Origin of the sequence: Qipengyuania profundimaris (genome assembly GCF_030717945.1) — a bacterium.
Lineage (GTDB): Bacteria > Pseudomonadota > Alphaproteobacteria > Sphingomonadales > Sphingomonadaceae > Qipengyuania > Qipengyuania profundimaris.
Genome location: NZ_JAVAIM010000001.1, coordinates 616,521 through 1,074,976, shown reverse-complemented (window position 1 = coordinate 1,074,976; position 458,456 = coordinate 616,521). Strand labels below are relative to the sequence as shown.

At 63.4% G+C, this 458,456-nt stretch carries 412 protein-coding genes, 8 tRNA genes, 1 other RNA gene, 4 pseudogenes and 1 riboswitch (1 of these 426 only partly in view); of the genes and pseudogenes, 221 read left to right on the top strand and 204 right to left on the bottom strand.

Translation table 11 applies throughout. From position 1 onward, the window contains the following. The 8 genes from Q9K02_RS05260 to Q9K02_RS05225 all read left to right on the top strand — a co-directional run. Window positions 1–314, top strand: the end of a protein-coding gene (locus Q9K02_RS05260; protein ID WP_305931942.1) for a leucyl aminopeptidase family protein. Its footprint begins 1,075 nt before the window's first position; the window shows 314 of its 1,389 coding nt (coding positions 1,076–1,389); the start codon falls outside the window, past its left edge; its stop codon occupies window positions 312–314. 74 nt (window positions 315–388) lie between these two features. Then, window positions 389–736 (top strand): hypothetical protein, encoded by a 348-nt coding sequence (locus Q9K02_RS05255; RefSeq protein ID WP_305931941.1) that lies wholly within the window; start codon window positions 389–391, stop codon window positions 734–736. Beyond that, entirely contained in the window at window positions 733–1,740 is a 1,008-nt protein-coding gene (argC, locus tag Q9K02_RS05250; protein ID WP_305931940.1) for an N-acetyl-gamma-glutamyl-phosphate reductase, read from the top strand. The genes Q9K02_RS05255 and argC overlap by 4 nt, the downstream gene beginning before the upstream one ends. A gap of 232 nt (window positions 1,741–1,972) precedes the next feature. Next, entirely contained in the window at window positions 1,973–2,311 is a 339-nt protein-coding gene (locus Q9K02_RS05245; protein WP_305933453.1) for a P-II family nitrogen regulator, read from the top strand. Between the two features lie 68 nt (window positions 2,312–2,379). Next, entirely contained in the window at window positions 2,380–3,789 is a 1,410-nt protein-coding gene (gene glnA / locus Q9K02_RS05240; RefSeq protein WP_278327415.1) for a type I glutamate--ammonia ligase, read from the top strand. 215 nt (window positions 3,790–4,004) lie between these two features. After that, window positions 4,005–4,616 carry a lysozyme gene (locus tag Q9K02_RS05235; RefSeq protein WP_305931939.1) on the top strand — a complete coding sequence of 204 codons (612 nt, stop codon included), beginning with the start codon at window positions 4,005–4,007 and terminating at the stop codon, window positions 4,614–4,616. 64 nt (window positions 4,617–4,680) lie between these two features. Further along, window positions 4,681–5,715, top strand: a complete 1,035-nt coding sequence (locus Q9K02_RS05230; protein ID WP_305931938.1) for a hypothetical protein — start codon at window positions 4,681–4,683, stop codon at window positions 5,713–5,715. 10 nt (window positions 5,716–5,725) lie between these two features. After that, complete coding sequence (locus Q9K02_RS05225; RefSeq protein ID WP_305931937.1) at window positions 5,726–6,301, top strand: fasciclin domain-containing protein; 576 nt, start codon at window positions 5,726–5,728, stop codon at window positions 6,299–6,301. A 10-nt stretch (window positions 6,302–6,311) separates the two neighbouring features. On the opposite strand, the gene Q9K02_RS05220 is transcribed toward Q9K02_RS05225, so the two are convergent. The 4 genes from Q9K02_RS05220 to Q9K02_RS05205 form a co-directional block, all read right to left on the bottom strand. Beyond that, window positions 6,312–10,526 carry a translocation/assembly module TamB domain-containing protein gene (locus Q9K02_RS05220; protein ID WP_305931936.1) on the bottom strand — a complete coding sequence of 1,405 codons (4,215 nt, stop codon included), beginning with the start codon at window positions 10,524–10,526 and terminating at the stop codon, window positions 6,312–6,314. Then, window positions 10,526–12,664, bottom strand: a complete 2,139-nt coding sequence (locus tag Q9K02_RS05215) for an autotransporter assembly complex protein TamA (RefSeq protein WP_305931935.1) — start codon at window positions 12,662–12,664, stop codon at window positions 10,526–10,528. The genes Q9K02_RS05220 and Q9K02_RS05215 overlap by 1 nt, the downstream gene beginning before the upstream one ends. 1 nt (window position 12,665) lies before the next feature. Then, window positions 12,666–13,508 (bottom strand): arginyltransferase, encoded by an 843-nt coding sequence (locus tag Q9K02_RS05210; RefSeq protein ID WP_278327421.1) that lies wholly within the window; start codon window positions 13,506–13,508, stop codon window positions 12,666–12,668. Between the two features lie 179 nt (window positions 13,509–13,687). Next, complete coding sequence (locus tag Q9K02_RS05205) at window positions 13,688–14,941, bottom strand: threonine ammonia-lyase (protein ID WP_305931934.1); 1,254 nt, start codon at window positions 14,939–14,941, stop codon at window positions 13,688–13,690. An 85-nt stretch (window positions 14,942–15,026) separates the two neighbouring features. Between Q9K02_RS05205 and Q9K02_RS05200 the strand changes: the two genes are divergently transcribed. Further along, a complete protein-coding gene (locus Q9K02_RS05200; protein ID WP_422785410.1) occupies window positions 15,027–16,697 on the top strand; it encodes an amidohydrolase in 1,671 nt (556 codons plus the stop codon). Here the strand turns inward: Q9K02_RS05200 and tatC are convergent. The 9 genes from tatC to Q9K02_RS05155 form a co-directional block, all read right to left on the bottom strand. Then, complete coding sequence (tatC, locus tag Q9K02_RS05195; protein ID WP_422785444.1) at window positions 16,682–17,467, bottom strand: twin-arginine translocase subunit TatC; 786 nt, start codon at window positions 17,465–17,467, stop codon at window positions 16,682–16,684. The two genes, Q9K02_RS05200 and tatC, sit on opposite strands and share 16 nt — an antisense overlap. Before the next feature lie 10 nt (window positions 17,468–17,477). Continuing rightward, on the bottom strand, window positions 17,478–17,927 hold the full coding sequence (tatB, locus tag Q9K02_RS05190; RefSeq protein ID WP_305931932.1) for a Sec-independent protein translocase protein TatB: 450 nt from the start codon (window positions 17,925–17,927) through the stop codon (window positions 17,478–17,480). Between the two features lie 25 nt (window positions 17,928–17,952). Continuing rightward, window positions 17,953–18,183 carry a twin-arginine translocase TatA/TatE family subunit gene (tatA, locus tag Q9K02_RS05185; protein WP_305931931.1) on the bottom strand — a complete coding sequence of 77 codons (231 nt, stop codon included), beginning with the start codon at window positions 18,181–18,183 and terminating at the stop codon, window positions 17,953–17,955. Between the two features lie 50 nt (window positions 18,184–18,233). Continuing rightward, window positions 18,234–18,842: an SMC-Scp complex subunit ScpB gene (gene scpB, locus Q9K02_RS05180; protein WP_305931930.1), complete on the bottom strand. Its 609-nt coding sequence runs from the start codon at window positions 18,840–18,842 to the stop codon at window positions 18,234–18,236. Continuing rightward, on the bottom strand, window positions 18,835–19,644 hold the full coding sequence (locus tag Q9K02_RS05175) for a segregation and condensation protein A (protein ID WP_305931929.1): 810 nt from the start codon (window positions 19,642–19,644) through the stop codon (window positions 18,835–18,837). Before Q9K02_RS05175 ends, scpB begins: the two co-directional genes overlap by 8 nt. Continuing rightward, window positions 19,641–20,663: a beta-N-acetylhexosaminidase gene (gene nagZ / locus Q9K02_RS05170; protein ID WP_305931928.1), complete on the bottom strand. Its 1,023-nt coding sequence runs from the start codon at window positions 20,661–20,663 to the stop codon at window positions 19,641–19,643. The genes Q9K02_RS05175 and nagZ overlap by 4 nt, the downstream gene beginning before the upstream one ends. 99 nt (window positions 20,664–20,762) lie before the next feature. Next, window positions 20,763–21,497 carry an SPOR domain-containing protein gene (locus tag Q9K02_RS05165; RefSeq protein WP_305931927.1) on the bottom strand — a complete coding sequence of 245 codons (735 nt, stop codon included), beginning with the start codon at window positions 21,495–21,497 and terminating at the stop codon, window positions 20,763–20,765. Between the two features lie 2 nt (window positions 21,498–21,499). Next, window positions 21,500–23,239, bottom strand: coding sequence for an arginine--tRNA ligase (gene argS, locus Q9K02_RS05160; protein WP_305931926.1), 1,740 nt, complete (start codon window positions 23,237–23,239; stop codon window positions 21,500–21,502). A gap of 45 nt (window positions 23,240–23,284) precedes the next feature. Next, window positions 23,285–23,935 (bottom strand): hypothetical protein, encoded by a 651-nt coding sequence (locus tag Q9K02_RS05155; RefSeq protein WP_305931925.1) that lies wholly within the window; start codon window positions 23,933–23,935, stop codon window positions 23,285–23,287. Between the two features lie 96 nt (window positions 23,936–24,031). On the opposite strand from Q9K02_RS05155, the gene ispH reads away from it, so the two are divergent. Genes ispH through rnhA form a run of 3 tightly spaced genes read left to right on the top strand, consistent with a single transcriptional unit; the run spans window position 24,032 to window position 26,433 of the window. Next, a complete protein-coding gene (gene ispH / locus Q9K02_RS05150; RefSeq protein WP_305931924.1) occupies window positions 24,032–25,015 on the top strand; it encodes a 4-hydroxy-3-methylbut-2-enyl diphosphate reductase in 984 nt (327 codons plus the stop codon). Continuing rightward, window positions 25,016–25,990: a homoserine kinase gene (locus tag Q9K02_RS05145; RefSeq protein WP_305931923.1), complete on the top strand. Its 975-nt coding sequence runs from the start codon at window positions 25,016–25,018 to the stop codon at window positions 25,988–25,990. Next, window positions 25,987–26,433: a ribonuclease HI gene (gene rnhA, locus Q9K02_RS05140; protein ID WP_305931922.1), complete on the top strand. Its 447-nt coding sequence runs from the start codon at window positions 25,987–25,989 to the stop codon at window positions 26,431–26,433. Before Q9K02_RS05145 ends, rnhA begins: the two co-directional genes overlap by 4 nt. A gap of 6 nt (window positions 26,434–26,439) precedes the next feature. Here the strand turns inward: rnhA and Q9K02_RS05135 are convergent, their stop codons facing one another. From Q9K02_RS05135 to Q9K02_RS05125, 3 genes are all read right to left on the bottom strand, one after another. Next, window positions 26,440–26,616 (bottom strand): YegP family protein, encoded by a 177-nt coding sequence (locus tag Q9K02_RS05135; RefSeq protein ID WP_305931921.1) that lies wholly within the window; start codon window positions 26,614–26,616, stop codon window positions 26,440–26,442. Window positions 26,617–26,682: 66 nt separating this feature from the next. Continuing rightward, window positions 26,683–27,780, bottom strand: a complete 1,098-nt coding sequence (locus Q9K02_RS05130; RefSeq protein ID WP_305931920.1) for an NAD(P)/FAD-dependent oxidoreductase — start codon at window positions 27,778–27,780, stop codon at window positions 26,683–26,685. Continuing rightward, entirely contained in the window at window positions 27,777–28,727 is a 951-nt protein-coding gene (locus Q9K02_RS05125) for an alpha/beta fold hydrolase (protein ID WP_305931919.1), read from the bottom strand. Before Q9K02_RS05125 ends, Q9K02_RS05130 begins: the two co-directional genes overlap by 4 nt. A 93-nt stretch (window positions 28,728–28,820) precedes the next feature. Between Q9K02_RS05125 and Q9K02_RS05120 the strand changes: the two genes are divergently transcribed. From Q9K02_RS05120 to Q9K02_RS05090, 7 genes are all read left to right on the top strand, one after another. Next, window positions 28,821–29,312 (top strand): A24 family peptidase, encoded by a 492-nt coding sequence (locus tag Q9K02_RS05120; protein WP_305933451.1) that lies wholly within the window; start codon window positions 28,821–28,823, stop codon window positions 29,310–29,312. 92 nt (window positions 29,313–29,404) lie between these two features. Continuing rightward, window positions 29,405–30,553, top strand: coding sequence for a Flp pilus assembly protein CpaB (gene cpaB / locus Q9K02_RS05115; protein WP_305931918.1), 1,149 nt, complete (start codon window positions 29,405–29,407; stop codon window positions 30,551–30,553). A 44-nt stretch (window positions 30,554–30,597) separates the two neighbouring features. Then, window positions 30,598–32,211 (top strand): type II and III secretion system protein family protein, encoded by a 1,614-nt coding sequence (locus Q9K02_RS05110; RefSeq protein ID WP_305931917.1) that lies wholly within the window; start codon window positions 30,598–30,600, stop codon window positions 32,209–32,211. Between the two features lie 14 nt (window positions 32,212–32,225). Further along, entirely contained in the window at window positions 32,226–32,873 is a 648-nt protein-coding gene (locus tag Q9K02_RS05105) for a CpaD family pilus assembly protein (protein WP_305931916.1), read from the top strand. 3 nt (window positions 32,874–32,876) lie between these two features. Next, on the top strand, window positions 32,877–34,169 hold the full coding sequence (locus Q9K02_RS05100; protein WP_305931915.1) for a pilus assembly protein CpaE: 1,293 nt from the start codon (window positions 32,877–32,879) through the stop codon (window positions 34,167–34,169). Between the two features lie 68 nt (window positions 34,170–34,237). Further along, window positions 34,238–35,209, top strand: coding sequence for a type II secretion system F family protein (locus Q9K02_RS05095; RefSeq protein ID WP_305931914.1), 972 nt, complete (start codon window positions 34,238–34,240; stop codon window positions 35,207–35,209). Between the two features lie 20 nt (window positions 35,210–35,229). Beyond that, on the top strand, window positions 35,230–36,231 hold the full coding sequence (locus Q9K02_RS05090; protein ID WP_305931913.1) for a type II secretion system F family protein: 1,002 nt from the start codon (window positions 35,230–35,232) through the stop codon (window positions 36,229–36,231). 43 nt (window positions 36,232–36,274) lie between these two features. Here Q9K02_RS05090 and Q9K02_RS05085 read toward each other — a convergent pair whose 3' ends face one another. The 4 genes from Q9K02_RS05085 to Q9K02_RS05070 form a co-directional block, all read right to left on the bottom strand. After that, the gene (locus Q9K02_RS05085; protein WP_278327447.1) at window positions 36,275–36,745 is read right to left on the bottom strand and encodes a MarR family winged helix-turn-helix transcriptional regulator; all 471 of its coding nucleotides are present in this window, start codon (window positions 36,743–36,745) and stop codon (window positions 36,275–36,277) included. A 67-nt stretch (window positions 36,746–36,812) separates the two neighbouring features. After that, window positions 36,813–37,682, bottom strand: a complete 870-nt coding sequence (locus Q9K02_RS05080; protein ID WP_305931912.1) for a crotonase/enoyl-CoA hydratase family protein — start codon at window positions 37,680–37,682, stop codon at window positions 36,813–36,815. A gap of 196 nt (window positions 37,683–37,878) precedes the next feature. After that, window positions 37,879–38,439: a DUF305 domain-containing protein gene (locus Q9K02_RS05075; RefSeq protein WP_305931911.1), complete on the bottom strand. Its 561-nt coding sequence runs from the start codon at window positions 38,437–38,439 to the stop codon at window positions 37,879–37,881. 24 nt (window positions 38,440–38,463) lie between these two features. Then, window positions 38,464–38,733, bottom strand: coding sequence for a metal-sensitive transcriptional regulator (locus tag Q9K02_RS05070; RefSeq protein ID WP_305931910.1), 270 nt, complete (start codon window positions 38,731–38,733; stop codon window positions 38,464–38,466). A 66-nt stretch (window positions 38,734–38,799) separates the two neighbouring features. Here Q9K02_RS05070 and Q9K02_RS05065 point away from each other — a divergent pair, with 66 nt between their 5' ends. The 3 genes from Q9K02_RS05065 to Q9K02_RS05055 all read left to right on the top strand — a co-directional run bounded on the left by Q9K02_RS05065 (window position 38,800) and on the right by Q9K02_RS05055 (window position 42,251). Further along, entirely contained in the window at window positions 38,800–40,593 is a 1,794-nt protein-coding gene (locus Q9K02_RS05065; RefSeq protein WP_422785409.1) for a copper resistance system multicopper oxidase, read from the top strand. Then, on the top strand, window positions 40,590–41,582 hold the full coding sequence (locus tag Q9K02_RS05060; protein ID WP_305931909.1) for a copper resistance protein B: 993 nt from the start codon (window positions 40,590–40,592) through the stop codon (window positions 41,580–41,582). Before Q9K02_RS05065 ends, Q9K02_RS05060 begins: the two co-directional genes overlap by 4 nt. Before the next feature lie 69 nt (window positions 41,583–41,651). Then, on the top strand, window positions 41,652–42,251 hold the full coding sequence (locus Q9K02_RS05055; RefSeq protein WP_305931908.1) for an SDR family oxidoreductase: 600 nt from the start codon (window positions 41,652–41,654) through the stop codon (window positions 42,249–42,251). A gap of 66 nt (window positions 42,252–42,317) precedes the next feature. Here Q9K02_RS05055 and Q9K02_RS05050 read toward each other — a convergent pair whose 3' ends face one another. Together Q9K02_RS05050 and Q9K02_RS05045 are read right to left on the bottom strand one after the other, a co-directional pair. Next, the gene (locus Q9K02_RS05050; protein ID WP_305931907.1) at window positions 42,318–43,103 is read right to left on the bottom strand and encodes an SDR family NAD(P)-dependent oxidoreductase; all 786 of its coding nucleotides are present in this window, start codon (window positions 43,101–43,103) and stop codon (window positions 42,318–42,320) included. A 61-nt stretch (window positions 43,104–43,164) separates the two neighbouring features. Then, window positions 43,165–44,337, bottom strand: coding sequence for an acetyl-CoA C-acetyltransferase (locus tag Q9K02_RS05045; RefSeq protein ID WP_305931906.1), 1,173 nt, complete (start codon window positions 44,335–44,337; stop codon window positions 43,165–43,167). A gap of 345 nt (window positions 44,338–44,682) precedes the next feature. On the opposite strand from Q9K02_RS05045, the gene Q9K02_RS05040 reads away from it, so the two are divergent. The 3 genes from Q9K02_RS05040 to Q9K02_RS05030 all read left to right on the top strand — a co-directional run bounded on the left by Q9K02_RS05040 (window position 44,683) and on the right by Q9K02_RS05030 (window position 51,493). Continuing rightward, window positions 44,683–47,592: a TonB-dependent receptor domain-containing protein gene (locus Q9K02_RS05040; RefSeq protein ID WP_340309972.1), complete on the top strand. Its 2,910-nt coding sequence runs from the start codon at window positions 44,683–44,685 to the stop codon at window positions 47,590–47,592. 125 nt (window positions 47,593–47,717) lie between these two features. Next, window positions 47,718–48,029, top strand: coding sequence for a hypothetical protein (locus Q9K02_RS05035; protein ID WP_305931905.1), 312 nt, complete (start codon window positions 47,718–47,720; stop codon window positions 48,027–48,029). Window positions 48,030–48,313: 284 nt separating this feature from the next. Continuing rightward, window positions 48,314–51,493 carry a TonB-dependent receptor domain-containing protein gene (locus tag Q9K02_RS05030; protein ID WP_305931904.1) on the top strand — a complete coding sequence of 1,060 codons (3,180 nt, stop codon included), beginning with the start codon at window positions 48,314–48,316 and terminating at the stop codon, window positions 51,491–51,493. 111 nt (window positions 51,494–51,604) lie between these two features. On the opposite strand, the gene clpB is transcribed toward Q9K02_RS05030, so the two are convergent. Continuing rightward, complete coding sequence (gene clpB / locus Q9K02_RS05025) at window positions 51,605–54,181, bottom strand: ATP-dependent chaperone ClpB (RefSeq protein ID WP_305931903.1); 2,577 nt, start codon at window positions 54,179–54,181, stop codon at window positions 51,605–51,607. A 185-nt stretch (window positions 54,182–54,366) separates the two neighbouring features. Here clpB and Q9K02_RS05020 point away from each other — a divergent pair, with 185 nt between their 5' ends. After that, complete coding sequence (locus Q9K02_RS05020; RefSeq protein ID WP_305931902.1) at window positions 54,367–55,542, top strand: acyl-CoA dehydrogenase family protein; 1,176 nt, start codon at window positions 54,367–54,369, stop codon at window positions 55,540–55,542. Here Q9K02_RS05020 and Q9K02_RS05015 read toward each other — a convergent pair. After that, complete coding sequence (locus Q9K02_RS05015) at window positions 55,522–56,973, bottom strand: ATP-binding protein (protein WP_305931901.1); 1,452 nt, start codon at window positions 56,971–56,973, stop codon at window positions 55,522–55,524. The genes Q9K02_RS05020 and Q9K02_RS05015 overlap by 21 nt on opposite strands. A 125-nt stretch (window positions 56,974–57,098) precedes the next feature. Between Q9K02_RS05015 and Q9K02_RS05010 the strand changes: the two genes are divergently transcribed. The 5 genes from Q9K02_RS05010 to Q9K02_RS04990 all read left to right on the top strand — a co-directional run bounded on the left by Q9K02_RS05010 (window position 57,099) and on the right by Q9K02_RS04990 (window position 64,260). Then, window positions 57,099–59,333, top strand: a complete 2,235-nt coding sequence (locus Q9K02_RS05010; protein ID WP_305931900.1) for an acylase — start codon at window positions 57,099–57,101, stop codon at window positions 59,331–59,333. Window positions 59,334–59,346: 13 nt separating this feature from the next. Further along, window positions 59,347–62,220, top strand: a complete 2,874-nt coding sequence (locus tag Q9K02_RS05005) for a M16 family metallopeptidase (RefSeq protein WP_305931899.1) — start codon at window positions 59,347–59,349, stop codon at window positions 62,218–62,220. A 42-nt stretch (window positions 62,221–62,262) separates the two neighbouring features. Continuing rightward, window positions 62,263–62,568, top strand: a complete 306-nt coding sequence (locus tag Q9K02_RS05000; protein ID WP_278327462.1) for a hypothetical protein — start codon at window positions 62,263–62,265, stop codon at window positions 62,566–62,568. A 199-nt stretch (window positions 62,569–62,767) separates the two neighbouring features. Continuing rightward, on the top strand, window positions 62,768–63,553 hold the full coding sequence (locus tag Q9K02_RS04995; RefSeq protein ID WP_305931898.1) for a hypothetical protein: 786 nt from the start codon (window positions 62,768–62,770) through the stop codon (window positions 63,551–63,553). A gap of 32 nt (window positions 63,554–63,585) precedes the next feature. Beyond that, entirely contained in the window at window positions 63,586–64,260 is a 675-nt protein-coding gene (locus Q9K02_RS04990; protein ID WP_305931897.1) for a hypothetical protein, read from the top strand. Window positions 64,261–64,263: 3 nt separating this feature from the next. On the opposite strand, the gene Q9K02_RS04985 is transcribed toward Q9K02_RS04990, so the two are convergent. The 8 genes from Q9K02_RS04985 to rpsU form a co-directional block, all read right to left on the bottom strand. Further along, on the bottom strand, window positions 64,264–64,500 hold the full coding sequence (locus Q9K02_RS04985) for a hypothetical protein (protein WP_305931896.1): 237 nt from the start codon (window positions 64,498–64,500) through the stop codon (window positions 64,264–64,266). Between the two features lie 35 nt (window positions 64,501–64,535). Next, window positions 64,536–64,994, bottom strand: a complete 459-nt coding sequence (locus tag Q9K02_RS04980; protein ID WP_305931895.1) for a tRNA (cytidine(34)-2'-O)-methyltransferase — start codon at window positions 64,992–64,994, stop codon at window positions 64,536–64,538. Beyond that, window positions 64,991–65,335 (bottom strand): hypothetical protein, encoded by a 345-nt coding sequence (locus Q9K02_RS04975; protein WP_305931894.1) that lies wholly within the window; start codon window positions 65,333–65,335, stop codon window positions 64,991–64,993. The genes Q9K02_RS04980 and Q9K02_RS04975 overlap by 4 nt, the downstream gene beginning before the upstream one ends. An 86-nt stretch (window positions 65,336–65,421) precedes the next feature. Further along, window positions 65,422–66,918, bottom strand: a complete 1,497-nt coding sequence (gatB, locus tag Q9K02_RS04970) for an Asp-tRNA(Asn)/Glu-tRNA(Gln) amidotransferase subunit GatB (protein WP_305931893.1) — start codon at window positions 66,916–66,918, stop codon at window positions 65,422–65,424. Next, window positions 66,915–68,396 carry an Asp-tRNA(Asn)/Glu-tRNA(Gln) amidotransferase subunit GatA gene (gatA, locus tag Q9K02_RS04965; protein WP_305931892.1) on the bottom strand — a complete coding sequence of 494 codons (1,482 nt, stop codon included), beginning with the start codon at window positions 68,394–68,396 and terminating at the stop codon, window positions 66,915–66,917. The genes gatB and gatA overlap by 4 nt, the downstream gene beginning before the upstream one ends. Beyond that, entirely contained in the window at window positions 68,396–68,698 is a 303-nt protein-coding gene (gene gatC, locus Q9K02_RS04960; protein WP_305931891.1) for an Asp-tRNA(Asn)/Glu-tRNA(Gln) amidotransferase subunit GatC, read from the bottom strand. Before gatC ends, gatA begins: the two co-directional genes overlap by 1 nt. Before the next feature lie 91 nt (window positions 68,699–68,789). Beyond that, window positions 68,790–69,353 carry an FKBP-type peptidyl-prolyl cis-trans isomerase gene (locus Q9K02_RS04955; protein WP_305931890.1) on the bottom strand — a complete coding sequence of 188 codons (564 nt, stop codon included), beginning with the start codon at window positions 69,351–69,353 and terminating at the stop codon, window positions 68,790–68,792. An 81-nt stretch (window positions 69,354–69,434) separates the two neighbouring features. Further along, a complete protein-coding gene (gene rpsU / locus Q9K02_RS04950; RefSeq protein WP_007011585.1) occupies window positions 69,435–69,641 on the bottom strand; it encodes a 30S ribosomal protein S21 in 207 nt (68 codons plus the stop codon). A gap of 209 nt (window positions 69,642–69,850) precedes the next feature. On the opposite strand from rpsU, the gene crcB reads away from it, so the two are divergent. Genes crcB through Q9K02_RS04920 form a run of 6 tightly spaced genes read left to right on the top strand, consistent with a single transcriptional unit; the run spans window position 69,851 to window position 73,531 of the window. Next, window positions 69,851–70,261 (top strand): fluoride efflux transporter CrcB, encoded by a 411-nt coding sequence (crcB, locus tag Q9K02_RS04945; protein ID WP_305931889.1) that lies wholly within the window; start codon window positions 69,851–69,853, stop codon window positions 70,259–70,261. Continuing rightward, window positions 70,258–71,382 (top strand): RluA family pseudouridine synthase, encoded by a 1,125-nt coding sequence (locus Q9K02_RS04940; protein ID WP_305931888.1) that lies wholly within the window; start codon window positions 70,258–70,260, stop codon window positions 71,380–71,382. The genes crcB and Q9K02_RS04940 overlap by 4 nt, the downstream gene beginning before the upstream one ends. Beyond that, entirely contained in the window at window positions 71,382–71,981 is a 600-nt protein-coding gene (locus Q9K02_RS04935) for an FMN-binding negative transcriptional regulator (RefSeq protein ID WP_305931887.1), read from the top strand. The genes Q9K02_RS04940 and Q9K02_RS04935 overlap by 1 nt, the downstream gene beginning before the upstream one ends. Next, window positions 71,978–72,631, top strand: a complete 654-nt coding sequence (locus tag Q9K02_RS04930) for an HAD-IA family hydrolase (RefSeq protein WP_305931886.1) — start codon at window positions 71,978–71,980, stop codon at window positions 72,629–72,631. Before Q9K02_RS04935 ends, Q9K02_RS04930 begins: the two co-directional genes overlap by 4 nt. Continuing rightward, window positions 72,624–72,836, top strand: coding sequence for a hypothetical protein (locus Q9K02_RS04925; protein ID WP_305931885.1), 213 nt, complete (start codon window positions 72,624–72,626; stop codon window positions 72,834–72,836). Before Q9K02_RS04930 ends, Q9K02_RS04925 begins: the two co-directional genes overlap by 8 nt. Next, a complete protein-coding gene (locus tag Q9K02_RS04920) occupies window positions 72,833–73,531 on the top strand; it encodes an ATP12 family chaperone protein (RefSeq protein WP_305931884.1) in 699 nt (232 codons plus the stop codon). Before Q9K02_RS04925 ends, Q9K02_RS04920 begins: the two co-directional genes overlap by 4 nt. Window positions 73,532–73,535: 4 nt before the next feature. Here the strand turns inward: Q9K02_RS04920 and Q9K02_RS04915 are convergent, their stop codons facing one another. Genes Q9K02_RS04915 through Q9K02_RS04900 form a run of 4 tightly spaced genes read right to left on the bottom strand, consistent with a single transcriptional unit; the run spans window position 73,536 to window position 77,107 of the window. After that, complete coding sequence (locus Q9K02_RS04915) at window positions 73,536–74,126, bottom strand: ABC-type transport auxiliary lipoprotein family protein (protein ID WP_340309963.1); 591 nt, start codon at window positions 74,124–74,126, stop codon at window positions 73,536–73,538. A gap of 5 nt (window positions 74,127–74,131) precedes the next feature. Beyond that, window positions 74,132–75,082 carry an MlaD family protein gene (locus tag Q9K02_RS04910; RefSeq protein ID WP_278327477.1) on the bottom strand — a complete coding sequence of 317 codons (951 nt, stop codon included), beginning with the start codon at window positions 75,080–75,082 and terminating at the stop codon, window positions 74,132–74,134. A gap of 10 nt (window positions 75,083–75,092) precedes the next feature. Further along, entirely contained in the window at window positions 75,093–75,995 is a 903-nt protein-coding gene (locus tag Q9K02_RS04905; RefSeq protein ID WP_305931883.1) for an ABC transporter ATP-binding protein, read from the bottom strand. Then, window positions 75,995–77,107 (bottom strand): MlaE family ABC transporter permease, encoded by a 1,113-nt coding sequence (locus Q9K02_RS04900; protein WP_305931882.1) that lies wholly within the window; start codon window positions 77,105–77,107, stop codon window positions 75,995–75,997. Before Q9K02_RS04900 ends, Q9K02_RS04905 begins: the two co-directional genes overlap by 1 nt. A gap of 127 nt (window positions 77,108–77,234) precedes the next feature. Here Q9K02_RS04900 and Q9K02_RS04895 point away from each other — a divergent pair, with 127 nt between their 5' ends. The 3 genes from Q9K02_RS04895 to Q9K02_RS04885 all read left to right on the top strand — a co-directional run bounded on the left by Q9K02_RS04895 (window position 77,235) and on the right by Q9K02_RS04885 (window position 81,643). Beyond that, on the top strand, window positions 77,235–79,955 hold the full coding sequence (locus tag Q9K02_RS04895; RefSeq protein WP_305931881.1) for a valine--tRNA ligase: 2,721 nt from the start codon (window positions 77,235–77,237) through the stop codon (window positions 79,953–79,955). A gap of 43 nt (window positions 79,956–79,998) precedes the next feature. Continuing rightward, the gene (locus Q9K02_RS04890) at window positions 79,999–80,814 is read left to right on the top strand and encodes a M90 family metallopeptidase (protein WP_305931880.1); all 816 of its coding nucleotides are present in this window, start codon (window positions 79,999–80,001) and stop codon (window positions 80,812–80,814) included. A 94-nt stretch (window positions 80,815–80,908) separates the two neighbouring features. Then, window positions 80,909–81,643, top strand: a complete 735-nt coding sequence (locus Q9K02_RS04885; RefSeq protein WP_305931879.1) for a 7-carboxy-7-deazaguanine synthase QueE — start codon at window positions 80,909–80,911, stop codon at window positions 81,641–81,643. 108 nt (window positions 81,644–81,751) lie between these two features. Here the strand turns inward: Q9K02_RS04885 and Q9K02_RS04880 are convergent, their stop codons facing one another. From Q9K02_RS04880 to Q9K02_RS04860, 5 genes are all read right to left on the bottom strand, one after another. Continuing rightward, the gene (locus Q9K02_RS04880) at window positions 81,752–83,743 is read right to left on the bottom strand and encodes an ATP-binding protein (RefSeq protein WP_305931878.1); all 1,992 of its coding nucleotides are present in this window, start codon (window positions 83,741–83,743) and stop codon (window positions 81,752–81,754) included. Between the two features lie 112 nt (window positions 83,744–83,855). Beyond that, the gene (locus Q9K02_RS04875; RefSeq protein WP_305933447.1) at window positions 83,856–84,569 is read right to left on the bottom strand and encodes a TIGR02186 family protein; all 714 of its coding nucleotides are present in this window, start codon (window positions 84,567–84,569) and stop codon (window positions 83,856–83,858) included. Between the two features lie 35 nt (window positions 84,570–84,604). Further along, a complete protein-coding gene (locus Q9K02_RS04870) occupies window positions 84,605–85,516 on the bottom strand; it encodes a sulfite exporter TauE/SafE family protein (protein WP_305931877.1) in 912 nt (303 codons plus the stop codon). Between the two features lie 46 nt (window positions 85,517–85,562). Further along, complete coding sequence (locus Q9K02_RS04865; protein ID WP_305931876.1) at window positions 85,563–86,669, bottom strand: hypothetical protein; 1,107 nt, start codon at window positions 86,667–86,669, stop codon at window positions 85,563–85,565. Continuing rightward, a complete protein-coding gene (locus Q9K02_RS04860) occupies window positions 86,666–88,054 on the bottom strand; it encodes a glycosyl transferase family protein (RefSeq protein ID WP_305931875.1) in 1,389 nt (462 codons plus the stop codon). Before Q9K02_RS04860 ends, Q9K02_RS04865 begins: the two co-directional genes overlap by 4 nt. Window positions 88,055–88,138: 84 nt before the next feature. Between Q9K02_RS04860 and nhaA the strand changes: the two genes are divergently transcribed. After that, a complete protein-coding gene (gene nhaA / locus Q9K02_RS04855; RefSeq protein WP_305931874.1) occupies window positions 88,139–89,359 on the top strand; it encodes a Na+/H+ antiporter NhaA in 1,221 nt (406 codons plus the stop codon). On the opposite strand, the gene Q9K02_RS04850 is transcribed toward nhaA, so the two are convergent. Both Q9K02_RS04850 and Q9K02_RS04845 read right to left on the bottom strand, forming a co-directional pair. After that, the gene (locus tag Q9K02_RS04850) at window positions 89,360–89,797 is read right to left on the bottom strand and encodes a VOC family protein (protein ID WP_305931873.1); all 438 of its coding nucleotides are present in this window, start codon (window positions 89,795–89,797) and stop codon (window positions 89,360–89,362) included. A 124-nt stretch (window positions 89,798–89,921) separates the two neighbouring features. Next, on the bottom strand, window positions 89,922–90,698 hold the full coding sequence (locus Q9K02_RS04845) for a TorF family putative porin (protein ID WP_305931872.1): 777 nt from the start codon (window positions 90,696–90,698) through the stop codon (window positions 89,922–89,924). A 271-nt stretch (window positions 90,699–90,969) separates the two neighbouring features. Between Q9K02_RS04845 and Q9K02_RS04840 the strand changes: the two genes are divergently transcribed. After that, window positions 90,970–91,773, top strand: coding sequence for a metallophosphoesterase family protein (locus Q9K02_RS04840; protein ID WP_305931871.1), 804 nt, complete (start codon window positions 90,970–90,972; stop codon window positions 91,771–91,773). Window positions 91,774–91,819: 46 nt separating this feature from the next. Here the strand turns inward: Q9K02_RS04840 and Q9K02_RS04835 are convergent, their stop codons facing one another. The 3 genes from Q9K02_RS04835 to rnpB form a co-directional block, all read right to left on the bottom strand. Beyond that, window positions 91,820–93,862, bottom strand: a complete 2,043-nt coding sequence (locus Q9K02_RS04835) for a S46 family peptidase (protein WP_305931870.1) — start codon at window positions 93,860–93,862, stop codon at window positions 91,820–91,822. Between the two features lie 71 nt (window positions 93,863–93,933). After that, complete coding sequence (locus Q9K02_RS04830) at window positions 93,934–94,722, bottom strand: hypothetical protein (RefSeq protein ID WP_305931869.1); 789 nt, start codon at window positions 94,720–94,722, stop codon at window positions 93,934–93,936. Between the two features lie 50 nt (window positions 94,723–94,772). Further along, window positions 94,773–95,177: RNase P RNA component class A (gene rnpB / locus Q9K02_RS04825), an RNA gene on the bottom strand. 151 nt (window positions 95,178–95,328) lie between these two features. Between rnpB and Q9K02_RS04820 the strand changes: the two genes are divergently transcribed. Genes Q9K02_RS04820 through Q9K02_RS04810 form a run of 3 tightly spaced genes read left to right on the top strand, consistent with a single transcriptional unit; the run spans window position 95,329 to window position 98,812 of the window. Further along, a complete protein-coding gene (locus tag Q9K02_RS04820; protein ID WP_305931868.1) occupies window positions 95,329–96,486 on the top strand; it encodes a PepSY-associated TM helix domain-containing protein in 1,158 nt (385 codons plus the stop codon). Then, window positions 96,483–96,722 (top strand): hypothetical protein, encoded by a 240-nt coding sequence (locus Q9K02_RS04815; RefSeq protein ID WP_305931867.1) that lies wholly within the window; start codon window positions 96,483–96,485, stop codon window positions 96,720–96,722. The genes Q9K02_RS04820 and Q9K02_RS04815 overlap by 4 nt, the downstream gene beginning before the upstream one ends. After that, on the top strand, window positions 96,719–98,812 hold the full coding sequence (locus tag Q9K02_RS04810; protein ID WP_305931866.1) for a TonB-dependent receptor: 2,094 nt from the start codon (window positions 96,719–96,721) through the stop codon (window positions 98,810–98,812). The genes Q9K02_RS04815 and Q9K02_RS04810 overlap by 4 nt, the downstream gene beginning before the upstream one ends. Before the next feature lie 5 nt (window positions 98,813–98,817). On the opposite strand, the gene Q9K02_RS04805 is transcribed toward Q9K02_RS04810, so the two are convergent. The 3 genes from Q9K02_RS04805 to Q9K02_RS04795 all read right to left on the bottom strand — a co-directional run bounded on the left by Q9K02_RS04805 (window position 98,818) and on the right by Q9K02_RS04795 (window position 100,653). Then, on the bottom strand, window positions 98,818–99,456 hold the full coding sequence (locus Q9K02_RS04805) for an N-acetylmuramoyl-L-alanine amidase (RefSeq protein ID WP_305933446.1): 639 nt from the start codon (window positions 99,454–99,456) through the stop codon (window positions 98,818–98,820). A gap of 107 nt (window positions 99,457–99,563) precedes the next feature. Next, complete coding sequence (locus Q9K02_RS04800) at window positions 99,564–100,223, bottom strand: histidine phosphotransferase family protein (protein ID WP_305931865.1); 660 nt, start codon at window positions 100,221–100,223, stop codon at window positions 99,564–99,566. Between the two features lie 34 nt (window positions 100,224–100,257). Next, window positions 100,258–100,653, bottom strand: coding sequence for a M67 family metallopeptidase (locus Q9K02_RS04795; protein ID WP_305931864.1), 396 nt, complete (start codon window positions 100,651–100,653; stop codon window positions 100,258–100,260). 16 nt (window positions 100,654–100,669) lie between these two features. On the opposite strand from Q9K02_RS04795, the gene Q9K02_RS04790 reads away from it, so the two are divergent. Both Q9K02_RS04790 and rpoH read left to right on the top strand, forming a co-directional pair. Then, window positions 100,670–101,614, top strand: a complete 945-nt coding sequence (locus Q9K02_RS04790) for an RluA family pseudouridine synthase (protein WP_305931863.1) — start codon at window positions 100,670–100,672, stop codon at window positions 101,612–101,614. Between the two features lie 122 nt (window positions 101,615–101,736). Continuing rightward, complete coding sequence (gene rpoH / locus Q9K02_RS04785; RefSeq protein ID WP_278327500.1) at window positions 101,737–102,642, top strand: RNA polymerase sigma factor RpoH; 906 nt, start codon at window positions 101,737–101,739, stop codon at window positions 102,640–102,642. A 10-nt stretch (window positions 102,643–102,652) separates the two neighbouring features. On the opposite strand, the gene Q9K02_RS04780 is transcribed toward rpoH, so the two are convergent. Both Q9K02_RS04780 and Q9K02_RS04775 read right to left on the bottom strand, forming a co-directional pair. Then, window positions 102,653–103,348 (bottom strand): hypothetical protein, encoded by a 696-nt coding sequence (locus Q9K02_RS04780; RefSeq protein WP_305931862.1) that lies wholly within the window; start codon window positions 103,346–103,348, stop codon window positions 102,653–102,655. After that, window positions 103,348–104,667 (bottom strand): amidohydrolase, encoded by a 1,320-nt coding sequence (locus Q9K02_RS04775; RefSeq protein ID WP_305931861.1) that lies wholly within the window; start codon window positions 104,665–104,667, stop codon window positions 103,348–103,350. The genes Q9K02_RS04780 and Q9K02_RS04775 overlap by 1 nt, the downstream gene beginning before the upstream one ends. A 105-nt stretch (window positions 104,668–104,772) precedes the next feature. Here Q9K02_RS04775 and mtgA point away from each other — a divergent pair, with 105 nt between their 5' ends. From mtgA to Q9K02_RS04750, 5 genes are all read left to right on the top strand, one after another. Further along, the gene (gene mtgA / locus Q9K02_RS04770; RefSeq protein ID WP_305931860.1) at window positions 104,773–105,441 is read left to right on the top strand and encodes a monofunctional biosynthetic peptidoglycan transglycosylase; all 669 of its coding nucleotides are present in this window, start codon (window positions 104,773–104,775) and stop codon (window positions 105,439–105,441) included. A 5-nt stretch (window positions 105,442–105,446) separates the two neighbouring features. Then, window positions 105,447–106,358, top strand: coding sequence for a cation diffusion facilitator family transporter (locus tag Q9K02_RS04765; protein ID WP_305931859.1), 912 nt, complete (start codon window positions 105,447–105,449; stop codon window positions 106,356–106,358). Then, window positions 106,358–106,927 (top strand): sigma-70 family RNA polymerase sigma factor, encoded by a 570-nt coding sequence (locus Q9K02_RS04760; protein WP_305931858.1) that lies wholly within the window; start codon window positions 106,358–106,360, stop codon window positions 106,925–106,927. The genes Q9K02_RS04765 and Q9K02_RS04760 overlap by 1 nt, the downstream gene beginning before the upstream one ends. Next, window positions 106,924–107,655 carry an anti-sigma factor gene (locus Q9K02_RS04755; protein WP_305931857.1) on the top strand — a complete coding sequence of 244 codons (732 nt, stop codon included), beginning with the start codon at window positions 106,924–106,926 and terminating at the stop codon, window positions 107,653–107,655. The genes Q9K02_RS04760 and Q9K02_RS04755 overlap by 4 nt, the downstream gene beginning before the upstream one ends. Window positions 107,656–107,744: 89 nt before the next feature. Next, entirely contained in the window at window positions 107,745–108,314 is a 570-nt protein-coding gene (locus tag Q9K02_RS04750) for a fasciclin domain-containing protein (RefSeq protein ID WP_305931856.1), read from the top strand. Between the two features lie 129 nt (window positions 108,315–108,443). On the opposite strand, the gene clpX is transcribed toward Q9K02_RS04750, so the two are convergent. Together clpX and Q9K02_RS04740 are read right to left on the bottom strand one after the other, a co-directional pair. Then, window positions 108,444–109,709, bottom strand: a complete 1,266-nt coding sequence (gene clpX / locus Q9K02_RS04745) for an ATP-dependent Clp protease ATP-binding subunit ClpX (RefSeq protein ID WP_305931855.1) — start codon at window positions 109,707–109,709, stop codon at window positions 108,444–108,446. Window positions 109,710–109,898: 189 nt separating this feature from the next. Next, window positions 109,899–110,594 carry an ATP-dependent Clp protease proteolytic subunit gene (locus tag Q9K02_RS04740; RefSeq protein WP_278327506.1) on the bottom strand — a complete coding sequence of 232 codons (696 nt, stop codon included), beginning with the start codon at window positions 110,592–110,594 and terminating at the stop codon, window positions 109,899–109,901. Between the two features lie 286 nt (window positions 110,595–110,880). Between Q9K02_RS04740 and Q9K02_RS04735 the strand changes: the two genes are divergently transcribed. The 3 genes from Q9K02_RS04735 to Q9K02_RS04725 are packed head-to-tail and all read left to right on the top strand — an operon-like array spanning window position 110,881 to window position 115,957. After that, window positions 110,881–112,977 carry a TonB-dependent receptor plug domain-containing protein gene (locus tag Q9K02_RS04735; RefSeq protein ID WP_305931854.1) on the top strand — a complete coding sequence of 699 codons (2,097 nt, stop codon included), beginning with the start codon at window positions 110,881–110,883 and terminating at the stop codon, window positions 112,975–112,977. Window positions 112,978–113,017: 40 nt separating this feature from the next. Further along, entirely contained in the window at window positions 113,018–114,583 is a 1,566-nt protein-coding gene (locus tag Q9K02_RS04730; RefSeq protein WP_305931853.1) for an amidase, read from the top strand. Between the two features lie 6 nt (window positions 114,584–114,589). Beyond that, window positions 114,590–115,957 carry a cation:proton antiporter gene (locus Q9K02_RS04725; protein ID WP_305931852.1) on the top strand — a complete coding sequence of 456 codons (1,368 nt, stop codon included), beginning with the start codon at window positions 114,590–114,592 and terminating at the stop codon, window positions 115,955–115,957. A gap of 71 nt (window positions 115,958–116,028) precedes the next feature. Here the strand turns inward: Q9K02_RS04725 and tig are convergent, their stop codons facing one another. Together tig and Q9K02_RS04715 are read right to left on the bottom strand one after the other, a co-directional pair. After that, on the bottom strand, window positions 116,029–117,624 hold the full coding sequence (gene tig, locus Q9K02_RS04720; RefSeq protein WP_305931851.1) for a trigger factor: 1,596 nt from the start codon (window positions 117,622–117,624) through the stop codon (window positions 116,029–116,031). 63 nt (window positions 117,625–117,687) lie between these two features. Further along, window positions 117,688–117,772 (bottom strand) — tRNA-Leu (locus Q9K02_RS04715). A 149-nt stretch (window positions 117,773–117,921) separates the two neighbouring features. On the opposite strand from Q9K02_RS04715, the gene Q9K02_RS04710 reads away from it, so the two are divergent. Genes Q9K02_RS04710 through Q9K02_RS04700 form a run of 3 tightly spaced genes read left to right on the top strand, consistent with a single transcriptional unit; the run spans window position 117,922 to window position 118,695 of the window. Then, window positions 117,922–118,179, top strand: coding sequence for a hypothetical protein (locus tag Q9K02_RS04710; protein WP_305931850.1), 258 nt, complete (start codon window positions 117,922–117,924; stop codon window positions 118,177–118,179). 12 nt (window positions 118,180–118,191) lie between these two features. Beyond that, window positions 118,192–118,371, top strand: a complete 180-nt coding sequence (locus tag Q9K02_RS04705) for a hypothetical protein (RefSeq protein WP_305931849.1) — start codon at window positions 118,192–118,194, stop codon at window positions 118,369–118,371. A 39-nt stretch (window positions 118,372–118,410) separates the two neighbouring features. Next, window positions 118,411–118,695: a DUF3297 family protein gene (locus Q9K02_RS04700; RefSeq protein ID WP_305931848.1), complete on the top strand. Its 285-nt coding sequence runs from the start codon at window positions 118,411–118,413 to the stop codon at window positions 118,693–118,695. Here Q9K02_RS04700 and Q9K02_RS04695 read toward each other — a convergent pair whose 3' ends face one another. Beyond that, on the bottom strand, window positions 118,696–119,295 hold the full coding sequence (locus Q9K02_RS04695) for a CHAP domain-containing protein (RefSeq protein ID WP_340309952.1): 600 nt from the start codon (window positions 119,293–119,295) through the stop codon (window positions 118,696–118,698). Window positions 119,296–119,416: 121 nt separating this feature from the next. On the opposite strand from Q9K02_RS04695, the gene der reads away from it, so the two are divergent. The 3 genes from der to Q9K02_RS04680 all read left to right on the top strand — a co-directional run bounded on the left by der (window position 119,417) and on the right by Q9K02_RS04680 (window position 121,671). Next, the gene (der, locus tag Q9K02_RS04690) at window positions 119,417–120,850 is read left to right on the top strand and encodes a ribosome biogenesis GTPase Der (protein WP_305931847.1); all 1,434 of its coding nucleotides are present in this window, start codon (window positions 119,417–119,419) and stop codon (window positions 120,848–120,850) included. After that, the gene (locus tag Q9K02_RS04685; protein ID WP_305931846.1) at window positions 120,850–121,341 is read left to right on the top strand and encodes a DUF2721 domain-containing protein; all 492 of its coding nucleotides are present in this window, start codon (window positions 120,850–120,852) and stop codon (window positions 121,339–121,341) included. Before der ends, Q9K02_RS04685 begins: the two co-directional genes overlap by 1 nt. Before the next feature lie 117 nt (window positions 121,342–121,458). Then, on the top strand, window positions 121,459–121,671 hold the full coding sequence (locus Q9K02_RS04680) for a hypothetical protein (RefSeq protein ID WP_305931845.1): 213 nt from the start codon (window positions 121,459–121,461) through the stop codon (window positions 121,669–121,671). Between the two features lie 7 nt (window positions 121,672–121,678). Here the strand turns inward: Q9K02_RS04680 and bfr are convergent, their stop codons facing one another. After that, window positions 121,679–122,170, bottom strand: coding sequence for a bacterioferritin (bfr, locus tag Q9K02_RS04675; RefSeq protein WP_305931844.1), 492 nt, complete (start codon window positions 122,168–122,170; stop codon window positions 121,679–121,681). A 123-nt stretch (window positions 122,171–122,293) separates the two neighbouring features. Then, complete coding sequence (locus Q9K02_RS04670) at window positions 122,294–122,482, bottom strand: (2Fe-2S)-binding protein (RefSeq protein WP_305931843.1); 189 nt, start codon at window positions 122,480–122,482, stop codon at window positions 122,294–122,296. 259 nt (window positions 122,483–122,741) lie between these two features. Here Q9K02_RS04670 and Q9K02_RS04665 point away from each other — a divergent pair, with 259 nt between their 5' ends. After that, window positions 122,742–123,422, top strand: coding sequence for a hypothetical protein (locus Q9K02_RS04665; RefSeq protein WP_305931842.1), 681 nt, complete (start codon window positions 122,742–122,744; stop codon window positions 123,420–123,422). Here the strand turns inward: Q9K02_RS04665 and Q9K02_RS04660 are convergent. Both Q9K02_RS04660 and Q9K02_RS04655 read right to left on the bottom strand, forming a co-directional pair. Beyond that, window positions 123,402–124,664 (bottom strand): DUF418 domain-containing protein, encoded by a 1,263-nt coding sequence (locus tag Q9K02_RS04660; RefSeq protein WP_305931841.1) that lies wholly within the window; start codon window positions 124,662–124,664, stop codon window positions 123,402–123,404. The two genes, Q9K02_RS04665 and Q9K02_RS04660, sit on opposite strands and share 21 nt — an antisense overlap. A gap of 76 nt (window positions 124,665–124,740) precedes the next feature. Further along, the gene (locus Q9K02_RS04655) at window positions 124,741–125,775 is read right to left on the bottom strand and encodes an SPOR domain-containing protein (protein WP_305931840.1); all 1,035 of its coding nucleotides are present in this window, start codon (window positions 125,773–125,775) and stop codon (window positions 124,741–124,743) included. 225 nt (window positions 125,776–126,000) lie between these two features. On the opposite strand from Q9K02_RS04655, the gene Q9K02_RS04650 reads away from it, so the two are divergent. Genes Q9K02_RS04650 through Q9K02_RS04640 form a run of 3 tightly spaced genes read left to right on the top strand, consistent with a single transcriptional unit; the run spans window position 126,001 to window position 128,672 of the window. Beyond that, on the top strand, window positions 126,001–126,717 hold the full coding sequence (locus Q9K02_RS04650) for a ParA family protein (protein ID WP_219955639.1): 717 nt from the start codon (window positions 126,001–126,003) through the stop codon (window positions 126,715–126,717). Window positions 126,718–126,741: 24 nt separating this feature from the next. After that, window positions 126,742–127,281, top strand: a complete 540-nt coding sequence (locus tag Q9K02_RS04645; RefSeq protein WP_278327522.1) for a hypothetical protein — start codon at window positions 126,742–126,744, stop codon at window positions 127,279–127,281. Between the two features lie 38 nt (window positions 127,282–127,319). Beyond that, window positions 127,320–128,672, top strand: a complete 1,353-nt coding sequence (locus Q9K02_RS04640) for an SPOR domain-containing protein (RefSeq protein ID WP_305931839.1) — start codon at window positions 127,320–127,322, stop codon at window positions 128,670–128,672. A 67-nt stretch (window positions 128,673–128,739) separates the two neighbouring features. On the opposite strand, the gene Q9K02_RS04635 is transcribed toward Q9K02_RS04640, so the two are convergent. Together Q9K02_RS04635 and Q9K02_RS04630 are read right to left on the bottom strand one after the other, a co-directional pair. Further along, window positions 128,740–129,972, bottom strand: a complete 1,233-nt coding sequence (locus Q9K02_RS04635) for a dihydroorotase (protein ID WP_305931838.1) — start codon at window positions 129,970–129,972, stop codon at window positions 128,740–128,742. Next, window positions 129,969–130,994, bottom strand: coding sequence for an aspartate carbamoyltransferase catalytic subunit (locus tag Q9K02_RS04630; RefSeq protein ID WP_305931837.1), 1,026 nt, complete (start codon window positions 130,992–130,994; stop codon window positions 129,969–129,971). Before Q9K02_RS04630 ends, Q9K02_RS04635 begins: the two co-directional genes overlap by 4 nt. Window positions 130,995–131,097: 103 nt before the next feature. Between Q9K02_RS04630 and sppA the strand changes: the two genes are divergently transcribed. Continuing rightward, on the top strand, window positions 131,098–132,975 hold the full coding sequence (gene sppA, locus Q9K02_RS04625) for a signal peptide peptidase SppA (RefSeq protein WP_305931836.1): 1,878 nt from the start codon (window positions 131,098–131,100) through the stop codon (window positions 132,973–132,975). Window positions 132,976–133,047: 72 nt separating this feature from the next. Then, a tRNA-Val gene (locus tag Q9K02_RS04620) sits at window positions 133,048–133,122 on the top strand. Between the two features lie 182 nt (window positions 133,123–133,304). Here the strand turns inward: Q9K02_RS04620 and Q9K02_RS04615 are convergent. The 5 genes from Q9K02_RS04615 to Q9K02_RS04595 form a co-directional block, all read right to left on the bottom strand. Then, the gene (locus tag Q9K02_RS04615; RefSeq protein WP_305931835.1) at window positions 133,305–133,865 is read right to left on the bottom strand and encodes a hypothetical protein; all 561 of its coding nucleotides are present in this window, start codon (window positions 133,863–133,865) and stop codon (window positions 133,305–133,307) included. Between the two features lie 91 nt (window positions 133,866–133,956). After that, window positions 133,957–134,460: a hypothetical protein gene (locus Q9K02_RS04610; protein ID WP_305931834.1), complete on the bottom strand. Its 504-nt coding sequence runs from the start codon at window positions 134,458–134,460 to the stop codon at window positions 133,957–133,959. Then, window positions 134,457–135,083, bottom strand: a complete 627-nt coding sequence (locus Q9K02_RS04605; protein WP_305931833.1) for a hypothetical protein — start codon at window positions 135,081–135,083, stop codon at window positions 134,457–134,459. Before Q9K02_RS04605 ends, Q9K02_RS04610 begins: the two co-directional genes overlap by 4 nt. A 2-nt stretch (window positions 135,084–135,085) precedes the next feature. Continuing rightward, window positions 135,086–135,616: a hypothetical protein gene (locus Q9K02_RS04600; RefSeq protein WP_305931832.1), complete on the bottom strand. Its 531-nt coding sequence runs from the start codon at window positions 135,614–135,616 to the stop codon at window positions 135,086–135,088. A 105-nt stretch (window positions 135,617–135,721) separates the two neighbouring features. After that, window positions 135,722–136,318: a hypothetical protein gene (locus Q9K02_RS04595; RefSeq protein ID WP_305931831.1), complete on the bottom strand. Its 597-nt coding sequence runs from the start codon at window positions 136,316–136,318 to the stop codon at window positions 135,722–135,724. A 544-nt stretch (window positions 136,319–136,862) separates the two neighbouring features. Between Q9K02_RS04595 and Q9K02_RS04590 the strand changes: the two genes are divergently transcribed. From Q9K02_RS04590 to Q9K02_RS04575, 4 genes are all read left to right on the top strand, one after another. Then, entirely contained in the window at window positions 136,863–137,528 is a 666-nt protein-coding gene (locus tag Q9K02_RS04590; RefSeq protein ID WP_305931830.1) for a DUF4331 family protein, read from the top strand. Then, window positions 137,528–138,232 (top strand): DUF4331 family protein, encoded by a 705-nt coding sequence (locus Q9K02_RS04585; RefSeq protein ID WP_305931829.1) that lies wholly within the window; start codon window positions 137,528–137,530, stop codon window positions 138,230–138,232. Before Q9K02_RS04590 ends, Q9K02_RS04585 begins: the two co-directional genes overlap by 1 nt. 69 nt (window positions 138,233–138,301) lie before the next feature. Then, a complete protein-coding gene (locus tag Q9K02_RS04580) occupies window positions 138,302–139,642 on the top strand; it encodes a tetratricopeptide repeat protein (RefSeq protein WP_305931828.1) in 1,341 nt (446 codons plus the stop codon). Beyond that, complete coding sequence (locus Q9K02_RS04575; protein ID WP_305931827.1) at window positions 139,639–140,766, top strand: HupE/UreJ family protein; 1,128 nt, start codon at window positions 139,639–139,641, stop codon at window positions 140,764–140,766. The genes Q9K02_RS04580 and Q9K02_RS04575 overlap by 4 nt, the downstream gene beginning before the upstream one ends. Here the strand turns inward: Q9K02_RS04575 and Q9K02_RS04570 are convergent. Together Q9K02_RS04570 and Q9K02_RS04565 are read right to left on the bottom strand one after the other, a co-directional pair. Continuing rightward, the gene (locus Q9K02_RS04570) at window positions 140,727–141,137 is read right to left on the bottom strand and encodes a winged helix-turn-helix domain-containing protein (protein ID WP_305931826.1); all 411 of its coding nucleotides are present in this window, start codon (window positions 141,135–141,137) and stop codon (window positions 140,727–140,729) included. The genes Q9K02_RS04575 and Q9K02_RS04570 overlap by 40 nt on opposite strands. A gap of 982 nt (window positions 141,138–142,119) precedes the next feature. Beyond that, a complete protein-coding gene (locus Q9K02_RS04565) occupies window positions 142,120–142,305 on the bottom strand; it encodes a hypothetical protein (RefSeq protein WP_305931825.1) in 186 nt (61 codons plus the stop codon). A 97-nt stretch (window positions 142,306–142,402) separates the two neighbouring features. Between Q9K02_RS04565 and Q9K02_RS04560 the strand changes: the two genes are divergently transcribed. Beyond that, the gene (locus Q9K02_RS04560; RefSeq protein ID WP_305931824.1) at window positions 142,403–143,908 is read left to right on the top strand and encodes a plasmid recombination protein; all 1,506 of its coding nucleotides are present in this window, start codon (window positions 142,403–142,405) and stop codon (window positions 143,906–143,908) included. Between the two features lie 208 nt (window positions 143,909–144,116). Next, on the top strand, window positions 144,117–144,863 hold the full coding sequence (locus Q9K02_RS04555) for a Stf0 family sulfotransferase (protein ID WP_305931823.1): 747 nt from the start codon (window positions 144,117–144,119) through the stop codon (window positions 144,861–144,863). Here the strand turns inward: Q9K02_RS04555 and Q9K02_RS04550 are convergent. Then, window positions 144,860–145,729, bottom strand: coding sequence for an ROK family protein (locus Q9K02_RS04550; protein WP_305931822.1), 870 nt, complete (start codon window positions 145,727–145,729; stop codon window positions 144,860–144,862). The genes Q9K02_RS04555 and Q9K02_RS04550 overlap by 4 nt on opposite strands. A gap of 110 nt (window positions 145,730–145,839) precedes the next feature. On the opposite strand from Q9K02_RS04550, the gene Q9K02_RS04545 reads away from it, so the two are divergent. Next, complete coding sequence (locus tag Q9K02_RS04545; protein ID WP_305931821.1) at window positions 145,840–147,030, top strand: Gfo/Idh/MocA family protein; 1,191 nt, start codon at window positions 145,840–145,842, stop codon at window positions 147,028–147,030. A 190-nt stretch (window positions 147,031–147,220) separates the two neighbouring features. Here the strand turns inward: Q9K02_RS04545 and Q9K02_RS04540 are convergent, their stop codons facing one another. From Q9K02_RS04540 to Q9K02_RS04530, 3 genes are read right to left on the bottom strand one after another with little or no spacing between them, the layout of a single operon-like run. Beyond that, window positions 147,221–148,183, bottom strand: a complete 963-nt coding sequence (locus Q9K02_RS04540; RefSeq protein WP_305931820.1) for a family 43 glycosylhydrolase — start codon at window positions 148,181–148,183, stop codon at window positions 147,221–147,223. Window positions 148,184–148,217: 34 nt separating this feature from the next. After that, window positions 148,218–151,025: a glycoside hydrolase family 31 protein gene (locus tag Q9K02_RS04535; protein WP_305931819.1), complete on the bottom strand. Its 2,808-nt coding sequence runs from the start codon at window positions 151,023–151,025 to the stop codon at window positions 148,218–148,220. 2 nt (window positions 151,026–151,027) lie between these two features. Next, window positions 151,028–153,307, bottom strand: a complete 2,280-nt coding sequence (locus Q9K02_RS04530) for a glycoside hydrolase family 3 N-terminal domain-containing protein (protein WP_305931818.1) — start codon at window positions 153,305–153,307, stop codon at window positions 151,028–151,030. A 363-nt stretch (window positions 153,308–153,670) separates the two neighbouring features. Between Q9K02_RS04530 and Q9K02_RS04525 the strand changes: the two genes are divergently transcribed. The 3 genes from Q9K02_RS04525 to Q9K02_RS04515 are packed head-to-tail and all read left to right on the top strand — an operon-like array spanning window position 153,671 to window position 158,166. Next, a complete protein-coding gene (locus Q9K02_RS04525; protein WP_305931817.1) occupies window positions 153,671–156,073 on the top strand; it encodes a glycoside hydrolase family 3 protein in 2,403 nt (800 codons plus the stop codon). Then, the gene (locus Q9K02_RS04520) at window positions 156,070–157,089 is read left to right on the top strand and encodes a cupin-like domain-containing protein (protein WP_305931816.1); all 1,020 of its coding nucleotides are present in this window, start codon (window positions 156,070–156,072) and stop codon (window positions 157,087–157,089) included. The genes Q9K02_RS04525 and Q9K02_RS04520 overlap by 4 nt, the downstream gene beginning before the upstream one ends. Window positions 157,090–157,116: 27 nt before the next feature. Next, complete coding sequence (locus tag Q9K02_RS04515; RefSeq protein WP_305931815.1) at window positions 157,117–158,166, top strand: glycoside hydrolase family 5 protein; 1,050 nt, start codon at window positions 157,117–157,119, stop codon at window positions 158,164–158,166. Window positions 158,167–158,178: 12 nt separating this feature from the next. On the opposite strand, the gene Q9K02_RS04510 is transcribed toward Q9K02_RS04515, so the two are convergent. Beyond that, on the bottom strand, window positions 158,179–159,825 hold the full coding sequence (locus Q9K02_RS04510) for a glycoside hydrolase family 43 protein (RefSeq protein WP_305931814.1): 1,647 nt from the start codon (window positions 159,823–159,825) through the stop codon (window positions 158,179–158,181). An 89-nt stretch (window positions 159,826–159,914) separates the two neighbouring features. On the opposite strand from Q9K02_RS04510, the gene Q9K02_RS04505 reads away from it, so the two are divergent. From Q9K02_RS04505 to Q9K02_RS04485, 5 genes are read left to right on the top strand one after another with little or no spacing between them, the layout of a single operon-like run. After that, a complete protein-coding gene (locus Q9K02_RS04505) occupies window positions 159,915–161,039 on the top strand; it encodes a fumarylacetoacetate hydrolase family protein (protein ID WP_305931813.1) in 1,125 nt (374 codons plus the stop codon). 60 nt (window positions 161,040–161,099) lie between these two features. After that, a complete protein-coding gene (gene xylB, locus Q9K02_RS04500; protein ID WP_305931812.1) occupies window positions 161,100–161,879 on the top strand; it encodes a D-xylose 1-dehydrogenase in 780 nt (259 codons plus the stop codon). Beyond that, a complete protein-coding gene (locus tag Q9K02_RS04495) occupies window positions 161,879–162,754 on the top strand; it encodes an SMP-30/gluconolactonase/LRE family protein (protein ID WP_305931811.1) in 876 nt (291 codons plus the stop codon). The genes xylB and Q9K02_RS04495 overlap by 1 nt, the downstream gene beginning before the upstream one ends. Beyond that, window positions 162,751–164,658, top strand: a complete 1,908-nt coding sequence (locus Q9K02_RS04490; protein WP_305931810.1) for a sialate O-acetylesterase — start codon at window positions 162,751–162,753, stop codon at window positions 164,656–164,658. Before Q9K02_RS04495 ends, Q9K02_RS04490 begins: the two co-directional genes overlap by 4 nt. Next, window positions 164,658–166,004, top strand: a complete 1,347-nt coding sequence (locus Q9K02_RS04485; protein ID WP_305931809.1) for a glycoside hydrolase 5 family protein — start codon at window positions 164,658–164,660, stop codon at window positions 166,002–166,004. The genes Q9K02_RS04490 and Q9K02_RS04485 overlap by 1 nt, the downstream gene beginning before the upstream one ends. A gap of 11 nt (window positions 166,005–166,015) precedes the next feature. On the opposite strand, the gene Q9K02_RS04480 is transcribed toward Q9K02_RS04485, so the two are convergent. The 3 genes from Q9K02_RS04480 to Q9K02_RS04470 are packed head-to-tail and all read right to left on the bottom strand — an operon-like array spanning window position 166,016 to window position 171,067. Further along, the gene (locus Q9K02_RS04480; protein WP_422785408.1) at window positions 166,016–167,800 is read right to left on the bottom strand and encodes an IlvD/Edd family dehydratase; all 1,785 of its coding nucleotides are present in this window, start codon (window positions 167,798–167,800) and stop codon (window positions 166,016–166,018) included. Beyond that, window positions 167,797–168,912, bottom strand: coding sequence for a LacI family DNA-binding transcriptional regulator (locus Q9K02_RS04475; RefSeq protein ID WP_305931808.1), 1,116 nt, complete (start codon window positions 168,910–168,912; stop codon window positions 167,797–167,799). Before Q9K02_RS04475 ends, Q9K02_RS04480 begins: the two co-directional genes overlap by 4 nt. A gap of 43 nt (window positions 168,913–168,955) precedes the next feature. Continuing rightward, the gene (locus tag Q9K02_RS04470) at window positions 168,956–171,067 is read right to left on the bottom strand and encodes an alpha-glucuronidase (RefSeq protein WP_305931807.1); all 2,112 of its coding nucleotides are present in this window, start codon (window positions 171,065–171,067) and stop codon (window positions 168,956–168,958) included. Between the two features lie 59 nt (window positions 171,068–171,126). Here Q9K02_RS04470 and Q9K02_RS04465 point away from each other — a divergent pair, with 59 nt between their 5' ends. Genes Q9K02_RS04465 through Q9K02_RS04455 form a run of 3 tightly spaced genes read left to right on the top strand, consistent with a single transcriptional unit; the run spans window position 171,127 to window position 177,129 of the window. Further along, window positions 171,127–173,532 (top strand): glycoside hydrolase family 3 N-terminal domain-containing protein, encoded by a 2,406-nt coding sequence (locus Q9K02_RS04465; protein WP_422785407.1) that lies wholly within the window; start codon window positions 171,127–171,129, stop codon window positions 173,530–173,532. Further along, window positions 173,529–175,916, top strand: a complete 2,388-nt coding sequence (locus tag Q9K02_RS04460; protein WP_305931806.1) for a glycoside hydrolase family 3 N-terminal domain-containing protein — start codon at window positions 173,529–173,531, stop codon at window positions 175,914–175,916. Before Q9K02_RS04465 ends, Q9K02_RS04460 begins: the two co-directional genes overlap by 4 nt. A 13-nt stretch (window positions 175,917–175,929) precedes the next feature. Next, a complete protein-coding gene (locus Q9K02_RS04455; RefSeq protein ID WP_305931805.1) occupies window positions 175,930–177,129 on the top strand; it encodes an endo-1,4-beta-xylanase in 1,200 nt (399 codons plus the stop codon). 196 nt (window positions 177,130–177,325) lie between these two features. On the opposite strand, the gene Q9K02_RS04450 is transcribed toward Q9K02_RS04455, so the two are convergent. Continuing rightward, complete coding sequence (locus Q9K02_RS04450) at window positions 177,326–180,613, bottom strand: TonB-dependent receptor (RefSeq protein WP_305931804.1); 3,288 nt, start codon at window positions 180,611–180,613, stop codon at window positions 177,326–177,328. Between the two features lie 263 nt (window positions 180,614–180,876). Between Q9K02_RS04450 and Q9K02_RS04445 the strand changes: the two genes are divergently transcribed. The 3 genes and pseudogenes from Q9K02_RS04445 (at window position 180,877) to Q9K02_RS04430 (ending at window position 184,997) form a co-directional block, all read left to right on the top strand. Then, window positions 180,877–182,448 (top strand): tryptophan halogenase family protein, encoded by a 1,572-nt coding sequence (locus Q9K02_RS04445; protein ID WP_305931803.1) that lies wholly within the window; start codon window positions 180,877–180,879, stop codon window positions 182,446–182,448. 53 nt (window positions 182,449–182,501) lie between these two features. Beyond that, window positions 182,502–183,975 (top strand): annotated as a pseudogene (locus Q9K02_RS14550) (tryptophan halogenase family protein). Continuing rightward, window positions 183,972–184,997: a cupin-like domain-containing protein gene (locus tag Q9K02_RS04430; protein ID WP_305931801.1), complete on the top strand. Its 1,026-nt coding sequence runs from the start codon at window positions 183,972–183,974 to the stop codon at window positions 184,995–184,997. The pseudogene Q9K02_RS14550 and the gene Q9K02_RS04430 overlap by 4 nt, the downstream one beginning before the upstream one ends. Here Q9K02_RS04430 and Q9K02_RS04425 read toward each other — a convergent pair. Genes Q9K02_RS04425 through Q9K02_RS04415 form a run of 3 tightly spaced genes read right to left on the bottom strand, consistent with a single transcriptional unit; the run spans window position 184,966 to window position 189,388 of the window. Further along, the gene (locus Q9K02_RS04425) at window positions 184,966–186,441 is read right to left on the bottom strand and encodes an FAD-dependent oxidoreductase (RefSeq protein WP_305931800.1); all 1,476 of its coding nucleotides are present in this window, start codon (window positions 186,439–186,441) and stop codon (window positions 184,966–184,968) included. The two genes, Q9K02_RS04430 and Q9K02_RS04425, sit on opposite strands and share 32 nt — an antisense overlap. Next, complete coding sequence (locus tag Q9K02_RS04420; RefSeq protein WP_305931799.1) at window positions 186,438–187,970, bottom strand: tryptophan halogenase family protein; 1,533 nt, start codon at window positions 187,968–187,970, stop codon at window positions 186,438–186,440. Before Q9K02_RS04420 ends, Q9K02_RS04425 begins: the two co-directional genes overlap by 4 nt. Window positions 187,971–187,981: 11 nt before the next feature. Further along, window positions 187,982–189,388: a sugar porter family MFS transporter gene (locus tag Q9K02_RS04415; RefSeq protein WP_422785443.1), complete on the bottom strand. Its 1,407-nt coding sequence runs from the start codon at window positions 189,386–189,388 to the stop codon at window positions 187,982–187,984. A gap of 125 nt (window positions 189,389–189,513) precedes the next feature. Here Q9K02_RS04415 and Q9K02_RS04410 point away from each other — a divergent pair, with 125 nt between their 5' ends. Beyond that, window positions 189,514–191,088 (top strand): aldehyde dehydrogenase (NADP(+)), encoded by a 1,575-nt coding sequence (locus Q9K02_RS04410; RefSeq protein ID WP_305931797.1) that lies wholly within the window; start codon window positions 189,514–189,516, stop codon window positions 191,086–191,088. A 315-nt stretch (window positions 191,089–191,403) separates the two neighbouring features. Beyond that, complete coding sequence (locus Q9K02_RS04405; RefSeq protein ID WP_305931796.1) at window positions 191,404–192,312, top strand: threonine/serine exporter family protein; 909 nt, start codon at window positions 191,404–191,406, stop codon at window positions 192,310–192,312. Between the two features lie 266 nt (window positions 192,313–192,578). On the opposite strand, the gene Q9K02_RS14545 is transcribed toward Q9K02_RS04405, so the two are convergent. The 4 genes from Q9K02_RS14545 to Q9K02_RS04390 all read right to left on the bottom strand — a co-directional run bounded on the left by Q9K02_RS14545 (window position 192,579) and on the right by Q9K02_RS04390 (window position 195,272). Further along, window positions 192,579–192,803 (bottom strand): helix-turn-helix domain-containing protein, encoded by a 225-nt coding sequence (locus Q9K02_RS14545; RefSeq protein WP_422785406.1) that lies wholly within the window; start codon window positions 192,801–192,803, stop codon window positions 192,579–192,581. A 100-nt stretch (window positions 192,804–192,903) separates the two neighbouring features. Beyond that, complete coding sequence (locus Q9K02_RS04400) at window positions 192,904–194,091, bottom strand: tyrosine-type recombinase/integrase (RefSeq protein ID WP_305931795.1); 1,188 nt, start codon at window positions 194,089–194,091, stop codon at window positions 192,904–192,906. Between the two features lie 244 nt (window positions 194,092–194,335). Next, on the bottom strand, window positions 194,336–194,596 hold the full coding sequence (locus tag Q9K02_RS04395; protein WP_305931794.1) for a hypothetical protein: 261 nt from the start codon (window positions 194,594–194,596) through the stop codon (window positions 194,336–194,338). Between the two features lie 52 nt (window positions 194,597–194,648). Next, complete coding sequence (locus Q9K02_RS04390; protein WP_305931793.1) at window positions 194,649–195,272, bottom strand: TetR/AcrR family transcriptional regulator; 624 nt, start codon at window positions 195,270–195,272, stop codon at window positions 194,649–194,651. Window positions 195,273–195,395: 123 nt separating this feature from the next. Here Q9K02_RS04390 and Q9K02_RS04385 point away from each other — a divergent pair, with 123 nt between their 5' ends. Beyond that, on the top strand, window positions 195,396–197,717 hold the full coding sequence (locus tag Q9K02_RS04385; RefSeq protein ID WP_305931792.1) for a TonB-dependent receptor: 2,322 nt from the start codon (window positions 195,396–195,398) through the stop codon (window positions 197,715–197,717). Between the two features lie 48 nt (window positions 197,718–197,765). Here the strand turns inward: Q9K02_RS04385 and Q9K02_RS04380 are convergent, their stop codons facing one another. Beyond that, window positions 197,766–199,067: a sulfotransferase family protein gene (locus tag Q9K02_RS04380; RefSeq protein ID WP_305931791.1), complete on the bottom strand. Its 1,302-nt coding sequence runs from the start codon at window positions 199,065–199,067 to the stop codon at window positions 197,766–197,768. A 137-nt stretch (window positions 199,068–199,204) separates the two neighbouring features. On the opposite strand from Q9K02_RS04380, the gene serS reads away from it, so the two are divergent. The 4 genes from serS to Q9K02_RS04360 are packed head-to-tail and all read left to right on the top strand — an operon-like array spanning window position 199,205 to window position 203,290. Next, on the top strand, window positions 199,205–200,614 hold the full coding sequence (gene serS / locus Q9K02_RS04375; RefSeq protein ID WP_305931790.1) for a serine--tRNA ligase: 1,410 nt from the start codon (window positions 199,205–199,207) through the stop codon (window positions 200,612–200,614). Next, the gene (gene surE / locus Q9K02_RS04370) at window positions 200,614–201,378 is read left to right on the top strand and encodes a 5'/3'-nucleotidase SurE (RefSeq protein WP_278327542.1); all 765 of its coding nucleotides are present in this window, start codon (window positions 200,614–200,616) and stop codon (window positions 201,376–201,378) included. The genes serS and surE overlap by 1 nt, the downstream gene beginning before the upstream one ends. Beyond that, window positions 201,375–202,154 (top strand): M23 family metallopeptidase, encoded by a 780-nt coding sequence (locus Q9K02_RS04365; protein ID WP_305931789.1) that lies wholly within the window; start codon window positions 201,375–201,377, stop codon window positions 202,152–202,154. The genes surE and Q9K02_RS04365 overlap by 4 nt, the downstream gene beginning before the upstream one ends. Then, window positions 202,151–203,290 (top strand): potassium channel family protein, encoded by a 1,140-nt coding sequence (locus Q9K02_RS04360; RefSeq protein ID WP_305931788.1) that lies wholly within the window; start codon window positions 202,151–202,153, stop codon window positions 203,288–203,290. The genes Q9K02_RS04365 and Q9K02_RS04360 overlap by 4 nt, the downstream gene beginning before the upstream one ends. Here the strand turns inward: Q9K02_RS04360 and Q9K02_RS04355 are convergent. Beyond that, window positions 203,282–203,647 (bottom strand): DUF1761 domain-containing protein, encoded by a 366-nt coding sequence (locus Q9K02_RS04355; protein ID WP_305931787.1) that lies wholly within the window; start codon window positions 203,645–203,647, stop codon window positions 203,282–203,284. The genes Q9K02_RS04360 and Q9K02_RS04355 overlap by 9 nt on opposite strands. A 65-nt stretch (window positions 203,648–203,712) precedes the next feature. On the opposite strand from Q9K02_RS04355, the gene rimO reads away from it, so the two are divergent. From rimO to Q9K02_RS04315, 8 genes are all read left to right on the top strand, one after another. Then, window positions 203,713–205,086, top strand: a complete 1,374-nt coding sequence (rimO, locus tag Q9K02_RS04350) for a 30S ribosomal protein S12 methylthiotransferase RimO (protein ID WP_305931786.1) — start codon at window positions 203,713–203,715, stop codon at window positions 205,084–205,086. A gap of 250 nt (window positions 205,087–205,336) precedes the next feature. Continuing rightward, window positions 205,337–207,700 carry an EAL domain-containing protein gene (locus Q9K02_RS04345; RefSeq protein WP_340309937.1) on the top strand — a complete coding sequence of 788 codons (2,364 nt, stop codon included), beginning with the start codon at window positions 205,337–205,339 and terminating at the stop codon, window positions 207,698–207,700. Between the two features lie 220 nt (window positions 207,701–207,920). After that, window positions 207,921–208,718, top strand: a complete 798-nt coding sequence (locus Q9K02_RS04340; RefSeq protein WP_305931785.1) for a transglutaminase-like domain-containing protein — start codon at window positions 207,921–207,923, stop codon at window positions 208,716–208,718. A 97-nt stretch (window positions 208,719–208,815) separates the two neighbouring features. Beyond that, the gene (zwf, locus tag Q9K02_RS04335; protein WP_305931784.1) at window positions 208,816–210,255 is read left to right on the top strand and encodes a glucose-6-phosphate dehydrogenase; all 1,440 of its coding nucleotides are present in this window, start codon (window positions 208,816–208,818) and stop codon (window positions 210,253–210,255) included. Continuing rightward, on the top strand, window positions 210,248–212,059 hold the full coding sequence (edd, locus tag Q9K02_RS04330; RefSeq protein ID WP_305931783.1) for a phosphogluconate dehydratase: 1,812 nt from the start codon (window positions 210,248–210,250) through the stop codon (window positions 212,057–212,059). Before zwf ends, edd begins: the two co-directional genes overlap by 8 nt. A 1-nt stretch (window position 212,060) precedes the next feature. Then, window positions 212,061–213,032, top strand: coding sequence for a glucokinase (glk, locus tag Q9K02_RS04325; RefSeq protein ID WP_305931782.1), 972 nt, complete (start codon window positions 212,061–212,063; stop codon window positions 213,030–213,032). Further along, on the top strand, window positions 213,029–213,643 hold the full coding sequence (gene eda / locus Q9K02_RS04320; protein WP_305931781.1) for a bifunctional 4-hydroxy-2-oxoglutarate aldolase/2-dehydro-3-deoxy-phosphogluconate aldolase: 615 nt from the start codon (window positions 213,029–213,031) through the stop codon (window positions 213,641–213,643). Before glk ends, eda begins: the two co-directional genes overlap by 4 nt. A 76-nt stretch (window positions 213,644–213,719) precedes the next feature. Then, window positions 213,720–214,373, top strand: a complete 654-nt coding sequence (locus Q9K02_RS04315; RefSeq protein ID WP_305931780.1) for a L,D-transpeptidase family protein — start codon at window positions 213,720–213,722, stop codon at window positions 214,371–214,373. A gap of 20 nt (window positions 214,374–214,393) precedes the next feature. On the opposite strand, the gene tilS is transcribed toward Q9K02_RS04315, so the two are convergent. From tilS to Q9K02_RS04290, 5 genes are all read right to left on the bottom strand, one after another. Further along, window positions 214,394–215,287 (bottom strand): tRNA lysidine(34) synthetase TilS, encoded by an 894-nt coding sequence (gene tilS / locus Q9K02_RS04310; protein ID WP_305933441.1) that lies wholly within the window; start codon window positions 215,285–215,287, stop codon window positions 214,394–214,396. Window positions 215,288–215,363: 76 nt separating this feature from the next. Next, window positions 215,364–216,356 (bottom strand): tetratricopeptide repeat protein, encoded by a 993-nt coding sequence (locus Q9K02_RS04305; RefSeq protein WP_305931779.1) that lies wholly within the window; start codon window positions 216,354–216,356, stop codon window positions 215,364–215,366. Window positions 216,357–216,428: 72 nt separating this feature from the next. Beyond that, the gene (locus Q9K02_RS04300; protein ID WP_305931778.1) at window positions 216,429–217,265 is read right to left on the bottom strand and encodes a helix-turn-helix domain-containing protein; all 837 of its coding nucleotides are present in this window, start codon (window positions 217,263–217,265) and stop codon (window positions 216,429–216,431) included. Between the two features lie 159 nt (window positions 217,266–217,424). Then, window positions 217,425–219,695, bottom strand: coding sequence for a phosphoenolpyruvate--protein phosphotransferase (gene ptsP, locus Q9K02_RS04295; protein ID WP_305931777.1), 2,271 nt, complete (start codon window positions 219,693–219,695; stop codon window positions 217,425–217,427). A gap of 70 nt (window positions 219,696–219,765) precedes the next feature. Continuing rightward, the gene (locus Q9K02_RS04290) at window positions 219,766–219,921 is read right to left on the bottom strand and encodes a DUF465 domain-containing protein (protein ID WP_278327557.1); all 156 of its coding nucleotides are present in this window, start codon (window positions 219,919–219,921) and stop codon (window positions 219,766–219,768) included. A 152-nt stretch (window positions 219,922–220,073) separates the two neighbouring features. Here Q9K02_RS04290 and Q9K02_RS04285 point away from each other — a divergent pair, with 152 nt between their 5' ends. Next, window positions 220,074–220,283 (top strand): YdcH family protein, encoded by a 210-nt coding sequence (locus Q9K02_RS04285; RefSeq protein ID WP_305931776.1) that lies wholly within the window; start codon window positions 220,074–220,076, stop codon window positions 220,281–220,283. A gap of 90 nt (window positions 220,284–220,373) precedes the next feature. Beyond that, window positions 220,374–220,835 (top strand): DUF1465 family protein, encoded by a 462-nt coding sequence (locus Q9K02_RS04280; RefSeq protein ID WP_305931775.1) that lies wholly within the window; start codon window positions 220,374–220,376, stop codon window positions 220,833–220,835. Here the strand turns inward: Q9K02_RS04280 and Q9K02_RS04275 are convergent, their stop codons facing one another. Further along, a complete protein-coding gene (locus Q9K02_RS04275) occupies window positions 220,836–222,299 on the bottom strand; it encodes a glycerol kinase (RefSeq protein WP_305931774.1) in 1,464 nt (487 codons plus the stop codon). Between the two features lie 62 nt (window positions 222,300–222,361). On the opposite strand from Q9K02_RS04275, the gene Q9K02_RS04270 reads away from it, so the two are divergent. The 6 genes from Q9K02_RS04270 to Q9K02_RS04245 all read left to right on the top strand — a co-directional run bounded on the left by Q9K02_RS04270 (window position 222,362) and on the right by Q9K02_RS04245 (window position 228,251). After that, the gene (locus Q9K02_RS04270; RefSeq protein ID WP_278327561.1) at window positions 222,362–223,234 is read left to right on the top strand and encodes an MBL fold metallo-hydrolase; all 873 of its coding nucleotides are present in this window, start codon (window positions 222,362–222,364) and stop codon (window positions 223,232–223,234) included. Further along, window positions 223,219–223,917 (top strand): DUF4230 domain-containing protein, encoded by a 699-nt coding sequence (locus Q9K02_RS04265; RefSeq protein WP_305931773.1) that lies wholly within the window; start codon window positions 223,219–223,221, stop codon window positions 223,915–223,917. Before Q9K02_RS04270 ends, Q9K02_RS04265 begins: the two co-directional genes overlap by 16 nt. Window positions 223,918–223,999: 82 nt before the next feature. Beyond that, window positions 224,000–224,776, top strand: coding sequence for a hypothetical protein (locus Q9K02_RS04260; protein ID WP_305931772.1), 777 nt, complete (start codon window positions 224,000–224,002; stop codon window positions 224,774–224,776). A gap of 66 nt (window positions 224,777–224,842) precedes the next feature. Then, window positions 224,843–225,829 (top strand): quinolinate synthase NadA, encoded by a 987-nt coding sequence (nadA, locus tag Q9K02_RS04255; protein ID WP_305931771.1) that lies wholly within the window; start codon window positions 224,843–224,845, stop codon window positions 225,827–225,829. Continuing rightward, window positions 225,829–226,119 (top strand): hypothetical protein, encoded by a 291-nt coding sequence (locus tag Q9K02_RS04250; protein WP_305931770.1) that lies wholly within the window; start codon window positions 225,829–225,831, stop codon window positions 226,117–226,119. Before nadA ends, Q9K02_RS04250 begins: the two co-directional genes overlap by 1 nt. A 14-nt stretch (window positions 226,120–226,133) precedes the next feature. Then, complete coding sequence (locus tag Q9K02_RS04245; protein WP_305931769.1) at window positions 226,134–228,251, top strand: prolyl oligopeptidase family serine peptidase; 2,118 nt, start codon at window positions 226,134–226,136, stop codon at window positions 228,249–228,251. A gap of 1 nt (window position 228,252) precedes the next feature. Here the strand turns inward: Q9K02_RS04245 and Q9K02_RS04240 are convergent, their stop codons facing one another. Together Q9K02_RS04240 and Q9K02_RS04235 are read right to left on the bottom strand one after the other, a co-directional pair. Continuing rightward, window positions 228,253–229,077, bottom strand: coding sequence for a Brp/Blh family beta-carotene 15,15'-dioxygenase (locus Q9K02_RS04240; protein WP_305931768.1), 825 nt, complete (start codon window positions 229,075–229,077; stop codon window positions 228,253–228,255). Further along, entirely contained in the window at window positions 229,077–229,943 is an 867-nt protein-coding gene (locus tag Q9K02_RS04235; protein WP_305931767.1) for a bacteriorhodopsin, read from the bottom strand. The genes Q9K02_RS04240 and Q9K02_RS04235 overlap by 1 nt, the downstream gene beginning before the upstream one ends. A gap of 180 nt (window positions 229,944–230,123) precedes the next feature. Between Q9K02_RS04235 and Q9K02_RS04230 the strand changes: the two genes are divergently transcribed. Together Q9K02_RS04230 and Q9K02_RS04225 are read left to right on the top strand one after the other, a co-directional pair. Further along, a complete protein-coding gene (locus tag Q9K02_RS04230) occupies window positions 230,124–231,410 on the top strand; it encodes a DUF2254 family protein (RefSeq protein WP_305931766.1) in 1,287 nt (428 codons plus the stop codon). Beyond that, complete coding sequence (locus Q9K02_RS04225) at window positions 231,407–232,723, top strand: DUF2254 domain-containing protein (protein WP_305931765.1); 1,317 nt, start codon at window positions 231,407–231,409, stop codon at window positions 232,721–232,723. Before Q9K02_RS04230 ends, Q9K02_RS04225 begins: the two co-directional genes overlap by 4 nt. 4 nt (window positions 232,724–232,727) lie before the next feature. On the opposite strand, the gene Q9K02_RS04220 is transcribed toward Q9K02_RS04225, so the two are convergent. Then, the gene (locus tag Q9K02_RS04220; RefSeq protein WP_305931764.1) at window positions 232,728–233,636 is read right to left on the bottom strand and encodes a DMT family transporter; all 909 of its coding nucleotides are present in this window, start codon (window positions 233,634–233,636) and stop codon (window positions 232,728–232,730) included. A 53-nt stretch (window positions 233,637–233,689) separates the two neighbouring features. Between Q9K02_RS04220 and Q9K02_RS04215 the strand changes: the two genes are divergently transcribed. Next, window positions 233,690–234,796: an alkene reductase gene (locus tag Q9K02_RS04215; RefSeq protein WP_305931763.1), complete on the top strand. Its 1,107-nt coding sequence runs from the start codon at window positions 233,690–233,692 to the stop codon at window positions 234,794–234,796. Between the two features lie 3 nt (window positions 234,797–234,799). Here Q9K02_RS04215 and Q9K02_RS04210 read toward each other — a convergent pair whose 3' ends face one another. Both Q9K02_RS04210 and lipB read right to left on the bottom strand, forming a co-directional pair. After that, the gene (locus tag Q9K02_RS04210; protein WP_305931762.1) at window positions 234,800–235,120 is read right to left on the bottom strand and encodes a hypothetical protein; all 321 of its coding nucleotides are present in this window, start codon (window positions 235,118–235,120) and stop codon (window positions 234,800–234,802) included. Continuing rightward, window positions 235,117–235,788 carry a lipoyl(octanoyl) transferase LipB gene (gene lipB, locus Q9K02_RS04205; RefSeq protein ID WP_305931761.1) on the bottom strand — a complete coding sequence of 224 codons (672 nt, stop codon included), beginning with the start codon at window positions 235,786–235,788 and terminating at the stop codon, window positions 235,117–235,119. The genes Q9K02_RS04210 and lipB overlap by 4 nt, the downstream gene beginning before the upstream one ends. 42 nt (window positions 235,789–235,830) lie before the next feature. Here lipB and Q9K02_RS04200 point away from each other — a divergent pair, with 42 nt between their 5' ends. Continuing rightward, window positions 235,831–236,673: a glycerophosphoryl diester phosphodiesterase membrane domain-containing protein gene (locus Q9K02_RS04200; protein ID WP_305931760.1), complete on the top strand. Its 843-nt coding sequence runs from the start codon at window positions 235,831–235,833 to the stop codon at window positions 236,671–236,673. A gap of 7 nt (window positions 236,674–236,680) precedes the next feature. Here the strand turns inward: Q9K02_RS04200 and Q9K02_RS04195 are convergent, their stop codons facing one another. Next, a complete protein-coding gene (locus tag Q9K02_RS04195; protein WP_305931759.1) occupies window positions 236,681–237,316 on the bottom strand; it encodes a class I SAM-dependent methyltransferase in 636 nt (211 codons plus the stop codon). Between the two features lie 114 nt (window positions 237,317–237,430). Between Q9K02_RS04195 and Q9K02_RS04190 the strand changes: the two genes are divergently transcribed. Beyond that, complete coding sequence (locus Q9K02_RS04190; RefSeq protein WP_305931758.1) at window positions 237,431–238,795, top strand: MFS transporter; 1,365 nt, start codon at window positions 237,431–237,433, stop codon at window positions 238,793–238,795. On the opposite strand, the gene arsC is transcribed toward Q9K02_RS04190, so the two are convergent. Beyond that, window positions 238,792–239,136 (bottom strand): arsenate reductase (glutaredoxin), encoded by a 345-nt coding sequence (gene arsC / locus Q9K02_RS04185; protein ID WP_305931757.1) that lies wholly within the window; start codon window positions 239,134–239,136, stop codon window positions 238,792–238,794. The two genes, Q9K02_RS04190 and arsC, sit on opposite strands and share 4 nt — an antisense overlap. A 183-nt stretch (window positions 239,137–239,319) precedes the next feature. On the opposite strand from arsC, the gene Q9K02_RS04180 reads away from it, so the two are divergent. Next, window positions 239,320–241,416 (top strand): TonB-dependent receptor, encoded by a 2,097-nt coding sequence (locus Q9K02_RS04180; protein ID WP_305931756.1) that lies wholly within the window; start codon window positions 239,320–239,322, stop codon window positions 241,414–241,416. Window positions 241,417–241,634: 218 nt separating this feature from the next. Here Q9K02_RS04180 and Q9K02_RS04175 read toward each other — a convergent pair whose 3' ends face one another. After that, window positions 241,635–242,177: a (2Fe-2S)-binding protein gene (locus Q9K02_RS04175; RefSeq protein ID WP_305931755.1), complete on the bottom strand. Its 543-nt coding sequence runs from the start codon at window positions 242,175–242,177 to the stop codon at window positions 241,635–241,637. A gap of 127 nt (window positions 242,178–242,304) precedes the next feature. Here Q9K02_RS04175 and Q9K02_RS04170 point away from each other — a divergent pair, with 127 nt between their 5' ends. The 9 genes from Q9K02_RS04170 to Q9K02_RS04130 all read left to right on the top strand — a co-directional run bounded on the left by Q9K02_RS04170 (window position 242,305) and on the right by Q9K02_RS04130 (window position 253,885). Next, window positions 242,305–243,672: an MATE family efflux transporter gene (locus Q9K02_RS04170; RefSeq protein ID WP_305931754.1), complete on the top strand. Its 1,368-nt coding sequence runs from the start codon at window positions 242,305–242,307 to the stop codon at window positions 243,670–243,672. Between the two features lie 46 nt (window positions 243,673–243,718). Beyond that, the gene (locus Q9K02_RS04165; RefSeq protein WP_305931753.1) at window positions 243,719–246,136 is read left to right on the top strand and encodes a chemotaxis protein CheA; all 2,418 of its coding nucleotides are present in this window, start codon (window positions 243,719–243,721) and stop codon (window positions 246,134–246,136) included. Beyond that, window positions 246,133–246,567: a chemotaxis protein CheW gene (locus Q9K02_RS04160; protein WP_305931752.1), complete on the top strand. Its 435-nt coding sequence runs from the start codon at window positions 246,133–246,135 to the stop codon at window positions 246,565–246,567. Before Q9K02_RS04165 ends, Q9K02_RS04160 begins: the two co-directional genes overlap by 4 nt. Window positions 246,568–246,623: 56 nt before the next feature. Beyond that, entirely contained in the window at window positions 246,624–246,989 is a 366-nt protein-coding gene (locus Q9K02_RS04155; protein WP_278327583.1) for a response regulator, read from the top strand. A gap of 11 nt (window positions 246,990–247,000) precedes the next feature. Continuing rightward, entirely contained in the window at window positions 247,001–248,086 is a 1,086-nt protein-coding gene (gene cheB, locus Q9K02_RS04150) for a chemotaxis-specific protein-glutamate methyltransferase CheB (RefSeq protein WP_305931751.1), read from the top strand. Next, complete coding sequence (locus Q9K02_RS04145; RefSeq protein WP_305931750.1) at window positions 248,077–248,940, top strand: CheR family methyltransferase; 864 nt, start codon at window positions 248,077–248,079, stop codon at window positions 248,938–248,940. The genes cheB and Q9K02_RS04145 overlap by 10 nt, the downstream gene beginning before the upstream one ends. A 91-nt stretch (window positions 248,941–249,031) precedes the next feature. Further along, complete coding sequence (locus Q9K02_RS04140) at window positions 249,032–250,564, top strand: putative bifunctional diguanylate cyclase/phosphodiesterase (RefSeq protein ID WP_305931749.1); 1,533 nt, start codon at window positions 249,032–249,034, stop codon at window positions 250,562–250,564. Continuing rightward, entirely contained in the window at window positions 250,561–252,354 is a 1,794-nt protein-coding gene (locus Q9K02_RS04135) for a methyl-accepting chemotaxis protein (protein WP_305931748.1), read from the top strand. Before Q9K02_RS04140 ends, Q9K02_RS04135 begins: the two co-directional genes overlap by 4 nt. 187 nt (window positions 252,355–252,541) lie before the next feature. Further along, window positions 252,542–253,885, top strand: a complete 1,344-nt coding sequence (locus Q9K02_RS04130; RefSeq protein WP_305931747.1) for a methyl-accepting chemotaxis protein — start codon at window positions 252,542–252,544, stop codon at window positions 253,883–253,885. A gap of 55 nt (window positions 253,886–253,940) precedes the next feature. Here the strand turns inward: Q9K02_RS04130 and Q9K02_RS04125 are convergent, their stop codons facing one another. Then, a complete protein-coding gene (locus Q9K02_RS04125) occupies window positions 253,941–257,267 on the bottom strand; it encodes an amidohydrolase family protein (protein WP_305931746.1) in 3,327 nt (1,108 codons plus the stop codon). A 76-nt stretch (window positions 257,268–257,343) separates the two neighbouring features. Beyond that, window positions 257,344–258,384 carry a LacI family DNA-binding transcriptional regulator gene (locus tag Q9K02_RS04120; protein WP_305931745.1) on the bottom strand — a complete coding sequence of 347 codons (1,041 nt, stop codon included), beginning with the start codon at window positions 258,382–258,384 and terminating at the stop codon, window positions 257,344–257,346. A 117-nt stretch (window positions 258,385–258,501) separates the two neighbouring features. On the opposite strand from Q9K02_RS04120, the gene Q9K02_RS04115 reads away from it, so the two are divergent. The 4 genes from Q9K02_RS04115 (at window position 258,502) to Q9K02_RS04100 (ending at window position 264,203) form a co-directional block, all read left to right on the top strand. Beyond that, complete coding sequence (locus Q9K02_RS04115) at window positions 258,502–258,810, top strand: hypothetical protein (protein ID WP_305931744.1); 309 nt, start codon at window positions 258,502–258,504, stop codon at window positions 258,808–258,810. A gap of 115 nt (window positions 258,811–258,925) precedes the next feature. Next, window positions 258,926–260,428, top strand: coding sequence for a flavin-containing monooxygenase (locus tag Q9K02_RS04110; protein ID WP_305931743.1), 1,503 nt, complete (start codon window positions 258,926–258,928; stop codon window positions 260,426–260,428). Between the two features lie 33 nt (window positions 260,429–260,461). Further along, window positions 260,462–261,217, top strand: coding sequence for a competence/damage-inducible protein A (locus Q9K02_RS04105; RefSeq protein ID WP_305931742.1), 756 nt, complete (start codon window positions 260,462–260,464; stop codon window positions 261,215–261,217). A gap of 61 nt (window positions 261,218–261,278) precedes the next feature. Next, window positions 261,279–264,203 carry a DUF2339 domain-containing protein gene (locus Q9K02_RS04100; protein ID WP_305931741.1) on the top strand — a complete coding sequence of 975 codons (2,925 nt, stop codon included), beginning with the start codon at window positions 261,279–261,281 and terminating at the stop codon, window positions 264,201–264,203. Between the two features lie 58 nt (window positions 264,204–264,261). Here the strand turns inward: Q9K02_RS04100 and rplA are convergent, their stop codons facing one another. Both rplA and rplK read right to left on the bottom strand, forming a co-directional pair. Further along, entirely contained in the window at window positions 264,262–264,954 is a 693-nt protein-coding gene (gene rplA, locus Q9K02_RS04095) for a 50S ribosomal protein L1 (protein WP_278327597.1), read from the bottom strand. Window positions 264,955–264,958: 4 nt separating this feature from the next. Then, the gene (gene rplK / locus Q9K02_RS04090) at window positions 264,959–265,390 is read right to left on the bottom strand and encodes a 50S ribosomal protein L11 (RefSeq protein ID WP_278327598.1); all 432 of its coding nucleotides are present in this window, start codon (window positions 265,388–265,390) and stop codon (window positions 264,959–264,961) included. Window positions 265,391–265,936: 546 nt separating this feature from the next. Between rplK and Q9K02_RS04085 the strand changes: the two genes are divergently transcribed. Beyond that, window positions 265,937–266,884, top strand: a complete 948-nt coding sequence (locus tag Q9K02_RS04085) for a retroviral-like aspartic protease family protein (protein ID WP_305931740.1) — start codon at window positions 265,937–265,939, stop codon at window positions 266,882–266,884. 23 nt (window positions 266,885–266,907) lie between these two features. On the opposite strand, the gene nusG is transcribed toward Q9K02_RS04085, so the two are convergent. After that, on the bottom strand, window positions 266,908–267,444 hold the full coding sequence (gene nusG, locus Q9K02_RS04080; protein WP_278327600.1) for a transcription termination/antitermination protein NusG: 537 nt from the start codon (window positions 267,442–267,444) through the stop codon (window positions 266,908–266,910). 32 nt (window positions 267,445–267,476) lie between these two features. Next, window positions 267,477–267,680 carry a preprotein translocase subunit SecE gene (secE, locus tag Q9K02_RS04075; protein ID WP_278327601.1) on the bottom strand — a complete coding sequence of 68 codons (204 nt, stop codon included), beginning with the start codon at window positions 267,678–267,680 and terminating at the stop codon, window positions 267,477–267,479. Between the two features lie 251 nt (window positions 267,681–267,931). On the opposite strand from secE, the gene Q9K02_RS04070 reads away from it, so the two are divergent. Beyond that, window positions 267,932–269,455 carry an alanine/glycine:cation symporter family protein gene (locus tag Q9K02_RS04070; protein ID WP_305931739.1) on the top strand — a complete coding sequence of 508 codons (1,524 nt, stop codon included), beginning with the start codon at window positions 267,932–267,934 and terminating at the stop codon, window positions 269,453–269,455. Between the two features lie 80 nt (window positions 269,456–269,535). Here Q9K02_RS04070 and Q9K02_RS04065 read toward each other — a convergent pair whose 3' ends face one another. From Q9K02_RS04065 to Q9K02_RS04055, 3 genes are read right to left on the bottom strand one after another with little or no spacing between them, the layout of a single operon-like run. Continuing rightward, entirely contained in the window at window positions 269,536–269,691 is a 156-nt protein-coding gene (locus Q9K02_RS04065; RefSeq protein WP_278327603.1) for a hypothetical protein, read from the bottom strand. Between the two features lie 49 nt (window positions 269,692–269,740). Then, entirely contained in the window at window positions 269,741–270,913 is a 1,173-nt protein-coding gene (locus Q9K02_RS04060; RefSeq protein ID WP_305931738.1) for a glycosyltransferase family 87 protein, read from the bottom strand. A 52-nt stretch (window positions 270,914–270,965) separates the two neighbouring features. Continuing rightward, window positions 270,966–272,783, bottom strand: coding sequence for a DUF885 domain-containing protein (locus Q9K02_RS04055; RefSeq protein ID WP_305931737.1), 1,818 nt, complete (start codon window positions 272,781–272,783; stop codon window positions 270,966–270,968). A 181-nt stretch (window positions 272,784–272,964) separates the two neighbouring features. On the opposite strand from Q9K02_RS04055, the gene Q9K02_RS04050 reads away from it, so the two are divergent. Beyond that, complete coding sequence (locus Q9K02_RS04050; RefSeq protein ID WP_305931736.1) at window positions 272,965–275,007, top strand: S9 family peptidase; 2,043 nt, start codon at window positions 272,965–272,967, stop codon at window positions 275,005–275,007. A gap of 54 nt (window positions 275,008–275,061) precedes the next feature. Here the strand turns inward: Q9K02_RS04050 and Q9K02_RS04045 are convergent, their stop codons facing one another. Next, complete coding sequence (locus Q9K02_RS04045) at window positions 275,062–275,955, bottom strand: MipA/OmpV family protein (RefSeq protein ID WP_305931735.1); 894 nt, start codon at window positions 275,953–275,955, stop codon at window positions 275,062–275,064. Between the two features lie 127 nt (window positions 275,956–276,082). Between Q9K02_RS04045 and crtY the strand changes: the two genes are divergently transcribed. The 6 genes from crtY (at window position 276,083) to Q9K02_RS04015 (ending at window position 283,988) form a co-directional block, all read left to right on the top strand. Next, the gene (gene crtY / locus Q9K02_RS04040) at window positions 276,083–277,255 is read left to right on the top strand and encodes a lycopene beta-cyclase CrtY (protein ID WP_305931734.1); all 1,173 of its coding nucleotides are present in this window, start codon (window positions 276,083–276,085) and stop codon (window positions 277,253–277,255) included. Continuing rightward, window positions 277,255–278,805: a phytoene desaturase gene (locus tag Q9K02_RS04035; protein WP_305931733.1), complete on the top strand. Its 1,551-nt coding sequence runs from the start codon at window positions 277,255–277,257 to the stop codon at window positions 278,803–278,805. Before crtY ends, Q9K02_RS04035 begins: the two co-directional genes overlap by 1 nt. Next, the gene (locus Q9K02_RS04030) at window positions 278,802–279,383 is read left to right on the top strand and encodes an LOG family protein (protein WP_305931732.1); all 582 of its coding nucleotides are present in this window, start codon (window positions 278,802–278,804) and stop codon (window positions 279,381–279,383) included. The genes Q9K02_RS04035 and Q9K02_RS04030 overlap by 4 nt, the downstream gene beginning before the upstream one ends. After that, window positions 279,380–280,399: a phytoene/squalene synthase family protein gene (locus Q9K02_RS04025; RefSeq protein WP_422785442.1), complete on the top strand. Its 1,020-nt coding sequence runs from the start codon at window positions 279,380–279,382 to the stop codon at window positions 280,397–280,399. The genes Q9K02_RS04030 and Q9K02_RS04025 overlap by 4 nt, the downstream gene beginning before the upstream one ends. Before the next feature lie 36 nt (window positions 280,400–280,435). Then, window positions 280,436–282,325 (top strand): acetyl/propionyl/methylcrotonyl-CoA carboxylase subunit alpha, encoded by a 1,890-nt coding sequence (locus tag Q9K02_RS04020; protein ID WP_305931731.1) that lies wholly within the window; start codon window positions 280,436–280,438, stop codon window positions 282,323–282,325. A gap of 112 nt (window positions 282,326–282,437) precedes the next feature. Next, window positions 282,438–283,988, top strand: coding sequence for an acyl-CoA carboxylase subunit beta (locus Q9K02_RS04015; RefSeq protein WP_305931730.1), 1,551 nt, complete (start codon window positions 282,438–282,440; stop codon window positions 283,986–283,988). On the opposite strand, the gene Q9K02_RS04010 is transcribed toward Q9K02_RS04015, so the two are convergent. Next, on the bottom strand, window positions 283,985–285,250 hold the full coding sequence (locus Q9K02_RS04010; protein ID WP_305933439.1) for a multidrug effflux MFS transporter: 1,266 nt from the start codon (window positions 285,248–285,250) through the stop codon (window positions 283,985–283,987). The two genes, Q9K02_RS04015 and Q9K02_RS04010, sit on opposite strands and share 4 nt — an antisense overlap. A 65-nt stretch (window positions 285,251–285,315) precedes the next feature. On the opposite strand from Q9K02_RS04010, the gene dinB reads away from it, so the two are divergent. Further along, window positions 285,316–286,443, top strand: a complete 1,128-nt coding sequence (gene dinB, locus Q9K02_RS04005) for a DNA polymerase IV (RefSeq protein WP_305931729.1) — start codon at window positions 285,316–285,318, stop codon at window positions 286,441–286,443. Here the strand turns inward: dinB and Q9K02_RS04000 are convergent. From Q9K02_RS04000 to Q9K02_RS03985, 4 genes are all read right to left on the bottom strand, one after another. Further along, window positions 286,440–286,910: an NUDIX domain-containing protein gene (locus Q9K02_RS04000; RefSeq protein ID WP_305931728.1), complete on the bottom strand. Its 471-nt coding sequence runs from the start codon at window positions 286,908–286,910 to the stop codon at window positions 286,440–286,442. The two genes, dinB and Q9K02_RS04000, sit on opposite strands and share 4 nt — an antisense overlap. After that, entirely contained in the window at window positions 286,898–287,518 is a 621-nt protein-coding gene (locus Q9K02_RS03995) for a 6-phosphogluconolactonase (protein WP_305931727.1), read from the bottom strand. Before Q9K02_RS03995 ends, Q9K02_RS04000 begins: the two co-directional genes overlap by 13 nt. 74 nt (window positions 287,519–287,592) lie before the next feature. Continuing rightward, on the bottom strand, window positions 287,593–288,054 hold the full coding sequence (locus Q9K02_RS03990; RefSeq protein WP_278327616.1) for a Dps family protein: 462 nt from the start codon (window positions 288,052–288,054) through the stop codon (window positions 287,593–287,595). A gap of 89 nt (window positions 288,055–288,143) precedes the next feature. Continuing rightward, window positions 288,144–288,704 carry a TMEM165/GDT1 family protein gene (locus tag Q9K02_RS03985; protein WP_305931726.1) on the bottom strand — a complete coding sequence of 187 codons (561 nt, stop codon included), beginning with the start codon at window positions 288,702–288,704 and terminating at the stop codon, window positions 288,144–288,146. Between the two features lie 79 nt (window positions 288,705–288,783). Between Q9K02_RS03985 and Q9K02_RS03980 the strand changes: the two genes are divergently transcribed. After that, window positions 288,784–289,578: an SDR family oxidoreductase gene (locus Q9K02_RS03980; protein ID WP_305931725.1), complete on the top strand. Its 795-nt coding sequence runs from the start codon at window positions 288,784–288,786 to the stop codon at window positions 289,576–289,578. A gap of 32 nt (window positions 289,579–289,610) precedes the next feature. Continuing rightward, window positions 289,611–290,654, top strand: a complete 1,044-nt coding sequence (locus tag Q9K02_RS03975; RefSeq protein WP_305931724.1) for a PLP-dependent cysteine synthase family protein — start codon at window positions 289,611–289,613, stop codon at window positions 290,652–290,654. A gap of 1 nt (window position 290,655) precedes the next feature. Here the strand turns inward: Q9K02_RS03975 and Q9K02_RS03970 are convergent. Next, window positions 290,656–290,729: transfer RNA gene (locus tag Q9K02_RS03970), tRNA-Gly, on the bottom strand. 158 nt (window positions 290,730–290,887) lie between these two features. Here Q9K02_RS03970 and Q9K02_RS03965 point away from each other — a divergent pair. From Q9K02_RS03965 to mmsB, 11 genes are all read left to right on the top strand, one after another. Further along, entirely contained in the window at window positions 290,888–292,102 is a 1,215-nt protein-coding gene (locus Q9K02_RS03965; protein ID WP_305931723.1) for a DUF819 family protein, read from the top strand. A gap of 37 nt (window positions 292,103–292,139) precedes the next feature. Continuing rightward, the gene (locus tag Q9K02_RS03960) at window positions 292,140–292,421 is read left to right on the top strand and encodes a hypothetical protein (RefSeq protein WP_305931722.1); all 282 of its coding nucleotides are present in this window, start codon (window positions 292,140–292,142) and stop codon (window positions 292,419–292,421) included. Window positions 292,422–292,506: 85 nt separating this feature from the next. Then, complete coding sequence (locus Q9K02_RS03955) at window positions 292,507–294,000, top strand: CoA-acylating methylmalonate-semialdehyde dehydrogenase (RefSeq protein ID WP_305931721.1); 1,494 nt, start codon at window positions 292,507–292,509, stop codon at window positions 293,998–294,000. Between the two features lie 3 nt (window positions 294,001–294,003). Beyond that, window positions 294,004–294,471, top strand: coding sequence for a hypothetical protein (locus Q9K02_RS03950; protein ID WP_305931720.1), 468 nt, complete (start codon window positions 294,004–294,006; stop codon window positions 294,469–294,471). 10 nt (window positions 294,472–294,481) lie between these two features. Further along, a complete protein-coding gene (locus Q9K02_RS03945; protein WP_305931719.1) occupies window positions 294,482–294,784 on the top strand; it encodes an I78 family peptidase inhibitor in 303 nt (100 codons plus the stop codon). Then, complete coding sequence (locus Q9K02_RS03940) at window positions 294,781–295,170, top strand: RidA family protein (RefSeq protein WP_305931718.1); 390 nt, start codon at window positions 294,781–294,783, stop codon at window positions 295,168–295,170. The genes Q9K02_RS03945 and Q9K02_RS03940 overlap by 4 nt, the downstream gene beginning before the upstream one ends. 49 nt (window positions 295,171–295,219) lie before the next feature. After that, window positions 295,220–296,365 carry an acyl-CoA dehydrogenase family protein gene (locus Q9K02_RS03935; protein WP_305931717.1) on the top strand — a complete coding sequence of 382 codons (1,146 nt, stop codon included), beginning with the start codon at window positions 295,220–295,222 and terminating at the stop codon, window positions 296,363–296,365. A gap of 11 nt (window positions 296,366–296,376) precedes the next feature. After that, a complete protein-coding gene (locus Q9K02_RS03930; protein ID WP_305931716.1) occupies window positions 296,377–297,426 on the top strand; it encodes an enoyl-CoA hydratase/isomerase family protein in 1,050 nt (349 codons plus the stop codon). Window positions 297,427–297,562: 136 nt separating this feature from the next. Next, on the top strand, window positions 297,563–298,345 hold the full coding sequence (locus Q9K02_RS03925) for an enoyl-CoA hydratase-related protein (protein ID WP_305931715.1): 783 nt from the start codon (window positions 297,563–297,565) through the stop codon (window positions 298,343–298,345). A gap of 3 nt (window positions 298,346–298,348) precedes the next feature. Beyond that, on the top strand, window positions 298,349–298,603 hold the full coding sequence (locus Q9K02_RS03920; protein WP_305931714.1) for a hypothetical protein: 255 nt from the start codon (window positions 298,349–298,351) through the stop codon (window positions 298,601–298,603). A 10-nt stretch (window positions 298,604–298,613) separates the two neighbouring features. After that, on the top strand, window positions 298,614–299,480 hold the full coding sequence (mmsB, locus tag Q9K02_RS03915; protein WP_305931713.1) for a 3-hydroxyisobutyrate dehydrogenase: 867 nt from the start codon (window positions 298,614–298,616) through the stop codon (window positions 299,478–299,480). Here mmsB and Q9K02_RS03910 read toward each other — a convergent pair. Beyond that, on the bottom strand, window positions 299,467–300,189 hold the full coding sequence (locus Q9K02_RS03910; RefSeq protein WP_305931712.1) for an Nmad3 family putative nucleotide modification protein: 723 nt from the start codon (window positions 300,187–300,189) through the stop codon (window positions 299,467–299,469). The genes mmsB and Q9K02_RS03910 overlap by 14 nt on opposite strands. Before the next feature lie 65 nt (window positions 300,190–300,254). On the opposite strand from Q9K02_RS03910, the gene Q9K02_RS03905 reads away from it, so the two are divergent. Next, a complete protein-coding gene (locus tag Q9K02_RS03905) occupies window positions 300,255–301,067 on the top strand; it encodes an NTP transferase domain-containing protein (protein ID WP_305931711.1) in 813 nt (270 codons plus the stop codon). A gap of 18 nt (window positions 301,068–301,085) precedes the next feature. After that, window positions 301,086–302,351: a lipopolysaccharide biosynthesis protein gene (locus Q9K02_RS03900; protein ID WP_305931710.1), complete on the top strand. Its 1,266-nt coding sequence runs from the start codon at window positions 301,086–301,088 to the stop codon at window positions 302,349–302,351. On the opposite strand, the gene gcvPB is transcribed toward Q9K02_RS03900, so the two are convergent. The 10 genes from gcvPB to Q9K02_RS03850 all read right to left on the bottom strand — a co-directional run bounded on the left by gcvPB (window position 302,348) and on the right by Q9K02_RS03850 (window position 314,419). Beyond that, the gene (gene gcvPB / locus Q9K02_RS03895) at window positions 302,348–303,958 is read right to left on the bottom strand and encodes an aminomethyl-transferring glycine dehydrogenase subunit GcvPB (RefSeq protein WP_422785441.1); all 1,611 of its coding nucleotides are present in this window, start codon (window positions 303,956–303,958) and stop codon (window positions 302,348–302,350) included. The genes Q9K02_RS03900 and gcvPB overlap by 4 nt on opposite strands. A 68-nt stretch (window positions 303,959–304,026) precedes the next feature. Continuing rightward, window positions 304,027–305,394, bottom strand: a complete 1,368-nt coding sequence (gene gcvPA, locus Q9K02_RS03890; RefSeq protein WP_305931708.1) for an aminomethyl-transferring glycine dehydrogenase subunit GcvPA — start codon at window positions 305,392–305,394, stop codon at window positions 304,027–304,029. Window positions 305,395–305,433: 39 nt separating this feature from the next. Next, window positions 305,434–305,805: a glycine cleavage system protein GcvH gene (gene gcvH / locus Q9K02_RS03885; RefSeq protein WP_305931707.1), complete on the bottom strand. Its 372-nt coding sequence runs from the start codon at window positions 305,803–305,805 to the stop codon at window positions 305,434–305,436. A gap of 4 nt (window positions 305,806–305,809) precedes the next feature. Then, on the bottom strand, window positions 305,810–307,000 hold the full coding sequence (gcvT, locus tag Q9K02_RS03880; protein WP_305931706.1) for a glycine cleavage system aminomethyltransferase GcvT: 1,191 nt from the start codon (window positions 306,998–307,000) through the stop codon (window positions 305,810–305,812). A gap of 154 nt (window positions 307,001–307,154) precedes the next feature. Then, window positions 307,155–307,250: riboswitch (glycine riboswitch) on the bottom strand. A 148-nt stretch (window positions 307,251–307,398) separates the two neighbouring features. Then, on the bottom strand, window positions 307,399–308,355 hold the full coding sequence (locus tag Q9K02_RS03875) for a sulfite exporter TauE/SafE family protein (RefSeq protein WP_305931705.1): 957 nt from the start codon (window positions 308,353–308,355) through the stop codon (window positions 307,399–307,401). Then, complete coding sequence (gene metH / locus Q9K02_RS03870; RefSeq protein ID WP_305931704.1) at window positions 308,331–310,955, bottom strand: methionine synthase; 2,625 nt, start codon at window positions 310,953–310,955, stop codon at window positions 308,331–308,333. The genes Q9K02_RS03875 and metH overlap by 25 nt, the downstream gene beginning before the upstream one ends. Before the next feature lie 3 nt (window positions 310,956–310,958). Then, window positions 310,959–311,486 (bottom strand): GNAT family N-acetyltransferase, encoded by a 528-nt coding sequence (locus Q9K02_RS03865; RefSeq protein WP_305931703.1) that lies wholly within the window; start codon window positions 311,484–311,486, stop codon window positions 310,959–310,961. Then, entirely contained in the window at window positions 311,483–312,529 is a 1,047-nt protein-coding gene (locus Q9K02_RS03860) for a homocysteine S-methyltransferase family protein (protein ID WP_305931702.1), read from the bottom strand. The genes Q9K02_RS03865 and Q9K02_RS03860 overlap by 4 nt, the downstream gene beginning before the upstream one ends. Before the next feature lies 1 nt (window position 312,530). After that, window positions 312,531–313,430: a methylenetetrahydrofolate reductase gene (metF, locus tag Q9K02_RS03855; RefSeq protein WP_422785440.1), complete on the bottom strand. Its 900-nt coding sequence runs from the start codon at window positions 313,428–313,430 to the stop codon at window positions 312,531–312,533. A 17-nt stretch (window positions 313,431–313,447) separates the two neighbouring features. Next, on the bottom strand, window positions 313,448–314,419 hold the full coding sequence (locus Q9K02_RS03850) for an ArsR/SmtB family transcription factor (RefSeq protein ID WP_305931701.1): 972 nt from the start codon (window positions 314,417–314,419) through the stop codon (window positions 313,448–313,450). 133 nt (window positions 314,420–314,552) lie between these two features. On the opposite strand from Q9K02_RS03850, the gene Q9K02_RS03845 reads away from it, so the two are divergent. Then, window positions 314,553–316,586: a glycoside hydrolase family 3 C-terminal domain-containing protein gene (locus Q9K02_RS03845; RefSeq protein ID WP_305931700.1), complete on the top strand. Its 2,034-nt coding sequence runs from the start codon at window positions 314,553–314,555 to the stop codon at window positions 316,584–316,586. Here the strand turns inward: Q9K02_RS03845 and Q9K02_RS03840 are convergent. Beyond that, on the bottom strand, window positions 316,583–320,173 hold the full coding sequence (locus Q9K02_RS03840) for a hydantoinase B/oxoprolinase family protein (RefSeq protein ID WP_305931699.1): 3,591 nt from the start codon (window positions 320,171–320,173) through the stop codon (window positions 316,583–316,585). The two genes, Q9K02_RS03845 and Q9K02_RS03840, sit on opposite strands and share 4 nt — an antisense overlap. 122 nt (window positions 320,174–320,295) lie before the next feature. Here Q9K02_RS03840 and Q9K02_RS03835 point away from each other — a divergent pair, with 122 nt between their 5' ends. Then, on the top strand, window positions 320,296–322,386 hold the full coding sequence (locus tag Q9K02_RS03835) for a RelA/SpoT family protein (protein ID WP_305931698.1): 2,091 nt from the start codon (window positions 320,296–320,298) through the stop codon (window positions 322,384–322,386). Beyond that, window positions 322,383–322,748: a VOC family protein gene (locus tag Q9K02_RS03830; protein WP_305931697.1), complete on the top strand. Its 366-nt coding sequence runs from the start codon at window positions 322,383–322,385 to the stop codon at window positions 322,746–322,748. The genes Q9K02_RS03835 and Q9K02_RS03830 overlap by 4 nt, the downstream gene beginning before the upstream one ends. Here Q9K02_RS03830 and Q9K02_RS03825 read toward each other — a convergent pair. The 3 genes from Q9K02_RS03825 to Q9K02_RS03815 are packed head-to-tail and all read right to left on the bottom strand — an operon-like array spanning window position 322,745 to window position 324,542. Then, the gene (locus tag Q9K02_RS03825) at window positions 322,745–323,179 is read right to left on the bottom strand and encodes a hypothetical protein (protein ID WP_305931696.1); all 435 of its coding nucleotides are present in this window, start codon (window positions 323,177–323,179) and stop codon (window positions 322,745–322,747) included. The genes Q9K02_RS03830 and Q9K02_RS03825 overlap by 4 nt on opposite strands. Further along, entirely contained in the window at window positions 323,176–323,490 is a 315-nt protein-coding gene (locus Q9K02_RS03820; protein WP_278324458.1) for a DUF1905 domain-containing protein, read from the bottom strand. The genes Q9K02_RS03825 and Q9K02_RS03820 overlap by 4 nt, the downstream gene beginning before the upstream one ends. Continuing rightward, entirely contained in the window at window positions 323,487–324,542 is a 1,056-nt protein-coding gene (locus Q9K02_RS03815) for a peptidylprolyl isomerase (protein WP_305931695.1), read from the bottom strand. Before Q9K02_RS03815 ends, Q9K02_RS03820 begins: the two co-directional genes overlap by 4 nt. Before the next feature lie 299 nt (window positions 324,543–324,841). On the opposite strand from Q9K02_RS03815, the gene Q9K02_RS03810 reads away from it, so the two are divergent. Next, window positions 324,842–324,932: transfer RNA gene (locus Q9K02_RS03810), tRNA-Ser, on the top strand. Between the two features lie 104 nt (window positions 324,933–325,036). Here Q9K02_RS03810 and Q9K02_RS03805 read toward each other — a convergent pair. Then, window positions 325,037–326,458: an aldehyde dehydrogenase family protein gene (locus Q9K02_RS03805; RefSeq protein WP_305931694.1), complete on the bottom strand. Its 1,422-nt coding sequence runs from the start codon at window positions 326,456–326,458 to the stop codon at window positions 325,037–325,039. A 140-nt stretch (window positions 326,459–326,598) separates the two neighbouring features. On the opposite strand from Q9K02_RS03805, the gene Q9K02_RS03800 reads away from it, so the two are divergent. Together Q9K02_RS03800 and Q9K02_RS03795 are read left to right on the top strand one after the other, a co-directional pair. Then, a complete protein-coding gene (locus tag Q9K02_RS03800) occupies window positions 326,599–327,735 on the top strand; it encodes an acyl-CoA dehydrogenase family protein (protein WP_305931693.1) in 1,137 nt (378 codons plus the stop codon). Further along, entirely contained in the window at window positions 327,732–328,463 is a 732-nt protein-coding gene (locus Q9K02_RS03795; RefSeq protein WP_305931692.1) for an acyl-CoA dehydrogenase family protein, read from the top strand. Before Q9K02_RS03800 ends, Q9K02_RS03795 begins: the two co-directional genes overlap by 4 nt. On the opposite strand, the gene Q9K02_RS03790 is transcribed toward Q9K02_RS03795, so the two are convergent. Further along, the gene (locus Q9K02_RS03790) at window positions 328,460–329,470 is read right to left on the bottom strand and encodes a helix-turn-helix transcriptional regulator (protein WP_305931691.1); all 1,011 of its coding nucleotides are present in this window, start codon (window positions 329,468–329,470) and stop codon (window positions 328,460–328,462) included. The genes Q9K02_RS03795 and Q9K02_RS03790 overlap by 4 nt on opposite strands. A 41-nt stretch (window positions 329,471–329,511) precedes the next feature. Here Q9K02_RS03790 and cysD point away from each other — a divergent pair, with 41 nt between their 5' ends. Further along, complete coding sequence (gene cysD, locus Q9K02_RS03785; RefSeq protein WP_305931690.1) at window positions 329,512–330,471, top strand: sulfate adenylyltransferase subunit CysD; 960 nt, start codon at window positions 329,512–329,514, stop codon at window positions 330,469–330,471. Beyond that, a complete protein-coding gene (gene cysN, locus Q9K02_RS03780) occupies window positions 330,471–332,378 on the top strand; it encodes a sulfate adenylyltransferase subunit CysN (RefSeq protein WP_305931689.1) in 1,908 nt (635 codons plus the stop codon). Before cysD ends, cysN begins: the two co-directional genes overlap by 1 nt. 227 nt (window positions 332,379–332,605) lie before the next feature. Here cysN and Q9K02_RS03775 read toward each other — a convergent pair whose 3' ends face one another. Next, on the bottom strand, window positions 332,606–334,720 hold the full coding sequence (locus tag Q9K02_RS03775; protein WP_305931688.1) for a peptidase domain-containing ABC transporter: 2,115 nt from the start codon (window positions 334,718–334,720) through the stop codon (window positions 332,606–332,608). A gap of 1 nt (window position 334,721) precedes the next feature. Continuing rightward, window positions 334,722–335,954 carry a beta-barrel domain-containing protein gene (locus tag Q9K02_RS03770; protein WP_305931687.1) on the bottom strand — a complete coding sequence of 411 codons (1,233 nt, stop codon included), beginning with the start codon at window positions 335,952–335,954 and terminating at the stop codon, window positions 334,722–334,724. A 272-nt stretch (window positions 335,955–336,226) separates the two neighbouring features. Between Q9K02_RS03770 and Q9K02_RS03765 the strand changes: the two genes are divergently transcribed. Continuing rightward, on the top strand, window positions 336,227–336,835 hold the full coding sequence (locus Q9K02_RS03765; RefSeq protein ID WP_305931686.1) for a LuxR C-terminal-related transcriptional regulator: 609 nt from the start codon (window positions 336,227–336,229) through the stop codon (window positions 336,833–336,835). A gap of 116 nt (window positions 336,836–336,951) precedes the next feature. Here Q9K02_RS03765 and Q9K02_RS03760 read toward each other — a convergent pair whose 3' ends face one another. Then, window positions 336,952–337,101, bottom strand: coding sequence for a hypothetical protein (locus Q9K02_RS03760; protein ID WP_305931685.1), 150 nt, complete (start codon window positions 337,099–337,101; stop codon window positions 336,952–336,954). Between the two features lie 96 nt (window positions 337,102–337,197). Beyond that, window positions 337,198–339,396 (bottom strand): ATP-binding protein, encoded by a 2,199-nt coding sequence (locus Q9K02_RS03755; RefSeq protein ID WP_305931684.1) that lies wholly within the window; start codon window positions 339,394–339,396, stop codon window positions 337,198–337,200. Window positions 339,397–339,698: 302 nt separating this feature from the next. Between Q9K02_RS03755 and Q9K02_RS03750 the strand changes: the two genes are divergently transcribed. Genes Q9K02_RS03750 through Q9K02_RS03740 form a run of 3 tightly spaced genes read left to right on the top strand, consistent with a single transcriptional unit; the run spans window position 339,699 to window position 343,836 of the window. Continuing rightward, a complete protein-coding gene (locus Q9K02_RS03750) occupies window positions 339,699–341,762 on the top strand; it encodes an HAD-IIB family hydrolase (protein WP_305931683.1) in 2,064 nt (687 codons plus the stop codon). Further along, window positions 341,759–342,898 carry a hypothetical protein gene (locus Q9K02_RS03745; protein WP_305931682.1) on the top strand — a complete coding sequence of 380 codons (1,140 nt, stop codon included), beginning with the start codon at window positions 341,759–341,761 and terminating at the stop codon, window positions 342,896–342,898. The genes Q9K02_RS03750 and Q9K02_RS03745 overlap by 4 nt, the downstream gene beginning before the upstream one ends. Continuing rightward, window positions 342,895–343,836: a glycosyltransferase family 2 protein gene (locus Q9K02_RS03740; RefSeq protein WP_305931681.1), complete on the top strand. Its 942-nt coding sequence runs from the start codon at window positions 342,895–342,897 to the stop codon at window positions 343,834–343,836. Before Q9K02_RS03745 ends, Q9K02_RS03740 begins: the two co-directional genes overlap by 4 nt. Here Q9K02_RS03740 and Q9K02_RS03735 read toward each other — a convergent pair. Then, on the bottom strand, window positions 343,743–345,137 hold the full coding sequence (locus Q9K02_RS03735; protein WP_305931680.1) for a glycosyltransferase family 4 protein: 1,395 nt from the start codon (window positions 345,135–345,137) through the stop codon (window positions 343,743–343,745). The two genes, Q9K02_RS03740 and Q9K02_RS03735, sit on opposite strands and share 94 nt — an antisense overlap. 69 nt (window positions 345,138–345,206) lie before the next feature. Here Q9K02_RS03735 and Q9K02_RS03730 point away from each other — a divergent pair, with 69 nt between their 5' ends. The 3 genes from Q9K02_RS03730 (at window position 345,207) to Q9K02_RS03720 (ending at window position 347,407) form a co-directional block, all read left to right on the top strand. Then, window positions 345,207–345,758, top strand: coding sequence for a Crp/Fnr family transcriptional regulator (locus Q9K02_RS03730; protein ID WP_305931679.1), 552 nt, complete (start codon window positions 345,207–345,209; stop codon window positions 345,756–345,758). After that, window positions 345,755–346,570: a sulfotransferase family protein gene (locus Q9K02_RS03725; RefSeq protein ID WP_305931678.1), complete on the top strand. Its 816-nt coding sequence runs from the start codon at window positions 345,755–345,757 to the stop codon at window positions 346,568–346,570. The genes Q9K02_RS03730 and Q9K02_RS03725 overlap by 4 nt, the downstream gene beginning before the upstream one ends. A 63-nt stretch (window positions 346,571–346,633) precedes the next feature. Further along, the gene (locus tag Q9K02_RS03720; RefSeq protein ID WP_305931677.1) at window positions 346,634–347,407 is read left to right on the top strand and encodes a Crp/Fnr family transcriptional regulator; all 774 of its coding nucleotides are present in this window, start codon (window positions 346,634–346,636) and stop codon (window positions 347,405–347,407) included. Here Q9K02_RS03720 and Q9K02_RS03715 read toward each other — a convergent pair. The 9 genes from Q9K02_RS03715 to Q9K02_RS03675 form a co-directional block, all read right to left on the bottom strand. Continuing rightward, window positions 347,404–347,949, bottom strand: a complete 546-nt coding sequence (locus Q9K02_RS03715) for a DUF421 domain-containing protein (protein ID WP_305931676.1) — start codon at window positions 347,947–347,949, stop codon at window positions 347,404–347,406. The two genes, Q9K02_RS03720 and Q9K02_RS03715, sit on opposite strands and share 4 nt — an antisense overlap. Further along, the gene (locus Q9K02_RS03710; RefSeq protein WP_305931675.1) at window positions 347,942–348,529 is read right to left on the bottom strand and encodes an urea carboxylase-associated family protein; all 588 of its coding nucleotides are present in this window, start codon (window positions 348,527–348,529) and stop codon (window positions 347,942–347,944) included. The genes Q9K02_RS03715 and Q9K02_RS03710 overlap by 8 nt, the downstream gene beginning before the upstream one ends. Next, window positions 348,526–349,227 carry a guanitoxin biosynthesis heme-dependent pre-guanitoxin N-hydroxylase GntA gene (gene gntA, locus Q9K02_RS03705; RefSeq protein ID WP_305931674.1) on the bottom strand — a complete coding sequence of 234 codons (702 nt, stop codon included), beginning with the start codon at window positions 349,225–349,227 and terminating at the stop codon, window positions 348,526–348,528. Before gntA ends, Q9K02_RS03710 begins: the two co-directional genes overlap by 4 nt. Next, the gene (locus tag Q9K02_RS03700; protein ID WP_305931673.1) at window positions 349,224–349,457 is read right to left on the bottom strand and encodes a hypothetical protein; all 234 of its coding nucleotides are present in this window, start codon (window positions 349,455–349,457) and stop codon (window positions 349,224–349,226) included. The genes gntA and Q9K02_RS03700 overlap by 4 nt, the downstream gene beginning before the upstream one ends. A 270-nt stretch (window positions 349,458–349,727) precedes the next feature. Beyond that, complete coding sequence (locus Q9K02_RS03695; protein WP_305931672.1) at window positions 349,728–351,110, bottom strand: efflux transporter outer membrane subunit; 1,383 nt, start codon at window positions 351,108–351,110, stop codon at window positions 349,728–349,730. Then, window positions 351,107–354,208 carry an efflux RND transporter permease subunit gene (locus Q9K02_RS03690; protein WP_305931671.1) on the bottom strand — a complete coding sequence of 1,034 codons (3,102 nt, stop codon included), beginning with the start codon at window positions 354,206–354,208 and terminating at the stop codon, window positions 351,107–351,109. The genes Q9K02_RS03695 and Q9K02_RS03690 overlap by 4 nt, the downstream gene beginning before the upstream one ends. Further along, window positions 354,198–355,289: an efflux RND transporter periplasmic adaptor subunit gene (locus tag Q9K02_RS03685; RefSeq protein ID WP_305931670.1), complete on the bottom strand. Its 1,092-nt coding sequence runs from the start codon at window positions 355,287–355,289 to the stop codon at window positions 354,198–354,200. The genes Q9K02_RS03690 and Q9K02_RS03685 overlap by 11 nt, the downstream gene beginning before the upstream one ends. Window positions 355,290–355,525: 236 nt before the next feature. After that, window positions 355,526–355,601, bottom strand: a tRNA-Thr gene (locus Q9K02_RS03680). A 20-nt stretch (window positions 355,602–355,621) separates the two neighbouring features. Further along, window positions 355,622–355,695 (bottom strand) — tRNA-Cys (locus Q9K02_RS03675). Window positions 355,696–355,822: 127 nt separating this feature from the next. Here Q9K02_RS03675 and Q9K02_RS03670 point away from each other — a divergent pair. Further along, on the top strand, window positions 355,823–356,602 hold the full coding sequence (locus Q9K02_RS03670) for an acyl-CoA thioesterase (RefSeq protein WP_305931669.1): 780 nt from the start codon (window positions 355,823–355,825) through the stop codon (window positions 356,600–356,602). Window positions 356,603–356,731: 129 nt separating this feature from the next. On the opposite strand, the gene Q9K02_RS03665 is transcribed toward Q9K02_RS03670, so the two are convergent. Then, window positions 356,732–357,325 (bottom strand): hypothetical protein, encoded by a 594-nt coding sequence (locus tag Q9K02_RS03665; RefSeq protein ID WP_305931668.1) that lies wholly within the window; start codon window positions 357,323–357,325, stop codon window positions 356,732–356,734. 148 nt (window positions 357,326–357,473) lie between these two features. On the opposite strand from Q9K02_RS03665, the gene Q9K02_RS03660 reads away from it, so the two are divergent. After that, on the top strand, window positions 357,474–358,715 hold the full coding sequence (locus tag Q9K02_RS03660) for an APC family permease (protein WP_305931667.1): 1,242 nt from the start codon (window positions 357,474–357,476) through the stop codon (window positions 358,713–358,715). Between the two features lie 49 nt (window positions 358,716–358,764). On the opposite strand, the gene Q9K02_RS03655 is transcribed toward Q9K02_RS03660, so the two are convergent. Beyond that, window positions 358,765–359,559: a crotonase/enoyl-CoA hydratase family protein gene (locus Q9K02_RS03655; RefSeq protein ID WP_305931666.1), complete on the bottom strand. Its 795-nt coding sequence runs from the start codon at window positions 359,557–359,559 to the stop codon at window positions 358,765–358,767. Window positions 359,560–359,648: 89 nt separating this feature from the next. Beyond that, complete coding sequence (locus tag Q9K02_RS03650) at window positions 359,649–360,833, bottom strand: LL-diaminopimelate aminotransferase (protein ID WP_305931665.1); 1,185 nt, start codon at window positions 360,831–360,833, stop codon at window positions 359,649–359,651. Window positions 360,834–360,967: 134 nt separating this feature from the next. Between Q9K02_RS03650 and Q9K02_RS03645 the strand changes: the two genes are divergently transcribed. The 7 genes from Q9K02_RS03645 to Q9K02_RS03615 all read left to right on the top strand — a co-directional run bounded on the left by Q9K02_RS03645 (window position 360,968) and on the right by Q9K02_RS03615 (window position 367,826). Beyond that, window positions 360,968–362,845: a PHA/PHB synthase family protein gene (locus Q9K02_RS03645; RefSeq protein WP_305931664.1), complete on the top strand. Its 1,878-nt coding sequence runs from the start codon at window positions 360,968–360,970 to the stop codon at window positions 362,843–362,845. A gap of 107 nt (window positions 362,846–362,952) precedes the next feature. Then, window positions 362,953–363,798, top strand: a complete 846-nt coding sequence (locus tag Q9K02_RS03640) for a phasin family protein (RefSeq protein WP_305931663.1) — start codon at window positions 362,953–362,955, stop codon at window positions 363,796–363,798. A gap of 221 nt (window positions 363,799–364,019) precedes the next feature. Continuing rightward, window positions 364,020–364,385: an ATP-dependent Clp protease adapter ClpS gene (gene clpS / locus Q9K02_RS03635; protein WP_305931662.1), complete on the top strand. Its 366-nt coding sequence runs from the start codon at window positions 364,020–364,022 to the stop codon at window positions 364,383–364,385. 4 nt (window positions 364,386–364,389) lie between these two features. Then, window positions 364,390–364,896: a DUF427 domain-containing protein gene (locus Q9K02_RS03630; protein WP_305933438.1), complete on the top strand. Its 507-nt coding sequence runs from the start codon at window positions 364,390–364,392 to the stop codon at window positions 364,894–364,896. A gap of 84 nt (window positions 364,897–364,980) precedes the next feature. Then, a complete protein-coding gene (locus Q9K02_RS03625) occupies window positions 364,981–366,204 on the top strand; it encodes an LptF/LptG family permease (RefSeq protein WP_305933437.1) in 1,224 nt (407 codons plus the stop codon). A gap of 9 nt (window positions 366,205–366,213) precedes the next feature. Next, window positions 366,214–367,311, top strand: a complete 1,098-nt coding sequence (lptG, locus tag Q9K02_RS03620) for an LPS export ABC transporter permease LptG (protein ID WP_305931661.1) — start codon at window positions 366,214–366,216, stop codon at window positions 367,309–367,311. Continuing rightward, window positions 367,308–367,826, top strand: coding sequence for a GNAT family N-acetyltransferase (locus Q9K02_RS03615; RefSeq protein ID WP_305931660.1), 519 nt, complete (start codon window positions 367,308–367,310; stop codon window positions 367,824–367,826). The genes lptG and Q9K02_RS03615 overlap by 4 nt, the downstream gene beginning before the upstream one ends. Here the strand turns inward: Q9K02_RS03615 and Q9K02_RS03610 are convergent, their stop codons facing one another. Further along, a complete protein-coding gene (locus tag Q9K02_RS03610) occupies window positions 367,827–368,921 on the bottom strand; it encodes a fatty acid desaturase family protein (protein ID WP_422785405.1) in 1,095 nt (364 codons plus the stop codon). It lies immediately after the preceding gene. Between the two features lie 179 nt (window positions 368,922–369,100). On the opposite strand from Q9K02_RS03610, the gene Q9K02_RS03605 reads away from it, so the two are divergent. Together Q9K02_RS03605 and Q9K02_RS03600 are read left to right on the top strand one after the other, a co-directional pair. Then, entirely contained in the window at window positions 369,101–370,240 is a 1,140-nt protein-coding gene (locus Q9K02_RS03605; protein WP_305931659.1) for an N-acetyltransferase, read from the top strand. A 120-nt stretch (window positions 370,241–370,360) separates the two neighbouring features. Beyond that, a complete protein-coding gene (locus Q9K02_RS03600; RefSeq protein WP_305931658.1) occupies window positions 370,361–370,798 on the top strand; it encodes a response regulator in 438 nt (145 codons plus the stop codon). A gap of 269 nt (window positions 370,799–371,067) precedes the next feature. On the opposite strand, the gene Q9K02_RS03595 is transcribed toward Q9K02_RS03600, so the two are convergent. After that, entirely contained in the window at window positions 371,068–371,814 is a 747-nt protein-coding gene (locus tag Q9K02_RS03595; RefSeq protein WP_305931657.1) for a Crp/Fnr family transcriptional regulator, read from the bottom strand. A 143-nt stretch (window positions 371,815–371,957) separates the two neighbouring features. Between Q9K02_RS03595 and Q9K02_RS03590 the strand changes: the two genes are divergently transcribed. Further along, entirely contained in the window at window positions 371,958–372,749 is a 792-nt protein-coding gene (locus Q9K02_RS03590) for a response regulator (RefSeq protein ID WP_305931656.1), read from the top strand. Between the two features lie 90 nt (window positions 372,750–372,839). Here Q9K02_RS03590 and Q9K02_RS03585 read toward each other — a convergent pair whose 3' ends face one another. Next, complete coding sequence (locus tag Q9K02_RS03585; RefSeq protein ID WP_305931655.1) at window positions 372,840–374,462, bottom strand: CHASE domain-containing protein; 1,623 nt, start codon at window positions 374,460–374,462, stop codon at window positions 372,840–372,842. Between the two features lie 284 nt (window positions 374,463–374,746). Between Q9K02_RS03585 and Q9K02_RS03580 the strand changes: the two genes are divergently transcribed. The 3 genes from Q9K02_RS03580 to Q9K02_RS03570 all read left to right on the top strand — a co-directional run bounded on the left by Q9K02_RS03580 (window position 374,747) and on the right by Q9K02_RS03570 (window position 376,744). Continuing rightward, window positions 374,747–374,899 (top strand): NepR family anti-sigma factor, encoded by a 153-nt coding sequence (locus Q9K02_RS03580; protein WP_305931654.1) that lies wholly within the window; start codon window positions 374,747–374,749, stop codon window positions 374,897–374,899. Next, window positions 374,899–375,507: a sigma-70 family RNA polymerase sigma factor gene (locus Q9K02_RS03575; RefSeq protein WP_305931653.1), complete on the top strand. Its 609-nt coding sequence runs from the start codon at window positions 374,899–374,901 to the stop codon at window positions 375,505–375,507. Before Q9K02_RS03580 ends, Q9K02_RS03575 begins: the two co-directional genes overlap by 1 nt. Before the next feature lie 61 nt (window positions 375,508–375,568). After that, window positions 375,569–376,744 (top strand): AI-2E family transporter, encoded by a 1,176-nt coding sequence (locus Q9K02_RS03570; protein ID WP_305931652.1) that lies wholly within the window; start codon window positions 375,569–375,571, stop codon window positions 376,742–376,744. Window positions 376,745–376,811: 67 nt separating this feature from the next. On the opposite strand, the gene Q9K02_RS03565 is transcribed toward Q9K02_RS03570, so the two are convergent. Continuing rightward, entirely contained in the window at window positions 376,812–377,423 is a 612-nt protein-coding gene (locus Q9K02_RS03565; RefSeq protein ID WP_305931651.1) for a superoxide dismutase, read from the bottom strand. 172 nt (window positions 377,424–377,595) lie between these two features. On the opposite strand from Q9K02_RS03565, the gene glmM reads away from it, so the two are divergent. From glmM to thiD, 3 genes are read left to right on the top strand one after another with little or no spacing between them, the layout of a single operon-like run. Beyond that, complete coding sequence (gene glmM, locus Q9K02_RS03560; RefSeq protein ID WP_305931650.1) at window positions 377,596–378,933, top strand: phosphoglucosamine mutase; 1,338 nt, start codon at window positions 377,596–377,598, stop codon at window positions 378,931–378,933. Next, window positions 378,933–379,160: a DUF1272 domain-containing protein gene (locus Q9K02_RS03555; protein ID WP_305931649.1), complete on the top strand. Its 228-nt coding sequence runs from the start codon at window positions 378,933–378,935 to the stop codon at window positions 379,158–379,160. Before glmM ends, Q9K02_RS03555 begins: the two co-directional genes overlap by 1 nt. Then, on the top strand, window positions 379,157–379,960 hold the full coding sequence (gene thiD, locus Q9K02_RS03550) for a bifunctional hydroxymethylpyrimidine kinase/phosphomethylpyrimidine kinase (protein WP_305931648.1): 804 nt from the start codon (window positions 379,157–379,159) through the stop codon (window positions 379,958–379,960). Before Q9K02_RS03555 ends, thiD begins: the two co-directional genes overlap by 4 nt. A gap of 21 nt (window positions 379,961–379,981) precedes the next feature. On the opposite strand, the gene Q9K02_RS03545 is transcribed toward thiD, so the two are convergent. Both Q9K02_RS03545 and Q9K02_RS03540 read right to left on the bottom strand, forming a co-directional pair. Next, window positions 379,982–380,869, bottom strand: a complete 888-nt coding sequence (locus Q9K02_RS03545; protein ID WP_305931647.1) for an LOG family protein — start codon at window positions 380,867–380,869, stop codon at window positions 379,982–379,984. A gap of 51 nt (window positions 380,870–380,920) precedes the next feature. Beyond that, window positions 380,921–380,996, bottom strand: a tRNA-Trp gene (locus Q9K02_RS03540). A gap of 85 nt (window positions 380,997–381,081) precedes the next feature. Here Q9K02_RS03540 and aat point away from each other — a divergent pair. Further along, window positions 381,082–381,780, top strand: coding sequence for a leucyl/phenylalanyl-tRNA--protein transferase (gene aat / locus Q9K02_RS03535; protein ID WP_305933435.1), 699 nt, complete (start codon window positions 381,082–381,084; stop codon window positions 381,778–381,780). Here the strand turns inward: aat and Q9K02_RS03530 are convergent. From Q9K02_RS03530 to Q9K02_RS03515, 4 genes are read right to left on the bottom strand one after another with little or no spacing between them, the layout of a single operon-like run. Next, window positions 381,705–382,217, bottom strand: a complete 513-nt coding sequence (locus tag Q9K02_RS03530; protein ID WP_305931646.1) for a DUF2155 domain-containing protein — start codon at window positions 382,215–382,217, stop codon at window positions 381,705–381,707. The two genes, aat and Q9K02_RS03530, sit on opposite strands and share 76 nt — an antisense overlap. Window positions 382,218–382,219: 2 nt before the next feature. Further along, window positions 382,220–382,618, bottom strand: coding sequence for an NADH:ubiquinone oxidoreductase subunit NDUFA12 (locus Q9K02_RS03525; protein WP_278327769.1), 399 nt, complete (start codon window positions 382,616–382,618; stop codon window positions 382,220–382,222). Between the two features lie 60 nt (window positions 382,619–382,678). Next, window positions 382,679–383,164 (bottom strand): DUF192 domain-containing protein, encoded by a 486-nt coding sequence (locus Q9K02_RS03520; protein ID WP_305931645.1) that lies wholly within the window; start codon window positions 383,162–383,164, stop codon window positions 382,679–382,681. Beyond that, window positions 383,164–383,745, bottom strand: coding sequence for a regulatory protein RecX (locus Q9K02_RS03515; RefSeq protein ID WP_305931644.1), 582 nt, complete (start codon window positions 383,743–383,745; stop codon window positions 383,164–383,166). The genes Q9K02_RS03520 and Q9K02_RS03515 overlap by 1 nt, the downstream gene beginning before the upstream one ends. Window positions 383,746–383,878: 133 nt before the next feature. Here Q9K02_RS03515 and Q9K02_RS03510 point away from each other — a divergent pair, with 133 nt between their 5' ends. The 6 genes from Q9K02_RS03510 (at window position 383,879) to Q9K02_RS03485 (ending at window position 391,297) form a co-directional block, all read left to right on the top strand. Next, a complete protein-coding gene (locus Q9K02_RS03510; protein WP_305931643.1) occupies window positions 383,879–385,612 on the top strand; it encodes a fatty acyl-AMP ligase in 1,734 nt (577 codons plus the stop codon). A 150-nt stretch (window positions 385,613–385,762) separates the two neighbouring features. After that, complete coding sequence (locus Q9K02_RS03505) at window positions 385,763–386,977, top strand: toxic anion resistance protein (RefSeq protein WP_305931642.1); 1,215 nt, start codon at window positions 385,763–385,765, stop codon at window positions 386,975–386,977. Between the two features lie 10 nt (window positions 386,978–386,987). Continuing rightward, complete coding sequence (locus tag Q9K02_RS03500; RefSeq protein WP_305931641.1) at window positions 386,988–387,746, top strand: hypothetical protein; 759 nt, start codon at window positions 386,988–386,990, stop codon at window positions 387,744–387,746. Then, a complete protein-coding gene (locus Q9K02_RS03495) occupies window positions 387,746–388,057 on the top strand; it encodes a polyhydroxyalkanoic acid system family protein (protein ID WP_305931640.1) in 312 nt (103 codons plus the stop codon). Before Q9K02_RS03500 ends, Q9K02_RS03495 begins: the two co-directional genes overlap by 1 nt. Before the next feature lie 313 nt (window positions 388,058–388,370). Continuing rightward, window positions 388,371–388,745, top strand: coding sequence for a heme oxygenase-like domain-containing protein (locus Q9K02_RS03490; protein ID WP_305931639.1), 375 nt, complete (start codon window positions 388,371–388,373; stop codon window positions 388,743–388,745). Beyond that, the gene (locus tag Q9K02_RS03485) at window positions 388,742–391,297 is read left to right on the top strand and encodes an HWE histidine kinase domain-containing protein (RefSeq protein ID WP_305931638.1); all 2,556 of its coding nucleotides are present in this window, start codon (window positions 388,742–388,744) and stop codon (window positions 391,295–391,297) included. Before Q9K02_RS03490 ends, Q9K02_RS03485 begins: the two co-directional genes overlap by 4 nt. Before the next feature lie 27 nt (window positions 391,298–391,324). Here Q9K02_RS03485 and Q9K02_RS03480 read toward each other — a convergent pair whose 3' ends face one another. Next, complete coding sequence (locus tag Q9K02_RS03480; RefSeq protein ID WP_305931637.1) at window positions 391,325–391,957, bottom strand: TonB family protein; 633 nt, start codon at window positions 391,955–391,957, stop codon at window positions 391,325–391,327. 238 nt (window positions 391,958–392,195) lie between these two features. Here Q9K02_RS03480 and Q9K02_RS03475 point away from each other — a divergent pair, with 238 nt between their 5' ends. Beyond that, window positions 392,196–394,943 carry an ATP-binding protein gene (locus tag Q9K02_RS03475; protein WP_305931636.1) on the top strand — a complete coding sequence of 916 codons (2,748 nt, stop codon included), beginning with the start codon at window positions 392,196–392,198 and terminating at the stop codon, window positions 394,941–394,943. Between the two features lie 94 nt (window positions 394,944–395,037). Here Q9K02_RS03475 and Q9K02_RS03470 read toward each other — a convergent pair whose 3' ends face one another. The 3 genes from Q9K02_RS03470 to Q9K02_RS03460 form a co-directional block, all read right to left on the bottom strand. Beyond that, on the bottom strand, window positions 395,038–397,533 hold the full coding sequence (locus Q9K02_RS03470) for a TonB-dependent receptor (protein ID WP_305931635.1): 2,496 nt from the start codon (window positions 397,531–397,533) through the stop codon (window positions 395,038–395,040). 236 nt (window positions 397,534–397,769) lie between these two features. Then, the gene (locus Q9K02_RS03465) at window positions 397,770–398,711 is read right to left on the bottom strand and encodes an isopenicillin N synthase family dioxygenase (RefSeq protein WP_305931634.1); all 942 of its coding nucleotides are present in this window, start codon (window positions 398,709–398,711) and stop codon (window positions 397,770–397,772) included. Window positions 398,712–398,721: 10 nt separating this feature from the next. Then, window positions 398,722–400,050 carry a NupC/NupG family nucleoside CNT transporter gene (locus Q9K02_RS03460; RefSeq protein WP_278327782.1) on the bottom strand — a complete coding sequence of 443 codons (1,329 nt, stop codon included), beginning with the start codon at window positions 400,048–400,050 and terminating at the stop codon, window positions 398,722–398,724. Window positions 400,051–400,186: 136 nt separating this feature from the next. On the opposite strand from Q9K02_RS03460, the gene Q9K02_RS03455 reads away from it, so the two are divergent. Continuing rightward, on the top strand, window positions 400,187–400,876 hold the full coding sequence (locus Q9K02_RS03455; RefSeq protein ID WP_305931633.1) for a queuosine precursor transporter: 690 nt from the start codon (window positions 400,187–400,189) through the stop codon (window positions 400,874–400,876). Between the two features lie 4 nt (window positions 400,877–400,880). Here the strand turns inward: Q9K02_RS03455 and Q9K02_RS03450 are convergent, their stop codons facing one another. The 3 genes from Q9K02_RS03450 to Q9K02_RS03440 are packed head-to-tail and all read right to left on the bottom strand — an operon-like array spanning window position 400,881 to window position 403,850. Then, a complete protein-coding gene (locus Q9K02_RS03450; RefSeq protein WP_305931632.1) occupies window positions 400,881–401,396 on the bottom strand; it encodes a DUF421 domain-containing protein in 516 nt (171 codons plus the stop codon). 49 nt (window positions 401,397–401,445) lie between these two features. After that, window positions 401,446–402,432, bottom strand: a complete 987-nt coding sequence (locus tag Q9K02_RS03445; RefSeq protein WP_305931631.1) for a radical SAM protein — start codon at window positions 402,430–402,432, stop codon at window positions 401,446–401,448. Further along, window positions 402,432–403,850: a dihydrolipoyl dehydrogenase family protein gene (locus Q9K02_RS03440; protein ID WP_305931630.1), complete on the bottom strand. Its 1,419-nt coding sequence runs from the start codon at window positions 403,848–403,850 to the stop codon at window positions 402,432–402,434. The genes Q9K02_RS03445 and Q9K02_RS03440 overlap by 1 nt, the downstream gene beginning before the upstream one ends. Window positions 403,851–403,896: 46 nt before the next feature. On the opposite strand from Q9K02_RS03440, the gene Q9K02_RS03435 reads away from it, so the two are divergent. After that, window positions 403,897–404,958: an SDR family oxidoreductase gene (locus tag Q9K02_RS03435; protein WP_340310321.1), complete on the top strand. Its 1,062-nt coding sequence runs from the start codon at window positions 403,897–403,899 to the stop codon at window positions 404,956–404,958. On the opposite strand, the gene Q9K02_RS03430 is transcribed toward Q9K02_RS03435, so the two are convergent. From Q9K02_RS03430 to folK, 8 genes are all read right to left on the bottom strand, one after another. After that, window positions 404,955–405,677 carry a glycosyltransferase gene (locus tag Q9K02_RS03430; RefSeq protein WP_305931629.1) on the bottom strand — a complete coding sequence of 241 codons (723 nt, stop codon included), beginning with the start codon at window positions 405,675–405,677 and terminating at the stop codon, window positions 404,955–404,957. The two genes, Q9K02_RS03435 and Q9K02_RS03430, sit on opposite strands and share 4 nt — an antisense overlap. Continuing rightward, window positions 405,674–406,261: a TIGR04282 family arsenosugar biosynthesis glycosyltransferase gene (locus Q9K02_RS03425; protein ID WP_305931628.1), complete on the bottom strand. Its 588-nt coding sequence runs from the start codon at window positions 406,259–406,261 to the stop codon at window positions 405,674–405,676. Before Q9K02_RS03425 ends, Q9K02_RS03430 begins: the two co-directional genes overlap by 4 nt. Further along, complete coding sequence (locus tag Q9K02_RS03420; protein ID WP_305931627.1) at window positions 406,254–406,628, bottom strand: hypothetical protein; 375 nt, start codon at window positions 406,626–406,628, stop codon at window positions 406,254–406,256. Before Q9K02_RS03420 ends, Q9K02_RS03425 begins: the two co-directional genes overlap by 8 nt. Before the next feature lie 57 nt (window positions 406,629–406,685). Further along, window positions 406,686–408,065 (bottom strand): HlyD family type I secretion periplasmic adaptor subunit, encoded by a 1,380-nt coding sequence (locus Q9K02_RS03415; RefSeq protein WP_305931626.1) that lies wholly within the window; start codon window positions 408,063–408,065, stop codon window positions 406,686–406,688. Continuing rightward, a complete protein-coding gene (locus Q9K02_RS03410; RefSeq protein ID WP_305931625.1) occupies window positions 408,062–409,852 on the bottom strand; it encodes a type I secretion system permease/ATPase in 1,791 nt (596 codons plus the stop codon). Before Q9K02_RS03410 ends, Q9K02_RS03415 begins: the two co-directional genes overlap by 4 nt. Further along, complete coding sequence (locus Q9K02_RS03405; protein ID WP_305931624.1) at window positions 409,849–411,333, bottom strand: TolC family protein; 1,485 nt, start codon at window positions 411,331–411,333, stop codon at window positions 409,849–409,851. The genes Q9K02_RS03410 and Q9K02_RS03405 overlap by 4 nt, the downstream gene beginning before the upstream one ends. Window positions 411,334–411,443: 110 nt before the next feature. Further along, window positions 411,444–411,519, bottom strand: a tRNA-Lys gene (locus Q9K02_RS03400). Window positions 411,520–411,608: 89 nt separating this feature from the next. Continuing rightward, a complete protein-coding gene (gene folK / locus Q9K02_RS03395; protein ID WP_305931623.1) occupies window positions 411,609–412,094 on the bottom strand; it encodes a 2-amino-4-hydroxy-6-hydroxymethyldihydropteridine diphosphokinase in 486 nt (161 codons plus the stop codon). A gap of 61 nt (window positions 412,095–412,155) precedes the next feature. On the opposite strand from folK, the gene Q9K02_RS03390 reads away from it, so the two are divergent. Next, window positions 412,156–413,580, top strand: coding sequence for a M20/M25/M40 family metallo-hydrolase (locus Q9K02_RS03390; protein ID WP_305931622.1), 1,425 nt, complete (start codon window positions 412,156–412,158; stop codon window positions 413,578–413,580). Here the strand turns inward: Q9K02_RS03390 and Q9K02_RS03385 are convergent. The 4 genes from Q9K02_RS03385 to Q9K02_RS03370 all read right to left on the bottom strand — a co-directional run bounded on the left by Q9K02_RS03385 (window position 413,577) and on the right by Q9K02_RS03370 (window position 416,570). Then, the gene (locus Q9K02_RS03385) at window positions 413,577–413,996 is read right to left on the bottom strand and encodes a hypothetical protein (protein WP_305931621.1); all 420 of its coding nucleotides are present in this window, start codon (window positions 413,994–413,996) and stop codon (window positions 413,577–413,579) included. The two genes, Q9K02_RS03390 and Q9K02_RS03385, sit on opposite strands and share 4 nt — an antisense overlap. An 8-nt stretch (window positions 413,997–414,004) precedes the next feature. Beyond that, window positions 414,005–414,856, bottom strand: a complete 852-nt coding sequence (aguB, locus tag Q9K02_RS03380; RefSeq protein WP_305931620.1) for an N-carbamoylputrescine amidase — start codon at window positions 414,854–414,856, stop codon at window positions 414,005–414,007. A gap of 10 nt (window positions 414,857–414,866) precedes the next feature. Further along, on the bottom strand, window positions 414,867–415,634 hold the full coding sequence (locus Q9K02_RS03375; protein WP_305931619.1) for an SIMPL domain-containing protein: 768 nt from the start codon (window positions 415,632–415,634) through the stop codon (window positions 414,867–414,869). A gap of 84 nt (window positions 415,635–415,718) precedes the next feature. After that, window positions 415,719–416,570, bottom strand: coding sequence for a class I SAM-dependent methyltransferase (locus tag Q9K02_RS03370; protein ID WP_305931618.1), 852 nt, complete (start codon window positions 416,568–416,570; stop codon window positions 415,719–415,721). Between the two features lie 99 nt (window positions 416,571–416,669). Between Q9K02_RS03370 and msrA the strand changes: the two genes are divergently transcribed. Beyond that, window positions 416,670–417,212, top strand: coding sequence for a peptide-methionine (S)-S-oxide reductase MsrA (gene msrA, locus Q9K02_RS03365; RefSeq protein WP_305931617.1), 543 nt, complete (start codon window positions 416,670–416,672; stop codon window positions 417,210–417,212). 12 nt (window positions 417,213–417,224) lie between these two features. Beyond that, window positions 417,225–418,043: a hypothetical protein gene (locus Q9K02_RS03360; protein ID WP_305931616.1), complete on the top strand. Its 819-nt coding sequence runs from the start codon at window positions 417,225–417,227 to the stop codon at window positions 418,041–418,043. Here Q9K02_RS03360 and Q9K02_RS03355 read toward each other — a convergent pair. Then, a complete protein-coding gene (locus Q9K02_RS03355) occupies window positions 418,022–419,275 on the bottom strand; it encodes an RsmB/NOP family class I SAM-dependent RNA methyltransferase (protein WP_305931615.1) in 1,254 nt (417 codons plus the stop codon). The genes Q9K02_RS03360 and Q9K02_RS03355 overlap by 22 nt on opposite strands. A gap of 56 nt (window positions 419,276–419,331) precedes the next feature. Here Q9K02_RS03355 and Q9K02_RS03350 point away from each other — a divergent pair, with 56 nt between their 5' ends. Continuing rightward, complete coding sequence (locus Q9K02_RS03350) at window positions 419,332–419,493, top strand: DUF1674 domain-containing protein (protein WP_305931614.1); 162 nt, start codon at window positions 419,332–419,334, stop codon at window positions 419,491–419,493. Here Q9K02_RS03350 and Q9K02_RS03345 read toward each other — a convergent pair. The 4 genes from Q9K02_RS03345 to Q9K02_RS03330 all read right to left on the bottom strand — a co-directional run bounded on the left by Q9K02_RS03345 (window position 419,490) and on the right by Q9K02_RS03330 (window position 425,220). Then, window positions 419,490–420,884 carry a cytochrome P450 gene (locus Q9K02_RS03345; protein WP_305931613.1) on the bottom strand — a complete coding sequence of 465 codons (1,395 nt, stop codon included), beginning with the start codon at window positions 420,882–420,884 and terminating at the stop codon, window positions 419,490–419,492. The two genes, Q9K02_RS03350 and Q9K02_RS03345, sit on opposite strands and share 4 nt — an antisense overlap. Before the next feature lie 61 nt (window positions 420,885–420,945). After that, window positions 420,946–421,968: a ferrochelatase gene (hemH, locus tag Q9K02_RS03340; protein WP_305931612.1), complete on the bottom strand. Its 1,023-nt coding sequence runs from the start codon at window positions 421,966–421,968 to the stop codon at window positions 420,946–420,948. Window positions 421,969–421,978: 10 nt separating this feature from the next. Continuing rightward, the gene (locus Q9K02_RS03335; protein WP_305931611.1) at window positions 421,979–424,279 is read right to left on the bottom strand and encodes a xanthine dehydrogenase family protein molybdopterin-binding subunit; all 2,301 of its coding nucleotides are present in this window, start codon (window positions 424,277–424,279) and stop codon (window positions 421,979–421,981) included. Further along, window positions 424,258–425,220: an Mrp/NBP35 family ATP-binding protein gene (locus Q9K02_RS03330; protein ID WP_422785404.1), complete on the bottom strand. Its 963-nt coding sequence runs from the start codon at window positions 425,218–425,220 to the stop codon at window positions 424,258–424,260. Before Q9K02_RS03330 ends, Q9K02_RS03335 begins: the two co-directional genes overlap by 22 nt. Before the next feature lie 75 nt (window positions 425,221–425,295). On the opposite strand from Q9K02_RS03330, the gene hflK reads away from it, so the two are divergent. The 3 genes from hflK to Q9K02_RS03315 all read left to right on the top strand — a co-directional run bounded on the left by hflK (window position 425,296) and on the right by Q9K02_RS03315 (window position 429,015). After that, window positions 425,296–426,495 (top strand): protease modulator HflK, encoded by a 1,200-nt coding sequence (gene hflK / locus Q9K02_RS03325; protein WP_305931610.1) that lies wholly within the window; start codon window positions 425,296–425,298, stop codon window positions 426,493–426,495. Between the two features lies 1 nt (window position 426,496). Further along, window positions 426,497–427,330, top strand: a complete 834-nt coding sequence (hflC, locus tag Q9K02_RS03320; protein WP_305931609.1) for a protease modulator HflC — start codon at window positions 426,497–426,499, stop codon at window positions 427,328–427,330. Window positions 427,331–427,482: 152 nt separating this feature from the next. After that, window positions 427,483–429,015 (top strand): Do family serine endopeptidase, encoded by a 1,533-nt coding sequence (locus tag Q9K02_RS03315; RefSeq protein WP_305933432.1) that lies wholly within the window; start codon window positions 427,483–427,485, stop codon window positions 429,013–429,015. A gap of 74 nt (window positions 429,016–429,089) precedes the next feature. Here Q9K02_RS03315 and Q9K02_RS03310 read toward each other — a convergent pair whose 3' ends face one another. Beyond that, window positions 429,090–431,261 (bottom strand): transglycosylase domain-containing protein, encoded by a 2,172-nt coding sequence (locus Q9K02_RS03310; RefSeq protein WP_305931608.1) that lies wholly within the window; start codon window positions 431,259–431,261, stop codon window positions 429,090–429,092. Window positions 431,262–431,347: 86 nt separating this feature from the next. Then, window positions 431,348–431,779 carry a peptide-methionine (R)-S-oxide reductase MsrB gene (gene msrB / locus Q9K02_RS03305; protein ID WP_305931607.1) on the bottom strand — a complete coding sequence of 144 codons (432 nt, stop codon included), beginning with the start codon at window positions 431,777–431,779 and terminating at the stop codon, window positions 431,348–431,350. Between the two features lie 219 nt (window positions 431,780–431,998). Between msrB and rpsT the strand changes: the two genes are divergently transcribed. From rpsT to Q9K02_RS03285, 4 genes are all read left to right on the top strand, one after another. Further along, the gene (gene rpsT / locus Q9K02_RS03300) at window positions 431,999–432,259 is read left to right on the top strand and encodes a 30S ribosomal protein S20 (protein WP_278327844.1); all 261 of its coding nucleotides are present in this window, start codon (window positions 431,999–432,001) and stop codon (window positions 432,257–432,259) included. A gap of 508 nt (window positions 432,260–432,767) precedes the next feature. Further along, window positions 432,768–434,180, top strand: a complete 1,413-nt coding sequence (gene dnaA, locus Q9K02_RS03295; protein ID WP_305931606.1) for a chromosomal replication initiator protein DnaA — start codon at window positions 432,768–432,770, stop codon at window positions 434,178–434,180. Between the two features lie 96 nt (window positions 434,181–434,276). Then, window positions 434,277–434,699, top strand: a complete 423-nt coding sequence (locus Q9K02_RS03290) for a DUF983 domain-containing protein (protein ID WP_305931605.1) — start codon at window positions 434,277–434,279, stop codon at window positions 434,697–434,699. Beyond that, the gene (locus tag Q9K02_RS03285; protein ID WP_305931604.1) at window positions 434,696–435,460 is read left to right on the top strand and encodes a HesA/MoeB/ThiF family protein; all 765 of its coding nucleotides are present in this window, start codon (window positions 434,696–434,698) and stop codon (window positions 435,458–435,460) included. The genes Q9K02_RS03290 and Q9K02_RS03285 overlap by 4 nt, the downstream gene beginning before the upstream one ends. Window positions 435,461–435,519: 59 nt before the next feature. Here the strand turns inward: Q9K02_RS03285 and Q9K02_RS03280 are convergent, their stop codons facing one another. Both Q9K02_RS03280 and Q9K02_RS03275 read right to left on the bottom strand, forming a co-directional pair. Continuing rightward, the gene (locus tag Q9K02_RS03280) at window positions 435,520–436,050 is read right to left on the bottom strand and encodes a hypothetical protein (protein WP_305931603.1); all 531 of its coding nucleotides are present in this window, start codon (window positions 436,048–436,050) and stop codon (window positions 435,520–435,522) included. 41 nt (window positions 436,051–436,091) lie between these two features. Next, a complete protein-coding gene (locus Q9K02_RS03275) occupies window positions 436,092–436,793 on the bottom strand; it encodes an NAD-dependent deacylase (RefSeq protein WP_305931602.1) in 702 nt (233 codons plus the stop codon). A gap of 73 nt (window positions 436,794–436,866) precedes the next feature. On the opposite strand from Q9K02_RS03275, the gene dapB reads away from it, so the two are divergent. The 3 genes from dapB to nth are packed head-to-tail and all read left to right on the top strand — an operon-like array spanning window position 436,867 to window position 438,589. Continuing rightward, entirely contained in the window at window positions 436,867–437,595 is a 729-nt protein-coding gene (gene dapB / locus Q9K02_RS03270) for a 4-hydroxy-tetrahydrodipicolinate reductase (RefSeq protein WP_305931601.1), read from the top strand. Then, window positions 437,592–437,942, top strand: a complete 351-nt coding sequence (locus tag Q9K02_RS03265; RefSeq protein WP_305931600.1) for a hypothetical protein — start codon at window positions 437,592–437,594, stop codon at window positions 437,940–437,942. Before dapB ends, Q9K02_RS03265 begins: the two co-directional genes overlap by 4 nt. Beyond that, window positions 437,939–438,589, top strand: coding sequence for an endonuclease III (nth, locus tag Q9K02_RS03260; protein WP_305931599.1), 651 nt, complete (start codon window positions 437,939–437,941; stop codon window positions 438,587–438,589). The genes Q9K02_RS03265 and nth overlap by 4 nt, the downstream gene beginning before the upstream one ends. Here the strand turns inward: nth and Q9K02_RS03255 are convergent, their stop codons facing one another. From Q9K02_RS03255 to Q9K02_RS03235, 5 genes are read right to left on the bottom strand one after another with little or no spacing between them, the layout of a single operon-like run. After that, a complete protein-coding gene (locus Q9K02_RS03255; RefSeq protein ID WP_305931598.1) occupies window positions 438,590–439,111 on the bottom strand; it encodes a hypothetical protein in 522 nt (173 codons plus the stop codon). Beyond that, on the bottom strand, window positions 439,104–440,342 hold the full coding sequence (locus Q9K02_RS03250; protein ID WP_305931597.1) for a dicarboxylate/amino acid:cation symporter: 1,239 nt from the start codon (window positions 440,340–440,342) through the stop codon (window positions 439,104–439,106). Before Q9K02_RS03250 ends, Q9K02_RS03255 begins: the two co-directional genes overlap by 8 nt. Before the next feature lie 24 nt (window positions 440,343–440,366). Continuing rightward, a complete protein-coding gene (gene dapE, locus Q9K02_RS03245) occupies window positions 440,367–441,503 on the bottom strand; it encodes a succinyl-diaminopimelate desuccinylase (protein ID WP_305933431.1) in 1,137 nt (378 codons plus the stop codon). Beyond that, window positions 441,497–442,366, bottom strand: coding sequence for a S1/P1 nuclease (locus Q9K02_RS03240; RefSeq protein WP_305931596.1), 870 nt, complete (start codon window positions 442,364–442,366; stop codon window positions 441,497–441,499). Before Q9K02_RS03240 ends, dapE begins: the two co-directional genes overlap by 7 nt. Beyond that, entirely contained in the window at window positions 442,366–443,025 is a 660-nt protein-coding gene (locus tag Q9K02_RS03235; RefSeq protein ID WP_278327857.1) for a glutathione S-transferase family protein, read from the bottom strand. The genes Q9K02_RS03240 and Q9K02_RS03235 overlap by 1 nt, the downstream gene beginning before the upstream one ends. Window positions 443,026–443,131: 106 nt before the next feature. On the opposite strand from Q9K02_RS03235, the gene Q9K02_RS03230 reads away from it, so the two are divergent. After that, window positions 443,132–443,551, top strand: coding sequence for a VOC family protein (locus Q9K02_RS03230; protein WP_305931595.1), 420 nt, complete (start codon window positions 443,132–443,134; stop codon window positions 443,549–443,551). A 13-nt stretch (window positions 443,552–443,564) separates the two neighbouring features. On the opposite strand, the gene Q9K02_RS03225 is transcribed toward Q9K02_RS03230, so the two are convergent. From Q9K02_RS03225 to Q9K02_RS03215, 3 genes and pseudogenes are all read right to left on the bottom strand, one after another. Next, the gene (locus tag Q9K02_RS03225; RefSeq protein ID WP_305931594.1) at window positions 443,565–444,011 is read right to left on the bottom strand and encodes a hypothetical protein; all 447 of its coding nucleotides are present in this window, start codon (window positions 444,009–444,011) and stop codon (window positions 443,565–443,567) included. A 16-nt stretch (window positions 444,012–444,027) separates the two neighbouring features. Next, the gene (locus Q9K02_RS03220; protein ID WP_305931593.1) at window positions 444,028–445,479 is read right to left on the bottom strand and encodes a GMC oxidoreductase; all 1,452 of its coding nucleotides are present in this window, start codon (window positions 445,477–445,479) and stop codon (window positions 444,028–444,030) included. Between the two features lie 207 nt (window positions 445,480–445,686). After that, window positions 445,687–445,872, bottom strand: a pseudogene (locus tag Q9K02_RS03215) (ribosome biogenesis GTP-binding protein YihA/YsxC); the annotation flags it as partial. Here Q9K02_RS03215 and Q9K02_RS03210 point away from each other — a divergent pair. The 3 genes and pseudogenes from Q9K02_RS03210 to Q9K02_RS03200 form a co-directional block, all read left to right on the top strand. Further along, a pseudogene (locus Q9K02_RS03210) lies at window positions 445,867–446,081 on the top strand (VOC family protein); the annotation flags it as partial. The pseudogenes Q9K02_RS03215 and Q9K02_RS03210 overlap by 6 nt on opposite strands. 215 nt (window positions 446,082–446,296) lie before the next feature. After that, complete coding sequence (locus tag Q9K02_RS03205) at window positions 446,297–446,509, top strand: cold-shock protein (protein ID WP_173211919.1); 213 nt, start codon at window positions 446,297–446,299, stop codon at window positions 446,507–446,509. An 80-nt stretch (window positions 446,510–446,589) separates the two neighbouring features. Then, entirely contained in the window at window positions 446,590–446,808 is a 219-nt protein-coding gene (locus tag Q9K02_RS03200; RefSeq protein WP_305931592.1) for a hypothetical protein, read from the top strand. Here Q9K02_RS03200 and yihA read toward each other — a convergent pair. The 6 genes from yihA to Q9K02_RS03170 all read right to left on the bottom strand — a co-directional run bounded on the left by yihA (window position 446,805) and on the right by Q9K02_RS03170 (window position 451,167). After that, the gene (gene yihA / locus Q9K02_RS03195; RefSeq protein ID WP_305931591.1) at window positions 446,805–447,449 is read right to left on the bottom strand and encodes a ribosome biogenesis GTP-binding protein YihA/YsxC; all 645 of its coding nucleotides are present in this window, start codon (window positions 447,447–447,449) and stop codon (window positions 446,805–446,807) included. The genes Q9K02_RS03200 and yihA overlap by 4 nt on opposite strands. Further along, a complete protein-coding gene (gene yidC, locus Q9K02_RS03190; protein WP_305931590.1) occupies window positions 447,449–449,227 on the bottom strand; it encodes a membrane protein insertase YidC in 1,779 nt (592 codons plus the stop codon). The genes yihA and yidC overlap by 1 nt, the downstream gene beginning before the upstream one ends. 65 nt (window positions 449,228–449,292) lie before the next feature. After that, window positions 449,293–449,502 (bottom strand): membrane protein insertion efficiency factor YidD, encoded by a 210-nt coding sequence (gene yidD, locus Q9K02_RS03185; RefSeq protein WP_305931589.1) that lies wholly within the window; start codon window positions 449,500–449,502, stop codon window positions 449,293–449,295. Then, window positions 449,499–449,882, bottom strand: a complete 384-nt coding sequence (rnpA, locus tag Q9K02_RS03180; protein ID WP_305931588.1) for a ribonuclease P protein component — start codon at window positions 449,880–449,882, stop codon at window positions 449,499–449,501. The genes yidD and rnpA overlap by 4 nt, the downstream gene beginning before the upstream one ends. An 87-nt stretch (window positions 449,883–449,969) precedes the next feature. After that, window positions 449,970–450,104 carry a 50S ribosomal protein L34 gene (gene rpmH / locus Q9K02_RS03175; protein WP_278327865.1) on the bottom strand — a complete coding sequence of 45 codons (135 nt, stop codon included), beginning with the start codon at window positions 450,102–450,104 and terminating at the stop codon, window positions 449,970–449,972. A gap of 121 nt (window positions 450,105–450,225) precedes the next feature. Continuing rightward, the gene (locus Q9K02_RS03170; protein ID WP_305931587.1) at window positions 450,226–451,167 is read right to left on the bottom strand and encodes a hypothetical protein; all 942 of its coding nucleotides are present in this window, start codon (window positions 451,165–451,167) and stop codon (window positions 450,226–450,228) included. A 161-nt stretch (window positions 451,168–451,328) separates the two neighbouring features. Here Q9K02_RS03170 and Q9K02_RS03165 point away from each other — a divergent pair. Continuing rightward, window positions 451,329–451,559: pseudogene (locus Q9K02_RS03165) on the top strand (magnesium chelatase domain-containing protein); the annotation flags it as partial. Between the two features lie 137 nt (window positions 451,560–451,696). On the opposite strand, the gene Q9K02_RS03160 reads toward Q9K02_RS03165, so the two are convergent. Then, window positions 451,697–452,167, bottom strand: coding sequence for a hypothetical protein (locus Q9K02_RS03160; protein WP_305931586.1), 471 nt, complete (start codon window positions 452,165–452,167; stop codon window positions 451,697–451,699). Window positions 452,168–452,321: 154 nt separating this feature from the next. Here Q9K02_RS03160 and Q9K02_RS03155 point away from each other — a divergent pair, with 154 nt between their 5' ends. The 4 genes from Q9K02_RS03155 to Q9K02_RS03140 are packed head-to-tail and all read left to right on the top strand — an operon-like array spanning window position 452,322 to window position 458,407. Continuing rightward, a complete protein-coding gene (locus Q9K02_RS03155) occupies window positions 452,322–454,403 on the top strand; it encodes a hypothetical protein (RefSeq protein ID WP_305931585.1) in 2,082 nt (693 codons plus the stop codon). Window positions 454,404–454,411: 8 nt separating this feature from the next. Continuing rightward, window positions 454,412–456,682: a site-specific integrase gene (locus tag Q9K02_RS03150; protein ID WP_305931584.1), complete on the top strand. Its 2,271-nt coding sequence runs from the start codon at window positions 454,412–454,414 to the stop codon at window positions 456,680–456,682. Between the two features lie 8 nt (window positions 456,683–456,690). Then, window positions 456,691–457,182: a hypothetical protein gene (locus Q9K02_RS03145; protein ID WP_305931583.1), complete on the top strand. Its 492-nt coding sequence runs from the start codon at window positions 456,691–456,693 to the stop codon at window positions 457,180–457,182. Window positions 457,183–457,222: 40 nt separating this feature from the next. Next, entirely contained in the window at window positions 457,223–458,407 is a 1,185-nt protein-coding gene (locus Q9K02_RS03140) for a hypothetical protein (protein ID WP_305931582.1), read from the top strand. The last annotated feature ends 49 nt before the right edge of the window (window positions 458,408–458,456 follow it).

The following is a 458,456-nucleotide window of genomic DNA, read 5'->3' as shown; positions in this document are numbered from 1 at the left end:
ACACGGCGCAGGCGCTGATCGACGCAGGCCAATCCCATGACGACGAGCCGTGGCGCCTCCCTCTGCCCGATGTTTACCGCGAATGGTTGGCATCGGACATCGCCGACACGAACAATGCCCATGGCAACGCCTTTGCCGGGGCCAGCGTCGCAGGCCTGTTCCTCGACAAGTTCGTCGGCGAGGGGCTCGACTGGGCGCATTTCGACACCTTTGCATGGCGGCCGAGCGCCAAGCCCGGGCGTCCTAAAGGCGGCGACGCCTATGGCCTGCGCGCAGCCTTCCATATGCTCAAGGCGCGCTATGGGGGGACATGAGTCTCGCCAATCTTGCGGGATCGGCGCCGCGCAGCTAAGCGCCGCGAAACCTTGAAACGGATTTGCCCGAAAGCGTGACCTCGCCTGCAAGCTATACATTGCCAGACGGCATCGTCGGACTGAAAGGTCCGGTGGACCGCCCCGCGCCGGGCACGCTGCCCCTGCGCGGAGACCTGGCGCATATTGCGCTGGCAGGCCGGTATTTGGCCGCGCATTACGTGATACCCCAGATGCGCCGCGTCGGTAGCGAGACCGTGACGCTCAAGATCGCCATGCGCGACGATGCCGATGACGGCGCGACGATCGATGCAGGCACCGAGATCGAGCTGCTCGATTGCGCGGGCGACTGGGCCTGGATCGCCTGTGGCCCCGAGGGACCGAGCGGCTACGTCCGTCTCGGCGCGCTCGCCCCAGCCGCGTGACGCATCGCATATTCATCGACGGGGCTGCGGGCACGACCGGCCTCGAAATCGCCGACCGGCTGAAGGACCGCACCGAGTTCGAGCTGATCGCGCTCGACGACGCGCAGCGCAAGGACACCGCGGCCCGCCGCGAAGCGCTGAACGAGGCGGATGTCGCCATCCTCTGCTTGCCGGACGATGCCGCGCGCGAAGCTGTTGAACTGGTCGATCCCGCGAACGGCACACGCATCATCGACGCATCGAGCGCGCACCGGACCGCCGAAGGCTGGTGCTACGGCTTCCCCGAGCTCGTCGGCCGGGACCGCGTGGCCAATGCGAGGCGAGTCAGCAATCCGGGCTGCTATCCGACCGGCTTCCTCGCGCTAATGGCTCCACTGACAGCTCCGATCCAAGCAATCAAATCGCCTCGAACTCCTGAACCACTAGGCGATCCGACAACAATACTTCCTGTCGATTGGGCGTACTCCGTCAACGCGGTGAGCGGGTACTCGGGCGGAGGCCGAGCGCTGATCGACAGGTTCGAGACCGATGGATCGATCGCGTTTCGCTCGTACGGTTTGCAGCTAGGGCACAAACACCTCGACGAGATGAGAAAATATGCGAGGTTGAAGTGGTCGCCGGTCTTTTCTCCGAGCGTTGTTTCGGCATTCCGCGGTATGATTGTAGATATACCGATCTCCCTCGAAGCAATGGGTGCGCAGCATCCAATGGCCCTGCAATCCGAACTCGAAATGTGGTATGAAGATGATGATGAGATCGTCCGCGTTCATCCAATGCTTGAAACGCCAGTAGAGCTTGTCCTCGAGAAAGATTCGCAGCCTTGGGATGGAATTGACCTTTACGTATGTGCGGATGACGGAGTGACGCGGAACTCATCCAAGCAGGTCCGGCTCGTTGCGAAGCTCGACAATCTCGGCAAGGGTGCCAGCGGGGCTGCGGTGCAGAACCTCAACCTCATGTGCGGATTGCCTGCCACCGCTGGCCTGAGGCTTACCCCTGCCTAAATATTAGGCAGCCCTAGTTCGGTCCTTAAGCACAGCGGTTCAGCAATTCGGAAGCAATTGCGCTGCACCCGCCGAACCATTCCCGAAAATGGCGCAAATCCTTGCCGCCACTTGCTGAATCGATCCCGGCCAGCTTATCCCGCGCTTGGCACGATTCTTGGAACGCCGCGCGCAGGCGCGCATTCGGTTTACCAAGGGCGCAATCCATTCGGCAGGCGGGACATCAGCAAGCGTGAAAAAGATCGAAGCGATCATCAAACCCTTCAAGCTCGACGAGGTGAAGGAGGCGCTGCACGAAATCGGCGTATCCGGCATCACCGTGACCGAAGCGAAAGGCTTTGGCCGCCAGAAGGGCCACACCGAACTTTATCGCGGTGCCGAATATGTCGTCGACTTCCTGCCCAAGGTGAAGCTCGAAGTCGTCGTTTCCGACGACGTGGCCGAGCGCACCGTTGAAGCCATTGCCGCCGCCGCCCAGACCGGCCGCATCGGCGACGGCAAGATCTTCGTCTCGCCGATCGAGAGCGCGCTGCGCATCCGCACCGGCGAGAAGGATAACGACGCAATCTAAATCAACGTGGCGTGCCGCACCGGCGCGCCACTCACGAACCTATCCGTTCAAACGAAAGGCAAGACATCATGGCAAGTGCAAAGGACGTCCTCAAACAGATCAAGGACGACGGTATCGAGTGGGTCGACCTGCGCTTCACTGACCCCAAGGGCAAGTGGCAGCACCTGACCATGGTCGCCAAGATCCTCGGCGAAGACGAGCTCGAAGACGGCCTGATGTTCGACGGCTCCTCGATCGCCGGCTGGAAGGTGATCAACGAAAGCGACATGATCCTGAAGCCCGACCTCGAGCGGGTCTATGTCGACCCGTTCAGCGCCGAGCCGATGATGATCGTCTTCTGCGACATCGTCGAACCCTCGACCGGCGAATGGTACGCCCGCGACCCGCGCACCACCGCCAAGCGCGCCGAAGCCTTCCTCAAGTCGACCGGCATCGGCGACACGATCTTCGTCGGCCCCGAAGCAGAATTCTTCATGTTCGACGATGTCCGCTTCGAAGACGGTTATGCCGGCTCTGGTTACGCGATCGACGATATCGAACTGCCGACCAATAGCGGCAAGGAATACGAAGCCGGCAACATGGCGCACCGTCCGCGCGCCAAGGGCGGATATTTCCCCGTCGCCCCGGTCGACAGCGCCGTCGACATTCGCGGCGAGATGGTCGCGACCATGATCGAGATGGGCCTGCCCTGCGACAAGCACCACCACGAGGTGGCCGCCGCCCAGCACGAGCTCGGCCTTACTTTCGGCACGCTCGTCGAAACCGCCGACAACATGCAGATCTACAAGTATGTCGTGCACCAGGTCGCCCATGCTTATGGCAAGACCGCGACCTTCATGCCCAAGCCGATCAAGGACGATAACGGCAGCGGCATGCACACCCACATGTCGATCTGGGACGACGGCAAGCCGACTTTCGCGGGCAACCAGTATGGCGGCCTGAGCGAAAACTGCCTCTATTACATCGGCGGCGTCATCAAGCATGCCAAGGCACTTAACGCCTTCACCAACCCGACTACCAATAGCTACAAGCGCCTGGTTCCGGGCTTCGAAGCGCCGGTGCTGCTTGCGTATTCGGCGCGCAACCGTTCGGCCTCGTGCCGCATTCCCTACGGTGCGGGCGACAAGGCCAAGCGCGTGGAGTTCCGCTTCCCCGACGCGATGGCCAACCCCTACCTCGCCTATGCGGCGCTGCTGATGGCGGGCCTCGACGGGATCCAGAACAAGATCCACCCGGGCGAAGCGATGGACAAGAACCTCTACGACTTGCCCCCGGCAGAGCTCGCGGAGGTCCCGACCGTCTGCGGCAGCTTGCGCGAAGCGCTCGAAGCGCTGCAGGCCGACCACGAATTCCTGCTGCAGGGCGACGTCTTCACCAAGGACCAGATCGACGCTTATTGCGAACTGAAATGGGAAGAAGTCATGCGCGTCGAAACGACGCCGTGCCCGGCGGAATTCGACCTCTACTACAGTGCTTAACCTTAAGCGGTCATAGCAATCCCATCACCGAGGAGGGCGTCCGGAGCGATCCGGGCGCCCTTTTTCTTCGCGGACCGGACGAGCCTCGTAACGATTATCCCCGATATGTGACGAAAGGGACCGCCAGTTTTGGCGATTTGCACCCAAACCATTTTCCTACTGCGCCATTTCCTGCTTGATCGCTTCGCGTCCTGTTTGAGCAAGGAGCGCTTTCCATGAACCGCAAATCCGTTTTCGATGCCGTCCGCCGGCTGCTTGGTCGGGGGTTTCGCCAATCCGAAGTCGATGCGCTCGACCGCGCACTCGACGAGGCGACCGGCGTTGCTACCGAGAGCCGCGACGGCGTGCAGCACAAGGCAAGTCAGCGCGGGATCGATCTCATCAAGCGCTTCGAAGGATGCGCCCGCGTCAGGCGCGACGGGCTGGTCGAAGCCTATCCGGACCCCGGGACGGGCGGTGCGCCCTGGACCATCGGCTGGGGCGCGACGGGTGCGACCATCGGACCGGGCACCGTATGGACGCAAGCACACTGCGACGCGCGGCTCGAACGCGATATAGCCCGTCATGCGGAGGATGTTGCGCAAGCCCTCGGCAACGCCCCGACCACGCAAGCCCAATTCGATGCTTTGGTCAGCTTCCATTACAATACGGGTGCAATCGCAAGGGCCACGCTCACCAAGCGCCATCTCGCCAGAGATTACGAAGCTGCCACCGCAGAGTTCGCACGCTGGAACCGCGCCGGTGGCCAAATCATGCAAGGCCTCGTCCGCCGGCGCGAAGAAGAAGCACGGCTATATCGCTCCGGGTATCGGATGAACGCCGGCTAAACGCTCCGTTATGAAGGAACCGCGCACACACACGCGGCGTTGCTTTAGCCAAAGGAGACTTAACATGCGTTATATTCTGTGCGGTGCGGCAGCGGTTGCGCTTGCCGCGTCGGGAGCCATGGCGCAGCCGGGAAACGGCAAGGGCAATGGTAACGGCAACGGGGGCGGCGGTCAGTCTGCCGCCTCGATGAACAAAGGTAATGGGAATGCCAACCGCGGTAATCGCGGTAATGGCAATGCCGCCAAGCAGCGTGGGCCCGATCGTCAGGTGCAACGCGACCGTGGGCCGCAGCGCTCGGCCAATCGCGGCAATGGGAACGGAAACGGAAACGACAATGGCAATGCGATCCGTGCCGACCGGGGTAACGGGAACGGCAATGCCGCTCGCGTGAATCGCGGCAATGGTAATGGAAACGGCAATGAATTCATTCGCCGCGGCGATCGTGACGTTCGCTCGGTAACGCGTGTCGACTATCGCGATGGCCGCGACTTCCGTCGCATCGACCGATCGCGCAGCTACATCGAAGGCTGCCCTCCGGGTCTGGCGAAGAAGCGCAACGGTTGCATGCCTCCGGGCCAGGCGAAGAAGTATTACGATCGCGGCCTTTTCGGCCAGTCCTATCGCCCGAGCCTGTTCGGCCTGAACAATTATCGCGACGGTCGCTATGCCTATAACGACGGGTATTTGCTGCGGCTCGGCAGCGGCGGCGGGATCAGCGGTTATATCCCGCTGCTCGGCGGCGCGCTCGGTATCGGGAATCCGTGGCCGAGTTCCTACGATTATTACAACGTCCCCGACTACTACGTCGATTATTACGACCTCGGCCGCCAGGGGCAGTATCGTTATGCGGACAATGTGATCTATCGCTACGATGCGGAAGACGCTGCGATCATGTCGGTTGCAGCGCTGCTGACCGGTGACGAGTTCCAGGTCGGTCAGCCGATGCCGCGCGGGTACGACATCTACAACGTCCCCTATGCATATCGCGACAGGTATTACGACACGCCCGACAGCATGTACCGCTATTCCGACGGTTACGTCTATCGCATGGACCCCGAAACCCGACTGGTCGCCGCGGCGATCGAATTGCTTATCTGAGGAGGATAGCATGAAATCGATCGCTGCAAACGCGCTTACCGCGGTGGCGCTGGCTGCCTTGCCTCTTGTCGCAGCATGCTCAGAAGGGGCCGAGGCCGATGCGGAGACGCTTTCGCAGACCCGCGACGAAAGTACGCAGTCGCTCGGCGGCGCGCTCGGTGCCATGAACGACGTTTCGACCTTGCGAAATGCTCTCACCGAAACGGAACTGGCCGGTATTCTCGATGGTCCCGCAAGCTATACCGTGCTTGCCCCCAACGATGCGGCTTTCGAAAAGCTCGGCGAAGCGTCCGCCGACCTGTCGGAAGAAGAGCAGAAGCCAATTTTACTTGCCATTGTCCGCGATCACCTATTGCCGGGGCACCTCACGCCGGAAACCATCCGCAGCGCTATCGAAGCGCAAGGCGGTTCGGTGAGCATGACCACGCTCGGCGAAGGTGATGTGACTTTCGCGATGGAGGGCGACAACCTTACCGTTTCACTCGGCGATGGCGCCCAGGCGCGCATCATCGGCGAACCGGTGGCGTCCAACAACGGCGTCATCATTCCCCTCGATACCGTGCTGGTCCCGAGCGAAAACGGCTGAAGCAGCTCGCTCAATAGTCGCGGCTGATCTCGGCGAGCACGCTTTCGCGTCCGACCGTCGAGACAGCCGCGAGGAGCGACAGCCAACTCGTCACGCGGAACTCGACCTCGGTCGCGCTGTATCCGCGCCCGTCGGTGATGATCTCCGCATAGAATCTGCGCCCGAAATTCTTGCCCAGCGCAACGCCAGTTCCGCGACCCAAAGCGGGATCGGCGCTTACTATGCGCAGCCGGTCCAGCCCGATGGCGCTACGCAGCTGGTTGATCGGGTCCATCCCACCGCCACCACGCAGGCTGGCCAGCGCCGCGCCGAGCTGCAGCGCATCGGTTGCCGAGAGGCTCGTGACCGATCCGCCGAACAGCAGGCGAGCCAAGATTTCCTCTTCCGGCAGTGCGGGATTGGAGCTGAAGGCGATCTCCGGCTGGGTCGCGCTGCCGCGCACGTTGACTTCCACCGTCAAGCCATCGCTTTCGGTTTCCGCGCGAATGTCGAGGCGCGGGTCGATCGGCTGGTTCGCATCGAATTCGATCCGCCCACGGGTCAGCTCGAAGCGCGTTCCGGCGAAGGTGTAATCGCCGCGCACCACTTCGGCGCGTCCGCCGATGCGCGGATCGTCGGTCGTCCCCCGCAGAATGATGTCGGCGCCCCACTCGCTGTCGAGCCCCATGCCGTCGACGTCGATCCGGCTCGTGGCCGTCGCATCGATCAGATAGCGCCATGGCCGCGATGGTGCGACGGCCTGCTCGCGATTGGCCGGCGTGTTGATTTCGCGCGTCGCGATCTGCGGCAAGCGCAGATCGTCCGCCGCCGTTCCCAGACGCCAGCTGGCTCGATCGACGCGCACCCGGCCCGCAATCGTCCCGCCAAGGCCGTTCGACACGATACGCAATGGCCCGCTGATAGTGGCATTGAGTCCGTTCGCCTGCAGCAATTGCGCGTTCGATGCCGAGGCCCGCAGGTCGATGATCGGCCCACGCACCTCCAGCACCCGCCCCTCGACCGGCTCGCCGATGGTGCGCAGATCGACGATCCCGCTGCCGCTGACCGTGCCGCCGTTCGGCGTCTCGCCGCTGAAGCGCGTCAGTTGCAGCCGCGACCCGGAGAAACGCCCGCGCATCGCGACGCTGCGGATGTCGGTGCCTGATAGCGAACTCTGTACGCGCATAGCATCGCTCGAGACCGACCCTCGCACCGTCGGATCGGCCAGCGTGCCGGTAGCATCCGCAGCGACCGAAACCGGCCCGGTCAGGTCGAAGGCATCGATGGCGGCAAGGCGCCAGAGACTTTCGGCCGCACCATTGTAGCGCAGCTGGCCGAACAATCGCCCTGCCCGCAGGCGTTCGAGCAGATCGCCCGATTGCGGCAGGCCGGAAATGCGCGCCTGCAAGCGTCCGCGCCGGATGTCCTCGTTACGCATGAGCGCGCGGGTTTCGAGATCGCTTTCCGTAAGACGCGCCACCAGCGACAAATCCACCGGCCGAGACGTCAGCACCAGGCCGGAGCGCGTCAGCCCGTCGACTTTCACGCGCGCGAGCCCGACCGGCAGGCCACCCTGCCCGACGCGGTATTCGACCGTGCCCGAGATCGTCCCGCCGAGTCCGGTATCCGCGCTCGCCAGATCGACCAGCGACAGCGGCATACGCGCAAGCTTGAGATCGAGCTCGGTCCGCTCGCCGCCGAACAGCCCGGCGGCGATCATTCCGCCATCGCCGTAGATCACTTGCGCCGGCGCAAGGCGCCACCCGGCGTCGGTGCTGGTGAGCACCGCGCGGCGCGGCATCTCGATCGCCTTGCCCGCGAATGTCCCGTCCAGGGCCACAGCAATTTGCTCGGGCCGGAAGCGCGCATTCATGTCCATTTCGAAGCGCGCGTTGCGGCGGCCCGAAATCGAGGCATCGACGCTACCGATCCCGTTCTCGACCTCGCCCTGCGCGGCGAAACGACCGATGAAGAGCGAGCCGTAAGAGAGACCTGCTCCGCGCGCCGAGCCGGAGAAGCTGGTCAGCCCATCGCCCACCACACCCGTCGCATCGATCCGCGCGCGGGCGATACGGATGGGGGTGGTGCCGCCGAAGCTGGCGTTGCGTGCGGTAAGATCGACGTCGACACCCTGGCCACCACCGCGCGGTGCCAGCGCCACAGTCCCGTCGAGTCCCCCGCCCACGAACGCGAGATCGCCTTGTGCGCCGCCATCTACCAGCGTCAGCGCACCGGTGACGGTCGTATCGCTGACGGTAAGCGTCTCGACGTCTATGCGGGTGGGCCCGTTCGCCGGCGAAAATAGACCGAGCTGACCTGCGAACGGCCCGAGCGGCGAACCGCCTTCGGTCTCGATGGCGAACCCCTCGTCGGTCGGTGCGATCGCGACGCGCACGTCTGTGAACCCGCTGACGGGTTCTGCGAATACGAGTTCGGCCTCGGGACCGGAGTCCGTGAGCGCGGCGACGACGGTAAAATCGCCATAGTCCACATGCCGCCCGCTGCCCGCGATACTGGTGGTGCCGTCACGCACGCTGCCGTTCAGCCGCATCGCAAGCTTGCTCGCATCGAGCCTCACGTTGTCGAACACGAGCGGGCGATCCCCGCCGATGGCCAGCCCGCCGCGCACACGGATCGGCGTCCCGGCGAGATTGGCCAGCGTGTCGTTAGTGACGGGCGAGATCCGCGCATCGAGATCGGCGGACACGCGCCAGGGCGCGCCCGACGCAAGCGTCAGGTCGATGACGGCCGTGCCGCCTGCCGTACCCACATTGTCGAGCGCCAGCCGGTCGGCGCGCACCGGCCCGCGGATCTGGTAGCTGCCGCTGTCGAGGTTACCCCGCAGCGCAAGGTTCGCACCGAGACCGGGGAAGGCGATGCGCAGGTCGTCCGCCAGCAATTGCGAGCCGCTGAGCACGATCGTCCCTCCGCCGCGTCCGTTGACGAGGCGTGGATCGACCAGCGTATTGCCGCTGGTGATGCGGCCGACGGCCAAGTTCAGGGGTAGCGTCCAGCGCGTCCCATCGTAGGTCGCAGTGCCCTGCTGCCGGACATTCGCCAGGACGGTTCCGCTCGCATCGAGTTCATCGACCCTCAGATCGTGCACGATGGTCAGGTCGGAGAATTCCCCGTCGATCGTGGCGTTCACTTCGCCGCCGCGGATCGCGAGGTCGGGCCCGAAGAGATTGGGGTCGCGCAGGAAGCCCTGCACGACCAAGTCGTCGGCGCGGTTCTCGGCGAGATCGACTGCGCCCTCGGCATCGAGCCGAATGCCGCTTCCGAGCAGCTGCGTGCGCCCGTCGAAAATGCGGTTGTCGATAGTGGCGGAGGATCTGATCGCGACATCGCTGCCGAGCGCTGCCAATGGCAAGCCCTCGAGGAAGGCAGAGGGGTCCACCTTGCCGACCAGTCCGAAGCGTCCGCTGCGATTGGTGATCTTGAGCGCGGCGACGCGATCCATTTCGCTGCGCAGGAGGAGGCCGCCGTTCCAAGCGCTCCAGGTACCGGATCCGCGCACGCGCGCCTGATAGGCTTCGTCGAGGCCTGCCAGAGCCACCACCGGGCCGTCGGCTGCCGCGTCGAGATCGAGCGACAGGTCGAAATTGTCCCCATCCGGTTCGGCATCGAGCAGCAATGCGATGCGATCCTGCTGGCCCAGACGACCGTCCGCCTCGACCATCAACCTCCGGTCGGTGACCTGCACCTCGCCCGCGAGATCGACGCGCTGGGCGGTGTCGCCCGCGATGCCGGGGGCGAGCATGAGATTTTCGATCTCGAACGAGTCGATCGAGATGTCGAAACCGGGCAGGATCGGACCTTCTTCCTCGCTCGGGATAAATTCGGGAATGCGTTGCAGGGTGGCACGGCGCGCTGCGAAGCTATCGATTTCGAGCCGATTGTTCAGCCATGCGCCGGGGTTCCAGTCCACCTCGGCCCGCGGGATGGTCATGAAGACGCCCTGCGGGTCGGACAGGCGCACATCGTGCAGCACGGCAGCGCCGTAGAGGTTCCCCTCGATCCGCCCGATCTGGATGTTGAGCCCGTTCGGCAGCGTCCGCTCGCCGATCTGCTTGGCGAGGAAGCGCTCTCCCAGCGGCGTGTTCAGCACGACCACCGCGCCGACGATCAGCAGGACGATCGCCCCTATTATCCCAAGCAGCCATTTGCCGACGCGGCCCATGCGCGATTTGCGGCGCGGCGCGGGATCAGCGGCGGGTGCCGGTTCGACTTCGGTGGTCTCTGCCATCAGAAGGCCTGCCCCAGTCCGACATAGACCGCGACGGGAGAATCGTCAGGACCGGGATTGAGGGGCACGCCCACGTCGAGGCGGATCGGGCCGAAGCCCGTGGTGTAGCGCACGCCGATGCCCGCGCCGATTTTGATCTCGCCGAAGTCCGGCGTCGCCGAGGTCGAGACGCTGCCCGCATCGACGAAAGGCACGACCGACACGGCGCCGTCGAGGAAGCCGGTGCCGATCCGCGCCTCGAGCGAGAATTCGACGAGGCTGCGTCCGCCGATCGGTTCGTCGAATTCGTTCTTCGGCCCGATCGAGCGATAGGCATAACCGCGCACCGATCCGCCGCCGCCTGCATAGAGCCTGCGGGATGGAGCCACACCGACGAGGTCTGCGCCTTGGATAGTCGCGACGCGCGCCCTGGCCGCGACCACGTAACGGTCGCCGATCGACTGATAATACGAAGCGTCCGCTTGATTGCGCAGGTAATAGTATTGCTGGCCCTGCGTTCGCGAGGTTTCCGGGGCAAGGAATCCGGTCAGGCGATAGCCGCGGGTCGGGTCGAGCAGCGAATCGCTGGTGTCGATCGTGGCGCGACCGAAGATCGAGCCGACGAAATAGGTCTGGCGCGGTCGCGGCATGCCGTCGACGATGCGATTGCGCTCGTCGGTGGCGAGGATTTCCGCGCCGACGGCCCAGGACAGCGGCTTCTGGAACAGGAGCGTCGACAGCCGCTCATAGGTGCCGGTCAGCGCCACGGTGTTCGCGTCATAGGCCGCATTGTCGATCGTCGAGGCATAGGCGTCGAGCGTCAGCACCTTGTCGCGGCCGCCGAGATTGTTGCGGCGGAAGGTCACGCCGGCAAGCTGCTCTTGCGTGCCGACGATACCGCGCACGCGCAGCGATCCTTCGGGGGGGAAGAAGTTGCGATGCTCCCAGCTCGCCTGGACCCGGATGCCCTCTTCCGAGCCATAGCCGATCGCGCCCGCGATGGTGCGCACCTTGGCGCGTTCCAGTTCGACATCCATCGCCACCACGCCGGGTTCGTCGCCCTGCGGTGCCTGCACTTCGCGCGGCGTGACCGAGACTGTCGAGACGAGGCCGGTCGCCGTGACAGCGCGGCGCAGGTCGAGATCGAGGCTGCGCTGGTACACATCGCCCGGATCGAAGCGGGCGATCGAGGCCAGATGCCGCGAGGAAAGGAAGTCGGGATCATTACTGACGACTTCGCCGAACACGTACTTCCCGTTCGGGCGCACCGGCATGGTGAGGTCGCCTTCTTCGCGCTCGTGATCGATCAGCAGTTCCGGCTCGTCGATCTCCGCGAAGGGATAGCCGGTCTCGCCCAGCTTACGGTCGAGGTCGAAGCGTTCCTGCACGATGGTGTCGCTCTGCAGGAAATCGCCCGGCTGGATTTCGAATGCAGCGCGCAAAGTGTCCGCATCGGGCGCGGTAGGCAGCTGGCCAAGGTCGATGGCGCCGTAGCGATAGCGGTCGCCGGGAATGACATCGAAACGCACGCGTGGGCTGGTATCGGCATTGTCCTCACCCGGCTCCGGCGAAGCGAGCGTCCGGATGACCTGCCCGTCGTAATATCCATAGACCCGCAACAGGGTCTCGAGCAGTTCCTGATCGGCCTTGGCGCGGGCTGCAACCTGCGCTGGATTCTCCTCCCCGTCGTCCTCCAGTTCCTCGATTGTCGACAGCGCCTCGAAGCGCTCGACGAAGTCGGCGCTTTCGAGGAACGGGGGCTCTTTTTGAGGGAAGGCCAGGACCAGCGAGTCGGAAAGATCGAAGGTCTCGGCTTCGTCGAAGGCGAGGCGCGGGTTGTCGGGTAGCAGGTCGACGAATTCGATATCTTCGTTTGGTTCGAGATCCTGCAACGGCTCGAACTCCAGATCTTCGGGCCAGGCGAGGTCCATGCCGGGAATGTCGTCGATCGGCGTGTCCGCCTCGATCTCGGAGAACGCTTCTGGCTCTGCCGGCTGCGGACCGTCGGTGCCCTGCGCTGCCCAATCTTCGGGATTATCGAGCGCGCTGTCTGGGATCAGCTCCTCGAGTTCCTCTGCAGTCGAGCGATCTTGCGCCAGCGCGGGTTGGGTAACGAGCGCAGCCGAAGCTATGCCGAGCGCCAGGGCCCGGCGAGCCAAGTCAATCGGCGAGCTTGTACTCGGCCGGGTTGCCGTCCTTGGCGGGCAGCGCACCGTCGCGCTTGCGGCTTCGCGGTGCGGTGGCTGCAGCGATGAGCCGGCGCTGTTCGTCGTCGCCCATGCGCTCCCAGCCGGCGCGTCCGAGCTTTTCGAGCGGGCGATAGCGGACCTTGTACTGCATCCGCTCCGCACCTTCGACCCAATAACCGAGGTAGACGTAGGGCAGTCCGCGCTCTGCCGCGCGGCGGATGTGGTCAAGAATGATGTAATTCCCAAGCCCAGCCCGATCCTCATGCTCCGGGTCGTAGAAGCTGTAGATCATCGACAGCCCGTCACCCTGGAAATCCGTTAGACATGCTCCGACCAGGCGACCCGGCTCGGCGCCGATTCCCGGCTCCCTGTATTCAACGACATAGCTGGATACAGGCGTGTGTTCCACCATATCCGCAAAGTCGGTATCTTCCATCTGCGTCATTCCACCACCGGGGTGCCGCGATGCAAGATATTTCTGCAACAGCTGGAACTGCTCGTCGGTCGCCCATGGGCGGCACTCGACCGAAACCAGGTCGTCATTTGCCTTGAGCGCGCGGCGCTGGGTCTTGGATGGCTTGAACTCGTTGGCGACCACGCGCACCGAAACGCAGGCCTGGCAGTCGAGGCATGACGGACGATAGGCGACCGTCTGGCTGCGGCGAAAACCGATCCGCCCGAGCGCTTCGTTCAACTCGTCGGCATTGGCGCCGCGCAGTTCCGTGAACACCTTGCGCTCGCTCTTGCCCGGCAGATACGGACAGGGCGCAGGGCTCGTCACGAAAAAGCGGGGAAAGCGGATCGGTGCTGTCACGGCTGCGGGCATCCTTTCATCGCGAAATCGGCTTACGACAAAGCATCTTTCTGCCGCATTTACGATTTGTTGACTCTGTTATGCAGCTTCCGGTTCCGGGTTAAAAGGCCCTTAACCATGAAAAGCGGGCTTGCCTCGTCAAACGACTCGCGATTTGTGGAAAAGCGTGCAGCTGCCGATCAGGCCAGTTCGGCCAGTTCCACATCGTAGCCCTTGGCCCGCAGGCCTTGTACGAGGCCGTTGATCTGGGCCTCGTCGCGCGCCTCGCACTCGATTTCCGCCGTAAGTCCCTTGGCGGGCAGTAGGGTGAAGATGCGCTGGTGATAGATCTCGATGATATTCACATTGTGCGCATCGAATTCGCGCATCACCTTGAACAGGGCGCCCGGGCGATCCTGCAAAGTGATCTGGAGCCGGGCTAGCCGACCCGACCGCGCGAGATCGCGTAGCAGGACATTGGCAAGCAGCCGCGTATCGATATTCCCGCCGCACAGCACCAGCCCGACAGTCTTGCCGGCGAACTTCTCCGGATGCGACAGCACCGCCGCCAGACCCGCCGCGCCTGCGCCCTCGACCACGGTCTTCTCGATCTGGAGTAGCAACGAGACCGAGTGCTCCAGCTTCGGCTCTTCCACCAACAGCACTTCGTCAACCAGTTCGCGAATGATCTCGCGGGTGAATTCGCCGGGTGCCTTGACCGCGATGCCTTCGGCCAGCGTATCGCCGCCGCAGGGCCGCTCGTCGCCGGTGACTGCCGAGTACATGGAGGGATAGAGCGCGGCCTGCACGCCGATCATTTCGATCTCGGGGTTCAGCGCCTTGGCGACAGTGGCCATGCCGCTCATCAGCCCGCCGCCGCCGATGGGCACCACCAAACAGTCGAAATCGTCCTTCTGTTCGAGCATCTCCAGCGCGACCGTGCCTTGCCCCGCCGCGACATGCGGATGATCGAAGGGATGGACGAAAGTCAGCCCGCGCTCTTTTTCCAGCTTGCGTGCGTGGGCATAGGCCTCGTCGAAAGTCTCGCCGTGCAGTTCGACATTTCCGCCGACGCTTTCCGTCTGCATCACCTTCACGCTGGGCGTGGTCTGCGGCATCACGATGGTCACCGGCACGCCGAGCCGCCGCCCGTGATAGCTCAGCCCCTGCGAATGATTGCCCGCCGATGCCGCAATCACGCCGCGCGAGCGCTGCTCTTCGGGCAGTTGCAAAAGAGCGTTGAGCGCGCCGCGTTCCTTATAGGCCGCAGTAAACTGGTGGTTCTCGAACTTGAGCCAAATGTCGGCGCCGGAAATCTCCGACAGCGTCTGCGAGCGCAGCATCGGAGTCTTCACCACCGCGCCGTCGATACGCAAGGCCGCGGCCCGCACATCGTCGAGGGTCAGCAGATCGGTCGCCTTGGCTTGGGCGCGCGCGGTGGATGCAGTGCTCATGGCCCCGCCCCTACGGCGCGCATGGGGACGGCGCAATCTCGGAAAGGGTTTGCCTGCGCCAAGCTATGCCTTATCGCGCCCGAACATGATGACACGGGGCCGCTCGATGAAACTGAAATTCCTTACCGCACTGCTTGCCTGCACTATGGCGACGCCGGCCTTTGCCGATGTCCTGATAGACAATGTCGAGGGCCTGACCATCGACGAGGAGGGCGATGTCAAGCGCTTCACCGGCATCGTGATCGGGGACGATGGCAAGATCGTCCAGTTGCTGGAACGCGGCGACAAGAAACCGCAGACCGATTACCGCGAGGATGGCCAGGGACGGGTTATGATCCCCGGCCTGATCGATGCCCATGCCCACGTAATGGGCGTCGGCATCGGCGCGCTGACGCTGGACCTGTCCGACACGCGCTCGCTCGACGAGGCGCTCGCGAAGATCGCCGCTTTCGCTGCCGAGAACGAGGCGCGACCTTGGATCCTCGGGCGCGGCTGGAATCAGGAGCAATGGGGCCTAGGACGCTTTCCGACGGCCGCCGAGCTGGACCGCGCGGTGTCGGACCGGCCGGTCTATCTCCAGCGCGTCGATGGCCATGCCGGCTGGGCCAATACGCTCGCCCTGCAGGCTGCAGGCGTCACCGCTGAAACGAAGTCGCCCGAGGGTGGCCGGATAGAGCGGCTGGCCGGATCGCAGGAGCCCTCCGGCGTGTTCGTCGACGCTGCCGAAGAGCTGATGAACCGCGCCATCCCCGCGCCGCGCCCGGTCGAACGCGACCTCGCTTTTGCCGAAGCGCAGAAAGTGCTCCATCGGCAGGGCATCACAGCAGTGGCCGACATGGGCACGACGATCGAGGACTGGCAGGCCTTCCGCCGCGCCGGCGATCGCGGAACGCTCACGCTGCGGATCATGAGCTATGCCGCTGGACCAGACCAGATGGAGCTGATCGCCGGATCGCGCCCCTCGCCCTGGCTCTATGACGACAAGCTCCGGATGAACGGCGTAAAGCTCTATCTCGACGGTGCGCTGGGCAGCCGCGGGGCGTGGCTCAAACAGCCCTATGCCGACGATCCGGGCAACACCGGCCTGCCGCTGACCAGCCCGGCGAAGCTGCGCAACATCCTCGTGCGCGCGGCGCAGGGGGATTTCCAGCCTGCCATTCACGCCATCGGCACCGCCGCCAATGCCGAGGCGCTCAATGCGATCAGCGAGATAGCGGAAAGCTTCCCCGGTGATCGGCGCTGGCGGATCGAGCATGTGCAGATCGTCGATCCGGTCGACCTGCCGAAATTGGGGCAGAACGGCATCATCGCCAGCATGCAGCCGGTCCACCAGATCAGCGACCGCCTGATGGCCGAAGCGCGGCTGGGCCCTAACCGGCTGGACGGGGCCTATGCCTGGAACACGATCCTCGGCCTCGGCGGCAAGCTGGCCTTCGGTTCGGACGCGCCGGTCGAGAGCGCCGATCCCTTCGCCGGGATGGCCGCCGCGACGACGCGCATGGACGCCAATGGCGAGCCCTTCGGCGGCTGGCGCCCGCAGGACCGAGTAAATCGCGAGCAGGCTCTAGCAGGCTTTACCGCCTGGGCGGCCTATGCCGGATTTGCCGAAGGGCGGTTCGGACGTCTGCTGCCCGGCGAGCGGGCGGACTTCGTGCTGGTCGATACCGATCCGCTGATGGCGACACCGGCGCAGCTACGTGCGACGAAGGTGTTCGAGACCTGGGTCGGCGGCCGGAAAGTCTACGACGCGGACTGAGGCTCTTCCGGCTCGGCCTCGTCCTGGATCTTCTTGCGATCGGTAAAGCGCATGAGGATCAAGGAGCCTTCGAAGAGTAGCAGCAGCGGTATCGCCAAGAGCAATTGCGAGCCGGGATCGGGCGGCGTGATGATCGCCGCGAGCGCGACCACGAGCACGATGACATAGCGGCGCGCGCCGACCAGTTGCTCGCGCGTAACGATGCCTGCGCGGTGCAGCAGCAGAAGCAGCACCGGCAGCAGGAAGCTCATCCCGAAGGCGAGGATGAACTGCATCACCAGCCCGAGATATTCGTTCGCCGTCGGCAGCGCCTGGATTTCCAGCCCGCCAGCCGTGCCCTCGAAGCCGAGAAACCAGCGGAAAGCCGTCGGCATGACGACATAATAGGCAAGCGCCGCCCCGGCGCCGAACAGGATCGGCGTCGCGAGCAGGAAGGGCAGGAAGGCTCGCTTTTCCTTCGCGTAGAGACCGGGGGCGACAAACGCCCACAGCTGGTTGGCGATGATCGGGAAGCTGAGGCAGAAGCCCGCGAACAGCGCGACCTTCAACTCCACGAAGAACACTTCGTAGAGCTTCGTGAAGATCAGCTGCCCCTCACCGGCCGGAAAGGCAGCCTTGAGCGGCTGAATGAGGAAGCCGAGGATCGGATCGGCGAAGTAGAGGCACACGCCGAACGCCACCACCAGCGCGAGGATGCAGCGCACCAGCCGTGCGCGCAGCTCGATCAGGTGGTCGAGCAGCGGGGCCTGCGTTTCGTCGATGTCCTTGATTACCGCCACGTCACGCGTCCTTCGCGGGCGGCGGAGGTGGATCGAGGGGCAACGAAGGCTCGTCGGTCTCCGGCGGAGCGTGCTCGGGCGCTTTCACCGGCGCCGCGCGGCGAATGGCGGCTTCTGCAGCGGCGTCGGGATCGGGCACTTCGTCCGCCGCGGCCAGCGGCTCCATCTGCGGCGGGACGAGATTATCGGGCGCGCCGCCGGCGGGATCGTCTCCGGTCGGATATTCGGCCATGATCCGCTTGTTGCGATCGGCCCATTCCTTCTCCATGTCCTCGATCTCGGCCTGCCGGACCATCTCGTCCAGCCCGGCGCGGAAATGGCCCGAGACCTTGCGCAGCTTGCCGATCCAGCGACCCGCCGTGCGCATGGCCTTGGGCATGTCCTTGGGACCGATCACGATGATCGCCACTACGACGATCACCAGCAGTTCGGCAGCGCCGATATCGAACATGGACAGCCTACCGCGGTCTAGCCGGTCACTTGGTGTCGGTGGTCGATTTGACCTGGCTGTCTTTCAGGCCGTCGTCGGCGGGCTTCGCCTCGTGCTGGATCCGCGGGGCAGGCTTTTCGTCATCCTCGTTCATACCCTGCTTGAAGCTTTTGATGCCCTTACCGAAATCGCCCATCATTTCGGAAATGCGCCCGCGCCCGAACAGGACGAGGATGACGATGGCGATGATAATGAGCTGCCAGGGACCGAGCGACATGATGAAACCTTTTTCGTAGCTGTGCTGCCTATATAGGCGTGTGCGCCGCGCTATGCCAGTGAGCTATCGTCCGGCGCGTCTTCGGCCTCGCCGTCGGTCACGGCCTCGCCCATCAGGTCCTCGTAAGCATCGTCGACCGGATCGAGCAGGCCGGTGGCGCGCAATTCGGCGATCCCGGGCAAGTCACGGCGGCTGTTGAGCCCGAAATGCTCGAGAAATTCGGGCGTGGTGGCGTAGATCGTCGGGCGACCGGGCACTTCGCGCCGTCCCGCGATCTTCACCCAACCCGCCTCCATCAGCACGTCGAGCGTGCCCCCGCTGGTCTGCACTCCGCGGATCGATTCGATCTCGGCTCGGCTGACCGGCTCGTGATAGGCAATGATCGCGAGCACCTCGGTCGCCGCGCGGCTGAGGCGGCGTAGCTGCTCTTTCTCGCGCCGAAGCAGATGCGCAAGGTCCGGCGCGGTTTCGAAATGCCAGCGCTTCGCCCGCTCGACCAACCGGATGCCGCGCTCCTCGTAATGCTCAGCAAGTCCACGTAGCGCTTCCCGCACATCGCCGGAGGCAGCATCGCCAAGGAAGCCTGCAAGCGCCTCCGCGGTCATCGGCTCTTCGGCCGCGAAAAGCGCAGCCTCCAGCGCGCGGGAGAGGTCATCCATGTGCCGCAGCTCGCCTGAGGTGCAGCGGCCCGAAAGTCTCCTCCTGCTGCAGTTCCGCCTTGCCCAGGCGGGCTAGCTCCAGCGCCGCGACAAAGCTGGAAGCCAGCGCCGACTTGCGCAGCCGCGGTTCGGCATGCGGCGGCAGGAAGCTGCGCAATTCCATCCAGTCGAGCGATACGCCGAGCATATGCGACACGCGGTCGAGCGCGCTTTCGAGCGTCATCACCGGTCGCTCGCGCACCATGTGGATCGCCGGCGCGGTCCGCGCCTTGACCCGTCCGTATGCCTCGATCAGCGCGAACTGGTCGCTTTGCCACAGCGTCTTGCGCGCGATCTCCAGTCCCTCCGGCGCGCCGCGCAGGAAAACATCGCGCCCGATGCGGTTGCCGCCCATGAGCCGCGCCGCCGCATCGCGCATTGCGCCGAGCCGTTGCAGGCGCAGCTGGAGCTTCAGCGCAAGCTCTTCCGGGCTCGGATCCTCCTGCTCGTCCTTGGGCAGCAGCATCGTGGATTTGAGATAGGCGAGCCAGGCGGCCATCACGAGATAGTCCGCCGCCAGCTCCAGCTTCAGCGCACCGGCCTGCTCGATATAGTCGAGATACTGGTCGACCAGCGAAAGGATCGAGATGGAGCGCAAGTCGACCTTCTGCCGCCGCGCCAGGTCGAGCAGCAGATCGAGCGGCCCTTCCCAGCCGTCGAGCTCCAGATACAGCGCATTCTCGTCCACCTTCGCCTCGGAGGCGATGCCGTCCCAGTCGTCTTCGGCATCCGCTTCGGCGAAGAGGAGGCCGTCACTGGTCAAGCCGCAGCCCCTTCGGCAACCGCCAGCAAGGCATCGCGCTTGGCCAGCAATTCCGCCGTCTCGATAGCGTCCATTGGATCGCCCATGGCAGCGTGCACGCGATCCAGCCGCTCGTTCGCCTGGTTCGACATCTTGCCGCAGCGTTCGACAATGCCTTCCATATCGTCGCGCTTGGCCCAGCAATTGAGAACGATATCGCATCCCGCAGCCAGCGCTTGCTCGGAGCGTTCGGGGATTGTCCCGTCGAGCGCCTCCATGTCGATGTCGTCGGTCAGCAGCAGGCCGCCGAAGCCGATCTGCCGGCGGATGACGTCGTCGATCACCTTGCTCGACAGCGTCGCCGGGCGATCCGCATCCCACGCGGTAAAGACGATATGCGCGCTCATACCGAGCGGATGATCGGATAGCGTGCGGAAAGGCTCGATATCGGCCTCAAGCTCCGCTGCGCTCACTTCCACTGTCGGCAGTTCCTTGTGCGTATCGCAGGTCGCGCGGCCGTGGCCTGGCATGTGCTTGAGGCAGCCGACCACCCCCGCCCGCGCCATCCCGTCGAGCACGGCTCGGCCGAGCGCAGCGACCTGCATCGGCTCGCTGCCCAGCGCACGGTCCCCGATCACGTCATCGGTCTCCGGCCGCCGCACGTCCAAGGGGGCATGGTAATCGACGCTGATCCCCGCAAGCGCCAATTCCAGAGCCATGGCCTCGGCATTGCAGCGCATCGCCTCGATGGCAGACGCAGGGGCGATCTCGTAGAGTTTGGCGAACTCCTCGCCCGCCGGATAGCGCGGCCATTCGGGCGGCTTCATTCGCACGACGCGCCCACCTTCCTGATCAATCGAAACGATCAGCCGGTCGCGCCCGTGGATGCTACGCAGATTGTCCGTCAGCCGGCGAAGCTGCTCTCGATCAGCGCAGTTGCGACCGAACAGGATATAGCCTGCCGGATCGGCCTCCTTGAAAAAGGCGCGCTCGTCTTCCGTAAGCTCGAGACCGGCTATGCCGAAAATTGCTGGCGTCATTGGCCTAGAGTGCGGCTTTTACCCAAGAGCGGCAAGCTTTCGCTGCCCGCGAAGTGTGGAAATTGCGGCGACTTTTGCAGCGTGCGTTAGAAGCGGTGGCTATTTCACGAAACAGGCCAGTCCGTCCGCCTTTAGTGCATTGCACAGACGGTTGGCCGCAGCGCGATCGCCCGGCAGAGCCTGCAGGCGATAGACCCGCCCGATATCGACCTGAGCCTCCACCACGCGGTGGCGCACACCGTTCAGCGCTTCGGTCTGGCGCGTCAGATTGGTCCAGGCCGCTTCCGCATCCGCGCGGTTCGGGAAAGCGCCGACCTGCACGGCAGTGCCGCTGGCCGCCGGCACGGGAGCCGGGGCCGGACGCGTCGCGGGGCTTTCCGCCGCGCCGTCATCGTTGAGGGTCGAAGCGATCGAAGGACCGGCGACCCTTTCGCCCTCCCGCTCGGCCTGCGCCTGTTGCGGCGAATCGGCGAGGCGGCCCTCGCGGGTTTCGCCTTCACCAACAGCGAAACTGGAATCGCCGGTGCCGGGGAAGACCTTGCCACCCTCGATTTCCGGCTTCGTCTTGTACGGTTCTTCCGGTGCAGCGATCAGGCTGCCGTCGGCGGGCGGCTCGTCCGAGGTCGCGCGTCCGAAATACCAGATACCGCCCACGACCACCGCAAGCGCCAGCAGCGCCAGCACGCCGACCAGGACGATGCGTCCGGTGTCGAAACCGCCGCGCGGCTCATCGTCATCGGTTGCTTCGAGCCACGGCAGGCTCTCGTCCTCGGCCAGGTCCAGCTCTTCGCTGTCGTCCCAATTGTCGTCGCTGTCATAGGGCGTTGCCGCCATGCTCACATCTCCTCGACCGCTTCGACGCCGAGAATGGCGAGCCCGTTGCGGATGACCTGCCCGACGGCATCGGCGAGGAACAGACGCGCTGCGCTTAGCTCGGCATCCCCCTCCTGGATGATCCGCTTGGACGGATCGTCGTTACCCGCATTCCAGAAACTGTGGAAGGCGGCAGCGAGATCGCCGAGGAAAAAGGCGATCCGGTGCGGCTCGCGCGCCTTGGCGGCGGATTCGACGACGCGCGGGAACTGGGCGGCCTCGCGCACCAGCGCGAGTTCGTCCGCGCCGAGCCGGTCGAGATGCTTGCCGGACGGCTCGACACCGGCCTTGCGCATGGTCGAGCGGATGCGGGCATGGGCGTATTGCAGGTAGAAGACCGGATTGTCCTTCGACGCCTCGACCACCTTGGCGAAATCGAATTCCATCTGTGCTTCGGGCTTGCGGGTCAGCATGGTGAAGCGCACCACGTCCTTGCCCACTTCCTCGACCATGTCGGCGATGGTGACGAAATTGCCAGAGCGCTTCGACATCTTGATCGGCTCGCCGTTCCGCGTCAGCTGGACCATCTGGACCAGCTTCACGTCGAATGGGATGGCTTTGCCTTCCCCTTCCGACAGCGCGGCGACGGCGGCCTTAATGCGCTTGACCGTGCCGGCATGGTCCGCGCCCCAGATGTCGATCAGTTCGTCGGCCCCCTGCGCCTTCTGCAGGTGATAAGCGAGATCGGCACCGAAATAGGTCCACGCGCCGTTCGACTTCTTGATCGGGCGATCCTGATCGTCGCCGAACTGGGTGGAACGGAACAGCGGCAGTTCGACCGGCTCCCAATCCTCCGGCGGTGCCTTGCCCTTGGGGGCTTCGAGCACGCCGTCATAAACGAAGCCATGCTCGCGCAGCCACGCCTCGGCGGCTTCGGGCTTCTTCGCGGCCTGCAATTCGGCCTCGGAAGAGAACAGGTCATGATGGATGCCGAGCAGCGCCAGATCCTCGCGGATCATGTCCATCATCGCCGCCACCGCCTGCTCGCGGAAGATCGGCAGCCACTCGCTCTCCGGCGCGTCCTTGTACGCATCGCCGAATTGCTGCTGCAGTCTTTCGCCGACCGGCTTCAAATAGTCGCCCGGGTATAGCCCCTCGGGGATCTCGCCGATGTCCTCGCCCAGCGCTTCCTTGTAGCGTAGGTGAGCGGAGCGGGCGAGCACATCTACCTGCCCTCCCGCGTCGTTGACGTAATACTCGCGCACCACACGGTGGCCGGCGAATTCCAGCAGGCCCGCCAGCGCATCGCCCACCACCGCGCCGCGGCAATGGCCCATGTGCATCGGACCGGTCGGATTGGCGGAGACGTACTCGATGTTGACCGTGCGCCCGTCGCCCATCGTCGAGCTGCCGTAATCCGCGCCGAGCGCAGCGATCGCTTCAAGCTCGCGCCGCCATGCATCGTCGGAGAGGCGCATGTTGATGAAACCGGGGCCGGCAATCTCGGTCGAAGTTATGTCGGGATCGCGATCGAGATGCTCGACGATCTTTTCCGCCAGCGCGCGCGGATTGGTCTTCGCCTGCTTGGCCAGCACCATGGCCGCGTTCGTCGCAAGGTCTCCGTGCGAGGGATCCCGCGGCGGCTCCACCGTCACATTGCCGCGCGGCGTTTCGGACGGAAGCGTGCCTTCCATTTCCAGCGCGTTCAGGATTGCATCGATACGCGCCGCGAAAGCCGCGTGAAGGGTCTGCATGTCAGCCATGGCGCGCGCCTAGCCCATTGGGCCAGATTCGCAAGAGACCAGCGCTTAGCGCGTGGCGTTATAGCGCAGCTGCGGTTCGGACAGCTGGAAGCCGACCAGCAGTTCGAACGTCGCCCGCTGGACGGCTGCACGCACCGCCGGATCGGCCAGCGGGTCGAGCGCCGCATCGGGATCCCCCGCCTTCCGCCTGCGGGTGATCTGCTCACGAATATCGGCGGGCAGCGAAGCATCGGCGCGGTTAACATAGGCACCGGCCTGCCCACTGGCGGAGGCGCGCTCCTGACCGTCGGCGAATTGCAGCGTGACCTGCCCGATCCGCTTGGTCACCACCTGCGATCCCCCGCGCAGCACGGTCGAGAAATAGGGCAGCGTTACCGTGCGCGCACCGCGCGTATCGGCGCGGCGGGCAAGCACGTCGAAGGTCGCCTGCGTATAAACGCGCTCCGCACCTTCGTCGCAGGTCGAGCGCAGATTGGTAATCGCCGCCGTCACGTCGAGGTCGGCCAGCGTAGTAGATCCGGGAGCACGGAAGGTCGTGATGTCGCCGGTGTAATCGGGAATGCCGACAGCCGGGCAGGCAGTACGGACCGCCTGGATACCGACGCCTTCGTTGATTACCAGTTCGCCTTCGCGGCTGCATCCGGCGAGCGCCAGTCCGACTGCGAGCACGGAGAGGAGGCGATTGCGGCTGGTCATGCGGCTTGTATTCCCTTGTCGAATTCGAATTCGCCCGCCTTGCGGGACGCGAGGACGCCCTAGCTTGCGTGCGGCGAAAGCGCTAGAGGGCAGCACATGAACGCCCCCTTTCAATCCACCGATGCGGCAGCAAGCAGCGATCCGCGCCTGCCGCTCCAGCTCCTGATCGCCGCCCCGCGTGGTTTCTGCGCCGGAGTCGACCGCGCCATCGAGATCGTCGAGCGCGCGCTCGAGAAATACGGCGCACCGGTCTATGTCCGGCACGAGATCGTCCATAATCGCTACGTCGTCGAGAGCCTGAAGGCCAAGGGCGCGATCTTCGTCGAGGAACTGGACGAGGTGCCGACCGATGCTCCGTGCGTCTTCAGCGCACATGGCGTGCCGAAGTCCGTCCCGGCAGAGGCCGAACGGCGGAACATGATGTATGTCGATGCGACCTGTCCTTTGGTGAGCAAGGTCCACCGCCAAGCCGAGCGCCAGATCGAAAAGGGGCAGCACATCCTTTTCATCGGTCATGAAGGCCATCCGGAAGTCATCGGCACGATGGGCCAGGTGCCCGAGGGCCAGATCACGCTGGTCGAGACGGTCGAGGACGTCGCGACACTTCCCTTCACGCGCGACGACAAACTCTCTTTCCTGACGCAGACGACACTGTCAGTCGATGACACGCGCGAATTGGTGGAAGCCCTGCGGGAACGCTATCCACAGATCGTCGGACCCAAGGCTGAAGACATTTGCTACGCCACCAGCAACCGGCAGGCAGCGGTCAAGAAGATCGCCCCGGCCAGCGATCTCGTGTTGGTCATCGGAGCCCCGAATTCATCGAATTCCTTGCGGCTCGTTGAAGTGTCCGAACGACTCGGCACGGATGCGCGGTTGATCCAGCGGGCGGACGAGATCGATCCGAGCTGGCTGGAAGGCGTCGGCACACTCGGCCTGACAGCTGGAGCCTCGGCACCCGAAAAGCTGGTTCGCGAAGTCGTCGACCGGCTGTCCGAATGGCGCGCCGTGAGCGAAGAAACGATCATGGCCGCCGAGGAGAACATGATCTTCAAGCTGCCGCGCCAGCTGACCGACTAGGTGGCGGTCTACACCCACCTCGGCGCAGAGGATCTGGCGGCACTGATCGCGGCTTACGATGTCGGCGAGCTGGTCTCGGCCAAGGGAATCGCCGAGGGCGTGTCGAACTCGAACTGGCTGATCGAAACCACCGGTGCGGAGGGGATCGGCGCGCGCTTCATCCTGACGATGTACGAATACCGCATCGATACCGCGCAACTGCCCTTCTATCTCGGCCTGCTCGATCATCTTTCGGCCAGGGATTGCCCGGTCCCGCGCACCATCCACGACCGGACTGGCGCAGCCTGTCGGACGATCGGCGACAAGGCGGTGGCGCTGATCGAATTCCTGCCCGGCGTATCGGTTGACCGGCCGACACCGGCACAGGCCAAGGCGGTAGGAGCGGCCCTCGCACAGTTGCATGGTGCGGTAGGTGACTTCGACAAGTCGCTTGCGCAATCCATGGGCCTCGCCGAATGGCGGCGGTTGTTGGAGGACTGTGGCAAGGAGGGCCTGGCAGACATCGATCCTGCATTGCCCGACCTCGCCTTTTCCGAGCTGGGCTACCTCGATGCCCATTGGCCCGAGGGGCTGCCGCGAGACGTCGTCCACTGCGACCTTTTCCCCGACAACGTCCTGATGCTGGGCGACAAGGTCAGCGGTCTCATCGACTTCTATTTCGCAGCCGAGGATTTCTTCGCCTACGACCTCGCGGTGACGCATGCGGCCTGGTGCTTCGAAGATAGGGGCAAGCGTTTTCGCCCGGAAATCAGCGATGCCCTGCTCACAGGATACGCATCGGGTCGAAGCCTGTCGGATGCCGAAAGAGCGGCGCTGCCCATTTTGGCGCGGGGGGCGTGCATGCGCTTTATCTCGTCGCGGGCCTACGACTGGGTGAACACCCCCGCAGACGCGCTCGTGGTTCGCAAGGATCCGATGGATTTCGCCGCGCGACTGGATTTTTACCGCGAGCATGGCACAGCGCTCTTCGCATGAAGAAAGTCGAGATATTCACCGATGGCTCCTGCAAGGGCAATCCCGGCCCCGGCGGCTGGGGCGCGCTGCTGCGTATGGGTCGTCATGAGAAGGAACTGTCCGGTGGCGAGGCGGAGACGACCAACAATCGCATGGAATTGACCGCCGCGATCCGCGCGCTCTCCGCGCTGATCGAGCCCTGCGAGGTCGAGCTTTATACCGACAGCAAATACCTGATCGATGGCATCACCAAGTGGGTGCACGGCTGGAAGAAGCGCGGCTGGGTCAATGCCAGCAAGAAGCCGGTCCGCAATGCCGAGCTATGGCATGATCTGATCGAGCTTACCGCGCGTCACACCGTACATTGGCATTGGGTAAAGGGGCATAGCGGCCACCCGGAGAACGAGCGGGTGGACCAGCTCGCCAGCGACGCGGCCGATGCCATCGCCGCCGGCGGAGCCTGACACAGCTTAGCTGTTGTCCATCACCTCGGCACCCGGGCAGTTTTTCTTGATCGAGTCGATCGCGTTCTGCGCGCTGGCCTTGGAGCTGTAGCCCTCCGTCGAAAACATCGTCTCCGAATTGTATTTGAAGCGCACGCGGTACTCGCCCGCCTTGTCCTTATAGATTTCGAAATGATGGGCCATGGATCGCGTCTCCCGTGTTTGCGATTGGATTCGGCTGCGCGAACCTAACAAATGTTGTCCGCTTGGCTACCCGAAGCGTGACGCCAGATATGGCGACGGATCGACCCCTGCTGTCAGATCGTCGCCGGACGCCCCGGTGAACAATTGCGCTGCGAGGCGCGCAGCGGCCGGCGAGGTTTGGATTCCGAAGCCGCCCTGGCCCGCGAACCAGCCGAAGCCTTCGACATGGGGATCCCAACCGTAAACCGGTCTCCGGTCGGGCGCGAAGCTGCGCAGGCCGGCCCATTTGCGCTCTACCGCCTCGACCTGCCACTCCACGACGCTTTCGAAACGATCGATTGCCTGCGCCACGGCCAGTTCTTCAGGTGCCGCATCGCAAGGCTCGCTCGGTTCTTCGTCATGCGGGCTCAGCCAGACCCGGCCCGATTCGGGCTTGAAATAGAAGCCGCCGCCGATGTCGAGCACGAGCGGGAGATCGGGCGGGACCTGCGGCGCGACCCGTAGCTGGATGACCGTGCGCCGCAGCGGCTGGATCCCGACCGGGCGCGCGCCCGCAAGCTGCGCGAACTCGTCCGCCCAGGCGCCAGCTGCGTTAATGAGCGCGCCGGCAGTCCAGCTTTCGCCTGCTGCGCTCGTCAACGTCCACCGGCCATCCCGGCGGGACGCGTCGACGATCCTGGCGCGACAGACAAGGTCGACGCCACCGCGCTTGGCCATAGCGAGATAGTGCTGATGCAGCGCGCCGACATCGATGTCCGCACAGGCAGGTTCCCAGATCGCGCGCGTCCAGTCCGGGCAAAGGCCGGGCAACCGCTGTCCCAGCGCGTGCCGGTCGAGCTGCTCTATGGTCACACCAGTCCCGCCGAAACGCTGTTCGAAGCGGTCGATGGTATGCGTATCGATATCGCGCCCGATATAAAGCGCGCCGCGCTGCGTCAGAAAGCCGCCTTCGCGCAGGTAGCGCCCCGATGCGAGAGTGAGCGGAACGATGTCCGGCCCGCCATAGCATTCCTCCCAGAACGCAGCCGAGCGTCCGGTCGAATGGTATCCAGGTCGATCTTCCGCCTCCGGCACCAGCACGGACGCACCGGTCGCGGAGAGTTCGGCTGCTAGGCTGGCCCCGGCTATTCCGGCGCCGACGATGGCGAAATCGAAAGTGTTCACGATCTTTGCGGTGCGACCCTGTCCAGAAATTCCTCGATCGCATTCGTCGCGCGGTCCCGTACGTCATCGGTCTCGCGCAGGATCTCGTGATGCGCTTCCGGGCCGAATGCGACCAGTTCCCCCTTCGGCAGGCGCTCGCTCGCCCGAACGGCAGCGGGATGGCTGACCAGCTTGTCGTTGGAAGTCGACACGATCAGCACCGGAGCCTCCACGGCTTCCATCGCGCCTGTCCGTTCCAGCACCCGGCTCGAGGCATAGGCCCGCTCGACCCAGCCCCAGCTGCCCGGCCCCATCACCAGTTCGGGCCGCTGCTCACGCCACCACAGTTCGTCGGCATAGCGCTGGGCGTCGTGGCTTAACAGGTCGCGCCGCCGCGCAGGGATTTCTCCCGGCTTCTCGCTCCATTTCCATGCCGGGCGCGTGGGTTTGCCCAGCAGCGTCATCAATTTCGCGACCCCCTGTAGCATGGGTAGCGGAAGCGGCGGCCCCGCCATGCCGAGCATCGGCGCGCTCAGGACTACGGCTTCGGGGTCGACAGCCTGCTCGATCAGGGCACGCATCACGAGATGCCCACCCATCGAGTGGCCCGCGAGGACATGAGGTCCGGGCGTCTCGGCCTTCCACGCGGTCCAGAGAGCCGCCAGATCTGCAACCCAGTCGCCGAAATCGTCGATATGTCCGGTGACTTCGTCGTCGCCCAGCCGCCCCGACCCGGCCTGGCCGCGCCAATCCGCTGCAGTCACGCGCCAGCCGGCCCGGTGCCATTCCTCCAGCGTCTCGAGATACTTCTCGTAGAAATCGCCGCGGCCGGGAAGGAACAGGATCGAACCGCGCGCGGGTTTGGCCCCGGGCCAGTCGATCCGGCGCAGGGCATGTCCATCGGGTGCAGTCCAGCGGGTTTCGCTGGCATCTGCGGGGATGGAGCGACGGTCGATCGCCGGAGTCATGGCCGTATCCGAGATATGCGGGTCCTCGCTATGGTTACTGTTTGGTAAGTCATGATCTGTACCACCGGCACCGAACGGACTTTCGGGGACATCATGGCCGGTATCGAAATCACCTACGTATTGCTCGGCGGATTGGCAATCGCACTGCTTATTGCAGCCATTACCGATCTCAAGAGCCGCACGATTGGCAACAAGCTCAATGCCGTGATCGCACTCGGCGCGCCGCTGTGGTGGTGGGCGAGCGGGCTGACGCTGTGGCCGGGTGTCGCATGGCAGATCGGCTTTGCCGCACTCGTCTTTGCGATCTGCTGCGGCCTGTTCGCGATCCGCCAGATGGGCGGCGGTGATGTCAAGCTGCTCACCGCGCTTGCGCTTTGGATCCCGCCAATGCCGTTCCTCAAGCTCGTCGTCATCATGGCGATCGTCGGCGGGGCGCTGACCATCGTCTTCGGCGCGGCGCACATCATGCGGCGCCGCAAGGATCGCATCGCAATTCCTTACGGCCTGGCGATCGCCATCGCCGGCCTGTGGGTGCTCGGCACCGAGCAGTTGGGCCAGGTGCCTGCCGTTTCGGGAATGCTGTGAAAACCCGATCTTAACCAATTCGCCGCTAAGCGAAGAAACCATACCTGCCCGCACCACAATTCACGCGGGCCATACGAGGGGGCTAGATAGCCATGGACAGGAAGAAGCTGGTTCTGCTGGTAGGCGCACTGATCGTTGCGATCGGTACCGCACTGGTTGCTCGGAGCATGTTTGCAGGTGCCTCGGCACCGCAGGCAGAAGCCGCGCAGGTGGAAGCACAGGGACCCAAGGTACTCGTTGCGCAGCGTGCGCTGCCGGTGGGCACGATTATCACCGCAGATGCGATCAACTTCCAGCTGTGGCCGGAAGAGCTGGTGCAGAACGCCTACTTCCTCGACGGTGAAGCGGATATGTCCAAGCTGCTGGGAACGGTGGTCCGCCACCCGATCACGGCAGGCGAACCGGTGACCCAGGGTGCGCTTGTCGCACCGGGTGATCGCGGCTTCCTGGCTGCAGCCCTCGCCCCTGGCATGCGCGCTATCACCGTTCCGGTGTCGGCCCAGTCGGGCGTGGCAGGCTTCGTCTTCCCGGGCGACCGGGTGGACATGGTCCTGACACAGACGATCAAGGGCGACGAGGACACGGAAATGCGTGCCTCGGAAACCATCCTTCGTAACCTTCGTGTGCTCGCCACAGACCAGTCGACCGTGTCCGAAAAGGCCGAAGACGGGTCTACAATCGTCAAGCCCTTCCGCGCCGTTACGCTGGAAGTGACACCGGTGATCGCTGAGAAGATCGCCGTGGCGCAGACCATCGGGACGCTCAGCCTGTCGCTGCGTTCGCTCGCCGACAACCAGAGCGAACTCGAAATGGCGCTGGCCACGGGGGACGTCACCATCCCGGACGACGCTACCCCGGAAGAGGAAGAAAAGCTGCTGCGCGAAGCCATGGCGCGTCCCGACGATGCCAAGGGCACCTTCGTGACCGGCGGCGATGTCTCGCGCTTCCAGCGCCGCAGCGTCCGCCCGGTCGGATCATCCAACAAGGGCGGCGGCACTGCGGACTTCAACCCGGCCGACATCTTCGGCGGACGCGAAGTCAAGCACACCGGCCCGACCGTCAGCGTGACCCGCGGCAAAGCCACCGAAGTCGTGCCGATCGGCAAGAACGGTTCGGTCACGACGCCGACGATGCGCGAACCCTCCGTCTTCGAAAAGATGATGGAGACCGCCATCCAGGCACAAGCGGGCACCGTTGGCCAAGGCATGCCGGCGCCGACCACTTCGAAGCAAGTCCGATGATCCGCCGCGATAACAAGACAGGAAGCCATTCAGGGGGCAATTCCATGAAACGTCGTCTCACTACCAAAGTGCTGCTCGCCAGCCTGGCGCTCGCGCCCGTGGCCAGCATACCGGCCAACGTCGCCACCGCCCAGTCGGTCGCACGGCCCAGCTCGGAAATCGTACTGTCTATCGGTCGCGGCGAACTCGTCACCGTACCGGGGGCCATGGCCAACGTCTTCGTCGCCGACGACAGTGTCGCCGATGTGCAGGTCAAGTCGACCCGCCAGCTTTACGTATTCGGCAAGGCCGGCGGCGAGACCACGGTGTATGCTAGCAACTCGGCCGGCGACATCGTCTGGTCCGCCAACATCCGCGTCGGTTCGAACATCTCGAGCATCGACCAGATGCTGGCGCTGGCGATGCCGGGTGCCAAAGTGAATGTGGCAACTATCGGCACGAACACCGTGCTGCTGACCGGTACGGTCGGCGCGCCCGAAGACGCCGCCGAAGCACAGCGCCTGGTCGAAGCTTTCCTGGGCGAAGAGTCCAACGTGATCAGCCGCCTGCGTACGGCGACGCCGCTTCAGGTCAATCTGCAGGTAAAGTTCGCCGAAGTCAGCCGCTCGCTTGTCCGCGACATCAAGGGCAACCTCACCACGCGCGACCAATCCAACGGCTTTGTGTTCGGTGCACAGAGCAATGGCGCTGGCAATATCGTCGGCAATCAACCGACCGAAAACACCGTCCCGCTCGATCCCTGTGCGGTCTACCAGTTTGCCTGCCGCAGCGAATTGCGCCCCTACGATTATATCAACCAGCGCTTCGTCACGCCGCGCACGACCTACGAGGCGATCCGCGGCACTCAGCCCGGCCTGCTCTCGATGGGCGGTTCGTTGCTTGGCTTCGATCTGCTGGCAACGCTCAATCTGGGCGAGCAGATCGGCCTGGTCACTACGCTTTCGGAACCCAACTTGACTGCCCTTTCGGGTGAAACGGCAGAGTTCCTTGCCGGTGGCGAATTCCCGATCCCGCAGAGCCAAGGCCTTGGCACCGTGACCGTCGAGTACAAGAACTACGGTGTCAGTCTGACCTACACGCCGACCGTGCTGGCCAATGGCCGTATCTCGATGCGCGTGCGTCCGGAAGTATCGGAACTCTCCAGCCGCGGTGCAGTCACGCTGAACGGGTTCACCGTTCCGGCCCTCACCACGCGCCGCGCGGAAACGACCATCGAACTCGGCTCCGGTCAGAGCTTCATGATTGCGGGCCTGATGCAGAACAGCTCGCAGAACGCTTTGGAAAAGACGCCGGGCCTCGCCGAGTTGCCGATCCTCGGCAATCTGTTCCGCTCCAAGAGCTACCAGAAGGGCGAAACCGAGCTGGTTATCATCGTGACCCCTTATCTGGTCAGGCCGGTCAATGCGAGCGACATCGTGCTACCGACCGATGGCTTCCGCGCTCCGGACGAGGTCGAAAGCATCCTCGGCTATATGGAAAACAACGGCGAGAGCGGCGCCAAGCGTCCGATGCCGACCATGCAGGAAAGCACCGAGCCGGCCACGCCGGGTATCTCGCAGGCTCCGACGAACGGCGCAGCAACCGCCAGCGCCGCGCCGGTCCAGCCGCGCCGCGCCGAGGCCGATCCGGCCGCCAAGCCCGGCTTCAGCTTCGAGTGAGAAGGAACATAGCGATGCGTAACATCATGAACCGCAAGACGACCTCCGCAATGGCTCTCTCGCTCGCGCTCGGCCTTGGTGCCTGCGTCGGCGGGGTGCCGACCAACGATACGCTCTATTCGACCAAGCAAGCGGTCGTGGAGCGCACGCACTACACCTTCGACGTCCAGACCAATGGCGACAGCCTGCCGGTCAGCGAACAGCAGCGCCTGCTGGCTTGGTTCGACTCAATGGACCTGCGTTACGGCGACAAAATCGCGGTCGAAGACCCCGGTTATGGCGAAGGCGTGCGCGACAATGTGGCGCAGCTGGCCGGCCGCTATGGTCTGCTGCTGACGGATGGCGCGCCGCCGACCGAGGGCTACATCTCGCCGGGCCAGGCGCGCGTAGTCATTTCGCGGACGCTCGCCAGCGTACCGGGCTGCCCGGACTGGTCGGCCAAGAGCGACGCCAATTACAACAACGCTACCTACCCGAATTACGGCTGCGCCACCAACGCCAACATGGCAGCGATGGTCGCCAATCCGGAGGACCTCGTCAGCGGCCAGCAAGGCACGGGCGAAACCGTTATCCTGAGTTCCAACAAAGCCATCGCCAGCTATCGCGACCAGGAGCCCACCGGCGCCGGTGGTCTTACTGAAGTCGGCACCACGGAGGACTGATCCATGAGCGCTTCACTCAAATCTGCCATGCCCGGCAACCGCGATGCCTTTGCCGCATTTCTGTGCGACGAAGCGGCGCTCGACGTGTTGCGCCCCGTGGTCATCGAACTCGGCTGGCAGCCCGAAAAATGCAACAAGGGTGGCCTGCGCAATGCCATCCAGGCGCTGTCGGTCTCGGCTAGCCCGAACATCCTCATGGTCGACCTGTCGGAAAGCGGCGACCCGCTGAACGACATCAACGCACTGGCCGAAGTTTGCGAGCCCGGCACCGTGGTGATCGCCATCGGCCAGGTAAACGACGTACGCCTTTATCGCGACCTGCTAGCGAGCGGCATTCACGACTATCTTCTGAAACCGCTGAGCGCGAGCGTCCTGCGCGATTCGCTCAACCAGGCGCAGGCGGTTTTCGCGGCTCCGCGTATGAGCGACGAGGACAAGGCCAAGCGCCACATTTCGACCGCCGTGATCGGAACGCGCGGCGGCGTCGGGGCATCGACGCTCGCGACGTCGCTGGCCTGGAACTTTGCCGCCGAACGTAACCTCGCGACGGCCATGCTGGATCTCGACGTGCATTTCGGCACCGGCGCCTTGACGCTCGATCTGGAGCCCGGGCGCGGACTGACCGACGCGATCGACAACCCCAGCCGCATCGACGGGCTGTTTATCGAACGCGCCATGATCCGTGCGAACGAGAATCTCGCCATCCTGTCGGCCGAGGCGCCGATCAACCAGCCGTTGATGACCGACGGATCGGCCTTCATGCAGCTGCAGGACGAATTCAAGCACGCGTTCGAGATGACCGTGGTCGATATGCCCCGTAATATGATGATCAACTTCCCGCATCTCCTCAACGAGGTGAACGTGGTGGTTCTGGCGGCGGAAATGTCGCTTGCTTCCGCCCGGGATACGATCCGCATCCTTTCGTGGCTCAAGACCAATGCTCCCCATGCGTCGCCGCTGATCGTGGCGAACAAGGTTCAGCCGGGCGCTGCGGAAATTAGCAAGGCGGACTTCGAAGCCTCCATCGAACGCACGATCGACGTCGTCATTCCGTACGACCAGAAGGCTGCGGCAAATGCTGCGAAGCTGGGCAAGACCTTCCTAGAGGCCAATGGCGGTTCCAAGGCTGCGGCCGCAATCAAGCAGGTCAGCCAGCAGGTCATCCGCATCGGTCACGATGACGAGGGTGAGGAAGAAACCGAAAGCCGCAAGAAGTCGCTCCTTGGCGGCCTCGATCTCAAGGGTCTGCTGTCGAAGAAGAAAGAGCCTGCGGCGGCTGCCGAAGCAGTAGAATAAGGGTGGCGATCTCCGGTCCCTGGCGGACCGGGCCCCAACCTGAAGACGGATAGGTACGGAGTCAGCGAATGGATATCGTTCAAGTCGTTTTGCTAGCTGCCGGGGTGCTCGCCCTGCTGGCGATCGGCTATACGCTGGTCGCCGGACCGGATGCAGCCAAGGCCGGGCAGCGCCGCTTGCAGCAGGTGCGTTACCGCCATTCCGAAAGCACCGATGCCAAGGTCGAATCGCAGCTCAAAAAGGCGATCGCCTCGCGCAAACCCAAACGGCATAAGACGCCGGGATCCGGTTCGCGCGTCGATGCTCTCGCGATCCGGCTCGATCGTACAGGCAAGAACTGGTCCCTGAGCCAATATACCTATGTTTCGCTCGGTATCGGCCTCGCTATTGCGACACTTCTGTTCCTGCGCACCGGGTCGCTGCCGCTGTCCTTCGGGATCGGCGTGCTCGCCGGCGCCGGCCTTCCCCATTTCGTCGTCGGGCGGCAGATCAAGAAGCGCACCGCGCAGTTCAACGCCAAGTTCCCCGATGCCATTGAGTTGCTGGTTCGCGGCCTTCGCTCCGGCCTTCCGGTGACCGAAACGTTGGCTGTCGTCTCGCAGGAGGTCCCCGGCCCGGTCGGCCAGGAGTTCCGCGGGATCGTCGAGCGGATCAAGATCGGCAAGACGATGGAGGATTCGCTCCAGGACACTGCCGACCGCCTGGGCATCCCCGAGTTCAACTTTTTCTGCATCACGCTCGCGATCCAGCGCGAAACCGGTGGCAACCTAGCCGAGACGCTATCGAATCTCGCCGACGTCCTGCGAAAGCGGTCCCAGATGAAGCTGAAGATCAAGGCGATGAGTTCGGAATCGAAAGCATCTGCCTATATCGTCGGCTCGCTGCCCTTCATCGTCTTCATCCTCGTTTACTGGATGAACCCGAAGTATGTCGGTGGCTTTTTCACCGACGACCGCCTCATCGTGACCGGACTCGGCGGCCTCGTCTGGATGAGCATCGGCGGCTTCATCATGGCCAAAATGGTCAACTTCGAAATCTGAGCTAGGGAAGAGACAGACCCATGGATCCTGCCACCGGCCCCACCCTTCTCGGCTTCGACGTCCTGTTCGTCGGCTCGGTCCTAGCCGGGATCGCAGCCCTCGCCGTGCTGTTCGCCCTCTATACCGCCGTCACGATCAAGGATCCGATGGCCAAGCGCGTCAAGGCGCTGGAAGGGCGCCGCGAAGAGCTGAAGAGCGGCTTGGTCACCTCGAGCGCGAAGAAACGCCAGAGCCTCGTTCGCAAGACCGATACGACGGAGAAGATCAAGGACACGCTGGGCAGCATGAAGGTGCTGCAGCAAAGCCAGATCGAAGTGGTGCAGCAAAAGCTCGCGCATGCCGGCTTCCGCAACAAGGAAGTGGCGGTTTACATCATCGCGCTTCGCATGATCCTCCCCATCCTGCTGGGCGGGACCGCATTCGTCTGCATCTTCCTGCTCGACATGTTCCCCGACTGGGGCGCAGTGAAGCGCAATGGCGCTTTGGCATTCTCCGTCTTTGCAGGTTACAAGGGCCCGGAAATTTACCTCAGTAATATTGCGAAGAAGCGCTCCGACGCCATTCGCAAAGGTTTGCCCGACGCGCTCGACCTTCTGGTCATCTGCGCGGAAGCCGGCCTGACTGTCGATGCCGCCTTTAACCGCGTCGCCAAGGAACTGGGCCGCGCCTATCCGGAACTGGGCGACGAGTTCACCCTGACCGCGATCGAGCTGTCCTTCCTCAACGAACGGCGCAAGGCCTTCAACAACCTCGCGTATCGTGTGGACCTGGAGGCGGTGAAGGGCGTGGTCACGACCATGGTACAGACCGAGAAGTACGGTACGCCGCTCGCCTCCGCCCTGCGCGTCCTCTCGGCCGAATTCCGTAACGAGCGTATGATGCGCGCCGAGGAGAAGGCCGCGCGCCTTCCGGCGATCATGACAGTGCCTTTGATCCTGTTCATTTTGCCGGTCCTGTTCATCGTCATTCTCGGCCCGGCGGCATGTTCAATCTCCGACGCGTTCAGTGGCGGCATCGGCTAGCCGGGACCGCCGACTTCGACCGCAACGCGAAAGCCTGGCCGGCTCAGTCGGCCAGGCTTTCCGCGTCGAAGTCCCCCGCATTGTCGCGCACGCGGGCGAGCATGTCGCGCAGCGCCTCGCGCTCGTCGGGGCTCAGCACGTCGAACAACTCTTCCTCGATCTTGCGCGCCAGCGGCATGATCCCGGCGTGCACCGCCCTGCCCTCCGCCGTCAGTTCGAGCATGTGCGAGCGGCCGTCCTTCGCATTGGGCGAGCGCTGCACGAGACCGCGGTCCTCCAGCCTCTTGCAAGCCCGGTTGACCGGCACCTTGTCCATCAGCGTGAGCTGCGAGAGATCCCGCTGCGTCAGCGCGCCGCCATCGCCCAGCACCGCCATGATGCGCCACTCGGTCGTCTTGAGCGCGAACCGCTTGCGATACTGCTCCGCAATCCGGGTCGAGACCGCATTCGAGGCGATCGAGAGCTGGTAGGGCAGAAAGTCGGCGAGGCGCGGGGCGAGTTGATGCTTCGGCATCCCGCCATCCTTACCCCCCAGCGCAATCAAGGCAACCCGGTTGCGCGAGTGACTATCACGCCTGCAACTACTTGTATTCCGGTTCGTCCCACCACGGGTAGAAGTCCGGCATGTCGCTGCTCACCCGATCGGGATACTCAGGCGCGCGTTTCTCGAGGAAACTGGCGATGCCTTCCTTCGCATCGTTGCTGCGGCTGAGGCGATAGATCGCGCGGCTGTCCACCCGGTGCGCGTCCATCGGGTGACCACCCGCGCCATTGTGCCACAGCATCGCACGTGTCATCGCGACCGATACGGCAGAGGTGTTGTCCGCGATCTCCCGCGCGATGCCGACGGCTGCGTCCATCAGGTCGCCCTGCGGATGGACCGAGCGCACCAGCCCGCGCTCCAGCGCCTCGCCAGCGTCGATCAGGCGGCCGGTCATGCACCATTCCAGCGCGGTCTGCATGCCGACCAGCCGCGGCAGGAACCAGCTGCTGGCTGCTTCCGGCACGATCCCGCGCCGCGCGAAGACGAAGCCGAAGCGCGCGTTGTCGCTGCACAGGCGAATGTCGAACGGCAGCTGCATCGTCACGCCCACGCCCACCGCAACGCCGTTGCAGGCGCCGATCAGCGGTTTCTTCGACTGGAACAGCCGCAGCGTCAGCCGCCCACCCCCGTCGCGCACGCGCTCGTCGGAGAGGTCCTCCACCGGGTTCGGATCGGAGAACACGTGCCCCCCGCCCTCCGGCGTCAGGTCCGCGCCAGCGCAAAAGGCGCGATCGCCATGCCCCGTCACGATCACCGCCCGCACGCTGTCGTCTGCATCGGTCGTGTCGAGCGCATCGATGAACTCGTCCATCATCGTGCGGGTGAAGGCGTTCATCTTCTCCGGACGGTGGAGCGTGACGGTGGCGATGCCATCGGCGATATCGAGCTTGATCTGCGTGTAGGACATATGTTGGCTTTCTCTCCTCTCAGTACCCCGACATGGACCGCATGTTACACGGTCCATGCAAGAAAAACCTGCCGACGCCGCATGGATTGTCTCTCGCGACACAGATGCGAGCCAGAGGTCGAGCTGCTTCAGGCGTGGGACGGACGATCCTCATCACGGCCTGCATAATCGGCCCTTGCCGAGTAGGAAATCCCGCTCAGGGCGTGGCGCCGCCGTCGGGATTGAGGAAGCCTTCCATTTCCGGCATCGGCCGCGCGGCGGCTTCGGCATCGGTCGTCGCCGTGCCGTTGGCCGCGATATCATCGAGCAGCCACTTCATCTCCGCGATTTCCTTGCGCTGCGCCTTGATGATCGAATTGGCGAGTTCCTGCACCCGCTTGTCCTCGATATGCGCGCGTTCGCTGGTGAGGATGGCGATCGAGTGGTGCGGGATCATCGCCGACATATATTCGCTATCGTCGATCGTCTGCTGGCTGCGGACCAGCCACAACGCCACGGCGAAGGTGAGCACCGACACACCGATGATGATCCAGTTCTTCGCCCTGTTCCTGTACATGCCCCACATGAAAGCGAGCATGACCACGGCCATCACCGCGCCCATCACGAAGGTCATCCAGAACCGCGTCTCGCTCCACATGACTTGGTCGAGCTGGTAGGTGTTGAGATACATCAGGCCGAACATGATGGCGGTGGAGGTCCCCACCATCGCCATGAACCGCTTGTAATTGCCTTCGTGCTTCCCGTTTTCTTTTGCCATTCTCGGCTCCCCCTTAGGTCTGGTTCAGCGTTTGGTTCTTGCGAACAGATCGACCAGTTCGGAGAACTTCTGCCGCTGCTCGTCCTCATCGCCCGAGGCGATCGCTCCGGCGACGCAATGCGCCGCGTGATTGCGCAGGATCTCGTCCTCCGCCCGTGCCAAGGCCGATTTGATCGCTTGGATTTGATGCAGGATGTCGATGCAATAGCGGTCTTCAGCAACCATCTGCTGCACGCCGCGCACTTGCCCCTCGATCCGTTTCAGCCGGTTGCCGATCGCTTGTGTGTCACTCATGACCCTGTTCGCCCTTGAATACCCTAGGGGGGTATCTTAGACGGGGTTTCAGGAGATACAACCCGAGTGACCGAATTGCATACAAACCGCCGCAAATTCATGCTCGGCTCGACCGGCCTTCTGGCAAGCGGCCTTGCCGTGCCCGCATGGGCGAGAGGCGAGAGCCTGTCCCACGCGCGGCAGGGGTTCGGCGAGGTTTCGGGCGAGCGTATCGCGCTGTCGGTAGATCGTCACCATTTCGGCGTCGGCGGGCGCAAGGGCCATGCCATCGCGGTCAATGGGACCGTGCCCGGCCCGCTAGTCCGCCTGCGCGAAGGGCAGAATATCCGCATCGACGTGACCAACAACCTCGCCGAAGACACCTCGATCCACTGGCACGGGCTGCTGCTGCCGTTCCAGTTCGACGGGGTGCCGGGGGTGAGCTTCCCCGGCATCAAGCCCGGCGAGACCTTCACATACGAATTCCCCATCCGGCAGAGCGGCACCTATTGGTGGCACAGCCATTCGGGCCTGCAGGAACAGGAAGGCCACTACGGCCCCCTCGTGATCGAGAGCGCCGAGCCCGATCCGCGCTACGACCGCGATTATGTCGTGCTGCTGAGCGAGTTCAGCCCGCGCCACCCGCATGAGATCGCGCGCATGCTCAAGGTCGGCGAGCACTATTTCAACTACCAGATGCAGACCGCCAGCGAAGGCGACATGCCGCTGGACGAGCGGCTGATGTGGGGCGGGATGCGGATGAACCCGCGCGACATTTCGGACGTGACGGGCGCGACCTACACCTTCCTAGTCAACGGGCACGGGCCGATGGACGGGCTGGAGTATCTGTTCGCGCCGGGCGAGCGGGTGCGGCTGCGGATCATCAACGGCTCCGCCATGACCTTCTTCAACATTCGCATTCCCGGCGTGCCGATGACGGTGATCGCCGCCGACGGCATGGATGTGGCGCCGGTCGAGGTGGACGAATTCCAGATCGGCGTGGCGGAGACTTACGACGTGATCGTCACGCCACCTGCCGGCAGCCACGCGCTTGTCGCCGAAGCGATGGATCGCAGCGGCATGGGGCTGGCGTCGCTCACCTCGCACAAGGGCCACCGCGCCACGCCGCCGCCGCTGCGCGAGCCGGTCACGCTGACCATGGCCGACATGGGCATGGGTTCGACGGATGGCGCACACGGCGGTGCGTTGAACCACGATGCGCCCGGCGGTAGTCATGGCGGGATGGACCACTCGGGAATGGACCATGGCGGCGGCGACGCGAGCCCCGCGATGGATCACGGATCGATGGACCATTCGATGCGCGATACCTCCAATTTGCCGCCCGATGTCAAGGTCGGCCCCGGGAACGACATGGTTGCGCCGATGCCGATGGACCGGATGGACTTCCCCGGCCTCGGCCTCGACAAAGTCGATCACCGTGTGCTGCGCTACACCGATTTGAAGGCCGCGCGGCCGAACCCGCATCGCATGCCGACCCGCCAGCTGACCATCCACCTGACCGGCAATATGGAACGCTACATGTGGAGCTTCGACGGCGAGAAGTTCTCCGCCGTCACCGACGATCCGATCCGCTTCGCCTATGACGAGCGCGTACGTGTGAAGCTGGTCAACGACACGATGATGGCGCACCCGATCCACTTGCACGGCCATTTCTTCGAACTGGTCAATGGCGCGGGGATGATGGACCAGCCGCTGAAGCACACGGTGGTGGTCCAGCCGGGCAGCACCGCCACCTTCGACGTTACCGCGAACGAGCCGGGCGACTGGGCCTTCCACTGCCACCTGCTCTATCACATGCATGCCGGCATGATGCAGACCGTGACCGTGCGCCCCTTCCCTGCACCGGAGGACGAAGCATGAGAGGGCGTCTAGTCCTCGGCGCAGCGCTCATGCTGGCGGCTGCTCCGCTGGCCGCACAGGATCACTCCGGACATGCCATGCCGGATCATTCCGCGCACCAGCAGCAGCCGGAGGAGCAAGCGGCGGCGGAGGACCATTCGAAGCACCAGCAGGCACCCGCTCCCTTCGTTCTGCCCGACATGACCGGCGCGCCCAAAATGGACCATTCGACGATGGACCATTCCGCGCATCAGGTCGGCGATTTGCCCGAGGGACCGCCTCCGCCAGAAGCCTTCGAGGGTCCGCAGCACGCGGCGGATGCGATCTACGGCCCCGCCGTGATGGCCGAAGCCCGCGCGACCAATCACGCGACTCATGGCGATATGAAAACCGGGATGCTGATGGCCGAGCGGCTCGAAGCGCGCATCGGCGAGGGCGAGGACGGCTTTCTGTGGGATCTGCAGGGCTGGTACGGCGGCGACATCGACAAACTCGTGATCAAGTCCGAAGGCGAAGGCGAATTCGGCGGGGCAGTCGAGGATGCCGAACTGCAAGCTCTCTGGGGCCATGCCATCGGTCCGTTCTTCGACCTGCAGGCCGGTGTGCGGCTGGACATCGAACCCGAAACGCGCAGCCATCTCGTGCTCGGCGTCCAGGGCCTCGCGCCATACATGTGGCACGTCGATGCCGCGGCCTTCCTCTCCGACCGCGGCGACCTGACCGCGCGGATCGAGGGCGAATACGACCAGAAGCTCACGCAGCGCCTGATACTCCAGCCGCGCGCCGAACTGGAACTCGCCGCGCAGGACATTCCCGGGCGCGAGATCGGCGCGGGCCTGACCAAATTCGAGACCGGCCTGCGCCTGCGCTACGAAATCGCCCGCGAATTCGCGCCCTACGTCGGCGTGGGGTACGAAACCAAGCTCGGCGAGACGCGCTCAATAGCAAGGGCCGCCGGGGACGATCCCGACGGCCTCAAACTGTTGCTCGGTCTGCGCGCCTGGTTCTGACGCCGCGCGCCTTCTCCTCGGAACGGCCCTGCCTGCCGCCGGTTCGGACCACAACCAAGGAGAAAATCGATGAAAATTCTCGTTGCCGGTTCGACCGGCAATACCGGCACCCGTCTCGTCAAGGAACTGTGCGAACGCGGGCATGACGTCATCGCGCTCGTGCGTGCCTCGTCCGATACGGGCGCACTCCCCGATACCGTGACATTGCGGCAGGGCGATCTTACCGCTCTGGACGACGATGTCGCACAGGGCTGCGAAGTCGTGATCTTCGCCGCCGGTTCGGGCGGCGATACCAGCGCCGAGATGACCGACAAGGTCGACCGCGACGGTGCGATCCGGTTGATCGACATCGCACAAGCCAGCGATGTCCGCCGTTTCGTCATGCTGAGTTCGGTCGGCGCCGACGATCCGGACCCCGATAGCGAACTCGCCCATTACCTCGAGGCCAAGCACGCTGCCGACGAACACCTGAAGCAGAGCAGCCTCGAATACGCTATCCTTCGCCCCGTCTCGCTCACCGACGATGGCCCGACGGGTTCGGTCCGGCTGGGCGACGACGTCGATCCCGAGGGCAAGGCCGCGCGCGGCGACGTGGCGAATTTACTCGCAGACGCAGCCGAGCAGGACGAATGGGCAGGCTCGATCCAGCTGATGGAAACCGCATACTAAAACGAAAAACGCCGCCGGTTCGGGGGTGCGAACCGGCGGCGAATAACTTTACCTGCGAAACGACGCCTAGCGCGGTGCCATGCGGATCGCACCGTCGAGGCGCACGTCCTCGCCGTTGAAATAGCCGGTCTCGATCATGCACATGGCGAGATTGGCATATTCTTCCGCATTGCCGAGGCGCTTGGGGAACGGCACGCTGGCGGCCAGCGCTTCCTTCACCTGCGGCGGCGCGGCGTTCATCAGCGGGGTGTTGAAGATGCCCGGCAGGATGGTGTTTACGCGGATGCCTTCGCGCATCAGGTCGCGCGCGATGGGCAGCGTCATGCCGACCACGCCGCCCTTCGAAGCGGAATAGGCCGCCTGGCCCATCTGCCCGTCTTCGGCAGCGACCGAAGCGGTGTTGACGATCGCGCCGCGATCGCCCTCGTCGCTCAAGGGGTCGAGGCTCATCATGCCGGCTGCCGACTTGGCGATGCAGCGGAAGGTGCCGATGAGGTTCACCTGGATCACGAAGTCGAAAGCGCTGATCGGGAAGTGCTTGATCTCGCCCGACTGCTTGTCGCGGCTGGCGGTCTTGATCGCATTGCCGATGCCGGCGCAATTGACCAGGATCCGCTCCTGGCCGTGCGCCTCGCGGGCCTTGGCGAAACCGGCGTCGACATCCTCGTCGCTGGTGACGTTGACCTTGCAGAATACGCCGCCGATGTCCTTGGCGACTGCCTCGCCCTTCTCTTCGTTCATGTCGAAGATGGCGACCTTGGCGCCCTTGGCCGCAAGCGCGCGCGCCGTGGCCTCACCGAGGCCCGATGCACCGCCGGTGACGACGGCGGGGGTGTTGGCTGATACTTCCATGAAAAATGTCCTCTCGTGAGATTGAAACTGGGAGCGCCTCGACGCTCGAGCGCGGATGCGCTCAAAGCGCCTCGACGATGGTGACGTTGGCGACGCCGCCGCCTTCGCACATCGTCTGGAGGCCGTATTTCTTGCCGCGCGCCTTCAGCGCATGGACCAGGGTCGCCATGAGCTTGGTGCCCGATGCGCCGAGCGGGTGGCCGAGCGCGATCGCGCCGCCGTTGACGTTGAGCTTCTCGGGATCCGCCCCGGTATGCTTGAGCCAGGCGAGCGGCACGGGCGCGAAGGCTTCGTTCACCTCGTAAAGGTCGATATCGCCGATGCTCATGCCTGCACGCTCCAGCGCACGGTCGGTAGCGAAGAGCGGCTCTTCCAGCATGATCACTGGATCGCCCGCCGTCACGGTCAGATTGTGGATGCGCGCCATCGGCGTGAGGCCGTATTCCTTCAGCGCCTTCTCCGACACGACCAGCACCGCGCTCGACCCGTCGCAGATCTGGCTGCTGGTGGCGGCGGTGATCTTGCCTTCGGGGCTCAGCAGCTTGACGCCGGCGATCCCTTCGAGCGTGGCGTCGAAGCGGATGCCTTCGTCGACGGTGTGGCATTCCTCGCCCTCGGGCGTCTCGATCTCCACGCCGACGATCTCGCTTTCGAACGCGCCGGACTTCGTCGCCTCGATTGCCTTTTCATGGCTGTGCAGCGCAAACCGGTCGAGGTCGTCCTTGGAGAAGCCGTGCTTCTGCGCGATCATTTCCGCGCCCATGAACTGGCTCCACTGGATGCCGGGATATTTCTCTTCGAGGCCTGGCGACTTGTAGTTGCCGAGGCCCTCTTTCATGTGGAACATCGCGGTCGAGCCCATCGGCACGCGGCTCATGCTTTCCACGCCGCTGGCGATGACCACGTCCTGCGTGCCGCTCATGACAGCCTGCGCGGCGAACTGGATTGCCTGCTGGCTGGAGCCGCACTGGCGATCGATCGTGACGGCGGGGACGCCCTCGCCCAGGTGCTTCGCGGCAAGTACGGCGTTGCGCCCGACCTGCATCGCCTGTTCGCCGCCCTGGCTGACGCAGCCCATCACCACATCATCGACGGCTTTCGCTTCGAGCCCGCTCCGCTCCATGATCGCATCGAGCGAGGTCGCGGCGAGATCGACCGGGTGAACCCCGGCGAGCCGGCCCCCGCGGCGGCCACCGGCAGTGCGGACGGCTTCTACGATATAGGCTTCGGGCATGGGAGGCTCCTCGTTGACTTGATCGGTTTCGTTTCGCCACTTGCCTATGGGGGCCTTACGTTAAGGTCAAGCAACACCGGACAGCGCCTAAAAAATGTCGCGTGCATACGTAGGCAAATCGTATCGCTAGGCAGCATCCAGCATGTGTGGGATTCGCGCAACACACGTTCAGACATTACGGAAAACTGCCAGATTTGCTTTGCAATGTAACTATCCCGCGATGCAAACACCACATTCCGCCGATGGGCCTGTCGTTCGGAAAACCGGTGCAGGCAGTCCATCCATGGGGGTTCTTACACGCGCATCGACTGATCGATGCGAGTAACGGAAGAAGGACACAATCGAGTGAAACTCCAGACATATTTCAAAGCCAGCGCGGCTCCCGCCGCTCTCGGCCTTGCGCTTATCGCGCAGCCGGCGATGGCCCAGGTTTCGGAAGAAACGCCTGAAGCAGAGGCAGCAACGGCTCCGGCAGGACAGGCGATCGTCGTCACCGGCTCGCGCATTGCAGACCCCAACATCGAGAGCGCGAGCCCGGTTGCGGTCGTGACCGCCGAAGAACTGACGCTGCAGCAGGCCAACACGGTCGAAGAATCGCTGCGTCAGATCCCGGGTATCGTCCCTAGTGTCGGCTCCAACGTCAACAACGGCAACGGCGGCTCGACCTACATCAACCTTCGTGGCCTCGGCGCCAACCGCAACCTCGTGCTGTTGAACGGCACACGCGTCGTTCCGCAGGGCCTCAACGGTCTTACCAACATCGACGTGATCCCGGTTGCCCTGCTCGAGCGGATGGACGTGCTGACCGGTGGTGCCGGCGCAGCCTACGGTGCCGACGCCATCTCCGGCGTCGTCAACTTCATCACCAAGCAGGACTTCTCGGGCGCAGAGCTCGCCGCGACCAACGCGATCACCGAAGAAGGTGACGGTTACACGTTCCGTGCAGACCTCACGGTCGGCGGCAACTTCGCCGACGGCCGCGGCAACGCAGTGTTCTCGGTCGGCTATACCGATCGTGAAGCCGTCTTCCAGGGCGACCGCGAATACGGCCGCGAAAACATCTCGTCGTTCAGCGGGCTTCCCGGCGGTTCGTCGACCGCAGTCCCGTCGGTCATCACCGTTCCGGGCACCACCAGCGGAACGCTGCAGGTCGACGGCGATTCGCTGCGTCCGTTCTACGCACCGTTCAACTTCAACCCGTTCAACGTCTACCAGACGCCGCTGGAACAGTACCGCATGTTCGGTTCCGGCCGCTTCGAAATCACCGACGCGATCGAAGTCTTCGCCGAAGGTATGTTCGTCCAGAACACGACCTCGACGATCATCGCTCCGTCGGGTACCTTCCGCAACGTTCTCGAAACTCCCCTCTCCAACCCGTTCCTGACGGCCGGCATCCGCAACCAGATTTGCGGACTCGACACCGATGGGGACACGGATGGCGTGCAGGCCCTCTTCGGCCAGGCGGAATGTGATGCCGCTGCACTGGCGACCGATCCGAACGATCCCAACTATCGTACGGTCGGCATCGACTATGGTCGTCGCTTCGTGGAATTCGGGCCGCGTCTCAACGAATACCGGACCCGCCTTTTCCAGGTCAAGGCCGGTGCGCGTGGCGCCCTGACCGACAATCTGGACTGGGAAATCTTCGGTGCATACGGCGAGAGCGAAAACGTCTCGCGCCAGTCGGGCAACGGTACGTTCACCCGGCTCCAGCAGTCCGTGCTCTCGACGAACCCGGACACCTGCCTCGATACCTCGAACGACTGTGTGCCGATCGACCTTTTCGGCCCGCTCGGCAGTCTGACTCCTGAAGTTCAGGACTTCCTCGATGTCGGCAACTCCGGCACGGAAGGCGCCGAACTCAGCCAGATCCAGGCGTTCATCTCGGGCGATCTCGGCTTCGGTATCGCTGCTGATCCGATCAGCATCGCGGCCGGTGTCGAATATCGCGACTACTACGCCTTCAGCCGTTCGGACCTGCTTTCGCAGACCCCCGGCGAAGTGCTCGGTAACGGTGCTGCATCGCCCGACGCCGACGGTAGCTACGACGTGAAGGAAGCCTTCGGCGAACTCATCGTTCCGCTGGTGGTGGATTCTCCGATCGGCGAGGAACTGACGCTCGAACTGGCGGGCCGTGTGTCCGACTATTCGACGACCGGTACCGAATACACCTGGAAGATCGGCGGTACCTACACCCCGGTGTACGGTGTCCAGTATCGTGGTGGTTTCCAGAAGGTGACGCGCGCTCCGAACATCGCCGAACTGTTCGCAGTTCCGACGACGGGCCTCGACAACTTCAGCAACGATCCGTGCGCGGGCGCTGCCCCGACCAACAACGCGAACCTGCGTGCCGTCTGTATTGCACAGGGCGCCCCGGCCTCTTCGATCGGCAATATCATCGTCGATCCGGCCGGCCAGGTTAACGTTACTTCGGGCGGCAACCCCAACCTCGACGCCGAAAACGCGGAAACGTGGACTGTCGGTGCCGTGATCCAGCCGGGCTTCCTGCGTAACTTCACGCTGACGTTCGACTACTACAACATCACGCTTACCGACGCGATTACCACTCCGACGATCGATGACGTGTTCAGTGCCTGCTTCGATGGCACGCCTTCGGCCACCAATCCGGCATGTACCGCAATCCGTCGTAACCCGGCGACCGGTAACCTGTTCGGTAGCGTTGCGACCACTCCGGGTCTGCCGCTGGTCCTGACCAACCAGGGCCGCGTGTTCACGGACGGCATCGACCTGACCATGAACTTCAACACGGACCTGGGCTTCGGAGGACTCGACCTGAGCTTCTTCGGCAACTGGACCAACCGTTCGACGTTCAAGGCGAACCAGAACGATCCGGCCAGCCTCAATCGCGATTGCGTCGGCTTCTACAGCATCAACTGCCCTTCGATTCAGCCGGAGTTCTCCTTCACGCAGCGTACCACGCTGAGTGTCGGCGATGCAGACCTCTCGCTGCGGTGGCGCTTCATCGATGCCGTCGAAGTGGAGCCGGAATTCGCCGGTGACTTCCTCGAGGAATTCACCACGATCGGTGCCGAACACTACTTCGACCTGACCGCGAACTTCAACGTTACGGACAACTTCGGCTTCACCGCCGCAGTGATCAACCTGTTCGACAACGAACCGAAGGTCGTCGGCAGCAACATCGGTTCGACCGCGTACAACAGCGGTAACGTGTATCCTTCGACGTACGACCCGCTTGGCCGTCGTTACTCGGTGACTGCACGTATGACCTTCTGATCTTCCGAAGGTAATCGACTAGAGAAAGGGGCGGCTGTTGCCGCCCCTTTTTTTATAAGCTATCACTCCTACGGATTATTCATCCCGCACACAGCACTGCGATTTGATCGCTGAAGGATTTCATCATGAAAACAGCCACCGCCATCATCGCCCTGAGCCTGTGCGCTCTCACGACGCCCGTGCACAGCATGCAGTCGAATTCGAAACAGACTACATCCGCTGAAACTCGCACGACCGAGAGTGATAAGCCTGACGCAGGCGATGATGCGAAAATCTGCAAATCCTTCAAGGTAACCGGCTCGCGGGCGAAGAAGGAGCGGCTGTGCAAGACACGTGACGAATGGATCGCCTTTTACAGCGAGACTCGCGACGAGGCGGGACGGCTCGCCAATCGCGAAGGCGTTTGCAGCGACGCGAGCATCTGCGGCGGCAACTAATCCATCAGCCGGCCATCCAGCCAGATCGGCCTTCCTGCCTTCATGAAATCGAGCCAAACCTTCAATTCGAGGGGGTTCGACAGGGCGCGCCGGATGTCGGCCATGCGTTTCTGCTCCGCAAGGTCGGATGATCTTGCAAAACTGTTGCAAATTGGTGACCCTTCGGTCGTGAACTGCCCTCCCCCAAGGGTTTTCGCCTAGGCATTGCTTGCGTCCGCCCCAAACGCTTGCTTTTATCGCAGCATCAGCCGGACAACCCCGGCTTGAGTAGGGGACTGACAATCATGAAGAAGACCTTTTCCACCATGGGTGGACGGGCCGCGCTGTTTACCGGTGCCGGTCTCGCCGCCCTTGCGCTGGCCAATCCGGCCTATGCGCAGGACGTCGACACGTCCGAGCAGGACGCGTCCGACACGGCCGACGAAGGCCCGGATGCTGTCGTCGATCCGGCTCCGGCAAACGCCATCATCGTTTCGGGTTCGCGTATTGCGCGTCCGAACCTCGAATCGCCGGTTCCGGTCACCAGCGTTACCGCCGAAGACCTGACCAACCAGGGCGACATCTCGCTCGGCGACGCGCTGAACGATCTTCCGTCGCTGCGCACCACCTTCAGCCAGGGCAACTCCACCCGCTTCATCGGTACGGCCGGCCTCAACCTGCTCGACCTTCGTGGCCTCGGCACCAGTCGTACGCTGGTCCTCGTCAACGGCAAGCGCCACATCACGGCTCTGCCGGGCGACTTCATCGTCGACGTCAACACGATCCCGGTCGACCTGCTCGAGCGTGTCGATGTGGTGACCGGTGGTAACTCCGCCGTTTACGGTTCGGACGCTGTTGCCGGCGTGGTGAACTTCATCCTCAAGCGCGACTTCGAAGGTTTCGCCGTTCGCGGCCAGGCCGGCATCTCGGAAGAAGGCGACCGTGCGACCCGCTTTATCTCCGCAACCTACGGCAAGAACTTCGCCGACGGTCGCGGCAACATCGCGGTTTCCGGCGAATACGCCAAGTCGGACCCGCTGTACTTCCGTCAGCGCGACGATCTGACCGGCGCCTATAGCGGCCGTTGCCAATATAACGTCGTCAGCGACGACCAGAGTGACGAAGGTCCCTTCGGTAGCGACGGCATCACCGACCTCGAACCCATCTGCGGCGTTCGCAACGGTTCGATCTCCGACGGTGGTACGCTTGGCGGCCTCGGCGGCGGCGTGTTCCTGCGCTTCGCCCCCAATGGCAACCTGATCATCGACGAACCCGATGAAAACCTGCCCTTCTCGGGCAACGACATCGGCGGTGGCGGTTCCACGCTTCGCAACACCGGTCAGCTTGCTGCGGGTCTCGAGCGCTACACGGCGAACATTCTTGCCCGTTTCGACGTTACCGACGCTTTCCGTCCGTTCGTCGAAGCGAAGTATGTTCGTCTCGAAGCAATCCAGGAAGGCCAGCCGAGCTTCTTCGTCGGCGGCCCGACCTTCGTTGGCGGCAACCCGCTGTTCTGCGACAACGCCTTCCTGAACGATCAGGCGCTCGGCACGCTGCAGAGCTTCGGCCTCTGCTCGGCCGGACGGACCAACACGGAAACCGTTCCGCTCTCGCGCTTCAACATCGACTTCGGTGGACGCGGCGAACTGCAGACGCGCGAGACCTATCGCATCGTCGGCGGTATCGAAGGCACGTTCAACGATGACTGGAACTACGAGCTTTCGGCCAACTACGGTCGTCTCGAAACCGACCTTCGTTCGCTGAACAACCTCGTCCTGTTCGATCTCGACGGTAACCCGGCAGGCTTCAACCTGGCTGCCGATGCCGTCCTGAACGGTGCCGGTAACCCGGTCTGCCGCATCAATGCGGACTCCGATCCGAGCAACGACGACCCGAACTGTGTGCCGATCAACCTGTTCGGCTTCGGTGCTCCGAGCCAGGCAGCTCTGGACTATGTCAACACGACCGGTCGCCGCGAAGGCAATGCCGAACAGTTCGTGGTTCTGGCTTCGCTGGCTGGTGACCTGTCGGGTCTGTTCGAACTTCCGGGTGGCCCGATCGCTTTCGCAATCGGCGGTGAATACCGTGAAGAGCGTGCTTTCGAAGCGTTCGACGAACTGACCGCCAGCGGCGGCACGTTCCTGAACGCCATCCAGCCGTTCGATCCGCCGGCCCTGAAGGTCAAGGAAGCTTTCGGCGAACTTCGCGTTCCGCTGCTGGCCGACCTGCCCTTCGCCGAAGAGCTGACCCTCAACGGTGCAGCACGTGTTTCGGACTACAACACCGCAACCGGCACGACCTTCTCGTGGAACGTGAACGGCATCTACGCACCGATCCCGGACATCCGCTTCCGTGCAGGTTACGCCGTTTCGGTTCGTGCGCCGACGCTGAGCGATCTCTACTCGCCGCAGTCGCAGAACTTCGCCTTCCTGGCGGACCCCTGTGACCGCGATACGGGTGCGATCAACAACAACCCGAACCGTGCAGCAAACTGTGCCGCGGATGGTGTTCCGACTACGGTCAATGCTGCCATTGCAGCGGCCTGTGCCGGTAGCTCGTTCCCGGTTGCGGTCGGCGATCGGTTCACCAACTGCCTTGCGCGTACGGCGTCGACCGGCTTCACCTCCGGCGGTAACCCGAACCTGACCGAAGAAAAGGGCAAGTCCCTTACCCTCGGCGTGGTTCTCGAGCCGCGGTTCCTGCCCGGCTTCAGCGTAACGGTCGATTACTACAACATCGAGATTGAAGATCAGATCGCCGTCCTCGGCGCTCAGACGATCCTCAACAACTGTTACGATTCGCCAACCGGTATCGATAACCCCTTCTGTACGACGGTCAGCCGCGATGCGACCACCGGCCTCTTCATCGAGCCGGCCGTGCTTTCGGGTGGTATCAACTTCGCTTCGCGCGAAACCGAAGGCATCGACATCGACGTGCGGTACAACCGGACCTTCGACAATGGTAACCGTTTGAGCGTGCGCGCAATCGCAACGCACCTGCTCAAGCTGAACTTCTTCGAAGATCCGACCTCGCCGATCAATCCGAACCGTATCAAGAGCGAACTGGGCGATCCCGACTGGGCCGCCTCGCTCAATACGACTTACGATTTCGGCGATGTCGCCCTGACCTGGTCGGCGCGTTACATCGGTCCGATGTACAAGAGCGCTTACGAGAACCAGAACCCGTACCAGGGCCTGTGCCCGACGTCGGGTGTGGTCGGTTCTTCGGGTGGTACCTGTACCCCGGGCGAACTCGTCACCCTCGATCCGGCCAATGCGGACCAGTATGCAGATCCGACCTTCTCGGATAAGATCTACAACAACTTCCGCATCACCTGGGATGTGCAGGAAGAGTTCAGCTTCTACCTCGGCGTGGACAACGCGTTCGACGTGAAGCCGCCCTTCGGCCAGCTCGGCATCGCCGGCGGCGAACCGTACGACAACTTCGGTCGTTACTGGTACGCCGGTTTCAACATCGAACTGTAAGTTCGAACGAAGGGCGACCTTCGGACCAAAAGAAAGGGCCCCGGGAAACCGGGGCCCTTTTTCGTTTGGCGGCTGCTGCCAGGGAACGCCCCCGGCGAGCAGACGACTGCCTCAGCTCACCTGCATCTGCAGCGCGCCGTCGCCTTCTTCGACCGCCACGGTGGCACCGTCCGGCACCTCGCCTTGCAAGATCATCTCCGCCAGCGGATCCTGCAGGTAACGCTGCACAGCGCGCTTCAGCGGACGAGCGCCATAGACCGGATCGTAACCCACCCGACCGAGCCACTTCTTCGCGCCGTCGGTCAGGTCGATCGTGATCTTGCGATCCTTCAGGAGTTTTTGCACGCGCGCGACCTGGATCTCGACGATCGGAGCCATGTGCTCCTGCGCCAGGCGGTGGAACAGGATGATCTCGTCCAGCCGGTTGAGGAATTCGGGACGGAAATGCCCGCGCACCACGTCCATCACCTGCGGCTCGACATCCTCGACCTTCTGCTCGTCGGTCATCTGCGCGAGATACTGGCTGCCGAGGTTCGAGGTCAGGATGATCAGCGTGTTGGTGAAATCCACCACGCGGCCCTGCCCGTCGGTCAGGCGACCGTCGTCGAGCACCTGCAACAGCACGTTGAACACGTCGCTATGCGCCTTCTCGACCTCGTCGAACAGCACGACCTGATAGGGCCTGCGCCGCACGGCCTCGGTCAGCACGCCGCCTTCCTCGTAACCGACATAACCCGGAGGCGCGCCGATCAGGCGGGCGACCGCGTGCTTCTCCATGAACTCGCTCATGTCGATGCGGACCATCGCCTGGTCGTCGTCGAACAGGAAGCCGGCGAGCGCCTTGGTCAGCTCGGTCTTGCCCACGCCCGTGGGGCCGAGGAAAAGGAAGCTGCCGAGCGGCCGGTTCGGGTCTTGTAGGCCGGCGCGCGCACGGCGCACGGCCTTGGATACGGCATCGATCGCCTGGCTCTGCCCGATGACGCGCTTGGCAAGGATGTTCTCCATGTCGAGCAGCTTCTCGCGCTCGCCAGCCATCATCCGGTCGACCGGGATGCCGGTCCAGCGACTGACGACACCTGCGATGTCGTCTTCGGTGACCTCTTCCTTGAGCAGCGCGTTCTCGGTCTGGCCGCTGGCTTCCGCGAGCTGCTTCTCGAGCTGCGGGATCTTGCCGTATTGCAACTCGCCCGCCTTGGCGAGATCGCCGGTGCGCTGCGCCTGCTCCAGTTCGAGCCGCGCCTGGTCGAGCTCTTCCTTGACCCGCGCCTCGGCATGGATCTTGTCGCGCTCGTTCTGCCAGCGCGTTGTCAGCTCGGAGGACTGCTGCTCGAGTTCGGACAGCTCCTTGCGCAGAGCTTCGAGGCGATCCTTCGAGGCGGAATCGCTCTCCTTTTGCAGCGCCTGTTCTTCGATCCGCAGCTGGATGATGCGGCGGTCGAGCCCCTCGATCTCCTCGGGCTTGCTCTCCACCTCCATGCGGATGCGCGACGCTGCCTCGTCCATCAGGTCGATCGCCTTGTCGGGCAGGAAACGGTTCTGGATGTAGCGATTGCTGAGCTGCGCCGAGGCGACGATCGCCCCGTCGGTGATGCGTACGCCGTGGTGCAGCTCGTACTTGTCCTTGATGCCGCGCAGGATCGAAATCGTATCCTCGACGCTCGGCTCGTCGATATAGACGGGCTGGAAACGCCGCTGGAGCGCAGGGTCTTTCTCGACATACTTCTGGTATTCGTCGAGCGTCGTCGCGCCGATGCAGTGCAGTTCGCCGCGCGACAGGGCAGGTTTCAGCAAGTTACCCGCATCCATGCTGCCTTCGCTCGCGCCCGCGCCGATCAGCGTGTGCATCTCGTCGATGAATAGGATGATCTGGCCATCCGCACCCTTCACCTCGTCGAGCACGGCCTTCAGCCGCTCTTCGAACTCGCCGCGATATTTCGCACCTGCGATCAGCGCGCCCATGTCGAGCGCCATCAGCGTGCGGCCCTTGAGACTGTCGGGCACGTCGCCATTGGCGATGCGCAGCGCGAGCCCTTCTGCGATTGCGGTCTTGCCGGTGCCGGGTTCGCCGATCAGGGCCGGATTGTTCTTGGTTCGACGGGCGAGAATCTGAACCGTGCGACGGATTTCCTCGTCGCGCCCGATGACCGGGTCCAGCTTGCCATCCCGCGCCGCCTGCGTGAGGTCGCGGGCGTATTTTTTCATCGCGTCGTAGCTTTCCTCGGCGCTGGCGCTGTCGGCGCTGCGGCCGCCAGTTGCTTCCTGGATCGCCTCTTCGAGCGACTTAGCATCGACGCCGGCGGACTTGACCGCCTTGCCCGCGTCGTTGTCCGACAGGGCAAGCGCCTGCAGCAACCGCTGCACGGGGACGAAGCTGTCGCCCGCTTTCTCCGCCAGCTGTTCGGCCTGGTCGAGCGCGCGCACGGCATCGTTGTCGAGGCCCGGCGTCGACTGCGCCCCGCCCCCGGATACTGCCGGAATCTTGCCCAGCGCCGTGTCGACTTCGGTAATCGCCACGCCCGGGTTGCCGCCCGCGCGCTGGATCAGCTGCGCCGCCATGCCCTGGTTGTCTTCGAGCAGCGCCTTGAGGATATGCAGCGGCGTGATCCGCTGATGGTTCATGCGGATCGCGACGGTCTGCGCGCTCTGCAGGAAGCCTTTGGCGCGGTCGGTGAATTTTTCGAGATTCATCTGGAAACCCCTGTGTTTGAATATCCGCTCGAATATGGTGTTGCGATTATGCAACACAAGCCCTCACCAATAAAATCTGCGAGGTGTGTTAGTCGGATATAGGGGTGTGCCCGCGCTTGGCGAGAGGGCAGGCGGATTTTTCTTCGCGATTGACCGCAGCCTCGCTCCGCGCAAGTCTCGCGCCCATGACAGCATTCGACGACTGGCGCGCCCGTTCCCCCTTCTATGACGAAACCCACGAAGCGCTCGCGCAAAGCGTGCGGCGCTTCGTTACCCGCGAAATCGCGCCGCATATCGACAGGTGGGAAGCCGAGGGCGAATTGCCACGCGAATTGCACCGAAAAGCCGCCGAAGCGGGAATCCTAGGGCTACGTTATCCGGAGAAATATGGCGGGCACGAGGAAGGGTTCGACATCTTCCACGGCCTGGTCGTGACGGAAGAACTGGCAGCCGTGGGGGCCGGCGGGCTCGGCGCTTCGCTGATGACGCACGGCATCGGGCTCCCTCCCGTCCTCGCTCTCGGATCGGACGAACTGAAACAGCGCGTAGCTCCGCCGGTCCTCGCGGGGGAGAAGATCATCGCCCTCGGCATTACCGAAGCAGGCGGCGGATCGGACGTCGCCAGTCTTTCGACCACTGCCGTACGCGATGGCGACGATTACGTCGTGAACGGCGGCAAGATGTTCATCACCTCCGGCATGCGGGCCGACTGGCTGACCTGCGCGGCGCGCACCGGCGGGCCGGGCGGAGGGGGAATCTCGCTGCTGCTGATAGACATGGACAGCGAAGGGGTGGAGCGCACCCGGCTCGACAAGATGGGCTGGCGCTGTTCGGATACGGCCGCGATCCATTTCAGCGATGTGCGCGTACCGGCGGAAAACCTCATCGGTCCGGAGAACGGCGGCTTCATCGGCATCATGCGCAATTTCAACAGCGAGCGGCTCGGCATGGCGATGGGTTGCTGCGCCTTTGCCCGGGTCGCAATGGCCGAAGCAGCGGAGTGGGCGGAGAACCGCGAGACCTTCGGCAAGCCGCTGGTCGGCCACCAGTCGATCCGCATCAAGCTGGCCGATATGGAACGCCAGATCGAGGCGACGCAAGCCTGGGTGGACCTGTGCGCCTGGCAGGTGCGCGAGGGGCGCGACCGCCCGGCCGATTTCGCCATGCTGAAGGTGCAGGCGACGCGCATGCTCGAATCCGTCGCCCGCGAGGCGGCGCAGGTCCTTGGCGGGGCAAGTTACATCACCGGCAGCAAGGTGGAGCGGATTTACCGCGAGGTGCGCGTCAATGCGATCGGCGGGGGCAGCGAAGAGATCATGCTCGATCTCGCCGGACGCCAGCTATTCGGCGGCAGTCGCTAAGTCGCCTAGGCCGGGCACCATCACCGTGCGATCCCCCCCGAAGTCCTCGCGCACGACGACGAGGCCCTGCCGCTCGAGGTGGTCGAGCAGGCGGCGGATGCGTCCGGGCGAACTGGTGCCATAGGCACGGGCAAGCGCCTCCTCGTCGACCTGCGTTTCGCCCGCATGAGCGGCGCGAGCGATCACCAGGAAGGGTGCGAGCAAATCTTCCTCGACCGCCTCGGCCAGTTCCATGATGCGCGCGGCAGTACCTTCCGGCAGCTCGTCCAAACCGGCGCCCGCCATGGCGAAGCGGCGGCGGAAGGCGCGCATGTCGGGCATGGGGCCGATGATCCGCTCGCGTCGGCATCGGGTGAGGAAGGTCTGGTATTGCGCGCTGGCGGACTGGAAGGAGATGCCCTCCTCGATCGCCATCGCACGGATGATCGCCTCGATCTGCTCTGCCACGGCGGAGGTGGCGCGCGTTTCGGCGGGCGGCGCAACCTGACGCTCTTCCGCTCGCGCGATACTCTGCTCGACGTCCTCGACCCGCGGTGCGGACGGCGGCGGAGGCGGTGCAGCTTTTGCGACGTCTCCCGCAAGGTCGCGTGTCAGCAGCGCTTCCATGTCGGCAGGCGCGGTATCGGGTAGCGCCATCAACCCTTCGGCGCGCGCCTGATGGCCGGTCTTCACCGGGCCGATCTTGCACGCCAGCGGCAGCCGCGTGATCGCCGGACCGAGCGCGAGGAAATGCCCGCGCTCCAGCTCGCGAATACGCTCCGCCTGCCGCCGCTCCATGCCGAGCAGGTCGGCAGCGCGGACCATGTCGATGTCGAGAAAGGTGCGCCCCATGAGGAAGTTCGACGCCTCGGCGGCGACGTTCTTGGCGAGCTTCGCCAGTCGCTGCGTCGCGACGATGCCAGCGAGGCCGCGCTTACGCCCACGACACATGAGGTTGGTCATGGCCGACAGCGTCATGCGGCGCGTGTCCTCGGCCATCTCGCCCGCAGCGGAGGGGGCGAACATCTGCGCCTCGTCCACCACCACCAGCGCCGGGTACCAATGCTCGCGCGGAGCATCGAACAGCGCGGTCAGGAATTGCGCGGCGCAGCGGATCTGTTGTTCCACCTCCAGCCCGTCGAGATCGAGCACAACGCTGGCCCGGTGTTCGCGGATGCGACGGGCCAGCGCTTCGATCTCGCCCGGAGAATAGGCCGCGCCGTCGATGACCACATGGCCGAATTCCTCGGCCAGCGAAGGGAAATCGCCTTCGGGATCGATCACCACCTGCTGCACCATGCCGGCGCTTTCCTCCAGCAGGCGGCGCAGCAGGTGCGACTTGCCGCTGCCCGAATTGCCCTGCACCAGCAGGCGCGTGGCGAGCAGTTCCTCGACATCGAACTCGACCGGTTTGCCGGTGGCGTCATGGCCGATGGTGATCTGCGTGCTCACATGCTCTGGCTAGCGAGCCGAATCTCGTTAACGAAATAGCGCGCGGCGGGTTTTGCCCAGCCCAATGCGACTTTGCACTGCGCCTCTTTCTCGCTAGGCCACGGGCCAAGAGAGGAATTGTCTCAATGCGTAAATGGTTTGCGCGCGGCGGGTTCGCGCTGCTCGTTGTGTTGCTCGTCGCCTTCGTGGCGCTGGCGACGTGGGAGCCCTTCTGGGCCGAGCGGGACGATATCCGTCCCTCCAACGGCACTTACACCGCAGAGATCGTTCGTGACGAATTCGGCGTGCCGCATATTTATGGCGAGCGGGATGCCGACGTCGCTTATGGCGTGGCAGTCGCCCATTCGGAGGACGATTTTTCCACCCTGCAGGACGTGATCGCGATGAGCCGCGGGCGCTATGGCGCGATCGCCGGGCAGGACGGCGCGGCCTTCGACTACGCCTACCATTTGCTCGACGCACGCGGCACTGCCGAGCAGCGCTTTCCCGAATTGCCGCAAGACACGCGGGCTTTGTTCCAAGCCTATGCCGCGGGCCTCAACGACTATGCCGCCGCGCATCCGGGCGAGGTGAAGCTCGGCAACCTCTTCCCGGTCGATGGCGTGGACGTCGCCGCCGGTTTCGCGCTGCGCCAGCCGTTCTTCTTCGGCCTCGGCAATGTCATCGGCCCGTTGGTCGAGGGCGAGCCGCTGCGGCGGGAACAGGGACCGGCCATCCCGATGGACGATCCCGCAAGCGACGCGCCGCCGATCATGGACGGCACGCGCTCCGAACCTCTCGCCTACGCCCGCCCGCTCGCCCTGCCCTCGCGCGAGGAAGCGGCGATGAGCGGCTCCAACGCCTTTGCCGTCACGCCCGAGAAATCCGGCGGGCCGACGACCCTCATCTCCAATTCGCACCAGCCCTGGCGCGGCGGGGTGGCATGGTACGAGCTGGTCGTGGAAAGCGGCGAAGGCTGGCATTTCGCCGGGGCGAATTTCCCCGGCAGCCCCTACCCCTTCCTTGGCCACAATGCCGATCTCGGCTGGACCAACACGGTCAACACGCCCGACATGGTCGATATCTACCAGCTGGTGCTGGACGACAGCGGCACACGCTATCGTCTCGACGGCGCGTGGCGCGATCTCGAAAAGCGCACGGTGACGCTGCCGGTACGCGTCGGCCCGATCATCCTGCCGATCCGGCGCGACATCTGGCGCAGCGTGCACGGGCCGGTGGTGAAGAACGACAAAGGCGCCTTCGCTATCCGCTATGGCGGGATGGGCAATCTCGGCCAGCTCGACGCCTATTACCGGCTTAACAAGGCGAGCTCGCTCGATGAATGGGAGGGTATCCTTGCACGGATGGACATCCCCTCGACGAATTTCATCTATGCCGATAAGGCGGGGAACATCGCCAATATCTACAATGCCGCGATCCCGTCCCGGCCCGCGACCGTGGATGGCGAGCGGATCGACTGGCGCGGCATCCTGCCGGGCGATCGTAGCGACCTGATAACGCGCGGCCCGGTCAGCTATGAGCAATTGCCCCGCTACGTAAACCCGTCCAGCGGCTGGCTGGTCGAGGCGAACAACAACCCGTTTCTCGACGCAGGTCCCGGCAGCAATCTGTCGCCCGAGGACTTTCCGCCCGAACTCGGCATCGAGATCAAGAACACCAATCGCGGGACCCGCGGGGCGAAGCTGATGGCCGAAGCGGACGTGCTCGACCGTGCGGCGCTGGAGCGGATCAAATACGACACCGGCTACGAGAACACGGGCTATATCGCGCAAATGCTGCGCGACGTGGCGGCAATCCGCACCGATGACGAGCAACTGCTGGCGGCCCAGCGCCTGCTAGCCGGGTGGGATCTCCAAGCCGACAATATCGGTCGCGCCGACAGCCTAGCCCTGCTCATGATCCGCCCGTTCATGGGATCGAGCTACAACAACGAGAGCTGGCCCGATGCGGAGGAGGAGCTGCAACGCTCGGTCGATCACCTGCTGACGCATTTCGGCAGGCTCGATCCGCCCATGGGCGAGCTGCTGCGCCTGCGGCAGGGCACGGTCGACCTGCCGCTTGACGGGGGCTCCGACACGCTGCGCGCTTCAACGTTGTGGGACGTGGACGACGATGGCCGCCTCTCGGTGCGACACGGCGACAGCTTCATCCAGTGGGTCGAATGGATGCCGGGCGAGCGGGTCACCTCGCGCTCCATCCAGCCTTTCGGTTCTGCGACCACGCGGCCCAATTCCCCGCATTATGCCGATCAGGCTACGCTGTTCATCCAGCACCGCTTGAAGCCGGTGCATTTCTGGCGAGAGGATGTGCTTGCCAATGCCGTGCGCCGCTATACCGTTTCATCAGACCGAACTCGCTAACAGGGACTCGACCATGCGCCATATTCTGCTGACCGGAATTGCCACCTTCGCTCTTGCCGGATGCGCCAGCGTGCCCGGCGAGCCGATGGCAACCGCGGCCACTCCGCCCGCCACCGACGGCTCGCTCGCCAGCCTCGTCGACAAGGTCGATATTCCCTACGAGCAGTTCACGCTGAACAACGGCCTGACCGTCCTCGTCCATACCGATCGCAAGGCGCCGATCGTGGGCGTGACGACCTATTACCGCGTCGGATCGAAGCACGAACCGCGCGGCCGCACCGGCTTTGCCCACCTGTTCGAGCACCTGATGTTCGGCGGCAGCGAGAACGTCGAGAATTTCGACATTCCGCTGGAGGCCGCAGGCTCCACCAGCACCAATGGCTCGACCAATTTCGACCGCACGAATTACGTGGAAACCGTTCCCACCGGCGCGCTCGACCTTGCATTGATGATGGAAAGCGACCGCATGGGCTACCTCCTCGGCGCGATCAGCCAGGAGAAGCTCGATAAACAGCGCGGCGTGGTCCAGAACGAGAAGCGGCAGGGCGATAACCAGCCCTATGGCCTGACGTTCTATGCCATCCTCGAAGGGCTGTTTCCCGTCGGCCATCCCTATCGCCATTCGACCATTGGCTCGATGGCCGATCTCGACGCGGCGAGCCTCACCGATGTTCGCAACTGGTTCATCGACAATTACGCGCCGAACAACGTCGTCCTCTCGCTGACCGGCGATATCGATGCCGCAACGGCACGCCCGATGGTGGAGCGCTGGTTCGGCGAAATCGAGCGCGGGCCCGAAGTCACGCCGGTGCAGGCCGCCCCGGTCACACTGGCGGCGGAGAAAACCCGCGAGCTGGTCGACCAGGTCCCCCAAACGCGGGTCTACCGCGCCTGGACCGGCCCCGGTATCAACCACGCGGACGCCGTGCCGCTGTCGATCGGCATGAACATCCTCGGCGGGCTCGCCAGTTCGCGGCTCGACAATGTGCTGGTCCGCGACGAGCAGCTCGCCACCAGCGTCAGCGCCTTCAACTGGCAGTCCGAACAGGTCGGCATCCTGATGGCGCAGATGGACATCAAGCCGGGCGTCGACCGCGCACAGGCGGAAGCCCGGCTCGACGCAGTGATGGCCGAATATCTCGCGAGCGGGCCGACGCCAGCCGAAATGGACCGCGCGGCGACCAGCTGGGTCTCCAGCGAGATCGATGCGCTGGAACGCGTAGGCGGCTTCGGCGGGAAGGGTTCGACGCTGGCCGAAGGGCTGCTCTATTCCGACGACCCGGCCTATTACCGCACAGCGCTGGAGCGCGCCGCGTCGCTCGAAAGCGGCGAGGTGCGCGAGGCGCTTGGCCGCTGGCTCAATCGCCCGGCCTATAAGCTCGCCATCGTGCCCGGCGAACGCGTCGAGAGCGGTGCGGATATGGGCGGCTGGGGCGACGAGGCAACCACTCCCGCACCTGAGCCGGACGCCAAGGAGCCGATCGAGATCACCCGTACCGGCCCGCCGCGCGAAATGCCGACGCCGGAAGACGTCGGCCCGCTGACCTTCCCGACCGTCGAGCGTGCCGAGTTGTCGAACGGCATATCGGTCGCCCTGGCCCGCCGCACCGCCGTGCCCAAGGTCGTCATCTCGATGCAGTTCGATGCCGGATATTCCGCCGACGGTGCGGCCCGGGCGGGGACGCAGTCGTTGATGATGGACCTGCTGGAAGAAGGCACGACCAGTCGCAGCGCCGTCGAGATTGCCGAGGAGCAGGAGCGCCTCGGCGCGTCGATCGGCACCGGCAGTTCGCTCGACACCAGCTCGGTGACGATGAACGCGCTTGCGACCAACCTTGCGCCGTCGCTGGAGCTGATGGCCGACATCGTGCGCAATCCCGCTTTCGCCCAGACCGAAGTCGAGCGCGTGCGCGACCAGCGCCTGGCCGAGATCGCCCAGCAGCTGTCCTCCCCCGGAGGACTGGCAAGCCGCACGCTTCGCCCGCTGATCTTCGGCGAGAACCATCCCTATGGCACCGTCGGCAGCCTCGGCACCGTGCCGGTGGTCGAGGCCATCGGCCCGGCGACCCTGCGCGCCGAGCATGGCAAATGGATTAGGCCCGATAACGCCGAAATCTTCGTGGTCGGCGATATCACCATGCCCGAGCTTACCCGCCAGCTGGAAGGCGCCTTCGGAGACTGGCAGGCGAGCGGGGCCGCAGCGTCCGAAAAGGTGTTTACCGACTCCGCCCCCGTCGACGGTACCCGCCTCGTGGTCATCGACCGGCCCAATTCGCCGCAATCGGTGATCTATGCGGGCCGCGTCCTGTCGCTCGCCGGAGCAACGCCGGGGCTGGAATCGCTCGACCTTGCCAATGAAGTGCTCGGCAATGGCTTCCTCAGCCGCCTCAACATGATCATTCGCGAAGAAAAGGGCTGGAGCTACGGCGCACGGAGCGGCGTCGATGCGCCGGCTGGCCCGCGCACCTTCACCGTCAGCACCTCGGTCCAGTCCGACCGGACGGGCGATTCGGTCCAGCTCATCCTCGATACCGCGCGCGAATTCGCGGAAGGCACCCGCACGGTCGACGATACCGAATTCACCCGGGTCACCGACGGCAATATCCGCGGCCTGCCGAACCGCTTCGAGACCAATTACCAGGTGCTCGGCGCGATCGTGGAGAACGACCGGCTCGGCCGGCCGGACGATTACTACACCACCCTGCCCGCCACCTATCGGGCGATCGACAAGGCCGCGATCGATGCGGCCGCCCGGCAATATCTCGGCCCAGACGACCTCACCATCGTGGTGGTCGGCGACCGGAGCGAGATCGACGCGCAGCTCGACAAGCTCGGCCTGCCGACGACCTATCTCGATGTTGACACTGATGTCAGCAACGCGGATTAAGGCGTCACTTCAAACCCTCAAATTTTGCAGAGAGGAATTACCATGTCCGTAGCCGGTACGTATGACACCGTCGTCAAGAGCCCGATGGGCGACCAGAAAGGCACTTTCACCGTCGTCCCGGGCGACGATGGCAACACCTTCACCGGCTCGATGGCCGGCGGAATGGGTTCGATGGACGTCAAGGACGGCACCATCAACGGCAATGCGCTGAGCTGGAAGATGGACATGACCGTCCCCATGCCGATGACCCTGAACTGCAACGCCACCGTCGATGGCGACCAGCTGACCGGCACCGTCAACGCCGGCGCTTTCGGCGACATGCCGATTACTGGCGAACGCCAGGGCTAAGCTGTTCTTCAGCAAGAATTGGGAGGGCGTCGGGAGCGATTCCGGCGCCCTTTTTCGTTGCGCGCGACAAAGCCTGAAAGATTACCGACCTTTCCAATCCGGCGCGCGGTGGTAGTCTTCTACCGGGAGCCGAGTCGTTTCGGCCCGCGGAACGGCCTGGTTCGTGCAAGGTGTTCACGGATAAGGGGATTTGTTCGTCATGAATTCCACACTGCCAAAATCCGCACTTTTCTGCGCCGCTATCGCGATGGCCGCCACGCCGGTCCTCGCCGAGAAAGCCAGCCAGCTGGTCGATATCAACGGCACCATGGGCCGCGATGCGGAGTACCAACTGCAGCAGCGCGGCTTTGCTCACGTCTCTACCCACAAGAACGAGATGGGCTACGCCTACAGCTATTGGTGGGACGAGGCGGACGACGATTGCGTGCAGGTTGAAGTCTATAATGGCCGTGTCGAGACTATTCAGGATGCCAGCGACCAGGATTGCGGCCATCACAAGGGCAGCGCCGGAACAGCAGTTGCCGCTGTCGCAGGTGCCGCGATCCTCGGCGCCTTGCTGAGCCACAAATCGCACCACCACGATGACGGCAATCACCAATCCGACCGCGAGAGCGAGCTGCAGTATGAGCGCGGCTACACCGACGGTCTGCATAATGCCGCCTATCACAATTACGACCGCTCCGACGCCTATTCGAACGGCTATTCGGCCGGCGTGCAGCAGCGCAACGCCAATTTGTCGCATCATCATGGGCGCGGCGGCTACCGTCAGGCGGCACAGTTCAAGGACCTACGCGATGCCCGCGCAGCCGGCGGGATGAGCCAGCTGGAAGCACGCGGCTTCCGCCAGGTGGACAATTTCACCAGCGGCAACACGCGCTATTCGATCCAGTGGCGACCCCAGTCGCGCCAGTGCGTGCAGGTGACGATCGCAGACGGCCGGTTCTACGACCTGCGCGATATCGGCCAACATCCGAACTGTCGCTGAAGGGAGCGCCCATAACGATCGCAAGAACACTGGTGGCGCGGGCTTCGGCCCTCGCCCTCGTAGCCTGCAGCGAACCTGCCGACACCTCCGAAGCGGAGGCTTCGGCCGAGGATGTCGCCGTCATTCCCGAAACCCTCGCCCCGTTCGGCGACGGATTCCCGGCATCGGGCGATCCATGCAGGCGGCTGGGCGAAAGCGCGGCCACGTCCAACTATCTCGATGACAGCGCGATCCTCGTCGGCTGCCCGACCGAAGCATCTGCCGAAGCGCTGGGCGGAGAGATCGTCGACAATATCGACGGCGTGCGCTTGGTCAGCGTCGCAATGGGCAACGCCAATGTGGGGACGGGCGAAAACGGTCCCGCGACCAGCGAGAGCGAGGACGCTCTGGTGCCCGGAACCGAATACAACGCGACCGCCCCCATCCAATGCGGTTTCGACAATGCTGCGCCGACGCAAAGCTGCACTGCTGGTGTCAATCGGAACTGGAGCGAACGACCGAACGAGCATTTGGTCGAGGTGACCAAGCCCGACGGACGTAAGCGGGCGATCTTCTTCCGTGGGACAGAGCCGTACAGTGCGGACAGCGCGCAGTCAGACGGTTCTGCCGGTTGGGATTTTGAAACCAGCCGCGATGGCGACCGTGTCACGATCAGCTACGGTCCGGAAACCTATGTGATCGTCGATGCGCTGATCACCGGCGGCTGAGCCTCAGCGCTTCCATAGCCAGTAGAGGATCGCTGCATTGATCGCGGGCGCAAGGATGGCCAGCACCGGACCGGTCAGGCCAGCCTTGTCGCCGAGCCAGTTCCAAGGCAGGCCGAGCGGCAGCAGGAACACGCCCGATAACGGGTCCTGCTCCTGCCCGAACCAGCCGAAGATGCCGATTGCCAGCAGCAACAGCGCCAGTGCGTAAAGCAGGGTGAATATGATGAACGCCCACTTCATGCGTGCGAACCTATCACACGTAGTGGAGTTGGCAATCAGGCGAGGTGTGCGCGCACTGCCTGATAGGCCGCCGCCGCCACCGTATTTGCAAGGTTTAGCGAGCGCACCTTGTCCGAGCGCATGGGCAGGCCGACCAGTTGCGCTCGGTGGGCCTCGATGATTTCCGCCGGGATGCCCTTCGTTTCGCGCCCGAAGACGAGATAGGCATCTTCCGGGTAATCCGGCTCGTAGAAGCTGCGCTCCGCATATTCCTCGAACAGGTAGAGCTGGTCTACGCGCGGAGACCGCTCGGCCAGAAACGCCTCCCAGCTAGCAAACTCGACCAGCCGGATATGCGGCCAATAATCGAGGCCGGAGCGCTTCACCCGCTTGTCCGAGATCTCGAAACCGAGCGGGTGGATCAGCACCAGCTCCATATCGAGCGCCACGCAGGTCCGCCCAACCGCGCCGGTATTGCCGGGTATCTCGGGCTGGACAAGGACGATGGAGGTCATCGCGCCCGGAACAGGCCCCACAGGAAGAGCGCCCAGCCGACTGTCAGGAGACCGCTCGATCCCAGGACGACGAGCGTAACGACGCTTTCGGCCAGAGCCGAACCGTCATGTCCCTCGCCGGCAATCGGCAGCACCTCGCTGGCACCGCTCACTGCGGCAAGCGTTATGCCGACCCACAGGCCGACCATACCGATCACAAGGGTCCAGCGCGCAATCTGCTCAATCCGTTGACCAAGTTTGGCCGTGTTCCAGAGCACGCCTGCAATCATCACCGCCATTCCGCTTTGCACCGCATCGAGGTGCGCGGACAGGGCCATCCGTGGATTGGCGTGCAGGTCCACGACAGCGCCTTGCAGAATGCCCCCCATAAACAGCGCCGCCCCCGTGATAACCAGCGAACGGCCGGCCGGGGTTAGCGTCAGGTGCATCAGCCCAGCTTGTCTTTCAGGATCTGGTTCACCACCGCCGGGTTGGCCTTGCCCTGCATCGCCTTCATCGTCTGGCCGACGAAGAAGCCGAACAGCTTGTCCTTGCCACCGCGGTATTCAGCGACCTTGTCGGCGTTGTCGGCGACAATCTCGTCGATCGCGGCTTCGATCGCGCCGGTGTCGCTGACCTGCTTGAGGCCTTCGGTGTCGGCCACTTCCTCAGGATCGCGACCGGTCTTGAGGACGATCTCGTAGATCTCCTTCGCCTGCCCGCCCGAAATCTCGCCTTTGTCCTGCATCGCGAGAATGCTCGCCTGCGCTTCGGCGGTGGCATTCGACGGGTCGGCCTCGTCACTCAGCGACTTCATGACGCCGGGGGCGACCGAAAGCGCCCAGTTGGCGACTTGCGTCGCAACCTTGGCTTCCGGCTTGCCGATCTTCGCAGCAGTCGCGGCGAGCAGCGTCTCGAACCGGCCGAAGGTCTCGACCTCGGCAGTCAGCTCGCGCGCATTATAGGGCGTGAGGCCGAGTTCGCTCTCGTAGCGCTGGCGCTTGGCATCGGGCAGCTCGGGCAGCGAAGCGCGGCATTCCTCGAGAAACGCGTCCTCCAGCTCCAGCGGAAGCAAGTCGGGATCGGGGAAATAGCGATAATCATGCGCGTCTTCCTTGCTGCGCATGGTCCGCGTAGTGCCGGTATTCGGATCGAACAGGCGTGTTTCCTGATCGACGCTGCCGCCATTCTCGAGCACGTCGACCTGGCGGTTCGCCTCGTATTCGATGACCTGCATGACGAAGCGCACGGAGTTCACGTTCTTCGTTTCGGTCCGCGTGCCGAATTCCTCGCCCGGCTTGCGCACGCTGACGTTCACGTCCGCGCGCATCGAGCCTTCTTCCATGTTCCCGTCGCACGATCCGACATAGCGCAGAATCGAGCGTAGCTTGCGAACATAGGCCCCAGCCTCGGCAGGCGAGCGCATGTCGGGCTTGGAGACGATCTCCATCAACGCCACGCCGCTACGGTTGAGGTCGACATAGGACATGGTCGGATGCTGGTCGTGCATCAGCTTGCCCGCGTCCTGTTCGACATGGATACGCTCGATGCCGATCACCTTGTCCTCGGCGATGCCGGCCTTCTCGTCCGCCTCGATCAGCAACTGCCCCTCGCCTACGATCGGATGGTAGAGCTGGCTGATCTGGTAGCCCTGCGGCAAGTCGGCGTAGAAGTAGTTCTTGCGGTCGAAGCGGCTGTATTTGTTGATCTGGGCCTCGATCGCCATGCCGGTGCGCACTGCCTGGCGGATGCACTCCGCGTTCGGCACGGGCAGCATGCCGGGCATCGCCGCATCGACGAGGCTGACCTGCGTATTCGGCTCCGCTCCGAAGGCAGTCGAGGCGCCGCTGAACAGCTTGGCTTTGGAAGTGACCTGCGCATGGACCTCGAGGCCGATCACGACCTCCCACTCGCCCGTCGCGCCCTGGATGCGATACGTGCTCACCACCATTTCTCCGGCTGCGCGTTGAAGTTTGCACGGCTCTGGATCGCGAGGCCTGCGTTGAGCACGCCCTGCTCGTCGAAAGGCTTGCCGACGATCTGCAGGCCGAGCGGCAGGCCGTCCGAGTTCACCGTAGCGGGCACGCTCATCGCGGGCAGGCCGGCGAGCGATGCGGGGACGGCGAAGACGTCGTTGAGATACATCGTCAGCGGGTCGTCGTTGAGCGAACCCAGCGGGAAGCTCGCTGTCGGCGTGGTCGGCGCGAGGATCGCGTCGACTTGCGCGAAAGCCTCGGCGAAGTCGCGGCTCACCAGCGTACGCACCTTCTGCGCCTGGTTGTAATAGGCGTCGTAGAAGCCGGCCGAGAGCACGTAGGTGCCGATCAGGATGCGGCGCTTGACCTCGTCACCGAAGCCTTCGGCGCGGGTGGCGGCGTACATGTCCTGCAGGCCCGCCCCATCGGGCAGGTCGCGCAGGCCATAGCGCACGCCGTCATAGCGCGCGAGGTTGCTCGATGCTTCGGCCGGGGCGACGATGTAATAGGCGGGCAGCGCATACTTCGTGTGCGGCAGCGAGACGTCGACGATCTCCGCGCCTGCATCGCGCAGCCATTCCTTGCCCTGCTCCCACGACTTGAGAATTTCCTCATCGGTGCCGTCCATGCGGTATTCTTTCGGAATACCGATGCGCTTGCCCTTGAGGTCGGCGGAAAGACCCGCTTCCCATGCGGGCACGTCCATCTTCAGGCTGGTCGCGTCCTTCGGGTCGAACCCGGCCATCGCCTCCAGCATGATTGCGCAATCTTCGACCGTGCGCGCCATCGGGCCAGCCTGGTCGAGGCTGCTGGCGAAGGCGACGACGCCCCAGCGGCTGCAGCGGCCATAGGTCGGCTTGATGCCGCAAATGCCGGTGAAGGCGGCGGGCTGACGGATCGATCCGCCGGTGTCGGTGCCGGTGGCGGCAGGCGCGATGCGTGCTGCGACGGCTGAGGAAGAGCCGCCCGAGGAGCCGCCCGGGCTCATCGCGGCATTGCTGCCCGCCTTGCGCCACGGCGAATTGACGTTGCCGAAATAGCTGGTCTCGTTCGACGAACCCATCGCAAACTGGTCGAGATTGAGCTTTCCCAGCATGCCCGCGCCCGCATCCCACAGGTTCTGCGAGACGGTGCTTTCATATTGCGGGTCGAAGCCTTCGAGGATGTGGCTCGCGGCGGTGGTTTGCACGCCTTTGGTGGCGAACAGGTCCTTCATCCCGATCGGCACGCCGCCCATTTTACCAAGATCCTCGCCCTTGGCGCGCTTCGCGTCGACTGCGTCGGCAGCTGCGAGAGCATGGTCGGGCGTGGTGACGATGAAGGCGTTTAGGCCGGCGGCTTCCGCCACGGCGGCGTTGAACGCTTCGGCCACTTCGCGCGCGGTGAACTCGCCGGAAGCGACACCGTCGCGGATATCCTTGACGCCAAGGTTCGTAAGGTCGGTCATTATTCGATCACCTTGGGCACACCGAAGAAGCCGTGTTCGGCCGCCGGCGCATTGGCGAGCACATCTTCGCGGCGACCGCCGGCGGTCTTGGGGTCGGCATCGACCACGTCGTCGCGCAGGCGCAGTTTGTTTTCGATCACCGCGGTCATCGGCTCGACGCCGGACACATCGACCTCGCCCAGCTGTTCGACCCATTCGAGGATGTTGTTGAGCTCGGGCACCATCCGCTCGAGCTCTTCGTCACCCATCTTGATGCGCGCCAGCGAGGCGATCTTCGCCACGGTGGCCTTATCGACGGACATGGCTGCCGTCCTTTCCGTTCCTGGTGTTGACCGGTTGCAAAGCGCAGCTAGCAGCGGCGCTCCGCAGCTTCAAGAATTCGCGCGACCCGGCTTACTCGGCCGGGGGTGCTGCCCCGGGTGCGCCCTGCTGCTGCTGTTGCTGCATCATCTGCTGCATGGCGGCGGCACGCGCCTGGAAGTCTTCCTCGCTCATGAAGTCCACCACCTCGACTTCGAATACGAGATCGGCGTTGGCGGGGATCGGCGAGCCCGGCGGCGGTTCGGCGCCATAAGCCTGGTCCGCGGGAATGGTGAGGACGTACTCACCGCCCTTCTTCATCTGCGTCAGCCCTTCGATGAAGCCATCGATGATCGCGCCTTCCTGCAGCAGGAGGGGATTGCCGTCCGGGAACAGGCCCGGCGGAATCGGCAGCGGCTGCGAGCGGTCGAATTCGGTCCCGTCGGTAAGTTTGCCGACGTAATTCACGAACACCACGTCACCGACCTGAGGCGATTCGCCGGTGCCCTCGGCGACGGTCTCGACCGACACGCCCTTGGGTACGGCCGCCCAGGCAAGGCCCGCGCCGAGCAGCACGGCGATGATCACGCCGATCCACAGCTTGGTGAGCGAGCCCTTGGAAATGGGCTGGAGGGGAACGCGGGTAATCTCGGTCATGCAAATTCGCCTGTGATACGCAAAGGGCGCGGATTTCTCCGCGCCCTCATGGCTTAGCTTTTTTGGTGTCGCAAGCCGGGATTACTTGACCCCGTCGCGCTCCATCCGCTTGCGCTCGAGCTTGCGGGCGCGGCGAACGGCGGCGGCCTTTTCGCGGGCGCGCTTTTCGCTCGGCTTTTCGTAGTGGCGACGCAGCTTCATTTCGCGATAGACGCCTTCCCGCTGCAGCTTCTTCTTGAGCGCGCGGAGGGCCTGGTCGACATTGTTATCGCGAACCATGATCTGCATAAACTTCAATACCTCGACTTGCGGGCCAGAGCCCGCTGCTGGCGGGGTATGCCTCCTTGAATAGTGCTTCGTTGGATAAACGAAAAACGCGCCGAATCCGTTCCGGATCGGCTCGAACCGGGGCGCACATACGGATTCGAGGCGCAAAAGGCAAGCGCTGACTGCGCGCTTCCCGTTTCCCGCGCGAGGCGCTAGGGGCGCTTGCAGCAATGTCTACCTACTCCCCCGTCCTTGCAAGCCTCAACGTCGCTCTCGGCGGCGCGATCGGCGCAGTTCTGCGCTATCAGCTTGGGCGCGGCATGACGTGGTGGCTGGGGCCGCAGATGGTCACGCTGCTCCCTTGGGCGACGCTCGCCGCCAATGCTGTCGGCAGCCTCGCCATGGGGTTGCTGGCGGGCTGGCTGGCCTTCCGCAGCAGCGGCGATGGCGAACAGATGCGCTTGCTGCTCGGCGTCGGCCTGCTGGGCGGGTTTACGACATTCAGCGCCTTCAGCCTGGAGATGGTCCTGCTGATCGAGCGCGGGCAGTTCCTCTTCGCCGCACTCTACGCGATCCTCAGCTTTGCGCTCGGCATCAGCGCGCTGATGGTCGGCCTCACCGTGATGCGGAGCTTCGCATGAAAACCGCCGACGAAGTCCGCACTTTCACCGTCGAGCAGGACGATGACGGGGTCCGCCTCGACCGCTGGTTCAAACGGCACCTGCCGCAGGTCGGCTTCGGCACGGTCAGCAAATGGGCGCGCACCGGCCAGATCCGCGTCGACGGCAAGCGCGCCAAACCCGACGACCGGATCGCCGCGGGCCAGCAGATCCGCGTGCCGCCGGGCGGCGATGCGCCGCACAAGAAGCCCAAGGCCAAGCGCCCGCTGACCGAGGACGAGATTAGCGAAGCGCACGACATGGTCGTCAAGCAGACCAAGAGTGCGATCGTGCTGAACAAACCGCCGGGCCTCGCCACGCAAGGCGGCACCGGGACGACGCATCATGTCGACGGCCTGCTCGACGCTTTCGCGCCGGGCGAGGAGGACGTGCGCCCACGCCTCGTCCATCGGCTCGACAAGGATACATCGGGCGTGCTGCTGGTGGCGAAGACGCCGGGCAGCGCATCGTTCTTCTCCAAGCGCTTCTCGGGGCGCAGCGCGAAGAAGATCTACTGGGCGCTGGTCGTCGGCGTGCCCGAAATCCGCGAAGGCGTGATCGAGGCGCCGCTCGCCAAGCAGCCGGGCTCCGGCGGTGAGAAGATGCATGTCGATCACGAAGGCGGGCAATCGGCCAAGACCAAGTATCGCGTGGTCGACAGCGCTGGCAAGAAAGCCGCGTGGCTCGAACTCCAGCCGCTGACCGGGCGGACCCACCAGCTGCGCGTGCATTGCGCGGCGATGGGCAATCCGATCGTCGGCGACGGCAAATACGGCGGCAAGGATGCCTTCCTCACCGGCTCGATCAGCCGCAAGATGCACCTGCATGCGCGCCGCCTGATCATCGATAGCCCCGATGGCGGCAAGCTCGACACGACCGCCGACCTGCCCGAACATTTCGCAGCGAGCATGGAACAACTCGGCTTCGACCCCAACCAGAGCGATGCGACGCCCATGCGCGACGATCCGCCGCCCAAGAGCCGCGAGGAAAAGAAGCAGCAGGCCCGCCAGCACGCAAAGAACTACCGCAAGTCCCAGCGCGGTCCCCGGCGCGCGCGAGGAGGATCGGGTGGGAAGCCGTCGAAGCCGAAAGGCAAGCGCTGATGCACCCCAACCCGATGTTCAGGGCCGACGACGAAGCGCTGCTCGCGCGGCTTCTCGACGAGGTCGGCTTCGGAACGGTGTTTGCGCAGACCGCGGACGGCCCCCGGGTGGCTCATACGCCTCTCGCCATGGGCCCGGATGGCGGCATCCGCTTTCATCTTGCCAAGCGCAATTTACTCACTCCAGAGCTCGACGAGGCGCAGGCGCTGATCGTGATCGACGGCCCGCAAGGTTATGTGTCGCCGCGCTGGTATGCGAACCGCGACACGGTGCCGACGTGGAACTACGTTGCGCTAGAGCTCGAAGGCCGTGTGTCGGTGCTCGACGAAGCGGGGCTGGAAGAGATGTTGCACGGGATGATCGCAAGGCATGAAGGCAAGCTTGCCGGAGATGGCTGGAGCGCTGCCGAAACCAGCGAGCGCGTCTGGGCCGCGCAGCTCAAGGGCATCGTCGGTTTCGAAATGACGGTCACGGCCAGCCGCTCGACGGTAAAGCTTTCGCAGAAGAGCAGCACTGAAGAGCGTCAGTGGATCGCGGCCGGGCTGGTGTCAGCGGGAAATCCTGCGCTCGCCAGTTGGATGCGTGAAGCGGTGGCATGAACCGCCTCGCCATCTTCGATTGCGACGGCACGCTGGTCGATGGCCAGGCCGCCGTCTGCGAGACGATGGAGCGCGCCTTCGGCGCCATCGGCGCGCCGCCACCCGAGCGCAATGCGATCCGCCGGACCGTGGGCCTGAGCCTGCCCCTCGCCGTTCGCCAGTTGATGATGGACGGCCGCGAGGTGGACCGGCTGCAGGTGGTCGAGGCCTACAAGCGCATTTTCCGCGACATCCGCCTGTCGGGCAAATTGGACGAACCACTGTTCGACGGTATGCGTGAACTGCTTGAAAGGCTGTCGGCGGACGGCTGGCTGCTCGGCGTGGCGACGGGCAAGAGCGACCGTGGCCTGCACGCCTGCCTCGAAACGCATGGCATCAAGGATTTGTTCGTAACCCTGCACGGGGCGGACCGCTATCCTTCCAAACCCAACCCGGCGATGCTGGAGGCCGCGCTGGCCGAAGCGGGCGTCGAACCGCAGGCGGCGGTGATGATCGGCGATACCAGCTTCGACATGGAAATGGCCCGCGCAGCGGACATGCGCGCCATCGGGGTCGCCTGGGGCTATCACGAGCCGCGCGAACTGCTGCAGACCGGCGCCAGCGCGGTGGCAGAGACGATGGAGGAACTGGAGGACATGATCCGTGGCTGAGCCCGATCCCGCCGCGAGCCGTTTCTGGCTGTTGCAGCTCACGCGCCTGTCAGGAGCGGCGATGGTCGTCGTCGGCGCGCTGATCGTCGCCGAAGCGATCGCGCTGCCGTATGCGCTGGGCATCGCGCTGCTGGTGCTGGGTCTGGTGGAATTCTTCGTGATCCCCACCCAGCTCGCCAAGCGCTGGAGCACGCGCGACAAATGAAGCGCTTCTACGAGGATGTAAGCGTCGAGTCGACCAACGGCGGCTATCGCGTGCTGCTCGACGGTAGGCCGATCAAGACGCAGATGGGTCGGCCGCAAGTCGTGCCCAGCAAAACGCTTGCGCATGCTCTGGCCGCTGAATGGGCCGAACAGGGCGAGGAGATTGACCCTCGCAAGTTCCTGTTCCGCGACCACGCCGATTTCGCCATCGACATCGTCGGCGAGAACAGGGCCGAGACGATCGCCAAGCTGCTTGGCTTCGCGGAAACCGATACGCTGTGCTATCGTGCCGATCCCGACGAGCCGCTCTATCGCCGACAGCAGGAGGACTGGGAGCCACTGCTCTGCCGCCTCGAAGACGAGCACGGCGTTTCGTTCCAGCGGATCAGCGGCGTTATGCACAAACCCCAGCCGCCCGAAACGATCGCGACGCTGAAGGCCCATCTCGATCAGCTAGACGATTTCTCGCTGGCGGGAATGACCGCCCTCGCATCGCTTAGCGCTTCGCTCGCCATCGCCCTGCTGGCGGGCGACGAGGCCGTGAACGATCCGATGCTGCTGTGGCGCGACGCCAATCTCGAGGAAGAATGGCAGGCCGACCAATGGGGTCGCGAGGAAGAAGCCGAGGAGCGTCGCCGGAAAAAGGGCGAGGAGTTCTCCGCCGCTCACACCTTCATGCTGCTGGCAAAAAGCTGACGCCTCAGCCGACCCAGTCGGCGACCTGCACCGCGACGTCGTTCGCCGCGCGGTTGAGCGCCGGACCGACACTTTCACGGTCGGCAGCGATCCCCGGGATCCGCGCTTCGAAGCGGCGGGTTTCGATCGCACTGCCCTCACCCGGCTTCACCGCGTCGAACACCAGCACCACGCTGGACGACGGCACGTCGTAACCGAACTGGCGCAGCGTGCCGGTGAGGCGGTTCTCGGCCAGCACGCCGGGGTCGTCGCCGTCGATGACGACGCGGCCCGAGCGCGTGCGGATGGTTTCGGCGATCAGGCGGCGCAGCAGGCGCGCGGGCTTTTCGACCCAGGTTGCTTCCTGGAGATAAGCGAGCTTGGTCGGATCGATCTGGACCGGGACACGCGTCACATCGAGCGCGGCGGGCGCTTCGAATTCGGACAGGACCAGCGCGGTCCCGGCATTGGCGGAGCCGCCCGCGCCCACCGGGGCCGAAGCGGTCGGAGTCAGCGTCAGCAAATTATCCGGCGTCTCGCCACCAAAGCTGATGCAGCCCGCGAGCAAAGCGATCGGGGCCAGTGCGGCCGGTCGAAGAAAACGGGTCGTCATCATGCGCCTCACGGTTCGTAATCGGGCAGCGGTTGCGAGCTAAGCAGCGCACCTGCGCCCTTCTCGTCGATCTTCTCGGTCACGTCGCGCAGCGCCTTGCTGGTAGCGCGCAGGTCGCGCAACGTGGCTTCGGCAGCAGGCAGCGTGCTTTCGGTCAGCTGCTTGGTCGCCGGCCGCGCATCGGCGAGCGTCTGCTCGAGCGCCTTGGCCGCGCCGCTGGCGGAATTCAGCGTCCCGCGCAGCTGCTCGGCGAGCTGCGAGCCTTCCTGGTTGATCAGCCTGTCGGTCGATTGTGTAACCTTCTCGAACGCATCCAGCGCTTCGCTGGATTCGCGCAATGTCACCTGAAGTTCGGACAGCACGCGCTCTATTTGCGGCGTGGCAGCGGCAAGATCGCCGCTCATGCGCTCGGTATTGCGCAGAATGCCCTGCAGCGAATTCTGGTTCTCGTCCGACAGCAGCAGTGTCAGTCGCTCGGTCAGCGTGGCCAACCGCTCGAGCAGCAGCGGCGCGCTGGCGAGGACAGCACCGATCCCGCCCCCGGAGGTCGGCGGGATGATCGGCACGCCTTCGGTGCAGGCAGTGGTCTCGCAGGAGATCGGCGGAGCGCCGGTGCGCGCGCCGTCGAGCGTGATGGTCGAGACGCCGGTGAAGCTGCCCTGGATCGTCGCGGTGGTCCCGACCAGGATCGGGACTTCCTCACGCACCTTGATGCGGACGCGCACGAATTCGGGATCCTTGTCCCACAGCTCGATCTGGTTGACCTGGCCGACCGGCACGCCTGCGAAATCGACCGAGCTGCCATTGGCAAGGCCCGCGACCGACTGCTTGAAGAAGATGTCGTATTCGTTCTGGTCCCCGCCGCCGAGCCGCGCGAGCCAGACGATGAACAGCGCAAGGGCACCGAGGATCAGCAAGGTAACCGCCCCCACCCAGATATGATTTGCCCGCGTTTCCATCCGTCAGTCTCTATGCCTTGTCATCATGCTTATTGTCCAACGCTTTGACCGCGTGCGCAGCGATGGGATTGTCCATGTGCTGCCGCAATTCGTCGAGCGCCTGCGCCGTAAGCGCGGCCCGTCCGCGCGGGCCGTTGAAATATTCCTGGATCCATGGGTGATCGAGCTGCATCAGGTTCGGCACCGTATCGACGGCGATCACCTTTTTGTCCGCCAGCACCGCCACGCGGTCGCAGATTTCGTGCAGCGTATCGAGGTCGTGGGTGATCAGGAAGACAGTGAGGCCGAGCGTTTCCTTCAGCTCGCGCGTCAGGCGGTCGAAGGCCGCTGCGCCGATCGGGTCGAGGCCCGCAGTCGGTTCGTCGAGGAACAGGAGCTCGGGGTCGAGCGCGAGCGCACGGGCTAAGCCGGCACGTTTCTTCATCCCGCCCGACAGTTCGCTGGGGAACTTGCCCGCGGCCTCTTCGGGCAGGCCGGAAAGCACGGTCTTGAACCGCGCGATCTCGTCGAGCAGCTCGGGTGAGATGTCCGGGAAGAACTGCTTCAGCGGCACTTGCACATTTTCCCCGACCGTCAGCGTAGAAAACAGCGCCCCGCCCTGGAACAACACGCCCCAGCGGTTGCGCACGCCGATCTCAGCGTCGGGATCGCCTTCGGTCATCGATTTGCCGAACACCTTCACCTCGCCTTCGGTCGGGGGCTGCAGCCCGATGATGGAGCGCATCAGTACGCTCTTGCCGGTACCCGAACCGCCGACCACGCCGAGGATTTCGCCGCGCCGCACCTTGAGGTCGAGACCTTCGTGCACGGTCTGCGAGCCGAAGCGATTGACCAGCCCCTCCACCACGATTGGGTGCTCGCCGCGATAGCGTTCGTGCCGCCCGAGGGTCCTGCCGTCGTCGTCCTGCGCCATCAGCCCCACCCGATCTCGGTGAAGAATACCGCGAAGAAGGCGTCGATGACGATCACGGCGAAAATTGCGGAGACAACGGCCATCGTCGTGCGCCGTCCGACCTCTTCCGAATTGCCCTTGACCTGCATGCCGTGATAGCAGCCTGCGAGCGCTACGATCAGACCGAAAACCGGCGCCTTCACCAGCCCGACCCACAAGTCGTATATCGGCACCACGTCCTGTATGCGCGCGAGGAAGGTGTAGAAGGGTATGCCCAGCATGACATCGCCGATCACCGCACCGCCGACGATGGCGACCAGGGCGGCGTAGAAGCCGAGCAGCGGCATCATCAGGATGGCCGCCAGGATGCGCGGAATGACCAGCGCCTCCATCGGCGAGATGCCGATGGTGCGCATCGCGTCGATTTCCTCGGTCAGCTTCATCGTACCGAGCTGGGCGGCGAAGGCCGAACCGGAGCGACCGGCGACCATGATCGCGGTCATCAGCACGCCCAGTTCGCGCAAGGTGATGCGCCCGACGAGGTTGATGGTCAGCGTTTCGGCGCCAAATTGCGCCAGCTGTACTGCACCCTGCTGTGCGATGACGATGCCGATGAGGAAGCTCATCAACCCCACGATCGGCAGTGCGCTGACGCCGACGAGCTCAAGCTGTCGGACCAGCGCGAGCCAGCGGAAGCGGCGAGGGTGTCGGATGAGATTGCCGAAGGCGGCAATGAGTGCGCCGAGGAACCCTAGCACGCCGAACACGCCGTCGCGCGCATTGTACACCTTGTCGCCAATGGCATCGGGGACACGCGTCCATACCGGCAGGCGCGGCGCGGAGACTACTTCCTCACCGCGCGAGCCCTTGAGCGCTTCGATAAGCCGAGTGGCGCGATTGCTCGCTCCGCTGACTTCGGCCCCGTGGTCGCCCGCAACGGTGCTGGCGACCCAGGCACCCACCGTGTCGATTTCACTTATGTCGGAGAGATCGACCCTCGCAATCGGACCGTCCAGATGGCGCAGTTCCTCGTCGACCGAGCCGATGGTGGAAACCAGATAGGGGCCGGACAGGGCGAGCACCTGCTCCCCGTCGTCCCCCTCGACCAGCTCGTATTCGGCGAAACCACCCATTGCTGCGCCCTATGCGGGGAATTGCAGTCCGAAACAAGCGACTATGGCAAACGGATACCATCCGGCGTTGCATCGCAGCATGGGCGCTGGCAAGGCGATTGGGAGAAATACCGAGCGAACAGAGATAATGACCACCGAGCTACCCAAGACCTTCGACCCCGCTGATATCGAGGCGCGCTGGTACGCGCATTGGGAGAAAAACGGCCTTTTCCGGCCCGAGCGTCCCGATGCCGAAGCCTATACGATCGTCAATCCGCCGCCGAACGTCACGGGCAGCCTGCACATCGGCCACGCGCTCGACAATACGCTGCAGGACGTGATGATCCGTTACGAGCGGCTGCGCGGCAAGGATGCGCTGTGGGTGGTCGGCACGGACCATGCGGGCATCGCGACGCAAATGGTGGTGGAACGCCAGCTGGAGGCGCAACAGGACAAGCGCACGAACTACTCGCGCGAAGATTTCGTCGCGAAGGTGTGGGAGTGGAAGGAAGAGAGCGGCGGCACGATCACCCGCCAGCTGCGCCGCCTCGGCTGTTCGATGGACTGGAGCCGCGAGCAGTTCACCATGGACGAGCATTTCTCGAATGCCGTGCTCAAGGTTTTCGTCGATCTCTACAACAAGGATCTGATCTATCGCGACAAGCGGCTGGTGAACTGGGACCCCAAGCTCAAGACCGCGATCTCGGATCTCGAGGTCGAGACGACCGATGTGAAGGGCCACTTCTGGCATTTCAAATATCCGCTCGAAGATGGCGTCACGCTCGACGACGGGCGGGACTACATAGAGGTCGCGACCACCCGCCCCGAAACCATGCTCGCCGATATGGCCGTGGCGGTTCACCCCGATGACGAACGTTACCGGAGCGTCGTCGGCAAGCATGTTGTGCTGCCGATTACCGGTCGCCGCGTGCCGATCGTGGCAGACGAGCATGCCGATCCCGAACTCGGTTCGGGCGCGGTGAAGATCACGCCGGGTCACGACTTCAACGATTTCGACGTGGGCAAGCGCGCCGGGTTCCAGCCCGCCGAAATGCTCAACATGCTCGATGCGGAGGCCAATGTCTGCCAGACCGCCGACGGTCTGGTGCCGGAGGAATTTCTCGGCCTGCACCGCTTCCGCCGCGAGAAGATCGTCGGCGAAGGCGATGGCGCGCGCGAGCTGGTGGTCAAGCGCCTGAAGGAAAGCGGCCACCTCATCCCGCACTTCGCCAAGACCAAGGATGGCGAGGAGGTCGAACTCGATGCCGAACCGCGCACCATCGCAACCCCCTTCGGCGACCGCGGCGGCGTTGTCATCGAACCCTGGCTGACCGACCAGTGGTATGTCGACGCCGAAGCGTTGGCGAAGAAGCCGATCGAAGCGGTGAAAAACGGCGAGATCGAGATCGTCCCGAAGAGCTGGGAGAAGACATTCTTCAACTGGATGGAGAACATCCAGCCGTGGTGTGTCAGCCGCCAGCTATGGTGGGGACACCGGATCCCGGCGTGGTACGATGCGGACGGCAAGGCCTATGTCGCCATGACCGAGGCCGAAGCGCAGGCGCAAGCAGGCGACGGCGTCACGCTGACCCGCGACGAGGACGTGCTCGATACGTGGTTCTCTTCGGCGCTTTGGCCCTTCGCCACTCTTGGCTGGCCTGACAACACCGACCTCGTCGAAAAGCATTACCCCAACGACCTGCTGATCTCCGGCTTCGATATCCTTTTCTTCTGGGATGCGCGCATGATGATGGCGGGGTATTTTAACACCGGGAGGGCTCCGTGGCCCAAGCTCTATCTCCACGGCCTCGTGCGCGCGGCGGACGGGGCGAAGATGTCCAAGTCCAAGGGCAATGTCGTCGACCCGCTGGGCCTGATCGACCAATACGGGGCCGACGCGCTGCGCTTCTTCATGGCGGCGATGGAAAGCCAGGGCCGTGACATCAAGATGGATGAGAAGCGGGTCGAGGGCTATCGCAACTTCGCAACCAAGCTGTGGAACGCAACCCGCTTCTGCCAGTCGAACGGCATCGGCGCGAGCGCGTCGATCGAGGCTCCCGCGGCCAGCCACGCAGTCAACCGCTGGATCATCGGCGAAGTGGTGGAGACGAAGCAGGCGCTCGACGCCGCGCTTGCCGACCTGCGCTTCGATGCGGCGGCGAACACGATCTACCACTTCGTGTGGGATCGTTTCTGCGACTGGTATATCGAGCTGATCAAGGGGAACTTCGACGAGGAGACCAAGGCCGTCGCCGGCTGGGCGCTCGACCAGATCCTCGTCATGCTCCATCCCTTCATGCCCTTCATCACCGAAGAGCTGTGGTCGAAGCAGGGCGACCGGTCCGACTATCCGCTCATCACCGCGAAATGGCCCGATCCGAAGGCGACCGTCAATCCGCAAGCCAAGGCGGAGATCGACTGGCTGATCGCCCTCACCTCCGCAACCCGCACGGCGAAGAACGAACTCGGCATCGCACCGGGCGCGAAGCTCGAAGCATACTGTGCTGCGCCCAGCGCCCTCGCCCGCTCGGTCGTGGACGCCAATGCTGCCGCGATCGAGCGTCTCGCCCGCCTCACTCCCGTGCAGTTCGCCGAGGCACCCAGCGGTGCGGCGATGCAGATCGCGGCTGGCGACGATGCCTTCGTAATCCCGCTCGAAGGTGTGATCGACATCGAGGCGGAAAAAGCCCGCCTCACCAAGGCGATGGAGGCCAGCCAGAAGGAATTCGGCAGCCTCAACGGGCGGCTGTCCAATCCCAATTTCGTCGAGCGCGCCAAGCCCGAAGCGGTCGAAAAGGCCCGCGCCGACGCTGCCTTCCATGCCGCCGAAATCGACCGCCTGCGCGCCGCTCTCGCACGGCTGGGATAGGGGCGCTCTTACCAAGGCTCCGGATGCATCTTACCTGTGACGCATGACGTCATGGATCGTACCTGGGGCACTCCTGCTGATCGCAGGCCTGGCAGCGTTTCGTTGGGTTTGGCGGCGTCAGAAGCGTAAAACGCTTTTGGCAACACCGCTTGGTGCCGAACAGCGGGAAATCGTCGAGCGGCTCGTACCGCTGGTCAAGCGGTTGCCCGAGCCTTTGCGGGCATCGCTGGAAGGCAAGGTGAACCTGCTGCTAGACCAGGTGACCTTCAGGGGCATCAATGGCGTCGAGGTGACCGAGGAAATGCGGCTGTCCATCGCTGCCCAGGCCTGCCTCCTGATCGTCAACAGCCCCGTCTGGTACGATACTTTGCGAAATATACTCGTCTATCCCGCCGCATTCCTTACCGGGCGCGGCACGCCCGATGACGCAGTGGTGCACGAAACCCACCACGCGACGCTCGGGGAGAGCTGGGCACATGGGCCGGTGGTCCTGTCGTGGGACGATGCATTGTATGGCGGGCTCGATGCGAGCGACGGCCACAATGTCGTGATCCACGAATTCGCTCACCAGCTCGACGGGCTGAGCGGCCACGTCAACGGCATCCCCATCCTGCGCAAGGGGCAGCGCTACGCCAAGTGGGAGCAGGCGATGCTGGAGGCCTATGACGATCACGTCGAACGGCTTGAAAACAGTGAACGGACACTGATCGACCCCTATGGCGCGACAAACCACCAGGAGTTTTTCGCCGAAGCTATCGTGACCTTTTTCGAGCGGCCGAAGGCGCTGCGGAGCGAAGAGCCTGCACTCTATGCCCAGCTGAAGCAGCTGCTGGCGATCGACCCGGCGCTGTGGCACTGACCGACCCGCGGGGTCCGGCTCTCCGATTTCCCAAGGTCGGATTTCGTGTCATAGGGCCGCGCACCATGACAATCGGTAATAGAGACATTTCCCCTTGCCTTTAGTCCTCGCCACCGACGACACCGGCGGGCCCGAGATTTTCGCCTCCGTTCAGGGCGAAGGGCCGAGCGCGGGAATGCCGGTCGCGTTCATGCGGCTGTCACGCTGCAACCTCGCCTGCGTATGGTGCGATACGGCCTACACCTGGCACTTCACCGGTGATGATCGCCCGCATCGCGACGGGATCGAGTTCGACCGCAAGGCCAATCAGGTTAAACTGGACGAGGACGAAGTCGCCGCACGCATCACCGAGCTCGGCCAGAAACGCCTCGTCATCACCGGCGGCGAGCCGCTGTTGCAGGCCCCGGCGCTGGCCAAGCTGCTTCAACTGCTGCCGGACATCTCGGTCGAGATCGAGACCAACGGCACCACGAAGGCCCCGGCCCCGCTCGACATCCGCATCGACCAGTTCAACGTCAGCCCCAAGCTGGCGCATAGCGGCAACTCAGCGGAACTGGCGTTGGTCCCCGAACGGCTGGACGCCTACGCGACCGACCCGCGCGCGTGGTTCAAATTCGTGATTGCCGAGCCTGCGGATGTCGACGAGGTGCTGGCACTGCGCGATCGCTACCGCTTCAAGCCGGATCACGTCTTCCTGATGCCCGAAGGCATCGACAGCGAAACGCTGCGGACCCGCGAAAGGTGGCTCGCCCCACTATGCGTTGAACACGGCTTCCGGATGAGCGACCGGCTGCACATCCACCTGTTTGGCGATACGCGCGGGACGTAATTGAGTTTCGCAGCCACATCCGTGGTTGCGCCCTCGCTAGACGTGCAGCACGCTGCACACGCTACGGGCGGGCGGTCGCCCTTGCCTCGCCTACGGCTCGGTTTCTATTTAACCCTGCGAACGCCAGCGCTGGACCGTGCGTTCGACGATCTCTTCCTCGCCGCCGGTCTGGTTCCACAGTTCGACGAAGCTCGGGTCTTCGGACGCCGGACGCTTCGATTCTTCGAGATTGTCGAAGCTGACGCGGATCGGGATGGCGACGCCTTCACCGCAGATGATGCATTCGCGATTGCGGAGTGCGGGGATCGCATCAAGGAAGCCGCGCGCGCCTTCAGGCATGGCGGCACGGACGAAATCCTGGTCGCGATCGTTGTTGAGGCGCATCGAGATGATCGTGCCGCATTGCGACAGCACGCCTTCGGCAAGGTCGGACGGTCGCTGCGTGATGAGGCCCAGCGAGATGCCGTATTTACGGCCCTCCTTGGCGATGCGGCTAAGAATGGTGCCGACCGAATTGCCGTCCGAGTTCTTCTCGCTCGGCACGTAACGGTGCGCTTCTTCGCACACCAGCAGGATCGGCGAGGTGCGCTCCTCGCGCCCCCAGATGGCGAAGTCGAACACCAGCCGGCTCAGAACCGCGACCACAGTCGAGGTGATGTCCGAGGGAACGCCCGATACATCGATGATCGAGATCGGCTTGCCGTTGGAAGGCATGCGGAAGATCTTGCAAATGAACTCCGACATCGTGTCGCCGACCAGCATGCCGGAGAACATGAACTGATAGCGGGGATCGGATTTCAGCTCTTCAAGCTTGTTCTTGATCCGCATGTAGGGCGCTGACGTCGTAGCCTTGTCGAGCTTGCCCATCGCATCTTGGATTGCATTGGACAGGTCGGACAAAAGGTAGGGGATAGGCGAATCGACGGTGATCTTGCCCATGCTTTCGGCCAAGCGGCTCTTGCTGCGCGCTTTGAGCAGGCACTTGGCGAGAATGTCCTCGTCGACCTGCCGATCGTTGCCCTGCGAAGTCAGCAGCACTTCGCAATGCTCTTCGAAGTTCATGATCCAGTAGGGCATCTGGAGGTTGGAGACATCGAGGATCACGCCGGTGTTGCGGAAAGCTGCCGAATATTCGCCATGCGGATCGATCATGACGATATGACCTTCGGGCGCCGCTTCGCAGATGCGGTGGAGGATTAGCGCGGCGCTGGTCGATTTACCCGTACCGGTCGATCCGAGCAGGGCGAAATGCTTGCCCAGCATCGCGTCGATATAGATGCCGGCGCGAATGTCCTTGGTCGGGTAGACCTTACCGATGGTGACCGCGCTGCGACCGTCGCTGGCGTAGACCTGCTTGAGGTCGGCCGTGCTGGCGGGGTAAACCAGCGCGCCGGGTACCGGATAGCGGGTAACACCGCGGCGGAAGCCGTGCAGGCGACCGGTGAGCTTTTCTTCCACGCCTTCGCCGAGGAAGTCGATATTGGCGAGGATGCTGCCGGCCTTGCGGTCCTGCCGCTGGTTGCGGACGCTGGCAAGAAGCCAGCTGTTTCCGACCCGAATTTTGATCTGGCTGCCGACTTGCCCTGCCATGGCGATCGAGGGGTCGGCATCCTCCGCGCATTCGCTCAGGCGCTGCAAGTCGATAGCGATCATCGAGCCCGAACCGGCGATTTCGAGGACCACGCCGATCGGCTGCACCATGTTCTGCGCGCTTTGCTCGTCGGCATCGACCTCGGGCTCTTCTTCCGCTTCGGGTTCTGGTGCCTTGCGCGCTTCCGCCTCGGCGCGAAGCTGCGACGGCGGAGCGGGAATGGGCGGTGGCGGTGCGGGCTGCTCGTTTGCGACCGGCACCTCTTCGGGCATTGCCTGATGCTGATCCGGCGACATCATCTGGGAGCGCTCTTGCGCAACCTGCTTCTCTTCGACTGGCTGCGGATTGTGGATATAGCCCGAACGCGAGAGCGAAGAGGCTGCCCCGCTGTCCTGCTCGCTGCGACGAATCCGGTCGCGCAGGGACGAGCCGCGCGGCTGCGGCGGCTGGGCACCTTCTTCCTTGGCAGGATCGAAAATACGGTGGTTCGGATTGCCCATATCGGTCATCGGTCGGTTCGGCCCCAAATTTCGCGCCCGTCGCGCAGGTCTACAGCCTATGCCGGCGGACAGTTAAAATCGGGTCAACGTTAACAGGCCGATGGGACCTAGGGTCAGGACCCTAGATCATCGCAAAGAGACGACCGGCCAGCCACCCCATCCCGACGGACAGCATCACGGCGAGAAGGCCGTAGAGCAGCGACAAGTCCTGCGAATACTCCTCGACCCGCCGCTCGAAACCGACTTTCTGGACTTCCACTTCGGTCTGCGCCGAGGCGATTACCCGCCCGCGGCTCACCGCGAAAGTCTCGGCGGTGTAGGTCCCGGTGGTTACGTTGGACGGCAAGGCAATCCGTGCTTGGTACAGCACCTGTTCGCTGATCTGCACGCCTTCGAAATCCTGCTTGTAGAGCTGCTGGCGCGTTTTCAGATCGACGAGACCCGCGGAAAACCGCGCCTGCTCGTCCAGATCGATCACGCCGCTGGGGCTGAGCTGGATGTAGTCGGTCCCGAACTCGTAGATCGCAGCGGTTTTCTCATCCACGATCTCCTCGATCGGACGTGAGGACGCAACCGCAAAGAACGACGGGACCGAGCGGAAATCGGTGCTTTCCGCATTGACCCACACGCCGAGGAAACGCCCTTTCTCGCGCAGGCGGGCAGGTTCGGCCGGACCTTTGAGCACCACGACGATGTCGTATTGATTGCCCGCAGCGCGCCCGCCCGGATCGAGGACGGCACCGAACAACAGCAGTTCCGTACCCGTAAAGCCTTGGCGCACCTGCACCTCGTGCTGGCTGACCTCGGGCACTAGGATGGGATCGCGCTGGCCCATCAGCGCGAAGGCGCAAAGGAGGATCAGCAGGACCCTCACAACGGATACACCGTGTAGATCTCGTCCGGCTGGTAGAACAGGCCGAGGAACATGCGGAAGGCGATCACGAGAACGATTGCGGCCAAAATCAGCCGCAGCAATTCGGGCTTGGCCTTGACGGCAATCTGCGAGCCGATCTGCGCCCCGGTGACCGAGCCGATCAGCAGCAGGAAGACCAGCACGATGTCCACCGCCTTGGTCGTCAGCGAGTGCATCATGGTGGTCGCCATGGTCACGAACAGGATGTTGAACAGGCTGGTACCGACGACGACATTCGCGCTCATGCCGAGAATGTAAAGCATGGCGGGCACGAGGATGAAGCCGCCGCCCACCCCCATCAGCATAGTGAGAATTCCGACGACGACGCCGACCAGCAGCGGGGCGAGCGGCGAAATGTAGAGCCCGGAGCGGTAAAAGCGCCACTTCATCGGCAGGCTGGCCACCAGCGGATGGTGCCGGCGCTTGGGTGCCTGCTTGTTACCGGATTTGGCACCGCGCAACAGTTCGACCGATTCCTTCGCCATCAGGAGTCCGATCGAACCGAGCAGCACGACGTAAAGCGCATTGATGACGACATCGATCTGGCCGATCGAACGGAAGAAGCGAAACAGCAGCGCGCCGAAGCCCGATCCGACGACTCCACCTGCGACCATCACCGCACCCATGCGGTAATCGACGCCCTTTCGCCCGCTATGCGCGATGACGCCCGTTACGCTGGCCCCTGTAACCTGCGTCGAAGCCGAGGCGGCGGCCACCGTGGGCGGCACACCGTAAAAGATCAGCAGCGGCGTCGTCAGGAAGCCTCCGCCCACTCCGAACAGCCCCGAAAGCACGCCTGTGAGCCCGCCCAGCGCGACGATCCACAGCCCGTTTACGGACAGGTTCGCAATGGGCAGGTAGACATCCATGAAAGCGCCCTATCGCAGGCCCCGCCCGGATAAAAGCTGAACCGTGTCAGAAGCCCGCCGAAAGCGTTAGTGCAGCTCCCGAAGAGGGTTCGGCATTGCCGGCGACGCGGAACCTAATGTCAGCCGCGAGACGCGCCTGCCCATCGCCGAGGCCGAAGTCCAGCTTGAGCGTCGGACCAATGTCCACGCGTTTAGCACCCCGCTGGGCGCCACCCCACGCACCCGCACCGCCGCTCAATGACATGAAATCGTTGTCTTTGATGTCGCGGGTGAGGTCGACCCTGCCATCGGCGAATGCGGTAGCGAAATCGCCGGCGACATAACCTGCCTGGGCATAGCCGGAGGCTTCGAGCCCCAACGGCATCCGTTCGTCGTCGATACCTGCGGACACAAAGGCGGCAGGGCGCAGTTGCACTTGGCCGGCGAATTCGGTGGCTCGCAATTCTGCGTGCATCGTCACCGGCAGGCCGCCGACCGGCTTTGCACGCATCCCGAGCGCCGCTTCGGTCTCACCCTCCGTCACGAGCGCCTTGCTGGCACGCGAATAGATCGCGGGCTCGTGCCTGCTGGACTGCGCTAAACGGTAGGCAAACACGGCGCCTGTCTGGCTGGCTCCGTAGCTTGCCGGGCGCGCTCCGCCGGCGAGCGCAGGAGTTCCACCTCCGCGCAGCATCAACCAAGCATCGATCCGCCATGCTTTCAGCCAATCAGCATCACTCGGGGGTGCGGCAGCCAGCTTGCGGTCGATCGATTTTGCGGTGCTGCCCGGCAGGGGCAGTTCTGCCACCTCGGTCTGCCGCGATAAGCTTTCTCCCAGCATCCGCTCGCCAGTTCCGAGATCCGCTCGGTGATCGCGGCCCGTCAGCCTGACGAAAATCGGCATTTGTTTGCTGGAGAGCGCGGGGTTTGGAACCCGCCCTCCATCGGGTGGAACCGTTTGATCGTGTAAGGGCAGCGGCCTCGCTTTGGAAGCTGGCGCGGAGGTGCGTTCAGCTTCATACGAGAATGCGAGCGCCTTGGACTTTGTCGGCTGACTCATCACCGGCCAGGGAGTCTGCCACGAAATCGCACGGATCAGCAGCCAGCCGATTAGCAACATGCCAAGGAATAGAACCGGCTGCCCTCGACGCGCTTCCACTGCGCCATCGCTCATGCGTGCGCCTCGGCCCTTGCGGCCAATGCCGGGTGGTCCTGATGGTCCGTCTTATCCCAGATGACTGGGGCCCCGCGAAGCGTTCCCACATAAGCAGAAAGGGCACGGCGGGCGGCCATGATGGCGATGATGTTCGACACGATGAGCCGCGGCACGGAGAGCAGCCCCTGGCGCCACCCGTACTCACGCGCGGTGAAAAGAGCTCGCATCGCAAAGCGCCAGCCAAGCCCTACGAGATTGAGCAGTAATAGCCAGCGCAGCAGTCCGGAATATTCCGGTGCCGCAATCGCGCCGCTGCTCACCAGTAGATAGAGAAGCCCACTCAGTCCGATAAGCAGGTAAGCTACTGAGAGCAGGATAGCCGCCAGCGGCCCGCGCCGATCGCGCAACTGCATCCAGATGTCCGCAGCCGAACCCTGCCAGCCAAGCCTGTCCCAGCCCTGTAGCGCGATACCATGCATCCAGCGGGTCTTTTGCCGGACGGCCTGATCGAGGCGTATGGGGAAGAAGGCCCGCGTTGCGATCAGGCTGCCATCGGCGGTCCGGCACCGCAGGAAGCGCCCCCTCCCACCGGCCTCGGCGACGCGCAGGCCAAGCTCGTAATCCTCGGTCAGGGATTGCCGCGCGAATGGCTCGTCGCCGAAGCGGGCCAGCATATCGCGTGAAATCGCGAGACCGACGCCTGCACCCGGAATAGCTGCACCCAGAGCGTCGCGAACCAAAAGCCCCTTCGCATGAGATTCTGCGAACTCGTCGGCGTAGTGGCTGCCGATCAGGGCGGAGTCGCGCTGCGGAAGCGCCATAACGGGGAGTTGGGCGAAATCCGCCGCGTCCATCGCGTCGTCCAGCAGAGCGAGAGCTGCGGGGTCGACCATGTCCTCCGCATCATGGAGCACGATCATGCGGGCCGCTGTCCCACCGCGCGCCTCGTCTTCGCGCAAGGCAGCGTAAAGACGGTTGAGGCAGTCGGCCTTGCTCGTCGGGCCGTCTTCGCCATGCACCACGATCCGCACTCTCGGATCGCCCCGCGCAGCCGCCATCGCCGACGCCATCGTTGCCGGGTCGTTGTGGTAGCAGCCGACGTAAATCCGCAGATCGCGATAGGGCCAGACTTCGAGCATGTGGTAGATTGTCGGGCCGATCACCGCGGCTTCCTGCCATGCAGGGACGAGTACTGCTGCGCGGCCTGTTAACGGCCTTTCGGTCAGCTGCGATTCGTCGATTTTCGGGATTGCGATCCGGCCGCGCAGCCGCATCCAGATATAGGACAGGTCGACTGCGAACTCGTCCATCACCCCGATCGCGAAAAAGGCCGCGCAAAACAGCAGCAGCTCGCGATGGGCGAGCAAAAACCATTGCGCCACAGTGAATTCGCCGATGAACACGACCCGTTTCCCCCCGCCAAGGCGTCTAGCGGAACGATCACCCCCTTGCAACGCGGTGCGGTTTGTTCAAAGGACCCCCTCGACATGACCGAACGCCCATCAGCCTTCCGCCTCGTTTTCGCCCCCGTGCGAGCGCTGTTCGTCAGCGATGCCTCAGCCGGCATCCTGCTCATTTTCGTGGCTGTTGCGGCAATGCTGGCCGCGAATTCGCCCTTCGCCGCGGAATACCAGCAGCTGTTCTACGGCAAGCTGCCCTGGACCCCGATCCCCAAGCTGTACGACCTCCATCTGTGGATCAACGACGGCTTGATGGCGATCTTCTTCTTCGTCGTCGGGCTGGAGGTGAAGCGCGAGTGGATCGAAGGGCAATTGTCGACCGCGCAGCAAAGGCGCCTGCCGATCATGGCGGCGGCTGCCGGCATGGTCGTCCCGGCCCTGTTCTATGTCGGCGTCGTCGGCGGCGACAGCACCTTGCTGCGCGGCTGGGCGATCCCCGCCGCGACCGACATTGCCTTCGCGATGGGCGTGCTGGGCCTGCTCGGCAATCGGTGCCCGGCCTCGCTGCGTCTGTTCCTGCTGACCGTCGCCATCGTGGACGACATCGGGGCGGTGCTCGTGATCGCAGCCTTTTACACCGAGAACATCAAGATGGAATGGCTGGCCGCCTCCGCAGTCATCGTGGGTGCCATGCTGGCGATGAACAAGGTGCGCGTGTCCGCCTATTGGCCATTCATCCTGTTGGCGCTGGTGCTGTGGTTCTTCGTACTCAACTCCGGCATCCACGCGACGATCGCGGGCGTCGTGGGCGCGCTGTGCATCCCGATGCGCGGCAAGGACGACGAGACCATGGTCGAAACCATGGAGCACGCGCTGGCTCCGTGGAGCGCCTATCTGGTCGTACCCGTCTTCGGCTTCGCCAATGCCGGTGTGCCGTTGGCAGGGCTGGGCCTGGAGCAATTGCTTGCGCCTCTGCCGGTCGCGATCATCGCAGGGCTGTTCCTCGGCAAGCAGATCGGCATCTTCTCGGCCATCTGGCTGGCGGACCGGCTGGGCATCGCCCCCCGTCCCGACCAGGCGAGCTGGCAGGAGATCTGGGGCATCACCCTGTTGTGCGGGATCGGCTTCACCATGTCGCTGTTCATCAGCGGGCTGGCCTTTGCCGGGCAGGAACTGCTGATCAACGAGGCCAAGATTGGCATCCTGCTGGGGTCGTTGCTATCGGCAATCGTGGGCTACACGGTCATCCGACTGTCGGCCGCGCACCCAGACGATGCGAGTTCGCCTTATATCGAAAAGAAGGGCTGACTACCAGCTGCCGGTATTGGGCATGCTCGCCCACGGCTCCTTCGGGTCGAGATAGCCTTCCTGCAGTAGCTCGATCGAAATACCATCGGGTGTCCGCACGAAGGCCATGTGCCCGTCGCGCGGAGGGCGATTGATCGTGTGGCCCGCATCCATCAGTCGCTGGCAGGTCGTGTAGATATCGTCGACGCGATAGGCGAGGTGGCCGAAATTGCGTCCGCCGTCGTAGGTTTCCGGCGCGCTGCCATCCTCCGGCGGCCAGTTGTAGGTCAGTTCGACCTCCGCCGTGCCTTCCTGCCCCGGCGCGGCAAGGAACACCAGCGTGAAGCGTCCCTTGTCGTTGTCGAAGCGGCGTACTTCCTTCAACCCGATGAGATCGAAGAAGGCGACAGTCGCGTCGATGTCGGCGACGCGGATCATGGTATGGAGGAATTTGGTCATTACGCGCAGATGGCGTAAATCCTCCAAGATACAAACGAAAATGCGCCGCGGCGGGTGCGGCGCATTCGAATACTCTGGCGGGAGAGGGGACGAGCGCTGGCCCGCCCCCTGCCCGGCTGGTCATTCAGAAACTGGCGGAAATCGTGCCGACGATCGCGTCGTCGGTGAAGCCGTCGATCGACGGACCTTCGACGCCGACATAGGAAACGCCGACTTCGAACATACCGGCCGATGCGGTCGCGCCGATAGCCCAGTCCAGCCCGGTATCGTCTGCGGTACCGGCCAGCAGCGGCGGGGCCAGCGGTCCGTCGGTGTAGCCGAGGTGGCCGGTCAGGGTAATCGGCGTAGTGGGAACGCCTACACCGAGGTCGGTATAGACATAGAGATTGTCGTCATTGCCCAGCGAATCCTGGCTGGGTGCCCAGGCGACGCCGACCGTGGCTTCGGCCGGACCGAGATTGAAGCCGAGCGAGGCATAAGGCTCCCAATAGTCGGTATCGAGGCCGAGGTCTTCGGTCGGATAGAGATAGTACAGCACGCCGACATCGAAGCTGACGGCATCGCTGATCTGGCCGCTGTAACCGGCATAGATATCGACTTCGAGCTCGCCATAGGCGGGACCGCCGTCGATCGAGGATGCCCAGGTGCCGACATAAAAACCGCTGTCATGCGCGACATCGATGCCGCCCTGGATGGCCGGATCGCCGCCTGATAGCGAGACGCCGCGGAAGCGATAGTCCGTGGTCAGAGCTACATTGGCGGAGACGGTCACAGGGCCGGCATTGACGCCGTCCTCGACCTCTTCAGCCGGGTTGGAGACCTGCGCCATCACGGGCGCGGCGGAAATCAGGCTCACCGATGCGAGCGAAACGGCCATCAGGCCGCGAAAGGACGTCAGCATTACAAACTCCTACACGAGTGTCGCTTCGTCCCACCTGCGAATCCGTCGGGGCCGTTTGGTGGCTCCTCGTCCAGATACGGCAACTTTTGTGCACGCCGCGGCGTCTTTACGCAAGATATGGCCCGCAAAGTTTTTGCACATGCAGCAAAACCTGTGATGTTTTCGCAACTGCACAACGCGCCATTCAGCGAAGGTTGTCCCATGGCGGACTAGGGCCTATCTGGTCGCCCGGCGGGTTGGCCCGTATCCCTCTACCGAGAACTCAACACCAATGCTTCGATCCCTTCGCCAATTGTTCAAGGAACGTCCCACCGCGCGGCGCGTGGCGCGGGTTCCGGATGGCGAACGCTATTACGTGATCGGCGACATCCATGGTCGCCTGGACCTGTTCGAGGAACTGATCGAAGCGATTGAAGCCGACGATGCAGCCAAAGAAGCGGCAGACACGACGGTCATCCTGCTCGGCGATTTGATCGACCGCGGCCCCGACAGTTGCGGCGTCATCGAACGTGCGCGCGACTGGGGCAAGACGCGCAAGGTGCGCTATATCGCCGGCAATCACGAGGAAATGTTCCTCGAGAGCTTCGACGACAAGGAAATGCTGCGCCACTTCGTCAAGCATGGTGGGCGCGAGACCATCCTGAGCTACGGCATCAAGCGCAAGCGCTACAACGAGCTTACAATGAAGGATCTGCAGACCGAAATGGCCGGGCTGATTCCGCAGGACCATCGCGAGTTTCTCGCGTCATTCGAAGACCTGATCATCGCTGGCGACTATGTTTTCGTCCATGCCGGGCTCAATCCGAAACGTCCGATCGAAGAGCAAAAGCAAAGCGACTTGCGCTGGATCCGCGAGCGCTTTCTCAAGCATCCCGAGCCATTCAGCCATGTCGTCGTGCATGGCCACACGATCTTCGAGGATATTGAGCGAACCGATCATCGCATCGGCATCGATACAGGCGCATTTCGTACCGGCCGCCTGACCGCGCTCGTCCTCGAAGGCGATACCCGGCGTACCATCCAGGCTGCCGAGACCGACGGTTCGATCGCCATCAAGGCAGACATGCTCGACTGAAGCGTGGCAGGCCCCCGGTCGATCCGGAAGCCCGCCAGCGTATGCGTTATTCCCCGGCCAGTTCCTCGGCCAGCGCAGGCGCGGGGTAGATCGTCTCCAGCGCTTCCTGCACCGCGTCCGTAGAAACCGCCACGGTCCGGTTGAGCGTACCGTCGTAACCGTAATTGCCGCCCAGCGAGTGGATATTACCGTCGAAGGCCGCGCCGATCACTGTGCCCGCGCGGTCGATCACCGGCGAACCGGAATTGCCGCCGATGATGTCGTTGGTAGTCACAAAGTCGAAAGCGATATCGGGATCGATATCGGCCTGGTTCGCCGCAAAGGCTTCGGCCACGTCGAACGGCGGCGCGCCGGTCGCGCGCTCGAAAGTCCCGCCCATGGTAGTGAGGATCGGCACCTGCTGGCCGCGCTCCTCCCAGCCCTTCACCTGGCCATAGCTGATTCGCAGCGTGAAGGTGGCGTCGGGATAGAGGCTGTCGCCATAGGCCGCGAAGCGCGCGTCGGCGAGCTTGCCTCCGGCGATGGCAAGCGGGCCCGAATAGCTCTCGTTCACCGCATCGCGTAGCGCCCGCTGGCGATCGGCGAGGCGCAGGGCATACCGGATCATCGGATCGTCCGATGCCTCAATCGCGGCCAGCCCGCCGTCCCACAGCGCCTTGCGCACCGCCGGATCTGCCAGCTGCGTGCCTTCGACCAGCCGCTCGGCCAGCGCTTCGGGGCTTTCCTGCCCAAGCAGCAGGCGGCTGTCCGCATCGTCGACGCCGAGATACTCACGCGCCTTCGAGAGGCTCCAGCCCATCATCAGCTCGTCGAGCCAGGGGTAGACCGGGCGCTCGTCGAGCAGGCGCTTCTCGGTCAGCGGCAGCGCGCTGTCGGTATAGCCGGGCAGGCGCTCGCCATTAGGCTTTTCCCGTTCCTGCGCTGCATAGACCAGCGTCGAAGCATAGCCAAACAGGTCGCCCGACGGGCTGAGGAAGCGGTAGGGGAGGTAGAGCGCGCGATAAGCCGCGGTCGCCTCGTCGACCGCGCTCCACGGATCCCCGATTTCGGCATTGCCCGCGCTGCGCTGGCGTAGCTCAGCCTCGGCTTCGGCCAACTGCGCGGTGAAGTCCGGATCGTTCAGCGCCTTGGTGCGGCCGATGTAGACCTTGAGGCCGTTCTCGACGCCGTTGAGCGTATCGAGCCCCTGGCGCTCCTTCTCCGGGCTTTCGTCCATTGCGGTGATCAGGCGGCCGCGCAGTTCGGATAGCGTCGTAAGCGTAACGGGCAGGCGCACCTCACGCTCGAATGCCAGCTGGCTTTGCGTATAGAGGCGGCTGGTCGAGCCGGGATTGCCGACCACGAACGTCACTTCGCCCTCTTCCGGCGCGCGCGGGTTCCACTGCAAATGCTGCGGCGTGGCGACCGGCTGGCCATTCTCATAGGCGCGCAGGAAGCTCGCATCGAGCGAGTAGCGCGGGAAGTTGAAGTTGTCGGGATCGCCGCCGAAGGTCGAGGCGCGGTCTTCCGGAGCCCAGGCAAGCCGGATGTCGGAGTACTTGCGGTAGGTATAGAGCTTGTATTGCCCGCCGCCGAACAGCGTCACCACCTGGCAGCGCGTCGTGTCGGTGTCCGGGCATCCGGCCGACTCGAGTTCCGCAATCTTGGCGTCACGTGCCTTGGTGAGGGCTTCACCGTCGAGGCCTGCGAAGGAGGTCTTTACCTCTTCGGTCACATCCGCAATCGAGGTCACGACCTCGGCCTGCTGGCCGGGGCACTTGAGCTCCTCTTCACGGTTCTGCGCGACGAAACCCGCGTCGAGATAGTCCATCGTGTCCGACGAGTTGTCGAACAGGCAACTGGCGATGCAATGATGGTTGGTGAGGATCAGGCCCGAACCCGACACGAAGCTCGCCGAACACCCGCCTGTCAGGCGCACGGCGGCGGCCTGCACGCGGTCGAGCCACGCCTGGTCCGGCGCCCAGCCATAGGTCTCTTCCATCCGTTCGGTCGGGAAACCGTCGAAGGTCCACATGCCTTCGTCGGCCTGGGCCGCGGTGGAGGTGAAGGCGATGGCGGCGCTGGCCGCATAAAGCGCGAAACGTTTCATGGATTGACCCTCTTCAAGACTGTCGTTGCGCGCCGTTTTCGCGTTTCGGCGGCGATTGTCCAGCGCGAAGGTCAGCCAAGCCACCGCTTCCTGTTCGCCGGATGCCGCAAGCCGACAATTGCAGCGATGACGACGAGAAGCGCCGATACGCCGCAGGCGACCGCGACCGCGCCGCTTTCCTGGCCACCGCGGTTGTAGATGCCCCACAGCGCCCAGAGGAAGACAAGCGCGTACCATGGGTTGCCCGCGCTGCGCAGCACGGCCAGCGCAGCGATCACGCCGCCGACCGCGACGATGGCGGCGGCGAGCAACGGATAGGTGTCCCCCGCTCCGACGCCATGGAAGCGGAGTGCGGCGGTAGTGTTCACGATGTTAGCAGCGGTCAGCCACGCAGCAAGCGCGCTGAAGGTGACGCCGATCAGGAACCGCTCCCACCCTGTCATCGGGCGGTCGAGATGTGTCAGGACGCGCAGGATGGCTAGCAGGCTGACCAGCGAGGTCGCGATGATGACTACCGATATCCAGGTGAGGTCGGCAAACTGCGTGTAGAGCGCCCATACGCCTTGCGAGGCCAACGCGACCACTGCGTACCAGCCGATGCGGTCGATCAGAGCGTTGTCCCGCTGCGCCGGAAGCAGTTGCCAGAGCACGAAGCCGGTCGAGAGCAGGAACAGCGGCCCCCAGATGCCGAACGCCCAGCCGATCGGCGTCACCAGGGTGCGGACGCTGTCCGACTGCTTGCCGATGGGTTCGCCGAAGCCGAGCTGCGGGAGGAAGGTCGACCCGACCTGGATCACCACGGCAAGGACGAGCGCGACCCGTTGGGCGAGGCTGCGATGTTTAGTGCTGTGCTGCATCATGCCGCCTCAACCCGCCGGTCGGCGCGCCGTTCCGCGAGGGTAGAGGGTGAAATGCCAGGGGGCCTGTAAGCCGGGTTCTGTCTCCACAGACGGTATCCGACGAGCGGACCGTATCTGCGGCGGCAGCCATTCGTCTAGGCCATGGATCGCTCCATGACTCAAGCAGCCAACCCGGGCGGTCGATGCGAAACGCACCTGCCCTCTTGCGAGAGCGCGCCGCCCCTATTCGGCCTTGCTCCGGGTGGGGTTTGCCATGCGGACCGCGTTGCCGAAGCCCCGGTGCGCTCTTACCGCACCCTTTCACCCTTGCCTGATCTCCCGAAGGAGCCATCGGCGGTATGCTCTCTGTGGCACTTTCCCTCGACTTGCGCCGGGCGGGCGTTACCCGCCACCCTTGTTTCGTGGAGCCCGGACTTTCCTCGTGACCGAAGTCACGCGGCTGCCCGGCCCCCTGGCGAATGCGCAGATAGGATGTGGCTTTCGATTAGCCAAGTGAAACGGGCGACGATCGCGGGGCCACTCGCCACCAGGCCTGACTTCAACTTAAACTGCTATTGAGAATTATTCTCATTGACGCAGTTCGAACCGCTCGGTAGCCGCACCGCAATGAGTCGCGAGACGATCAAGTTCTGGTACCTGGTGCACAAGTGGAGCAGCCTTATTCCCATGGCTTTTCTGCTGATGCTTTGCGTCACCGGCCTGCCCCTTATTTTCCACGACGAGATCGATGCCGCGATGGCCGACGAGGCGGGCTCCGCGCTCGCCGAGACCCCCTCTGCCGAAGGCGGGCTTCCGCTCGATGCCATGCTCGAAACGGCGCTCGCGCAGCGGCCTGGTGAGGTCCCGCTGTTCATGGCCTTCAGTCAGGACGATTCCCTCCTGACCGTGACGACCGGCCCCTCGCCCGATGCGGACGGATCGCAGATGACGCTGCTGTTCCTCGACCGGGCGACTGGGGAGTCGCTGGGTCCGGCCCCCGTCAATCAGCTCATGGATTTCCTGCTGACGCTGCATACCGATATGTTCTTGGGCTTGCCCGGCATGTGGGCGCTCGGCGTCTGCGGCATCCTGTTTCTGGTCGCGCTGGTTTCCGGCATCGTTTTGTATGCCCCCTTCATGCGCCGTTTGCCCTTCGGTACCGTACGGACCGATCGCAAGCCCCGGACCCGCCGGCTCGATGAGCACAATCTACTGGGTGTCGTAGCGTTCGCATGGATGATCGTCGTAGGAGCGACCGGTGCGATCAACGCCTTTGCCGATCCGCTGACCGATAGTTGGCGCGAAAGCGAAGTGGCTGCGATGACCGCAGCCTACGGTGCGCAGCAGCCTCTTTCACCCGACGAATACGGGTCGCTGGATGCGGCGATGGCTGCAGCCCAGGAAGCCCTGCCCGGTCGCAGCCCGCAGTTCATCGGCTTCCCCGGCGGCGATTGGTCGTCCGGCCATCATTACGCGATCTTTTTCCAAGGCGATCGACCGGTCACGCAGAACCTGCTGACCCCCGCGCTGGTAGATGCGCGCTCCAGCCAGTTGACCGATGCGCGGACCATGCCCGCAATCAACCAGGCGCTGATGATGTCGAAGCCGCTGCATTTCGGCGACTATGGCGGTCTGCCGCTGAAGATCATCTGGGCCGTCATGACGCTCATCACGATCTGGGTGCTGTGGACGGGCGTTTTGCTGTGGCTTCGCCGCAGGTCCGGCAGGCTCGAACGGCGGATCGCGGAGATCCAGAGCGGCGGCACTTTGGGAAGCGCCGCATGAGACACAAACCGCGCAACACGCTTCTTCAGACCTTCGCCATCCCATTGACGCTGGCGATCGCCACCGTGGCAGGTCTCATCCTGGGGCTGACAGGGGATGGCTGGCGCGACCTGGCCAGCTGGCTGCTGCTGATAGTTTCCCTGCTCCCGATCCGCGCCGCCTTTGCGCGTCGCCGATCGAGCGCACATCGTAATGCTCGTTTGGGCCAATCCCGTTTGGAAAGAAAGACATCATGAATTCAATGCTTCGCGTTTCAATCTTCGCCCTCGGCGCTTCGATCGCTGCAACGGCGCAGGCGCAGGATACGTCGGACGACGTAATCATCGTCACCGCGCAGCGCGAGAATGCGACGCAGGTGGTCAATGCGGGAAGCGCGGGCGTGTTGGGCAACAAGAACGCGGAGGATCTGCCCTTTACCATCCGGTCTTATGACGAGAGCCTGATCCTCAACCAGCAGCCGCAGACCCTGGGCGATGTATTGGAAAACGATCCGACGATCCGAACGACCTACGGCTTCGGTAATGCGTCCGAGCAGTTCGTCATCCGCGGCTTCACCCTGTTCGGCGACGATGTGGGTGTGAACGGATTGTATGGCATCGCGCCTCGCCAGCTTGTGGCGCCGGAGCTATACGGCAGTGTCCAGGTGCTTAACGGATCAAGTGCTTTTCTCAATGGCGCCGCACCGGGCGGCACGGGTCTCGGCGGCAGTGTGAACCTGATGCTCAAGCGCGCCGGAGCGTCCGATCTCAATCGGGTTACGGTATCCGCCGAACAAAGCGCTCGCTTCGGCGGCGCGGTGGACGTCTCGCGCCGGTTCGGAAGCGGGGGCGAGTGGGGACTGCGCATCAACGGAGCCTATCGCGATGGCGAAACGTCTATCGACGAGGAATATCGCCGCACGGCCGTAATCGGCGGCGCGCTCGATTACGATAACGGACCGCTACGCGCCGCCATCGATCTGGCGTATCAGGAAATCCGTGTCGACAACCTGCGGCCGAAGGTAACGATCGCGACCTCCACCGTGCCGGTCGTCCCAGACGCCGACGCCAATTACGCGCAGGATTTCGCCTACAGCGATCTCTCCGATGTGTTCGGCACCTTCGGCCTCGAATACGATGTCGCCGACAACGCAACTCTTTATGCTCGCGGCGGTGCTCGGGACGGCACGGAAGCAGGACAGTATGCCAGCCTGACGCTGGTCGACGCCGACACCGGAGCCGCAAACGGCGGGTCGCTGTTCGTACCTGCGACAAGCAATAACGAAGCTATCGAAGCCGGCCTGCGCGTGCGCCTTGGCGAACGCGTCACGCAGGAGATCAATTTCGGCGGCAATATCAGCTGGCAGGTCTTCCGCACGGCCTTCGATTTCGGATCGGGATACGCCACAAATCTCTACGACACGCCGCAGGTCGCATTGCCGCCCGGTGGCTTCATCGGCGGCGATCTCGACGATCCGCAACCGATCACTAAGGCGCGGCTGGCCAGCGCTTTCGCTTCGGACACTATCGGCCTGTGGGGGGATCGCATCCTGCTGACCGGCGGCCTACGCCTGCAGGATATCCGGCAGGAAAATATCAATTACGACGGAACCCCGGGCGCGACCTACGACGAGAGTGCGATTACGCCGGTGGCCGGCCTGGTTGTCAAACCGGTCTCCGGCCTGTCGCTCTATGCCAACCGGATCGAAGCCCTGCAGCAAGGACCCGTGGCTCCGATCGACCCCGGCCTGGTGACCAACCCCGGCGAAGTCCTCGCCCCGCGCAAGTCGGTGCAATACGAAGTCGGCGGCAAGCTGGCGCTGGGCGGACTGTTCGTCGGCCTCGGAGCTTACCGGATCGAGCGCCCGGGCGAAGGCGTGCTGGACGATGGCAGCTTCGGCTATCTCGGCGATCAACGCCATCAGGGGCTGGAACTGACCGTCAATGGCGAAGTAGCACCCGGCTTACGGTTGATCGGCGGCGCTGCCTTGACCGATGCCGAACTGATCGGCGGCAATGAGGTGCCGGGCATACCGGAATTCACAGCCAACGCCGATGTCGAATGGGATCTCGGCTTTGCGCCCGGCCTCACATTGACAGGACGTGCCGTGCATACCGGCGAGCAGTGGGTTGATGCGGCGAACACGCTGACGCTGGATAGCTGGACGCGCTTCGATCTCGGTGCGCGTTACGTGTTCGTGGCCGGCGAAGCGCCGATCACTCTGCGCCTGTCGGTCGATAATGTCGCGAACGAGCGGTATTGGGCCAGCAGTTTCGATGCTTTCTCGGCCGCATTGCTGCAGGGGCGGCCGCGCACGTTCAAGGCTTCCGTGTCAGCGGACTTTTAAGCGCGTCAGCGGGTGTTGCCGCGATCCCTGTCGAGCAGCAGCTGGAACAGGATCGCGCGCACTTCCCCGTCGATCTCGCCGTTGATCTTCTCCGGGCGCCAGCGGCGCTGGAAGGCTTCGACCGCCTTGTGCCCGTCGGTAATGTCGTAGCCGTAGCGTTCCAGCGCGAGGTAGAAGGCCGCGTCGTTGTCGAACGGATCGCCGCGTTCGAGCTTTTCGGGGCGCGGCAGGCACAGGCCGTATTCCGCGAGGCGGTCCCACGGAAACAGCTCGCCCGGATCGATCTTGCGGGCGGGCGCGACGTCGGAATGGCCGACCACATTGGCGCGCGGAATATCGTATTGCTTCACGATCCGCGCCACCAGCGGCACCAGCTTTTCGAACTGCGCCTCGTTAAATTCGCGATAGCCGTATTTATGGCCTGGATGGTCCAGCTCGATGCCAATGCTGATGCCGTTCACGTCCTTGTGCCCGCGCCAATAGGATACGCCTGCGTGCCAGGCGCGCTTGGCTTCCGGCACCAGCCGCACGACTTCGCCCTGTTCGCCGATCAGGTAATGCGCGGAAACCTTGGCTTCGGGATCGCACAGCCGCTCGATCGCGAAGCCCTTGTCCTCCATCTCGGTGTAGTGGATCACCACCATAGAGATGGGCCCGCTGCGCTCGTCGTGATTGGGCGAGAGGACCTCGCGGTCGACCAGCTCGTCCTTGCTGACGGGCAGGCCTTCGCCGAGTTTGCCGAAGTCCGACTTCACCCGATCAGGCCTTCGCCCTGTGGCAGCACTGCGCCCAGCACCAGCGCATCGGCGGATTTGTGATATTGCAGCCCGCCGCCGCTCTCCTGCGCGAGGAGGTGGATCATATGCGCCGCCGCCGTGCGGCTCGACAACTCGCTGCGGTCAAGACTGCCATCGAGCGCCCTGCCAATGGTCTCGTCGAACGCGACCTTCGGCCCGCTCGCGCGCACGACGATCTCGCACGCCCCGTCGCGCGTCTCGGCGCCGACATCCAGCGTGCCGCCGCGTACCAGCGCGTCGATCGCGATCTGCGCGAAATTGAGCAGCACCTTGACCGCCGGCTTGCCGAGCGAGGCATCCGCCAGCGCCCAATTGACCTCGACTTTGTCCTTGTCCGCCACCAGCGCCTGGATCAGGGCCTTTGGCTCCTCCACGTCCACACGCTCGCCAAAGCCACCCGCCGCGCCGAAGGCGAGCCGGAAGAACTTGAGCTTGTTGGTCGAGATCGACGCGCTCTGTTCCAGCAACTGCATTACGTTGGCGCGCATTTCCGGGTCGGTTTCCAGCGCGAGCAATTCCAGCCCGTTGGACAGCGCCCCCACAGGGCTCAGCATGTCATGGCACAGCCGCGAGCAGAGCATGGCGGCAAGGTCGATCGATTGGCGGTCGTCCATCGTGATCCCGGTAATGAAAAATTGAGGATGTGTCTTAGCGAGGCGAGGTCACATAGGGAAGCGCTTCGAACCCCGCATCCCCCGAACGCCAGAACGCGACTCGGCCTGCCGCGATGATGGCCCAGACCATCCCGTCCCCCGCCGCCAGGGCGGCATCGGTGGCGGAAGGCTCGGCGCGGCCATTGGGGTGCGAGTGATAATAGCCGACGACCTGCGGGTCACCCGCTCGCGCCGCGCAATGGGCGTCTATCAGGGTTTGCGGATCGATCTCGAAATGGGTTGCGGGGTCGGGATGGACATTGGCGGCGGGGAGGATGGCGCCGATGCGCTCGCTTTCGCCGAGGAGGATGCCGCAGCATTCGCAGGGGTGCGCTGCCTCGGCTTCCGCGAGCAGTTGGTCCAATAGCGCGCTTGAGATGTCCACGGTCATCGCGCATGGCCCTAGCATGGCCTCGCCGGAAATCATCAGCGGATCGCTCGCCACCACCGGCCGCCTGGACAAGGCGCTGGCCGAGGCGAGCGGGTTGTCGCGCGAGCGGGTGAAGGGGCTGATCGCGGATGGCGCAGTGGAGCTGGACGGGAAGGTGGTGGCCAGCGGGTCCACCAAGGTCGGGGCGGGTGCGCGTTATAATATCGCCCTCCCCCCACCCGAACCGCTTGCCGCAGAACCCCAGGACATCCCGCTCGAAATAATGTTCGAAGACGCCGACTTGTTGGTAGTCAACAAGCCCGCAGGCATGGTCGTGCATCCCGCGGCAGGCAATCCGGACGGGACGCTGGTCAATGCCCTGCTCCACCACTGCGCGGGGCGGCTGTCCGGCATCAATGGTGTCGCGCGGCCCGGGATCGTCCACCGGATCGACAAAGACACCTCCGGCCTGCTGGTCGTCGCGAAATCCGATGCCGCGCATGAGGGGCTGGCGAAGCAGTTCGCCGACCATTCGATTGCGCGCCGCTATCTCGCCGTCTGCACAGGCCATCCGAACCCAGCAGCGGGCACGGTGTCGGGCCGTATCGGCCGCTCCGAAAAGGATCGCAAGAAGATGGCCGTGCTCCCCGACGATGCGACGCGGGGCAAGCACGCGGTCACGCACTATAAAACGAAGCAGCGTCTCGACCATGCCGCGCTGATCGAATGCAGGCTCGAAACCGGGCGGACCCACCAAGTGCGCGTTCACTGTGCGTCAATCGGTCATCCGCTATTAGGAGACCCTGTCTATGGACGCACTCCCAAGCCGCTCCGCGCGACTCTTCAGCAGCTGCAATTCGCCCGCCAGGCGCTCCACGCAGCCAGCCTCGGATTCATCCATCCTATCAGCGGCGAAAGCTTGGATTTCCGCGCCGAATTGCCCCGCGACATGCGGGAACTCATCGACGAAACCGCTCGTTGAAATCGATGAAAAGCAGCACAGTCACGGGCGATTTCTGTTATAAGTAACTTCAGTGGCCCGAGAGTCGAATGCCCAGCAGGGGTTCGGCGCGCGAGGTCGACGCTAGAAAGGTCAGGGTTTACGTGAGCAATACCAAAGCATTGAGCGTCCCGGCGCTCGGCGGTGAGCAGAGCCTCAATCGCTATCTCTCCGAAATCAAGAAATTCCCCGTGCTGACGCAAGAGCAGGAATACATGCTCGCCAAGCGTTACGAAGAGCACGAGGACAGCGAAGCTGCGGCGCAGCTCGTCACCTCGCACCTGCGCCTCGTGGCGAAGATCGCCATGGGCTATCGCGGCTACGGCCTGCCCGTTTCGGATCTCATTTCCGAAGGCAATGTCGGCCTGATGCAGGGCGTGAAGAAATTCGAAGCCGATCGCGGTTTCCGCCTCGCCACCTATGCCATGTGGTGGATCAAGGCATCGATCCAGGAATATATCCTGCGTTCGTGGAGCCTCGTGAAGATGGGCACCACCGCTGCACAGAAGAAGCTGTTCTTCAACCTGCGCCGGATGAAGAAGAACCTCGACGCCTACGAGGACACCGATCTCCATCCCGACGATGTGGCCAAGATCGCGACCGATCTCGGCGTGCCCGAGCAGGAAGTGATTAACATGAACCGCCGCATGCTGATGGGCGGCGACGGATCGCTCAACGTGCCGATGCGCAATGGCGAAGACGGCAGCGGCGAATGGATGGACTGGCTGAAGGACGATGGTCCGCTTCAGGACGAGCTGGTCGCCGATGCCGAAGAAGCCGAAGTCCGCCACGACATGCTGGTGGAGGCTATGGACAATCTCAACGATCGCGAGAAGCACATTTTCCGCGAGCGGCGCCTGACGGAAAACCCGCAGACGCTGGAGGAATTGAGCCAGGTCTACAGCGTCAGCCGCGAACGCATCCGCCAGATCGAAGTCCGCGCGTTCGAGAAGGTGCAGAAGGCGATGAAGGCGATTGCCGGCGAAAGGCTCTTGCCGGGCGTGGCCTGATCTTCAAAACCTAATTCCCAGCGGGGTCGGGCGTTTCGTCGTCCGGTCCCGTTTGCAATTCCAGCGTCCCCATTTTCGGGAATGCCAGCATGCTCTTGGCCATCGCCAGTAGATCTGCCCGCGAGTTGATCGCGCAATAACCTGTGCGAAAGATGTCGAACGGTTCAGTCAGTTCTCGCCAATATTTTGAGGGACAGCGCTGTTGCAGGACATCGAAAGCAGTGATGATCTCATCGTCCGGCACGCGGGTAAGCAGCATGTATTCGCTACCGGGCAAAGTGCCCTTCTGGATTGCCCATAGCTCGATTAGCGCTCCCTCGCGTTCAACCTCGCCAAGCTTCACGAAAAACCCTCGGTCGAATGGACCTGTAGCGAGTTCAGCCCGGTCCTCCGCTGTGCGGATGATCGCAATGCAATGAAAAACGCCGTAGTTGCTAAGTCGATACCACTCAGGCTCGGCAGCAAATTCGTCGGCGGAGTTCGGACGCAGCAGCCAATCACCGAACCGTACCCGGCTGATACAACTCGCTATTGTATCAGGATCGGTATAGCCGCGCGGCCAGAGATCTTCCCAGTCGAAAGTATACAGGGGCAGGTCAGAATGGATCGGGTCCGAAGCGAACGCCTCGCCTTCGTAGTCGCGCGTGCCCTCCGCTCGCAATGGAGCCGCGGCGATGAAAGCGAAGGCGATCAGCCAGCGGAGCATCAGCCCCCCGCCAGATCCATCACCGCCGCGACCATGGCCCGGGTGCCGAGCGTCACGCTTTCGCGCGGGGCGATCTTGAACAGGGGGGAGTGGTGCGACGGCACGGCAGTGCCGCCATTAGCCTCGGCTTCGAAGGCTTCCGGCGGGGTACCGCCGACGCCGAAATAATAGCCCGGCACGCCGAGGTCTTCCGCTACGAAGTAGGAGAAATCCTCAGCACCCATGCCGCGCTGCTCGAAGGGTTCGAAGCCTTCCTCGCCGAAAGTCGCGCGCATCACTCTATTCAGCCGGCGGGCGAGCTCGGGGTCGTTATAAGTGACCGGTGTGCCTTCGCTCACCGTGACCTTCACCGGCAGCTCGTCGGGCAGGCCGTGGGCCTTGCCGATGCCGACCGCAACGCGCTCGATGGCGGCAAGCAATTGTGCGCGCGTATCCTCGTCATTCGCGCGCACGGTCAGTTGCAGGTCGGCGCGTTCGGAGATGATGTTGTGCTTCGTGCCGGCCTGGAACGCGCCAACCGTGATGACCGCGGGTGAGAGCGGCTCGATCTCGCGGCTGACGATCGATTGCAGCGCGGTGACGATCTGCGAGGCGATATAGACCGGGTCGCGGCCCATGTGCGGGCTGGCCCCGTGCGCGCCGACGCCGGGCACCATGATATCGACCGAATCGGCGCTCGAATACTGAATCCCCTCGGCAGCAGACACCACGCCGGTCGGCAGGATAGAGGCGACATGGAAGGCGAGCGCATAGTCCGGCTTGCCGAAGCGGTCGTAGAGGCCGTCTTCGAGCATGGCCTTCGCCCCGCCGACACGCTCTTCCGCAGGCTGGACCACGAACATCAGCGTGCCCGACCAGTCGTCTTTCATCGCCATCAAGCGCCGCGCCGTGCCGACCATCGACGTGATATGCACGTCGTGCCCGCAGGCGTGCATCACTGGATAGGTCTCGCCGTCCTTCCCGACCTGCGTGGCGGTGGAGGCGTAGTCGAGGCCGGAGCGCTCCTCCACCGGCAGCCCGTCCATATCGGCACGCAACATGATCAGCGGGCCATCGCCATTCTCCAGCATGCCGACCACGCCGGTGCCGCCGACATTTTCGGTCACCGTCAGCCCGGCGGCGCGCAGTTCGGCGGCCATGCGCTTGGCGGTATCGGTCTCGAGGAAGGAAAGTTCGGGGTTCTGGTGGAAATGGACGAAGAGGTCTTCGAGATGGCTGTCGTAATCCGCTGCAACCGCGTTGGCGACCTCCGCGCTATCGGCCAGAGCCGGTGTCGCAGCGAAAGCGGCCAGCGCCGCGGCCAGAGTGAGATTGCGCATCGATCATCCCCTTGTGTTCATTCGTGGTGACAGAAAGCACGGGCGCGCCCCATGGGCAAGCGCCGCCGATTGCAACCGCTCTCCATGGCCGCTAGCAGCAGGACCATGCGCTGGTTCGTCCGCTTTCTTTTCAAAGCCCTGTTCGGCCTTCTGGCGCTGAGCCTGCTGCTGGTGCTCGCGTTCAAATTCGTGCCCGTGCCTGTCACCGCAACTATGGTGATGGACGGGAACGGCATCACCAAGGACTGGACCAGCCTCAGGAATATCGATCGCAACATGGTGCGCGCGGTGATCGCGGCGGAGGATGGCAAGTTCTGCACGCATGACGGCTTCGACCGCGAGGCGATCGAGAAAGCGATGCGCGAGAATGCCCAGGGCGGGCGCATCCGCGGCGGCTCCACGATCAGCCAGCAGACCGCCAAGAATGTCTTCCTGTGGCAGGGCGGCGGCTATTTCCGCAAAGGGCTGGAAGCCTATTTCACCCTGCTGATCGAACAGGTCTGGGGCAAGCGCCGGATCATGGAGGTCTATCTCAACGTCGCCGAGACCGGGATCGGCACCTATGGCGTGGAAGCCGGGGCCGAGCGCTATTTCAACAAGTCCGCCGCAAGCCTGAACCCTACCGAAGCGGCCCGCATGGCCGCGGCGCTTCCGCTGCCAAAAGAGCGTTCGGTGGTCAACCCACGCGGCTGGCTGCGCGGACATGGCAACACGATTGCCGCGCGCATCGGCGTAGTCGGTCGTGACGGCCTCGATGCCTGCGTGTACGACTGATTGCCATGGGCGCAGGGCACGATCACGCGCATGGCAGCGATCACGCGGGGCATAGCCATGCTCCCGCGGACTTCGGCCGCGCCTTCCTGATCGGCATCATCCTCAACACCGGCTTCGTGATCGTCGAGGCGGCCTATGGCTGGATCTCGGGATCGATGGCGCTGATTGCCGATGCGGGCCACAACCTGTCCGACGTGCTGGCGCTGATGCTGGCCTGGGGGGCGAGCGTCGCGGCGAAGAAAGCGCCGACCGACCGCTTCACCTATGGCTACAAAAGCTCGACTATCCTCGCCGCGCTGGCCAATGCCGGGCTTCTGCTGGTCGCCATCGGGGCGATCCTGTTCGAGACTTTGCACCGCATGGCGCAGCCCGCCGAAGTCCAGGGCGAAACCATGGCGATCGTCGCCGGGATCGGCATTTTGATCAATGCCGGCACCGCCGCGCTCTTCCTGCGCGGACAGCACGATATCAATATCCGCGGGGCCTTCCTGCACATGGCCGCCGATGCCTTGGTAAGCCTGGGCGTGGTGATCGCCGGGCTGGCGATCCTGTGGACCGGCGAGACGTGGATCGATCCGGCGGTGAGCCTGCTGATCGTGCTCGTGATCGCCTGGGGCACGTGGGGTCTGCTTAAGGACAGCGTCGCGATGAGCCTGCTGGCGGTGCCCAAGGGTATCTCGGAGAAGGCCGTGCGCGATTATCTGGCCGGGCTACCGGGTGTGGACGCCGTCCACGACCTCCATATCTGGCCGATGAGCACGACCGAGACCGCGCTAACAGCGCATCTCGTCATGCCCCAAGGCCATCCGGGCGACACCTTCCTCAGCGAGATTTCGCACGAGCTGGAGCATCACTACCGCATTGGCCATGCGACCATCCAGATCGAGCGCACGCCGCACTGCTCGGGCGGTTGCTGATGCAGCGCGCGAGCAAGGCGGCGCGGGACAGGCTCAAGGCGGCGATGAGCCGTCTCGCTCGTGGCGAAAGCGCAGCGCTGGAGGACGTGTACCGTGCGACCTCGGCGAAACTTTTCGGCATCTGCCTTCGTATCTTGAAAGACGAAAAGGAAGCCGAGGACGCATTGCAAGACGTCTATCTGACATTATGGCGACGGGCCGATCGGTACGACCCCGAACGGGCTAGCCCCATCGCCTGGCTGTCTACTTTCGCGCGCAATTGCGCGATCGATCGCCTCCGCACCGGCAAGGTCAGGGGTGGCGCAGTGTCCGAGGACAAGGCTGCTGCCGTGCCAGATGGCAATCCGGTGGCCGATGCGATGTTGATCGACGAGGAACGAGAGGCCCGAGTCCATCGCTGTCTCGAAGAGCTCGACGAAACGCCGCGCGACGCGATCCGCAGCGCTTTCTTCGAAGGCCGTAACTATGCCGAGCTGGCCGAGCGGCAGAATGTCCCGCTCGGCACGATGAAAAGCTGGATCAGACGCGGGCTGGCGAAGCTGAAAGCGTGTATGGAGGCGGGAGAATGAGCGAGGTCAAACGCCCCGACACCGTCCTAGCTGCCGAATATGCACTCGGCCTGCTGGAAGGAGAGGAATTGCTCGCAGCACGCGCTCGTGAAGCATCCGACAGCGCTTTCGCCGCAGACGTTGCACAATGGCAGGATCGCCTTGCCCCACTCACCGACGACATCGATCCGCGCATGCCGCGTGCCGAAGTTTGGGCGAACATCGAGGCAGCGATGGGCGCGGATACCGGCACAGCGGAAGTCATCGCCCTGCAGCGCAAGGTCCGCCGCTGGCAATGGGTCGGCGGGGTGAGCGCGGCTGCGGCTGTTGCGCTGGCGGTTTTCGCCTTACCCATGCGGCAGGCACCCGACGGTCCCTCCGGAAATATCGCCAGCGGCCCCGCCCTCACCCAGCCACTGCTCGCCGCGAACATGCCGATCGAAGGCACGCCACTGCGGCTCGACCTGACCTATCTCCCCGGAGCGCACAGTCTGCTGGTGACGGCAGTTGGACTAACGGGCGATGGAATTCACGACCACGAAATCTGGCTGGTTCCGGACGAAGGTGATTTGATTTCGCTCGGTGTGGTGACTCCGGGTGAAGTCACGGCGCACGAAGTACCGGTCGAGGTCGCCCCACGAATCCACGGCGGTTCGCAGTTGCTGCTGACACGCGAGCCGCTGGGCGGGAAACCGCCGCAAGCCGAGGCCGGACCGGTCGTTGCAGAGGCACGCTTCGCCGCGATCTAGGCATTTTTCGGCTCGGGCGTGCATCTGCCCGGTCAAGCGATCCGTATCTCCTACACAAGCTGGACGGGGCTTGGGAAAAGGAGACTACGATGAATATTTCGAAGAAACTCAAGGCTGCCGCCCTCGCGTCCATCGCCGCGACCGGCGCATTCGCACTTTCTGCAGGCACTCCGGCACTCGCCGATCATCACGGCATGAAGGCCGAGCAGGCGCAGCCGAACATCGTCGAAGCCGCGCAGGGCACCGGCGTTCACACCACGCTGGTTGCCGCCGTACAGGCCGCCGGGCTCGTCGACACGCTGACCAGCCCCGGACCCTTTACCGTCTTTGCACCGACCGACGATGCCTTCGCGGCGCTGCCGGACGGCACGGTCGATACGCTGCTGATGCCGGAGAACCGCGACCAACTGACCAACATCCTCACCTACCACGTGGTCGAAGGCCGTATTCCTGCAGCACAGCTGACGCAGGCCATCCGCCAGGCCGGCGGGACCTACGAGTTCGAGACCGTCGCCGGCGAGACGCTCAGCGCCAGCTTCAGCGGCGACAATATCGTGATCACCGACGCGGCTGGCGGGACCAGCACCGTCACCATGGCCGATGTAAAGACCACCAACGGCGTGATCCATGTCACCGACGGTGTCTTCCTGGCCGGATGATAGACTTTCCCCCGGTGCCGCGCAGTCCAACCCATAATGCGCGGTACCAAACGACCCCGCCCGGCGCTCATGAGAGGCCGGGCGGGGTTTTCTTTTGAGTTTTCGAAAACTTCGGGAGCGAAAGCAGCCTCAGGCGGCCTCTTCCTCGTCCTTCTTGCCGCCATGAACCTGGACCGGTTCCTTGCGGCCGTCGACCACGTCCTTGTCGATCACGATCTCGCTCACGCCTTCCATGTCGGGCAGGTCGAACATCGTATCGAGCAGGATGCCCTCCACGATCGAGCGCAGCCCGCGCGCGCCGGTTTTCCGCTTGATGGCCTTCTCCGCGATCTCGCGCAGCGCTTCGTCCTTGAAGGTCAGCTCGACATCCTCGAGCTCGAACAGCTTGCTGTACTGCTTGACGATGGCGTTCTTCGGCTCGGTCAGGATCGTCACCAGCGCATCCACATCGAGGTCGTTGAGCGTGGCGATCACCGGCAGGCGGCCGACGAATTCGGGGATCAGGCCGAACTTGAGCAGATCTTCCGGCTCGCTCTTCTCGAGCAGCTCGCCCACGCGGCGCTTGTCCGGATCGGCGACATGCGCGCCGAAACCGATACTGCGCTTCTGCAGGCGATCGGCGATAATCTTATCGAGCCCGGCGAAAGCGCCGCCGCAGATGAACAGGATGTTCGTGGTGTCGACTTGGAGGAATTCCTGCTGCGGATGCTTGCGGCCACCCTGCGGCGGGACGCTTGCCGTCGTACCTTCCATCAGCTTGAGCAGCGCTTGCTGCACGCCCTCGCCCGACACGTCGCGCGTGATGGAGGGATTTTCCGCCTTGCGGGTGATCTTGTCGATCTCGTCGATATAGACGATGCCGTGCTGCGCTTTCTCGACGTTGTAGTCGCTGGCCTGCAACAGCTTGAGGATGATGTTCTCCACATCCTCGCCCACGTAACCGGCTTCGGTAAGCGTGGTGGCGTCGGCCATTGTGAAGGGCACATCGAAGGTCCGCGCCAGCGTCTGCGCGAGCAGCGTCTTGCCGGTACCGGTCGGACCGACCAGCAGGATATTCGACTTCGCGAGTTCCACATCGCCGGACTTGCCGCTGTGCTTCAACCGCTTGTAGTGATTGTGCACCGCCACCGAGAGGACGCGCTTGGCGCGATCCTGGCCGATCACATAATCGTTCAGCGTCTGGAAGATTTCGGACGGCGTCGGAACGTCGCCTTCCTTCTTGCCGGTGAGGCCGGCCTTGGTTTCTTCGCGAATGATGTCGTTGCACAGCTCTACGCATTCGTCGCAGATGAACACGGTCGGGCCCGCGATGAGCTTCCTCACCTCGTGCTGCGACTTGCCGCAGAAGCTGCAATACAGCGTGCTCTTGCTATCGGTTCCGCTCAACTTGGTCATATCCTAATCGTCTTCCCCGGCCCTGTCGGCAGATGTGCGACTCTAGGGGACACGGGATTTGGGTCAATATCGTAGGTACAATCATCCCCTTGCCACAAGCTGAAGCGGCAAGGTTGCTGGAATCCTACGGCAATCGTGCAACAGTCCCGCGCAGGCACAGTGGCTGCGCGGAACCTTAAGGCTGACCGGTCACTCGGGTGCGCCACCCGAACCTTCGGCTTCGGCCTCGCCGTTTTCCGGACGGGTTTCGAAGACCTTGTCCACGATCCCGAACTTCATCGCTTCCTCGGCTTCGAGGAAGGTATCGCGATCCATCGCCTTCTCAATGTCGGACAGGCTCTGGCCGGTGTATTTCACATAGAGATCGTTCATCCGCTTGCGAATGCGCAGGATCTCGCGCGCCTGGATCTCGATATCGCTGGCCATGCCGCGTGCGCCGCCGGACGGCTGGTGGACCATGATGCGGGCATTGGGCAGCGCGATGCGCATACCCGGCTCGCCCGCCGCCAGCAGGAAGCTGCCCATGGAAGCGGCCTGCCCGACACAGACGGTCGACACGCGCGGCTTGATGTACTGCATCGTGTCGTGGATGCCCATGCCGGCCGTCACCACGCCGCCGGGTGAGTTGATGTACATGCTGATCGGCTTCGAGGGATTCTCGCTTTCGAGGAACAGCAGCTGGGCGATGATCAGCGACGCCATGCCGTCTTCGACCTGGCCGGTGACGAAGACGATGCGTTCGCGCAGCAGGCGGCTGAAAATGTCGAAGCTGCGTTCGCCGCGGCTGGTCTGTTCTACCACCACCGGGACAAGCGCGCCGGTTGCGGGATCGCGCGTGAACTGGCCCTGGGTGGAATGGGCATCGCTGCCGAACAGGTCGATCATGAAATTTCCTCTCGTCGGATCGGTTGAGCGCCTATGTCGCGAGTACCCCGGCGATGTTCAAGAGGCTTAACCCCTTTGCCGCCCAGATATGTCGCCGAACACCCAAATGCCGGTGAAAAATCGGTTGCACGCTGCAATCCATGTAATTCGTCCGTCGCAATGTGCCGTTGGCAGACGCGCCGGACTCATTTGTCGGATGCGATATCGCCATGGTCGATGGCGCGGTGGCCTTTTCGGTTACAAACGTAGACGAGGCTCCTCGAACCAAGAGGGGAGCCCCTATTCAATGAATTACCGCCGCGACATATCGGTCGTTACCGTCTTGGCTGCACTGATGCTCGGTGTAATCCCGACGCCTGCGCTCGCAACGGAGGACGATGCGAGCGAACCGGCCGGCGAAGGCGATCCGCCCACCGAAGGCGCGCAGGTTTTCGAACCGGCCTATTTCGAACGCTACGCCCCGCGCAACGCGCTCGATATGCTGGCCCAGGTCCCCGCTTTCGTCATCGACGATGGCGAAAACAATTCGCGCGGCCTCGGCCAGGCGACTGCCAACGTACTCGTCAATGGCGAACGGTTTTCGAGCAAGTCCGACAGCGTGCGCGATCAACTGAGCCGGATTCCGGCGAGCGACGTGGTCCGGATCGAGATCGTCGACGGGACCACGCTCGATATCCCCGGCCTCAACGGCCAGGTCGCCAACGTCATCGTCAACAAGACCGGCGCGTCGGGGCAGTTCAGCTGGACCACCGGCTTTCGACCCTACAATACCGAGGCACAATTGCTCGGCGGCGAAGTGTCGCTGACCGGCAATGCCGGCAAACTCGACTACACGATCTCACTCAGCAACGAGAACAACCGCTTCGGAACCGATGGCCCGATTACCGTGGTCGATGGCGCGGGCGATCTGATCGAGACGCAGGATACAAAGTTTTCCGGCAAGTTCGACAATCCGACGCTGGCAACCAACTTTACCTACACCTTCTCGCCCGATGTCATCGCCCATCTCAACCTGCGATATGGCGAGGATTTCTGGTCGCAGCGGATTACCGAACTGGCCGATGTCGTCGTCGGCCCCGACCGCGAGCGCCTATTGCTCAACGACGAGGATGGCCCCGAATACGAGATCGGCGGCGACATCGAATTTCCGCTCGGTCCGGGCAAGCTCAAGCTGATCGGGCTGGAGCGCTTCGAACGCGACAATTTTCGCAGCGTACTGGTCGACAGCTTTTCCGACGGCTCGCCCGACACCGGCTCGCGCTTCCGCCAGACCAATGCGGCGGGGGAGCGGATCGGTCGGTTCGAATACGGCTGGAACATGTTCAAGGCCGACTGGCAGCTTTCGGGCGAGGCCGCGTTCAACCGGCTCGACCGCCGCTCCTCGATCGAGGAACTCGATACCGATGGCGAGTTCTTTTTCATTCCCTTCCCGGCCGGCAATGGCGGCGTGACGGAGGATCGCTACGAAGGCATTCTCAGCTTCGGCAAGCAGTTGACGCCGAAGCTGTCGCTGCAGGCCACGGCGGGTGCGGAATATTCGAAAATTCAGCAGACCGGGTCCGCCGCCAATTCGCGAGTGTTCAAGCGGCCCAAGGGCTCGCTGTCCCTCGCGTGGAAGCCGGCCAGCGATTTCGACGTGTCGGTCGAACTGCGTCGCCGTGTCGGCCAGCTCAGCTTCGGCAATTTCCTCGCCAGCATCAATCTCGACAACGACAACGGCAACGGCGGCAATAACGAACTGGTGCCCGACCAGAGCTGGAACCTAGAGGCGGAGATCAACAAGAGCTTCGGCGCCTGGGGCTCTGCCAAATTGCAGGTCCGGCAGGCCTGGTTCGAAGATTTCATCGACTATTTCCCGCTGGCGAACGGCGGCGAGGCGCGGGGCAATATCGGCGACGCACAGCGACTGCATATCGAATTGTCGGGCACGGTGAAATTCGATCCGATCGGCTGGAAAGGCGCGCAGCTGAATTTCGCTGCCGTCCAGCGTTACATGGACATCGTCGATCCGTTCACCGGGGAAAACCGCGCATTCTCAAACGATCTCTACAACCGGCTTGAGGCCGATTTCCGCCACGACATCCCCAGCAGCGACTGGGCTTATGGCGCCAGCCTGTTCACCTTCAGCCCGGTCGAATATTCGCGCCGCTACGAAGAAGGGCGCTTCTGGGAGGGACCGAGTTTCGTGGACGTCTTCGTGGAGCACAAGGACATCCTGGGCATGACCGGACGGCTGCGGGTGGGCAACGTGCTGTCGGCGCGCAACAAGGGTTTCCGCACCGTCTTTGACGATTCGCGGCCCGACGGCGACGTGCTGTTCACCGAAACGCTGGACCGCCGCATCGGCCCGATCGTGCGCTTCACCTTGAGCGGGAATTTCTAAGCACGCTTGCATTGCGCTTCGGCGGTGGCAGGGTGGTGCGATGAAGCATATCGCCCTGTCGTTCGCTCTCCTTGCAACCGCATCGCCGCTCGCAGCGCAGGAGGGGCCAGATGAACAGCCGACAGTGCGCTTGGAGATGCCCGGTCCACCACCCGGAGTGGAGGCTCCGCAGAACGAAGCGGAGCGGCGCACGCTGCTCTATGCCATTCGCGCTCGAAATCTCGACAACGGGCCGAATGGGCTGAATTCGATCATCACTTTTGCGCCCGACATCACAGCTCAGACCCGGGCGGCGCGAGCTCAGCCGACATTGCTCGCCGGTCGACCGGTGCTGGTGAAGGACAATATCGAAACACGCGAATTGCCGACCTCCGCCGGTAGCCTTGCCTTGGCAGAGAGTATGACCGGACGCGATGCGCCGCTGATTGCACGCCTGCGCGCAGCCGGCGGGGTCATGATGGGCAAGACCAACCTGTCCGAGTGGGCGAATATCCGCGACGACAATTCCACCAGCGGCTGGAGCGCGGTGGGCGGCCTGACCCGCAATCCGCATGCGATCGACCGCAATACCTGCGGCTCATCCTCCGGAAGTGGCGCGGCGGTGGCGGCGGAATTCGCCTGGGCAGCCATCGGCACGGAAACCGACGGGTCGATCACTTGCCCCGCCAGCGTCAACGGGATCGTCGGCTTCAAGCCCACGGTCGGCATGGTCAGCCGCACGCATGTCGTGCCGATCAGCCATTCGCAGGACACCGCCGGCCCGATGGCGCGCAGCGTATACGACGCAGCGCTGTTACTCGAAGCCATCACGGGCAGCGATCCCGCCGATCCCGCCACCGCCGAAGCGGACGCGCGCAAGTCTGCGTTCTCGGAAGGTCTGCGCGACGCTTCGCTCCAAGGCGTGCGGATCGGCGTGCTGGTCAACCAGATCGGTAGCCGCGACGATGTGCGCGCGCTGTTCGAGCAGGCGCTGGACGACATGCGACGCGCCGGTGCGGAACTGGTCGAGATCGAATACGACCCGCAGGGCGAAATGTTCGGCGCGGAGCTAACCGTGCTGCTCTACGAATTGCGCACCGACATGGACGCCTACCTCGCCTCGCGCCCGGGCACCGACGGCCCGCGCAGCCTTGCCGACCTTGTCGCTTTCAACGAGGCCAATGCCGATACCGAGATGCGCTGGTTCGGGCAGTCGCTGTTCGAACGCGCACTCGAGACTACGGACGAGGCGGCTTACGAGGAAGCCCGCGCGACGTCTCTACGCCTCGCGAGCGAGGAAGGGATCGACCGCCTGCTGCAAGAGCACGACGTCAGCCTGCTCGTCGCGCCGACGCGCGGGCCTGCGTGGGTGAGCGACCTCGTCAACGGGGATAATTTCAATGGCAGTATCGGTGCGGGCTCCCTCGCGGCCATCGCAGGCTATCCGCATCTGACGGTCCCGATGGGCGCGGTGGAGCGGCTGCCGGTAGGGATCAGCTTCATGGGCGCGAAGTGGCAGGACCACGCGGTGCTCAAGGCCGGGGCCGCATTCGAGCGGGCGCGCACCGCCGAAGTTCCGAAGCCGAATTTCCAACGCTGGGAACCCGAAGCCCTGCCCGCGGACTGATAGGCGATGGAATACGAACCGCGCATCTTTCTCTTCGTCGTCATGGGCTTGGGGCTGATGGCGGCGGTTTCGCTGGAACGGTTTCTCGCCAAATTCTGGCTCTCGCTGCCGATCGTCTATGTCGCTGCCGGGTTCGCGATCTTCTCGCTCCCGCTCGACCTGCCGAACATCAATCCGACCTACGACGGCTTCGACGCCGTAACGCTCGAATACACGACCGAGTTCATCGTCATCGCCTCGCTGATGGCGGCCGGCATCGCTATCGACCGGCCGGTCAGCTGGGCCAACTGGCGGCAGATCTGGCCGCTGCTGGTGATTGCCATGCCGCTCACGGTCGCCGCGGTCGCCCTGCTCGGCTGGTGGGCTATCGGGCTGACCCCGGCGTCGGCGATCCTGCTCGGTGCCGCGCTCGCGCCTACGGATCCGGTGCTGGCGCGAAGCGTGCAGGTCGGCCCGCCGGGCGAAAACAAGCGGCACGACGTGCGCTTCAGCCTGACTGTCGAGGCCGGCCTCAACGACGGGCTGGCCTTCCCCTTCACTTACCTCGCAATCGCCGCTGTCGGCATGGCCACGCTCGGCTCGTGGACGCTGGAATGGCTGTGGTTCGACCTCGTCTGGCGCATCCTGGTCGGTTGCGTCGTCGGCTGGGCGGTCGGACGGCTCGGCGCATGGTGGGTGTTCGAGCGCGAGGCGGACTCGCCGATGAAGGAGATCGACGAGGAGAGCGAGAGCGCCGACCAGCCAAAATACTCGACCAGCGAAGGGCTGATCGTGCTGGGCACGCTGCTCCTCGCCTACGGCCTCGCGGAAATCTTCGCGGGCTACGGCTTCCTAGCCGTTTTCGTCGGCGCGGTCACGGCGCGCCAGCGGGAGAACCGCAGCCGCTATCACAAGATCAGCCATCACTTCATCGACCAGATCGAGCAGATCGTGCTGGTCGCCGTGCTGTTCGGCTTCGGCGCCATGCTCGCGAGCGGCGTGCTGCAACCGCTCACCTGGACTGCCGCACTGGTCTGCCTCGCCCTGATTTTCGTTATCCGTCCGCTATCTGGCCTGCTGGCCGAATACCGTTCCAACCTGCCGCTGGCAGGCACCTTGGCGATCGCGTTCCTGGGCGTACGCGGGATGGGCTCGATCTACTACCTCGCTTACGGCCAGAACCATGCGGAGTTCATCCAGATCGATCTGCTATGGGCTTGCGTCAGCTTCACCATTCTCGTGTCGATCTTGGTACACGGCGTCGTGTCCGGCCCGCTGATCTCGCATATCGAGCGCCACCGCGGGCACATCCATACCGGCACGGACGAGGAAATGCTCAGCCATAGTCCCGACGGCAAACCGATCGCGGTCGAGTTGCCCGACAAGCCCTGCTGACACCGCGCAAGCAAAAGGGCGACCGGATCCGATCCGGCCGCCCCTTGCGAAAACATGCGTTGGCGTGAGGCTTACTTCTTGGCAGCAGCCTTCTTAGCCGGTGCCTTCTTCGCGGCCGGCTTCTTGTCGGCAGCTTTCCTGGCCGGTGCCTTCTTGGCAGCGGGCTTCTTGTCGTCGGTCTTCTTGGCAGCGGCTTTCTTGGCCGGAGCCTTCTTCGCCGCAGGCTTCTTGTCGGCAGACTTCTCGTCCGACTTGGCGTCGTCCTTCTTCGCAGCGGCCTTCTTCGCCGGGGCCTTCTTCTTGGCCGCAGCCTTTTTCTTCGGCTTCTCTTCGGTGGTGTCTTCGGCCTCGATCGCGGCTTCGAGTTCCTCGCGCGTCACTTCGCGGTCGGTGATCTCGGCCTTGTCGAACAGGAAGTCGACGACCTTGTCCTCATAGAGCGGAGCGCGCAGCTGGGCGGCGGCCATCGGCTCGGTGCGGACATATTCCATGAACCGCTCGCGGTCTTCGGCGCGGTACTGCTGGGCAGCCTGCTGGATCAGCATCTGCATCTCGTTGGCGTTGACTTCCACGCCGTTCGCCTGGCCGATTTCCGACAGCAGCAGGCCGAGGCGCACGCGGCGTTCGGCGATCTTGCGGTAATCGTCCTTCTCGTCCTCGATTTCCTTCAGCATGGCTTCGGGATCCTCGGACTGCGCGGCTTCCTGCTGGAGCTGGGCCCAAATCTGGTCGAATTCCGCATCGACCATGCCCTGCGGCACCGCGAAATCATGACCGGCAGCCAGCTTGTCGAGCAGCTGGCGCTTCATCTGCGTGCGGGTCAGGCCGGAGGTTTCCTGCTCCAGCTGGCCACGGACCAGTTCCTTCAGCTTGTCGATGCTGTCGAGGCCGAGGTTCTTGGCGAATTCGTCGTCCACCTTGGTCTCGGTCGCAACCTTCACCCGCTGCACGGTAACGTCGAATTCCGCTTCCTTGCCGGCGAGATGCTCTGCCGGATAGTCGTCCGGGAAGGTCACGGTGATGGTCTTCTCATCACCGGTCTTCACGCCCGTCAGCTGTTCTTCGAAGCCGGGGATGAACTGGCCCGATCCGATCACCAGCGGGGTGTTCTCCGCCTTGCCGCCTTCGAATTCGGTGCCGTCTACGCGGCCCACGAAATCGATGATCAGCTGGTCGCCTTCGCCCGCCTTCTTGGTCTTGGCGGCGTCCTTGTAGCTCTTGTTCTGGTCGGCGATGCGCTGGACGGCTTCGTCCACCGCCTCGTCCTTCACCGGAACGGTCAGGCGCTCAAGTTCGAGATCCTTGATCTCGGGCGCTTCGATCTCGGGCAGGATTTCCAGCTCGACGGTGAGTTCGGCATCCTTGCCTTCCTCGTAACCTTCGCCGAACTCGACCTTGGGCTGCATCGCGGGGCGCAGCTTATTGTCGGCCATCACCTTGTCGACCGATTCGCGGATCATGTCGTTGACCGCCTGCGCGTGAAGCTGTTCGCCGTGCATCTTGCGCACGAGGTTCGCCGGCACCTTGCCGGGGCGGAAACCGGGCATGCGGACCTGCGGGGCGATCTTCTTCACTTCGCTGCCCACGCGCTCGTCGATGTCCTTCGCCGGGATGGTGACGGCATAGGCGCGCTTCAGGCCTTCATTGGCGGTTTCTTTGATCTGCATGGTTGAAACTCGTGACTTTCGAAAATGCGATAGTGATGACGGGGCCTCACGCTGCGGCGGCACTGGTGCGGGCGAAGGGACTCGAACCCCCACATCTTTCGATACTGGTACCTAAAACCAGCGCGTCTACCAGTTCCGCCACGCCCGCTAACCCGAACGATGCCGCGCGAAGGGGCGGGCCCTCCACGTGTAGGCGCGTGCCTCTAGAGCGATGCGACGACAAGCGCAAGCGTGGCGACGGATGGGGGAACGCGGAGCGGCGGCGGGCCGTTGTTCAAGACGAAAGGAGCCATCCCCATGGCCGACTACGAAACACCTCAGGTCCCGCCGACGACACCCCCGGTCGTCAATCCCGATGTGAAGCCCAAGACCTCTGCCGAGATGGAAGAGGATGGCGAAGCGGAAGGCGAAACGCTCGACCATCGCGGAACGCCGGACGAAATCGACATCGAAACCGAAAAGGCGCTCGAGCCTGCCATGGACGGCGGGCGCGACGGCAAGGGCGAGCAGGGGCTGGATATCTCGCGCTCCGAAACCCTCCTCCCGCCGGATTGAAGGAGACCGACAATGGCAACGCAGCCCGACCCCTCGCCCGATACGATCGATCCCGGCGCACCGCAGGAGATGCCGCCCGACAGCCCACCGAACGAGGCCCCGATGGAAGAGCCACCCGGTGTGGAACCGGTGTCCCCCGATTACGACAATCCGGGTCGCGGCCCGATCGAAACGCCCCCGCCGCCCGATTGAACTTGCGGGTCGGCGCGGCGCGCATTAACGGCGCATCGCATGAGCGAAGATACGAATAACGACACCCCGCCCGACCGCCTCTCGGTCAATCCGAAGAGCGAACATTTCAGCACTGAAGTGTTGCAGCGCGGCGTGGGCATTCGTTTCAAAGGCAAGCAGCGCACCGACATCGAGGAATATTCGATATCGGAAGGCTGGGTGCGCGTTCAGGCCGGCAAAACGATGGATCGCAAGGGCAATCCCCTCACACTCAAGCTCAACGGCCCGGTCGAAGCCTGGTACGAGGACCTCGGCGAGGACGCGCCGGTCGCAAAGGCCGGCTAATCAGCGAAAGTCGGCGAACGCGCTGAGGAAGCGCTTCGAGGTTTTCTTGCGCGCCGGCTTCTCGGATTGTGCGATCTGCACGCGCGGTTGCGCGACCCCATCGCTATAAATAAATCCTTCGACCGGCCATGCGGTCTTTCCTACCGCGCCGAGCGGCGCATACCAGACCTGCACCTCGCTCCAGTCGTTAGCCGGCGATACATCGACCGCCAGCACGTCTTTCTCGACCTGGCCGCGCCGCCCGTCGATCGGCGACCAGTTTGCATGGTCGAGCAGCACGCGGCGCGAATCCACCACCTTGCTGACAGCAGCAACATGGCCCAGGCGCATGCTGCGATGCGGCTTGAACGCCATGACGGCGCCTTCGCGCGGGATCGATCCGGTAGCATAGCGACCTTGTGCCTGATCCCACCACGTATGGGCATCGCCGTAAATCTCGATGCCGCTGACCTTGCGGGCATAGGGCACGCATTGAAGGTAGGGCGCAAGCTCGCTCGCCGAGGACGAGAAGTCGCTATCCACTCGGAAATCCCGGCTGTCGTCGGCGAGAGTCGGAGCGGAAAGGCCGAGCGCGGCCATGGCGATAATAGCGCGTTTCATGGCCATGGTGCCTAACCCGTTAACCTTACGGCACGCCTGCCCGACATGGTTAACGGCATTTAACCCTCTCACGCACATCCGCTTGCAATGCGGCAGCTAAAGGGCCACTTGCCGCGCCATCATGCGCGCATCCCCATCCAAGCCTACGGTGATCATCATCGGCCGCCCGAATGTCGGCAAGTCGACGCTGTTCAACCGGCTTGTCGGCAAGAGGCTGGCGCTGGTCGACGACCAGCCCGGCGTCACGCGTGACCGCCGCTTCGGGGAGGCGGAGATCGCCGGGCTGGAGTTCCAGATCGTCGATACCGCCGGCTGGGAAGACGAGGATCCCGACAGCCTGCCCGGCCGGATGCGCAAGCAGACCGAAGTCAGCCTGGAAGGCGCAGACGCGGCACTTTTTGTATTCGATTCGCGTGTCGGTCTGACCCCGCTCGACGAGGAGATCGCCCGCTGGCTGCGCAGCCAGAAAGTGCCGGTGGTGCTGGTGGCCAACAAGGCGGAAGGTAAGCAGGGCGACGCGGGCATCTACGAAAGCTTCTCGCTCGGCTTCGGCGAACCGGCCGCCGTTAGTGCAGAGCATGGCGAAGGCATCGCCGACCTGTTCGATCACCTCTGGCCGATCATCGGCGCCAAGGCCGAGGCGGCGGAGATCGAAGCCGAGATCGACGAGGAAGACGAGGAGGCGCTCCTCGCCGGACCACTCCAACTCGCCATCGTCGGTCGCCCCAATGCGGGCAAATCCACGCTGATTAACCGGCTGCTGGGCGAAGACCGCCTGCTGACCGGTCCGGAAGCCGGGATTACGCGCGATTCCATCGCGATCGACTGGGAATGGACCGATCCGAAGACCGGCGAGCCGCGCGAGATCAAGCTGATCGACACCGCCGGCATGCGCAAGAAGGCGCAGGTCACGGACAAGCTGGAGAAGCTGTCGGTTGCCGATGCCCGCCGCGCGGTGGATTTCGCCGAAGTCGTCGTACTGTTGCTCGATGCGACGCGCGGGCTGGAAGCGCAGGACCTCAAGATCGCCAACCTCGTGCTCGAGGAAGGCCGCGCGCTGATGATTGCGATCAACAAATGGGATGTGGCGGATAACGCCAGCAGCCTGTTCAACGGCATTCGCGAGGCGCTGAACGAAGGGTTGGCGCAGGTGCGCGGCGTGCCCTTGTTCGCGGTCAGCGCGAAGACCGGCAAGGGGCTCGACCAGATGCTCGGCGCGGCGTTCGAACTTCGCGAGGCATGGAGCCGCCGTGTCCCGACTGCCGCGCTCAACCGCTGGTTCGACGATGCGCTCGAAGCCAACCCGCCGCCTGCGCCCAAGGGTCGGCGGATCAAGCTGCGCTACATCACGCAGGCGAGCATCCGGCCGCCGCGGTTCGTCGTGTTCGGCACGCGGCTGGAAGCGCTTCCCAAGAGCTACGAGCGCTATCTGATCAACGGAATTCGCGACAAGCTCGGCTTCGAGGCCGTGCCGGTGCGCGTGGTGCTGAAGAGCCCGAAAAATCCCTACAACGCCAACAAGGGCGGGGGCGGAAACTACAGCGGGGAGCGGTAATGCTGCTCGACCTGCTAGCCAGCCTGCCCGGGCTCGAACTGATCGAACGGACCAGCTCCACGCTGCGGGTGCAGCAGGTGGTACAGCTTAGCCTCGCCCCAGCCTTCCTGCTCGCCGGCATCGGGGCCATCATGAACGTGATGACGAACCGGCTGATCTGGGTCGCCAACAAGATCGAGAAGATCGTGGCCGCCGACGAGGAAGGTCGTGCTGGTATCCTGCTCGACGAATTGCCCGCGCTCGAAAGGCGCCGCATCCTCGCCCAGCGCGCCGTGATGCTCAGCACCGCCTCGGCCCTAACCATCAGCATCGTGATCGCGCTGCTGTTCGTCAGCGCCTTCGTCTATGCGCCCCTGGGGACGATAGTGGCCTTTACGTGGATCGTAACGATGGGCCTGCTCGTTGCGGGCCTCGCCAGTTTCCTGCTCGAGACGCAAACCGCGGCAAAGCGCAATCGCGAGCGTATGAAGCGGCACTTGCGCGGCGACTGATCGCGATTTCCGGACCGATTTCGGCCAAATGACGCTACGGCACGGCGAGCTAAAAGCGGTTATCCGGCGTTCATTTTACGCGGCGCAGCAAGCGACTTCCAACCGAGGAGAGACGCCATGCACCGTATCCAGATTGCGATTCTGTCACGCGGAGAGCGGGAACTGCATCACGTGAGGCTTGACACGCTGGACCTCGGGACGGCCTTGCTGGTGACCGATATCAATCTTGCGGAGGGCTCGGCCGAGCTGTGGGAGGGAGAACGGCGCCTTGCGCGGCTGACCAAGCATAGCGGACCGCATGCGACGTTCTGGGAAGTCGGTTGCTGTTGAGCCCTGCTCAGCCGGCCTCGCCGTCGCCCGCCGGCTTGCTTTGCAGCTGGACGTAGTTCTCCAGCCCCATCCGGGCAATCATGTCGAATTGCGTCTCGAGGAAGTCGACATGCTCCTCCTCGCTGGCAAGGATGGTTTCGAAAATCTGGCCGGAAGTGAAATCGCGAACGCTCTGGCAATGTTCGGCCGCTTCCTTGAGCAGCGGGATCGCCTCCATTTCCATCGCGAGGTCGGCCTTGAGGATCTCCTCGACCGTCTCGCCGACCTTCAGCTTGTGGATGGCCTGGAAGTTCGGGAGGCCATTCAGGAACAGGATGCGCTCGGCGAGAATGTCGGCATGCTTCATCTCGTCGATCGATTCGTGCCGCTCGTATTCGGCGAGCTTGTAGACGCCCCAATCGGCCAGCACGCGATAGTGGAGCCAGTACTGGTTGATCGCCGTCAGTTCGTTGGTCAGCGCCTTGTTTAGGAATTCGATGACCTTGGGATCGCCTTGCAAGTGCCTGCTCCTATTGCGGGGGACCGCAATCCTATGCTCCTATCAGGCAGGAGTTGGCAAGGGGACGCAGTGGAAAAAATGGCGGAATTCCGCCGGTTGCAAGCGATTTTCAGTAGCGGAAATTCAGGCGGCGGCGGGCACGAAGCCCAGCTCGCGCTCTTCCTCGACGATGGCATCCGCCTCGACCAGGCACTGGCCGCAGTTGGGCTGCTTGCCCATAGCCGCATAGCACGCCTCGGCATCGCCCGAGACATGGTGCGCCTTGCGACGCAGCTCGCTCTCCCGAATGGCGTTGCAGATGCAGATGTACATAGACGCGGACCCCTTGCGATTGATTCGCAAGAGCAGATGTAATGCGAGTCATTCGCAGTAGCAACCTTGGAATGCCCCCCTTGCCCCGATCACGGGTTTACGTCACCTCACGCCTGCCTTGAAGGGGAGACCACATTTGCCTCGCATAAATAACATTTTGGCCGCGGCCGCCGTCCTGGCTTTTGCAAGTCCTGCGCTGGGTCAGAATGGGCCAAGCGGTGATATCGAAATCGAAGCTAGTTCCTCCGAAAGAGCAGCGTTGGACGATGTCGCCCCGGCCATGCTGTTCGAGCTCGCAGTGCGCGAGGGCGAACTTGAGGCAGTTATCGAACCGATGGTCGAAGCGATTCTCGAGCGCGGGGAAAAGATCGAGGGCTGGCCAGCGAATGGCCTCGATTTCAACAAGCTGATGCGTGAGTTCGAAAACGCGAACGGTTCTGCCTACTATGTCGAGAAAAGCGACACCGGACTTGTCATATCATACCCGGGAGAATCTACAGACCTTCTGGGCGAAGGCTATGTTCGCCATCGGCTGTTGGAAAGCCAAGCCGATGGCAGCCTCAAAACGGACCTATTTCAGCTGTTCCCGGATATCTGGCTGGAGATGGTCTCCGGGAATATCTCGGTCGGCCAAGCGCAGTGTTCCGCAGGCGTGTCTTTCGTCGACCTCCGCACTGCCCGCCCGATCTCGCAATGGTCGGACGAAGAGTTCGGCATGGCGGCTATGATCTACAGCCTCCTCCAAAAATTTGCCGAAGCGGACATTTGTACGACTTACAACAAGGACGTCGACGGGATGCTCATCAACCGTGCATTCGACAGCTCAGGGCGGGCACTTCCTACTCTCAATGAGCAAGCCGACCCGGGAAAGATCGTTTCGCGTGACGACGTGCTCGCAATGATAGCAAACGAAGCAGCTTCACCTCCGCAGGGGGAATAGCCGCCAGTAGGTCAGGCAGCGCCACAGCCATTCGAGCGGGCCGAAGCGGAAGCGCTCGAGCCAGGGCTTGGACCACAGCAGCATGATCGCCCATGTCGCGAGAGTGACGAGATAGAGCTCCGTCCGCCCAAGCTCGCCGAACAGACCGCCCGCCCAGCCGTGGAACACGAGCATCATCAGCACCGAAGTCCCGAGATAATTCGTAAAGGCCGCCCGCCCCGCCGCCGAAACGCGCTGCGCCAGTGGCCCCGCGACATGCTGCCCCCATAGCGCCAGCAATGCGAGCAAGCCGAGGATCGCGAACAGCCGCGGCACCATCGACCACGCGCTCATCGCGGCGAGCGTGCCGTAATAGGTCAGCCCACCGTCTTTCGCCCAGAGCGCCACCGGAATGGTCAGCGCCGTGCCGACGATCCACAGCGCCCAGCCCCATTTGCGCTGCCGCCCCTGTTCGACGCCGCCATCGAACAGGCCGTAGCGGTAGGCAGCCATGCCGACGAGCATCAGCGGCAGCGTCTCGAACCAGAACAACATCAGGACGAACCCGATTTCGGGACCGTGCTCGGAGATATTGTGGTTCACCCAAGCGCCGTAATCGCCGTCACCGATAAGCTGCGTTTCGTAGCGCCCGTCGGCCAGGTCGGTCTGCTTTTCGCTTTCGAGATCCTCGGCCATTTCGGCGAAGGCCGCCTCTTGCGAGCCCTCCATCATCGGCAGGAAGCCGAGAATGCCGGTGTAGAACAGCGCGCCGCCGAAATAGCCGATGAGGCCGAGCACAAGCAATTTCCGGCGCGAGAGGCCGACGAACAGCAGAGCGGCGAGCCCTGCGCAGGCGTAGAGGAACAGGATGTCGCCGCGCCAGATGAAGAAGAAATGCACCAGGCCGATCATGCCGAGCCAGAACAGGCGCCGGACCTGAAGCCACCGACCCTGCCCGCGCGCCGTCGCACGTTCTAGGAACAGGACCATTCCCGCCCCGAACAGCAGGGTGAACAGCCCGCGCATCTTGCTGTCGATGAGGACGAACTGGACGACCCACATCCAGTCCTCGGCCGCGCTGTGCGGCACGGTGAAGGCGTCGGGATACATATAGGCTGTCATCGGCTGGCCGAAGGCGACGATATTGGCGGCAAGGATGCCCATCACCGCCAGCCCGCGAATGAAATCGAGGCTCGCGATACGGTTCGTGCCGCCGGTGGGCCTCACCTGCTCCGGTGTCGCCTGGTCTGCCTGCTCTGTCACGTCGTGCTCCCTGTCCACCACCCTACCTAGCGGCAGGTGGAAAAAGGGAAAGCGGGCAGGCGATCTAGTCCGGGGATCAGCGTGTCACGAGACACTCGTAGCCGCCGCGCTTCAGCTGCGCGCAGGCCGACGTTGCCGCATCGCGCGATTCGAACCCGCCGGCGAGAAGCTTGGTAAGTCGTCCTGCCGGTTCTTTCAGCTTGGCACGTCCGGCAAGTGCGGGCGTCTGCGAAACCTTCTCCCATAGCCTGTCGGCGTTGCCCGCCACCCCGAAGGCACCGAGCTGCAGCTTCCACGGGCTTTGCGCCCGGTCGGCCTGTGGCGATGGCGCGACCACGAGAGATTCCGGTTTCGGCATCGTGGAGACGGTCGGCTCGGCCCGCGCGACCGTGACCGGTCGCGGCGTTTGGGCGAAATCCGCGCCGCGCGTTTCGCGTACCGGAGACGGGCGCGCGGCTGGCGTAGAAGGAGGAGCCGATTCGGGAGTACCGACCGCCAGGTCGACCGCAGCCAGCTCTCGAGCCCGCGCCGCCTCGGCTTCGGACTTCAGTTGACTCGCAAGCACCTGCGCCGCCTGCCTGTCGGCCAGCGGGATGTAATCGTCCATCTGCGCGAGGGCGCCCTTGGCCTGCGGCAGCCCCGTCGAATTGGCGAGGGTCAGCAAGGCATAGGCCCGCCCCCAGTCCTTCGCGACAAGATCGCCGTTGAAATGGGCGATGCCCAATATGTATTGCGCGCGCGGATCGCCGCGCGTCGCTGCTGCTTCGATATAGGGGAGCGCTTGCTCGCGCTGCTCGCGCTGGAACAGCAGCAACCCGTAATTGTCCGCTGCTTGCACATGACCCTGCGCGGCCGCGCGAGCATAAAGCGCTTCTGCCTGCGCCAGATCGGTATCGACCCCTCGTCCCAGCCGATAGGCCTGCGCCAGGTTGAACTGCGCATCGGCATCGCCCGCCTGCGCCGGGGCGACCCATTCGCGCACGGCGGCGGCATAATCGCCGCGGCTCCAGGCATCGACGCCGTCCTTCACATCGGCCGACGCGGGCACGGCGAGACTTGCCGCGATGGCAGCACAAAGCGCCATGCCCACGTTTTTGCTTTTTCCGATCATCCGTTCCGTCCTCGGCACTGTCGACCGCACATCTGCGGCAGTCGGCCCCACCCTATAGTAAATCGACCGTTAGCAAAGCGTTGCGCCGCATCCCGCTTTCGCAGCGCACGCCAAATCCGCCCGATGTTAACCCTAAATTAGGGGTAGTCTGCGATTTCCGTTTTCGAACAGTCGCATTTGGTGCGGCACTTGATTGACTAGAGGCTCAAACCAGGGGGATAAGCCTTGCGTGTACTGGCATTGGCATCGCAGAAGGGCGGATCGGGTAAAACCACGCTCTCCGGACATCTCGCCGTACAGGCCCAGCGCGCAGGCGCCGGGCCCGTCGTTCTGATCGATATCGACCCGCAGGGCTCGCTCGCCGACTGGTGGAACGAGCGCGAGGACGAATATCCCGCTTTCGCGCAGACCACGGTCGCTCGCCTGGCGAACGATCTGGCGATCCTGCGCCAGCAGGGCTTCAAGCTTGCCGTGCTCGACACGCCGCCCGCCATCACCATGGCCATCCAGTCGGTTATTTCGGTCGCCGAGTTGATCGTCGTCCCGACCCGCCCCAGCCCGCACGATCTGCGCGCCGTGGGCGCAACGGTCGACCTGTGCGAACGCGCCGGCAAGCCGCTGGTCTTCGTGGTCAACGCCGCGACGCCGAAAGCCAAGATCACCTCGGAAGCCGCCGTCGCGCTGTCGCAGCACGGCACGGTCGCCCCGATCACCCTGCACCACCGCACCGATTTCGCCGCATCGATGATCGATGGCCGCACGGTGATGGAAGTGGACCCCGAAAGCCGCTCGGCCGCCGAGGTCACCGCGCTGTGGAAATACATCGCCGACCGGCTGGAGAAGAACTTCCGCCGTACGGTCTTCGCCGCACCGAACACGCAGAGCGCTGTTCCCGGTGCCCATCGCCCCGCTGGCGGCTTCGGCCGCCGGGTGGCACAGTAAGAACGCCTGGGCGGAGACTGCCGGATGTCTGACGCCAATTTCGCCTCGCTCACCCCGACGCTCCTCGCGCGCAAGGGCGGTGCCAAGCCCGCCATGCGCCCGCAGTCCGGGATTCCCGGCCCTGTCGACGGCAAGGAAGCCGCCGCCAACCTGGAAGATCTCGGCTGGAACGACATGGGCGACGATAGCAGCACGCCCCTCGTGGCCGAAAAGCCGACTGCAGAAAAAGTCGTGCCGATCGCGCCCCGACAGGCGGCCAACGAAACCGATGCGGAGCCCGCACCCAACCAGGTGCGCGAATCGCTGAGCAAGATCGCCGCCCAGCTGGACAAGCCGGCCGCGGCCAACGCCAAGCCGGTCGTTCGCAAATCTGCCGCTTCGCGCGGCAAGCGGGCAGCCTTCACGCTGCGGCTCGACCACGAGCGGCACCTGATGCTGCGGCTCGCCTGCACCGTTCGCGGTCGCAGCGCGCAGCAACTGGTGACCGATGCGCTGGACGATCTGCTGGCCGAAATGCCGGAAATCGCGAGCCTCGCCGCACAAGTCCAGCAGTCGGAAAAATAACGGTTCGAAGACGTGGGATCGCCTTCAGGGGAATGACAATGAGCATCGAGAGCAAAGCCAAAACCACCCGGTTCATCCGGCTCGCCGTAACCACGGCGCTGGCCACGACCGCGCTGGCCGGTTGCACCGGCAAGGTCGCTCCCTCGCACAACTATTCCGCCGCCAAGGCGGAGAAGGCGCTGGCGAAGGGCCAGCAGGGCGAGGCGATCGAGCATGCGGAAGCCGCCGTACTGGCCGCGCCGCGCGATGCGCAGACCCGCACGCTGCTCGCCAACGCCTATCTCAAATCGGGTCGTTTCGCTTCGGCTGCGACCACCTTCGGCGAAGCCGTCGAGCTCGGCGATACGGCCGCGCGCACGATCATCAGCTATTCGCTGGCGTTGACTGCAATCGGCGACATCCCCGGCGCGCACGAGCTGCTGCGCCAGCACCAGAATGCGATCGACCCGGCCGATTTCGGCCTTGCCCTAGCACTCGCCGGGCAGCCGCAGCAGGGCGTCCACATCCTCGACAATGCGCTGCGCGGTGGGCAGAACACGCCCAAGGTTCGCCAGAACCTCGCTTATGCATTCGCCCTCTCGGGCGACTGGCGCAATGCCCGCATCCTCGCCTCGCAGGACGTTCCCGGCGACAAGCTGAACGAGCGCCTGCAGGAATGGGCGCAGCTCGCAAGCGCACGGCACCCGACCGTCCTGGTCGCCCGCCTGCTCGACGTGCAGCCGGTGGAAGATGCCGGTCAGCCGGCCATGCTGGCGCTTGCCAATCATCCGGCGCATAGCCAGCTCGCGGTCGAATCCGCCGATCAGGTCGAGCCGGTCGATGCAGCTCCGGCCAGCGATTTCGCGCTCGCGGACGAGTTGCCTGCCGTCAATTCGATACCTTCGATGGACCCAAGCGCCAGCGCAGCGCAATTCGAAGACAGCGGTGAAGCGGCACTGGCCGATGCCGGTCTCGAGACCGTGAGCGGCTCACGCTTCGTCAGCCGCGAAGTGGTCCAGCCGGTCCCGGCTTCGCATCGCGCCAAGCCTGCTGCCGCGCCACGTGCGGCCAAACCCGCTCCGGCCAAGGCTGCCCCCGTCGCGATGGCATCCGGCGATTACAACATCCAGCTCGGCTCGTATTTCTCGATGTCCGATGCCCAGGCCGCGTGGAAGGTTTTCCAGCAGCGCCACCCCGAGCTATCCGATGCGGAACGCGTAATCACCAAGGCCCGCGTGAACGGCAAGATCTACTACCGCGTCGCGGCAGCCGGTTTCGCCAAGGCATCGGCCCAGTCGATGTGCCGCTCGGTCAAGAGCTCGGGCGCAGGGTGCATCGCCTATGCCGCTTCTTCTCCCCTTCCCGGCGCTCTGAATGTAGTTCGTGATGGGGTTAGGGTCGCCTCGCGGTAACAACCGCACTCCATCAGACTTCGCCAGCCCCGTCCGGAGCGATCCGGGCGGGGCTTTTTCTTGCGCGCTAAATATCGATTGCGACGCCGTCCTTGTAGAGTGCGGTCACGCGGCCCTGCGTCGGCTGTCCGTCGAACGGCGTGTTACCGGCGGTCGCTGCCATCTTCTCGCTCTGAATGATCCACGGCTTGTCGATATCGACGATCGCGATGTCGGCTTCCTTGCCCAGCTCGAGGACACCGGCCTCGACGCCGAGGATTCTCGCAGGGGCCGTGCACAGCATGGCGACGGCGCGCGGCAGGTCGATCACCTCGTCGCGCACCAGCGAAAGTGTCATGGCGAGCAGGGTTTCCGCCCCCGCCATGCCCGGTTCGGCATCGGAAAACGGCAAGCGCTTGTCTTCCGGGCCACGCGGATCGTGCCCGCTGGCGATGACGTCGATCGTGCCGTCGGCGATGGCCCCGCGCACGGCCTGCCGGTCGTCTTCGCTTCGTAGCGGCGGCGAAAGCCGGGCGAAGGTGCGGAAGTCGACGGTCGCCAGGTCGGAGAGCATGAAGTGCGCTGGCGTCACGCCGCAGGTAACCGATGCCCCCCGCGCCTTGGCATTGCGGATCAGATCCAGCCCCGCGCGCGTGGTCACCTGCCGGAAATGGATCCGCGCTCCGGCCATCTCGGCCAGCGCGAGATCGCGGGCGATGGCGATGGCTTCGGCTTGTGGCGGCGCACTCGGCAGGCCGCGGCGGGTTGCAACTTCGCCGGAGGTGGCAACTCCGCTGCCGACGAGCGCGGCATCCTCGGCATGGGCGATTACGACCATGTCGAGCATGGCGGCATATTGCAGCAGGCGCAGCATCGCGCCGGAGTCCGCGATCCAGCCGCGCCCGGTAGCGACGGCACGCGCGCCCGCTTCGCGCATCAGGGCGATTTCGGCGATCTCCGAACCGGCGAGATCGCGGGTCGCGGCGGCGAGCGGGTGGACCCATAGGTCTGGCTTGCCGCTCTTGGCGATGTACGACACCCGGCTCGGCAGATCGAGCGGCGGCGACTGGTCGGGCATCAGCGCTGCACGGGTGATCCCGCCGAAGTGGAACGCGGGCTTGTCGATCGCGAAGACGCCGAGGTCGACGAGGCCGGGCGCGATTAGCCTGCCGCGCGCATCGACGGTTTCGTCGCCATCCTGCGCCGCGACATCGCCGACTGCATCGATCAGGCCGTCGACCAGCCGGATGCCGCCATCCGCGATCCCGTCCGGAGTCGCTATCCGTCCGTTCGTAATGGTGAGGGGACGCGCCTGTTTCATGCCGCCGCTCCCCAGCCATCGACCCCACGCCCGCGGCGGGTCAGCACATCGAGCGCGGCCATGCGGATGGCAACGCCCATCTCGACCTGGCGCGTGATGATCGAACGGTCGATCAAGTCGGCCACCTCGCTGTCGATCTCGACCCCGCGGTTCATCGGACCCGGATGCATGACCAGCGCATCGGGCTTCGCATTCGCCAGCCGCTGCTTCGTCAGGCCGTAGAGATGATGGTATTCGCGCGCCGAGGGAATGAACTGTCCGCTCATCCGCTCGGTCTGGAGCCGCAGCATCATTGCCACGTCCGCCCCGTCCAGTGCAGCTTCGAAATCGTGGTAGACCTCGGCCCCCATCGCCTCGATCCCGGTGGGCATCAATGCGGGCGGCGCACACAGGCGCACCGTCGCCCCCAGCGCCTGGAGGCACAGCAGGTTCGAGCGCGCGACCCGGCTGTGGAGAATATCGCCGCATATGACGATGACGAGGCCGGTAAAGTCGTCCGCAGCCTCGCCCCGCTCGCGCAGGGCGTGGCGCAGCGCCAGCGCATCGAGCAGGCCTTGCGTCGGGTGCTCGTGCTGCCCGTCGCCAGCATTAAGTACCGGGCAATCGACCTTGTCCGCGATCAGCTGCGTCGCCCCGCTCGATCCGTGGCGGATCACGATCGCATCTGCGCGCATCGCGTTCAGCGTGATCGCAGTATCGATCAGGGTCTCGCCCTTTTTCACGCTCGAAGTCGCGGCATGCATATTGACCACATCCGCGCCCAGCCGCTTGCCCGCGATTTCGAAGCTCAGCAGTGTGCGCGTGCTGTTCTCGAAGAAGGCATTGATGACCGTCAGCCCAGCCAAAAGGTCGTTATGCTTGGTCGGCTGGCGGTTCAGCGTCACCCATTGTTCAGCCTCGTCGAGAAGGAAGAGGATTTCGTGCCGCTTGAGCTGGCCGATGCCGATCAGGTCGCGGTGCGGGAATGCCTGCGCGCCCGCCGGATAGCGGGCCGCGTGGGGCGAAGTTTCCGTCGATGCCATTGAAGCCACGCCCTTAGTCGAGGCTTATCGCGCGCTCAAGCGCTTATCGCTGGCGAAGCGCGCTCCGCACGCCTAGCTAGGGCGCAACAGGAGAACGGTTTCGATGGGTTTCGCAGGCAAGGTGTGGAAGTTTCTGGTCGGGGTGAAAGACGCGCTGGTGCTCGTCTTCATGGTGCTGTTTTTCGCCGCCCTCTTCGCCATCCTGACCGCCCGGCCAAGCCCTGCCGCCGTGCGCGACGGGGCGCTTGTGCTCGATCTCGACGGCGTGATCGTGGAGGAACGTTCCGAGGTCGATCCCATCGCCGCCCTGCTCGCCACCAGCGCGCCAATTGCCGAATATCAGGCCCGCGATCTCGTACGCGGCCTCGATGCCGCGGCCACGGACGACCGGATTACCGCCGTGGTCCTCGATCTCGACCGCTTCTTGGGCGCTGGCCAGGTTCATCTTCAGGAAATCGGCGCGGCGCTCGACCGGGTGCGCGCGGCGGAGAAACCGGTGCTGGCCTTCGCCACCGCCTATACCGACGATTCGATGCTCCTCGCCGCCCATGCGAGCGAGGTCTGGGTCGACCCGCTCGGCGGCGCGGTCGTCGCGGGGCCGGGTGGCGAGCGGCTCTATTACGGCAAGCTTCTCGAGCGGCTCGAGGTCAATGCGCGCGTCTACAAGGTCGGCGAATACAAGAGCGCTGTCGAACCTTATTCCCGCTCCGACATGTCCGAAGCCGCGCGGCAGAACTACGGCGAGCTCTACGGGGCGCTGTGGGAGGAATATCTCGCCAATGTGAAGAAGGCGCGCCCCGCTGCGGACATCGAGCGGATCACCGGCGACCCGGTCGGCTGGATCGAGGCAGCAGGCGGCGATCTGGCGACCGCGGCCGAGCAGGCGGGGCTGGTCGACCGGCTCGGCACGCGGCAGGAATTCGAGCAGCGCGTCGTGGAACTGGTCGGCGCGGACGACTGGAGCGACGAGCCCGGAGCTTTCCCCTCGACCGAGATGGCGGCCTGGCTGGAGGACAATCCGCTCGACACGCCCGGCAAGCCCATCGGTGTCGTGACCATCGCGGGCGAAATCGTCGATGGCGAGGCAGGCCCCGGCACGGCCGGCGGCGACCGTATCGCCGACTTGCTCGACGAAGCGCTGGCCTATGACCTCGCGGGCCTCGTGGTGCGCGTGGATTCCCCCGGCGGATCGGTCTTGGCGTCCGAGCGCATTCGCAATGCGATCCTGCGGCACAAGGCGAACGATATTCCGATAGCGGTCTCCATGGCCAACCTAGCGGCGAGTGGCGGATACTGGGTGTCGACGCCCGCCGACCGCATCTTCGCCGAACCCGAAACGATCACCGGATCGATCGGCATCTTCGCCGTCATCCCGACATTCGAGCAGGCCGCCGCCAGCCTCGGCGTAAACAGCGACGGCGTGCGCACCAGCCCTCTGTCTGGCCAGCCGGACGTCATCGGCGGCTTCACGCCCGAGGTCGACGCGCTGATCCAGGCGAATGTCGAGAATGGTTACGAGGACTTCCTCGACCGCGTAACCGCTGCACGTGGGCTGACACGCGAGCAGGCCGACCGCATCGGCCAGGGCCGCGTCTGGGACGGTGGCACGGCGCGCCAGATCGGGCTCGTCGATCAATATGGCGGGATGGACGAAGCGCTGGCGTGGGTCGCGCAGCAGGCCGAACTCGGCGACGACTGGCATGCGCGCTATCTCGGATCTCAATTGACGGGCTACGACACGCTGCTGCGCAGTCTCCTGACCGACGATGCCGAGACCGGCCAGGGCAACGATGTGGTGGCGACCTTCGCACTCCGCCGCGCGGCTGTCCTCGGTCGTATCGAAGGCGACCTCGATCGCCTGATGGGTACGCGCGGAATGCAGGCCTACTGCCTCGACTGCCCCGCTTCGCTGACGGCAGAACGGGAGCACAAAGCCTCCTCCGGCTGGCTTTCCTCGCTGATCGGCTTGCTTGCACGCTAGCAGGCGCTTGCCACAGCGCGATTCGCCGCGTAATGGCGCGCCCCTGCCCGGCAATCATCGCCGCGAACGGGCGGGCGCGTAGCTCAGTGGTAGAGCACACCCTTCACACGGGTGGGGTCGCAAGTTCAATCCTTGCCGCGCCCACCATCTTTTCAGTCACTTAGAAGAGATGTCCTGCGCTTCCATGAAAAATCCATGAAAAATCCATGAAAGTACCTCGGTGAGCACCGCCCAGCTTTCAAACGTAACCTCTACGTCTCCTGTTGACGTCCAATAGTGAATGGAAGAGGACGCCAACGAACTGATAGCTGTCGCGGCCGGCGTCGGCCCTATAAGGATAGGGGCTCAGATCGCGACGGGTGCCCCCAATAGGTTTCCATAAGCACGGACGCTAAGCGCAGAGCATCTGCCGCTGCGCGATGAGGTACGCGGTCGTGACGAAGCCGATAAGCGAGATGACGATGCTGATCCGCGTTGAAGTCGCGCATGAGGACTTGGAAGTCGAAAACTCTGAAACGCTGCTCTCGACCAGCAGCTTCAAACAGCGTGTCGAGCCAATCCTGATCGTAGCGGGGAGCATCGGTAGCTACGATTGTGTTGCTGCCGAGCAGCCCGTTGAGCCAGTCACAGACCTCTTCAATGGCTTCCCCTTCTCTCTGCACGAGCTCGAGCGGAATGCCGTGAACAGCTTCCGAGGATTTCGACCACACGCCGGCCTCGATCCAGTCGGTAGTCGGCCGGATCAGCTTCGCTCCCACGCCAATAGGCTCGCTAGGTCCGCGAACTAGCGCCACACCGATTTCAATCGGGAAGCTTCCTGGTCCCAGCGCGCATGCTTCGATGTCGAGGATTGCAATGTTCCGGTCGCTGCGGCTCAAAATGTTCTTCATTGAACGTTTATCCTTGTTGAATCTTCTGGGGCCATTGCTGGTCTTTGCGTCAATAAGGGGCCGGCGCTTGCGAGCACCGGCCCCCATAAGGTCAGCTACGATTCTCGTGCCAGCGACTGAGATAGAAGAAGCCTGCCAGGGCATCCCCGCCCTCGTCGAATTTTTCGAGAGTCTGACGGAGGGACGGCGAGATGAATGTCTTTGAGAAGGAGACCTCTTCGAGACCCCGGTTCACCTTCGCACCGTTGGCCAGAGCATGTCCCATGTGGGCCGCCAGCTGTCTGCGGAACTCATCCTCATCACGAGCCAGCCCCGCGGCAAAATGGACAGTGTGTCCCTGCCCGGTTGCCAGGTCGCTGACTGACCCAAGATAGATGCGCCGTGGAGCATCGGTCTTCGGTTCACTGACCTCCCAGTCGAACGGAGGCACTTCGAAGGGATTTTCCCCTTCCGCGTACGGCTGAACCTCGCCGCTTGCGAGCATCTCACGGGCGCGTTCAACAGTCGCCTGCAGTTCTGCCACCGACTCCTCACCCTTGCGGGCGAAATGCGCCGCTAGAACCTCCGAAGGCTTGGCCGTCTGTTTCTCGCTCATGCTGCTTCATCCACCCAGCTTTTCTTGTGTTCGCGCCAGGCGGCAAGCGCAGCTTCATAGCCGCCATCGCTGCACAGATCGGTGCAGGCACCGCCAAAGCCGTTAATGGTGACCTCGCGCGAGAGAACCGCACAATGGATGTGATTGCCCTGCCCTTTCAGGCCGAAGAGGCTCGGGATGTGCGCGAACAGCACCACCGCGAAGCGATGCGCGAAGTGACGACGCGCGTAGCTGCGCACCCGTTCGAAGCCGACATGCCATGCTTCGGCGGGATCGAGCATGATCTTCACGTGGACCATCGCGTGCTGCTCATAGGGCGGGAGAGTGTCGTCGAACCGGTCAACGAGGGTCCCGTACCTGCCGAGATCTCCCGGAGCCATCGGGGGGAGAAGAAGGTCGTACTTGGCCGCGCATCCCAGCTGGTTCTTGCCACCAGGAAAGAGCTTCTTGTCGAGCCAGGGCTCCACACCGACCCGGTTTTCCTTTCCCTTGTACCAGTGGCGCGAGAAGGCGAAATCCGGATGCTCGTCGCAAAGGTCGTGTACGAACACGCTCAGTTTGGTCTTCGGCGGTTCAGCCGTATCTTCGGAAGGTGCGAGATCGTTGGAGGTGATCTGAGCCATGATTAGAACCCTCCGTCGAAGGAGGGGCGCTCGATGGCGCGCATGATCCCGGCGTAGCGCTCGGAGCCGTTCGAATAGGGTGCAGCTTCATAGGCATCGAGTCCTTCCTTGGTGAGACTGAAGAACGGACCCGATGCCTGCTTGGGCACCAGCCAAATGTCGCCGCCATTACGGCGCCAGGCGACGAAGTCGCAGAGCCAGTTCTGGCTCCCTGCCATCAACACGTCGAACGACGCGCCCAGGAGCGGATCGAACCGCATCAGCACAAGGTCCATCTGCAGGAACTGGGCCAGCGCTTCGCACTCGGCGAAGAACAGCGGCCGGCCGCAGGATGTGGCAGTGACCACCACGCCTGCTTCCTGGTCGGCGTAGAATCCCTCCTTCGAGGGACATCCCATCTCTACGCTGTCGCGCGAAAGTCCGGTCGCGCTCAGGAAGGCGGCCACCCGGCTAAGCGTCCTGCAGGTCCTGTAGGCAGGATGCGGCAGCAAAGGTTCGCCCTCGAGAGGGCGTTGCACAGTAATCATATTCATGTTGGATGATCCTTGGTGGGAGATCGCTCTGGCCGAGCGCGCGCTCCCCACTTAATTTCATATTCTACTCGGCCTTACCGCCGAGACACTTGTTCTCTTAACGGTTCAGCGGTGACGGTTATCGGCACCTTCTCCATCGGTTGCCAGAAGCAACATCCTGGCCAGCTCCAGTCCGCGTTCGAGATCGGCTTTCTCCTTCCACGGCTGCGTAGCTTTGCGGAGACCCTTGTCGAACTCATAGCAAGCTGCGGTGTCCTCGTTGCCTTCGGCATCAGGCACGAGGAAGATGCGGTGCTCCCTATCAGCCCACGCGCGCAGATTGCCATGGCGCGTGGTTTTGCCGTTCGTCGGGACAAGGACCGTAAATTCGACCTGCTGGCTACCAGCGGTATCGCGGGTCGACTTTACGGCCAAGAAGGTCGTCTCGATCCTTGCGACCGCTTCCACGGCACCTGCCGATGGCTCGTCTACAACGGGCAGAAGCACCAGAGGGCTCGGTCGCAATGCCGCGCCCTCCTCTTCATTCGGTAAGAGGATCTGACCGCCGATCAGTTCATAGACGGTCAGCCTGGCCAGGTTCTGGCAAATGTAAATGGCGCGAGTGTAGGCGACCTCGCGATTAATATTCTTCAATGACATGAGGATTCTCAAAGGCGGCGCGCAGCTGGCTGCAAGTCTGCACACCTCAGGTGGAATTTTCACCTTCCGGCGTCAGCCACCCTTCAATCGAAGCGTCGTCTCAATCCTATTAGTGAGCGCATCGATAATGGCGATGCGCTCTGTGCTATCATCTTCGTCTGCTTCGCGCCCTCTTCTCGGTCTCTCGGTCGATCGCCTACGGCCCCCGAAAGCGGACATAGTCGATAGACCACAGCGATGTCCGCTTCTGGGTCATTCTGGGCGATCCTTGGACGTCGGCGAATGGGGTTGGATGGCGGACCAGCGGCCATCCCAATCCAACCCATTGAAAAACGATAAAGGTTCAAACTGCTTTTTTGCGAACGAATGAACTCGACCTCACCTAAGGGCGGATCATTCAAAGCTGTCTGCACGTACAGGAAATTCCCGTAAAGCACCTACATCGGAGTATTTAAGCTTCGGCTTTCCGCCCTTAATTTTTCGCTAAACCGCTCAAAGTGTTATCGAATTGTAAGTTGGCCCTGCAAGACCGCTTATGCGGATGGTTCCACGGGCAATACGACCCTCCGCGCCGTAGAATTTCACGCATCCAACAGCGGGGAGTATCATGAAAAGCAGGAATCCAATCGCAGTCGCCGTCGGCGGACTGGCACTGGCAGCCGGGGCCGCGGCCTTCCTGCCCGGTCTCGGTCTTGACGCGGCGGACCACCTCGACCCACCCGCGCGGACCGATCCCGCGCAGGACGCAACTCCCGACCGCGCAGCCGATATCGCCGATATCTATGCATGGCACACCGCCGACAAGGTCAACATGATCCTCACCTTCGCCGGACCGCAGGCGACTAGCGAACCGGCCACCTACGACCGCGACGTGCTCTATACCATCAACGTATCGAATGCGGGCGACCGGACGAATGCCGAATTCCCGATCCGCATCCGCTTCGGCGCCGGCGCGGGCAGCAACGAATACGGCTTGCAGGTAACCGGCGTGCCCGGCACGACCGGCCCGATCCAGGGCTCGGTCGAAACGACCCTGACCGCCGACGGCGTGATGGCGCGCGCGGGCCTGTTTGACGATCCGTTCTTCTTCGATCTCGAAGGGTTCAAGGATACTGCCGCCACGGGCACCCTTATGTTCGATCCTAACCGCGACTTCTTTGCCGGCCAAAACCTGACCGCGGTGGTGCTCAGTATCCCGCGCGACAGGATCGCGAACGGAGATCACCCAATCGATATCTGGGCAACCACCTCGCGTTTCGGAGGGCAGCTGTGATGACCGACCATACTTTCAAACGCCGGCTCCTGCTGGCGGCACCGCTCGTCCTCGGCGCGCTTGGCGTTTCGGGCTGCTTCGACGACGATGATCCGGAGGTGATGCCCACCCCGATGCCAACGGAAACGCCGCCCCCGACCGAAGGCGAGACGACCTACGATGTCGCCTCTTGCCTCCAGCAGGAAGTCGCACCGGGAACGTCGGTGGCGGATTTGATCATCCCCGATACGCTCACGCTGAACCTTTCCGCAACGGCGGGCTTCCCCAACGGGCGGTTGCTGACCGATCCGGTCATCGACGTGACCCTGGCGGTGATTTTCCTCGATCTCAGCGTTCATTCGCCCACCACTCTCGCTGGAATCCCGCTCAACCCGCCAGCCAACGACGTGTCGTTCCGAAGCGGTTTCCCGTTCCTTGCGCCGCCGCAGGGTTCGCCGCCGGTCACGACGGCGACGGGCAACAGCTTCAACTTCCGCACCGATGCACCGTCCGCCTATGTGCGGGTTGACCGTATGGGCATGCCGGCAGTTGCGACCGCGCTGATCGGGTCGGAAACCAAGACGGCCTATAACGATGCGAACCCGGCAGACGATGCCGCGGGGACCTTCGTGCCCGAATTGACCGAACAGTTGACAGGGCTGACCAATGCCCTCGCCGATGACTTGCTCGATGCCGGACTGACGCCCTGCGCCAAGCCGGAATAGGATCATAACTTGGAGTACGGGGCTCCATCCTTTCGAAGTCCCGTACCCCTTTCAATCCTGGAGATCTTCATGCCGCGCTGGCTGCTTTCGCTTGCCTTGCCCGTACTGGCCGTCGGCGGCATCGTCGCGGCCGAGGTCGTGCAGCGAAGCAGCGCGCCTGCATCCACCGGGCTCATGGCCGCCACCCTTCCAGCGGCGGGTTTCGGCTCGGCGAGCCAAGAAGATGCCAGCGCCGCGACCGATCGTCAGATCGCCCTCGCGCGCGAAATGGTCGAGCGAAATCCCACTTCCTGGCTATCCCGTCAGGTCCTCTCACGCGCGCTGTCACAATCCTACGGGGCGGCGGGCGATTTTGATGCGCTGGTCGAGGCCGGGCAGCAACTGGCGGCAGGACGCGATGCAGCGCCGCGGGGGTCCGGACCCAATCTGACATCGGCGGAATGGGCAATGTCCGTCCACGACCTCGATCTAGCGAGAACAAGTCTCGCCGCATTCGATGCGCAGGTCGTCAAACTATCCCGCGGCGAACGGGCCGCGGCAATTTCGCTGCGGGGCGACATCGCGTTTTACACGGGCGACATGGCGAGCGCTGCCACGTCCTATGACGAGGCCGCGCGCATCGAGCCCGGACCGGGTACGATCGCCCGGAAAGCCATCCTTGCCAAGGCGCAGGGCGATTTCGACACGGCCATCGGCCACCTCACCGAAGCGGGGCGGGCCGATGCGCTGCGCACGCCGCGAACGCTGGCCGACCTCGCCCTGCAGATCGGGGCCATCGAAATGGCGAGGGGCCGCTATCGCAAAGCGAGCGAATGGTACGGCCGGGCTGAAAAGCTCCTCCCCGGTTACTGGAAGACGCAGCTCTACGCCGGTCAAGCGGCGCTTATTGCCGGGCGAACCGGCGAGGCTGTCGCTTTGTGGGAAAATGCAGTCGAACAATCCGGCGCACCCGAAGCGATGGATGCGCTCGCCATGGCTTATCGCCGCGAAGGCGACCGCGCAAAATCGCTGGCATGGTCCGGTCGAGCAAAGGCGGAATGGCAACGCCGCCTCGCCCTGTCGCCATTCGCCACGATGGCTCATGCCGCCGAACACGAACTGGCCTTTGGCGATGCGACCGAGGCGCTCGACATGGCGCGCCGGAATGCTGCGGCTCGCCCCTACGGCGAGGCGCGCATCCTGCTGGCCAAAGCGCTGAATGCGAATGGGCGTTTCGCCGATGCGCGCCGCGAACTGCTCGCTGCGCAGAAGGGCGGTTGGCGGAGTGCGCTCCTGTATGTAGAACTGGCCCGCAGCGAAGATGCGCTGGGCGATATGTCCGCCGCTGCGGACGCCCGGGCCCGGGCGCTGGAACTCAACCCCAAGATATCGACGCCGCAGGCCGCGATGATCTGGTTCGCACACGGATGAGATTGCGGCTTTTACTGGTAACGCTGGGACTGTCGGCATGGCTGGGCGCATTCGCGTCCACTGCCTTCGCCCATGTCTCGCCCGACAGCCAAGTGACGCTCCACATGCGGGATCGGCATGTCGTTGCGGAAATCATCATTCCCGCCAGCGAATATGCCTACGCATCGGGGAATGTCGCCAGCAACGATGCAGGTGCGCTCGAACAGGCGCGCAGCTATCTCGCCGATCGGGCGGCCGTGACCGGATTATCGGGGCAGGTCTGGAACGAACGGATCGAAAACCTGCGCTTCGCGACCGTGGCCGGCCCGCGGGACCTTCTGGCCACGATGATCTTTATTGCCCCGCCCGAAGCGGCGAGCGAGCCGTTTTTGCTGAATTGGTCGCCTGTCTTGGATGAGACCGCTGACCATTTCGCCACCATCCTGGTCGACCGCTTCGGCGATGGGCGCTCGCCCGAACTTGTCGGCATGCTGCGTCAGGGCGATACTCGGATCAAGGTCGCTTATGCCGAAGCCGGTTTCGCCATGCGTTTCGGATCGGCAATGCGGTTGGGGATCGACCATATCCTCGGTGGGCTTGACCATCTGGCGTTTCTAGCTGCCCTGCTACTTGCCGCACCCCTGATTGCGAGGAACGGGCGCTGGGCCTCCGTTCGCGACAAGCGGGGGTCGCTCCGCTCGCTGGTTATTGTGGCAACCGGTTTCACGATCGGCCATTCACTCACGCTTGTCGGTGTCGCTTCGAGCGGGCTGACATTGCCCTCGTCGCTGGTCGAACCGGCCATCGCCTTCACCGTCCTCATAACTGCGGCCCACGCAATCCGTCCGCTGTTCGCGGGGCGCGAGCTGGTCGTGGCGGTCTTCTTCGGGCTGATCCACGGGCTGGGTTTTGCCGGCTTCATACAGCAGACCGAAGCCGAACTGGGCCGAAGCATCGCCACGCTGGCGGGCTTCAACGTCGGGATCGAGATCGTCCAAGTCGCGTTGCTAGCGCTGTTCGTGCCGGTTCTGTTTTGGCTCGAAAGTCGATCCGCCTACAAGCCGGTGCGGCTGGTGCTTGCAGCCGTCATTGCCGCGGCATCCGTTTACTGGATCGTCTCGCGCGTGGGTATCCTGCCCGCCTGACAGGAAGGCTGGCCGCTACTGCGCGGGGCGGCGGGCGCTTTCCATATCCACTTATACGCCCCGAAACCGCGCACGCATTCGATCTGGTCGAAATCGGAGTCGATGGTTCGCAACATGGACCGGGCGCGCCCAATATAGACGGCGATGGACTGATCGAAGATTTCGCCGCCCAAGCATCCTGCAAGGTGGGCGGTGCTCAGCGCCCGGCCTTCGGCACGGACCAAGGAATCAATCAAATCGTGCTGGCACCGGGGTAACGAGATGCGTTCTCGCTCGAACAGAATGACTCCTGTATCGATCAAGACGATATTGCCGAACGCCAATGGCTTAAATTCTTCCAGTGCCTCGCCGCAATTGGGACATTTGTGCATAGCGCTTTCTCCCGAAGCCCGAGCCGGTCGTTTCCGGATGCGGTGCGGGGGAGCTACAAAGCAAACCGTCGATCGGATGCACTTACGCTCGAATTTTAACCATACTGAAAATTTCGAATAAACGATGCGACCGAGATTGATGCTAAATTTTGATCAACGAGACGTGAAACGGTCAAGGTCCCTCTCTTTGTAAAAAACCTTTCTTGGAGTGCTTGGTAAGAACATTTCAGGAGATACAAAGTTTATCGCCCGACGAACGTCTTTTTTCGTTGCGGAGGTCGCGAGCTGCTTGTTCAGTACCGGCCCCGGCCTTGAGAAATATGCCATTGTTCAAAATGTATACACCAGCAGGGGACGATTATCTTTTGCAGACACGATGATGGGCTGCTGATTTTCAGCATATTTCGAGTTATTAACGGCTAAGTCACTGGTTCGGAGTTAGCGCAGTGTCGGAAACGCTGATCGCGGTAGCCAAAGATAAACACCAAATTTTCTCGAAGATACTTACTTTCGAGGGCGAGATTATCGCAGGTCTAGGCGTCGATGGTGACACTCACCTCTGTGAAAGGGTGCAACACCGTTCACGCGTCTAGGCTGATCCGGCAATCGGGTCGGAAGCTGAACGTCCGCTTCAACAGTCTTCTTACCGAATGCGGACGGTCCAAAATCGGCCCAGATGCTGCCCTTCAGTAATGCGCGCTCGTAGTGGACACTAGGCACGCCGTGCGCACTCACTTGGAGCCTGCCATTCCGGAGGATAGACACGAACAGGAAAAGGTAGGGTAGCCGTTCCCGCGCCATTCACGGTCATAGCCTTTTGGTGCGAGTTTCATGGCCGTCGTATGCGGTGGCAGTAAGGATTCTGGTTTTCGTTTTCCTCCCACGCCTCCGGGCTCGAAGCGAACATTTCCTGGGATCCGAAGTCGTTCAGGACGCGCGACGCTCCGGTCGCGAATGATGAGGGTGGAGCATGGGCCGCTGGCTAATGTGAAGCCCTGTTACGGCTCGGGTCTTCACCGAGCTTCTTCAGCATGAATGTCGCTGGATTGTAGCCAGTGGGTTCATGCTTTGCCGATTCGAGAGCTGCCTCAAGGTGGCCGAAATTCGGCGACGGGGTCTGGGGCTCGCCCAGCATGCCTTTTTTCACAACGCGAAAAAAGAAGAGCATGTTCTTCTTTTTCCTCCACCCAACTTTCTGAGGGGTGCCGCCCAGATTGGGTGGCCACCCCTCTATAATGAAACCTCAACGCAAAAGAGGTTTGTTAATGGCTAGCAGTGTGAAGGGATTTGCGGGGGCGGCACGAATCCGGCAGCTGAAGACGAGGGCCGATTTGAGGGCCGCAGAGAGGCATGGCATGCGTCTCGACAAGAGCGGAAAGGAGCGGTCTATCCGAGACGCTAAGGCGCTGACGAGGAGCGGCTTGGATGTTGTCGATCTGTACGACAAGCATGTCGAAGGGTTGCTCGTTCAGAAAAACACCACCTTGGCAATGCATATTTTAATCCAGTTTCCCAAGGTTTTGGTCGATGAGTACGACCCTGACCTGATGCTCGATCATGCCATCTCGTTCTGCCGTGATGTTTTCGGTGAGAACTCGGTATTCGCGGACCGGATCGACAGGGACGAGAAAAACCAGCACGTGGTCGATGTGTTCGTCGCACCGACATACGTGAAGGTTACGAAGCACACGTCCAGACCGGCTACCTCGTCCACGAGACATCTCAGGGCTCTCGCGGAGAAGCATGGTGAGCCAACAGTCCCCCATGGTTACGGTAGGGCACTTCAGACCGAATTCTTCGAGTATCTCCGGGACACGATGAAGCTGGAGGGTGTGAGGCGGGGCGAAAAGAAGGTGAGGCCAGGCCCGGACCACAAACTTGCCGAGGAGCAACGAATAGACGAACTGAAAGACCTCAAGCTCGGACTTAAGAAGGAAACCAGTAAAGCTCGCGAGGAGCGCTCCGAAAACCTCGAGCGGGAGATGGATCTGGACAGTCGAGAAGGAGAGTTGAAGCGGCGTGAAGCCCAGCTCGACGATCAGGCGTTGCAACAACAGAATGTTGTGAGGGAGCTCGCCGAAGAACGGAGACAACTGGATCGCGCGCGAGATGACCTGGCGGCAAATTATAAGAAAGCTCAACAGAGACATCGAACTCAAGAGTCCAAGGCTGATCAACTGGAAACTAGAGACGCAGCTCTCCTAGCTCGAGAGGTCGAAGCGGAGCAGCGTGATGCCGCTAGGCGAGAAGAAGAAAATCTGCTCGAAGAAAGAAGGCTGGAGGTTGAGAAGCGGGAGAAGTTCGCTGAGGCCTTTGAAGCTGGCATCCATAACATTGTCACCGGGGAACTCTTCTACGCAGAAAAGCCCGACGGAAGCTTCGGTCTTCGAACAAAATCAGGGCGTGGCAGTGAGCTGGCAAAGCTCATTGCGCCGGCATTGAGAAAGGTCAGGGAGATCGCACGAACGATCAGTGAGCATGTTACGAAGCAGGTCGAGGTGAAGGTTTCCGAAGAGAAAGGGATTCTGGAATCTCTTCAGAAAGCCTTCAAGGAGGCAATTGAACGAAACCGACTGTTCGCGGAAAGCTTTCGCACGGCAATGGCGACGCTTGACAGGGATGCTCGAAAACGCGCTTTGGCGGAAAAGGCAGTGCGAGAGGCCGCAGAGGCGACACAAGCTGCTGAAACTGCAGACGCTATCGAGCCGAACGCGGGCTTGTCACTCGCAGAACTTGAATATCTGAGGCGCCAACAAGGTCGGGGGAGATAAACACGGTCTATCCATAGCAGAGACCAGGGCAAGGCTGAGGCTAGCGAACCAGGGTTGCTTAACAAGCTATTTTGACAATGCCCGCTTTGGGGCCGATTGCCGACTGTCCGGTGCCGGTGGTGCTGCAACCTACTCTGGGAACGAGCCAAATTACAGAGGGTGCGCGGACGGCTACGGCCCACTATGAAGGGATTCGATGAGCCCTATTGTGACCGGTTATGAAAAGACGCTGGATTGGCCACTTTATGAAGGTCGACCCAAACCCTATTTGCTCGCGACAACGCCTAGAAGCGGCAGCACATTCCTAAGCCATCTGCTATGGCAGACAGGCTGCCTCGGAGCTCCGCTGGAATATCTGAACTTCGAAGCCACCGGCCCCTTCGGCTCGGCTAACGGCTTGCCGGACCGGCAGGCTGCTGTCTGGGAGCATGTCGTCGCACACCGGACCTCGCCCAACGGCATTTTCGGGATGAAGGCCTTCCCGCTCCAGATGGAGGTCTTGGGCAGCCAGAACCCTTCGCTTCTCACAAGAACCATGCGCTTCCTTCTCGGGAAAGGACACGGAAGCCGGGTGGTGCAATTGCGACGCAGAGACGAAATCGCGCACGCAATCTCTTTGGCCCGAGCAAGCCTCTCGGGGATCTGGCGCGCGGAGCAGGAACACGGGGAAGACCCAGATCCTATCTATTCGGCACATATGGTGAATCGGGCCCGCCGCGAACTCGCTGCGCAGGACGAAGCATGGGCGCAGATGTGCCGTGAGATGGGGATCACGCCACTAGTACTGTGGTACGAAGATGTGGTCGCCTCTCCCACGGATGCAGTGGCAGCTGTGGCGGACTATCTGTCGGTCGCGCTCGACCCGGCAGCGGAGATAGAAGTGCCGAGGATCAGGCAGCAGTCGCAATCGGGAGCGCGCGAATGGCGCCAACAATATGAGGGTGGCAGCGATTAATCGTCCTGCTGCGAGAGGGCGTTTTCGGCCAACACCAGCGCTCCGGTAATGCCCGAACGCTCGCCAAGCGCGGGACCTTCTATCTTCCTGTCGACCCCACCGGGCAGGTAGCAATTGTCGAGCTTTGCGAAACTATCGCGGACACGTTCGAGCAGGCCCGGGGTTTCCATGACCCCGCCGCCCATCACCACTCGCTCCACTGCCGAGAACGAGAACATCGCCAAGCATAGCTGGCCAAGGTAATGGGCCACCACCTCCCGCGTGCCTTCGTCCTGCAACTCATCGAGCCGTCTGCCCCAGCGCGCCACAATGGCAGGGCCGCTGACAAGCCCCTCCAAGCAATCGCCATGATAGGGGCAGCTGCCTGCGAACTCTCCATCGTCTTCATGCCGTGCCACGCGGATATGTCCGACCTCGGGATGGGTGGGCCTGCCGAAAATCTCGCCACCTGCAACCACGCCGCCGCCAATACCCGTTCCCACGGTCACATAGGCCAGCGAGGCCTGCCGCGAAGCTCCCCTCGCGCGCCATTCTGCGAGCGCAGCAGCATTGACATCGGTATCGAAGCCGACCGGGCAGGACAGCGTTTTGGCGAAGAAACCGGCAATATCGCAATTCCTCCAGCCCGGCTTTGGCGTCGAGGTGATATAGCCCCATGTGAGCGATCCAGGGTCAAGATCTACCGGACCGAAGCTGGCTATGCCGAGCGATGCGAGAGCGCCTTGCGCGCGGAACCAGTCTGCCGCTTCCCGCAAGGTATTTGCAGGATCGCCCGTAGGAATGACGTGGCGCGCGGCGATATCGGCGGGCGATCTGCCAGCCGCGAGCACGAACTTGGTCCCGCCCGCTTCGATACCGCCCAGCAATCCGGCCTGCTCAGCGATCTTCCGTCCCCCTCTTCCTCGGCCCCGCTATCCTAGTCACCCGCCTCGATGTTTGCCATAGCGGTTTGGAGGGCATCGAAGGACAAGGCATTATGGAGAAGACCGGCAAGCGCAGACATCCCACACGGCGCGAGACACTGGTCGGAGGGGCCAGCGCCGCAGCACTGTTCGCAGCGGGTAGCGCGGCCGCGCAGACCGCCGAAGGTCAGCCGCTGATGGGCAATCCCGACCTCCCCGAAGAGCCCCGCAAGCGGATGGGCTGGGCGATAGTCGGTCTCGGCACATTCGGCGTGGGACAGGTCATTCCCGGTTTCGCCAATGCGCGCCATTCGCGCATGACCGCTTTCGTGTCGGGCAATTCGGACAAGGCGCAGACTTTGGGCGAGCGGTACGGTGTCGGGCGTCATTATGACTACTCCAGTTTCGACTCCATCGCCGAAGATCCGGAGATCGACTGCGTCTATATCGTCCTCCCGGTGGGTCTGCATGCCGAATATACCATCCGCGCGCTTAAAGCAGGCAAGCATGTGCTGTGCGAAAAGCCGATGGCCACGAGCGCGAAGGAAGCCGAAGCCATGGTCCGCGCGGCAGCCGAAGCGCAGCGCAAGCTGGGCGTCGCATACCGCGTCCATTTCGAACCGAACAATGTCCATGTCCTGGGCCAGGTGCGCGGCGGCACGCTCGGGACGATGCGCTTCATCTCGGCCGAGCACGGCTTTTCCGCCAATCCCGACTACCCGCCGCACAAATGGCGTCTCGAGAAGGCTCTGGGCGGCGGAGGCTCGCTGTGGGATATCGGCATCTACGGCATCAACACTTCGCTGATGATGCTTCCGGGCGACCGGGTGACAGGGGTGTCGGCGGCCTATGCCACGCCAGAGGGCGACCCTCGCTTTACCGAGGTCGAAGGCGCCATCGATTACCGCCTGACCATGGCGAGCGGGATCAACCTACAGGGATCGTCTTCCTATTGCTGGAGCCCCTACGTTTCGCGCCAGCGCTTTTTCGGGAGCGAGGCCAGTGTCGAACTGCAGCCTGCGACGACTTACGGGTTCAACCAGATTACATTGGAGAGCGGCGGCTCGGCCCCGCGCACCTATCAGGCAGGCGATGCGATGAGCCAGTTCGCTGCGCAGGTTGACGGTTTCTCTCTGGCAGCACGCGGCGCGATGGAACTGCGCACGCCAGGCGAAATGGGCCTGCGCGACATGCGCATCATGGAAGCGTGCTATGCCAGTGCCGATCAGAATGGCGCAGTGGTGAAAATAGACATCCCGGTCTAGCGGGCGGACAGCTTGGCCGCGCAAGTTCGCAACGCCTGGACCAGAATATCCGCCGGAACACTCGACTGCGGTAAAGCGCCCGGTCATGGAGCCGGTATCGACGAGAAGCTGGCTGCGAAATATCCTTACGGGCCGGCGCAGCTTCCCATCGCCCGCATCGAGTATGGTACAGTGTAAAACTGGTGATGGGCTAGGGGCGAAGGATTCCCGCTTGTGTTTGTGCGACTGGCAGAATCCTTCCCTCGCCGTCGAATCGTAGCCGTTCGACGGCGACCGCCCTGCGACCCAGCCCGCCGGCTTGGTCGCCGATATTCAAGGTGCCGATGTGGTAGAACAGGTACCACTCATCTTTGAACTGCGCGACACCGGGATGGATTGTGAAACTGTTCGCTGCCGGTCCGGTCACCTCGCCCCTCCACGTCCAGGGGCCGGCAATGGCGGGCGCCGTCGCGTAGGAAATTCGCTCATCCGGATGGATCGCTTCGTCGCGACTGGCATAAATCAGATAATACAGATCACCGCGTTTGAAGACCCATGGTCCTTCTTCGAAGTCCGGCAGTTCGATGGTTCTGATCGGCCCTGAGAAACTGATCATGTCTTCGGACAGAGGCGCGATATAGCAATTGCCGTTGCCCCAAATCAGCCAGCTTTGTCCATCCGGATCGGTCCAGACGGTCGGGTCTATATCGTCCCAGTGGTGCGGGCCGTCCGTGTCCTCGTTGCGGACGAGCGCACTGCCCTTGGCGTCGCGGAACGGTCCCAGCGGATTGTCCGCAACTGCGACCCCGATCGCCTTGCCGCGCGAGCCCTGCGCAGGATCGTGTTCAACCGCGGTATAGAACCAGTATCTGCCGTTCTTCTCATGCACCTGGCTCGCCCAGGCGTCGCGGATTGCCCACGAAAAATCGGTCGGCGCCATGACCGGACCATGAGCCGTCCATTCACGCATGTCGCGGGTCGAATAGGCCAGCCATTCGGTGATGTTGAACATCTGATCGCCGGAAGCTTCGTCGTGGCCAACATAAAGATAGAGCGTGTCGCCCACGACCAATGGGGCAGGATCGGCGGTAAAACGGTCCCGCACGATGGGATTGCCCGTGTAGTCGAAGGATGCCTTCTGAAGAGTCTCGTTACACCCACCCAGCAGCAGCATCGTGACGATCAGATTTGAGAGTCTGGACTGCATATCAGAATGCCAGCTCTACGGTTTGACCGGAATAGAGGATTTCCTGCCCGGATCGCCGTTCGAAGAGATCGCCGGTCCAGCTTCCATCATGCAGCACGATCTTGACTGCACGTGTTTCTTCCATGCCGGGAAAGTCTCCTTTCCGCTCGCCGATGGTGAGCGTCCGCGTCTCGTCGTCCCAGCGCATCGGTATCCGGGCGTGCTCGCCATCGATATAACCCATGTCGGTACCCTCGTCCTCGTAGAGCGTGAAGCTGCCATCCGATCCCGCGAAGACATGTAGCGTCAGCGGCCCTTGCGGATTTTCCCCGGTCCATTGGACGTCCGGCCCTGCCGGGACGATCGCTCCCGCGCGCACGTAAAGCGGCACCCGTTCTCGCGCCGCCGAGGCGACAATTCTTTGCCCGCCTGCAAATTTGCGTCCGCTCAGCGCGTCATACCAGTCCGCTCCGGCAGGCAGGTAAACCTCTCGCTCTCGGGCCCCGAATTCGCTCACCGGCGCAGCCATCAGGGATGGTCCGAACAGATACTGGTCGTCGACGCCCCACACTGTCCGGTCGTTCTCGAAATCCATGACCAGCGGGCGCATGATCGTGCCATCTTCGAAATGGGTGCCCGCGGCTACGGTGTAGATGTAGGGCATCAAGCGATAACGCAGGCGATGATAGTAGATCAGCCCTTCGCGCATGGCGGGATCGCCCTCGCTCACGATGTAGGTCTCGCGTTGAGGAAACTCGCCATGGCTGCGGAACAGCGGGGTAAAGGCCCCGAACTGGAACCAGCGGAGATAGAGTTCGCGCCACTCGGGGACGTGTTCGGGATCCTGCCGACTGAACCGATCCTCCAGCGAGAAACCTCCGATGTCGTGCGTCCAGTTCGGCACGCCCGCGACGCTCAGGTTTAGTCCGGCGCTGATTTGATCGCGCAGATCGTCCCATCGCGCCGCGACGTCGCCGGACCAGAGCGCAGAGGAGGTACGTTGCACACCGCCGAAGCCGCTGCGGGTGAGGATAAACGGTCGCTTCCCGGACTGATCCTTCCGCAGCCCTTCGAAAACGCCTTGAGCATGGACGAGCGGATAGGAATTGAAGATCGCGGCACCCGGCACACCGGTCGCCGGCGAAGTCATCTGGTATTTGCGCTCCTCGACTGAGAGGTTGGAATGCCAATCGGGTTCGGTGGCATCCATCCACCACGCATCGAAGCCCAGCGGAGCGAGTGTTTCTGACATTTGGCGCCAGTAGATCTCGCGCGCCTCGGCGCTGTAGGGATCGTAAAAAGTGTTGGGGTAGCCCAGCCCGACCCAATCGAGCTGCTCCGCTTCCAGCGGCCGTTCGTAGAGATAGCCTTTGTCGCGCAGTTCCCGGGCGTTTGCGGTCGTGGGATAAAACTTGGGCCAGACCGAAATCATGACCCGGCCGTCGAGCTCGTGTATTTTTTCCACCATGGCGGTGGGGTCGGGGAAACGCTTGGGGTCGAAGCAGTGGCAGCCCCAGCTATCCTCGGGCCAATAGAACCAGTCCTGCACAATATTGTCGATTGGAATGCGCTGGTCGCGATAGCTCTGCATCACGTCGAGCAGTTCGGCCTGCGTATTGTAGCGCTGGCGCGACTGCCAGAAACCGTAAACCCAGCGCGGCATCATCGGAGCCTTGCCTGTCAGTCGGCGGTATCCGGCGATGCCTTCGTCCATTGTCGGTGCCTGCACCACGTAATAGTCGATCGCCTTGCCCGCCTCGCTGGCGAAGCTCACCGAATTGCGATCCATCGATGGCAGAGGATCGGCATGTTCGAGTGCGATGTAGCCCTGGTTGGGATCCCACTCGATCCGCAGCTCGATCGGCTGGCCCGCGGCAAGATCGAGTTCGAAATTGTGGTACCACGGGTTCCAGTTCTGCCGCCAGCGGTCGAGCACCAGATCGTCACCCGCGAAAACCTTCGCATAGGACGAAGAATAGAGCCGGAACTTGTGCGTCCCCGCTTCTCGCGGCGTGAAGCTACCGGTCCAGACGACCCGCTGCGTTTCGACTGCATTGCCTTGCGTATTCTGACCGGTCGTCGCTGCTTCGACCGCAGCTTTGGCTTCCTGAGGCCAGCGCTCCTGGTCGTTCAGATACTGGTAGTCGATGGTCCGCTCCAAACGGTCCAGCACCAGCCGATCGCCGAGGTAATACTGCGCCTGCCAATCGAGAGCGAGCTTCTCGTATGGCTCCGGATCGCCCACGCGCGTGATCGACGCATTGTCCCATAATATCCCATAGCCCTTGGTCGAGACCATGTAGGGCACGGTAATCGCCATATTGTGCTGGGCGAGCTCGAGATCCTCGCCATTGTAGTTCATCTGACGGTTTTGATGCTGGCCGAGCCCGTAAAGCCCCTCGTCGGTGCCGCGATTGAACTGGACCCGCGTTTCGAACCACTGCTGGCCTGCGATCTCGACCGGATCGATCCTGCGGGCGGGAGCGTGTTCGTCGAGCAAGATCTTGCCGCTGCGATCGTATACGGTCAGGCGACCGTCATCCAAGCTTACTGCAGTTAAGCCACCACCGCTGCGGAGATACGCGGTCTCTCCATCTCGCGAAAAGACGGGTGATCCGTCCGGCTCGGCAACCACCATCGTCGTCGGTCGACCCTTGGGCAGTTCGTCGGCCACCGTCACGCGGAACGTGCCATCGGCATAGGCAAGCACACGGACCTTCTCGCCGGCATCGGTGGTCACGATCATTCCATGCGCGACCTGCTCGGCTTCGCCCGCAACGGCGGGAGTGGTTAGCAGCGCGGCCAGTGCGAAGAGAATCGTGCGCGCCATGGTCACTCTCCCGATACCGATACGTCGCTGGCGATGGCCGCTGGCGCGATGCTCCCCGTGGCCGACCCCGCAATCTCGAACGATATGCGCTTGCGGATATCATCGGATGAGCTGCCGACCATCAGTTCGATCGTGCCAGGCTCGATCTGCCAGTCGTCCTCGAGGCTCCATAACGCGAATTGATCCGATGTGAGCGTGAACATAACCTCGCGGCGCTCACCGGCATCGAGGGCAATGCGAGCGAAGGCGCGCAATTGCTTGACCGGCCGGGATACGCTGGCGACGGGATCGCGCGTATAGAGCTGCACCACTTCGTCACCGGGCACAGGGCCCGTATTGGTGACCGGAATGCTGACCGAGATCGCGCCGCCTTGTGCCGGGATCCGGGTGGCGGACAGCCGCACCTCGCCATAGTCGAAATTCGAGTAGCTCAGGCCGTAACCGAAAGCGTAGAGCGGCGTGACCGGGGCATCCATATAACGCGCCGTATCCTTCGACAGATCGGGATCGGCGGGTCGCCCGCTCGGCAGGTGGTCGTAATTCACCGGTACCTGTCCCGTCGCACGGGGGAAACTTACCGGTAGCTTGCCGCCGGGATTGTTTGCGCCAAACAGCGTGTTCACAATGGCCGGACCAGCTTCCACCCCCAGTAGCCAGGCTGCAAGCACAGCGTCGGCCCGCACCGCCACCTCGGGAATGGCAAGCGGGCGGCCGCCCGTCAGCACGACGACCACGGGTTTGCCGGTCGCCTCGAGGGCAGCGAACAACGCCTGCTGCGCGCCCGGAAGTTCGAGCGAGGACCGACTGCGCGCCTCGCCCGACCAGTCGTAATCCTCGCCGATGGCCAGCACCACCATATCGGCATTTTCGGCGGCGCGCACGGCTTCTGCGATGCCGCTCTCATCGTCGGAACGACTGTCAGCTCCGCTGGCATACACTACGTCGGGGTGCGCTGCTTCCAGCGCAGCGCGAAGCGTTACGACGTCGGCGGCATCGCCCCGGGCGCGCCACGAGCCGAGTTGGGAGAGCGCGTCATCGGCCAGCGCGCCCACCAGCGCGATGCGCCCAGCGTCCCGGGCAAGCGGCAGCACTTGACCCTCGTTCTTCAGCAGCACGATCGATTGCTCGGCGATACGCCGCGCCGCATCGCGGTGCGCGGCAGTCAGCATGACCTCGGTTTCGCGCGCGGAATCGTGGTATTTGTAGGGATCGTCGAACAGGCCGAGATCGCGTTTCACCTTGAGGATGCGCCGGACCGCTTCGTCGAGCAGGGGCGCGAGCGATCGATCCGTTTCCAGTGCAGCTAACAGATCCTCGGCATAAACGTCTGCGACCATGTCCATGTCGACGCTCGCGCGCAGGGCCAATGTTGCGGCCCCCTGACGATCGCGCGCCACGCCATGCGCCATCAGCTCCTCGACCGCGCGCCAATCCGACAGTAGCAGCCCGTCCCAGCCCCATTCGTCACGCAACATGGAGCGCAGCAAGGCCGCGTTGCCGGTCGTGGGCACGCCGTCGACAGCGTTGAAAGCGGTCATATAGCTGGCAGTTCCCGCGTTCGCCGCGGCACGGAAAGGCGGCAAATAGACCTCGCGCATGCTGCGCTCGCCCGCCTCCGCGCCCGCATAGTCCCGCCCACCTTCGGCTGCGCCATAGGCGCCGAAGTGCTTGGTCCCGGCCATGATCGTATCACGGGCGGACAAATCGCCGCCCTGGAAGCCGCGCACCTGCGCCTCGGCCATCCGGCTGCCGAGATAAGCGTCCTCCCCCGCCCCCTCCACGATCCTGCCCCAGCGCGGGTCGCGAGCGATGTCGACCATGGGGGCGAAGGTCCAGTGCAGCCCGGCCGCACTCGCCTCGCGCGCGGCGATCTCCGCGTGCAGACGCGCCGCTTCAGGATTCCAGCTGGCCGCCATTGCGAGTGGCACCGGGAAGATCGTGCGATACCCATGGACGACATCCATCGAGAACAACAGCGGGATGCCCAGCCGGCTTTCCTCGATTGCAACTCGCTGTAGTTCCCGCAGTGGTCCGGCACCCGCGACATGGAGATAGGAGCCGACCTCTCCCCGGCGGACCCGGTCCAGTTCCTCGGGACCAAGACGCGAATTCAAGGCCTTGGAGCGGCCACCCATCCGCTGCACTAGCTGTCCGATTTTTTCGGCCCGCGTCATTCGCTTCAGAAGCGCGTCGATGTCGGTGTGGGATGCGCCTTCAACTTGCGCCTGACGGTGGTCGGCGTCCTGCGCCTGCCCCTGCGCCGCCGAAAGACCAACTATCACCGCCCCCGCAAAAGCTAATGGTAGCGATATCATTCTGGGTCTGATCAAGAACTTTCCCCCTCGCCCACCAAAGTATCCCGTCCGTCGCGGGACTTTTCGGGATTGCTACCGTAGGCCGTTTACGAAATGCAAGGCCTGACAATTGACTCCCCTCTGAGCTTTGCATAGCACAATGATAGCGCTCACAAAGAGTGAGGCTGAATTTCGGGATTGGGATTACCCGACTGGGGAGGACGTATGAACTGCTGGTCTAGTCGTGTTTGGGTATCGCTTTGTGCAGGCGCAGCCCTTGCGGGATGCGCAACCGCGGCTACGGTCGACGCGCCAACCGCACCGGCATCTCAGTCCGAACAGGCCGGGGAGATGGCGGGCGTTGCCAATCCCGAAATCTGGCCCGCCTATGACTATCCGGTCCCCCTACAGCCAGATGACGAGGCCCGTATCGCCGAACTGCTGGCGCGCATGACGCTCGAGGAGAAGATCGGCCAGTTGGTTCAGGCGGACCTGTGTTGCGTCACTCCGGAAGACGTCAGGGCCTATAACCTCGGCTCCATCTTGGTCGGCGGCAACAGTGGTCCCAACGGTAACGACCTTTCTCCTGCGCCCGACTGGCTGAAGGCAGCCGACGATTTTTACGAGGCTTCGGTGGACACTACCGACGGCGGTGTCGGCGTGCCGATCGTCTGGGGGACCGACGCGGTCCACGGTCACTCCAACATCATCGGCGCGACCATCTTTCCGCACAATATCGGGCTCGGCGCCGCGCGCGACCCCGCTCTGATCGAGAAGATCGGCGAGGTGACCGCGAAGGAAATCCGCGTGACGGGCCAGGAATGGACTTTCGCACCCACAGTTGCCGTGCCGCAGGATTTCCGCTGGGGGCGCGCCTACGAAGGCTACTCATCCGATCCGGAGCTGGTAGCGTCCTATGTCGGCGCTATGGTCCGCGGACTACAGGGCCCGCCAAGCAACGATAATCTGCTGGCCGGCCCCTACGTCATCGCCTCGACCAAACATTTCCTCGCCGACGGCGGGACAGATAACGGGGTCGACCAGGGCGACAGTTCGATCAGCGAAGAGGAGCTGCGCGATATTCACGGGTTGCCCTATGGCCCCGCTATCGCCGAAGGTGTCTCCACCGTCATGATCAGTTTTTCCAGCTGGCAGGGCAAGAAGATGACCGGCAACAAGTCGCTGGTTACCGGTGTGCTCAAGGACCGCATGGATTTCGGGGGCTTCGTCGTCTCGGACTGGAATGCGCACGGCCAGGTGGCCGGCTGCACCAACGAAAGCTGCCCGCAGGCGCTGACGGCCGGGATCGACATGTACATGGCACCGGACACCTGGAAACCGATCTACGAAGATCTGCTCGCACGGGCGCGGGCCGGGACGCTGCCGATGGCGCGGATCGACGATGCGGTGACCCAAATCCTGCGTGTGAAGGGCCGTCTCGGATTGTTCGAGGCGGGAAAACCGTCCGACCGCCCCTATTCCGGCGAATATGAGCTCCTCGGCGCCCCCGAGCACCGTGAGGTTGCGCGTGACGCCGTGCGCAAGTCGCTGGTCCTGCTCAAGAACAGTGGCGTGCTGCCGCTGGCACCGGGCGGTCGCCTGCTGGTTGCCGGTCAGGGTGCGGACGACATCGCGCGTCAATCCGGTGGGTGGACGCTCACCTGGCAAGGTACCGGCGTGGACAATAGCCATTTCCCCGGCGCTACCTCTATTTTCGGAGGTCTGTCGCAGGCCGTGGAGGCCGCCGGAGGAAGCGCCGAGCTGTCGCCCGACGGCAGCTTCACGACAAGGCCCGACGCCGCAGTCGTGGTCTTCGGCGAGACGCCCTATGCGGAATTCCAGGGCGACCGTGCGGCGCTCGTGCTCGACCCGGAGCTTACCACGCCGTTCGAGACCATTGAAAAATTGAAAGCCCAGGGCATCCCGGTAGTGGCCGTGATGATCACGGGTCGCCCGCTCTACGTCAATCCGGCGCTCAACGATGCCGACGCATTCGTCGTGGCCTGGCTTCCGGGCAGCGAAGGAGGCGGCATTGCCGACGTCCTTGTAGGCGACCGGCAGGGCAACCCGCGCTACGATTTTACCGGGACGCTGCCGGCCGCATGGCCCTTGGCTACCTTGATGAGCGATGGGACCCTTTACGATTACGGCTATGGGCTGTCGTACGCAGACCCGGTCAGCCAATGGGCGGAGCTTCCCGAAGTCGATGCCAGCACTCTCGCCGGAGACAGTCGCCTGTGGTTCAGCGCCGGCTCCCCGGCTGCGCGCTGGTCGCTGCTTGTCGCCGGCGAGAGCACGGGCGACCAGACCCGGATCACCACGGTTCCGGCGGAGGCTCTTGGCGGTCGTGCTCGTGTAACGGCGGAGAACTATCTGGTACAGGAAGGCGCGCGTCGCTTCGCCATCGATGGGGGCATGGCCAGCGTCCAGCTGCGCAATTTCGAGCCCGTGAACATCGATCGCGAAACCAATGCGGACATTCTCCTGCTGGTGACCATGAAGGTATGGGATGCGCCCGACAACGCTCGCATCGGCGCGATCGGTCAGGACAGTCGCGGTTTCGCCGACTTCGCGATGCCGGAGACGCCCGACTTCGTACGCTATGGCATATCGCTCAAATGCCTGCGGTCGAAGGGTGCGGATGTCACCACTCTGACCCAGCCGTTCGTGCTGCAGACCCAAGGCGCTGCCGATTTCGCGATCGGAGAGGTTCGGCTTGGAACGGATGCAGAGGTGACACCGCCTTGTGATTGATCGGGTGCGCCATACGACCCGTTGACGAAATCGCGCGCTTCGACGCGCAACACTTCGAGGATGAAATCCGTCCGGCTTTCAGGCCTGTCGTGATGCGGGGGATCGCGGATGATTGGGAGATCGTAAAAGCAGGTCGGGCGGATGCCAATGCGGCGCTCCAGACGGTCGAGGAGATGGATAGCGGAATTCCGACGGATGTCATGATCGCTCCGCCAAGCGAAAAGGGACGGTTCTTCTTCGGTCCGGACATGCGCGGTTTCAATTTCAGCCGTAAACAGGCTTCGCTGTCCCATCTCGTCGAGCGCTTGCGCGAACTCGCGTTCATGTCGGAGCCCCTGGCGATGTATGCCGGTGCAGCCGAGACGGTGCGTCACTTGCCGGGCTTCACCGAACGACATCCATTGCCGCTGGTAGACGACATGGAAGCGGTCGCACGGATCTGGCTGGGCAATGCAACGCAGGTTGCAACGCACTTCGATCTTTCCGACAACATCGCGGTCGTCGCTTTGGGCAGGCGCCGGTTTACGTTATTCCCGCCCGAAGCGACTCCCGATCTCTATGTCGGTCCGCTCAACATCACGCTGGCGGGGCAGCCTGTCAGCATGGTCGATCCACTCGCGCCGGACCGGCAGCGCTTTCCGAGATACGAGGCGGCAGAGGCGAAGGGGCAATTCGCCGATCTCGAACCTGGCGATGCGATCTACATCCCGACCCTCTGGTGGCACCATGTCACGGCCGACGCGCCCCTCAATATCCTGGTCAATTACTGGCACAACGACGCATCGCGAGGGGGCGGATTTCTGGCGCTGGTACACGCCATGCTCGCCATTCGCGAACAGAGCGAGGCGCAGAAGGAAGCATGGCGGGTCTGGTTCGACCATTTCGTTTTCGGGTCCGGGTCGGCGACAGCTGCGGATCATCTGCCGCTGCATGCCCGCGGCGTGAATGGTCCGGCCTCGCCTGAGCGCGATGAACAAATGCGAAGGTTCATCTTGCAGGTTCTTTCTTCGACTTGAGAAAAATCGCCGTCAATACGGCCAGACATGGGAGACAAAAGAATGCAGTCCTTCGGTTTCGCGACAGCGCTTGCTGTGTCGATCGCGGCGTTACCTGCGCCGGTTTTGGCGCAGCAAGCCTCCACCAACGCAGGAACGGTCGCCCCCCTGCCAGTCGGCACCTGCATCAATCTCGGCAATACGCTGGAGCCAGAGACCGAGGGGGCTTGGGGCGGCGCGCCTGCGAGAAAGGCCGATTTCGAGCGTATTGCGGCGGCAGGATTCGAGACAGTGCGCATTCCCGTGCGCTGGCACAACAAAGCCAGCAGCGAAGCCCCCTACACCATCGATAATGCCTGGATGGACCGGGTTCAGCAGATCGTCGACTGGGCACTGGCCTCAGACCTCAACGTGATCCTCAACAGCCACCATTTCGACCCCATACATGAAACGCCGCTCGCCGTGGCGGATTGGCATGGCGGGGTTTGGCGGCAGATTGCGGAGCGCTTCGCGGGCTATCCGGAGGATACGCTATGGTTCGAGCTGGAGAACGAACCGCACAAGAATTTCGACCATTCGAACCTGCTCGAAACGCTCGCTCCATCCTTCGAGGCGGTCCGCGCGCTCCATCCGACCCGTGCGGTGATTATCGGCGGTGAGAACTGGAGCGGGATCGATTCACTTGCGACGCTACCGCTATTCGACGATCCGAATGTCCATCCGACCTTTCATTATTACGATCCGTTCCCATACACTCATCAGGGTGCAAGCTGGACCGCGCCGGATATCCCGCCTGTGGGCCGGACCTTCCCAACGCATGAGGATGCAGCCCAGCTCGCGAAAGATGTGCTGGCAGTCGAGGCCTACAAGGCGCGTACGGGGAAAGTGCCCTTCATGGGTGAGGTCGGTGCGTACGACGCACACATTTCTCTCGACGACCGGGTGGCCTATCATCGCACGATCACCGAAGCCTTCGCGCCGACGGGGATCGGCATGTGCGTGTGGGCTTATGCCAATACCTTTCCGTTCTACGATCTGGAGGAAGAGCGCTGGCAACCCGGTTTACTGGACGCACTCGGACTCAGCGAACCCGAATGACTGCGGCTGCAGTCATGGCTGGGAATAGGCATAGGGTCCGACGACCAGCCCGGTGAAAAGCCCCGCATGAACCGAGGCGAGCGGTTCGACATCGATCGCCTCGCCAAGCCGCTGCCAACTGTCTTCCCCGGCGGTGCGCCATGAAACCCGTGCCTCGCCGGCACGTAAGGCCAATTTGAATTCCACGGGTCCCTCGCGTGTCAGCGGCTGCTCCGCGATTATCTCGCCCCGCTCGTCCTGCGAGGGATCGGTACGCAGCCGAATTACCAGCCGTTCGCCCTCGATCCCTGCGGCAAGGAAATGAGCCTCGTCCATCAGTGCGAGCAACCCGGCAAAGTCGCTGTCACCGGTGGGCTGGAAAGCGACCTTCGTGGTAAAATCGGCGGAATGATGCCGCAGGCGCCGCCCAGCGAAGGCCGGTCTTTCCAGACTTCCCGCCGCATTCGGCCCCGAGATCACGTGTAGCGATCCATTTCCGACCATGATGTCCTGCACGTAGCCGGGCGTACGCAAACCGATCCATTCCGGGCCGAGCGGCGAAATGAATTCGTCGCGCCAGCTGTCGTAGTCGACCGGCTCCGCAGGCGGGAGATCGGGGCGGCCCGTTTGCATCGGCACCGGCTGGCCGCGGTCGAGGAAGCGGGGCCAGCCATCGATCCACTCGAGCGGCAGAAGAAAGGTTTCCCGCCCGAGGAGAGTGGATTGTCCGGCGAAGGGGCGCGTTGCAAGGAACAAGCCCCACCAGCTGCCATCATCGAGCTTCACGATATCGGCATGTCCGGTAGCCTCCACGCGATCCTGCCGGTCGGCGGGCAAGTCCCGCTGCGTGAGGATCGGATTGAACGGTCCGGGCTCGTACGGACCCTGCAATTCGCGCGATCGATAGATCGTTTGCGAATGCTGGTCCGCGGTTCCACCCTCTGCCGTCAGAAGATAATACCAGCCGTCTACACGATAGATATGCGGCCCTTCCGCCCAGACAGGTTCGGTCGAAAGATCGACGCCGCCGTTCACCAGCAGCGTACGTTCCGGCATGACCTGCATCGCCTCAGGATCGAACTGCTGCATCCAGATCGCGCGGTGCCCTTCGTACAGCGGCTCTCCGGGAGGCGCATCGTTGTAGACGATCCACGTCGTGCCATCGTCCGCGAAATAGAGCGAGGGATCGATTCCGCCGAAATCGAGCCACTTGGGATCGCTCCATGGTCCCGCTGGATCCTTGGCCGTGATGACAAAATTGTTTCCGCATTCGATGCAGGTATTAACGATCCAGAACAGTCCGTCGTGGAACGTGATTGCCGGAGCGAACAGGCCCCGATTGGTGCCCAGACCGCCGAAATCGACCTGGCCCGAGCGGTTGATCGCATTGCCGATCTGTCGCCAGTTCACGAGGTCGGTGCTGTGGAGAACCGGTAAGCCCGGGAACCAGCTGAACGTGGATGTGACAGCGTAGAAGTCCTCGCCCACCCTCACGAGCGAAGGATCAGGGTGGAATCCGGGAATGACCGGATTGTTGTAGGATTCGTCCGTCTGGCGCCTGTCGGAATCGACGGCTTCGTACTCCAAATAGTCGAAACTGGCGATCGGCTGCCCCTGAGCCACGCCCGGAGTCAGCGCCGAGAGCGCGAGCCCCGCCAGCAGAGTCCGTCTTGCCTTCATCTTCATCAATCCTCTCGCCTGTTTGGGCTTGTCCCATCGCTATTGCTTTCCTATGGTAGCGCTATCACGAGGGAGGGCAAGAGCCAGAAATGGCCACGAACATTCTTGAAGGTTTGCCGTCGGACTATGCCAGCGGCCAGTTTCTCGGTCGTGCGGAAACGCCCGCCGGACCGTCGATCCTGGCTATCCGCAAGGGAACGATCTACGACATCACCGAAGTGGCCGCCTCCATGTCCGGAGCGATCGAGCGGCGGCATTTCGACGGCGGTATCAAGCTCGGGCCGGTCGAGAACGGCTTGCCGGAAGGCTGGAGGCTGCTCGCGCCGATCGACCTTCAGTGCATCAAGGCCGCCGGCGTCACCTTTGCCCTGTCGGCAATCGAAAGAGTGATAGAGGAACGCGCCCGCGGCGATGCGGCCAGCGCGGCCGTGATCCGCGCGCAGCTCGAAGATAAGGTCGGCTCCGGCATCCGGTCGGTGGTGCCGGGCAGCGAGGAGGCGATGCAGCTGAAGGCTGCGCTCATCGATCAGGGAATGTGGTCGCAGTATCTCGAAGTGGCGATCGGGCCCGATGCGGAAATCTTTTCCAAGTCGCCGGTACTGTCTTCCGTCGGCCACGGTGCAGAAATCGGCGTGCGGTCGGATTCCAATTGGAACAATCCCGAGCCCGAGGTCGTGCTGGTATGCGACAGCGCTGGCGAGATTATCGGCGCGACTTTGGGGAACGACGTCAACCTGCGCGACTTCGAAGGTCGCTCGGCCCTGCTTTTGTCCAAGGCGAAGGACAATACGGCAAGTTGCTCGATCGGCCCGTTCATCCGCATTTTCGACGAGAGTTTCGCGCTCGACGATGTCCGTGCCGCCAGTGTGGATTTGACCATCGAAGGTCCGGAAGGGTACCGGCTCGAAGGGACGAACGACATGTCGCAGATCAGTCGCGATCCAACGGATCTGGTCGACCAGTGCCTGTCGGAGCACCACTATCCGGACGGGTTCGTTCTGTTTTGCGGCACGCTGTTCGCGCCGACGCAGGATCGGGACGAGCCCGGCGCCGGGTTCACGCATAAAGTTGGCGACGTCGTCACGATCAGTTCGGAGCGTATCGGGACGCTGCGTAACACGGTGACTTTGTCATCCAGGGCGACGCCCTGGCGAATGGGCGTTGCCGCTTTCGCAACCAATCTGGCCGAGCGTGGCTTGATCGACAGAATTTGACGGGCACGACTGCCGGGGCAATGGACCGGTGGCGCCTAGAGGGACGAGGACTACGAGTTGATGGGCCATCATGGCGAGAATGCCGCGCAGGCGAATTACCCCAGCCTGAGAGGCCGCAAGGTTATCGTCAGCGGCGGTGCGTCCGGTATCGGTGAAGGTATTGTCGAAGGGTTCGCTCGGCAGGGCGCCGCGGTCGCGTTTGTCGATCTCATGGAAAAACCGAGCCATGCCCTGATCGAACGGCTCTCGGACGCCGAGATCGAGCCGATCTTCCATCACTGCGATATTACCGACTGCGACGATTACACAGGCAAGATCGCGCAGATAATCGATGCTCTCGGTGGGTGCGACGTGCTCGTGAACAATGCGGCGAACGACGACCGCCACAAGTTCGACGAGGTGTCGAGCACCTATTGGGACGAGCGAATGAGCGTCAATCTCAAGCACCAGTTCTTCGCTGCCCAAGCCGTCGTCCCGGCAATGCGCGATGCGGGTGGCGGTTCGATCGTCAATATGGGGTCGATCAGCTGGCATCTGGGCCTGCCGGACCTCACGCTCTACCAGACTGCCAAGGCTGCGATCGAGGGGCTTACCCGCAGCCTGGCTCGTGAGTTGGGGCGGGACAATATCCGTGTAAATACGGTGATCCCCGGCAACGTCCAGACACCGCGCCAGATGAAATGGTACACGCCCGAAGGCGAGGCGGAGATCGTTGCCGCACAGTGCCTCGACGGGCGTATTCAGCCGGTGGATATCGCCGCAATGGTAATGTTTCTCGCCTCCGACGACGCGAGGTTCTGCACGGCGCACAATTACTGGGTCGATGGAGGGTGGCGCTGATGGTCGAGGTAAGGACGGTTCTGGCAGCGCAAAGCAAGCTCGGCGAAGGCGTGCTTTGGGATGCCGATCGCGAAGTCGTCTGGTTTGTAGACATCAAGCGCCACCGGTTGTGGCACTACGATCCTGCCACCGGTAGCAATTCCTATGCCGAAGCGCCGGACCAGATCGGCTGGGCTATACCTGCGGAAGGCGGGCTCCTGCTCTGTGGCCTGAAGGACGGGCTCTATACCTTCGACCCCGAAGCAAAACGTTTCGAAAAGCTGATGGCCGTCCCGGGCGAACCCGCGGGCAACCGGCTCAACGACGCCTGCACCGATCCGTGGGGCCGCGTCTGGTTCGGATCGATGGACGATAGCGAAGGCACTGCATCCGGAAGGTTTTACGTCTTCGATCGCGGCACCATCCGTCCCGCCGGACCCGATGGTATCACGATCACCAACGGCCCGGCGGTCAACGCGGAAGGCGACCGCATTTATTTCACCGACACCACCGCCCAGCAGATTTTCGTGGCAGATCTTTCATCGTCCGGAGTTGGCGGGGCGCGACCCTTTGCCGATACCGGCGCCCTGTTTCCGGACGCCTATCCGGACGGTCCGGTAGTGGATGCCGAAGGCCATGTTTGGACCGGGCTCTATCTCGGCGGCAAAGTTGCCCGATTTACGCCCGACGGCGAGCTCGACGCGACAATCGACATTCCCGCCCGCGACGTCACCAAGATGGCCTTTGGCGGCCGCGATCTGCGGACCGGCTATGCGACCAGCGCGACCAAGAATATGGAGCCAAGCGATATGACGGACTATCCCGACGCCGGGGGCCTGTTCGCTTTCGAGGCACCTGTCGCAGGGTTCGCCCAGGCGAAAGTGAAGCTCGGATGATACGCCGGGGGATCGCTACGCTTGCCCTGTCGCTCTCGGCCAGCGCAACAGCGGCACCCGTTCTCGGACCAGCCTATGGCGAAGGTATGGTTCTGCAGCGCGATGAACCCATCGTGCTCGAAGGCCGCAGCGCACCCGGCGAGACAGTGACGGCCGAGATCAACGGTGCGAGCGCCAGTGCGAATGCGGATGCCGAGGGCAGGTTCCGTTTCGCCGTGCCTGCCCGCTCCGCCAGCGCCACCAGCGCCACTCTGACCTTGCGCGACGGCACGGGTGAAACCCGCTATGAAAACGTGCTGATCGGCGATGTCATCCTGTGTTCGGGCCAGTCGAACATGGAGCTTTCGGTTGCGCGAGCGCTCGACACCCATAACCAGTTACAGCAAGCGGCCGATGACGGCATCCGCTTGTTCAGGGTTCCGAAGGCGACTGCGCCCGTCCCTGCGAAGCGGTTCGCAGAGCCCGTCTCTTGGGTCACCGCCGACAGCAACACCGTGGCCGAATTTTCCGCAGCCTGCTTCTACATGGGTAAGCGCCTGCGTGCGCTCGAACCTTCCGTTCCTGTGGGCCTCATCCATTCCAACTGGGGCGGAAGCGCTGCGCGCGCCTGGCTCACGCCCGAAGGTGTGTCGGCAATGGAGGGCGCCGACGTGCTGGAATTGCTGCGGTCGTACGACGAAGACCCGTTGCTTGCGACCCGGGCTTTCGTGCCGCGCTGGAAGGAATGGTGGCGGGCGCAGGACGGCGGCCGCGAGCCCTGGTTGAATTCCGACAAGCTCGAATGGGCTCCAATCCCGCAATTCTCCTTCTGGAACGAGTGGGAAGGAACCGGTCTCGATACCGAGCCACGGGCCAATGTGTGGTTGCGGCAAACCGTCACGCTGACGCAAGAACAGGCCGATAGCGACGGTTCCCTGTCGATCGGTGCGATCGACGATCTCGATCTTACTTTCGTGAATGGCGAACCGGTGGGATACACCTTCGGCTGGGGTGTCGAGCGGACCTATACCGTGCCGACGCGATTCCTGCGCGAAGGCGAGAATGAAATCCTGATCGCCGCCAACAACATGTGGGATACAGGCGGCTTTTTCGGCGGGCCAGAGCCGCTGTTCTTCACGCCGGGTAATGGCGATGCGGCCATACCGCTTGGCGCTGATTGGGAGTACGCGATCTCGGACGTCGGAGGTGTGCCTCCCCGCGCGCCATGGGATGCCAACGCCGGTGCCGGTGTGATGCACAATGCCATGATAGCACCGCTGGGCCCGATGCGGCTCGCAGCCATAGCCTGGTACCAAGGCGAGTCCGATGTCGGCCAGCCAGCCTACGACCGCAAACTTACCACGCTGTTCGAAGGCTGGCGGGCACAGTTCGGCGAGCAAGCGAAGATGCTGGTCGTCCAATTGGCGGACTTCGGCCAGCGGGTTGCCGAGCCCGTTGAGTCCGGCTGGGCCCGATTGCGGCAGGAGCAGCTTGCCGCGGTCCAGGCTGATGGCAACGCCGATCTGGTGACCGCTATCGATATCGGAGAACCAACCGATATCCATCCGGCCAACAAGAACGTTCTCGGGCTACGCTTGGCGGAGGCTTTCGCCGGGCAAGCGATGCCGAAACCCGCTTTCGCCTCTCGCGAAGGCGACCGGGTCATCGTCGGTTTTCAGGACCTTGATGGTGACTTGACCGCTTACGGAGGGCCGACAGCGCTAGGCGTGGAGCTTTGCGAGTCCACACAAGACAGCTGCCGGTTCGTCTACCCAAGTCTCGATGGTCAGCGCCTGGTGATCGATCTGCCCGCTGGCGCCTTGGCTACGCGAGTTCGCCATGCCTGGTCCGATGCGCCGATCGTCAACCTTTACGACGCAGGTGACCGGCCAATCCCGGGCTTCGAACTGGAAGTAGAGAAATAATGATCGACCGCCGGTCAATGCTGGCGGGTGCTTCCTGCGCCCTGGCAATCCTGGCAGGTGGATGCGCAACTAGTTCCTACCCGAGAGCGCCCGGCTTCGTCCGCAGAAGCGCGACGCAATTCCTCCGCGACGGCCAGCCCTATCGCATCGTCGGCGCCAACATGTGGTACGCCGCCTGGCTTGGGGCCGACGCCGAATACGGCGACCGGGCGCGGCTAATGCGCGAACTGGATCGGTTGCAGGCTATGGGCCTCAATAACCTTCGGATCATGGCGGCAGCGGAAGAAGGGCCGTTCAACAATTCGATCAAGCCGGGCTTCACCCGCGACGATGGCGGCACGAATCCTGCGCTGATGGAAGGTCTCGACTTCGCGATGGCGGAGATCGGCAAGCGGGGTATGACGGCTGTGCTGGTCCTGTCCAATTTCTGGGAGTGGTCCGGCGGTTTGCAGACCCTGCTCTACCGCGCGACAGGTCAATACATCGACATGGGCGATCCGGACCATCCGTGGCCGGCCTTCGCCGATGCGACAGCGGGTTTCTATGCCAACGAAGCAGCCATAGAGAGCTACCGGGCGCATGTCGCAGCAATCGTCGGGCGGACCAATTCCATTACCGGCCAGCGCTATGCGCAGGACCCCGCGATCATGAGTTGGCAGCATGCGAACGAACCGCGCCCGGGCGGTGGAGCCGACGCCATCGCGCAATTCCGCTCGGCCTATCTCGACTGGATCGCCTCGACTGCGGAACTTATCCGCTCGATCGACGGCAATCACCTGGTCTCGCTCGGTCAGGAGGGCACGCAAGCCACCTTCGGCAGCGAGGAACTCGTCGTCGCGGCGCATGAGGCGGTCGATTACGTCACCGCTCACATCTGGCCGCTCAACTGGGGATGGGTCGCAGGCGACGATCTGCCCGGCACTTGGCTAGCGGGTAAGGCCAAGGTCGAGGATTACCTGGCTGTCCACAGCCGGCTTGCCGAAGATATGGGCAAGCCCCTGCTGATCGAGGAGTTCGGATTCCCGCGCGACGACGAAGCCTATTCACCCGATACGACCACCGAATATCGCGAGCGCTATTACCGGACGATCTACGACGCGGTCGAGAAAAGTTGGCGCACGGGCGGTCCCTTGCAAGGCAGCAACTTCTGGGCATGGAACGGCGAGGCCCGCGCGCGCCATGCTGACTTCAGGTTCCAGGACGGCGACCTCGCTTACATGGGTGATCCCCCGCATGAGCCACAGGGCTGGTATGGGAATTTCGACAGCGACGCTTCGATGATCGCGCTGGTCAATGCGCATGCCGATCGCAAATGTCTCGGGTTGGAGGCGCCCTGCCCGTCCTGATTTGGTAGCCGCTAGTGATTGTGCCGCGGTAGTTTGCGCGACGTGCCGCGATATTTGACGGCGAAATCCATGACACCGCCCTCGCCCAGCTGGCCCGTCTTTTCGCGGAAAAGTTCCTCCCAGGGTGTATTGCTTTCGGGAAACTCCGGCGCTGGATATTCGGCAAGGCGGCGGGCGATCTCGTCCTCCTCGACCAAGGCGTTACAGCTCCGCTCGTTGAGATCGACGCGAATTGTGTCACCCGTCCGCAGCCATGCAAGTCCGCCACCCACCGCGCTTTCGGGAGAGACGTTCAGGATCGACGGGCTATCGCTCGTCCCCGATTGACGCCCGTCGCCCAGCGTCGGGAGCCATTGTTTACCTTCGCGGATCATCCGCTCCGGCGGCTGCATGTTGACCACCTCTGCGCTGCCCGGCCAGCCGATCACGCCCGAACCGCGGATGACGAGGATGCAATCCTCGTCAATTTTCAATGATGGATCGTCGATGCGATGGTGATAATCGTCCGATCCGTCGAACACGATCGCCCGCGCTTCGAATACGTTTTCACGCCCAGGCCGGGACAGATAGCGTTCGCGGAATTCGTCCGAGATGACCGAAGTCTTGAGAATGCCGAAATCGAACAGATTGCCCGACAGCACCATGAAGCCGGCGCGTTCCATCAGCGGGTCGGCGAAGGGCCGAATCATTTCGCGATCCTTGCTCTCGCAGCCTGCAAGGTTTTCGGCCATCGTCGCGCCGGTGCAGGTCGCAGTATCGCCATGCAGAACCCCCGCCTCGAGCAGTTCCCACATCGCTGCGGGCACGCCGCCGGCGCGATGAAAACGCTCGCCGAGATAAGCCCCGGCCGGTTGCATGTTGACGAGCAGCGGCAGGTCGTAGCCGTGCTCCTGCCAGATTTCCTGTTCAAGCTCCACGCCGGCATGCCGGGCCATGGCGACTATGTGCGGCTGGGCATTGGAAGAACCGCCGATCACGCTGGTCACCGCGATGGCGTTTTCGAATGCTTCGCGCGTTAGAATGTCGGAAGGCTTGAGATCTTCATGCACCATCTCGACGATCCGATAGCCCGTGCGATAGGCCATCTGACCCCGTTCACGATAGGGCGCCGGGATTGCGGCGCAGCCGGTTAGCGACATTCCCAAAGCTTCGGCCACCGCATTCATGGTGCTCGCCGTTCCCATGGAATTGCAATGCCCTGCGCTTGGCGCGCTGGAGGTCGCGCGATCGAGGAATTGTTCTTCGTCGATCTCGCCTGCCGCAAGTTTGCGGCGACTGCGCCAGATTACCGTGCCCGAGCCAACCAGTTCACCCTCGTGCCAGCCGTCGAGCATCGGGCCTCCCGACAGGACGATGGCAGGAATATCGACCGTGCTCGCCGCCATAATCTGACTTGGCGTGGTCTTGTCGCAGCCCGTGGTCAGTACGACACCGTCGATGGGATAGCCGTTCAGCAACTCGACCAGCCCGAGATAGAGCAAGTTGCGGTCGATCGCGGCAGTGGGGCGGCGACAATTTTCGAAAATGGGATGGACAGGGAACTCGATCGGTATCCCGCCTGCATCGCGGATGCCATCGCGCGTACGCTTGGCAAGGTCGATATGGATCCGGTTGCAGGGAGACAAATCACTGCCCGACTGGGCGATGCCGATGATCGGCTTGCCGCTGCGCAATTCCTCGGGTGTGACACCATAATTCATGAACCGCTCGAGATAGAGGGCGGTCATGTCCATGCGTTCGTGGTTATCGAACCAGTCGCGCGAGCGCAGTCTGCGCTGGCCGTTCTTCTCGGTCACTCTCGGCTTTCCGGTTTGTTGAAAGAGGATGCGAGGCTGGGGCCCGCATCCGAATTGCGCCTGACCAACTTGTAGGGAAGGGTCAGCTGCTCGCCCGCACTCTCCTTCCCCCGGCCGGCCTTTTTGTAGGCTTTGGCAATCATGGAAACCGCCTGGGCAGTCATTTCGCGAATAGGCTGGCGGATCGTAGTGAGTTCCGGCCAGATCGAGCTGGCAAGTTCGGTATCGTCGAAACCGCATACCGTTATATCGTTTGGCACGTCGAGGTGCCGTCGATGCGCCATCGCTACTGTGGCTGCCGCCATATCGTCATTGGACGCGAAAATTGCAGTCGGCGGACTTTTCGCGTTGAGCAAGCGTTCGGCGGCGACCATGCCGGAGCGATATGTGAATTGTCCCTGCGCGATAAGGGCTTCGTCGATTGGGAGACCTGCATTCTCCATCGCCTCTCGGTAGCCTTGGAGGCGTCGCTCGCTGGCGACCTGTTCGGGATTGCCGACGATAAAGCCGATGCGTTCGTGCCCAAGGCCGATGATGTGACGGGTCATGTCGAAAGCGGCCTGGAATTCATCGATCAATACGGCCCCGTGCGAACCGCTGGCGCGGCCCGGACCAACCGCCACTGCGATTGCGCCCGCGTCCTCGATCTCATCGAGCACCGACTGGTCGTCGCACAAAGGTGGTGGAAGGATGAAACCGCCGATACCGCCGTCGATCAAACGGCGGATGAGTTCGCCGTAATCGGGCTGCGTCTCGGTGCTCTGCACGACAAGATAGATATCGCGCCGGCTGGCTTCCTCGAGCGCCCCCATCAGGAATTCGCTGAGATAGGATGCCGATGGATTGTCGAAGAGCAAGGCGATCCGCAGTTGCGCTCCGCCCGCCAGCGAGCGGGCTGCACGGTTGGGCACATACTTCAACTTTTCGATCGCAGCGAGCACTTGCTCGCGCGTATTGTCGCGCACGTTCTGTTCGCCATTGATGACGCGGCTTACGGTCATCGGCGAACAATGTGCAGCCCGCGCCACATCGGCAATCGTCGGCGCACTGTTAGAGTTGCGCCTGGCGCTTCGTTTGCGGCCGATCTTGGCCGTCCCTCCTGTTTCACTCATGCGCATCGACATAGGCCCATGCCAGGAAGATCGGCAAGTACGATCATTGGCCCGGAGCCTCCGGGAAGGTTCGGCCGATGTAGGCCTCCAGCGGATCTGCCGGCGGTCTTACGTTCTCCGGTAGCGGCAAGCCATTGAGCGACTGCCAGTAAGCGATCGAGGCATCGCGCCACCAGCGCGCCTCGCGTTGTTGGATCGCCAGACTTTCCGTCACGGCGCGGTGGCGCTGCGGGTCGATGGCATCGGAAAGATCGGCCCACTCGCGCGCCATGGCGTCGACTTCCGCCACGCCCCAATCGTATTCGCTCACCAGCTCTTCCCACAGCGTCAGGCCGGACGGGCGCTTCGCAGTCCAGGCAATGTGGTGAAACCACAGCAGGAACCGCGGATCGATCGTGTTCGGATCGTCCCAACGGTTGGCTATACTATCGGCATATTGCGACAGCGCATCCGACCCGCTTTCCGTCCGGTCGAACCCGATGCCGTCGGCATCTGCGCGATGATAATAGCACGGGTTCCATTCCGGGCGCGGCAAGTCGCAGACCCATGGGGCCGGGCCGTAGTGATGGCCCGTATTCATGAGATGCGCCAGGCCGAGCGGAGTCATGTAGCCGACCACGGCTTCGCGACTCCGCATCATCATTCGAACGATCTTTTCGATGGCCTCTGGCTCGCGCGTGAAGGTCTGGACGGTCCATTCACGTGCGATCTGTTCGCTCGGCAGTTCGGGATTCCAGGCGAGGCGACCGAAGGCGTACCAGTTGGCCTGGTCGAAATGCGATCCGCTCCAGTTGCGATCCGAACCGGTGTTCGCCACGCCTGCCATCCCCGCAGGAAGGACGACCTCGGCAACCCTTCCGCCGCGACCGGGTTCTTGGTCCAGCACTTCCTCCCACAAGGGCGCGAGGAAGGCCAAATGGCTCGCGAAGCCGAGATATTCCTTCGTGATTTGCGCTTCGAACATCAGCTTTGTATTCGGCATCGCGCCGAACATCGGATGAAACGGCTCGCGCGGTTGGAAGTCGATCGGGCCGTTCTTCACCTGGACGATCACATTGTCGGCAAATTGCCCGTCAAGCGGCACGAATTCACCATACGCCTGCTTGGCCCGGTCGGTTTCGTCTTCTGCGGAGTAAACGAAGGCGCGCCAGATCACCGTACCCCGATTGCCAATGGCTTCGGCGAGCATATTGGCACCATCAGCGTGGCTACGCCCATAGTCCTGCGGGCCGGGTTGTCCTTCGCTGTTCGCCTTGACGAGGAAGCCGCCGAAATCGGGAACGGCGGCGTAAAACTCGTCGGCCTTCGCCTGCCACCATGCCCGGACCTCCGGGTCGAGCGGATCGGCACTATCGAGCCCGCCGATATCCTTCGGCGCGCTGAACCGAACGGAAACGTAGAGACGAATACCGTAAGGTCGCCACGCATCGGCCAATCGCTTGTATTTGGCGATGTACCGCGGTTCGAGCATGAAGGCCCGGGCGTTGACGTTGTTGACCACCACGCCATTGATACCGAGCGAGGCATTGGCACGAGCATAATCAATCATTCGCTGGTCGAGCCGCTCGGGCAGATGCCACCAGTCGAAAATCGAGCGCCCGGCATAGCCGCGCTCGACATGCCCATCCGGATTGTCCCAGTGATTGAGCATGCGCAGCGGCATGGCCGGTTCCGAGGCAATGTCGATGCGGACCGGGTCCACCCCGAGCGACAGTTCACGTAGCAACGCGAAAACACCATAAAGACACGCCAGGTCGCTGCTTCCGCGAATGCGGATGTCCGCGCCATCTGCGCGAACGGAATATCCTACAGCGGAATCACCGCGATTTTCCGGACATTCGAGCCTCACATAGCCTTCGGCTCCGCTCCGCATCGAGGAAGCCGAATTGCGGGAGAGGCGCGTTAGGCCTACGCCCAGTTCGCGGCGAGCGGCTTCCATGGTCGCGCTCGCTTCCTCCGGACCGTCGGAGCTTAGCACCGCGACAGGCCCATGCAGGCCAGCGATACGATCGAGCGCCTCGCCTTCCAGCGGTGCATATCGCAGCCACAAATCGTACCCGTCCTCGGCCTTGGCTGATGCGTCCGCCAGTAGGCACCCGAGTATCATCGCGATCAGCGTCGCAAGTCTGTTGACAAGCCTCTTTCCCCTCATCATGGTAGCGCTACCACAAAGTCGCGGGCGGTCAAGTCCCGCGCAGGGGAGAGGGACGATTAATGCGGAAATTCAAGCGCACGACGCTTACACTCGGTCTTTGTCTGGCGGCGCTGGCACCAATTGCGATACCTGCTGCTTCGGCACAGGACGTCGCGGTCGAGCGGGCGATGGCCGACGCGCCTTACTGGGACGCATCGCTCCCGGTCGAACAGCGCGTCGAAGACCTGCTTTCGCGAATGACGCTGGACGAGAAAGTCGCTCAGCTCATCACCGTCTGGAACAGTAAGAACGAGATCCAGGCCGACGGCGATGTGTTCGATCCCGCAAAGGCGGCAGCACGCTATCCCCACGGGATCGGTCAGATCGCGCGTCCTTCCGATCGTCTCGGCCCCTCCAGTCCGCGCGAAGTGCCGCGCCGGAGCATCGAGGACAGCATCCAGTATGTGATCGATGCACAGCGTTGGGCGATGGAGAACACCCGTCTCGGCATTCCCGTCCTCTTCCACGAGGAATCGCTTCACGGTTTCGCGGCGAAAGACGCGACGGCTTTTCCGCAATCCATTGGCCTGGCCAGCACCTGGGATCCCGATCTCGTCCGCGAGATCAACGACCTGATTGCTGGCGAGGTCCGCGCGCGCGGCGTCCATCTGGTCCTCTCCCCGGTTGTCGACGTCGCGCGCGATTCGCGCTGGGGCCGGATCGAAGAGACCTTCGGCGAGGATCCCTACCTTGTCGGCGAAATGGGTGTTGCCTCGGTAGAAGGGCTGACCGGCCCCGGCACCGACCGCAAGTTGCGCGACGGCCAGGTCATGGCCACCCTCAAGCACATGACGGGTCACGGCCAGCCAGAGAGCGGCACCAATGTGGGACCGGCACAAATCAGCGAACGCACCTTGCGCGAAATGTTCTTCCCGCCGTTCGAGCAGGTTGTGTCCCGCACTGCCATCGACGCCGTCATGGCGAGCTATAACGAGATCGACGGCATTCCCTCACACTCCAATTCCTGGCTCCTCAATGACGTGCTGCGCGGCGAATGGGGTTACAGGGGCGCGGTCGTTTCCGACTATTACGCAATCGAGGACATGGCGCGGCTCCATCAGATCGTCCCCGATTACAAGGCGGCCGGCGAACTCGCCTTGGTCTCGGGCGTAGATGTCGACCTGCCGGAAGGAGATGGCTTCGAAAATCTGGCCGAAAGCGTTCGTGAAGGGCGAGTTTCGATGGAAGCGATCGACACTGCAACCCGCCGCTTCCTAACGATGAAATTCAACGCCGGTATTTTCGACAATCCCTGGCCGGATCTCGCGCTTGCCAAGACCTCCAACGGTCCGGAGGGTGTCGCCCTCGCCCTGAAGGCTGCCGAGAAATCCCTAATTCTTCTCAAGAACGACGGTGTCCTTCCGCTTGACCTACCGACTGGCGGGGTGAACAAACCAACAATTGCCGTGATCGGGCCCAATGCGGACGTCGCCCGCCTTGGCGGATATTACGGCGAACCGCGCGCAAGCGTCACCCCGCTCGAAGGTATTCGGGCTCTTGCAGGAGACCGCGCCAACATTGTTCATGCGCTTGGCGTCGAAATTACCAAGGGCGATGACGATTGGTGGGAAGACGAGGTCGAACTCGGCGATCCGGTCGAAAATCGCCGCCGCATCGCCGAGGCCGTCGAAGTCGCCCGCGACGCCGATACTATTCTCCTTTTTGTCGGCGACACCGAAAAAACCAGCCGCGAAGGCTGGGCGCCCGAACATCTCGGCGATCGCACCAGCCTCGACCTGGTCGGGGAACAGAACGAGCTGTTCGAAGCGCTCAAGGCTCTCGGAAAGCCGATCGTCGTCGTCCTCGTGAATGGAAGGCCGCCGAGCTATCCGACCGTAGCCGAAGAGGCCGATGCCATCCTCGAGACGTGGTATGCCGGGGAGCAGCAGGGCACGGCTATCGCCAAGGCTCTGTTCGGCGAGGTCAATCCGGGCGGCAAGATGCCGGTCACCACGGCGCGCAACGTCGGCCAGCTGCCCAATTTCTATAACTACAAGCCGAGCGCGCGGCGCGGCTACCTCTTCGACGAGGTGACGCCGCTTTATCCCTTCGGTTATGGCCTATCGTATACGACGTTCGAGTTCGGAGAACCGGTCGCGTCTGCGTCCACGATTACCGCTGGCTCGCCCGTCACCGTGCGCGTGTCGGTCACGAACACCGGCGATATGGCTGGCGACGAGGTCGTGCAGGTCTATCTGCGCGACGAGATCAGCTCGGTCACGCGGCCGGTCAAGGAACTTGCCGGCTTCCAGCGTGTCACCCTCCAGCCAGGCGAAACGCAGCAGGTCGATGTCACGATCGAACCGCGCGCTTTCATGCTGTGGAACCGCGAAATGGAGCGTGTCATCGAGCCCGGCGAATTCACGCTCATGGTCGGCCCGAACTCGCAGGACCTTCAGGAAGTGACTGTTACGGTGCAGCCGTGAGCGTCAGTCGCCGCTCGGCGCTGAAGCTTTTTGCCGGGGGTAGCCTGTCCGCTATCGCGGTAACGCAGGCCCCGATCGCTTTTGCGCAAACCGGGCCGCTCTACCGTGACGCTGCGGCACCGATCCCGGCCCGCGTGGCCGACCTGATGGCGCGCATGACGCTGGAGGAAAAGGTCGCGCAAATCCGCACCGCCTGGGCAGCGAAAAGCGACATGATCGACGATCTGGCATTCGTTCCTGAGCGCGCGAGTGCAGCCTTCCCGCACGGGATCGGACATGTCACCCGGCCCAGCGACAAGCGCGGCGTGCCCGGCATCAGCGGAGCGGCAGGAGGCACGGCTGCTCGCTGGCGCACGCCCGAACAGACGGTCGAGTTCATCAATGCGCTTCAGCGTTGGGCGCTGGAGGACACGCGCCTCGGCATTCCGGTATTGCTGCATGAGGAATCGCTACACGGCTACATGGCGACCGAAGCAACCATGTTCCCGCAAGCAATTGCGCTCGCAGGCAGTTTCGATCTCGACCTGATGCGGCGGGTTCAGTCGACAACCGCGCGCGAGGTTCGCTCGCGCGGGGTACCCCTGGTCCTGAGCCCGGTTGTCGACATCGTCCGTGACCCGCGTTGGGGCCGGATCGAGGAGACCTGGGGCGAGGATCCCTATCTGGTCGGGGAAATGGGCGTGGCCGCCGTCGAGGGTCTGCAAGGCAAAGGAAAGTTCGAGAAGCTGGCCGATGGCAAGGTCTTCGCAACGCTCAAGCATATGACCGGCCACGGCCAGCCCGAGGCAGGCAACAATGTAGCTCCCGCCCAGATTTCGGAGCGTGACCTGCGGGAGAACTTCTTCCCCCCATTTCGCGAAATCGTCCGGCGTACGTCCATCCGCAGCGTCATGCCGAGCTATAACGAGATCGATGGTATTCCCAGCCACGCCAACATCTGGCTGCTGGGAGAGATCCTGCGCGGAGAATGGGGCTTCGATGGCGCAATCGTCAGCGACTACGGCGGCGTGCACGAACTGGCCACACTTCATGGTGTAGCCGACGATCTCGAGGACGCAGCGCGCCAGGCGCTCGTTGCCGGGGTCGACAGCGAATTGCCCGAAGGCATGGCGTTTGCGACGCTGGTCGACGCGGTGAACGAAGGACGTGTCGAGCAATCGTTGGTCGATACGGCCTGCGCGCGGATGCTGACCCTGAAATTTCGCGCCGGCCTGTTCGAAAATCCATACGGCGATGCGGCGCTCTCGCAACGCCTAACCGGCAATGCCGAAGCACGCGCCTTAGCGCTCGAGGCGGCGCGCAAAGGCGTCTGCCTCCTGACCAATAAAGGCGGCGCGTTGCCACTCGACCGCGCGAGGATGGGCCGCGTTGCCGTAATCGGACCCAACCACGCGATCGCCCGGCTTGGCGGCTATTCGAGTGTCCCGAAGCAGACGATCAGCCTTATCGAAGGCTTGCGGCAGGTCGCACCCGAAGCGGACTTCGTTACCGCGCAGGGCGTGTTCATCACGACAAGCGAGGATCGTTCGCAAGACCTGGTCTATCTCGCCGATCGAGAGGAAAACCTGCGCCTCATCGAAGAGGCGGTCGAAGTCGCCAAGACCGCGGATACGATCATCCTTGCGATCGGGGATACCGAACAGACGAGCCGCGAAGGTTTCGCCACCAACCACCTTGGCGATCGCACCGATATCGACATCGTCGGCGAGCAGAACGAACTGGTCGATGCCCTGGCCGAACTCGGCAAGCCGCTGATCGTCGCTGCCTATAACGGGCGCCCGCCCAGCTGGCCCAATGTCGTCGAAAAGGCCGACGCGATCCTGGAATGCTGGTACCCGGGACAGGAGGGTGGTATCGCCGTGGCCGAAGCGCTGCTCGGCGATATCAATCCGGGGGCGAAGCTTCCGGTGACGGTCGTTCGCAACGAAGGACAGATACCCTACTTCTACAACCACAAGCCCAGTGCACGGCGGGGTTACCTGTTCGACAATAAGGGGCCGTTGTTTCCCTTCGGCCACGGGTTGTCCTACACCTCGTTCGTCATTTCCCCGCCCCGTACGAGCAAGGCATCCTATTCGCTGAACGAAGCCATCCGGGTCGAAGTCGATGTCCGCAATACCGGCGAGCGGGCAGGCGACGAGGTGGTCCAGCTTTACATCACCCGAACCGATGTTTCGGTCACACGTCCCGTGCTCGAGCTCAAGGGTTTCGAGCGGGTGACGCTGCAGCCCGGTGAACAGCGGACGCTCACCTTCGCTATCGAGCCGGACCAGCTCACGATCTGGAATCGCGAGATGCAGGAAGTGAACGAGCCCGGCCCGGTCAAGCTATCGGCCGGCGCCAGCTCCGCCGAGCTTCAAGCCATCGATGTACAAATCGTCTAGGAGAGCAAAGAGAATGCCAAGCGACTTCCAAGTCTCGCGCCGCCAGGCCCTTGCGGGGCTGGCAGCACTTCCGCTGGTATCGTGTACCGGCGGGCTATCGGATGCAGCAACGGGCACGATGGACACCGCTTCTGCGGCTACGCGCTATCCCAAGCCGTCGCTGAATGCGCTGGCGCAGCGCGGCGGGCGATATTTCGGCAGCGCGATCGCATCCACGCCGGGACGTACCGACGCCGGATCGGTCCAGAACCCACGCTATACCGATTTGATCAAAGCCGAATGCGGCATGGTTGTCCCTGAAAACGAGATGAAGTGGCAGACCGTCCGGCCGGATCCCGATACATTCGATTTCTCACGTATGGACGATATTGCTGCCTGGGCGCGGACGAACGGAATGGCCCTGCGCGGCCACACCCTCTTGTGGCACCGGCCGCAGTGGTTTCCGGAATGGCTCAACAACTACGACTATGGCCCAAATCCCGTCGCCGAGGCCGAACGCCTGGTCACGGAGCATATTCGGGCAGTGACCGACCGCTACCGCGGCGTCATCACCAGCTACGATGTCGTGAATGAGGCGATCGATCACGAACGCAACGCGCCGATCGAAACGAGTCTGTCACGCGCGATGGGAAGCCCCGAGGCAGTCATCGACCTGGCCTTCCACGTGGCGCGTGAGCAACTCCCCAACGGTCAGTTGGTCTACAATGACTACATGAGCTGGGAACCTGCTCACCGAGAGCACTGCGACGACGTCCTGCGCTTGCTGGAAGGGATGATGAAACGCGGCACCCCGGTCGATGCACTCGGTATCCAATCGCATATCGAGATGTTCGAGATCGACCCTGCGACCGGGGTTGGTCCTTATGCGGAGCGCGAGTGGCGCCGTTTCCTGGACGAAGTTACCGGCATGGGATTGCGGCTGCTCATCACGGAGTTCGATGTGAAGGACAAGGCCCTGCCTGCCGACATCCCGGAGCGAGATCGCAAGATTGCCGATTATACGCGGCGCTATTTCGACGTGATGCTCGACTATGATGCACATCTCGACGACATCCTTGCCTGGGGCATGGTCGATAAATTCAACTGGCTGCAATATTTCGATCCGGCCGAGCGGACCGACGGCCTGGAGGTCCGCGGCACGCCCTACAGCTCGGACTACGAAGCAAAACCGATGCGGACGGCTATCGCTCAGGCGCTGATCGAGGCAGCCTAACTCGCACACAGACGGTTTGGACAAAGGGGCCGCGTCACTCTTGCAGTGGCGCGGCCTTTTGCTGCGTGAGCGACACGTATCGTCTCGTTAGCAACGGCCGGAACTGTCGGCCGGTCGCTTACAGTACGCGAAAAAGAAAGGGCCGCGCTACCGGATGCGGTAGCGCGGCCCTTTCCGGGAGGATCAATCGCGGGGCTTAGAAATTGCCGCGAATGATGAAGGAGAACCGGCGGTCATTCATGAAGTAGGACCGCGGTGCCAGATCGTCCGGATTGCCCGTGTACGCCTGCGTGGTCTTCGTCACCTCGTTGAGCAGATTCACACCCTGGACGCCCACCCGAAGATCGCCCGGGAGATCCAAAATGCTCTTGAGATTAATGAACAGCGAGGCGTCCAGCTGTCCCGTCGGCTCGTTGAAAATCGAGTAGTACGGGAAGATCACGTCCGAAGCCGTCAGCAGGAAGCGCGAACGCCAGTTGTAAGCTGCACGGAGCGAGATCGGCCCCTTCTCGTAAAAGCCAGCCACGTTCACATTGTGCTTCGACAACTGCTCCAACGGCAAGTTGCCGGGCGGAACGGTGGAATCGTTCGGAACGTTGCCACCGTTCAGGAAGGTATTGGGCAGGCCCGAACTGTCGATGTAGGTATAGTTCGCCTGCATTCCCAATCCATCGAGCGGCGCCGGGAGGAACTCGTAGGTCTGCTGGTATGCGACCTCGAAGCCCTTGATCTTGCCGGTGCCATCGAAGTTGGCAGGGCCGCGAATGGTAATATCGCGCGATTCCCCGCTGGCATTCGTGATCGTTTCCGTACGGACGGACTGGAAGAAGAAGTTTTCGACCGACTTGTAGAAGCCGTTCAACGTCAACGATCCGACCCTGGCGAAGTACCATTCCAGACTTGCATCGAACTGCCAGGCTGTCGCCGGAAGCAGATCGGGCGCACCCGCCGTTCCGGTGAAGTTGCCCGAATTGTCGATGCTGGCCGTGAAGTAGTTGCGGATGTAGCTGTTCTCGGGGCGCGTCATCACCTTCGATCCGGCGAGGCGCAGGATCAGATCATCGGTAATTCCGAAGCGCAGGTTGGCACTGGGCAACCAGTAATCATACTCGTTATTGACCTGGTTGAAGATGAACACACCGTCGGCGAAATTCTGCAATCCTTCGTAGAATTCCTGACCTCGGTTGCAGATACCGCCAGGAATAGCGGTACCGCCACCTGCAGCCTCGGGTCGCGCACGCGGAGCGCATCGCACATCGAAGTCTTGCGCGATACCGAGGCCGTCTCGCGTGCCTGCGGTCCGGAAGGTCGCCGACTTGATGTCCGACTTGACGTACCGAACACCCACATTGCCCGACATCCGCAGATTGCCGAACAGGTTGTCGCTGCCAAACTCGAGCATGAGGTAGGCCGCGTAATCGTCCTGCTTAACCGTCTGGATGTCGGAAGGCAGATAGGGCGTACCGTCGATTGCACCGTCACGGCCGGCCAGCGGATTCCACGTCGGAGCAGCGCCGAGTTCGATTGCCCGGTCCTGAACCGATCGCAAGAAGTCGACCGAACCTTGATAATCGTCGATCAGGTCGCCGCTGTAGTAGAAGGCACCCGGAGGGCCGGGGACTTCCCCGCGGAAGAAGTTCGGGAATTCGTATCGTTCCGAAGCACCTTCCGGCGTATCCGCGAAATTGACGGGGCGACTACCGGACCAGGTCTCGCTGAGCATACCCCAGTTATAGGTGGTGTAGCGAACCGTCTGGTCGCGGGTCTGGAAACGCCCGCCGAAACGTGCCCGACGGATGAACGAATCTTCGTCGAAATCATACGCCCAGTCGTTTGCAAAGGCGAACTGGTCGCCTTCGCTATCCTCGGCGTGGTCCATCGCGGCACGCCAGAACTGGAAGCGCGGATCGCTGAAATATTGCGCATCGTCCGCATTCGCCAAGGCTTCCGACGGCGCCGACCAGGTATAGCCGAGGAATTGGGGACGATGCGGTATGATGACCGGATAGTCTCCGGTGAGATCCAGCTCCTGATCGGCGAAATTCGATCCGAACACGCTGAAATCGAGATTTTCCTTGCGCGACGTCGCATACTGCGCGTCGAGCCTGACCTGCAGCCGATCGGTCAGCTGGTGTTCGAGGTTGAGGCTGTAGTCATCATTCGTCGTCTCATCGAGCACCTGACGACGGGCCAGTGAAAACTGGGATCCGCCGATTGGAACAAAGGGCGACGTACCGGGGTCGCCGCGCCAGCCGTTCGAAGCGTCGACGATGTATCCCGACTGGAACAGGCCGTTTTCGTCGTAAACGTAGTCGGTGAACCCACCGACAGGGCACTGGGCACGCGGCGGCGTTTCGTCGTTCGGATCGATCACGCCATTGCTGTCGATCACGTTCGGGCCGTTGGCGTTCTGCTGACAACCGATCGGATAGGTCGAATATTCGGAAAGATCGGGAGCCGTTTCGTAGGTGTATTCACCCCATCGGTTGGTGGTGTGCGACCGGATGAATTCCGCAGTTACCCGCGTCCGCTCGTCGAGGCTTTCCCACTGGGCTGCGGCACTGATACCGTCGCGCTTGCGATTGAAATCCTGGGTGCGGAACTGACCGCCGACCGGCGCAACGCGATAATCGGCATAATCGGCGAAACCATCGGCACCTGCGGCGCCTTCCGTGCCGCAGGCCGAATTTGGCGGTGGCAGCGTGGTCGTGTCGGTGCCCGACGGCAACGGATTGCGACAAACGAACCGGTCGGCGGTATTGGCAATCGCCACCAGTTGGCCATCGCGCGTCTGATAGTTCGCAATCTGCAAACCATCAGCGCGGCTCTTGATCTGCGAATAGGCGCCGCTGATCAGCAGGCCGAAGCGACCTGCATCGGTGGTCCAGGATTTGCTCAGCAAACCCGAGAACGTCGGCGTCCATTCCTTGCGGAAATCGCCGTAATTGGCTTCCGCACTCAGAGCGATCTTAAGGTCGTCGGAATTGCTGTCGAACGGCTTGCGCGTATTGAGATTGACCGTGCCGGCAAGGCCGCCTTCGATCATGTTGGCGGTCGCGTTCTTGCTGATGATGACCGAGCCGAGCAGCTCCGAAGGGACATCGGCGAAGTTCAGCGCCTGACCGCCGACACCGGCAGCGAAAGCCGTGCGGCCATTGAACTCCGAACGAACGAAGTTGAGGCCACGAACGACAACGCCCGAACCCTCGACGGAGAAGTGGTCGGGGTCGTTCGAACCCGCGAACCGGTTGATCGCGACACCGGGGACACGCTGCAGCGCCTCGGTGACGGAGCGGTCCGGCAGGGCGCCGATGTCTTCGGCGGTAATCGCATCGACAACCGTGTCGGCATCGCGCTTGATATCCTGCGCATTGGCCAGCGACTGCCGGATGCCGGAAACGACAATCACATTGTCTTCGGCCGGCTCGGCCTCTTCCTCGATGTCCTGCGCAAAAGCCCCCGAACTGCAGATCAGACTGCTCACCACAAGAGCCGAAGCCCCGGTCCGCAAAAACGATTTTCTGAGTACGTCTTGTCCGTCTGCACGCATACCGCGGCTGGACATCGCCTTGGCCATAAGACCATCCCTCCCATGTTAGCGCTACCACTATATTGCGGCAGCTTGCTTTTCCTCGACCAATTTAGTTATCGGGATGTGTCGGGCTTGGCAAGAGGGTAGATGGGCTGATTGCCGAAATACTGTGGCAAATTGCCAACAACTCCGAGAGGCGATAGGACTGACACCCCATGGGACAGGTGAATGGTATCGGTAACGTAAATCGGATCGAACGGGTCGTAATCGTGGGCGGCGGCACCGCCGGCTGGATGGCTGCTGCGGCGCTGGCGCGCTTCTTCAACGATGGGCGGCGCAGGATCACGCTGGTCGAATCCGATGCGATCGGGACCGTCGGAGTTGGCGAGGCGACCATCCCGCCGATCGCAAATTTCAACGCGATGCTGGACATTCGCGAAGATGAATTTCTGCGCGCGACGCGCGGCACCTACAAGCTCGGCATCGAGTTCGTGAACTGGGGCAGGCAAGGCGACCGCTATTTCCACCCGTTCGGCAGCTATGGCCAATCCTTTCACGGTATCGCCTTCCATCAACTGTTCCTGCGCGAGCAGGCACGAGGTGCAGGCTCTGGCACGATCGGCGATTATTCCATGAGCACCGCGGCGGCCATGGCGGGAAAGTTCGCGCGACCGGCGCCGGGGGCGAAATCGGTCGTAAACCAGATCGCCTATGCCTACCATTTCGATGCCGGCCTCTATGCGGCTTTCCTGCGCAAAATGGCTGAACAACGAGGTGTAAGGCGCATCGAGGGCAAGATCGAGACCGTCGAACGCCATGGAGAATCCGGCGATGTCCAAGCTGTCGTCCTCGAGAACGATACAAGAGTAGAAGGCGACCTGTTCATCGACTGTTCCGGCTTCCGTGGCCTTCTGATCGAAGACACCCTTGAAGCCGGCTATGAAGACTGGAGCCACTGGTTGCCGATGGACCGCGCCATTGCAGTCCCGTCACGGAATGTAGGAACACCGCCCCCCTTCACGCGCTCGACCGCGCATGGCGCCGGGTGGCAATGGCGCATCCCGCTCCAACACCGAACCGGTAACGGTCACGTGTTTTCCAGCGGCTATATGCAAGAGGACGAGGCGCGGGAGATTCTCATGGCGAACCTGGACGGCGAACCTCTGGCCGAACCGCGAACCCTGCGCTTTTGCACCGGAATGCGAAAGAAAGCTTGGAGCCACAATGTCGTCTCGCTCGGCTTGTCGTCGGGGTTCATCGAGCCACTCGAATCGACCAGCATTCATCTCATTCAGAACGGTATCGCGCGGCTGTTCGCGCTCTTCCCCGACAACCCGGTCAGCCCCATCGAGCGCGACGAATACAATCGCGGCATGCGCGAGCTCTACGAAGACGTGCGCGACTTCATCATTCTGCACTACAAGGCCACGCAACGCGGCGACACCGAATTCTGGCGATACGTGCGCGATATGGAAGTACCGGCAAGCCTGGCACGGAAGATTGATCTTTGGCGATTGCATGGCCGCGTTTTCCGCGAAAATGCCGAGCTTTTCGTCGCCGATAGCTGGATTGCCGTCATGCTGGGCCAAAACATCTGGCCGGAAAGCTACGACGCCATTGCCGATTCGCTCGATCCCGACCGGGTCGCGGCAGCGATGCATCAAATGCGTGCCGCCTATCGCGAAACGGCGGAAAAGCTGCCAGCGCATGAAGCCTTTATTCGCCAATCGAACGGGTGGCATCTTGACGAACCACTTGCCGCGCCCTTGTCGAGCATTGCCTCGTGACTGCCGGCCCGGTTGCGAAAGTCGTCATTGTCGGCGGCGGGTCCTCTGGCTGGATGGCCGCGGCCGCGCTTTCCCATGTCTTGGGGAAACTACCCGGATTCTCGATTACCCTCGTGGAGAGCGAGGCGATCGGCACGGTTGGCGTCGGCGAGGCGACAATCCCGCAAATTATCGGTTTCAACCGCATGCTCGGCCTCGACGAGATGCAGTTCGTGCGGGAAACCCGCGCGACGTATAAATTGGGGATCGAGTTCGTAGATTGGCTTCGGCCGGGGCACTCCTATGTCCATCCCTTCGGAACCTACGGCCTCGACATGCTGGGTATCGAATTCCAGCACTTCTGGATCCGCGGTAACGAGCTCGGTGACACAACGCCGGTCGACGCCTATTCGATAGCTGCAATGGCCGGGAAGGCCGGCAAGTTCGACTGGCCGCGACCCGACACCAAATCCCCGATGGCGAAGCTTGCCTACGCCTTCCAGTTCGATGCCGCCCGCTATGCGAGCTTCCTGCGCAGTTTGGCGGAGGGCAGCGGCGTTGAGCGCATCGAGGGCCGCGTGGTCGAAGTGCATCAAAACGGCGAGACCGGCTTCGTAACCGGCGTTTCTCTCGACCATGGCAAAAAGGTCGAGGGCGAACTGTTCATCGACTGCTCGGGGTTTCGCTCGCTTTTGCTGGGGCAAACGCTCGCCGTCCCCTTTAAAGACTGGTCGCGCTGGCTTCCATGCGACAGTGCCGTCGCGGTGCCTTGTTCCCTCGGCGGCAGAAACGAGCCTCTGACCCGATCCACAGCGCGCGCTGCAGGATGGCAATGGCGCATTCCGCTCCAGCACCGGCTCGGCAACGGCCATGTCTTCGCCTCCGAGCATATGGATCGCGCAAAAGCCACCGATCTTCTGCTCGCCAACCTCGATGGAGAACCCTTGGCCGAGCCGAACCAGCTCAGCTTCAAGGCAGGCCACCGCGCGCGCTTGGGAAAAGAACGTGATCGCGCTGGGGCTTGCGGCAGGATTTCTCGAGCCACTGGAATCGACATCGATCCATCTGGTTCAGTCGGGGATTGCCCGGCTGTTATCGCTGTTTCCCGACAAGAGCTTCTGCGAAGTCGAGATCGCGCGGTTCAATGCGGAAACCGATCGCGAATATGCCGATATCCGCGACTTCCTCGTCCTCCATTACAGCGCCACGGAGCGCGATGACTCGGAGTTCTGGCGCTATTGCCGCAACCTCGAGGCACCCGACGGTTTACGCGAAAAGATCGAGATGTTCCGCAGCTCGGGCCGTATTTTCCGCGAAAACAACGAGCTTTTCACCGAGGCCAGCTGGCTTGCCGTCATGCTGGGACAGGGCATTCTGCCGCAAAGTCACCATCCCGTCGCCCGTGTGCTGGACGACGAAGAAACACTGACTCGGCTTGCGCATATACGCGGCGTAATCGCACAGACGACGCAGCAATTGCCGACGCAGGACCAATTCCTGCAGCAGCGTGGTGGGGCGATGGCAGCCGAAGAACGCCGTATCGCATGACCGAACTGCCAGCGCCCGCGCCGATCCCCGAGATCGAAGCGCCAGTCACTCGCGAAGCTTTCGAAGACATCCGCTCGGCAACACGCCCCGTGATTTTGCGCGGGCTGGTCGGGTCATGGCCCGCAGTCGAGGCGGCGCGGCGAAGTGACGAGGCCATCTGCCAGTATTTGATCGATCGCTCCGCCAGTCGGCCTGTCGATGCGATCGCGGCACCGCCGAGAGCCGGAGGACGCTTTTTCTACACCGACGACCTGCGGTCGCTCAACTTCGTCAAGGCGAGCGGGCCCTTACCAGCATTTCTCGGCGATCTCCTGAAAGCGAAAACGATCGATGCACCGCCCGCAATGGCCGTGCAGTCGGAGAGTGTAGAGGCACTTGCCCCGCCTTTCGCGCGGGAGAACGTGCTCGCGCTTCTCCCCGATGTCGCGCCGCGCATCTGGATCGGCAACCGCATCCGCGTCGCGCCGCATTACGATGCGAAGGAGAATGTCGCCTGTTGCGTAGCGGGGCGGCGGCGCTTTACGCTGTTTCCCCCGCAGCGAACCGCGGATCTTTATCCGGGCCCCTTCGAACTGACGCCTGCCGGGACGCCGGTGAGCATGGTCGATCTCGCCGAACCGGATCTCGAAGAGTTTCCACGCTTTGCCGATGCCTGGAGCGAGGCGGAGGTCGCGACGCTCGAGCCGGGCGATGCGATCTACATCCCCTATGGTTGGTGGCACAGCGTCGAATCGCTCGAGCCGGTGAGCATCCTCGTCAATTACTGGTGGGCGCCGGGCAAGCCGGACGGGGTCGGCAGCCCCTATGATGCGTTGCTACACGCCATGCTCGCCTTCAAGCATTTACCGGCGGACCAGCGCGCAGTTTGGCGCGAGATGCTGGACTATTATGTTTTCGAGCGATCCGGCGATCCTGCAGCCCATTTGCCCGGTCAGGCAAAAGGCATTCTCGGACCGCCAAATCCGGAACTGTTCGCTCAAATGCGCGGGCTTATCCGGCGCGCATTGGGGACTGCTGGCTGACCGAAGCGAGCCATTGTGCATAGGGCGGCGCAAAATCGATTGCCGCTTGCGCCCGAGCAGCGAAGTCGCGGTGGGCTTGCTCTTCCACGGCGGCATCAGCGTTATGCGCCGCAGGCGGGAGACCGGGCGTGAAACCCAGCGCGACCAGCAGCGCGAAACGCTCCTGCGCCAACAGCGGGTCTTCTTCGCGGAACAGGATGCGACCGCGACGCCGGAACTGATCGAGCTCGTCCGCCAGACGGCCCGGCAGCGGTCGCTTGCCGAAAATCGTCTGGGCGCGCGTCGCGGCGAAATGGATTGCCAGCGTTTCGTGCACCGCCTCCATCATCATGATCGACCGGCGGTTGTACTCGTCACGTTCTAGGGGTTCGATATGCTTACCGGGCAGCATTTCCAGCAACAACTCGATTTGGCGGTGCGCCAGGTCGAGATGATAGGGACCGACAGGCTCGAAACGCGCACAGGCATCGCCGATCGCGATCACGTTGCCGAGCCAGGGTTCGGCAATTCTCCCGGAACTCAGATTGATCGCAGCCAGTGCCGGCGCACCAAGTGTCGCTAGCGCCGCGTCGCGATCGACGCCTTCGCCCGTTCCCAGCATCGTATGGAGACCGTCGCGGCCCGCAACTTGCGTCACCCAACCCGTGTCCACCAGCGAAACACGGTCTTCGAGAGCAATTACCGTATCGGTAGGCCGTCCGACATATACCATGCGTGTTGGCAAAGTGTCCGACCAGTCGATCAGGGCGAAATCGGGATGCGAGGCGGACAGGGTGGCGGCCGGTCCGCTGCAATCGACGAACAGATCTGCCTCGACCCGGCCCTGACCGGCCAGCCGGATCGCCCCAATCGATGCGCCCTCGCCGACCTCGACAGCCTCGATCTGACCTTCGATGTAGTCGACGCCCAATGCCTGCGCGCGCTCGATCAGCAGGTCGCGATAGGCGGCCGGGTTCCAGCGCAGCGCATAATCGACCTCCGACAGCGGCGTCTGCTGGTCGGGCGGTGGTGGTGCGAAGCGGCCTGCTTCGGCCAGCACTTGCGCGATCGAGCCCTGCCGCCGGTCGGTGCGGCCCAGCTGCCGTGTCGCGCCCCATTCGCGCGAGAAAGCGGTCTTGAGCGTCGGGTCGAGCGTTTCGCCATAGGAAAAGAGGCCCTCTTCGCCCGCGGCGCTCCATCCCTGAAACCGCGTAACCAGCCGATAGCTGCCACCTGCCTTCAGGACTATCTCGCTCTCCTCCAGGCCCAGCCGCTCATGCATCGAGGTGGAATTCGGCAGGGACGTCGGCGCGAAATCCGCGAAGGAAGCGGGATTCGGCTGCTGCCCCACCAGCACGACCTGGCTGACCGGCATGGCCTGGCGCAGCGCGGCGGCGGCGAGGATGCCGACCTGCCCGCCACCGACGACGACGATGCGGCGACACGGGTCACGCGGCACGCTCATGCCGCGTCCGCGAGGCGGGCGGCCTCTCCGCGCAAATACTCGCGATGGTTCGGCATGGCCCCGACCTCCCGCAAGACTGCTTCGCGAAGGCGCTCCGTCGCCTGAGCAAGCTGTTGCGGATTGCCGAGCGCAGGCCGCGTATCGTGCCGTTCCGGCAGCATCCCCTGCCCGACATAGACCGCAATCCAGCTGGCATCGTAAAACAGCCCGTCGGAATATTTCTCGATCCGGGCCGCCTTGCGCCACAGTTCCAGCTTATCGGCGAGGCTGTCGGGCACGGTCATCGTGCGCACATGGTTCCAGAATTCGGAATCGTCGCGCGTGGTCGCATGGTAGTGCAGGATCAGGAAATCGCGGACGCGATCGTATTCCATGTCGACCAGGCGGTTGAATTCCGCCCGGTCGCGCGGGTCGATCGCGCCGTCCTGCGGGAACAGCTCGATCAGGTAGGTAATTGCCATTTGCGCCAAGTATATAGAGGTCGATTCGAGCGGTTCGAGGAATCCGCTCGCCAGGCCCACGCCGATGACATTGTGGCTCCAGGAATGGCGTCGACGACCGGGGCGGAAACGCAGTATGCGCGGATCGGCCAGCGGTTCACCCTCCGCGGCTCCCATAATCGCCTCGCAGGCTTCTTCTTCGGAGATTTGCGCGCTGGAGAACACATACCCATTACCCATGCGGTGCTGCAGCGGGATCTGCCAGCGCCACCCGGCCGGCATGGCAGTCGCCGTGGTATAGGGTCGGATGTCATCGGTAACATGGCTGCATGGCATTGCCGCCGCGCGGTCGCAGGGCAGCCAGTGGGTCCAGTCCTCCCATTCTTCCTTCAATTCCTGCCCCAGCAGGAGCGAGCGGAAGCCCGAGCAGTCCACGAACAGGTCGCCTTCGATCCGGCGGCCATCTTCGAGCACCAATGCAGTTACATCGCCATCCGCGCTATCGCGGTCGAGCGACGTGACCTTGCCTTCGTGACGCTCGACCCCGATCGACAGGCCGAACTCGCGAATGAAGGGGCCGAACAGCGTCGCGTCGAACTGGTAGGCATAGCCATAGGTCGAGGCCAGACTGGTATCCTGTGCCGGTGGGCGAAACCGGTTGGCCTGCGCGGCGGCCACGGCGAGCGAATAGTCGCCCAGCGGGCGGGCAAGGCCTTGCCGCTGCAATTCGAGCCAGTAGTGATGGAAGCTGACCCCCCTCAGCTCTTCGCCGAAGGAGCCGAACGGGTGGATATAACTTTCGCCGATACGCCCGAAATCGCGGAAGTCGATGCCCAGCTTGTAAGTCGCATGGGTGGCCTTCATGAAAGCCGCTTCGTCGATGCCGAGCGTTTCGACGAAGCCGCGAATGTGCGGCAGCGTGGCCTCCCCCACGCCGACGATGCCGATGTCCTCGCTCTCGACGAGCGCGACATCGGCAAGATCGGGCAGCAGTTTCGCGATGCCCGCCGCCGTCATCCAGCCCGCCGTGCCGCCGCCGAGAACGACGACGCGGACTTTCCTGCGGCCTGCGGGCATTTCTTCGCTCATACGGACAGGGCCTAACCCTGCATTTCCTCGAGCTCCAGCCCCTTGGTTTCGCGGACCATCACCCAGACGAACACGATCGAAATGGCAGCACTGATCGCATAGAAACCATAGGCCCCCGAAAGGCCGATACCGGCCAGCATAATCGGAAAGGTCATCGTGATACCGAAGTTTGCGATCCACTGCGCAAATCCGCTCACCGCCAAGCCGGACCCGCGGATCTGGTTGGGGAACATCTCGCCCAGCATGACCCACATGACCGGGCCCCAGCTGAAGTTGAAGAACGCCACATATACATTCGCAGCAATTAGCGCCGCGAGGCCGGCATTGTCTGACAGCTCAAGCGTTCCTTCGACAAGCGAGCCGCTCATGAACGCGATGGCCATGATCCCCAGCGTGATCGCCATGCCTATCGAGCCGATCAGCAGCAGCGGCTTGCGCCCCAGCCGGTCGATCAGGGCGATGGCAAGGATAACCGAGCCGATCGAGATCGAACCGCTCAGGATGTTGATCTTGAGTGCATCGGATTCGCTGAAGCCGACCGCCTGCCACAGAACCGCGCCATAATAGAAGACGACGTTGATGCCGACGAGCTGCTGGAAAACGGCCAGCCCGATGCCCACCCAGACGATCGTGCGGATCTTCCCGCTCGTCTTGTCGACGAGGTCGGACAGGCGCGGAGCATGATCGTTGGAAATCGAGGTCTCGATCTCGCTGACCTTGCGGGCCGCGACATTGCCGCCGAACAGGCGCTCGAGCACGGTACGTGCCTGGCCGCCTTCGCCTCGCGTAACGAGATAGCGCGGGCTTTCGGGGATGAAGAGCAGAGCAACGAGGAAGATGATCGCCGGGATCAGCTCCATCCAGAACATCCAGCGCCACGCCTCGAAGCCCATCCAGAACGCCTCGGTCGAGGAACCGGCGTATTCGGCGAGCAGATAGTTCGACAAAAACGCCGCCGTCAGGCCGACGATGATCATCACTTGTTGCAAGCTGGAAAGCCGACCGCGAAGATGCGCCGGAGTGACCTCGCTTATGTAGGCAGGCGCCAAAACGCTCGCTGCGCCGACCGCGAAACCGCCGATGATGCGATAGATCACGAATTCGGTCGAGGAACCGGCAATCCCGGACCCATACGCGCTGATGACGAAAAAGGCCGCCGCGATCAGCAGTGTCCGTCGGCGACCCAGAATGTCCGACAGACGTCCCGCGACGAATGCACCGACCGCGCAGCCGAGCAGCATGGAGGCGACATTGAAGCCGGTTCCGACATCGTCCGAATCGAAAGCGATCCGCAAGCCGTCCACCGTCCCGTTGATGACGCCGCTATCGAAACCGAACAGGAAACCGCCCAGTGTGGCAACGGCCACGATCGCGGTGATCAGCGCCATATTGGCGCCGGAATGCGCATTGTCCAAAATTCTCTCCCCTCGTCGTGCTGTTGCACAATCGTCCAGTTATGGTAGCGCTACCTTTCACCGAAATTCGCGGCTTGGCAAGCTGCGTTTTCAGATCATGCAAAGAATGTAATTTTGGAGAAATCGGGATGCTGACAGGCAAGAATTTAGTCGCGGGCGAATGGCGGAACGGTGACGGGACCTTCACGGCCGTCGACGCCGCTAGCGGCGATGCGCTCGGCCCCGACTTCGCCGAGGCTACGAAGCAGGACGTCGCCGATGCCTGCGCCGCGGCCGCCGAAGCCCAGAAGGTGTTCGGCGCGCTGCCCTTGGCGGAACGCGCAAAATTCCTTCGCCTCGCCGCCGACAAGATCGATGCGCTCGGAGATGATCTCACCCGGCGGGCTATGGCGGAAAGCGGCCTGCCCGAGGCGCGCCTGACCGGGGAACGCGGCCGGACCGTCGGCCAACTGCGGCTGTTCGCAGAAGAGGTTGAGGACGGTGGGTGGCAAGACCTGCGCATCGATCATGCCGACCCCAGCCGTACTCCGCCCAAGCCGGACCTCAGGATGCGCAAGATACCGGTCGGCCCCGTTGCCGTGTTTGGCGCGAGCAATTTCCCGCTCGCCTTTTCGGTCGCGGGGGGCGACACCGCATCGGCGTTTGCCGCCGGGTGCTGCGTGGTCGTCAAGGGGCACCCTGCTCATCCGGGCACGTCGGAACTGGTGGCGGGCGCGATTGCGGAGGCGGTCAGCGAGTGCGGCCTTCCTGCAGGCACTTTCTCGGTTCTGAGTGGCACGGACTATGCGCTTGGCGAAGCATTGGTGAGCGACCCGCGGATCGCTGCAGTCGGTTTCACGGGCTCGCGCGCGGGTGGGCTGGCCCTGATGAAGCGCGCTGCGGAGCGAGAAGTGCCAATCCCGGTCTACGCCGAAATGAGCAGCATCAATCCTGTGGTTCTGATGCCCGGCAAACTGGAGCAATCTGCAGAAGAACTCGCATCGGCCTATGTCGGCTCGCTTTCGCTGGGAGCAGGCCAGTTCTGCACCAACCCGGGTATCCTATTGACGGTTGAGAGCGAAGCGACCAGCCGCTTCCTCGTTGCCGTAAAGGACGCGCTTGGAGCGGTTCCTGCGCAGACCATGCTTACCAGCGGCATCAGCGACGCCTACCGCAGCGGGATCGAGACGCTGGGCGGGCTGTCGGGCGCTGAGCTGGTAGGCGTGGGCGAAGAGGGCTCATCGGCCTGCGGACGCGCGCATGTTTACACTGCGACGGGTTCCGACTTCCTAGCGGACCCTGCCTTCGAGCAGGAGATTTTTGGCCCCAGTTCGATCGTGGTGCGCTGCAAGGACCTCCGCGAGGTTGCACAGGTTCTCGACGAACTCGAGGGCCAGCTCACCACAACGCTGCATATGATCGAAGCAGACTACGACGATGCGGCGAAGCTCCTGCCCATCCTCGAACAACGCGCCGGCCGGATTATCGCCAATGCTTGGCCAACCGGTGTCGACGTAACCCACGCCATGGTCCATGGCGGTCCATTCCCAGCCACTTCCGACGGACGCAGCACTTCTGTCGGAACGCTTGCCATAGGACGGTTCCTGCGACCGGTTTCGTACCAGGATCTACCATCAGTGCTCCTGCCTCAGCGTTTAAGAGATGATGCGCGACCTAAACTTTCCCGCATCAATGGTGAGTGGAGGGCGCTCTCCGATACGTAATGCTAAGGATAGCCCTGCGAATCTCCTGCATCGCGCAGCTGCTGCGAATAGGCGCGTGCCAATAGCGACATCTTTGGGGCAGAGCGTCCGTTTGCGAATCCATCAGTTGAAAAGCTGACAGTCTGCAAGCGGCCCGATTGCGGACGTTCCTGGACTGGCATCTCCGTTCGCAAAGCTGCCGTTCGGATTTGGATCAAGAAAGCTCCCGTTAAGCGGATAGAGTGGCATCCTGCTGACAACTTTTTGGTATCCTGCCCCTACTTGAGAAACCGGGAGGGAACCGCTTTGCGGAAAACCATCGTCGTCATTTGCAGCATGATTATCGCTGCCGGGTTGGTTGCTGCTGCGATTTCGCTCTTCATGGGTGGAATACGTCTGTTCCCGCTTACCTTCGCGGTCGTAGCAGTATTGGCATTTGTCTTGGGCTTACCTCTGTACTTGGCAGCGCGCTCCGCCAGTAAGGTTAAGTTGATGACGGCGGCGCTCGCCGGGTTCGTTGTAGGTGCGGCCATTCCTGCTTTTCTGGTGCTGACTGGACCAGCAGCGGATAATGCTTCCATTGGCGGCACCGCGACAGTGGTTGGCGGTACTTACACAGGCGCTGGACGGCTCAATAATCTCGGAATGGTCCTCGCCTTTGGCGCCGCCGGTGCGATAGGTGGCGCAGTGTTCTGGGCACTTGTTCGTGGTCGAGGCGATCCTGAGGAAGTCGGCAACGTCCGCATGGCCGTCCTAGTGTGCGCTGCTGCCTGCGTACTTGTGGCAGCATTCACCACGACCAGCCTCACCATGGATAGAAGTTGCCACAACCCGCTCAGAAATGGCGGCACCTCGATCAGCCCAAATGCTGGCTTCACCCTTCTCGCCGGGAAGGATCAGTGGCCCAGGGTCGAAGCGCTCCTCGAGGAGTTTCAGCGCTCGAACGACTGGGCAATCCAAAGTGATGTCAGGCTAGGCGATGACTTCCCTTGGTTCCAAGTCAGCGTATGCGAGGAACCGGGCACTCAGATATTCGCCCACGGCCTTCTCGATTTCGGGGGCCGTGATGAAGTCCGCTTCGATGCGTTTACATTTGCGAATGGGGCCGAGTGGGAGGAAGCTCTCCGCTCGATCCGCGACGCGGTAAAGTCGCAGCAGCTTGGCGAGCTGGAATACAAGCACGGTGAGGAATGGTCGAACGACCCGCCAGGATGGCTGGATTCCAGCGACGAACCGTCCGAGTGAACCGGTACTCCCCGCGGCGACCTCGACTGAGTAGCAATGTCCGTTTCTCTGACTTTGCCTGCAAAACCAGACGGTCCGCCTTGCACCCATAACCCGGCATTCGCATGCTCATGACCAAGACAAAGCCGCCAGTCCGCTTTCAGGTATTTTTAGAGAGCGTCTGTACGTCCAAAATTGGGGCGCATTGCTGACGGGAAAATTGGCAATAACCAGCCTAGTTACGCGGATACCAGCACACCCTATGCTGCCTATAGCCGCTTCAAGGTTCACTCAGGGTTCGTCGATGGAAGTCCCTTCAAGAACGTTTCAAGGTCTCCAGCCAAGATCAACCTTCGTCGGCCACGTTTTTTTGCAGGCAGTTCACCGGTAATTATAGCCTCATATATAGTTGAGCGGGAGAGAGCGGTAATCTCGGCCACTTCGGCAACACTGAACGCAAAGGCCGGTAGCCTCTTGCCTCTGGGAGTTTCCGCGGCGGAATAGTCTGACATTGATAAGCTCCGTTCTATTTGGCTTATCTCCATTATAGAATGGTCGAGGGCAGTTCCGGCGCCGTTTTGAAAAAATTTTCTTAGTTGGGCTTGGGACGAGCTAGAAAACCAATCCATCTAGTGCATCCTCGGCAACTTTTCTGATGAGGTGTGCATAGTGCTTCTCGATCACCGTAACGCTTGTTCCTGAAATCTGAGCTATGATCATGAGTGGCACTCCAGCGATCACTAGATCAGTTATCGCGGAATGCCGCAGGGTATAGGCGGTTATCTCCTCGGAAAGATCGACAATCGAGGCTGCATTCTTGATTGGGTGCTTCCATTTGTCCTTGGTCCATCGTGCCCCGTCACTTCGCGTGAAAATCGCTTCGTCGGCTCGCTTTCCTTCGACCTGTTCTGCCAGATAGTCCGAAATGCTAGGGGGGACCGTGATTTGGCGCTTGGGCTTTGCTTTGTCCTTAAGAACCATCAGGGTGCGGGTACGTGGCTCAAAATCGCCAGTATTGAGACTAGCAACAGCACCCGGTCTAAGAGGCAGAACGCACATCGCTTTAAAGAACCTGCCAGCGTCTTCGGGCATCGCGTTTATCAACAGCTCTCGCTCATCACGGTTGAGGTAAGTTGTGCGTCGTGAGTCCGCCCCTTGAATGGGTCGGAGGGCTTCTTGCCACGCTGCGTCTGAGTTTGGTCGGCCATGTGGCAGCACACGATTTAGCGCAGCTCGAACGGGCACCATATCTCGGTTGATGGTACTCGGCGCGCGGACCTTTGTTACTGCTGGACCCTTCTTGCTTCTGCTCAGCAGGGCCGGAGCAGCTTCTAAACGCGCCCTCCACGCTTCTAAGTGGTGGCGTCGCAGCTTGTCTAATTTTTGGCTAGAAATAGGATCATCATACACATGACGCCGGAACACTCCCGCGGCAATCGTCCCAGGTTTGACCTTTAGGTAGGCCTCACATGCATCCTTTACGGTAACGATATCAGAAGGCAGGGCACCGCCACAGTCCACCTCAGCCGCCCACGCTTCGGCATCCTTTTTTGCAGCTGCGAAAACCTCATTTCGCGCCGATGCTGGATAGGAACCCAAGGCCTTGCGAACGTATTTCCGCTTCTCCGGCTCGTAGACACGGACAAGCCAATTGCCGGCTCCTCCCGCCATAGCTGGCCGGTAGCCCAAGAAACAACCCGGCCTTAGGCGTTGCCAATGGGGTTCATCGCCCTTGCGAGGTCGCAAGGCTTCGCGATGTCCAAGCTTACTTAGATCGGTCATCTGGGTCGCACCGTCCATGAAATTTCCATGAAAAACTAGGTGGACGCCAGTGGACACGCCGTCAATTTAATTATGATAATTCAGTGATTTGGAATTTCCATGAAAGTCCATATGGTCCAAAAACCACCCTTCACACGGGTGGGGTCGCAAGTTCAATCCTTGCCGCGCCCACCACCGTTCCTCGAAGCCCCACCACCGTTCCTCGAAGCAGGCACAAAAAAGCCGCCCGGTGAGGCGGCTTTTTCGTTATCTGCCGATGCGGTTATGCAGCCTTCGTCGTCGTAGTCGCGGAAGGTGCGGTCGACGGGGCGGGCGGTGTCTGCCGATCTTCCGCATCCTTCTTGTCCATGAACTTTTTGGCGACATAGCCGCCTGCGCCCAGCGCAAGCATCGCGGGCAGGCTCATACGGCGAAGCATGGTGGTTGCCACCACACCCAGTGCCGCACCCGTCGCGCCACCGACGCCCTTGGTCTGCTTGGCGATCCTGTCGCCTACGAATGCTCCGATTACCTTGCCGATCATATGAATTCTCCTTTGCCCTCTCAACGGGCGAAAGGCGCGCGCGTTCCGACGCTTAATCGCTGTCCGGACCTGCGATACCAATGCGGAGCAGGCGGTTTGCAGCCGCGGCTACGGTGGCTGCATCCGGATCGCCATCCTTCGCCCAGATCGCATAGCGCAAACCGAGAAACACGTTGATCCCCATCACTGCCCAAGCTTCCGGCTCGCCCAAATCTGCGCGGAGGTCTTCCGACCCGCCACCAGCCTTGAGCCGCTGCTCGATACGATCTGCGATCCGCTCGTAATGTGCCCGATAGCTATCGGGATCGACGAACTCGGCCTCGTCGATGATGCGGTAGACTTCCTTGTGCTCGGCAGCGAATTCCAGAAAGGCCAGCAAGGCCGCTTGCTCCACGGCGAGCGGGTCCATGTCCGGCTTGATCGCGTCGCGCGCTGCGGCCCCGACTGCCTCGCTCATGTCGCCGACGAGAGCACGGAAGATCGCGTCCTTGCTATCGTAATAGGTGTAGAAGGTCCCCAAGGCCACACCCGCGCGCTTGGTGATCCCGCTGATTGACGCTTCGTGAAAGCCGCTCTCGGCAAATTCGGCCGCAGCGGCATCGAGCAGTTTGCGCAAGGTCTTGCGCCCGCGCTCGGTCCGCGGGACGCGATCGGCCGTGTCCGTAAGTTGCTGCATTCACCGCCCCTTCCGCCGACGTTTTAAGCGCGACCGGCATCGACTGCAAGATCGAACTTGAAAGGTGGTTCAGGTTTCAGTATCGAAGGCGTAACGAGAAAACATCTGTGGGAGGATTACATTATGCGTGGCACCAGGCTTTCGATGTGCGCCCTACTTGCCGGAGTGGCGACGGCCACATTGGTGGCGACACCCGCCGTCGCTCAGGAAATAGACGATGAAGTTATGCTCGATAACGATCAGGGGGCGATAGATAATGTGATCGTCGTTACGGCGCGTCGCCGGGCGGAGCGTATTACCGACGTTCCGCTGGCCGTCACTGCTATCTCCGGCGAAGAACTGGAAAAGCGTGGCACGCAGGACCTCACCCAGATTGCGCAGGAAGTGCCCAACGTGACGCTGGAAGTCAGCCGCGGCACCAACACCACGCTCAGCGCTTTCGTGCGCGGCGTCGGTCAGCAGGATCCGGTCGCCGGCTTCGAGGCGGGTGTCGGCCTTTATGTGGACGACGTTTATATCAACCGCCCGCAGGCTGCCGTGCTGGATGTGTACGATGTGGCTCAAATCGAAGTGCTGCGCGGTCCGCAAGGCACTCTTTACGGCCGCAATACCATCGGCGGCGCGATCAAATATGTGACCGCCCGGCTGCCCGACGAAACGCAGGTCAAGGTGCACGGAACGCTGGGCAATTACGATCAGGCGGACCTGATCGTATCGGCTTCCACGCCGATCAGCGACACGCTGAAGATCGGCGCCAGCGGCGCACGCCTTTCGCGCGGGGGCTTCGGCGATAACCTCGTCCAGGACGGCGTCGAGAACTACAACAAGGACGTCTGGGCCGCCCGCGGCACGCTCGAGTTCGACAACGGTCCGCTCTTCATCCGCTTGTCCGGCGACTATGTGAAAGACAATTCCGATCCGCGTCAGGGCGCCCGCTTGCTCGTCGGCCAATTCAGCGGCGCACCGATCCTCGACAGCGTCTACGACACGCGGGCCGGACTCGACGTGATCGAACAGGAGGTCGAAGCCTACGGCGGCGGCCTGACCATCGCCTATGAAGTCAGCGACACGATCACGCTGAAATCGATCACAGGGTACCGCGAGGACAAGTCGACCACGCCGATCGATTTCGATAGCCTTCCCGCCGCCGACCTCGACGTTCCGGCGATTTACGAGAACGACCAGTTCAGTCAGGAACTGCAGCTGCTCTATGAAAGCGACCGCCTGAACGGCGTGCTTGGCGCCTATTATCTCGATGCCAACGCCTTTACCGCGTTCGACGTGGCGCTGTTCACCACTGGTGCGCTGGTCGGCCTGCCCGGCCTGAACGCACAGACCCTGGGCGACGTCGGCACGGAGACGTGGTCGATCTTCGGCGATTTCACCTACGATATCACCGACCAGTTGAGCCTGTCGCTCGGCGGACGCTACACATGGGACAAACGGACCAGTCGCATCCTGCGCACGACCTTCATCGGCGGTTATTCGGACCTTTTCCCGCCGTCCGATGCCATCCCCATCGCCGTGACGAGCGATTTCACCGGCAGCGAGACGTTCAAGGAATTTACCCCGCGCGCCTCGATCGCTTACAAGCCGAGCTACAACCACACGGTCTATTTCACCTATTCCAAAGGCTTCAAGGGCGGCGGTTTCGACCCGCGCGGCCAGACCTCGCTGGCGCCGGACATCGACCAGGACGGCGATGTCGATTACGATGATCAGTTCGAGTTCCTCCGCTTCGCACCGGAGAAGGTCGATAGCTACGAGCTCGGCTGGAAGGCTAATCTGCTCGAAGACCGGCTGTTTCTCGCGCTCGCCATTTTCAAGGGCGACTACACCAATATCCAGATCCCGGGCTCGGTCGGTGTCGATACCGATGGCGACGGCGTCAGCGACACCTTCGTCGGCGTGACTTCCAACGCGGGCGATGCCGATGTCAACGGCATCGAATTCGAAGGCAGCGCGCTGGTCGGGCGGGACTTCGCCGGTGCTGGCAGCCGGTTGAACTTCAACTGGGCTGTCGGCTATCTCGACGCCGAGTACAACACCTTCATCGACCCGTTCGGCAACGATGTGGCAGACCAGCGGGTGTTCCAGAACACACCCGACTTCACCGCCAATGCCAGCTTCGACCTCGGCCTGCCCGTCGCCAGCGGCATCGTCGATTTCATCGGCACGGTTTCGATGCGCGGCGATTCCAGCCAGTTCGAACTGCCCGGCCCGCTCGATCAGGATGCCTACGCGCTGGTGGATGCGAGCATCGTCTACACCGCCGACAGCGATCGCTGGTCGATCGGCGTCCACGGCAAGAACCTGTTCGACAAACGGTATATCGTTGCCGGCTACGACTTCGTGACCGGATCGGTGCTGGGGCTGGAGGGCAACCTCACCGGCTTCTACGGTGATCCGCGCCGGGTTTTCGTGACAGGCGAGTTCAAGTTCTAACGATAACTCAGGATTGAACGAGAGGGCCGGCTTGTACGCCGGCCCTTTCTATTTCCACATCCGGCGACGCGTTTCGCTCGCCTCACGATCCGTCGCGACACCGTAGGTCGAAACGTAATCTGCGAAACGCTCGCGCACCTGCCCTTCGCTCAGGCCGAACTCCTCCAGGCTGTAGCGGTGCGGATGGCGCTTGAGCTTGGCCGAGCGGTCGAGAAAGCCCTGCATGGGCTCCAACGCGGGTTCGATATCGAATTCGAGGAAGCGGTAGACCCGCTCCATCGTGCCTCGCCAGTCGGTTTCCATGTCGTCGTAATGCACGTCGATCATGCGCTCGGGCGGGATGGCATCGCGTGCCGCACGCATCCTGGCGATCATCTCGGCCGTTTTGTCGAGCCATGTCTGGCCCATGCGATCGGGGTCGACATGGTCGGAATAGATGATCGTCTGGTTCCACGCAAGCGAGGCGGCGCTGCCAACCACCTGCTTGGGGTCGCGGTGCGTGAAAATCAGCCGCGCGTCGGGGAAGACCTCGAGCAGCGCGGGCAGGTCCAGCATATGCTGCGGCGTCTTGAGGATCCACGGCCTGAGGCTGCTTTCCTGCTGGCTCCAGCCGATCAGGCGCAGCAGGTCCGCCATGTAGCGATAGGCGGGGACGGCGCTCTCTTGTGCGCACCAGGCGGAATAACTCGGCACCTGCCACTGTGCATCGTGCTTCATGCCCCACATGCTTGCGACCAGCAGGCCGAGCTCTTCTTCCGGCTCGTAGGGGCCCGTCGGGTGGATCGAGAGCGTGCGCGGATTGGCGAGGCGTGCGACCTTCATGATCCGCGCGGCGAGTTTCGGACGGAAATCCTCCTTCTCGCCCGCCAGCACGTCCTCGAAGCCGGGCCGCGGGACCGGGCTGATCGTCTCGAAACTGCGCATGTGCGCAAAACGTTTGTCGCTCGCGAGCAGGCGATGGAGCCGTGTGGTGCCCGACCGCATGGGGCCGACGATGACCACCGGATTGCGGATCGGGCGAGCGAGGATTTCCAGGTGCTGCTTGAACCACATCTGCGCATAGAGGCGGCTTTCCAGGACGTACTGGAACTGCTGCATGGCGGAAAAGTCGCCCGCTGCGTTGAGCCGCGCCTCGCGCTTCACGCTGTCGAGCAGCACCTCGAACGGCTTTTCGAACCACGGATCGCCGAAATCGTCGAGGCCGGTCTTTTCGGCGGCCTGTTCGAGCAGGAAGTCCTTCTCCAGCCGCGCAGGCGCAACGGCACCGATCTTCCGCCCTGCGCGGACGACCTTGTCGGCAATATCGATAAAGCGTGTGCGCCGTGGCGGCTCGATTGGCTGGCGTTGCAAGTCTCTTATGCCTTTCAAGCTGTTCCGGTCGTCCCTGAACGTGCAGGGCCTAAAGATGTGCCTGTGAAAGCTCAAGCGATGGCTCTATTCCCTATCCCTCTGGCCAAGCGCGCGGCGACAAGGCATACGCCCGCCCCATGCACGATATCGCTTTCATCCGCGCCAATCCCGAGAGTTTCGACGCCGCGATGCGCAAGCGCGGAGCCGAGCCGGCGGCCGACCGGATCGTGACGCTCGACGCCAAGAAACGCGAGGCCACGACCAAGGTCCAGCAGGCTCAGAGCCGCCGCAACGAAGCCTCCAAGGCGATCGGCCAGGCCATGGGCCAGGGCGACAAGGACAAGGCCGAAGCGCTGAAAGCCGAAGTGGCCGAGATCAAGGCCTCGATGCCCGAATGGGACAAGGCCGAGCGGACTGCGGGCGAAGAGCTTGACCACCTGCTCGCGACCCTGCCTAACATCCCCGCCGACGATGTGCCCGAAGGCGCGGACGAGGACGACAATGTCGAAGTTCACCAGTGGGGCGAGAAGCGCGCATTCGATTTCGAGCCGAAGGAACACGCCGACCTCGGCCCGGCGCTCGGCATGGAGTTCGAGACCGGCGCGAAGCTCTCCGGCGCGCGCTTCACATTCCTGCGCGGAGACATCGCCCGCCTGCACCGCGCACTGGCGCAATTCATGCTCGACCGCCAGACGCGCGAGAACGGCTACACCGAATGCAACCCGCCGGTACTGGTGAGCGACGACGCGATGTACGGTACGGACAAGCTGCCGAAGTTCGCCGAGGATAGCTTCTTTGCGGCAGACATGAGCACTCGAGAGAAATTGTTTTGGCAGGCGATGCCAGACGACTTCGAGCAGCAAATGGCAAACACCAAAGAGGGCGACTTCCGTACAAAACTCGGCGAAATGCTAGATGTTGCTGACACCGCTGAACAGTTTTGGCTTGTTCCGACCTCCGAAGTTCCGCTCACCTTTTCGGTTGCAGGCGACATCTTGCCGGACCTCGCCGAACCGATGCGCCTCACCGCTCATACGCTGTGCTTCCGCTCCGAAGCCGGGTCTGCCGGCCGCGACACCCGTGGCTTCATTCGCCAGCACCAGTTCGAGAAGGTCGAGCTGGTCAGCATCTGCCGTCCGGAGGACAGCGAGACCGAGCATGAGCGCATGACGAAATGTGCCGAAGGCGTGCTGGAAGCCCTTAACCTGCCCTATCGCCGCATGCTGCTGTGCACAGGGGACATGGGTTTCGGCGCGCGCAAGACGTTCGACCTCGAAGTCTGGCTGCCCGGGCAAAGCGCATGGCGCGAGATTTCCTCCTGCTCCAACACCGGCGATTTCCAGGCGCGGCGGATGAATGCCCGCTATCGCCCCGAAGGCGAGAAGAAGACGCAATTCGTCCACACGCTCAATGGCTCCGGCCTCGCGGTCGGCCGCACGCTGGTGGCGGTGATGGAGAACTACCAGAACGCCGACGGCAGCGTGGATGTGCCGGAGGCGCTGCACAGCTATATGGGCGGGGTTACCAAGCTGGAGCCTAAGAACTGATGCGCATCCTCCTCACTAATGACGACGGCATTCGTGCTAAGGGCCTCGAGGTGCTGGAGGGCATCGCGCGGCAGTTCAGCGACGACATCTGGATTTGCGCGCCGGACGAGGAGCAGTCCGGCATGGGCCATGCCCTCACTCTCACGCGCCCGGTACGGCTACGCCAGCATGACGAGCGCCGCTTCTCGGTGACCGGCACACCGACGGACTCGGTCACTATGGGCCTGCGCAAGGCGATGGACGGCCCGCCTGACGTAATCCTTTCCGGCGTGAACCGCGGCGCCAACCTGGCCGACGACATTACCTATTCCGGCACCGTCTCTGCCGCCATCGAAGGGGCGCTGGCAGGCGTGCGCTCGATTGCGTTGAGCCAGGTCTATTCGAAGGAAAACGCGGGCGACGATGTGCCCTTCGGCGCGGCAGTGGAATGGGGCGCGAAAGTGCTCGCGCCGCTGCTCGACACCCCTCTGCCCAAACGCACGCTGGTCAATGTGAATTTCCCGCCCCTTCCGCCAAGCAAGGTGAAGGGCATCCGCGTCGTGCGGCAGGGTTTCCACGATTATTCGCGCGGCACCGTGGTCGAGGGACGTGACCCGCGCGGTTTCAAGTATTACTGGTTCGGACTGGAAGCGATCGAGCATACGCTCGACCATGGAACGGATCTGGAGGCGATCGACGAAGGTTATGTGTCGGTGACACCGCTCCAGCTCGACCTCACGCACCATTCCTCGCTCGGTTCGCTGGCGGAGCGGTACGCGGGATGAAGCGCCTCGCCCTCGCGCTTGCGGCGTTCGTGCTGATGGCAGCGGGCAATCCCGCGACCGAGACCGAGCACACCGTGAAAAAGGGCGAGACGCTGAGCGCCATCGCCGAGCGCGCGCAGGTCCCGGCAACGGTGATCGCGGCGGCCAACGGGCTGGTCGAACCCTACGACGTTCGCGTCGGGCAGGTGCTCTCCATCCCGCGCCAGCGCAGCCACGTGGTAAGGCGCGGCGAAACCGGCTTCGCAATCGCGATCGATTACGGCGTGCCCTTCGACCTGATCGCCGTGGCGAATGGCCTGGAGCCGCCTTACAATATCCGGGTCGGCCAGAAACTGATTATTCCGGCCTTCTCTGCCCGCCCGATCCCGCCCACCCCCGTGAGCGACCGCCCGTTCTTCCGCGCTCCGCACGATGGCGCGGCACTGCTCGGCTTCCAGCGCACCGCCGACGGCAAGGGCCACGAAGGCATCGACTATGCGGTGAAGACCGGCGACATGGTCCGCGCCTCGGCCAGTGGCAAGGTCGTCTACGCGCAGGAAGACAGTGGCCGCTTCGGGCCGCTTGTTGTGCTCGATCACGGCAATGGCTGGCGCACCCGCTACGGCCATCTGGCGCGCGTCACCGTGAAGCTGGGCGACTTCGTGCAGGCGGGCGAGCGCATCGGCATCGCCGGCCAGGGCGGCGAGGCGACGCGGCCCGAGCTGCATTTCGACATCCTCAAAGACAATGTGCCCGTCGATCCGGCCCGGCTGATCGGCAGAAGAGGCGCGCAATGAGCCGCAAGGATCGCCAGGTCGACACGGTCGTCCCGCAGAAGGAACCCCAGCGCGTCTTTCGCGGCCCCCGGTTCCAGCCGCTGCGCCGCGCGGTCAAGATCCCCGTCTGGGGCGATCTCGGCATCCGTCTCGGCCTCGCCCTGTTTCTCATCTTTATCGTGGTAATGATCCACTGGTGGGACCGCGAGGGGTTGGTCGACAATCTCGACGGCGAGGTCAGCTTCCTCGATGTCATCTATTTCACCATGATCTCGATCACCACCACCGGCTTCGGCGATATCGCGCCGATCTCGGACCGGGCGCGACTGGTCGAGGCCGTCATCGTGACGCCGATCCGCTTTGCCGTGTTCTTCATCTTCGTCGGCACGGCGTATAATTTCATCATCAAGCGCAGCTGGGAGAAATGGCGCATGGCCCGCATCCAGGAACAGCTTTCGGACCACATCGTGGTGCTGGGCTATGGCATCTCCGGCTCAGAAGCGGTCGCCGAGCTGATCGAGCGCGGTGTCGACCCGACCTGCATCGTCGTGATCGACCCGAGCGAGGACCGCTTGGCAGACGCCGAAGCGCTCGGCTGCAATATCATGGCGGCAGACGCCACGCGCGATACCACGCTGAAAGCGGTGCGGATCAACCAAGCGCAGAACGTGCTGGTGTCCGCCGGGCGCGACGACACCACGATCCTCATCACGCTGACCGTGCGCGCGTTGGCACCGACTGTGCCGATCAGCGCCGTCGTGCGCGCCGACGACAATGAATCGCTGGCGCGGCAGGCCGGGGCAAACAACGTCATCAACCCGGTACGGTTCACCGGGCTGCTGCTCGCCGGCAGCGCCAAGGGCGAGCACATCGCCGATTACCTCGCCGACCTCGCTTCGGTTTCGGGCCGGGTCCAGCTGGTCGAGCGCGAGATCACCGAAGAGGAATGCGGCTGCGCTATCTCGGAGCTGCGCACCGGCGGGCGCGGCCTGCGCGTCTATCGCAACGGCAAGGCGCTGGGGTTTTGGGAGGACGAATGCCAGAACCTCCAGCCCGGCGACATCGTGGTCGAGATCGTCCCGACTCCGAATGGCACCACCAAGGGCGACGGCCACGACCATGAGGATCAGGTGCCCTACCCGGTCGGCTCAGACTAGCCAGAAAGTCGCGCCCATCGCCAGATAGGCGGCCAGCCAGTATCCCCAGTCGAACAGCGCTTTGCCGATCGGCTCTTCGCGCCTGACAGCGGTGATGAACAGGGCCGGGCCGATAAAAGTCAGCGCCAACCCGCCCGCCATCATGAAATAGAGCCAGGGTTTGGCCGCCAGCGTTGCCTCGCCCACCCGCGCGAACATGTGGCCGAGCATGGCCGCACTGACGAAAAGCAGCAGGGCGGCGACCGCGTGCAGCACCAGATTGCCGCGCGGCGTCGCGCGTTTGCCGTAGAAAGCGACGCCGAGCAAAGCTGCGACCAGCCACGCCAGCGCCACTGCGATCCAGTCTACCGGTCCCATGCAAGCCTCCTAGCGCCGCGGGTGCCATTCGTGTAGGGGGCCGCGAAATTCACGGACATCGGTACATGAGCACCTCCACCACCTCGATCCCCGACCAGAAGAAGGTCGGTATGGTTTCCCTCGGCTGCCCCAAGGCCCTGGTCGACAGCGAGCGTATCCTCACGCGCCTGCGCGCCGACGGTTACGCGATGAGCCCGGACTATGCCGGCGCGGATGTGGTGCTGGTGAACACCTGCGGTTTCCTCGACAGCGCCAAGGAAGAAAGCCTGCAGGCGATCGGCGAAGCGATTGCGGAGAACGGCCGCGTGATTGTGACCGGCTGCATGGGCGAGGAGGCCGACGCCATCCGCGCCGCGCATCCCAGCGTGCTCGCAGTGACCGGCGCGCACCAGTACGAGGCCGTGGTCGAGGCCGTCCACGAGCATGCGCCGCCAAGCCAGGGCCCGTATATCGACCTCATCCCGCAGCCGGACGTGAAACTAACGCCGCGGCATTATAGCTATCTGAAGATCTCCGAAGGCTGCAATCATTCCTGCGCCTTCTGCATTATCCCCGACCTGCGCGGAAAGCTGGCCAGCCGCCGGATCGATGCCGTGCTGCGCGAGGCGGAGAAGCTGGTCGCGGCGGGAACCAAGGAACTGCTAGTCATCAGCCAGGACACCAGCGCCTATGGCGTCGATACGCGGCACGAGAGCCGTAGCTGGAAGGGCCGCGAAGTGCGCGCGCACATGACCGACCTCGCGCGCGAACTCGGCCAGCTCGACATCGGCGGCGGCATGCCGCCCTGGGTGCGGCTGCACTATGTGTATCCCTACCCTCATGTCGACGCGGTCATCCCGCTGATGGCAGAGGGGTTGCTGACGCCCTATCTCGACATTCCCTTCCAGCACGCCAGCCCGAAGGTGCTGAAATCCATGAAGCGCCCGGCCAACGAAGCCAAGGTGCTCGAGCGCTTGAAAAGCTGGCGCGACATCTGTCCCGAAATCGCCATCCGCTCCAGCTTCGTCGTCGGCTTCCCGGGTGAGACCGAGGACGATTTCCGCTATCTGCTCGACTGGCTGGAAGAGGCGCAACTCGACCGCGTCGGCGCGTTCCGCTTCGAACCGGTGGAGGGCGCGCAGGCGAATGCCCTGCCCGATCCCGTACCTGAAGAGGTCAAGGAAGAACGCTTCGCCCGCGTCATGGAAGTGACTGAGCGGATCAGCGCTGCGAAGCTCGAGGCCAAAGTGGGCAAGACGATCCCGGTCATCATCGACGAGGTCGGGGCGCCGGACGAGGACGGCGATGTCGGGGCCACCGGTCGCAGCCAGGCGGATGCGCCCGAAATCGACGGTGCCGTCTATTTGCGAGATGCGTCGTCCGATCTGGTGCCCGGTGCCATCGTATCTGCCCTGATCGAAGACAGCGACGCGCACGATCTGTTCGGGACGATCGTATAAAATTTCTCGCGCACCGGCGCAGAGTAGACATTTACCAAATCGGGTAATTGCCGCTCGGAGCCCGCAACCCTGCAAGATCGTAGACTTTTTCCGACCGACACCATCCTTCGGCCCGGTTTGATAGCCCATCGGCTAGCGCAATTGCTAAGCGCGCTTTAACCACCCGATCCCGCGCAATTCGGCGCTGGACGCAAAAACCCGCGGGTCGCGTCAAAGGTTTCTTAAACTTAAGACGCCCATAAGCGCATGGATGGGTACCGAACGCGCCTTTTCAGGAAAGCGGCTTCTCCCGGCGCGGTTGCGGCTGAGGAGTGCCCGGCGCGTGGGAGAACGCCTGCGGCACCTGATATTCTCGGTCCTTCTCGTAATTCCCCTGTTCGCCGTGATGCTGTTCGAACCGATCGATCAGTTTCTGTGGCTGTTCCAGTCGAAGATTGCCGGGCAGAAAGCCTCCGGCGATATCGTTTTCGTCGGTAGCGACCAAATCCTCAACGACCCGAACTCCGGCCATCGGCGACTTCAGCTCGCCAAAGCTCTCGAGGAACTGGACCGGCGCGGCGTCGGCAAAGTCTATCTCGACATAGTCTTCGAAAAGCCGTCGGCTGCGCCGCATGATGCATCTTTGAACGCTGCGATCGAGGGGCTCGGGCCCCGCATAGCCCTTGTCGATCAACTCGTGGGAGATATGGACTTCAGCCAGCAATTAAGACGAAACCACTCCAGTCTTGGGCCTTCGGCCTCGCGCGTTGTCGCCGATCGGCGCGACATGAACCTCTTCGGCATCGCTTGGACAGCCGACTACGGTTTCATCGTCGGCGGTCGCCGCATCCCTTCGTTAGCTGCTTCGCTGGGTGGGGAAACGAGCGATGACAAAAAGGGCAAGTTCCAAATCGACTATGGTTTTTCGGGACAGCAAATAGCGGCGACTTCGCTAGCCGAGCTTCTTGGCGATCCCGATGCTCCGGTGAGTATAGACTTCGCCGGCAAGACAGTCGTCATCGGTCATGACCGTAACAGCTCTGGCTCCAATCTCATCGTGCCGAACAGTACGAACGCCCCTCCAAGTTATATTTCGATCTACGCTGGAGAAACGCTCAAAAGCGGGCGGCTTGGTCATTTGGGCCCGATGGCCACGCTCGCTATCTTCGTTTCGCTCCTGGCCTGCCTCATCCTGCTTGGCCCTACACGAAGAACGCGCTGGCTTGGCTATGCTGCACTTGTACTGCTCGTGCCCGCCATGCTGGTAGCGTCCGCCAGGATCGGTGTCCGTCTCGAGGTTTCGTATGCGTTGGCGCTTTTTGCGATCTACGCGGTATTCCGATCCCGAACGCGCCTGAAGCGCCGCCTCGCCCTGACCAACCAGGAAACCGGACTGCCGACGCTCAAGGCACTCGATAGCCGCCTCATCCGTGAGAATGTTACAACCGGACACGTGGTGGTTGCCAAAGTGCATAACTACGAGCGGATTCTCAAAAGCCTCGCCTCGGAAGAGCGCACGACTTACCTGCTGAAGCTAATCGACCGTTTACGCGCGGCCGATACCGATCTGGCTGTCTTTACCGAAGGCCACTACGTCGCGTGGCACTCACCGATCGAGGATAGCTCCGCTCAGACGGAGCACCTTGCTGGCTTGCGCGCAATTTTCGCGGCACCGGTCCATGTCGGCGAAGTGTCCATCGACGTCGGCATTACCTTCGGCGTTGCCGCGATCGACAACGAGCCTGGGGGCCGCGTCCCGGCAGCCATTGCAGCTGCCGAGGACACCACGGAAGCCCATGATCCCATCAAGTTGGCGGAAAGCAGCGAGAATGCCGACCTGTTGTGGGACATCTCGCTCCGTGCGCGGATCGACGAAGCAATGGATGCAGGGGAGATTTACTGCGTCTATCAGCCCAAGATAGACAGCGGATCCGGCGCCATCGTCGGGGTGGAAGCCCTGATACGCTGGCACGATCCGGCCAAGGGCTTCATCGAACCGACGCATTTCGTCGCGCAATGCGAGAAGGCAGGTCGCATGGAGCACCTCACGCGCTACGTCCTACAAAGCGCCTGCTCGGCCGGACAGTTGCTGCATTTCCGCAATTCCCCGCTCAAAGTCTCCGTCAATATATCTGCGACCCTGCTCAGGGATATGCGCATCGTCGGCCTCGTCCGCAATGCGCTGCAGGCGACCCGTTTCGACCCGGGCTATCTGACCCTCGAGATTACCGAGACGGCGCGGATTGCGGATATGGAAGCGGCGGCGACGATCCTGGACGAATTGGTCAAATTGGGCGTCGGCCTGTCGATCGACGATTTCGGTGTCGGTGCGGCCAATTTCGAAACCTTTTTCGGACTGCCGTTCAACGAATTGAAGATCGACCGCCTATTCGTATCGAAGATCGTCGAAGATCCCAAGGCGCGCGCAATTGTGTCGAGCATCGTCGAGATGGGCCATCAGGCGCGAATCACCGTCGTCGCCGAGGGCGTCGAGACGATGAAAGAAGCTGAAATTCTTAACGAAATGGGCTGCGATGAGCTTCAGGGCTTCGTATTTAGCAGACCGATTACTTTATCCAAGCTCCTGGAATATAACGCGAAAAACGCAGAAGGCCGCTTGGCAAACATGGTTTAGGCTTTACAAACATCTATGGTTAATGGCAGTTAATACCTCTACCAACAGGAGGTATTGCCATGTGGAGCATTTGGAGATGGTTCTTCACCGGCTGATCGCCGTGACGAAACCAAGCGAATGAAAGGGTCCCTAACGGGACCCTTTTTTCATGGGCCCCTGGTTGGATGGCAATCGTTCCGATTGTCGAAACGATCGAGGGCCGACGGCGTTGTCCCGTCATATGCCAATATCCATCAATACGCGCTTCGCTTTCGGCGTCGACGGTCCGACCGACGTCCTGCTGCAATTCGAAGCCGCCGCCCTGCCCGAGCAGACCATCCTCTCATGTGAAACACATCTGCCGCCGGGGCAGGATTTTACCCGTGTTCCTGCCGACGACGACATCGGCGAACGGATCTGGTTGAGCGCTGACGGACATTGCGAGGTCGAATATCGAGCCAAGATCGAGATCAAGCGTCAATTGGCGGACCTTTCCAGCCTTCAATCCCTACCCGCGCACCAACTGCCCGGAGAGGCGATCCACTACCTGCTGGACAGCCGCTACTGCCACGCCGACCGTTTTCAGCCTTTCGCACAATCGGAATTCGGACACCTCGAGGGCGGCGCTCAAATCGCCGCGATGCGTGACTGGATTCATGACAATTTCAGCTACACGCCCGGTGCATCCGGGCCAGACACCGGCGCGGTAGAGAGTTTCGTCACGCGACAAGGCGTTTGCCGCGATTATGCCCATGTGCTTGTGGCATTGGCACGCGCCTGCGCCATCCCGGCGCGCTACGTCTCGTGCTACTCCCCGGGCGTCTCGCCGCCCGATTTCCATGCCGTTGCGGAAGTTTTCCTCGCCGACCCTGAGATCGAAGGCGGCGGCACGTGGCAGATCGTCGATGCAACCGGCATGGCCAATCCCTCGGAAACGGTAAAAATCGGCGTCGGTCGCGATGCCGCGGACGTCAGCTTCATGACCACCTTCGGCGCCAGTGACTTCAAATCCAGCAGCGTCGAAGTTCGCGAAGAATAGAGCCAAAGAATAGGAATGCAGCCCACTGGCACGCTGTGCGCGGCGCTGGTAGCGAAAGGCCAAGGAGGGACACGATCATGATGGCAGGGTGCACCGAATGAATTTCACGGCCGATCGCCTGCTTCTCTTCGGCGCGACGGGCGATTTGTCCCAGCGCATGCTCCTGCCCTCGCTCTGCGCGCTTCACGCAGATCATTTGCTCGATCCGGACCTCCGCATCGTCGCGACGGCCCGGTCGGAAATGTCGACCCGCGAGTTCCGCCAGTTCGCACGCGAGGCGCTTGAGAAATACCTGCCGACCAATCGCCGCGGCCCGATGGCGGATTTTCTCAATCGGCTGACCTACGTTCCGGTCGATGCGACAACGCCTGAAGGCTATGACGAACTGGCGAAAGAGGTGGGCGAGTATGACGGCCTGGCCATCTTCCTCTCGACCGCGCCGAGCCTGTTCGAGCCGACCATCTCCAATCTGGAACGAGTTGGCCTGACCAAGGGCAGTGCCCGGATCGCGCTGGAAAAGCCGCTCGGCACAGATCTCGGCTCCAGCTGCGAGATCAACGATGCGGTGGCCAAAGCTTTCAGCGAAGACCGCATTTTCCGCATCGACCATTATCTCGGCAAGGAGACGGTGCAGAACCTGCTGGCGCTGCGCTTCGCCAATATCTTGCTCGAGCCGGTGTGGAATTCGAATTACGTCGATCATGTGCAGATCACGGTGGCCGAGACGGTCGGGCTGGAGTCGCGCGTCGCCTATTACGACGATAGCGGCGCCCTGCGCGACATGGTCCAGAACCACATGCTGCAATTGCTCGCGCTGGTGGCAATGGAGCCACCGACCAGTTTCGACGCCACCGCCGTGCGTGACGAGAAGGTCAAGGTCCTGCGCGCATTGCGCCCCGCGAAAGCGGAAGAGGTCGTCACCGGTCAGTACCGCGCGGGCGCGGTCGATAGCCAGAGCGTGCCCGGCTACGACGAGGAACTTGGCAAGGACAGCGACACCGAAACCTATGTCGCGCTGAAGGCCCATGTCGACAATTGGCGTTGGCGCGGCGTACCATTCTACCTTCGCCACGGCAAACGCATGCCCAAGCGCGTTACCGAGATCGTGGTGCAGTTCAAATGCATCCCGCATTCGATATTCGAAGGGCGCGGCGCGAAGACCGAGCCCAACCGGCTGGTGATCGAAATACAGCCGGAAGAGAACATCCAGCTTACGATGATGGCCAAGGTGCCGGGCCTCGGCACAGATGGCCTCCGCCTGCGTCCGGTGCCGCTCGACATTGCCATGCCCGATGCCTTTTCCGACGTCGTCCGCCGCATCGCCTATGAGCGCCTGCTGCTCGACCTCGTCCATGGCGACCAGACGCTGTTCGTTCGGCGCGACGAGGTGGAGGCGCAGTGGGAGTTCATCGACCACATCCGCGCCGTGTGGGCGGAAAACGATACCGAGCCGAAGGCCTATGCCGCGGGCACGTGGGGGCCGAGCGCTGCCATCGCGCTCGCCGAACGCGACGGGGTGACCTGGCACGATGACTAAGCTTAACGACACCATCCACCGCGTTACGCAGCGCGTGATCGAAAATTCGCGCAAGAGCCGGGGCGACTATCTCGACCTGATGGAGCGCGAGGGCGACCGGCAGGTCGATCGACATTCGCTATCCTGCTCGAACCTCGCCCACGCTTTTGCCGGGGCGGAGGAGGACCAGGAAGCCATCAAGGCGGCGCGCGGGCCGAACCTGGGTGTCGTCACCGCCTATAACGACATGCTTTCCGCCCATCAGCCCTACTACCGCTATCCCGAACGGATGAAGATCTGGGCGCGAGAGGTCGGCGCGACGGTGCAGGTCGCCGGCGGGACTCCCGCCATGTGCGACGGCGTGACCCAGGGCGAGGCGGGCATGGAACTCTCGCTGTTCAGCCGCGACACGATCGCGCTGAGCACCGTCGTGGCACTCAGCCACGCCATGTACGACGGCGTCGCGCTGCTCGGCATTTGCGACAAGATCGTCCCCGGCCTGCTGATGGGCGCCCTGCGCTTCGGCCATTTGCCGGCGATCTTCGTGCCCTCCGGTCCGATGGGCACCGGTATTTCCAACAAGGAAAAGCAAAAGACCCGCCAGCTCTATGCCGAGGGCAAGGTGGGCCGCGACGAATTGCTCGCGAGCGAAATGGGCAGCTATCACTCGCCCGGCACCTGCACCTTCTACGGCACGGCCAACTCCAACCAGATGATGATGGAAATGATGGGGCTCCACGTTCCCGGCTCGGCCTTCGTGCAGCCGGGTGCGAAACTGCGGCAGGAATTGAGCCGGGCGGCGACCCATCGCCTCGCCGCTATCCATCAGGAGGGTGACGACTTCCGCCCGCTGTCCCGCGTGGTGGACGAGAAGGCGATCGTCAATGCGGCTATCGGCCTGCTGGCTACCGGCGGATCGACTAATCACGCGATCCACATCCCGGCCATGGCGCGCGCGGCGGGTATCCGCTTCGACTGGAACGACCTCGCCGAGTTGTCGCATGCGGTACCGCTAGTGGCGCGGGTCTATCCCAACGGCTCGGGCGACGTGAACCATTTCCACGAAGCCGGCGGCATGGGCTACGTCATCGGCACGCTGCTCGACGAAGGACTTGCGCATGAGGACATTCTCACCGTGTGGGATGGCGGGTTCGAGAGCTATTCGCGCGAACCCGGCTTCGAGGACAACGCGCTGACCTGGCGCGACCCGGGCCCATCCGGCGACACCGAAATGCTGCGCCCCGCGTCCGATCCGTTTCAGGCAGACGGCGGCATGCGACTGGTCGAGGGCAATCTGGGCCGCGCCTGCTTCAAGTCTTCCGCGGTGGAGCGCGAGCGCTGGACGGTCGAAGCGCCGTGCCGCGTGTTCCACGATCAGCGCTCCGTCAACGAGGCCTTCTCCAAGGGTGAGCTCGACAAGGACGTGGTCGTCGTCGTCCGGTTCCAAGGCCCGCGCGCCAACGGTATGCCCGAACTGCATAAGCTGACCCCCGCGCTCGGCGTGCTGCAGGATCGCGGCTATCGCGTCGCGCTCGTCACCGATGGCCGCATGTCGGGCGCTTCTGGCAAGGTCCCGGCGGCCATCCATTGCACCCCCGAAGCGCTTGGCGGGGGACCGCTGTCGAAGTTGCGCGATGGCGACATGGTAAAGGTCTGCGCGGCGACCGGCGAGCTGTCGACCACCGCCGATCTCGTTACGCGCGAGCCTGCCGAAGCGCCCGCGCCCGACACCGGCATGGGCCGCGAATATTTCGCCATGTTCCGCGCCAATGCCGACGGTGCCGAACAGGGCGCATCCTCGATGCTGGCCATGGCAGGGCTGTAAGATGGATCTCGTAAGCGTCGATATCGGCGGCACCCACGCCCGCTTCGTCATTGCGACGATTGCCGACGACGGCACGATCACGCTCGGCGAGCCCGAGACGATTCACACCGAAGATCACGCCAGTTTCCAGACCGCCTGGGAGGATTTCCGCGACCGAATGGGCGGATCGCTGCCGCCGCGCGTGTCGATGGCAATTGCCGGGCCGGTTGGCGGCGATGTGATCCGTTTCACCAACAATCCGTGGATCATCCGCCCGGCGCTGGTGCAGGAAAAACTCGGCGTCGAGCAATATTGCATCGTCAACGACTTCGAAGCGGTCGCGCATGCAGTGGCACGGGTGGAGGAAGACCAGTTCATCCACCTCACCGGCCCGGACAAGCCGCTCGCGCCGACCGGTCGACTCAGCGTGCTCGGCCCCGGCACCGGCCTCGGCGTCGCGCACCTCTACCGCGAACCCGACGGCACCTATCGCGTCTCCGCGACCGAGGGTGGCCATATCGACTTCGCCCCGCTCGACAGCATCGAGGATGCGATTCTTGCCCGTCTGCGTAAGCGCCATACCCGTGTGTCGGTGGAGCGGGTCGTGTCCGGACCGGCCATCTCGGACATTTACCAGACGCTGGCGGCGATGGAGGGGAAGCCGGTTACCGACGAGGACGACATCGCCATCTGGACGCGCGGTCAGGACGGCAGCGACAGCCTCGCCGCCGCCGCGGTGGACCGCTTCTGCCTCTCGCTGGGCAGCGTCGCTGGCGATATCGCGCTGGCGCAGGGCGGTTTCGGCGGCGTCGTGATTGCAGGCGGGCTTGGCTACCGCATCCGCGACACGCTGCTTAAGTCGGGCTTTGCCGAGCGCTTCAAGGCCAAGGGACGCTTCCAGGAGCTGATGGCGTCCATTCCCGTCAAACTCATCACCCACCCGCAACCGGGCCTGTTCGGCGCCGCCGCAGCATTCGCGAGGGAATACACATGACTGCCATCGCCGACATTATGACCACCGCGCCGGTGATTCCGGTGATCGTGGTCGACGATGTGGACCACGCCGTGCCGCTGGCGCGCGCGCTGGTTGCAGGTGGCCTGCGCGTTCTCGAGGTGACGCTGCGCACGCCAGCGGCGCTCGATGCAATCCGCGCCATGAAGGGTGTGGACGGGGCGATTGTCGGCGCGGGCACGGTGACCAATCAGCGCGAGCTGGCCGATGCGATCGACGCGGGCAGCGAGTTTATCGTCTCGCCGGGATTGACCGAACCGCTCGGCAAAGCCGCGCTCCGCGAGAACATTCCCTTCCTCCCCGGCATTGCCAATGCAGGCGACATCATGCGCGGGCTCGACCTCGGCCTCACGCATTTCAAGTTCTTCCCCGCCGTGGCTGCTGGCGGCCTGCCGGCGCTGAAAGCGCTCGCCGCGCCGTTTGGTCAGTGCCGCTTTTGCCCGACGGGCGGTGTGTCACTGGACAATGCGCGCGAGTGGCTGGCTTTCGATCCGGTGCTGTGCGTCGGCGGCAGCTGGGTCGCCCCGCGCGGGTCTGTCGACGAAGCGGAGGTGGAGCGCATCGCGCGCGAGGCGGCAGCGCTAACCTCCTGATAAGCGGCTGTGCTGAAGCGAGACGCTCCGGGCCTTGCCACTGGAAATCCTGGGCCGGAACGGGCATATTCGCGCTATGGATGCGACATTCAAATGGATTGGCGGCACTTCGCTGGTGGTCGTGGCCGTGCTGGTCGGACTGTTCTTCAGCGGCTCTGTCGGCGCTCAGGATCAGGCTGTCGCAGCGGCGGAGTCCGTTGAAGCCGCGGCACCAATTGTAGAGCCGATGGGCGCGATCGCAGCGAAGGCGCTGGCCGATCACGACCGCCTCTATACCGTCCGCCGCATCCTGCCGATCGGCGGCCCGATCAAATATGGCGAATGGCACTGGGACGACGAGGGTGTGCCCGACGGCCCGCTGCTCGTGACTGTCGATCTGCAGGCGCGCGTGATCTCCGTATTCCGCGGCGGCTACGAGATCGGTGCGGCTGCCGTGATGCTCGGCACCGACAACCACCCCACGCCGACCGGCAAGTTCCCGATCCTGTGGAAGCAGCGGCACAATGTTTCCGAAAAATACGGCAACGCACCCATGCCCTGGAGCATGTTCCTGACTACCGACGGGATCGCCATCCATGGCGGGTCCGAAGTGCAGAACGGCTATGCCAGCCACGGCTGCGTCGGCGTGCCGGACGAACTCGCCTCGCGCCTGTTCGCCATCGCCAAGGAAGGCGACATGGTTGTGATCACCGACGGCGAGAAGCTCAACCTCGGCGATAGTATCGTCTGAGTTTGGGTTGAGACTTCGGGCTAGCCGGTCCGGCGGGGCGGTTCTCGTCTGAACGACCAGATTTTCGCGCCTTGGTCTTCGATGACCTCGGCGCTGAGCCCACCGACGTTGACCTTTCGCGCATCCTGCAAGGCAGCCACGATCTTGGCTGCGTCGCCCCGAACAAGGGTGACGCCTAGGTCTCCGGCAATCATGCGAACTACCTCGATCCAGACCGGCACGCGCGCGACTCCCGAGGCTGCAAAGGGATCGTAGGCGAAGGCCTCGCCATGGCGCTTGGTATGCAGGGTAACATCTTCAGCAGCGAGACCCTCTACCATTGACCAGCTCTCTTCGATGAGACTGGCCGATCGGGCGAGACCATCGACATCGATCCAATCGCTCCGCTCCAAGTGCTGTCGCACGCGCACTCTATCGTAAGCCGTGTCGCGATTGCTGGGGTCGTCGGCCACCGCAATTCCTGTACCGTCGATCACCGCCCAGAGTTCGTTGCGCCGAAAACCCAGCAGGGGACGCGCTAGTTCGATGTCGGTGCCTTCAATCAGACGCCGCTCCCGCACCCCCGCGAGACCCGCCAAACCGCTGCCCCGATTGAGCCGCATGAGCAGCGTTTCCGCCTGATCATCCGCGTGATGCGCGGTCAGAATTAATTCCAACCTCTCTCGCATCGCCCACTTCGCCAGCGCTTCATAACGCGCACGACGGGCCTCCTGCTGCACGTTCCCCTTGGCCAGCATGATGTCGATCACGGTGCAGGGCACGCCGAGTTCGCCACACAGCTCCTCGACCAGCAGGCACTCGCTGGCCGCCTCGGCACGCAGGCCATGGTTCACCGTTGCAACGAGGCATTGTAAACCCGCCGCATGCGCCAGCAGCAGCATCGCCATGCTGTCGGACCCGCCGGAGACGGCCAGCCCGACGCGCTTGGGGATCGAAAGGCGTCCTGCCGCTTCGCTGAAGCGCTTCAGTAGATCGGGATCGACCGCTGTATCAATTGCAGGTCACCCGGCTGCGCTGAGTCGCGTACTGCCCACTTAGGCGACCACTTGCGAGCGCAGGATAGGTCTCTGCGAACTCGGCCAGCGCGATGCAGGCGCGGTTGGTGTCGTCGAGGGCGATCATAGCCTCGGCGAGGTAGAGCAGGCTGTCTCCGGCACGCGCACCGCCCTTGTCGTCCTGGTAGTTCTTGAGGAACCATGGGGCCGCCTCGCGCGCCTTGCCATCATCGAGATAAGCGCGGCCCAGCAGATTGCGTCCATAGGTTGCGCGCCAGTGCGAGGGGTTCTGCTCGACGAACATGGTCAGCTGTTGCTGCGCTTCCGGGTAGAAGCCTGCGTCCCACAGCCGGAAGCCGTAGGAATATTCGTCATCCGCCGGATCGTCGGTCTGCGGCTTGGCTATGGCCTGAACAGCGGCGAGGCGCTCGGCGCTCGGACCCTGCGCCGCGCTGCTGGCTCCGGTCATGCTCGCGGTGTTGCGAGCAACAGCATCGGTCGAAGGCGAGACTATGCTGTCGGTGTCGTCGGCATCCGTTGCGGCAGGAGAGGCTGCGCTGGGTGCTGGCGTGGACGGCGACACGCGCGTCCCTTCCATCGCCTCGAGCCGCGTCGTCAGCAGGCGCAGCGCATTGGCGTTCTCCTCGATCTGCGATGTCTGCGCCTGCAGCTGCGATTCCAGCGCATCGAGCCGCGCGAGGATGTCGGTAACCGCGGTGGTCGAGGACGTATTTACCGTCGAATCCACGCTCGGCTGCGCACTGATTTCGGGCTCGAAATAGCGTCCGTCGCCGCCGGGAAAGACCTTGCGCTGGAGCGCGCGCACTTCGCTCTCCAACCGGCGGATGCGGTTCTCTGCGTTGTCGTCCTGCGGCAAGGCCGGCGTGGCCGTCGCCAGCAGGGCGATCATGGCGGCACCGAGGCCGGTGGCACGTAGGCTGCGTCCGAAACTCATCGGCTGGGCTCCTGTCCGGAAATTCGTCGTCATGGAAATTGCCCTACCCCCCCGGACCTGTCGAGGCGGTGAAGGAGCTTTTCCCCTCTCTTGCAAAAGCAAGGATCAGGTCGCGGGTGTTGAAGTCGCCGTAGCAGCCGGTTCCGCTGCCGGGGCGGCTGTCCGCTGCGCCAGCGATTCCGCGTCCACAGGAACATCGCTGACGACCTCATCCTCTTCCGAAATTTTCGGAACGCTGCGCCCGCCCACGGTGATCGTGAAGGCATAGGGGCGCCCGGTGCGGATCTGCGGCTCGCTGGCATCCTCCGGTACCGTATAGGTGTCACCTTCGGCCATGATTCCCTCGAACAGCGTCTCACCCTCGCCATCGTAGAAACGCACCCAGGTGCCTTCCATGCCGTTGGTGAAGACGACCGGACCCGAGGGAGCCGCCTGCGTCGGCGTGGCGGTCGGCGAAGCCTCAACCGCGGCGACCTGCTCGGTTTCGTCCTGCAGCGGTGCCGGGCCGAGGCCGGGGGCAAGATAGCTGCGATAGAATGCGAAAATGCCGCCGACCAGCAGGAGCGCGGCAATCAGTCCGAACCACGCGAGGCCGCGCCCGGGGACGCGAGCCGGATCGCCCGGTTCGAACTTGGCAGGCGCCATGCGCTCCCCGCCGTCGCCCGAGGCAAGCTGTTGGCGGACCTGGCCGATGACTTCCTGCTCATCGAGGCCAACGGCACGGGCATAGGTGCGGCTGAAGCCGATCGCATAGGTCCGCGATGGCAGCGCCGCGAAATCGTCGGCCTCGATCGAGACGAGATGGCGGTGCGGAATACGTGTTTCCGCTGCTACCTGCTCGACCTCATACCCTGCAGCCTCGCGCGCCGCGCGCAGCCTGGCTCCTGCCGTTTCGGCAGAGGCGGCGGGCGCCGGTTCATCGACAGTTTCGTTATCTTCCATGCAAATCCCGATTGGCGACCGTGCGGCTTGGTGCCGCCCTCATTTTCCGTCTTGCCGCTGAAAGCGGCGCAGCCCTGCGGCTGTCAAGCACAGCCTGTAGCATGCTCAGGGCAAACCGGCGAGCCGCGCTGCATGCGCGACGAAATTAACCCGCGTCGCTCAGTCGACCTCGATATCACGTTTCTCGGCCCAAGCCTTGAGCGCGGCTCGCATGTCGGGCGGCGGGCTGAGCAGCCACTGCGACATCTGCTCGGTGATCTCCTTGAGGTCGATCTTGCGCACCAATTCCTTGATCGGGCCGACCGCGGCCGGCGTGATCGACAGGCGGCGATAGCCGATGCCGAGCAAGGCGATCGCTTCCAGCCTGCGCCCGCCCATTTCGCCGCATACGCCGATCCTGACCGGCTGGCCGACGACGGTGTCCGAGACCCGCTTGAGGAATCGCAGGATCGCCGGGCTGAGCCAGTCGTACCGCTCGGCCAGCTTGGGATTTGCGCGGTCGGCGGCGAACAGGAACTGGGTGAGGTCGTTGGTTCCGACCGAAATGAACGACAGGCGCGGCACCAGCGCGTCGAGGCATTCGGCCAGAGCGGGCACTTCCAGCATGCAACCGTACTCGATCGTTTCCGGCACGACGTGACGCCGGTCACGCAGGAAGGCGAGCTGGTTTTCGAATACCGCCTTGGCCGCATCGAATTCCCACGGTTCGGAAACCATCGGGAACATCACCGAGAGCTGCCGCCCGGCGGCCGCCTCCAGCAAGGCACGCGCCTGGGCTTTTAGCAGGCCTTCGCGCTCCAGCGACAAGCGCAGGGCGCGCCAGCCCATGGCGGGGTTCTCGTCCCGCTCGCCGATCTGCGTATTGAGATAAGGCACCGCTTTGTCGCCGCCGATATCGACCGTGCGGAAAATGACCGGCTTGTCGCCCGCTGCATCGAGCACATCGCGGTAGAGCCGCAACTGCCGGTCGCGCTGCGGCAGAGTGGCGGAAACGAGGAACTGGAATTCGGTGCGAAACAGGCCGACCCCGTCCGCGCCGGTCAGCTGCAGCATACTCATGTCGTCGCGCAGGCCGGCGTTCATCATCACCGTGATGCGCGTGCCGTCGCGCGTGAAGGGCTCGACGGCGCGCAGTTCGGCGTAGGTCGCCTGCTGCTCGCGCTTCTTGACGAATCGGGCCTCGAAGGCGTCCATCAAGGCCGCGCCGGGCCGCAGGGTCACGGTCGCCTTGTCAGCGTCGAGCAGAATCTCGTCTCCCTCGCTGACCCGCGCACGCACGCCGTCTGCGCGGCCCAGCACGGGGATGCCCATTGCCCGCGCCACGATCACCACATGCGCGGTGAGCGACCCTTCTTCCAGCACAACGCCCTTGAGGCGGCGACGGTCGTATTCGAGCAATTCGGCGGGGCCGAGATTGCGCGCGATCAGGATGGAATCGCGCCGCAACCCCTGCGTCGCCGCCGTGCCTAGCTGGCCCGAAACGATCCGCAGCAACCTGTTCGAAAGGTCTTCCAGATCGTGCATCCGGTCCGCCAGCAGCGGATCGTCGATCTCGCGCATGCGCATCCGGGTGCGCTGCTGCACGCGCTCGATCGCCGCTTCGGCCGTCAGCCCGCTGTCGATCGCCTCGTTGATCCGGCGGCTCCAGCCTTCGTCATAGGCGAACATCTTGTAGGTCTCGAGCACCTCGACATGCTCACCGCCCTTGCCGAATTCGGGTTCCTTACCCAGCGCGTCGATCTGTTCGCGCATCTTGTCGAAGGCGCGGTAGACGCGCTGGCGCTCTGCCTCGATGTCCTCTGCCACGACCTGGTCGATCTCGATGCGGGGCTGGTGGAAGACGGCCCTGCCCGAGGCGAGCCCCTTCACCAGCGTCAACCCCTCGATAACTTCGGTCTCGGTATGCGCTTCGCCGAAGTCGATCGCCTCCTCGTCGTCGACCAGCTCCTTGTGGGCGATCAGTTCGGACAGGATCATCGCCGTCGTCTGTAGCGCCTCGATCTCGACATCTTCGTAGCGCCGCGGCTCGACATGCTGGACGCACAGCACGCCCACTGCACGCTCGCGGTAGACGATGGGAACGCCGGCAAAGGAGTGGAACTTTTCCTCGCCCGTTTCGGGGCGGTAGAGGAAGTCGGGATGCGCTTTCGCCTCGGCGAGGTTGAGCGTTTCGATATTCTTGGCGATCGTGCCGGTCAGGCCTTCGCCCACCGCCATCCGGGTAACGTGGACGGCGTTCGGATTAAGACCCTGCGTTGCGAACAACTCCAGCGCGCCTTCGCGCAGCAGGTAGATCGAGCAGACTTCGCTATCGAGGCTCTCCGCGATAACCTCGACCACGCGATCGAGTTTGTGCTGGGCGTGCGTGCGCCCGGCCATGATTTCGTGCAGGCGGGTAAGGATCTGGCGGGCGGATGCGGCAGCGGACATGCCCTTGCCTATAGCAAAACCCCCGCTCGGCGAAAGCGGGGCATGCACCCCGCCTCCGCCTGGTGCAGGATCAGCAGCTCGCGAGCTCTTCCTTGATCTTGAGCTTCTGCTTCTTGATCTGCTGGATCATCGCTACGTCGGGCGCCGGTCTTATCTGTTCCGCATGCAGGCGGGCCTCGAGACCGGCGTGCTTGGCTTTGAGCGCATCGACATGGGATGATTGCATCAGTCTGTCTCCTTACGGGTTTAATGCGACCCCAAGAAGCGACTCGTGCCGTGCGGCACGGGCCGCGTGACCATTATGTGATCATAGTATTGCCGATTTACAAAGGCCCGACTGCGAGCCATGCGACGAAACGACATGCGGGAAGGACGGACGTGAACGAGCAGGAGCTGCGAAAGAGGCTGGAGATGTTGCGGAACGAGCATCGCGATCTCGATGCCGCCATCGCGGCCCTGTCCGATGCCGGCGATGGCGGCGGCTTCGTCGACCAGTTGCAAATCGCGCGGCTGAAGAAGCGCAAATTGCAGCTCAAGGACCGTATCGCGATCATCGAAGACACGCTGCTGCCCGATATTATCGCCTGACCGCCTGCATGCCGCGGCTGGTCGTGCCGCCGAGAGACATCATGGTAAACGCGCTGGTCACCTTTACCTCGTGGGCTTAACCCAAAGCGAATGTCGGCTCGCAACATCAACCACGAGATCATCGAGGATCTGTATTCGGAAGCCCTTCTGCTGGCCGACGATGCACGCGCCGTTTTCGACCTGCGGATCGGCGAGAAGGGCGACAACGCCAGCGACAGCCTGAAGATCGCCTTGTCGATCGAGGGGCTGCGGACTACCACGCGGGTCATGCATGTGCTCGCGTGGTTGCTGAACCAGCGGGCGTATCTGGCGGGCGAACTCTCCGCCGCGCAGCTCGCGCGTCACAACGAACTGCCGGAAGAGCGCAGTGCCGATCCCGCGAATTTGGAAGCGCTAGAGCCCGAAACCCGCGCCCTCATTCGCGAAAGCGAGGATCTGCACGCCCGCGTGGCCCGGCTGGACCGCGAAATGCGGCGAGCCGAAGACCATGCCGATGCGCCGGTGCAGGCCATGCAGGACCGCCTCGCGCAGGCTTTCGGCACTGGCGGCTGATCAAGCGGCGGCGAGCGCGCGTGCGTATCGCGCCAGCCTCGCTTCGCGCACATCCTCCGACATATCCGGCGTGAAGCACCGCCCCTTGCGGCGCATGGCGTCCGCCGCCGCGCCGAGTGTCGGGTGCACCCCCGCCCCCACGGCCGCGAGAATGGCCGCGCCCAGCGCCGTCGTCTCGACGAAATCGGGCCGCTCGACTGCGATGTCGAGAATGTCGGCCAGGTCCTGCGCCATCCAGTCGTTCGCGCTCATCCCGCCGTCGATGCGCAGCGTCGACCACGGCGCACCGTCGGCAGCAAAGGCGCTGGCGAGATCGTGCGTCTGGTGCGCCATCGCCTCCAGCGCGGCGCGGGCGATCTGTGCGCGGCCACTGGCGAAGCTGAGGCCCGAGATGACCCCGCGCGCCTCGGGCTGCCAATGCGGCGCGCCCAGCCCTGCCAGCGCCGGGACGATCACCACCTCGCCGCTGCTCTCGATCGAGCGGGCAAGCTCCTCCGTCTCCGCCGCCGAGCCGATGAGGCCCAGCTGGTCGCGCAGGTACTGGACGAGGCTGCCCGCGACGAAGCACGCGCCCTCTATCGCATAGGTCCGCTGGCCACCTTCCTGATAGAGTACGGTGCCCAGCAGCCGATTGTCGGAGCGCGGAATGTCCTGCCCCTTGTTGGTCAGCACGAATGCCCCGGTGCCGTAAGTCGCCTTGGTTTCCCCGAACGCAAGGCAGCCCTGCCCGATGGTCGCCGCCTGCTGGTCGCCTGCCAGCCCGCAAATCGGGATTTCCGCGCCGAGACATTGCGACTGCGCGGTCGCGATGGCCCCGTGCGTGTCCACCACCTCCGGCAGTGCGGCGCGCGGCACGCCGAAGAGTTCGCACAACTCCTCGTCGAACTGTGCGCCGTCGAGGGACAGCAGCAGCGTGCGGCTGGCGTTGCTGGCATCGCTCACATGCGCGCCGCCCGACAGCTTGTAGACCAACCAGCTCTCCACCGTGCCGAACGCCAGATCGCCGCGCTCCGAAGCCGCTCGCACCGCCTCGTCATGATCGAGCAGCCAGCGCATCTTGGTGCCGGAGAAATATGGATCGAGCAGCAAGCCGGTGCGCTGCTGCACGCTTTCTTCGTGGCCATAGCTCTTCATGTCGGCGCAGAATGCGGCCGTGCGCCGGTCCTGCCACACGATCGCCCGCGCCAGCGGTGCGCCCGAAGTCCTGTTCCACGCAACCACCGTTTCGCGCTGGTTGGTGATTCCGATGGCCGCGATCCGCCCCGGCGCCTCGCCCACGACCTGCCGCGCGCAGGTGAGCGTCTTGTCCCAGATTTCCGCCGCATCGTGCTCGACCCAGCCGGGCTGAGGGTAGTATTGCGTGATCTCCGCCTGCTCCACCGCTTCCATCGTCCCGTCGGGGGCGAAAATCATCGCCCGCGTCGAGGTGGTTCCAGCGTCGAGTACGAGGATGCGGTCGGCCATGCTCTCTCCCTTGCATGCGGCGGGAGGTGACATGGCGCATCCGAAGCCCCATATGCAAGGCCATGGCAGGCCCTCCCCCCAAACCCTGGCCGACCGGCGAAGCGATGCAGCTCGAACCGCTGGTGCGCCGGGTACTCGCGCCCAATCCCTCGCCCTATACCTATACCGGAACGCAGACCTACATCGTGGGCCTCGGCGATGGTTGCGCGGTGATCGACCCGGGTCCGGACGAGCAGGAGCACCTGCTCGCGCTCGATGCCGCGATCGGCGAAGAGCATGTCTGCGCGATCATGTGCACGCACACGCACCGCGACCATTCGCCTGCCGCCGCGCCGCTCGCCAAGCGGACAGGCGCGCCCATCGTCGGCTGCGCGCCGCTGGTGCTGGACGACAGCGGCCCGCGTGCCGATGCCGCTTTCGACCGCACCTACGAACCCGACCGGGTGATGGAGGACGGCGAGCAGATGACCGGCCCCGGCTGGACGCTGACCGCCGTGGCCACACCTGGCCATGTCTCCAACCACCTCTGCTTCGCGCTGGAGGAAAGCGGTGCGTTGTTCACCGGCGACCACATCATGGGCTGGTCGACCAGCGTCGTGATCCCGCCCGACGGCGACATGGGCGATTACATGCTGAGCCTCGAGAAGCTCTACGGGCGCGAGGATACGGTGTTCTATCCCGCGCATGGCGAAGCGGTAGAGAAACCGCGCCAGCTGGTGCGCGGCATGATCGGGCATCGCCGCCAGCGCGAGAACCAAATCCTGCGCCTGCTTGGCGAAGGCCCGCTCGAGGCAAGCGAGTTCGTACCGAAGATGTACAAGGGACTCGACCCGAAGCTGCACAAGGCAGCGGAAATGTCGGTGACCGCGCATCTGCTCGATCTGGAACGCCGCGGGCAGGTCGCACGTTCTGGCGAGCAATGGCGAACGATCTGAAAACCGACTTGAGAACCGACGAGCGCAGCTCGATCTCTCCCGAAGTCCGCCGCGACCGACGGCTTGCCCGCACGCAGGCGGCACCTTGGCTCATCGTGATACTGTTGCTGGCCGCTGTCGCATGGCTGGGCTGGCGCGCATTCCTTTACGAAGAAGAGGGTGATCCCGTCGGCAGCGCAATGCTCGCCTTCGAGAAGCAGAATTCGCTGACCGTTTTCTCGTCACGATTCGAAGTCGTTGCCGAGAGCGAGGATCGGCGCGGCATCCTCGGCGTCGATCTATTGGAAAGCAGGCAGGCGGCAATTATTCCGGCGAGCGTTGAATATCGCCTTGACCTGTCGGGCATGGATCGCAACCAGTTCGTTTGGGACGCAGAAGCCGAAACGCTCGACGTCACCATCCCGACCCTGCGTATTTCTCGCCCCAATCTAGACGAGGCGCAGGCCAAGACCTTTACCGAGGGCACTTACGTCAGCCGCGATGCCAGTGTCGATCTTGCGCGCAACAATTCGGAGCAGGCGGAGCGCAAAGCCGTCGCCTTTGCGAAAAATCCGGAAGTTCTCGCGCTCGCGCGGCAAGCGGCCAAGGATGCTGTACGCCAGAACCTCGCCATCCCGCTGCAGGTCGCAGGCTATGGCGATGTGACGGTCAACGTCCGCTTCGAAGGCGAAGACACCCCCTGATTTGATTTTTTCGCGCGGCGCGGCATAACCCCTCTCAAACAGAACAGGTCGCTTGGCACATCCCGGGGGGAGATCGAGCACCATGGCGACAGCCGCAATCGAGACCGGCGCACAGGCGCGCGGCAATACGCGCTTCTTCACGATCATGGCGTTCGTCATGTCGTTCATCATCGTGGCGGGCTTCAGCCTCAATATCGCCATGGGCCGGTCGAGCTTCGCCGTGCCGCTGGCCTATCACATCCATGCGGTCGTCTTCATGGCGTGGATCGGCATCTACCTCGCCCAGCATGTGACCGCATCGGCAGGCAATTGGCCGCTCCATGCGAAATTCGGCAAACTCGCATATTTCTGGGTGCCGCTGATGGTGGTGTTCGGCACCGTGGTCATGGTCGTCGTCGCACGGCGGACCGGCGGGCCGTTCTTCTTCCATGTCAGCGAGTTCCTGTGGAGCAACATCATGACGCTGTGGTGCTTCGGCGGCCTCGCATGGTGGGCGCTGATGCGGCGGCGCTATACCGGCTGGCATCGCCGCCTGATGCTTTGCGCCATGGCGATCCTCACCGGGCCGGGCCTCGGCCGCCTGCTCCCGCTGCCGCTGATGATCCCGAATGCCTGGACCATCACCGTCATCGTGACGATGATCTTCCCGGTCATCGGCATGATTGCAGACAAGCGCACGCAGGGCCGCGTGCATCCCGCTTACTGGTGGGGCCTCGGGATATATGCAGGCGTCTTCCTGCTCTCGCTGGCGCTGGCCTACAGCCCCTTCGGCATCGGCCTGACCGAGCAGCTGATCGCCGGAACGCCCGGCGCCGAGCGCCCGATGGAGGCTTTCCTTCCGCCCGGCTTCACAATGTAGGAACGCCCTCGCCTTCCCGTCCGTTCGCTATATAAGCGCCCTCAAACGCAGCAGACGGGACCCTACATGACCGCCCAGACCGACCTTCCGACCGGCGAAGACCTGCTCGCCGCCATCGATCGCCTCCGCAAGGAAAAGAACGCGATCATCCTCGCGCATTACTACCAGACCGCCGATATTCAGGACATTGCGGACTTCGTCGGCGACAGCTTGGAGCTCAGCCGCAAGGCCGCCGAAACCGATGCTGACGTAATCGTGTTCTGCGGCGTGAAGTTCATGGCCGATACCGCCAAGATCCTCAGCCCGGAAAAGATCGTCGTCCTGCCCGACATGGACGCCGGCTGCAGCCTCGAAGACAGCTGCCCGCCCGAAAAGTTCAAGGCCTTCCGGGAAAAGCATCCCGACCATATCGCGCTGACCTACATCAACTGCTCGACCGAGGTGAAAGCCCTAAGCGACGTGATCGTCACCAGTTCCAGCGCGGAAACGATCATCAGCCAGATCCCCGAAGACCAGAAGATCATCTTCGGGCCGGACCGGCACCTCGGCAGCTATATGAGCCGCAAGTTCGGCCGCGAAATGCTCCTGTGGCCGGGCGTGTGCATCGTGCACGAGGCCTTCAGCGAAACCGAACTGCTCAAGCTGAAGGGCCAGCACCCCGATGCGCCGGTCGTCGCGCACCCCGAATGCCCGCCCACGATCATCGACCACGCGGATTATGTCGGATCGACCAGCGGCATCCTGCAATATGCCAAGACTTTCGAAGGCGACACGCTGATCGTCGCGACCGAGCCGCATATCATCCACCAGATGGAGAAGGCGCTCCCGGACAAGACCTTCATCGGCGCGCCCGGCGCGGACGGCAACTGCAGCTGCAACATCTGCCCCTACATGGCGCTGAACACCATGGAGAAGCTGTACGCCTGCCTGCGCGACCTCGAACCGCGCATCGAGATCGAGGAAGGCCTGCGCCTGAAAGCCAAGCAGAGCCTCGACAGGATGCTCGAAATGGCCAGCGGCACGATTGGCCAGGGCGATCTGGGCAAGGTATAGTGCCCGTCTATCAGGTCCTGTTGGAAGGCCACGACTTCCCGGGCGAGCTGATGGACGATCAGTCAGGGAAATACGGTTTCTTTACAACGCGCTTCGTTCGCGCGACTAGTCCTACCGACGCGGAATTCAAGGCGAAGAAACTTGTCAGAGCCGAGTTCGACTGGGCGTTCTCATGTGTCGGCACTCCATGGGGTCGCCCATCCCTGACGATCGACGAGATAACCGAAATAGAAACCATGCCAGAAAGCCGTGGCGGCGGGGCAAGCTGGTTTTCCGAAGACGAAGCTTGAATGGAGAGAGAATAATGATCGCACGTCTGGCGCTCGCTACCGCGCTTGCTTTTGCATCGTCTCCCGCGCTGGCGCAGGAAACCGATGCCGAAGATCCCTACATCTGGCTGGAGGAGATCCAGGGCGAGAGGGCGCTGGAGCAAGTGCGCGAGTGGAATGCGGATACCGAGGCGGTGCTTACCGCGACGCCCGAATATCCGGTCGCGCGGGCCTGGGCGAAGCAGATCCTCGACGACGATCGCCAAATCGCCATGCCCGACGCGATCCAGGGCGACATGGTCACCAATCTGTGGCGCGATGCGGACAATCCGCGCGGGCTGTGGCGCATCGCCAGCCTCGATAGCTACATGGCGGGGGCGCCCGAGTGGCGCACACTGATCGATGTAGACCAGCTCGGCCGCGACGAGGGCGAAAGCTGGGTCTGGCACGGCGCGAACTGCCTCGCGCCCGACTATGAGCGCTGCCTCATCTCGCTGAGCCCCGGCGGCACCGATGCCGACGTGGTGCGCGAATTCGATGTTACCACCGGCACCTTCGTCGAGGGCGGTTTCACCCTGCCTGAAGCAAAGTCGAACGTCGCATGGTTCGACGAAGATACGCTGTTCGTCGGCACCGACGAGGGCGAAGGCTCGCTGACCGACTCGGGCTATCCGCGCCTCGTGAAATTGTGGGAGCGCGGGACCGACTTCACCTCCGCCCGCCAGATTGCCGAGGGCGAGCAGACGGACGTCAGCATCTCCGGCTTCTCCGTGCTCGACGGCGATACACGCTGGCGCTTCATCCGGCGCGGGCCGAGTTTCTGGACGGCGAACTATTCGCTCGTGCGCGATAACGGCAGCGCCGTTCCGCTGCCGCTACCCGAAGATGCCGAATTCGAAGCGGTGCTCGACGGCCATGTCATCGCCAAGCTCAATTCACCGCTTACAACCCGCAATCGGCAGGCCGAAGCCGGTTGGCTGGTGGCCTGGCCGCTGCAAGACGTGCTCGACGGCAAGCCGGCCGAGCCTTTCGTCGTGTTTTCGCCCAGCGAAACGCAGGCGGTCGAAGAGGTTGCGACCTCGGAGAATACTCTGTGGGTCAAGGTGCTCGACGATGTGTCGGGCAAGCTGATCGAGGTTCGCCCCGGCTATCCCGGCTGGTTCAACCGCGACATGGACCTGCCCGACAACAGTACGATCCAGATCGCCAACACCACGGGCACGGGCGATACCGTGTTCGTGACGATCGAAAGCATGCTCACCCCGCCGACTTTATGGGCGGTGCCGGGGGACGGCGCGGCGAAGCGGATCGCTTCCGTGCCGGCGCAGTTCGATGCGAGCCGCTTCACCGTGGAGCAGCGCTTCGCCACTTCGAAGGACGGGACGCGGGTCCCCTACTACCTCGCCCGGCCCAAGGGCGTGGAAGGTCCGCTGCCTACATTGATCCATGCCTATGGCGGCTTTCGCGCAGCGCAAACGCCCAAGTATTTGACCGCAGAGCCCTATCGCAGCGGGCCGCTGTCGCTCTTCTGGCTCGAAAGCGGAAATGCCTATGTCCTCGCCAACATCCGCGGGGGCGGGGAATACGGCCCGCGCTGGCACGAGGATGCGCTGCGCGAGAAGCGGCAGAACAGCTTCGACGACTTCCACGCGGTCGCCGACGATCTGGTGGCACAGCGCCTCGCCACGCCCGGCAAGATCGCCGCCTCGGGCCGCTCGAACGGCGGCGTGCTGGTGGGCGCGGTCGCGAACCAGCGGCCCGACCTCTACGGCGCGATTATCTCCGGCAGCCCGCTGATCGACATGCGGCGCTACAACAAGCTGCTCGCGGGCGCATCCTGGATGGCGGAATACGGCAATCCCGATGTGCCGGAGGACTGGGCCTTCATGCGCGAATGGTCGCCCTACCAGAACATGCAGCCCGATCCCGACTATCCGGCAGTGTTCTATTACCTCTCGACGCTCGACGACCGGGTACACCCCGGCCATGCGCGCAAGGCCGCCGCAAAACTGGAAGCCTTCGGCCAGCCGTTCTACTATCGCGAAGCGATCGAGGGCGGACATTCGGTCGGCGCGGATCGCGAGGAAGATGCGAAGCGCGCAGCCATGCTGCTGGCCTTCCTCAATCGCGAGATCGGCGACGAAGCGGAGTAGCCTAACGCTCCAGCCGCTCGGTCAGCATATGCGGCGTCGCCATCCCGAAGGCGAGCGCCACGGCAAGTTCGAGCGCGAGCCAGCCGCTCCATACCGCCAGCGCGATTGCCGCTGCCGCCAGCGTGGCGACGGCGGTAGGCAACGCGATGGCTTTGATGACTTGCGTGGGGCCGTATCGAGCGACCTGGCGCTGCTGGACCGGGAGGGCATGCATGCCGAAAAAGATCAGCCCCACGGCGAGGACCGGGTGAAAAAGGAGGCACGCTAGCGCAGCCAGCCCCGCAGACGCTGCTCCGGCGTAACGCAATATTATCGAGCCTCCAGCAGCGAGCAATGCCGCGCATCCGACAACGGCGAGAAGCAACAAGAGCAGCGCGGGCGGTGCTTCGCCGAGCGCAGCAGTGAAAACTGTAGCCGTCGTCTCTGGCCTCAGGAGCGCGCTTCCTCCCACTGCAAGTCCGGCGATCGCCAGCCGTGGCAGCAAGTCCATCCCGCTATCGCTGCGGGCGAAATGCCATGCAGAAAAAGCGAGGAAGATCGACAGGCCGAGTACCGGCCAGGCGAGATAAAGCGCGGCGATCGCGAGGCCAGTCACGACATAAGCGGCGACCAGCACCAAGGAATAAGCGCGCAGTTCGCCGTCGTTCTCGTCGCCCGCCCCATGGCCGAGGCCGAGGACAAAGAGAGCTAGCCCGACTGCCAGCGCCAAGTCCGATCCGGCCAGCTGGGCAAGGCCGGCGACGGCGAATAGGGAGATAAAGACATAGGGGGCCCCGGCGCCGAGCCGGGACCCCCTGTTCGATCCGGAGATCGAGCGTGTTGCCATCAATCGCCGCGGATCGAGGCTGCCGTCGAACCGGCAGGCGTCGTCGAAAGCGCCTCGGCCGAGGGCAGATACCCCTCCAGCGCGCTGCGCCGCAGGACATACCGCGACAGGATTACGCCGTAGATCAGCTTCGACGAGATGTCGGCGATGCTGAAGAGCAACTGGCGTACCACAACGACGTCACCGGTGAAGCCGAGCTGCGGCAGGGCATAGGCGATTGGGTAGAGGCCCCAGGTCGCAAGGAAGAACCACCAGATGTTCTTCGGCCAGGCCTTGAGCTCAGCCGGGCTGTTGGCGATGCCTGCGGTGATCACACCACGCACCTCGATGATCAGCCAGACGAAGAAAACTGTCGAGATGACGCCCCAGACGTTCAGACGCGACCAGTCACCTGTCTCGCCGAACTGGCCGTAGAGGCCGGTCCAGATCATCAGCAGAGCCGGGATCGCCATGCGGAACGCCCGCTTGTGCAAATCGGGCCGCGCCAGGGCGAAGGCGATGGGCAGCTGGGTCAGCAGAAGCGGGACCGTGATCGTCCAGTTGCCGTAGCGATAGGCGTTGGTGAAGGTCTCACCCTCGGCCACCGGCTGATACATGCCGCCGACGAACTGGTAGGTTTCCTGCCATGTGGTGAATTCGCGCAGCAGGCTGAGCCCCGCGCTGGCCATGACGACCGCCGAAATGATCGGCACCACGCGATACCGCGGCGCGAGCTGCATCGACGTCATCAGGAAGTAGAGAATAAAGGCGAAATGCGCGCCGTAGCTGACCATCAGGATCAGCGATCCCGAAGTGTACTGCCCGGCGGTGAGAGTAACCAGATTTTCGATATTGCCAACGGCGTTGGCATCGACAGGAGCAATCATAAGCAGTCCTTTCTCGACTGCGTCCACCGTCCGTTCCACCCTCGGCGACGCCTGCTAAGCCGCCATTCGGTGAAGCGAACGGACGTGGCAACGAAATGGGGAGCCGCACGTTAGGTTCCCGATCTGCCGTTTGTTCTCGATGGCGTTTTGGGGTGTAGAATTTTGGTTCGACCAACTCGCATGACCGGCTTGCCGGGGTGGATCGCCCACCGCCTGTTCGCGAATTATTGGTTGCTGGCAGTATGCGCGGTGATCGGAGCCATTCCGGTGGCCCTCGGCATTCTGTGGCTCGACCGGGAAGGCGGCACGGCCTGGCTGTTGGCGCGCGACCTTGCGACGGTCGAGACCTCCGATACGGCCAAGGATTTCGTGGGCGTTGCGGCTGGTATCAACGCCGCTTTCATCACTCTCTACTTCTCCATCACGCTCATCGTGTTGAGTTTGGCAGCCGGCAATCTGGGCGTGCGGCTGATCGACCGGTGGGTAGAGCGGCCCCTCGTCCGAGTGAGCATTGCCGGGCTTTCATTCTGCCTTATCGTTTCGCTCGTCGCGATGCTGTCGATCGACGCGGAAGCGCCGCTGGAGGATACTCCGCTGCTGTTGGTGGGCACAGTGTTGTTCCTGCAGGCCGTGAATGTCGCGATGCTCGCCGTGTCGCTGCACGACCTTGCGCGTACGATGTTCGTCGACACTTCGATCGACAGGCTGGCGAACGATTGCAAGGACCGCAGCCTGTCCCTCACGGGTGTCGAACCTGTCGGCGACAATCTGGCACATAGCTGCCACGCACCGCGCGAAGGCTATGTCGAGGACGTGGATATCCAGAGCTTTTGCAAGGCGTTCTCCGGCTCGCAGAAACGCGTCATCGTCCATGTCGCGCCGGGGCAGCATGTCATGAAGGGCGAGCGGATCATCAGCTCGGAGGCCAAGCTCGAAGGCCACGACATCAAGCGGCTCATCCCGATCGGTGCCTATCGGTCGGACAATCAGGGCGTCGTCTTCCGCATCCGGCTGATCGTCGAGATCGCCGCACGCGCGCTGTCGCCGGCGATCAACGATTTCTACACGGCATTGACCTGCGCCGACAAGCTGGCCGCGATCATCGAGAGCCAGACCAGTACCTATATATCCGATGACCGCGTGGCCGCTCTGGCGGGCGAGGATTGGCTGATCCTCATCGGCCAGGATTTCCGGAGCCTGTTTGCCGACCCGCTCAGCGCTTTCCGGCAGGCTGCCTGCCAGTACCCATCGGTCAGCATCCGCATGATCGACAACTATGCGCGAATTGCCGAGCGGAAAGAGGCGAACGGCGGAAGCGGAGGTCTCGTCGATATGCTGCGCCAGCTGGCACAGGACCTCCGCGACCATGCCGTCGCAGTTGCGCAGTTCGACAAAGACCGCCACGACCTTCGCGAGGCTTTCGCGAAAGGCTTCGCGAAGCAGACGGGAACAGAAGGGCAAGAATGACTGCAGAAATCCGCTTCTTCTGGTCGCGACTGAACGCCAATTATTGGTTCTATCCGGCGCTGTTTTCCATTCTCGCCGCGATCCTCGCCTTCGCGATGGTCACGATCGACCGGCTGGGTTTTGCCGAATTCCTCAACGATATAAGCTGGATCATCCCCGCGCGTCCCGATGGCGCCTCCACCATGCTGAGCGTGATGGCGGGCAGCATGATCGGTGTGGCCTCGACCGTCTTTTCCATCACGATTGCCGCCGTCGCCTATGCCAGCGGCAATTACGGCCCGCGCCTGCTGACCAATTTCATGGAAGATCGCGGCAACCAGCTGAGCCTCGCGACCTTCATCGGCAGCTTCGTCTATGCGCTGATCGTGCTGCGCGCGGTGCGGGGCGAAGACGAAACACCGGCCTCGATCGAAACGGCCGGGGCCACCGCCCTGCCCGGCTTCACACCGCAACTGTCGCTGCTGGTCGCCTATTTCTTGATGGCGCTCTGCGTGGCGGTGCTCGTTTTCTTCCTCAACCACATCCCGTCCAGCATTCGCATCAACAAGGTGCTGAAGGGTATCGGGGAGCGGCTGCTGGAAACCATCAAGGATACCTATCCGGTCGAAGACGAGTTTACCGATCCCGTCGAGCCGAAGGGCGGCGAACCGCTGGAGGCTTGGAAAACCGGCTATGTACAGATGATCGATTTCTCCGATCTTGCGGCCATCGGGAAAGACTCAGGCTGCACTTTCTCGCTGAGGGTCCGCACTGGCGACTTCGTGCATCCCAAGATGGTGTTGGTAGAAGTCGACGGCTGCGACCCGGACAAGGTCGAGGACCGTGTCCGCGAAAGCTTCACGCTTGGCGCTACGCGCACGCCGGAGCAGGATCCGCAGTTCCTGATCGACGAGCTGGTCGAGATCGGCCTGCGCGCATTATCGCCCGGCATCAACGACCCGTTCACCGCCATCACCGCGCTGCACTGGCTCGGCGCGGCAACTGCCGAGATCGGCCGGCGGGATCTACGCAAGCATATCTGCGGAGACGACGAGGATGGGTGTCCCGTCATCCCCCTGCCCGACGATTTCGCGCACTACGTAAAGCGCGGTTTCGGCGCGATCCGCAGTGGCGTTGCGACGTCGCCGCTGGCGGCGGAAGTCATGCTGGACACGCTTGCCCATGCCGCCGTGCCGATCGGCGACGAAGGACGGCAGGCCCTGCTCAAACAGGAGGCTGAACGGCTTGCGGCACAGGCGCGGCTGGCGCTCGTGGGCCCGGACCTCGAACGGTTCGAGACTCACGTGACCGAGTTCAATAAGACCTTCTGGTAAGCGGCTAGCGCACTTGCCCGACTTTCGCGGGCGTTTTCGCGAGCACCAGCGCGGCGCCGACGAGTGCCATGCCGAGGATATCCAGCGGCACGAGCAGTTCGCCAAACGCGAGCCAGCCGACCAGACCTGCAAGCGCCGGCTGGGTCAGCAGGGCCATGCCGATAATGAGCGGCGGGAAATGGCGAAGCGAGAATACCAGCAGCCCCTGCCCGACGATTTGGCTGGAAAAGGCCAGCAGCAACACCGGCGTCCAGCCCGCCGATCCCGGCAGGATCGGCTCGCCTGCCAGTACCGCCATGCCGAGCAGCAGCGGGGACGCGGCAAGGCCGACCAGGACTAGCACCAGCCACGGGTTCAGCGTCGCACGAGCTTTCTGCGCGGGCAAAAGATAGAAGGCATAGAAAATGCCGGCGGCGAGGCAGAACAAATCGCCCACAAAGGTCGCAGTCGAAATCTCGAGACTGCGTCCGAGCAGGATCGCGGCACCAACCAGCGCAGCAAGCACGCCAGCCCCTTCGCGCCCCGAAGGCGCGCGGCGGGCAGCCACCAGCCCCCAGACCATCAGGATGACGCTGCCCGAATTGCCGAACAGCGTCGCATTCGCGAGCCGCGTCTGTTCTATCCCGATATGCCAGCTGGCGAGATCGATGGCAAAGAATGTGCCCGCCACCAGGCACAGCGCGGCCAAGCGCCAGTCTAGCGGAGCCTTCCCGCGAGCGCGCCATGCGAGCAGGGCCATCAGCGGAAGCGCCAGCACGAGCCGCCAGAATGCAGCGGAAACCGGTCCGGTATCGGCCAGCCGCACCAGCCAGGGCCCGAGGGCCAGCGCGGCATTGCCCGCGATCAGCGCGGCAAAGTGCCATGCGCCGGGCTGATAGCCATTCTTGTCGGCCGTGACGGTTGCGCGCTTCATGCCCGCGACCTAGCTCAATGCCCATCACGCGCCAGCAAAAAGGAATTGGCCGCATGCACGAAACACTCTTCCAGCCGCTGACCATGGGCAGCCTGAAGGCGAGGAACCGTATTTTCATGGCCCCGCTCACTCGCGGGCGCTCCACCCAGCCCGGTTCGGTCCCCAACGAGATGATGGCGACCTATTACCGCCAGCGCGCGGGCGCTGGCTTGATCATCTCCGAAGCGACTGGCATCAGCGTGGAAGGCCTCGGCTGGCCGGCAGCGCCCGGTATCTGGAGCGATGAGCAGGTCGAAGGCTGGAAACTGGTAACCGACGCGGTCCATGCCGAAGGCGGGCTGATCGTGCTGCAAATGTGGCACATGGGCCGCCTCGTCCATCCGCTGTTCCTTGGCGGCAATCCGCCGGTCTCCGCCAGCGCGACCACTGCGCCGGGCCATGCGCATACGTTCGAAGGCCGCAAGGATTACGAACAGGCGCGCGCAGCGACGACCGACGATATCAAGCGCATCGTCGAAGACTATCGCCACGCTGCGGAGAACGCGAAGAAGGCGGGCTTCGACGGCGTCCAGCTGCACGGGGCGAATGGCTATCTGGTGGACCAGTTCCTGCGCGACAGCACCAACCTGCGCGAGGACGAATATGGCGGCAGCGCCGAAAACCGCGCGCGGTTCCTTAAGGAAGTGCTGACCGCGCTGGTGGATGCCTGGGGCGCGGATCGCGTGGGTGTGCGCCTGTCACCCAATGGCGAAACGCAAGGCTGCGACGATAGCGATCCGGCCACGACCTTCGGCGAAGCGGCCAAGGTTTGCGAAGCGCTGGGCCTCGCCTTCGTCGAGCTGCGCGAGCCGGGACCTGAAGGCACCTTCGGATCGACCGACGTGCCGAAGCAGAGCCCGCTCATCCGCCAACTCTACACCGGCCCGCTGGTGCTCAACAGCGACTATTCGCCTGAAGAGGCGGTGGCCGATATCGATGCCGGACGCGCCGACGCCGTCAGCTGGGGCCGCGATTTCATCTCCAACCCCGACCTGCCCGAACGCTTCAGCATCGGGGCCGAGATCGCACCGAACGTCGATGTGCCGCGCAGCTGGTACGGCCAGGGGCCGGAAGGCTATGTCGATTATCCGACGCTGGCCGGGGCCGAAGCGGCGGAATAGCGCCTATTCTTCGCCAAGGTCTTCTTCGGACTCTTGTGGCGCGGCGGGGGCTTCGGCTTCCGCCGCGCTTTCGGTTGGCGCGTCGGCAGCCGGCTCCTGCGAGGTATCGGAGCCCGAACCATCGCCACTGTCCAGATCCGGGTTCTGCGGCGCGGATTGCGATTGCAACTGGTCGAGCGGGATCATGTCGTCGCTGATCGTGCCGCCCAGCACCTCGCCGCGCGCTCCGCGCTCGTCGCCCTCTGCCGAGGCGTCGGCGGCATCGTCGCCACATGCGGCCAGCCCGAGCGCGCACGCCAGGACAAGCGGAAAACCTCGGGTCATGGGAGTGCACAGTCCTTTCCATCCAGCGCGGCGAGAAAATCGCCCACCCGCGCGTGCAATGCCGCATCGAAGGCCTCCGGCGCAAGCTCGATCCCGAGCCTTTCGAGGCTGGTGACGCCGAATTCGTCGATCCCGCAAGGGACGATGCCGGTGAAATGCGTGAGGTCCGGCGCGAGATTGACCGAGAAGCCGTGCATCGTCACCCAGCGCCGCACGCGCACGCCGATCGCGCCGATCTTAGCCTCGCGCCCGTCGATATCACGTGTCCAGATGCCGATGCGGCCTTCGGCGCGCCAGCTTTCGACGCCGATGTCGGCCAGCGTCGCGATCACCCAGCCTTCCAGCGAATGGACGAAGCAGCGCACGTCGCGCCCGCGCTCTTTCAGATCGAGCAGGACGTAGCCGATCCGCTGGCCCGGCCCGTGATAGGTGTAGCGCCCGCCACGCCCCGCCTCGACCACTTCGAAACGCGGATCGAGCAGTTCTGCCCCGTCGGCGCTGGTCCCTGCCGTATAGACCGGTGGGTGTTCGAGCAGCCAGACCAGCTCGCTCGCCTCGCCTTCGCCGATCGCGCGATTGCGCGCGTCCATCGCCGCGAGCGCGTCGCGATAGGCGATTTGGTCGCTTTCGGCACGCCATTCGACGGTTTCGGGGGGCGATTGGGACATCGGCGATTGCGTGGCGACTGCCGACGCGCTTATCAAGAGGCGATGACAAGGGATCGCATGAAATTCGACCTCGACACCGCATGGCGCGATGCCGTGCGCCTCGCCCGTGAAAACTCGGGTCTGCTCTTCGCGATCTCGGGCATCTTCGTATTCCTGCCCTATGCGGTGGCAATGCTGCTGCTGCCCGCCGTGGCGGAGCGGCCGGACCTGCCCGATGGGGCGAGCTTCGAGATGGCGATGCAAGCGATGAATGCGTTCTACGCCAAGACCTGGTGGATCTTCGCGATTATCGCGGTGGTGGCTACCATCGGCCAGCTATCGATGCTCGCGTTGATCGGCCGCCGCGCGAGTCCGACCGTGGGCGAGGCCATCGGGATCGGCGGCAAGGCGATCCTTCCCGCATGGCTGGCCCTGATCCTCCAGTCGCTCGCGATCAACTTCATCGTGCTGCTGATCGTCTCGCTCGCCAGCCTGACCGGACTTGGTGCCCTTGCCTTCGTCGCAACGCTGTTCGCTTTCGGCCTCGCGCTCTACCTCTTTACGCGTCTCTCGCTTGTCCTGCCGCTCGTGGCGGTGGACGGGGAGAAGAACCCGATCCGCGCGCTAACGGGATCTTGGGCGATGACCAAGGGACAGGGTGGGCGCCTGCTGGCCTTCTACCTGTTGCTTGCCGTCGGCGCATTCGTCGCGCTGATCGTGGCTTTGCTGGTGGTCGGGCTGGTGCTGTCCATCGGCGGGCCGACGGTGGCGGAGATCGGCAATTCCATCGCCACGGCGGCGGCAGTCACGGCCGTGGTCGTGCTGGCCACCAGCGTGCTGGCAGCCGTGCATCGCCAGTTCCGACGGCTGGAGCGCTCCGGGCCGAGCGTGCCGCCGACCGCCTGAGACGCGGTCAGCCTTTCGGTTCTTTCCAGCCCCAGAAAAGCTGGCAGGGGAGCACGTTCAGCGGCTCGAACCCGCTCTCGATCCGCTCGAAATGCCTGGCCATGTAATCGCGTGCCTTGGCCGAAAACTGGTAGACCAGGAACGCGCCGCCGGGCCGGATGATGCGATAGGTCGCCTCGGCGATCGCCGGTCCCACGCCGTCCGGCAGGGTCGAGAACGGCAGGCCGGACAGCACGTAATCGGCGTGGTCCGCGCCGTGCGCCTTGACGATATCCTCGACATTGGCAGCCGAGCCGTGGACCGCGTGGAAGCGGCTGTCGCGAAAATGCTTCTTGAGATAGTCGATATAGAGCGGGTTGGTATCGATCACGATCAGCATGCCATCGCGCGGCAATCGGTCCAGCACCGGCTGGCAGAAGGTGCCGACGCCGGGCCCGTATTCGACGAAGACCTTGCATTCGTCCCATTTGACCGGGGCGAGCATCTTGGCGATGGTAAAGCGCGAGGAAGGGATGATCGAGCCGACCATCTTCGGTTCTTCGAGGAATCCGCGGAAGAACACGCCGAACTGACCGAAGAAGCGCGCGGCCTTGCGGCGGAGCGACGGGCGGTGGATTGCGCCTACACTGTTATCGGACGACAATTGACTTCCTTAGCGACCTCGAAAACACATCCCCGGCTCTGGCAGCGCGGCAGTGGCATTGCAAGCGCATGTCCCGTTGCAAGCTGGCGAGACTGGGCCTAGCGCAGCACATTCATGGCCGATGTCGATCCCGCCAAATCCGTAGCGCCCGCCAAGCCCGCCATGCCGCGGGCCATCTCGCGCGAGCGGATGACGCTGCTGTTCACCGTCATGCTGGTCACGGCAGCGGGCAATACGGCGATGCAATCGGTCATGCCCTCGATCGGCACGGCGCTGCAGATCGACGACGTGTGGATCAGCCTCGCCTACAGCTGGTCTGCGCTGCTGTGGGTCATCTGCGCCCCGTTCTGGGCCGAACGCTCAGACCGGCGCGGGCGCAAGGCGATGATGGCGCTGGGGCTGACCGGCTTCATCGCCAGTTTCTCGCTCTGCGGCGCAATGCTGTGGCTCGGCCTGTCGGGCTATCTCACCGCCTTCTGGGCGCTGCTGCTGTTCGCGGTCGCACGGAGCCTTTACGGCGGTTTCGGCAGTGCGGCTCCGCCCGCGGTGCAAGCCTATGTCGCCGCGCGCACGCCGCGATCCGAGCGCACGCAGGCGCTTTCGCTGATCGCCTCCAGCTTCGGGCTCGGCACGGTGATCGGCCCGGCGCTCGCCCCGCTGATGGTGCTGCCCTTTGTCGGGTTGACCGGCCCGTTCCTGATCTTTTCGTTGATCGGCATCCTGGCACTGGTTGCCTTGCGCCTGCGGCTGCCGAACGACACGCCGCAGTTCCCCGCGCGCGGCAAGGCCTATGACGCACCCTATTCCGGCAGCCCGACATCGGAAGTTTCCGGCAGCGACGACGATGCCGATGACGAGGACGAGGAGGCCGTCGAACCGCACAAGCTGCGCTGGTTCGAAACACGGCTTCGGCCCTGGGTCGTAGCGGGCCTGCTGGGCGGGCATGCGCAGGCGATGGTGCTGGGTATCTCGGGCTTCCTCGTGCTCGACCGCCTCGGCCTCCGGGACACGCCCGCAGAGGGCGCCGGTCCTGTCGGGCTGGTGTTGATGGCCGGAGCGATCGCCACACTCCTTGCGCAATGGGGACTGATCCCGCGCTTCGATTTAGGCCCTCGCGCCGCCACGCTCTCCGGCATTGCAGTGGCGGCTTTCGGGGTCGCCTTCCTCGGCGTGGCGGACGATCTCCATTCGATCGCGCTGGCCTATGCCATCGCCTCGCTCGGCTTCGGCCTGTTCCGCCCAGGCACGACTGCGGGCACATCGCTTGCCGTCACCCGCGCCGAGCAGGGCCAGGCCTCCGGCGTGACCGCCTCGGTCGCGGGCGCGAGCTTCATCTATGCTCCTGCCCTAGGTGTCTGGCTCTATGGCCATTCCGACTGGCTCGGCTTCGGCCTGATCGTGGCGCTATGCGCCATCGTCTTCGCCTATGGCTGGGTCAGCCTCCAGCGCGACAGTGCGCTGACCAAAGATAGAAGTTAGAGGATTTCCAGCACGGTATCCTGCGGCCTGCACAGGCGCGCGCCCTTGTCGGTTTCAACCAGCGGACGTTCGATCAGGATGGGGTCGGCAACCATTGCCTCGAGAATCGTGTCGTCGTCGGCATCGGGCAGGCCGCGGTCCGCCGCGTCGGTCCCTCGCATCCGCAAGCCCTGCGCCGGAGAAATTCCCGCATCGCGATAGAGCTGCGCCAGCTTGTCCTTCGTCGGCGGATCCTTGAGATATTCGACCACGGTCACGTCGACCTTGGACAAGTTTTCCAGAATCGTGAGCGTCTTGCGCGACGTGCCGCATTTCGGGTTGTGCCAGATCGTCGCCTTCATCTCTAACCTCTCCTGCTCGAGCGTTTGCGCGGTCCGCTTAAGCGACTGTTGCGATCAGTGAAAGCGGCGCTTGCGATTTTTTCATCGGCAGAAAACGCTTTTGCGGTTGCGAATGCGAATTGTTCTCAATAGCAGGACCTTCATCAGATTGAGAATCATTCGCAAGAATAGAAAGCCTACTTTATGAGGATCGTTTCCACCCGCGCTGCCCTGCTTCTTGGCAGCGCGACCGCATTCGCCGCCACTCCCGCCCTCGCCAACGAGCAGCCCGAGCGCGACTACCTTCCGAGCGACATCGTAGTCACCGGCGACGCCGACGGCTACGGCACCGACGACGGGCTGACCGCCACCAAGACCCCCACCCCGCTGATCGATGTGCCGCAGGCCGTCACCGCGATCACCCGCGACCAGCTTGACGACCAGAACGCCACCTCGCTCAACGAAGCGCTGCGGTTCGTGCCCGGCGTCAGCCTCGAAACCGGCGAAGGCCACCGCGATGAGGTGTTCATCCGCGGCCAGGAAACCACCGCCGACTTCTTCATCGACGGGTTGCGCGACGACGCGCAATATTACCGTCCGCTCTACAATGTGGAGCGTGTCGAGGTACTCAAGGGCGCCAATGCGCTGATCTTCGGCCGCGGAGCCGGTGGCGGTGCGATCAACCGCGTCAGCAAGAAGGCCGAGATCGGCGACCTGCGCCTCGCCGGGGCCGCCAGCGTCGACACGCACGGCGCCTTCAGCATCGCCTCCGACATCGGCCTGCCCGCAGGCGACGCGCTCGCCCTGCGCCTCAACGCGACCTACGAGGAATTCGACAACCACCGCGACGTCTACGAAGGCCGCTTCATCGGGGTGAGCCCGACAGCGACCGTAGGCCTCGGCCCGTCGACCGAACTGGTCCTCAGCTACACCTATGACGACGACCAGCGCGTGGTCGATCGCGGCGTGCCTGCCTTCCAGGGCCGTCCGCTGACCGGCAATGACGAAACCTTCTTCGGCGATCCCGACTACAATTACAGCGACGTCGAAGCGCATATCGCCCGCGCGCGCATCGATCACGATTTCGACGGCGGCCTGAGCGCCAATGCCACCGTGCAATATGCGCATTACGACAAGTTCTACTCGAACATCGTGCCCTCGGGCGCGTCGGACACCGATGGCGACGGGATCGCGGATACCGTCAGCCTGGGCGGCTACGAAAGCGGCACCGTGCGCGAGAACCTGATCGGTCAGGCCAATCTCGTCTGGGAAGGCAACACCGGCAGCATCGGCCACACGCTTCTGGTGGGCGCGGAATTCTCGCGCCAGGACACCGATGCCGATCGCGACCGGGCGATCTTCGGCGCGCCGACCGACGTTCCGCTGGCCGACACCATCTTCGTGCCGCCCTTCACGCTCGACTTCCAGCGCGCCTCGACCTCCGAGCTGTCGACGCTATCGTTCTATATTCAGGACCAGATCGACTTGGCCGACTGGCTGCAGGTCATCGTCGGCGCACGCTATGACGAGTTCGATCTCGAGAGCTACGACATCGGCAACGACTTCTTCGGCTCGCGCAAGGACGACAAGATCAGCCCGCGCCTGGGCGTGATCGTGAAGCCGCAGGACAGCCTGTCGATCTATGCCAGCTATTCGGAAAGCTTCCTCCCCGCATCGGGCGACCAGTTCACCGTGCTGAGCGATACCAGCATCAACCTCGAACCGGAAAGCTTCGAGACCTGGGAAGCGGGCGTCAAGTATGCCCCGCGCGCCGACCTGCTGGTGACCGCGGCCGTCTTTCGGCTTGATCGCAAGGACACGGCCTTCACCGATCCGGTGCAGAATTTGGTGCTGCAGACGGGCGAAACGCGCGTGCAAGGCTTCGAGGCCAGCCTTGCCGGATCGCTGACGGACCAGCTGCATGTGAATGTCGGCTACACCTATCTCGACGGCGAGATCCGCTCGGCGACCAATTCCGGCGGCATCGGGACCGAACTGCAGCAGTTGCCGGAACACCAGATCGGCGCCTGGGGCCGCTACGACTTTACCGACAAGCTCGGTGCAGGCCTCGGCCTGGTCCACCAGTCGAGCCAGTTCGCCAGCTTCAGCAACGACGTCGTCCTGCCGTCCTATACCCGCGTCGATGCGGCGGTTTTCTACACGCTGAACGACCGGGTGAGCCTGCAGCTCAATGTCGAGAACCTGCTCGACGAGGATTATTATCCGAGCGCGCATGGCGACAACAACATCCAGCCGGGCAAGCCGCTGACCGCCAAGCTGGGCGTGCGCTTCGAGCTCTGACGCCAGCGCCGATACCGGCTTTCCTACAGGAGCGGCGGCGGGCTAGGCTCGCTGCCGCTTCTTGTCATGGTCGGTCGACGCAGGGTGGCCATGCCCCCCGGGGGACGCCACGGTGCATCGCCCGCGCTCTGGTATGATAATCGAAATAATTCAGTGGCTTGTAGCAACCTTCGCCGGGCGACAGGGTGTCGCCTTTGTCGCCCGTCTGTCGCCTTGAGTCAGTTTTCCGGCGCGCTGATGGCGGGCACATCGCGGGCCGCGTCCTCGGCGCTGATGCCCGGCACCGGCGCGGCACTGATGCGCTCCTGCCTCCGGGCGACCCGTCCGGCCCGCTCGATGGCGCGGACGAGGCGCGGGTAGACACCGCAGCGGCACAGGTTCGGGATTGCGGTCTTGATCTCCGCCTCGGACGGCGAGCCGCTTTTCTCCAGCAATGCGCTCGCCGCCATGACGATGCCGGGCGTGCAAAAGCCGCACTGGATCGCCTGCTCGGCCACCAGCGCCTGCTGTACCGGATGCGTGCGGTCGCGGCTCAGCCCCTCGATCGTGGTGATGAAGCGCCCCTCCGCCTCGCCGATGGTGATAAGGCAGGACCGCAGCGCCTCGCCATCGACATGCACCATGCAGGCTCCGCAATCGCCCTCGCCGCAACCGTATTTGGTGCCGGTCAGGTTGGCCGCATCGCGCAGCGCCCAGAGGAGCGGCGTGTCGGGCTCCATGCGGAACCGCACTGGTCTTCCGTTGACGGTCATGCTGGTCATGGATGCGCGCTTCGCCTCGCGGGTGGACTGGACGGCCGCGCTATCGCACGGGCGCTCATCGGCGGGCAAGCGGCACGGCGCATTTCTCCGCTAGGCAATACCGGACGCGCCCGCTAGGCGAGCCGCGATGAGCGAGACGGCCAAACTCACCACCGGGAGCATTCGCGGCCATCTCGTCAGCCAGACTGCGCCGATGATCATCGGCGTCGCCGCGATCATGTCGGTCGGCCTGATCGATGCCTATTTCATCGGGCAATTGGGCGCGCAAGAGCTTGCTGCCGTCAGCTTCATCTTCCCGATCACCATCGCGCTCTCGAGCCTCGGCGTCGGGGTGATGGTCGGGATCAATTCGGTAATCGCCCGCGCGCTGGGCGAAGGGGACCGCGACCGGGCGGAGCGGCGCGCGAACTTCGGCGCGATCTTCGCGCTGGCAATCGGCGTGGTCATGGGCCTCTTGCTGTTCGCTCTGCTCGATCCGCTGTTCCAGCTGATGCAGGCATCGGACAACCTGCTGCCGCTGATCCGCGAGTACATGCAGCCCTATGCGCTGGGCCTGCCGGTGCTGCTGTTGCAGATGGGCCTGAACGGCGTGCTGCGCGGTCAGGGTGAAGCGCGCAAGACCAGCTATGTTTCGGTCACCTATTCGGCGGCGAACTGGGTGCTCGACCCGATCCTGATTACCGGGGCCTTCGGCTTCGGCGGTTTCGGGATCGCGGGCGCAGCCTATGCCACGATTGCCGGTTTCTTCATTGCTATCCTCGTCGCGCTTTACCTGATCAAGGGCGCGCAACTGCCGATCAATCCGGCCACCATCCGCCGCTGCAATGTCGGGGAATCGAGCAAGGCGATCCTTTCCGTGGCCGGGCCAGCGGCGTTTTCGAATGCAATCAATCCCATCGGCCTGTCCGTGCTTACCGCACTGCTCGCCAGCCAGGGCGAAGCGGCCGTGGCGGGCTTCGGAGCTGCCGGGCGCTTGCAGAGCTTCGCCACCGTCCCGCTGCTGGCGCTGTCCGGCTCCATCGGCGCAATCGTCGGCCAGAACTGGGGCGCGAACCGCCCCGATCGCTCGCGGAGGGCGATGTGGTGGTCGGCGCTGTTCTGTATTGTCTACGGCCTCGCCACCGCAGTCCTGCTCTTCTTCACCGGAGACTGGTTCGCACGCTTCTTCACCGACGATCCTGCGGTTGTGGACGAGTTCTCTCGCTACCTGGCCATTGCGGTCTGGGGTTATGCCGGCTTCGGCCTGCTCATCGTCGCCAACGGCGCGCTCAACGCCGTCGATCGCGCAGGCGTGGCGCTGGCGCAGAGTGCGGCGCGTGTCTTCCTGGTCATGCTCCCCTTCGGCTGGCTGCTGCGCGGAAGCTGGGGCTCCGAAGCGATTTATGCCGCCGAACTCGCCGCCAATATCGCCGGGGGCGCACTGGCGACTTTCCTCGTCTGGCAGGTGCTGCGCGACCGTTCGGAATCGAGCGCAATTCCCCAAACCAATCGTTAACCATCTTGCTGCATAGCTGGCCTCCGATCGGATCAGGGGCAGTTTAATGGATGATCTTCTGGCGGACTTCGTCGCCGAAACACGGGAAATGCTGGAAGCCAGCGGCGGGGAAATCGTCGCTTGGGAAGCAGACCCGTCCGACCGCGCGCGGCTCGATACGATTTTCCGCTTCGTCCATACCGTAAAGGGAAATTGCGGTTTCTTCGATTTTCCGCGGCTCGAGAAACTGAGCCACGCTGCCGAAGACGCGCTGTCCGAATGCCGCGCCGGACGCCGCGAGGCCGACAGCGCGCTGGTTTCCGCCGTGCTCGCCATCATCGACCGCATCAGCGAGATGACCGACGCGATCGAAGCCGGCGAGGAATTCCCCGAAGGCGGCGACGACAAATTGATTGCCGCGCTCCAGGGCAGCGACGACATCGTCGTCGCCAGCGCCGTGATGCCGGAAGCCGAACCGGCGAACGACGAGGATGCGGGCGAAACCGACGGTGACGAAGGCTCCGACAACGAGAGTTCCGCGCCCAAACCCGCACGCGCTCAGGTCGTACAGCGCTCCATTCGCCTGCCCGTCGACCTGCTCGACGAGGTGATGAAGGGCGTCTCCGACATGGTGCTGGCGCGCAACGACCTGTCGCGTCGCCTGCGCGAGGCCGGGGAACAACCGACCATCGACGGACCCTTCGATCGCCTCTCGACGATCCTAGCCGACGTCCGCGCGGCGATCACCCGCATGCGGATGCAGCGGCTGGAGCACCTCTTCAGTTCGCTCCCCCGTCTTGTCCGCGACCTGTCGAACGAACTCGGCAAGCAGGTCATGGTCGATTTCGAGGGCGGAGAGGTCGAACTCGATCGCGAAATGATCGAGATGGTCCGCGATCCGCTGACCCACATTATTCGCAACGCCATCGATCACGGCATCGAAGGACCCGGCGAGCGACTGAAGAACGGCAAGCGCGAAATCGGCCTGCTCCGCTTCGCAGCGCGCCAGGCCGGCAACCAGATCAGCTTGGTCGTGTCCGACGATGGCCGGGGGATCGACACCGGCCGTCTCGCAGACAAGGCCGTCGCTGCCGGGCTCTATTCGCAGAGCGAAGTCGACCGCATGTCCGATCGGCGCAAGCATATGCTCATTTTCGAACCGGGCCTGTCGACTGCCAATGAAGTCAGCTCGGTCTCCGGGCGCGGCGTCGGCATGGACGTCGTGCGCGCCAATATCGAACGCGTCGGCGGCTCCATCGATGTTGTCAGCAAACCGGGCGAAGGCGCCAGCTTCCATCTCAAGCTGCCGCTCACGCTCAGCATCATCGCCGCCCTTACCGTCGGCGCCGGCAGCCAGCGCTATGCGATCCCGCGCAGCTATGTCGAAGAGATCGTCTTCGGCAGCAGCAGCAATGTCGAATTCGCGACGGCCGGCGACCGCCGCCTTGTCACCTTCCGCGACAAGCGCGTCCCGTGCCTCGCGCTGGGCGACATTCTCGGTATCGACGAGATCGACGATGCGGAATGGGACAGCAAGACGCTGGTCCTCATCCGTCTCGCCAGCGACGATGTTTTCGCCCTCGCCGTCGACCGTGTGTTCGACCACGAGGACGTAGTCGTCAAACCGATCGCCCCGGCAGTAATGGAAACCCGCCTTTATGCCGGGACCACCCTGCTCGACGATGGCCGCCCGATGATGCTGCTCGATTTGCCGAGCATCGCGACCAACCGCTTGCACATGGGGGAGGGCCGCACGACCGAGGTTGTAGAAGAAGAGGTCGTCGAAACGGGCCGCAAGGCTGTGCCGATCATGCTCTTTGCCGGGCTCGACGATCGCAAGCGCGCCGTACGGCTCGACATGGTTCGTCGGATCGACACCGTGTCGCGCGAGGCGATCGATATCGAGGGTCAGCGGGCGCAGGCCGTCATCGACGGATCGGTATTTACGCTGCTCGGTCTCGAATTCGGCGAGCTGCCGGAAGACCGGTGCCGCCTGCTGCGCCTGACCGATGGCGAAAGCGAAGTCGTCTATGCGGTCAACGAAGTGCTCGACGCCGCCGATATGGATGGCGAGATCATTCCCTCGCAGGACGATCCCCTGATCGAGGGCGTGACCCTCATCGGCGACTCGCTGGTGCCGGTGCTCGACGGGCACGCGCTCTTCGCCCGCCAGCGCGTCCAGCGCCGAACGGACGAGGTGCTGTCGTGCCGCATTCCGGGCGATAGCGACTGGGCCAGAACGATCCTGGAACCGCTGGTCGAGGCGGCCGGATACCGCATCGCTGCCGATGACGGCGAAGATGCCGATGTCGAAATCCAGCTGGCCGAAATCGCACAGCCCGCACAATCCGCCAGCGCCCGCAGCGTCATCCGCCTGACCCAGGATCCGGACAATGCCGGAGCCGATGGCGGTACCATCTACCGCTACGACCGCGACGGCCTGCTGGCCGCGCTCAAACAGGCCCGCCTCGGGAGGACCGCATGACCGACCTGCTGCTCCAGTGCCTCGTCGCCGGCCGCCACGCGGCTATCCCGGCGAGCGATGTCCAGTCCGTGATCGAGATCGAGCAAATCACGCCGATCCCGGGAACGCCGGACTTCATTCTCGGTCTCACGGCCCTGCGCAGCCAGGCGTTGACGGTGATCGACTGTTCGCTCGCCCTGGGCCTCGACAAGACGGTTGCAGAAGACGACCAGCGCGCGGCGGTGGTCGAGGTCGAAGGCCATCTCTACGCACTGCTCGTCGATGCCGCTTACGACGTCGGCGAAGCCCTCAGCCAACCGGTGGCCGTGCCCGGTGGTTTCGGCGCCGGATGGCAGCGCGCCGCCCGCGGCATGGTCGAGACCGAGAGCGGCCCGACCCTGCTGATCGACACTTCCTCGCTCATAGCAGGCCCGATGGAAGAAGCTGCTTAAGCGAATAGTTACCCCTCGGGCGGTACAAGGCCCCGAAACACACGAGGTCCAATAACATGAAAACCTGCCTGATCGTCGATGATTCGCGCGTCATCCGCAAGGTGTCGCGCCATATTCTCGAAACCCTCGATTTCGAGGTCGAGGAAGCCGAGAACGGCAAGGAAGGTCTCGATCGCTGCATGGAATCGATGCCGGACGTGGTCCTGCTCGACTGGAACATGCCGGTAATGACCGGCATCGAATTCATCACCCAGCTGCGCCAGCGCGACGGCGGCGACAAGCCGAAGGTCGTTTTCTGCACCACCGAAAACGACGTGGCCCATATCCGCGAGGCGATCAGCGCAGGTGCCGACGAATATGTGATGAAGCCGTTCGACCACGAGACCCTGCAGATCAAGCTCCAGCTTGTCGGCATGGCCTGAGGAGGCCGGCAATGAGCGCAGTGCTTCGCAGCGAGAGGGCCGATCCCGCCGCATCGGTCGGTCGCAAGGTCCGGGTGATGATCGTGGACGATTCGCTGACCGTGCGAACCGTCTTCACGCGCATGCTCCAGAAGGAAAAGGACATCTGCATCGTCGCCACGGCCAATACGGCCGAACGCGGGCTCGACGAACTGCGCACGCATGAAACCGATGTGATCATGCTCGATCTCGAAATGCCCGGTATGGGCGGGATCGAAGCGCTTCCGAAAATTCAGCAAGCCGCCCCCGGTGCGCAGGTCCTCGTCATCTCCTCGCTGACCGCGGACGGCGCCGAGCACACCGTCCAGGCTCTGTCGCTGGGCGCAGCCGACACCATGCTCAAGCCACGGCCGGGCGGCTTCAACGACAGCTACCGTGAAGCTCTGCTTGGCAAGATCCGCGCACTCGCCGGCGTCGATGCGGAAGCGCCCAAGCCAGCGCGCCCCGCCCCGTCGCCCGCCAGATCGGGCAAGCGCCCCGAAGTGGTCGCGATCGGCGCATCGACCGGCGGCATCCACGCGCTGAACCTGTTCCTGCGCAAGATCCCGAAGAACTTCGACCTGCCGATCCTGATTACGCAGCACCTGCCGGACAGCTTCATCCCGGTGTTCGCCAAGCAGATGGAATTGGCCGCAAGCCGTCCTGCCGTGCTCGCCGACGAAGGTGTAGAGCTGAAGCGCGGCCACATCATAATCGCACCAGGCCACGGTCACATGGTCGTGCGCAAGTCGGGCGGGCGCTACGTCACCGGGCTGGCCTACCATCCGGTGAAGAGCGGTTGCATGCCCTCTGTCGACCCGATGTTCGAATCCCTCGCCGAAGCGTTCGACGGGCGGGTCGCCGCAGTCCTGCTGTCCGGCATGGGCCGCGACGGCACCGAAGGCGCGCAGTCGATCGCGAAGGCAGGCGGCACGCTCTACGCCCAGAACGCCGAGACCTGCGCCGTCTGGGGCATGCCGCGCGCGGTGACCGAGATGGGTCTGGTCGCCGCTGCCAGCCCGCCAGAGGAACTCGCGGAAAAAGTGCTCGCGAGCGTGGGGGCCGAGGCATGGGCGTAGACGACGCGTCCCATAAAATCATCGCCGATCTCCTAGAACAGCGTACCGGACAACAACTGACGGAAAATCGGCGCTGGCGCGTCTCCACGGCGCTTGCCGGGCTGTTCCGCGAACTCGGCCTCGACAATGTCGACCAGCTGGCCTGCATGCTGGAACGTCCCGGCGAGCACCATCTGGCGACCAAGGTTGTCGAGGCCTTGCTCAACAACGAGACCTATTTCTTCCGCGATCACGTCTATTTCGCGATGCTGGCCAACCAGGTCTTGGGCGATCTCGCAAGCCGGCGCGCCGGATCGAAGCGTCTGCGCATCTGGTCCGCCGGCTGCTCTACCGGACAGGAACCGCTCAGCCTCGCCATGCTGTTCTGCGAACAGCCGGGACGCTGGCGAGACTGGGATATCGAGATCCTCGGGTCCGACATCTCCGGCAAGGCGATCGCGTCGGCCAAGACCGGATGCTACACCCAGTTCGAGATCCAGCGCGGCATCAGCGTCGCGCAAATGCTCAACTTTTTTACCGAGACCCCGCGCGGCTGGCAGGCCAACGACAAGATCAGCTCGATGGTCCGCTTCCAGCAGCACAGTATCCTCGACCACCCGCCCCATCCGGGGCAATTCGACCTCGTGTTGTGCCGCAACGTGCTGCTCTATTTCGACACGGACATCCGCCGTACGGTGTTCGACCGTCTGGCCAGCGCGACAGCCAGCGACGGCTTGCTGATGCTCGGCGCCGGAGAATCGGTGGTAGGCCAGACCGAGCGGTTCGAGCCTTCGCAATGGGGGTCTTCGCTCTACCGGCCGACTTCCGTGCATGCCCGCGCCACTCGCACGTTCCAGCACCGGGCCTCCGCGTGACGGACAAGGTAAACGCGGCTTCACCAATCCTTAGCGAATGACCGCTATCGCCATGTTGCAGAACATCGAACGGTTTTAATCGGGGGCATTGGTGGAAACTCGGCAGGATCAGGCTGTCAGCGATAGTAGAGCCGTGGTCTTCGGGCCGCTGGTGATCCTGGCCGGTATCTTCCTGTCGACTTTCGCGCTCACCATGGCAAGCAGTCGGCTTGGCATCGGCCAGCCAATGGCCATCCTGGCGACCGGCACCGCGATTTTCGCTGCTGCGGTCGGCTTGCTCGCTTATTCCGGCATTCGCCACCTGCGCCGGGCGGAAATCCTGAGCATGAGCGACAGCCTGACCGGCCTGCCCAATCGCCGTGCGCTTCATCGCGACATGCAGCGCAAGGCGCTGAGCGGCGAAGAGGTCGCCCTCGCTCTTGTCGATCTCGACGGGTTCAAACTCGTCAACGATCACTACGGCCACTTCGTCGGCGATGCGGCGATTCGCGAATGTTCGCGCATCTTCGTGGAGATGACCGAAGGCGAGGCGACGATCTATCGGCTCGGCGGGGACGAATACGCCGTCATGGCCGCAGGTCCCCTCGCGGGCACCTTGCTCGAAGGGCTGTGCCGCCGGATCGTCGAGCGACTGGCCAAGCCCGTCAATGTGGACGATCGCCGCCTGACGCTCGGCGCGAGTATCGGCCTGGCACGCTGCAATGCCGGGGATACAGTCAGTTCCTCCGAACTGCTGCGCCGTGCCGATGTCGCCATGTACGCCTCCAAACGTGGCGGCAAGATGCGCTGCACATGGTTCAATCCGGCCTTCGACAAGAGCCGCGAGCAGATCAAGGAACTCGACGACGAATTGCGCATGGCGCTGGCGCGTGACGAGTTTCGCCTGAATTACCAGCCGCTGGTGGACAGCACCACGCGCATGGTTGTTGCCGTCGAGTGCCTGCTGCGCTGGGAGCGTCCCGACGGCAAGCCCATCGGCCCCAATGTCTTCATCCCGGTGGCCGAGGAAAGCGGACTGATCAACGCGATCGGCCTATGGGTTCTGCGGCAGGCTTGCATCGATGCGCTCGCCTGGGACGACATCACCCTGTCGGTCAACATCAGCGCGGCTCAGCTTCGCAATCCCGAATTCCCGGTCCAGCTCGGCCATATCCTCGAGGAAACCGGCTTCGATGCCGAACGGCTCGAACTCGAGATCACAGAGACCTGTCTGGTGCTCGATCCGGTCGTTGCCGAACGCAGCCTCGCGCTCATCCGAGGGTTTGGCGTGCGCATCGCCCTCGACGATTTCGGGACCGGCTATGCCTCGATCGGCTTCCTGCGCCAGTTCCGCTTCGAGAAGCTGAAACTCGATCGCAGCCTCGTCGTGCAGGCCGGCGAGGACGATGGCAGCCGGGCGATGATGCTATCCAGCATCACGGTCGCACGGGCCATGAAAATGGGCGTCACGGCCGAGGGCGTCGAAACGCAGGAACAGGCCGACATGGTCCGCGCCGCCGGCTGCGACCAGATCCAAGGCTGGCTCTATTTCAAAGCCATGCCGGCCGGCGAAATCGAGCAGCATCTCGGTCAGCCGGTCCAATCCATGATCGCAGACACTCCCAAGGGTAAAAAAGTAGCATGAACGCTCTTTCCGACACGAACGGCGGCTTCGTCGCCGAATACGAGGTCATGCCCGACGCGGTTCTCGGCGAAAAGCGAGAGGCTGCAATTTACGAAGCTGCCGATCCCGATGCGCCTTCCGGGGGCCTGCGTGGCTGGATGTATGCGAAGACCGTCGGCGAGAAGCTGGACGCCATTGCTTTCATCAATATCGCCGCCGTGGCGATCATTCTGCTCTCCATCCTTTTCGGCGGATGGTACGCATTGGAAATGCGCCAGCAGCGCGTCGAGATTTCCGAAGCGACTTACGACTCCGCGCAGATGGTGGCCGAAATCGGCGATGCCCGCCTTTTCGTGCAGCATTATGCGGTTACCGGAAATCGCGAGGATCTAGCAGCCGCTCAGGATTCACTCCGACAAGCCGATCGGACGCTGCGAGAGATTGAGACCCATGCGACTGAGATCGCTCCCACCACGGTCCCCGCGATCAACGATCTCAACGCTTCGCTTGCCGCCCTCGCCTCACGCGTTTCTGCCGCCAATGATTCTCGCGGTACCATGGAGCAGTGGCAGGCATTCGCCGACAGCGTCTATGTCGAGGGCGACGATATTATTGCAACCGCTCGCAATCTTCGCGACGAGTTGGTCGCGGTGGGCGAAGCCGAAGATGAAAACGCCCAATTCGGGATCCTCATGCTTTTCGTCATGTTTCTCGTGATGGGAGTAGGCGGCGCAGTGTTGGTCCTACTCAGCAACCGTTACATCGGCGGCGATCTGTCGCGCACTCTCGGCAGGATCAGTGATGTTGCGACGCGCCTCGCGGCGGGTGAAAAGGGCATGCACATCCCGGGCACAGGACGCCCCGACGAGATCGGCGACCTTGCGCGATCTTTCGAAATATTTGCGCAGTCCGCGCAGGAATTCGAGCAACTCTCCGCGGAACGCGCAGCTCTGCGCGCGGAGCGCGGCAAAGAGATGCAGCGCGTCGCGGATCGTTTCGAAACGACAGTCGGCAAGGTCGTCGGCGGCGTGGCGAGTGCCTCGAACCAGCTCCAGCGCACGGCAGGGGTGATGAGCGAAACCGCCGACCGCACATCGCAGGAAGCAGGCGAGGCGGCGCGCCACATCGCCGAGGCTTCGACCGGAGCAACGGCGGCGGCCGCCGCATCCGACGAATTCGCCATGTCGATCGGCGAGATCAGCAGGCAGGCATCGCATTCGGCCGAACTCGCGCGTCAGGCCAACGACACCGCCAAGGGCGCCGACGAGACCATCTCCGCGCTGTCCACTTCGGCCAACGAGGTTGGCGCGATCGTCGAACTGATCCAGTCGATCGCCAAGCGCACCAATCTCCTTGCTCTCAACGCCTCGATCGAGGCGGCGCGTGGCGGGGAGGCGGGCCGCGGCTTCGCGGTCGTCGCCAGCGAGGTGAAGGAACTTGCGGCGCAGACCAGCCGCGCCACCGACGACGTGGCCGCCCAGATCCGCGCCATGCAGGACTCCACCGGCGCCAGCGTCAGCGCGCTGCGCGCCGTGGCGCGCCAGATCAGCGAGATCGAATCGACAGCGACTTCGATCGCCAGCGCAGTGGATCAGCAGTCGGTGGCTGGCCGTGATCTCGCGCGCAGCATCGACGTAGCCGCGCGCGCCAGCGATGATGTGTCTCGTCATGTTTCGCAGGTCCGCGAAACCTCGCTGGAGACAGGCGCCGCCGCGAGCCAGGTGCTGAGTTCGGCAAACGAGCTGGAACAGCAAGCGGACGAGCTACGCCAGCAGGTCGCCACATTCCTCGGGCAAGTCCGTCAGGGATGACAGGAAAGCGACTCGATCTGCGTTGCTGCCGACCCGACCGTCGCAACCTTCGGACATAACTTGCTGCTGCCGCGCACCAATTGCCTTGACTAAGGCGCCGCGCAGTAGAGACCGAATTCTCCCCGCTTAACCATTTCGCAAGCGCTCCCGTCTTACAGTTAGCAACAGCTTAATGGGGGAGTGACGCATGAACGCGCCGACGAATTTCCTGGAACACGATCTAATTCGCGAAATCGCCGATGTCGAAGTCGTGGCTGGCGAGCGAGACGACGAGGTTACGGGTATTGGCGCATGGTTCATGGGCAAGTCGCTCGACGACAAGGCGGTGCTGGCCTCCCTCATGTCGGTTGGCGGTCTTGCGGTCATCGGAACCCTGGCCGCTTGGGGGCTGATTTCTCCTACGAGCAGCCGGCTAGCCCTAGTCGCAATCCTCGCAATCGTCGGTTTCAGCGTCCCTGTCAGCCTGATTGCCCTCCAATTCATCCGCAAGCGGGTGATTAGGCCATACTCACATATCAGCCGGGAAATGACCCGCCTCGCAGCGGGTGCCCGCGACATCGAGCTAATCGGTACCGATCGGGTCGATGAAATCGGAGAACTGGCGCGTGCATTGCACGTTTTCACCAAGTCGGGCCACAAGCTCGACGAGCTCTTCGCAAAGCGGCAGAACTCGGAAAAGGCCCGCAAGGCCGAATTGCTCCAGCTAGCTGCCAACCTCGACTCCAGCGTCGGCGAGATCGCCGGTGGTGTCGCTGCGGCATCGAGCCAGCTCAAGACGACGGCGCAAGGCATGGCCTCCACCGCCAACCAGGCGACCGGGCAGGCCGAACAGGTCATCTATTCGATGGAACAGGCATCCAGCGGCGCGACCGCGGCGGCTGCGGCGTCCGACGAGTTTGCCATGTCGATCGGCGAGATCAGTCGGCAGGCGGCGCATTCGGCCGATCTGGCGCGCAAGGCGACCGAAACCGCTACCGGCGCGGACGACACGATTTCGGCCCTCGCCAGTTCGGCCGAACAGGTCGGTGCGATCGTGGAATTGATCCAATCGATCGCCAAGCGCACGAACCTGCTCGCGCTCAACGCCTCGATCGAAGCGGCGCGCGGCGGAGAGGCCGGACGCGGTTTCGCAGTCGTCGCCAGCGAAGTGAAGGAACTCGCCTCGCAGACCAGCCGTGCGACCGAGGAAATTGCCGACCAGATCCGTGACATGCAGAATTCGACCGGCGCCAGCGTTGGCGCACTGCGTTCGATCGTCGACCAGATCCGCGAACTCGAAACCACGGCCGTGTCCATCGCCAGTGCCGTCGACCAGCAATCGGTTGCCGGACAGGACCTCGCCCGCAGCATCGATCTTGCCGCCCGCTCGACCGAAGAGGTCTCAGGCAGCATCACGCAGGTTCGCGAGACGTCGCTTTCGGCAGGGGCTGCAGCCAGCCAAGTGCTGACATCGGCGGAAGAACTCGAACTGCAGGCCGAAGCTCTGCGCGCGAAGATGCAGGCCTTCACCGCCGAGGTCCGCGCAGCCTAAGCGATCCGCTTTCCGCGGGCGACGCGCAGACGGCGCATCGCCCGCAGCAAACGCATCACTCCCACCAATACGGCCGACGGGTGTCCGATCCCGTCTCGACTTCGTTCATCGTCCGCGCGTCGTAGAGCCTGCCGCCCAGCATCACGCGCTCGATGTCGTCCGAATTGCGGATATCTGCAGTGGGATCGGCGGACAGGACCAGCAGGTCGGCCAGCTTGCCGACCTCGAGGCTGCCGATGTCGCGCTCCATGCCGAGCGACTGGGCCGACCAGATCGTGCCCGCCCGCAGCGCCTCGATCGGCGTCATGCCGCCGCGCACGAAGCTCCACAGCTCCCAGTGCGCGGCGATGCCGGCCTGCTGGCCATGCGCACCGATGCTGATCTTCACGCCGCGCTCGGCCAGCTTCTTCGTTTCGCGTGCTGCATCGTCGTCGACGAAGGCCCACTCCGGCGCCGTGACGCGCCGCGCGGTCTGCGCGATCAGCTGGCGCGGCGGAGTATGGACGAGCAGCGGGTTGTCGAACACGTCGGTCGCCTGCCGCCAGTACGGGTCGCCCGCAAGCCCGCCATAGGTGACCACCAGCGTCGGCGTATTGTTGGTCTGCGAACCGCCCCAGAACTGCAGCACGTCTTCGTAGAAATATTCGACCGGAACGTTGTGCTCCACGGTCGAATTGCCGTCGGCGATCAGGTTCATGTCCATGCCAAACAACGAACCGCCCTCGGCGACCACGAGCATGTCCTCGGCCATGGCGGCGGCAACCACCTGCTGACGCTGCTCGCGCCGCGGCTGGTTGTAGTTCTTCACCGATACGCCGCCCTGCGCCTTGATGCGGCGCACGTGCGCCAGCGCGTCTTCGTAGCCATCGATCCGGGCATAGACAGAAGGTGCCTTGGCGCCGTAGATGATCTCCCCGGTCGAGAAGATGCGTGGAGCCAGCAGGCTGCCCGCCCGCTGTCGTTCCGACGCCGCGAAGATCATGCTGGCGCGCGAGGACGGATCATGGAGCGTGGTGGTGCCCAGTGCGAGGTTCTGCACCAGCGACCAGTTCTGCTGCGGGATGAGATCGGCCACGCCCTGTGGTCCGTGGGCATGGGCATCGACGAGGCCTGGCATGATCGTCTTGCCCGCTGCGTCGATCACCGTCGCGCCCGCCGGGACCGCCACGGCATCGGCCGCGCCAACGGCGGCGATCCGGTCGCCGCGGATCACGATCGTGCCGTTCTCGATCGCACCTGCACCATCACCGGTCATGGTGAGGATGCGCGCGCCGGTAAGCGCAACCACGCCGCTCGGCTTGTCGGCGCGGATCGTCCGGGCGAGCGAGATGCCGCTGGCAGGCGGCGTGAATTTCGGCGCGTCCTTGCCCAGCGGTGCATTGGAGAACATCGCTGAGGTCGGAGCGCGGTAGAGAGTCGGCCCCATTGACCAGGTCAGCGTGCTGCCGCCCTCAGTCCAGCCGATGTAGTCCGCCCCGCCCTTGCTTGCGCGCGTCACCGGCAGCGAACTGGCCTTTTCGCCCAGCGTCACGGCCTGCCCCCCAGGAAGCAGCGGGGTGACGAAGACCTCGTAATTCTCGCGGAACGCCAGCATGTCGCCGCGCGGGCTGACGCTGTAGCCGCTAACGAGCTCGCCTTCCGCATGGACCTGGCGCCGGTCCCCGGCAAGCGTAGCGGACAGCAGCTGGAGCTTGCCACCCGACCGTCCCAGCATGAACAGGCGATCATTATCGTCGCCGAACTGCGGATCGGTCGTGTCGCGGGCTACCAGCGTGGGCGTGCCGCCGTTTGCGGAAACCGAGTAGACGCCTTCGTTTTCGGAGTATTCCGGCGACGTCAGATACCCGCCCGAGCGCTTCTCGAATACGATCGTATCGCCATCGGGCGAAAATTGCGGCTGCGCGTAATGGCCGGGCGTACGGGTCACGGCCCGTACGTTGCGACCATTGGCGTCCGCCGTCATGACCTGCCCCAGCCCATCGTCGGTCCAGCGCACGAAGACGACCCGCCGGCCGTCACGCGACCAGCTCGGCCACAGCTCCAGCGCCTCGCCACCGTCAGACAGGAACCGCTGCGGCTCACCGCCGCCAAGCGGCTTGGTGTAAAGCTTGCCGAGGCTTTCGAAGACGACCGTGCGGCCATTTGGGCTGACGCTGGCGAAGCGGGGGATCTTCGCCGTGAAGCTGTCCTCGCCCACCGGGATCACCGGATGGGGAGCATCGGCCACGCCGCGCGTGTCGTCGATCCGGAACGGGATCACGCTCGCGCCGCTACCATCGGCAGCGATGCGGCGGATCTTCCCGCCGGCCCAGGCCACGATTGCGCTGCCATCCGGCGTCCAATCCATGCGCGGATAGAAGCCGTAGACCGCCCAGGTTTCCTGCATGTCGAGATCGAGATCGCCGTAGATCATCCGCTCCACGCCGGTGGTGAGGTTCTTCACCCAGAGCTCGGTCGTATCCTTGTCCCGGCGAATGAAGGCCAGCGAAGTGCCGTCGGGTGACGGCGTCGGGCGCACCGCACCGCCATAGCCACTGGCCGCGGTCGTCACTTCGGTCGTGGCGAGATCGTAACGCTCGATGGCGAACGTGCCTTGCGTCGAATCCTGCGCATATTCGAAGATCGGGCCGCCGGTGACGTTACGGGTGTAGTAGACTGCCTCACCGCCCGGTGCATAGATCGGCTCGCCCAGTTCCTTCTGCAGCGTCTCGTTGGCGCGCGCGACGAGCTTTACGCCGCCACCGCCGGAAGGATGGTAAAGCCAGATCTCGCCCGTCCCCAGCGAGCGCTCGGTCGTGAAGTGCTTCTTGGCGACGATGTATTTGCCGTCCGGCGACCAGTCGGGCTGGTTCAGCAGGCGGAATTCTTCCTTGGTGACTTGGCTCTTGTTCGAGCCGTCGGCATTCATCACCCAGATATTGTCGCCGCCGCCACGGTCGCTGGTGAAAGCGATACGCCGTCCATCGGGTGAAAAGCGCGGCTGCACCTCCCACGCCAGGCCCTCTGCGATCCTGCGCGGCGTGCCGCCGGCGATCGGCATGGTGTAGATGTCGCCGAGCAGCGCGAAGGCGAGCGTGCGTCCGTCAGGCGATACATCGACATCGATCCATGTGCCCTCGTCGGTGCGGATCGGCACCTGCCGGATGGTGAACCCGCGCGGATTGGCGACGTCCCAACTCTCTGCGTCACCACCCGATGCTGCCGGATTGGCAGTCGCGGGAGCGGCATCGACCGCCATCCCGGAACCTTCGGCAGGCTGTTCGTCCTGCGAGGCATCGACCTCCTGCTCTTCGACTGGATCGGGAGTCGGTTCGGGCTCCTGCGCATAGGCCGCCTGGCTCGCGAACAGGACTGCAAGGACGGATGCGATGCTGAATTTCATGGTTTTTCCCTCGAATACCTCACCCGCTTCATAGGCGGCTGAGGCGCAAGAGCAATGGCGATTGCGCCCGGGCGCTTCAGCCCACGCTGGCGCGCTCCACCAGACGCACGGGCACCCGCCGCTCCGGCTTTTCGCCCTCCTTGGCCAGCGCGGTGTCGATGAGCAGCTTGCCCGCCATTGCAAAGTCCGGCTCCACCGTCGTTAGCGGCGGCGCACTGAACTCACCCGAACCGAGCCCGTCGAAGCCGATCACCGAGACCTTGCCCGGCACCGCGATCTGGCGCGAAGCGAGCTCTTCCAGCGCGCCGAGCGCCATGGCATCGCAGGCGAAGAAAAGCCCGTCGAAATCCGACCCTCTCTCGACCAGCGTGGCGATGGCGTTGCGCCCCTGCGACACCCGATCCTCGCCTTCCCCCACCAGGGGTTCGTGAACTTCCAGGCCGCCCGCCTTCATCGCCGCGCGATAGCCCTCGTAACGTTCCGAGAACTGCCGCTGCGAGCAATGCGTGTCGCCGACGAAATGGATCGAATTCGCGCCGCCTTTCACCAGCCGCTCGACCGCAATCCGCCCCCCGTCCCGGTTGTCGGAGCGCACCCAGGTTGCATCGTCGAACGGCGAACCCCAGAAGGCGATGGAATCGCTCTGCGCGGCGCATTCGCGGAAATAGTCCCATGCCGGCTGGTTGGTCGCCGTGCCGATCACGACGACGCCATCGGCCTGCCGCCGCGCGACGTAATGGCCGAACAGTTCCTCGGGCTCGGCCTGGAAAGAGACGAGCGCTTCATAGCCGCGCTCCGCCGCCGCCGCACAGGTGCTGCCCAGCATCGAATAGTAAAACGGATTGATCGCGGCAGCGCCCTGCCCCGCCCGACCGATCACCACGATCGCGATCGTCCCGGTTTCGCCGCGACGCAGACCGGCCGCGCGGGCATTGACATGGTAACCGAGTTCTTCCGCCGCCTTTTCCACGCGGCGCCGGGTTGCCTCGGTAATGGTTTCGGACCCCGACAGCGCCCGGCTGACGGTCGACTGGCTGACCCCTGCACGCTCGGCAACATCGATCGAGGTTACGCGCCGCGGCGCACCGTTCAGACTGTTCGACATCCCACGTCCCATGGCAGTTTTGCCGTCTCCCTAACCCGAAGTTCGCGAGATTGCGAGTAGCGCAATTCAGCCCGCACTTGCACAGACGAACCTGCACCGGATAAGAGAGGTGAACCACGGGGGTATGGCATGGCTAGAGACTATCGCCGGGAGGACCGGTTCACAGTCCAGGTCGCTGGTCGTTATCGCGGCAAGCATGGCAATTCGCGAGACATCTGGATCAAGGATGTCTCCGAATATGGCTGTCGCTTTTTCGACAAGTTTTCCGTTCTCGAAGTGGATGGGGAAATTCTTGTTAAACTGGGCAACATCGGTCCGATCCTCGCAGAGGTGAAATGGCGCGAGGGCAGCACCGTCGGCGCGCAGTTCGATCACCCGCTGCACCCCAGCGTCCTCGATCACATCGTCCGCGAGATGGACCGCCGCGAAGTCGAATAGATTGCTGAAGATCGCCCGGCGGCTGCAGGGCGAATGGTCTGGAAAACATTTCATTTAGAGACTGACTGGCGCTCGCCGCTCTCATGGTCTATTCTGTGACCAAGAGGAGAGAAGAATGGCTGACTTGGCGAGCGATTTCGATGTGCTGATCGTCGGCGCAGGCATATCCGGTATCGGAATGGCGGCGCATATGAAGGACAAGGCGCCTTCCCACAGCTTCGCCATCGTCGAGCGGCGCGACAATATCGGCGGCACGTGGGACCTGTTCCGCTATCCCGGCATCCGATCGGACAGCGACATGCACACGCTGGGGTTCGAATTCGAACCCTGGAAGCACGAAAAGTCCATCGCCGACGCCCCTGCCATCCTCGACTATCTCGAGCGCATCGCCGACGAGCGAGACATCCGGCAGCATATCCGCTTCGGCCACAAGGTCCTTTCCGCCGACTGGCGCGGCAGCGAAGCCCGCTGGCACGTCACGCTCGAAACGAAGGAAGGAGAGCGCAAGCATCTGACCGCGAACTGGCTCTACCTCGGCGCAGGCTATTACGATTACGACGAGCCTTACGACCCGGGATTCGATTTCGGCGAGTTCGAAGGCCAGGTCCTGCATCCGCAATTCTGGCCGGAAGACCTCGATTATACGAGCAAGAACGTCGTCGTGATCGGGTCCGGCGCGACCGCCGTCACCATCGTGCCCTCGATGGCCGACAAGGCGGCCAAGGTCACCATGCTCCAGCGCACGCCGACCTGGATGTTCAGCCGCCCGGCCAAGGATTCGGTCGCGAATTTCCTGCGTAAGATCCTGCCGGAGGAAACGGCCTACAAGATCACCCGGTGGAAGAACATCAAACTGCAGGATTTCGGCTTCAAACGCGCGCGCACCAAGCCCGACAAGATGGCGGAAGGCCTGCACAAGCGCATTCGCAAGTCGATGGGCGACGATTACGACCTCACCGATTTCACTCCGCCCTACAATCCGTGGGAGCAGCGCCTTTGCCTCGTGCCGGACGACGATCTGTTCGAAGCCATGAAGAGCGGCAAGGCGGACGTGGTGACCGGTCACATCAGGGCTTTCGAAAAAGGCGGGGTCCGGCTGACGGACGACACCTTCCTGCCTGCCGATATCGTCGTGACCGCGACCGGCCTCAAGCTGGCGGTGGCCGGCAAGATCGCGCTGTCGAAGGAAGGCGAGCCGATCGATCTGGCAGAGCACTTCTACTACAAGGGCTGCATGTTCTCGAACGTGCCGAACCTGGCGGTCGTGTTCGGCTATCTCAACGCCAGCTGGACGCTGCGCGCGGACATCAATTCGGATTACGTCTGCCGCGTACTCGAACTGATGAAGGGCATGGACGTCGACATTGCCGTGCCGCGTCTGCCCGAGGATCACGATCTGGAGGAGGACGATATCTTCGATTTCTCGTCCGGCTATATCCAGCGTTCCAAGCACATCATGCCCAAGAACGCGGTCGGCTATCCTTGGCGGCTCAACCAGGAATATGTGCTCGATCGCAAGCGCATGGCGAGCGAGCCGGTCGATGACGGCGTGCTCACCTTCTTCCGCGCGACCGAAGAGGTTTCGGCGGCCGAGGGGAGCATGGAAGCTGCGGAGTAGCTTTCCGCGCCGCACCGCATTAGGTCGGAGCGCATGAGCGAACGCATTTATACCGCCGGCCTCGTCGTGATCGGCGACGAGATCCTCTCCGGCCGCACGCATGACAAGAATATCGCGCAGGTCGCCAGCTGGCTGCAGGTGCAGGGGATCCGCCTTGCCGAAGTGCGCGTCGTGCCGGACGTGATCGAGCGGATCGTGGAAGCGGTGAATGCGCTGCGCGAGGCAAACGACTATCTCTTCACCACCGGCGGGATCGGCCCTACGCATGACGACATCACGGTCGATGCTGTTGCCGAGGCGCTGGGCGTCGACGTGATCGTCCACCCGACTGCGCGGGAGATTCTCGAGAACTACTATGCCGACAAGGGCGGGATCACCGATGCACGTCTGCGCATGGCCCGGGTGCCCAAGGGGGCGGAGCTGATCGCCAACCGCATGTCGGGTGCACCGGGAATCAAGATCGGCAACGTGCACCTGATGGCGGGTGTGCCGCATATCACCGCAGGCATGCTCGACGCCCTCACCGGTACGCTGCAAGGCGGCAAGCCGCTGATTGCGGAGACGGTCGGCTGCTGGACGCCCGAAAGCGAGGTCGCCGATATTCTCCGACAGGTCGAACAGACCCATGCCTCGTGCCAGATCGGCAGCTACCCCTTCTTTCGCGAGGGCCGCGTCGGCGCGAACTTCGTCGTGCGCTCGACCGACCGCGGAGAATTGAAGAGCTGTGTCGACAGCCTGTGCGACGGGCTGGCGAGCGCCGGTTTCGATTTTACCCCCGGCGGAATCTGACAAGGCCTTTGTTAAGCCTGCTACGCGCAGTATCCCTGCTGTACGGGAGGTTCACTGACGCGTGGAATGGCTCTTCATTCTGATATTGGGCGGAGTCGCCTATTACCTGACCGACCGCCTCGGTAAGGCCGAACGCCGCATCGAAGAGCTGAGCGAGCTGCAGGATCGCATGTTCGATTACATGCGCTCGGCCAATGCCGGTAAGGGTGGCGAGCCTGTCCCTGATGAAACTGCTGTCGAGGCACCGCCCGAACGCCCGGCGAGCGTCCCGAAGGTCGTCTTGCAGCGGGATCGCTCCAGTGTGGCAGACGAAGCCGGCGTTGCAGCACCACCGCTGGACGAGCCGGAGCCTGCATCGCAGCCCGTCGATGAACCATCCTCGAAAGAGCCGTTCTTCGCGCGCTTCAGCTTCGACCTCGAGGACGTGTTTGGGCGCCGGCTGCCGATCTGGGCGGGTGGCGTTACCCTTGCCGTTGCAGGTGTCTTCCTCGTCCGCTACTCGATCGAGCGCGGGCTGATCACGCCCACCTTGCGCGTGATCATGGCCTTCCTGTTCGGCGGCGGACTGATCGCCGGCGCAGAGGCGGCCTACCGCTTCCGCGACAAGGTGGCCGACCCGCGCGTGGCGCAGGCACTGGCGGGCGCAGGTCTCGCCACGCTGTATGCAGGCTTCTATCTCGCGGGCACGCAGTACGGACTGATCGGGCAGTCGCTCGCATTTCTCGGCTTGGCCGTTGTCACTGCAGGCGCAATCGGCCTGTCCTTCCGCTTCGGCTTGCCGAGCGCCGTCCTCGGCCTGGTCGGCGGCTTCGCGGCCCCTGCTTTAGTCGGTGGCGAAGAGGCGAACCTGCCGCTGCTGGCGCTCTATCTCGGCCTCGTCACCGGCGGATTGGTCTATGCGGGCCGCCAGCAACAGCGCCAATGGCTCGGTATCGCCGCCATCGTCGGCGGGCTCGGCTGGGGAGCGTTGCTGCTGCTTGCCGGCGATCCGGGCGTGGCCGAAATCCTTGCGCTGGGCCTCTACTTCGTGGTCCTCGGCGCGGTCATGCCCGCACTTGGCGAGGCCGGGCGGTTCGAGCAGCCCTTGCGGCTCGCCGCGGCGCTCGTCGCCAGTGTGCAACTGGCGCTGCTGGTCGATCAGGGCGGCTACGCGCCGCTCGCTTGGGGCCTGTACCTCTTGCTCGGCGCGACCCTGGCGTTCTTCGGCTGGAAACGGCCCGAGATGCGCGAGGCCAATGGGATCGCGGCGCTTGTCGGCCTTCTGCTCTATGCACAATGGCCGGTGCCATTCCCGAGCGATTTCGCCCTCGTCGGCGCGGCATTGGTGCTGGTATTTGCGGTCGTGCCGCTCGCCTATCTGCGGGACAGGTCGGACCGGATCGGCGACCGCTTGCAGATTGCGCTGGTTCCGCCAGCATTCGCCGCTGTTGCCTACGCCACTTTCGGCAAGTTCGACGCGGACGAGGCCGAATGGGCGCTGTTTCTTGCGACCGCTCTCCTTGCGCTCTTGCCGGCGGTAGGTGCCTGGATGCTCCGGCTGCGTGAAGACCGCCGCTGGTTCGCTGGTTTGCTCGGATCGGCCACCGCGCTCTCCTTCGCGGCCCTGCTCATGGTGACGCCGGGCTGGAGCGCGCCTCTGATGGCGTTGGTCACGCTCCTTCCTGTGTTTGCCCTGCTTTACCGGGACAGCGACAGGGCAATCGCGCGGCTGTCCTCGATCGGCTGCGTCATGACGCTCGGGGCACTGATCGCGACCGACGCGTTCTTTGACGAAGCCGCGCTTCTCGGCGGGGATGCAGGGGCGACGACGACATGGCAAGCCGTCCTGCGCTGGACCGCCGCAGCCGCTCCGTTTGCAGCGCTGGCAGCGCTTACCCGAGAACCGGCGATGCGCCACAGCGCCGAGGTGGTTGGTGCGTTTCTCGTATATGGTGCGCTGGCTCAAATTCTGCCAGCCGACGCTCTCGCCTGGACCGCCGTTGCCTGTGCCTTTGCCGTCTGGCACTTCGCTGGCGAGCGCCAGGCGGCGCAGGGCACGTTTACATTCGTCGCCCTCCTCTGGGCACTGGTCCCGCTGCTGACCTGGCTGGAGGCGGGCGCGGCGTCGCTGGCCGCCGATCCGGTCTATGTAATCGACCTGCCCTCACCCAAGTCGGTGTTGCTCCGCATCCTTCCACTGGCGGCAGCGTTGGCAATCCTTCCTTCGTTGCGAGCCATCCGCGCTGTCCAGACGCTGCGTCCCGCTTGGCTCGCCGCCCCGGTCCTGCTGATCGCAGCGCATGTCTTGTTCAAGCAGCTGCTGGCGATCGAAACCGAGACCAGCTTCGTCGCGCTCGGGCTTGCCGAGCGGACTTTGTGGGAAGCTCTGCTCCTCGGTCTGGCATGGCTCGCCGCCACCGGTGTCGCCAGCATCGCGCCCCGTCGCTGGCTGGGCATCGGTCTCGCCGCCGCGGCGCTGCTGCATTTCACGATCTATACCGGCCTCCTTCACAACCCTCTTTGGGATCGTCAGGCGCTTGGGCCCGTGGCTATCGCCAACCTTGCCACCGCGGCTTACGGCATCGCGATCATTGCGGCGCTATCGCTCCGGCGATGGCTGACTGAGAGGCTGCGCCCTGCGTTCGACGGCATAGTGATCGCGCTCTCGTCGGTGATGGGCCTGACCTTGCTCAGGCAGGCATTCGAAGGCTCGATCCCGGCAGGTATCCCGCTGACCCAGGCGGAGGACCTCATGCGCAGCCTCGCCGGCATCCTGCTCGCCCTGTTTTACCTGTTCCTCGGCAATCGCCTCGACCAGCGCAGCTGGCGGATCGGCTCGCTGGTGCTGATCCTGCTCGCTGTCGCCAAGGTGTTCATCGTCGACGCGGCAGGTCTGGAAGGGCTACTGCGCATAGCCAGCTTCATGGCGCTGGGTTTCAGCCTCATCGGTATTGGCTGGGTCTATTCCCGCCAGTTGCGGAGTACGCCTGCCGGGGACGCCCGATAGCAAAAGGGCCGGGAGTTTCCTCCCGACCCTTCTGAAATCCTGTCGGAGAAGAGAGGGCTTACGCGCCTTCGACTTCGCCGAGATCGACCTTCAGGCCCGGGCCCATCGAGCTGGTCAGCGTGACCTTGCGCACGAACTTGCCCTTGGCGCCCGACGGCTTGGCCTTGACGATCGCCTGAGTCAGCGCCTCGAAGTTCTTCTTCAGGTCTTCGTCCTTGAACGACAGCTTGCCGATGCCGGAGTGGATGATGCCCTGCTTCTCGACACGGAATTCGACCTGGCCGCCCTTGGCGTCCTTCACGGCCTGCTCCACGTTCGGGGTGACGGTGCCGAGCTTCGGGTTCGGCATCAGGCCCTTGGGGCCGAGCACCTTACCGAGACGGCCGACGACGCCCATCATGTCCGGCGTCGCGATCACGCGGTCGTAATCGAGATTGCCGTTCTGCATGTCTTCCATGAGATCTTCGGCACCGACCTTGTCTGCACCTGCAGCAAGAGCCTTGTCGGCATTGTCACCCTTGGCGAACACGGCGACCTTCACGTCCTTGCCGGTACCGCTGGGGAGCGACACCATGCCGCGGACCATCTGGTCGGCGTGGCGCGGATCGACGCCGAGGTTCATCGCGACTTCGACCGTCTCGTCGAACTTCGCCTTGTGCTCGCGTAGCGTGGCGAGAGCTTCGTCGACGGTGTAGAGCTTTTCGCTGTCCAGCTTGGCGACGGTCTGCTGCTTCTTGGTCTGCTTTGCCATGGTCTTAGCCCTCCACCACGTCGAGGCCCATCGAACGCGCGGAGCCTTCGATGATCTTGGTAGCCTGTTCGATGTCGTTCGCGTTCAGGTCCTTCATCTTCTGCTCGGCGATTTCCGCCAGAGCCGAACGCTTGATGGTCCCGGCCGAAACCTTGCCCGGCTCCTTCGAGCCCGACTTGAGCTTGGCAGCCTTCTTGATCAGGAAGCTGGCCGGCGGGCTCTTCGTCACGAAGCTGAACGAACGATCGGCATAGACCGTGATCGTGGTCGGGATCGGCATGCCCTTTTCCATGCTGTCGGTCGCAGCATTGAAGGCCTTGCAGAATTCCATGATGTTCACGCCGCGCTGGCCCAGTGCGGGGCCGATGGGGGGCGAGGGGTTGGCGATGCCCGCGGGCACCTGCAGCTTGATATAGCCGTCGATCTTCTTGGCCATGAATGGCCTCCTTTCTCACTTTCGCCGCGCCTGTTTCCAGCCGAGGCTCATGGTAAGCGGTCAAGCGGTCCGGCGTGCCGAACCTCCCGCGCGGGGTTCCCGAAGCTGACTTGGGAAGGCGCGCACATAGCGATTTGGCGCGCGATTGCAAGCGATTCGCCCTGTTCCCTGCGTGTAGGAGCACCGTAGGAGCCGCCTTGTGCGTTTCCCGTAACATGGACCGCATGGACCGCAGTCCAGGGCGGAGAAACCAGCCATCTCGCAGACCGATCCAAAAGCCGGTTCGTTTCGTATTGCGAATACGCATGTCATGGTTTGCGGCGTAATGCATCGCGCCGGTGTAGGAAAACGTCCACACGACGTGCCGCGAGCGTCCGTGGACCCGTGTGGGACGGTGGTCGAGAGCTCCTGCACCGCCGCTCCATGATCTGATAGGCTCCACGAATGTCATCTCGCTCCATCAATCCTCTCGCTGCAGCTATGACGCTCGTGCTTGGCGCCCCCTTGGCCGCACAAGACAAGTCGCCCGATGATCAAGACTCGAGAATGCCCGATTTGCCGCCTGCGCAGTTCGACGAGAACCTGGCGATCGGGGGCGAGGACATCGAGGCGCGCAAACTGCGCAGTCGAATGACGGTGGAGGTGGAGGTCAACGGCAAAGGCCCATACAAATTCGTCGTCGACAGCGGGGCGGACACTTCAGCCATAGGCCAGATGCTGGCGGGTAAGCTTGCCCTGCCAGACGGCGCGCCGACGATGCTGCATGGCGTTACCGAGAGCAAGATGGTGGACCGCGCATGGATCGACGAACTTCGGCTCGGCCCGACGGTCACAACCGACCTCGAAGTACCTGTCCTAGACGAGCGCGACATGGGCGGCGATGGCATGATCGGCCTCGACGCGCTGGTGAACCAACGCCTGATGATTGACTTCGAGGAGCGCACGATCCGCGTCGATGACGATCTGGAAAGCGACCTCGAAAATGCCTCCGTCAGGGACGGGGTCATCATCGTCACCGGCCGGCTTCAGCGCGGCCAGCTGATCCTGACCGAGGTTTCGGCGAACCGCACCTCGGTCGATGCGGTGGTCGATACGGGATCGGAAGTGACCATCGGCAATCTGGCTCTGCGCGACGAACTGCTGAGGAAAAGGCGCGGCGGATTCCAGACGATCAAGGTAACCGGAGTCACCGGCAAGACCATTGCAATCGAGTTTGCCGTCATCCGCAATCTTAAACTCGGTCCGATCACGCTTCAGAACGTGCCCATCGCCTTTGCCGATATCCCGCCATTCGGTGTGTTCGGGCTTGAGGACGAGCCATCGCTTCTCCTCGGCACCGATTTGATGGAAACCTTCCGCCGCGTCTCGCTCGATTTCCGGGACCGCAAGGTGCGCTTCCAGCTGCGCAAATGCGAAAACGCCGCGCTGCGGATGCGTACGAGCCCTAACGCCTCGCGCGTCCGCGCTACGCAGGAAAGCGCATGCGCTCGTTGAAGTTCGAGCGCCGTCCGCTCGGATTACTTGACCAGTTCGACCTGCTCGAATTCCAGTTCCACCGGAGTGGCGCGGCCGAAGATCGAGACCGAGACCTTGACCTTTTGCTTGTCGAAATCGAGTTCCTCGACCAGCCCGTTGAAGCTGGCGAAGGGCCCGTCGAGCACCTTGACGTTGTCGCCGATCTCATAATCGACCGAAACCTGCTTCTTCGGCGCGGACTTGGCTTCTTCCACACCGCCGAAATAGCGCGCGGCTTCCTTGTCGGAAATCGCCTGCGGCTTGTTGTTGGTGCCGAGGAAGCCGGTCACCTTCGGGGTGTTCTTGACGAGGTGGTAGACATCGTCGGTCATGTTGAGCTTGGCCAGGACGTAGCCGGGCATGAACTTGCGTTCGACCTGCACCTTCTTGCCGCGCTTGATCTCGGTAACCGTTTCGGTCGGGACTTCGACCTCTTCCACGCCTTCGGACAGGCCCAGGCGCTCGGCCTCGGCGATGATCGAATCGCGGACCTTGTTCTCGAAGCCGGAATAGGCGTGGATGATGTACCAACGTGCCATGTGTCGAAATTACCCTGTCGGAAGAATGCTAATCAGGCGAGCGTCAGCAGCCAGCGCACCACGGCGCCGAACAGCGAATCGACGCCGAGGAAGAACAGCGAAAGGATCAGCGTCAGAATGCCCACGAAGATCGCCGTGCGCACGGTTTCCTCGCGCGTCGGCCATACGACCTTCTTGCCTTCGGTCTGCACCTGCCGGAGGAATTCCGCCGGACTGGTCTTCTGCTTGTCTGCCATCGCTCGCACTCTCGCGTAAAACTCGTCGCGCCTTCCGCCACGTCCCTTTCAGGTAGGGTCTCTCGCCGCCCCGGTTCAAGTCCGGGAGGGGCTTTTCGTGATCCCAATGTCGGAAGACGGAAGGGCGTTTAGGCTGTGCGCGGCCAAAAGGCAAGCGGTGGAAGGGCCGCACTTCCGGCCTTTTCAAGCGCGCGCTTCGGCCCTAGCCTCCGCGCTTTACCCATCCGGGTCGTATGAGGGGAATTCTTGCAATGGCAACCAGCCAGGCACCAGGTCTGGGCGAGCGGCTGATTCAGCCGGTCACCAACATATCCGACTTCATCTGGGGCGGTACGTGGAACGGGGCGGAAGTCCTGCCCTTCCCGCCCATGACCATCATCCTGCTGGGCATCGGCCTGTGGATCATGGTCGGCCTCAAGTTCTACCCCATCGTCAAGCTGGGCAGCGCCTTCAAGGGCCTGTTCGCCGGGCGCAAGAGCCAGGGTGCGGGTGAAATCTCGCCCTTCGCGGCGTTGTCGACGGCATTGTCGGGGCAGGTCGGCACCGGCAATCTCGCCGGTGTCGCCACCGCCATCGCCCTTGGTGGACCGGGCGCGATCTTCTGGATGTGGATCACTGCCCTGTTCGGCATGGCGCTGGCCTTCGCCGAGGGCTCGCTGGCCATCCGCTATCGCGAAACCACCAGCGACGGCGTGAAACGCGGCGGCCCGATGAGCTATATCATGATGGGCCTCGGCCCGAAGTTTACCTGGCTGGCGGTAATCTTCTGCCTCGGCACGCTGTTCTCGGCGCTCGTCACCGGCAATTCGATCCAGGCCAACGCGGTCGCCGACGGGCTCAACGAGCTCTTCGGGATCGAGGAATGGCTCGGCGGGCTGATCGTCGCGATCCTCGTGTTCATCGTCATCATCGGCGGCATCAAGTCGATCGGTAACGTGGCAGAGAAAGTCGTGCCCTTCATGGCCGCCGCCTATATCGTGATGGCAGCAATCGCGCTGATCCTGAACTTCGGCGACCTGCCGGAAACGTTCAGCCGCATTTTCAACGGTGCGTTCAATCCGCAAGCGGCGAGCGGCGGCTTCGTGGGTGCTGCGATCATCCTGGCCATCCGGGCCGGTGTTGCGCGCGGCCTCTTCTCCAACGAGGCGGGCCAGGGCTCGACGGCCATTGCCCATGCCGTGGCGCAAACGGACGATCCGGAGACGCAGGGCCGCATGGCGATGCTCGGGACCTTCATCGACACCATCGTGATCTGCACCATGACGGCTCTGGTCATCCTCACCGTGCGTGGCGATTTCACCGCGGCGGGCGAGCCGGTGCTGCATGCCTGGCAATCCGACCGGGTCGGCTTCGAGATGACCAGCGGAGCTTTCGCGGCTGCCTTCCCGCTCGAAATCGCGAGCATTCCTATCGGGACGCTGGTGGCGTCGATCGCGCTGATCCTCTTCGTCTTCACCACGCTGCTGACGTGGAGCTACTACGGAGAGCGGGCGATCACTTTCCTCTATGACCGGATGAAGGGCTCGACGCGGTCGGGCGAGCGCAAGCTGCATATGGCATGGCGCGTGCTCTGGTGCGTGGTCATCTGGCTGGGTGCGGCTCAACCGAGCGAGCTGGTCTGGCGCTTGGGCGACATCTCGAACGCCGCGATGGCGCTGCCCAACCTATTGGCGCTCGCGCTGCTCTCGGGCGTCGTGTTCAAGCTGGCCAAGGGCGACCGCACGGCGGGCAAGGACCATCACGCCGCGACACCGGAGGAGCCCGAGGAGTACTGACGGGCTTCGTCAGGTAGCGGCAAAGAAAAAGGGGCCGGGAGTGGACGTTACTCCCGGCCCCTTATCCTTTGACTGAACCCTCAGCGCCGACCGAACAGACGGGCAAGGAAGCCCGGCTCTTCGCTCTCCATCGGAAGGATCTTGCCATAGGTCTGAAAGCGAGCGGAACTGTCGCTGACGGGCTTCGGCTTCACCCACCGATCGGGGCGGCTACTGTGGAAGGACATGCTCGACATGGGCTAACCTCATGAAATGCTTTCCCTCCGTCCTAGTGGGTATGAACACCTATCGGGCGGATCGGGTTCCCGCATGGTCTGCAGCCGCCCTGCTCCACACCAGCCATAACAGGACAAGCGCGGCGAGCGGCATCAGGTTGATACCGAGCGGCAGGGCCGCCGCGCGCGTCGCATACGGCGCGAACCAAAGCGCGACGAGCGCGAGCTTTTCGTAGGGGCGGAAGCCGTCCCGCAGTCCCCGGTCGACCAGCCACAGGGTCGGATAGATCAGGAAGGGCAGGTCGTAATTGAACAGATAGGGCGAGGCGAGCGCCGTCGCCGCCAACGCTGTCGCAGCGATCGCCGATGGATCTTCGCGAAAGCGCCTCGCCGACAGTACCGTCGCAGCCAGCGCGAGTGAGAACGAAAGCCCGCCTGCAATCGCAGCCGCCGTATCTCCCGCGAGCAGACGGGTCTGCGAGTAGAAGGTCGTCATCCGCAGCAGGAAATCGCGATTGACGCCCTCCATCAGCGCAGCGCTCGCTTCCCAGCTGGTCGTATAGGCCAGCAGGGTCTGGGCGCCGAATACGGCCCAGGAAAGCAGGACGAGGCCCACAGCCGTGGCGCCTGCCGCGATGAATGCGCTCCACCGACCGCTGGCTGCGAACCAGAATGGCGCGAGAACTGCGAGATGCGGCTTGATGACGAGAGCGCCGATCGCCGCTCCCGACCACACGTGGCGGTGAGTGAAAGCGTGCGCCGCCAGCACCAGTAGCGCGCCGGTCAGCAGGCCGGTCTGAGCATGGCCCGCCGCAATGAGTGCTCCCGGATAAACCAAGACCAGCGGCCACAGCTTCGGAAAGGCGCGAATGCCGGCCCAAGCCCAGAGCGCATAGGTGATTGCGACCCATACCAGCCACGCGACGGGAAACGGTAAGGCTCCGAAAGGTGCTACGGCGAAGAGAAAGGGCGGCGGATTGACGAAGGCGAACCAGCCTTCGCTGCCGGTGCCGGTTTGTATCCGCTGCTGGACCGCCAGATCGTAAGCCGAGGCAGGATCGCCCTGCACAATCACATTCCCTGCTCCCCAGAATGCAAGGAAGTCCGTACCTTCCACGCCCATCGCCTTGACGAAACTGTTCGCAAGTAGCGCCAGCGAGGCCAGCCCCAGGAGCAGCGCGTAGCCGCGCACGCGCTGGCCGGTCAGCCAGTGCGCGTCGCGGAAGAAAGAGCGGGCGTCCATGAAACCCGCTTAATCGGCGCGGTTTCATGGCGCCAGATGGCCCTGAGCGCTTTTACCCGCCGCCGTTGGCGATCCAGCGGTCGATCTTGGATTCCAGCACGGGCAGCGGCAAGCCGCCTGTGTTGAGGACCTGCGCGTGGAAATCCTTGATATCGAAGCGATTGCCGAGCTGCTGCTTCGCGCGGTCACGCAGCTCCTGTATTTTAAGCGCGCCGATCTTGTAGGCCAGCGCCTGGCTCGGGATGGCGATATAGCGGTCGACCTCGTTCTCGACCTCGGTGCGCGTCATGCCCGAATTATCGAGCATGAAGTTGATCGCCTGGTCGCGCGTCCAGCCCTTCGAATGGATGCCGGTGTCGACCACCAGCCGCATGGCGCGCAGCTGCTCGTCCTGCAGCGTGCCGTAACGCGCCCATGGGTCGTCGAAGAGGCCCATGTCGTAGCCCAGCGTTTCAGAGTAAAGCGCCCAGCCCTCGACGAAGGCCGTGGTGCCGCCGAAGCGCATGAAGGCCGGCAGGTCGGTATTCTCCTGCGCAAGGCTGATCTGGAAGTGATGCCCCGGCGCGCCCTCGTGAAGATAGAGCGTCACGTTGCCGGTGGTGAGGCGGCTCGGCAGGTCGTAGGCGTTGAAATAGAAAGTGCCGGGCCGCGAGCCGTCCGGCGCGCCGGACTGGTACGAGCCACCCGCGGAATACCGCTCGATCGACACATCGTAAGGCTCGATCTTAAGTTCCGACTTCGGCAGCAGCGAGAAGTAGTCGCCGATCTTGCCGTCGACGATTTCGCCGATGCGATAGAAGTCCTGCGTCAGCCATTCGCGGCTTTCCGGCTTGAACTGCTCGTCGGTGCGGACGTAATCGAAGAACTCGTTGAGCGTGCCTTCGAAGCCGACTTCGGCCTGCAGCGCTTCGAGGGAACCCTTGATCCGCGTCACCTCGCTGAGTCCGAGATTGTGGATGTAATCCGCCTCCAGCGGCAAGGTCGTGGTCTGCTCGATCAGCTGGGCATAGAGCTTCTCGCCGCCCTGCATCTGGCTGAGGCCGATGGTGTCGCGGGCCGCGGGCAAATATTCGTCGCGCAGGAAATCGCGCACCCGCTCGTGCGCGGCGTTGATCTCGCGCGTTTTTGCTTCGTAAGCGGCCGTCAGACGAGCCTTGTCGGCGTCGGAGAACTCCTCGGGGAAGTTCTGCACCGGGCCCATGAATTGCGATTCGGCCAGCGGCACCGCCAGCAGCGTATCGAGCTGTTCGATCACGCGGCCGATGGTGAGCTTGGTTTCCAGCACGCCGCTTTCCATCCCTTCGCGCGACCGCTCGATCGCGCGGTCGCTGATGGCGATGTAATCGTCATGACGGCTGAGATTGTCCTCGTAGTTTGCGAGGGTCTTGAACTGCGCAGCGCCATTGCCGCTGGCGAAATTGGGGTAGAAGGTGTGGAAACCGAAGAAGTGATTGATCGGCCGCACTTCGGTCAGCGCGCGGATCTCGTCGGTCTGGCCGCGTAGAGCCGTTTCCTGCTGATATTTGAAAACATCGTAGGCCATTTGGTCGGTCGGCGCGAGCTTGCTGCGGTCGATCTGGTCGAGCAGCGCAAGATTGAGCTGACTGTCGAGCCGCGAGGCGTAGAAACTGGAGTCAGTCAGGTAGTCTCCGAGCCGGTCGGCATTCGTGTCGTCGCCACGGAACAGCCGACTGAGGGGTTCCAGCTCGAGACTGCGCGCATCCGCTTCTGCGAAAAGTTCGAACAGCCGGTCGCGCTCGGTAGTCTGTCCTGTCGTAACAGTGGCATCCTGCGCCAGCGCTGCACCAGGATGGGCGACAACGAGGGAGAAGGCGGTAGCGGCTAGGAGGGCCCTGCGGAAACTGGTCATATCGATCCCCTGAAATTCGTGTGTTGTCGGCCTATGACACGGGATAGATCGACTCAAGCGAAGATGCAGACGACCGTCGCCCCATGCTCGACGAACGGCATGGCGCACTCGCGCATCATTTGCCCTTCGCGCGATGGTCGCTATGAAGCGCCCAACCGTTCTTTTCGAGAGAGGAATTTCGATGATCCTTCGCGCCGCGACTACTGCTGCAACCCTTCTGGCCACCGCATCGCTTGCTGCGCAGGCGCAGGCCCGGCCGATGACGCCGGAAGACGTCGCCAAGCTGGAAAGCGTGGGTACGATCGCCGTCTCCCCCGATGGCAGCCGTGTGGCATACACCACCGCCAGCCTGCCCGACGTGACCGAGGGCGAGGACAACGGTTCGACCAGCCTCCGGCTCAGCATGGCGTACGGCCCGAACAATGCCCGCGAATTCCTGCCCGATGACATCAGCGCCTCGTCGATAGCGTTCTCGCCCGACGGGCGGATGGTCAGCTTCGTCTGGGCCGATGAGGACGAGGACCGCGCGGTCTGGGGCATTCCGGTCGATGGCGGCGCGCAGCGCAAGCTCGCCGCGGTCGATGGCGCGGATGTCCGCGCCTACGCCTGGGCCCCGGATGGCTCGCGCATATGGCTACTGGCCGGTGCCGAAGAAGACACTGCTCGCGAAAAGGAAGCCAAGGCCGGCTTCAACGCCATCGTCTATGAGGAAGAAGCCCGTCTCAACCGTCTGTTCGCCGCAAATGTCGGCGGGGAAGTGGACGCCGATCCGCGCGCCGTTACAATTCCCGGTTATGTAAGCGCCTTCCGCGTCGCGCCCAATGGCCGCACGGCGGTGGTCGACAGCGCGCCGACGCCGCAGATCGACGATGCCTATACATCCAAGCGCGCTCATGTGCTCGATCTGACGAACGGCCGGGTCCTGCGCGTGATTGAAACGCCAGGTAAGCTGGGAGACATCGAGGTGTCGCCCGATGGTCGGCAGCTATCGATGATCGCCGGCGTCGATATGAACGACCCTGCGGATACGACGCTCCACCTCGTCGATCTTGCCAGCGGCCAGTATCGCGCGCTCAATGCAGGCGCGCCGGAGGCCGCCGTCGATGCGGCATGGCTCGCCGACGGTCGCCTGGCCGCAGTGATCCACAAGGGCGCGGAGAGCGCGCTGCGCATGTACAATGCCGATGGCAGCGTTGCCGAAGAACATGAGGGCGGCGACCTGCTGCTCTCAAGCCTCGAGACGGGCGGCGGCACGATCGCAGTCGAAGCCAGCAGCGCGCGGCACCCGACCGAATTGTTCGTCTGGTCCAACGGCGCTTTCCAGCGCTGGACGACGCACAACCCCTGGCTCTCGGAAATCGACTTCGGCAACCAGCGCACGATGACCTTCACGGCGCGTGACGGCCAGCAGGTAGAAGGCGTATTGATCGAGCCTGTCGGCGGCGTTCCGCGCGGCGGCGCCCCGCTGATCCTCGACGTGCACGGCGGACCGGAAGCCCACGAATCCGATGGCTGGAATACAAGCTACAGTGGCCCGGGCCAGGTTGCTGCCGGACAGGGGTATGCCGTATTCCTGCCGAACTATCGCGGCTCCACCGGTTACGGCACGGCCTTTTCCAAGCAGCACACCGGGAATTACACCGATCCCGAATTCACCGATCTCGTCGATGCCAAGCGCGCGCTGGTAGAGGCCGGGATTGCCGATGCCGACCGCGTCGGGGTAACCGGCGGATCGTATGGCGGCTATGCTACGGCATGGTCATCGACTGCCTTGTCGGACGAATTTGCCGCCGGTGTGATGTTCGTCGGCATTTCCAACCAGATCAGCAAGTTCGGCACGACCGACATCCCGTACGAGATGTACAACGTGCATTCCGGCAAATGGCCGTGGGACGATTGGCAGGGGATGCTTGAAGTCAGCCCGATCTACCATGTCGACAAGGCCAACACGCCCCTGCTGATTTTACACGGCGAGGAAGACACGCGCGTCTCGCCCAGCCAGAGCTACGAGCTCTATCGTTCGATGAAAGTGCGCAAGCCCGATGTGCCGGTACGCCTCGTGCTCTATCCGGGCGAGGGACACGGCAACCAGAAGGCCGCCGCGCGCTACGACTACAACCTGCGGATGATGCGCTGGTTCGATACCTATCTGAAGACCGGCGATCGCGACGCGGAAATGCCCAGTCCGCGACCGACGCTGGAGATAGCCGAAGACGAAGGCTGATATGAAAAAGGGCGGCTCTCGGGCCGCCCTTTGATTTTGTCGGGTTGAGAAACCTCAGAAAGTGTAGCCGATCCCTGCTGCGACCATGAACTGGTCGGCGCTTCCGCGAATGCTGGTGAACGGGCTGTTCTTCGCATCGCCGAGCAGCCGCGAGTAGCTCGCCAGCCCGATCAGGGCGAGGCCGCCATCGGTCACATCGCCGTTGAGGTCGAAGGCCAGGAGCACATTGGTCCCGATACTTTCGAAACCGCCCTCCGCCTGAAAGAGCGGCAGGGCGTCCGGATCGGGAACCAGCGTATTGAGCGGCGCGACCGAGTAGTAATAATCTGCGTAGTCATCGTCGATATGGTTCGCACTCACCGAAAGTGAGGCAGCGATACCGCGGCTGAGAGGCGTGAAATAAGTTAGGCTCGGGCTGATCGTGCGACCGCTATGGGCACCGTTGATATCCCACACTGCGTCGAGATTGACGCTTACACTGTCGTAAGGGTTGAGCACGCCGGGAAAGGATACGCCGACGCTCGGGCCGACTTCGATCGCCGTGTCCAGCTCGCCATAGCGGGCGACGACTTCGTCCTTGATGTCGTCGATATCGACCCGGTCGCGATTGAGCTTGATCATCGGCCCCGCCGAGAACGACACGCCTTCATCGGCATCGGGGACGAAATCGAGCGCGATGCCCGCGGGCCGCGGGTTGATGTCCACTCCGCCTAACGAGCCCTGTACGATCGGCAAGACGAAGGCGGTGTAGTCGTCCGAGCCGGAATAGCTCGGCCCGTAAGCGACGCCGACACCGACGCTGACAAAATCGCCATCGAATACGGTTGCCTCGACTGCATTTTCTTCCGGAGCACTTGCGGCAACGCCCGGCTCCCCCTGGTCCTGTGCGCTGGCAACGGATGCGGAAAATGCTGCGCCGAGTGCGGCGGCGATGGCTAGTTTGTTCATGGATACCCTCACTTCGTCTTTCGCCTCAAACGGCTTGGCGCGCATCGCGTTCCACTGTCGCATAACGGATAGCCGCATTGCCGCCGGAGCGCGAACTGCCTAAGCCCTGCAACCGATGGACGGGCGCATGATCGATATGGCAATAGTGGGCGGGGGGCTCGCCGGCGGGCTGATCGCGCTCGCCGTACATCGCGTCCATCCGGAAATGCGCCTCGCCCTGTTCGAGAGCGGCGATGTGTTCGGCGGAAATCACCGCTGGAGCTGGTTCGACAGCGATCTCGACGCCGCCGGCAAGGCTTTGCTGGCAAACTGCCGCCAGGTCGAATGGGATCGGGGATACGAGGTCTATTTCCCCGACATCGCCCGGACGCTCACATCGACCTATCACTCCATCGCGAGCCGGGATTTCGATTCCAATCTGCGGCGCGAACTGCCGCAGGAATCGATGCGCCTGCTCAGCCCGGTGGCTGACATGGCGCCTGATGGCGTGTTGCTGGAAAGCGGCGAGCATGTTCCGGCGCGCGTTGTCATTGATTGCCGCAATGCCGCACCCTCGCCGCATCTGCGCGGCGGATGGCAGGTTTTCATGGGTCGCCATATCAAACTGCCCGCCGCGCACGGGATGCAGCGCCCGATCGTGATGGACGCCCGTGTTCGCCAGCACAGCGCCTATCGCTTCGTCTACACTCTCCCGCTGGGCGCGCAGGATCTCTTCGTCGAGGATACCTACTATGCCGACAGCCCGGTTCTTGATCGCAGCGCCCTTTCACGCAGGATCGACGACTATTGCCGCGAGCACGGTTGGGAGGGAGAGATCGTCGGCGGCGAAACCGGGGTCCTGCCGGTCATTACCGGAGGCGATTTTGCCGCCTATCGGCGCGACATCGGGCCGCCCGGCATCGTCCGCGCCGGCGCACGCGGCGGCTTCGTGCACCCCTTGACCAGCTATACCTTGCCCTTCGCAGTCGACAACGCATTGGCAATTGCCCGCGAGGCTACCCTGCCCGGCGAGCAGCTCGCGGCATTGATCGACAAACGCGCCCGCGATCACTGGCGCGCAACCAGCTTCTATCGGGCCCTCGGCCGTATGCTGTTCCAGGGTGCGCAGCCGGAGGAACGCTTCCGCATATTCGCGCATTTCTATCGATTGCCGGAGCCACTCGTGGAGCGTTTCTATGCGGGCCACTCCACTCTGGCAGACAAGGCACGCGTATTGATCGGCAAGCCGCCGATACCCATACCGGCGGCAATCGGCGCCTTGCTTGGCAAGGGCGCTCCGCTGGTCCAAAAGGGATCCTGATGAACGCCGAAACGAACACACCGCCCACCGCCACCGGTGAAACCACCGTTGCGGGTGTGCCTGCGACCGGGAAGACGGCCTGCGTCGTCGGTTCCGGCTTCGGCGGACTCGCCCTTGCCATTCGCCTGCAGTCCGCCGGTATACAGACGACCGTGATCGAGGGTCGCGACAAACCTGGTGGCCGTGCGTATTACTGGGAGAAGGAGGGCTTCACCTTCGATGCCGGCCCGACCGTCATCACCGATCCCGATTGCCTGCGCGAGCTATGGGCGCTGACGGGGCACGACATGGTGCAAGACGTCGAGATCATGCCGGTCATGCCGTTCTACCGGCTGAACTGGCCCGACGGCACGAATTTCGACTATTCCAACGACGAAGAGCAGCTGTTTGCCGAAATAGCGCAGCTCAACCCGTCGGACGTCGCCGGATACCAGCGCTTCCTCGATTATTCGGAGGCCGTCTATCAGGAAGGCTACGTCAAGCTGGGGCACAAGCCCTTCCTCGACTTCAAGTCGATGCTAAAGGCTGCCCCTGCCCTTGCGAAGCAGCAGGCCTGGCGCAGCGTCTATTCGATGGTGTCGAGCTATGTCGAGAACGAGAAGCTTCGCGAGGCGCTGAGTTTCCACACGCTGCTGGTCGGCGGAAACCCGATGAAGACCAGCAGCATCTACGCGCTGATCCACAAGCTGGAGAAAGACGGCGGGGTCTGGTGGGCCAAGGGCGGCACCAACCGGCTGGTCGCAGGAATGATCCGTCATTTCGAACGCATCGGCGGCACGATGCGCGTCGGCGATCCGGTGGTGCAAGTGCATACGCTTGGGACGAAGGCGACCGAGGTCGAAACCGCGTCCGGTTGGCGCGAGCGCTTCGATGCCGTGGCCAGCAATGCGGACATCGTCCACAGCTATCGCAATCTGCTGTCGGATTCCAAACGCGGCAAGTCCTATGCCGGAAAGTTGGCGCGCAAGAAATTCAGCCCCAGCCTGTTCGTGGTTCACTTCGGGATCGAGGGCACTTGGCCCGGCATCCCGCACCACATGATCCTGTTCGGCCCGCGCTATAAGGGCCTGCTGGAGGACATTTACGATCACGGCGTGCTGCCGGAGGATTTCTCGATCTACCTGCACCACCCCAGCGTCAGCGATCCATCGATGGCGCCCGAGGGCATGAGCACCTTCTACGCGCTGGTTCCGGTCGCCCACATGGGCAAGCTGGCGGTCGACTGGGACGAGATGGGCCCGATCCTCGAGAAACGCATCCTCGACGAGATCGAGCGCCGCCTGATCCCCGACATCCATTCGCGCATCAAGACCAAGTTCCACTATGCGCCGAAGGATTTCGCCAGCGATCTCAACGCCCATATGGGCAGTGCGTTCAGCCTGGAACCCGTGCTGACCCAGAGCGCCTTCTTCCGCGGCCACAACCGCGACGACGTGATCGACAACTTCTACCTCGTCGGCGCGGGCACGCATCCGGGCGCAGGCATCCCCGGCGTGGTCGGCAGCGCCAAGGCGACGGCGGGCTTGATGGTCGAGGATCTGGTCGAGTGAATCGTCTCGCTGTCTATTGCGGTTCGGCCTCGCCCGAAGATCCGCGCTATATCCAGCTCGCCTACGATATCGGCGCAGGGCTGGCGGAGCGCGGCATCGGCGTCGTCTATGGCGGCGGGCGGCTCGGCCTGATGGGCGCGGTCGCGCGCGGCGCGCTGGAGGCGGATGGCGAGGTAATTGGCGTGATCCCCGAGGCGCTCGCCAATTCCGAAGTCGCCAACCACGATTGCACCGAACTCTACACGGTCGGCGGCATGCACGAACGCAAGCAGCGCTTCACCGATCTCTCGGACGGTTTCGTCACCATTCCCGGCGGGGTCGGCACGATGGATGAGTTGTGGGAAGCAATGAGCTGGGCGCAGCTCGGCTATCACCAGAAGCCGGTCGGCCTGCTCAATGCCTTCGGCTTCTATGACGACCTCATCGCCTTCAATCGCCGGATGGCCGAGGTCGGCTTCGTGCGCCCCGCTCACCAGAACATCCTGATCGCCGACGACAATCTCGGCGGGCTGTTAAAGAAAATGGCAAGCTACGAGGCGCATACGCCGATCTTCCAGATGAAGGCAGACGACCTCTGAGCACGCCCCGCCCACTGACGACCAGCAAGATTCGCGCGACACCGACGCGCGCCGGTGGCGGACGCGACCGGCGCAATCTCATCGCGCGCGCCAAGGAAGCGATCGAGGAAGGCTCGCAGAGCTTCGCCGCCGCCAGCAAGCTGTTCGACCGCGACACGCGCGAGCGCAGCTGGCTGCTCTACACCTGGTGCCGCCGCTGCGACGATATTGCCGACAATCAGGACAAGGGCGGCCCTCTGGGCGATCAGGGCGACTTGAAGAGCGCCGAAGACCGAGTGCAGGCGATCCGCGTGCTGACCAAACGCGCGCTGGACGAGCAGCCGACTGCCGATTTCGCTTTCGATTCCTTCGGCATGGTGGCCGACGAAACCGGCCTCACCTGGGACATGGCCAACGACATGATCGGCGGCTTCGCGCTCGATGCCACGCGCTGGCAGCCGGCGACCGAGGCAGACATGATGCGCTATTGCTATCACGTCGCCGGATCGGTCGGGATCATGATGGCGGTGATCATGGGCGTCAGCAAGGACGACGGCGAGACACTGGACCGCGCCTGCGACCTCGGCCTTGCTTTCCAGATCGCCAATATCGCGCGCGACATCGTCGAGGATGCCGATGCCGGGCGTTGTTATCTGCCGAAGACTTGGCTCGACGAGATGGGCTGGGAAGCGGGCGAACATGCCCTGCCGGAAAACCGCTTCCGCCTCGCCAGCCTGATGCCGCGCCTGATCGCGCTGATGGAGAAGCACGAGGAAGCGTCCAAGCTCGGCGCGAAGAAGCTGCGCTTCCGGCAGCGCTGGGCGGTGCTGGCTGCGGCCAATATCTACGGCGCGATCGGGCGCAAGGTGCTGAACCGCGGGCAGCTGGCCTGGGACAGGCGCACGCGAGTGAGCGGGCTCGAAAAGAGCTGGCACGTCGCGAGCGCTTTCTTCGAGGCCCTGTGGAACCGCCCCACCCAGCCGCGCGAGCCGATCCTGTGGAGCCGCCACGATTTCCGCCCCGTCGCTGGGTGGTAGCTTGAACGGGCGCGACGCTACGGCTAGCGCACATCCATGATTTCAAAGCTCCTCATCGCCAATCGCGGCGAGATCGCCTGCCGCATCATCCGCACTGCGCGCGCCATGGGGATCGCCACGGTGGCGGTCTATTCGGATGCCGATGCCAAGGCGCTTCATGTCCGGCAGGCCGACGAGGCGGTGCATATCGGACCCTCACCCGCGGCGGAGAGCTATCTCGTCGGCGAAAAGATCATCGCTGCGGCCAAACAGACCGGGGCGGAGGCGATCCATCCGGGATACGGCTTCCTGTCGGAGAACGCGGACTTCGCGCAGGCGGTGATGGATGCCGGGCTGATCTGGGTCGGCGCGCCGCCGTCCTCGATCCGCGCCATGGGCCTGAAGGACGCCGCCAAGAAGCTGATGCGCGAGGCGGGCGTGCCCGTCACTCCCGGCTATGACGGCGACGACCAGTCGGCGGAGCGCCTGAAGCAGGAGGCCGACGCGATCGGCTATCCCGTGCTGATCAAGGCGGTCGCCGGCGGCGGTGGCAAAGGCATGCGCAAGGTCGATGCGGCCGAGGACTTCCTGACCTCGCTCGAAAGCTGTCGGCGCGAGGCCAAGGCGAGCTTCGGCAATGACGACGTGATCCTCGAAAAATGGATTACCTCGCCCCGCCATATCGAGGTGCAGGTGTTCGGCGATAGCCATGGCAACGTCGTCCACCTGTTCGAGCGCGACTGTTCGCTCCAGCGCCGCCACCAGAAGGTGATCGAGGAAGCCCCCGCCCCCGGCATGGACGAGGCGACGCGCGAGGAAATCTGCGCCGCCGCCGTGCGCGCGGCCAAAGCGGTCGATTACGAGGGCGCAGGCACGATCGAATTCATCGCCGACGCCAGCGAAGGCCTGCGCGCCGACCGCATCTTCTTCATGGAAATGAACACTCGCCTGCAGGTCGAGCACCCGGTGACCGAGGAGATCACCGGCGTGGACCTCGTGGAGTGGCAGCTGCGGGTGGCGAGCGGTGAGCCGATCCCGCTGAAGCAGAACGAGCTAAGTATTGAGGGCTGGGCTATCGAGGCCCGCCTTTATGCCGAAGACCCGGCGACGGGATTTCTGCCGAGCACGGGGCGGTTGGAATCCTTGCTTCTTGATGATCGCTGGGCCCGTATCGAGACTGGGGTGGAGGAGGGCGACTCCGTTACTCCGTTTTACGACCCGATGATTGCAAAGGTGGTGGTCCATGAAGATGACCGCGATCAGGCTATCGAAACACTCAAGCGGTCATTGAATCATAGTTTCGTCGGACCCGTGAAAACCAACAAGGGCTTCCTGTTCGAGTGTCTCGACAATAGCGACTTCGCCGATGCCAAGCTCGACACTGGTTTGATTGGTGCCGCCGGTGACAAGCTTATCTCGCAAAAAGTGCCGGACAAGAGTGTCGCAGACACAGCCGCAAGGCGATACAAGGGTGATAGGTTCGGTTGGGGTGGATATGACCCGATCCTCGACGAGCTTTTCGGCTTTCGATTGAACAAACCAAGCGAGAACACCGTAACGCTTTGGTGCGGCAGCGAAACCTTCGCAGCAACGACTAAGGGTGGGCGGCCCTGTCCGAACACCTATCCTAGTTTAGATGAAGGGATCATCGTTACTGATCGCGGTTTCGACTACACGTTCTATCCCCATCCCCCGCGAACAGGAGGAGCAGCCTCCGCCGCCGACGGCGCAATCCTCGCCCCCATGCCGGGCAAGGTCATCGCGGTCGATGTGGCCGAGGGCGATGCGGTCACGGCGGGCCAGCGGCTGATGGTGCTCGAGGCGATGAAGATGGAACACGCGCTCACCGCGCCGTTCGACGGGACCGTCACCGAACTCTCCGCCAGCGAAGGCGGGCAGGTGCAGGTCGAAGCGGTGCTGTGCCTGGTGGAGCCTGCGGAAAAATAGGGCTTCACAAGCATCTCAGTCATTGCGAGCGTAGCGAAGCAATCCAGTCCCGATGTGTTCTGGATTGCCGCGTCGCCTGCGGCTCCTCGCAATGACGTGTGGGGAGAGAATGGTGAGCTGGGAAAAAGAACTCAAAGAACTGCGCCAGCGCGAAGCCCTCGCCGAGCAGATGGGCGGCGCGGACAAGGTCGCGCGCCAGCACGGCCGCGGCAAGATGGATGCGCGCGCGCGTTTGGCTGCGCTAGTTGACGACGGCTCCTTCCGCGAGATCGGCAAGATCGCGGGCAAGGGTTCCTATGACGAGGACGGCAATCTCGAGTCCGTTCTCCCCGCCCCTTTCCTGTTCGGCAAGGCCACCATCAACGGCCGCCCGGTGGTCGCCACGGCGGACGATTTCACCATTCGCGGCGGCGCGGCGGATGCCGGGATCAGCCGCAAGATGGTGCAGGCCGAGAAGATGGCGCACGAGCTCAAGCTGCCCATCATCCGCATGATCGACGGCACCGGCGGCGGCGGGTCGGTGAAGACGCTCGAGCAGATCGGTGCGACCTATATTCCCGCCGTGCCCGGCTGGTCGGACGTGGTCAAAAACCTCGACACCGTGCCGGTCGTCGCGCTGGCGCTCGGGCCCACGGCAGGGCTGGGCGCAGCACGGATCGTCGCCAGCCATTATTCGATCATGGTCAAAGGCCTCAGCCAGATCTTTGCTGCCGGACCCGCCGTGGTCGATGGCCTCGGCGAAAGCTACAAGGGCTCGGACGATCACCAGCAGGCCAAGGAAGACCTCGGCGGCAGCGGCATCCACACGCGCAATGGCGTGGTCGACGACGAAGTCGCCAGCGAGGCCGAGGCCTTCGCCCGCGCGCGCCATTTCCTCAGCTTCATGCCCGAACATGTCGGCCAACTCGCCCGCCGCACCGAATGCCGCGACCCGGCCGATAGGCGCGAGGAAGCGCTGCTCTCCCTCGTCCCGCGCGCGGGCAAGCAGGTCTATTCCATGCGCCGGTGCCTGGAGATGGTGTTCGATCAGGGTACCGTATTCGAGATCGGCAAGATGTGGGGCCGCGCCTGCATCACTGCGCTGGCCCGGCTCGACGGATGGCCGGTCATGGTGCTCGCCAGCGATCCGAGCTATCTCGGCGGCAGCTGGGACGCCAAGACCAGCGAGAAGGTCGAGCGTTTCGTGAAGCTCGCCGACCGGTTCCGCCTGCCGATCGTCCATCTGGTCGACAACCCCGGCTTCATGATCGGGCGCGAGGCGGAAATGGCGGGCACGATCCGCTACGGCGTTCAGGCGATGAACGCGGTCTACAAGGCCAGCGTCCCGCTCGCCAGCGTGGTGCTGCGCCGCGCCTATGGCATCGCCGGCAGCGCGATGAGCAATGCCGAAACCTATCAATACCGCTTCTGCTGGCCGAGCGGCGACTGGGGCAGCCTGCCGATCGCAGGCGGGCTGGAGGTCGCCTACAAGTCCGACCTCGAAGCCGCCGAGGATCCGGAGGCAGAACTTGCGGCGATCCGCGAACGGTTGGACAAGGTCACCTCACCCTTCCGCAGCGCCGAGCGCTTCAATGTCGAGGACATCATCGACCCGCGCGACACCCGGCCCTTGCTGTGCGAATTCGCGGATCTCGCCTGGCGCAGGCTTCGGTCGGAGTTTTAGTCCGTCTCCGGTTCCGGCGGACCGAACAGAGCGCCGCGTTCACTGAACAGGACGAACACCAAACTCAGCACCGCGGTACACAGCAGCGCCAGCGCGAGCGGGCGGGCCGTGCCGTCATACGCATAACCGATGAACGCGCCCAGCAACGCGCCGCTGGTCATGCGCAGGAAGCCCTGCGCCGAACTGGCCGCGCCGGCGATGTGCTTGAAGGGTTGCAGCGCGATGCTGCCGAAATTCGCCCCGATGAAGCCGAGCAGGCTCATGTTGGCGGCCATCAGCGGCACGAAGGTCCACAGGCTTTCGTCCGGCTGATTTGCAAAATAGAGCTGGGCTGCGGCCACCGCGATGAAGGCGAACAGCGCCACATGGCTCACGCGCCGCGCGCCATACCGCTCTACGATGCGGCTGTTCGACCAGTTCGCGATCGCCATGCAGCCCGCGCAGATGGCGAAGATCAGCGGGAAGCGGTCGCCCGCGCCGAAGGCCTCGCCGATCAGCTGCTGGCTGGAATTGATGAAGCCGAACAGCCCGCCGAAAACCAGCGCGCTGCCGAGCGTGTAGCCGATCGTCTCGCGCAAGGTGACGGCCTTTCGCATGTTGCGCGCGATCACCGGAATGCGGATCTCCTGCTTGTCGTCCTCATGCAGCGTTTCCGGCAGGCGGACATAGACCCACAGGCTCATCACGCAGCCTGCGACCGCCATAGCCGCGAAAATCCAGCGCCAGTCGCCGAATGCCAGCAGCACGGCCTGCCCGATGCTGGGCGCGACGGCGGGCACGAGCAGGAAGATCACGAAGATCAGGCTCATCATGCGCGCCATCTTGTCGCCGCCCACGCGGTCGCGGATGATTGCGGGCGGCAGGGCGATGATGCCGGCGGCGAAGAAGCCTTGCGCCGCTCGAAGGCCCACGAGCATGTCGAAAGTCGTCGCCAGCGCGCAGGCGACCGACAGAACGATGTAGAAGAAAAGGCCGGTGAAGAGCACGGGCCTGCGCCCATACCGATCTGCAAAAGCACCCGGCACCAGCGTTCCGATCCCGGCAGCGAGCAGATAGGCGCCGACCACGAACTGCCGGTCGTTACCCTGCGCCCCCAGATCGCCCGCCAGCGCGTCCAGCGCGGGCAGGATCGCGTCGATCCCGAAGGCATTGAGTGCCATGAGCAGCGCCATCATCCAGATCAGCTCGCGCTCGCCGATGCGCGGGCGCGTCGCCGCCACGGCCGAAGGGCGTTCGCCTGAAGCTAGCTGATCGTTTCGCATCTGCACAAAATGGCAGGTGGCTCACAAGGTTCCGCTTTGCAACCCACTGCCCTATCTATTCCTGCATGAGCGATGGCGAAAAACGCACGGATGACGAGGAGGCAGGCGAGGCCGACGGCCTGCGCAAGATCATCCATGTCGATATGGACGCGTTTTTCGCCAGCGTCGAACAGCGCGACAATCCGGAGCTTCGCGGCAAACCGGTCGCCGTGGGCGGATCGAGCGGGCGCGGGGTCGTCGCAGCAGCGAGCTACGAAGCGCGCAAGTTCGGCGTGCGCAGCGCCATGCCTTCGGTGACGGCCAAGCGGAAATGCCCCGACCTGATCTTCGTGAAGAGCCGCTTCGACGCCTATCGCGAAGTCAGCCAGCAGATCCGCGCGATCTTCCGCCACCACACCGACCTCGTCGAGCCGCTGAGCCTGGATGAGGCCTATCTCGATGTCACCGAAGACAAGCTCGGCATCGGCAGCGCCACCCGCATTGCGGAGCTCATCCGGCAGGAAATCCGCGCCAAGACACGCCTCACCGCCAGTGCGGGCGTGAGCTACAACAAGTTCCTTGCCAAGATCGCCAGCGATCAGAACAAGCCCGACGGGCTGTGCGTGATCCGCCCCGGCGAGGGTGCGGAGTTCGTCAGCACGCTGCCGATCCGGCGTTTCCATGGCGTCGGCCCCAAGGGCGCGGAGAAAATGGCGCGGCTCGGTATCGAAACCGGCGGCGATCTCGCGGCCAAGGACATCGAATGGCTGCGCGCGCATTTCGGCAGCTTCGCCGATTATCTCTACCGCGCGGCCCGCGGCATCGACCTCAGGCCCGTACGCTCCAGCCGGACGCGCAAATCGGTCGGCGGAGAACGTACCTTCAGCCGCGATCTCTCCTCCGGCAGCGAGTTGCGCGAGACGATGGAGGAGATCATCGATATCGTCTGGGGCTATATCGAGCGGGCCGAAGCGAAGGGTCGCACGGTGACGCTCAAGATGAAATACAACGACTTCACGATCTTCAGCCGGGCAAAGACCGTGGATACGCCGATCACCGACCGGGAAACCTTTGCCGGTATCGGCCGCGCACTGCTGGAAGAGGTCCTGCCCCTACCCATGCCGATCCGCCTGATGGGCCTGACGCTGTCGAAGCTGGAAAGGAATGGCGAGGCCGAGAAGCCGCGCCCGGACGCCCAGCTCAGCCTACTTTAGCTACGGCGCTTGGTGTAGACCTCCAGCCGCCGCCGTGCGCTTGGTGCAAGGGGTTCGGGCAGCGAATGGGTCGGGAAAAAGCGCGCTTCCACTACTTCGCGGCCGTCCGGCTTGGGCATGTCGTCGACCACGCCGGTGAAGACATGCGCCACATGCGGGGCGCCCGACAGCGTTTCATGCACTTCGCCGAGCGGCTTGAGCCCATCGATCTCGCAGCCGGTTTCCTCGCGCAATTCGCGCCGCGCGGCATCTTCGGGATCCTCGCCTCGCTTGAGCCCGCCGCCAGGGATGTACCAGCCCGGCGGCCCGTAACTATGCCGCACGAGCAGCACCTGCCCTTCCAGGTCGCGAGCGATCACGCAGACCCCGTGCGGCGTCACGCCGCGCCACTTGCGCCAGTGATGCCGCGCCTTGTGCGCGACACGGAGAGCCTGGCGAAACAGCGGTGCGGGGATCAGACGAAGCATGTCACCTGTTGCTTAGCTGCGCCGAGCAGCCGCGCAATCGGCAAATCGTTCTTGCCCGCCGCCGCCGCATCGAACACCGTGCGCTTCTCCTCCCCGCGCATGACGAAGACAAGCGCGTCGCTGGCAAGCAGCGAGGGCATGGTCAGACTGATGCGGTCGAAGGGGGCTTCCGGCGGAAGCGGATCGGGCGTCAGACGCAGGATCGGTCGCGGATCGTCTGGTTGCGGGTCGGTATTGGGAAAAAGCGAGGCAATGTGGCCATCAGCGCCCATGCCCAGCCAGGCGAGATCGAAATGCGGTACGGCCTCCATTATCGTCAGCGTGACGACCTCGGCCCCCGCAAGCTCGAACAGGGCACGCAGCTTGCCGGTATTGGACGCCTCGTGATCTTCCGGCACTATCCGGTCGTCGCCGGGCCACACGACGAGACGTGACCAGTCCAGATCCTCTTCGAGCAGTTTTTCCATGATGGGAAAGGGCGTCGAGCCGCCGGGGACGGTGATGGTAACCGGCCCTTCGCTCTGCTTCATCCGCGTGCCGATTTCGCGCGCGAACCAAGCGGCAATCGCCGCATCGTCCGCATTTTCGATCAATGTAATGTCAGCCATGCCCTCTGATACACGAAGGCCGCCCGCACCCAAGGGTGAAGGCGGCCGAAACCGTGGCGCGAATGGCTTTTCGTTTATTTCGATGTCTGATTGAGGAACCAGATCCGCTCCTCGCACTGGTCGATCCAATCGTCGACGATACCGCTTGTCGCATTGTCGCCGACCTCTTCGGCGGCTTCCTTAACTTCGCCGAGGCGCTTGTGCAGCAGGCGGTTATCGTCGCGGAGTTCCGCGACCATCGCATCGGCGGTCAAGGTGACGTCGTCCTGGTCTTTGATGCGAGTCTCGGACTGCACCATTCCGATCGAGGTCAGCGTGTATTCGTCGTTCTTGCGCACGCGCTCGCCAAGATCGTCGACGGTGCCGATCAGCTGGGCTGCCTGTTCGTCGAACAGGACGTGGAGGTCGCGGAAGCGCGGTCCTGCAACGTGCCAGTGGAAGTTCTTCGTCTTGAAATAGAGCGCCATCGTGTCCGCCAGCGCGCCGTTGAGCGCTGTAACGAGTCCGACTTTTGCGTTGTCGCCGAGTTCGGCCATGTGAATTTCCCTTTTGTCTTTGGATTACACGTGTGCAACGGATAACCTATCAATCGGTTTCTCCAACCTTCGCTGAGATAGTAATCGATCTAACCGATCAATCCGCGCGCCGTTAGGCCGAGCCAGATTGCGAGCAGGAGCAGCAACGCGGCGAGACTCACGCGGATGGCCCGTAGTGGCAGATGCTGCAGCTTCTCGCCCAGGAACCAGCCAAGTCCAACTGCTGCCGAACCCCCGATGGCGCCGCCGCTCGCCGCCAGCATCGGCGACGCGAGTGCAGCGGCGAAGGCAGCGATTAGGAAACGCGAGGCGTCCGTCAGCTGCCTCAGGAACAGCACGATCCCGATAGCGCCGAGCGAGCGGGTGGGTTCCTGCGGCTGGCGAGCGCGGATCGGCCAGGCGCACTCGACCGCCGCCAGCAGCATGGCAATCGCGACGAACATGGTTGCCGCGTCGCTTGATAGCTGCCCGGCAAGGGTGCTCCCGAACCACGCGGCGATGAATGCAGTGGCGATGGCTGTCGCCACGGCCAGCAGCAACAGCGCGTACGACGCGCCCAGCCGCTCACGCAGATGCGCGACGAGCAGCTGGTCGCGCGAACCCGTCGCGGCGAGGAAGCTCGCCACCATTGCGAACAGGAAGGATGTCATTTGCGATCGCCCCTTTGGCTTTGCCGTGCACCCGTGCGATAGCACGTCAGATTTTCAGGCAAAGGGTGAGGAGCGGGCGATGGAACTCAAGGCAGGCATGGCAGCAGTCGTCACGGGTGGGGCGTCGGGCCTCGGAAAGGCCAGCGCGCAGGCACTGGCGGATGCGGGCCTCAAGGTGACGATCTTCGACATCGACGAGGATGGCGGCAAGGCACATGCCGAGGCCATCGGCGGCACGTTTGCGCGGGTCGATATCACCGATGAGCAGTCCGTGGTCGACGGCTTCGCAGCAGCACGCGAAGCGCACGGGCAGGAACGCGTGACGGTCCATTGCGCGATGACCAGTCGGCGCGGCAAGACGCTCGGCTGGGACAAGGAAAACGGGCGCTACAAGCGGCTTGCGACCGAGGATTATGCTTTCGGGGCCGAGGGCATCCTCGTATCTTCCTATCGCATTGCCAGCCTGTCCGCGCTCGGCATGGCGAACTGCGACCCGCTGAACGAGGATGGAGAGCGCGGCTGCGTCACGCTGACCGCCAGCGTGGCGGCGCAGGACGGGCAGATCGGCCAGGTGATCTACGGCAGCTGCAAGGCCGGGGTGAACGGCCTCGTCCTGCCGATGGCGCGCGACCTGATGGACATCGGCATCCGCGTGAATTCGGTGATGCCCGGCATATTCGCGACCCCACTGATGCTCGGCATGAAAGACCGCAATCCGCAGATGTGGGACCAACTCAACGCCAGCGTCCCCTTCCCCAAGCGGCTCGGCCATCCCGAGGAATTCGCCTCGCTTATCCTCGAGATCGCGCGCAACAGCTACATCAACGGCCACCAGTTCCGGCTGGACGGGGCGATCCGGATGCCGCCCAAGTGATAGGGCGACAGCGAGTAAGCGAACGCGAATGGGTGAACTGGGCCATCGGGCGGATCGAGGCCGACTTTACGCGCTCGGCCGACACGCATCTCATTCCCCTGCCCGTCCCCGCACTGCCCGACATCGCGATCTATCTGAAGGACGAGTCCAGCCACCCGACCGGCAGCCTCAAGCACCGATTGGCGCGGTCGCTGTTCCTCTATGGCCTGTGCAATGGCTGGATCTGCGAAGGCACACCGGTGATCGAAGCGTCGAGCGGATCGACTGCGGTTTCCGAAGCGTATTTCGCTCAGATGCTTGGCCTCCGCTTCATCGCGGTGGTTCCGCGCTCGACTGCAAAGCCGAAGATCGACGCCATCCAATTTTATAGCGGCGAGTGTCATTTCGTCGATGCGCCGGGTGAGATGTATGCCGCCGCCCAAGCGCTCGCCGACGATCTCGGTGGCCACTATATCGACCAGTTCACGTTCGCCGAGCGCGCGACCGACTGGCGAGCGAACAACAACATCGCCGAATCGATCTTCGCACAGATGGCGCGCGAACCGCATCCGGTGCCGCGCTGGATCGTGTGCGGGGCGGGGACCGGTGGAACATCGGCCACCATCGGCCGCTTCGCCCGATATAACAGGCACGATACGAAAGTTTGCGTCGCCGATCCCGAAGGCTCGGTCTTCCACCGCCACTGGGCCGACCGGTCGGTCACTCGCCTAGAGCACCCCTCCGGCTGCATCGAGGGGATCGGGCGTCAGCGGGTCGAGCCGAGCTTCCTGCCTGACGTGGTCGACCGGATGGAAGCGGTGCCCGACGCCTGCTCAATCGCCGCCGCGCATGAAGTCAGCGAGCGGCTTGGCCGCCGCTGCGGCGGATCGACCGGCACGAATGTATGGGTCTGCGCGATGATTGCCGCAGAAATGGCTGCGCGAGGCGAGGCAGGCTCGATCGTCTCGATCCTGTGCGACGACGGCGTGCGCTACGCCGACACGATCTTCGATGACGGCTGGCTCGAAGCGAAAGGCCTGGACGTGGCAGAACCGCGCGAGCGGATCAGCGCATTCTTCGATACGGGCAAATTCTAAGTGGAGCGGGTGAAGGGAATCGAACCCTCGTCGTCAGCTTGGGAAGCTGCTGCTCTACCATTGAGCTACACCCGCGCGCCGGACGGCGGCATTTGCCGCAGCGTAGAGGTTTGGTCAACGCGAGAAACGCGTTCCTCGTAGCGATGTGGAGCCTGAGGACCAACACCTTGGCGTGCGCAGAAAGAAGACGCTAGGCAGGCGAGCAAGATAACAGACGGGACACCAGACGCATCATGATCAGCGACGATCGCATCATCCTTGGCCTGCTGGGCGCATTGCTCGCCTTCGTTTTTGCGACGCGCGACCGGCCGGGCTGGCAGCGGTTCTACGTCTTCGTGCCGATCATTCTCGTCTGCTACCTCGTCCCGTCGCTATTCGTGACGACCGGGCTGATCGACACGAGCGAGAGTCAGCTGTGGCCGGTGGCGAAGGATTATTTCCTGCCCGCCGCGCTGTTCCTGATGACGCTCAGCATCGACATCAAGGGAATTCTCGGCCTCGGCAACAAGGCGATCATCATGTTCCTGACCGCCACGGTCGGGATCATCCTCGGCGGTCCGCTGGCGCTATGGATCGTCGCGCAGTTCGAGCCTTCGGTGATCGGATCGGGCGACACTGCGGCCTGGCGTGGGCTAGCCACGCTAGCGGGCAGCTGGATCGGCGGCGGTGCGAACCAGACTGCCATGCTGGAAGTCTATGGCTATCCGCTGGAAGGATTTGCTGCCCTGCTCGCGGTCGACATCATCGTCGCGGAGATATGGATGATCTTCCTGCTCTACGGCGCCGGAGCGACCGAGCGGGTCGACCGCTGGCTGGGCGCGGACAGTTCCTCCATCGCCCGGCTGCGCGACAGCATGGCGGATTACTCCGAACGGATCGAGCGCGTGGCCAAGGCCAATGACTATGTGCTGCTGTTCGGCGCGACCATGGCCGTCGTCGGCGCGTCGCACCTGCTCGGCGGATGGATCGGAGGCTGGTTTGCCAGCATGCAGGGCGAGGACGCGACGCTCGCGAGCGAGTTCTTCTGGGTGGTCGTCATCTCCACCACCGCCGGCCTCGCCGCCAGCTTCACCCGCGCGCGAGAATTGGAGGGCGTCGGCGCGAGCAAGTTCGGCGTGCTCTTCATCTTCCTGCTGGTGGCCATCATCGGCACGCGCATGGACGTGACAAAGATCATGGACGCCCCCGCCTTCATGGCCATCGGCGCGATCTGGATGCTGTTCCATATCGTCCTGCTGCTGGTAGTCGCCAAGATCATCAAGGCGCCGTTCTTCTTCGTCGCGGTCGGCAGCAAGGCCAATGTCGGCGGGGCAGCGAGCGCGCCGGTGGTGGCGGCCGCCTTCCATCCGGCCCTTGCCCCTGTCGGCGTGCTGCTCGCTGTGCTGGGTTATGCGCTCGGTACTTATGGCGCGATCCTGTGCGCGCAGATGATGGCGGCGGTCAGCTAGTCCGATGGCAAAGCCAGATCAGTCAAAGCCAAGAAGCGTGCGTTTCGACGACGCAGATTGCTATTTCGACCAATTTGGTTCGGGGTGGATGAAATTGTCCAAAGGTGCGGCCGAAAACGCTGTAGCTCGAATACTGGAAGGTCCAAGCGAGTTGCTGGAAATCGAAGGGGGCATTTGGCGAAATCCGGGCTTTGAGGCCAGGCTCGACGCGATCATCGCTATGCGTCATTTCGACAAATCAGAATACGCCAACATCGTTCGAGAATACTTTCGCGAACTGCCTGACACCTATGATACGTTCATTGTGACGAGCCGCTAATCCAAGTGAAGGTTTCATCTGAAACCGGTTGATTTCGGACGCCTCGCTTGCCAGAGCCGTTGGCACGAAAAGAGAGGAATCTTTCATGCGCCATGTCGACCATTTCATCGCCGGGAATAGCCCCGCCGCCACTCGCAAGCACCAGATCTGGAACCCATCGACGGGCGAGGTCCAGGCCGAAGTCGCGCTGGGCGATGCCGCGCTGCTGCAGAAGGCTGTCAATGCCGCGAAAAAGGTCCAGCCCGAATGGGCGGCGACCAATCCGCAGCGACGTGCGCGCGTGATGTTCGAGTTCAAGCAGCTGGTCGAAGCGAACAAGCAGGAACTGGCCGAGTTGCTTTCGAGCGAACATGGCAAGGTCGTGGAGGATGCGCATGGCGACGTGCAGCGCGGGCTCGAGGTGATCGAGTTCGCATGCGGCATCCCCCAGGCGCTGAAGGGCGAGTACACGCAGGGCGCAGGCCCCGGCATCGACGTCTATTCGATGCGCCAGCCGCTGGGTATCGGTGCGGGCATCACCCCGTTCAATTTCCCCGCCATGATCCCGATGTGGATGTTCGGCATGGCGATTGCGGCGGGCAATGCCTTCATCCTCAAGCCCTCCGAGCGCGATCCGAGCGTTCCGGTTCGCCTTGCCGAACTGTTCCTTGAAGCGGGCGCGCCCGAGGGGCTGCTGCAGGTCGTCCATGGCGACAAGGAAATGGTCGATGCGATCCTCGACCATCCCGATATTCCGGCGATCAGCTTCGTCGGTTCCTCCGACATCGCGCAGTATATCTACTCGCGCGGAACGGCGAACGCGAAGCGCGTGCAGGCCTTCGGCGGCGCGAAGAACCATGGCATCGTCATGCCGGACGCCGATCTCGACCAAGTGGTGAACGACCTTGCCGGAGCCGCTTTCGGCTCGGCGGGCGAACGCTGCATGGCGCTGCCCGTGGTGGTACCCGTGGGCGAAGACACCGCCGACAAGCTGCGCGAGAAGCTGATCCCTGCTATCAACGGCTTGCGCGTCGGCGTGTCGAACGACCCCGATGCGCATTACGGCCCGGTCGTCACGCCCGAGCATAAGGCGCGGGTCGAAGGCTGGATCGACACGGCCGAGAAGGAAGGCGCGGAAGTCGTCATCGACGGGCGCGGTTTCAGCCTGCAGGGTCACGAGGACGGCTTTTTCGTCGGCCCGACGCTGCTCGACCGCGTCACGCCGGACATGGAAAGCTACAAGGAAGAAATCTTCGGCCCCGTGCTCCAGATCGTGCGCGCGAAGGATTTCGAGGAAGCGGTCAAGCTGCCCAGCGAGCACCAGTACGGCAACGGCGTCGCCATCTTCACCCGCAACGGCCACGCGGCGCGCGAATTCGCGAACCGGGTGAACGTCGGCATGGTCGGCATCAACGTGCCGATCCCGGTACCGGTCAGCTATCACAGCTTCGGCGGCTGGAAGCGCAGCGGCTTCGGCGACATCGATCAATACGGCATGGAAGGTTTGAAGTTCTGGACCAAGGCGAAGAAGGTCACCCAGCGCTGGCCCGACGGCGGCGGCGACGGCAGCAACGCCTTCGTCATCCCGACGATGGGCTGATACATGACCCGCCTAGCCCTCGCATCGATTACCGTCTTCGCGCTGTTCGCCTGTTCGCCCGGCCAGACCACGCCGGACGATCCCGCCCCGCAGCAGACCGCCATTCCGGTCGAGCCCGATGGCGGCATCGGCGACGGCGCACCGCCCTTGCCGGAGCTTATCGGCACGATCCCGCCACGCTTTCGCGGGGTGTGGGATTTTGTCGAAGGAAGCTGCGCCCCGGCGTCCGACCTGCGGATTGAGATCGGCGAGGACTCGATCACCTTCTATGAATCCGCGGGCCAGTTGACCGGTATCGAGGACAGCGGGACTGGGAGCGTGATCGTCACGCTCGCCATGGAAGGCGAAGGCGAAACGTGGGAAGAGCGCCGCGAGCTGGTGCTCGAAGATGGCGGAGCGCGGCTGCTTGTCCTGGACCCGGCCGACCCAAGCGCCGGCCGCGACTTGCCGCGCAAGCGCTGCGATAACTGAGGAGGACAATATGCGTAGTCTGTTTTTAGGTGCTGTGGCACTGCCTCTCGCTGCGTGCGCAGGAACATACGGAGAAGCACCTGGCTCGGTCCCGGCAAACGAAGCCGGCGGCGAATGCGATGCCCAGCCGGTCCAGTATCATATCGGGCACGAGGCGAGCGCCGAAATGGGCGCCACCATACTGCGAGAGAGTGGCGCGAAAACGCTGCGCTGGGGCCCGCCGAACTCTGCTTGGACGATGGACTACCGCACCGATCGCGTGAACGTGCGCTATGACGAAAGCCGCGAGATCATCGAGATCACCTGCGGGTGAACGATCGCCGCCACGCCTTCACCGGCTCTCCGTTCGAAGCGCAGTTCGGCTTCGCTCGCGCGGTCCGCGACGGCAACCGGATCATCGTTGCCGGCACCGGCCCGGTGGAAGACGACGGTTCGAGCACGCAAGGCGGTGCCGCCGAACAGGCCGAGCGCTGCTGCACCCTGATCCTTCGCGCGATCGAGGAACTCGGCGGGTCGGCAAGCGACGTGATCCGCACACGCATGTTCCTGACCGAACCGACCGATCAGGACGCGGTGGGGGAGGTCCACGCCCGCTACTTCAGCGAGGCGCGCCCCGCCGCAACAATGGTAGGCTGCGCATGGCTTTGCAGACCGGAATGGAAAGTCGAGATCGAGGCCGAGGCAATCGTTCGCGACTGACCGGCCTCGCCCCTTCCCTTGCCCCCGTCAGAGGGCTAGAGCGCACCGCATGACAGGACAATTCCAGCTTACCGACGACCAGCTGGCCATCCAGGAAATGGCCCAGCGTTTCACCGCCGACAACATCACGCCGCATGCGGGCGAGTGGGACGAGAAAAGCCACTTCCCGCGCGAGGTGATCAAGCAGACCGCCGAGCTCGGTTTCGGCGCGATCTACGTTTCGGAAGAGAGCGGCGGCATCGGCCTCGGCCGGCTCGAGGCAGCGCTGATCATGGAAGCCATGGCCTATGGCTGCCCGACCACCAGTGCCTTCATCTCGATCCACAACATGGCCAGCTGGATGATCGACCGCTTCGGCGGCGAAGGGGTGAAGGAAAAGTACCTTCCCGACCTCGTCACCATGGAGAAGATCGCCAGCTACTGCCTGACCGAACCGGGCAGCGGATCGGATGCCGCGGGCCTCAAGACCAGCGCTGTGCTGGACGGCGACCACTATGTGCTGAACGGGACCAAGCAGTTCATCTCCGGCGGCGGGGTGAACGATGTCTATGTCACCATGGTCCGCACTTCCGAGCACAAGACCAAGGGCATCACCTGCCTCGTGATCGACAAGGACACGCCGGGTGTCAGCTTCGGCGCGCCGGAAAAGAAGCTCGGCTGGAATGCCAGCCCGACCGCGCAGGTCATCTTCGAGGATGCCCGCGCGCCGGTGGAGAACCGGGTCGGCGACGAAGGCGAGGGCTTCCGCTTCGCCATGATGGGTCTCGACGGTGGACGCCTCAACATCGGCGCCTGCTCGCTCGGCGGGGCGCAGCGCTGCCTCGACGAGGCGGTGGCCTACACCAAGGACCGCCAGCAGTTCGACACGCCGATCGCGGAGTTCCAGAACACGCAGTTCATGCTGGCCGACATGGCGACCGATCTGGAGGCCGCGCGCGCCCTGCTCTACCTCGCTGCCGCCAAGGTCACGGATAACGCGCCGGACAAGTCGCGCTTCTCGGCCATGGCGAAGCGGCTGGCGACCGACAATGGCAGCAAGGTCGTCAACGACGCACTGCAGCTGTTCGGCGGCTACGGCTATCTCAAGGACTATCCGATCGAACGCTTCTGGCGCGATCTGCGGGTCCACTCGATCCTCGAGGGAACCAATCAGGTCATGCGCATGATCGTGGGCCGGGACCTGTTGCGACAGTGAGCGAGTATTCGATGACAGACGAAGTAAACATCCACACCCACGGCTGCACCGGCCACATTTCGCTCAATCGACCCAAGGCGCTGCATGCGCTAACGCTCGACATGTGCCACGCGATGAGCGCGGCACTGTCCGGGTGGGCCGATGAGGACGAGATCGAGGCGGTCATCCTCGACCATGCCGAAGGGCGCGGGTTCTGCGCAGGCGGCGACATCAATCTGCTACGCCATTCCGCGCTGAACGATGGCGGGAAAAGCGGTCGCGAGTTCTTTCACGACGAATACCAGCTCAACCATCAGATGATGACCTATGAAAAGCCCATCGTGGCATTCATGGACGGCATCACCATGGGCGGCGGCGTGGGCATTGCGCTGCCCTGCAAATATCGCGTCGCGACCGAGAATACGCGTTTTGCCATGCCAGAGACCGGCATCGGCCTGTTCCCGGATGTCGGCGGCGGCTGGCATCTTTCGCGTCTCGGCGGACGGCTGGGCCAGTTCCTTGCGCTGACCGGCGCGCGGCTGGACGGGGCGGAATGCCACTTTGCCGGGATCGCGACGCATTACATCCCTGCCGAAAAACTGGCGGAGGCGAAGGCGCGGATCACCGAGCATCCCGGCCGCATTGCGGGCATTCTCTCCGAGCTGTCGGTTACTCCGCCCGAGCCCCGGATCGAGGCCAATTGCGAGCGCATCAACAGGCACTTCGCGTCCAACCGCTACGAGGACATCCTCGCCAGCCTCGAGGCCGACGATAGCGACTGGGCGGCCAAGGAACTGGCCACGCTGCGCACCAAGAGCCCGCAGACCTGCAAGGTCGCGCTTCGCCAGCTGGCGGAAAGCGAGAAGCTGAGCAGCTTTGCCGATAATATGCGGATGGAATATCGCATCGCATCGCGCGTCCTGACCCGCCCCGATTTCGCCGAGGGCGTCCGCGCCGTGATCGTCGACAAGACCAACGACCCCCACTGGGATCCGGCAACGCCCGAGGGCGTGAGCGAGGACCTGCTCGAAAGCATCTTTGCCCCGCTTCCCGCCAATGAGGAATGGAAACCCTTGCGATGACCCGAGCGGGTTGCTTCCCCCGTCATTGCGAGCGTAGCGAAGCAATCCATCAACGAACGGCGCGTGCTTCGCAAACATCGGAAGATGGATTGCCGCGTCGCCTCCGGCTCCTCGCAATGACTTTGGAGAGAGAAGTTTGACCTACGAGACAATTACCGTCGAACAGCGTGATGCGGTCACGCTGATCACGCTCAACCGCCCCAAGGCGCTCAATGCGCTGAACAGCAAGGTGCTGGAAGAGCTGATCGACGCTTTCGCCGCTTACCAGGCCGACAGCAGTCAGCTGTGTGCGGTCCTCACCGGATCGGGCGACAAGGCCTTCGCTGCGGGTGCCGACATCAAGGAAATGAGCGAGAAGGACGCGGCCGACTTCTATCTCGACGACTTCTTCGCGCCCTGGACCAGCGAGATCGTGAAGAAGACCCGCAAGCCGTGGATCGCAGCCGTGAACGGCTTTGCGCTTGGCGGCGGGTGCGAGCTCGCCATGATGGCGGACTTCATCATCGCTTCGGAAAACGCCAAGTTCGGCCAGCCCGAGATCAAGCTGGGGGTCGCGCCCGGCATGGGCGGGTCGCAGCGCCTGACCAAGGCGGTCGGCAAGTCGAAGGCGATGGAAATGTGCCTGACGGGCCGCATGATGGATGCCGAGGAAGCCGAGCGCAGCAACCTCGTCGCGCGCGTCGTGCCGCATGACAGCCTGCTGGACGAAGCGATGAAGACCGCCACGCAAATCGCGAGCATGCCGCCGATGGCTGCCATCGCGAACAAGGAAATGGTCAACGCCGCCTTCGAGACCAGCCTCGACCAGGGCCTGATCATCGAGCGCCGCATCTTCCAGATCCTCACCGCGAGCGAGGACAAGCAGGAAGGCATGGCCGCCTTCGTCGAAAAGCGCGAGGGCAAATGGAAGGGGCGTTGAGGTTTGCCTGCCGAATTTGCCTTCGTCTTGGTGTTCGCAGCGTCAGTAGCTGCATTTTGCACTTGGACATCCAGAACCGGCATCCTGGGCGCCACCCTCACCGGGATGATCCTGTCTTTTGCTATGAGCTTGCTCATTTGGCCCGCACCTTTTTGGGAGCCAATTCTTCTGGCGGAACTTCGCTGGGATAGGCTTTTAATTATGGCCGTGATCGTGTCGCTTGCGGCTGGCTTAGGTAAGCGGATGCAAATTGAATAAGGAATTCAAAATGAAAATCGCCTTCATCGGCCTCGGCAATATGGGCGGCGGAATGGCCGCAAACCTTGTAAAGGCGGGGCACGAGGTGAATGCCTTCGACCTTAGCGAAGATGCGCTTGCGACCGCCAAGCAGAATGGCTGTGCGACTTTCACCGATGCGGGAGAAGCCGTGCAGGGTGTCGACGGCGTGGTGACGATGCTACCCAATGGCGGGATCGTGAAGTCGGTCTACGAAGGCAGCGTGATCGGCAAGGCTCCGGCGGGCGCAGTGCTGCTCGACTGCTCGACGATCGATGTCGCCACCGCGAAGGAAGTCATCGCCAAGGCCGAAGCCGCCGGTTACGACATGGTCGATGCTCCTGTTTCCGGCGGGATCGCGGCGGCGAATGGTGGGACGCTCACCTTCATGGTCGGCGGCACCGAGAAGGCGTTCGGACGCGCCGAAGAGGTACTGCAGGCGATGGGCAAGGCCGTCATCCACGCGGGCGATGCGGGTGCGGGCCAGACCGCCAAGATTTGCAACAACATGCTGCTCGCCATCTCGATGATCGGCACGGCGGAAGCGATGAAGATGGCCGAGAAGCTCGGCCTCGATCCGCAGAAATTCTACGAGATCTCCAGCCAGTCTTCGGGCTATTGCTGGTCGCTCAACGCCTATACGCCCATGCCCGGTGTGGGCGTCGAGAGCCCGGCGGACAATGATTACAAGGGCGGCTTTGCGACCGCGCTCATGCTCAAGGACTTGCGGCTGGCCATGGATTCGGCGCAGGATGTCGACGCCACCACCGTTCTAGGTGCGAAAGCGGCGGAGATTTACGAGAAGCTGGCCGAAGAGCACGGCGCGCTCGACTTCTCCTCTGTCATCAAGACGCTCTGATCTCGGCGATTATCCGCGCCAGCCAGTCGCGCGGCTTGGTGCGTTTGCCGATATCGGCGACGAATTCCTGACCGCGCGCCACGCTCCGCAACCTGCCACCGCGCAGCCAGCGGTCGGCGCGGTCGTGGTAGCTGAGGCCGCCCTTGCGTAGCCAGTCAGGGCGGCCCCACAGGCTCGGCGGGCCTTCGGGCACGGTCAGCCGCAGGGCATCGCTGGCGCGATTGGCGACGCTGCCGGGCCCGGCATAGATCGTGTCGTTCGTGCCATGCATAGCGAGCGCATGCGGATGGCGGCAATCGACGAGCCACTTCGGCACCCTATCTGCCAGTGCGATCACCTCCTCAACCTCGAGATAGCCGAAGATGCGGTGATGCGGATCGCTGCCGTCCGCGCGGAACAGGCCGAAGAACAGGAACACGTCGCCAACCCCGACCCCGCGATTGGCCAGATGCGTTTGCGCCGCGCCGACCTGGCCGAACAGGCAGGCACCGTCCTCGGTGAACATCGGATCGTGATGGCAGAGGTCTTCGGCATCATGTTGGCCCCGGCTGGCCGCATGCGCCAAGTCTCCCAGCCCGAGATCGCCATAACTCGTCCGCGAGGCTCGTCCCGCCGGGATCGGCAGGCTGATTGGCCGCCCATCGACGATCGGCGAGGATCCGCCGCCCGATGCGCTGTCGAAGCCCTTGCGACTGAAGATAATCCGCATGGCGCACTCGCTGCCCGCTGCGCTGCAAGGTGACAACCCCGCACTTCGGGCCTAAATGCGCGCGCATGGCTACGCAGACACACGCAAAGATCACCGCCCTCGTCATGGCCGGCAAGCGCTCCGGCGTCCTCGACCCGCTGGCCGAGCGTGCCGGTGTCGCCCAGAAATGCGTCGTGCCGGTCGGCGGCATGCCGATGATCGAGCGGGTGATCGCTAATGTCGCTGCCTGCGATCGCATCGGTGAGATCCGCGTTGTGGCGCATGAACCGGACGAGATCGCGGCGATCCCGTCGATCAAGGCGCTGATGGACGAAGGCCGACTGGTGTTCCGCCCCGGCGCGTTCAACCTCGTCGACAGCGTGTTCTCCGGCGCGGAGGGCGCGAGCTATCCGATCATGATTACCACGGCCGACAACTGCCTGTGGCTGCCGCACGACTATGCCGAATTCATCGACAAGGCGATCGCCAACCAGGCAGGCGCCGCCGCTGCCCTGGCGCGAAAGGAAGGGGTCATCGCAGCCGATCCGGTGGGCCAGAAGAAGTTCTACGAGTTTTCCGACGGCGGCTATTCCAACTGCAACACCTACTGGATCGGCAGCGAGCAGGCGCTCAGCGCGGCGGAGATCATGCGCGGCGGCGGGCAGTTCGTGAAATTCCCCAGCCGCATCGCCAAGGCCTTCGGCGTGGTGAACCTAATCCGCTTCTTCCTCGGCTGGGGCACGAAAGAGAAGCTGTTCGCACAGGTCTCCCGCCGCTTCGGCTTCAAGCTGGTCCCGATCGAGATGAGCAATGGCTATTGCGCGATCGACGTCGATAACGAGCGCACTTTCGAAGTCACCGAACGCCTGCTGGCCAAACGGAACACCTCCGCCGCCTGAGGCAGCGATACTCGGGCAATGAAAAGGCTGCTCCGCAATATCGGCTGGCTGCTCAGCGGTCGCGGCGTCAATGCCGTGCTGAGCCTCGTATATCTGGCGATCGCGACGCGGACGCTGGGCCTCGACGGGTTCGGATATTTCGCGCTCATCGTCGCGCTCGGGCAGACCGTCACGGGCATCGCCAACTTTCAGACCTGGCAATTCGTCGTGCGCTGGGGCGCGGGCGAGGACGGCCCTGCGGAAGCGACCGGTTTCGCCATCGCGCTCGACATCCTGTCCATCGTGCTCGGGACTGTGCTCGCCGCCGCACTGTGCTGGTCGGCGCAGTTTTGGCTACCCCTGCCGCCCGATCTGCTGTGGCTCGCCTTTGGCTTCTGCATGGTCTCGCTGCTGGCCATCCGCACCACACCCACCGGGCTGTTGCGACTGCGGTTCGAATACGGGCGAGCGACGGCAGCCGAGGCGGTGCAGCCGATAATCCGCGCATTGGGCGCAATCCTCGCCGCGATCTTCATGCCGACCGTCACCGGCTTCATCCTCGCCTGGGCCGCTGCCGAAGTCTGCGTGGCTGCCGCGCTCTGGTTCGCTGCCGGCCGGACCGAGCGGATCGACTTCTCTCAGATCAGCTTGTTCCGTCTCCCGCGCGAGCATGCCGGGGCGTGGAAATTCGTGTGGTCGACCAATCTTACCGGCAGCCTCAATGTAGGCTCCAAACAGGTGCTCATCCTGCTGGTCGGCGCGATCGGCGGCGAGGCGTTCGCCGGTGGCTTCCGTGTCGCCAGCCAGCTTGGGCAAGCGCTGGTGAGTTTAGCGCAGACGGTCTCCAAGGCCATCTATCCCGAGCTCGTCCACGCCCGCGACAATGCCCACGACATGGCGCGCCGCATGGCCAATATCGCGCTCGTCGGCGGCGCGCTGGCCGTGCTGGTCGCGATCTTCCTCGGGCGGCCCGGACTGGTCCTGATCGCCGGGCCCGAATTCCGCGTCGTCTACTGGGCGATGGTCATCCTCGCCATTGCCGGGGCGATCGAGCTGGTCGGGGCTAGCCTGGAATCGCTACTGGTCAGCGCCGGACGCGCCGGCACCGCCTTCGTCATGCGCGCGGTGCCGACGATCATCGGCCTGTCGCTGCTGCAGGTGGCGATGGACTGGAACGGGCTTAAGGGCGCGGCTTTCACCGTTCTCGGCGCCAGCGCGCTGTCCGTCATCGGGTTCTGGGTGGCGGTGATTTCGCTCAGCCAGATCACCATCACCGTGGAACCGAAAACCGACAGCCGCGACTAGCGGCCGCCGACTTCGCTGGGGACCGGCGTTCCGGCTGGAGCACTTTGCTCCTTGTAGGCGAGCACCGGCTTCCTTGCGGCCTGCGTCTCGTCGAGGCGGCGACGCGGGGCATAGAATGGTGCGGTCTTGAGCGTTTCGTCGCCTGTCTTGGCCCGCTCCGCAACGCTGCGCAGAGCTAGGATGAACTGGTCCAGCGCCGCCTTGCTCTCGGTCTCGGTCGGCTCGACCAGCATCGCCCCATGCACCACCAGCGGGAAGTACATGGTCATCGGATGATAGCCTTCGTCGATCAGCCCCTTGGCGAGATCGAGTGTCGACATCCCTTCGGCAAAGCCTTTGTCGCTGAACAGCGCTTCGTGCATGCAGGGGCCGCTGTGGGCGAAGGGCGCATCGAGCACGTCCTCAAGGCTGCGCAGAATGTAATTCGCATTGAGCACGGCATCCTCGGCCACCTGCCGCAAGCCGTCCGCCCCGTGGCTGAGGATATAGGACAGCGCGCGGGTGAACATGCCCATCTGGCCGTGGAACGCGGTCATGCGCCCGAAATGCTGCATGCGCCCGCCGAAATGCTCTTCGGAGAAGCTGTCGGCATCCTCTTCCTCGACGAGGTGGACGACGCCGTCCTTCGTCCGCGAAGTATAGGGCAGCGGGGCAAACGGGCTGAGCGCCTCGGAAAGCACGACCGGGCCGGAGCCCGGGCCGCCGCCGCCATGCGGGGTGGAGAAGGTCTTGTGCAGATTGATGTGCATCGCATCGACGCCGAGATCGCCGGGACGCACCTTGCCGACGATGGCGTTGAAGTTCGCCCCGTCGCAATAGACGAAGCCGCCAGCCTCGTGGACCGCGTCGGAGATCGCCTTCAGGTCGCGCTCGAACAGGCCGAGGGTCGAGGGATTGGTGATCATTACGCCTGCGACATCGGGACCGAGGCGGCTTTTCAGCGCATCGAGATCGACGCGGCCGTCCGAATTGGCCGGAATATCCTCGATCTCGTAGCCGGCGAAGGCGGCGGTGGCGGGATTCGTGCCATGCGCGCTTTCGGGCACGAGGATGACCTTGCGCGCATCGCCGCGCGCTTCGAGTGCGGCGCGGATGCAGAGGATGCCGCACAGCTCGCCATGCGCGCCGGCCTTGGGGCTCATCGCGACACCATGCATGCCGGTGAGGTGGATGAGCCAGAAGGCTAGCTCGTTGATCACCTCCAGCGCGCCGCGCACCGTATCGACTGGCTGCAGCGGATGGACGTCGGCAAAGCCGGGCATCCGCGCGACCTTCTCGTTGAGCCGCGGATTGTGTTTCATCGTGCAGCTGCCGAGCGGAAACAGGCCGAGGTCGATGGCATAGTTCTGCCGGCTGAGACGCGTGTAATGGCGCACGGTTTCCGGTTCGGTCAGGCCGACGAGCCCGATCGGTTCGCTCCGCTCGAAATCGCCGAGGCGGCTGGTCGGCGCGGGCGTCGGCGGGCTCGGCTGCTCAACACCGGCCAGATCCAGCTTGGCCGCGAAATCGAAATCGACGCCGGTCGTCTCGCTGTGACCGATCTCGAACAGCAGCGGTTCTTCGAGCATCAGCGCGCGATTGCCGGTTGCGGTGTCGGGACCGCTCATCGCCTTGTCGCCCTCGACCGGGGTGCCGGGCTTCCAGCCCGATGCGTTCGGAGTTTTCGTCGGCGCGTTCATGCCAGCACCTCCTCGAGCGCGGAGGCAAGGATTTCGATATCCTCCTCCGTTGTGGTTTCGGTCACTGCAACCAGCAGCCCGTTGGCAAGCGCCTCATTGCCGGGGAACAGGCGGCCGAGCGAAACGCCGGCCAGCACATCCTGCTTGGTCAGCTTGCGCACAATCTGGCGGGCATCGCCATCCAGCAGCAAAGTAAACTCGTTGAAGAAAGCTTCGTTGAGCACCTCGACGCCGGGCACTTTGGCCAGCCGGTCGGCGGCGATGCAGGCGAGGCGGTGGTTCTCCATCGCGAGCTGTCGCAACCCCTTCTCGCCGAGCAGCGTCATGTGGACGCTGAACGCCAGCGCGCAGAGGCCCGAATTGGTGCAGATGTTCGAGGTCGCCTTCTCGCGGCGGATGTGCTGTTCGCGCGTCGACAGCGTCAGGACGAAGCCGCGCTTGCCCTCCGCATCGACCGTCTCCCCGCACAGCCGTCCGGGCATCATCCGGACATGCTTTTCGTCACGCACGGCGAAGAGGCCTAGATACGGCCCGCCGAACTGCAGGCCGACGCCGATCGACTGTCCCTCTCCGACGACGATATCCGCGCCCATTTCACCGGGCGATTTCACCGCCCCGAGCGCCACGGGCTCGGTATTGACCGCGATCACCAGCGCGCCCTGCCCATGCGCTGCCTCGGCGATCTTCGCGATGTCGGGAAGGCGGCCGAGGATGTCGGGATATTGCACCACGACGCAGCTCGTATCTCCATCGATCCGCGCGATAAGGCCGTCGTCATCGGGCTTGGCCGTCAGGCTGGGCGGAGCGCCGGCGATCTCGTCGTCGGTGAACTTGGCCATCGTCCGCACCACCTCGGCGTAATGCGGGTGAAGCGCGCCCGACAGCACGACCTTGCGCTTCTTGCCGCGGGCGATGCGGCTGGCCATGGCAACCGCTTCCCAGCAGGCGGTCGAGCCATCGTACATCGATGCATTGGCGACCGCGCAGCCGTAGAGCCGCGCGACCTGCGTCTGGAACTCGAACAGCATCTGCAGCGTGCCCTGCGCGATTTCCGGCTGGTAGGGCGTATAGGCGGTGAGGAACTCGCCGCGCTGGATGATGTGATCGACGCTGGCGGGGACATGATGCTTATAGGCTCCCGCCCCAAGGAAGAAGGCTGCGTCCGACGCCGCGAGGTTCTTCTTGCTGAGCCGCCGCATGTGTTTTTCGACCGCCATCTCGCTGGCGTGCATCGGGAGGCCTTCGATCGGGCCGTTCAGCCGCGCCTCTTCCGGCACATCGACGAACAGGGCATCAATGTCGCTCGCGCCGATCTTGGCGAGCATCGCCGAACGGTCGGTATCGGTCAGGGGTAGGTAGCGCATTTCGTGTTCCCGTCGTCCCGGTGAGAGCCCGGGAGGCAATTAGAGACTGTCGCAGAAGCTCTTGTAGGCTTTCGCGTCCATCAGGCCTTCGAGCTCGCTCTTGTCGCCGATGGTCATCTTGAAGAACCAGCCGGTTTCCTCAGGCGAAGTGTTCACCAGCGCGGGGTCTTCCTCCAGCGCCTCGTTCGATTCCATCACTTCGCCGCTGATCGGCGCGTAGACGTCGCTGGCGGCCTTGACGCTTTCGACAACGGCAGCGTCCTTGCCCTTGTCGATCACGCTGCCGACTTCGGGCAGTTCGACGAAGACGATGTCGCCCAGCTGGCCCTGCGCGTAATCGGTAATGCCGACGGTGGCGCTATCGCCCTCCACGTCGATCCATTCATGCTCTTCGGTGAAGTAACGGGCCATCGGGTCAGCTCCCTCGGTAATAGTTGTGGGAGACGAAGGGGAGCGTCACCACCTTCGCCGCAAGTCTCTTGTTACGAACCATGATCTCCAGATCGGTTCCCGCTTCGGCATGGGCGACATCGACATAGCCCATGGCGATCGGGTGGCCGAGCGTGGGCGAGAAGCCGCCGCTGGTGACGCGGCCGACCTTGTCGTCGCCCGCGTAGATTTCCGCACCTTCGCGGGCCGGCAGGCGCCCTTCGAGGGCAAGGCCCACGCGGCGTTCCTTCGGGCCGGACTCCATCAGCGTCTTCACCGCGTCGAAGCCCATCCAGCCGCCTGTCTCGCGGCGCTTCTTGGTGAGCGCGAAGGCGAGATCGGCGCTGACCGGATCGACCGTGTCGGTCATGTCGTGGCCGTAGAGCGGCAGGCCCGCCTCAAGCCGCAAGCTGTCGCGCGCGCCGAGGCCTGCCGGACGCACTTCGATCTCCGCGCACAGGCGGTCGCACAGGGATTCCGCGAATTCGGCAGGTACCGAAATCTCGAACCCGTCCTCGCCGGTGTAGCCTGCGCGGGTGATCCGCAGCGGCCATTCGCCGAAATCGTGCTCAAGCGATTGCATGAATACGAGCTGCTCGGGCACCCCGCGCATGATGCGGTTGAGCGCAGTCGCGGCATTGGGCCCCTGCAGCGCGACCAGCGCAAAATCGTCCATGTGCGTGAGCGTGACATCGTCGTCGAGATGCTCGCGCAGATGGGCGATATCGTCCCACTTCATCGCACCATTGACGACGATGTAATAGGCAGGTTCGCCCCAACGGCCTTCGGTGCCAGCGTCCTCGTCGCCCTCGATCCACGGGGTGGCATTCGTCACCATCAGATCGTCGAGGATCCCGCCCTCGTCGTTGAGGAGCAGCGAGTAGCGGACCCGGCCCGGCTTCAGCGTGGCGATGGCGCCGGGAAGCAGCTTCTCCAGTTCCTCGGCTGCCTTTTCGCCGGTCACCATCAGCTGGCCCATGTGGCTGACATCAAACAGGCCCGCATTGCTGCGCGTCCAGTCGTGTTCGGCGACGATCCCGCCGCCGGTTTCCTTGTTGTACTGGATCGGCATCCAGTAACCGGCGAACTCGACCATGCGAGCGCCCTTGCCGCGATGCCATGCATCGAGCGGCAGCGTGCCGGTTTCCTGCTGTTCGTTTTCTTCAGTCTCGCTCAAGTCCCGTCCTTCAAAGCATGGGCGCGCCGATCCCGGCGCGGGAAAACAACCCATGCCCCCTCTGTCGGGAAACCTGAGAGACTGACACGCGGATGGGCGTGCTTACCCCTTCGGTGGCTGGCCGCGATGGCGACCGGCGCTTTCCAGAGTGTCGATGGCCCGCACGGTCCGGTGGCCTGAGAGTTTCCGGGGCGGTTGCTCCTTCGGCGGTACGGGGACGCCGCCCCGCACGCTCTCCCGTGCGCGCCCGCTACAGAATCGCTCCCGCAGCCGACGCCTGTTGCACTGCGGCAATCCCCGCGCAGCGTCAATCGCGAAAAGGGTTATTCCCCGGCCTCAATCGCGCGGCTTAGGAGCGCGAATTCCTCTCCATGGGCGCTCTATTGCAATGCTGCCAATCAGCGCGCTGCGAGCCAGACGAGGTAGAGCGCCGAGGCGACGATCCACAACCCGCCCAGCGTCTTCAAGCGGCGCGCGCCAAGCCACAGCGCGATGGGTCGGGCAAGGAACGCTCCGAGCATAGCGCCGGGTGCCGCGAGCAGCACGACCTCCCAGGCGACCGTCCCTGCCTCGACGTGCCAGAGCAGCCCGGCGATGCAGCTCACCGCGGAAATCACGCAAGCCGTGCCCACGCACAGCACCATCGGGTAATGGCGCAGGAATAGGTAGAAGGCGACCAATTCTCCGATGCCGACCGAAAACAGCGCTGTGATCGCGCCGCCGGGAATGGCGATCAGGGCCAGCATGGCGAGATCGACGCGAGCAAGGCGATCGCGCTCAGCCACGGCAAGGTTGACCGTCCACGTCGCCACTATCAGCGCAATCCCGAGCAGGATGGAGAAGGTCTTGTAACCCAGCAGCACCATGCGCGGGTCGAAATCCACCATGCGCTGGGTCCACAGTAGCGCCGGTGTAGAGAGGGCGAGCACCAATGGGCACACCAGCCAGTAGTCGCGTGCGCGCGTACTGGCTTCCAGCGGGTTCGGCTCATGCTGGTGATAGAGCCGGTCGGTCCAACGCAGCGCGCCTAGGCTCATGCCGAACGACTGGATGCCCATCGAGACCGCTACAACCTGCAAAGGCCCGAGCGTCATGTTCCCGAGATCGCGCAAGGCGTTGAACACCGGGACGAAGACCACGCCCCCGCCGGTCCCGCTGGCATTGGCGATGATTGCGCCCACCACGCCTACGCCGGGAAGAAACCAGAGATCGCGCATCAATGCGAAATCGTAGCGCGTAAAGAACCACAAAGCGGCGTAGGCCAGCGCAAGCCCTGCCCCGCCGATCATGGCGAGGCGCGAGCTATGTCCCAGCGCCGGCTGGACGCGGTTCAGTCGAGATTGGGCCTCAGCCATCTTTCGGCCGTCGCCATATCGACCTCGCGCCGCTGCGCATAGTCTTCTAGCTGGTCGCGCCCGATCCGGGCGACGCCGAAATACTGCGCTTCCGGGTGCCCGAAATAGAACCCGCTGACCGCAGCCGTCGGCCACATGGCGAAATTCTCGGTCAGCGTCAGACCGGCGTTGCTGGGCACATCCAGCAAGTCGAACAGGATCGGCTTGAGGCTGTGATCCGGGCACGCAGGATAGCCCGGCGCAGGCCGGATGCCGCGATATTCTTCCTTGATCAGTGCCTCGTTGGTCAGCTGCTCGTGAGGCGCATAGCCCCACAGGTCGGTGCGGACGTGCTGGTGCAGGCGTTCGGCGAAGGCTTCGGCGAAGCGGTCCGCCAGCGCTTTCAGGAGGATGTCCGAATAATCGTCCTTGTCCTCCAGGAAGCGCTTCGAATGTTCTTCGATCCCGTGGATGCCGACTGCGAAGCCGCCCATCCAGTCGCCCGCCGGATCGATGAAATCGGCGAGGCACATGTTCGCCCGGTCGCGGCTCTTCTTCACCTGCTGGCGGAGGAAGGGCAGCACCACATCGTCGCGATCGTCGAGATGCAGCGTCACGTCGTCGCCGTCTCGCGCGCAGGGCCAGAAGCCTGCGACACCCTTCGCTGTGAGCCATTTCTCCTCCACGATCCGGTCGAGCATGGCATTGGCGTCGGCAAACAGCTGCGTCGCCGTCTCGCCCACGACCTCGTCATTCAGGATCGCCGGGTAGTTGCCGTGCAACTCCCAAGCGCGGAAGAACGGCGTCCAGTCGATATAGTCGCGCAGGTCGGCGAGCGACCAGTCGTCGAACACATGTACTCCGGGCTTCAGCGGCGGGGCGGCCTTGTCGGACAGGAAGGCATCGTAATAATTGGCGCGGGCATCTTCCAGGCTCAGCAGCACGCTCTGCCCCTTCCCCGCCCGGGCATCGCGGACGTGGCCATACTCGCTGGCCGTGGTCTCGACGAACTCGTTGCGTTGCGTGTCCGACAATAGTCGGCTGGCGACGCCGACCGCGCGGCTTGCATCGAGCACGTGGATCACCGGCCCCTCATAGGCCGGATCGATCCGCAGCGCGGTGTGCACCTTGCTGGTCGTCGCCCCGCCGATCAGCAGCGGCATGTCCATGCCCGCCGTCTGCATCTCCTCGGCCACGGTCACCATCTCGTCGAGCGAAGGCGTGATGAGGCCGGACAGCCCGATCATGTCGGCCTTTTCCTCGCGCGCCGTCTCGAGGATTTTCGACCAGGGCACCATGACGCCGAGGTCGATTACGTCGTAGCCGTTGCACTGCAGCACCACGCCGACGATGTTCTTGCCGATATCGTGGACGTCGCCCTTCACGGTCGCCATCACGATCTTGCCCTTGGCCTTGCGCTCGGCCTCGGGCAGCAGGTCCTTCTCCGCCTCGATGAAGGGGATGAGGTGGGCGACAGCCTTCTTCATCACGCGAGCCGATTTCACGACCTGCGGCAGGAACATCTTGCCGCTGCCGAACAGGTCGCCGACGACGTTCATGCCGTCCATCAGCGGGCCTTCGATCACTTCGATCGGGCGACCACCGGAAGCTGCAACCAGCTCGCGCGCTTCCTCCGTGTCGGACACGACATGCGCGTCGATGCCCTTCACCAGCGCGTGCTCCAGCCGCTTCTTGACCTCCCAGCCGCGCCATTCCTCGGCCGCCTTCTCATCGGCTGCGGACTTGCCCTTGTAGCTTTCGGCAAGGTCGATCAGCCGTTCGGTAGCATCCGGCCGCCGCATGAGGATCACGTCCTCGCACGCCTCGCGCAGGGTCGGGTCGATCTGGTCGTAGACGTCGAGCTGGCCGGCATTGACGATCGCCATGTCCAGCCCGGCGGGGATTGCGTGATAGAGGAACACCGAATGCATCGCGCGGCGGACGGTCTCGTTGCCCCGGAAACTGAAGGAGAGGTTGGAGAGACCGCCGCTGGTCTTGGCGTGCGGACAGGCCGCCTTGATCTCGGCCACCGCTTCGATGAAGTCGAGCCCATAACGGTCGTGCTCCTCGATCCCCGTCGCCACGGCAAAGATATTGGGATCGAAGATGATGTCTTCCGCGGGGAAACCGATGTCCGTCAGCAGCTGATAGGCACGGGTGCAGATTTCGACCTTGCGATCCTTGGTATCGGCCTGGCCGGTCTCGTCGAAGGCCATGACGACTACGGCGGCGCCATAGTCCATGCACTTGCGCGCCTGCTCGAGGAACTGGTCTTCGCCTTCCTTCATGCTGATCGAATTGACGATTGGCTTGCCGGAAACGCATTTGATGCCGGCCTCGATCACATCCCATTTGGAGCTGTCGACCATCACCGGGACGCGTGCGATATCGGGTTCCGCGGCGATCAGCTTGAGGAAGGTGGTCATCGCCTTCTCGGCGTCGAGCAGACCCTCGTCCATATTGACGTCGATCACCTGCGCGCCGTTCTCGACCTGCTGGCGCGCGACTTCGACGGCGGAATCGTAGTCGTCCGCCAGAATCAGCTTCTTGAACCGGGCGGAGCCGGTCACATTGGTGCGTTCGCCGATGTTGACGAAGCGGGCAGTCGTAAGGTCACTCATGGGTCAGGTCCGGTCGAGGTCGCGCGCTAGGACGACATCATCGTAAAGCTTGCCGCCGACATCGAAGCGGCGCGTGGCAATCTGGGTGAAGCCCTGCTTGCGATAGAAGGCGATGGCGCGGTGATTGTCGTCCTTCACGCCCAGCAGGAGGTGATCGTTGCCGGCCGCTGCCTGCATGACGGCGTCGAACAGAAGTTTTGCGATGCCGCTGCCGTGAAAACGCGACAGCACGTAAATTTTCTTCAGCTCGATATCGCCCTCTTCGGCTGCCTCGAGCTGAGGCCGGTTGAGCAAGGCATAGCCAGTGGGCGCCCCGTCTATTTCGGCGAGCCAGGCTCTCGCGCCATCGTCGAGCAGCTTGGCCAGATACGCCGCCTCATGGTGCTTCTGGCAATGCGCCACCAGAGCATCCCCGTCGATCATGCCTGCGAAGGTTTCGAGAAAAGTCGCATCGGAGACGAGCGAAAGCCGCGCAGCGCCCTCTATGCCGGCCTCGCGGATTTTCACCTCGTGATCGGGGCGCTTGCTCATGCTGCAATCGTGAAAGGTTCGAGGCCTGCCAAGCGCATTTCCGGGTCGACGGTGGGCAGCTTGCGTGGCGCGATGCCGTCGACGGCCGCGGCCATTGCGGCGATGTGGGCGGGGGTCGAACCGCAGCAGCCACCGAGCGCATTGATCCGTCCGTTGTCGGCCCAAACCTTGGTCAGCGCGGCTGTCGTCTCCGGCAATTCGTCGTATTCGCCCATATCGTTGGGTAGGCCCGCATTGGGATAGACCATCAGATAGGTATCCGCGATGTCCGACAGGATCTGGACATGCGGGCGCAGCTGCTCGGCACCGAAGCTGCAGTTGAGGCCCATCGTCAGCGGCTTGGCGTGGCGCACGGTGTACCAGAAGGCCTCGACCGTGTGGCCCGACAGATTGCGGCCCGACAGATCGGTCAGCGTGAGCGAGATCATGATCGGGATGTCCTGCCGAAGCTCGCGCTCCAGCTGCTTGACCGCCATGATCGCGGCCTTGCAATTGAGCGTGTCGAATACGGTCTCGATCAGGATGAAGTCCGCCCCGCCCTCGATCAGGGCGCGCGCCTGCTCGACATAGACATCCACGATTTCGTCGTAGGTGACTTCGCGAAAGCCCGGGTCCTCGACATCGGGCGAGAGCGAGAGCGTCTTGTTGGTCGGCCCCATCGCGCCTGCGACGAAACGGGGTATGCCGTCCTTCGCCGTTGCCTCGTCCACCGCTTCGCGGATGATGCGGGCGGCGGAGACGTTGATCTCGTGCACCAGATGCTCGGCATCGTAATCCGCCTGGCTGATGCGGTTGGCGTTGAAAGTGTTGGTGGCAAGGATATGCGCGCCGGCATCGACATAGCTGTCGCAGATCGTCCGGATCACCTGCGGCTGCGTCAAATTGACGAGATCGTTATTGCCCTTCTGGTCGGCGGTCAGGCCGGTATCGCCCGCATAATCCTCCGGCGCCAACTTGGCGCGCTGGATTTCGGTGCCGTAGGGGCCATCCTTGATCAGGATGCGCTGGCCGGCGGCTTCGGCGAATTCGGTACGCTTGGACATGTCAGGCCTTCGGTCGCAGGCCGAGCATGTGGCAGATCGCATAGCTCAGCTCGGCGCGGTTGAGAGTGTAGAAATGGAACTGGCGAACGCCGCCGGCATAGAGGCGGCGGCACATTTCGGCAGCGATTGTCGCGCTCACCAGCTGGCGGGCTTCGGGCCGCTCGTCGAGCCCCTCGAACAGACCTTCCATCCAGTCGGGGATGGCGGTGCCGCACAATCCGCTCATCCGCTGGACGGCTGCGAAACTCATCACGGGCATGACGCCCGGCACGATCTCGCCCTCGATCCCGGCAGCCTCCGCCTTGTCGCGGAACTCGAAAAAGCACTCGGGATCGAAGAAGAATTGCGTAATCGCGCGAGTCGCCCCGGCATCGAACTTGCGCTTGAGGTTATCGAGGTCGGCCTGACGATCGGGCGAATCCGGATGGACTTCCGGATAGGCCGCGACCGAAATCTCGAAATCGGCGATCTGCTTGAGGCCTGCAATCAGGTCTGCGGCGTTCTGGTAGCCGCCGGGATGCGGGGCGTAGCTGCCGCCACCGTCGGGGGCGTCGCCGCGCAGGGCGACGATATGCCGCACGCCCTCTTCCCAATATTCGCGCGCGACCTGGTCAACCTCCTCGCGGGTCGCCTGAACGCAGGTGAGGTGCGCAGCGGCGGGAATATCGGTCTCGCTCACGATACGGCGCACCGCTGCATGCGTGCGCTCGCGGGTAGAGCCACCGGCGCCATAGGTCACCGACACGAAACGCGGGTCTAGCGGGGCAAGAGTCTCCACGCTCTGCCACAGCGTCTGCGCCATCTTCTCCGACTTCGGCGGGAAGAATTCGAAGCTCACCTCGATATCGCCGGGAAGCCCCGAGAATAGGGGCGCTTCCAGCGCGCGCTGCGCTTCGCGCATCTGGTTGAGGGTCGGACTCACGATACGGCCTTTCTTGCTTCGGCATCGCGCTCTGCGATCCAGATTTTCACGACCAGCTCGCCATCCTCCAGGGCGGCGGTCTCGCCAGGGACGAAGCCGGCGTCTTGCAGCAGGTCACGCATTTGCGCGTCACCGAAGCCGAGGCGGGCATGAGCGTAGCGCTCACGCAGTTCCTCGCGCTGGTGGGCGGCGAAATCGACGATCGCGATACGCCCGCCCGGAGACGTGACCCGCGCAGCCTCTGCCAGGGCGGCGCGCGGAGCCTGGGCGAAATGAAGCACTTGATGGAACAGCACCGTGTCGAAGCTAGCCCCGGCAAAGGGGAGCGATCCGAAATCGCCCTGGACGAGTTCGACCCGATGGGTCGGCAGGTTCTGAAGTTTCGCTCGCGCCACGCGCAGCATCGCAAGGCTCTTGTCCAGAGCCACGATGTGCTCGGCGCGCTCGGCAAAGAGCTCGGCCATGCGCCCGGTTCCCGTGCCGATATCGAGCAAACGACCGAGCGGGGCGCTGCCCAAGGCTGCGTCCAGAGCGCTTTCGATCGCTTCGTCCGAGCTGTGCAGGCGGCGCAATTCATCCCAATCGTGCGCGTGGCGGGCGAAATAGGCCTGCGCCTCGGCTTCGCGGGTTTCGCGGATTTCGGCGAGCTTGCGCCGATCGGAGGCGCATAGATCGGCAAAATCGTTGTCCGCGTGTTCCGCAACGTCGAGCAAACGGATGGCACCTCCGGAAAGCGATGGCTCTCCGGCTGTAGTCGATCCTGCACGAACGAAAGTCCAGCTGCCCTCGCGCCGCCGCTCGGCAAGACCGGCGTCGCACAGGATGCCGATATGGCGCGAAACCCGCGGCTGGCTCTGGCCGAGCACCTGCGCCACCTCCCCCACGGCAAGTTCCATCGACCCCAGCAGCCGCAGGATCCTGAGGCGCGTAGGGTCGGCCAGCGCGCGGAAGAGGGTTTCGGTGTGCATTCCTGCAGGGGATATAAAGATATTTTTATATCTGTAAATCTCTACGGAAGGGTCGCTGCCGAAGCACGGCCTGTCGCAGCAAGCGGCAATTGCAAACCGGATATTTACCATTCCCCGCGATCACCGGCGGGCAATGTCGCAAACACCCTTCACTCCCGCTCCCGAGCGCGTCAGGTTCGTCGAGGACCTGCTCGACTACATGACGCTGGAAGAAAAAGCGGGGCAACTGGTGCTCTTGCCGGATGGATCGGCGAGCAGCGATCCGACGCGCATAGACCAGTTGCGACGCGGGCTGGTGAGCGGGTTTATCGATCCGGTCGGCGCCATGCGCACCCACCAATTGCAACAGATCGCGATCGAGGAAACGCGTCTCGGCATACCGCTATTCTTCGCTGCCGACCCGGCCCAGGTGCTGCCCGGTCGCCTGCCCGCCCCGGTCGGTATGGCCGCCAGCTGGAACCCCGAAGCAGTAGCTGCTGCCGAGGAGGCGCTTTCCGAAGAATACCTCGCACTTGGACTGAACTGGGCCTTTTCACCGGTCCTCGCGACGGCAAACTATCTCACCGATGCCGGCTTCGAGCAGTCTTTCGGCGAAAGCGCCTGGCTCGCAGAGCAGATCGCTGCTGGCCGCGTACGCGGATTGCAGGCGCAACGCAGCGACTTTCGGCGGCAGGTTCTGGCCACGCTCGATCTTGCCTTCAACGACAGGGCCGGACGTCGCGGAGAAGGCAGCCTGCGAGAGCGCGAACAATTTCGCGCCATTCTCAAGACGGTCGAACAGGCTGCTCCCGCGACCATCGGTCTCGATATGATAGGCCAAGGCCGGCGCAACGTCTCCCGGATCGCGAACGACGCTTTGAAAAACCTGCGCCGCGCCGGCGGGTTCGATGGGATCCTGCTGGCCGATTGGGCGCAACTGGCAGAGAAATCCGGACACCACGCCGACGGACCGGCCTTCATCGGCCTGTCGGTAGAGCGCTTGGTCGCGGCCGTCGAGGACGGGCGCATCGGTGCCAGCGAGCTCGACGAAGCCGTGCGCCGGGTTCTCGCGGCGAAATTCGATCTCGGGCTGTTCCGTCCGTCGGAGGATGTGGCGCCCGCTGCACCGCCAAGGCCCAATGACCTTCGAGACCCGGCACACGATCTGGCGAGCAAGTCGATCGTCTTGCTCCGCAACCAGGGCGGACTGCTCCCGTTGTCGCCCGGCGGCGAAGACGTCCTCGTGGTCGGCAGCGCAGCTCGCGACCGTTCGCTTTCTTCCAGCGGGAGCCGGGGCGACGCGACTAGCGTCATCGATGGCCTCGAGGCGCTCGGCATCGCACACAAGTTCGTGGCCGGCCTTGCCCTGCGCGAAGGTCAGTCGGTCATCAACAGGATGATCCACGCCGATCGCATGGCCATCGGCATGGCCGGCGAAGCCGCGCGCCGTGCGGGAATAGTGGTGGCCGTGCTCGGGCAGGGCAGCGAGCGACCGGGCGAGCCGCTGGGCGAAGCGCAGACGGTGCTGCTCGAGACATTGCGCGCCGCCAATCCGAGAACTGTCCTCGTCACGCTCGGTTCGCGGCCCTGCGATCCCGATATCGGCGGAGAGCCGCTGCCCTGCATTCTCCATGCCGGAACGCTGGGCACGCAGTCGGGTCATGCGATCGCCGAGATACTGAGCGGACAAAGCGAGCCGTCCGCACGTCTGCCCTATGCGATCAGGACGCGCAGCGGAGAGGTCCGCCTACCCTTCGGACATGGCTTGTCGTATGGCGAATTCACGCTTGGCGATCTGTCGTTAGAGCTTGGCGCCGACCGCATCCTTGCCAGCGCCCGCCTCCGGAATATCGGCGAGCGGCGCGGCGAAGAGATGCTGCAGCTCTACCTTCGCAGGCTCAACGGTCCCGACGCATCGCGGGAGGCCGTTCTCCGCGGGTTCCAGAGGATCGCGCTCGAACCGGGCCAGAGCATCCAGGTCTCATTCGAACTCGCTGCCGAGGCGCTCGCGCAATATGACGCGCAGGCCCGGTTCAAGGTCGAGGCGGGCGACTACGAAGTCCGGCTGGGCTTCAGCGCAGCGCGGGTCAGGATCGGCGAAATCGCGCTGCCGCAGCCGGTTGCCGACGCGATGAACGGTGCAGGCAAAGCAAAGATCTTGCCGCTGAAGGGAGCGGCCAACAGCTAGGACTTTCCGGTCGGGTCGGGAACGGCCGCCGCTCCGAACCCGCCACCGCCCGGCGTGAGGATCGTGAACCGGTCACCCGGCTGCATGTCGGCAGCAGCGGTCGCATCGAGCGACTCGCGCGTACCATCCACGCGGTCCACCCAGTTCGCACCCGGCTTGGCATCGCCACCGCCACGGATTCCCTTCGGCGCAACCTTCCTGCGATTGGCGAGGATATTCGCGCGGATCGGCTCGAGGAACGTGACGCAGCGCTCGACGCCGTCGCCACCGCTATACGCGCCCTCGCCTCCCGACCCGTGACGGATTGCGAAACGCTCCAGCCGCACCGGCAGGCGCGTTTCGAAAATTTCCGGATCGGTGAGCCGCGAATTCGTCATGTGCGTCTGCACCGCGCTGGTACCGTCGTGATCCGGCCCTGCGCCGGAGCCGCCGCAGATGGTCTCGTAATACTGGTGTCGCTCGTTTCCGAAGGTGAAATTGTTCATCGTCCCCTGGCTCGGCGCGAGCCGACCCGTCGCGGCAAACAGCGCGTCGGTGACAACCTGGCTGGTCTCGACATTGCCGGCGACGACCGCAGCGCCCGGCCTGGGATTGAGCATCGAGCCCCCGGGCACGATCAGCTCGACCGGTCGCAGGCACCCGTCATTCATCGGAATCGCATCGTCGATCAGCGTGCGCACGACATAGAGCGCTGCCGCCCGGGTGATCGACTTCGGCGCGTTGAAATTGTTCGGCAGCTCTGCGCTCGTGCCGGTGAAATCGAACACCGCTGAACGCGCCTCGCGGTCGATGCGGATCGCGACTTGCACCACCGCGCCATTGTCCATCGGATACGCAAATTCGCCATCGTCGAGCCGGTCGAGCAACCGCCGCACGCTCTCTTCGGCGTTGGCGAGAACATGGCCCATGTAGGCTGACAGGACCTCGGCACCGTGATCCCTTGCGGCCGCGTGCAACAGCTCTGCACCGCGTGTGCAGGCGGCGAGCTGCGCACGCAGGTCCGACAAATTGCGGTGCGGATTGCGCGCGGGGTATTTCGCGTCGGCCAGAGCTTTACGCACCGCCGCTTCGCAAAAATCTCCCTCGTCGACCATCAGCAGATTGTCGATCAGCACGCCTTCCTGCTCGATAGTGCGGCTTTCGGGCGGCATGGAGCCCGGAGCGATACCGCCGATATCGGAATGATGCCCGCGCGCGGCGACGAAAGCTTCCGGTTCTTCGGCGCCACCCTCATCGTAGAATACGGGGACGATTACCGTGATGTCCGGCAAGTGCGTCCCGCCGCGGAAGGGATCGTTCAGCACATAGGCATCGCCGCGCCGGAAACCGCGCCCGTCGCGCTTTTCGCCGCGCGTTTCGATCACCCGGGCGATACTGTCGCCCATGCTGCCGAGGTGCACCGGGATGTGCGGCGCATTAGCGATCAACGCACCATGCCGGTCGAACAGCGCGCAGGAGAAATCGAGCCGCTCCTTGATATTGACCGAGGTTGCGGTCGACTGCAGCACGACACCCATTTCCTCGGCGATCGCCATGAAGTGGTTGTTGAAGATTTCGAGGCGGACCGGATCCGCTTCGGTCCCCGCGGCCCGGTCTCGCGCAATCGGCTGCGCGCGCGTCAGGACCAGGCTGCCTTCCTCGGCGAGGCGTGCCTGCCATCCCTCCTCAACCACCGTGGTCGATCCGGGATCGATTATCAGGACCGGCCCTTCGATTGCGTCTCCTTCGTCCATCGAAGCGCGTTCGATGGTCCGCCAGCTCCCCGACGCCTGTACACCGACAGCCTCCGGAGCGGCCTGCGCTTCACCGAGGCCACCGGCATTCCCGCTCGCTTCGACGCTGAGCGCTTCGACGATGATGGGAGCTGAGGCATCGGAGTAGCCGAAGCGCTGCCGGTGCAGGGCGCGGAAAGCGGTATCCATTGCCTCGCGATCCTCGCACTCGACTGCGAGCAGGCTGTCGCTCCCTTCGAAGCGCAACCGGGCGCGGCTTTCGAGTGCAATCGCGTCCCTCGCGATCCCCTGCTGCATCAGCGCATCGCGCGCCTCGTCTTGCAGGGCTGCGAGTTCGGCATCGAAACTCTCGACCAATGGCCGCACAAGGCTGACCTCGTGGATCGCCTTTACCGGCGCGAGGCCGATGCCATAGGCGGACAGAATTCCGGCGAGCGGATGCACCAGCACCGTCTCCATGCCCAGCGCATCGGCGACCTTGCAGGCGTGCTGGCCGCCCGCACCGCCGAAACAGGCCAGCGCATAGCCGGTTACATCGTGCCCGCGTGCGACGCTGATCTTGCGGATGGCATTGGCCATGCTGTCGACCGCGATGGCAAGGAAACCTTCGGCGATCTTCTCCAGCGGCTGCGGATCCGGCATGGCGGCTGCCACCTCCTCCAACCGCGCCCGCGAGGCGGCGGGATCGAGCGGTTCGTCACCGCCCGGGCCGAAGACGCTTGGAAAGAAAGCCGGGTCGATCCGCCCGAGGAACAGGTTGCAGTCGGTCACCGTCAGCGGGCCGCCCTTGCGATAGCAGGCGGGGCCGGGATCGGCGCCCGCGCTATCCGGCCCGACGCGAAAGCGTGCACCGTCGAACTGGCAGACCGAGCCGCCGCCCGCCGCGACCGTATGGATCTGCATCATCGGCGCGGCGACACGCACGCCCGCGACCACGCTGTCGCCGGTCAGCTCGTACTCGCCCGCGTAATGCGCGACGTCGGTACTGGTCCCGCCCATGTCGAAGCCGATCAGCTTGCCGTGGCCCAATGCCTCGCCCGCTGCGACCATGCCGACCACGCCGCCGGCCGGACCCGAAAGGATCGCGTCCTTGCCGCGAAACGCGCCGACCTCCGCCAGCCCGCCATTCGACTGCATGAAGCGCAATGTGCGGGTTTCGGGGAGGCTCGCCTCCAGGTTGTCGGTATAGCGCCGCAAGACCGGCGAGAGATAGGCATCGACGACCGTCGTATCGCCGCGCGGGATAAGCCGGATCAGCGGCGCGACCTCATGGCTGACGCTGACTTGAGCGAAGCCGAGCTCGCGAGCGATCGCGGCAAGTCGCGCCTCGTGGTCGCGGTGCTGCCAGCCATGCATCAGCACTATGGCGATGGCGTCGAAACCGTCCTCACGCAGCGCCGCGAATTGCGCGCGTGCCTGCTTTTCGTCCAGCGGAAGCAGCACTTCGCCAGTCGCAGCCACCCGCTCCTCGACCTCCACGACCCGCGCGGGCAATTGCTCCGGCAGCATGATGTGCCGCGCGAAAATATCGGGCCGCGCCTGCGTGCCGATGCGCAGCGCATCGCCAAACCCGCGCGTGATGGCGAGCGCGAGCCGCTCGCCCTTCCGCTCCAGAAGCGCATTGGTGGCAACGGTCGTGCCGATGCGGACTTCCACGATCGGCCCCTCGCCGTGCTCCGCCATCAGCCGCCGCACCGCCTCGCTCGCTGCATCGGAATAGAAGCCGGGGTTCTCTGACAGCAGCTTGTCAGTCACAAGCTTGCCGTCAGGCGTCGTTGCTACGACGTCCGTGAAAGTACCGCCGCGATCAATTGCGAAGCGCCAGCCCGAAGCGGAAATCTCATCATTGTCCATTTGCTCACTCTAGGCATACATAGATCGAGAACAAGCTATGCGGGTCGCACCGAGCAACCCGATCACACCGCACAGCTTTTTTGCGTTGCAATAGGCGCACGAATCCGCACATCCTGTTCGCGATGTTGCGCCAGTACGAACTTGTTGAACGGGTCCAGGAATACGACCCCGACGCCGACGAGGCGCTGCTCAACCGCGCCTATGTCTACACGGTGCAGAAGCACGGCACGCAGACCCGCGCCAGCGGCGACCCCTATTTCAGCCATCCGGTCGAAGTCGCGGGGCTGATGACCGACCTGAAGCTCGATCAGGAAACGATCATGACCGCCCTGCTCCACGATACAGTGGAGGACACGCTGGCGACGATTGACGATATCGAGGCGAATTTCGGACCCGACGTCGCGCGGCTGGTCGATGGCGTGACTAAGCTCTCCAAGATCGAGCAGATGCCCGAGAACGAGCGCGCGGCGGAGAATTTGCGCAAGTTCCTGCTCGCCATGAGCGAGGACATTCGCGTGCTGCTGGTGAAGCTGGGCGACCGGCTGCACAACATGCGCACGCTCCACTTCATCAAGAAGCCGGAAAAGCGCCAGCGCATCGCGCGCGAGACGATGGATATCTACGCCCCGCTGGCCGAGCGTGTGGGCATGTACGAATACATGCGCGAGATGCAGATGCTCGCCTTCGAACAGCTCGAGCCCGAAGCCTTCGAAACGATCACCCAGCGCCTCGACCAGATCCGCAGCGAGGACGGCGGCCAGGTCGATGCCATCGCGCTCGACATGAAGCATGCGCTTTCGGAAGCGGGCATCGTCACCGAAGTCTCGGGCCGCGAGAAGCATCCCTATTCGATCTGGCGCAAGATGGCCGAGCGGCACGTGAGTTTCGAGCAGGTGACCGACATCATGGCGTTCCGCATCATCTGCGAGGATGTGGCCGATTGCTACCGCGCGTTGGGCGTCCTGCACACGACCTGGCAGTTCCTGCCGGGCAAGTTCAAAGACTACATCTCCACGCCCAAGACCAATGGCTATCGCAGCCTTCACACCTCGCTGATCTACGGCAAGTCGATGCGCGTGGAGGTGCAGATCCGCACGCGCGAGATGCACAAGCTCAACGAGTTCGGCTATGCCGCGCACTGGGCCTACAAGCAGGGCGACCGGCCGGACGGACAGGTCGGCTGGTTGCGCGATTTGATCGAGATCGTCGACGCCAGTCACGATGCCGAAGAACTGCTCGAGCACACCCGCATGGCGATCTACCAAGATCGCATCTTCGCCTTCACGCCTAAAGGCGCGCTGTTCCAGCTGCCCAAGGGCTCGACCCCGGTCGATTTCGCCTTCGCCGTGCACACCGATCTCGGCGCGCAGACCGTCGGCGCGAAGATCAACGGGCGGCACATGCCGCTGCGCACACAGCTCAACAATGGCGACGTGGTGGAGATCATCAAGAGCGATCAAGCCGATCCGCAGATGAGCTGGCTGAGCTTCGTCGTCACTGGCAAGGCGCGTGCCTCGATCCGCCGCGCGGTGCGCCTGAAAGAACGCGCCGAAGTCGCAGAGATCGGCAAGAAACTGTTCGACGAGATCGCTCTTCGGGTGCCGGCCAAGATCGGCAAAAAGGCCACGCGCGATGCGCTCAAGCGGCTAGAGCTCGAGGAAGAGGAAGACCTCTTCTACGCCATCGGCGCCGCCAACATCGAGGATCGCACGGTGATGGAAGCGCTGGTGCCGGGCTGCACCGAAGGCATGGCGGAAGAACCCGACTGGGCGCGCGAGGGCAAAGCGCTGTCGATCCGCGGCCTGACGCCCGGCGTCGGCTTCCAGCTCGCCGAATGCTGCCATCCCGTCCCCGGCGACCGCATCGTCGGCATCCGCAAACCGGGCGAAGGCGTGGAAGTCCACGCGATCGACTGCGCGCAGCTTGCGAGCGGGATCGATACCGACTGGCTGGACCTCTCCTGGAACAAGCGCTCGCGCGGGGCGGTCGGGCGGATGCGGGTGACGCTGTACGACCGGCCTGGCACGCTGGCCGAGATGGCCGGCATCTTCGCCAAGAACCACGTCAATGTGAAAAGCCTCGAACAGACGCAGCTCGACCACCCCTTCACGACCTACGAGATCGATCTCGAAGTGCAGGACCTCGCCCACCTCACGCGCATTCTCAGTGCGCTGCGGGCCAGCGATTCCATCGCTCAGGCGGAGCGCGTGTGACGCAGCTTGCCGGGATCGACCACATCCAGCTCGCCATGCCCCATGGCGGCGAAGCCCACGCCCGAATGTTCTGGGGCGAGATCATGGAGCTGGACGAAATCGCCAAGCCTGCACACCTCGCGGTCAACGGCGGCTGCTGGTTCGAAGGCGGCGGCGTCGCGATCCATTGCGGGGTTGAGGATGGTTTCCTCCCTGCGCGGCGCGCACACCCGGCCCTGCTGGTGAAGGATTTGCGCGCGCTGATCGCCCGGCTGGAACTGGCGGGCATTCCCTTCAAGCAGGGCAAGAAACTCGATGGCTTCATCCGTGGTGACATCGCGGACCCCTTCGGCAACCGCATCGAGCTGATGCAGCGGGTCTAGATTACGCGTTCGGTGAAGCGGACCAATTCGGCACGATAACCGGGTAAGGTCAAAACCATTCGGTCGCCGTCGACGCGCATTTGCGGACTTTCACGGGAAAAGCGGAAATAGAGCCGGTCGGAGGGCTGCTCGACACACGCCTGCAAGGTGCAGATCGTCATCCCCTCACCGCTGGTCCCGCAATAATTGCAGCCATTGTACCACCCGGACACTTCCCCCCAATGGACGCGAACCGAATAGCCGACGCCCGATACGTCGCGCCCGTCGATCCGCTCGAAGCGCCAGAGGCCGTCTTCTTCCGGCGCCGCGATCATGTGCCACAGCGTTTCGCCATGCGGGATGGTGGCGCTCGCGAGCCCGGCAATGCCCGCGACCAGCAAGCCTCCGCCGACTAGCCATGCCAGCTTCGAATGATGCTGCCCGCGTCTCACAGCAATTCCAGCGCGACTTCGGCCGTGTCGCCCGCCACTAGATCCTCGGCCTTCAGGACCTTCTTTCCCACCAGCAGCCACCATTCGCCGGTTTTCGACGGAAACACCGACGTCTTCCACCGTGTGCCGCCGATCGCCGCCATGACTTTGACCGATCCGAAACCGCGCCTGCCGCCGAATTCGAGGCGGTGCAGTCGCTCGTGCATGGTGATCGCCTCGGCCATGTCGCCGCCGATGGTGACCATGTGATAGACTGCTGTCTCGCCTTCCCAGCGCCGGATCTCGGCGGTGCAGGCGAGCGTCTCGCTCACCCGCCCACGCGGCGCACCGGCACCGGGATATTGCAGATATCCGCGCCCCCTGCCGGCACGATGAAGAACGGATCGCGGCGGTTGGCGCGGGCATCTGCATAGCGGGCGAACGTCTCGCCCTCGGTCGAAAGATACTCGAAGGCCGGCCGCTCGGCTTGCGGCAGATCGCTGGCGACGCGGATGGACAGGATCGGCGTACGCTTGTCCGCCTCTTCGGCCGTGTAAAAACCGAGATCGCCGGTCCCGCGCGGCAGCGACGACAGATGCTCCATCCCTTCGACGATCCGCCCGACGAGCGCAATATTCCGGTCGAGATGGCGCGGCGCATGACCGATCACGGTGTAAAGCTCTGCGCCCGAACCGGTGTCCGGGGAGTAATTTCGCCCGACACCGACCATGCCGTAGCAATGGACGGGCCACACCGTCGCGGGTTCGCCCTCTGTCGCATCGCCGGCGTCGGTTGCCAGCGGCCAGCCGTTGTCGAACAGCGCCGCCTGCGAATAGGAATCGACCAGCCCGTTCGCGAGGATGATGCCGGTCGTCTCGTCCGTGCCAGCCAGAGCCTCTCCACGCTCCAGCGCGAGATCGCGCTCGCTGTCCGCCAGCTTTACCGACAAGGCGATCGCGTCGCCATCCACGGTGTAGGCAGCTTCCGGGACTGCGTTCAACGATTCCGGGAGCGGTTTCGCTGTCCCGTCGGCCTCGGGATTGTCGTAATTCGGATCGCCCCACTGGACGACGTAATTGTCCTGTACGCGGTTGATGCTGATCCCGTCGTACCAGCCGGCGCGCGCCAGCATGCGGATGTTCTCCACCCAGCCTTGCGAGAACGGCTCGGACATGAGCTGGATCGTCACCTTGCGCTCTTTGCCGTCGGCGCCGGGGGCGAGTGTCATCACAAGCAGGTCGTCGGCGGAAACCACGACCCATTCCTCCGCAGAAGCCTCGGCGACGATCTCGTTCGGCGAAGGCGCGCCCTCCGACGGTTCTTGCGCCGAAACCGGAAAAGCGAGAGCGAGGGCTGCGGCGAGAGCTATGGGCTGTCTGGTCATGGCATGGACGATGCCACGACCCTGCCGAAAGGCAAGAGCGCTCGGTTTCGCTGGCCTCGGGAATCGAAAACCCCTTCCCGCGCGTTTTCGAGGGCGGAAAGGGGCTTCGAGACGATGTTCGCAGGGGATGCCTGATCCGCGCAGCACCGTCGCTGACCGGCATCCTACCATCATTTTCACAAAGCGGAATAGGCCGCCGCCACTTCGGCTTGCGATTCCCACCCGTCACCGCTAGACGCGCGCCTTCCCGGATGCCCTGCCGCGTTCAAGCAGCAAAGCGGCAGCGCGAACGGGAATGCGGAGCAGTGGCCGAGTGGTCGAAGGCGCACGCCTGGAAAGTGTGTATACGGTAACCCCGTATCGAGGGTTCGAATCCCTCCTGCTCCGCCATTTTCTCGCTCGACCTTGCCGGCCCAAAGCGACAACGCCAGCAGCAACGATCCTTGCGGCGTTGCTGCTGGCGAATGTCGCGGTGTGGGCGAAGCCCGGCCTGCTCAGACGACCGCGTCGCGCTTGACCGTGATGACCTGCGGGTAGGTGAATTCCTTCAGCCCGTCGACGCCGTATTCCGCGCCGAAGCCCGACTGCTTGTGCCCGCCGAAGGGCGAGAAGGGCGAGAGGTGCATGAATTCGTTGATCCACACCGTTCCGGTTTCGAGCTGCTCGGCAATCTCGACCCCCTTGTCGGTATCCTTGGTCCAGACCGCACCGGCGAGGCCGTATTCCGAATTGTTCGCCCGCTCGATGACTTCGTCGATACTGTCGAACTTGAGCAGCGGCATGACCGGACCGAACTGTTCCTCGGCCACGATCCGCGCGTCTTCGGGCGGATTGTCGAGGATGGTGATCGGCACGTAGTAACCGGTACCGGACGGATCCTTGTCGCCACCGGTCAGGAACTTGTAGCCATTGTCCTTGGCGTCCTGGATCAGCTCCAGCACGCGATCGTACTGCTTCTTGTTCTGGATCGGGCCGACGCCAGTCCCCTGCTGCGATCCGTCACCCACGACCACGCTCTTGGCATATTCGGCGATCGCCTTGCTTAGATCGTCGTAGATGTCCTTGTGGATGTAGACGCGCTTGGCAGCGATGCAGACCTGGCCGGCGTTGGAAAAGCTGGACCAGAACAGCTGCTCGGCCACCTTCTCGACATCGGCATCGGGCAGCACGATCGAAGCATCGTTACCGCCGAGTTCCAGCGTGATTCGCTTGAGGTCGCCCGATGCGCCCTCCATGATCTTCTTGCCGGTCGCGGTCGAGCCGGTGAAGGTGATCTTGTCGATGTCGGGGTGTTCGGTAATCAGGGGGCCGAGGCTGTCCTCGCCGGTGATGATGTTGACCGTCCCGGCAGGCACGACATCCTTGATCAGTTCCGCGATCCGCAGCGTCGTGAGCGGCGTGAAGGGCGAGGGTTTCAGCACGATAGTGCACCCCGCGACCAGTGCAGGGACGATCTTCTGGATCGCCATCATCACCGGGAAGTTCCACGGCACGATCCCGCCGACCACGCCGACGGGAACGCGGCGGGTGCGGCTGAGGCGCTGCTCGTCATCCTGGTTGATGACGTCGTCGAGCGTCAGGGTCGACTGCGCCGCGGCAAGACCGGCGGCGCCGTAGATTTCCTGCTGGGCCTGCGCATGCGGCTTGCCCTGCTCGCTGGTCAGCAGGCGGAACAGCTCGTCGGCATTGTCCTTGATCGCGGCGGCGATGCCCTGGACAACCTTCTGGCGTTCTTCCGCGCTCGTCTTCTTCCATTCCTTGAACGCGCGCCGCGCGGCGGCGACGGCACGGTCGAGCTCGTCCTTGCCGCAGGCGGGGACGCGGGCGATCACCTGCTCGTTCGCGGGGTTCACCACGTCGAGCCATTGGCCATTGTCGACCATCTCGCCGTCGATCAGGTTTTTGTAGTCGGTCATGGGGTCTCTCCTCGGTGGTCTTGGGGTGGGTCTGGGGGACTCGTCTCTCTTGCCGATACACTGTCGGGATTCGTTGCTCGTTGCAACGGGTCTTGCGATGCGGCAGCAAATTGGTGAGAGAGGAAGCGAGAGGAGAGCGCGTGCAGACCTTCGCCACCGAAGCGATCGAATGGCCCGACAGCGCCCGGCGCTTGCGCGAGCAGGTGCGCGCGCTCGTCGCCGAGCACGGCGAGCGCGATCCGGTCCGCCGCGCCAACAGCTGGACCAAGGCGGACCCTGCTTTCAGTCGCAAGCTGGGCGAGGCGGGCCTGCTCGGCATGACCTGGCCGAAGGCATACGGCGGGCACGAGCGCGACCAGCTCGAACGCTATGTGGTGATCGAGGAGCTGCTGGCGGCGGGCGCGCCGGTGGGTGCGCACTGGATCGCCGACCGGCAGAGCGGGCCTCTGCTGCTCAGGCTCGGTAACGACGAATTGAAGCGTCGCTGGGTGCCCGCCATCGCGCGGGGCGAGGCCTTCGCCTGCATCGGCCTCAGCGAACCCGGCTCCGGCTCGGACCTCGCCTCGGTGCGGACCTCGGCGCGGCGCGACGGGGACGGGTGGGTGATCAACGGCCAAAAGGTCTGGACCACCGGCGCGCATGTCAGCCACTTCATGATCGCGCTGGTTCGGTCGGAGGCGGGCAGCGAAAGGCAGGCGGGCCTCTCCCAGTTCGTCATCCCGATGGATGCGCCCGGCGTTACGGTAAAGCCGATCATCGACCTCACCGGCGCGCACGAGTTCAACGAGGTCTTCTTCGAGGACCTGCGCCTGCCCGCCTCCGCCCTGCTGGGCGAGGAGGGCCAGGGCTGGCGGCAGGCCACCGCCGAGCTCTCGCTCGAACGCTCGGGGCCGGAGCGGTACCTCTCCTCCATGGTCCTGTTCCTCGAACTGGTGCGCCATGCCGGAGCGCATCCCGATCCCGCGGTGCGCGACCTCGTCGGGCGGCTGGCGGCGGAGGCATGGACACTGCGCCTGATGAGCGCCTCGGTCGCCGCCAAACTGGCGCACTGCGAGGATCCGGCGCTGGAGGCGACCATCGTCAAGGATCTCGGTAATTCCTACGAGCAGGCGATCCCAGAGCTGGTGCAGGCGGCAGTCGAGATGGACCTTGCGGGCGAGGACGCGCTGGCCCGCGTGACCGCCTACCTGCTGCAGGTCTCGCCGAGCTTCTCGCTGCGCGGGGGGACGCGGGAAATCCTCAAGGGCATCATCGCGCGGGGGCTCGGGCTTCGATGAACGACACCCGCCGCATGCTGGCCGAGATGGCCGATCCGCTGTTCGCCGAGCTGGGCGCAGGCGCGACGATGGAGCGCGACTGGGCGCGCGTGGAAGAGCTGGGCCTGCCGCAGATTCTCGTCAGCGAAGCGGACGGCGGCTTCGGCGGCACCTGGGAGGACGCGCTGGTCGTGTTCCGCCTGGCAGGCTTCCACGCCCTCGCCCTGCCCTTGCCCGACGCGATCATTGCCACGCGCGCGGACGAGGGCAGCGAAGCGCATTTCCAGCTCGGCGCCTTTGCGCGGACCGCGCAGATCGCCGGCGCGCTCGACGCCGCGCTCGGCCTCGCGGTGGCGTACGTCAACGAGCGCCAGCAGTTCGGCCGGCCGCTCGGCAAGTTCCAGGCGGTGCAGCAGAGCCTCGCCACGTTCGCCTGCGAGGCGGCGGCGGCGAATTGCGCGGCCATGGGCGCGGCGCAGGCACTGGACCGGGGCGATGCGCGCTTCGAGGTCGCCGCTGCCAAGCTGCGCGCCAATCGCGCGGTCGGCATCGGCACCACCGTGGCGCACCAGGTTCACGGTGCGATCGGCTTCACCCGGGAATACGGCCTCCACGAGCTGACCCGTCGCTTGTGGCAATGGCGCAGCGACTTCGGTGGCGATGCGCACTGGAGCGGCATTCTGGGCGACGCGGTGATCGCGCGCGGGGCGGATGCCTTCTGGCCCGACCTGACCGCACGGACCGACTAGGCCAAAGCCAGCACGCCGGTGAGAATGTTGCGCACCAGATCGACCTGCCCGCGCGCGCCGGTCTTGGCGTAGATTTTCTTCGAGTAGTAGCGCGCCGTTTCCACCGTCAGCCCGTGCTGCGCCGCCGCTTCGGCGATCGACAACCCCTGCGACAGCGACCAGGCCAGCCTCGCCTCCGCCGGGGTCAGGTCGAACAGGTCGGCCAGCTGTTCGTGCCGGTCCGCGCTGGAGGAACGGTCGCCGCGCAAATAGACCATCGCCACCGCCCGGCTGTCGCCCGCCAGCGATTCGACGTGGACCGGCGAGACCAGCACCTCGATCCAGGGATCGCGGCTGAGGTTGAGCGCGCGCGGTCGCGCCCGCCGATCCGCCGCGCAGTCACGCAGCAGCGCGGTCAGTTGGCGGTCGATTGTCGGTAAGGATGGGGTGAGCCGGTTGTAGGGCCCGCGCCGCAACGCGCCCGAGCGGGCCAGGAAGCGCTCGGCCTGCGGGTCGCACTCCACAATCCGGCACCGCTCGTCGAGCGCGATCCAGCCGAAATTCATGCGGCTCAGCGCGTCGGCACTCAGCGAGGCGCGGGCTTTCTCGCGCTCTAGACTGGCGAGGACGCGCAGGGCGACCCGCAGATAAGGCACGAGCGCTGTCAGCAGGCTCGAGTGTTCGGCGTCCAGCTCCCCGCCCACCAGCGCGATCCACGCCTCGATGCCGATTTCCTCGCTGAGGCGCAGGGCGCGCAGGTCTTTCCCCTGCTCCATCGAGAGTTCGGTACCGGAATAGACCCGCCCCTCGCGCATGTCGGCATGCAGCAGCTCCGCCTCGCCGGCCAGCTCGCCATCGGACAGGATGAGCGGATCGCGCGCACCGGGCAGGCGCAGCTTCAGGACCGTCGCCGACACACCCGCCACGCGTCTGAGGCGTCGCAGGAACGTGCCCCACATCGGCTGTTCGAACACGCCGTCCTGCAACGGCACCAGCAGCTCGATTTCGCCCAGGTTGGGAATGCGCATGCTCGTTCGATAATACCTCCCATTTGGGAGGTCCAGCGAATTTGCGAACCGCTACCTCTCGGGTCCGTAAAGGAGTTCCGATGAGCGACGCGAAAACCCTCACCCATCTCCAGCGCCTCGAGGCCGAGAGCATCCACATCATGCGCGAAGTGGTTGCCGAGGCCGAAAAGCCGGTGATGCTCTATTCGATCGGCAAGGACAGCGCCGTGATGCTGCACCTGGCCAAGAAAGCGTTCTATCCTTCGCCGCCGCCCTTCCCGCTGCTCCACGTCGATACGACCTGGAAGTTCAAGGACATGTACGCGCTGCGCGAGAAGAGCGCGCAGGATGCGGGCATGGAGCTGATCGTCCATCAGAATCCGGAAGCCAAGGAACGCGGCATCAACCCGTTCGACCATGGCCCGCTGCATACCGATATGTGGAAGACCGAAGGGCTAAAGCAGGCGCTCGACAAATACGGCTTCGACGCGGCCTTCGGCGGCGCCCGGCGCGACGAGGAAAAGAGCCGCGCCAAGGAGCGCATCTTCTCCTTCCGCACCGCCAGCCACGGCTGGGACCCGAAGAACCAGCGCCCCGAACTGTGGAACCTCTACAACGCGCGCAAGAAGAAGGGCGAGAGCATTCGCGTCTTCCCGCTCTCCAACTGGACCGAGCTCGATATCTGGCAGTACATCATGGCCGAGAATATCGAGATCGTGCCGCTCTATTTCAGCGCGCCGCGCCCGACCTTCGAATATGAAGGCGGCCTGTTCATGGCCGACGATCTCGACCGGCTGGAAAAGGTCATGGGCTACCGCCCCGAGACCACCGAGAAATCCATCCGTTTCCGCACGCTGGGCTGCTTCCCGCTGACCGGCGCGGTCGAGAGCGAGGCTGCCACCCTGAGTGAGGTGGTGCAGGAGATGCTGCTGACCACCACCAGCGAACGCCAGGGCCGCGTGATCGACAAGGACGCGGGCGACGCGTCGATGGAGAAAAAGAAGCAGGAGGGGTACTTCTGATGACCGAACCCGTTTACCAGACCGACGCCCTCATTGCCGAGGACATCGACGCTTATCTCGAGCAGCACCAGAACAAGTCGATGCTGCGTTTCATCACCTGCGGCAGCGTGGACGATGGCAAGTCGACCCTGATCGGCCGCCTGCTCTACGATTCGAAGATGATCTTCGAAGACCAGCTCGCCAGCCTCGAAGCCGACAGCAAGCGCGTCGGCACGCAGGGGCAGGAGATCGATTTCGCCCTGCTGGTCGATGGCCTCGCCGCCGAGCGCGAACAGGGCATCACGATCGACGTCGCCTATCGCTTTTTCGCGACCGAGAAGCGCAAGTTCATCGTCGCCGACTGCCCGGGCCACGAGCAATACACGCGCAACATGGTCACCGGTGCCTCGACCGCCGACCTCGCCTGCATCCTGATCGATGCGCGCAAGGGCGTGCTGGTGCAGACCAAGCGCCACAGTTTCCTGTGCCACCAGCTCGGTATCAAGAACCTCGTCCTCGCCGTGAACAAGATGGACCTGATCGGTTACGACCAAGCCAAGTTCGATGCGATTGTCGCGGACTATGAAGAGTTCGCCAAGAGCATCGGGATCGAGAGCTTTACCGCCATTCCGATCTCGGGCCTCGCGGGCGACAACATTACCGCATCTTCGGACAACACGCGCTGGTACGATGGCCCGACGCTGGTCGATCACCTCGAAGCGGTCGAGGTGCGCAGCGCAGCCAATCTCGCCAAGCCTTTCCGCATGCCGGTACAATGGGTCAACCGCCCCAACCTCGACTTCCGCGGCTTCAGCGGGCTGATTTCGACCGGCAGCGTCAAGCCCGGGGACACGCTGCGCTCATTGCCCTCGGGGAAGACGAGCAAGGTCAAGTCGATCGTCACGATGTCGGGCGATCTCGACGAGGCGATCGCCGGCCAGTCCATCACCATCACGCTCGAGGACGAGATCGATTGCTCGCGCGGCGACGTGCTCGCTGCCGCCGACAACCCGCCCGAAGTCGCCGACCAGTTCGAGAGTACCATCGTTTGGATGGACGACGAGGCGCTGGTGGTCGGCCGCGCCTACTGGCTCAAGCTCGGCACGCAGACGGTCAGCGTGACTATCGCCGAGCCGAAATACGAGATCGACGTCAACACGATGGACCATCTCGCCGCGCAGACGCTGCATCTCAACCAGATCGGCGTGTGCGAGATCACCACCGACAAACGGATCGTGTTCGATCCCTACGATGAGAACCGCGCGCTGGGCGGGTTCATTTTGATCGACAAGATCAGCAATCGCACGGTCGGCGCCGGCATGCTGCACTTCAGCCTCCGCCGGAGTCAGAACGTGCATTGGCAGGCGACCGACATCACCCGCGATCATCACGCCGGCATGAAGAACCAGACGCCGCGCGTGCTGTGGTTCACCGGCCTGTCCGGCTCGGGCAAGTCGACCATCGCCAACGAAGTCGAGAAAAGGCTGGCGATCATGAACCGCCACACCTTCCTGCTCGATGGCGACAATGTGCGCCACGGCTTGAACAAGGACCTGGGGTTCACCGAGAGCGACCGGATCGAGAATATCCGCCGCATCGGCGAGGTCGCAAAGCTGATGACCGATGCCGGGCTGATCGTCTTGACGGCCTTCATCAGTCCGTTCCGGGCAGACCGCCAGCTGGTACGCGACATGATCGACGCGGGCGAGTTCATCGAAATCCACGTCGACACGCCGCTGGAGGTCGCCGAGGCGCGCGATGTGAAGGGGCTCTACAAGAAGGCCCGCGAGGGCAAGCTCAAGAACTTCACCGGCATCGACAGCCCCTACGAGGCACCAGAGGATCCCGAAATTCGGGTCAACACGGTGGAGATGAGCCCGGAAGAGGCGGCCGATTACATCATCGGCAAAATCCTGCCGCTCAAATAGCGCTACAACGAAAAGGGGCGCCTTACCGGGCGCCCCTTTTCCGATCTGCTTTCAAGTCGGCGATCAACCCGGGCTTTTCGGACCCGATCCGTCCGCAGCTACGACCAAGAGCGTTCCGAACGCGTCATTGTGCTTGCGATCAATCCGATAGATGGCCCGTCAGACTGCGATCCTGCCACCATACATGGTAGGCGAGCCTTCGCCGTGAATTGGTGCTTCGGCGCGGATTAGGCGCCCTCTCCGTGCCATTCGGCCATCGCTCCGCCCATCATTACCAGCGTGCGATCGGCCGCTTCGATGGTTTCCTTGCGGTGGGCGATGATCACGCGCGTGATGCCCATGGCGGAAATCGCTTCGTTCACCTTCCGCTCGTGGCGGGCGTCGAGATGCGCGGTGCCTTCGTCCATAAAGAGGATCTTCGGTTGGCGGTACAGGGCACGCGCCAGGATCACGCGCTGCTTCTGCCCGCCCGACAGCGTCGAACCCATGTCGCCGATCAGGGTCTCGTATTGCATCGGCATCTGGATGATGTCGTCGTGGATCGAGGCGGCGGTCGCGGCGGAAATGACCCGCTCCATATCGATCTCGTCGTCGAACAGCGCGATATTGTCGGCCAGCGATCCGGCAAACAGGCTGTCTTCCTGCAGCACCGCAGCCGTCTGCGAATGGAAGCTCTTGTAGCCGAAACGATGCAAGGGGATGCCGTCGATCAGCACTTCGCCGCTTTCCGGCTCCACGAGGCCGAGCATGACCTTGAGCAAGGTGGACTTGCCGCCGCCCGAGGGGCCGGTGATCGCCACGTGCTCACCCTGCTCGATGGTCAGGCTGACACCCTGCAACACCATCGGGTCGCTCGACGAATAGCGATAAAAGATGTTGCGCATCTCTATCTTGCCCTTCAGCTCGGTCACCGCATCGGTGCCGGGCTGGAAGCTGCGGTCTTCGGGCGAAAGAGCGATGTCCGACAGGCGCTCCAGGTGCAGGCCGAGCATCTTGAAGGCGATCGCCTGGTCAATCAGCGCGGCAGACTTGCTGATGAACTGTCCCTTGTAGGCGATATAGGCGAAGACCATGCCGACGCTGAAGCCCGCGCCGTCGATCACGAAACCGACTGCCAGCCAGATCGTGATGATGTTCTCGATCCCGAAGATGAGCATGTTGGCCGTCGATTGCCAGATGCCGATCCGCGCGAGCCGGACATTGGAATTGACCGCATCGGTCAGCCGTGTCTGCCACAGCGCATGGCGCAGCGCCTCGCGCCCGAACAGGCGCAGGGTCACCATGCCCCGCACGGTTTCGATCAGCGTCGACTGTTCCTTGCCCTTGGTAATGATGCTCGCTTCCTGCGCCTCGCGCTGGAAGGAGAAGCTGATCGCGCGCACCAGCGCGTAGAGGCCGAAAGCCACGATCGCGATGAAGGCCAGCATCGGGCTGTAATAGAACATTACCGCCAGCGTCAGCAGCGCCATCACCCCGTCGACCAGCGCGGCGACCGCGCCCTGCGTCAGTAGCGACTGGATCGGGGTGATCGACTGGAACCGCGACAGGACATCGCCCGTATGCCGCTTCTCGAACCATTCCACCGGCAGGCGGAACAGGCGGCGCGCGATATTGGAAGCGAGCGAGAAACCGATGCTGGTGCCGGCGTTGAGCAGAACGAAGGATCGCAGCAGGCTGGCCATCACATTGATGACCGTGAACAGGCCGAACCCCAGAGCAAGCACCGTCAGCAGATCGTTGTCGAGCGCGGGCAATGCGCTGTCGATCGCAACCTGCATGTAATAGGGCGAGGCGAGAACGAAGGCCTGCAGCACCAGGCTGAGCAACAGGATCTGCGCCAGCGACCGCTTCAGCCCGGTCATACTCTGCCAGAGCTGCGAGAGATTGAGCCGTTCGCGCAGCGACTTGCGATCGAAATCGCTGCTCGGGCGCAGTTCCAGCGCCACGCCGGTAAAATGCTCGGACACTTCCGGCAGCGGCATCCAGCGCGAGCGGCCGTCGGGATTGTGGATCAGGGCCTTGCCGCCCTTTACCGCCTCCAGCACCACATAGTGGTTCATGTCCCAGTGCAGCACCGCCGGCATGTGCAGATTGCCGAGCTCTTCCAGCGGCAATTTCACCGCGCGCGGGGTGAGGCCGATCTGGTCGGCAAGATTGATTAGCGCGCGAAGCGGGGCGCCGCGCAGCGATGGCGAGTATCGCCGCCGCATGGTGCCCAGATCGATGTCCAACCCGTGATAATTGGCAATCATCGTCAGGCTGGCGAGGCCGCATTCCGCCACCTCCGTCTGCCGGACGAGGCGCACGCGGCTGCGGGTCGTAAGGCCGAGGTCGAGTTCCATCCTAGCGGTTCCGCACTGCAAACAGGGGTTCGAACAGCCACTCGATCAGCGACTGGTTCTCGGTCACGATCCGGGCGGTCAGCGACATTCCCGGCACCAGTTCCTCCATCCGCCCGAAAGCCGATATCTCGCTCGCCGCCAAGTCCACGATCACGGGATAGACCGAGACGACCGCTCCGTTCGGCAGTGCCTGGCTGATCGCGCTGGAGGATACGGTGCGGATCGTGCCGGTCACCGTACCGAAGCGCTGGTAGGGGAAAGCATCGACTGCCAGCCGCACTTCCTGACCAGGCTCGACGAAACCGATGGCCTGGCTGGGCACCGCGAGTTCGGCCCGCAATGTCGAGCCTTCGGGCACGATCGCCATGACCGGCGATTGCGGACTGACGAGCTGGCCCGCCCGCATGGTCAGGGCCGTCACCCGGCCCGCGACCGGCGCGGTCAGCGCATAGGATCGCGCTCCGGCGTTAGAGGCGGCCTGCTGCGCCACCTGCGCCCGCGAGGCCGCGATGCTGGCCGCCTGGCTTTCCGCCTGCGCCGAGATGCCTGCGGCACTGTTGGTCAGCTCCGCCAGCGTCGCCCGGCGCGACGTGAGCGATTGCTGGAGCTGCGACAATTGCTGACGACGGGAAAGATAGACATCTTCCCGCGCGCGCAAGTCCTGCTGGCTGATGAAGCCGCGCTCCGCCACCCGTCGGGCCCGTTCGAGATCGGCCTCGGCCGAATTGACGAGGTCCCGCTGGAGCGCGATCTGCGACTGAAGCTGGTCGATCTCGGTGCGCAGGCCGGCGGCCTGGACGGAGATCTGGCTGCGCTGGGCGGACGCCGTTCGCTGGGTCGCAGTCAACTGGGCAAGCAGGCTGGCGTCCTGCTGCGCGATGGCCTGTTCGGTCATCGCCAGTGCGGACACGCCGGATGCACTGTCTTCTTCGGCGCGGATGGCCACCAGCGTATCGCCCATGTCGACCGATTGCCCGTCCTCAACCAACATTTCGGTGATGACGCCGCGCCGGTTGGGTACGATCGACGCGACACCCTTGTCGGGCACGATCGTACCGGTAACGGTCTCGACCCGCGCATAGCTCGCCAGCGAAAGGAAGATCAGCGCCGCTGCAAGGCTGCCGAAGATGAGATAGCCGATCAGCTGCCATTTGACCGGGACGGCAATGGCCACCTCGCCCGACAGGCGATCCTTCTTCTGTTGCAGAGCCTCCGTGCGGAAGAGCTGTGTCATGAACCCGAAATTCCCCCGCGCCTTTGTCCCGGTGCGCCTACTGTCGATCAGTATGCCGCCCTGCTGATTTCAGCAACGCGCGACTGCGGGCAACAGTATGAATGTACTATCCCGCAATCCGCTGGACGGCAGAAGGCAAACGGTGGTCATGATTTCAGTCGTCAACCGATAGTCGTCATGTGCTATGGTCATAGGCACATACCGATGCATGATTGCGGGAGTTTGAAGTCGTGAGAGTGCAACGCAGACCGATGGACAATAGACCGGCCAGAATGATGGTGGCGGATGACCATCCGATTTTTCGCGAAGGTATCAGCTCGATCCTGAAGAAGCTCGATCCCGAAGCGAAGATCGACCAAGCGGGCACCTATGAGGAAATGCTTGAGACGGCCGAGGCCGGCTACAGCCCGAACCTTTTCCTTTTGGACCTGCGCTTCCCCGGAATGGATATCGAAACGGCGGTACCCCAACTAAGGCGCAAATTCCCGCTGGCGTCGATCGTCGTCATCTCGATGGCGGACGACAAGCGATCGACCGATAACGTGATGGCGTGCGGTGTCGACGGCTTTATCAGCAAGGCCGCTACGCAGGACCAGATCCGCGAAGGTATTGCCGCAGTGATGGAGGGGGAATTCGTCAACGTCAGCGTCGGTAGCGGCCTGGCGCAAGCCGCTTCGGTATCGCAGTTCTCGCGCCTGACACCGCGCCAGATGGATGTGTTGCGCGGCATCGCCGATGGCCATTCGAACAAGCAGATCGCCAAGGATCTCGGTATATCGCCCTTCACGGTACGCATTCACGTTTCGGCGCTGCTCCGCGAATTACGCGTGGAGACCCGTACAGCGGCAGCGGCCATGGCGATGAAATACGGGGTGCATTGAGCCATTCGCGGCCTTGAACCTGCGGCACCGAATTTGATCCCGCCCAAAAGAAAAGGGCCGCTCACGAGCGGCCCTTTTTACTTGGACTTACCTCTTGGAGCCGAATTGGCTCGAGCTCACCAAGGCGGCATCCAGTTGAGGATGTCTTCCGGACCCGGAGGAGGAGGCGTCACGACGGGCGTATCGGAATCGGTTTCGTCATTGCCACCGACTACGAGTTCGACTTCGTCTTCGATCAAAATTTCACCAGTCATCGTCTTATCCATCGCGTCCTCCTGATTGCGAATCTGATCCCCTTGGACAAGACCAACATGGGTTTCTCCGGCCTGCCTTGCACTAGTCAATATGCACTACTTGCGGTTTTATTTGGGCCCCTCGCCTGTCCTCATGGCCATCAGCGCGGACCGCAATTGGGCTGCTCGCAAGGGCTTGGTCAGAACCAGCCCCGAAAAATCTGGCAACTCCTTTTTGATCTGATCGGGATGACGTCCTGAAAGAATGGCAATCGTGGTGCCGTTCGCGCGAATCTGCTCCAGTGTCGCCAAATGATCGGCAAGGGTCTCGTCGTCGCCGAAATCGAAATCGGTAAGAAGAACGGCCTCGGTCACGTCATCGGTCGGAGGTCTGAAGGTCGTGCTTACATCGCAGCCCCATTGGCTCAGCACTCTCACCGTCGCTTCGACCAATTCCGGATCATCGTCCGCGATACGGACCGACAATCCTGCAAGAGGAAGGGCATTCCTGGGTCCGGGGGCTGCAGGCTCCGGGAGGGCATCGGTCACCCTGAGGCCGCCGATGACTGCCGATGTTCCCCTGCCCTCTTCCGATTTCAGCGTGAATTTCAGGTCGAGCAGCGAAGCGAGGCGGCTGACGATCGAGAGACCAAGCCCCTTGTTGTCGCTCCGCATCAGCGAATTGCTCCCGCCGCGATAAAATTCCTTTTTGACGAGCGCGAGATCGGATTGCGAAATCCCCTTGCCGGTATCCACGACGTGTATCGCCATCCGCCCGCGCACACGCCGACACCCGACGACGATCCGCCCGCCGCGCGAATATTTGATCGCATTCGATACCAGGTTTTGCAGCATGGTGCCGATCAGCGCCCGGTCAGTCAGCACCGTGACATCGCAGGGGACGAACCGGATCTCCACTCCTGCTTGCTCGGCCGCCAGCGAGTTCTGACCATCGATCTTGGCCAGCAGCTCGTTCATCGAAACGGCCTCGATGTCCGGTTGCAAGGCGCCGCTTTCGATCGCGGCGATATCAAGTAGGACCCGGAACATCCTGCTCGCATTGTCGACGGACCACGAGATCTTGGCCACCATATCGCCTTGCTGCGCTGAAAGCTGGGTCTGCTCGAGCCGATCGGCCAGCAATCCGATCGCGTGGATCGGCTGGCGCAAGTCATGGCTGGCCTGGGCCAAAAATCGCGATTTGGATTCCGCCGCCTCGCGATAGGCGCGCGCTGCGTGCCCGCTCTTCTGCCAGAGCCGTCCGATCATCAACACAGCCAGGAAAACGACAGCGGCCGAACTTTCCAGGTAGATCAGCCCTGCTTCGAGGATCGTCGGTGCTATGATCAAGCAAATGATACTGGCGAGCAGCACGGTGCGTCCAACCGCAGGTGTCAGAAACAGCCAGGCGGCGGCCCCACACAGAGCGACCAGAAATGCAGGGAGCCAGTCGATGTAAACCGGCGGGCCATTGAGAAGGGTCTCGGTCGCCAGCAAGGTGATAACCGGCTTCGGCGTATAGAAATCATGGGGTGTCGCTACATAATCGCGCCTAGGGTCGGTAACGAGGCCGATCACTACCGTTCGCCCTTCAAGAGCGGGCCGAACATCTCCACCCTGCAAAACGGAACCTGCACTTATCAGCGGCACCGTTTCCGGATCGTAGCTGACGTCGATATTGAAGATGTTCTCGCCCGGCCGGCTGCCATCTGCCAGCAGGTTCGTCACCGAGGGGTAGACGCCGGTCGCAGCGCTGGCGGTGTAGACCGTCCAGACAGGAGCAGGCGAGAATGTCGCTTTGACCGGCATGACTGCCGGAATGGTTGCGGGGCCCGGCAATGCATCTCCGGCAAGGGCGACCTTGGAATATTCGACTTCCGGGGGGGGCAAGGAACTGGCACTCAATTCCTGCCGGTCGTCGGTCGGCAAACTGGTTTCCCAGATGGGATCGGATGTGAAGCGGCCAAGCGCTCGCGCAAGAACGTCCGATCGCTGCGTTTCTCCCGGATCGAGATGTTGGTTTTCCACCACCAATTGCGCAGGGTTCGCGGAAGCGATCCGATCGAGGAGCGCCGCCAGTTGTTCCGGCGTCCACTCGCCGTCGGGAGTGGCTGCAATGGTCGCGTCATCGACCGCAACGACCACCCCATCCCCACCGTAGGGCTTCTGGTTGATATGTGCCGAAACGATGCTCTGCATCCAGTCGTAGGGAGCAAAGACCTGCAATGGCGCGATCAGGGCGAAAAGAGCCGCGACGGTTGCAAAGAACACCTTCTCACGGCGCGACGAGCTGCGCAACAGGGATGTTTTAGCCGAACCTGATGCCATTCTCTGCGCGAAACCCCCGCTTGCCTATCGGGCGCGAGCGGATCGCCCACCCAACGGCTATCTATCCTCGGCATCAATGCCGCAAATAGTGCCATTGCACTAGTTGGGCGGCGAGGACTGCAAATCCCGGGCTTCGCCGCAGGGGCAGAGGCAACCGCCCCGAGACCAACGACAGGTGAACGCCCACACAGGGCTGCGCAATTCGAATACTAACCCGTGCAATCCCAACCAACATTAGTTGGTTAAGGTGCGATTGCCAGCCGGCCTTTGTTTGACAGTGTAAGTCACCAAGGGGACCACTGTTGCATATCGTATCGCTCGCACTCGGCGGCTGCCTGAAGGCCGAACCGGTTCGGTATGGCCTAACCGAGGACACCGGCGGACATATTACTTACATTCTCGGCGAGATGGAGGCCCTGTCCCGGCGTAGCGACGTGCGGATTGCGGAAATTGTGACGCGGCGTTTCGATGCACCCGACCTTGGCACGATCCACGCGGAAGCAGTAGAGCAGGTAAACCCGAAACTATTCATTACGAGGATAGACAGCGGAGAGCCAAGCTACCTCGCGAAGGACGCCCTGAGAGCGGATCGCGAAGCTTTTACGCAAGCGTTGATCGCGGAGTTCCGTGCGCGCAAACGCTTGCCCGATCTGATCCACGCTCACTTCGCCGACGCCGCCGATGTTGCCATCGCTGTCGAGCAAGCACTCGGTATCCCCTTCATCTACACGGCTCACTCCCTGGGCCTCGACAAACGCGCGGCCATGGCGGATCATTCGAGCGCCCTCGAAGCTCGCATTGCCGAAGAAGACCGGGCAATTGCGAAAGCGCGCGCCGTCGTCGGATCCTCCCGGGACGAGTGCGAGCGCCAGCTTGCTGCCTATCCTTCGGCAAGATTGGGGAAAATAAACCGGCTGATACCGGGCATTGATCGCGAACTCGCCAAGGATCGCCTTTCTTCTGCAAACGACCTTATCGCGCCGTTTTTGCGTGATCCGAAGAAACCCATGGTTCTCGCGATAGCGAGACCGGTGCACAAAAAGAACCTCGTCGCTCTAGTCGAAGCTTTCGGTAATTCCGCCACTTTGCGAGAAAAGTGCAATCTGGTGGTTCTTGCCGGCCTGCGAGACAGTCTCTCAAGCGGAAATCTCGAGCAGCAGCAGGTGCAGCGTGCGTTGGTCGAAAGCGTGGATCGCCATGATCTTTACGGATGCGTCGCCTATCCCAAATCGCACACCAGGGAGGAAGTAAAGGCGCTCTATTCCTTGGCGAAACGCACCCACGGGGTCTTTGTCAATCCGGCGTTGATGGAGCCGTATGGCCTGACCCTGGTCGAAGCCGCAGCCCAAGGCCTGCCGGTCGTCGCTACGAAGGTTGGCGGCCCGCAGGACATCGTAGCAGAACTCGATCACGGTCTGCTCGTCGATCCATGCGATACCAGCGAAATAAGCACAGCCATAGAACGTTTGGTGACGGACCGGTCGCTGTGGAACCGCTGTTCGCGCAATGCGCTCGTCAACAGTGCGGGGATGAGCTGGGATACCTACGCAGCCGGCTTTGCGTCGATTGCAGCTGAGATACTTCACGATGCAAAAAACGAACAGACGCCAGCCAAACTGCTGGTCAGCGATCTCGACAATACGCTCACCGGATGCCGCGCCGGTATCCGCCGCTTCGATAAGTTCATGCAACGCCAGAACGAGTTTGGCTTCGTAATCGCGACCGGACGCTCGATCGTCGAAGCTCGCCGCTTGGTACGGGACTGGTCTTTGCCCGTGCCTTTTGCGTGGATCACTTCGGTAGGAACCGAGGTCTATATGGAGGATGACCGCGGACTGACCCTCGACGAGGGTTTTGCGCGCCAAATCGCTGCGGGATGGGATGCGTCGTCTATCGACCGCATCCTTGCCGGGCACCCGGATCTCATTTTACAACCAAGCTACGAGCAACGCGATTACAAGCGCAGTTATTTTGTCGAAGATGCTGGCCGTGTCTCCAGGATCGAGCAGTTACTGCGGTCGGAAGGTGTCGCTGCCCGAGTGGTATTCAGCCACGGACGCCTGCTCGATATCTTGCCACCCAGGGCGGGGAAGGCTGCCGCCATGATGCACGTTGCGGAGCGTATCGGTGTGCCTTCTAGCCACGTTTTCGCTGCCGGGGACAGCGGCAACGATATCGATATGCTGACCACCTGCGAAAACGCCATCCTCGTTGGCAACCACGCCGAGGAACTGGCATCGCTTGCCGCGCGTCCCAACGTGTATCGCTCTCGCCGCGAAAACGCTTCGGGGGCGCTGGAAGGGGTCCTCGCTCACCATCGCGCCCGCCAGCGGCGTATGCGCCAACGCGAAGGAGTCCCGGCATGACCAAGAACGGGCCCGTCGGCTATTTCGTCCATCATCAGGGGCGCGGTCATGCCGAGCGTGCCGCATCGATTGCAAACGTGCTGGTCGAACAGCGCGGCGTGACGCTGTTCTGCGCCAAACCGGGAATTTTCCCCGACCTCGATGAAAGGGTCGAAGTCGTAAGGATACCCTCGCTATTCGAGGCGAACGGCGACGAGGCTCCGGCCATGGCTACCCTCGCAATGCCAGATACGGTACATTGCGCCCCTCTGGGGTGGCCTGCCATCACCTCGGCTTTCGCCGCCATCGCGAAATGGTTCGAGAAGGCTAGACCGGCATTGTTCGTCACCGACGTTTCGGCCGAGCTTGCGCAATTGGCGCGCCTTTGTTCGGTGCCCCATGTGGCCGTTCTGCAGCATGGCGAAAGGTCCGACCCGGGGCACCTGGCAGCGTACGATAGCGCCGTCGGACTATTGGCACCATTCGCAAAGGATCTGGAGCAGTCGGACAGGCTGGCGAACCACCGTCAGAAGACTCATTACGCTTCGGGCGTAGGCATAGACTGCGGGCACGAGCTTAGGAAAAACGAAGCTCGTGAGCGGCTTGGTCTCGACCCGAACCGGGAAGTTGTCCTCGTCATCGCTGGCGGCGGCGGCGAAGGCAGCCCATCCGCGCCTCTCACTCTTGGCGCGCGTGCGGAACCGGATGCTCAGTGGATCACGATCGGCTCGGTTCGTAGCGAATGGCATGAAACGCCACCTGGGAATCTCGATCATAGGGGATGGGTAGACAACCCACGCGAATGGGTCGCTGCAGCCGACCGGGTGGTTTCGTCTTGCGGCAACACCACCGTACACATGGTTCTCGCCTCCGGGAAACCCTGGGTAGTCGTTCCAGAATGGCGTTATTTCGACGAACAGTTCTGCAAGGCCGAAGTTCTCGATCGCGAAGGCTTGGCGGCGGTTTCGCGCCATTGGCCCTCTCATGCGCAAGCCTGGGAGAAGCTTTGGCGCGCGGCGCGCCTGATCGATGTCGAGCGACAACGCGTTCTCATCGACACGAATTCAGCCCAGAGTGCTGCGAACTGGCTGGACGATCTGTGTCGCGCGCTTTGGGCCGGAACGGGACAAAAGCCTCCGCTGGAGATCGTGGCGTGACCATTTCTGTTTGCACCTTGGCGCATGGCCGTGAGACGCATTTGGCCAATCTGGTAAAGGGCCTCAATCATTCCACCCGCCCACCGGGGGAACTGGTCATCGCCGTCATGCAAGAGACACGATACGAGCTTCCGGCATCCGGATTTCCCGTGCGCCAGGTCGTGCTCGGGAAAAGTGGCATATGCCTCGCCGAAGCGCGAAATGCCGCTGCGGCAAGGGCCTGCGGAGACCTGCTCGTCTTTCTCGACGTGGATTGCATTCCGTCACCTCGGCTTATCGAGGACTACTGCGCCGCTTCGGCCTTCAACGATGGAGTGTTGATGGGTGAGGTCGGATACCTGCCGCAAGGCGCGACCGAGCATGGCATCGATTACCGACGGTTCGAAATGCTGGCGGTAAAACATTCCGAGCGCGCCGGACCACCGCGCGGAATGGTCGGCCAGTGCGGCGATTACCGTTGCTTCTGGTCGCTCAATTTCGCCCTGCCCGCCACCACCTTCGAAGATATCGGTGGGTTCGATCCGCGCTATGTCGGCTATGGCGGCGAAGATACCGATTTCGGTCGTACGCTGGTGTCGAAAGACGTGCCCTTGTGGTGGGCCCGCGGCGCCAAGGCCTATCACCAATATCACAAACATCACATGCCGCCGGTTCACCACCTCGACAGCGTCTTACAGAACGCACAGATTTTCGCTGAAAAATGGGGCGAGCCGACGATGCAGCATTGGCTGCGCGCGTTCCGCCTGATGGGTCTGATCGAACCCGACGGTCGGGGGGGCTGGACCAAGCTGAAGGAACCGGAAGAGGCCGACCTTGCGCTGACCCGGCAGCAGGAACACCAGCCCTATGCGAGCAGCGCGCTGGTGCTCGATGCGTTGGAAGACCAGGCAAGGCGCGGTAGCGAGGCCAACCGGGCTCCCGCAATTACCGTGGCGTAGGAACGCTCGTAGCCAGCTATCATCGCCTGAATCGAAAGCTGCTCTTGGGCGCGCTGGCGGCAGGCGCTACGGTCGATGGTGTCGATCCCTTCGATCGCACGCGTCAATGCTTCGATGTCGCCTCCAGGCACCAGATGACCGCAATCCCCAAGCACTTCGGCCAGCGCCCCTCGATCGAAACCGACCACGGGCGTTCCGCAGGACAAGGCTTCGGCAGCGACCAGGCCGAATGGTTCATCCCATAAGGGCGTAACTATCGCGCCGCGCGCACCTGCAACCTCATCGCGCAATACCCCCCCTGAACGGTGGCCGTGAAATTCGATGCCGTCGACCAAATAGGGCTCGACTTCGGCTGCAAAGTATCCGGCATCTTCCACCGGCCCGAAAATCTTCAAACGTACACCAGCCTTTCTGGCTGCCTGGACTGCTTGGGCAAGCCCCTTGTTGGGAACGATCCGTCCGACCCAAGTGAAATAGTCGCCGATGGTTTCGCTCGGCCTCCAGAGTTCGGTGTCGATCCCATTGTACACGACTTCAAGCGCCTCGCAGCCTTTCCGGGACCATAGGGTATGTTGGTCGCGCGATGTCACGGTCGCCCCGATATTGGGAAAGGCTGAGCCAGCAAGGACAGCATCGAACATGGTGCCGAACGGTGGAACATGCTGAGAGGTGACACAGGGGACCCCGGCGTGAGCGCACCATTCGATAATTTCCGGGAACAGCGAATTGTTGTGGATCACATCGTATCCACCAGCACCGACCTGCATCAACACCCGCTCGAAAGCGTGGCGCTGATAGGCGGCGAGTTCGCGCGTTCCGCGATAAGTGCTCCACGGCAAGACTTCGTCATATGGTGCATCGCAAATAGGGACTAGGCATGGATCGTCCGAACCTTCGGCGGCAAAAAGGTCGACTTCGTGACCTGCAGCGCGCAGGCCGCGGCAAAGCATGTCGCAATGCGCTTCCATTCCACCACTGAACGGTTCGGCAATCGCGTGGCGAATATGTGCGAGAACGGCAATCTTCACGGCCGGGCTCCAGTCAATTTCGGCATGTATACCAAAACCGACTTGCTGCCGGTCTGGCGGCAAAGCTAACATTCGTGCAGCCGTCGGCCGAAAAGGCTGGAGAGTGGTTCGGTACATTCGACAGGAGATTCGATGAAGTCCGGAAGCGAACTCGAACGATACCCGAAGACCGGCCATTTCCTGGCAGGACGTCTGCGACACGACATGAGCGAGACGGAGAAGGCCGAACTCGAAGCTCTGGCCGCAAATGTTCAGACCTTCGAGAATGGCCATCGCCTCGTGGCGCGGGGTGATGTCTGCGAATGTTCGACGATGCTTGTGGAAGGATTCATGCTCCGCACATTGGAGAGCGAAGATCGCCGCTACGGAGTGAGTTTCCACGTACCGGGCGACTTTGTGGATTTGCACTGCTTTGCACTGAAACGGCTGGATCATAATATCGACTGCATCGGACCCGTGAGGGTCGCGCAGGTTCCGCATACGGCGATTGCACAGGTCATGCAGGAGAAGCCGCACCTTGCCCGCCTTTTGTGGTTTTCGACCCTGCTCGATGCGGCCATGCATCGTGAGTGGATAATGAAGCTTGAACAGCTGACGGCCCCCAAGCGCATCGGACATATCTTCGCCGAAATCTGGCGCCGCCTCGAAATGGTCGGCCTCGGCTATCCGGACGGATTCAACACCCCTCTCACGCAATCCGACATTGCCGATATGTGCGGCGCCACGCCAATCCATACCAATCGTGCGCTAGCCGAACTGCGCAAACAGGGATTGGCCGATTTCAAGCGCGGTGAGGTGCGTATTGCCGATCGCGAAAAACTGGAAAACTATTCCGGTTTCACGCCCGATTATCTTTACGGAGAGGGTGAGCTGTCCCTGCGGGAAGTCGGGTGAATCCGCGCAGCAACAGGTTTGTCTTCGTGGCCGGACTTCACAGAACGGGCACAAGTCTGCTCGCGCGGATGATCGGAACCCATCCACAAGTGTCTTCCATTATAGACTCGCCCGTTCCCGAAAACGAAGGATGTTATCTGCAAGGTGCAATACCGCACACGGCACTCGATGGTCGACCAGGATACTTCGCAACCAATCCGCACGAGCATCACACCGAGCACTCACCCTACAACACGTTGGAAACAAAGACGCGCCTACTCGCGGACTGGTCGCCCTGGTTTGCGGAGGAGAAGGCATGGTGGATCGAGAAATCACCGGTAAACCTGACCCGGATGCGGCTATACCAGCAGCTTTTCCCAACCGCACAGTTCATTGTCATTCTGCGCCACCCGCAGGTAATGGCCGCTGCGCTGGCCAAGTGGGACGATCGAGATCCGCAAGATCTCGTACGATATGCGCTGGATGCATACGACCGGATGGCCGCCGACCTCCCCTTTCTGCATTCTACCCTCGTGGTGCGCTATGAGGATCTGGTTGCAGATGCGACTTCGGTTTATCGATCCGCACTCGCCTTCCTGTCGCTTCCCGAACATGTCGCGGATCTCGCCGTGATCGATGGAAATCGCCGCTACAGCGTGCCCAAAGTCCTCGATCCCGATCTCGTCTCGCGAATGGAACGATGGGGGTACAGGCCCGGTGGGCAAACCGATGTCCTCCCGTCACTCTGCCGACATCCGCTGCGCGATGTACGCGAGGCGGTCGAGGCGGCTGGGAATCCTTCGGCGACGAAGAAAATCGGTGCGAGCGAATGAAAAGAACAGAAAGCTAACATCCGTCAATAGACGCATTTTGGCCGCTTTGCTTAATAGCGCGACATGGACGTAAAGACTGGAGACATCGGGCTCGGTCGTTTCCCTCTTACCGGCGATTTTTTGGCTGGCAGACTTCGGCGAAACCTCAGCCTCGATGATTTGACCTATATCGAAGAACTTGTCGAAAACGTGGAAGAGCACGAGGACGGGGCGCGCCTGCTTGAGCGTGGGGTCAAGACCGATCGCAGCACGATTCTTGTCGAAGGTTATATTTTTCGCACGATCGAGACCGCGGACAAGCGCTTTATCACCGGAGTTCATGTACCGGGCGATTTTGTCGATCTCCACGGCTTCGCGCTGAAGCGGCTCGACCACAATATTGACGCTGCCGGTCGCGTGAAAGTGGGCTGCGTCAGTCATGAGACGCTGCGGAACGTCATGCGCGATCGACCGGGCGTGGCCCGCGCTATGTGGTTTGCCACGCTGCTCGACGCTGCAATTCATCGCAAATGGATCCAGACGCTGGAGCAACTGGATGCCCCGCGGCGCATTGCGCATCTCTATTCCGAACTACACACTCGATTGGATCTCATCGGCCGCGGCGTGACGCGTGCTTTGCGCACGCCATTCACGCAATTCGACATGGCGGATATGTGCGGCGTCAGCGCGATCCATGCCAACCGTGCTGTCGGCAAATTACGCGAGCTGGGTATCGCCGAGATACGCAGGGGCGATCTATACACGAACGACTGGGCTTCACTGAAGGACTACGCGCAGTTCGATCCGGATTACCTATACGGCGACGGTCCGCTGAAGGTGAAAGAAGACTGGGACTAGCTTTCCAGCTCGGCGGGGCAATTGACGTCTGACAGGGCATCGGCATCGCGCCAATGTACGTCTTGGCGCGGTATCACGGACATCGTGCCGTTCGTTTCCAAGACAACCCAGTTGGCATCGGAATTCGCGGTAATTCCGGCCGCTCTCAAAGCCGTTTTGATCTCCTCCTCCGAAATCCGCGTACGTTTCATCGCATCCCGTAGGCAATCTCCCTTGTGGGTCAGCAGGGTAGGCTCCGCTTTGACAAGATCAGCGACCTTTTTGCTGCGTAGAACCATCTTCGTAGTGAAGAATTGACAGGCTGCGAGAACCAAGATCGCCGCTATAGCATCGACGGTGGTTACGTTGCGTAGCAGAATTCCGCTCGCAGCAAGGCTGCCAACGGCGACATTGATGATCCAGTCGAAATTGTTGAACTCACTCGTTGTCCGCTTGCCGACTATCCGGACCATGGCGATGATCAGAATATAGAACAGGAGCGAATTGGCCGAAATTTCAATTACCCGCTGCCAGTTCGACCAGAGATTGAGGCTCTCAGGCACCGGAGGTTACCGAGTAGTCGATAGGCTTGAAAGTTCCGCCATTGGAATCATAGGCCGAACAAGCAGTCAGCCCAATGATCAGGTCCATTTCGGCCCGGAACTCGATCTTGTCGCCGGCCCTTGAGGTTGGGGGTTTGACGGCTAGCAATCCGCTCTCGCCATCGACGGGGACATTCATGAAAATGTTGAATGCCGTCGGTATGGAATCCGGCATGATGCCGAAGGGCTCCAGCGCTTCGGCAAGGTTTCCGAAACATCCACGGTGAACCGGCTTGTCCGGGTAGAAATGCCGGAAGGTTTGTTCGGAGCATGGTGTCAGGAGGAAGTCATGGCGGTGCGCGGTATCAGCTGTGATCGTCAGCATCGGATTGGACCGGTTCGACCACAATCGGTTACCCCGCCCGATTTGGATGGTCTCCTCATAATCGAAGGTCCGCCCGTTCGAGATAACCTCTTTTGCATCCATCGCATTGTAGGCGACAAGGTCGGACACCTGCTGACCATCCGGATCGCAAACGGTCAGGATCGAGCCTCGCTCCATGGTAAAGGCAACTCCGCTTCGCGGTTCGATGCGTTTCATTTTCTCTCCGATCTTGGGTCCCGGAACGGGCACTCCCAGTCGTCATCCACCCTGCGACCGCTATACTGGCGCGCCTCGCTGCTTTCGCCGTGCCGGGCAAGCATGGGATTTACGTCCCCAGCCAGTTGGCGATCGCGCTCGAGAATGGATGCGCGCATCCGCTCGTATTTTCCTTCGGCGCGCAGTCTTTCGAATTGATCATGCAGGTTGAACACCATGGCGGGGTGCGAAAAGCGCCTAGCCGGCCGTGATGCTGCGGGATGCAGGCCAACCACGAAATAGGCCTGGCCTCCGAAACTCAACGAGAAATGCGGGTCGCCCGGATCGGGGCTGACCCCCGGGTCGTAAGGTTGGCCGAGCCAGTTGTCCTTATCCGCGAAAGATTGCAGCCTTTCCCACAAGAGCCGCTCGAAATCATTTTCGTCTAGGCGCACGGGTTGCGCGAAGATAACCGCGATGCTCCTGAGACCTTCAGGATCGTCGCGGTACGTCTCCGCCCAATCGATCAGCTTGTCGTGAATGCGCAGATCGTCCCATCCGCTGCACATGTCGAACGCGATCACAATCTCCAGCGAATTCTTCGCAAGCGCCGACTTTGCACCGACGCAAGGAAACGCCGCGCGCCGGATATGCTCACGAAACTCGTCGGCAAGGCGGGTAGCCAGCCGGTCTTCTACACCGAGCATTCCCGGTTTCATGCCGGCCCCGTTTCCGGCGTATCGAAGGTTGCGTCTTTCTGCCGGCCAGCCGTCCAATTGGCCTGCATCCGGACCCTGGGGTTTGGAGCGCACCAGATTTCGCCCGAACTGTCGAGCGCGGTAACCCAGATAAGGTTATGCTCCAGTCCATAGTCGATGACGGCAAACGCAAGGCCGTTGCCTTTTTCAAGGACCGTCACTGGCAGAGGAGAGTCGAGCTGAGTAAACATGGTTTCACGCAAGGGCCGGAGAATGAAAGTTTGGGCAATCGCTCAGTCATGCCTCAACGTTTGTCAGCGCGTTGAAGCTTTGACGGTCGCATAGCTAGGAAACGGATAGCCGGATGAGCGGGCCCGGAACTCACATCGGTTAGTGTGTCGGTGAGCGCGAACCAATCCCCGCTGTCGGAGCAGGTCGTCCTGACGAACCGATCCTTCCTTCGGGTTCTGACACGCCTAAATTGCCATTGGTAAGCATCGGCCAGGCGGGAAAGCTCCGATTCAGCGCAGCTCTAGGCTATTCCGGCCATCAAGGCTCGCTGCCGCAGAATGCAGCGCTATGAATGAAGTTGCCAGATCGGCTTGGGTATTGAGCAAGGACTGTCGACTGGAGATAAGTTGGCGTTGTGCATCCAGCACGTCGAAGAGAGAGGCCAGCCCCTCTCGATAGAGAGCGTTGGACTGAGCAAGCGCCGTTTCACTCTGTTCGATCGCCTCGGCCAACGAGTCCGCACGCTGGCGGTAGGCGCCAATGGCGACCAGCGCGTTTTCGGCTTCGCCAAGCGCCAGCAGGAAAGCCTGGCGGTATTCGGCGAGACTGGCGTCGAGCTCGGCACGTGCGGCCTCGACTTCGGCGCGTCGCCGCCCGCCATCGAACAAAGGCAAGTCCAGTGCAGCGCCGAGCGTGGCGAGAAAGCTGGAGAACAGACCGTCGAGCGAACCGTCACCGATCAGGATCGATCCCGGCACCACGAGCGAAGGGCGCAGATCGGCCTGCTCGATGCCGACCTGCGCGGCGGCAGCCGCCAGCCGGGCCTCAGCGGCAAGCACATCGCCGCGGCGGCGCAACAGATTGACGGGCGCGCCTATTGGCGGACCGGCGCCATAATCGGGTATGGAGCCTTCCTCGCCTGCCGACGCCGTAATTTCGAACGTCCCCGGCGCTTCGCCGAGCAGCACGGCAAGCGCATGCTTCGCCTCCGCACGGGAGACCTCGATCAGGCCCAGCCGGGCCTGTGTCTGCGCGAGATCGGCCGCCGCGCGGCGCACATCGAGATTTGCCGACAGGCCCGCTTCGAACCGCAAAGTGACGATCCGCAGCGTCTGCCGCTGCAGCTCGGTCGATTCTTCGAGCAGAGCGAGTTGGGCACCGGTCAGGCGATATTCGACATACTGCGCAGCGATCGCCGCCGCGACCAGCCGGCGCTGGTCAGCCTGCAGGTAGCCCGCCTCTCCATAGCGCGCAGCGGCAAGACGAATCTCCGCCCCCAGCCGTCCCGAGAAGTCGAGATCGAAATTGCCGATGAGGCCTACGTTTCCCGTAACGCGCGCGCCATCACCGCCGGTTTCGACACCCAGATTTGCCGAGCCGTCGAGGGTTGGAAAAAGGTCGGCGCGCTCGGCACGCAGTAGCGCCTCAGCCGCGCGAAGCCGGTCGCCAGCGGCGGCGATATCGAGGTTGGCCGCAAGCCCGCGCGAGATCAGGTCGTCGAGGACCGGATCGGAAAAGGCTCGCCACCAGAACTCATCGAGTCCCGCAGGCGGCAGATCGGCAGAATAATCCGTCGGTGTGGCAATAGCGGTGTCGGGAATGACAAAATCGTTGCTCGCGCAGCTGGCGAGCCACAGGGCGCTGGCCGGTAAAGCAATTTTCCCAAATTTCATGCCGGCGCCATCGTCATGTCTTCGTCGACATCGTCTATTTCTTTCTGAAGCTTCGCCAAATCGACGCTGCGCGGTTGCCCGAAGCGCGCAATGCCGAGGTAGATCACCGGGGTCAGGAAAAGCGTGAAAAATCCAGCAATGCCGAGACCGCCGAAAATGACCCATCCGATCGACTGGCGCGCTTCCGCCCCGGCACCCGAAGCAAGGATCAGCGGCACAGCGCCGATCACGGTGGAAATCAGCGTCATCCCGATCGGACGTAGCCTGATGGCGGCGGCTTCTTCAGCCGCTTCGCGTACACTGCGCCCCTGATGGCGGAGCTGGTCGGCGAACTCGACAATCAGGATACCGTTCTTGGCCATCAGTCCGATCAGCATGACGAGCCCGATTTGCGAATAGATGTTGAGCGAGACACCCGACAGGAACAGCGCGAGGATCGCAGCAGCCAGCGCGAATGGTACGGTAAAGAGTACGACGAGTGCGCTTGTGAGACTTTCGAATTGAGCGACCAGCACGAGGAAAACAATCACCAGCGCGAAGAGGTAGGTCAGCAATACGTCATTCGAAGTTTCCTCCAGGCTTTCGGCCTCGCCCTGCAAAAGCATATCGATGTCGTCCGCTACCGTTTCCGCGCCAAGGCGCTCGATTTCGTCCACCGCCTCTTGCAGTGGCACACCTTCAGCAATGTTCGCCTCTACCTCGATCGCCCGGCGTTGTTCGGTGCGGTCCAGTTCCGCAGCGACACCCTGCTCCACGATCCGAGTGATGCTGGACATCGGAACCAGACTGTCATTCTCGGTCCGAACGTAAAGATTGCGCAGGTCGGAAGGGTTTGTCACCGCAACCGCTTCGGAGGTGAGAAAGATCGGCACCGCCTGGTCGCCGACATTCAGATCGACGAGGTCGTCGCCGCCGATCATGGCGCGCAGGGTTTGCGCGACATCGTCAAGATCGACACCGAGATCGGATGCGCGCTGGCGGTCGATCTGCACCGAGAGCTGTGGCTGCGTGGGCTGGTACGAGATATCGGGATTGGAGAGGATTTCCGAACCGGTGTCGATCGCATCGCTCAATGCTAGTGCGGATCGGTAGATATTATCGTATTCGCCTCCGGTCAGCGCGACCTCGATAGATCCGCCGCCACCGCCGAAGCTCAGCGTACCACGACCGCGGGCGTTGGTTCGCGAGCCCGGGATTTCGCGGAGTGGCTCGTTCAACTCCTCGACGATAGCGCTCTGGCTACGATCGCGCTCGCTCCAGTCGGCAAGCTGCGCAGTGACGCGAACCCGGTTTGGATCGTAACGACCGACGATAGAGAAGGTGCTCTGCATCTCCCCACTATCGAGATAGGGCTGGAGGACGGTTTCTATCTCGTCGAGCTCGCGATCCATGAAGTCGAGCCCTACGCCGTCCGGGCCGGTCGCATCGACCTCGATCACACCGCGATCCTCATCGGGGACCAATTCGGAATCCAGCTGGAGATAGAGCAGTCCTGTGGCCGCCGCCATTGCGACTGCGCAGCCGACCACGATCCGGCCGTGGTCCAGACATCGACCCAACAGGGCGGTGTAACGCTCGCGCAATTTCGTTCCGATGCGGTTTATTCGATCCGAACCGTCATCGCCGCTCCTCAAGTCGAATTTGGCCGCCAGTGCCGGCACGAGCGACAGGGCGACGAAAGACGAAAGGAGCACCCCGACCGACAGGACGAAGCCAAATTCCCGAAACAGCCGGCCTGCCTGCGACGGCAGGAAGCTGATCGGAAGGAAAACCGAAACGAGAACCGCAGTCGTTGCGATCACGGCAAAGAAAACCTGCCGGGTGCCGACCACTGCCGCAGCGCGCCGTCCAAGACCCTTGTTCTGAAGCCGCTGCGTGTTTTCGAGGACGACTATCGCGTCGTCGACGATCAGGCCTGTCGCGAGAACCAACGCCAGCAGGGTCAACAGATTGATAGAGAACCCCATCAACCAGATTCCTGCGAGCACGCCGACGAGCGCGACCGGAATTGTGGTGCTTGGTATCAGCGTGGCGCGCCAGGCGCGGAAAAAAAGCATCATCGTTGCGACTACCACGAGGATAGTGAAGGCTAGCGTGATCAATACCTCGCGGACCGAGATCTCGATGAAATCGGCATCGTCCGAAACGACGCTTATTTCGAGGTCCTGGTATCGCGACCCCACCCGTTCGACCGAAGCGCGGATGGCACTCGAAATCTCGATCGTGTTCGAGTTTGCCTGGCGCACGACGCCGAGGCCGACGATCGGTCGACCGTCGAGCCGGACGAAGTTCGTTGCGTCGGCCGGGGCCAACGCCACTTCGGCGACATCGCCGACCCGGGTCGTCCCGGCGATGATGACCTCGCGGATAAGGTCAGGATTGGTCGCGCTGGCGTCGGCGCGCACGACGAGTTCCTGCGCTTCCGACCGAAAGGATCCGACGGGGACATCGTATGATGCGCGTTCGAGTGCGGCGGCGACATCGCTCATCGTCAGCCCGAAACGGTTTAGCCGGGCCGGGTCTACCGATACGCGCATCTGCAAGACGCGCGTGCCGAACTGGTCGATGCTGGCCACCCCCTCGGCAGTCAGCAATTCCGGTATCACATCGTTCTCGACGACCTGTGTGAGTTCGGCCTCGTCGTATCGATCGCTCGAGACAGCAAGCACCATGATCGGTTGAGCATCGGCATCGGCCTTGACGATGTTGACCTGTTCGACCCGATCGGGAAGGTCGCGCGTTACGCGGCTGACGGCCTCGCGCACATCCGAAGCCGCCGTATCCAGATCGACCCCGGGATTGAATTCGGCACGGATGCGCGAGTTGTTTTCCTCACTCGACGAGTTGATCTGCCGGACGCCGGTTACGCGAGCGACGGCATCTTCCAGGACGCTCGTGACCTCGCTATCCATTGTTTCCGGCGCCGCGCCCGGCAGCGAAGCCGTTATGGAAACGATCGGTCGATCGACGTTGGGCAGTTCGCGCACCTCGATCCCGGCGAATGCCGCAAGACCGGCGATAACGATGAGCAGGTTGAGCACCCCCACCAGCAGCGGCCGCTTGACCGCGAGCATCGGCAGGTCGGTCTTATCGGCCATCGTTTTCGTCGACGGCTTCGGAAGATCCGCGCAATTCGACAGCGGCTTCGGGCGCGGCGACCGGGCGGACCAGTCGGATGGCCTGCCCGTCGCGGATTTTCTGAACGCCTTCGACGATTACACGGTCGCCAGCTTTCAGCGCCCCGTCGACGAGTGCAAGGCCGTCCCTGCGGGAAGTGATCGTCACTGGAATGCGCGCCGCATTTTCGTTGCGAACCACGAAGAGGTATGAACCTTCCCCGCCCCATACGATCGCCTCTTCGGCGACTGCGGCACGGGTGGCGTCGTTGCGGGTGAACATTACTCGAAAACTCATTCCCGGGCGAAAACGATCGCCCGCATTGGCGATCGCAGCCCGCACGATGAAGTTGCGGGTGTCGCTTGCGATACGGGAGTCGGTCGAAACGATTCGCGCGTCGATCGGATTGCCGGGATCGGAGAATGCGGCGACCTGCACCACCTGCCCTTCGCGTAATGTCGTAAACACTTCTTCGGGTGCCGGGAAGTCGATGTATAACCTGCTGCGCTGGTCGATTTGTGCGATCGGCGTAGCATCGCTCACTCGGTCTCCGGGATCGATCTCGGTCAAGCCGATATGACCCGAGAACGGCGCCCGGATCACCCTGTCGGCAAGTTGTGCCTGCGCCTGCTTCAGCGCCACCTGCGCTGAAGCAAGGGTGGTTTCACCTGCCTCGATCTGGCTTTCGGAAATCGCCCCCGTGTCCTCGATCCGGCGATAGCGGCCCAGCAATTGCTCGGCTTCGAGCACCTGGACTCGCGCGGAATTGACCGCCAATCGCTCTTGCCGTGCATCAAGCTGGAGCAGCGGTTGACCCGAGCGCACGAAATCACCGGCGGAAAACATCACGCGGGTCACGCGGCCGGCACTTTCGGGGTAAATTTCCGCTGACGTCACGGCACGCGCCGTGCCAATCGCTTCCACCTGCACCTTTTCAGGTAGGAAGCGGACGTTTTCGGCGACAACCGGGATCGCTTCGTCGGCGCGTTCGTCGGGATCGGATGCACATGCAGTAAGCAATACCGCAGTCCACAAGCCGAGCGATCGTTTAAGAAAGGCCATCACTCCTTCCGTAGAGAGATGGACCAATCAACAAAAGCAAATTGCTAAGCGAAATGGCTATCACAGTAATCGCTATGAGGCCCGGGCTGAGAAATGACCGCCTTCAGGATCTTTCGACTACGCGGGAATATCCGGACTTGGTCGTATGGCCGATATCAAAGCGCCTCACCTGGCCAGAGATTCTTGGCCGGTACAAGGGAGCTGGGTAAAGACGGTTTTCCGCCGCCTATGAAAAATGGTGCCGCTTAGGTGACTCGAACACCTGACCCCATCATTACGAATGATGTGCTCTACCAACTGAGCTAAAGCGGCACATTCCCGCCTGCGGGAAGTGGAGGCCCGAGCCGGAATCGAACCGGCGTGCAAGGATTTGCAGTCCTCTGCGTAACCACTCCGCCATCGGGCCTCGCCCTTGCCTCTCGGCACGGGAAGCGGCGCACTAGCGATTCTGCGCGGGCTTGGCAATCGCCGCGTGACACCCTTCCGTAACGTCACTCTGGACGGGCGCGCTCTCAGCCGCAATGACACTGCCAATGAGCCTTGCCAATCTTATCGACCCCATCACTGCCGAAGGCGGCGCGACCCGTTTCAGCGGCCTCGACAACTGGATGCAGGGGCGCACGCTGTATGGCGGCGCGTCTGCCCTGATCGCCTATCTCGCCGCGGCACGCGCCTTTCCCGACCTGCCGCCGCTGCGTGCCGGACAGGTGGCGTTCGTGGCGCCGACCGGGCCGGAGGTCGAACTGCGGCGCGAGATCGTGCGCCAGGGGCGCAACGTGGCGCAGGTGCGCAGCGAAATCTGGTGCGAGGGCAAATGCACCCTCACCGCTTTCTGGCTGTTCGGCACCGCGCGCGAGCCCAATGCCGTGCACCCTCCCGCTCCGGTCGAAAACTGGCCCGGCGCGCCGGAGGAGCAGGAGCCGGCGATGAAAGGCAAGGGCCCGGCCTTCATCCAGAACAATTTCGAAATTCTGCGCGCGCAGGAGATGCGCGGCCCCGGCGATCCGGTAGTGCGCCGCTGGGCGCGGCTGACGGATCGCGAGGGCCTCGATCCCGTCAGCGAGCTGATCCTGCTCGGCGACGTCCTGCCGCCCGGCGCGATGCGCGCGATGGAGCGGCAGGGTCCGATCAGCTCGATCAACTGGTCGTTCAACCTGCTCGACACCGAACCGACCACGCGCGACGGCTGGTGGCTGAGCGAGAATGCCAGCCAACACGCCGACGCCGGCTATTCGAGCGAGCGGCTGCGGCTATGGAATGCGGACGGCAAGCAGGTGCTCGACGGGATGCAATGCGTGGCGGTGTTCGGGTAGGGCGACACTGCGGCGACAAAGGCGACACCCTGTCGCCCACTCGCGACATGCGCTAAACCGCTGTTATAGAACGACCTTTCCCGTCTTTGGAAGGTCGGCGTTGCTTGGACTGCCCCCCGCCCCCGCACCTTACTTACCGTTCGCCTTTTTCGCTTTCTTGCGGGCCTTGCATTCGGCATCGGCATTCGAACGCCATTCTGGCGGCCCCTGCTCTACCCGGTCGGCCAGCGCGGCGAGATCGCCGGTTTCATAGGCCGCTTCGGGCAGGAAGTCGTATTTGGGCTTGCGCACGAGTTCGCGCCGCATGGCGAGTAGCGACAAGGTCAGCCGCTCGTCATACCGGCGCGAAGTGCCGATCAACTCGCCATTATAGAAATGCGGGACTTCGACCCCGTTGAGCGCGCGATCGAGCGCTGCCTCCGCCAGTGCATCGAAGCGCGAGGCGAAAGCCGCCTCCCACGCCCGGTCGAACGGCGTCCCGCGCAGCCGCGCGCGGAGCTTGTAGGCCGACTGCCGCCCCATCCCCACCGCTCGCGCCGCAGCGGAGACGTTATGCGTCGCCCCAAGCTCGCGCAGGAACGCGGCCTGTCTGGCAGGCGTCCAGCCGTCATGGCGGTCGGGTGTGGAGGGAGCGGCGGGGGGCGCATCGAGGGTTGCAGGGAGCATTTCGGCAGCGGATTCGCTGTCGGTCGCGAACGAGGAGGGGTGCGGTTGGTTCGTCATCCGCGAGGTTAAGGCAAATTCGGCGCGAGTAGGAAAGGGATTTGCGTCAATGCCTGGAAAACCGACGGCCATTTCCCTCACGTACGCGACCTATACGCTCGATCCCCCATTCTTTTGAACTTCCGCGCCTGTCGCTGCTTGTAACCATATGGCACCCACTCAAGCGCAGGCATCCAGTTCGCCCACCCAGCCAACCCTTAACCGCGATATCGGCCCGTGGGTTTTAATGCTCTACGGTCTGGGCACGGTCGTTGGTGCAGGCATCTATGTGGTGATTGGCGATATCATCGGCCTCGCCGGAGCTTTGGCTCCGATCGCGTTCCTGCTAGCCTCCCTGGCCGCAGGTTTTACTGCGTTGTCCTATGCGGAACTATGCACGCGGTTGCCTGAGAGCGGCGGAAGTGCGGCCTATGTTTCGGCGGGATTCGAGTCGCGCTTTCTCACCGGCCTCGCCGGCTGGGGAATCGTCGCGACAGGTATCGTATCGGCAGCGGCGATCGTGACCGGGTTCGTCGGTTATTCGAATGTCTTCCTGTCGATCTCGAAGTGGTGGGCCGTGCCGATACTGACGGCGACGCTGACTGCTTTCGCGGTCGCCGGTATCCGGCAATCCTCGTGGTTCATGGCAATAACGACGATTGCCGGTGTAGGCGGCCTGCTCTGGGTGGTCTGGTACGGATGGGTCGACCTGGGCGATTTCCCGCGGCAATTCGGAAGTGCCTGGTCCGATCCGGGAAGGAGTCTGGCGGGCGCCGTGCTGCCCGCGGCCTTCCTGGCCTTCTATGCGTATATCGGCTTCGAGGATCTCGTTACGCTTTCCGAAGAAACCAAGGATCAGAGCACGGCCATGCCACGGGCGATCTGGTTCACCCTTATTGCTTCCCTGCTGCTCTACCTGCTCGTATCCGCAACGGCGGTAAGCGTGCTGCCCGCGGACGTCCTACGTGAGAGCAGGGCACCGCTCGTCGATCTGGTCCGGGAGAAAGGCAGGAACGGTTACCTGCTTGGTGCGGTAAGCCTCGCAATGATCGTCAATGGCGCGATGGCGCAAATCGTCATGGCACCCAGGGTCGTGCATGACCTCGGCAGGCGAAGGAACGCCGCCCCTGACTGGCTTGCCCGGATCAACCAAAAAACTGGGACGCCGATCGTCGCAACTGTGCTTTCCGGCCTTGCTGTCACACTGCTGGCGCTCTTTTTCCCGACCGAACAACTGGCAGGCTGGACGAGCTATATCATTCTGAGCGTGTTTGCGGCAGCGAACCTCGCCCTCGTCAGGCTGAAGCTCCGAGAGTCGGCGGACGAGGCGGCGTATGCGGTCCCTCTTGCGGTTCCCATCGCCGGCGCGGTCATATCCGTGGGTCTGATCGTGGGAGAAATGATGCTTTGAGGATACACCGTTCGGGCCCTGGCTAGCTCAAACAGGAGTATTCCCTTCCTCACGCAAATTTCGGCGCGCGTTTCTGCATTTCCGCCATCACCGCCTCGATCTGATTGGGCTTGCGGATGATACCTGCCTGCTCCTCGCTCTCGGCCATGAGGATCGCGTCTTCGCCCTCTTCGTGCATCACCTTGAACAGTCGCTTGGCGCCGCGGATGGCGGCGGGGTTCTTGTTGGCGATGGTTTCGGCCAGTGCGGTGGCGCGGGCGAGAGGATCGTCCTCCACCATGGTGGCGAAGCCGAGGTCCAGCGCTTCCGCGCCGGTGAATTCGCGGTTGGTATAGGTCAGCTCGCGCAGCACGTCGTCGCGCACCAGACCGCGCCACAGGGCATAGCCGCCCATGTCGGGCACGAGGCCCCATTTCATCTCCATCACCGCCATGCGGGTGTCGGGATGGACCACGCGGATGTCCGCGCCGCTCGCGATCTGCAGCCCGCCGCCGAAGCAGACGCCGTGGACCGCCGCGATCACCGGCACGGGGCACTTGCGCCAGGTCATCGCGACCTCCTGCGCCTGATTGGCATTGCCGTGGGTGCGCTCGGTCAGCGGCGTGCGATCGACATCGGGTGCGGCGTTGAAGTTGGACAGGTCGAGCCCGGCGCAAAAGGCGCGCCCCTCACCCGAGAGCACCACGACTCGCAGGCCCTCCATCTCGCGCAGCGCCTCGCCCGCCTCGATGATGCCGGCGAATTGCGCCTGGTCGAGCGCGTTCATCTTGTCGCCGCGGGTAAAGCGCACCTGCGCCACGCCATTGTCGCCAAGCTCGATCGAAACGCGGTCGTTGGGCAGCATGATGAATCCTTTCTGCAAGTGGTCGAATACGCGCAAACACAGTTGCCGATCGCAACCGGCCTGTCCAGCATCACCGGTCGGCCAGCGCCTCAGCGTGCGTGGTCGGAGAGGAACTTCTTGATGTTGCGCGCAGCCTGGCGGATGCGCTGTTCGTTCTCGACCATGGCGATGCGGACGTAGCCTTCGCCTTCCTCGCCGAAGCCGACCCCCGCGGCGACGGCGACACCGGCCTCCTGCAGAAGCTGTTTCGAGAACTCGAGGCTGCCCATGTGCTCGAAGCCCGGCGGAAGCTTGGCCCAGGTAAACATGCTGGCGGGCGGATTGGGGATCGCCCAGCCTGCCCGCGTGAAGCTTTCGACCATCACGTCGCGCCGGTGCTGGTAGCGCGCGCGGTTCTGCTCGACCACGTCCTGCGGCCCGTTGAGCGCCGCACAGGCCGCAGCCTGGACCGGGGTGAAGGCGCCATAGTCGAGGTAGCTCTTCACCCGCGTCAGCGCGGCGATGAGCGTGGGATTGCCGACGCAGAAGCCGATCCGCCAGCCCGCCATGGAGAAGGTCTTGGACATGGATGTGAACTCCACCGCCACATCCTTCGCGCCCGGCACCTCGAGGATCGAGCGGGTCGGCTTGCCATCATAGTAAAGCTCGGAATAGGCGAGGTCGGACAGCACCCAGACCTCGTTGCGCTTGGCCCATGCGACCAGCCGCTCGTAGAAATCGAGATCGACCGTTTCGGCCGTGGGGTTGCTGGGGTAATTGACCACCAGCACCGTGGGGCGCGGGACCGTGTAGGCCATCGCATTGTCCAGCGCCTTCCAGTAATTCTCGTCCGGCGTGGTCGGCACGCTGCGAATCGTCGCGCCAGCGATCATGAAGCCATAGGTATGGATCGGATAGGCCGGGCTCGGCGCCAGGATCACGTCGCCTGGCGCGCTGATCGCAGTGGCCATGGACGAAAGGCCTTCCTTCGATCCCATGGTGACCACCACCTCGCGCTCCGGGTCCAATTCCACACCGAACCGCCGCTGGTAATAATTCGCCTGGGCGCGGCGCAGGCCGGGAATGCCCTTCGACTGCGAATAGCCATGCGCATCGGGCTTGGCCGCGACCTCGCACAATTTGTCGATGACGTGCTGCGGGGGCGGCTGGTCGGGATTGCCCATGCCGAGGTCGATGATGTCGCGCCCCGCCTGCCGCGCCGCATGCCGCATCGCGTTGACTTCCGCGATGACATAGGGGGGCATGCGCTTGATGCGGTAGAATTCTTCGGACATTCCGGCTCCGTAAGGCGTTACACGAGTCACACTGATTACCTATTCACGGTGCAGGTGCAATCGGCCTAGGTGCATGCGGGCACGCAATATCCTATGGCCAGCACAATCCGCGCTTGCCACCCTCAGGAGCGACAATGACCGAGACCGGCCCCGATCCCTTCACCAACATGTACGAAGCCCCGGCCAAGCTGGCGCGGATGATGTTTGCGCCGTTCCAGGGCGCGATGGCGGGCGGAGCATTGGGCGATACGCCGATGAAGCCGGAAGACGCGCAGCACTGGGCCGAGGTCGGCACGAAGCTGCAGACCATGTGGATGCAGTACCAGGCCGAACAGCTGGCCAATCCGCAGGCCATGGCACCTTATTTCGATCCAACCCGCTGGCAGAGCCTCGCGCAGGACTGGTTCCGCCAGATGCCGATCGCCGATCCGGCGCAGCAGCAGCAGCTGATGCAGGAAGGCATACAGCTGTGGCAGCAGGTGCTGGGGCAATACGGGCTGGGCGAAATGGCCGGCATCCCGGCCGACGATCCCGAGATGCCGCTGAAGGATCGCCGCTTCGCCGATCCAAGGTGGCGCGCGCATCCCGCCTTCGCGCTGATTCACCAGACCTATCTGTTCCTCGGCCAGCGCGTTGCCGACATGGTCGACCAGATGGATGGGCTTAGCGAGGACAAACGCGAGCAGCTACGCTTCACCACCAAGGCCATCACCGAAGCCGCCAGTCCGGCGAATTTCCCGCTGCTCAATCCGGTGGTGATGGAGCGGACGCTGGAAAGTCGCGGCGACAATCTGGTCAAGGGCATGGAGCACCTGCTCAACGATCTCAGGCGCGGCCAGCTATCCCATACCGATGCCAGCGCCTTCACGCTGGGCGAGAACATCGCCGTGACTCCGGGCAAGGTGGTGCACGAAACGCCGCTCTACCAGCTGATCCAGTATTCGCCCTCCACCGACGAAGTGCTGGCGATTCCGCTGGTGATCTTCCCGCCCTGGATCAACCGTTTCTACATCCTCGACCTCAATGCGAAGAAGAGCTTTGTCAAATGGGCGGTCGATCACGGCGTAACCGTGTTCATGGTCAGCTGGAAATCGGCCGACGCGAGCATGAAGGACGTCATGTGGGACGACTACGTGCGCGCCCAGATCGATGCGATCGACCACATCCGCGAGCGGCTGGACGTGACGGCCGTCCATGCGATCGGCTATTGCGTCGCGGGGACCACGCTCGCCGCCACGTTGTCGCTGCTGCACCGCCGCGGCGAACAGGACAAGGTAAAGAGCGCCACCTTCTTCACCGCGCAGGTCGATTTCGAGAAGGCGGGCGAACTGCTCAACTTCGTCGACGACCAGCAGCTGGGCATGGTCAAGGCGATGAGCGCGGACGGCTATCTCGACGGGCGCTACATGGCGGCGACCTTCAACCTGCTGCGCGGCACCGATCTGATCTGGAATTACGTCGTCAACAACTACCTGCTGGGCGAGGATTATCCGGCCTTCGACCTGCTGCACTGGAATGGCGACGTGACCAATCTGCCGGCGAAGTGGCACGCCCAGTATCTGCGCGATCTCTACAAGGACAACAAGCTGGTCGAACCGGGCGCGCTCAGCGTCGACAATACGCCGATCGATCTCGGCATCGTGGAAACGCCGACCTATGTGCAGGCGGGCAAGGAAGACCATATCGCCCCGGCCGAAAGCGTCTGGAAAATTACCGACCACTTCAAGGGACCGATCAAGTTCGTGCTCGCCGGGTCCGGCCATATCGCGGGTGTGGTCAATCCACCCGATGCGGGCAAATACCAATACTGGCTCAACGACGGGGAGCCCCGCAGCCTGGCCGAATTCCGCGAGGGCGCGGTCGAGCATCCGGGCAGCTGGTGGCCCGACTGGATCGACTGGCTGCGCGAGCAGGACGGCGAAACCGTACCCGCAAAAGGCAAGCGCAAGCCCGGCAGCAAGGGCGACAAGGTGATCGAAGACGCACCAGGACGCTACGTCGCCACGCGCTAACGTATTGAAAGAACGGCCTATCGCGCCTTATTGTGCACTGCACAAAAAACGCTTGACTTCGCACCTGCAATGTCTATTTTGTGCACTGCAACAAAAGCGAGGTTCCCATGGCTGACAGCCAGAGCAAAATCGATGCCGCTGCCGAGAAGGCTTTTGCCGAGGCTGCGGAAAAGAAGACCGCCGACGCCGCCAAGGCGAGCGTGAGCGCGAAGACCGTCGAAAAGGCTGTCGAAGCGGACGCGACCGCTCCGGTAAAGACCGACAAGATCGCCGAAGCCGTCGCCGCGCCTGCCGAGCCGGCAGCGCCGAAGAAGGCCCCGGCCAAGAAGGTCGCCGCCAAGAAGGCTGCACCGAAAAAGGCCAAGCCGAAGAAGGCTGCCGCCAGGACCGTCGCAAAGAAGAAGGCTCCGGCCAAGGCGCCGGTCGCCGCGAAGACTACCGCCGTTCGCAAGAAAGCGGCCACCACCAAGATCACTCCCATTTCCAAGCTGAAGGAAAACATCATGGCCACTGCCAAGAACGCCAAGACCACCGACTACACCGCCAAGGCCAAGGAAGTTGCTACCGACATGCAGACGCGCGCCAAGGCTGCTTACGACAAGGGCACCGAGCTGACCAAGGACACCGTCGAATTCCAGAAGGGCAATTTCGAAGCTCTCGTGGAAAGCGGCAAGATCCTCGCTTCGGGCATGCAGGACATGGGCCGCATCTATGTCGAGGAAGCCAAGACTGCTGCCGAGACCGTCCAGGCCGACGTCAAGAAGATGGCTGCCGTGAAGTCGCCGACCGAGCTGTTCCAACTGCAGGGCGAAATCATGCGCCGCAACTTCGACGCGATGGTTTCGACCACCTCGAAGAACACCGAAGCCATGCTGAAGCTCGCCAACGAAGCTTTCGCACCGGTTTCGAACCGCATGAGCCTCGCCGCCGAAAAGGTCCGCAAGGCCGCCTAAGCGAAATTACCAGCTTCAATCCACCGGGCACTCTCTCCTCTCTCCCCGCCCGGTGATTGGACACCCGGGCCGGATGGCATCGCGCCATTCGGCCCATTTTTTTCGCTTCATCGATTTTCGACCGTGGAGCGCAGCATTTCAGCGTTTTCTTGACCCGAAACATGGTGTGAGACACTCGTCCGCCTTGCGATTTGGCAAAGCGTTACGATAATGGGCCTGCAATGATCGATCGCCTTCCCCCCTTTCCCGCCCGCGCCGCCGATCGCGACGACGACGATGCGAAGGACGGCGAAGGCCAGGTCGGCGTCGCCACCAAGACGCGGACCAAGCCCAAGAAGCCCAGCCAGTACAAGGTGCTGCTGCTGAACGACGATTACACCCCGATGGAGTTCGTGGTCATCGTCCTCAAGCGCTTCTTCCGCATGGACATGGAAGAGGCGACGCGGGTGATGCTGCACGTCCACCAGAAGGGCGTCGGCGTGTGCGGCATCTTCCCTTACGAAGTGGCCGAAACCAAGGTTAACCAGGTGATGGATTTCGCCCGCCAGAACCAGCATCCGCTGCAGTGTACGCTGGAAAAGGCCTAAGCCGATCGCGTTATTCGGCCATCCGGACCTCGATCCGCCCGGCCCCGGGCAGGAAAGCGTCTGGGACTACCCCCGCCCCGCCATTGCCGAGCCCACGGACCGCCACATCGTCATCCGCCACCGGGGCGTGACGCTGGCCGATACGCGTGGCGCATGGCGCACGCTCGAGACGAGCCACCCGCCGACCTATTACATTCCGCAGGCCGATATCGCGATGGACCACCTGTCGCCCAATGCCCGCCGTTCGCTGTGCGAGTGGAAGGGGCAGGCGCGCTACTGGGATGTCGAGATCGCAGGCGAGAGGATCGAGGCGGCGGGATGGTCCTACCCCGATCCCACGCCGAGCTTTGCCGGCATCGCTGGCCAATTCGCCTTTTACCCCGAGCCCTTCGACGAAGTACTGGTCGATGGCGAACAGGTCGTGCCGCAACCGGGCGGCTTCTACGGCGGGTGGATCACCAGCAAGGAAGCTGGTCCGTTCAAGGGCATCCCCGGCAGCCGGTTCTGGTAATTTCATCGATCGACCAAGGGACATGACCTCGCCCGCAATTCACGCTAGGGCCATTTCGAACGCCTCAACGCCGGTACCGCCTTGCTGAATTTCATTCCCGCCATCGACCGCTACATCTTCCGGCTGGTCATCATCCCGATGCTCGGCGTGTTCTTCGTCGCGGCGTCGCTGCTGACGCTGGAGAAGATGGGCCGGCTGTTCGAATTCGTCTCGGTCGAGGGCGGGCCCGTCGGCGTGGTTTTCAAGATGCTGGCCGCGCTGGTGCCCGAATATGCCAGCCTCGCCATTCCGCTCGGCTTGCTACTCGGCGTGCTGCTCGCTTTCCGCAAGCTCGCGACGACCAGCGAGCTCGACGTGTTCCGCGCCGTGGGCCTCGGTTACGGGCGGCTGCTGCGCGTGCCCTATATCCTGACCGCGTTCCTGATGGGCGTGAACATCGCACTGGTCTTCTACGTCCAGCCGATCAGCCGGTATTACTACGAACAGCTCGAATACGATTTGCGCTCCGGCGCACTCGGTGCCTCCATCAAGGTCGGCGAGTTCACCACGCTGGCCGATCGCATGGCGCTCAGGATCGAACGCAGCGAGGACGAAGGACGCGAGTTGCACGGCATCTTCGCCCGCGTGTCGGACAGCAACGACCAGGTCCTCTCGATCTCCGCCAAGCAGGGGGCGTTCCTTGCGACTTCCGACGATCCCGACACGATCATCCTGCGCCTGACGGACGGCACGATCGTGCAGGACACGGGCGAGCAAACGCCGCGCGTACTCACCTTCACTCGTCACGACCTGCCGATCGACCTGCCCGCGATCGAGGCCTTCCGCGACCGCGGCGATGCCGAGCGCGAGTATATCCTGCCCGAACTGCTCCGCGTCGGCTGGAGCGACAATGCCAGCGAAGCCCAGCGCGATGCCAGCCAGGCGAGCTTCAATTTCCGGCTGGTCGAAGTGGTGATGATGCTGATGCTGCCGCTGCTGGCGGTGGCGCTGGGCATCCCGCCCAAGCGATCGACCAGCGCGCTGGGCGTGTTCCTCTCGATCATCATGGTGGTGAGCTACCACAAGGTGAACCAGTATGGAGAGGACGTGGCCGCCCTCGGGCGGATCGATCCGATCATCGCGCTGTGGGGGCCTTTCGTGATCTTCGCCGCGCTGATCGGCTGGATGTATTACCGCGTCGCTTTCGTGCCGGGCGGGCAGGCGATCGGCGCGCTGGAGGTGTGGTTCGCCAAGCTGTCGAAGAAACTCGGCAAGCTGTTCCGGCGCAGGCGGCCGCGGCCCGACCTCGTGGCGCAACCGGCGGAATAGGGCGCGGGCATGCAATTCGATTTCTTCCCGTCCAAGACGCTGACGGTCTATCTCGCCAAGCTGTTCGTGGTGCGCATCCTCGCCATGCTGTTCATGCTGGTGCTGGTGCTGATGATGCTCGACCTGCTGTCCAACAGCGGGAAGATCCTCGCCGTCGAGGGCAATGGCCAGGGCCAGCTGCTGACCTATGCGGGCCTCAGGATACCGCAGCTGGTCCAGAGCTTCCTGCCCTATTCGGTGCTGCTGGCGACACTGATCACGCTGGTCGCCCTGAACCAGAACAGCGAGGTCATCGCGATGAAGGCGGCGGGGCTTTCGGCGCATCAGGTGCTGGCGCCGCTGCTGCTGACTGCCGGGATAGTCTCGCTGCTGAGCTTCGCGTTCAACGAGCAGATCACGACGCGGGCGACCGCCACGCTGAAAGCTTGGGAGGCGGTCGAATACGGGGCCATTCCGCAAGAGACCGACGTGCGCGCCAACGTCTATCTCACCGACGGCACGGGCGTGCTGAGCGCGGCCAACCTCACCGGCTCCGGCAGCGACATCGCAATGACCGATGTCACCTGGTACAATCGCAACGCGGACGGCACGATCCTCGAGCAGGTCGATGCCGGGCGGGCGACCTTTGCCGCCCCCGGCTGGCGGCTGGAGGGTGCGACGCGGTTCAGCGTGCAGAATGCCGTGACCGAAGAGCTCGATACGCTGGTGGTCGGCGAAGGTCTGACACCGGCGCAGATCGATCTTGCCAAGGTCGATCCGGAGACCCAGCCCTTTTGGGAATTGTCGGACTCCATCGATGCCTATGAAAAGGCCGGCCGGCGCACCGCCGAATTGCGCGCCAAGTGGTGGCACAAGATCTCCGGGCCGCTGTCCGCCTTCCTCATGCCGCTGCTCGGTGCAGTGGCGGCCTTCGGCCTCGCCCGCTCGGGACAGCTGTTCCTGCGGGCGGTCATCGGCATGGCGCTGGGTTTTGCGTATTTCGTAGTCGACAATGCCGCGCTCGCCATGGGCAGCTTCGGCGGCTACCCGCCCTTCCTCGCCGCCTGGGCGCCGTTTTTGCTGTTTGTCCTGATCGGCGAGACGGTCCTCGTGCGGACGGAGGAATGAGCAGCTGGCATATCCGGCTGGCGCGGGCGGAGGATGCGGAAGGGTTCCACGAGGTCGAGGACGATGCCGCCCGGCTCCTCCGCGAAGAGCCCTCGCTGGAGGGCGTCCCGGTCCCGCCGTCCGAAAGCGCCGATCACTATCGCCGCCTGATCCGCAAGGGCCACTGCCTGACGGCCTACGAAGGCGAGCGCGTGGTCGGTTTCGCCGCAGCCGCGCCCATTCGCCGGGAGTTGCACCTTGCCGAAATCAGCGTTGCGCGCACGCACCAGCGCTGCGGCATCGGGGCGACACTGCTGGAAGCACTGGCGATCGATGCGGCGAATTCCGGTTTCCGCGCAATCACGCTCAACACCTATATCGACATCCCCTGGAACGCGCCGTTCTACGCACGCCACGGGTTCGTAGAATTGCAGGATTTCGATGGCCGCCCGCATCTGGCGGAATCGCTAGAAAAAGCCGTCGAACTGGGCCTGCCGCGCGAACGGCGCTGTGCGATGATCCGGTTTCTCGGCTGATCAGCCGCGCGGCGTCATCGTGCTGCGCGCGATCCGTCCCACCAGCGTCGCCATGCCCTTATGGTTGGCGCCGTGATAGGTCGAACTCACGCCAAGCTCACGGGCGAGACGGCGGTGCGCTTCGGGCAGCGAGTGATAGGGCATCGACGGCATCAGGTGGTGCAGCGCATGATAGCGCAAGCCCACCGGCGCCCAGATTTCCGCCGCATAGCCCGGCGGCGGCACGTTGACGCTATCGAGGAATTGCGCCGTGACGGTCATCGCCTCGCCCTCGTTCTCCCACAGATGCGCCACGAGCGTGCGCAGCTGGTTGAGCAGCGCCGTCACCGAAAGTATCGCTCCGGCAGTTACCAGCGGTGCCCAGCCGAGCCAGAATACGCTACCGACCAGTGCCCATGCCCACAGCATACCGCCCAGCTCCTGCCAGAAAACGCGCTTCGAGATATCGCCTTCGGGCGGACGGCGGCGGAATTCGGGATTGATCGAGAGCGAGGAGGCGCGCTGCCACACGAACTTGCGGACCGGCGGCAAGATCGCACCGAGGGGCACGAGCAGGCCGAAGCGCACGATCAACCCGATCGGCGCCAGCAGCGAAACCAGCACGAACAGCGGCAGGCTCCACAGCTTCATCAGAGCGAGCGGCAAGTACTCCGGGTCCTCGACGGTGCCGTATTGCGTGCGCTTGTGGTGCAGCGTGTGCACGCCTTCGTACATGAAAGACGGCACCAGCAGGGGGATGCCGACCAGCAGGTTCCAGCCCAACCGAAAACCCGGCAGCGCGTTCTTGTGAATGTGCGTGAGCTCATGGATGAACATCAGCGCGCGGTAGAAGGCGAGCGCGCCAACGATGCCGAAAGCGATCTTCTCCAGCGCCCCGTCGACCAGTATCGCAGCCGCAATTGCAACGTAGCCGAGCAGCGCGGAGCCGATCATGTCAGGCCAGTAAATCGCGGGCCGCGCTTCGGCGATGTCCTTGGTCAGGTCGCGCGCGGCGCGCAGCATCGCCTTGTCATCCGGCATTTGCGCATGCCAGCCGGCGCCCGCATCGCGGCGTGCGACGAAATCGTCGGAAGGCATGGGCTGGTGGGCGTTCATCTCTCGATTTCCTTGGAGGTCCCCTACCGCAAAAGGGGCGCGGAATACAGCGGGCGCTTGCGATCATTGTGATCGACGGTGCGCGGGGGCCGCGGGGTCATTCCTTGACAAAGATCATTCAGCACACAACGGGCTAACGCAGACTGAACGGGAGTGTTTTGGTGTCGGCAGGCGAAATAGTGATCGAACCCGTCGAAGGCAAGCAAGGGCGCGCCCGCTTCGTCGACCTCGGCCGCGCCTTCGCCGCGCGCGAACCGCATGCCGTACCGCAATTACGCTCGGAGCAGCTGGAACTGGTCGAGCCGGGCAAGAACCCGTTCTTCGGCCATGCCAGCCACCAACTGTTCGTCGCCACACGGGGTGGCCGCGATGTCGGGCGAATCTCCGCGCATATCGACCATCTCGCGCTCGAATTGCCGCCCGAGCAGGGCATGGGACCAGGCACGGGCATGTTCGGCTATTTCGATGCTGAAGACGAAGCAGTCGCCGGAGCACTTCTGGCGCGAGCCGAGGACTGGCTGCGCACACAGGGCATGACGCATGTCATCGGCCCGATTTCCATGTCGGTCTGGGAAGAGCCCGGCCTGCTCGTGAAAGGGCAGGACCACGCACCGACGATCATGATGGGACATCATCCGGCCGCCTATGCCGGGTGGATCGAGAGCGCGGGATACAAGCGCGAGAAAACGCTGCTGACCTACGATCTCGACGTCACGGAGGATTTTCCGCCGCTGATCCGCCGCATCGTGCAATCGGGCCAGCGCAACGAGCGAATCCGCATCCGCCCGGTCGACAAGTCCCGTTGGGCCGAAGAGGTCGAGATCGTTCTGAGCATCCTCAACGATGCATGGTCGAAGAACTGGGGCTTCGTCCCCTTCACGCCCGAAGAAATCGCCTATGCCGGCAAGAAGCTGAAGCCGATCATTCATGAGAACCTCAACATGATTGCCGAACTGGATGGCCGCCCGGTGGCATTCATGCTGACTTTCCCCGACGTAAACGGCGTATTGAAGCAGACCGGCGGCAAGCTGCTGCCTTTCGGCTGGGTGCGGATGCTTCGCTGGCTGCGCAAGCCGACCGGGTCCGACATGCGCGTGCCCCTGATGGGGGTCCTCAGGGAACTGCATAACTCGCGCCTCGCCAGCCAGCTCGCTTTCATGATGATCAGCCAGATCCGAGTGAACGCGGTCGAGGCCTATGGCGCGAAGCGGGCGGAGATCGGCTGGATCCTCGACGACAACCAGGGAATGAAGGCGATAGCCGATGCGATCGACAGTTCCGTAAACCGCGAATACGTGATTTATCGCAAGCCGTTATAGCGCAGCGCTGTTGCATCGCGGACACGCAGGCGCTGCGTTCATCATCGGGCCGGAACACACTGCGCCCCTGCACCGTTAGGCGACACACGGGCAATCGCCCGCCCATTCGATCGCCAGACAATGCCAGACGCACCCGCAACCACGAAAACAGACCTGCCGCCCCTTCCCGACCGCGTTTTGATCGTGGAGGACGATGCGATCATCGGCTTGGCGCTCGAGGACGCACTGGCCGATGCGGGCGTGCGAAATGTCGAGATCAGCACGACCACGGAACAGGCGCTCGATGCGCTGCGCCGCGAACGCCCCGATGCCATAGTGCTCGACGTGCATCTGGCCGATCGCGACGACGGCTGGGCGATCGCGGAGCTCGTGAAGACCTTGGGGCCGGACAGCCCGCGCATCGTGTTTTCGACCGGGGCGCCGCAGGATATTCCCGAAGGGGTCGCCGAGATGGGCTGCGTCCTCGCCAAGCCTTACGATATCGAAACGCTGATCGACTTGCTCCGCGAGCCCAAGCGCCGCGGCATCATTTCGCGCCTGCGCGGTCGGCTCCGCTGAATTTTACAAATCGCTGGAGAAAGGAGACGTCGCACCCGCGGCGCACCAGCACATGCTTGCCCTCGCCGGGCAAAAATCACGATCCACGAAAAAAGGCCTCCACCGGATTTTTCCAATGGAGGCCTTTCGGGATCGTATCACCAGCCGCTTGGACGGGAGGGGGGTCTCGGCGGTGACATAGACTAAATGACCGGCCTGAAATCCGGTTCCATGGAAAGCGAAAAAATTTTCGCGTCGTCCGGAAGACCCGGAAAACCGCAGTTCTCGCTTTATATGAACGGCCGCAGGCTGTTGTCGTCACGTTCGAATTGCGCGACCTTGCAGGCTGCATCCATGTCCGGCACGCAGATTTCGCGTGACTTCCAAATAACCAGCCCTTCGCGCTCCAGCTGTCGGATGGTGCGGTTGGTGTGGACGAGCGACAGGCCGAGCATATCGGCGATCTGCGCCTGCTTGATCGGAAGGTGCAGCACATTGTCCCGCGCCGCGAGTCCGGTCTCGAGGGCGCGATCGACCAACCAGACCGCCAGATAGGTCACTCGCTCGCGCGCGCTGCGCTGCCCTAGCGCCACGATATGGTCTTCCAGGAGGCGCTCTTCCTTCGCTGCCAGCCAGGTAATGTCGTAACCGAGGCGCGGATGCTGGGAGATCAGTTCGATGAAGTCCCGGCGCTTGAACGTGCACAGGCGTGCGTCGGTAAGCGCTTCGACCGAATGGCTCGCCGGCTCGTCGAACGCGCCCTGCAATCCGCTCAGGTCGCCGGGGAACATGAAGCTGACAATCTGGCGGCGTCCGTCATCGAGCGTGCGGAACCGGATCAGGACCCCCTCGATAAGGGTGTAGAGGCGATTGCCCTCGTCGCCCTGTTCCAGCAGACTCTCGCCACCCTCAAGCGCAATCTCGCCTTCCTTGAATTCGCCCATGTAAGCCAGTTGCTGCGGCTGGAGCGGGCGCAACCCCGGCCTGCTCTGGAGCGGGCAATTCTCGCAGCTGTACGGATTTGCAACCTCGTGCATGCAATATCTCCCCTCTTCGCGACAGACGGGCTCCAAACCGCCTGCACTCGCATGTCGTTCGTCCTTACTACACAACGCGCCGCGGAAAGGAACCAAGATGGATGCAGGGCGTTCAATGCGCGCACTTAACCAAAAGGGGTCTTATGTCGCTTGGTGATCAAATTGCCCGCAACCTTCCGTATCTGCGTCGTTATGCGCGCGCACTGACCGGCTCGCAGGCCACGGGCGACGCGTTCGTACGCGCCACGCTCGAGGCGGCGCTAGCCGATGAAAGTCTCAAGGCATCGCTCGAAGGGGGGCGCGTACCGCTCTACCGGGCGTTCAACAAGGTATGGGCCAGCGCCTATATGGATGTGTCCGAGCCGGATTCCGGCGAAAGCCACGAAGGCGCGGCGCACGACCGCTTGAAATCCATCACGCCGCTCAACCGCCAGGCCCTGCTCCTGACCACGCTCGAGGATTTTTCGGTTGAGCAGGCAGCGGACATCATGGAAATGGAGCCTGAAGAGATCGAGCGGCTCGTCCAGGAGGCTGTCGGCGAAATCGACAAGGAATCCGCGACCAGCGTGCTGATCATCGAGGACGAGCCGCTCATTTCGCTGCAGCTCGAGGATCTCGTGACCTCGCTCGGCCATGAAGTTTGCGGCACGGCCGCCACGCGGACGCAGGCACAGGAAGTCGTGGCGGATAAAACGCCCGGCCTTGTGCTGGCCGACATCCAGCTTGCCGACGGTTCGTCTGGTCTCGATGCGGTGGACGATATTCTTGCAATCAGCAGCGTACCGGTGATCTTCATCACGGCCTATCCTGAAAGGCTGTTGACCGGCGACCGGCCCGAGCCGACCTATCTGGTGACCAAGCCCTTCCAAGAACAGACCGTTCGCGCTGCCATCAGTCAGGCGCTCTTCTTCGGATCGAGCAGGCCCTTGGGCTGATCCTGAAAACAGTCATCGCTGAATGATCCGAAAGGCCCGCCGTAATCCGGCGGGCCTTTTTTGTCATTACGCACGCAGTAGAGGGGCCGCCTAGCTTTCGTCGTGCGGGGTGGGTTTGCTGCCGGTCTGGTAGGCCGCCCGCAGGGCAAACTCGCTCGGTTGGCGGACGGGGACCAACAGCGTGCAGCACACGCCGCGCTCGTCGAACACCAGTTCGACCGGATGGCGCAGTTCATGCGCCACAATCTTCTCGATCAGTTCGGTGCCGAAGCCGCGTCGCTCGGGCTTGACGACGGTCGGCCCGCCGCGCTCGGTCCACTCCACTTTGGCGAGGCGCTCGTTGACCTTGGCCCATTGGACTTCGACCCGCCCGCCGTCGACGCTGAGCGATCCGTATTTCGCCGCATTCGTGGCAAGTTCATGGATGGCGAGACCGAAGCTCAACGCATCGTTGGGCGCGAGATCGACATCCGGCCCGTCGAGCACCACTTCGTGCTCCGCATTGCGCGAATAGGGCGCCAGTTCCACCTCCACCACGGAGCGGATCGGCGTCGTGCCCCATTCGGACTGGGTTAGCAGATCATGCGTCGCCGAAAGCGCGCGGATGCGCCCGTCGATCCCTTCGGCGAATTCGTCGAGATCGCTGGCCCGGCGACGGGTCAGCGAAACGATCGAAAGCACGTTGGCGAGTGTATTCTTCACGCGGTGATTAAGCTCGCGCGTGAGCGAATCGCGAATGGAATTCTGCTGCGCGAACCAGTCGAGAGAACGGCTGTCCTCCATCGCTTGCTGGGCCAGCAGGCGCGCGACCAGCATCAGCAGGCTTGCTACCGCCAGGCCGAACAGCAGCGTAATCATGGACATCATCGACAACGCTTCGTCGCGACCGGACTCGACCATCAGAAGCATGTTGCGATTGGCGATTTCGACTTCGCGCTCGACCACGTTCGGCGAACTGCGCCAGCCCGGCAGTTGAGCGAGAAGAGTGCGTTCTCCGCCTTCAACATCGTACAATCGAGCGGACAGCCCGTCGTAGCTCACCAGTTCAGCGGCCGAAGCCAAGAACTGCGGACCGTTGAACGGGCTATAGATGAAGCCCTTCAAATTTTGCCCCGATCCGCTTGAATCGAAAACCGGCATGAAGATGATGAAGCCGGGTTCATTGCCACCGCCTTCTTGCACAAGAACGATCCGGCCGCTGGCGATCGGTCGTTGTTCACGCTCGGCCAGATCCATGGCTGCCCGGCGGACCGGTTCGGAATACATATCGTACCCCAACGCGCGGCGGTTCCGCAGCGTATCGGGTTTCAGATACAATATCGGCACGAGCATAGGGCGCGGCTTCGCAGCCAGAGACGGCGTGATTTTTACATCCGACACTCGGCCTTCGGACAGCCTTTCCTCAAACGTGGGGACTTCCGGCGCCATGATCGCTGGCGCCCAGCCGATGCCCTCGGCTCCGCGAAAGTTTGAATCGAGCCGCAGTTCTTCGACAAACCTCCGGAAAAGTGTTCCTGTTACTTCGTCCTGAGTGCTCAGAAGAGCCGCACCTGCACGAAGATAGGAGGTGCTTGAGAAGGCTCGCCGCTCGATCGCCGATGCCATCGCCATGGTCCGGCGGTTGATATCGGCTTCGTCGCGCTCTGCCTCGCCGCGTTCGATGCCAAAGACGCTGGTCACGGTAATCGCCATGACCATAAGGAATATGACCACGGGCGCCGCGCGCGGGTATTCGGCCAGCAATCGCCGGCGGCTACCCTTTCGTTCGAATTCCTCGGTTCCCAGCGCGAACCCCTGTTATCATTTGATGGCGTGCCTGTAGTATGTCGCGCCCTGCGTTTGGTTCCATGACACATTTTCGCGGGAACCAGAGGGCATCGACCGCGTTCCGCCTCCACACACGGGTTCGATTCTGCGCTCTCACACTGATGGCGAAGTGCGCGAAAGGGTCGTAGAGGGAATAATTCTGGATCGATATGAATTCCGACAAATCACACATGCCATCCCCCCGCGGCGGATCGACCGCGAAGAAGGACGGCAATGATCCCGAATGGGCGAACGGTTTGCGCAAGCTATATGATTCTGTAGTGGACGAACCGCTGCCGGACAGCTTCAAGGATCTTCTCGAGCAACTGGATACGAAGGACTGATGGGAGGCACAGAACGAACGGCCTCCGAGAAGGCCGACTTCAAGCGGGAACTGACGGAAGTCGTCCCGCACCTGCGTGCGTTTGCGCGCGGGCTCTGCGGCCGTGCGGACATGGCAGACGACCTCGTGCAGGAAACCCTGCTTAAGGCGTGGGCCGCGCAGGAACGGTTCCAGCCGGGCACCAGCATGCGCGCATGGACCTTCGTGATCCTGCGCAATGCCTATCTCACCGACATGCGGCGCAATCGCTTCCGCGGTGAGTATGACGAGACCGTGGCTGAGCGCATCCTGACGGCCCCTGCCGGGCAGGAAGAGCCGATCCATCTGTCGGACATGCACCGGGCCCTGTTGACGCTGCCGCCGGAACGTCGCGAAGCGCTATTGCTCGTCGGCGCAGGCGGCTTTTCCTACGAGGAAGCGGCCACGATCTGCGACTGCGCCGTCGGTACGATCAAGAGCCGTGTCGGGCGCGCGCGTGCTGCGCTGAACACGATGCTCAGCGATGGCTCGATCCCCAAGCGCTCGCTCCAGGACGATGCGGCGCACCGGGCGATCCTCGAAGAACTCGACGACGTCGCCGCAGGCAACGGCATTGCCGCGCGCAGCTGACGCAGGCGCAGACCGCACTGTAAACTTGTCAGAAATTGCCGTGCGCGGCAGATAAGGCGCGATGGACGACAGCGAAGCTCCCGCACCGGTCGAACCGACGCCTGCGCGCGCGGGCCGCTCGCGGCGGCTCGCCTTTGCGGAGCAGGAGCTGCGGCTCATTTCCTCGCTGGTGCTGCTGATCGGCCTCGGCCTATTCTTCGCACTGCCCTTCGTCCTGTCGATCGGCGCCGTCGTATTCCTGCCTTTGGTGACGGCGCTTGTGTTGACCGTGATCCTTTCCCCGCTCGCCGACAAATTGAACGGCTGGGGCCTGCCCAATGCGATCGCTTCGCTCGTCGCGCTGCTGATATTCTTCGCCGTGCTGCTGCTCGCCCTAGCGCTTATTCTCCAGCCGGCAGTGGCGCTGTTCGACGATGTGCCGGCGATGGCCAACCAGGTGATGGACCGGTTCGGCGAATTGCAGCGCCAGTTCGCCTGGGTTGCGCAGATCAACGAGCAATTGGCCGAATTGATGAACCGCGAAGGCGGGCGCGAGGTGGTTCTCGCCAGTCCGAGCCTGCTGGAAGAGCTGGCTTTCGCGACGCCCGGCGTAGTCCTCGAAACCGTGCTTACCCTGCTGATGGCCTATTTCATGATCGAGGCACGGGTCCGCCTGCGCCAGCGCCTGCTGTTCGGCCGGGCGAGCTTCGGCACCAGCATAAAGGCGGCACGAGTGCTGCGCGAGGTGCAGGAGCGCGTCGCCGCCTATATTCTGACAGTCGGCTGGATCAACGCGCTGGTGGGCGTGGTCGTGGCACTCGGCGCGTGGGCGTTGGGCGTCGATGCACCGATCATGTGGGGCGGCCTCGCCGCGCTGCTCAATTTCCTGCCCTATATCGGACCGATCGTGATGGTCACGCTGCTGGGCCTGTTCGGCATCGGCACGGCGGACACGATCCTGCTCGGCATGGTCCCGGCGATTGCCTATCTCGCGTTGCATACGGTGGAGGCGAATGTCGTGACCCCGTCGATCCTCGGCGCGCGGTTCACCATGAACCCGGTGATGATCCTGATCGCCCTGTCCTATTTCTCGTGGATCTGGGGCGTCTTTGGTGCGCTGCTGTCGGTCCCAATACTGCTGATGCTGACCGCCCTGTTCGACCATGTCGGCAGGCCGAACCTCGTCGGCTTCATCTTCGGCGAGCCGCTGTTCGCCAGCGAAATATTCGGTGGCGACGAAACCGAGGAAAGCAGCTGAGCGCATAAGCAAAAGCCCGCCGCGCGAGTGGCGCAGCGGGCTTTCGAAATGTGTCGGAACTACTCGATCAGTTAGGATATTCCCACGTGGTTCCGCGGGCGAGGTTCTCGCTGGCGAAGCTCCAGTTGAGCTTGCCGTTCACGGCGTCGAGATAGGCGGGACGCGCGTTCTGGTGGTCGAGATAATAGGCGTGCTCCCACAGGTCGATCACGAGCAGCGGGTTTACCCCGTCCTGATCGGCCAGCGTGTCGCCGTCATGCGTTTCCTCGATGGTCAGCTTGCCGCCCTTGACCGCTAGCCATACCCAACCGCTGGCGAAATGGCCGGCGCCGCGCTCGGCGAGCTTATCCTTGAGGCCATCGACAGAACCGAAGTCGCGATCGATCATCGACTTCAGTTCGTCCGAAGCGGAGGTCTCGTCCGCCGCCATCGAGTGCCAGTAGAAGCCGTGATTCCAGCTCTGGGCCGAATTGTTGAACAGGCCCTGGTCCGACCCGCGGGCCGCGGCGATCACTTCTTCGAGGCTCTTGTCGGCATGATCGGTGCCTTCGATCGCCTTGTTGGTCTTGTCGATATAGGCCTGGTGGTGCTTGCCGTGGTGGTACGACAGCGTCTTGGCCGAAACGGCCGGTTCGAGTGCAGTGTCGTCATAGGGAAGGTCGATCAGATCGAATGCCATTGGGGGTCCCCTCTAGTCTGGCGTCGGAAAGGTAAGGTTCAGGTTTGCAACGCGCGGGGAAGCGATGGGTTGCAGCCTGTCGCCAATTCCCGCCGAAAAGATCGCGAGGGGTTTCTTTCGACCGGCATTCGCGGCACAGAGCCCGCGCGAAAGGCAGGAGTTTTCGACGCACATGGCACGCAAGTTCTTCGGCACCGACGGTATACGCGGACGCACCAACGAAGGCGTGATGACGGCCGAAACCGCCATGCGCGTGGGCCAGGCGGCGGGCACGCATTTCCTGCGCGGCGACCACCGCCACCGCGTCGTGATCGGCAAGGATACGCGCCTTTCGGGCTACATGATGGAAAGCGCGCTGGTTGCCGGTTTCACAAGCGTGGGCATGGACGTGATCATGACCGGGCCGCTGCCAACGCCAGCCATCGCGCTGCTGACCCGCGAAATGCGCGCCGACCTGGGTGTTATGATCTCCGCCAGCCACAACCCTTTCGAGGACAACGGCATCAAGCTGTTCGGCCCGGATGGCTTCAAGCTGTCGGACAATGCGGAAGTCTCGATCGAGCGATTGCTCGAACAACAGCCCCTGCTGGTTTCCGCCGACCGCATAGGCCGGGCCCGCCGGATCGACGATGCGCGCGGGCGCTATATCCATGCGATCAAGCAGTCGGTGGCCAGCGACATCCGCTTCGATGACCTGACGGTGGTGGTCGATTGCGCCAACGGCGCGGCCTATCAGGTCGCCCCATCGGTCATCTGGGAGCTGGGCGCGAAGGTTATTACGCTCGGCGTCGATCCCAACGGCACGAACATCAATGACGGCGTCGGGTCCACCTCGCTCGAAGCGATCAAGGCCAAGGTCGTCGAGGAAGGCGCGGACATCGGCATCGCGCTGGATGGCGATGCGGACCGATTGATCGTCATCGACGAGAAGGGCGAGACGGTCGACGGGGACCAGATCATGGCGCTGATCGCCTCGCGCATGCACGAGCGTGGCTCGCTGACCGGCGGCGGCGTGGTGGCGACGGTGATGTCGAACCTCGGGCTGGAGCGGTATCTCGAGAGCCTCGGCCTGACGCTGGAGCGCACCAAGGTCGGCGACCGCTATGTGCTCGAACGGATGAAGGAAGGCGGCTTCAACGTCGGCGGAGAGCAGTCGGGCCATATGATCCTGCTCGACCATGCGACCACGGGCGACGGGTCTGTCGCGGCGCTGCGCGTCCTCGCCAGCCTCGTACGCTCGGGCAAGCCGGCGAGCGAACTGCTCCATGTGTTCGATCCTGTTCCCCAATTGCTGAAGAACGTGCGCTATTCGGGCGGCAAACCGCTCGAGAACGAAACCGTGAAGCAAGTCATTGCAGAGGCCGAAGCGGAGCTTGAAGGCAAGGGTCGCCTGGTGATCCGGCCTTCCGGAACGGAACCCGTCATCCGCGTGATGGCGGAAGGCGACGATGCCGCACAGGTGGAGGCTTGCGTCGACCGGATCTGCGATGCCGTGAAGGCGGCTGCCTGATGGCGCTGGAGATGCGTCCCGATTGCGAACGCTGTGGCACGGACCTGCCCGCCGAGGCGCCCGGTGCCTTCATCTGCAGCGTCGAATGCACCTTCTGCGCCGAATGCTCCGAAGCGCTCGACGATCGCTGCCCCAATTGCGGCGGCGAATTGATGGATCGCCCGACCCGGAGCAAGGCGCTGCAGGAGAAGCTTCCCGCCTCGCAAGAGCGCAGGTTCAACGGATGAGCGCCCCTCCCCGTGTCCTCTCGATCGCCGGCTCGGACTGTTCGGGCGGGGCCGGTATCCAGGCCGACATCAAGACCATCGCCATGCTCGGCGGCTATGCGATGACCGCGATCACCGTCGTGACCGCACAGAACACGCGCGGCGTGCAGGGGGTGGAGGTCATGCATCCCGACCTCGTGCTCGACCAGGTCGATAGCTGCCTCAGCGATATCGGCGCCGATGCAATCAAGATCGGCATGCTGGGCTCGCCCGAAATCGCGATGCTGCTGGCAGAGCGCCTCGACAGTTTCGCCGGGCCGATCGTGTTCGATCCGGTCATGGTCGCGACCAGCGGTGCAGAGCTGGCAAGCGAAGCGACCATCGCCGCCTTCGGCGCGTTGATGGACATCGCCACGGTGGTCACCCCCAACTTGCCCGAACTCGCCGCGCTGACCGGTCGGGACACGCTGGCGGACGAGGACATCTACGACGCGGCCGGCGAGCTGGCGTCGCGCCATGACATGGTAATCCTCGCCAAGGGCGGGCATGGCGAGGGTGAAGAAGCCATCGACCGGATCGTTTCTGCGGCAGGCAAGATCGGCAGCTTCGGCCATGCCCGACTAGATACGCGCCACACCCACGGCACGGGTTGCACGCTATCCGCCGCGCTCGCCACGATGCTGGCCCATCGCCAACCGCTGACCCATGCCGTGCGGATCGCCCGCGCCTTTACCTTCGCGGCAATAGAGAGCGCGCCCGGCTTCGGCGAGGGTAACGGCCCGCTGGGCCATCAGGCTGTACGCTCCCTTTCCTCCGACTGATCGCTCCCAGGGCCCCGGACCCTAGCGGTCGAGTTCGTAGAAGGCGCTGATATGCGCCCAAGCCTCGTCCGCGGTTTCGCACCAGCGGAACAGGTCGAGGTCCTTCTTCGAAATCGTCCCTTCCTCGGCAATCGCCTCGAAATTCACGACGCGGGTCCAGAAATCCTTGCCGAACAGCAGGATCGGCATCGGCTTCATCTTGCCTGTCTGGATCAGCGTCAGCAGCTCGAAGAATTCGTCGAACGTGCCGAAGCCGCCAGGGAATACGGCCACCGCCTTCGCGCGTAGCAGGAAATGCATCTTGCGCAGTGCGAAATAGTGGAAGTTGAGCGACAGGTAAGGCGTCACATAGCTGTTGGGCGCCTGTTCGTGCGGCAGGATGATATTCAGCCCGATGCTCTCCCCACCCGCATCGCTGGCGCCGCGATTGGCCGCCTCCATGATCGAGGGGCCCCCGCCCGAGCAAACGACGAACTGGCGCTTGCCGTCCTCGATGATCGACTTCTCGGTGACCAGCCGCGCCAGCTTGCGCGCCTCGCCATAATATTTGCTCTTGGCGACGAGGCTCTCGACGATCTTTCGCTCGTCATCGGGCAGGTCCTTGGCCCCTTCCAGCGCTTCCTCGGCGGCTTCGGGGGGCGGGATGCGCGCGCTGCCATACATCACCATGGTCGATCCGACCCCGGCCTCGTCGAGGATCATTTCCGGCTTCAGCAGCTCCAGCTGGAAGCGCACCGGGCGCAATTCCTCGCGCAGCAGGAAGTCCTTGTCCTGGAAGGCGAGCTTATAGGCCGGATGCGCCGTCTGCGGCGTCTGCTTCGGCAAAGATTTTTCGAATTTGGCCTCTTCTTCGGCCGGGTAGAACTTGCGATCGGCGAGATCGCGTTTCCGCTTTTCTTCTTCTGTCATGCGCGGCGCGATAGGACGCGGCGCCGCGCCGGACAAGTGAGGAAAAGGAAATGGCAGGGGTGACAGGATTCGAACCCGTGGCCCTCGGTTTTGGAGACCGATGCTCTACCAGCTGAGCTACACCCCTGCAGCGACGGCGCGCTCTAATATGGGGCCGCGCGAATAGCAAGGCGGATATCATGCGTGGCGGCGAACTGGTAAGACCGCTCGCCATGCACGCCCCTGGCTCCCAACTGATTCCCGTCGACCTGCTGCTGCGCGCCTATCGCGCGGGCGTGTTTCCCATGGCCGATCATCGCAGCGACCCGGAAGTCTATTGGGTCGAGCCGCGCGAGCGGGCGATCATCCCGATGGACGGCTTCCGCCTGTCCGGGAGCCTGCGCAAAACGCTGCGGCAAGGCCGCTTCGAGGTAACGTGTGACCGCGCTTTCGGCGAAGTCATCGCCACCTGCGCCGAGCCGCGCGAAGAGCATGCGGAAAGCTGGATAAGCCACCGGATCGAGGCGAGCTATCTCGCGCTCTACCGCGCCGGTCACGCGCATTCGATCGAATGCTGGCAGGACGGCGAACTGGCGGGCGGGCTCTATGGCGTCGCTTTCGATCAGGTGTTCTGCGGGGAAAGCATGTTCAGCCGCCGGACCGATGCGAGCAAGGTTGCGCTCGCATGGCTGGTCGCCGCTATGCGCAAAGCGGGTTATCGCCTGCTCGATTGCCAGTTCATGACCGAGCACCTCGCGACGCTGGGCGCTGTGGCGCTGCCGCAGGCGGGCTATCTCGGCCTGTTGTCGGGGGCCACGGGGTCGCCGGACACGACGATCCCGGCGGCAATCCGGAGCTATTCGGAAGCTGCCTCGTCCGAGGCTTCTTCGCCCGGGAAGCTCATCGCGCAATCCTTGACCCAGACGTCGTAGATCGGGTGTTCGACGACGTTCAGGCTGGGCGAATTCTTGAACAGCCAGCCTGAGAAGATGCGGGCGAACTGGTCCTCGCTACCGCGTTGACGCACCAGCACCTGGACGAAGGCACCGGTTTCCTTCGGCATCTCCCAGGGCGCAGTGCGCTCGCAAGCCTGCAGCCGCACGATCACATCGCCAGCGCGTCGCTGCTCGCCGGGCGAAAGCTCGAACTCCTGGCTGACATTGTTGCGCTTGTTGAGGAGGCCGATGGTGGCGACCCGCTCGGCCATGGGCGTGCCGATGCCTGCTTCGTCGGCCGGGACTTCGGGCATCTCCGCCTGCTGCAGATCCTCGGGGATTTCGGTTTCCTGCGTCGCAGGCGTTTCCGGGACCTCGTCCGAACAGCCTGCGACAAGCGCCACGGTGCCTATGAGGGCGAGTGCCCCGCGCATGCTCACGCGTCCGGCGACCAAGCTTCGTAATCGCCCACCGCGCGCGCACGCTTGCCGCCGCGTTCGAGCGCGCCGGCGGGGCGATAGGCACCCGTCGTGCCCGTGGCATTCGGCGTATAGTCGGCTTCCCAGATGCGCGGGGGCGGCAGGAAGCTTTCGGGCACATCTTCGCCCGCGCCATGCAGCCAGCCGTGCCATTCGGCCGGGATGCGGCTCGCGTCGTTATTGCCTTCGTAAATCACCCAGCGCCGTTCGCGCTGACCTTCGCCGCGCTTCTTGGAGCGGTAATAGGCATTGCCCTGCGCATCGGTGCCGACATGTTCGCCATTGCGCGAGGACCACAGCATGGTGCCGATGGTGGCACCGTTCCACCAGGTGAAGATCTTGCCGAGAAAGCTCATGGCGGCGCGATTAGCGCAATCGCACGCGGGAGGGAAGCGCCGCTTTGCGCGAATTCGCCATCACCAATCCACCTTGTCGCCTGGCTCTATCCCGAGTTCGGCCGCAAGGCCGCCGCGCAGCTCCAGCACGCCGAGGACCGGGCCGACCGAGTAGACCGATTCGAGCGAATATGGCTCCGTCATCGCGGCGATATTGCTGATCCGCCCGTCCGGCCCGATGAAGATGATGTCGAGCGGCAGCGGCGTGTTCTTCATCCAGAAGCTTTGCGCCGTCGTCCCGTCATAGGGGAAGATCATGCCCGCATCGTCCGGCAGCTCGGTGCGGAACATCAGGCCGCGGCGCTGCGCTTCGGGCGTGTCGGCCAGCTCGACCGCGAAGCGGTGCGTGCCCGATGTGCCGGTCACGGTGAGCGGGATGACTTCGAGGCCGCTAACCGGATGCGTCGTCTCGGTTGCGACTTCCGCCGCAGCGCCAGTATCCGCCGCAGGTTGTGCCGAACAGGCCGCGAGAAGCGCCGCGGCGAGCCCGGCCAGGCCGCGCGCCATCAATCGTACTCCGCTGCTTCCGCGACCCACTCTTCGAGCTCCTCGATTGTCGCGGCCTCCAGTACGCGCCGCGCCGCGTCGAAATCATGGCCTGCGCGCAGCAGCGCGGCAAGCCGCTTTTCACGCAGCTTGTGCGCGGCTTCTGCATCCGGAGGCGGCGGCCCGCCATACGGGCCGAACCTTCGCCGCCGCATAAGGGCGACGATCGCCGCGCGCCGCTCGGCCTCGTCAGGAGCGAGTTTGCTCCGCACCTCTTCCCCGATCTCCGCTGCACGCAGCGCCTGTTCGACCCGCCTGCCGCCATAACCCCTGGCAAGTAAGCCCTGCGCCTTGGCGCGGCCATATGCGGCATCATCGACATAGCCCTTTTCCACAAACCGGGTGACGAGTTGCTCCACCGGCGGCTCGCCATCTTCGTCCCAGCCCCGCTCGCGCAGCTTGCGCTTCAGATAGGCGCGCAGCTTGCCGGCACTGGTGGAAAACCGCGCGACGTAAGCCAGCGCCAGCTCCTCCAGCCGGCCGGCGTCGAGGGGTTTAGGCGTGCGCTTTCTACGCCGGGACGTTGCGTCTGCATCACTCATCGGCCATATTCCTGCCACAGTCCCCATCAATTGGGAAAGACTGTGCAAGCGTCCGCACCAAGATGGGCGCTTTTCGGGAATCATGAGGGTGGCCTCGGGCGCCTACGCAATCCACGGGTATCGCTACACAATTATGACCGACGCCGCATTGACGCCGACGCCGAACGATTGCGACCTCCCCCGTCGCCGTTCCGATTTCGCGACCTTTACCGAGGCGGTGGATTACGCCGCCAGAAGCGCGAAAGGCATGAATTTCCATGACATGCGCGGCACGCTGCAGCGCGTCTACAGCTATGCCGACATGCGTGACGACGCGCTCAAGGTCGCGCGCCAGCTGGTCGCCGCCGGGATCGGCAAGGACGACCGCGTGGCGCTGGTGGCGGAAACCTGTGCCGAATTCGCTGCGCTGTTCTGCGGCTGCGTCTATGCCGGGGCCTGGCCCGTGCCGCTGCCGCTGCCGACCGGCTTCGGCGGCAAGGAAGGCTATATCGACCAGCTTGCCGTGCAGCTGGACAGCAGCGATCCGAAAATCCTGATCTATCCCGGCGAGATCGCCGAGATGGGTGCTGCGGCTGCCGACCGGCAGGGTTGCGAAGGGCAGAGCTGGGAAGATTTCGCCCTACGGCCCTATCCCGAATGCGACCTGCCCGAAGCGCGCCCCGAGGACATCTGCTACCTCCAGTATTCTTCCGGCTCGACTCGTTTCCCGACCGGCGTCGCGGTGACGCACGAGGCGCTGCTCCACAATCTCCAAGGCCATTCCATCTCGATGGACTTCCGCGGCAACGACCGTGTGGTCAGCTGGCTGCCGTGGTATCACGACATGGGGCTGGTCGGCTGTTTCCTGTCGGTAATCGCGAACCAGGCGTCGATCGACTATCTCAAGACCGAGCATTTCGCCCGCCGGCCGCTGGCATGGCTCGATCTGATCAGCCGCAACCAAGGAAGCACGCTCAGTTATTCGCCGACCTTCGGCTACGACATCTGCGCGCGGCGCATTTCCAGCCAGAGCAATGTCGGCGACCGGTTCGACCTTTCACGCTGGCGGGTCGCGGGCAATGGCGCAGACATGATCCGGCCCGACGTGATGCAGAATTTCGTCAATGCCTTTGCCGAAGCAGGCTTCAAGGCCAGTGCCTTCAACCCCAGCTACGGCCTCGCAGAAGCGACATTGGCCGTGACGGTCATGCCTCCGGGAGAAGGCATACGGGTCGAACTGGTCGAGGAAGAGCGCCTGTCGGGCCGCCCGCGCGACCTGTCGAAGCCCGCGCGCTATCGCGCCATCGTCAACTGCGGGAAGCCGATCCCCGGCATGGAGGTCGAGATCCGCGACGAGAAGGGAGCTGCCAAGGGCGACCACCAGATCGGCAAGGTCTGGTGCCGGGGCAAGAGCGTGATGCACTCCTACTTCCGCAACGAGGAAGCGACGCAGGAATGCCTAGTCGACGGCTGGCTCGATACCGGCGACATGGGCTACATGGCGGATGGCTACCTGTTCATCGTCGGCCGCGCGAAGGACATGATCATCATCAACGGCAAGAACCTCTGGCCGCAGGATATCGAATGGGCGGTGGAGCAACTGCCCGGCTTCAACCACGGCGATATCGCCGCCTTCTCGGTCGATACCGATAACGGCGAGGAAGCGCCCGCCGTGCTGGTCCATTGCCGCGTGTCCGAACCTGAGGAGCGCATCAAGCTGCGCGACCAGATCGCCGACAAGGTTCGCGGCGTGACTGGCATGAGCTGCGTGGTCGAGCTTGTGCCGCCACGCACGCTGCCGCGTACCAGTTCCGGCAAGCTCAGCCGCGCCAAGGCCAAGCGGCTTTACCTGTCGGGCGAAATCCAGCCGCTGGACCTCGCCGCCTAACGAGCCCTGCGCGGGCGACCACGGCCGAAAATGCTTGCCGAACGCGCGTCGCTGCGCGCAGGATTGCGATGCCGCCTTGAAGATCGTGTCTTACGATCCTAATACAGGTGGAGAGACCTCAGCGCCTGTAACCGGGAGACCCGCGCGACCATGAGCGACAGCAAGACGCAAACCGCGACTGCCACTGCGACCGAATTCGACCTGACGCCGCCCGATCCGGTGCCGCAGGTCGCGCCCGAGAAGGCGGCCGGCCTCGTTCCCGTGTCCGAAGAAACCAAGAGCAAGCTGGAAACCAAGGTCGACGGCTTCGTTCAGGACCTGATTTCCGCCGACGCCAATTCGCCCGAATTCGGCAAGAAGGTGGACCAGCTCACCAACATGGGCCGCAAGGAAATCATGGCGGCGGCCGGCATGTCCAACCGTTTCCTCGACCGCCCCGTGCGCGCGATGGATAAGGACGAAGGCGTGGGTGCCAATCTCGCGGAACTGCGCCGCGTGGTGGAAGATCTCGATCCCGGCAAGCGCGGCAAGCTTTCGGGAACGCGCAAGATCCTCGGCATCATCCCGTTCGGAAACAAGCTGACCAATTACTTCCGCAGCTACCAAAGCGCGCAGACGCACATCCAGTCGATCCTCTCGAACCTCGCCAGTGGCAAGGACGAGCTGATTATGGACAATGCCGCGATCGACGTGGAGCGGCAGAAGTTGTGGGAGGCGATGGGCAATCTGGAACAGATGATCCACATTTCCAACACGCTCGACGCCAAGCTCGAGGAGAAAGCCGCCGAACTTGACGCGACCGATCCCGCCAAGGCCAAGGCGGTGCGCGAGACCGCATTGTTCTACGTCCGCCAGCGCACGCAGGATTTGCTGACCCAGATGGCGGTGAGCGTTCAAGGCTATCTCGCGCTCGACCTCGTCAAGAAGAACAATGTCGAGCTGGTGAAGGGTGTCGATCGCGCCAGCACCACCACCGTCGGCGCGCTGCGCACGGCAGTGACGGTGGCGGAGGCGATGACCAACCAGCGCCTCGTGCTCGGCCAGATCACTGCGCTCAACGACACCACCGCGGGTATCATCGACAGCACCAGCACCATGCTGCGTGATCAGACCGGCAAAATCCACGAGCAGGCCGCCGCCAGCACCATCCCGCTGGAAACGCTGCAGCGGGCCTTCCAGAACATTTACGACACGATGGACGAGGTGGACGAATTCAAGGTCCGCGCGCTGGATTCCATGAAGCAGACTGTCACCCTGCTCGGGCAGGAGGTGGAGAAGTCGAAAGGCTATATCGCCCGCGCCGAAGGGCAGGCGCAGGCGCAGCAGCAGGTCGCCGACAGCGGCCTGCTGAGCATCGAGAACTGAGGCCCAACACGTGAACGACCTCACCCGAGATAGCGAGCGGCTGATCGAGCAGGGCCGCATCCTGCGCGACGACAATCGCGCGGGCGGCCGGCATCGCCGCGCACCTTCGATCGGCGACGGATCTGCCAGGCTGAAGCAGAAGAACCTGTGGTTGCGCGTGCGCAACATCGTGCTGGCGGTCTTCGCCATCTGGCTGGGTGCAGGAATTGCCGGCGCCATGTTCAGCGGTATCGGATTCTGGGGCGTCATGGCTGTCGTGGTTGCCACCGCGATCGCAATTGCGCTGTTCTCGAATTTTCCGAAGGTGAAGACGCCCAACCGGGCCGACATCAACAAGGGCAACGTCCAGCAGATGGTCGGCCGCACCGAACTATGGCTTGAAGCCCAGCGGCCCGCCCTGCCCCCGCCCGCTGCGACTATCGTCAACGACATGGGCGTGCAGCTCGATGCGCTCGGCCTCCAGCTGGAAGGGGTCGACCAGAACCATCCCAAGGCGCGCGAAGTCCGCAGCCTGATCGGCGAGCAGTTGCCGGAGATGATCGACAGCTATCGCAAGATTCCGCCGCACCTCCGCACCGAGAAGCGCGCCGGCATCACGCCCGACGAGCAACTGACAGAGGGCCTCGGCAAGATCAGCGGCGAGATCGATTCGATCACCCGCCAATTGGCCGAAGGTTCGCTCGACGACCTGGCGATCAAGCATCGCTATCTCGATTACAAGTTCGGCGCCGGCACCGAAACCAGCCCGCAACTGGAGGACAAGAGCTGATGCGCGTTCCCATCGCCCACGATTTGCCCAAGGACACCGTCCGCAACCGCCTGAAATCGCGCTCGCACAAGATTCGCGACTTCGTCCCCGGCGGCATGGCCGACGTGGAAACCAGCTGGCCGGACGAGGACTGCATGAACCTGTCAGTTTCGACCATGGGTCAGCGCGTGGACGGCAAGGTGTTGATCGAGGAAAACCAGGTCGTGTTCGAGGTAAACCTGCCCCCGGCCCTCTCCTTCGTGGAGCCGATGGTCGCGAAGGCGATCGCCAGCCAGGGCCAGCGCATGCTGGCCGACAAGAGCGGCGACTGACAACCAGCCGAAAATTGCCCATTTCCCGGAACAGAAGCTGCCCTGCTCGGTTGTTTGAGATCGGCACGATCCCCCATCCCGCGTCGCAGGCGGGTTAGGCCGTCGCGGAGGGAAAAGTCCGATTTTTGGGGGACCCACCCGTTCCATGACCGAGCGAACCACGCTCCGCATCGATCTGAATGCAGCTACCCGCGCGAGGCACGACGCGCTTGACCGGAAATTGTCGCCCCTGGCAGAGGGCCCGCACTATGCGCGATTCCTGCGTATTCAGTATGTTGTGCGCGCACCCGTTGAAAGCTGGCTTGCGGCACATGTGACGGACCCCGTCCCTCCAAGACAATCCGGCCTCATCCGCCAGGACTTGGCTGATCTGGGCGACCTGCCGCATCACGATTTGCCGATATTCAATGCAGAAGACCCGCGCGAGGCTTGGGGCGTCGCATGGACATTAGCTGGTTCCTCGCTCGGCAATAGGACCCTTTTGCACCGGCGCCGCAAGGCCGGGCTGCACGGCGCGGATCGCTTTCTCGGCGACGAAGCCATGCCGCGCTACTGGGCCGAGCTTCGCCCGCGGATCGAAGTGCCGATGGCCGAAGCTACGCATGAACACGCCATCCGCGGTGCGCGCCGCGTGTTCGACATTTTCCTTGCGGTTCATCGCTCAGCGACCGAAAGGGCCGCCGCATGAAAGCTGCCAACTACGATGTCGACCTGACGAATTGCGATCGCGAGCCGATCCACCAGCTGGGTGCGATCCAGCCCTTCGGCGCGCTCGTCGCATTCAATGCGGATTGGTTCGTGTCGCATTACTCGGCAAATTTCGGCGAGATCACCGGCTCCAGCGAGTCCGTTGAGCTGGGAATGGCGCTCAAGGACATTGTGTCGCCAAAAGCACTTCAGCGCCTGCGGAGCCTTGCCTCACAAGTTTCCGAGACCGACCAGGTCGAGCGGATGTTCGGATTCGATCTACTTGGTGACGGCAGAAGATTCGATTGCGCAATCCACTCCTCGGGCGATTACACCATTCTGGAACTCGAGCCGTACTTTGAGGGTGAGCTCGACCGCCAATTGGCCGCATTGCGCCCCGTGCTGGGCCGGTTCGAAAAGTTCAGGGATGTCCCAGCACTCGTCGGCGAAGCAGCCCGCCAGTTGCGCCACAGCCTCGATATCGACCGGGTCATGGTCTATAAATTCCATGACGACCTGTCGGGCGAAGTCGTCGCCGAGGCCAAGCGCGAGGATCTGGAAGGCTTCCACGGCCTGCGTTATCCGAAGACCGATATTCCCGCCCAGGCGCGCGAACTCTACGTTCGCAACCGTTTCCGCATTATCAGCGATGTGCATTCAGACCCGGTGCCAATCGAACCCGGCATCTCGCTCGACGGCGAACCGCTCGACCTCAGCATGAGCACGCTGCGCGCCGTGTCGCCGATCCATATCGAATATCTCAAGAACATGGGCGTCGGCGCCTCGCTGTCGATCTCGATCATCATTGGCGGCAAGTTGTGGGGCCTGTTCGCCTGCCACCATTACAGCCCCAAGCTGCTCCCTTATTCGCAGCGCACCGGCGCGGAATTGTTTTCCGAACTCTTCTCTCTGACGCTCGAGCGCGTGATCGCGAGCCAGGAAGAAGCGGTCCGCGAACAAGGTCGCAAGGTGCACGACCGCCTGATGCGCGACATCGCAGCGGGCCAGTCGCTTTCTGAAAGCCTGCCGACCATCGACCCGCTGATCCAGCGCATCGTGGAGCACGACGGGGCCAGCGTCTTCATCGACGATGTATACAATGCCCGCGGCTCGGCTCCGAACGAGGAAGAATTCCGTGCTATCGTGGGTTCGCTCAACGCGGCGGCGACCAGCCGCGTCTTCACGACCGATGCGATCGCCGATCGGATTCCGAGGGCCGAGCGTTTCGCGGACCGGGCGGTAGGCGCGATGGCCATCCCGGTGTCGCGCACCCCGCGCGACTATCTCGTACTCTGGCGCAAGCCGCTGAGCCAGGTCGTGACCTGGGCCGGGAATCCGGAAAAGCCCGTCGAATACGGCCCGAACGGTGCGCGCTTGACGCCGCGCAAGAGCTTCGAGGCTTGGCAGGAAACGGTCGATGGCAGGTCTTCGCCCTGGACGACATCCGAGAAGCAGATCGCCGAAGGCCTACGCGTCACACTGCTCGAAATTATTTTGCGCGTCACCGATGAGGCGATGCAGGAACGGGCCAAGGCCCAAGAGAAGCAGGAACTGCTGATCGCGGAACTCAATCACCGGGTTCGCAACATCCTCAACCTTATTCGCGGCCTGATCAACCAGTCGAAAAGCGACGCGAAAGACGTCGATAATTTCGCCGAGATCGTGGGCGGGCGAATTAGTTCGCTGGCCATGGCGCACGATAACATCACCAAGGGAAACTGGAGCTCCGCGCCGCTTTCGGAGCTGATCGATTCCGAAGCCCAGGCCTATCTTGCCGACAAATGCGATCGGCTGGAAATCAACGGGCCCGAAGCGATGCTTACGCCGGAAGCCTATACCGTCCTTGCGCTCGTCATCCACGAGATGATCACGAACTCGGCGAAATACGGATCGCTCAGTGATTCGACCGGACAACTGAAAATCGATGTCCGGCGAGGGGATACCGGCGATCTTGAAATCTTGTGGCACGAAAGCGGCGGTCCGCCGGTCAAACCGCCCAAGCGTCGCGGTTTCGGCAGCACGATCATCGAACGCTCGCTGCCCCACGAGCTCGGCGGCGAGGCGAGCATCGAATACAAGCTTGAAGGCGTCAGGGCGCGGTTCTGCGTGCCGGAGCGTTTCGTCGAATGGGCATCGCGCGGAGAAACGCCGAGCCCGACCAGCGTCCCCAAACCGAAGGACGATATGCCCGGAGACCTTCCTGAGAGAGTTCTGCTGGTCGAAGACAGCATGCTGATCGCGCTTGATACCGAAGACTGTCTTCGCGATCTCGGCGTGCAGACGGTCGATGTCGAGAGTAATGTCACCGGCGCGCTCGATGCCATTCGCAAGAACGCTCCCCAACTTGGGATCCTCGACTTCAACCTAGGCCAGGAGTCGAGTGAGCGTATCGCGCAAGAGCTTGTGAAACTCGGCATCCCGTTCTGGCTTGCGACCGGCTATGGCGAGATGCAGGAGCGGCTGGAAGCGCTCGGCGCGCATGGTTTGCTCACCAAGCCATACGGCCGTGAGGAGCTATCGCGCATCCTGTCGGATTACCAGCCTGCGGCCTGAGAGGTGCCGGACCCTTTTCGGTCAGAGCTAGTTGAAGAACCGCTGCTGGTAATAGAACGGCGCGGCCACCGGATCACCATTGGCATTGGTCGCAGGGCGAAAACGCAGCCGTTCGACCACCAGGCGGCATACGGCCGCGTCGGTGTCGGGAAACGGACTTGAGCGGTAAACCGAGCAATTCGTCGCCCGGCCGCTCGGCAGCACTGTCACCTTTACGATCACCGAGGTACCGATGCGCGCTTCGCGTCCGCCGGGCGGGATGGGGAAGTCGCGTGCCGAATTGAGCGCGCCGGAAACGATTTCCGGCTTCGTCACCGCGCCTCCGCCACGACCGGTCCCGCCATTTCCGCTGCCGGTGCCGAACCCTGATCCCGCAGCACCGGTGCCGTCACCCGCTTCGGTCGCGCCGGAGGTGTCCGCGGTGCCGGTCGATGCCGCGCGCGGAGCGGGCCGATCCTCGCGTAGCGGACGCCTCTGCGTGGGCGCGGTAACGGGTTTGGCGACCGCTTCGCGCGCGGGATCGCCTTGCTCGCCTTCAGGCTCGGGCTGCTGCACTTCAGGCTCAGGCTCGGGCGGCGCAGTGACGGTGACAGTGAAGGCGGAGACGACGCTCTCCTCGACGGTCGCAACCGCATTCGGCGCTAGGCTACGTATAAGCACGTAAAAGATGCCCAAATGAATCAGCACGATGGCAAGGATAACCCATGGATTGGGTTTTCTCCTGATCCCTGCGTAGCGCGTGGCTTCGTTTCCCATGGGATTTGGAACGGCCTGTCGCCCCCCGTGTTCCGCCGGACGCGGGGGGCAGGATCGTTGATCGCTGCACGAGGACAGCATGGACCGGACGCTCGCTACTCCCACGTTTTCCAGGGCCGGATATCCCCGATTTGGGCGCATGGTGGCGACCCATTTCGGAGCCGCGCTGGGATTTTTCGCCTTGGCCTATGTCAGTATCGACTTTGCCCGAAACGAGGGCCGCATCGCGGCAATCTGGCTACCCAATGCGGTTGCCGTCGCAATTCTCTTGCGCTTCCGTTTCAAGCAATTCAGGTCCCTGATTGGCGCGATTTTCGCCGGTAATGTCGGGGCAAACCTCGCCTCCGGGGACCCGATTGCGCAAGCCCTCATGCTCGCCAGCGCCAACGGTGTCGAGATAGCGATCGCGGTATGGTTGACGCGGCGTTGGTGCACGCGTCAGCCGATCATGGACGATATCGACGACCTGCGCCGCTTTGCCATTGCCTCCGGCGCAATCGCACCGGCCGCCAGCGGGCTGATCGCGGTCCTCGCTTTCGGGGCGCAGCCTGCGACCCTGCTGGCGGTCTACGGCAAGTGGGTGACGTCCGATGCCCTGAGCATGCTGATCCTTGCGCCCAGCATCATGATTGCGATCGATGCATTGCAGACACGCAGAAAGCTGCGAAGGCGAGAGCTTGCCGAATGGGTCGGCCTGTCCCTCGCAGGGACCGCCCTCACGATCATGGTCTCCGTCCAGACGACCTATCCGCTGCTGTTCCTCGTCCCGCCGGTCGTGGTCATCCATGCCTTCCGGCTCGGCAGCCTCGGGACTGCCTTTTCGACGATCAAGGTGGCGGTGATCGCCTTGGTCTGCACCGAGCTGGGCCATGGTCCGATCAACCTGTTGACCTATCCGGAGACCATCCGTTTCCTGGTCCTCGAGGTTTTCCTTGCTTCCGCCATCCTGCTGGGTCTGCCGGTCTCCGCAGTGCTTGCTACGCGCCAAAGGTTCGCTGCCGAACTCGCTGCGCAGAAAGCCGAGCTCGCCCTGCTGGCCGAGAATGTAACCGACGCCATCCTTCGGGTCGATGGCGAAGGCGTGATTACCTATGCGTCACCTTCGGTGATGGCAGTCCTGGGTCTTCCGCCAGAAGAGTTCATCGGCAAGCGCGTCAGCGAGCGGGTCCACGCCGACGCCGCGGACGATATCGCTGCGGTCGAACACCGGCTCAATTCCGGCGAGGCCGAGAAGGAACGCTTCACCTACCGCCGATATCTCGACGGCGAGGATGGCGAGGCGGTTTACATCGAGGCCGACTGTGCCGTTGCGCGTAATGCCGAAACAGGCGAGCAGGAAGGCATCGTGGTTTCCGCCCGCGACGTAACGCACCGCGTGCTGCTCGAGCGCCAGCTCAAGCGTGCACGATCGCATGCGGAGAACGCGGCGCGCGCCAAAGCGCAGTTCCTTGCCAATATGAGCCACGAAATCCGCACACCCATGAACGGCGTACTGGGTTTCGCCGAGCTGTTGCAACGCCGCGACCTCGATGAAGAATCGGCCCGCTATGCGGAGTTGATCGAACGATCCGGACGGTCCATGATGATGCTGCTCAACGATATCCTCGATCTGTCGAAAATCGAATCCGGCCAGCTCAAGGTAACCTGCGATCCGGTGGATGTCGTGCAGCTGTCGGCGGATTGCATCGAATTGCAGCGCGCCCAAGCGGAACGCAAAGGCTTGTCTCTCAGCATCGCACCGGTCGTCGGCATTCCACTGTCGATTTCCAGCGATCCCCTGCGCCTGCGCCAGATATTGCTCAACCTCATCGGCAATGCTGTGAAGTTTACCGAGAGCGGCGGCATCGAGGTGGCAGTCGCTCGGGAGCAGACGCAACTGGCAATCTCGGTCGAGGACAGCGGCATCGGCATCGATGAAAGCCGCCTCGCGATGATTTTCGATCCCTTCGTCCAGGCGGAAGGATCGACTACGCGGCGCTTCGGCGGGACCGGCCTGGGCCTCAGCGTTTCGCGCCAGCTGGCGGAATTGCTCGGAGGGTCGTTGAGCGTGGATTCCATGCCCGGCGTCGGATCGCGCTTCACCTTGCGCATTCCGCTCGTCGAAGTGGAAACCGTACCTGCCCGCCAGCAAGGTCATGGTCGCCGAGCGACCGATATTGCCATGCCGCCCAAGGGTCGCATCCTGCTGGCCGAGGATCACGACGTGAACCGCATGCTCGTGACCGCCATGCTCGAGGATCTTGGGCAGGAGGTATCCCATGCGCATGACGGCGTGGCCGCGATCGAAGCGGTGACGTCGAATTTCGGTCGGCGGCCTCCATTCGACCTGGTACTGATGGACATCCAGATGCCCGGCTGCGACGGTTATGCGGCAGCGCGCGCCATTCGTTCTTACGGCATCGACGCAAAGCGCCTGCCGATCGTTGCGCTGACCGCGAACGCCTATCCCGAAGACGTGCTCTCGGCGCAAATAGCCGGCATGCAAGCCCATCTGGCCAAGCCGCTGGTGTTCGAGGATCTCGCCGCCGCGCTCGCTCGCTGGCTTCCGATGCACATCGTGGCGGACAACGAGAACGAAAAGGCCCGCATCCGGCGTCCCGGTCCGGGCGCCGCGACCCTGCCACCGAAATCCTCAGGTATCGACGAACGCTGGAAGCAACGCCGCAGCGAAGCGATCGAAGCGGTCGGAGCTGCGGTTCGTGCGCAAGCGATGGAGGGCGCCGGGATCGAAGACCTGGCGCGCGTCGTCCACAAGCTGGCCGGGACGGCGGGCATGTTCGGCGAGGAAGAACTCGGCTCGCGCGCGGCGGCGCTCGAACGGGCGCTTCGCTCGAGCGTAGACGTCGATGTGCGCCTGAAGCTGGCCGAGGAATTGCTCGAAGCGGCCTGAAACTCCGCGAGACACAAAAAGGGCGGCCTTCCCGAAAGAAGGCCGCCCCCAGTGTATATCGGCCCGGGATGCGTGCCCCGGTTCCGTTATAGGCTTAGTAGCCGAGGATCAGCGACACGCTGGCTGCACGCGGCGGCGACAACTGCGCGAAACCGGCGCCGTCCAGATCGCCACCGAAGCCGCCGACGTAGAATTCGTCGAACAGGTTGGTGACGTTGAACTGCAGCGCTGCATCGCGGCCGTTGAAGTATTCGCCGAGGCGGATGCGCGCGTCGAGATCGACCAGCGTGTAACCGCCGACCGACAGGTCGTTCACATCGTTCACCCAGCGCTTGCCGGTATGCTTGACCTGTACGCCGAGTTCGACCGGGCCGAAGGAGCCCTGCGCGCGGCCGCCGACCGACCAGAGCGGGGTGCCGCTCTCGTTCTTGCCGGCAGTCGGTGCGAAGATCGGGTTGCCGTCATCGTCCAGGCCGAGCTGCACGTCGTTCTTGATTTCCGATTCGTTGATCGAACCGAACACATAGAGCAGCGTGTTGTTGGTCGGCTGGAACGCGACCGAGCCATCGATACCGTACTTGTCGACCTGGCCGAGGTTACGTGCGATCGATTCGTCGAGGATCGGATCGTAAGCCACGGCACGGCGGTTGCTGTACTTGGTGTACCAGCCGGCGATCTGGGCCTGAACACGGCCGTTCTGATACCGGAAGCCGAGGTCGAAGCTGTCGGTGGTTTCGGAATCCGGCTGGAAGTCGTCGGTCTTGTTCGAGAAGAAGAGCGAGTCGTACAGCTCGTCCGTGCCCGGGACCGAGAGGCCCTTGGCATAGTTCCCGAAGATCGACGCATCGCCGAATTCGTACACGGCGCCCACGTTCGGAAGCAGCTTGTCGTACTTGTAGGTAACCGAGATCGGCGGTGCTGCATTCGGATTGGCTGCTTCGTAAGCAGCGGCATCCTGGTTTGCAAAGCAGTCGACGAAGCCCGAAGCACTGGTCGTGTAGCAGAGCTGGTTCAGCTCGCGCTTGAAGAACGGTGCACGCAGGCCGAGCACGGTCGTGAGGTTGCCGAAGCGACCGCGATATTCGCCCGAGACCTGATGCAGCGTCGCATAGGACTGGCGGTTACGCTTGTTCAGTTCGAAACCGTCCGCCGTGATGACCGGATCGTTGACCGGGAAGACGTCGACGATTTCACCGTCGATGCGAGCAATCGAAGTCTGACCGGTCTGACGGTGGTTCGCATCGTCATAGGTGTAGCTCAGGCGAACGCGGTGGTCGGCATTGATCTCGTACGCGAGGTTGGAGATCACGCCAAAACGGTGCGTACGGGTCTGGCTCGGGTCGAAACCGCTGATCTCGTCGAGCATGTCGCCGTCGCCGTTGAGGTCACGGCCGAAGTAGTAACCGCCGCGCAGGAAGCCGGTGTACTGCTGGCCGTTGTACTCGCGGGTACCTTCGAGCAGTTCCTCGTTACCGCCGCCATTGGCCTTCACGTACTGGTAGCTCGGATCGATCGTCAGGATCAGGTCCGGGGTCAGAGTGAAGCGCGACGAACCGCGGATGTTGCCGGTGTTAGACGGATTGTACCGGCGCTCGAACTCGGCACCGCAGCCGTTGACGCCGTCGGGATCGACATAGCCATCGACTGCAACCTGCGCCGGCGTTTCGAACACGCCCGGCACGCTGTCCACGGTGCAGGGATAGTCGATGTTGTAGAAGCGGAAGCTCTCGTCGCCCGCTTCGATCGCATCGATGATGTCGGTGACGAAGAACGAACCGAAGAAGTTGTTGCGGTTCTCGTTATAGTGACCGGCAACGGCAACGAAATCGCCATTGCTGCCGATGTCCTGCCAGATACGGCCGTTGTACTGTTGCTTTTCCACTTCGCCGTAATTGTTGAAGGGGTTGGCGTAGGTCGTGTAGCTGGCCGAAGCGAACGCCTTGGTGCCCATGCCGGTGATGTCGCCGGTGTCGATCATCACGAAACCGCGACCGTAGAGGCGGTCGACACCGATGTTGTCGCCTTCGGGGAAGGTGTCGCCAGCGGTCAGCGTCATAGTCACGCCGAATTCGTCGGCGGGTTCACGCGTACGGATGTTGATCGTGCCGCCGACGGCCGAAGCGGTCGGGCTGTCGACATCGGTAACGCCGAGATTGACGTTGACCGATTCGAGAACTTCCGGGTCGACCTGCTGGTTCGTGTAAAGCGCGTAGTTGCCCGAATCGTTCAGCGGCAGCCCGTCCAGCGTCTGCGAAATACGGCTGTCGTTGAAGCCGCGAATGGTGAAGCTACCGCCCGACGAACCCCAGGGGTCGTTGTTCTGGAAGCTGACGCCGGGGACGAGGTTGACGATGTCGTTGACCGTCTGGCCGGGGCGCTGGCGACGGATGATTTCTTCGTTGAGTTCCTGCTTCGCCTTGGGCGTATCGGGGACTTCGATGCCACCGACGTCCTGATTGCGGGCGCCGGAAACGACGATCACATCGTCTTCGAATTCGACCGAACCGGTCGACTGTGCGGCGGCCGGTGCGGCGACCATTGCGCTGGCGGTGCTGACTACGGAGGCAGCCAGGAGATACTTGAACTTCATGTCAGGAGACCCCTTAAGTGTCCAAATCAAAACTGTGCTCGAGAGAAGCGGAGCCCGGCTAGTCCGGGTTGATTGCCGCAAAGCGTTGGTTTTGTGACAGAGTCAAGACAGTGGTGGCCGCGCGGTTACGCTGCACTTGCGAACGACAGAAAATGCATGCCTTATCAGAGACTTCGCTGTGTTGCGCAAATGCAACGCCGCGTGAATTTTATTGCCTTGCCGCAGTGCAGCATCGATCAGGCTAGGTTGATCTCGCGCAACCGCTGCATGAGGTAGTCGTGGCTGGATATCGCTTCCGGGTGATCGTCCGGGCGCGCCGGATCGATGCATTGCGGCAGGGTTTCAATCACATAGTCCGGCCGGAAATGCAGGAAGAAAGGCATCGAATAGCGCGCCCGATAGGCCGCTTCGCCACGCGGGTTGACGACCCGGTGAGTCGTCGAGCGTAGCCGGCCGTTGGTCAGCCGGTCGAGCATGTCGCCGATGTTCACGACCAGCGCCCCTTCGGGCGGCGCGACGGCTTTCCACTCGCCCTGTGCGGTCAGCAGCTCCAGCCCGGCCTCGTCGGCGCCCAGCAGCAGCGTGATCGTGTTGATATCGCCATGGGCCGCCGCGCGGATCGCGCCTTCGGCTTCTTCGCCCTCCAGCGGCGGATAGCGAAGCAGGCGCATCACCGAATTGCCGTCCTCGACCGTGGCCGCGAAGAAGTCGCGGTCCAGCCCGAGATGCAGGGAAATGCCTTGCAGCACGCGCGCGCCCGCTTCCTCGAAAGCGGCGTAGAGCTCGGTGAAAGTATCGCGGAAGCCGCCGACTTCCTCGGGCCAGACGTTGTCGGCCATATATTCCGCCAGCGCGTGCCCTTCGGGCAGCTCGCGTCCGACATGCCAGAATTCCTTGAGGTCGTGGACCTCGGCATCCTTGGCCTTTTCCGTGCCGAAGGGCGTATAACCGCGCGCGCCGCCGCCGCCGGGGATGTGGTAGGCGCGCTTCACATCGTCGGGCAGCGCGAAGAATTCCTTCGACAGGGCCTCTGCGCGGTCGATCAGTTCCTGCGGGATGCCATGGTCGCGGATGACGGCGAAGCCGTATTCCTCGAAGCTGCGGCCCAGTTCGTCGGCAATGCTTTCGATCGGCTGTGCCAGGGACACAACCGCGATGTCGGTGTTCGATTCGCTCATGACGCGCTCTCTAATACGGCAGGAAGAGTCCCGCCAGCGCCGCGCTCATCAGATTGGCGAGGCTGCCCGCGGCGAGAGCGCGCAGGCCGAGCTTGGCGATGACCGGCCGCTGGTTCGGGGCAAGGCCGCCGGTGACTGCCATCTGGATTGCGATCGAGCTGAAATTGGCAAAGCCGCAGAGCGCGAAGGTCGCAATCGCGCGGCTGCGGTCCGACAGCACGGTAGCGTCCATTGCGCCGAGTTCGATGAAGGCGACGAATTCGTTGAGGACGATCTTCGTGCCGAACAGTCCGCCCGCTGCCCCCGCCTGCTCCCAGGGGATGCCGATCAGGAACATCACCGGCGCAAAGATGAAGCCGAGCAACTGCTGAAAACTGACATCGGGATAGCCGAACCAGCCGCCGATCCCGCCGAGAATGCCGTTGGCCAGCGCGACCAGCGCGACGAAGACCATGACCATCGCGCCCACCGCCACGGCGAGCTTCACGCCGGTCTGCGTGCCTTGCGCGGCGGCTTCGATCACATTGGCGGGCTTGTGCCCTTCCTCGAACGTCTCGGCGACTTCGACTTCGTGCGGCTTCCCGCTCTCGGTCAGGGCAGCCGGTCCTTCGGCGCTGATGCGCGTGGTCGGCAGCTGGACCTCGGCCAGTTCCGCGGCATTGCGGGCGAGATCGCTCTCGTCGTCCGGCATAATGATCTTCGCCATCAGGATGCCGCCCGGGGCCGACATGAAGGCCGCGGCCAGCAGGAACGGCACAGCCTCCGCGCCGATGAAGCTGGCATAGGCGGCGAGGATCGTGCCAGCGACCCCGGCCATGCCGACTGCCATCAGCGTGAACAGGCGGCTGGGTGTAAGCGCGGCAAGATAGGGCCGCACCACCAGTGGGCTTTCCGACTGGCCGACGAAGATGTTCGCTGCGCTGCCCAGCGCCTCGACCTTGCTGATCCCGGTGATCCAGCCGATCGCGCCGCCCACCCAGCGCACCAGCCGCTGCATGATGCCCCAGTGGTAAAGGATGGAGACCAGCGCGGCGAAAAAGATAATCACCGGTAGCGCCGCGATCACGAAAGTATTGGCGAAAGGATTGCCCTCCATCGGACCGAAGATCGCTGTGATGCCCGCCTTGGAATAGTCGAGCAGGGCGATCACGCCGTTGGACATCGCCTGGATTGCCTCGACGCCCCAAGGCGTCCGCAGCACCAGCAGCGCCATGAGCGCCTGCAAGGCAAAGGCCGCGCCGACGACACGCAGCTTGATCCGGCGCTTGCCGGTCGACAGGAGGAAAGCGATCGCCAGGATCGCTAGGATACCGGCGATATTGATCAGGATGGGCTGCACTGCGGACCCCTCTCGCGATGCGACGAATTGCGGATGAAATTGGCCGCTACCTTGCGCGGCGGGTCCGCTTAGTCAATTTTCGCATCTCAAGCCAGCATTCGCTGTCACCCGATTTTCAAGGACGATTTTTCCCCACATGACCGACCAGCCTGCCCATCAGGAACGCGTAGCCGCAGCCTCGATCCCACTCGGCCAGTTCGTTTATCTCGTACTTTACGGCGGGCTGACGGTGATCGCCGGCGTGCTGGCCTTCAAGCAGGTGCAGCTGTGGCCGACCCAACTGGCAGTGGAATCGGGCATCTTCGCCTTCCTCGGGCTGGTGGTCATCTCCAGCACGATCGCCCAGCTTTATGGCGAGAAATTGGCCCGTAAGCTGGTGTGGTGGGGCTTCCTGCCATTGGCGGTCTCGGCGCTGCTTATCTTCCTCGTGCTGTCGCTGCCCGCATCCCCGGACATGGTCGAATTTCGCGGCGCAGACCTCGATGCGTTCAACACCGTGCTGGCGCAGACGCCGCGCATCATGGCGGCCGGGCCTGCGGCTTACATCGTGTCGCTCCTGCTCAATGTCTGGATCTTCTCGCGCCTGCGCGGTTCGGGCGAGGACAATACGATCGGCTTGATGGTCCGCGGCGCGATCGCCAGTGCGCTAAGTCAGGCGATCGATTCGGTAATTTTCGTGACACTTGCCTTCTATGGCGAGTTCGACATCACACCGCTGCTGATCGGGCAGGTGATCGCCAAGGTGACCCTCAGCATCGTGCTGGTGCCGTTCCTGATCACTGGCGGCGTCGCACTGGCCCGCAGGCTGGACAAGCGCAGCTTCTAGACCTTCAGGGCCGGTCGATCCCGTCGACGAGATCGTCGTCGAGATGGTCGCCATGCAGCACGGATATGTCGCCGGTCGTCTCGAGCACGACCGCCCTCACTTGTCCCATATCCAGCACGTTGGCCTCGCGCAGTTTCGCGATGATGTCATCCTTAGCGACGCGCGATGTCTCGAGCGCGTTATCGATGAACTTGCCCTCCCACATCAGGAAGATCGGCCCGTTCTGGATCGCCTGTTCGAAGTTCTCCGATTGCTGGCGCAGCTTGGCGATGATGAATTGCAGCCCGAAGAGCGCCGCCAGAGCGGCCAATGTCTGAACGAAGGCCGGCCACTCGCTCGCTTGAACAGCGCCCGCGAGGAGCGAACCCGAAGCGACCGTTACGACGAAATCGAAGTTCGTCATCTTCGAAAGTGATCGCAAGCCGATCATTCGGATCACCAGCGTGACCCAAATTATGCCGATAAGCGAGAGGACGACCGCACGAGTGGCTATATCCAGCCAGGTTTCTTCGAAGAACATGCCTGCCTAATGCGCGGGCAACTGATTTCGGTCCGAAAACCGATAAAGATCAGGTCGAACAGCTCGCTCCGCCTAATACGCAGAAGCGCGCACAGTGGGGATGGTTGAGCGGCACGTCGCGACTTGACTCTTCCAGAGTCGCGCCGAGATCGAAGCCCGGGTCATGCGGGATGAGCGTGCAGGCGACCACGCGCGGCGCAGCTTCGCCTTTGCGGTGGACGATCATGCGGCTGGTGGCGCACATGATGTCGGAGGGCGATTTGCCGAGGATATCCCAGCAGGCGGTGGTGATCTCGGCAATGTCCTTGTCTGCGTCCATTTCCGGGAACAGGACCAGCCGCGCAGGGTCGCGGGGGTCGATCGCGATGTTCTCGACGTCGAACAGGGCGGCATAGGCGTTGCGCGCCTCGACCTCCCCTTCGCCCGGCAGCAGCCGACCGGCGACCGCAATCGAAAATCCGTTCTCCGACAGCCAGCGCAGGCCGTCGATAGCGGGCTCCCACGTCCTCGCACCACGCTCGGCCTCGTGCACGGCCTTGCTGTGATGATCGAGACTGACGCGCAGGGTCAGCTTCGCTCCGAAGCGTTCGCGCAGCTCGATCAGCGCCGCCTCGTGCCGTCGCATCGGCTTCATCGCATTGGTCAGCACCAGCGCCTCGAAGCCTCGCGCCAGCGCATCTTCCAGCATGGGGAGCATGTCCGGGTTCATGAACGGCTCGCCGCCGGTGAACCCGATTTCGCGCGCGCCCATCGCCTGCGCCTCGTCGAGAAAGCGCGCTGCGTGGTCCGCGCTGAGATAGACCAGTGCATCGTTCGTCGGGCTGCTTTCTATATAGCAGGTCGCGCAGGCGAGATTGCACAGCGTCCCGGTGTTGAACCACAGCGTGTCGAGTTCGGTCAGCGCGACACTGGCGCGCGTCTCACCCGCCGCTGTTATTCGCGGATCACTGAATTTCTCGCGTGGCAGCGGCGCGGCCTCCACGACAAAAGGCGACGGCCCGCTCGGCGCGGTGCGGCTCTTGCTGCGCGAAGCCATCAGGCGAAGGTGCGCCGCATCTTGGCGACGAAGCCGGCGTATTTCTTCGGCAGGCTGCCGAACACAGTTGGCTCCCATGCGCTGAAGGCCGCCGCCTTGGAAATCTCGCTGCGCGTCGGATAGCTGATGATCGCACTGCCGAGCGCGAAAGTGCTGCTCTTGCCGCTGATCGTCTGGGTGAAGGGCAGCAGCAATTCGCCCGCATTCTTGCCGACGATGCTGACGCCGAGAACCTTCTTGCCCTTCAGCACCATCTTCATGTGCCCCTTGGTATAACCTTCCGCGATGGCACGCTCGTTCTCGGAAAACTCTTCCTTCACGACGGTCACGGCATCGCCATGTTTGTCGCGCGCCTCCGCCTCGGTCAGGCCGATCTGCGCGACTTCGGGCTCGGTATAGGTGCACCACGGCAGCGCGCTGAAATCGACCTTGGTCGGCAAGCCGGTGACGATTTCCAGCGCCACGTTGGAGCCCTCGTAACCCGAAACATGCGTCAGCCGCGGCCCTTCGCGGCAATCGCCGATGGCGTAGATGCCCTTCACCGAAGTGCGGCGGCGCTCGTCGGTCTTGAAGCCGTTCTTGCCGGTTGCGATTCCGATCTCCTCGGCACCGAAGCCGGAAACGCGCGCCGTACGACCGACGGCGACCAGCAGATGGCTGCCGGTGATCGTCTCGCAACTGTCGGTATGCACCGTCACGCTGCCCTCGCCGCCTTCTACCTTCGTGGCCGAGCCTTTCACGAAGCGCACGCCCTCCGACGTCATGACATCGACCACGACAGCGACCGACTCCGGATCGTCGCGGCCCATCGGCTCCCCCGGTTCGATCACCGTCACCTCGCTGCCAAGGCGGCGAAAGCTCTGCGCCATTTCCATGCCGATGACCCCGCCGCCGATGATGATCAGATGGCCGGGTTGTTCGGTCAGGTCGAAGAGGTTTTCGTTGGTTAGATAGGGTACGGTGTCGATACCCTCGATCGGCGGCACCAAAGGGGCCGAGCCGGTCGCGATGACGATCCGCGGCGCGCGCAAGGTGCGTCCTGCAACCTCGACGGTCTGCTTGCCGGTAATCCGGGCGGTGCCAAGGAACACTTCGCAGCCCATTTCCTCGAAGGTTTCCTTCGAATCGTGATGCTCGATCCCGGCGATTGCATCGTGGATGTGCTTGTGAACGCCGGACCACTCCACCTGCGGGGCAGCCAGCGTCACCCCGAACCGCTTTTCCTCGCGCGCTTCGGCCGCACGTTTGGCGGCAGAGATCAGCGCCTTGGAGGGAACGCAGCCGTTATTGAGACACTCGCCGCCCATCTTGTGGCCCTCGATAAGCGCCACATCGAGGCCGAACAGCGCGCATCCGCCTGCAGCGGTGAGGCCCGCGGCGCCGCCGCCGATCACGATAACGTCATGGGTGAATTTCATCGCTTGTCCCGTAACCCAATACGCCTAGGAAGCGAACTCTTTCGCAATCCCCCCGGCAGTCCATGGGAAGGCATTCGTCATCGCAAGCACTCTGGTTACAGGCGCCGCCGGCCTATTGGGCGGAGAGGTTTGCGCGCGGCTGATCGCTGCGGGCCATCGCGTCACGGCGCTGGTCCATCGCACGCCCGATGTGCGCGCGAACGATGGCTCAGCGGTTCCCGCGCGCACGTTGACGGGCGACGTGTCCCAGCCGCGATTCGGCTGGGACGACGAGTTGTTCGCGAAAGTCGCGGAGGCACATGATCTGGTAATCCATTGTGCCGCGACGGTGCGTTTCGGTCTCGACGAAGCGGACTACCGCGCCGTGAATGTCGATGGCGTCGCGCATATGCTGGAGCTTGCGCAGGCCGGCGAGATGGCCGTGCTTCATGTGTCCACCGCTTATGTCTGCGGCGCGCGCGACGGGGTAATCCGCGAAGACGATCCGCTACCCGACGGCGGCTTTGCCAATGGGTACGAGGCGAGCAAAGCGGCGGGCGAGCGCTTGGTGCGCGCGAGCGATCTGCGCTGGGCGATTGTGCGCCCCTCGATCGTGGTCGGCGAGCATGACAGCGGAGCGATCCGCCAGTTCGACACCACCTATGCCGCCTTCAAGCTGATCGCCGAGGGTCGGGTGAAGCACATGCCGGCCCGCGCCGGAGCGACGCTGGACTTCGTGCCCATCGATCACGTGGCGAAAGGCATCGTGACCATTGCCGCGAATCTCGGCGGGACTTCGGGCGCGAGCAGCGGCGGGACCTTTCATCTCGTGGCGGGACAGCCGGTACCGGTGGCCGACTTCACCGGCGCGATCGGCGCCTACTCGCAATTTCACGAACCCGAGCTGTTCGCGCCCGAAAAATTCGACCCGGCGACCCTCCCGGCTATCGAGCGACGGCTCTTCAAACGGATCGCGGGGCTCTATGCCAGCTACTTCCAGCGCGACCCGCATTTCGACGACAGCGCCTTTCGCCAGCTTGGCGGAGAGGCCTGTCCGGCGACCGGCAAACCCTACATCCATCGCCTGATCGACTATTGCATCGAAGCGGACTTCCTGCCGAACGCCTAGCGCACGTCAGGGTAATGCTTCGCCATCCTGTCGCGCAGGCCGAAGGCCCAGAGCATGCCGACCTTGAAATAGATCCAGTTCGCCTTGAGCGGACCCCAGGCGGCAATCCTGCGATCCGATGTCTCCACCCAGCGCGGCACCAGCTTGATCCGCCCGAGCCTGGCAAATTTCACACAGAGATCGGCTTCCTCCATCACCGCATCGCCCGGCGTGCAGCCCCCGAGGCGTCGAAAGTCGTCGCGCCGGAAAAACATCGCGTGATCGCCGAACAGCAGGCGCACTCCGCGAAAAAACAAATGCGGCCGGGTGATGAGCGGCGCGTACCAAGTCTTGATCCAGTTATGCGCCGTGGTGAACCAGCGGGTCTTGTGCGGCCCCTTGATCAGCGGCGTGAAGCTGGCGAGCGCGATGCGCTTGTCGGCCAGCGTCTCCTCGATCACGGCGACCATGTCCGCGGGCGGCAGCGTGTCGGCATGGAGGACGCAGACGTTGTCGCCGATCGCTTCGGCGACCCCGAGATTGATCTGCCGCGCCCGGCCCCGCTCACCGGAGATCACGCGCCAGCCGGCAGCTTGCGCGAGTTCGACCGTCGCATCGCTGCTGCCGCCGTCCACCAGCACGATCTCGGCAGGCCGGGGGTCGAGGCTGGCAAGCCGTTCGACCAGCGCAGGCAGTGCCGCTTCCTCGTCCAGCACCGGCACGACGATGCTGGTGCTCACTGAAGTTCCGGCCAGCTGGCAAGGTCTTCGGGCGTGTCGATATCCGAAAGCTCGGGCAGCACCGCCGGGCCCAGGCCGCGAGCCGCAAGCCTCGCCAGCGTTTCGGCGAAGACGGTCGACGTGCTCCATTCCATGTCGGCGAAGAGCCACGGCAACTGCTCGCGAAAGCCGATCAAATAGTAGCCGCCATCGGTCGCAGGACCGATCACGACCGACCGGTCGTCCAGCGCGCCCGCAGCGGCACGGATCAGGGGTGCGGTCATGCCCGGACAGTCGCTCCCGATAATGAGCGACGGCCCCTCAACCCGCGCCATGCGCTCGCCGAGATCGCCCGGACCTTGCTCGACGACTTGGATATCCTCGCCGTAAAGTTCGCGGAATGCCGCGCATTCGCCGCCAGTCACTCGCAGCTGGAACGGCAGGCCACTGGTCTTCGCCTCTTCCACCGTGCGATTGAGCAGCCGGGCATAGAGCCGTGCTGCGCCTTCCTCGCCAAGCGCCGGGATCAGCCGCGTCTTCGCCTTTCCGGGGACCGGCAGGCGAGCGAAGATGACGAGTTTGGGGGAACGGCCCGGATCAGCCACCGGAGGCTGCGTCTCGTGCCAGGATCCGCGCAAGATCGGCGCCGAAGCCCTTCACGATCGCTTCGCGCATTTCGGTGTCCATCACATCGAAGGTGATTGGGTCGTGCTGCGTACCGGAGGCTTCCGTAACCAGCACGTCGAGCTGCGTCGGCGATGCGATCGTCACCGCCAAGTTTGTCGCGGGGTCGCCGCCGGCTTCAGCAAACCCTTGCAACAGCGCGACGCAAAGCGCTGCCTCGCTCATCCCTGCCTTCTCGGCGTTTTCGACCGTGCAGGCCGCGCGTTCTTCCGCCACTTCGTAAGCCCCTTCGCTGGCCGCGCAGCCGGTGGTCGCAAGGAGCAGGGCGAGCGGGATGGTCGTATTCATGAGCGCATTGTCGCCGCTCGGACCCGGACTTGCAAGCCGCCCCGCAATGCTCGCGTTCTATTCGCGGAACGCACGATCGCTGAAGCGGCGCAGCGGGGTCAGGATGTATTGTAGCACGGTCCGCTTGTCGCCAAGCAGGCTGACATCCGCGACCATGCCGGTGCCGATCTCGAGGTCGCCGTCGACATTGGGGATCGAATCCATCTCGGTCCGCACGCGCACCAGATAGAAAATCTCGCCGCTGCGCTCGTCGACAATCGAGTCGGGCGAGATGGTGACGACCTTGCCGTCGAGGCTGCCGTAGATCGTCTGGTCGAACGCCGTGATGCCGACTTTCGCGTCCTGCCCGATCCGCACGGTGCCGATGTCCTGCGGGCGGATGCGGACTTCGACCAGTAGCGCATCGTCGGTCGCGGTGATCTCGACCAGCGGCTCGCCCGGAGAGACCGCACTGCCGCGCGTATTTACCAGCACGCGATTGACCGTGCCCGTCACCGGCGACCGCAAGGTGGTGCGCGCGAGCCGCTCTTCCAGAGCCGGCAAGGTTGCACTCCGTGCCCCCAGTTCCGCCTGCGCAGCGGCGAGTTCATTCGCCGATTGCGCGCGCCAGTCGCGCAGCGTCCGGTCGAGATTCGCCTGCGCTTCGTACACCTGTGCCTGCGCGCGCCCGATGCTGGCGCGGGCTCCTGCGAGCTGCGCTTCGGCGCTCGTCGCCTGCCCTTCCGCGCGCACCAGCGAGAGGCGCGGTTCAATACCCTGATCGACCAGTGGCCTCAGAAGATCGGCTTCGGCACGGGCGGCCTGCGCTTGGCTCGCGAGCGAATCCGACTGGCGTTCCGCTTCGGTCACCTGCTGCCGCGCCCGGGCAAGCTGCGCACGCGCGCCTGCCAGCGAACTTTGCAAATTGGCCTGGCGCGAGGCGTACAGCGCGCTTTCGATGCTGCGCTGCCGGGCTGCTTCCTCGTCCGCCGGTGCCGGGAAGCTTGGCGCGCGACCAGCCAGCTCGGCCTCCAGCCGCGCGACTTTCATTTCCAATGCCCCCGCCGTGGCGGAGGTGCTGCCGAGATTCGACCCCGTCTCCGTCGGGTCCAGCCGCAGCACGGGGTCGAGCGCTTCGACCTGCTGGCCGGTGGTGACGAAAATTTCTTCGAGAACCCCGCCTTCGAGGCTGGAAACGATCTGGAGCTCGTTGCTCGATATCACGCGCCCCTGCCCGCGCACGGTGCGGTCGATTTCCGCCAGTGCCGCCCAGATGAGGAAGACGACGAAAAAGACGACGATCGCCCAGAACAGCCAGCGCGAGACGCGGCGCGGTTCGAGATTGTCGATGAACCGCTCGACGCGGCCCTCTTCGCGCTCGGGCATTTGGCCGGGCATCGGCTGATGCTGAGGCTGGCCTTCGGTCGTCTCGTCCACCGGATCCTCGCGCGCGCTCATGTCGGTTTCACTGCCTTGGACGTCACTGCCGTAGTGACGTGGCCGCTGGTCGGATTGCCCTGCTGGCGCGACCCTTCGGCGAGTTTCGCCAGCACTGCATCGCGCGGCCCGTCGGCGCGGATCTTTCCCTCATCGACCACGATGATCCGGTCGACCAACGCGAGCAGCGGTTGTCGATGGGTGACGACCACAAGCGTGCGGTCGGTCAGTTCGTCACGCAGGCGCTCGATCAGATCGGCTTCCGTCTGGGCATCCATCGCGCTGCTGGGTTCGTCCATCACCAGCACCGGTGGCCGCCCAGCTAACGCGCGGGCGATGGCGATCGACTGGCGCTGCCCGCCGGACAGCCCTTCGCCGCGATCGACCAGACGCAAATCGTATCCGCGCGGGATTCGGCTGGCGAAGATGTCGGTGCCAGACACGCGGCTGGCGCGCAGCATTTCCTCGTCGTCGACATTGGGCCGGCCGAGGGCGATATTCTCGCGGATCGTACCGGAGAACAGCGCCGGTTCCTGTAGCACCGACCCCACCGAGCGGCGCAGCGAATTGGGATCGAGCTGGGCGATGTCGATCCCGTCGAACAGCACCATGCCGTCCTGCGGGGGATAGAGGCCCAGCATCATGCGCGCGAGCGTTGATTTGCCGGACCCGACACGGCCGAGCAGCGCAACTTTCTCGCCGGGCCGGATCGTCAGGCTGACGCTGTCGAGCGCCTTGGTCGCGGCACCGGGGTACTGGAAGCTGACATTGCGCAACTCCAGCTCGCCGCGCGTCCGGTCGATCACGATGGCATCGCTGCCCGGCCCTTCGGGCGGCCGCTCCATCAGCGCGCGGATCTGGCGATAGGCGGTGCGGGTGGCGGTAAGGCGCGAAACGAGCTGAGAAATCTGCGCAAGCGGCGCAATGGCCCGCCCGGCGAGGATCGAGCAGGCGATCAGCCCGCCCATCGTCAGGCGGTTGTCGGCCACGGAAAACACGCCGACGATCACGACACCGGCATAGGAAATCGTGCCTGCCGAGGTGGCGAAGGTGGTCCCGATGCTGGAGATCAGGCGCTGCTGGAGCGAGATATGCGCGTGGTCGCCCAGCGCCCGCGTCCAGCGGTCCTCGAATAGATTGCGCGCCCCGGCGGTCTTCACCGCCTCGATGCTGCCGATCGTCTCGACCAGCACCGACTGCTTGAGCAGCCCCTCGTCCATCGCCCTAGCGGCCAGGCGCTGCTGCGTGGGGTGCACTGCGAGGCCGACGAGGATCACCAGCGGGACCATCAACGCGGGCACCAGCACCACCCAGCCCCCGATCAGCGCGACCACGGTCAGCGTGATGAAGATGAACGGCACGTCGACTACGGCCGCCAGCGTCGCCGAGGCGAAGAAATCGCGCAGCGTTTCGAGTTCGCGCATCAGCCCGGTCAGCTGGCCGGTCGAACCCTTGCGCAGCTCCAGCCGCATTTCGATCAGGCGCTCGAAGACCGTTTCGCCCACATCCTTGTCGATATTGGTGCCCGCGTGATCGACGAAATAGGCGCGCAGCAGCTTGAGCGCGAAGTCGAAGATTACGATGATCGCGAGGCCGATCGAGAGCGCCGCCAGCGAGGTGAAGGCGCTGTTGGGAATGACCCGGTCGTACACCGTCATCGTGAACAGCGCGGTGACGAGGCCGAAGATGTTGATCAGCGTCGCGGCGATGGCGACCTTGGAATAGGTGCGCCAGTTCGCCTTGATCGGCTCCATGATCCAGTCGGCAAGCCGCTTTTGCGGGACGTCGACGATCCGCTCTTCGCTCATGGCTGGCCCTCCATGTCGAACTGTTCGAGCAGGCGTCCTGTGCGCGCCAGCAGGACATAGCGCGAGGCGTCGAGCTGGGTCAGCCCTTCGATATAGGCGATGGCGGCAGACAGATAGGCGCTTTGCGCGTCGGCCACGTCGAACAGCGTGCCGCGCAGCGCGGCGAAGCGGCGGAAGACCACGTCGCGGGTCTGCCGGGCGGAGACATAGGCAGCTTCCAGCGCGACCAGCTGCTGCTCCAGCGCCTGCACGTCGGCCCAGATGATCGCGGCATCGCGCTCGCTTTCCTGGCGGATGCGGTCGGCCGTCGCCTCTGCGGCGGCGGAGCGGGCGCGTGCCTGATCGTCTCGCGCCAGCGCGCCGCCGAACAGGCGATAACGCAGGTTCAGGCTACCGCGGACGTCGTAGTCTTCCTGATCCTCGAACACGCCATAGCGGCCGGCATCGACCCGCGCGGTCAGCTTCGGGGCCTGGCTGGCCCAGCTGTTACGCACATCAATCCGTGCGGCTTCGGCAGCGGCTTCGGCGCTCTTGACCGCAGGCGCTTCGCTGGCGGCCATCACGGCGTAGTCGCGGCTGATCCGCATGTCCGACAATACCGGAGGGCGCTGCAACAGGGGCGGCGGCGGCACGCCGGTAAGCTCGGCGAAGCGCGCCTCTGCCGAAGCCAGCCGCCGCTCGAATTGCGCCAGGCGGATTTGCCCGTCGGCCCGCAGGGTTTCCACCCGCGCTCGGTCCGCAGGCGCGTTGACGCCCTGGGCAATGCGCTTGTCGAGGGCCTCGTCGATGCCGTCCTGCGCTGCAAGATAGCCCTCGGCGAGGCGGCTTAGCGACTGGTAGGCGAACACGCTGTACCAATTGGTCACGACATCGTTGACCAGGCCCGTGAGCGCTGCGTCGCGTTCGTATCCAGCCGCTCGCAGACGCGCTTGCGCGGCGAGGATGGCGCCGTTGACGGCACCCCAGTCGAAGATCGTGTACTCCACGGCCGCAGTCGCATCGGAGCGCTCGCGGGGGCGCGAGCGTTCGAGCAGGTTGAAGGGATCGTCGCCGAAATTGCGCGTGATGGTCTTGTAGGTCGTGAAGTTGAGATCAACCGTCGGGAAGTGTCCGGCTTCCGCCTCGTCTACCTGCGCTTCGGCCAGATCGACCTGGGCCTCGACCTCGCGGCGCGAGGCATTGGCTTGCAGCGACGATGCCACGATCCGCCGGAAAAGCTCTGGATCTGCCGCACTGTCGGCAAGGCCGAGAATGGGGTCGGCACCGAAATCGAGCTGGAGCGGGCTCTCGCCGGGGTCGGGAAGTTCGGTGACTTCCGTGACGGTCGGCAGGCTCACGCCCGGATCGGGTAGTTCCGTCGCGTTCTGATCGTCTGGCAGTGCGTCTTCCTGCTGCGAGGCAAGCGCAGGCGAAGCGCTCACCATCAAGGCGAGCGAGACCCCAGCCAAAATCCGGCCCTTCAGATACTTAACTCCGTCCACGGCCATGCTCTTTAGCACCGGATCGATTTAAGAACACCCGAAACTCCGCGACGCGAGATCGGTCGTGCGCCATGCAACGCGCGATTTCTTTTAAGCGAGAGGATGAAAGGTGGTGAGCCGTGCTGGGTTCGAACCAGCGACCTACTGATTAAAAGTCAGTTGCTCTACCGACTGAGCTAACGGCCCGACCACGGTGGGCCACCTAGGCATGCGGCGGGAGGCGGTCAAGCGGCTCTTGTGTTTCTCTACGAACACACGCGATCGGGCCGCCGCGATCAAGTCGCGCGCGCTGCGAGCTGGCGCAGGGTAAGCCCCGTAAGCGGGTCGCGCCAGCTAGGTGCGATGTGCGCTGCCGGGGTGAGCACGAAGGGCCGCTCGCGGAAGGTCGGATGCGGGATCGCCAGGTCCGGCGACCCCCAGATGCCACCGCTCCACAGTACCACGTCAAGATCCAGCGTGCGGGCCCGCCAGCGTTGGCCCCGCCTCTTCCGGCCGAACTCCCGCTCGGCTGTCTGCAGCAGTACCAGCATGTCTGGCGGAGAAAGCGGGCTCGCGACCAGTATCGCGGCATTGGCATAACGCCGCTGCGACGGGCCGACCGGCACGGTTGCGATGGTCGGAGATCTTGCCAGCACGTCCATCTCGCTGTCCGCCAGACTTTCGATTGCCGCGTCCAGCACCGCGCGCGGCCCGCCTACGCCGGACAGCCGCATGTTCGACCCCAGCGCCACGATATAGCGATGTCCGCTTGCCTCGCTCATGCCCCAGCCCTAGCGTCGCGCACCGCCCTTGGGAACGGGCCGGAGCGAAGGGGAGACAGGTATGCGTAAACTGATGCTGGCACTTGCAGCGGGAGCCGCGGTCTGCGCGCCCCTCGCCGCGCAAGACACGAACGCGGTCGAACAGCGCACCGAGCACCAGCAGATGATGCGCGCGCTCTATGCCGACATCATCGCCTTCCGCACCGCGCGCGGACACCAGCGGATGGACGAGATGGTCGCCTATCTGGTCAGGCGGCTGTCCGAAGCGGGTTTTGCAGCCGAGGACCTTATGGTGACCGATTACGATAGCGAGGGCGAGCCGACGCAGGGGCTCGTCGTGCGCTATCCCGGCAATGGCGCGTCGGGCAAGAAACCCATCGTCATGCTCGCACATATGGACGTAGTCGATGCGCTGCCCAAGGACTGGGATCGCGCGCCGTTCACGCTGACCGAGGAAGACGGCTATTTCTACGCCCGCGGCACGCAGGACAACAAATACGGCGTCGCCAATCTCACCGGCACCTTCATGCGGCTGAAGCAGGAAGGCTGGGTGCCGAACCGCGACCTCTACCTCGTGTTCTCCGGCGACGAGGAAACCGGCATGATTTCGACCCGTGCGCAGGCAAAGTGGGTCGCGGAGAATGTGGACCCCGCCTATGTCCTCAATTCGGACGCAGGCGGCATCGGGCTGGCCGACGATTTCTCTCCGCTGGCGCAGCAGGTCCAGCTGGCCGAGAAGACATATGTTACCTTCGACCTCACGGTGACCAATTCCGGCGGCCATTCCTCTCGCCCGCGCAGCGACAATGCAATCTACGAGCTGGCTGCCGCGCTGACGAAGATCGCCGACCATCGCTTTCCCGTGCGCGAGAGCGAGCTCACCCGCAGCTATTTCGCGGCGCTGGGCCGGAGCGTGCCTGGCGCGCTCGGCGATGCGATGACGCGCTTTGCCGAAGACCCGAGCGATGCCGAAGCCATCGAGATCATCCGCGCCGATCCCGGCTTCGTCGGCACGCTCGGCACGACCTGCGTCGCGACCATGCTGGAGGCCGGACATGCCGAAAACGCTCTGCCGCAATCGGCCAGCGCCGCGGTCAATTGCCGGGTGTGGCCGGGCGAGGGCGTCGATAGCGTGAAGGCGACGCTGGCCGAGGTCATCGGCAATCCCGACGTCGCGATCACCCAGCGCGCAGAGGCAACCGAGAGCGGCATGAGCAGCTTTCCCGACGAAGTCCGCGTGGCGCTGGCCAAATCGCTGGCGGCGCGCTTCGGGCGCGAAATCCCGATGATCCCGAACATGTCCTCGGGCGGCACGGACGGCATGCATTACCGGACGCTGGGCTACGACACGATCGCCATCGGTGCGGGAGCCAGCCGACCGGAGGACATCTACTCCCACGGCCTCAACGAACGCATGCGGGTCGACGCCTTCTACGACGGGCTCGACCACTGGTCGATCATCCTGAAGGAACTGGCGGGCAGCTAGAAAACGTCGTTGGGCACGGTGTCGCCCGAGATGTCGCCGAGCGACACGCGCCGCCGCCGCTTCACGAAACCCTTGCGTTCGATCTCGAACGGCACGGCGATGTCCTTCGCATAGTTCGACGCGCGCAGCCGGACGGACATACGCTGGTCGTCGCCCCCTTGCAGGACGATGGCCGAGGCGACGATCGTCCCCTCACCTGCGCGCGTCCGCAACATCGCCGTCAGCCGCTCGAGCACATCCGCGCTGCCGTCGACCGGCGCGGTTTCGAGCATGGCCACATTGTGGATCATGCCGTTGGCGCGCATCTCGAAGACAAGCGGGAAGAAGTGCCCGTCCTTCTCCATCCGCGCCACGGCGGCTTCCAGCGCGGCGGTAAAGAGCCGGTCGAGGGCGCTTTGGTTGATCCCTGCCGTCACGAGCCCGCTCAGATATCCTCGGCGATGCGCCCGTAGAGCTGCGGTCGCCGGTCGCGGAAGAAGCCCATGCCCGCGCGGTGGATCGCGGCCTGGTCGAGATCGAGCGTCGCGACCAGCACGCCGTCCTCCTCGCGACCGAATTCCACCAGCTTGTCGCCCCATTCGTTGGTGATGAAGCTGTGGCCGTAAAAGTCGGCATTGCCTTCCTTGCCGATCCGGTTCGCCGCGATCACCGGCATGCAGTTCGAGACGCTGTGCCCCTGCATGGCGCGCTGCCACATGCGGCTGGTGTCGAATTCGGCGTCATAGGGTTCGGAGCCGATTGCGGTCGGGTAGAACAGCAGCTCGGCCCCCATCAGCGCCATCACGCGTGCCGCTTCGGGATACCACTGGTCCCAGCACACGCCGACTCCAATGCGCGTCCCCATGACGTCCCACACCTTGAACCCGTCGTTGCCGGGGCGGAAATAGTACTTCTCCTCATAGCCCGGCCCGTCGGGAATGTGGCTCTTGCGATAGGTGCCCATGATCTCGCCGTCGGGGCCGATCATGGCGAGCGTGTTGTAATAGTGGTGTCCGTCGCGCTCGAAGAAGCTGGTCGGGATGGCGACTTTCAGCTTGGCCGCCAGCTTGCGCATCGCGATGACAGAGGGATGCTCCGCCTTCGGGCGCGCGCGGGCGAACAGCGCCTCGTCCTCGACCTGGCAGAAATAGGGGCCAGCGAAGAGCTCGGGCGGCAGGACGATTTCGGCCCCGCGCGCGGCGGCCTGTTCGACCATTTCGCCGACTGCGGCGATATTGGTCTGCTCGTCGTCGCTGCCGAGCGGCAGCTGGAGGGCGGCGACGGTAATGTCTCTCATGTTGGATGGACTATTTCTCCCGCAGCGCGAAGTCCACCTGGATATAGACATTGCTGCGCGTGGTGCCGACCATCATGCCGCCTTCCTCGGGGCGCGGCCCCGTGCTCACCGGTGGCGGGGGCGGCGGCGCTGCCGGCGAGGTGCGCTGGACCATCGCCTCGTTCATCGCCTCCGCACCGCGCAGCCAGGTCTGGCCCTGCTGGCCGCCGGCATCGCGAATATAGAGCACCCGGCTGACTTCCATTCCCGCCGCCTCGGCATAGGCTTCCGCCCGCTGCCGCGCCGCCTTGTAGGCGTCGGCATAGGCGAGATTGGCGGTGGCTTCGGGATCGCTCATCGTCAGGCTGGGGCCGGACAGGACATTCGCGCCTGCTTCGGTCACGGCGGTGACGGCGGCGCCCGCACGGTCGGGATCATCCATCGTCACCTCGACCACATTCATCGCCCGGTACTGCCCCTCGCGGTCGCCATATTCGATCCGGCCGACGTTGACGCTCTGCGTCTGGATGTCCTCCTCTGCGACGCCGAGTTCGCGCAGGGCCGTGACGATCTCGGCGATCTTTTCGGCATTGGCCTCGCTGGCGGAGGTGGCATCGCGGCTGAATGTCTCGATCCCTGCGCGGAATTGCGCGCGGTCGGGGCGGCTTTCCGCCTGCCCGCTGGCGCTGACCGAGAGCAGGGTCTCACCGTGGTCGACACCGCGCGCGTCGTCGGCCCGCTCACAGGCGGCGAGAGCGAGTGGGGCAGCGGCGAGAGCCAGATAACGAACGCTAATCATGGACAAATCCCTCGATGTAATAGTGTTACATCGAGGGATTTGCACGTACCGGATGAATGCCAGCTTACAGCTGTGGCAAACCGGTCAGTCGCGCTTGCGGAACAGCAGCGTCATGCGGTCGCTTTCACCCAAGTCGCGGGTTTGCGCGTCCATTGCATCGTCACCGCCGAGCGAGGGCGGCATCATCCAGACGCCCCCTTCCCAATTTGCCGGATCGCGAGGATTAGCATTGACCTCGCTGCTGTCGACCAGCTCGAAGCCCAGCGCTTCGACATAGCCGATGACATCGTCCTGCCGCAGATAACCCTTCGAACCGTTCGCATAATCCGCGCTGGCATCCGCCGGTGCGCGGTGCTGGACGATGCCGAGCATGCCGCCGGGCTTCAGCAGGTCGCGCATCTTCTTCAGCTCGCTGTCAGCGTTATTCCAGCGCATCAGGTTGTGCATCATGCGAACCACCAGCACCCGGTCGAGCGTCCCCGCTTCGCCTTCGGGAACCGCATCGAGCGTCATCGCGGAGAAGTTCTCGGCCGGGAGCCCGGTGAATTCGGCAGCTTCTGCGGGGAAGCCGGAAGCGCCGGCGCGAATGCGCTGTTGCGCTTCTTCGTTGAAAGGTCCGCTCGTGGGATCGAAATAGAGGCCGACAAGCTGCCCTTCGCCGCCCAGATAATGTCCCAGCACGCGCGTGTACCAGCCGCCGCCGGGAGCGTACTCGCCCACTTTCATGTCGGGTTCGACGCGGAAGAAGGCGAGTGTTTCGGCCGGGTGGCGGAACTGGTCGCGTGCGCGGTCGTCGGCACGGCTGGGGTGATTGATCGCGCCCGAGATAGCTTCGGCATGGGTTGCCGCGAAAGCGTCCGCGTCGGGCAATTCGTGATGATCGGCCATGGCGGGCACGGCAAGGGCCAGGGCGGCGGTGGCAAGCAGGATACGCATACTGTCTCTCCCGGAAAATCGATGCGCGCTTCCTGCACCGCCCGCCAGTGGATGACAAGGCGTGAGGCACTTCCTATCTCTGGCTCAAAGGAGATTACGATGAGCGAGACACAACAGGCGATCGTGGCGGGTGGATGCTTCTGGTGCACCGAGGCGGTGATGAAGGACGTCATCGGCGTGCATGAGGTCGAGAGCGGCTATATCGGCGGCGACGTGCCCGATCCGACCTACAAGCAGGTCTGCACCGGCAGCACGGGCCATGCCGAGGGCGTGCGCGTGACCTTCGATCCCGACGCGATCAGCCTCGGCCAGCTTTACGACGTGTTCCTCGGTACGCATGACCCGACCCAGCTCAACCGGCAGGGCGGCGATGTCGGCACGCAATATCGCAGCGCGATCTTCCCGCTCGACGATACCCAGCGGGCCGAGGCCGAAGCGGCGATCGAGCGCTGGAATGCCGACCACGACGGCCAGAGCGCGGTCACGACCATCGAGACCGGCGAGTGGTATCCGGCGGAAGACTACCACCAGGAATACTGGGAGGGCGAAGGCCAGCGAAACCCCTATTGCCAGGCGGTGATCCCGCCCAAGCTGATGAAGTTGCGCAAGAGCTTCCAGAAATACCTCAAGGAAGACGCCTGAGCGACAGACCCGATGCCAGGACCGCATGGCAAGGCCTTTACCTGCGACCATGTCGTCCACGATGACGGCAGCGTAGAGTTCGCCTGCTCGCGAGATGTGAGCGCCTGGCCGTGGGCGGCGCTCCACCCGCATCACCCCGGTGCGATCCAGGCGCTGAGCTATTGGGTGAGCGTGGAATGCGCCGCCGCGCTCGGCACCTGGGACCCCGACAAATGGTCCGCGCTGACCTGGACGCGCTGGGAATGCGGCGATTTCGATATCGGGGCCTATGCCAGCGGAACCTACCGCCGCACGACGATCGACGGGAAAGAGAGTTTCTCGATCGACTTCGCGGATGCCGAGGGGCGCCATATCTGTCGCCTCGACGGGCGTGGCGTGGTTTTCCGCACCCGCGACTTCGAGAGCTGGCGCAAAGGCGACAAGGCGGCCGCACCGCAGATCAGTTCCGACGATTTCGACTATGCGGATGCACCGCTTCTGGGCCTTTTTGGTGATGAGCGCCCATTCCTCGGCCCGCTCGACAATGGCACCGCAGAGGGTCTGCTCGACATTGCCAATAGCATGCCGCCGCACCATCCGTGGCTCGACGGCTCGGGCGATCACGTGAATTCCGCACACCTTGCCGAAGTCGCGCGGCAACTCGTCAGCCTGACACGCGGGGGACAGCCTTTCCACGTCACGAGCGCCGAAATGGCCTTCCGGCACTATGTCGAGCTGGGCAGCCCTTTCACGATAGAACGGGTAGGCGAAGGTGACGGCGAGGTCGCGATACGCGTCCGGCAAGCCGGCCAAGAGTGCACTAATATCCGCTATGCGCTTGCCGACGCCTGATCCGCTTTCCACCGGCCGATGAAGAAGCCATCCAGTCCGCCCTGATCCGCCAGCATGCCGGGATCGGTGCGAAGCCAGCCCTTTCTCGTCGGTACGATGCCCTCGGGGAGCTGGTCGGCGCGCATCGCATCGGTGGCCAGGATGATCTTCGCCGCCTGATCCTCGCCTTCCTCCCGCTCCAGCGAGCAGGTGGCGTATACCAGCGTGCCGCCCGGCTTCAGCCAACCCTGTGCGCGCTCGATCAGTGCGGATTGCAGCTCCGCCATCTCGTCGATCTGGCGCGGGCCGATGCGGTGGAGGACGTCGGGATGGCGGCGAGCGGTGCCGGTCGCGGTGCAAGGCGCGTCCAGCAGGATGGCGTCGAAGCTGTGCTTAGGCTCCCATGTCAGCGCGTCGGCGCGCACGATGCCGGCCTTCAGACCGGTGCGCTTGAGATTTGCGCGCAGGAGTTCGAGGCGGCGCTTCGAGATGTCGAGCGAGGTCACTTGCCAGCCTTGGGCGGCCAGTTGCAGCGACTTGCCCCCGGGCGCGGCGCAGAGGTCGAGCGCGTGGCGTCCCTCACCCGGTCCGAGCAGGCGCGCGGGCAGCGAGGCGGCAAGGTCCTGCACCCACCATGCCCCTTCCGCGAAGCCCGGCAGCTTCTCCACATTGCCGCCACGCGGCAGGCGCAGGTGACCGGGCATGAGGCTGTCGGCGGAAAGCTGATTCGCCCAGTGCGTGGTCTGTTCCGGGTCGCGCAGGGTCAGGTCGAGCGGCGGTGGCTCGGCGAGACCGGCTGCTATTGCCGGAGCCCGCTCCCCCCAGCGGGCGGCAACGTCGGCGGGCAATGTCGGCGCGTCGGGCAATCGCGCCTCCTGCTTCGTCAGAGTCGAGAAAACGCCGTGCGCCAGCCTGCGCGGCCCGCCCGACAGCAGGTCCAGCCCGGTCGCCACAACCGCATGCGGCGGCGTGTCGAGCCGTAGCCACTGCGCCAGCATCAGCCGCAACACCATGCGCGCCTTGGCATCGCCCGGCAGCGGCTTTTTCGTCGCACTGTCGATCAGGGCGTCGAGATCAACCAGCCAGCGCAGGCTCTCGCTGGCGATCGCGCGGGCCAGCGCCTTGTCCTCGAACTTGCGCACGTCCTTCGTTGCGGCGGCAAAGGCGATGTCGAGCGTCTCGCCACGGCGCAACACGGCATCGAGCAGGCGAAGCGCGGCGCGGCGCGCGTGGATACCGGGGGGTTGAGCCATCGCCCGCGCCTCTACCCCTGCTTGAAACCAAGCGCCAGTGCGCGCATTTCTAATGCATGGCAGATCGCGCAACCAAGAGACCCGAGGGCTTCGAAAAGCCGTCCCACTGGACCAACGACCCGCCGCCCGAGCCCCAAAAGGTCGAGAACGACGAAGACCTTAGCCCCACGCGCTATGGCGACTGGGTCAAGGACGGCATCGCGATCGATTTCAGTTAAAGAGAAACCAGCCTGATCTTCAGCCCGTCCTTGGGCTTGGGAATCGGCCACGGCTGCCATGCGGGCTCGCCATCGGCCAGTTCGATGCGATAGCGCGGGAGTAGCTGCGCCATCAGGATCTTGATCTGCATATAGGCGAAATGCAGGCCGAGGCACATATGCGCGCCGCCGCCGAACGGGATCCAGGCGTATTTGTGCCGTTCCTTCACCTTCTCGGACGTAAAGTGCAGCGGCTCGAAATCGTGCGGGCGATCCCAGTGCTCTTCCATGTGATGCACGTAGTGCGCGTTGATGCCGACATGCGCGCCGGCGGGTATGGCGTAGCCGCCGAATTCGAACTCGCGCAGCGCACGGCGCGGGGTGGAGGGCACCGGCGGGATCATCCGCAGCGCTTCCTTGAACGCCATCTCGGTCAGCTCGAGCTTGCCCAGATCGTCGTAAGCCAGATCGCGCGGTTTACCGTTGGCATCGACGCCGCCGGTCACCGCCTCGATTTCCTGGCGCAGCTTCTCCTGCCAGTCCTGGTGCTTGGCGAGCTGCATGACCAGCGAGGTGCCGGACGAGGTAATCGTGTCGTGCGCGGCCATCATCAGGAAGTTCATGTGGTCGACCACCTCGTCGACAGGCATCAGGCTGCCGTCGTCATGCGTAGCGGTGGCGAACTGGCTGAACATGTCCTGCCCGCCCCCTTCGGCGCGGCGGCGATGGGTTTCCTTCGTGAACCAGTCGACCAGGAAGGCGCGCCCGTCGGTCCCGCGCTTCATCTGCGTGAACGGCAGCGATTTGCGCACCGGCGCGACGCTGGCCTGCACCATGTCGATGAAGGCGGTGTTGATCCTGTCCGCTTCCGGCCCCCATTCGATGCCGATGAAGCTATCCGCGGCCAAATCCAGCGTCAGTTCCTTGATGGCCGGATAGAAGGTCATCTCGCCTTCGCACCAGGCCTCGACCTGCCGCGCGATGCCGCGATTGAGGCTGCCCGAATAATGCCGCATCGGCCCCGGCTTAAAGGCGATCGACAGCGCCCGGCGGTCGGAGCGATGGTGATCGAAATCGAGCAGCATCAGGCCGCGCGGGAACAGCTTGTCGAGGATCGGGCCCCAACCCTGCTCCGAGGAGAAATTGCGGTTCCGGTCGAACAGCATCAGCTCGTTGGCATCCGCGCCGATCATGGCGATCTGCCAGCCGCCGAAGGCCTTGGTGCGATATACGTGGCCATATTGCTCGACCATGCGCCGGGTGAAACCGTGCGGATCGGCGAGCATGCGGAAGGTGTTGCCGACCAGCGGCAGGCCCCCGTCGCCGGGGATATGCGCCAGGTCCCGTTCGCCGAGGCGATGGTCGGACCAGTGGGTGAATTCTGGGGGTTGATGCGGTGCGAGGGTGGCCAAGGTCTTTTCCTGCTACTTACCGTGATGTCAGTAGCCTATCGAAACCCATCTTTCCAGTCTGCTAACACCAGCCGGAAAGTTCGCGCCGCAGTAATGTCTCCAGCATGTCGAGCCCTGCATCGGAAGTATTGAGGCAGGATAGCGCAGCGAATTCCTCGCCGCCGCCCTCGATGAAAGTCTCCCGCCCCTCTATCGCGATTTCCTCCAGCGTTTCGAGGCAGTCGGCGGAAAAGCCCGGCATCGCCACCGCCAGGCGTTTCGTGCCGGCCGCGGCCTCTTTCTGGAGCGTATTGTCGGTCGCGGGCTCCAGCCACTTGGCCGGTCCGAAGCGCGACTGGAAGGTCGTTACGAACCGCAGACCCGGGCGGGCCATCGCTTCCTCGAGCAGCCGCGAAGTTTTCTGGCATTGGCAATGATACGGATCGCCGAGATGCAGCGTGCGCTCCGGCATGCCGTGATAGCTCAGCAGCAGCACCTCCGGCTCGAAATCGAGCGCGTCGAGCTGGCGGGCGGTGTCCTTTGCCAGCGCCTCGATATGCGCCGGATCGTCGTGATAGGGCGGCATGGTGCGCATGGCGGGCTGCCAGCGCATTGCGCGCAGAGTGTCGCCGACCTTGTCGACCACGGTGGCGGTCGTCGCGCCGCTATATTGCGGGTACATGGGGGCGAGGACGATCCGTTCGCACCCAGCCTCCATCATTACTTGCAGGCGCTCCGGAATCGACGGCGTGCCGTAGCGCATCGCCCAGTCGACGCGGACGCGCTCGCCCAGCCGGGCCTGCATTGCTTCCGCCTGCTGGCGGGTGATCACGGCGAGCGGCGAGCCCTCAGCCGTCCAGACCTTCTGGTAGGCCGCAGCGCTTTTCTTCGGGCGGGTGTTGAGGATGACCGCGCGCAGGATCGGCTGCCAGATTAGGTCGGGGATTTCGACCACGCGCTTGTCGGACAGGAACTCCCCGAGATAACGCTTAACGGAGGCGGTGTCGGGCGCATCGGGTGTGCCGAGATTGACCAGCAGCACGCCCACCCCGCCCGAGCGCACGGGCGGGTGTTCGGGAGGCAATTGCTGCTCGCGCCAGGTCAACGGGCTCTCCTTACAGGCCTTCCGACAGGAGCGGCAGGCGGCGGAAGCGCATGCCGGTAGCAGAATAGAGGGCGTTGGCAATCGCGGGCGCGGCGACGGCGGTGCCGAGTTCGCCCGGGTCGAAAGGTTCGGCATCGCTCGGCACGAACGCAACCTCGATCTCCGGACTATCGGCCAGCGTCGGCAGGCCGAGCGCGACGAGGCGGTTGGGCGAGGGCTTGCCCTCGAAGAAATTCACGCTCGACCCCGTCGCCAGCGAGAGGCCGAACAGGAGGCCGCCCTCGATCTGCTGCCTAGCGATGTCGAGATTGACGATCCGCCCGATATCGACCGCTGCGTGGAGCCGCGTCACCCGCAGCCCCCCTTCGCCGAGCGCTGCTTGCGCGACGCAAGCGATGCGCCCGGTCGCGCCGCCGATCGCGTCCATGCGGGCCATCGCCAGCCCCTGCCCCGTACCGCGCCGCCCGCCGTCCCAATTCGCGATCTGCGTCGCGCGGCGCAGCACGTCGGCCATGCGCGGCGACTGGCCGAGCATATCCATACGGTAGAGCAGCGGATCGCGGCCCGCCTTCTCGGCCAGCTCGTCCATGAAGCATTCGGTGAAGAACGCCGCGTAGGCAGCCGAATTGCCGCGCATCGGGCCGGTCGGCAGGTCGATGCGAACGGGCAAATGCTCCACCGCGATGTTGGCGATGCCGTAGGGCGGCACCGCGCCCCGGCAGGCGAGCGCATCGGCCTGGCCCGCCGCGCGGCGCATGGCGGCTTCCGGAACCAGATTGTCGAACAACCGATGGCCCGTTTCGCGCATGGTCGCCGGCATGGCGAGCTGCGTGCGCCAGGCGACGATCCGCCCGCCGGTCGCCGGCTGGAACGCCGCTGCCAGTTCCGCGACCACCGGCGTGCGCGGCGGGACGGCCTGAAATTCCTGCACCCGCGGCCACATCAGCTGGACCGGGCGGCCGATCGCCTTGGCGATCTGCACCACTTCGATCGCGTGGCGCTTGTCGAGCCGCGCATCGAAGCTGCCCCCGGCGGCGGTGGGGTAGAGCACCACATCGCGCTCCGAGATGCCCGCCGCCTTCGCCGCCGCGCGCCGGGTGAGTTCGGGCGCCTGCGAGGCGATCCACAGTTCGAGCTTGCCGTCCTCCAGCCGCGCCGTCGCCGTCGCCGTTTCGATGCTGGCGTGCACGGCCGGTGCGATCGAATAGCGCGCTTCGAGGTCCGGCTTGGCGAGCAGACCGTTGGCGTCCCCGATGCTCGCTATCGCTTCCGGCTCGACCGTTCCAATTGCTTCGTCCAGCAAGACTTCCGCCTCGGCGCTCTCCACCGGCGGTGGGCCGCTGAACACCGGCGCGAGCCGCTTCAGCGCCTGTTCGGCGATCCACCAGCTTTCGCCCACTGCAGCGAGATATCGCTTCGAGCGCACCACGCCGACCAGCCCGCGCATGCCCGCGACCGTGTCCTCGGCGAATCGGCTGAGTTCCTGCGAGCCGGTCGGCGCATGGCGGATCGAGGCATAGACCAGCCCCGGCAAACGGATGTCGCCGGCGAACAGGAAGCTGCCGTCTACCTTGGCCGGCAAGTCGAGCCGGGGGAAAGCGAGCGGTGTATCGGGATCGATCTCGGCCGGAGCTTCGGTGGCCGGTTCGACGCGCAGGGGCGCCGGATCGGGCGGGTCGAATTCGGCAGCCTCCAGCACCAGTTCGCCGAAACTCGCGGTGTTCTCGTTATAGCGGACCAGGCCGCCTTCGACTTCGCATTCCTCCCACTCGGCGTCCCAGCGCTCGGCAGCGGCCATGGCCAGCATCGCCCGAGCGCTGGCCGCCGCTTCGCGCATGGGCAGCTCGAATGCTGCTAGCGACGTTCCCCTGGCAGTCGCGATGAAGCGATTGCCGCGCGCGAAATTTTCCGCGAGCAGGCTGCCCGGCTCATCCGCGAGCGACGGCAGCTTGGACCACATCTCCGCCCATTCGGCAGCGAGCGGCACGTTGGCATAGAGCCCGGCCGGCGGCACCGGCTCCACCCCGACCTGCCGCCAGTCCGCGCCGAGTTCCACCGCGACCACCTGCGCCAGCAGCGTGGTGACGCCCTGCCCCATTTCGAGCTGGGGCACCGCAACGGTCACCACACCGTCGGTCCCGATGGTGAGCCAGCCGCCGAAATCGCGCTCGCCCCGGCCAGGAGTCAGCGGGCTGCCGTAATGTCGTGGCCATAGCCACCAGGCGACGGCAAGCCCGCCGCCGACCGCCGCCCCGGCGACCAGCTGGCGCCGGGTGACGGGCAGGTCACTCAGCTTTTCGCGCCAATCCATACGTCGAGCTTCGCGGCGATGTCATGGAAAGGCTGGGCGAGCGGATCGTCGGTCGCGGCGGGCGGCGTACCGCTATCCCCGCCTTCGCGAATGGCGAGGTCGAGCGGGATGCGGCCGAGGAACGGCAGCTCGAGCCGCCCGGCGGCCTCCTCCACCCCGCCCTTGCCGAACGGGTCGGATACTTCACCGCAATGCGGGCAGGCATAGCCCGCCATGTTCTCGACCAGGCCGACGACCGGGACGCCTGCCTGATCGAACAGCTGGCCGGCGCGCGCGGCGTCGATCAGCGCAAGGTCCTGCGGGGTCGAGACGAGCACGGCTCCGGCCGGCTTGAATTTCTGCAGCATGGTGAGCTGCACATCGCCCGTCCCCGGGGGCAGGTCGACCAGCAGCAGCTCCGTATCGCCCCAATGCGCATCGACCAGCTGGGTCAACGCGCCGCCTGCCATCGGCCCGCGCCAGGCGATCGCGCGGCCCGGCTCGACGAGGTGACCCATCGAGAGGACCGGCACGCCGTATTTGCTCGGCACGGGCTCCAGCTTTTCCTCGCGCGCCACCGGTTTCTGGCCCTGATTGCCTAGGATCATCGGCTGGGAGGGCCCGTAGATATCGGCATCGACCAGCCCGACCTTGCGGCCCACGCGGGCGAGTGCGATCGCAAGATTGGCAGTCAGCGTCGACTTGCCGACCCCGCCCTTGCCGCTGCCCACCGCGATCAGTTTGCGCGCGGTCCGCTCCGCCGTCATGGCGACGCGGACCTCCGTCACATCGCCCCGCTTTTCCAGCACTTCTCGGATGTCGGCTTCCAGCGACTCACGCTCGCCGGCGCCTAGCCCGGCGGCATCGATGATGGCGATGGCGCGGCCTTTTGCGATAGCTAGGGAGGATACACGCGCTGCAATCGCTTCGGGAAACAGCGCTTTCGGATCGGTCGAACTCATGGGCAGCGCTGCTGTATCATCAAAAAGCGCCGTTCAACCCTGTTTTTCCGCCAAACCACACCTATAAAGAATGGCATGAGAACATTGGACGGGTTCACCAACAGGATTTGGCTGGCGATGGCGGGCAAGAAGAGTCCCTGGGGCCAAGGATCGGGCGACAAGGATAGCGGTCCGAACCGCGGCTCGAACGATCCGACGGGAGATGGCGACGGCAAGAGCGGGGACAAGACCCGCGGGCCGCGCAATCCGTGGCTTCCGCCCGGGTCCGGCGGCAATGACGGCCGCCGCTCGCCCAACATCGAGGATATCTTCAAGAACCGCGGCCCCGAAGGCCCGCGCCGCACCGGCGGTGGTGGCCCCGGCGGGCCGAATTTCCGCTTCCCGCAGCGCCCCGGCGGCAAGAGCTGGTTCCCGATCGCGGTCGTTGGCATTATCGCCCTCGGCCTGATCGCAACCAGCGTGCACCTCGTCGGGCCGCAGCAACAGGCGGTGGTGAAAACGCTAGGCAATTTCACCCGGACGATGGAACCGGGGCTCAATTTCTCCGCCCCCTTCCCGATCGAAATCGTGGACGTGGAAGACGTGCAGGGCGTGCGCACCGAACGCATCCCGGGCAGCGACAGCCAGGTGAAACTGATCCTGACGGGCGACCAGAACCTCGTCGACCTCAGCTATATCGTGCGCTGGAACATCAGTGACCTCGCCGATTTCAAGTTCCGCGTCGTCGACCCGATCGAGACCGTGAAGGAAGCTGCCGAAGCCGCGATGCGCGCCTCGGTCGCGGAAACCGAATTGGACGAGACCTTCTCGGGCCAAGGGCGTGCCGCCATCGAGCAGGATGTGCGCGAGCGCATGCAGCGCACGCTCGACGGCTACCGCGCCGGCGTCCGCGTGTTGGGTGTCGAGATCGAGAAGGCCGACCCGCCCGCACAGGTGGTCGATGCCTTCCGCGACGTGCAGGTGGCCGAACAGAATGCCGACGCCAATCGCAACCAGGCGCGCGGTTATGCGCAGCAGGTGCTGGCCCAGGCGCAGGGTGAAGCCGAAGCCTTCGACAAGGTTTACGAGGAATATCGCCTCGCGCCCGAAGTGACGCGCCAGCGCCTCTATTACGAAACCATGGAGCGGGTTCTGAGCCAGACGCCCAAAACTATTGTGGAGACGGATAACGTAACGCCGTACCTCCCGCTTCCCGAAATCCGTCGCCGGGCCGACCAGTCGCAGCAACAACAGCAGCGGCCTTCGACCACCGTGACCGCACCGGAGGGCCAGTAAGATGAGCACTTTCGTGCAAGACCACCGCAACACGCTGATCGTGATCGCACTGGCAATCGTCGCCTTGATGCTCAGCGCCTATGTGGTGCCCGAGGAAGAACAGGCCGTCGTGATCCGCACCGGTGAACCGATCGGCACCGTCAATACGCCCAACGGCTCCAGCAATGCGGGCATCTACCTGCGCATGCCCTTCGTCGATTCGGTGCGCCGCATCGAGAAGCGGCTGCTCGACCTGGAAATGAACGACGAGGAAGTGCTGAGCGCCGACCAGCAGCGCCTGCTGGTCAATGCCTATGCCCGCTTCCGCATCGTCGATCCGGTCCGCATGGTGGAACGTGCAGGGACGACCGACGGCGTGCGCAATGCGCTGGAACCGATCCTCAACTCGGTGCTGCGCCAGGAACTGGGCCGCCGCACGTTCCAGTCGATGTTGACGGCCGAGCGTGGCTCCGCCCTCGCGAACGTGCGGACCAATCTCGACCGCCAGGCCCGCCAGTACGGGGCCGAGGTGGTGGACGTGAAGATCATGCGCACCGATCTGCCCGAAGCGCCGCTCCAATCGGCGTTCCGCCGGATGGAATCGGACCGTGAACGCGAAGCGCGCACCATCCGCGCGCAGGGTTCGCGCGACGCGCGGATCATCCGTGCCGATGCCGATGCCGAAAGCGCCTCCATCTATGCCGATGCTTTCGGCAAGGATCCGGAGTTCTACGATTTCTACCGCGCCATGCAGAGCTATGACGCCACTTTCGCCGCCGAGAACGGCGGGGCGGAAAGCAACATCATCCTGTCGCCCGACAATGAGTATCTGCGGCAGTTCCGCGGACGTCGTTGACCGTTCGTCGAGCGTGCCTCGCGCCGTTCAAACGGCATTCAGCGCCGCAGCGCAGTCTGGCAGGTAGGAACCCGCAGCCCGCTGCTCGGTAAGTTCACCGAGCGGATGCGCCGCGCGACAGAAGTGAAGAGGATTTGAAGGACGTGAAGCCCGTGCGATATGCCTATTCCGTAACGAGTGCCCTATTGGTCGGAGGTGCCGCGATCACGCTGGCGACCGGCTATCCGGCAGGTGCCCAGGTGGCCCAGAACGACGATGCGCAGATGGCCCGCGTGGTCCCGCGCGCAGGGGCTCCCGAAAGTTTTGCCGAGCTGACTGCTCAGCTGCAGCCTGCCGTAGTCAACATATCGACCCGCCAGCGGATCGAAGTGCAGCAGAATGCCAACCCCTTTGCCGGCACGCCCTTCGAAGGGCTGTTTGGGCGTCGCGGCCAGCAGCAACCGGACGAGCCGCAGTATCGCGAAGGCCAGTCGCTCGGCTCGGGCTTCGTCATCTCGGCCGATGGCTATGTCGTCACCAACAACCATGTCGTCAGCCCGACCGGGCGCGGCACGGTGGAAGAAATCACCGTGACGATGCCCGATGGCACCGAATACGAGGCGGATCTCGTCGGCACCGATGCACAGTCCGACCTTGCAGTGCTCAAGGTGAACCGGCGCGAGGCCTTCCCCTATGTCGAATTCGGTGACAGCCGTCAGGCGCGCCCGGGCGACTGGGTGGTCGCGATCGGCAATCCCTTCGGCCTCGGCGGCACGGTAACCAGCGGAATCGTCTCCGCGATCCAGCGCAACACCGGGTCGGGCGGCGCCTACGACCGCTATATCCAGACCGATGCCGCCATCAATCGCGGCAATTCGGGCGGTCCGCTGTTCGACATGCAGGGCAATGTGATCGGCATCAACAACGCCATCTTCTCACCCTCGGGCGGCAGCGTCGGCATCGGCTTTGCCATTCCCGCGGAGATCGCTGCGCCGATCGTGCAAAAGCTGCGCGATGGGGTGGAGATCGAACGCGGCTATCTCGGCGTCAACATCGCGCCGGTGAGCGACGATGTTGCCGATTCTCTCGGCCTCGACCGCAATCGCGGCGAGATCGTCCAGTCGGTCCAGTCGGGCCAGGCTGCCGATCGTGCGGGCCTCGAAGCTGGCGATATCGTCACACGAGTCAACAATCGCGAAGTGACGCCGGAGCAGACCCTGTCCTTCCTGGTCGCCAATATCGCGCCGGGCACCACCGTGCCGATCGAACTGATCCGCAACGGCGAGCGCCGAAGGATCAATGTGACCGTAGGCAAGCGCCCGAGCGAAGACGAACTGCGTCAGCAGCAGATGTTCGATCCGGACATGGACGACGAGGAGGAGATGCAGCCGGGCGAGAACGAGGTGATCGAAGAGCGCCTCGGCCTTCAGCTTCTGCCGATTACGACGCAGATCGCCCGCCAGCTGGGTGTGAGTGCGGATACGCAGGGTCTTGCCGTTGCCGGCGTGAACCCCAACTCCGACGCTGCCCGCAAGGGCCTCCAGCGCCGCGACATTATCCTTTCGGCCAACTACCGCCCGGTCGCGACGCTCTCTCAGCTCGAGGGCATCGTGAACGAAGCCGAGCGCGAGGGCCGCGAAGCCGTGCTGCTGCGTGTCCAGCGTAGCGGCCGCCCGCCGCAATATGTCGCGGTGCGGTTGCGCTAAGACATTCCATGCTCTGAAAATTAGGAAGGGCCTCCTGCCGAAATGGTGGGAGGCCCATTTGCTGTCTGCTCTATCTATTGAGGCCGGGTTACCGTTACCGTCGGGCTCGGTGAGGGCCGAGGAGTTCCTTGCGAAGCACCACCCGTAGCCTCATCGAGGAAGTCGTCGCCCACCGCTTGCGGCGCGCCGTCGGCCCCGCGCCCGGGTTGTTGCGGCACTTGTGGCTGGCGCGGACGGTCGCTGTCGCCGGGCTGCGGGAAAGCGTCTCCGAAGGGATCGCGCCGCTCGCCATCCTCGCGGCCGGGTTCGATCAAATTGCCCTGCTCATCGATGAAATAGTAGTCGTCCGGATCGCCGAGCATGTATTCGTCGTCCGGCTCCAGCTGCCATTCGGGCAGCTGCAGGTCGGTGTCGAATTCCTCGATTGGGCGGTCCTTCACGGCATAGCGCATATAGGCGGCGAAAGCGCGCGCAGGCGCGGTGCCGCCCTGCAGGCCCGCGACCCGCGCATTGTCGTCGCGCCCCATCCACACGCCGGTGGTGATGCCACTGGAGAAGCCGACGAAATAGCCGTCCTTGTTCGAACTGGTGGTGCCGGTCTTGCCTGCCACCGGCCGCCCGATCTGAGCCGCGCGCCCGGTGCCGGTGTTGACCGCCGTCTGCAGCAGGTCGGTAATGCCCGCGGCGACATAGTCGGGCACCAGCTGGCTGCGCCGTGCATTCTGGTGTTGGTAGAGCAGCTCGCCCTCGGCCGTGGTTACCTTCACGATGCCATAGGGTTCGACCGACTGCCCTTCGGCAGAGATCGCTGCAAAGGCGCGGGTCATGTCGAGCAGACGCACCTCATTCGATCCCAGAACCATGGAGGGATAGGTATTGATCGGCGTCGTCACGCCGAAGCGCCGCGCCATCGAAGCGACCGTGCCGAAGCCGACTTCATTGCCCAGCTGCGCCGCGACCGTGTTGATCGAATAGGCGAATGCTGTGCGCAGGTCGATCTCGCCCACGTTCCGCCCGCTAGAATTGCGCGGGCTCCACCCGTCGATCGTGACGGGCGTATCCACCACCCGGTCACCGGGCGTGTATCCGGCTTCCAGCGCGGCGAGATAGACGAACAGCTTCCAGCTGGAGCCGGGCTGGCGCAATGCATCGGTGGCGCGGTTGAAGCTGGTCTCGACATAGTCGGTGCCGCCAACCAGCGCGAGGATCGCCCCGTCACGGTCGAGGCTGACCAGCGCACCCTGTGCGCCTCCGGGTGTATTGCCCTGGATCGAGGCGGTCGCCGCGCGCTGCATCCCTACATCGAGCGTCGTCCAGACCTCGATCGGCTCGAAAGTCTCGGGCAGCAACATGTCGAGCTGCGGCAGCGCCCAGTCGGTGAAATAGCGGACCGAGTTCTGGCCCTTCTCCTCCTTGAGCCTGACCGCCGAGGGATCGACGGTCACGTTGGAGGGGATGCGCCCCTGCTCCTTCATCAGCCGCAGCACCACGCTCGCCCGGCCGACGGCGGCATCGACATCGGCGGTGGGTGAATAGCGGCTGGGTGCTTTCACCAGCCCGGCGATGATGGCTGCCTCGGCAACCGAGAGATCGGTCGCCGGATGGCTAAAGAATTTGCGGCTGGCGCTATCGACGCCGTAAGCCCCGCCGCCGAAATAGACCTTGTTCAGATAGAGCTCGAGGATCTGCTCCTTCGAGAACTTCCATTCCAGCGCCAACGCCAGGATCGCTTCGCGCGCCTTGCGGTCGAGCGAGCGGTTGTTGTTGAGGAAGACGTTGCGCGCGAGCTGCTGCGTGATGGTCGAAGTCGCCGAGATCCGGTCGTCGCCGGTGACTCCTTCGTAAACCGCGCGGGTCAGGCCATAGGGATCGATCCCGAAATGCGAATAATAGCGGCGATCCTCGACCGAGATCATCGCATCCTTCATCACCTGCGGGATCTGGTCATGGGTAAGCCATTGGCCGAAGCTCGGCCCGAGCTCGACGATTTCGGTGCCGTCGCGCGCGCGAACGACGATCGTTTGGGCGTTCTGCGTGGCCTGGAGCTGGTAATAGCTCGGCATGGAGCGCACGGCGAAGGCGACGGCAAGGCCGATGAACAAGGCACCGAGCAGTGCCAGTGCCCCGCCCCAGACGGCCAGCCGCTTTATCCAGGAGCCGAAGCGGCCCTGCGGCTTGTCGGCTGCGGCGCGACGGGCCGTTTCACTGCGCGCCGCCTTTTTCCGGCGGCTACCTCTCTTGTCCATACTTTGCGGGACATCCCTTGTCTGCTTGCCGCCCTATATCGGCCACAATCAAGCATGGCGAGGGATAACCCCCGCTGAACGGTGGGCTATTCCTGCGAGTCCGAGGCAGCGCCTTCACCGTCTTCCGGCTCGAAGGTCAGCGCGGCACTGTTGATGCAATACCGCATGCCGCCACGATCGCGCGGACCGTCGGGGAAAACATGGCCGAGATGACTGTCGCAATTGGAACAGGTGACCTCGGTGCGGATCATGCCGTGGCTGGTGTCGCGATGCTCGTCCACCGCCTCGCCTTCCGCCGGCGCGACGAAGGCCGGCCAGCCGCAGCCGCTGTTGTATTTATCGTCGCTCTCGAACAGCTTCTGCCCGCAGGCGGCGCAGTAATACTCGCCTTCGTCGTAATGCTTGTCGTATTTTCCGGTGAAGGCGCGTTCGGTGCCCGCTTCGCGCAGCACGTGATATTGCTCGGGCGTCAGCTTTTCGCGCCATTCGGCGTCGCTGCGGTTCGTCTTTTCTGTCACTTCCGGTCTTTCCTTCTCTTCGATCGTTCTTATCTAGGCAAACAGACAGGGCAAAACAGCGTTCCGATGCTCCTTGCCATGTACCAAGCAATTGCTTGACGATTCGGGGGAGTGGAGCTAAGTGCGCCGCTTTCCGGCGGCCCATGGGCTGCCTTTTCGAAACGCCCAGACGAGATTTTCCGCCGCGCTGACATCCGGCGCGGCCTGACGAGGACAGATATGGCCAATACGCCGCAAGCCAAGAAGCGCATCCGCCGCAACGAACGCCGTGCCGAAATCAACGGCGCCCGCATGAGCCGCATTCGCAATTATGTGAAGAAGGTCGAAGTGGCGATCGAAGGCGGCGACAAGTCGGCGGCGCAGGATGCGCTCAAGACCATGCAGCCCGAACTCGCACGCGGCGTCGCTCGCGGCGTGATGCACAAGAACACGGCCGCTCGAAAGATGAGCCGTCTCAGCAAGCGTGTCGCCGCGCTCTGATTCGCCGGCCTTCGGGCCTGCCCAGTAGCAATTTGAGAGGGGTCCGCCGCATCGCGCGCGGACCCCTTGTTGCATCCCGGTCACGTTGCGTTGCAGCACCGCAATCGGCCCGTCACGCAAGGCTAGAGATTCCCGCGATTCGCTCGCTACTATGAGGCCAAATGACGGTAAATCAGGGTCTTGAACGGCAGTCTGCGGGCTAGGGGCGAGTCAACAAGATTATTTCCGATTTATTGCAGTTATCCCCCTTGCGACTCATTCGCCCCCCTGCCTAAAACATCTTCACCGGCACGGGACGGGACAGCCCGCGCCTCACATACGAACTGCAAGAGGGGAACCTCCGGAGACACCGATTCCGGGGTGGGGCGAAGCTTTGTCCGCTCCCTTTCACGCGACGGGAACTGTAGGATCGCGGAAGCCGATGCGCTTCTGCGCTTGGGGGAAGTTTGTGACTATGGGCAAGGGTGCCGACGCGACAAAAGCAAAACAAAAAAATCAGGACGATTTCATGGAAGATAGCGAAGCTGTAAACCTGGCGGCCGACTGGTCGGACATCAGCCAGGGCCTGCGCAAAGATCTCGGGCATCAGCTTCACAGCCAGTGGATCAAACCGATCCAGGTCGGCGGGATCGACAAGGAAACCGGCACGCTGGATCTCTTCCTGCCGACCGAATTCAGCGCCAATTGGGTCAAGGACCGCTTCGCCGACCGACTGAGCCTCGCCTGGAAAATCGCGTGCAGCGAAGTGCGCCACGTGAATATTCAGGTCCACCCCGGCCGCCGCCAGGTCGCCGACCTGCGCCTGCACTCCGACGGTCGCCGCCCGGCCAATGACGGTGCCGACAGCTCGATGATGGCGATCAGCGCCGACACGCTGGGCGACCGCGGTTTCACCTCCAGCGTCGGCCTCGACCCCTCGCTGACCTTCGCCGCCTTCATCACCGGTGAAGCCAATATCCTCGCCTTCAACGCCGCCCAGCGCATGAGCGCGACGGAAAAGCCGCAGTTCAGCCCGCTCTACCTCAAGGGCGCGACCGGCCAGGGCAAGACGCACTTGCTGCACGCCATCGGCCACACTTTCCTGCAGGCCCATCCGCGCAGCCGCATCTTCTACTGCAGCGCCGAGCGCTTTATGGTCGAGTTCGTCCAGGCATTGAAAGCCAACCAGATGCTGGAGTTCAAGGCCCGCCTGCGCAGCTTCGACCTGCTGCTGGTGGACGACATCCAATTCATCATCGGCAAGGCCTCGGCGCAGGAAGAGCTGCTTTACACGATCGATGCGCTGCTGGCCGAGGGCAAGCGGCTGGTCTTTGCCGCCGACCGCGCACCGCAGGCGCTCGACGGGGTGGAGCCGCGCCTGCTCTCGCGCCTATCGATGGGTCTCGTCGCCGATATCCAGGCAGCCGATATCGAGCTGCGCAAGAAGATCCTGCATTCCAAGCTCACCAAATTCGCGCCTCTGCAGGTGCCCGAAGACGTGCTGGACTTCCTCGCCCGCACGATCACGCGCAATGTGCGCGAGCTGGTCGGCGGCCTCAACAAGCTGATCGCCTATGCCCAGCTGACCGGGCAGGAAGTCTCGCTCCAGCTGGCCGAGGAACAGCTTACCGACATCCTCTCGGCCAACCGCCGCCGGATCACGATCGACGAAATCCAGCGTACGGTCTGCCAGTTCTATCGGATCGACCGCTCCGAAATGAGCAGCAAGCGCCGCGCGCGTGCCGTGGTTCGCCCTCGGCAGGTGGCAATGTATCTTTCCAAGGTGCTCACTCCGCGCAGCTATCCGGAGATCGGGCGCAAGTTCGGCGGGCGCGACCATTCGACGGTGATCCACGCCGTGCGCCTGATCGAGGACCTTCGCCAACGCGATGCGGATATGGACGGCGATGTGCGCAGTCTGCTGCGTCAGTTGGAGAGCTGATCGCTCCACTGCACACCCACCGCTGATTCAAGCCTGATCGACAGCCCTGTGCACAGGGTTGTCGACAGCGCGCGTGCGAGCGGCCAAAGGGCGCGCATGGCCTCCGATCCCTCGCGCTACGCCCTGCCTTCCTCTTTCGCCGAAACGCTCTGGCGCGGGGCGCGCTGCCGTTGCCCGCGCTGTGGTGAGGGCGCGCTGTTCCGGAAATGGCTCAAGCCGGTCGATGATTGCGCGCAGTGCGGGCTCGACATCTCGGGCCAGCGAGCTGACGATTTCCCGGCCTATATCGCCCTTTTCGTGACCGGCCACCTGCTCGCCCCGGTACTGATTTTCCTCGTCGCCGAACTGGCCTTGGGCGCAATGGCGATCGTCGCAATCATCATCCCACTCGCCGTCGTAATGCTGGTCGCGCTGCTCCAGCCGTCGAAAGGCGCGGTGATCGGAATGCAATGGTGGAACGGGATGCACGGCTTTCGCAAGGAGCGCCTAACCGAAGCCGACGAGGACGCTGCGGGATGAGCCTGTCCGACGATCGTCTCGACCGCTTCGCCCGCCATATCGTGCTGCCCGAGATCGGCGGCGCGGGGCAGGTGGCGCTGGCTGGCAAGCACCTCGTGCTCGTCGGCCTCGGCGGGATTGGCTCGCCGGCGCTGCAATATCTCGCCGCGGCAGGGATTGGCCGGTTAACACTAGTCGACGACGACAAGGTCGAGGAGAGCAACCTGCAGCGCCAGACGCTGTTCAACACGCGCGACATCGGCCACGGCAAGGCGGTGATCGCCAAGCGCTGGGTGAGTACGTTCGACCCCGTGCTCGACGTCACGATCAGCGACCGGCGCATTACCACCGAAAACGCGCATCGCCTCGTCGTCGGAGCCGATCTGGTGCTCGACGGGACGGACAATTTCGCGACCCGGCTGGCGATTTCCGACGCCTGCGTGGCCGAGCGCGTGCCGCTTCTGTCGGCCGCCGTCGGCCGCTTCCAGGGCCAGGTCGGTGCATTCGCGGGGCACCTGCCGAACGCAGCCTGTTACCGCTGTTTCGTCGGCGACGCTTTCGATGCCGAAGACTGCGACACCTGCGCCGAGGAGGGAATGCTGGGCGCGATGGCCGGCTGGGCGGCGACCTTCGCCGCGCTGCAGGCAGTGCGAGCGTTGCTGGGGCCGTCAGGCAACATGCCGGATATCGACTGGGGGCGGGTCTACCTGCTCGACGGACTCAAGCCCGACATGCGCAGCTTCGCGATTGCAAAGGATCCCGCCTGCAAGGGGTGCTCCTGAAACCCAGGCAGCAGAATTGCGGTAAGCACTACAGGCAAATGATCGAGCGCCCGCCGGCCCTACTGATCGGGGCAGGCGACGTAAGTCTGGCTTTCCCCGCCGCCCTGGCGGATGCGGATCCGGTCCTCCGTCTCACGAGCGAAATAGACCACGCGGTTCTCGGTTTCGCCCTCAGGATTCTCGAAGGGGTAGGTCACGGCGAGCGCACTGCCGTTCACGCGAATGTCGCTGGCAAAGCCGCCGTCCTCGAAGAAATTCACGCGGTCGTCCTTCACCGTGACGCGGTAGAAGCTGCGCGCCGAGCAGTTTTCGGGAGAGGTCGCCCATGTCCCGCGGAAAGCTGCCGGGATCGATTGCACTTCGCTGCGCGCGCTGGCGTTTGCCGTAGAGCCATCGGTGGCATCGTCACGCTCCATTGCATCCATGGCAGCGTCCGCATCCCCGGCGGATATATCCTCCACTGCGCTGTCATCGTCCGAGGCGGTCGGCGTTGCGGTGGCGATATCGGCCTCGGGCTCGGCGGCAGGCTCCTGATCGGAACAGGCGGCGAGGATCAGGGCGAGTGCGGTAGCGCTAGCAATCTGCTTCATGTGGTCCGAATGCGGGAACCTTTCGGGCGTTCCGACAGGCCTCACTTATGAAGCAGCGTATCGACCCACTCGGGCACCAGTTCGCTGGCCCTGCCCTGCCTGCTTTCGTCGAACCAGCCCGAGCCCTGACTGCGCTCGAGATTGAGCTCCAGCGTGCGCGCCCCAAGGCTACGCGCATCGCGCACGAAACCGGCGGCGGGATAGACCGCGCCGGAGGTGCCGATGCTGACGAACAGGTCCGCCGTGCGAAGCGCAGCATAGATGCGTTCCATCTCGTACGGCATCTCGCCGAACCAGACGACATCGGGTCGCAGCGCGTTCGTCCCGCAGGCGGGACACGGTGGGCGATCCGCTAGCGTGCCGGTCCACGGGTTCTTCGCATCGCAGGCGGTACACCACGCGTTGAGATGGGTGCCATGCATGTGAAGGACCCGCTTGGCGCCTGCTCGCTCATGCAAATCGTCGACATTCTGCGTGACGATCAGCAGGTTGCCTTTCCAATGCTGGTCCAGCCGGGCCAGAGCGTCATGCGCGGGATTGGGATGCTTCGTCTGGATCGCCTCGCGCCGCATGTCGTAAAAGCGCAGCACCAGATCGGGATCGCGCGCGAAGCCTTCCGGCGTGGCGACGTCCTCGACCTTGTGCTGCTCCCATAGTCCGCCCTCGGCGCGGAAGGTGTCGATCCCGCTCTCGGCCGATATCCCCGCACCGGTCAGGATCACGATGTTGCGTATTTCCGCCATTCCTCTCAAGTAGCGAAGGCAGTGAGGGGATCAACCGCCCTCAAGTAGCGAAGCGGTAGGGCGACAAGGACGAATGGCGAATATCGGCGTAATCGGCAGCAAGGGCGCCATGGGCGAAGCGCTGCGGCGGGTTATCGAGGCCTCTGGCCACGACTATGCCGGCGGCGTCGACAAGGGCGACGACGTGGGCGATCTGGCCGATGTAAGCGACGTGCTGGTCGATTTTTCCGCCCCGGCGGCGCTGCAGGCGAACCTCCATGCCGCGATCGGCGCAGGCGTGCCGATCGTCATCGGGACCACCGGGCTGGAGCCGGGTCACCACGAAGCGATCGACCATGCCGCGCGGGCTGTGCCGGTCCTGCAGACAGGCAATACCTCGCTCGGCGTGACCCTGCTCGCACATCTTGTGCAGGAGGCCGCCGCGCGTCTCGGGCCGGACTGGGATATCGAGATCGTCGAGATGCACCATCGCCGCAAGGTCGATGCACCCAGCGGCACTGCCATCCTGCTGGGCGAGGCTGCGGCGCAGGGGCGCGGGATCGATCTTGCCGCCAACCGCGAGAGCGGTCGCGACGGGCAGACCGGCGCGCGCGAGCGCGGGGCAATCGGCTTTGCGGCCCTGCGTGGCGGGACGGTGGCGGGCGAACACAGCGTGATCCTGGCGGGCGAACAGGAGCGCATCACTCTCTCCCACAGCGCCGAGAACCGCGAGATCTTCGCGCGCGGCGCGATCAAGGCTGCCGACTGGCTGAAGGGCCGCGAACCCGGCCGCTATACGATGGAGCAGGTGCTGGGGCTTTGAAGGGTTTCGCCATCGGCTGTGGTCTTGCGCTGGCCATCCTGTTCAGCGCGATCGGTTACGTGATGAGCATACCGGAGGCTGGCGTGGCATATTCCTGGCCGCTGTGGGCGGGGCTAGCATCGATGATCGGGCTGCCCGCAGGCTATGCGTCGCTCGTCCAGACCCCCGCCCCGTGGCAATTCGGGCTGATCGGCTTCGCAGTGATGCTCGCGGTGCTGGTCGCTCTGGCGCTGCCGTTTCTGTCGAACCCGGACCTGCAAGCGGCCCATGGCGGCCGAATGATCGTCTGGGGCGTGCTGTGGAGCGTCGCGGCTTTCCCCTTCATTCGCACGGCCAGCAAGCGATGACCAAAGACCAGATTTTCGAGTTCTTCCGCCGCCTCGCCGAGGACAATCCCTCGCCCGAGACGGAACTGGAGTACGGCAATTGCTACCAGTTGGTGGTGGCCGTGGCGCTGTCCGCGCAGGCGACCGACGTGGGCGTCAACAAGGCCACGCGCGCGCTGTTTCGCGAGGTCGAGACGCCGCAGCAGATGCTGGCCCTAGGCGAGGAGGGGCTGAAAGAGCACATCAAGACCATCGGCCTGTTCAATTCCAAGGCCAAGAATGTGATCGCGCTCAGCCGGCTGCTGGTCGACGAATATGGCGGCGAGGTGCCCGACACGCGCGAGGACCTCGTGCGGCTGCCCGGCGTGGGCCGCAAGACCGCCAATGTCGTGCTCAACTGCTGGTTCGGGCAGGAGACCTTCGCGGTCGACACGCATATCCTGCGCGTGGGAAATCGCACCGGCCTCGCCAAGGGCAAGACGCCCGAACAGGTGGAGGCGAAACTCGAAAAGCGCGTGCCCCAGCCCTTCCGGCTAGGCGCGCATCACTGGCTGATCCTGCATGGCCGCTACGTCTGCAAGGCGCGCACGCCGGAGTGCTGGCGGTGCAAGGTGGCGGATCTGTGCAGCTACCGGAAGAAGGTGCTGGAGAAGCCGAAGGGGCGGTGATTACCCTTCGACGTCAGCGTATTTAGCCGCTGCCGATGGGTTGACGATGTAGTGATCGTCTTTGCGAATCAAATCTTGGGTCACTGGAATAGCGCCGCTGGGCATAATCGGCAGTTCCCGAGTCTCAGGCCACTGGAATTGCAATTGAGGCACGAGACTCTCTCGAAAGTCTTTCGATCGCTCGGGATTCTGTCCAAGCGAGAACGTGAGCCACACTCGTCCGATCCGGTCGTAAAAGTCCATCGCGGATGCGATAGGCTCATCGTCGTTCTCACCGCGCCAAACGGCAGCGCTGAAGGTGATCGGCGATACTTCTGACATTGTCTCCAATTCAGACTGAGTGGCGACATCGACGTGAAAACCGCTTCTCTCAGCATGTTGCTCCAAAGTCTGGACGAATTGCGCTTTGTCTTTCGCTGTTGGAAGCGGCACTTCATACGCGGCCACCGTTCGCGCCCATTTTGGTTGCTCGGCGATGCCGCAGCCGGAAAGCGCTAAAGTTAGTAGAAGAGCCCTAAACATCGTCCGCCGAGATCATCTCGCGCCGGTCGATTTCACCCGTCATCACCGCCACCGTCGTTGCCACAGCGGCGTCGCCGCTGACGTTCGTTGTGGTGCGCATCATGTCCATAATGCGGTCCACACCGGCGACGAAGGCGATTGTCTCCAGCGGCACGCCGACCGCGCCGAATACCAGCGCCATCATGATGAGGCCCGCGCCCGGAATGCCTGCCGCGCCGACGGCACCCAGCGTCGCGAGGATCGAGATGAGGAAATAATCGCCCATCGACAGATCGACGCCGAAGATCTGCGCGCCGAACAGCGTGGCGAGGCCAAGATACATCGCGGTGCCGTTCATGTTGATCGTCGCGCCGAGGCTGATCACGAAGGCCGCGACCGAGTTCGAGACGCCGAGATTGCGCTCCGCACAGCGCAAAGTCACCGGCAGCGTCGCGTTGGAGCTGGCGGTGGAATAGCTCACCGCCATCGCATCGACGATGCCGCGGAAGAAATCGCGCACCGGCAGCTTGGCGAGGAACTTGATCATCCCGCCATAGATAAAGGCAATGATCAGCAGGCAGCCGAGGTAGTTGAGGCCCACCAGCTTGGCGAGGCTGACCAGCGCATCCAGCCCCAGCGTGCCGGCCACCCAGGCCATCAGCGCGAAAACGCCGAAGGGGGTGAGCTCCATGACGATCATGGTGACCTTCTGCATGATCACCGCGCCGCTATCGAAGACCTTCTGGACCGGAACGCCCTCTTCCTTCGCCATCAGGATGCCGATGCCGATCAGGAGCGAGAAGACGATCAGCGGCAGCACCGCGACATCGGCCATCACCTGCACCGGACTTTCGGGCACGATGGAGAGGATCATGTCGACCGCCGTGGTCTCGTTGGGCACCGGCGTCTCGCCGCGCTGGATCGCGCTGGTATCGACGCCCGCTCCCGGGGCGAGCACCGTGCCGAGGCCGAGGCCGAGCCACACCGCGATCTGGCCGGTGACGACAAACAGGATCATCGCCCGTCCGCCGACCGCGCCGAGTTTCCGCAAGTCCCCGATCGCTGCGACACCGCTGACAAGGCTGAAGAAGATCAGCGGGACGACCAGCATCTTGATCGCCTTGATGAAGAAATCGCCGATCCACTTGATGCTCTCCGCATCCGGCCCCCAGGCCCAGCCGGTCAGCACGCCCAGGATGAGCGCGGTGATGACGCGCTGCCACAGCGGAATTTCGAACCAGGTCTTCAGCACGGCGATCCCTCCCCAACTCGGCCTCTAGCGGGCCAGCGCGTCCTTCGCGATGCGCGCATAGATGCGGCTTAGCGTCGAAAGGTCCTCGATGGCTACAGCCTCGTCGCGCTTGTGCATGGTCGCGTTGCAGAGGCCGAATTCGATCACCGGGCAGACGGCGCGCAGAAAACGCGCATCGGAGGTGCCGCCGGTGGTGGAGGGTTCGGGATCGATCCCCGTCTCCGCCTTCACCGCCGCGGCGATGATATCGCTGAACTCGCCCGGCGGCGTCAGGAACGGCTCGCCCGAAATGATCGGCAGCGCCGTGCCGCCGTGCTTCTCCGCAATCGCGCCGATTTTCTCGGACAGCGAGGCGCCCGAATGCGTATCGTTGAAACGGATCGAAAGGCGCGCCTTGGCCTTTGCGGGGATCACATTGTGCGCATGGTTGGGAATGTCGATCTCGGTAATCTCGAGATTGCTCGGCTGGAACCAGTCGGTCCCTTCATCCAGCACCAGCGCGTCCAGCTCCGCCAGCATGGCAACCAGCTTCGGGATCGGATTGTCGGCGAGATGCGGATAGGCAACGTGGCCCTGCGTCCCCTCGACCTCCAGCCATATATTCACCGAACCGCGCCGCCCGATCTTCATCATGTCGCCGAGCCGGTTTACCGACGTGGGTTCTCCGACGAGGCACAGGTCGGGCCGGATACCCTCGGGGTCCATGTAATCGATCAGCGCGCGCGTGCCGTGCAGCGCCGGGCCTTCCTCGTCGCCGGTGATGATGAAGCTGATCGTCCCGGCGTCGGCTGGCACATTCGCCATCGCATCGACCATGCAGGCGATCGAGCCCTTCATGTCCACCGCGCCGCGCCCGTAGAGCAATTCGCCCCGCTCCTCCGGCTCGAAGGCGTCACTGGTCCAGCCATCACCCGGCGGCACCACGTCGAGGTGTCCGGCGAAGGCGAAATGCCTTGATCCCTCCGGCCCGCGACGTATGGCGAAGAGGTTCTCGACCGCTTCCTCCGGCGTGCCCTGTTCGCCTTCCCCGCGGGTGAAGCGCGTAACCTCGAAGCCGAGCGGCGTCAGCATGGCTTCCATCGCATCGAACACCTGCCCGCGGGCGGGCGTGATGCTGGGCGCAGCCATCAGCCGCTTCGCAAGATCGAGCGCGCTCACGATTCGCGCTCCTGCTCGGCCAGCGGGCCGGGCGCAAAGGCCTCGTCGAGATATTCCGCCATGCGCAAGCCGGCCTGCAACACGCGGCGGCGGGCGATGGGGATCGAGCGGTCGAGAACTTCCTGCGATAGTACGGTTTCATCGGGCAGCTCGCCGTCGCAGGGATTGCAGCCAAAGGCCTGCGGATAGACGAAGTCGCGCGACAACTGCCAGCTCTCGCGGCCCCAGTCCGCCGCGCGGCCGCCAGCCAGCTCCGCGCGCTCGCCGGCGGAATAACGGCGCACCACCGGCGGGTTGCCGCTGATCGCACGCTCCGCCAGCGGGCCGTCCCACACCCAGTGCAGGTTCAGCCCCGGCACGATGCCGTAAGCAGCGGTGCGATCGTTGCCGCCGCGATCGTCCTTATCGCCCGAATGCAGCGGCATGTGGATGTCGCCGATGAAGTGGACCATGAAGGCGAGCGCCTCCAGCCGGACATTGTCGGGCAGGCTCTCGTCGGCGAGGATGCGCTGGTTGCGCTCCACCTGCGCGTTGACGCAGGCGCCGCCGGAGCAGTTCTTGCGGGCGCTGTATTCCTCGGTGATCGGCTCGGTCTGGTAATGCCAGGCGAAGGTATAGCCCCAGCGCCAATAGGCCCCGCGCAGGCAATCGGGCCACACCGACGCATCTTCGAGGCTGGCAAGCGGGCAATCGGGCGTGCCCAGTTGCGGCGAGGCGCGCAACAGCCGCTCGATCTTCGCGCGCGTTTCGGGCTCGACATTCGCCTCGGCGATCTCCGCCGTGACGGTGTGCGCGTAATAGCCCCACGCTTTCGCCTGTGCCGGCAACAGCGCGAGCAGCGCCGCGAGAATAGCAACGAACCGCATCAGCCGACGGTCTCGTATTGCTCGATCACCCACTCCTCGTTTTCCGAGGCCTCGATCCAGCCCTGCATCCATTCATGCTCCCACAGCGCCTGCATATAGGCAGCGGCGAAGCCGGGGACGGCGATCTGGTAGCTGATGAAGCGGCTGACCACCGGCGCGAAGAACACATCCGCCGCGCCGAAGGTGCCGAAGAGGAACGGGCCGCCGCTGCCGAAGCGGCTGCGTGCTTCCGCCCACAGGCCGAGGATGCGGATGATGTCCGCCTTGCAGGCCTCGCTCGGCTCGAAGCCGTCGAAGCGCTTGCGCACGTTCATCGGGCACTCGCCGCGCAGTGCCTGGAAGCTGGAGTGCATTTCGGCGACCATCGACCGCGCCATGCCGCGCGCCACATCGTCCTTGGGCCAGAAGCGGTCGCGCCCGACCTTGTCGGCGAGGTAGTCGAGGATGGCGAGGCTGTCCCACACGACCACTTCGTCGTCCCACAACAGCGGGACCTTGCCGCTCGACGGGCGAATTTCGCCGCTTTGCTTGTCGGCTTCCCAGTTCTCGCCGAACAGCGGCACCACGATCTCTTCGAAGGAGAGGCCCGACTGCTTGGCCGCGAGCCAGCCACGCAGGCTCCAGCTGGAATAATTCTTGTTGCCGATGACGAGTTTCATGCGCGTGTCCCACCTGTTTAACGTGCGCGGTAGAGGTTCAGCTTGGCAGTGTCGAGGCTGAACGAAGTGGCTTTGCGACAAACGACGGCTGGGCTAGACGGGCGGCATGAGCCTGCGCCCCTTCCACCTCGCCTTCCCCGTCGATGACCTTGCCGAAGCCCGCCGCTTTTATGGCGAAACCATGGGCTGTGCCGAGGGCCGTAGTAGAGACGAGTGGATCGATTTCGACTTTTACGGCCACCAAATTGTCGCCCATCTCGCGCCCGGCGGATCGGGCGATCGGGCGAGCAACCATGTCGACGGCCATGGCGTGCCGGTACCGCATTTCGGGATCGTGCTGCGGATGGATGAGTGGCAGGCACTGGCCGAGCGGCTGCGCGCCGCAAAGGTGGAATTCGCCATCGAACCGACGATCCGCTTCAGGGGCAAGCCGGGCGAACAGGCGACGATGTTCTTCCGCGACCCCAGCGGAAACGCGTTGGAAATGAAGGCTTTTGCGGATGATGCGATGCTCTTCGCCCAGTGAACCGCACGCAGTCTCAGATATATTGGGCGAAGGGGTTCTGGCCGCAGGGCAGATAGCCGTAATATTCGAGCCGCGCGGTCTTCCCCCCGTCGCTGGCGAAGAAATTCGATTTGATCATGAACTGCGTCACCGTCGTGCGGCGGAAGTTCTTGTACCGCTCGTCCGTGCCCAGCAGAATCTCGATCCCGGGGGTCGTGACAAGCGCCGAAAGTAGCACGAGATCGCCAAGGCTCTTCAGCCGTTCGCCTTTCAATTCGCTCACATAATCCGCTGCGAACTGTTGCAGGACACCCTCGGGAATGACCGCATCCGGCAGCGCCCGCCTAGTCATATCCGCGACGAAATCCTCGGGCGTCGCATAGACGAGCCGCGAGCCGGCGAAAGCGATCCCGGCGAGCCCACCGACCCCGGCCCCGATCAGCAGGTTGCGCCGCGTCGTCGATAGCTTTTCAACGGACATGGACCATCCTCCCCCGTCAGATTTCGGTGCCGAGCTTGAGCGACATGGCAGCGCAGGTAAGGCTGGGCGCTGCCCAACTGGTGGTCGGAAAGACCGATGTCCCGACCACCAACAGATTGCGCAGCCGATGATGGACCTGCCCGGCATCGACGACCGATGTCTCGGGATCGCTGCCCATTCGCAAAGAGCCCTGAATCTGGTCCGCAGTCGGCAAGATGCGGCGCAGTTCGATCGCCTCGATCGGCAAGGCGGAGAACACTTCGGGGATTTGCGCGATGGCGAAATCGAGGCCCTTGTGCGCGTAATCGGAAAAGCCCGCGTGGCGAACCGTCGGAACGTCTCCGCCGTCGTCGACGACGGTGTTTTCCTTGAAGAGCAAGTCCTCGACCGTGATGCCGAGCGGCAAGACTTCGCGGTACCGATGGGGTGGATCGAGGCGCAGGCCGCCCCACAGGAAACTGTTGTTGGTCCAGTATTGCACGGCGCCGTGCCGCGCGCGGTGCGGGCCGTCGATATAGCTCAACTCGTAGCCGGTGGTAGCGGTACCGCCGTCGAAATGATCCATGCCGTCGAGGAAGACTTCGACGAAGGCCAGCATCTTCTCGCCGATATAGTCTCCCGGCCCGCCATCGGTGATCTCGGACTGCTGGAGGATGAATGGCGAATGGATGCCATTGGCGCCGAGCACGATCAGCTCGCCGCGCGCGGTGAATTCCCTGCCCTCGCTCTCGAACACAACGGCATCTGCCTTTGGCCCCGTTGCCTCGATCCGCCGCACCCGTGCCCCGGTACAAATGGCGAGATTTGGGGCTCCCCAGAGTTCAGCCATGTTCTCGACGGCATAAAATTTCGCCCCTGTCGGGCAGAGCGAACAGGTTCCGTTGTTGCAGCAGCCGGCGCGGTTGCCGACTCGGGTGGAAAGCTTGGCCTGCGGAGCGGCGAAGAAGGTGTCCGGGCGAGCCGCCTTAAGCAGTCGCTCCGTTGCGCTGAACTTGTGCTGGTCCTGCGGGAAGCGGCCCGCACCGGGGAACACCGTGCCCGCCTCCTTGTCGCCCGCGACCATCATGATGGCTTCGGCGGCATCGTAATATTCCGCGATATCATCGTAAGATATCGGCCAGTCGAAGCCTACGCCGTAGCGGCTGCGGAGCTCGAAATCGTGGGGATGCATTCGCGCGGCCATGCCCTGCCAGCAGTTCGTTCCGCCGCCGAGGCCGATGTTGAAGTTCCAATCCTTCGCGCCGTCCTTTGAGATCGTTGATCCGTGGTCGATGGCCGAGTTCTTGCGGTGTTCGAGCTGCCACTGGCGCGAATGATGGCTGCCCCATTCGAGAACCAGGACCCGTTGTTGCGGATGGCGCTTCAGGTATTCGTGAAGGAAGAACAGCGAACCGAAGCCGGACCCAATGACCACGACGTCCCACCCATCGCTCGCGACCGCACTCGGGGAGACGGCCCGAAAATTCACCTCGCGCTTTCCAAAGGGAAGACCACGCAGACTTGGCGGAATACGGGATCGAGAGCCGGCATACCCCAGCATAGGCCGCGCGGCCCGCATTTTCACTTACCCTTCGGCATTAGCCATAAGGTGGTTCAAGGTGTTTGCGCAGAGCCGATGAGCCGCTCATTGATCTCGCGCCGGCGATGCGCCGGGCGCCGTCACGCCGCTGGTATTTCAGGTGCCTGCGTCTGCCAGTAACGCCGCCCTGGGCGCGGCGATCCCCATGCCTTTTTCGGCGCTGGTGACGTGGATTTCCGGATAGGCGGCGACCTTTTCGAGTTCACTCGCCTTGATCTTGTCCGCATTGGTCAGGACGACGCGATAGCCGACGGCTGCTTCGTCGAGCATCGTCTTCATTTCATGCCGGTGCTGCATTTCGGCATCGCGTTGCAGATGGATGATTGGCAGGCACTGGCCCGCGCGCGGCAAAAATGGAATCCGCCTCCGAACCGACGAGCCGCTTCAAGGGCCAGCCCGGTGAACAGGCGACGATGTTCTTCCGAGATCCCAGCGGAAACGCGTTGGAAATGAAGGCTTTCGCCGACGATGCCATGCTGGTTGCGACCTGACTGCAAATGGCGATTAGGTGATTGCCAGGTGCCGTGCTAGGGCAATCCCGCTGACGTCGAATTATGCGACGGACTTCGGCTTTTGACGACCGCCCGACACCCCCGCGTGTGCAGGCGCAACCCAGACTTCGACTTCCTTTCATCGGACGATTTTAAGCACGACCACGCCGCATGTCGCGGCGGGGAAACTCCATGCGTTCTTGAAAGGAACCATCATGAGCAAGACCGGAACAGTCAAATTCTTCAACTCGGACAAGGGCTATGGCTTCATCCAGCCCGACGACGGCTCGGACGACAGCTTTGTCCACATCAGCGCCGTGCAGGCCGCAGGCATGCAGTCGCTCGATAAGGACCAGCGTCTCAACTACGAAGTCGAGACCGGCCGTAATGGCAAGGCCAGCGCCGTGAACCTCTCGGCCGCCGACTAAGGTCGACTAGACCCTCCCCCGCACGCGCATCGTGTGTGTGCGGGGGAACTTCGCATTCCCCCTCCGGCGAGAGATCGAGCATGAGCCAGACATTCGAATTCTACGACGCGCGCGCAAAAGAGGCCGCTGCGGAAGCCAAGGCCGCTACTCTCGACAATGTCCGGGAACGCAGCCTGCGGGCAGAACAAACCTGGCGCGGCCTCGCCATTCAGGCACGCAAGGTAAAGACGGAACGCGAGAAGGCGCTTCAGGCCAGTGCCGAAAAGCGCGCTGCGGAAGAAGCGATCGCTTCCAGCTAGACGCCCGCGTCGGCCAGCACTGCCGCCCTCAGCGCGCCGATGCCCATACCCTTTTCCGCGCTGGTGACGTGGATTTCCGGATAGGCGGCGACATGCTTGCGCGCTTCCGCCTCGGTCGCGGCGACAACCTTTTCGAGTTCGCTTGCCTTGATCTTGTCCGCCTTGGTCAGGACCACGCGATAGCCGACGGCTGCCTCGTCGAGCATCGTCATCATCTCGCGATCGACCTCTTTCGGCCCGTGGCGGGAATCGACCAGCACCAGCGTGCGGGCCAGCACCGCGCGGCCGCGCAGGTAGGTTTTCACCAGGTTCTTCCAGCGCTCGACGACCTTCACCGGAGCCTTGGCAAAGCCATAGCCGGGCATATCGACCAGGCGGAACAGCGTCGGATCGCCGACCTCGAAGAAGTTCAGCTCCTGCGTGCGGCCCGGCGTCACGGACGCGCGCGCGATCGCCTTGCGCCCGGTAAGCGCATTAAGCAGCGTGCTCTTGCCGACGTTCGACCGCCCGCAAAAGGCGATTTCCGGTACGTCCGGCTCGGGCAGGAACTTCAACTGCGGCGCAGACAGCAGGAATTCCACCCGGCCCGAGAACAGCTTGGTTGCGCGCCTTTCCAGCGTGGCGAGTTCGGCCTCGTCCATCAGCCGGCCCTGGCCGCCTCGGCCGCCTTTTTCTTTTTCTCTTCCTCGATCATCGCGCGCATCTGCGGGTGCTTGGAATAAAGGTATTTCTGCTGCGCCAGCGTGAGGATGTTGGAGGTGACCCAGTAGAGCAGCAGGCCCGCCGCAAACGGCGCCATCACGAACATCAGGATCCACGGCATGATGTCGAAGATCTTCTGCTGCATCGGATCCATCGCGCTGGGGTTGAGCCTGAAGGTCAGCCACATGGTGAAGCCCAGCAGCACGGCGAGGACGCCGAGGCCGAAGACGATCATCAACCAGCCGGGCACATCGATGCCGACATAGGCCAGCGCATTGGCGAGGTTCGCCGGATCGGGCGCGGAGAGGTCGTCGATCCAGGCGAACTTCTCGTGCCGCATCTCGACCGCAAGGATCAGCACTTTGTAGAGCGCGAAGAACACCGGGATCTGGAGCAGCATCGGCAGGCAGCCGGCGAGCGGATTGACCTTCTCGCGCTTGTAGAGCTCCATGATCTCCTGCTGCTGCTTTGGCTTGTCGTCCTTATACTTCTCCTGCAGCTCCTTCATCTTGGGCTGGATGGCCTTCATCGCGGCCATGCTGGCAAAGCCCTTCTGCGCGATGGGGAACATGAGGCCGCGAACGATGACGGTCAGGATGATGATGGCGACGCCGAAGTTGCCGACCGCGTCGAACAGCGTGCGCAGCAACCACAGGATCGGCTTTTCGAACCAGCGGAACCAGCCCCAGTCGATCGCGAAACCGAACTTCTCGATTCCGGCGTCCTGGTACTGGTCGAGTACGACGCTTTCCTTCGCGCCCGCATAGAGCCGCGAGGTGGTGGTGAACTTGCGGCCGGCCGGAACGGTGACCGGCTCGTAGATCACATCGGCCCGATACGTCTCGTTGCCCAGCGAGCGATAGCTTGTGGCCGGCGCGCTGCCATCTTGCGGGACAAGGGCGGCAAGCCAGTAGATATCGGCGAAGCCCGCCCACCGCGTGCGGCCCTGCGGGCGCACAACGCCTGCCTCGTCCACGTCCTCGTAGTCGACATCGTAATCGGCCGTGTCGCCGAAGACGCCCATCGGGCCCGAATGCGCGTTGAAGATGTCCTGGCTGGCGGTGCGGCTGGTGCGATTGACGAGACCGAAGGGCTCGACGACGACTTGGTTGCCGGAGGTATTGCTGACCGCCTGCTCGGCGGTGATCATGTAATTGTCGTCGATGGAATAGGCGACTTCGAAGATCAGGCCCTGGCCGTTGTTCCAGCTCAGCGTGACCGGCGTCTCGGGCGTCAGGCGCTCGCCATCCGCCTCCCATAATGTCTGCACTCCGGGCACTCGGATGTTCGAGCCGACCCAGCCGAACTGCGCGAAATACTGCGCGGGCGTGCCGTTGGGCGAGAACAGGCGGACCGGGCCGCTGTCCTGATCGGTCGTCTCGGTGTGATCCTTGAGGACGATATCGTCGATCAGGCCGCCGCGCAGGTTGATCGAACCGGCCACGCGCGGCGCATCGATCGGCAGGCGGTCGGGCGAGGCGAGAGCCTGCGCAACATCGACCTCCTCCTGCGCCTGCAATGCGGGATCGACCAGCCCGCCGGTGCGCGAATGCTGCGTCGCTTCGGCCTCGGCAGCGCGCGTGGCCGGCGTGTCGGCGACCTCTTCCACCAGCGCCTCTTCCGGCTGCGGGTAGAAATACTGCATCGCATAATCCCACCCGATCAGCAGCAGGAAAGAAAGAGCGATCGCCAGAATCAGATTGCGCTGGTTTTCCAAGGTCGGTCCCGTTGTAGTAGTAGTCGATATGTGGGGAGGTGTGTTATATAGTCAAGACAGCGGCGCTAGGGCACCGGGTCGTAGCCATGCCCGCCCCATGGGTGGCAGCGCATTATACGCTTAAGCGCCAGCCATCCACCCTTGATCGCACCGTATTTGCCCAGCGCCTGCACGGCATATTCGCTGCACGAAGGAGCATAGCGGCAGGTCGGCGGCAGGATGCGGCTCGGCCCCCATTGCCAGAGGCGCGCGATGGAGATGAGGATGTGCTTCACGCCCGGCGACTCCGACGCTTTCGCGGGCCGCGTGCGGGATCGCCCTTGCCCTCGGCGGCCCGGACGAGCGCTGCGCCGAGTTCCTCGCGCAGCTGCGCGAAATCGCGCTCGACCCCGCCTTCGCGGCCGATCAGTATGTGATCGTGATTAGGCAAGCCGCTTTCCGGCAGTGCGCTCCACAACAGTTCTCGAAAGCGCCGCTTCATGCGATTGCGCACCACGGCATTGCCGATCTTCTTCGTAACCGTGATGCCATAGCGCTTGCCCTGACCCTCGTTCGGCCGCGCCAGCAGCACGAAGCCCGGACGCGCCACGCGCAGCCCGCGATTCGCCGCGAGGAAATCGCTACGCTTGCGGATAACGGAAAGGCTCGGGTGCATGGATGCCAGATACGCAAAACGGGCCCCCGATGGGAGCCCGCTTGCAACTACCGGATGATCGCCGCGCCGGGAGCGCAGCGGATCACATCACGCGCAGAGGTTCTTGCGGCCGCGGGCGCGGCGGGCGCGGAGGACCTTGCGGCCGCCCGGAGTCGCCTTGCGTGCGAAGAAACCGTGGCGACGCTGGCGCACGAGGTTCGAGGGCTGGAAAGTCCGCTTCATCGGATAAGTCCTTAAGTCTTACAGTGTCCGGCGGCGCCATCCGGCTGCCACCAATAAAAAGGGCCACCCGGGCGGGGTGACCGCTTGATTGGCGCGCGCATACCCACACGGTCGCTGCGCGTCAAGAAAAAGTCATGGCCGCATAGGCGAGTTTCGGCGCGGGTTCTGCCGCCTCGCGGACCGGCGCGACAGGCTTGGGCTCGCGCCTTTCGCTGGCATGGCGCAGGCCCGGAGCGGTCAGGCGGCGCATGTCGCGTGCGCCCAGCCAGCGGGCCGAGCGGTGCGGTACCGAATTGGTAAAGTCGTAGAAGGTGCGCGCCTGCCCCTCGCTCATGCCCATCTCGCGGTAATAGGCGAGGTATTTGCGGTTCTCCGGCGCATCGGCGGCGAAATCGGACGCCTCGCGGCCGTAATCGTCCATCCAGCTGTGCACGGCGAATTCGGCTCCGTCGGAGATGTCGCGCTCGACACCGGCGAGGAACAGCTCGACTGCCCCCGACCGGACCGAGCCATTGGTCGGCACATGGGTCACCAGTCTGGCGGCACGGATCATCCGGCCGAGCTTCATATTGGCGATGTCGTCCTGGGTGCCGGGGCATTCAACCATGTCGATCTGCGCGAGGCCGGGGAAGTCGCGCAGCATGGCGGCAAAGGCAGCGGGCGATGCGCGGTCGGTTTCGCCGAGCAGGGCGACACGGCGCTGGTCGAGCACGAGGAACGGGCCGAAGCGGGCGATCCCCCGGCGATAGTCGCGGCGGGTGCGGTCGATCGCATGCGGAGCCTGCCAGCGCGGCGCGTCCGATACGGACAGCTCTGCCTGCGGGCGGATACCGACGAAATCGGCACCGCGGCGCGGCGGGAGCGGTGCGGGAAGGGCGACGGCGTCTGCCAGCACCTTCTGCCCCTCGCGCGGATCATGGAACGGCGCGCCCTCGATCGGCTGTACCACCGGCGTCGATACGAACACGACCGGCATAGCCACCAGACCCAGCGACTGCGCCGCTGCGGGACCGGACAGGGCCAGTGCGACAAGCGATAGCAGCGAGGCGAGGATGCGAAGCATATCGCCGCTGTGCGCGCGCGGGTCTTGCCGAACTGCCAAGACGATTGGTGAAGACCGTCTTTACGCTTTTCGTTCTCCACCACGACGGACCGGGTTTCCCCTCGACAAATCAATCCGTTCTGGCCATCCCCGCCCGGTACGTCACGCGGTGGGGATTAACGCTGGTAGCTCTGGTTCGGACGGTCGCCTATCTGGGGCTGGAAGCGCGCGCGGTCGAAGTGCAGTGCTCGGTCGCGCCCGGCTTGCCCAAATTCAACATCGTCGGCCTCGCGGACAAGGCGGTGGGCGAGAGCAAGGAGCGGGTGCGCGCCGCGCTATCTAGCATGGGCCTCGCCCTGCCGCCCAAGCGCATCACTATCAATCTTTCGCCCGCCGACCTGCCCAAGGAAGGTGTGCTTTTGACGCTTTGATCCCTACTCTATCAGCAAAAGCTTCTGATTTTCCGGCGCTTTTCGAGAACCTTCGGCAGAGTAGCCTACTATTCGGGCGGCGCGAACCATAGTGCCAGCTCCCTCGACAACCCCACCCTTCAAGCGAACACCCTCCCGTCATATCGCGCGATCAATTGCGGCACGGACGATTCATATTCACCAAACCCATTGGCCTGAATGGCCTGAATGGCCTGAATGGCCTGCATGGCCTGCATGGCCTGCATGGCCTGCATGGCCTGCATGGCCTGCATGGCCTGCATTGCCTGCATTGCCTGCATTGCCTGCATTGCCTGCATTGCCTGCATTGCCTGCATTGCCTGCATTGCCTGCGGCTTCTCATAAATAACATCTGGACCGCAAGAAACATCCCGTAAAGACACTCTGCAAAGCCCTGCGTCGCCTTGGTTTTGTGGATAAAAATTCATAGGGCGAATACAGTTTGAGGGAAACTCTGGATGCTTCAGGAAGTTTATGGAAAATTTTAATTCAGTTTTATTGATTGCTTTATTTTTCCTGAGCATTTTACGCTCATAAATTAAAGTTGACTCGACCTCATTTACTTGCATCATGAGCCGACACATTTTGATTTCGCAAGGGGTGATAGAGGTGCAACAAGAAGGTCGACAATTTCTATGCGTTGCTGACACGGGTCGAGTTTAGCGCGTGCCGATCACCTCCGTGCCTGGCTGCGCTTGCCGGAGTGAGCAGCGACCCCACATCGCATTGTCTCAGAGGCCCATTTCGGATCGGGAATTAGAAGCAGTTCCTTTCTCGTCGGTTCGGCTCGCGGGTGAACTTGTCAATCTTGGTGAGGTCCGAAAGCTTTACGGCCCGGCCTTCACAGGCAAGCTCCTCGATGAGTTCACCTTGAAATGGATCGATGGACCATCATCCTCGAATTCCAAACGCGCAGCTGGACTCCGCAGGTGGTTAATTGACCTTTTCCATCGAGCTGATGAACCACAGATTGCGGCGCCGCTTCGGCTGGTCCGAGAAAAGCTGATCGCATGTGAATTTTCCGCGATCGCTGCTGATGATTTTGAGCACGCATTGTCCGACTTCGTCTCTCGCGCCAACGACCCCAACGACCGGTCAATATTCTCGACATCAAATCAGACGACTCGTCGACCAGTTATCGAGGCACTTTCTGCGGCGATACGGAGCCTCGCCACACCCATGGGCTGGCCGAAAATCAATACTCTAAAATGTACACTGAAGAGACAGAGGGGGGTGACGCCCTCCTTGGGCGAGCTCGAGTTCACTGACGGCAAACTTGATCGTCATAGCAACAGCAACGCCGGCCTCTATGCTCGCACAGTCGCGCGAAATGGAGAGCGGCTAAATCGATTGAGAACGATTGCAGAGGCAGAGCTGATAGACTGCCACGAAACCTACAAGCGCGGCCAAGAACTTCTTTCTAGAAAGGACCTTCAAGACCCATCGACGCTTGAACGGGCTGAATTCCGGCTCGCGGGTATTCCGGATTTCGCCAAGAGGAAGTCCAAGTTACCTAGAATAGTGGAGGCATGCTTTCCGACTAACGACGCAGGACTGAAATTGGCGAACCTCCTGGCCCATATTGTCGAAAATCATGATGGCAAAGTTAGTGGCAGCGATGATTGGTCTACGCCTGGTATTCGGCACCTTGTAACGCTTCATGGCGGCCCGCAGAGAGTAGCTGAGTTCCTTGAAGGTGGGACCAGGGCATTGGTTGCAGCGTATACGATTGTACTGATTGAGTCGGGCTTCAACGTTCAATCCTGCAATGATCTTTCCTCTGAGCCGTTCGTGGGCAAACCAAGCTCCGGACGAGTGGACCTCCACGTTCTATCTTCGATTAAAAACCGTCCTAGACCCAAGAGAGTTCAAGCAATTCTTGGCGAAGGACAGGTGTTTCTCAATTCGATGGGATATAAAATCTCAGGCAAGCGAGCCATCGATATTTGGCTTGAGATTTCAGAACCGATCAGACGCCGGGCGAAAGAAGAATCGGCGAAGCGCTCAGCCAGTGATGCGCAAGATGGCGCTCCTCGCTCAGACCGCCTCGGAGGCGATAACGTTGAAGACTGGCTTTGGATCTTACCTACTGGATTGAATAATGCTGGAGAAGTTAGGAAGGCGAGCGCTGGGAACTTTCGCGATTGGTGGACCCGCCTGCTGACAGATCACGCCGATGACCCGATTATTGGTGGGCTTCCAATTCGACGCAAACATATTCGACCTACCATCATTCAAATGAAGGCAACTGGTCGCAATGGGGATGTCGAGCTTGCCGCAGTCTCAGCAAACCATCAGAGCTCCAAAACCACATTCCAAAATTACTTGAACCGGCCCTATATCCGGATCCACCTGGAGGAGCAGATACGGGATTTCCAAAACCTACTTGAAGTTGCGGTCGCAGCGCCTGCGAAGAAAAATAGGACAAGCCAATCAGTTCCTCCTTCGGCTTTCGATCGCCTGCGCGAAAGAGCGTTAGAATGCGGCCTTGCATTCTACGAGAATGTCGACTTTTGCACTCCTCCTGGGTCTGCCGAATTGGAACTGACGCCAATCGAGTATTCAGATACAAGTTCAGGAATGGCTTCGGCCGCACTACTCAGGCTTTCTCTCGATCATGCGCAAGACGAGTTTTTCGCGAGAAACCCGAGTCGTTGGGTCAGCATATGGCTACCTCTCCACGCGCTATCGATTGCCATCTGGGATGCCCTATCTTCTGGCCCCCGTGCAGAGCGATTTAAAGCGATTGCCGATGATATTCACCACAAACTGGCAGACGGCAAACTTGAGCTGTTCCGGGCATTCTAGATACCCACATGAAACGCGCCAAGCCCACACCAGAATCTAAAACTGAGAAGCACCGAGCAGAGCAAACGCTCCATGAAAAGGTGCTTAGCGAATATCCGATTCCTCCTTGGTTGATATCCGGATCCCTCTTGGAGAATCGATGGGTAATTCGCTTAGAGGATGCAGCGGAGTTTCGGGCGGCAAGCGTTCCCATATCGTTCGAAGTCCCAATTGCCTCTAACCAACTATTGTCTGACTTCCAGTTCGATAAAGATCTGCTCACCGCGAAGCTTCTGCTGCTTTGCTCCATAAGAGCGGGGTCAATAACTGCAGGAAAAGTAGCAGCCATATTTGCAAGAAATTATCTGCAGTTTGTACGCTGGCGTATTGGGATCGGCATCTACCGCAATTCAGATTTAACTGCAGACGTTCTTGAGAATCTTCGCGAGTCGGTCAGAACTCGTGGCATCGCAGGGCTCCCTCCAGTCGCGGAAGCTTTCAAGGCCATAAAACTGGGTATCCAATCGGGAAGGAGGGAGTTGCCTACTTACCGCAAAGGCACCAAAGTTAAATTCGCATCTAACGCCCTCCTGAGGGAGCTTGGCGTACCGAACATGACGAGCGTTCCTCCTTCATTGCGGCGTGAGATTTGGGAACTAGTAGCCGAACAGGGATTGCCAGTTCCTCGCAGAAATTCAGTCGGCAAGGATGATATAGTTCCGACAGAGAACCGCGTAGCGAATTTCTTCTCTCCGCTTTTCGCTTTACACACATTCTCCTCGAAGCTCAGCCATGACCCACTTGGTTTCATCCCCTTTCCTGGAGAAACTCAGCAATCAATAGCGAGGTCCATTACTGATAGAGAAGCAGAGCGCACCTTTACGGTTCCGGCCCTGCAGGCGTGCTACTTAATAGACAAGGCGTTGGTTTGGGTTCACGATTATGCACCCGACATTCAGCGCCTCATCGAAGACATAGAGCGACGAACCAATGAATTAACTGGTCCAGATGGGCATTGGCGCCCACATCAGCGCGCTATCCACGATGTTCTAGCTGTTTTTGAGCCTACATGCGGATTAGACGAGCCCGGCTCTCCATGGCCGGTCCATGGCGCTTACTTTGAGGCCGCCCGAGGAGGCCGGACCAGACCTAGCCTAAGGACAGTACTCTTCGAGTATCTGCTGATAGCATGCGTGATAGTCATCGCCGCTTTTTCCGCTCGTAGGCACAATGAGATAAACTCTCTTAGACATGATTGTATTATCGAGACCGATATCGGTCTATCGCTCAGGTGCTATATCGAGAAGACTTTGCGGGATGTTGATGAGATCCCCATCCCAGCTTCCGTTAAAGCAGCCGTGGATGTCCTTCGTTGGCTTTCTGAGAAGCGGCGCGTTCGTACCGGAGAACCGTGGATCGTAGCATTTGATGAGCTACTTGCAGTTCGTTCTGGAAAATCCGAGGCCTCTTCAGAAGAGGTTAAGAGGTCTGGCAAAGTCCAAATATATCGAGCTTTGACTCGATTTTCGAAGTTTGTCGAAACTCCCCTACTTGCAGACGGCTTGAAATGGTCACCGCGCCCTCACCAATTTCGGCGTTGGTTCGGTGTTACGTATTACAACCGCTATCGCTTCCCTCAGCTAATCGCGCTGGCACATTTTTATCGGCACTCAGACCCCAATCAAACGCGCCGCTATATAACTGAGAGCAAATATACCGGGTTCATTGCGCAGAAAGACGAAAATCGCGCGCGGCAGCGATTGGAGGATTTTGACAAGGCCGGACAGGAGTTCCGCCAGGAGCGCTTCTTGGCCGTCCTCGATGGACGCGAGACGATGACAGGCTTCGGTGGGGAGTTTCTAAAGCGGGAGCTATATAAACAGATCGCAGCGTACGCAGATTGCTTAGAAACCGCCGACGATAAGGTTAAACAAGCCACCTATATCGAGGCAATCGCACCCGTTGTTAAAGCAACACAATTGGAGCCGAACGAACTTGGTCACTCTTATTGTAAGTGCACTGGGAGCGCCATTGACCTAGCGCAAGCAGAGTGTTTGAAGCTCGCCACACAGTTTGGCGAGCCAGTCAAAAGCGGGCCAGATCAATCGTATGCTTCAGACGAAATTTGCGGTCGTTGTGCCAACGGGGTCAAGTTTCCAGAAAACGAGAGCGTATGCGATAAGACTATAGCCGCCTTGGAGCGAGCCGAGTTTTCGCAACGATCGCCTGCAGTCAGAAAGCTCGAACGAAGTCGTCTCGCTCTCCTTAAAGAGCAGCGAGAACTCCGTTTGCGGGACTGATTTACGTCATGGCAGAACGAGAGGCACGTAGATCCTTCCGCTTGAAGGTTGAGTTGCTCGAGAAGGCAACCACTAGCGGCGTTATACCGCCGGAATATCCGATCATCGCTAAGGTCAAAGATCTACAAAATTGGGATACGCCTCCCTTGACGTCTTGGAAAAGTTTTTCGGTGGCTGCGCCTGGTGGGCCAAATGCAGATCTACGTGCTCGATTTGATCGGATCTTACCAAGCTTTGTGAAGCTTCAGACTGGCAAATCAATGAGAGGGCCTCGCCCGCCAAAAGATAGGTCTGTCGAAACTTGGCTCATCCAGTCTGAACGGGACGCATTATGCCGCCAGAACGCTGAGATTTTGATGCGCCTCAGAGAATCCGAAGCGGCTCTTCGCGCCAAAGAGGCGATGGTCGAATCATCGAAAGCAAAGATCGCTGAACTTACCGAAAGATTGAGTGTTTTGATTCCTTTGAGCGCGGCCAAGCGCAGCCCTCCGAATGGTTAAAATTGCCAGTCGGGTACGTGTCCATCGATTGAAAGGTGAAATGGAGATCGGCGGAGCGCTCTTGCGAGACTTTGCGCTACTGGTTTGGTCGGACAGAGGAGTCGATGAACAGGTCCTTCGCTTTTGCTTCGATAGGGGAGTGTACAAAGGCCTTAAAACAAGCACGCTTGAGCAAGAATGTTATATTTTGGCCGACTGGCTCAACTGGCTAGCTGCGAGAAAAAAGACTTTAGGAGACGCCCTTCCTTCAGACTACCATCGCTGGGGGGACCGAGGAAACCGGGGGGGAAAATTAAGTGCCGCCCGAGCTTACCGTAGAAAGGAGCTGGTCTGGCAGTTCTATAAGGGACTTCGCTCAGATCCCGCTTTGGCGCAAACTACTGCAGCGTTCTTCGAGACGCTTTCGGAGGCCAATATCACCGATCAAGGATTGATCCAGTGGTCGATGAAATTGGAATATAAAGTGGGCAAGGGGTCACGCGCACCGCGTGTTCCCACCGATGTAGAAGTCGGCCGCATTCTCACAGAACTCGGCAACTATGATGATCCGTTTCTCAGCGAAAGAAACTTTTTGATTGGTCAGGTGGAGGCGAGGATTGGACTTCGAGCGATGGGAGTCGAAAGCCTAAAAATTGAAACACTTGATAAAATGCTTGAGAGTGCAGGCATCGAGATTGAAGCCCAAAGCATTGGCAACCTGCATCAGGCAAAGAGCGAGCAGATCCGGATTAGGCGGCAACTTAACGGCCTTCTTGAACGCGGCCGCACAGTGATAGCCGCCCCAATCGTTGAGAAAGGAGGGAAAAAGCGCGAAGTTGAGGTACCTATCGATCTCGCGATCAGGCTTCTGAATCATGTCTGGGGCAGGCGCCAAACTTTAATCGCGAACCGCGTTGGTGCAAAGCGACGCAATAACAATCGAATCTTCTTATCCTGGCGAGACGGCGGTCCGCTTAGTCGCGGAAGTATCAAAGATATCGTATCTGCGGCTTTTGAGAGCGCGAAGGTCAGAGGTAGCGGTCACGGACTCCGTGCATACTACCTTACTACCAAAGCGATAGAGTTGATAAGCGAGGCTCGGCGTACGTTTGGTGCCAATTTCAGCGTAGAAGACATCTTGAATGAGCTTGCTAGGCTTGCAGGGCACAATCACCGAGAAACTTTGCGTGCCTATCTGGATGTCGCGCGCATTCGTGAAGCCGCCCTTCGCGAGTTCGATCAGTAGAAAGGCAAATTCTCACAGAACATCTAAAGAGGGATGTGTCGGTGACCCC

Coding starts and splice junctions, on each gene's coding strand:
- glnA (WP_278327415.1), top strand. CDS start 2,380: ATGGCAAGTGCAAAGGACGTCCTCAAACAGATCAAGGACGACGGTATC.
- Q9K02_RS05235 (WP_305931939.1), top strand. CDS start 4,005: ATGAACCGCAAATCCGTTTTCGATGCCGTCCGCCGGCTGCTTGGTCGG.
- Q9K02_RS05230 (WP_305931938.1), top strand. CDS start 4,681: ATGCGTTATATTCTGTGCGGTGCGGCAGCGGTTGCGCTTGCCGCGTCG.
- Q9K02_RS05225 (WP_305931937.1), top strand. CDS start 5,726: ATGAAATCGATCGCTGCAAACGCGCTTACCGCGGTGGCGCTGGCTGCC.
- Q9K02_RS05220 (WP_305931936.1), bottom strand. CDS start 10,526: ATGGCAGAGACCACCGAAGTCGAACCGGCACCCGCCGCTGATCCCGCG.
- Q9K02_RS05205 (WP_305931934.1), bottom strand. CDS start 14,941: ATGAGCACTGCATCCACCGCGCGCGCCCAAGCCAAGGCGACCGATCTG.
- Q9K02_RS05200 (WP_422785410.1), top strand. CDS start 15,027: ATGATGACACGGGGCCGCTCGATGAAACTGAAATTCCTTACCGCACTG.
- tatB (WP_305931932.1), bottom strand. CDS start 17,927: ATGTTCGATATCGGCGCTGCCGAACTGCTGGTGATCGTCGTAGTGGCG.
- tatA (WP_305931931.1), bottom strand. CDS start 18,183: ATGTCGCTCGGTCCCTGGCAGCTCATTATCATCGCCATCGTCATCCTC.
- scpB (WP_305931930.1), bottom strand. CDS start 18,842: ATGGATGACCTCTCCCGCGCGCTGGAGGCTGCGCTTTTCGCGGCCGAA.
- nagZ (WP_305931928.1), bottom strand. CDS start 20,663: ATGACGCCAGCAATTTTCGGCATAGCCGGTCTCGAGCTTACGGAAGAC.
- Q9K02_RS05165 (WP_305931927.1), bottom strand. CDS start 21,497: ATGGCGGCAACGCCCTATGACAGCGACGACAATTGGGACGACAGCGAA.
- argS (WP_305931926.1), bottom strand. CDS start 23,239: ATGGCTGACATGCAGACCCTTCACGCGGCTTTCGCGGCGCGTATCGAT.
- Q9K02_RS05155 (WP_305931925.1), bottom strand. CDS start 23,935: ATGACCAGCCGCAATCGCCTCCTCTCCGTGCTCGCAGTCGGACTGGCG.
- ispH (WP_305931924.1), top strand. CDS start 24,032: ATGAACGCCCCCTTTCAATCCACCGATGCGGCAGCAAGCAGCGATCCG.
- rnhA (WP_305931922.1), top strand. CDS start 25,987: ATGAAGAAAGTCGAGATATTCACCGATGGCTCCTGCAAGGGCAATCCC.
- Q9K02_RS05135 (WP_305931921.1), bottom strand. CDS start 26,616: ATGGCCCATCATTTCGAAATCTATAAGGACAAGGCGGGCGAGTACCGC.
- Q9K02_RS05125 (WP_305931919.1), bottom strand. CDS start 28,727: ATGACTCCGGCGATCGACCGTCGCTCCATCCCCGCAGATGCCAGCGAA.
- Q9K02_RS05120 (WP_305933451.1), top strand. CDS start 28,821: ATGGCCGGTATCGAAATCACCTACGTATTGCTCGGCGGATTGGCAATC.
- cpaB (WP_305931918.1), top strand. CDS start 29,405: ATGGACAGGAAGAAGCTGGTTCTGCTGGTAGGCGCACTGATCGTTGCG.
- Q9K02_RS05110 (WP_305931917.1), top strand. CDS start 30,598: ATGAAACGTCGTCTCACTACCAAAGTGCTGCTCGCCAGCCTGGCGCTC.
- Q9K02_RS05105 (WP_305931916.1), top strand. CDS start 32,226: ATGCGTAACATCATGAACCGCAAGACGACCTCCGCAATGGCTCTCTCG.
- Q9K02_RS05100 (WP_305931915.1), top strand. CDS start 32,877: ATGAGCGCTTCACTCAAATCTGCCATGCCCGGCAACCGCGATGCCTTT.
- Q9K02_RS05095 (WP_305931914.1), top strand. CDS start 34,238: ATGGATATCGTTCAAGTCGTTTTGCTAGCTGCCGGGGTGCTCGCCCTG.
- Q9K02_RS05090 (WP_305931913.1), top strand. CDS start 35,230: ATGGATCCTGCCACCGGCCCCACCCTTCTCGGCTTCGACGTCCTGTTC.
- Q9K02_RS05085 (WP_278327447.1), bottom strand. CDS start 36,745: ATGCCGAAGCATCAACTCGCCCCGCGCCTCGCCGACTTTCTGCCCTAC.
- Q9K02_RS05080 (WP_305931912.1), bottom strand. CDS start 37,682: ATGTCCTACACGCAGATCAAGCTCGATATCGCCGATGGCATCGCCACC.
- Q9K02_RS05075 (WP_305931911.1), bottom strand. CDS start 38,439: ATGGCAAAAGAAAACGGGAAGCACGAAGGCAATTACAAGCGGTTCATG.
- Q9K02_RS05070 (WP_305931910.1), bottom strand. CDS start 38,733: ATGAGTGACACACAAGCGATCGGCAACCGGCTGAAACGGATCGAGGGG.
- Q9K02_RS05060 (WP_305931909.1), top strand. CDS start 40,590: ATGAGAGGGCGTCTAGTCCTCGGCGCAGCGCTCATGCTGGCGGCTGCT.
- Q9K02_RS05055 (WP_305931908.1), top strand. CDS start 41,652: ATGAAAATTCTCGTTGCCGGTTCGACCGGCAATACCGGCACCCGTCTC.
- Q9K02_RS05050 (WP_305931907.1), bottom strand. CDS start 43,103: ATGGAAGTATCAGCCAACACCCCCGCCGTCGTCACCGGCGGTGCATCG.
- Q9K02_RS05045 (WP_305931906.1), bottom strand. CDS start 44,337: ATGCCCGAAGCCTATATCGTAGAAGCCGTCCGCACTGCCGGTGGCCGC.
- Q9K02_RS05035 (WP_305931905.1), top strand. CDS start 47,718: ATGAAAACAGCCACCGCCATCATCGCCCTGAGCCTGTGCGCTCTCACG.
- Q9K02_RS05030 (WP_305931904.1), top strand. CDS start 48,314: ATGAAGAAGACCTTTTCCACCATGGGTGGACGGGCCGCGCTGTTTACC.
- clpB (WP_305931903.1), bottom strand. CDS start 54,181: ATGAATCTCGAAAAATTCACCGACCGCGCCAAAGGCTTCCTGCAGAGC.
- Q9K02_RS05020 (WP_305931902.1), top strand. CDS start 54,367: ATGACAGCATTCGACGACTGGCGCGCCCGTTCCCCCTTCTATGACGAA.
- Q9K02_RS05010 (WP_305931900.1), top strand. CDS start 57,099: ATGCGTAAATGGTTTGCGCGCGGCGGGTTCGCGCTGCTCGTTGTGTTG.
- Q9K02_RS05005 (WP_305931899.1), top strand. CDS start 59,347: ATGCGCCATATTCTGCTGACCGGAATTGCCACCTTCGCTCTTGCCGGA.
- Q9K02_RS05000 (WP_278327462.1), top strand. CDS start 62,263: ATGTCCGTAGCCGGTACGTATGACACCGTCGTCAAGAGCCCGATGGGC.
- Q9K02_RS04995 (WP_305931898.1), top strand. CDS start 62,768: ATGAATTCCACACTGCCAAAATCCGCACTTTTCTGCGCCGCTATCGCG.
- Q9K02_RS04985 (WP_305931896.1), bottom strand. CDS start 64,500: ATGAAGTGGGCGTTCATCATATTCACCCTGCTTTACGCACTGGCGCTG.
- Q9K02_RS04980 (WP_305931895.1), bottom strand. CDS start 64,994: ATGACCTCCATCGTCCTTGTCCAGCCCGAGATACCCGGCAATACCGGC.
- gatA (WP_305931892.1), bottom strand. CDS start 68,396: ATGACCGACCTTACGAACCTTGGCGTCAAGGATATCCGCGACGGTGTC.
- gatC (WP_305931891.1), bottom strand. CDS start 68,698: ATGTCCGTCGATAAGGCCACCGTGGCGAAGATCGCCTCGCTGGCGCGC.
- Q9K02_RS04955 (WP_305931890.1), bottom strand. CDS start 69,353: ATGACCGAGATTACCCGCGTTCCCCTCCAGCCCATTTCCAAGGGCTCG.
- rpsU (WP_007011585.1), bottom strand. CDS start 69,641: ATGCAGATCATGGTTCGCGATAACAATGTCGACCAGGCCCTCCGCGCG.
- crcB (WP_305931889.1), top strand. CDS start 69,851: ATGTCTACCTACTCCCCCGTCCTTGCAAGCCTCAACGTCGCTCTCGGC.
- Q9K02_RS04940 (WP_305931888.1), top strand. CDS start 70,258: ATGAAAACCGCCGACGAAGTCCGCACTTTCACCGTCGAGCAGGACGAT.
- Q9K02_RS04935 (WP_305931887.1), top strand. CDS start 71,382: ATGCACCCCAACCCGATGTTCAGGGCCGACGACGAAGCGCTGCTCGCG.
- Q9K02_RS04930 (WP_305931886.1), top strand. CDS start 71,978: ATGAACCGCCTCGCCATCTTCGATTGCGACGGCACGCTGGTCGATGGC.
- Q9K02_RS04920 (WP_305931884.1), top strand. CDS start 72,833: ATGAAGCGCTTCTACGAGGATGTAAGCGTCGAGTCGACCAACGGCGGC.
- Q9K02_RS04915 (WP_340309963.1), bottom strand. CDS start 74,126: ATGATGACGACCCGTTTTCTTCGACCGGCCGCACTGGCCCCGATCGCT.
- Q9K02_RS04910 (WP_278327477.1), bottom strand. CDS start 75,082: ATGGAAACGCGGGCAAATCATATCTGGGTGGGGGCGGTTACCTTGCTG.
- Q9K02_RS04905 (WP_305931883.1), bottom strand. CDS start 75,995: ATGGCGCAGGACGACGACGGCAGGACCCTCGGGCGGCACGAACGCTAT.
- Q9K02_RS04900 (WP_305931882.1), bottom strand. CDS start 77,107: ATGGGTGGTTTCGCCGAATACGAGCTGGTCGAGGGGGACGACGGGGAG.
- Q9K02_RS04895 (WP_305931881.1), top strand. CDS start 77,235: ATGACCACCGAGCTACCCAAGACCTTCGACCCCGCTGATATCGAGGCG.
- Q9K02_RS04890 (WP_305931880.1), top strand. CDS start 79,999: ATGACGTCATGGATCGTACCTGGGGCACTCCTGCTGATCGCAGGCCTG.
- Q9K02_RS04880 (WP_305931878.1), bottom strand. CDS start 83,743: ATGACCGATATGGGCAATCCGAACCACCGTATTTTCGATCCTGCCAAG.
- Q9K02_RS04875 (WP_305933447.1), bottom strand. CDS start 84,569: ATGGGCCAGCGCGATCCCATCCTAGTGCCCGAGGTCAGCCAGCACGAG.
- Q9K02_RS04870 (WP_305931877.1), bottom strand. CDS start 85,516: ATGGATGTCTACCTGCCCATTGCGAACCTGTCCGTAAACGGGCTGTGG.
- Q9K02_RS04865 (WP_305931876.1), bottom strand. CDS start 86,669: ATGAGCGATGGCGCAGTGGAAGCGCGTCGAGGGCAGCCGGTTCTATTC.
- nhaA (WP_305931874.1), top strand. CDS start 88,139: ATGACCGAACGCCCATCAGCCTTCCGCCTCGTTTTCGCCCCCGTGCGA.
- Q9K02_RS04850 (WP_305931873.1), bottom strand. CDS start 89,797: ATGACCAAATTCCTCCATACCATGATCCGCGTCGCCGACATCGACGCG.
- Q9K02_RS04845 (WP_305931872.1), bottom strand. CDS start 90,698: ATGCTGACGTCCTTTCGCGGCCTGATGGCCGTTTCGCTCGCATCGGTG.
- Q9K02_RS04840 (WP_305931871.1), top strand. CDS start 90,970: ATGCTTCGATCCCTTCGCCAATTGTTCAAGGAACGTCCCACCGCGCGG.
- Q9K02_RS04835 (WP_305931870.1), bottom strand. CDS start 93,862: ATGAAACGTTTCGCGCTTTATGCGGCCAGCGCCGCCATCGCCTTCACC.
- Q9K02_RS04830 (WP_305931869.1), bottom strand. CDS start 94,722: ATGATGCAGCACAGCACTAAACATCGCAGCCTCGCCCAACGGGTCGCG.
- Q9K02_RS04820 (WP_305931868.1), top strand. CDS start 95,329: ATGAGTCGCGAGACGATCAAGTTCTGGTACCTGGTGCACAAGTGGAGC.
- Q9K02_RS04815 (WP_305931867.1), top strand. CDS start 96,483: ATGAGACACAAACCGCGCAACACGCTTCTTCAGACCTTCGCCATCCCA.
- Q9K02_RS04810 (WP_305931866.1), top strand. CDS start 96,719: ATGAATTCAATGCTTCGCGTTTCAATCTTCGCCCTCGGCGCTTCGATC.
- Q9K02_RS04805 (WP_305933446.1), bottom strand. CDS start 99,456: ATGGTGGTGATCCACTACACCGAGATGGAGGACAAGGGCTTCGCGATC.
- Q9K02_RS04800 (WP_305931865.1), bottom strand. CDS start 100,223: ATGGACGACCGCCAATCGATCGACCTTGCCGCCATGCTCTGCTCGCGG.
- Q9K02_RS04795 (WP_305931864.1), bottom strand. CDS start 100,653: ATGACCGTGGACATCTCAAGCGCGCTATTGGACCAACTGCTCGCGGAA.
- Q9K02_RS04790 (WP_305931863.1), top strand. CDS start 100,670: ATGGCCTCGCCGGAAATCATCAGCGGATCGCTCGCCACCACCGGCCGC.
- Q9K02_RS04780 (WP_305931862.1), bottom strand. CDS start 103,348: ATGCTCCGCTGGCTGATCGCCTTCGCTTTCATCGCCGCGGCTCCATTG.
- Q9K02_RS04775 (WP_305931861.1), bottom strand. CDS start 104,667: ATGCGCAATCTCACTCTGGCCGCGGCGCTGGCCGCTTTCGCTGCGACA.
- mtgA (WP_305931860.1), top strand. CDS start 104,773: ATGCGCTGGTTCGTCCGCTTTCTTTTCAAAGCCCTGTTCGGCCTTCTG.
- Q9K02_RS04765 (WP_305931859.1), top strand. CDS start 105,447: ATGGGCGCAGGGCACGATCACGCGCATGGCAGCGATCACGCGGGGCAT.
- Q9K02_RS04760 (WP_305931858.1), top strand. CDS start 106,358: ATGCAGCGCGCGAGCAAGGCGGCGCGGGACAGGCTCAAGGCGGCGATG.
- Q9K02_RS04755 (WP_305931857.1), top strand. CDS start 106,924: ATGAGCGAGGTCAAACGCCCCGACACCGTCCTAGCTGCCGAATATGCA.
- Q9K02_RS04750 (WP_305931856.1), top strand. CDS start 107,745: ATGAATATTTCGAAGAAACTCAAGGCTGCCGCCCTCGCGTCCATCGCC.
- clpX (WP_305931855.1), bottom strand. CDS start 109,709: ATGACCAAGTTGAGCGGAACCGATAGCAAGAGCACGCTGTATTGCAGC.
- Q9K02_RS04740 (WP_278327506.1), bottom strand. CDS start 110,594: ATGATCGACCTGTTCGGCAGCGATGCCCATTCCACCCAGGGCCAGTTC.
- Q9K02_RS04735 (WP_305931854.1), top strand. CDS start 110,881: ATGAATTACCGCCGCGACATATCGGTCGTTACCGTCTTGGCTGCACTG.
- Q9K02_RS04730 (WP_305931853.1), top strand. CDS start 113,018: ATGAAGCATATCGCCCTGTCGTTCGCTCTCCTTGCAACCGCATCGCCG.
- Q9K02_RS04725 (WP_305931852.1), top strand. CDS start 114,590: ATGGAATACGAACCGCGCATCTTTCTCTTCGTCGTCATGGGCTTGGGG.
- tig (WP_305931851.1), bottom strand. CDS start 117,624: ATGCAGATCAAAGAAACCGCCAATGAAGGCCTGAAGCGCGCCTATGCC.
- Q9K02_RS04710 (WP_305931850.1), top strand. CDS start 117,922: ATGGCCGACTACGAAACACCTCAGGTCCCGCCGACGACACCCCCGGTC.
- Q9K02_RS04705 (WP_305931849.1), top strand. CDS start 118,192: ATGGCAACGCAGCCCGACCCCTCGCCCGATACGATCGATCCCGGCGCA.
- Q9K02_RS04700 (WP_305931848.1), top strand. CDS start 118,411: ATGAGCGAAGATACGAATAACGACACCCCGCCCGACCGCCTCTCGGTC.
- Q9K02_RS04695 (WP_340309952.1), bottom strand. CDS start 119,295: ATGAAACGCGCTATTATCGCCATGGCCGCGCTCGGCCTTTCCGCTCCG.
- der (WP_305931847.1), top strand. CDS start 119,417: ATGCGCGCATCCCCATCCAAGCCTACGGTGATCATCATCGGCCGCCCG.
- Q9K02_RS04685 (WP_305931846.1), top strand. CDS start 120,850: ATGCTGCTCGACCTGCTAGCCAGCCTGCCCGGGCTCGAACTGATCGAA.
- Q9K02_RS04680 (WP_305931845.1), top strand. CDS start 121,459: ATGCACCGTATCCAGATTGCGATTCTGTCACGCGGAGAGCGGGAACTG.
- Q9K02_RS04670 (WP_305931843.1), bottom strand. CDS start 122,482: ATGTACATCTGCATCTGCAACGCCATTCGGGAGAGCGAGCTGCGTCGC.
- Q9K02_RS04655 (WP_305931840.1), bottom strand. CDS start 125,775: ATGATCGGAAAAAGCAAAAACGTGGGCATGGCGCTTTGTGCTGCCATC.
- Q9K02_RS04645 (WP_278327522.1), top strand. CDS start 126,742: ATGTCTGACGCCAATTTCGCCTCGCTCACCCCGACGCTCCTCGCGCGC.
- Q9K02_RS04640 (WP_305931839.1), top strand. CDS start 127,320: ATGAGCATCGAGAGCAAAGCCAAAACCACCCGGTTCATCCGGCTCGCC.
- Q9K02_RS04635 (WP_305931838.1), bottom strand. CDS start 129,972: ATGAAACAGGCGCGTCCCCTCACCATTACGAACGGACGGATAGCGACT.
- Q9K02_RS04630 (WP_305931837.1), bottom strand. CDS start 130,994: ATGGCATCGACGGAAACTTCGCCCCACGCGGCCCGCTATCCGGCGGGC.
- sppA (WP_305931836.1), top strand. CDS start 131,098: ATGGGTTTCGCAGGCAAGGTGTGGAAGTTTCTGGTCGGGGTGAAAGAC.
- Q9K02_RS04615 (WP_305931835.1), bottom strand. CDS start 133,865: ATGAAGAACATTTTGAGCCGCAGCGACCGGAACATTGCAATCCTCGAC.
- Q9K02_RS04610 (WP_305931834.1), bottom strand. CDS start 134,460: ATGAGCGAGAAACAGACGGCCAAGCCTTCGGAGGTTCTAGCGGCGCAT.
- Q9K02_RS04605 (WP_305931833.1), bottom strand. CDS start 135,083: ATGGCTCAGATCACCTCCAACGATCTCGCACCTTCCGAAGATACGGCT.
- Q9K02_RS04600 (WP_305931832.1), bottom strand. CDS start 135,616: ATGAATATGATTACTGTGCAACGCCCTCTCGAGGGCGAACCTTTGCTG.
- Q9K02_RS04590 (WP_305931830.1), top strand. CDS start 136,863: ATGAAAAGCAGGAATCCAATCGCAGTCGCCGTCGGCGGACTGGCACTG.
- Q9K02_RS04585 (WP_305931829.1), top strand. CDS start 137,528: ATGACCGACCATACTTTCAAACGCCGGCTCCTGCTGGCGGCACCGCTC.
- Q9K02_RS04580 (WP_305931828.1), top strand. CDS start 138,302: ATGCCGCGCTGGCTGCTTTCGCTTGCCTTGCCCGTACTGGCCGTCGGC.
- Q9K02_RS04575 (WP_305931827.1), top strand. CDS start 139,639: ATGAGATTGCGGCTTTTACTGGTAACGCTGGGACTGTCGGCATGGCTG.
- Q9K02_RS04570 (WP_305931826.1), bottom strand. CDS start 141,137: ATGCACAAATGTCCCAATTGCGGCGAGGCACTGGAAGAATTTAAGCCA.
- Q9K02_RS04565 (WP_305931825.1), bottom strand. CDS start 142,305: ATGCTCTTCTTTTTTCGCGTTGTGAAAAAAGGCATGCTGGGCGAGCCC.
- Q9K02_RS04560 (WP_305931824.1), top strand. CDS start 142,403: ATGGCTAGCAGTGTGAAGGGATTTGCGGGGGCGGCACGAATCCGGCAG.
- Q9K02_RS04545 (WP_305931821.1), top strand. CDS start 145,840: ATGGAGAAGACCGGCAAGCGCAGACATCCCACACGGCGCGAGACACTG.
- Q9K02_RS04540 (WP_305931820.1), bottom strand. CDS start 148,183: ATGCTGCTGCTGGGTGGGTGTAACGAGACTCTTCAGAAGGCATCCTTC.
- Q9K02_RS04535 (WP_305931819.1), bottom strand. CDS start 151,025: ATGGCGCGCACGATTCTCTTCGCACTGGCCGCGCTGCTAACCACTCCC.
- Q9K02_RS04525 (WP_305931817.1), top strand. CDS start 153,671: ATGGCGGGCGTTGCCAATCCCGAAATCTGGCCCGCCTATGACTATCCG.
- Q9K02_RS04515 (WP_305931815.1), top strand. CDS start 157,117: ATGGGAGACAAAAGAATGCAGTCCTTCGGTTTCGCGACAGCGCTTGCT.
- Q9K02_RS04510 (WP_305931814.1), bottom strand. CDS start 159,825: ATGAAGGCAAGACGGACTCTGCTGGCGGGGCTCGCGCTCTCGGCGCTG.
- Q9K02_RS04505 (WP_305931813.1), top strand. CDS start 159,915: ATGGCCACGAACATTCTTGAAGGTTTGCCGTCGGACTATGCCAGCGGC.
- xylB (WP_305931812.1), top strand. CDS start 161,100: ATGGGCCATCATGGCGAGAATGCCGCGCAGGCGAATTACCCCAGCCTG.
- Q9K02_RS04495 (WP_305931811.1), top strand. CDS start 161,879: ATGGTCGAGGTAAGGACGGTTCTGGCAGCGCAAAGCAAGCTCGGCGAA.
- Q9K02_RS04490 (WP_305931810.1), top strand. CDS start 162,751: ATGATACGCCGGGGGATCGCTACGCTTGCCCTGTCGCTCTCGGCCAGC.
- Q9K02_RS04485 (WP_305931809.1), top strand. CDS start 164,658: ATGATCGACCGCCGGTCAATGCTGGCGGGTGCTTCCTGCGCCCTGGCA.
- Q9K02_RS04475 (WP_305931808.1), bottom strand. CDS start 168,912: ATGAGTGAAACAGGAGGGACGGCCAAGATCGGCCGCAAACGAAGCGCC.
- Q9K02_RS04470 (WP_305931807.1), bottom strand. CDS start 171,067: ATGATGAGGGGAAAGAGGCTTGTCAACAGACTTGCGACGCTGATCGCG.
- Q9K02_RS04465 (WP_422785407.1), top strand. CDS start 171,127: ATGCGGAAATTCAAGCGCACGACGCTTACACTCGGTCTTTGTCTGGCG.
- Q9K02_RS04455 (WP_305931805.1), top strand. CDS start 175,930: ATGCCAAGCGACTTCCAAGTCTCGCGCCGCCAGGCCCTTGCGGGGCTG.
- Q9K02_RS04445 (WP_305931803.1), top strand. CDS start 180,877: ATGGGACAGGTGAATGGTATCGGTAACGTAAATCGGATCGAACGGGTC.
- Q9K02_RS04430 (WP_305931801.1), top strand. CDS start 183,972: ATGACCGAACTGCCAGCGCCCGCGCCGATCCCCGAGATCGAAGCGCCA.
- Q9K02_RS04425 (WP_305931800.1), bottom strand. CDS start 186,441: ATGAGCGTGCCGCGTGACCCGTGTCGCCGCATCGTCGTCGTCGGTGGC.
- Q9K02_RS04420 (WP_305931799.1), bottom strand. CDS start 187,970: ATGAGCGAAGAAATGCCCGCAGGCCGCAGGAAAGTCCGCGTCGTCGTT.
- Q9K02_RS04410 (WP_305931797.1), top strand. CDS start 189,514: ATGCTGACAGGCAAGAATTTAGTCGCGGGCGAATGGCGGAACGGTGAC.
- Q9K02_RS04405 (WP_305931796.1), top strand. CDS start 191,404: ATGATTATCGCTGCCGGGTTGGTTGCTGCTGCGATTTCGCTCTTCATG.
- Q9K02_RS14545 (WP_422785406.1), bottom strand. CDS start 192,803: ATGTCAGACTATTCCGCCGCGGAAACTCCCAGAGGCAAGAGGCTACCG.
- Q9K02_RS04400 (WP_305931795.1), bottom strand. CDS start 194,091: ATGGACGGTGCGACCCAGATGACCGATCTAAGTAAGCTTGGACATCGC.
- Q9K02_RS04395 (WP_305931794.1), bottom strand. CDS start 194,596: ATGATCGGCAAGGTAATCGGAGCATTCGTAGGCGACAGGATCGCCAAG.
- Q9K02_RS04390 (WP_305931793.1), bottom strand. CDS start 195,272: ATGCAGCAACTTACGGACACGGCCGATCGCGTCCCGCGGACCGAGCGC.
- Q9K02_RS04385 (WP_305931792.1), top strand. CDS start 195,396: ATGCGTGGCACCAGGCTTTCGATGTGCGCCCTACTTGCCGGAGTGGCG.
- serS (WP_305931790.1), top strand. CDS start 199,205: ATGCACGATATCGCTTTCATCCGCGCCAATCCCGAGAGTTTCGACGCC.
- surE (WP_278327542.1), top strand. CDS start 200,614: ATGCGCATCCTCCTCACTAATGACGACGGCATTCGTGCTAAGGGCCTC.
- Q9K02_RS04365 (WP_305931789.1), top strand. CDS start 201,375: ATGAAGCGCCTCGCCCTCGCGCTTGCGGCGTTCGTGCTGATGGCAGCG.
- Q9K02_RS04360 (WP_305931788.1), top strand. CDS start 202,151: ATGAGCCGCAAGGATCGCCAGGTCGACACGGTCGTCCCGCAGAAGGAA.
- Q9K02_RS04355 (WP_305931787.1), bottom strand. CDS start 203,647: ATGGGACCGGTAGACTGGATCGCAGTGGCGCTGGCGTGGCTGGTCGCA.
- rimO (WP_305931786.1), top strand. CDS start 203,713: ATGAGCACCTCCACCACCTCGATCCCCGACCAGAAGAAGGTCGGTATG.
- Q9K02_RS04345 (WP_340309937.1), top strand. CDS start 205,337: ATGGGTACCGAACGCGCCTTTTCAGGAAAGCGGCTTCTCCCGGCGCGG.
- Q9K02_RS04340 (WP_305931785.1), top strand. CDS start 207,921: ATGCCAATATCCATCAATACGCGCTTCGCTTTCGGCGTCGACGGTCCG.
- zwf (WP_305931784.1), top strand. CDS start 208,816: ATGAATTTCACGGCCGATCGCCTGCTTCTCTTCGGCGCGACGGGCGAT.
- edd (WP_305931783.1), top strand. CDS start 210,248: ATGACTAAGCTTAACGACACCATCCACCGCGTTACGCAGCGCGTGATC.
- glk (WP_305931782.1), top strand. CDS start 212,061: ATGGATCTCGTAAGCGTCGATATCGGCGGCACCCACGCCCGCTTCGTC.
- eda (WP_305931781.1), top strand. CDS start 213,029: ATGACTGCCATCGCCGACATTATGACCACCGCGCCGGTGATTCCGGTG.
- Q9K02_RS04315 (WP_305931780.1), top strand. CDS start 213,720: ATGGATGCGACATTCAAATGGATTGGCGGCACTTCGCTGGTGGTCGTG.
- Q9K02_RS04305 (WP_305931779.1), bottom strand. CDS start 216,356: ATGACGACGAATTTCCGGACAGGAGCCCAGCCGATGAGTTTCGGACGC.
- Q9K02_RS04300 (WP_305931778.1), bottom strand. CDS start 217,265: ATGGAAGATAACGAAACTGTCGATGAACCGGCGCCCGCCGCCTCTGCC.
- ptsP (WP_305931777.1), bottom strand. CDS start 219,695: ATGTCCGCTGCCGCATCCGCCCGCCAGATCCTTACCCGCCTGCACGAA.
- Q9K02_RS04290 (WP_278327557.1), bottom strand. CDS start 219,921: ATGCAATCATCCCATGTCGATGCGCTCAAAGCCAAGCACGCCGGTCTC.
- Q9K02_RS04280 (WP_305931775.1), top strand. CDS start 220,374: ATGTCGGCTCGCAACATCAACCACGAGATCATCGAGGATCTGTATTCG.
- Q9K02_RS04275 (WP_305931774.1), bottom strand. CDS start 222,299: ATGGCCGACCGCATCCTCGTACTCGACGCTGGAACCACCTCGACGCGG.
- Q9K02_RS04270 (WP_278327561.1), top strand. CDS start 222,362: ATGGCAGGCCCTCCCCCCAAACCCTGGCCGACCGGCGAAGCGATGCAG.
- Q9K02_RS04265 (WP_305931773.1), top strand. CDS start 223,219: ATGGCGAACGATCTGAAAACCGACTTGAGAACCGACGAGCGCAGCTCG.
- Q9K02_RS04260 (WP_305931772.1), top strand. CDS start 224,000: ATGGCGACAGCCGCAATCGAGACCGGCGCACAGGCGCGCGGCAATACG.
- nadA (WP_305931771.1), top strand. CDS start 224,843: ATGACCGCCCAGACCGACCTTCCGACCGGCGAAGACCTGCTCGCCGCC.
- Q9K02_RS04245 (WP_305931769.1), top strand. CDS start 226,134: ATGATCGCACGTCTGGCGCTCGCTACCGCGCTTGCTTTTGCATCGTCT.
- Q9K02_RS04240 (WP_305931768.1), bottom strand. CDS start 229,077: ATGGCAACACGCTCGATCTCCGGATCGAACAGGGGGTCCCGGCTCGGC.
- Q9K02_RS04235 (WP_305931767.1), bottom strand. CDS start 229,943: ATGATTGCTCCTGTCGATGCCAACGCCGTTGGCAATATCGAAAATCTG.
- Q9K02_RS04230 (WP_305931766.1), top strand. CDS start 230,124: ATGACCGGCTTGCCGGGGTGGATCGCCCACCGCCTGTTCGCGAATTAT.
- Q9K02_RS04225 (WP_305931765.1), top strand. CDS start 231,407: ATGACTGCAGAAATCCGCTTCTTCTGGTCGCGACTGAACGCCAATTAT.
- Q9K02_RS04220 (WP_305931764.1), bottom strand. CDS start 233,636: ATGAAGCGCGCAACCGTCACGGCCGACAAGAATGGCTATCAGCCCGGC.
- Q9K02_RS04215 (WP_305931763.1), top strand. CDS start 233,690: ATGCACGAAACACTCTTCCAGCCGCTGACCATGGGCAGCCTGAAGGCG.
- Q9K02_RS04210 (WP_305931762.1), bottom strand. CDS start 235,120: ATGACCCGAGGTTTTCCGCTTGTCCTGGCGTGCGCGCTCGGGCTGGCC.
- lipB (WP_305931761.1), bottom strand. CDS start 235,788: ATGTCCCAATCGCCCCCCGAAACCGTCGAATGGCGTGCCGAAAGCGAC.
- Q9K02_RS04200 (WP_305931760.1), top strand. CDS start 235,831: ATGACAAGGGATCGCATGAAATTCGACCTCGACACCGCATGGCGCGAT.
- Q9K02_RS04190 (WP_305931758.1), top strand. CDS start 237,431: ATGGCCGATGTCGATCCCGCCAAATCCGTAGCGCCCGCCAAGCCCGCC.
- arsC (WP_305931757.1), bottom strand. CDS start 239,136: ATGAAGGCGACGATCTGGCACAACCCGAAATGCGGCACGTCGCGCAAG.
- Q9K02_RS04180 (WP_305931756.1), top strand. CDS start 239,320: ATGAGGATCGTTTCCACCCGCGCTGCCCTGCTTCTTGGCAGCGCGACC.
- Q9K02_RS04175 (WP_305931755.1), bottom strand. CDS start 242,177: ATGACCAGCATGACCGTCAACGGAAGACCAGTGCGGTTCCGCATGGAG.
- Q9K02_RS04170 (WP_305931754.1), top strand. CDS start 242,305: ATGAGCGAGACGGCCAAACTCACCACCGGGAGCATTCGCGGCCATCTC.
- Q9K02_RS04165 (WP_305931753.1), top strand. CDS start 243,719: ATGGATGATCTTCTGGCGGACTTCGTCGCCGAAACACGGGAAATGCTG.
- Q9K02_RS04160 (WP_305931752.1), top strand. CDS start 246,133: ATGACCGACCTGCTGCTCCAGTGCCTCGTCGCCGGCCGCCACGCGGCT.
- Q9K02_RS04155 (WP_278327583.1), top strand. CDS start 246,624: ATGAAAACCTGCCTGATCGTCGATGATTCGCGCGTCATCCGCAAGGTG.
- cheB (WP_305931751.1), top strand. CDS start 247,001: ATGAGCGCAGTGCTTCGCAGCGAGAGGGCCGATCCCGCCGCATCGGTC.
- Q9K02_RS04145 (WP_305931750.1), top strand. CDS start 248,077: ATGGGCGTAGACGACGCGTCCCATAAAATCATCGCCGATCTCCTAGAA.
- Q9K02_RS04135 (WP_305931748.1), top strand. CDS start 250,561: ATGAACGCTCTTTCCGACACGAACGGCGGCTTCGTCGCCGAATACGAG.
- Q9K02_RS04130 (WP_305931747.1), top strand. CDS start 252,542: ATGAACGCGCCGACGAATTTCCTGGAACACGATCTAATTCGCGAAATC.
- Q9K02_RS04125 (WP_305931746.1), bottom strand. CDS start 257,267: ATGAAATTCAGCATCGCATCCGTCCTTGCAGTCCTGTTCGCGAGCCAG.
- Q9K02_RS04120 (WP_305931745.1), bottom strand. CDS start 258,384: ATGGGACGTGGGATGTCGAACAGTCTGAACGGTGCGCCGCGGCGCGTA.
- Q9K02_RS04115 (WP_305931744.1), top strand. CDS start 258,502: ATGGCTAGAGACTATCGCCGGGAGGACCGGTTCACAGTCCAGGTCGCT.
- Q9K02_RS04110 (WP_305931743.1), top strand. CDS start 258,926: ATGGCTGACTTGGCGAGCGATTTCGATGTGCTGATCGTCGGCGCAGGC.
- Q9K02_RS04105 (WP_305931742.1), top strand. CDS start 260,462: ATGAGCGAACGCATTTATACCGCCGGCCTCGTCGTGATCGGCGACGAG.
- rplA (WP_278327597.1), bottom strand. CDS start 264,954: ATGGCAAAGCAGACCAAGAAGCAGCAGACCGTCGCCAAGCTGGACAGC.
- rplK (WP_278327598.1), bottom strand. CDS start 265,390: ATGGCCAAGAAGATCGACGGCTATATCAAGCTGCAGGTGCCCGCGGGC.
- Q9K02_RS04085 (WP_305931740.1), top strand. CDS start 265,937: ATGCCCGATTTGCCGCCTGCGCAGTTCGACGAGAACCTGGCGATCGGG.
- nusG (WP_278327600.1), bottom strand. CDS start 267,444: ATGGCACGTTGGTACATCATCCACGCCTATTCCGGCTTCGAGAACAAG.
- secE (WP_278327601.1), bottom strand. CDS start 267,680: ATGGCAGACAAGCAGAAGACCAGTCCGGCGGAATTCCTCCGGCAGGTG.
- Q9K02_RS04070 (WP_305931739.1), top strand. CDS start 267,932: ATGGCAACCAGCCAGGCACCAGGTCTGGGCGAGCGGCTGATTCAGCCG.
- Q9K02_RS04065 (WP_278327603.1), bottom strand. CDS start 269,691: ATGTCGAGCATGTCCTTCCACAGTAGCCGCCCCGATCGGTGGGTGAAG.
- Q9K02_RS04060 (WP_305931738.1), bottom strand. CDS start 270,913: ATGGACGCCCGCTCTTTCTTCCGCGACGCGCACTGGCTGACCGGCCAG.
- Q9K02_RS04055 (WP_305931737.1), bottom strand. CDS start 272,783: ATGACCAGTTTCCGCAGGGCCCTCCTAGCCGCTACCGCCTTCTCCCTC.
- Q9K02_RS04050 (WP_305931736.1), top strand. CDS start 272,965: ATGATCCTTCGCGCCGCGACTACTGCTGCAACCCTTCTGGCCACCGCA.
- Q9K02_RS04045 (WP_305931735.1), bottom strand. CDS start 275,955: ATGAACAAACTAGCCATCGCCGCCGCACTCGGCGCAGCATTTTCCGCA.
- crtY (WP_305931734.1), top strand. CDS start 276,083: ATGATCGATATGGCAATAGTGGGCGGGGGGCTCGCCGGCGGGCTGATC.
- Q9K02_RS04035 (WP_305931733.1), top strand. CDS start 277,255: ATGAACGCCGAAACGAACACACCGCCCACCGCCACCGGTGAAACCACC.
- Q9K02_RS04020 (WP_305931731.1), top strand. CDS start 280,436: ATGATTTCAAAGCTCCTCATCGCCAATCGCGGCGAGATCGCCTGCCGC.
- Q9K02_RS04010 (WP_305933439.1), bottom strand. CDS start 285,250: ATGCGAAACGATCAGCTAGCTTCAGGCGAACGCCCTTCGGCCGTGGCG.
- dinB (WP_305931729.1), top strand. CDS start 285,316: ATGAGCGATGGCGAAAAACGCACGGATGACGAGGAGGCAGGCGAGGCC.
- Q9K02_RS04000 (WP_305931728.1), bottom strand. CDS start 286,910: ATGCTTCGTCTGATCCCCGCACCGCTGTTTCGCCAGGCTCTCCGTGTC.
- Q9K02_RS03995 (WP_305931727.1), bottom strand. CDS start 287,518: ATGGCTGACATTACATTGATCGAAAATGCGGACGATGCGGCGATTGCC.
- Q9K02_RS03990 (WP_278327616.1), bottom strand. CDS start 288,054: ATGGCCGAACTCGGCGACAACGCAAAAGTCGGACTCGTTACAGCGCTC.
- Q9K02_RS03985 (WP_305931726.1), bottom strand. CDS start 288,704: ATGACATCCTTCCTGTTCGCAATGGTGGCGAGCTTCCTCGCCGCGACG.
- Q9K02_RS03980 (WP_305931725.1), top strand. CDS start 288,784: ATGGAACTCAAGGCAGGCATGGCAGCAGTCGTCACGGGTGGGGCGTCG.
- Q9K02_RS03965 (WP_305931723.1), top strand. CDS start 290,888: ATGATCAGCGACGATCGCATCATCCTTGGCCTGCTGGGCGCATTGCTC.
- Q9K02_RS03955 (WP_305931721.1), top strand. CDS start 292,507: ATGCGCCATGTCGACCATTTCATCGCCGGGAATAGCCCCGCCGCCACT.
- Q9K02_RS03950 (WP_305931720.1), top strand. CDS start 294,004: ATGACCCGCCTAGCCCTCGCATCGATTACCGTCTTCGCGCTGTTCGCC.
- Q9K02_RS03945 (WP_305931719.1), top strand. CDS start 294,482: ATGCGTAGTCTGTTTTTAGGTGCTGTGGCACTGCCTCTCGCTGCGTGC.
- Q9K02_RS03935 (WP_305931717.1), top strand. CDS start 295,220: ATGACAGGACAATTCCAGCTTACCGACGACCAGCTGGCCATCCAGGAA.
- Q9K02_RS03930 (WP_305931716.1), top strand. CDS start 296,377: ATGACAGACGAAGTAAACATCCACACCCACGGCTGCACCGGCCACATT.
- mmsB (WP_305931713.1), top strand. CDS start 298,614: ATGAAAATCGCCTTCATCGGCCTCGGCAATATGGGCGGCGGAATGGCC.
- Q9K02_RS03910 (WP_305931712.1), bottom strand. CDS start 300,189: ATGCGGATTATCTTCAGTCGCAAGGGCTTCGACAGCGCATCGGGCGGC.
- Q9K02_RS03905 (WP_305931711.1), top strand. CDS start 300,255: ATGGCTACGCAGACACACGCAAAGATCACCGCCCTCGTCATGGCCGGC.
- Q9K02_RS03900 (WP_305931710.1), top strand. CDS start 301,086: ATGAAAAGGCTGCTCCGCAATATCGGCTGGCTGCTCAGCGGTCGCGGC.
- gcvPB (WP_422785441.1), bottom strand. CDS start 303,958: ATGAGCGGTCCCGACACCGCAACCGGCAATCGCGCGCTGATGCTCGAA.
- gcvPA (WP_305931708.1), bottom strand. CDS start 305,394: ATGCGCTACCTACCCCTGACCGATACCGACCGTTCGGCGATGCTCGCC.
- gcvH (WP_305931707.1), bottom strand. CDS start 305,805: ATGGCCCGTTACTTCACCGAAGAGCATGAATGGATCGACGTGGAGGGC.
- Q9K02_RS03875 (WP_305931705.1), bottom strand. CDS start 308,355: ATGGCTGAGGCCCAATCTCGACTGAACCGCGTCCAGCCGGCGCTGGGA.
- metH (WP_305931704.1), bottom strand. CDS start 310,955: ATGAGTGACCTTACGACTGCCCGCTTCGTCAACATCGGCGAACGCACC.
- Q9K02_RS03865 (WP_305931703.1), bottom strand. CDS start 311,486: ATGAGCAAGCGCCCCGATCACGAGGTGAAAATCCGCGAGGCCGGCATA.
- Q9K02_RS03860 (WP_305931702.1), bottom strand. CDS start 312,529: ATGTCCAAGCGTACCGAATTCGCCGAAGCCGCCGGCCAGCGCATCCTG.
- metF (WP_422785440.1), bottom strand. CDS start 313,430: ATGCGCGAAGCGCAGCGCGCGCTGGAAGCGCCCCTATTCTCGGGGCTT.
- Q9K02_RS03850 (WP_305931701.1), bottom strand. CDS start 314,419: ATGCACACCGAAACCCTCTTCCGCGCGCTGGCCGACCCTACGCGCCTC.
- Q9K02_RS03845 (WP_305931700.1), top strand. CDS start 314,553: ATGTCGCAAACACCCTTCACTCCCGCTCCCGAGCGCGTCAGGTTCGTC.
- Q9K02_RS03840 (WP_305931699.1), bottom strand. CDS start 320,173: ATGGACAATGATGAGATTTCCGCTTCGGGCTGGCGCTTCGCAATTGAT.
- Q9K02_RS03835 (WP_305931698.1), top strand. CDS start 320,296: ATGTTGCGCCAGTACGAACTTGTTGAACGGGTCCAGGAATACGACCCC.
- Q9K02_RS03815 (WP_305931695.1), bottom strand. CDS start 324,542: ATGACCAGACAGCCCATAGCTCTCGCCGCAGCCCTCGCTCTCGCTTTT.
- Q9K02_RS03805 (WP_305931694.1), bottom strand. CDS start 326,458: ATGACCGACTACAAAAACCTGATCGACGGCGAGATGGTCGACAATGGC.
- Q9K02_RS03795 (WP_305931692.1), top strand. CDS start 327,732: ATGAACGACACCCGCCGCATGCTGGCCGAGATGGCCGATCCGCTGTTC.
- Q9K02_RS03790 (WP_305931691.1), bottom strand. CDS start 329,470: ATGCGCATTCCCAACCTGGGCGAAATCGAGCTGCTGGTGCCGTTGCAG.
- cysN (WP_305931689.1), top strand. CDS start 330,471: ATGACCGAACCCGTTTACCAGACCGACGCCCTCATTGCCGAGGACATC.
- Q9K02_RS03775 (WP_305931688.1), bottom strand. CDS start 334,720: ATGGAACTCGACCTCGGCCTTACGACCCGCAGCCGCGTGCGCCTCGTC.
- Q9K02_RS03770 (WP_305931687.1), bottom strand. CDS start 335,954: ATGACACAGCTCTTCCGCACGGAGGCTCTGCAACAGAAGAAGGATCGC.
- Q9K02_RS03765 (WP_305931686.1), top strand. CDS start 336,227: ATGATGGTGGCGGATGACCATCCGATTTTTCGCGAAGGTATCAGCTCG.
- Q9K02_RS03760 (WP_305931685.1), bottom strand. CDS start 337,101: ATGGATAAGACGATGACTGGTGAAATTTTGATCGAAGACGAAGTCGAA.
- Q9K02_RS03755 (WP_305931684.1), bottom strand. CDS start 339,396: ATGGCATCAGGTTCGGCTAAAACATCCCTGTTGCGCAGCTCGTCGCGC.
- Q9K02_RS03745 (WP_305931682.1), top strand. CDS start 341,759: ATGACCAAGAACGGGCCCGTCGGCTATTTCGTCCATCATCAGGGGCGC.
- Q9K02_RS03735 (WP_305931680.1), bottom strand. CDS start 345,137: ATGGCCATTCTCGAAGGTCTGAACATTTGCGGCCAGAGCTTCGAGTTC.
- Q9K02_RS03720 (WP_305931677.1), top strand. CDS start 346,634: ATGGACGTAAAGACTGGAGACATCGGGCTCGGTCGTTTCCCTCTTACC.
- Q9K02_RS03710 (WP_305931675.1), bottom strand. CDS start 348,529: ATGAAACGCATCGAACCGCGAAGCGGAGTTGCCTTTACCATGGAGCGA.
- gntA (WP_305931674.1), bottom strand. CDS start 349,227: ATGAAACCGGGAATGCTCGGTGTAGAAGACCGGCTGGCTACCCGCCTT.
- Q9K02_RS03700 (WP_305931673.1), bottom strand. CDS start 349,457: ATGTTTACTCAGCTCGACTCTCCTCTGCCAGTGACGGTCCTTGAAAAA.
- Q9K02_RS03695 (WP_305931672.1), bottom strand. CDS start 351,110: ATGAAATTTGGGAAAATTGCTTTACCGGCCAGCGCCCTGTGGCTCGCC.
- Q9K02_RS03690 (WP_305931671.1), bottom strand. CDS start 354,208: ATGGCCGATAAGACCGACCTGCCGATGCTCGCGGTCAAGCGGCCGCTG.
- Q9K02_RS03685 (WP_305931670.1), bottom strand. CDS start 355,289: ATGGCCTTTCTTAAACGATCGCTCGGCTTGTGGACTGCGGTATTGCTT.
- Q9K02_RS03670 (WP_305931669.1), top strand. CDS start 355,823: ATGAGCCTTGCCAATCTTATCGACCCCATCACTGCCGAAGGCGGCGCG.
- Q9K02_RS03665 (WP_305931668.1), bottom strand. CDS start 357,325: ATGACGAACCAACCGCACCCCTCCTCGTTCGCGACCGACAGCGAATCC.
- Q9K02_RS03660 (WP_305931667.1), top strand. CDS start 357,474: ATGGCACCCACTCAAGCGCAGGCATCCAGTTCGCCCACCCAGCCAACC.
- Q9K02_RS03655 (WP_305931666.1), bottom strand. CDS start 359,559: ATGCTGCCCAACGACCGCGTTTCGATCGAGCTTGGCGACAATGGCGTG.
- Q9K02_RS03650 (WP_305931665.1), bottom strand. CDS start 360,833: ATGTCCGAAGAATTCTACCGCATCAAGCGCATGCCCCCCTATGTCATC.
- Q9K02_RS03645 (WP_305931664.1), top strand. CDS start 360,968: ATGACCGAGACCGGCCCCGATCCCTTCACCAACATGTACGAAGCCCCG.
- Q9K02_RS03640 (WP_305931663.1), top strand. CDS start 362,953: ATGGCTGACAGCCAGAGCAAAATCGATGCCGCTGCCGAGAAGGCTTTT.
- clpS (WP_305931662.1), top strand. CDS start 364,020: ATGATCGATCGCCTTCCCCCCTTTCCCGCCCGCGCCGCCGATCGCGAC.
- lptG (WP_305931661.1), top strand. CDS start 366,214: ATGCAATTCGATTTCTTCCCGTCCAAGACGCTGACGGTCTATCTCGCC.
- Q9K02_RS03615 (WP_305931660.1), top strand. CDS start 367,308: ATGAGCAGCTGGCATATCCGGCTGGCGCGGGCGGAGGATGCGGAAGGG.
- Q9K02_RS03610 (WP_422785405.1), bottom strand. CDS start 368,921: ATGAACGCCCACCAGCCCATGCCTTCCGACGATTTCGTCGCACGCCGC.
- Q9K02_RS03600 (WP_305931658.1), top strand. CDS start 370,361: ATGCCAGACGCACCCGCAACCACGAAAACAGACCTGCCGCCCCTTCCC.
- Q9K02_RS03595 (WP_305931657.1), bottom strand. CDS start 371,814: ATGCACGAGGTTGCAAATCCGTACAGCTGCGAGAATTGCCCGCTCCAG.
- Q9K02_RS03590 (WP_305931656.1), top strand. CDS start 371,958: ATGTCGCTTGGTGATCAAATTGCCCGCAACCTTCCGTATCTGCGTCGT.
- Q9K02_RS03580 (WP_305931654.1), top strand. CDS start 374,747: ATGCCATCCCCCCGCGGCGGATCGACCGCGAAGAAGGACGGCAATGAT.
- Q9K02_RS03575 (WP_305931653.1), top strand. CDS start 374,899: ATGGGAGGCACAGAACGAACGGCCTCCGAGAAGGCCGACTTCAAGCGG.
- Q9K02_RS03570 (WP_305931652.1), top strand. CDS start 375,569: ATGGACGACAGCGAAGCTCCCGCACCGGTCGAACCGACGCCTGCGCGC.
- Q9K02_RS03565 (WP_305931651.1), bottom strand. CDS start 377,423: ATGGCATTCGATCTGATCGACCTTCCCTATGACGACACTGCACTCGAA.
- glmM (WP_305931650.1), top strand. CDS start 377,596: ATGGCACGCAAGTTCTTCGGCACCGACGGTATACGCGGACGCACCAAC.
- Q9K02_RS03555 (WP_305931649.1), top strand. CDS start 378,933: ATGGCGCTGGAGATGCGTCCCGATTGCGAACGCTGTGGCACGGACCTG.
- thiD (WP_305931648.1), top strand. CDS start 379,157: ATGAGCGCCCCTCCCCGTGTCCTCTCGATCGCCGGCTCGGACTGTTCG.
- Q9K02_RS03545 (WP_305931647.1), bottom strand. CDS start 380,869: ATGACAGAAGAAGAAAAGCGGAAACGCGATCTCGCCGATCGCAAGTTC.
- aat (WP_305933435.1), top strand. CDS start 381,082: ATGCACGCCCCTGGCTCCCAACTGATTCCCGTCGACCTGCTGCTGCGC.
- Q9K02_RS03530 (WP_305931646.1), bottom strand. CDS start 382,217: ATGCGCGGGGCACTCGCCCTCATAGGCACCGTGGCGCTTGTCGCAGGC.
- Q9K02_RS03525 (WP_278327769.1), bottom strand. CDS start 382,618: ATGAGCTTTCTCGGCAAGATCTTCACCTGGTGGAACGGTGCCACCATC.
- Q9K02_RS03520 (WP_305931645.1), bottom strand. CDS start 383,164: ATGGCGCGCGGCCTGGCCGGGCTCGCCGCGGCGCTTCTCGCGGCCTGT.
- Q9K02_RS03515 (WP_305931644.1), bottom strand. CDS start 383,745: ATGAGTGATGCAGACGCAACGTCCCGGCGTAGAAAGCGCACGCCTAAA.
- Q9K02_RS03510 (WP_305931643.1), top strand. CDS start 383,879: ATGACCGACGCCGCATTGACGCCGACGCCGAACGATTGCGACCTCCCC.
- Q9K02_RS03505 (WP_305931642.1), top strand. CDS start 385,763: ATGAGCGACAGCAAGACGCAAACCGCGACTGCCACTGCGACCGAATTC.
- Q9K02_RS03495 (WP_305931640.1), top strand. CDS start 387,746: ATGCGCGTTCCCATCGCCCACGATTTGCCCAAGGACACCGTCCGCAAC.
- Q9K02_RS03485 (WP_305931638.1), top strand. CDS start 388,742: ATGAAAGCTGCCAACTACGATGTCGACCTGACGAATTGCGATCGCGAG.
- Q9K02_RS03470 (WP_305931635.1), bottom strand. CDS start 397,533: ATGAAGTTCAAGTATCTCCTGGCTGCCTCCGTAGTCAGCACCGCCAGC.
- Q9K02_RS03465 (WP_305931634.1), bottom strand. CDS start 398,711: ATGAGCGAATCGAACACCGACATCGCGGTTGTGTCCCTGGCACAGCCG.
- Q9K02_RS03455 (WP_305931633.1), top strand. CDS start 400,187: ATGACCGACCAGCCTGCCCATCAGGAACGCGTAGCCGCAGCCTCGATC.
- Q9K02_RS03450 (WP_305931632.1), bottom strand. CDS start 401,396: ATGTTCTTCGAAGAAACCTGGCTGGATATAGCCACTCGTGCGGTCGTC.
- Q9K02_RS03445 (WP_305931631.1), bottom strand. CDS start 402,432: ATGGCTTCGCGCAGCAAGAGCCGCACCGCGCCGAGCGGGCCGTCGCCT.
- Q9K02_RS03440 (WP_305931630.1), bottom strand. CDS start 403,850: ATGAAATTCACCCATGACGTTATCGTGATCGGCGGCGGCGCCGCGGGC.
- Q9K02_RS03420 (WP_305931627.1), bottom strand. CDS start 406,628: ATGAATACGACCATCCCGCTCGCCCTGCTCCTTGCGACCACCGGCTGC.
- Q9K02_RS03415 (WP_305931626.1), bottom strand. CDS start 408,065: ATGAGCGCGCGCGAGGATCCGGTGGACGAGACGACCGAAGGCCAGCCT.
- Q9K02_RS03410 (WP_305931625.1), bottom strand. CDS start 409,852: ATGAGCGAAGAGCGGATCGTCGACGTCCCGCAAAAGCGGCTTGCCGAC.
- folK (WP_305931623.1), bottom strand. CDS start 412,094: ATGAGCGAGGCAAGCGGACATCGCTATATCGTGGCGCTGGGGTCGAAC.
- Q9K02_RS03390 (WP_305931622.1), top strand. CDS start 412,156: ATGCGTAAACTGATGCTGGCACTTGCAGCGGGAGCCGCGGTCTGCGCG.
- aguB (WP_305931620.1), bottom strand. CDS start 414,856: ATGAGAGACATTACCGTCGCCGCCCTCCAGCTGCCGCTCGGCAGCGAC.
- Q9K02_RS03375 (WP_305931619.1), bottom strand. CDS start 415,634: ATGATTAGCGTTCGTTATCTGGCTCTCGCCGCTGCCCCACTCGCTCTC.
- Q9K02_RS03370 (WP_305931618.1), bottom strand. CDS start 416,570: ATGCGTATCCTGCTTGCCACCGCCGCCCTGGCCCTTGCCGTGCCCGCC.
- msrA (WP_305931617.1), top strand. CDS start 416,670: ATGAGCGAGACACAACAGGCGATCGTGGCGGGTGGATGCTTCTGGTGC.
- Q9K02_RS03360 (WP_305931616.1), top strand. CDS start 417,225: ATGCCAGGACCGCATGGCAAGGCCTTTACCTGCGACCATGTCGTCCAC.
- Q9K02_RS03355 (WP_305931615.1), bottom strand. CDS start 419,275: ATGGCTCAACCCCCCGGTATCCACGCGCGCCGCGCCGCGCTTCGCCTG.
- Q9K02_RS03350 (WP_305931614.1), top strand. CDS start 419,332: ATGGCAGATCGCGCAACCAAGAGACCCGAGGGCTTCGAAAAGCCGTCC.
- Q9K02_RS03335 (WP_305931611.1), bottom strand. CDS start 424,279: ATGGATTGGCGCGAAAAGCTGAGTGACCTGCCCGTCACCCGGCGCCAG.
- Q9K02_RS03330 (WP_422785404.1), bottom strand. CDS start 425,220: ATGAGTTCGACCGATCCGAAAGCGCTGTTTCCCGAAGCGATTGCAGCG.
- hflK (WP_305931610.1), top strand. CDS start 425,296: ATGAGAACATTGGACGGGTTCACCAACAGGATTTGGCTGGCGATGGCG.
- hflC (WP_305931609.1), top strand. CDS start 426,497: ATGAGCACTTTCGTGCAAGACCACCGCAACACGCTGATCGTGATCGCA.
- Q9K02_RS03310 (WP_305931608.1), bottom strand. CDS start 431,261: ATGGACAAGAGAGGTAGCCGCCGGAAAAAGGCGGCGCGCAGTGAAACG.
- rpsT (WP_278327844.1), top strand. CDS start 431,999: ATGGCCAATACGCCGCAAGCCAAGAAGCGCATCCGCCGCAACGAACGC.
- dnaA (WP_305931606.1), top strand. CDS start 432,768: ATGGAAGATAGCGAAGCTGTAAACCTGGCGGCCGACTGGTCGGACATC.
- Q9K02_RS03290 (WP_305931605.1), top strand. CDS start 434,277: ATGGCCTCCGATCCCTCGCGCTACGCCCTGCCTTCCTCTTTCGCCGAA.
- Q9K02_RS03285 (WP_305931604.1), top strand. CDS start 434,696: ATGAGCCTGTCCGACGATCGTCTCGACCGCTTCGCCCGCCATATCGTG.
- Q9K02_RS03280 (WP_305931603.1), bottom strand. CDS start 436,050: ATGAAGCAGATTGCTAGCGCTACCGCACTCGCCCTGATCCTCGCCGCC.
- Q9K02_RS03275 (WP_305931602.1), bottom strand. CDS start 436,793: ATGGCGGAAATACGCAACATCGTGATCCTGACCGGTGCGGGGATATCG.
- dapB (WP_305931601.1), top strand. CDS start 436,867: ATGGCGAATATCGGCGTAATCGGCAGCAAGGGCGCCATGGGCGAAGCG.
- nth (WP_305931599.1), top strand. CDS start 437,939: ATGACCAAAGACCAGATTTTCGAGTTCTTCCGCCGCCTCGCCGAGGAC.
- Q9K02_RS03255 (WP_305931598.1), bottom strand. CDS start 439,111: ATGTTTAGGGCTCTTCTACTAACTTTAGCGCTTTCCGGCTGCGGCATC.
- Q9K02_RS03240 (WP_305931596.1), bottom strand. CDS start 442,366: ATGCGGTTCGTTGCTATTCTCGCGGCGCTGCTCGCGCTGTTGCCGGCA.
- Q9K02_RS03235 (WP_278327857.1), bottom strand. CDS start 443,025: ATGAAACTCGTCATCGGCAACAAGAATTATTCCAGCTGGAGCCTGCGT.
- Q9K02_RS03230 (WP_305931595.1), top strand. CDS start 443,132: ATGAGCCTGCGCCCCTTCCACCTCGCCTTCCCCGTCGATGACCTTGCC.
- Q9K02_RS03225 (WP_305931594.1), bottom strand. CDS start 444,011: ATGTCCGTTGAAAAGCTATCGACGACGCGGCGCAACCTGCTGATCGGG.
- Q9K02_RS03205 (WP_173211919.1), top strand. CDS start 446,297: ATGAGCAAGACCGGAACAGTCAAATTCTTCAACTCGGACAAGGGCTAT.
- Q9K02_RS03200 (WP_305931592.1), top strand. CDS start 446,590: ATGAGCCAGACATTCGAATTCTACGACGCGCGCGCAAAAGAGGCCGCT.
- yihA (WP_305931591.1), bottom strand. CDS start 447,449: ATGGACGAGGCCGAACTCGCCACGCTGGAAAGGCGCGCAACCAAGCTG.
- rnpA (WP_305931588.1), bottom strand. CDS start 449,882: ATGCACCCGAGCCTTTCCGTTATCCGCAAGCGTAGCGATTTCCTCGCG.
- rpmH (WP_278327865.1), bottom strand. CDS start 450,104: ATGAAGCGGACTTTCCAGCCCTCGAACCTCGTGCGCCAGCGTCGCCAC.
- Q9K02_RS03170 (WP_305931587.1), bottom strand. CDS start 451,167: ATGCTTCGCATCCTCGCCTCGCTGCTATCGCTTGTCGCACTGGCCCTG.
- Q9K02_RS03160 (WP_305931586.1), bottom strand. CDS start 452,167: ATGATGCAAGTAAATGAGGTCGAGTCAACTTTAATTTATGAGCGTAAA.
- Q9K02_RS03150 (WP_305931584.1), top strand. CDS start 454,412: ATGAAACGCGCCAAGCCCACACCAGAATCTAAAACTGAGAAGCACCGA.
- Q9K02_RS03145 (WP_305931583.1), top strand. CDS start 456,691: ATGGCAGAACGAGAGGCACGTAGATCCTTCCGCTTGAAGGTTGAGTTG.
- Q9K02_RS03140 (WP_305931582.1), top strand. CDS start 457,223: ATGGAGATCGGCGGAGCGCTCTTGCGAGACTTTGCGCTACTGGTTTGG.